This is a genomic window from Sulfurisoma sediminicola (assembly GCF_003865015.1).
Taxonomy (GTDB): Bacteria; Pseudomonadota; Gammaproteobacteria; order Burkholderiales; family Rhodocyclaceae; genus Sulfurisoma; species Sulfurisoma sediminicola.
In genome coordinates this window covers 452,977-858,992 of sequence record NZ_BHVV01000001.1, presented here as the reverse complement: position 1 = coordinate 858,992, position 406,016 = coordinate 452,977, and the positions used below count along the sequence as shown (strand labels likewise).

The 406,016-nt window shown below is 66.9% G+C and carries 392 protein-coding genes and 3 tRNA genes (1 of these 395 running past the window's edge); 231 read left to right on the top strand and 164 right to left on the bottom strand.

Annotation, left to right across the window (positions count from 1 at the left end; genetic code table 11):
- The 5 genes from EJE94_RS04045 to EJE94_RS04025 all read right to left on the bottom strand — a co-directional run.
- Nucleotides 1-667, bottom strand: a 667-nt coding sequence (locus tag EJE94_RS04045; RefSeq protein WP_124962390.1) for a retention module-containing protein, incomplete at its 3' end; no start/stop codon positions are given.
- A gap of 123 nt (nt 668-790) precedes the next feature.
- A complete protein-coding gene (locus EJE94_RS04040; RefSeq protein WP_121240183.1) occupies nt 791-1,420 on the bottom strand; it encodes a response regulator transcription factor in 630 nt (209 codons plus the stop codon).
- A 7-nt stretch (nt 1,421-1,427) separates the two neighbouring features.
- A complete protein-coding gene (locus tag EJE94_RS04035) occupies nt 1,428-2,855 on the bottom strand; it encodes an HlyD family type I secretion periplasmic adaptor subunit (protein ID WP_207855682.1) in 1,428 nt (475 codons plus the stop codon).
- On the bottom strand, nt 2,852-5,044 hold the full coding sequence (locus EJE94_RS04030) for a type I secretion system permease/ATPase (protein WP_121240182.1): 2,193 nt from the start codon (nt 5,042-5,044) through the stop codon (nt 2,852-2,854). The genes EJE94_RS04035 and EJE94_RS04030 overlap by 4 nt, the downstream gene beginning before the upstream one ends.
- Nucleotides 5,045-5,284: 240 nt before the next feature.
- Nucleotides 5,285-5,713, bottom strand: a complete 429-nt coding sequence (locus EJE94_RS04025) for a c-type cytochrome (protein ID WP_121240181.1) — start codon at nt 5,711-5,713, stop codon at nt 5,285-5,287.
- A gap of 106 nt (nt 5,714-5,819) precedes the next feature.
- On the opposite strand from EJE94_RS04025, the gene EJE94_RS04020 reads away from it, so the two are divergent.
- A tRNA-Arg gene (locus EJE94_RS04020) sits at nt 5,820-5,896 on the top strand.
- A 144-nt stretch (nt 5,897-6,040) separates the two neighbouring features.
- On the opposite strand, the gene EJE94_RS04015 is transcribed toward EJE94_RS04020, so the two are convergent.
- Nucleotides 6,041-6,649, bottom strand: a complete 609-nt coding sequence (locus EJE94_RS04015) for a hypothetical protein (protein ID WP_124962389.1) — start codon at nt 6,647-6,649, stop codon at nt 6,041-6,043.
- Nucleotides 6,650-6,823: 174 nt separating this feature from the next.
- Between EJE94_RS04015 and EJE94_RS04010 the strand changes: the two genes are divergently transcribed.
- From EJE94_RS04010 to EJE94_RS03995, 4 genes are all read left to right on the top strand, one after another.
- A complete protein-coding gene (locus EJE94_RS04010; RefSeq protein ID WP_121240179.1) occupies nt 6,824-7,567 on the top strand; it encodes a DUF3047 domain-containing protein in 744 nt (247 codons plus the stop codon).
- A gap of 13 nt (nt 7,568-7,580) precedes the next feature.
- Nucleotides 7,581-8,615 carry an Lnb N-terminal periplasmic domain-containing protein gene (locus EJE94_RS04005; protein WP_121240178.1) on the top strand — a complete coding sequence of 345 codons (1,035 nt, stop codon included), beginning with the start codon at nt 7,581-7,583 and terminating at the stop codon, nt 8,613-8,615.
- Between the two features lie 46 nt (nt 8,616-8,661).
- Nucleotides 8,662-10,854, top strand: coding sequence for a patatin-like phospholipase family protein (locus tag EJE94_RS04000; RefSeq protein WP_207855681.1), 2,193 nt, complete (start codon nt 8,662-8,664; stop codon nt 10,852-10,854).
- 73 nt (nt 10,855-10,927) lie between these two features.
- Entirely contained in the window at nt 10,928-14,380 is a 3,453-nt protein-coding gene (locus tag EJE94_RS03995) for a pyruvate carboxylase (RefSeq protein WP_121240176.1), read from the top strand.
- A 72-nt stretch (nt 14,381-14,452) separates the two neighbouring features.
- Here the strand turns inward: EJE94_RS03995 and EJE94_RS03990 are convergent, their stop codons facing one another.
- The 4 genes from EJE94_RS03990 to EJE94_RS03975 are packed head-to-tail and all read right to left on the bottom strand — an operon-like array spanning nt 14,453 to nt 17,384.
- On the bottom strand, nt 14,453-15,292 hold the full coding sequence (locus EJE94_RS03990) for a hypothetical protein (RefSeq protein WP_121240175.1): 840 nt from the start codon (nt 15,290-15,292) through the stop codon (nt 14,453-14,455).
- 24 nt (nt 15,293-15,316) lie between these two features.
- Entirely contained in the window at nt 15,317-16,252 is a 936-nt protein-coding gene (locus EJE94_RS03985; protein WP_121240174.1) for a phosphate acetyltransferase, read from the bottom strand.
- Between the two features lie 14 nt (nt 16,253-16,266).
- The gene (locus EJE94_RS03980; protein ID WP_165904752.1) at nt 16,267-16,794 is read right to left on the bottom strand and encodes a GNAT family N-acetyltransferase; all 528 of its coding nucleotides are present in this window, start codon (nt 16,792-16,794) and stop codon (nt 16,267-16,269) included.
- A 26-nt stretch (nt 16,795-16,820) separates the two neighbouring features.
- Nucleotides 16,821-17,384, bottom strand: a complete 564-nt coding sequence (locus tag EJE94_RS03975; RefSeq protein ID WP_165904751.1) for a histidine phosphatase family protein — start codon at nt 17,382-17,384, stop codon at nt 16,821-16,823.
- Nucleotides 17,385-17,466: 82 nt separating this feature from the next.
- Here EJE94_RS03975 and EJE94_RS03970 point away from each other — a divergent pair, with 82 nt between their 5' ends.
- Nucleotides 17,467-18,108, top strand: a complete 642-nt coding sequence (locus EJE94_RS03970; protein WP_121240171.1) for an MBL fold metallo-hydrolase — start codon at nt 17,467-17,469, stop codon at nt 18,106-18,108.
- A 2-nt stretch (nt 18,109-18,110) separates the two neighbouring features.
- Nucleotides 18,111-19,958 (top strand): hypothetical protein, encoded by a 1,848-nt coding sequence (locus tag EJE94_RS03965; RefSeq protein ID WP_121240170.1) that lies wholly within the window; start codon nt 18,111-18,113, stop codon nt 19,956-19,958.
- Here EJE94_RS03965 and EJE94_RS03960 read toward each other — a convergent pair.
- The 5 genes from EJE94_RS03960 to EJE94_RS03940 are packed head-to-tail and all read right to left on the bottom strand — an operon-like array spanning nt 19,955 to nt 24,549.
- Entirely contained in the window at nt 19,955-21,163 is a 1,209-nt protein-coding gene (locus EJE94_RS03960) for a hypothetical protein (protein WP_121240614.1), read from the bottom strand. The two genes, EJE94_RS03965 and EJE94_RS03960, sit on opposite strands and share 4 nt — an antisense overlap.
- A gap of 58 nt (nt 21,164-21,221) precedes the next feature.
- The gene (locus tag EJE94_RS03955) at nt 21,222-22,184 is read right to left on the bottom strand and encodes a DUF2950 domain-containing protein (RefSeq protein WP_121240169.1); all 963 of its coding nucleotides are present in this window, start codon (nt 22,182-22,184) and stop codon (nt 21,222-21,224) included.
- Nucleotides 22,185-22,193: 9 nt separating this feature from the next.
- Nucleotides 22,194-23,438 (bottom strand): DUF3300 domain-containing protein, encoded by a 1,245-nt coding sequence (locus tag EJE94_RS03950; RefSeq protein ID WP_121240168.1) that lies wholly within the window; start codon nt 23,436-23,438, stop codon nt 22,194-22,196.
- 28 nt (nt 23,439-23,466) lie between these two features.
- Nucleotides 23,467-23,931 (bottom strand): hypothetical protein, encoded by a 465-nt coding sequence (locus EJE94_RS03945; protein WP_121240167.1) that lies wholly within the window; start codon nt 23,929-23,931, stop codon nt 23,467-23,469.
- A 45-nt stretch (nt 23,932-23,976) separates the two neighbouring features.
- On the bottom strand, nt 23,977-24,549 hold the full coding sequence (locus EJE94_RS03940) for a PKD domain-containing protein (protein ID WP_121240166.1): 573 nt from the start codon (nt 24,547-24,549) through the stop codon (nt 23,977-23,979).
- Nucleotides 24,550-24,622: 73 nt separating this feature from the next.
- Between EJE94_RS03940 and EJE94_RS03935 the strand changes: the two genes are divergently transcribed.
- The 5 genes from EJE94_RS03935 to EJE94_RS03915 are packed head-to-tail and all read left to right on the top strand — an operon-like array spanning nt 24,623 to nt 30,243.
- Nucleotides 24,623-26,869: an AsmA family protein gene (locus tag EJE94_RS03935; protein WP_121240165.1), complete on the top strand. Its 2,247-nt coding sequence runs from the start codon at nt 24,623-24,625 to the stop codon at nt 26,867-26,869.
- Complete coding sequence (gene can, locus EJE94_RS03930; protein WP_121240164.1) at nt 26,866-27,525, top strand: carbonate dehydratase; 660 nt, start codon at nt 26,866-26,868, stop codon at nt 27,523-27,525. The genes EJE94_RS03935 and can overlap by 4 nt, the downstream gene beginning before the upstream one ends.
- Nucleotides 27,525-28,403 (top strand): ROK family protein, encoded by an 879-nt coding sequence (locus EJE94_RS03925; RefSeq protein WP_121240163.1) that lies wholly within the window; start codon nt 27,525-27,527, stop codon nt 28,401-28,403. The genes can and EJE94_RS03925 overlap by 1 nt, the downstream gene beginning before the upstream one ends.
- Nucleotides 28,400-29,056, top strand: coding sequence for an MOSC domain-containing protein (locus EJE94_RS03920; protein WP_207855680.1), 657 nt, complete (start codon nt 28,400-28,402; stop codon nt 29,054-29,056). Before EJE94_RS03925 ends, EJE94_RS03920 begins: the two co-directional genes overlap by 4 nt.
- On the top strand, nt 29,053-30,243 hold the full coding sequence (locus EJE94_RS03915; RefSeq protein ID WP_121240161.1) for an MFS transporter: 1,191 nt from the start codon (nt 29,053-29,055) through the stop codon (nt 30,241-30,243). The genes EJE94_RS03920 and EJE94_RS03915 overlap by 4 nt, the downstream gene beginning before the upstream one ends.
- On the opposite strand, the gene EJE94_RS03910 is transcribed toward EJE94_RS03915, so the two are convergent.
- From EJE94_RS03910 to fmt, 14 genes are all read right to left on the bottom strand, one after another.
- Complete coding sequence (locus EJE94_RS03910) at nt 30,240-31,055, bottom strand: hypothetical protein (protein ID WP_121240160.1); 816 nt, start codon at nt 31,053-31,055, stop codon at nt 30,240-30,242. The two genes, EJE94_RS03915 and EJE94_RS03910, sit on opposite strands and share 4 nt — an antisense overlap.
- Nucleotides 31,055-33,043 (bottom strand): primosomal protein N', encoded by a 1,989-nt coding sequence (locus EJE94_RS03905; protein WP_121240159.1) that lies wholly within the window; start codon nt 33,041-33,043, stop codon nt 31,055-31,057. The genes EJE94_RS03910 and EJE94_RS03905 overlap by 1 nt, the downstream gene beginning before the upstream one ends.
- Before the next feature lie 330 nt (nt 33,044-33,373).
- Nucleotides 33,374-34,441 (bottom strand): uroporphyrinogen decarboxylase, encoded by a 1,068-nt coding sequence (gene hemE / locus EJE94_RS03900; RefSeq protein WP_121240158.1) that lies wholly within the window; start codon nt 34,439-34,441, stop codon nt 33,374-33,376.
- A gap of 210 nt (nt 34,442-34,651) precedes the next feature.
- A complete protein-coding gene (locus tag EJE94_RS03895) occupies nt 34,652-36,112 on the bottom strand; it encodes a TrkH family potassium uptake protein (RefSeq protein ID WP_243642513.1) in 1,461 nt (486 codons plus the stop codon).
- Entirely contained in the window at nt 36,112-37,539 is a 1,428-nt protein-coding gene (trkA, locus tag EJE94_RS03890) for a Trk system potassium transporter TrkA (RefSeq protein WP_121240157.1), read from the bottom strand. The genes EJE94_RS03895 and trkA overlap by 1 nt, the downstream gene beginning before the upstream one ends.
- 23 nt (nt 37,540-37,562) lie before the next feature.
- The gene (locus tag EJE94_RS03885) at nt 37,563-38,129 is read right to left on the bottom strand and encodes a lipid-binding SYLF domain-containing protein (protein ID WP_121240156.1); all 567 of its coding nucleotides are present in this window, start codon (nt 38,127-38,129) and stop codon (nt 37,563-37,565) included.
- A gap of 51 nt (nt 38,130-38,180) precedes the next feature.
- Nucleotides 38,181-39,419: a sigma-54-dependent transcriptional regulator gene (locus EJE94_RS03880; protein WP_121240155.1), complete on the bottom strand. Its 1,239-nt coding sequence runs from the start codon at nt 39,417-39,419 to the stop codon at nt 38,181-38,183.
- Nucleotides 39,420-39,434: 15 nt separating this feature from the next.
- Complete coding sequence (locus EJE94_RS03875; RefSeq protein WP_121240154.1) at nt 39,435-41,567, bottom strand: sensor histidine kinase; 2,133 nt, start codon at nt 41,565-41,567, stop codon at nt 39,435-39,437.
- Complete coding sequence (locus EJE94_RS03870; RefSeq protein WP_121240153.1) at nt 41,564-42,154, bottom strand: DUF4390 domain-containing protein; 591 nt, start codon at nt 42,152-42,154, stop codon at nt 41,564-41,566. Before EJE94_RS03870 ends, EJE94_RS03875 begins: the two co-directional genes overlap by 4 nt.
- Nucleotides 42,117-43,397 (bottom strand): 16S rRNA (cytosine(967)-C(5))-methyltransferase RsmB, encoded by a 1,281-nt coding sequence (gene rsmB / locus EJE94_RS03865; RefSeq protein WP_243642512.1) that lies wholly within the window; start codon nt 43,395-43,397, stop codon nt 42,117-42,119. Before rsmB ends, EJE94_RS03870 begins: the two co-directional genes overlap by 38 nt.
- 22 nt (nt 43,398-43,419) lie before the next feature.
- Nucleotides 43,420-43,848 (bottom strand): ATP-binding protein, encoded by a 429-nt coding sequence (locus EJE94_RS14710; RefSeq protein ID WP_207855678.1) that lies wholly within the window; start codon nt 43,846-43,848, stop codon nt 43,420-43,422.
- A complete protein-coding gene (locus EJE94_RS03855) occupies nt 43,841-44,227 on the bottom strand; it encodes an STAS domain-containing protein (protein WP_121240150.1) in 387 nt (128 codons plus the stop codon). The genes EJE94_RS14710 and EJE94_RS03855 overlap by 8 nt, the downstream gene beginning before the upstream one ends.
- 29 nt (nt 44,228-44,256) lie before the next feature.
- A complete protein-coding gene (locus tag EJE94_RS03850; protein WP_121240149.1) occupies nt 44,257-44,955 on the bottom strand; it encodes a 2,3-bisphosphoglycerate-dependent phosphoglycerate mutase in 699 nt (232 codons plus the stop codon).
- A gap of 14 nt (nt 44,956-44,969) precedes the next feature.
- A complete protein-coding gene (gene fmt / locus EJE94_RS03845; protein ID WP_121240148.1) occupies nt 44,970-45,920 on the bottom strand; it encodes a methionyl-tRNA formyltransferase in 951 nt (316 codons plus the stop codon).
- 98 nt (nt 45,921-46,018) lie between these two features.
- Between fmt and EJE94_RS03840 the strand changes: the two genes are divergently transcribed.
- A complete protein-coding gene (locus EJE94_RS03840; RefSeq protein ID WP_121240147.1) occupies nt 46,019-48,847 on the top strand; it encodes a bifunctional diguanylate cyclase/phosphodiesterase in 2,829 nt (942 codons plus the stop codon).
- Here the strand turns inward: EJE94_RS03840 and def are convergent.
- On the bottom strand, nt 48,837-49,340 hold the full coding sequence (def, locus tag EJE94_RS03835; protein WP_121240146.1) for a peptide deformylase: 504 nt from the start codon (nt 49,338-49,340) through the stop codon (nt 48,837-48,839). The two genes, EJE94_RS03840 and def, sit on opposite strands and share 11 nt — an antisense overlap.
- Before the next feature lie 124 nt (nt 49,341-49,464).
- Here def and EJE94_RS03830 point away from each other — a divergent pair, with 124 nt between their 5' ends.
- The 6 genes from EJE94_RS03830 (at nt 49,465) to EJE94_RS03805 (ending at nt 56,169) form a co-directional block, all read left to right on the top strand.
- Complete coding sequence (locus EJE94_RS03830; protein ID WP_121240145.1) at nt 49,465-50,514, top strand: LysM peptidoglycan-binding domain-containing protein; 1,050 nt, start codon at nt 49,465-49,467, stop codon at nt 50,512-50,514.
- Nucleotides 50,515-50,664: 150 nt separating this feature from the next.
- The gene (gene dprA / locus EJE94_RS03825; protein ID WP_121240144.1) at nt 50,665-51,795 is read left to right on the top strand and encodes a DNA-processing protein DprA; all 1,131 of its coding nucleotides are present in this window, start codon (nt 50,665-50,667) and stop codon (nt 51,793-51,795) included.
- A gap of 2 nt (nt 51,796-51,797) precedes the next feature.
- The gene (locus EJE94_RS03820; protein WP_121240143.1) at nt 51,798-52,295 is read left to right on the top strand and encodes a Smg family protein; all 498 of its coding nucleotides are present in this window, start codon (nt 51,798-51,800) and stop codon (nt 52,293-52,295) included.
- A gap of 105 nt (nt 52,296-52,400) precedes the next feature.
- A complete protein-coding gene (locus tag EJE94_RS03815; RefSeq protein ID WP_121240142.1) occupies nt 52,401-54,986 on the top strand; it encodes a DNA topoisomerase III in 2,586 nt (861 codons plus the stop codon).
- Nucleotides 54,983-55,576 carry a DUF924 family protein gene (locus tag EJE94_RS03810; protein ID WP_121240141.1) on the top strand — a complete coding sequence of 198 codons (594 nt, stop codon included), beginning with the start codon at nt 54,983-54,985 and terminating at the stop codon, nt 55,574-55,576. Before EJE94_RS03815 ends, EJE94_RS03810 begins: the two co-directional genes overlap by 4 nt.
- A complete protein-coding gene (locus EJE94_RS03805; protein ID WP_121240140.1) occupies nt 55,576-56,169 on the top strand; it encodes a DUF924 family protein in 594 nt (197 codons plus the stop codon). Before EJE94_RS03810 ends, EJE94_RS03805 begins: the two co-directional genes overlap by 1 nt.
- Nucleotides 56,170-56,312: 143 nt before the next feature.
- On the opposite strand, the gene EJE94_RS03800 is transcribed toward EJE94_RS03805, so the two are convergent.
- Nucleotides 56,313-56,777, bottom strand: coding sequence for a Dps family protein (locus EJE94_RS03800; protein WP_121240139.1), 465 nt, complete (start codon nt 56,775-56,777; stop codon nt 56,313-56,315).
- A gap of 153 nt (nt 56,778-56,930) precedes the next feature.
- On the opposite strand from EJE94_RS03800, the gene EJE94_RS03795 reads away from it, so the two are divergent.
- The gene (locus EJE94_RS03795) at nt 56,931-58,421 is read left to right on the top strand and encodes a bifunctional aminoglycoside phosphotransferase/ATP-binding protein (protein WP_121240138.1); all 1,491 of its coding nucleotides are present in this window, start codon (nt 56,931-56,933) and stop codon (nt 58,419-58,421) included.
- On the opposite strand, the gene EJE94_RS03790 is transcribed toward EJE94_RS03795, so the two are convergent.
- Both EJE94_RS03790 and EJE94_RS03785 read right to left on the bottom strand, forming a co-directional pair.
- A complete protein-coding gene (locus EJE94_RS03790) occupies nt 58,414-62,337 on the bottom strand; it encodes an EAL domain-containing protein (RefSeq protein WP_121240137.1) in 3,924 nt (1,307 codons plus the stop codon). The genes EJE94_RS03795 and EJE94_RS03790 overlap by 8 nt on opposite strands.
- Nucleotides 62,338-62,385: 48 nt before the next feature.
- A complete protein-coding gene (locus tag EJE94_RS03785; protein ID WP_165904750.1) occupies nt 62,386-63,528 on the bottom strand; it encodes an HPP family protein in 1,143 nt (380 codons plus the stop codon).
- Nucleotides 63,529-63,574: 46 nt separating this feature from the next.
- On the opposite strand from EJE94_RS03785, the gene EJE94_RS03780 reads away from it, so the two are divergent.
- The 8 genes from EJE94_RS03780 to EJE94_RS03745 all read left to right on the top strand — a co-directional run bounded on the left by EJE94_RS03780 (nt 63,575) and on the right by EJE94_RS03745 (nt 70,823).
- Entirely contained in the window at nt 63,575-64,150 is a 576-nt protein-coding gene (locus tag EJE94_RS03780; protein ID WP_121240135.1) for an ANTAR domain-containing response regulator, read from the top strand.
- 269 nt (nt 64,151-64,419) lie between these two features.
- Nucleotides 64,420-65,664 (top strand): CmpA/NrtA family ABC transporter substrate-binding protein, encoded by a 1,245-nt coding sequence (locus EJE94_RS03775; protein ID WP_121240134.1) that lies wholly within the window; start codon nt 64,420-64,422, stop codon nt 65,662-65,664.
- Between the two features lie 18 nt (nt 65,665-65,682).
- Nucleotides 65,683-66,576 carry a nitrate ABC transporter permease gene (ntrB, locus tag EJE94_RS03770; RefSeq protein ID WP_121240133.1) on the top strand — a complete coding sequence of 298 codons (894 nt, stop codon included), beginning with the start codon at nt 65,683-65,685 and terminating at the stop codon, nt 66,574-66,576.
- Between the two features lie 10 nt (nt 66,577-66,586).
- Nucleotides 66,587-67,378: an ABC transporter ATP-binding protein gene (locus EJE94_RS03765; protein ID WP_121240132.1), complete on the top strand. Its 792-nt coding sequence runs from the start codon at nt 66,587-66,589 to the stop codon at nt 67,376-67,378.
- A gap of 2 nt (nt 67,379-67,380) precedes the next feature.
- Nucleotides 67,381-69,825 carry a nitrite reductase large subunit NirB gene (nirB, locus tag EJE94_RS03760; protein WP_121240131.1) on the top strand — a complete coding sequence of 815 codons (2,445 nt, stop codon included), beginning with the start codon at nt 67,381-67,383 and terminating at the stop codon, nt 69,823-69,825.
- A 20-nt stretch (nt 69,826-69,845) separates the two neighbouring features.
- Nucleotides 69,846-70,160 (top strand): nitrite reductase small subunit NirD, encoded by a 315-nt coding sequence (nirD, locus tag EJE94_RS03755; protein WP_121240610.1) that lies wholly within the window; start codon nt 69,846-69,848, stop codon nt 70,158-70,160.
- Between the two features lie 85 nt (nt 70,161-70,245).
- On the top strand, nt 70,246-70,530 hold the full coding sequence (locus EJE94_RS03750) for a YlcI/YnfO family protein (RefSeq protein ID WP_121240130.1): 285 nt from the start codon (nt 70,246-70,248) through the stop codon (nt 70,528-70,530).
- Entirely contained in the window at nt 70,518-70,823 is a 306-nt protein-coding gene (locus EJE94_RS03745) for a type II toxin-antitoxin system RelE/ParE family toxin (RefSeq protein WP_121240129.1), read from the top strand. Before EJE94_RS03750 ends, EJE94_RS03745 begins: the two co-directional genes overlap by 13 nt.
- A 252-nt stretch (nt 70,824-71,075) precedes the next feature.
- Here EJE94_RS03745 and EJE94_RS03740 read toward each other — a convergent pair whose 3' ends face one another.
- The 3 genes from EJE94_RS03740 to EJE94_RS03730 all read right to left on the bottom strand — a co-directional run bounded on the left by EJE94_RS03740 (nt 71,076) and on the right by EJE94_RS03730 (nt 76,536).
- Nucleotides 71,076-72,248, bottom strand: coding sequence for an endonuclease NucS domain-containing protein (locus tag EJE94_RS03740; RefSeq protein ID WP_121240128.1), 1,173 nt, complete (start codon nt 72,246-72,248; stop codon nt 71,076-71,078).
- A gap of 261 nt (nt 72,249-72,509) precedes the next feature.
- Nucleotides 72,510-73,673: a hypothetical protein gene (locus EJE94_RS03735; RefSeq protein WP_121240127.1), complete on the bottom strand. Its 1,164-nt coding sequence runs from the start codon at nt 73,671-73,673 to the stop codon at nt 72,510-72,512.
- 82 nt (nt 73,674-73,755) lie between these two features.
- Nucleotides 73,756-76,536: a nitrate reductase gene (locus EJE94_RS03730; protein ID WP_121240126.1), complete on the bottom strand. Its 2,781-nt coding sequence runs from the start codon at nt 76,534-76,536 to the stop codon at nt 73,756-73,758.
- Between the two features lie 364 nt (nt 76,537-76,900).
- Between EJE94_RS03730 and EJE94_RS03725 the strand changes: the two genes are divergently transcribed.
- Genes EJE94_RS03725 through EJE94_RS03710 form a run of 4 tightly spaced genes read left to right on the top strand, consistent with a single transcriptional unit; the run spans nt 76,901 to nt 79,760 of the window.
- Nucleotides 76,901-77,887, top strand: coding sequence for a TerC family protein (locus EJE94_RS03725; protein ID WP_121240125.1), 987 nt, complete (start codon nt 76,901-76,903; stop codon nt 77,885-77,887).
- Nucleotides 77,888-77,914: 27 nt separating this feature from the next.
- On the top strand, nt 77,915-78,787 hold the full coding sequence (htpX, locus tag EJE94_RS03720; RefSeq protein ID WP_121240124.1) for a protease HtpX: 873 nt from the start codon (nt 77,915-77,917) through the stop codon (nt 78,785-78,787).
- Nucleotides 78,788-78,799: 12 nt separating this feature from the next.
- On the top strand, nt 78,800-79,363 hold the full coding sequence (locus tag EJE94_RS03715) for a phosphatase PAP2 family protein (protein ID WP_121240123.1): 564 nt from the start codon (nt 78,800-78,802) through the stop codon (nt 79,361-79,363).
- Nucleotides 79,364-79,370: 7 nt separating this feature from the next.
- Nucleotides 79,371-79,760, top strand: a complete 390-nt coding sequence (locus EJE94_RS03710) for a diacylglycerol kinase (RefSeq protein WP_121240122.1) — start codon at nt 79,371-79,373, stop codon at nt 79,758-79,760.
- Nucleotides 79,761-79,785: 25 nt separating this feature from the next.
- On the opposite strand, the gene EJE94_RS03705 is transcribed toward EJE94_RS03710, so the two are convergent.
- The 5 genes from EJE94_RS03705 to dnaA all read right to left on the bottom strand — a co-directional run bounded on the left by EJE94_RS03705 (nt 79,786) and on the right by dnaA (nt 86,969).
- Nucleotides 79,786-80,196, bottom strand: a complete 411-nt coding sequence (locus EJE94_RS03705) for a hypothetical protein (protein ID WP_121240121.1) — start codon at nt 80,194-80,196, stop codon at nt 79,786-79,788.
- A gap of 117 nt (nt 80,197-80,313) precedes the next feature.
- The gene (gene dbpA / locus EJE94_RS03700) at nt 80,314-81,702 is read right to left on the bottom strand and encodes an ATP-dependent RNA helicase DbpA (protein WP_121240120.1); all 1,389 of its coding nucleotides are present in this window, start codon (nt 81,700-81,702) and stop codon (nt 80,314-80,316) included.
- Nucleotides 81,703-81,716: 14 nt separating this feature from the next.
- Complete coding sequence (gene gyrB / locus EJE94_RS03695) at nt 81,717-84,194, bottom strand: DNA topoisomerase (ATP-hydrolyzing) subunit B (RefSeq protein WP_121240119.1); 2,478 nt, start codon at nt 84,192-84,194, stop codon at nt 81,717-81,719.
- A 25-nt stretch (nt 84,195-84,219) separates the two neighbouring features.
- Nucleotides 84,220-85,323, bottom strand: coding sequence for a DNA polymerase III subunit beta (gene dnaN, locus EJE94_RS03690; protein ID WP_121240118.1), 1,104 nt, complete (start codon nt 85,321-85,323; stop codon nt 84,220-84,222).
- Between the two features lie 215 nt (nt 85,324-85,538).
- Nucleotides 85,539-86,969, bottom strand: coding sequence for a chromosomal replication initiator protein DnaA (gene dnaA / locus EJE94_RS03685; RefSeq protein WP_121240117.1), 1,431 nt, complete (start codon nt 86,967-86,969; stop codon nt 85,539-85,541).
- 275 nt (nt 86,970-87,244) lie between these two features.
- On the opposite strand from dnaA, the gene rpmH reads away from it, so the two are divergent.
- The 24 genes from rpmH to EJE94_RS03565 all read left to right on the top strand — a co-directional run bounded on the left by rpmH (nt 87,245) and on the right by EJE94_RS03565 (nt 109,679).
- The gene (rpmH, locus tag EJE94_RS03680; RefSeq protein WP_084207511.1) at nt 87,245-87,379 is read left to right on the top strand and encodes a 50S ribosomal protein L34; all 135 of its coding nucleotides are present in this window, start codon (nt 87,245-87,247) and stop codon (nt 87,377-87,379) included.
- Entirely contained in the window at nt 87,348-87,773 is a 426-nt protein-coding gene (gene rnpA / locus EJE94_RS03675; RefSeq protein WP_243642511.1) for a ribonuclease P protein component, read from the top strand. Before rpmH ends, rnpA begins: the two co-directional genes overlap by 32 nt.
- Nucleotides 87,770-88,003, top strand: coding sequence for a membrane protein insertion efficiency factor YidD (gene yidD, locus EJE94_RS03670; protein WP_121240116.1), 234 nt, complete (start codon nt 87,770-87,772; stop codon nt 88,001-88,003). Before rnpA ends, yidD begins: the two co-directional genes overlap by 4 nt.
- Before the next feature lie 28 nt (nt 88,004-88,031).
- A complete protein-coding gene (yidC, locus tag EJE94_RS03665; protein WP_121240115.1) occupies nt 88,032-89,672 on the top strand; it encodes a membrane protein insertase YidC in 1,641 nt (546 codons plus the stop codon).
- On the top strand, nt 89,650-91,035 hold the full coding sequence (gene mnmE / locus EJE94_RS03660; protein ID WP_121240114.1) for a tRNA uridine-5-carboxymethylaminomethyl(34) synthesis GTPase MnmE: 1,386 nt from the start codon (nt 89,650-89,652) through the stop codon (nt 91,033-91,035). Before yidC ends, mnmE begins: the two co-directional genes overlap by 23 nt.
- Nucleotides 91,032-91,805 (top strand): sulfite exporter TauE/SafE family protein, encoded by a 774-nt coding sequence (locus EJE94_RS03655; protein WP_121240113.1) that lies wholly within the window; start codon nt 91,032-91,034, stop codon nt 91,803-91,805. Before mnmE ends, EJE94_RS03655 begins: the two co-directional genes overlap by 4 nt.
- A gap of 33 nt (nt 91,806-91,838) precedes the next feature.
- On the top strand, nt 91,839-92,984 hold the full coding sequence (locus EJE94_RS03650; protein WP_121240112.1) for an ABC transporter substrate-binding protein: 1,146 nt from the start codon (nt 91,839-91,841) through the stop codon (nt 92,982-92,984).
- A gap of 94 nt (nt 92,985-93,078) precedes the next feature.
- Entirely contained in the window at nt 93,079-94,116 is a 1,038-nt protein-coding gene (locus EJE94_RS03645; protein ID WP_121240111.1) for a branched-chain amino acid ABC transporter permease, read from the top strand.
- A complete protein-coding gene (locus EJE94_RS03640; protein ID WP_121240110.1) occupies nt 94,113-95,903 on the top strand; it encodes a branched-chain amino acid ABC transporter ATP-binding protein/permease in 1,791 nt (596 codons plus the stop codon). Before EJE94_RS03645 ends, EJE94_RS03640 begins: the two co-directional genes overlap by 4 nt.
- Nucleotides 95,903-96,640 carry an ABC transporter ATP-binding protein gene (locus tag EJE94_RS03635; protein ID WP_121240109.1) on the top strand — a complete coding sequence of 246 codons (738 nt, stop codon included), beginning with the start codon at nt 95,903-95,905 and terminating at the stop codon, nt 96,638-96,640. The genes EJE94_RS03640 and EJE94_RS03635 overlap by 1 nt, the downstream gene beginning before the upstream one ends.
- A 138-nt stretch (nt 96,641-96,778) precedes the next feature.
- On the top strand, nt 96,779-98,653 hold the full coding sequence (mnmG, locus tag EJE94_RS03630; RefSeq protein WP_121240108.1) for a tRNA uridine-5-carboxymethylaminomethyl(34) synthesis enzyme MnmG: 1,875 nt from the start codon (nt 96,779-96,781) through the stop codon (nt 98,651-98,653).
- A gap of 103 nt (nt 98,654-98,756) precedes the next feature.
- Nucleotides 98,757-99,380 (top strand): 16S rRNA (guanine(527)-N(7))-methyltransferase RsmG, encoded by a 624-nt coding sequence (gene rsmG / locus EJE94_RS03625; protein ID WP_121240107.1) that lies wholly within the window; start codon nt 98,757-98,759, stop codon nt 99,378-99,380.
- A 2-nt stretch (nt 99,381-99,382) separates the two neighbouring features.
- Nucleotides 99,383-100,162, top strand: a complete 780-nt coding sequence (locus EJE94_RS03620; RefSeq protein WP_121240106.1) for a ParA family protein — start codon at nt 99,383-99,385, stop codon at nt 100,160-100,162.
- Nucleotides 100,159-101,007, top strand: a complete 849-nt coding sequence (locus EJE94_RS03615) for a ParB/RepB/Spo0J family partition protein (RefSeq protein WP_121240105.1) — start codon at nt 100,159-100,161, stop codon at nt 101,005-101,007. The genes EJE94_RS03620 and EJE94_RS03615 overlap by 4 nt, the downstream gene beginning before the upstream one ends.
- Nucleotides 101,008-101,106: 99 nt before the next feature.
- The gene (locus tag EJE94_RS03610; RefSeq protein WP_121240104.1) at nt 101,107-101,472 is read left to right on the top strand and encodes an ATP synthase subunit I; all 366 of its coding nucleotides are present in this window, start codon (nt 101,107-101,109) and stop codon (nt 101,470-101,472) included.
- 16 nt (nt 101,473-101,488) lie between these two features.
- On the top strand, nt 101,489-102,283 hold the full coding sequence (gene atpB / locus EJE94_RS03605) for a F0F1 ATP synthase subunit A (RefSeq protein WP_121240103.1): 795 nt from the start codon (nt 101,489-101,491) through the stop codon (nt 102,281-102,283).
- A gap of 42 nt (nt 102,284-102,325) precedes the next feature.
- Nucleotides 102,326-102,592 carry a F0F1 ATP synthase subunit C gene (atpE, locus tag EJE94_RS03600; RefSeq protein WP_121240102.1) on the top strand — a complete coding sequence of 89 codons (267 nt, stop codon included), beginning with the start codon at nt 102,326-102,328 and terminating at the stop codon, nt 102,590-102,592.
- Between the two features lie 34 nt (nt 102,593-102,626).
- Nucleotides 102,627-103,097: a F0F1 ATP synthase subunit B gene (locus tag EJE94_RS03595; RefSeq protein WP_121240101.1), complete on the top strand. Its 471-nt coding sequence runs from the start codon at nt 102,627-102,629 to the stop codon at nt 103,095-103,097.
- Between the two features lie 4 nt (nt 103,098-103,101).
- Nucleotides 103,102-103,638 (top strand): F0F1 ATP synthase subunit delta, encoded by a 537-nt coding sequence (locus EJE94_RS03590; RefSeq protein ID WP_121240100.1) that lies wholly within the window; start codon nt 103,102-103,104, stop codon nt 103,636-103,638.
- Between the two features lie 10 nt (nt 103,639-103,648).
- A complete protein-coding gene (gene atpA / locus EJE94_RS03585) occupies nt 103,649-105,187 on the top strand; it encodes a F0F1 ATP synthase subunit alpha (RefSeq protein WP_121240099.1) in 1,539 nt (512 codons plus the stop codon).
- A 9-nt stretch (nt 105,188-105,196) separates the two neighbouring features.
- On the top strand, nt 105,197-106,066 hold the full coding sequence (atpG, locus tag EJE94_RS03580) for a F0F1 ATP synthase subunit gamma (RefSeq protein WP_121240098.1): 870 nt from the start codon (nt 105,197-105,199) through the stop codon (nt 106,064-106,066).
- Between the two features lie 38 nt (nt 106,067-106,104).
- On the top strand, nt 106,105-107,505 hold the full coding sequence (atpD, locus tag EJE94_RS03575) for a F0F1 ATP synthase subunit beta (RefSeq protein WP_121240097.1): 1,401 nt from the start codon (nt 106,105-106,107) through the stop codon (nt 107,503-107,505).
- Between the two features lie 21 nt (nt 107,506-107,526).
- Nucleotides 107,527-107,952 (top strand): F0F1 ATP synthase subunit epsilon, encoded by a 426-nt coding sequence (locus EJE94_RS03570; protein WP_121240606.1) that lies wholly within the window; start codon nt 107,527-107,529, stop codon nt 107,950-107,952.
- A 143-nt stretch (nt 107,953-108,095) separates the two neighbouring features.
- Nucleotides 108,096-109,679, top strand: coding sequence for a serine/threonine-protein kinase (locus EJE94_RS03565; RefSeq protein WP_121240096.1), 1,584 nt, complete (start codon nt 108,096-108,098; stop codon nt 109,677-109,679).
- Nucleotides 109,680-109,736: 57 nt separating this feature from the next.
- On the opposite strand, the gene EJE94_RS03560 is transcribed toward EJE94_RS03565, so the two are convergent.
- The 5 genes from EJE94_RS03560 to EJE94_RS03540 are packed head-to-tail and all read right to left on the bottom strand — an operon-like array spanning nt 109,737 to nt 113,020.
- Nucleotides 109,737-110,300 carry a Tll0287-like domain-containing protein gene (locus EJE94_RS03560; RefSeq protein ID WP_121240095.1) on the bottom strand — a complete coding sequence of 188 codons (564 nt, stop codon included), beginning with the start codon at nt 110,298-110,300 and terminating at the stop codon, nt 109,737-109,739.
- A 46-nt stretch (nt 110,301-110,346) separates the two neighbouring features.
- Complete coding sequence (locus EJE94_RS03555) at nt 110,347-110,910, bottom strand: ubiquinone biosynthesis accessory factor UbiJ (RefSeq protein WP_121240094.1); 564 nt, start codon at nt 110,908-110,910, stop codon at nt 110,347-110,349.
- Complete coding sequence (locus tag EJE94_RS03550) at nt 110,910-111,800, bottom strand: Tim44 domain-containing protein (RefSeq protein WP_121240093.1); 891 nt, start codon at nt 111,798-111,800, stop codon at nt 110,910-110,912. The genes EJE94_RS03555 and EJE94_RS03550 overlap by 1 nt, the downstream gene beginning before the upstream one ends.
- A 25-nt stretch (nt 111,801-111,825) precedes the next feature.
- Nucleotides 111,826-112,560 (bottom strand): bifunctional demethylmenaquinone methyltransferase/2-methoxy-6-polyprenyl-1,4-benzoquinol methylase UbiE, encoded by a 735-nt coding sequence (gene ubiE / locus EJE94_RS03545; protein ID WP_121240092.1) that lies wholly within the window; start codon nt 112,558-112,560, stop codon nt 111,826-111,828.
- A gap of 13 nt (nt 112,561-112,573) precedes the next feature.
- Complete coding sequence (locus EJE94_RS03540) at nt 112,574-113,020, bottom strand: gamma-butyrobetaine hydroxylase family protein (RefSeq protein WP_121240091.1); 447 nt, start codon at nt 113,018-113,020, stop codon at nt 112,574-112,576.
- 172 nt (nt 113,021-113,192) lie between these two features.
- Here EJE94_RS03540 and phoB point away from each other — a divergent pair, with 172 nt between their 5' ends.
- Together phoB and phoR are read left to right on the top strand one after the other, a co-directional pair.
- Nucleotides 113,193-113,891 carry a phosphate regulon transcriptional regulator PhoB gene (phoB, locus tag EJE94_RS03535; protein ID WP_121240090.1) on the top strand — a complete coding sequence of 233 codons (699 nt, stop codon included), beginning with the start codon at nt 113,193-113,195 and terminating at the stop codon, nt 113,889-113,891.
- A complete protein-coding gene (gene phoR, locus EJE94_RS03530; protein ID WP_121240089.1) occupies nt 113,888-115,126 on the top strand; it encodes a phosphate regulon sensor histidine kinase PhoR in 1,239 nt (412 codons plus the stop codon). The genes phoB and phoR overlap by 4 nt, the downstream gene beginning before the upstream one ends.
- On the opposite strand, the gene EJE94_RS03525 is transcribed toward phoR, so the two are convergent.
- Genes EJE94_RS03525 through EJE94_RS03510 form a run of 4 tightly spaced genes read right to left on the bottom strand, consistent with a single transcriptional unit; the run spans nt 115,123 to nt 118,936 of the window.
- Nucleotides 115,123-116,769, bottom strand: coding sequence for a cyclic-di-GMP receptor FimW-related protein (locus EJE94_RS03525; RefSeq protein WP_121240088.1), 1,647 nt, complete (start codon nt 116,767-116,769; stop codon nt 115,123-115,125). The genes phoR and EJE94_RS03525 overlap by 4 nt on opposite strands.
- Nucleotides 116,770-117,204: an HIT family protein gene (locus EJE94_RS03520; RefSeq protein ID WP_121240604.1), complete on the bottom strand. Its 435-nt coding sequence runs from the start codon at nt 117,202-117,204 to the stop codon at nt 116,770-116,772.
- A gap of 55 nt (nt 117,205-117,259) precedes the next feature.
- Nucleotides 117,260-118,456: a nitrous oxide reductase family maturation protein NosD gene (nosD, locus tag EJE94_RS03515; RefSeq protein ID WP_121240087.1), complete on the bottom strand. Its 1,197-nt coding sequence runs from the start codon at nt 118,454-118,456 to the stop codon at nt 117,260-117,262.
- A gap of 60 nt (nt 118,457-118,516) precedes the next feature.
- Nucleotides 118,517-118,936 carry a secondary thiamine-phosphate synthase enzyme YjbQ gene (locus EJE94_RS03510; RefSeq protein ID WP_121240086.1) on the bottom strand — a complete coding sequence of 140 codons (420 nt, stop codon included), beginning with the start codon at nt 118,934-118,936 and terminating at the stop codon, nt 118,517-118,519.
- Between the two features lie 26 nt (nt 118,937-118,962).
- Between EJE94_RS03510 and EJE94_RS03505 the strand changes: the two genes are divergently transcribed.
- On the top strand, nt 118,963-119,748 hold the full coding sequence (locus EJE94_RS03505; protein ID WP_121240085.1) for an NAD-dependent deacylase: 786 nt from the start codon (nt 118,963-118,965) through the stop codon (nt 119,746-119,748).
- On the opposite strand, the gene EJE94_RS03500 is transcribed toward EJE94_RS03505, so the two are convergent.
- The gene (locus tag EJE94_RS03500) at nt 119,745-123,512 is read right to left on the bottom strand and encodes a DUF3683 domain-containing protein (protein ID WP_121240084.1); all 3,768 of its coding nucleotides are present in this window, start codon (nt 123,510-123,512) and stop codon (nt 119,745-119,747) included. The two genes, EJE94_RS03505 and EJE94_RS03500, sit on opposite strands and share 4 nt — an antisense overlap.
- Nucleotides 123,513-123,578: 66 nt before the next feature.
- On the opposite strand from EJE94_RS03500, the gene EJE94_RS03495 reads away from it, so the two are divergent.
- On the top strand, nt 123,579-124,940 hold the full coding sequence (locus tag EJE94_RS03495) for an MATE family efflux transporter (RefSeq protein ID WP_121240083.1): 1,362 nt from the start codon (nt 123,579-123,581) through the stop codon (nt 124,938-124,940).
- Here the strand turns inward: EJE94_RS03495 and EJE94_RS03490 are convergent.
- A complete protein-coding gene (locus EJE94_RS03490; protein WP_121240082.1) occupies nt 124,910-125,341 on the bottom strand; it encodes a YqaA family protein in 432 nt (143 codons plus the stop codon). The two genes, EJE94_RS03495 and EJE94_RS03490, sit on opposite strands and share 31 nt — an antisense overlap.
- Nucleotides 125,342-125,390: 49 nt before the next feature.
- On the opposite strand from EJE94_RS03490, the gene ilvA reads away from it, so the two are divergent.
- The 3 genes from ilvA to EJE94_RS03475 are packed head-to-tail and all read left to right on the top strand — an operon-like array spanning nt 125,391 to nt 129,007.
- Nucleotides 125,391-126,905: a threonine ammonia-lyase, biosynthetic gene (ilvA, locus tag EJE94_RS03485; protein WP_121240081.1), complete on the top strand. Its 1,515-nt coding sequence runs from the start codon at nt 125,391-125,393 to the stop codon at nt 126,903-126,905.
- 3 nt (nt 126,906-126,908) lie between these two features.
- Entirely contained in the window at nt 126,909-127,847 is a 939-nt protein-coding gene (cysK, locus tag EJE94_RS03480; RefSeq protein ID WP_121240080.1) for a cysteine synthase A, read from the top strand.
- Complete coding sequence (locus EJE94_RS03475; protein ID WP_121240079.1) at nt 127,844-129,007, top strand: MalY/PatB family protein; 1,164 nt, start codon at nt 127,844-127,846, stop codon at nt 129,005-129,007. Before cysK ends, EJE94_RS03475 begins: the two co-directional genes overlap by 4 nt.
- On the opposite strand, the gene EJE94_RS03470 is transcribed toward EJE94_RS03475, so the two are convergent.
- Entirely contained in the window at nt 129,004-129,633 is a 630-nt protein-coding gene (locus tag EJE94_RS03470) for a 5-formyltetrahydrofolate cyclo-ligase (RefSeq protein ID WP_121240078.1), read from the bottom strand. The two genes, EJE94_RS03475 and EJE94_RS03470, sit on opposite strands and share 4 nt — an antisense overlap.
- A 100-nt stretch (nt 129,634-129,733) precedes the next feature.
- Here EJE94_RS03470 and EJE94_RS03465 point away from each other — a divergent pair, with 100 nt between their 5' ends.
- The 3 genes from EJE94_RS03465 (at nt 129,734) to EJE94_RS03455 (ending at nt 134,057) form a co-directional block, all read left to right on the top strand.
- Nucleotides 129,734-131,644, top strand: coding sequence for a lytic transglycosylase domain-containing protein (locus tag EJE94_RS03465; RefSeq protein ID WP_207855676.1), 1,911 nt, complete (start codon nt 129,734-129,736; stop codon nt 131,642-131,644).
- Between the two features lie 188 nt (nt 131,645-131,832).
- Entirely contained in the window at nt 131,833-132,801 is a 969-nt protein-coding gene (locus EJE94_RS03460) for a complex I NDUFA9 subunit family protein (RefSeq protein WP_121240076.1), read from the top strand.
- Nucleotides 132,802-132,827: 26 nt separating this feature from the next.
- A complete protein-coding gene (locus tag EJE94_RS03455; RefSeq protein ID WP_121240075.1) occupies nt 132,828-134,057 on the top strand; it encodes a multifunctional CCA addition/repair protein in 1,230 nt (409 codons plus the stop codon).
- On the opposite strand, the gene EJE94_RS03450 is transcribed toward EJE94_RS03455, so the two are convergent.
- Nucleotides 134,034-134,231, bottom strand: a complete 198-nt coding sequence (locus tag EJE94_RS03450; RefSeq protein ID WP_121240074.1) for a DUF2905 domain-containing protein — start codon at nt 134,229-134,231, stop codon at nt 134,034-134,036. The two genes, EJE94_RS03455 and EJE94_RS03450, sit on opposite strands and share 24 nt — an antisense overlap.
- A gap of 11 nt (nt 134,232-134,242) precedes the next feature.
- On the opposite strand from EJE94_RS03450, the gene EJE94_RS03445 reads away from it, so the two are divergent.
- Nucleotides 134,243-135,049, top strand: a complete 807-nt coding sequence (locus EJE94_RS03445) for an alpha/beta hydrolase (RefSeq protein WP_121240073.1) — start codon at nt 134,243-134,245, stop codon at nt 135,047-135,049.
- Nucleotides 135,046-135,360, top strand: a complete 315-nt coding sequence (locus EJE94_RS03440; protein ID WP_121240072.1) for a DUF1840 domain-containing protein — start codon at nt 135,046-135,048, stop codon at nt 135,358-135,360. The genes EJE94_RS03445 and EJE94_RS03440 overlap by 4 nt, the downstream gene beginning before the upstream one ends.
- A gap of 40 nt (nt 135,361-135,400) precedes the next feature.
- Here EJE94_RS03440 and EJE94_RS03435 read toward each other — a convergent pair whose 3' ends face one another.
- The 3 genes from EJE94_RS03435 to EJE94_RS03425 form a co-directional block, all read right to left on the bottom strand.
- Nucleotides 135,401-135,871, bottom strand: a complete 471-nt coding sequence (locus EJE94_RS03435) for a hypothetical protein (protein WP_121240071.1) — start codon at nt 135,869-135,871, stop codon at nt 135,401-135,403.
- A 37-nt stretch (nt 135,872-135,908) separates the two neighbouring features.
- The gene (gene metH / locus EJE94_RS03430) at nt 135,909-139,574 is read right to left on the bottom strand and encodes a methionine synthase (RefSeq protein ID WP_121240070.1); all 3,666 of its coding nucleotides are present in this window, start codon (nt 139,572-139,574) and stop codon (nt 135,909-135,911) included.
- A 75-nt stretch (nt 139,575-139,649) separates the two neighbouring features.
- A complete protein-coding gene (locus EJE94_RS03425; protein WP_121240069.1) occupies nt 139,650-140,093 on the bottom strand; it encodes a hypothetical protein in 444 nt (147 codons plus the stop codon).
- A 70-nt stretch (nt 140,094-140,163) separates the two neighbouring features.
- Here EJE94_RS03425 and EJE94_RS03420 point away from each other — a divergent pair, with 70 nt between their 5' ends.
- The 3 genes from EJE94_RS03420 (at nt 140,164) to EJE94_RS03410 (ending at nt 142,474) form a co-directional block, all read left to right on the top strand.
- Complete coding sequence (locus EJE94_RS03420) at nt 140,164-140,556, top strand: rhodanese-like domain-containing protein (protein ID WP_121240068.1); 393 nt, start codon at nt 140,164-140,166, stop codon at nt 140,554-140,556.
- Nucleotides 140,557-140,714: 158 nt separating this feature from the next.
- Nucleotides 140,715-141,203, top strand: a complete 489-nt coding sequence (locus tag EJE94_RS03415) for a protein disulfide oxidoreductase (RefSeq protein WP_207855674.1) — start codon at nt 140,715-140,717, stop codon at nt 141,201-141,203.
- The gene (locus EJE94_RS03410; protein WP_207855672.1) at nt 141,200-142,474 is read left to right on the top strand and encodes an MFS transporter; all 1,275 of its coding nucleotides are present in this window, start codon (nt 141,200-141,202) and stop codon (nt 142,472-142,474) included. The genes EJE94_RS03415 and EJE94_RS03410 overlap by 4 nt, the downstream gene beginning before the upstream one ends.
- Here EJE94_RS03410 and EJE94_RS03405 read toward each other — a convergent pair.
- Nucleotides 142,471-143,955, bottom strand: a complete 1,485-nt coding sequence (locus tag EJE94_RS03405) for a YifB family Mg chelatase-like AAA ATPase (RefSeq protein ID WP_121240066.1) — start codon at nt 143,953-143,955, stop codon at nt 142,471-142,473. The genes EJE94_RS03410 and EJE94_RS03405 overlap by 4 nt on opposite strands.
- Nucleotides 143,956-143,963: 8 nt before the next feature.
- Nucleotides 143,964-144,224, bottom strand: a complete 261-nt coding sequence (locus EJE94_RS03400; protein WP_306307951.1) for an accessory factor UbiK family protein — start codon at nt 144,222-144,224, stop codon at nt 143,964-143,966.
- 250 nt (nt 144,225-144,474) lie between these two features.
- Between EJE94_RS03400 and glnK the strand changes: the two genes are divergently transcribed.
- From glnK to EJE94_RS03355, 9 genes are all read left to right on the top strand, one after another.
- A complete protein-coding gene (glnK, locus tag EJE94_RS03395) occupies nt 144,475-144,813 on the top strand; it encodes a P-II family nitrogen regulator (RefSeq protein ID WP_121240065.1) in 339 nt (112 codons plus the stop codon).
- Nucleotides 144,814-144,837: 24 nt separating this feature from the next.
- Entirely contained in the window at nt 144,838-146,367 is a 1,530-nt protein-coding gene (locus EJE94_RS03390; protein WP_121240064.1) for an ammonium transporter, read from the top strand.
- A 231-nt stretch (nt 146,368-146,598) separates the two neighbouring features.
- Nucleotides 146,599-150,333 (top strand): PAS domain S-box protein, encoded by a 3,735-nt coding sequence (locus EJE94_RS03385; protein WP_121240063.1) that lies wholly within the window; start codon nt 146,599-146,601, stop codon nt 150,331-150,333.
- 9 nt (nt 150,334-150,342) lie between these two features.
- On the top strand, nt 150,343-152,343 hold the full coding sequence (locus tag EJE94_RS03380; protein ID WP_121240062.1) for a TonB-dependent receptor plug domain-containing protein: 2,001 nt from the start codon (nt 150,343-150,345) through the stop codon (nt 152,341-152,343).
- 1 nt (nt 152,344) lies between these two features.
- On the top strand, nt 152,345-152,878 hold the full coding sequence (locus tag EJE94_RS03375) for a YfiR family protein (protein WP_121240061.1): 534 nt from the start codon (nt 152,345-152,347) through the stop codon (nt 152,876-152,878).
- Nucleotides 152,878-155,268: an ATP-binding protein gene (locus EJE94_RS03370; protein WP_121240060.1), complete on the top strand. Its 2,391-nt coding sequence runs from the start codon at nt 152,878-152,880 to the stop codon at nt 155,266-155,268. Before EJE94_RS03375 ends, EJE94_RS03370 begins: the two co-directional genes overlap by 1 nt.
- A complete protein-coding gene (locus EJE94_RS03365; RefSeq protein ID WP_165904749.1) occupies nt 155,265-157,691 on the top strand; it encodes an EAL domain-containing protein in 2,427 nt (808 codons plus the stop codon). Before EJE94_RS03370 ends, EJE94_RS03365 begins: the two co-directional genes overlap by 4 nt.
- On the top strand, nt 157,691-158,320 hold the full coding sequence (locus EJE94_RS03360) for a hypothetical protein (protein ID WP_147435831.1): 630 nt from the start codon (nt 157,691-157,693) through the stop codon (nt 158,318-158,320). Before EJE94_RS03365 ends, EJE94_RS03360 begins: the two co-directional genes overlap by 1 nt.
- Nucleotides 158,317-159,288, top strand: a complete 972-nt coding sequence (locus tag EJE94_RS03355; protein ID WP_121240057.1) for a diguanylate cyclase — start codon at nt 158,317-158,319, stop codon at nt 159,286-159,288. The genes EJE94_RS03360 and EJE94_RS03355 overlap by 4 nt, the downstream gene beginning before the upstream one ends.
- Here the strand turns inward: EJE94_RS03355 and purU are convergent.
- The 4 genes from purU to EJE94_RS03335 all read right to left on the bottom strand — a co-directional run bounded on the left by purU (nt 159,285) and on the right by EJE94_RS03335 (nt 164,773).
- The gene (gene purU / locus EJE94_RS03350; protein WP_121240056.1) at nt 159,285-160,166 is read right to left on the bottom strand and encodes a formyltetrahydrofolate deformylase; all 882 of its coding nucleotides are present in this window, start codon (nt 160,164-160,166) and stop codon (nt 159,285-159,287) included. The genes EJE94_RS03355 and purU overlap by 4 nt on opposite strands.
- A 423-nt stretch (nt 160,167-160,589) precedes the next feature.
- On the bottom strand, nt 160,590-161,198 hold the full coding sequence (thrH, locus tag EJE94_RS03345) for a bifunctional phosphoserine phosphatase/homoserine phosphotransferase ThrH (RefSeq protein WP_121240055.1): 609 nt from the start codon (nt 161,196-161,198) through the stop codon (nt 160,590-160,592).
- 38 nt (nt 161,199-161,236) lie between these two features.
- The gene (locus tag EJE94_RS03340) at nt 161,237-163,138 is read right to left on the bottom strand and encodes an ATP-binding cassette domain-containing protein (RefSeq protein ID WP_121240054.1); all 1,902 of its coding nucleotides are present in this window, start codon (nt 163,136-163,138) and stop codon (nt 161,237-161,239) included.
- A gap of 15 nt (nt 163,139-163,153) precedes the next feature.
- Nucleotides 163,154-164,773: an ABC-F family ATPase gene (locus tag EJE94_RS03335; RefSeq protein WP_121240053.1), complete on the bottom strand. Its 1,620-nt coding sequence runs from the start codon at nt 164,771-164,773 to the stop codon at nt 163,154-163,156.
- Between the two features lie 242 nt (nt 164,774-165,015).
- On the opposite strand from EJE94_RS03335, the gene EJE94_RS03330 reads away from it, so the two are divergent.
- The 10 genes from EJE94_RS03330 (at nt 165,016) to metW (ending at nt 174,068) form a co-directional block, all read left to right on the top strand.
- Nucleotides 165,016-166,170 carry an Eco57I restriction-modification methylase domain-containing protein gene (locus tag EJE94_RS03330; protein ID WP_121240052.1) on the top strand — a complete coding sequence of 385 codons (1,155 nt, stop codon included), beginning with the start codon at nt 165,016-165,018 and terminating at the stop codon, nt 166,168-166,170.
- A 312-nt stretch (nt 166,171-166,482) separates the two neighbouring features.
- Entirely contained in the window at nt 166,483-167,787 is a 1,305-nt protein-coding gene (gene gshA / locus EJE94_RS03325; RefSeq protein ID WP_121240051.1) for a glutamate--cysteine ligase, read from the top strand.
- The gene (gene maiA, locus EJE94_RS03320; RefSeq protein ID WP_121240050.1) at nt 167,784-168,428 is read left to right on the top strand and encodes a maleylacetoacetate isomerase; all 645 of its coding nucleotides are present in this window, start codon (nt 167,784-167,786) and stop codon (nt 168,426-168,428) included. Before gshA ends, maiA begins: the two co-directional genes overlap by 4 nt.
- A 94-nt stretch (nt 168,429-168,522) precedes the next feature.
- Nucleotides 168,523-169,554 carry an FAD:protein FMN transferase gene (locus EJE94_RS03315; protein WP_243642510.1) on the top strand — a complete coding sequence of 344 codons (1,032 nt, stop codon included), beginning with the start codon at nt 168,523-168,525 and terminating at the stop codon, nt 169,552-169,554.
- On the top strand, nt 169,551-169,736 hold the full coding sequence (locus EJE94_RS03310) for a hypothetical protein (RefSeq protein WP_121240048.1): 186 nt from the start codon (nt 169,551-169,553) through the stop codon (nt 169,734-169,736). Before EJE94_RS03315 ends, EJE94_RS03310 begins: the two co-directional genes overlap by 4 nt.
- Nucleotides 169,737-169,745: 9 nt before the next feature.
- The gene (locus EJE94_RS03305) at nt 169,746-170,135 is read left to right on the top strand and encodes a PTS sugar transporter subunit IIA (protein ID WP_121240047.1); all 390 of its coding nucleotides are present in this window, start codon (nt 169,746-169,748) and stop codon (nt 170,133-170,135) included.
- A gap of 13 nt (nt 170,136-170,148) precedes the next feature.
- Nucleotides 170,149-170,418, top strand: a complete 270-nt coding sequence (locus EJE94_RS03300; RefSeq protein ID WP_121240046.1) for an HPr family phosphocarrier protein — start codon at nt 170,149-170,151, stop codon at nt 170,416-170,418.
- Nucleotides 170,419-170,428: 10 nt separating this feature from the next.
- The gene (ptsP, locus tag EJE94_RS03295) at nt 170,429-172,174 is read left to right on the top strand and encodes a phosphoenolpyruvate--protein phosphotransferase (protein ID WP_121240045.1); all 1,746 of its coding nucleotides are present in this window, start codon (nt 170,429-170,431) and stop codon (nt 172,172-172,174) included.
- Nucleotides 172,175-172,327: 153 nt separating this feature from the next.
- Nucleotides 172,328-173,458, top strand: coding sequence for a homoserine O-succinyltransferase MetX (metX, locus tag EJE94_RS03290; protein ID WP_121240044.1), 1,131 nt, complete (start codon nt 172,328-172,330; stop codon nt 173,456-173,458).
- A 4-nt stretch (nt 173,459-173,462) separates the two neighbouring features.
- Complete coding sequence (gene metW / locus EJE94_RS03285) at nt 173,463-174,068, top strand: methionine biosynthesis protein MetW (RefSeq protein ID WP_207855670.1); 606 nt, start codon at nt 173,463-173,465, stop codon at nt 174,066-174,068.
- Nucleotides 174,069-174,104: 36 nt separating this feature from the next.
- Here the strand turns inward: metW and EJE94_RS03280 are convergent, their stop codons facing one another.
- A complete protein-coding gene (locus EJE94_RS03280; RefSeq protein WP_121240043.1) occupies nt 174,105-175,145 on the bottom strand; it encodes an aldo/keto reductase in 1,041 nt (346 codons plus the stop codon).
- Between the two features lie 172 nt (nt 175,146-175,317).
- On the opposite strand from EJE94_RS03280, the gene EJE94_RS03275 reads away from it, so the two are divergent.
- Both EJE94_RS03275 and EJE94_RS03270 read left to right on the top strand, forming a co-directional pair.
- Nucleotides 175,318-176,577 carry an AmpG family muropeptide MFS transporter gene (locus tag EJE94_RS03275; RefSeq protein ID WP_121240596.1) on the top strand — a complete coding sequence of 420 codons (1,260 nt, stop codon included), beginning with the start codon at nt 175,318-175,320 and terminating at the stop codon, nt 176,575-176,577.
- A 103-nt stretch (nt 176,578-176,680) separates the two neighbouring features.
- Nucleotides 176,681-176,866 (top strand): hypothetical protein, encoded by a 186-nt coding sequence (locus tag EJE94_RS03270; protein WP_207855668.1) that lies wholly within the window; start codon nt 176,681-176,683, stop codon nt 176,864-176,866.
- A gap of 11 nt (nt 176,867-176,877) precedes the next feature.
- Here EJE94_RS03270 and EJE94_RS03265 read toward each other — a convergent pair whose 3' ends face one another.
- Nucleotides 176,878-178,041, bottom strand: a complete 1,164-nt coding sequence (locus EJE94_RS03265; protein ID WP_121240041.1) for a class I SAM-dependent methyltransferase — start codon at nt 178,039-178,041, stop codon at nt 176,878-176,880.
- A 24-nt stretch (nt 178,042-178,065) separates the two neighbouring features.
- Here EJE94_RS03265 and EJE94_RS03260 point away from each other — a divergent pair, with 24 nt between their 5' ends.
- Complete coding sequence (locus EJE94_RS03260) at nt 178,066-178,836, top strand: tRNA threonylcarbamoyladenosine dehydratase (RefSeq protein WP_121240040.1); 771 nt, start codon at nt 178,066-178,068, stop codon at nt 178,834-178,836.
- Nucleotides 178,833-179,579, top strand: a complete 747-nt coding sequence (locus EJE94_RS03255) for a pteridine reductase (protein ID WP_121240039.1) — start codon at nt 178,833-178,835, stop codon at nt 179,577-179,579. The genes EJE94_RS03260 and EJE94_RS03255 overlap by 4 nt, the downstream gene beginning before the upstream one ends.
- 27 nt (nt 179,580-179,606) lie before the next feature.
- Here the strand turns inward: EJE94_RS03255 and EJE94_RS03250 are convergent, their stop codons facing one another.
- Entirely contained in the window at nt 179,607-180,836 is a 1,230-nt protein-coding gene (locus EJE94_RS03250; protein ID WP_121240038.1) for an HD domain-containing phosphohydrolase, read from the bottom strand.
- Between the two features lie 113 nt (nt 180,837-180,949).
- Here EJE94_RS03250 and ttcA point away from each other — a divergent pair, with 113 nt between their 5' ends.
- From ttcA to EJE94_RS03235, 3 genes are read left to right on the top strand one after another with little or no spacing between them, the layout of a single operon-like run.
- The gene (gene ttcA / locus EJE94_RS03245) at nt 180,950-181,849 is read left to right on the top strand and encodes a tRNA 2-thiocytidine(32) synthetase TtcA (protein WP_121240037.1); all 900 of its coding nucleotides are present in this window, start codon (nt 180,950-180,952) and stop codon (nt 181,847-181,849) included.
- A gap of 21 nt (nt 181,850-181,870) precedes the next feature.
- Nucleotides 181,871-183,115 carry a pyridoxal-phosphate-dependent aminotransferase family protein gene (locus tag EJE94_RS03240; RefSeq protein WP_121240036.1) on the top strand — a complete coding sequence of 415 codons (1,245 nt, stop codon included), beginning with the start codon at nt 181,871-181,873 and terminating at the stop codon, nt 183,113-183,115.
- Nucleotides 183,116-183,134: 19 nt separating this feature from the next.
- Complete coding sequence (locus EJE94_RS03235; RefSeq protein WP_243642509.1) at nt 183,135-184,034, top strand: adenylate/guanylate cyclase domain-containing protein; 900 nt, start codon at nt 183,135-183,137, stop codon at nt 184,032-184,034.
- A 34-nt stretch (nt 184,035-184,068) separates the two neighbouring features.
- Here EJE94_RS03235 and EJE94_RS03230 read toward each other — a convergent pair whose 3' ends face one another.
- The 20 genes from EJE94_RS03230 to cutA form a co-directional block, all read right to left on the bottom strand.
- A complete protein-coding gene (locus EJE94_RS03230) occupies nt 184,069-186,420 on the bottom strand; it encodes a serine/threonine-protein kinase (protein ID WP_121240035.1) in 2,352 nt (783 codons plus the stop codon).
- Nucleotides 186,421-186,605: 185 nt separating this feature from the next.
- The gene (locus EJE94_RS03225) at nt 186,606-187,400 is read right to left on the bottom strand and encodes a hypothetical protein (protein ID WP_121240034.1); all 795 of its coding nucleotides are present in this window, start codon (nt 187,398-187,400) and stop codon (nt 186,606-186,608) included.
- A 21-nt stretch (nt 187,401-187,421) separates the two neighbouring features.
- Nucleotides 187,422-188,063 carry a hypothetical protein gene (locus tag EJE94_RS03220; RefSeq protein WP_121240033.1) on the bottom strand — a complete coding sequence of 214 codons (642 nt, stop codon included), beginning with the start codon at nt 188,061-188,063 and terminating at the stop codon, nt 187,422-187,424.
- A gap of 98 nt (nt 188,064-188,161) precedes the next feature.
- Nucleotides 188,162-188,593 carry a PsiF family protein gene (locus tag EJE94_RS15010; protein WP_121240032.1) on the bottom strand — a complete coding sequence of 144 codons (432 nt, stop codon included), beginning with the start codon at nt 188,591-188,593 and terminating at the stop codon, nt 188,162-188,164.
- A gap of 78 nt (nt 188,594-188,671) precedes the next feature.
- Nucleotides 188,672-189,616: an HPr(Ser) kinase/phosphatase gene (gene hprK / locus EJE94_RS03210; RefSeq protein WP_121240031.1), complete on the bottom strand. Its 945-nt coding sequence runs from the start codon at nt 189,614-189,616 to the stop codon at nt 188,672-188,674.
- Nucleotides 189,617-189,625: 9 nt separating this feature from the next.
- On the bottom strand, nt 189,626-190,081 hold the full coding sequence (gene ptsN, locus EJE94_RS03205; protein ID WP_121240030.1) for a PTS IIA-like nitrogen regulatory protein PtsN: 456 nt from the start codon (nt 190,079-190,081) through the stop codon (nt 189,626-189,628).
- A gap of 91 nt (nt 190,082-190,172) precedes the next feature.
- Nucleotides 190,173-190,481 carry a ribosome hibernation-promoting factor, HPF/YfiA family gene (gene hpf / locus EJE94_RS03200; RefSeq protein WP_121240029.1) on the bottom strand — a complete coding sequence of 103 codons (309 nt, stop codon included), beginning with the start codon at nt 190,479-190,481 and terminating at the stop codon, nt 190,173-190,175.
- A gap of 12 nt (nt 190,482-190,493) precedes the next feature.
- On the bottom strand, nt 190,494-191,951 hold the full coding sequence (locus EJE94_RS03195) for an RNA polymerase factor sigma-54 (RefSeq protein ID WP_121240028.1): 1,458 nt from the start codon (nt 191,949-191,951) through the stop codon (nt 190,494-190,496).
- A gap of 31 nt (nt 191,952-191,982) precedes the next feature.
- Entirely contained in the window at nt 191,983-192,705 is a 723-nt protein-coding gene (gene lptB, locus EJE94_RS03190) for an LPS export ABC transporter ATP-binding protein (RefSeq protein WP_121240027.1), read from the bottom strand.
- On the bottom strand, nt 192,702-193,160 hold the full coding sequence (locus EJE94_RS03185; protein WP_121240026.1) for a regulatory protein RecX: 459 nt from the start codon (nt 193,158-193,160) through the stop codon (nt 192,702-192,704). Before EJE94_RS03185 ends, lptB begins: the two co-directional genes overlap by 4 nt.
- A complete protein-coding gene (gene recA / locus EJE94_RS03180; RefSeq protein WP_121240025.1) occupies nt 193,157-194,176 on the bottom strand; it encodes a recombinase RecA in 1,020 nt (339 codons plus the stop codon). Before recA ends, EJE94_RS03185 begins: the two co-directional genes overlap by 4 nt.
- Nucleotides 194,177-194,203: 27 nt before the next feature.
- Nucleotides 194,204-194,698 (bottom strand): CinA family protein, encoded by a 495-nt coding sequence (locus tag EJE94_RS03175; RefSeq protein WP_121240592.1) that lies wholly within the window; start codon nt 194,696-194,698, stop codon nt 194,204-194,206.
- A gap of 52 nt (nt 194,699-194,750) precedes the next feature.
- Nucleotides 194,751-195,287 carry a phosphatidylglycerophosphatase A family protein gene (locus EJE94_RS03170; RefSeq protein WP_121240024.1) on the bottom strand — a complete coding sequence of 179 codons (537 nt, stop codon included), beginning with the start codon at nt 195,285-195,287 and terminating at the stop codon, nt 194,751-194,753.
- 9 nt (nt 195,288-195,296) lie between these two features.
- Nucleotides 195,297-196,232: a thiamine-phosphate kinase gene (gene thiL / locus EJE94_RS03165; protein ID WP_121240023.1), complete on the bottom strand. Its 936-nt coding sequence runs from the start codon at nt 196,230-196,232 to the stop codon at nt 195,297-195,299.
- 17 nt (nt 196,233-196,249) lie between these two features.
- Nucleotides 196,250-196,684, bottom strand: a complete 435-nt coding sequence (gene nusB / locus EJE94_RS03160) for a transcription antitermination factor NusB (RefSeq protein WP_121240022.1) — start codon at nt 196,682-196,684, stop codon at nt 196,250-196,252.
- The gene (gene ribH, locus EJE94_RS03155; RefSeq protein ID WP_121240021.1) at nt 196,681-197,151 is read right to left on the bottom strand and encodes a 6,7-dimethyl-8-ribityllumazine synthase; all 471 of its coding nucleotides are present in this window, start codon (nt 197,149-197,151) and stop codon (nt 196,681-196,683) included. Before ribH ends, nusB begins: the two co-directional genes overlap by 4 nt.
- Nucleotides 197,152-197,168: 17 nt before the next feature.
- Nucleotides 197,169-198,263, bottom strand: a complete 1,095-nt coding sequence (ribBA, locus tag EJE94_RS03150; protein WP_121240020.1) for a bifunctional 3,4-dihydroxy-2-butanone-4-phosphate synthase/GTP cyclohydrolase II — start codon at nt 198,261-198,263, stop codon at nt 197,169-197,171.
- Between the two features lie 50 nt (nt 198,264-198,313).
- Nucleotides 198,314-198,904 carry a riboflavin synthase gene (locus EJE94_RS03145; RefSeq protein ID WP_121240019.1) on the bottom strand — a complete coding sequence of 197 codons (591 nt, stop codon included), beginning with the start codon at nt 198,902-198,904 and terminating at the stop codon, nt 198,314-198,316.
- A gap of 22 nt (nt 198,905-198,926) precedes the next feature.
- Nucleotides 198,927-200,702 (bottom strand): protein-disulfide reductase DsbD, encoded by a 1,776-nt coding sequence (gene dsbD / locus EJE94_RS03140; protein WP_121240018.1) that lies wholly within the window; start codon nt 200,700-200,702, stop codon nt 198,927-198,929.
- On the bottom strand, nt 200,696-201,040 hold the full coding sequence (gene cutA / locus EJE94_RS03135) for a divalent-cation tolerance protein CutA (RefSeq protein WP_121240017.1): 345 nt from the start codon (nt 201,038-201,040) through the stop codon (nt 200,696-200,698). Before cutA ends, dsbD begins: the two co-directional genes overlap by 7 nt.
- 87 nt (nt 201,041-201,127) lie before the next feature.
- On the opposite strand from cutA, the gene EJE94_RS03130 reads away from it, so the two are divergent.
- Complete coding sequence (locus EJE94_RS03130) at nt 201,128-203,032, top strand: coiled-coil domain-containing protein (protein WP_124962388.1); 1,905 nt, start codon at nt 201,128-201,130, stop codon at nt 203,030-203,032.
- A gap of 74 nt (nt 203,033-203,106) precedes the next feature.
- Here EJE94_RS03130 and EJE94_RS03125 read toward each other — a convergent pair whose 3' ends face one another.
- The 20 genes from EJE94_RS03125 to ubiB form a co-directional block, all read right to left on the bottom strand.
- Nucleotides 203,107-204,144: a TorF family putative porin gene (locus EJE94_RS03125; RefSeq protein WP_121240012.1), complete on the bottom strand. Its 1,038-nt coding sequence runs from the start codon at nt 204,142-204,144 to the stop codon at nt 203,107-203,109.
- A gap of 176 nt (nt 204,145-204,320) precedes the next feature.
- Nucleotides 204,321-205,082 (bottom strand): ABC transporter permease, encoded by a 762-nt coding sequence (locus EJE94_RS03120; protein ID WP_121240011.1) that lies wholly within the window; start codon nt 205,080-205,082, stop codon nt 204,321-204,323.
- On the bottom strand, nt 205,082-205,993 hold the full coding sequence (locus EJE94_RS03115) for an ATP-binding cassette domain-containing protein (protein ID WP_165904746.1): 912 nt from the start codon (nt 205,991-205,993) through the stop codon (nt 205,082-205,084). Before EJE94_RS03115 ends, EJE94_RS03120 begins: the two co-directional genes overlap by 1 nt.
- Entirely contained in the window at nt 205,981-206,619 is a 639-nt protein-coding gene (locus tag EJE94_RS03110; protein ID WP_121240009.1) for an alpha/beta hydrolase, read from the bottom strand. Before EJE94_RS03110 ends, EJE94_RS03115 begins: the two co-directional genes overlap by 13 nt.
- 2 nt (nt 206,620-206,621) lie before the next feature.
- Nucleotides 206,622-206,933, bottom strand: a complete 312-nt coding sequence (locus tag EJE94_RS03105) for a (2Fe-2S) ferredoxin domain-containing protein (RefSeq protein WP_121240008.1) — start codon at nt 206,931-206,933, stop codon at nt 206,622-206,624.
- Nucleotides 206,934-206,938: 5 nt separating this feature from the next.
- On the bottom strand, nt 206,939-207,274 hold the full coding sequence (locus tag EJE94_RS03100; protein ID WP_121240007.1) for a nucleotide pyrophosphohydrolase: 336 nt from the start codon (nt 207,272-207,274) through the stop codon (nt 206,939-206,941).
- On the bottom strand, nt 207,267-208,352 hold the full coding sequence (locus tag EJE94_RS03095) for a VanZ family protein (protein ID WP_165904745.1): 1,086 nt from the start codon (nt 208,350-208,352) through the stop codon (nt 207,267-207,269). The genes EJE94_RS03100 and EJE94_RS03095 overlap by 8 nt, the downstream gene beginning before the upstream one ends.
- A complete protein-coding gene (gene ubiT / locus EJE94_RS14915; RefSeq protein ID WP_121240005.1) occupies nt 208,333-208,845 on the bottom strand; it encodes a ubiquinone anaerobic biosynthesis accessory factor UbiT in 513 nt (170 codons plus the stop codon). Before ubiT ends, EJE94_RS03095 begins: the two co-directional genes overlap by 20 nt.
- Nucleotides 208,842-209,702, bottom strand: a complete 861-nt coding sequence (locus EJE94_RS03085) for a U32 family peptidase (RefSeq protein ID WP_121240004.1) — start codon at nt 209,700-209,702, stop codon at nt 208,842-208,844. Before EJE94_RS03085 ends, ubiT begins: the two co-directional genes overlap by 4 nt.
- A 2-nt stretch (nt 209,703-209,704) precedes the next feature.
- Nucleotides 209,705-210,718, bottom strand: a complete 1,014-nt coding sequence (gene ubiU / locus EJE94_RS03080; RefSeq protein ID WP_121240003.1) for a ubiquinone anaerobic biosynthesis protein UbiU — start codon at nt 210,716-210,718, stop codon at nt 209,705-209,707.
- Between the two features lie 115 nt (nt 210,719-210,833).
- The gene (locus EJE94_RS03075; RefSeq protein ID WP_207855666.1) at nt 210,834-211,922 is read right to left on the bottom strand and encodes a polyamine ABC transporter substrate-binding protein; all 1,089 of its coding nucleotides are present in this window, start codon (nt 211,920-211,922) and stop codon (nt 210,834-210,836) included.
- 32 nt (nt 211,923-211,954) lie between these two features.
- Nucleotides 211,955-212,197, bottom strand: coding sequence for a dodecin family protein (locus EJE94_RS03070; RefSeq protein ID WP_121240587.1), 243 nt, complete (start codon nt 212,195-212,197; stop codon nt 211,955-211,957).
- An 80-nt stretch (nt 212,198-212,277) separates the two neighbouring features.
- Entirely contained in the window at nt 212,278-213,153 is an 876-nt protein-coding gene (locus EJE94_RS03065) for an ABC transporter permease (protein WP_121240585.1), read from the bottom strand.
- Nucleotides 213,150-213,983 (bottom strand): ABC transporter permease, encoded by an 834-nt coding sequence (locus EJE94_RS03060; protein WP_121240002.1) that lies wholly within the window; start codon nt 213,981-213,983, stop codon nt 213,150-213,152. Before EJE94_RS03060 ends, EJE94_RS03065 begins: the two co-directional genes overlap by 4 nt.
- 21 nt (nt 213,984-214,004) lie before the next feature.
- On the bottom strand, nt 214,005-215,474 hold the full coding sequence (locus tag EJE94_RS03055) for a sensor domain-containing diguanylate cyclase (RefSeq protein WP_121240001.1): 1,470 nt from the start codon (nt 215,472-215,474) through the stop codon (nt 214,005-214,007).
- Between the two features lie 21 nt (nt 215,475-215,495).
- Nucleotides 215,496-216,581 carry an ABC transporter ATP-binding protein gene (locus EJE94_RS03050; protein ID WP_121240000.1) on the bottom strand — a complete coding sequence of 362 codons (1,086 nt, stop codon included), beginning with the start codon at nt 216,579-216,581 and terminating at the stop codon, nt 215,496-215,498.
- 3 nt (nt 216,582-216,584) lie between these two features.
- Complete coding sequence (locus EJE94_RS03045) at nt 216,585-217,304, bottom strand: LrgB family protein (RefSeq protein ID WP_121239999.1); 720 nt, start codon at nt 217,302-217,304, stop codon at nt 216,585-216,587.
- Entirely contained in the window at nt 217,301-217,654 is a 354-nt protein-coding gene (locus tag EJE94_RS03040; RefSeq protein ID WP_121239998.1) for a CidA/LrgA family protein, read from the bottom strand. Before EJE94_RS03040 ends, EJE94_RS03045 begins: the two co-directional genes overlap by 4 nt.
- A 15-nt stretch (nt 217,655-217,669) precedes the next feature.
- Nucleotides 217,670-219,178: a high affinity choline transporter 1 gene (locus EJE94_RS03035; RefSeq protein WP_121239997.1), complete on the bottom strand. Its 1,509-nt coding sequence runs from the start codon at nt 219,176-219,178 to the stop codon at nt 217,670-217,672.
- A gap of 30 nt (nt 219,179-219,208) precedes the next feature.
- Nucleotides 219,209-220,744, bottom strand: a complete 1,536-nt coding sequence (gene ubiB, locus EJE94_RS03030) for a ubiquinone biosynthesis regulatory protein kinase UbiB (protein WP_121239996.1) — start codon at nt 220,742-220,744, stop codon at nt 219,209-219,211.
- Nucleotides 220,745-220,846: 102 nt separating this feature from the next.
- On the opposite strand from ubiB, the gene EJE94_RS03025 reads away from it, so the two are divergent.
- A complete protein-coding gene (locus EJE94_RS03025) occupies nt 220,847-221,995 on the top strand; it encodes a cytochrome-c peroxidase (protein WP_121240583.1) in 1,149 nt (382 codons plus the stop codon).
- A 4-nt stretch (nt 221,996-221,999) separates the two neighbouring features.
- Here EJE94_RS03025 and EJE94_RS03020 read toward each other — a convergent pair whose 3' ends face one another.
- From EJE94_RS03020 to EJE94_RS03000, 5 genes are all read right to left on the bottom strand, one after another.
- Complete coding sequence (locus EJE94_RS03020; protein WP_121239995.1) at nt 222,000-222,509, bottom strand: peroxiredoxin; 510 nt, start codon at nt 222,507-222,509, stop codon at nt 222,000-222,002.
- 11 nt (nt 222,510-222,520) lie between these two features.
- Nucleotides 222,521-223,096, bottom strand: coding sequence for a DUF3501 family protein (locus EJE94_RS03015; RefSeq protein ID WP_121239994.1), 576 nt, complete (start codon nt 223,094-223,096; stop codon nt 222,521-222,523).
- Nucleotides 223,097-223,098: 2 nt separating this feature from the next.
- Nucleotides 223,099-224,421 (bottom strand): heterodisulfide reductase-related iron-sulfur binding cluster, encoded by a 1,323-nt coding sequence (locus EJE94_RS03010; RefSeq protein WP_121239993.1) that lies wholly within the window; start codon nt 224,419-224,421, stop codon nt 223,099-223,101.
- 76 nt (nt 224,422-224,497) lie between these two features.
- On the bottom strand, nt 224,498-224,914 hold the full coding sequence (locus EJE94_RS03005; RefSeq protein WP_121239992.1) for a rubrerythrin family protein: 417 nt from the start codon (nt 224,912-224,914) through the stop codon (nt 224,498-224,500).
- 121 nt (nt 224,915-225,035) lie between these two features.
- Nucleotides 225,036-225,992 (bottom strand): LysR substrate-binding domain-containing protein, encoded by a 957-nt coding sequence (locus EJE94_RS03000; protein WP_121239991.1) that lies wholly within the window; start codon nt 225,990-225,992, stop codon nt 225,036-225,038.
- A 136-nt stretch (nt 225,993-226,128) separates the two neighbouring features.
- On the opposite strand from EJE94_RS03000, the gene hemP reads away from it, so the two are divergent.
- From hemP to EJE94_RS02955, 10 genes are all read left to right on the top strand, one after another.
- A complete protein-coding gene (gene hemP / locus EJE94_RS02995; protein ID WP_121239990.1) occupies nt 226,129-226,317 on the top strand; it encodes a hemin uptake protein HemP in 189 nt (62 codons plus the stop codon).
- Nucleotides 226,318-226,397: 80 nt separating this feature from the next.
- Nucleotides 226,398-226,949, top strand: a complete 552-nt coding sequence (locus EJE94_RS02990) for an iron transporter (RefSeq protein WP_121239989.1) — start codon at nt 226,398-226,400, stop codon at nt 226,947-226,949.
- Nucleotides 226,950-226,951: 2 nt separating this feature from the next.
- Nucleotides 226,952-228,367 carry a carbohydrate porin gene (locus EJE94_RS02985; protein ID WP_121239988.1) on the top strand — a complete coding sequence of 472 codons (1,416 nt, stop codon included), beginning with the start codon at nt 226,952-226,954 and terminating at the stop codon, nt 228,365-228,367.
- 26 nt (nt 228,368-228,393) lie between these two features.
- Nucleotides 228,394-228,735 carry a cupredoxin domain-containing protein gene (locus EJE94_RS02980; protein ID WP_121239987.1) on the top strand — a complete coding sequence of 114 codons (342 nt, stop codon included), beginning with the start codon at nt 228,394-228,396 and terminating at the stop codon, nt 228,733-228,735.
- Nucleotides 228,732-230,390, top strand: a complete 1,659-nt coding sequence (locus tag EJE94_RS02975) for a 4Fe-4S binding protein (protein WP_207855663.1) — start codon at nt 228,732-228,734, stop codon at nt 230,388-230,390. The genes EJE94_RS02980 and EJE94_RS02975 overlap by 4 nt, the downstream gene beginning before the upstream one ends.
- Before the next feature lie 205 nt (nt 230,391-230,595).
- On the top strand, nt 230,596-231,165 hold the full coding sequence (gene ahpC / locus EJE94_RS02970) for an alkyl hydroperoxide reductase subunit C (protein WP_121239986.1): 570 nt from the start codon (nt 230,596-230,598) through the stop codon (nt 231,163-231,165).
- Nucleotides 231,166-231,282: 117 nt separating this feature from the next.
- Nucleotides 231,283-232,860, top strand: a complete 1,578-nt coding sequence (ahpF, locus tag EJE94_RS02965) for an alkyl hydroperoxide reductase subunit F (RefSeq protein ID WP_121239985.1) — start codon at nt 231,283-231,285, stop codon at nt 232,858-232,860.
- A 105-nt stretch (nt 232,861-232,965) separates the two neighbouring features.
- On the top strand, nt 232,966-233,106 hold the full coding sequence (locus EJE94_RS14560) for a hypothetical protein (RefSeq protein WP_165904744.1): 141 nt from the start codon (nt 232,966-232,968) through the stop codon (nt 233,104-233,106).
- Nucleotides 233,107-233,142: 36 nt separating this feature from the next.
- Nucleotides 233,143-235,323 (top strand): catalase/peroxidase HPI, encoded by a 2,181-nt coding sequence (gene katG, locus EJE94_RS02960; RefSeq protein WP_121239984.1) that lies wholly within the window; start codon nt 233,143-233,145, stop codon nt 235,321-235,323.
- A gap of 73 nt (nt 235,324-235,396) precedes the next feature.
- The gene (locus tag EJE94_RS02955; protein WP_121239983.1) at nt 235,397-235,774 is read left to right on the top strand and encodes a DUF423 domain-containing protein; all 378 of its coding nucleotides are present in this window, start codon (nt 235,397-235,399) and stop codon (nt 235,772-235,774) included.
- A 45-nt stretch (nt 235,775-235,819) separates the two neighbouring features.
- Here EJE94_RS02955 and EJE94_RS02950 read toward each other — a convergent pair whose 3' ends face one another.
- From EJE94_RS02950 to EJE94_RS02940, 3 genes are all read right to left on the bottom strand, one after another.
- The gene (locus EJE94_RS02950; RefSeq protein WP_121240578.1) at nt 235,820-236,626 is read right to left on the bottom strand and encodes an ABC transporter ATP-binding protein; all 807 of its coding nucleotides are present in this window, start codon (nt 236,624-236,626) and stop codon (nt 235,820-235,822) included.
- Nucleotides 236,627-236,690: 64 nt separating this feature from the next.
- A complete protein-coding gene (locus tag EJE94_RS02945) occupies nt 236,691-238,691 on the bottom strand; it encodes a M1 family metallopeptidase (RefSeq protein WP_165904743.1) in 2,001 nt (666 codons plus the stop codon).
- A complete protein-coding gene (locus EJE94_RS02940) occupies nt 238,688-239,854 on the bottom strand; it encodes a ChaN family lipoprotein (protein ID WP_121240576.1) in 1,167 nt (388 codons plus the stop codon). Before EJE94_RS02940 ends, EJE94_RS02945 begins: the two co-directional genes overlap by 4 nt.
- Nucleotides 239,855-240,030: 176 nt before the next feature.
- Between EJE94_RS02940 and EJE94_RS02935 the strand changes: the two genes are divergently transcribed.
- The 5 genes from EJE94_RS02935 (at nt 240,031) to EJE94_RS02915 (ending at nt 244,820) form a co-directional block, all read left to right on the top strand.
- Nucleotides 240,031-240,993: an SLAC1 anion channel family protein gene (locus EJE94_RS02935; RefSeq protein ID WP_121239982.1), complete on the top strand. Its 963-nt coding sequence runs from the start codon at nt 240,031-240,033 to the stop codon at nt 240,991-240,993.
- A gap of 82 nt (nt 240,994-241,075) precedes the next feature.
- Nucleotides 241,076-242,809, top strand: coding sequence for an arginine--tRNA ligase (gene argS / locus EJE94_RS02930; protein ID WP_121239981.1), 1,734 nt, complete (start codon nt 241,076-241,078; stop codon nt 242,807-242,809).
- On the top strand, nt 242,809-243,396 hold the full coding sequence (locus tag EJE94_RS02925; protein ID WP_121239980.1) for an SPOR domain-containing protein: 588 nt from the start codon (nt 242,809-242,811) through the stop codon (nt 243,394-243,396). The genes argS and EJE94_RS02925 overlap by 1 nt, the downstream gene beginning before the upstream one ends.
- A gap of 13 nt (nt 243,397-243,409) precedes the next feature.
- Nucleotides 243,410-244,045, top strand: coding sequence for a thiol:disulfide interchange protein DsbA/DsbL (locus EJE94_RS02920; protein WP_121239979.1), 636 nt, complete (start codon nt 243,410-243,412; stop codon nt 244,043-244,045).
- A gap of 25 nt (nt 244,046-244,070) precedes the next feature.
- On the top strand, nt 244,071-244,820 hold the full coding sequence (locus tag EJE94_RS02915; RefSeq protein ID WP_121240574.1) for an SDR family oxidoreductase: 750 nt from the start codon (nt 244,071-244,073) through the stop codon (nt 244,818-244,820).
- Here the strand turns inward: EJE94_RS02915 and EJE94_RS02910 are convergent.
- The 10 genes from EJE94_RS02910 to EJE94_RS02870 all read right to left on the bottom strand — a co-directional run bounded on the left by EJE94_RS02910 (nt 244,815) and on the right by EJE94_RS02870 (nt 254,027).
- On the bottom strand, nt 244,815-245,396 hold the full coding sequence (locus EJE94_RS02910) for a hypothetical protein (protein ID WP_121239978.1): 582 nt from the start codon (nt 245,394-245,396) through the stop codon (nt 244,815-244,817). The two genes, EJE94_RS02915 and EJE94_RS02910, sit on opposite strands and share 6 nt — an antisense overlap.
- Nucleotides 245,397-245,407: 11 nt before the next feature.
- The gene (locus tag EJE94_RS02905) at nt 245,408-245,872 is read right to left on the bottom strand and encodes a universal stress protein (protein WP_121239977.1); all 465 of its coding nucleotides are present in this window, start codon (nt 245,870-245,872) and stop codon (nt 245,408-245,410) included.
- Between the two features lie 65 nt (nt 245,873-245,937).
- Nucleotides 245,938-246,066 carry a hypothetical protein gene (locus EJE94_RS14910; protein ID WP_275540513.1) on the bottom strand — a complete coding sequence of 43 codons (129 nt, stop codon included), beginning with the start codon at nt 246,064-246,066 and terminating at the stop codon, nt 245,938-245,940.
- 11 nt (nt 246,067-246,077) lie between these two features.
- Entirely contained in the window at nt 246,078-247,832 is a 1,755-nt protein-coding gene (locus EJE94_RS02900; protein ID WP_121239976.1) for a YeiH family protein, read from the bottom strand.
- A gap of 83 nt (nt 247,833-247,915) precedes the next feature.
- Nucleotides 247,916-248,371, bottom strand: coding sequence for a rhodanese-like domain-containing protein (locus tag EJE94_RS02895; RefSeq protein ID WP_165904741.1), 456 nt, complete (start codon nt 248,369-248,371; stop codon nt 247,916-247,918).
- A gap of 160 nt (nt 248,372-248,531) precedes the next feature.
- Complete coding sequence (locus tag EJE94_RS02890) at nt 248,532-249,926, bottom strand: bifunctional serine/threonine-protein kinase/universal stress protein (RefSeq protein WP_165904740.1); 1,395 nt, start codon at nt 249,924-249,926, stop codon at nt 248,532-248,534.
- Between the two features lies 1 nt (nt 249,927).
- Nucleotides 249,928-250,668: a metallophosphoesterase family protein gene (locus EJE94_RS02885; protein ID WP_121239973.1), complete on the bottom strand. Its 741-nt coding sequence runs from the start codon at nt 250,666-250,668 to the stop codon at nt 249,928-249,930.
- Nucleotides 250,665-251,114, bottom strand: a complete 450-nt coding sequence (locus tag EJE94_RS02880; protein ID WP_121239972.1) for a putative toxin-antitoxin system toxin component, PIN family — start codon at nt 251,112-251,114, stop codon at nt 250,665-250,667. The genes EJE94_RS02885 and EJE94_RS02880 overlap by 4 nt, the downstream gene beginning before the upstream one ends.
- Before the next feature lie 53 nt (nt 251,115-251,167).
- Nucleotides 251,168-252,985: a PHA/PHB synthase family protein gene (locus EJE94_RS02875; RefSeq protein WP_121239971.1), complete on the bottom strand. Its 1,818-nt coding sequence runs from the start codon at nt 252,983-252,985 to the stop codon at nt 251,168-251,170.
- Between the two features lie 10 nt (nt 252,986-252,995).
- Nucleotides 252,996-254,027, bottom strand: a complete 1,032-nt coding sequence (locus tag EJE94_RS02870) for an MBL fold metallo-hydrolase (RefSeq protein ID WP_207855661.1) — start codon at nt 254,025-254,027, stop codon at nt 252,996-252,998.
- A gap of 148 nt (nt 254,028-254,175) precedes the next feature.
- Here EJE94_RS02870 and EJE94_RS02865 point away from each other — a divergent pair, with 148 nt between their 5' ends.
- From EJE94_RS02865 to EJE94_RS02780, 18 genes are all read left to right on the top strand, one after another.
- On the top strand, nt 254,176-255,096 hold the full coding sequence (locus tag EJE94_RS02865) for a hydroxymethylglutaryl-CoA lyase (protein WP_121239969.1): 921 nt from the start codon (nt 254,176-254,178) through the stop codon (nt 255,094-255,096).
- Nucleotides 255,093-255,272: a DUF1289 domain-containing protein gene (locus EJE94_RS02860; RefSeq protein WP_165904739.1), complete on the top strand. Its 180-nt coding sequence runs from the start codon at nt 255,093-255,095 to the stop codon at nt 255,270-255,272. Before EJE94_RS02865 ends, EJE94_RS02860 begins: the two co-directional genes overlap by 4 nt.
- An 87-nt stretch (nt 255,273-255,359) precedes the next feature.
- Nucleotides 255,360-255,539 carry a DUF3012 domain-containing protein gene (locus EJE94_RS02855; protein ID WP_207855659.1) on the top strand — a complete coding sequence of 60 codons (180 nt, stop codon included), beginning with the start codon at nt 255,360-255,362 and terminating at the stop codon, nt 255,537-255,539.
- A 128-nt stretch (nt 255,540-255,667) separates the two neighbouring features.
- On the top strand, nt 255,668-255,949 hold the full coding sequence (locus EJE94_RS02850) for a type II toxin-antitoxin system RelE/ParE family toxin (protein ID WP_121239967.1): 282 nt from the start codon (nt 255,668-255,670) through the stop codon (nt 255,947-255,949).
- A gap of 12 nt (nt 255,950-255,961) precedes the next feature.
- A complete protein-coding gene (locus EJE94_RS02845; protein WP_121239966.1) occupies nt 255,962-256,276 on the top strand; it encodes a HigA family addiction module antitoxin in 315 nt (104 codons plus the stop codon).
- Between the two features lie 11 nt (nt 256,277-256,287).
- Complete coding sequence (rapZ, locus tag EJE94_RS02840) at nt 256,288-257,133, top strand: RNase adapter RapZ (protein ID WP_121239965.1); 846 nt, start codon at nt 256,288-256,290, stop codon at nt 257,131-257,133.
- A 2-nt stretch (nt 257,134-257,135) separates the two neighbouring features.
- Entirely contained in the window at nt 257,136-257,522 is a 387-nt protein-coding gene (locus tag EJE94_RS02835) for a NusG domain II-containing protein (RefSeq protein WP_243642507.1), read from the top strand.
- A complete protein-coding gene (locus EJE94_RS02830) occupies nt 257,503-258,018 on the top strand; it encodes a Gx transporter family protein (RefSeq protein WP_121239964.1) in 516 nt (171 codons plus the stop codon). Before EJE94_RS02835 ends, EJE94_RS02830 begins: the two co-directional genes overlap by 20 nt.
- Nucleotides 258,015-258,617, top strand: a complete 603-nt coding sequence (locus EJE94_RS02825) for a flavin prenyltransferase UbiX (RefSeq protein WP_121239963.1) — start codon at nt 258,015-258,017, stop codon at nt 258,615-258,617. The genes EJE94_RS02830 and EJE94_RS02825 overlap by 4 nt, the downstream gene beginning before the upstream one ends.
- A complete protein-coding gene (locus tag EJE94_RS02820; protein WP_207855657.1) occupies nt 258,614-259,201 on the top strand; it encodes an LON peptidase substrate-binding domain-containing protein in 588 nt (195 codons plus the stop codon). The genes EJE94_RS02825 and EJE94_RS02820 overlap by 4 nt, the downstream gene beginning before the upstream one ends.
- A 60-nt stretch (nt 259,202-259,261) precedes the next feature.
- Nucleotides 259,262-260,383: an efflux RND transporter periplasmic adaptor subunit gene (locus tag EJE94_RS02815; RefSeq protein WP_121239961.1), complete on the top strand. Its 1,122-nt coding sequence runs from the start codon at nt 259,262-259,264 to the stop codon at nt 260,381-260,383.
- The gene (locus EJE94_RS02810) at nt 260,380-263,445 is read left to right on the top strand and encodes an efflux RND transporter permease subunit (protein WP_121239960.1); all 3,066 of its coding nucleotides are present in this window, start codon (nt 260,380-260,382) and stop codon (nt 263,443-263,445) included. The genes EJE94_RS02815 and EJE94_RS02810 overlap by 4 nt, the downstream gene beginning before the upstream one ends.
- A gap of 66 nt (nt 263,446-263,511) precedes the next feature.
- On the top strand, nt 263,512-264,165 hold the full coding sequence (locus EJE94_RS02805; protein ID WP_121239959.1) for a TetR/AcrR family transcriptional regulator: 654 nt from the start codon (nt 263,512-263,514) through the stop codon (nt 264,163-264,165).
- Nucleotides 264,162-265,202, top strand: coding sequence for an efflux RND transporter periplasmic adaptor subunit (locus EJE94_RS02800; protein WP_121239958.1), 1,041 nt, complete (start codon nt 264,162-264,164; stop codon nt 265,200-265,202). The genes EJE94_RS02805 and EJE94_RS02800 overlap by 4 nt, the downstream gene beginning before the upstream one ends.
- On the top strand, nt 265,199-268,276 hold the full coding sequence (locus EJE94_RS02795) for an efflux RND transporter permease subunit (protein WP_121239957.1): 3,078 nt from the start codon (nt 265,199-265,201) through the stop codon (nt 268,274-268,276). Before EJE94_RS02800 ends, EJE94_RS02795 begins: the two co-directional genes overlap by 4 nt.
- A gap of 39 nt (nt 268,277-268,315) precedes the next feature.
- Complete coding sequence (locus EJE94_RS02790; protein ID WP_121239956.1) at nt 268,316-268,966, top strand: protein-L-isoaspartate O-methyltransferase family protein; 651 nt, start codon at nt 268,316-268,318, stop codon at nt 268,964-268,966.
- Between the two features lie 5 nt (nt 268,967-268,971).
- Nucleotides 268,972-269,295, top strand: a complete 324-nt coding sequence (locus tag EJE94_RS02785) for a rhodanese-like domain-containing protein (RefSeq protein WP_121239955.1) — start codon at nt 268,972-268,974, stop codon at nt 269,293-269,295.
- An 11-nt stretch (nt 269,296-269,306) separates the two neighbouring features.
- On the top strand, nt 269,307-270,659 hold the full coding sequence (locus tag EJE94_RS02780) for a TolC family outer membrane protein (RefSeq protein ID WP_121239954.1): 1,353 nt from the start codon (nt 269,307-269,309) through the stop codon (nt 270,657-270,659).
- On the opposite strand, the gene waaA is transcribed toward EJE94_RS02780, so the two are convergent.
- The gene (gene waaA / locus EJE94_RS02775) at nt 270,640-271,902 is read right to left on the bottom strand and encodes a lipid IV(A) 3-deoxy-D-manno-octulosonic acid transferase (RefSeq protein ID WP_121239953.1); all 1,263 of its coding nucleotides are present in this window, start codon (nt 271,900-271,902) and stop codon (nt 270,640-270,642) included. The two genes, EJE94_RS02780 and waaA, sit on opposite strands and share 20 nt — an antisense overlap.
- The gene (waaC, locus tag EJE94_RS02770) at nt 271,899-272,852 is read right to left on the bottom strand and encodes a lipopolysaccharide heptosyltransferase I (protein ID WP_121239952.1); all 954 of its coding nucleotides are present in this window, start codon (nt 272,850-272,852) and stop codon (nt 271,899-271,901) included. The genes waaA and waaC overlap by 4 nt, the downstream gene beginning before the upstream one ends.
- A 56-nt stretch (nt 272,853-272,908) precedes the next feature.
- On the opposite strand from waaC, the gene EJE94_RS02765 reads away from it, so the two are divergent.
- From EJE94_RS02765 to EJE94_RS02710, 12 genes are all read left to right on the top strand, one after another.
- Nucleotides 272,909-273,670, top strand: a complete 762-nt coding sequence (locus EJE94_RS02765; RefSeq protein ID WP_121239951.1) for a glycosyltransferase family 2 protein — start codon at nt 272,909-272,911, stop codon at nt 273,668-273,670.
- Nucleotides 273,667-274,674, top strand: coding sequence for an NAD-dependent epimerase (locus EJE94_RS02760; RefSeq protein WP_121239950.1), 1,008 nt, complete (start codon nt 273,667-273,669; stop codon nt 274,672-274,674). The genes EJE94_RS02765 and EJE94_RS02760 overlap by 4 nt, the downstream gene beginning before the upstream one ends.
- A 67-nt stretch (nt 274,675-274,741) precedes the next feature.
- Nucleotides 274,742-275,086, top strand: a complete 345-nt coding sequence (locus EJE94_RS02755; RefSeq protein WP_121239949.1) for a MarR family EPS-associated transcriptional regulator — start codon at nt 274,742-274,744, stop codon at nt 275,084-275,086.
- Nucleotides 275,083-276,375 (top strand): nucleotide sugar dehydrogenase, encoded by a 1,293-nt coding sequence (locus EJE94_RS02750; protein ID WP_121239948.1) that lies wholly within the window; start codon nt 275,083-275,085, stop codon nt 276,373-276,375. Before EJE94_RS02755 ends, EJE94_RS02750 begins: the two co-directional genes overlap by 4 nt.
- A 9-nt stretch (nt 276,376-276,384) precedes the next feature.
- The gene (locus tag EJE94_RS02745) at nt 276,385-277,206 is read left to right on the top strand and encodes an ABC transporter permease (protein WP_121239947.1); all 822 of its coding nucleotides are present in this window, start codon (nt 276,385-276,387) and stop codon (nt 277,204-277,206) included.
- The gene (locus tag EJE94_RS02740; RefSeq protein ID WP_121239946.1) at nt 277,196-278,494 is read left to right on the top strand and encodes an ABC transporter ATP-binding protein; all 1,299 of its coding nucleotides are present in this window, start codon (nt 277,196-277,198) and stop codon (nt 278,492-278,494) included. The genes EJE94_RS02745 and EJE94_RS02740 overlap by 11 nt, the downstream gene beginning before the upstream one ends.
- A gap of 1 nt (nt 278,495) precedes the next feature.
- Entirely contained in the window at nt 278,496-279,335 is an 840-nt protein-coding gene (locus EJE94_RS02735) for a sulfotransferase domain-containing protein (RefSeq protein ID WP_121239945.1), read from the top strand.
- An 83-nt stretch (nt 279,336-279,418) separates the two neighbouring features.
- Entirely contained in the window at nt 279,419-280,501 is a 1,083-nt protein-coding gene (locus EJE94_RS02730; protein WP_121239944.1) for a class I SAM-dependent methyltransferase, read from the top strand.
- Nucleotides 280,502-280,637: 136 nt separating this feature from the next.
- The gene (gene asnB, locus EJE94_RS02725) at nt 280,638-282,509 is read left to right on the top strand and encodes an asparagine synthase (glutamine-hydrolyzing) (protein WP_121239943.1); all 1,872 of its coding nucleotides are present in this window, start codon (nt 280,638-280,640) and stop codon (nt 282,507-282,509) included.
- 6 nt (nt 282,510-282,515) lie between these two features.
- Nucleotides 282,516-283,607, top strand: a complete 1,092-nt coding sequence (locus tag EJE94_RS02720; protein WP_121239942.1) for a lipid II:glycine glycyltransferase FemX — start codon at nt 282,516-282,518, stop codon at nt 283,605-283,607.
- A gap of 16 nt (nt 283,608-283,623) precedes the next feature.
- On the top strand, nt 283,624-284,445 hold the full coding sequence (locus EJE94_RS02715) for a class I SAM-dependent methyltransferase (protein WP_121239941.1): 822 nt from the start codon (nt 283,624-283,626) through the stop codon (nt 284,443-284,445).
- The gene (locus EJE94_RS02710; RefSeq protein ID WP_121239940.1) at nt 284,430-285,422 is read left to right on the top strand and encodes an acyltransferase family protein; all 993 of its coding nucleotides are present in this window, start codon (nt 284,430-284,432) and stop codon (nt 285,420-285,422) included. Before EJE94_RS02715 ends, EJE94_RS02710 begins: the two co-directional genes overlap by 16 nt.
- A gap of 27 nt (nt 285,423-285,449) precedes the next feature.
- Here the strand turns inward: EJE94_RS02710 and EJE94_RS02705 are convergent, their stop codons facing one another.
- Nucleotides 285,450-286,361 carry a sulfotransferase gene (locus EJE94_RS02705; protein WP_121239939.1) on the bottom strand — a complete coding sequence of 304 codons (912 nt, stop codon included), beginning with the start codon at nt 286,359-286,361 and terminating at the stop codon, nt 285,450-285,452.
- A 76-nt stretch (nt 286,362-286,437) separates the two neighbouring features.
- On the opposite strand from EJE94_RS02705, the gene EJE94_RS02700 reads away from it, so the two are divergent.
- The 17 genes from EJE94_RS02700 to EJE94_RS02620 all read left to right on the top strand — a co-directional run bounded on the left by EJE94_RS02700 (nt 286,438) and on the right by EJE94_RS02620 (nt 306,844).
- The gene (locus tag EJE94_RS02700; RefSeq protein WP_121239938.1) at nt 286,438-287,610 is read left to right on the top strand and encodes a glycosyltransferase; all 1,173 of its coding nucleotides are present in this window, start codon (nt 286,438-286,440) and stop codon (nt 287,608-287,610) included.
- Nucleotides 287,607-288,491: a class I SAM-dependent methyltransferase gene (locus EJE94_RS02695; protein ID WP_121239937.1), complete on the top strand. Its 885-nt coding sequence runs from the start codon at nt 287,607-287,609 to the stop codon at nt 288,489-288,491. Before EJE94_RS02700 ends, EJE94_RS02695 begins: the two co-directional genes overlap by 4 nt.
- A gap of 169 nt (nt 288,492-288,660) precedes the next feature.
- Complete coding sequence (locus tag EJE94_RS02690; protein WP_124962387.1) at nt 288,661-289,152, top strand: hypothetical protein; 492 nt, start codon at nt 288,661-288,663, stop codon at nt 289,150-289,152.
- Nucleotides 289,153-289,163: 11 nt separating this feature from the next.
- Nucleotides 289,164-290,060, top strand: coding sequence for a class I SAM-dependent methyltransferase (locus EJE94_RS02685; protein ID WP_121239935.1), 897 nt, complete (start codon nt 289,164-289,166; stop codon nt 290,058-290,060).
- A complete protein-coding gene (locus tag EJE94_RS02680) occupies nt 290,060-290,962 on the top strand; it encodes a polysaccharide deacetylase family protein (RefSeq protein ID WP_121239934.1) in 903 nt (300 codons plus the stop codon). The genes EJE94_RS02685 and EJE94_RS02680 overlap by 1 nt, the downstream gene beginning before the upstream one ends.
- Before the next feature lie 26 nt (nt 290,963-290,988).
- Nucleotides 290,989-291,894, top strand: a complete 906-nt coding sequence (locus EJE94_RS02675) for a class I SAM-dependent methyltransferase (protein WP_121239933.1) — start codon at nt 290,989-290,991, stop codon at nt 291,892-291,894.
- A 14-nt stretch (nt 291,895-291,908) separates the two neighbouring features.
- On the top strand, nt 291,909-293,798 hold the full coding sequence (asnB, locus tag EJE94_RS02670) for an asparagine synthase (glutamine-hydrolyzing) (RefSeq protein ID WP_121239932.1): 1,890 nt from the start codon (nt 291,909-291,911) through the stop codon (nt 293,796-293,798).
- A complete protein-coding gene (locus tag EJE94_RS02665; protein WP_121239931.1) occupies nt 293,795-295,063 on the top strand; it encodes a glycosyltransferase in 1,269 nt (422 codons plus the stop codon). Before asnB (EJE94_RS02670) ends, EJE94_RS02665 begins: the two co-directional genes overlap by 4 nt.
- Nucleotides 295,060-296,163, top strand: coding sequence for a non-hydrolyzing UDP-N-acetylglucosamine 2-epimerase (gene wecB, locus EJE94_RS02660; protein ID WP_121239930.1), 1,104 nt, complete (start codon nt 295,060-295,062; stop codon nt 296,161-296,163). The genes EJE94_RS02665 and wecB overlap by 4 nt, the downstream gene beginning before the upstream one ends.
- Nucleotides 296,160-297,944, top strand: coding sequence for a glycosyltransferase (locus EJE94_RS02655; RefSeq protein ID WP_165904737.1), 1,785 nt, complete (start codon nt 296,160-296,162; stop codon nt 297,942-297,944). The genes wecB and EJE94_RS02655 overlap by 4 nt, the downstream gene beginning before the upstream one ends.
- Nucleotides 297,945-297,952: 8 nt before the next feature.
- Complete coding sequence (locus EJE94_RS02650) at nt 297,953-299,113, top strand: glycosyltransferase (RefSeq protein WP_165904736.1); 1,161 nt, start codon at nt 297,953-297,955, stop codon at nt 299,111-299,113.
- 14 nt (nt 299,114-299,127) lie between these two features.
- On the top strand, nt 299,128-301,083 hold the full coding sequence (gene asnB / locus EJE94_RS02645; protein ID WP_121239927.1) for an asparagine synthase (glutamine-hydrolyzing): 1,956 nt from the start codon (nt 299,128-299,130) through the stop codon (nt 301,081-301,083).
- Entirely contained in the window at nt 301,076-302,224 is a 1,149-nt protein-coding gene (locus EJE94_RS02640) for a glycosyltransferase family 4 protein (protein ID WP_121239926.1), read from the top strand. The genes asnB (EJE94_RS02645) and EJE94_RS02640 overlap by 8 nt, the downstream gene beginning before the upstream one ends.
- Entirely contained in the window at nt 302,221-303,180 is a 960-nt protein-coding gene (locus EJE94_RS02635) for an NAD-dependent epimerase/dehydratase family protein (protein WP_121239925.1), read from the top strand. Before EJE94_RS02640 ends, EJE94_RS02635 begins: the two co-directional genes overlap by 4 nt.
- 42 nt (nt 303,181-303,222) lie before the next feature.
- Complete coding sequence (locus EJE94_RS02630; RefSeq protein WP_243642506.1) at nt 303,223-304,212, top strand: MraY family glycosyltransferase; 990 nt, start codon at nt 303,223-303,225, stop codon at nt 304,210-304,212.
- Nucleotides 304,209-306,017, top strand: a complete 1,809-nt coding sequence (locus EJE94_RS02625; protein WP_121239924.1) for a polysaccharide biosynthesis protein — start codon at nt 304,209-304,211, stop codon at nt 306,015-306,017. Before EJE94_RS02630 ends, EJE94_RS02625 begins: the two co-directional genes overlap by 4 nt.
- Complete coding sequence (locus EJE94_RS02620) at nt 306,017-306,844, top strand: symmetrical bis(5'-nucleosyl)-tetraphosphatase (protein WP_121239923.1); 828 nt, start codon at nt 306,017-306,019, stop codon at nt 306,842-306,844. Before EJE94_RS02625 ends, EJE94_RS02620 begins: the two co-directional genes overlap by 1 nt.
- Nucleotides 306,845-306,902: 58 nt before the next feature.
- On the opposite strand, the gene EJE94_RS02615 is transcribed toward EJE94_RS02620, so the two are convergent.
- The 8 genes from EJE94_RS02615 to EJE94_RS02580 all read right to left on the bottom strand — a co-directional run bounded on the left by EJE94_RS02615 (nt 306,903) and on the right by EJE94_RS02580 (nt 314,843).
- Complete coding sequence (locus tag EJE94_RS02615; RefSeq protein ID WP_121239922.1) at nt 306,903-308,906, bottom strand: acyltransferase family protein; 2,004 nt, start codon at nt 308,904-308,906, stop codon at nt 306,903-306,905.
- A gap of 99 nt (nt 308,907-309,005) precedes the next feature.
- Nucleotides 309,006-309,938: a carbohydrate kinase family protein gene (locus tag EJE94_RS02610; RefSeq protein ID WP_121239921.1), complete on the bottom strand. Its 933-nt coding sequence runs from the start codon at nt 309,936-309,938 to the stop codon at nt 309,006-309,008.
- Between the two features lie 9 nt (nt 309,939-309,947).
- Nucleotides 309,948-310,856 (bottom strand): DUF3426 domain-containing protein, encoded by a 909-nt coding sequence (locus tag EJE94_RS02605; protein ID WP_121239920.1) that lies wholly within the window; start codon nt 310,854-310,856, stop codon nt 309,948-309,950.
- A gap of 10 nt (nt 310,857-310,866) precedes the next feature.
- A complete protein-coding gene (gene prmA / locus EJE94_RS02600) occupies nt 310,867-311,751 on the bottom strand; it encodes a 50S ribosomal protein L11 methyltransferase (RefSeq protein WP_121239919.1) in 885 nt (294 codons plus the stop codon).
- A 6-nt stretch (nt 311,752-311,757) separates the two neighbouring features.
- The gene (accC, locus tag EJE94_RS02595) at nt 311,758-313,125 is read right to left on the bottom strand and encodes an acetyl-CoA carboxylase biotin carboxylase subunit (protein ID WP_121239918.1); all 1,368 of its coding nucleotides are present in this window, start codon (nt 313,123-313,125) and stop codon (nt 311,758-311,760) included.
- An 11-nt stretch (nt 313,126-313,136) separates the two neighbouring features.
- On the bottom strand, nt 313,137-313,598 hold the full coding sequence (accB, locus tag EJE94_RS02590) for an acetyl-CoA carboxylase biotin carboxyl carrier protein (RefSeq protein ID WP_121239917.1): 462 nt from the start codon (nt 313,596-313,598) through the stop codon (nt 313,137-313,139).
- 58 nt (nt 313,599-313,656) lie between these two features.
- Complete coding sequence (gene aroQ, locus EJE94_RS02585; protein WP_121239916.1) at nt 313,657-314,172, bottom strand: type II 3-dehydroquinate dehydratase; 516 nt, start codon at nt 314,170-314,172, stop codon at nt 313,657-313,659.
- Nucleotides 314,173-314,219: 47 nt separating this feature from the next.
- Entirely contained in the window at nt 314,220-314,843 is a 624-nt protein-coding gene (locus EJE94_RS02580) for a hypothetical protein (protein ID WP_121239915.1), read from the bottom strand.
- Between the two features lie 51 nt (nt 314,844-314,894).
- Here EJE94_RS02580 and mpl point away from each other — a divergent pair, with 51 nt between their 5' ends.
- Nucleotides 314,895-316,238 (top strand): UDP-N-acetylmuramate:L-alanyl-gamma-D-glutamyl-meso-diaminopimelate ligase, encoded by a 1,344-nt coding sequence (gene mpl / locus EJE94_RS02575; RefSeq protein ID WP_121240566.1) that lies wholly within the window; start codon nt 314,895-314,897, stop codon nt 316,236-316,238.
- Here mpl and EJE94_RS02570 read toward each other — a convergent pair.
- The 4 genes from EJE94_RS02570 to EJE94_RS02555 are packed head-to-tail and all read right to left on the bottom strand — an operon-like array spanning nt 316,235 to nt 319,410.
- On the bottom strand, nt 316,235-317,242 hold the full coding sequence (locus EJE94_RS02570; RefSeq protein WP_121239914.1) for a COX15/CtaA family protein: 1,008 nt from the start codon (nt 317,240-317,242) through the stop codon (nt 316,235-316,237). The two genes, mpl and EJE94_RS02570, sit on opposite strands and share 4 nt — an antisense overlap.
- Complete coding sequence (gene cyoE / locus EJE94_RS02565; protein ID WP_121239913.1) at nt 317,242-318,141, bottom strand: heme o synthase; 900 nt, start codon at nt 318,139-318,141, stop codon at nt 317,242-317,244. The genes EJE94_RS02570 and cyoE overlap by 1 nt, the downstream gene beginning before the upstream one ends.
- A gap of 7 nt (nt 318,142-318,148) precedes the next feature.
- The gene (locus EJE94_RS02560; RefSeq protein ID WP_121239912.1) at nt 318,149-318,619 is read right to left on the bottom strand and encodes a redox-active disulfide-containing membrane protein; all 471 of its coding nucleotides are present in this window, start codon (nt 318,617-318,619) and stop codon (nt 318,149-318,151) included.
- The gene (locus EJE94_RS02555) at nt 318,616-319,410 is read right to left on the bottom strand and encodes an SURF1 family protein (RefSeq protein WP_207855652.1); all 795 of its coding nucleotides are present in this window, start codon (nt 319,408-319,410) and stop codon (nt 318,616-318,618) included. Before EJE94_RS02555 ends, EJE94_RS02560 begins: the two co-directional genes overlap by 4 nt.
- On the opposite strand from EJE94_RS02555, the gene EJE94_RS02550 reads away from it, so the two are divergent.
- Complete coding sequence (locus tag EJE94_RS02550; RefSeq protein WP_121239911.1) at nt 319,409-319,606, top strand: twin transmembrane helix small protein; 198 nt, start codon at nt 319,409-319,411, stop codon at nt 319,604-319,606. The genes EJE94_RS02555 and EJE94_RS02550 overlap by 2 nt on opposite strands.
- On the opposite strand, the gene EJE94_RS02545 is transcribed toward EJE94_RS02550, so the two are convergent.
- Genes EJE94_RS02545 through EJE94_RS02525 form a run of 6 tightly spaced genes read right to left on the bottom strand, consistent with a single transcriptional unit; the run spans nt 319,594 to nt 324,234 of the window.
- Nucleotides 319,594-320,466 carry a cytochrome c oxidase subunit 3 gene (locus tag EJE94_RS02545; protein ID WP_370685652.1) on the bottom strand — a complete coding sequence of 291 codons (873 nt, stop codon included), beginning with the start codon at nt 320,464-320,466 and terminating at the stop codon, nt 319,594-319,596. The genes EJE94_RS02550 and EJE94_RS02545 overlap by 13 nt on opposite strands.
- Nucleotides 320,463-321,086 carry a cytochrome c oxidase assembly protein gene (locus EJE94_RS02540; protein ID WP_121239910.1) on the bottom strand — a complete coding sequence of 208 codons (624 nt, stop codon included), beginning with the start codon at nt 321,084-321,086 and terminating at the stop codon, nt 320,463-320,465. Before EJE94_RS02540 ends, EJE94_RS02545 begins: the two co-directional genes overlap by 4 nt.
- Entirely contained in the window at nt 321,083-321,208 is a 126-nt protein-coding gene (locus EJE94_RS14905; protein ID WP_275540512.1) for a hypothetical protein, read from the bottom strand. Before EJE94_RS14905 ends, EJE94_RS02540 begins: the two co-directional genes overlap by 4 nt.
- Nucleotides 321,208-322,815 carry a cytochrome c oxidase subunit I gene (gene ctaD / locus EJE94_RS02535; RefSeq protein WP_121239909.1) on the bottom strand — a complete coding sequence of 536 codons (1,608 nt, stop codon included), beginning with the start codon at nt 322,813-322,815 and terminating at the stop codon, nt 321,208-321,210. Before ctaD ends, EJE94_RS14905 begins: the two co-directional genes overlap by 1 nt.
- A 10-nt stretch (nt 322,816-322,825) precedes the next feature.
- A complete protein-coding gene (gene coxB, locus EJE94_RS02530) occupies nt 322,826-323,983 on the bottom strand; it encodes a cytochrome c oxidase subunit II (RefSeq protein WP_121239908.1) in 1,158 nt (385 codons plus the stop codon).
- Nucleotides 323,980-324,234: a DUF2244 domain-containing protein gene (locus EJE94_RS02525; RefSeq protein ID WP_243642504.1), complete on the bottom strand. Its 255-nt coding sequence runs from the start codon at nt 324,232-324,234 to the stop codon at nt 323,980-323,982. The genes coxB and EJE94_RS02525 overlap by 4 nt, the downstream gene beginning before the upstream one ends.
- Before the next feature lie 175 nt (nt 324,235-324,409).
- Here EJE94_RS02525 and EJE94_RS02520 point away from each other — a divergent pair, with 175 nt between their 5' ends.
- Nucleotides 324,410-325,039, top strand: coding sequence for an SCO family protein (locus tag EJE94_RS02520; protein ID WP_121239906.1), 630 nt, complete (start codon nt 324,410-324,412; stop codon nt 325,037-325,039).
- Between the two features lie 45 nt (nt 325,040-325,084).
- On the opposite strand, the gene rpoH is transcribed toward EJE94_RS02520, so the two are convergent.
- The 4 genes from rpoH to ftsY all read right to left on the bottom strand — a co-directional run bounded on the left by rpoH (nt 325,085) and on the right by ftsY (nt 328,649).
- Nucleotides 325,085-325,972: an RNA polymerase sigma factor RpoH gene (rpoH, locus tag EJE94_RS02515; protein ID WP_121239905.1), complete on the bottom strand. Its 888-nt coding sequence runs from the start codon at nt 325,970-325,972 to the stop codon at nt 325,085-325,087.
- Nucleotides 325,973-326,128: 156 nt separating this feature from the next.
- Nucleotides 326,129-327,034 carry a permease-like cell division protein FtsX gene (gene ftsX, locus EJE94_RS02510; protein WP_121239904.1) on the bottom strand — a complete coding sequence of 302 codons (906 nt, stop codon included), beginning with the start codon at nt 327,032-327,034 and terminating at the stop codon, nt 326,129-326,131.
- Complete coding sequence (locus EJE94_RS02505) at nt 327,031-327,678, bottom strand: cell division ATP-binding protein FtsE (protein ID WP_121239903.1); 648 nt, start codon at nt 327,676-327,678, stop codon at nt 327,031-327,033. The genes ftsX and EJE94_RS02505 overlap by 4 nt, the downstream gene beginning before the upstream one ends.
- Nucleotides 327,675-328,649, bottom strand: a complete 975-nt coding sequence (ftsY, locus tag EJE94_RS02500) for a signal recognition particle-docking protein FtsY (protein WP_121239902.1) — start codon at nt 328,647-328,649, stop codon at nt 327,675-327,677. The genes EJE94_RS02505 and ftsY overlap by 4 nt, the downstream gene beginning before the upstream one ends.
- An 88-nt stretch (nt 328,650-328,737) precedes the next feature.
- Between ftsY and EJE94_RS02495 the strand changes: the two genes are divergently transcribed.
- Genes EJE94_RS02495 through EJE94_RS02475 form a run of 5 tightly spaced genes read left to right on the top strand, consistent with a single transcriptional unit; the run spans nt 328,738 to nt 332,693 of the window.
- Nucleotides 328,738-330,108, top strand: a complete 1,371-nt coding sequence (locus EJE94_RS02495) for a M16 family metallopeptidase (protein WP_121239901.1) — start codon at nt 328,738-328,740, stop codon at nt 330,106-330,108.
- Nucleotides 330,109-330,121: 13 nt separating this feature from the next.
- Nucleotides 330,122-331,408 (top strand): M16 family metallopeptidase, encoded by a 1,287-nt coding sequence (locus tag EJE94_RS02490; RefSeq protein ID WP_121239900.1) that lies wholly within the window; start codon nt 330,122-330,124, stop codon nt 331,406-331,408.
- Nucleotides 331,408-331,995: a 16S rRNA (guanine(966)-N(2))-methyltransferase RsmD gene (rsmD, locus tag EJE94_RS02485; RefSeq protein ID WP_124962386.1), complete on the top strand. Its 588-nt coding sequence runs from the start codon at nt 331,408-331,410 to the stop codon at nt 331,993-331,995. Before EJE94_RS02490 ends, rsmD begins: the two co-directional genes overlap by 1 nt.
- Nucleotides 331,937-332,431, top strand: coding sequence for a pantetheine-phosphate adenylyltransferase (gene coaD / locus EJE94_RS02480; protein WP_121239898.1), 495 nt, complete (start codon nt 331,937-331,939; stop codon nt 332,429-332,431). Before rsmD ends, coaD begins: the two co-directional genes overlap by 59 nt.
- Nucleotides 332,432-332,444: 13 nt before the next feature.
- On the top strand, nt 332,445-332,693 hold the full coding sequence (locus tag EJE94_RS02475; protein WP_121239897.1) for a YfhL family 4Fe-4S dicluster ferredoxin: 249 nt from the start codon (nt 332,445-332,447) through the stop codon (nt 332,691-332,693).
- A 261-nt stretch (nt 332,694-332,954) separates the two neighbouring features.
- Here EJE94_RS02475 and mutM read toward each other — a convergent pair whose 3' ends face one another.
- Nucleotides 332,955-333,767 carry a bifunctional DNA-formamidopyrimidine glycosylase/DNA-(apurinic or apyrimidinic site) lyase gene (mutM, locus tag EJE94_RS02470; RefSeq protein WP_121239896.1) on the bottom strand — a complete coding sequence of 271 codons (813 nt, stop codon included), beginning with the start codon at nt 333,765-333,767 and terminating at the stop codon, nt 332,955-332,957.
- A gap of 91 nt (nt 333,768-333,858) precedes the next feature.
- On the opposite strand from mutM, the gene EJE94_RS02465 reads away from it, so the two are divergent.
- The 12 genes from EJE94_RS02465 to EJE94_RS02410 all read left to right on the top strand — a co-directional run bounded on the left by EJE94_RS02465 (nt 333,859) and on the right by EJE94_RS02410 (nt 345,212).
- Nucleotides 333,859-335,571: a tetratricopeptide repeat protein gene (locus EJE94_RS02465; RefSeq protein ID WP_121239895.1), complete on the top strand. Its 1,713-nt coding sequence runs from the start codon at nt 333,859-333,861 to the stop codon at nt 335,569-335,571.
- A gap of 2 nt (nt 335,572-335,573) precedes the next feature.
- Nucleotides 335,574-336,071, top strand: coding sequence for an outer membrane lipoprotein LolB (locus tag EJE94_RS02460; protein WP_121239894.1), 498 nt, complete (start codon nt 335,574-335,576; stop codon nt 336,069-336,071).
- Nucleotides 336,072-336,397: 326 nt separating this feature from the next.
- On the top strand, nt 336,398-337,270 hold the full coding sequence (ispE, locus tag EJE94_RS02455) for a 4-(cytidine 5'-diphospho)-2-C-methyl-D-erythritol kinase (protein WP_121239893.1): 873 nt from the start codon (nt 336,398-336,400) through the stop codon (nt 337,268-337,270).
- A gap of 79 nt (nt 337,271-337,349) precedes the next feature.
- Nucleotides 337,350-337,703: a DUF2946 family protein gene (locus EJE94_RS02450; protein WP_124962384.1), complete on the top strand. Its 354-nt coding sequence runs from the start codon at nt 337,350-337,352 to the stop codon at nt 337,701-337,703.
- 63 nt (nt 337,704-337,766) lie between these two features.
- Nucleotides 337,767-339,173 (top strand): TonB-dependent receptor, encoded by a 1,407-nt coding sequence (locus tag EJE94_RS02445; RefSeq protein ID WP_121239891.1) that lies wholly within the window; start codon nt 337,767-337,769, stop codon nt 339,171-339,173.
- Between the two features lies 1 nt (nt 339,174).
- Nucleotides 339,175-340,062: a metal ABC transporter substrate-binding protein gene (locus EJE94_RS02440; protein ID WP_243642503.1), complete on the top strand. Its 888-nt coding sequence runs from the start codon at nt 339,175-339,177 to the stop codon at nt 340,060-340,062.
- The gene (locus EJE94_RS02435) at nt 340,059-340,820 is read left to right on the top strand and encodes a metal ABC transporter permease (protein ID WP_121239890.1); all 762 of its coding nucleotides are present in this window, start codon (nt 340,059-340,061) and stop codon (nt 340,818-340,820) included. The genes EJE94_RS02440 and EJE94_RS02435 overlap by 4 nt, the downstream gene beginning before the upstream one ends.
- Before the next feature lie 100 nt (nt 340,821-340,920).
- Nucleotides 340,921-341,997, top strand: a complete 1,077-nt coding sequence (locus EJE94_RS02430; protein ID WP_121239889.1) for an STAS domain-containing protein — start codon at nt 340,921-340,923, stop codon at nt 341,995-341,997.
- Nucleotides 341,998-342,028: 31 nt separating this feature from the next.
- On the top strand, nt 342,029-342,562 hold the full coding sequence (gene hslV, locus EJE94_RS02425) for an ATP-dependent protease subunit HslV (RefSeq protein ID WP_121239888.1): 534 nt from the start codon (nt 342,029-342,031) through the stop codon (nt 342,560-342,562).
- Between the two features lie 79 nt (nt 342,563-342,641).
- Nucleotides 342,642-343,976: an ATP-dependent protease ATPase subunit HslU gene (gene hslU, locus EJE94_RS02420; protein ID WP_243642502.1), complete on the top strand. Its 1,335-nt coding sequence runs from the start codon at nt 342,642-342,644 to the stop codon at nt 343,974-343,976.
- Nucleotides 343,976-344,398 carry a copper chaperone PCu(A)C gene (locus EJE94_RS02415; protein ID WP_121239887.1) on the top strand — a complete coding sequence of 141 codons (423 nt, stop codon included), beginning with the start codon at nt 343,976-343,978 and terminating at the stop codon, nt 344,396-344,398. Before hslU ends, EJE94_RS02415 begins: the two co-directional genes overlap by 1 nt.
- 118 nt (nt 344,399-344,516) lie before the next feature.
- Nucleotides 344,517-345,212, top strand: a complete 696-nt coding sequence (locus tag EJE94_RS02410; RefSeq protein ID WP_121239886.1) for an outer membrane beta-barrel protein — start codon at nt 344,517-344,519, stop codon at nt 345,210-345,212.
- 9 nt (nt 345,213-345,221) lie between these two features.
- On the opposite strand, the gene EJE94_RS02405 is transcribed toward EJE94_RS02410, so the two are convergent.
- Genes EJE94_RS02405 through lptM form a run of 4 tightly spaced genes read right to left on the bottom strand, consistent with a single transcriptional unit; the run spans nt 345,222 to nt 350,807 of the window.
- A complete protein-coding gene (locus EJE94_RS02405) occupies nt 345,222-348,266 on the bottom strand; it encodes an efflux RND transporter permease subunit (protein ID WP_121239885.1) in 3,045 nt (1,014 codons plus the stop codon).
- Nucleotides 348,263-349,414, bottom strand: a complete 1,152-nt coding sequence (locus EJE94_RS02400) for an efflux RND transporter periplasmic adaptor subunit (RefSeq protein WP_121239884.1) — start codon at nt 349,412-349,414, stop codon at nt 348,263-348,265. The genes EJE94_RS02405 and EJE94_RS02400 overlap by 4 nt, the downstream gene beginning before the upstream one ends.
- A gap of 2 nt (nt 349,415-349,416) precedes the next feature.
- A complete protein-coding gene (lysA, locus tag EJE94_RS02395) occupies nt 349,417-350,670 on the bottom strand; it encodes a diaminopimelate decarboxylase (protein ID WP_121239883.1) in 1,254 nt (417 codons plus the stop codon).
- Nucleotides 350,667-350,807, bottom strand: coding sequence for an LPS translocon maturation chaperone LptM (gene lptM / locus EJE94_RS02390; RefSeq protein ID WP_121239882.1), 141 nt, complete (start codon nt 350,805-350,807; stop codon nt 350,667-350,669). Before lptM ends, lysA begins: the two co-directional genes overlap by 4 nt.
- A gap of 58 nt (nt 350,808-350,865) precedes the next feature.
- Between lptM and cyaY the strand changes: the two genes are divergently transcribed.
- Nucleotides 350,866-351,192, top strand: coding sequence for an iron donor protein CyaY (gene cyaY, locus EJE94_RS02385; protein ID WP_121239881.1), 327 nt, complete (start codon nt 350,866-350,868; stop codon nt 351,190-351,192).
- On the opposite strand, the gene EJE94_RS02380 is transcribed toward cyaY, so the two are convergent.
- Entirely contained in the window at nt 351,185-353,557 is a 2,373-nt protein-coding gene (locus tag EJE94_RS02380) for a penicillin-binding protein 1A (RefSeq protein WP_121240556.1), read from the bottom strand. The two genes, cyaY and EJE94_RS02380, sit on opposite strands and share 8 nt — an antisense overlap.
- 190 nt (nt 353,558-353,747) lie before the next feature.
- On the opposite strand from EJE94_RS02380, the gene EJE94_RS02375 reads away from it, so the two are divergent.
- The 13 genes from EJE94_RS02375 to ychF all read left to right on the top strand — a co-directional run bounded on the left by EJE94_RS02375 (nt 353,748) and on the right by ychF (nt 365,142).
- Nucleotides 353,748-354,821 (top strand): pilus assembly protein PilM, encoded by a 1,074-nt coding sequence (locus tag EJE94_RS02375; protein ID WP_370685653.1) that lies wholly within the window; start codon nt 353,748-353,750, stop codon nt 354,819-354,821.
- Entirely contained in the window at nt 354,818-355,429 is a 612-nt protein-coding gene (locus EJE94_RS02370) for a PilN domain-containing protein (protein ID WP_121239880.1), read from the top strand. Before EJE94_RS02375 ends, EJE94_RS02370 begins: the two co-directional genes overlap by 4 nt.
- Entirely contained in the window at nt 355,426-356,106 is a 681-nt protein-coding gene (locus tag EJE94_RS02365; protein WP_306307950.1) for a type IV pilus inner membrane component PilO, read from the top strand. The genes EJE94_RS02370 and EJE94_RS02365 overlap by 4 nt, the downstream gene beginning before the upstream one ends.
- Nucleotides 356,103-356,645 carry a pilus assembly protein PilP gene (locus tag EJE94_RS02360; RefSeq protein ID WP_121239878.1) on the top strand — a complete coding sequence of 181 codons (543 nt, stop codon included), beginning with the start codon at nt 356,103-356,105 and terminating at the stop codon, nt 356,643-356,645. Before EJE94_RS02365 ends, EJE94_RS02360 begins: the two co-directional genes overlap by 4 nt.
- Before the next feature lie 5 nt (nt 356,646-356,650).
- Entirely contained in the window at nt 356,651-358,708 is a 2,058-nt protein-coding gene (locus tag EJE94_RS02355) for a type IV pilus secretin PilQ (RefSeq protein ID WP_165904735.1), read from the top strand.
- A gap of 64 nt (nt 358,709-358,772) precedes the next feature.
- Nucleotides 358,773-359,300 carry a shikimate kinase gene (locus EJE94_RS02350; protein WP_121240552.1) on the top strand — a complete coding sequence of 176 codons (528 nt, stop codon included), beginning with the start codon at nt 358,773-358,775 and terminating at the stop codon, nt 359,298-359,300.
- Nucleotides 359,288-360,379 (top strand): 3-dehydroquinate synthase, encoded by a 1,092-nt coding sequence (aroB, locus tag EJE94_RS02345; RefSeq protein WP_121239876.1) that lies wholly within the window; start codon nt 359,288-359,290, stop codon nt 360,377-360,379. The genes EJE94_RS02350 and aroB overlap by 13 nt, the downstream gene beginning before the upstream one ends.
- Entirely contained in the window at nt 360,372-361,529 is a 1,158-nt protein-coding gene (locus tag EJE94_RS02340) for a deoxyguanosinetriphosphate triphosphohydrolase (protein ID WP_243642501.1), read from the top strand. Before aroB ends, EJE94_RS02340 begins: the two co-directional genes overlap by 8 nt.
- Before the next feature lie 87 nt (nt 361,530-361,616).
- Nucleotides 361,617-361,693 (top strand) — tRNA-Gln (locus tag EJE94_RS02335).
- Nucleotides 361,694-361,773: 80 nt separating this feature from the next.
- Entirely contained in the window at nt 361,774-362,724 is a 951-nt protein-coding gene (locus EJE94_RS02330) for a ribose-phosphate pyrophosphokinase (RefSeq protein ID WP_121239874.1), read from the top strand.
- Nucleotides 362,725-362,782: 58 nt separating this feature from the next.
- The gene (locus tag EJE94_RS02325) at nt 362,783-363,439 is read left to right on the top strand and encodes a 50S ribosomal protein L25/general stress protein Ctc (protein WP_121239873.1); all 657 of its coding nucleotides are present in this window, start codon (nt 362,783-362,785) and stop codon (nt 363,437-363,439) included.
- A complete protein-coding gene (pth, locus tag EJE94_RS02320) occupies nt 363,440-364,051 on the top strand; it encodes an aminoacyl-tRNA hydrolase (protein WP_121239872.1) in 612 nt (203 codons plus the stop codon).
- A complete protein-coding gene (ychF, locus tag EJE94_RS02315) occupies nt 364,048-365,142 on the top strand; it encodes a redox-regulated ATPase YchF (RefSeq protein ID WP_121239871.1) in 1,095 nt (364 codons plus the stop codon). The genes pth and ychF overlap by 4 nt, the downstream gene beginning before the upstream one ends.
- Nucleotides 365,143-365,185: 43 nt before the next feature.
- Here the strand turns inward: ychF and trxA are convergent, their stop codons facing one another.
- Complete coding sequence (gene trxA, locus EJE94_RS02310; protein WP_121239870.1) at nt 365,186-365,557, bottom strand: thioredoxin; 372 nt, start codon at nt 365,555-365,557, stop codon at nt 365,186-365,188.
- 67 nt (nt 365,558-365,624) lie between these two features.
- Between trxA and gluQRS the strand changes: the two genes are divergently transcribed.
- Nucleotides 365,625-366,539, top strand: a complete 915-nt coding sequence (gene gluQRS, locus EJE94_RS02305; protein ID WP_121240550.1) for a tRNA glutamyl-Q(34) synthetase GluQRS — start codon at nt 365,625-365,627, stop codon at nt 366,537-366,539.
- Here the strand turns inward: gluQRS and clsB are convergent.
- From clsB to nadA, 3 genes are read right to left on the bottom strand one after another with little or no spacing between them, the layout of a single operon-like run.
- Nucleotides 366,536-367,714 (bottom strand): cardiolipin synthase ClsB, encoded by a 1,179-nt coding sequence (gene clsB / locus EJE94_RS02300; protein WP_121239869.1) that lies wholly within the window; start codon nt 367,712-367,714, stop codon nt 366,536-366,538. The genes gluQRS and clsB overlap by 4 nt on opposite strands.
- 16 nt (nt 367,715-367,730) lie before the next feature.
- Nucleotides 367,731-368,483, bottom strand: coding sequence for an endonuclease/exonuclease/phosphatase family protein (locus EJE94_RS02295; RefSeq protein WP_121239868.1), 753 nt, complete (start codon nt 368,481-368,483; stop codon nt 367,731-367,733).
- 1 nt (nt 368,484) lies between these two features.
- Complete coding sequence (nadA, locus tag EJE94_RS02290) at nt 368,485-369,582, bottom strand: quinolinate synthase NadA (RefSeq protein WP_121240548.1); 1,098 nt, start codon at nt 369,580-369,582, stop codon at nt 368,485-368,487.
- A gap of 71 nt (nt 369,583-369,653) precedes the next feature.
- On the opposite strand from nadA, the gene EJE94_RS02285 reads away from it, so the two are divergent.
- From EJE94_RS02285 to EJE94_RS02195, 20 genes are all read left to right on the top strand, one after another.
- Complete coding sequence (locus EJE94_RS02285; RefSeq protein ID WP_121239867.1) at nt 369,654-370,811, top strand: cation diffusion facilitator family transporter; 1,158 nt, start codon at nt 369,654-369,656, stop codon at nt 370,809-370,811.
- A 171-nt stretch (nt 370,812-370,982) separates the two neighbouring features.
- A complete protein-coding gene (gene glnA, locus EJE94_RS02280) occupies nt 370,983-372,392 on the top strand; it encodes a type I glutamate--ammonia ligase (RefSeq protein ID WP_121239866.1) in 1,410 nt (469 codons plus the stop codon).
- A gap of 125 nt (nt 372,393-372,517) precedes the next feature.
- On the top strand, nt 372,518-372,976 hold the full coding sequence (locus tag EJE94_RS02275) for a DUF4124 domain-containing protein (RefSeq protein ID WP_243642500.1): 459 nt from the start codon (nt 372,518-372,520) through the stop codon (nt 372,974-372,976).
- Between the two features lie 37 nt (nt 372,977-373,013).
- The gene (gene glnL, locus EJE94_RS02270) at nt 373,014-374,099 is read left to right on the top strand and encodes a nitrogen regulation protein NR(II) (protein WP_121239865.1); all 1,086 of its coding nucleotides are present in this window, start codon (nt 373,014-373,016) and stop codon (nt 374,097-374,099) included.
- Nucleotides 374,096-375,496, top strand: a complete 1,401-nt coding sequence (gene ntrC / locus EJE94_RS02265) for a nitrogen regulation protein NR(I) (RefSeq protein ID WP_121239864.1) — start codon at nt 374,096-374,098, stop codon at nt 375,494-375,496. The genes glnL and ntrC overlap by 4 nt, the downstream gene beginning before the upstream one ends.
- A gap of 13 nt (nt 375,497-375,509) precedes the next feature.
- A complete protein-coding gene (locus EJE94_RS02260) occupies nt 375,510-376,436 on the top strand; it encodes a biotin--[acetyl-CoA-carboxylase] ligase (protein WP_121239863.1) in 927 nt (308 codons plus the stop codon).
- The gene (locus tag EJE94_RS02255; protein WP_121239862.1) at nt 376,433-377,134 is read left to right on the top strand and encodes a type III pantothenate kinase; all 702 of its coding nucleotides are present in this window, start codon (nt 376,433-376,435) and stop codon (nt 377,132-377,134) included. Before EJE94_RS02260 ends, EJE94_RS02255 begins: the two co-directional genes overlap by 4 nt.
- A 34-nt stretch (nt 377,135-377,168) precedes the next feature.
- Nucleotides 377,169-378,215 carry an SPFH domain-containing protein gene (locus EJE94_RS02250; protein WP_121239861.1) on the top strand — a complete coding sequence of 349 codons (1,047 nt, stop codon included), beginning with the start codon at nt 377,169-377,171 and terminating at the stop codon, nt 378,213-378,215.
- Nucleotides 378,216-378,233: 18 nt separating this feature from the next.
- Nucleotides 378,234-380,144, top strand: a complete 1,911-nt coding sequence (locus EJE94_RS02245; protein WP_121239860.1) for a DUF4178 domain-containing protein — start codon at nt 378,234-378,236, stop codon at nt 380,142-380,144.
- Nucleotides 380,144-380,290 carry a hypothetical protein gene (locus EJE94_RS14555; protein ID WP_165904734.1) on the top strand — a complete coding sequence of 49 codons (147 nt, stop codon included), beginning with the start codon at nt 380,144-380,146 and terminating at the stop codon, nt 380,288-380,290. Before EJE94_RS02245 ends, EJE94_RS14555 begins: the two co-directional genes overlap by 1 nt.
- Before the next feature lie 19 nt (nt 380,291-380,309).
- Nucleotides 380,310-380,528 carry a DUF350 domain-containing protein gene (locus tag EJE94_RS02240; protein ID WP_121239859.1) on the top strand — a complete coding sequence of 73 codons (219 nt, stop codon included), beginning with the start codon at nt 380,310-380,312 and terminating at the stop codon, nt 380,526-380,528.
- Nucleotides 380,521-382,059 carry a polyamine aminopropyltransferase gene (locus EJE94_RS02235; protein WP_121239858.1) on the top strand — a complete coding sequence of 513 codons (1,539 nt, stop codon included), beginning with the start codon at nt 380,521-380,523 and terminating at the stop codon, nt 382,057-382,059. Before EJE94_RS02240 ends, EJE94_RS02235 begins: the two co-directional genes overlap by 8 nt.
- Nucleotides 382,056-383,678, top strand: coding sequence for an NAD(P)-binding protein (locus tag EJE94_RS02230; protein WP_121239857.1), 1,623 nt, complete (start codon nt 382,056-382,058; stop codon nt 383,676-383,678). Before EJE94_RS02235 ends, EJE94_RS02230 begins: the two co-directional genes overlap by 4 nt.
- Before the next feature lie 29 nt (nt 383,679-383,707).
- On the top strand, nt 383,708-384,091 hold the full coding sequence (locus EJE94_RS02225) for a hypothetical protein (RefSeq protein WP_121239856.1): 384 nt from the start codon (nt 383,708-383,710) through the stop codon (nt 384,089-384,091).
- A 1-nt stretch (nt 384,092) separates the two neighbouring features.
- Complete coding sequence (gene speD / locus EJE94_RS02220) at nt 384,093-384,485, top strand: adenosylmethionine decarboxylase (protein ID WP_121239855.1); 393 nt, start codon at nt 384,093-384,095, stop codon at nt 384,483-384,485.
- 41 nt (nt 384,486-384,526) lie between these two features.
- A complete protein-coding gene (locus EJE94_RS02215; protein ID WP_121239854.1) occupies nt 384,527-385,894 on the top strand; it encodes a TrpB-like pyridoxal phosphate-dependent enzyme in 1,368 nt (455 codons plus the stop codon).
- A gap of 9 nt (nt 385,895-385,903) precedes the next feature.
- Entirely contained in the window at nt 385,904-386,545 is a 642-nt protein-coding gene (locus EJE94_RS02210) for an SPOR domain-containing protein (RefSeq protein WP_121239853.1), read from the top strand.
- Complete coding sequence (gene coaE, locus EJE94_RS02205) at nt 386,536-387,198, top strand: dephospho-CoA kinase (RefSeq protein WP_121239852.1); 663 nt, start codon at nt 386,536-386,538, stop codon at nt 387,196-387,198. Before EJE94_RS02210 ends, coaE begins: the two co-directional genes overlap by 10 nt.
- Nucleotides 387,199-387,250: 52 nt before the next feature.
- The gene (zapD, locus tag EJE94_RS02200) at nt 387,251-388,006 is read left to right on the top strand and encodes a cell division protein ZapD (protein WP_121239851.1); all 756 of its coding nucleotides are present in this window, start codon (nt 387,251-387,253) and stop codon (nt 388,004-388,006) included.
- A 5-nt stretch (nt 388,007-388,011) separates the two neighbouring features.
- On the top strand, nt 388,012-388,200 hold the full coding sequence (locus EJE94_RS02195) for a DNA gyrase inhibitor YacG (protein WP_121240544.1): 189 nt from the start codon (nt 388,012-388,014) through the stop codon (nt 388,198-388,200).
- On the opposite strand, the gene EJE94_RS02190 is transcribed toward EJE94_RS02195, so the two are convergent.
- Nucleotides 388,172-389,110 (bottom strand): Nudix family hydrolase, encoded by a 939-nt coding sequence (locus tag EJE94_RS02190; protein WP_243642498.1) that lies wholly within the window; start codon nt 389,108-389,110, stop codon nt 388,172-388,174. The two genes, EJE94_RS02195 and EJE94_RS02190, sit on opposite strands and share 29 nt — an antisense overlap.
- Nucleotides 389,107-389,973, bottom strand: coding sequence for an ATP-binding protein (locus EJE94_RS02185; protein ID WP_121239849.1), 867 nt, complete (start codon nt 389,971-389,973; stop codon nt 389,107-389,109). Before EJE94_RS02185 ends, EJE94_RS02190 begins: the two co-directional genes overlap by 4 nt.
- A 146-nt stretch (nt 389,974-390,119) precedes the next feature.
- On the opposite strand from EJE94_RS02185, the gene mltA reads away from it, so the two are divergent.
- Both mltA and EJE94_RS02175 read left to right on the top strand, forming a co-directional pair.
- On the top strand, nt 390,120-391,340 hold the full coding sequence (gene mltA / locus EJE94_RS02180; protein ID WP_121239848.1) for a murein transglycosylase A: 1,221 nt from the start codon (nt 390,120-390,122) through the stop codon (nt 391,338-391,340).
- A gap of 152 nt (nt 391,341-391,492) precedes the next feature.
- A complete protein-coding gene (locus tag EJE94_RS02175) occupies nt 391,493-392,698 on the top strand; it encodes an ammonium transporter (RefSeq protein ID WP_121239847.1) in 1,206 nt (401 codons plus the stop codon).
- 77 nt (nt 392,699-392,775) lie between these two features.
- Here the strand turns inward: EJE94_RS02175 and EJE94_RS02170 are convergent, their stop codons facing one another.
- Both EJE94_RS02170 and EJE94_RS02165 read right to left on the bottom strand, forming a co-directional pair.
- Nucleotides 392,776-393,489 carry a DsbC family protein gene (locus EJE94_RS02170; protein WP_121239846.1) on the bottom strand — a complete coding sequence of 238 codons (714 nt, stop codon included), beginning with the start codon at nt 393,487-393,489 and terminating at the stop codon, nt 392,776-392,778.
- A gap of 45 nt (nt 393,490-393,534) precedes the next feature.
- A complete protein-coding gene (locus EJE94_RS02165; protein ID WP_207855649.1) occupies nt 393,535-394,701 on the bottom strand; it encodes a UbiH/UbiF family hydroxylase in 1,167 nt (388 codons plus the stop codon).
- Nucleotides 394,702-394,817: 116 nt separating this feature from the next.
- Here EJE94_RS02165 and EJE94_RS02160 point away from each other — a divergent pair.
- The 13 genes from EJE94_RS02160 (at nt 394,818) to gloA (ending at nt 405,986) form a co-directional block, all read left to right on the top strand.
- Nucleotides 394,818-394,894 (top strand) — tRNA-Met (locus tag EJE94_RS02160).
- Nucleotides 394,895-394,948: 54 nt separating this feature from the next.
- Nucleotides 394,949-396,277, top strand: coding sequence for a tRNA (N6-isopentenyl adenosine(37)-C2)-methylthiotransferase MiaB (gene miaB, locus EJE94_RS02155; RefSeq protein ID WP_121239845.1), 1,329 nt, complete (start codon nt 394,949-394,951; stop codon nt 396,275-396,277).
- The gene (locus tag EJE94_RS02150) at nt 396,274-397,236 is read left to right on the top strand and encodes a PhoH family protein (RefSeq protein ID WP_121239844.1); all 963 of its coding nucleotides are present in this window, start codon (nt 396,274-396,276) and stop codon (nt 397,234-397,236) included. Before miaB ends, EJE94_RS02150 begins: the two co-directional genes overlap by 4 nt.
- Nucleotides 397,217-397,702, top strand: coding sequence for an rRNA maturation RNase YbeY (gene ybeY, locus EJE94_RS02145; RefSeq protein WP_121239843.1), 486 nt, complete (start codon nt 397,217-397,219; stop codon nt 397,700-397,702). Before EJE94_RS02150 ends, ybeY begins: the two co-directional genes overlap by 20 nt.
- Nucleotides 397,703-398,557, top strand: coding sequence for a CorC family transporter (locus tag EJE94_RS02140; protein WP_121239842.1), 855 nt, complete (start codon nt 397,703-397,705; stop codon nt 398,555-398,557).
- Nucleotides 398,554-400,005 (top strand): apolipoprotein N-acyltransferase, encoded by a 1,452-nt coding sequence (gene lnt, locus EJE94_RS02135; RefSeq protein WP_121239841.1) that lies wholly within the window; start codon nt 398,554-398,556, stop codon nt 400,003-400,005. The genes EJE94_RS02140 and lnt overlap by 4 nt, the downstream gene beginning before the upstream one ends.
- Nucleotides 400,006-400,040: 35 nt before the next feature.
- Complete coding sequence (gene glyQ / locus EJE94_RS02130; protein WP_121239840.1) at nt 400,041-400,931, top strand: glycine--tRNA ligase subunit alpha; 891 nt, start codon at nt 400,041-400,043, stop codon at nt 400,929-400,931.
- Nucleotides 400,928-402,994 carry a glycine--tRNA ligase subunit beta gene (glyS, locus tag EJE94_RS02125; RefSeq protein ID WP_121239839.1) on the top strand — a complete coding sequence of 689 codons (2,067 nt, stop codon included), beginning with the start codon at nt 400,928-400,930 and terminating at the stop codon, nt 402,992-402,994. The genes glyQ and glyS overlap by 4 nt, the downstream gene beginning before the upstream one ends.
- 99 nt (nt 402,995-403,093) lie before the next feature.
- Nucleotides 403,094-403,627, top strand: coding sequence for a D-glycero-beta-D-manno-heptose 1,7-bisphosphate 7-phosphatase (gene gmhB / locus EJE94_RS02120; RefSeq protein ID WP_121239838.1), 534 nt, complete (start codon nt 403,094-403,096; stop codon nt 403,625-403,627).
- The gene (locus tag EJE94_RS02115; RefSeq protein WP_243642497.1) at nt 403,624-404,403 is read left to right on the top strand and encodes a lysophospholipid acyltransferase family protein; all 780 of its coding nucleotides are present in this window, start codon (nt 403,624-403,626) and stop codon (nt 404,401-404,403) included. Before gmhB ends, EJE94_RS02115 begins: the two co-directional genes overlap by 4 nt.
- On the top strand, nt 404,366-404,845 hold the full coding sequence (locus tag EJE94_RS02110) for a YgjP-like metallopeptidase domain-containing protein (RefSeq protein ID WP_121239837.1): 480 nt from the start codon (nt 404,366-404,368) through the stop codon (nt 404,843-404,845). The genes EJE94_RS02115 and EJE94_RS02110 overlap by 38 nt, the downstream gene beginning before the upstream one ends.
- The gene (locus tag EJE94_RS02105) at nt 404,842-405,591 is read left to right on the top strand and encodes a M48 family metallopeptidase (RefSeq protein WP_121239836.1); all 750 of its coding nucleotides are present in this window, start codon (nt 404,842-404,844) and stop codon (nt 405,589-405,591) included. The genes EJE94_RS02110 and EJE94_RS02105 overlap by 4 nt, the downstream gene beginning before the upstream one ends.
- An 8-nt stretch (nt 405,592-405,599) precedes the next feature.
- The gene (gene gloA / locus EJE94_RS02100) at nt 405,600-405,986 is read left to right on the top strand and encodes a lactoylglutathione lyase (RefSeq protein ID WP_121240538.1); all 387 of its coding nucleotides are present in this window, start codon (nt 405,600-405,602) and stop codon (nt 405,984-405,986) included.
- A 1-nt stretch (nt 405,987) separates the two neighbouring features.
- Here the strand turns inward: gloA and EJE94_RS02095 are convergent, their stop codons facing one another.
- A protein-coding gene (locus EJE94_RS02095) for an Hpt domain-containing protein (protein WP_121239835.1) crosses the window boundary here: on the bottom strand, nt 405,988-406,016 show its 3' end. Its footprint extends 349 nt past the window's final position; 29 of the gene's 378 nt are visible here — the last part of the coding sequence; its start codon lies off the right edge, out of view; the stop codon is at nt 405,988-405,990.

The following is a 406,016-nucleotide window of genomic DNA, read 5'->3' as shown; positions in this document are numbered from 1 at the left end:
ACGTCACGGTGTCGCCGACCTGGGCGTCGCCGCCCACCGTGCCGGTGATGGTGACGAGGCCGCCGGCTTCGGCGGCATTGACGACGTCGTCGGCCGTGACGTTGGCCGCCAGGGTGATGGTCGGTACCGGCGCCTGGGTGTCGATGGCGACACCTGGAAGCCCCGACCGTCCCATGTCCTCATTGCTCGCCCGCACCCGCCCCAGATCAGCCCCGTCGCCAAAGCCATACTCAAAATGGGGCGGCGCAAGACTCTCGCCGACGCGCATCAATTGAATGAAGCCGTGCCCGACGTCTCCACCACCACCCTCACTCAGGACCGTGGACGTTTCCTCGAGCAACTGATCGAGGCTGCTGCCTTCGGCGATGGCACGGGTGATGTCGACGGTTTCCGATACCTTGTCGAGGAGAGCCGCGTCCTTGGCATCGGGCAACTCGCTGCCGATCACGGCAGTGTCCAGCGTGACGGTTTCCTTGTCCCGCATAAGGAACTTGTGGCCGTTGTCGAAGGACAGTTCGACGCGGCTGTTTTCGCCGGTGACGATCACCTCGCCTTCGAGGATCTGATCGCCGACCTTCAGAGCCCGCAGCTTCCCATCCGCGCCGTGTGCGAATGCCTGACCTTCGATCAAGGAAACGGTGCCGATGACGCTGCCTGTATTGGCCATGGTGGTACTCCGGGTGGAATGCGGGGACCGTGGCACTATAGGCCGGTCGCGGACAGCGGAGAACTGTACCGAAGTACAAGGCGGCACCTGCCGGCACCGCGCCTATGTGAGGCGAACGCGGACTCAGCGCGAGCGCTGGCCGTTGACGACGAGAGCCAGCTGCAACCGGTCGCGTACCCCGAGTTTCCCCAGCAGGGCGCTGACGTGTGCCTTGACGGTGCGCTCGGTGATATCGAACTGACGGGCGATTTCCTTGTTGGCCGCTCCTGCGGCCACGGCCAGGGCAACCTGGCGTTCCCTCGCCGTGAGTCCGCTTTCCCACGGCGGATTCGCCGGCGAAAGGGGCGGCGACGGCAGGTGCGATGTGGCGCGAAGCAGCCGCTGCATCAGCGATTCGCCGATCCACAGCCCGCCCTGGGCGACGACGTCGGCGATGCGGGAAAGCAGCTCGGGGGCGGCGTGGGTATTGCAATAGCCGCGAGCAGCAGCGGCAAATGCCACGAGCGCTTCTTCGTCGTTGGGGTGGTCGGCCAGAACGATGCACGGAACCGCGGCGCCGACCTGTCGGCGAGCCTTTTCCAGGGTGGCTGCCACCGGTTCGTCGGCAAGGCGCACCCAAGCGGCGCTTGGCACCACGTCCGCTTCCACCCTGTCACCGATTCGCGCTCCGATGGCTGCCGGGAAGGCTTCGAGCCAGCGCGGCAGGAGATCGCCCCGGGCTGACAGGAAGACGTGCGGCCGGCCCTTAGCCATCTCGTCGCTAACGTTCGGTGAATGCCAGCAACTTGGCGCGCAAGACCGGCTTCAGCAGGTAGGAGAGAATGCTCTTCTGTCCGGTGATGATATCCACCTCGGCCACCATGCCGGGAATGATCGGCAGGTTGTCCGCGAAGCTGGCCTTCGTGGTCCGAACACGCACGATGTAGTAGGTATTGCCTTTGTCGTCGGTAACCGTGTCGGCGCCGATATGTTCCAGCACGGCATCCATGCCACCGTAGATCGCGAAGTCGTAGGCGGTGAAACGAACGATGGCCTTTTGTCCAGGATGCAGGAAGGCGATGTCCTTGGGGTGCACCTTGGCTTCCAGCAGCAGCGCGTCCTCCAAGGGCACGACTTCCACGATATCCTTGCCGGGCTGGACGACGCCGCCAACCGTATTCACCAGAAGCCGCTTGACGGTGCCCCTGACCGGCGATCGAATCGCGGCGTGCTTGACCTTGTCGGCGAGGCCCACGCCACTCTGGCCCATCGCGTTGAGCTTGGCGATGGTCTCGGCCAGTTCCTTGCCGGACTCGTTGCGGAAGGCCAGTTCCACTTCCTCGATCTTGCGGCTGGCTTCGCTGATCGCCGCCTGGGAGCGCTGGATCTGCGCGGCTGCCATGTCGCGTTCGCCACGGAAGCGGCCGACGTCGCGCTCGAGGCGCAACAGTTCCACTTCCGAAACGGCGCCCGCTGAAATGAGCGGCTTGGTGACCACCAGTTCGCGCGAGGACAATTCATAGGCCTGCGATGCCTGATCCCGTTTCGCGCGCATTTCGACCAGTTCCTGCTGGCGCTGCGAAAGCTGCTGGCGCGCGATGGAAAGCTGGGCGTTCAGCTCCGAGACGCGGCTCTCGAAGAGGCGCCGTTCCTCGGCCACGGTTTTCGGATCGTTCTTTTCGGCCTCGGGCGGAGGCTCGAACGGCTTGCCTTCGGTCAGCGCGCGCAGGCGGGCCGCCTTGGCCTGCAGCGAAAATATCTGGGAATTGCTCTCGTTGACGGACGACTCAAAGCGCGTCGGGTCCACCCGGACCAGCATCTGTCCCGCGTCCACGATCTGGCCTTCGCGCACCAGAATTTCCGACACGATGCCGCCATCGACGCTCTGCAGCACCTGCAGCTGGCGCGACGGGATCACCTTGCCTTCGCCCTTGGTGATCTCATCGACATGCGCGACCGCCGCATACATGATCGACAGGGCAAGGACGACGGAGATGGTCTTGACCAGAATCCGCGCACGCAGCGGCTCCTGCTGGATCATGAAATAGTCGGCATCGGCAACGAAGTCCTTCTCGGGCGGCGTCGGGTCCGTCTGCAGTTTCCCCAGCCAGAGCTCCATGTGGGGCTGGATACGCTTGCGTATGCTCTCCAGTCTGGCATGCAGGCGCTGGAGGACATTCTGAATGCGCGCGATGTCGATCTTCATCATTCCGCCCGTCCCACCTTGCCCGACTGCAGCGCTTCAATGATCTTTTCCTTGGGACCGTCGGCGACGATCTGGCCATCGTCGACCACGATGATCCGGTGCGCCACATCGAGCAGACTCATGCGGTGGGTGACGATCACCATCGTCTTGAGTTCGGCGAAGGTGCGCAAGCGGTCCTTGAACTGTGCCTCGGACGTGAAGTCCATGGAACTGGTCGGCTCGTCGAGGAGCAGTATCGGCGGGTCGAGCAGCACCGCGCGGGCGATCGCCACGCCCTGGCGCTGCCCGCCCGACAAAGATTCCCCCCGTTCGCCGATCAGCATGTCGAAGCCCTGGGGGTGTCGATTGACGAAATCCGTCAGGCCGGCCACCTCGGCCGCGGCGACGACCGCGCTGTCGTCCGCATAGGGCGCCGCGATCGAGATGTTGTCGCGCAACGAACCGTAGAACAGCAGTGCGTCCTGCGCCACATAGCCGATGCTGCGGCGCAACTCGGCCGGGTCGAGCTGGCGCACGTCGACGCCGTCGATGCTGACGGCGCCCTCGCTCGGGACGTACAGACCGAGAACGAGCTTCTGCAGGGTGGTCTTGCCCGAGCCGACGCGCCCGAGCACCACGACATGCTCGCCGGGGCTCAGCCGGAACGACAGTCCCTTCAGCGCCTCCTGCGATGCGTTGGGATAGCTGAAGCGTACGTCCTTGAATTCGATTTCGCCGCGAATCTCCGACCGATGCACGAAGGAGGCCTCATTGCTGCGCTCAGTCGGCTTCTTCATGATGCCCTCGAGCGATTCGAGCGCCATGCGCGCGTTCTGGTACTGCATCAGCAGGCCGGCGATCTGGCCCAGCGGCCCGAGCGCGCGTCCCGCCAACATGGTGGAGGCGATAAGACCGCCCATGGTCAGCATGTGCTCGTGAATCAGGTAGACGCCGGCGACGACCATCACCAGATTGACGGATTGCTGGATCGTCGCGACACCATTGATGGCCGACGAGGACAGCAGCCGCAGCTGCGCATTGACGCGGGCGAGGAATGCGGCAGTCTTTTCCCATTTTTCCTGCATCAGGCTTTCGGCGCCGTGGGCCTTGATGGTTTCCAGCGCGGTCAGGCTCTCGATCAGCGTGGCATTGCGCAGCGCGGTGGCACGATAGGTCGTCTCGGACAGTTCGTGCATCTTGTGCTGGATGACGTAGCTGTAGATGACGACGGCGACGACCCCGAGCAGCGGCAGGAACACCAGCGGCCAGGAGATCCAGAAGATCAGGAGGAAGAACAGCACCGCAAATGGCAGATCAATCAGCGCCGTGACGGTGGCCGATGCGATGAAATCCCTGACCGATTCGAAGGAACGCAGCGTGGATGCGAACGACCCGACCGAGGCCGGCCGGTCCGACAGTCGCATGCCCAGCACCCGCTCCAGGATCAGCGCGGAAAGCTTGACGTCGATGCGGGCACTCGCCAGATCGATGAAGTGCCCCCGCAATAGGCGCAACACGTAATCGATACCCAGGACCAGCAGCAGACCGCCTGCCAGCATCCAGAGCGTTTCCTGGGCGAAATTCGGCACGACGCGGTCGTACACGTTCATGGTAAACAGCGGCACGGCCAGCGCGAACAGATTGATCAGCAGCGCCGCCGCCAGGATGTCGCGATAAACCAGGAACTGCTCAAGAAAAACCCCCCAGAACCAGTGGCGCTGCTTCACATTGCCAAGCTGGGGCGTGCGTTGGTCGAAGCGGAAGTGAGGCCGGGCGAATATCGCCACTCCGGTATACCGTGCCTTCAGTTCCTCGCGGCTCAGCGTGACCGTTCCCTGTCCGGTTTCCGGGAACAGCACGCGAGCGACCCCGCTCTCGCTATCCCACCCCATCAGGACGCAGGCGGCATCGCCGCGCAACAGCAGAACCACCGGCAGCAGCGCCGTATCGATCTCTTCGAGCGCACGCCGCTGGATCTTGCTGTACAGACCGGCGCGAGCCGCGGCGCGGCGAAAGAGCGAAGGCGACAGCGGACCCTTTGAGAGCGGCAGCCCGGCCGATAGCGCAGCGCGGGAGCTTGGCCGGCCATGGATGCGCGTCAGCTCGACCAGACAATCGAGCAGCGGATCGTGATGGGCCTCGTACTCATGCACATGCAGCACGGATTCGGCGGCATCCGGTGTCGATGGGGGAGCAGTGCCTGAAGAACTCATTGGCTTCCCTTGGTTCGTTGTCGTTTGATCTTAGGGAATTCTATAGGGTTGATTGGGCAAAGGCCGATCCGCACAAGGGACAATTGACCCACCCTGGTCGATTGCCCTCGACGCCATTCCGGGCGGCGCCCCCATCACCGAATCATTCCGGATTCCGCCCGGTTCAATTATGCATGACCAAAACAAAAAGGGCAGGCCGCAGCCTGCCCTCCGTGCCCATGGTCCTGCGGGCAGTGTCGCCTATTTCGCGCTGAAGTTCGCACCCGACTTGTTGGCCATGAAGGCGATCGCGCGCGCGAGCTCCTCGTCGGTCGCATCGGAGCCTCCCTTGGGCGGCATCGCGTTCTTGCCCTTGATCGCGGACTTGGTCAGGCCGTCGAGGCCGAGACCGATGCGCGGCGCCCAGGCGGCCTTGTCACCCGCCTTCGGCGCACCGGCGGCACCGGTCTCATGGCAGGCACCGCAGACACCCTTGTAGAGTTCCTCGCCGGTGCGGCTGCCGGCGGCGGCCTTGGGCGCGGCGGCGGCGAGTTCGACCTTGGCAACCGGCTGGATGCGGCTGTTGGCGGCCTCTTCGTCGACCTTGGGGCGGCTGCCCATCGCCAGTGCGATCGGGGCAGCGAGGATGAGAGCGCTCGCCAGGACGAGCGTATGGGAATTCTTCGACATGCGGGCACCTCAAACGGAAGGCATTGAATTGAAACGGTGAATTATAGCCGATCTCCCGGGCCGGACGGCAGGCCTGTACAATTGCGGCCGTTGCACCCCCAGCAGCGCGCCTGTAGCTCAGTTGGATAGAGTACTGCCCTCCGAAGGCAGGGGTCGCACGTTCGAATCGTGTCAGGCGCGCCACTTCTCAGCTCGTTCGAGAAGCTTCAGCATGTGCTGCTGAGCCGCTCGCGCAACGCGACGTCATCGCTCCTCCAAAGGAAAACGCCTGCCACAAGGGCAGGCGTTCGGCGATGTTGCCCGGGGCCGAAGGTCCCCTTCGCGATGTTACTTCTTGGCGTCCTTCTTCGGCGCCGGCTGCACGGAGATGGCCAATGCCTCGACGTATTCGAATTCGACCTGGTCACCCTTCTTCACCACCTTGAAGTGATCAGGGTTCTTGACGGCGAGTTCGACGACGTTGCCCTTCGCTCCCTTCAAGGTGATGGTCTTCTTCGCCTCGTTGACGTCGATGACATTGGCAACGCCCGTCACGCTGCGGCCGACGGCGGCAGCGGGCTTCTCGCCCGGCTTGGCCGCCACGGCACCAGTACTGTCACGACGTTCGCGGACGGTGCCACCGCCCTTCTTGAGTTCCAGGCTGAGCGCCTGGACGTACTCGACGACCACCTCGTCTCCAACCTTGATCTGGGCGAAGTTCTTGACCTCCTCGCCGGCGGTCAGATCGAACACCTTCCCGCTGGCCTCCTTGAGCGTCAACTTGCGTGCGGCCTTGTCGATCGCGGTAACCAAGGCGGAAGCCTTGACCGTCTCGGCCGCCATGACCTTGCCGGGTTGGCTGGCCATTGCACCGGTTGCAACAGGAGCCTGCTGGGCGAACGCCGGCATGGCGGCACAGGACAGCACGAAGAGGCCGGTCATCATCGAATTACGCATGGGGGTCTTTCTCCTTAATATCGAGGGAATCGTTGGCTGCGAAAGAAGCGCTGGCTAGTATAGTCGCAAGCGTGGCGCGTCCAGTGATTGCCGAAGGGCAGGCACTTGGCACTTCGCGCCATGCAGGGCCGACGTGTTTGACAACCTTTCATCCCCCAGTTTTCAGGAATACACATGACCGTTCCGTACAGGGTATTGCTCGTGGTCGCCGCACTGGCCGCCGGCCCGGCATTGGCGCAAGGCAATGCCCCCGCTCCCGCGAAGGCTTGCGAGCCGCGCGCTCTGCACTTCGAAAAGGAAGCGGGCCTGTGGAAGCACGCGCCGTTCTCGGCGCTCAAGCGCGACACCGTCTATACGCTGCTGCAGGATGACGGCCGCACGGTGCTGCGGGGCACCGCAGAGGGTGCAGCTTCGCTCTACACCGCCAATCTCGCGCCGCCGGTCACCTCACCCGCCGGCCTCAGCTGGCGCTGGAAGACCGATGCGCTGGTGCCCGGCGCCGACAACCGCGACAAGGGGCGCGAGGACGCACCACTGCGCGTTATCGTCGGCTTCGACGGCGACCGCGCCAACCTGCCCGCGGCGGAGCAGAAGCGCTTCAAGCGGGCAGAGCGACTGTCGGGCAAGGCGCCGCCCTACGCCGTGCTGATGTACATCTGGAGCGACCATGTCCCCGTCGGCACCGTCATCCCCTCGGCCCACACCAGCCAGATCAAGATGCTGGTGGTGACATCGGGAAAAAGCGACCTCGGCCAGTGGCAGGCGGTGCGTCGCAACCTCGCCGACGATTACCGCCGCGCCTATGGCGGCGAACCCGGGCCGCTGCTCGGTGTCGCCGTCATGACGGACACCGACAACACGGGTGCCAAGGCGGTCGGTTACTACGCCGACATCAAGCTGGAATGCGCGGCCAACTGAAGCAGGCAGGGGCATGAAGCGGCTGGCCATATTCGGCACGACCGTGCTGCTCGGTCTATGGGTGGTGGCGTCCGGGCTCTGGGGCACATTGGCCCTTTTCTTCACGGGCCCCCAGAACCCCCTGTTGCGGCAAGGGCTGGCGGGAGCGTTCGCCATCGCCTCGCTGGTGACGCTGATCGCGCTGCTCATGCGGCGCTGGCGCCGCAATGCCCTGCTGGCGCATCTCGCGCTGTTCGCAGCCCTGCTCGCCTGGTGGCAGACCATCAAGCCCTCCAACACCCGCGACTGGCAGACCAATGTCGCCGTGTTGCCCTACGCCACGATCGAGGGCGAACAGGTCACGGTGCACAACATCCGCAACTTCGACTACCGCAGCGAGACCGACTACACCCCGGCCTACTACGACAAGCGCTTCGACCTGCGCAAGCTGGAAGGCGTGGACATCGTCGCCGTCTACTGGATGGGGCCGGCGATCGCGCACGTCTTCGTCAGTTTCGCCTTCGCCGGTGGCGAGCATCTCGCCGCCTCCATCGAGACCCGCACGGAGAAGGGCGAAGGCTATTCGACCCTCAAGGGCTTCTTCCGCCAGTACGAGCTTTATTACGTCGTGGCGGACGAGCGCGACGTCATCCGCCTGCGCACCAACTACCGCCACGATCCTCCCGAGGATGTCTATGTCTTTCGGATGCAGGGCCCGCTCGAAAACGGCCGCCGCCTGTTCCTGTCCTATATGGAGAAGCTCAACAAGCTGCGCGCAGAGCCCGAGTTCTACAACACCCTGACCACCAACTGCACGACCAACATCTGGTTCCATAGCCTGGTCAATCCGCTCCACCTCGCGTTCAGCTGGAAGATTCTCGCCAGCGGCTATGTGCCCGAATATCTTTATGATACGGGTCGTCTCGACAGGAACGTGCCGTTCGAGGAGTTGCAGCGGCGCGCCTACGTAAACCCGCGCGCCCACGCCGCGGACAAGGCAGCGGACTTTTCGCGACGCATCCGGGCCGAAGGCGCCGACGACATGAACAAGACACGAACCGGGAGTTAAGGTGCGCATCGCACTTCGTTTTGGACAAGGCCTGCTCGGCGCAGCGTTGACACTTTCCGTCCTGATTCCGGCCGCCGCTGCGGCGGAGCCGGCCGCGACCGCCGCGGCTGGCAAGCGCCCGAAGATCTGCCTGGTACTTTCCGGCGGCGGTGCGCGCGGCGCGGCCCACGTCGGCGTGCTCAAGGTGCTGGAGGAGTACCGCGTGCCAGTCCATTGCATCGCCGGCACCAGCATGGGCGCGCTGATCGGCGCCGGCTACGCCACGGGGTCGAGCGTGGCCGAACTCGAAGAAATCTCGCGGCAGATCACCACGGAACTCCTGTTCAAGGAGAAGCCGCCGCGCGACGAGATCGACATGCGGCGCAAGGTGGACGACTACAAGCCCTACTTCGGCCCGGAAATCGGCGTCGGCGGCTCCTTCAAGCTGCCCAAGGGCGTGGTCAGCGGCGTGCAGCTCGAGACCGTGCTGCGCCGGCTCAGCAAGGCCAAGGGCTACCACCGCTTCGACGAACTGCCGATCCCCTTCCGCGCCATCGCGACCGACCTCGTCACCGGCAAGGCCGTGGTCTTCGACGACGGCGAGATCGCCAACGTGATGCGCGCCAGCATGTCGGTGCCCGGCGCGGTGGCGCCGGCCGAGTTCGGCGGCATGATGCTGGTCGACGGCATGCTCACCAGCAACCTGCCGGTCGAGACGGCGCGCACCATGGGCGCCGACGTCATCATCGCCGTCAATGTCGGCACGCCGCTGCTGACGCGCGAGCAGCTCGGTTCGATTCTCGGCGTCACCGGGCAGATGCTCAGCATCCTCACCGAGCAGAACGTCCAGGCCTCGCTCGCCCTGCTCAAGCCCATCGACATCCTGATCACGCCGGAACTGGGCGAATATTCCACCGGCGATTTCGACCACCTGCCCGCCATCGTGCCGCGCGGCGAAGCCGCGGCGCGCAAGGTGGCCGAGCGCCTGGCGCAGCTTTCCATTCCGGCCGATGAATACGCCGCGCTGCGCCAGAAGCAGCTCGTCACCGTCGCTCCCGACCTGCGTCCGGTCGACGCGATCCGCTTCGAAAAGCTGGCACGCGTCAATCCCAAGAACGCGCAGGCCGTGATGGAGACCAAGCCCGGCCAGCCGATCGACCAGGCGGTGCTCGACGCCGACATGCGCCGCATCTACGGTACCGGCGACTTCGAGCACGTGAACTACAGCTACATCGAGGAGCAGGGCAGGCGCATCATGGCCGTCGACGCCGTCGAAAAGACCTGGGGGCCGGACTACCTGCGCTTCGGCCTCGGCCTGTCGAGCGACTTCGGCAACGACGCCTACTACAACATCCTCGCCAGCTATCGCAAGACCTGGATCAACACCCTCGGCGCCGAGTGGCGTACCGATTTCCAGCTCGGCCGCAGCAGCAGCCTCTTCAGCGAGTTCTATCAGCCGCTCAACGTCGGCCGCTTCGCCTTCTTCGTCGCGCCGCGGATCGGCCTCGAACGCCGTGCCTTCGACCTCTACCAGGGCAACACGCGCGTCGCTACCTTCGACACCGCCAACGCATGGGGTGGCGCCGACGTCGGCGTCAATTTCCGCCAGTACGGCACGCTGCGCCTCGGCATCACCAGTGGCAAAGCAGAAGCGAACCTCGACACCGGCCCTGCGTGGCTGGCCACCGGCAAGACCAAGCGGGACCGGGGCGCCTACACCGGCCTGCTGCTGCTCGACCGCATGGACAACATCAACTTCCCGCGCGAGGGCTGGCGCGGCCGGGTCACAGCCTATGCCTCCGACAAGCAGCTCGGCGCCGACGACGAATACAACAAGTGGGACGTCGACGCCATCAGCGCCCATTCCTTCGGCGAGCACACCTTCAACCTCGGCCTCAAGGCCGGGGGCAAGTACGGCTCCAAGCCGCTGCCGGTCTACGACCAGTACCAGTGGGGCGGCTTCATGCAGAACTCAGGCTACGCCACCGGCCAGCTCTACGGCGAGAGCATCCGCTACGGCCGCGCCATCTACTACCACCGGATAATGCGCGGCACGCTGCTCGACGGCGCCTATGCCGGCCTCTCCTACGAGGTCGGCAAGGTCCCGCGGCCCCTGGTGCCCGGCAACCCGGACGGGGTGTTGCGCTCGGCGAGCGCCTTCATCGCCGCCGATACGCCTCTCGGCCCGGTCTACCTCGGCTACGGCCACGCCGCCGACGGCAACAGCAGCTGGTATTTCTACCTCGGCCGACCGTTCTGACGCGGATAGCCCTGCATGGTGCAGGGATTAAAATCGCGGATTCCTTCCATTCGTCCTTTCCCGGGTTTCCGTCATGAAAGCCATCCGCAGCATCCTCGTCGCCAACCGCAGCGAAATCGCCATCCGCGTCCTGCGCGCGGCCAGCGAAATGGGCATCCGCACCGTCGCCATCTATTCCAGCGAGGACCGCTTCGCGCTGCACCGCTTCAAGGCCGACGAGTCCTACCTGGTCGGCGCCGGCAAGAAGCCGATCGCGGCCTATCTCGACATCGCCGACATCATCCGCATCGCCCGCGAGGCGCATGTCGATGCCATCCATCCCGGCTACGGCTTCCTCTCGGAGAACCCCGACTTCGCCGACGCCTGCGCCGCGGCCGGCATCACCTTCATCGGCCCCGGGGCCGACGTCATGCGCCTGCTCGGCAACAAGGTTTCGGCGCGCGAGCTGGCGGAGAAGGCCGGTGTTCCGGTGGTGCCCGCCACCGGCGCACTGCCGCATGACCTCGCGGCGGCGAAGAAGCTCGCCGCCACCGTCGGCTACCCGCTGATGCTCAAGGCCAGCTGGGGCGGCGGCGGCCGCGGCATGCGCGTGATCGAGACGGAGGCCGACCTCGGCCCGGCGATGGAGATCGCCCGCCGCGAAGCGGCGGCCGCCTTCGGCAACGACGAGCTCTACCTGGAAAAGCTGGTGCGCCGTGCCCGCCATGTCGAGGTGCAGGTGATGGGCGACACCCACGGCAACCGGGTGCATCTGTTCGAACGCGACTGCTCGGTGCAGCGGCGCAACCAGAAAGTGGTCGAACGTGCGCCTGCAGCCTATCTCACCGCCCAGCGCCGCAGCGAGCTGTGCGAGGCTGCGCTGCGCCTGGCCAAGGCCGCGCACTACACCCATGCCGGCACCGTCGAATTCCTCATGGACGCCGACACCGACCGGTTCTACTTCATCGAGGTCAATCCGCGCATCCAGGTCGAGCACACCGTCACCGAACTGGTCACCGGCGTCGACATCGTCAAGGCACAGATCCGCATCTCCGAGGGCGCGACGATCGGCGACGAGGATTCCTACGTGCCACGGCAGGAAGAGGTGCGCCTCAACGGTCATGCCCTGCAATGCCGCATCACCACCGAGGACCCGGAGAACGGCTTCACCCCCGACTACGGCCGCATCGGCGTCTATCGCAGCCCGGCCGGCTTCGGCATCCGCCTCGACGGCGGCACCGCCTATTCCGGCGCGGTGATCACGCCCTACTACGACTCGCTGCTGGTCAAGGTCACGTCCTGGGGCCACACGCCCGACGAGGCGGCGCGGCGCATGGACCGCGCGCTGCGCGAGTTCCGCGTGCGCGGCCTGGCGTCCAACCTGCTGTTCCTCGAGAACGTCATCGCCCATCCGCTGTTCCGCTCGGGCGAATGCACCACGCGCTTCATCGACGAGACGCCCGAGCTGTTCAAGTTCCAGCATCGCCGCGACCGCGCCACCCGCCTGCTCAAGTTCCTCGGCGAGGTCACGGTCAACGGCAACCCCGAAATGAAGGGCCGCGCCCTGCCTGCGCTGCCCCTGGCCAAGCCGATCAAGCCGGCCGCGTCCCTGTGCGATCTTTCGCTCGACCCGCCTGCCGGCACCCGCGACCGCCTGAAGCAACTCGGCGCGACGAAGTTCGCCGAGTGGATGCGCAAGGAGCAGCGCGTGCTGCTCACCGACACCACCATGCGCGACGCGCACCAGTCGCTGTTCGCCACGCGCATGCGCACCCACGACCTGACCGAGATCGCGCCGCACTACGCGCGCATGCTGCCCGAGCTGTTCTCGCTCGAATGCTGGGGCGGCGCCACTTTCGACGTGGCCATGCGCTTCCTCAAGGAAGACCCGTGGGAGCGCCTTGCGCGCCTGCGCGCCGCCGTGCCCAATGTGCTGTTCCAGATGCTGCTGCGCGCATCGAACGCGGTCGGCTACACCAACTATTCCGACAACGTCGTGCGCTACTTCGTGCAGCAGGCGGCATCGAACGGCATCGACGTTTTCCGCGTCTTCGACTCGCTCAACTGGGTGGACAACATGCGCGTGGCGATGGACGCCGTGGTGGAATCCGGCGCGCTGTGCGAGGCCGCGATCTGCTACACCGGCGACATCTTCGACACATCGCGGCCGAAGTACAACCTCAAGTACTACGTCGATCTCGCCAAGCAATTGGAGAAGGCCGGCGCCCACATCCTCGCCATCAAGGACATGGCCGGCGTGTGCAAGCCGCGCGCCGCGCGCGCGCTGGTGCACGCCCTCAAGCAGGAAGTCGGGCTGCCGCTGCACTTCCACACCCATGACACCAGCGGTATCGCCGCCGCCTCGGTGCTGGCTGCGATCGAGGCCGGTTGCGACGCCGTCGATGGCGCGCTCGACTCGATGAGCGGACTCACCTCGCAACCCAACCTCGGCTCGATCGCCGCCGCGCTGGCCGGCACTGACCGCGACCCCGGCCTCGACTTCGACGCCATGCAGAGCCTGTCGCACTACTGGGAAGGCGTGCGCCGCCAGTACGCGCCCTTCGAGGCCGACATCCGTTCCGGCACCGCCGACGTCTATCGCCACGAGATGCCCGGCGGCCAATACACCAACCTGCGCGAGCAGGCCCGCGCCATGGGCCTCGAGCACCGCTGGGGCGAGGTGTCGCAGACCTATGCCGACGTCAACCTGCTGTTCGGCGACATCGTCAAGGTCACGCCGACCTCGAAGGTGGTCGGCGACATGGCGCTGTTCATGGTCGCCAACGCGCTCAAGCCCGCCGACGTCAAAGACCCCGCCCGCGAAATCGACTTTCCCGATTCGGTGATCTCGCTGATGAAGGGCGAACTGGGCTTCCCGCCCGACGGCTTCCCCGCCGAGTTGCAGAAGAAGGTGTTGAAAGGCGAAAAGCCGCTATCGGGCCGCGCCGGCGATACGCTGCCGCCGGTCGATCTCGAAGCGAAGCGCGCCGAGGCCGAGACCGCCACCGGGCGCAGGATCAATGATGCCGACCTCGCCTCCTACCTCATGTATCCCAAAGTGTTCAAGGATTACGCCGCGCACCGCAGCCATTCCGGCGACGTCTCTCTGCTGCCGACCCCGGCCTTCTTCTACGGCCTGCAGACCGGCGAGGAAATCAGCGTCGAACTCGAGCGCGGCAAGAGCCTGATCGTCTCGCAGCAGGGCACTGCCGGGCCGGACGAGGAAGGCCAGGTCAAGGTCTTCCTCGAGCTCAACGGCCAGTCACGCGTGATCCGCGTCGCCAAGGCCGGGCTCGCCGGCGTCAAAACCAAGCCCAAGGCCGAGGAAGGCAATCCGAAACACCTCGGCGCGCCGATGCCCGGCACCATCGTCACCGTCGCCGCCCATGTCGGGCAGAAGGTGGCCAAGGGCGATGCACTGGTGTCGATCGAGGCGATGAAAATGGAGACCATGCTCACGGCCGAGCGCGACGGCACGGTCAAGGCCATTCACGCCCGCCACGGCGAGAACGTGAACGCCAAGGATCTGCTGCTCGAGTTCGAATAGCGGCGCCTCCCCGAAAAGCCGGCGCCGCGACAATGTCGGCGAACGGGGCCGCGTCAAGCGGCCCGCGCCGTCTCAGAAACGGAACGAGACGCCAACCAGCCCTCCGGACAAGCGCAGGTCGGTGACCATTTTGGAATCGGGCAGCTTGTACCCCAGTCCGCGGTAGGCCGCGGTGATGTCGCCCCAGCCGAAGGAATACCCCAGGCCGACCATCGCCTGCCAGGTGGAGTTCGATCCGCCGGCACCTACATCTCCGTAGTAGGGAAGGAACCAGCCTCCGTCGCCGAGCCTGGCCCTGCCGCGAATTCCGATGATGGCGTCGGTCACGCTGCCGTCGGACGACAGGACCCCCGAACGCAGGGGAACCTGGATAGCGCCGATGTTGCCCGAGAACGCCCAATTGAATTTCTGCTCCAGGGCGAGGTAGCGCAAGCCGGCGACGACATTCAGGTTGTGTGCCGGCTCGTCGATGGCCGCGTATTCGCCGGCCAGGGTCCAGACGGTTCCGCTCAGGTTGTAATCGGCGGAGAGGCTCGCATTCGCCGGGATGGCGACCGCGTTGCCGCCGACGGTGAAGCTCTTGGCACCGGTCTTGGTCTTGCCGAGGTCGATGGTGACGACGTCGGCGAACCCGCCCCAGCGCCCCTTGCGCGCCTCGAACGACCCCATGAACACGCTCTCGATGGCGTCCAGGATGTCACCGCCGTCGACCTGCGTGTTGCCTCCCCCCACCAGCCCGAGCGGCGGGGGAAAGTTGGAGGTGACTTTGAACGCGGGCAGCCAGCCGTAGATGGATGCCCGGAACTTCCATTCGTCGCTGCCCGACTGGGCCGACGCGGACAGCGGTGCCGCCAGCGCGGCGACCCCCAGGATGGCGCAGGTCGCGCGTCGGGTACTAAACAAGCTCTGCATGCTTCATCTCCACTAAGAAATTCACTAAGAAACAGCTTGCGCCCCGCGGCGCGCGGCGGCCACCGCCACCGCCACGGCACAGGACGCCAACCGCGTCATCACCGAGTCGGCGCGACTGGTCAGGATGATCGGCACCCGGGCGCCGAGCACGATGCCGGCCGCATCGGCACCGGCAAGGAAGGACAGGCTCTTGGCCAACATGTTGCCGGCTTCGAGATCGGGAACGACGAGGACATTGGCGCGGCCGGCGACCGGGGAGTCGATCTTCTTGATCGCCACCGACTCCAGGCTGATCGCGTTGTCGAGCGCCAGCGGTCCGTCGACGATGGCGCCGGTAATCTGGCCGCGATCGGCCATCTTGCACAGGGCGCCGGCCTCCACGGTCGACGGCACATCGGGATTGATGGTCTCCATCGCCGAGAGCAGGGCGACGCGAACCTCGGGAAACTTCAGGGCATGCGCGAGATCGATGGCGTTCTGGATGATGTCGACCTTGTCCTTGAGCGTCGGCGCGATATTGACGGCGGCGTCGGTGATGATCAGTGTCTCGGCGTAGCTCGGCACATCCATGACGAAGCAGTGGCTGACGCGACGCGCCGTGCGCAGGCCGGTGTCGCGACGAACGACGGCGCCCATGAGTTCGTCGGTATGCAGGCTGCCCTTCATCAGCGCCTCGGCCTTGCCTTCGCGCACCAAGGCGACCGCCCGTTCCGCCGCCGCCTGGCTGTAGGGGGCATCGACGATCCGGGTATCGCCGAGTTCGATTCCGAATTTTTTGGCCGTGGCCTCGATCTTCTCCCTGGGGCCGACCAGGATCGGAACGATCAATCCCAGTCTTGCGGCGTCCATGGCGCCGGACAGCGAGGACTCGTCGCAGGGATGCACCACGGCGACCGTCGTCGCGGGCAACGACTTGCAGTAGTCGATCAGGCGCTGGTACTTGACGTGCGGATTGTCCATTGTCGAATCTCCATTCAGCCATCGTTCAACGCCACGGTGACATGCACCGTACCGTCGGCCTTCTTCGCCGCCGTCGGCCAGCCACTCCGCTCGAATACCCCGAGCATGCCGCTATTGTGAGGCAGTACCTCGGCGACGAAGGTCCCGATGCCACCGGCCCTGGCGATCCGTCCCAAATGCCGCAGGAGCCTTCCGGCGATGCCCAGCCGGTGGTAATCCTCTTCGACGACGAAGGCCACTTCGGCGTCGGCCTCGCCGACGCGGACATAGGTCGCCGAGGCGATCACGATTTCGCGCCCGTCGCGCATGACGGTGCAGAGCAGGATCACGCGGTTCCTGAAGTCCGCTTCGCGAAAATTCTTGAGATCCGCTTCGCTCAGATCCTTTTTCGGCGCAAAGAAGCGCAGATAGACCGATTCCGGATCGAGCTCATTGAAGGCTTCGACCACGCGCTCCCAGTCGTCGGGGCGCGCCGCCCGGAAGCAGACTTCGAGTCCGTTCCTGAGGGTTTCCCTTTCGAGGTAGCGGCTGGCGTCGATCATCGTCGTTCCCTCCAGGTATGCGGGCACTAGCGCGGGAACTCGACGATGCGCCCGCCGCCGGCCCATTCGATCACGACGCAGCCGCAGTTGGGAATGCTCGCGCACGCCGCGTCCTCGGCCGGCATGCCGGCGAGCGCACAGGCGGCCAGTATCGGGTTCTCGTGCGATATCGCCAGCACCTCGGCGTCGCCATGCTGTGCCGCCATGTCGTCGAGGCAGGCGCGCAGGCGCTCCATCTGCTCGAGGAAGGATTCGCCGGCCGGCGGCTTGATGTTCACGGGGTCGGGACGCACCAGCGCATTGAAGTCTTCGACCGGCCGACCATCCATGCCGGACTTGCGCTCGTTGAGGCGGGGTTCGATCTCGAGGTAGAGGCAGCGGTCGCCGAGGATCATCACGGCGGTTTGGTGGGCGCGGGCGAACTGCGAGGCATAGGCCTGGACGAAGGGCGCGCCGCGCAGTTTGTCGCCGAGCGCCAGCGCCTGGCCGCGGCCGACGGCGGTGAGGGGGACGACACGCGCCGGATCGTCGTTGATGATGCCGGCGACGTTGGCTGCGGATTCTCCGTGGCGGACGAGGGTGATCTTCATGGGTGGAAAAAGTGCGTGGTGAGCGAATGGTAAGGCCTGAGCGGCTCGGTTAGACTTCCATTTTGCTAATCGCCCGCCCGCCATGGACTACCGCATCATCCCCGTCACCGCTTTCGCCCAGAACTGTACCCTGCTCTGGTGCGAGGAGACGAAGCAGGCCGCCGCGGTCGATCCCGGCGGCGACATCGACGACATCCTCGCCGTCGCGGCGCGCGCCGGCGTGAAGATAACGAAGATCCTGCTCACCCACGGCCACATCGACCATGCCGGCGGCACCGCCGAGCTGGCGCGGCGCCTCGGCGTACCCATCGAGGGCCCGCAGCGCGAGGACGATTTCTGGATCGCCCAGCTGCCGCAGCAGGCGCGCATGTTCGGCTTCCCCGGCGCCTGCGAGGTATTCACGCCCGACCGCTGGCTCGACGACGGCGACACGGTGACGGTCGGCAACCAGAAACTGGACGTGCTGTTCACGCCGGGCCACACGCCCGGACATATCTGCTTTTTCCACGGCCCCTCGAAGCTCGCCATCGTCGGCGACGTGCTTTTCGCCGGCTCCATCGGCCGCACCGATTTTCCGCGCGGCGACTATGACACGCTGATCCGCAGCATCCGCACCAAGTTGTGGCCGCTCGGCGACGATTTCGAATTCATCCCCGGCCACGGCCCGATGTCCACCTTCGGCGAGGAACGCCGCAGCAATCCCTTCGTTGCAGACGGAGTCTAGCTATGTCTCACACTTGGAAATTCTTCCGCGCCGGCGGCTTCGATCAGGTGCGCCTCGACAGTGCCGCCGAACTGCTGGCGATCGGCGAACTCGACCAGAAACTCTGGGTCGCCCTGTCCTGCCCGGTCAAGGGCATCGAGTTCGACGCCCGCACGCTGCAGTTGATCGACGGCGATGCCGACGGCCAGGTGCGCGCGCCCGAGCTGATCGCGGCGGTGAAGTGGGCCGGCGAGCGGCTCAAGGACGCCGCGGTGCTGGCGCAGAATCTGCCGGGCGTGCCGCTCGCCCTGATCCGCGACGACGACGAAGCGGGCGCCGCGATCGCTGCCGCCGCCAGGCAGCTCGCCGCCGATCTCGCCAAGGGTGAAGGCGGGCTGATCACCGTCGACGAAGCCAGCGCCGCACAGACGCGCTTCGCCGAGAAGGCGCTGGCGGCATGGGAGGCGGCCGGGGCCGAAGCCAGGCCACTGGGCGACGCGACCCAGGCCGCGCTCGATGCCATGAACGTCGTCGCCGCCAAGGTCGAGGATTATTTCGTGCGCTGCCGGCTGGCCGCCTTCGACGAGCGCGCAGGCCCCGCGCTGAATGCCGCCGACGAGGCCTTCACCTCGCTTTCCGGCGCCATGCTGACCGCCGATGCCGCAGGCGTGGCGGCGCTGCCGCTGGCGAAAGTCGGCCCTGGCGCCACGGTGCCGCTGGGGCAAGGTGTGAATCCGGCCTGGGCCGGCGCGATTGCCACGCTGCGCGACGCCGCCGTGACGCCGCTGCTCGGCGCCCGCGAAGCGCTGACCGAGGCCGACTGGCAGGCGCTCAAGGACAAGCTCGCTCCCTATGCCGCCTGGATCAAAGCCAAGCCCGACCCGGCCGCCGAGGGCGACGGCGTGCGCGAACTCGAGCGGCTGGCGCGCTACGTGCGCGACCTGCTGCAACTGGCCAACAACTTCGTCGCCTTCAAGGACTTCTACACCCGCCAGGGCAAGGCCACTTTCCAGATCGGCACCCTCTACCTCGATGGCCGCTCCTGCGAGCTGTGCGTCGCCGTCAATGACGCGGCCAAGCACGCCGCGCTGGCGACGCTGGCGCGCATCTGCCTGGTCTATTGCGACTGCCGGCGTGGCGACGAAAAGCTATCGATCGCCGCCGCCTTCACCGCCGGCGACGCCGACCAGCTGATGATCGGCAGGAACGGCGTGTTCTACGACCGCCAGGGCCGCGACTGGGACGCCACCATCACCAAGATCGTCGATCACCCGATCAGCCTGCGCCAGGCCTTCTGGTCGCCCTACAAAAAGCTCGCGCGCCTGGTGGCCGAGCAGCTGCAGAAGCTCGCCGCGGCCAAGGCCGGCGCGGTCGAGGGCAACATGGCGGCGGTGGCGGCCGACGTTGGCAAGAAGGCCGCGGCGCCACCGCCCAAGCCGCCCGTCGCGCCTTTCGACGTCGGCAAGTTCGCCGGCATCTTCGCCGCCATCGGTCTCGCGGTCGGTGCGCTGGGCACGGCGCTGGCCTCGATGGTCACCGGCATCGTCGCCCTCAAGTGGTGGCAGATGCCTCTGGCGCTGGTCGGGTTGATGCTGATCGTCTCGGGACCGGCGGTGATCATGGCCTGGTTCAAGCTGCGTGCGCGCAACCTCGGACCCATCCTCGACGCCAACGGCTGGGCCATCAACGCCCGTGCCCGCATCAACATTCCCTTCGGCACCTCGCTGACCCAGCTGGCGCAACTGCCCGAGGGCAGCGAGCGCGCGTTGTCCGATCCCTACGCGGAGAAGGAGACGCCCTGGGGGGGCTACATCGCGATCGCCGTCGTCGCGACGGCGGCCGCGTGGTGGTGGTTGCACCAAGGCACCTAGAACACCAGCGCCAGCGCCTTTTTCAGCAACTCTTCCAGCGGCATCATGGTGAGCAGCAGCGGCGCCACCGGCAGCAGCGTCGCGACGGCGAGCATGACGACGGAGTCGCGCGTCACCGGAATCACGCGCATGGTGCGAACCACCTCGTAGCTGTTGCCGAGGTCGGCCAGCGACTGGATGTCGCCGCTGCCCATCAGCGGCTCGTCGACCGGCGCCCCGCCGCGCAGCCATTTTTCGTCGAATTCGCGGACGTAGCGCTGCGCCAGCGTGCCATATTCGCGGCGCCCCTTCCGTTTCGCCTCGGCCAGCTGAGGTGAGAAGAGCAGCAGCGGGGCGATCAGCAGGCAGATCACGAAAACGACGGCAACGCCGATCTCGATCTTGAACTGCAGCAGCGTCGCGCCAAGGTGGAAAATGCGGTCGGCGATCAGGCCGGCGAGCAGCGCGCCTTGCGCGACAGCCAACGGCACGAAGCCTTCGAGCGTGCCGGTAAGGAAGGCGAGGCCGCCGAGCCGGTCCGGATGCGTGGGGACCAGGTTGAGCCGGATGCTCGACACCTGCCAGAGGAAGCGGATCCAGATGAACACGCGGAAGTACCAGCGCAACAGAAGAAACTGGAACACGGGCAGGCTGACGAAGACATACCAGAATCCGGCCGCGGTCAGCCCCTGGCCTGTCGACCGCCAGCCGGCTGCCGCCACCCCCATGGTACTGGAGATCATGTAGCCGACGACATAGACGATGACGATCAGCAGGACCTCGGCCGCCACCGAGTTGCGCAGCCGCAGGGCCGCATCGACCGCGGCCTCGAAGCGTTCGAGCGCATCGTCCGGAATCAGCTTGCGATCGAGGAACTGGGTGACGATCAGGCGCATGCGCCGATGCACCACGATCTCGGCAGCGATCAGCAGCGGCACCGCGACCAGGAACCGTACATGGATGGCCACTTCCTTGAGGAAGGGCACCTCGGCTTCCCCACCCCAGAGTTCGCCGCCCAGCGCCGCGAGCAGAAATAGCGGCAGCCAGGTCAGTGCGACCGCAGCGAGCATGCGCTTCGCCTGCAGATCGCGCGCCTCACCCCACATGTGGGCGCGGCTCAGCATCTGGAACAACGGCCCGCCGACGACGAGCGAGAACTCAGGCGGATTGCGCAGATACTCGGCCGTGTCGGGCGCCGCAGACGTGCCGGGGTTCGGGGTATTCATGGTCTGTTCCGCGCTCGCCTGCTGCGCCGAGGCGCAGCAGGCGACGATCGTCACTGTCTCAGGGCGCGACTTCCTTCCAGCCGGCCGGATCGAAGGCCTTCATCTTCGCCACGAGCTTGTCGGTATTCGGGCCGAGGTTGCGCTCGTACACCTTGCCGTTGTGGCTGACGATGAAGCTCATCACGCCGCCCGTGCCGTAGTCGTGCGGGTAGGCGACCATGGCGAAGCCGGCGATCATGCGGCCGTTGATGACGTAGTTGTAGGCCCCGCCCGGCGCGCCCTTGCCCTGGCGCGTGAGGATGCGGAAGTGGTAGCCGCGGTAGGGGTCGCCCTTCTGGTGGCCCTTGAGATAGGCCGCAGTGGCGGCGATCAGCGGACCGAAGGGGCTCTCTTCCTCGCCCTTGGCGGCGTCGGCCGGCCAGTAGAGGCCGTCATGCTTGCCCGGCGTGCTGGCGAGCTTCTGCGCGTACTGCAGCACGCCGTCGCCGTCGCGATCGGCCGTGGCGTACTTGCGCTGGGCATCGACGTAGGCCCGCAGCACATGGATGGCGCTGCGCTCGTTGCCGCCGATGCGCCGGTTCAGCAACTCGTCGACGCCTTGCTCGGTGGCGAAGCGCCAGGCATTGCCCGTCTTCACCAGCGGGATCGGCATGGGCCAGGCATTGGCGCCCATCAGCAGCACGCGACGATCCTCGCCGCGGCTGTCGAGGACGCGAAATGTCGCCAGCGCCTCCGCCGCTTTCGCGCGCTCGGCGGCGTTTTGCGCCGCGTCGCCGCTGCCTATCATCTCCTTGTGCCTGTCGCCGAAGATCGCCGTCAGCGCCGCTTCGTCGTTGGCCTTGAGGGCCGCCTGCAGGGCATCGACCGCGGCTTCAGGGGTGGCGAATGTCTGCTGGTCCGCCGCCGTGGCGGCCAGCGGCAACGCCAGCAAGAAGACCAGTGCCAGCCGGCTCAGCCCGGCCTTGATTCCGAATGAGGTCATGGGAGTCATCGCTTTGTTGTTTGCACGGTTGGGATTCATGGTCACCTCCTAGCGACGGCCGCCGCCGCCACCACCGCGGCCACCACCGCCACCGCCGCGGGCGCCACCACCTCCTCCACCACCACCGCCGGCACGGGCGCCACCGCCGCCTCCACCGCCGCTGGCTCGGGCGCCACCGCTTTGCATCGAACCCGCGCTCGCTCCGCCGCCGCGGCTGCCGCCCATCGACTCGCGGCTCGACGCACCGCGCGAACTGTCCATGTGCGCATCGCGGCCCGAGCTGCCGGCGCCGCCGAAGGCGCCGCCGCCGTCGCGACCACCGGCTGGCTGCGTCGAGGGACGAGCCCCGCCGCCGGCGTCACGACCACCGCCTCCCGGCCGCGCGTCGCCGGCACGACCGCCCGAGGGCTGCTTGCCGACCGAGCTGCTGACCTGGCCCGGCTGCTTGTTCGACTTCCACTGGCCGCCGCCGCCCGCACCGACGTTGGTGGTGCGATTGCCGCCCTGGACGTTCGTGTTGCGATTGACGTTGATGGTGTTGTTGCCACCGCCACCCCAGTTGGTGTTGTAGTGGCCGCCGTTCCATGCCGCGCCGATCGCCGCGCCCCAGATCAGGCCGGTGGCGAAGGCCGCACCCGGCGCATAGGGGTAGTAATAGGAGGGGTAGGGCGCGGGGTAGTAGCCCCAGGACGAGTAGCCGCCGTAAACGACCACCGTGCTCGGGTTGTATTGCGGCACGTAGATCACCTGCGGGTCGGCGGGGACGATCTTGATGATTTCCTTCTCCACCACCACGGTCTGTTTCTGGTCGCTCTTGAGGTTGCCGGCCGCATGGGTCTTGCGGCGGAACGACTGGACCGCCTCGAGCACCGCGCCCTGGTCGGCGACGACAGCCTCGCCCAGATCCGACGTCCAGTCGAGATCGGTGCTCATGCTCTTGACGATCTCGGGATAGTTGAGCAGGGTCTTCACCGCGTCGTCCCACTTTTCGTCGATCGGCGCCTTGGGATCGGACTTGCGCTTTTCGAGGAAGCGGTCGGCCTGCACCAGTTGCAGCGGATTCGTCGACGCCGGCAGGATGATGGAGACGAGGTCGTCCGGATACAGCGCGATGCGGGAGACCAGGGTTTCGAGCTGCGTCACTGCAGGAACGGCTGCCGCGCCCGTCGGGGCGGCCGGCGCCTGCGCCGGCGCGCTGGTCGCGGACAGGGCCGCGACCAGCGCGGCGATGATCGTCAGCCCGTGCCAGCGGCAGCTGTCCTTGTGCTTCCGGCTACTTGAGAGAGTCGTCATGGGTGCTCCATGTCAGATTTCAGTGCAATCACTTTACCGTATAGCCGCGGCCGCTGAGGCAGGCGCCGCGGGCGTTGGCGTAGGCGGTCTGCCCTTGCGACGTCGTCGCCTGTTGCTGCTGCTGTGCCTGCTGCGCAGCGGCCGCATTCTGGCGGCGGCTTTGGCCGCGAGCGGCCACGGCACCGACCGCAGCGCCGCTGCGGGCGTCGCCAGCAACGACCTCGCCGACCACCGCACCGCGAACTGCCCCGCGCGCGCCGGCACCCGCCGTGGTGCCCGTCGCCGTCGTTCCCGGCGGCGGCGCGGCCGGTGCGGCGGCCGGCTGGGCGGGATCGAAGCCGGTCTGCTGCACCGCCCAGGTATGGCAGGCGGCTTCGTCGCTCTGCTGCTGTTGCGGCGACTGGCCCTTGGCCGGATAGACGTATTGCTGGGCGCTGGCGGCCGAAACCATTACGACCGACAGCACGGCGATGGAGAGTGTGGTGCGGATCATGTCAGTACCTTTTGAAAATTGAAACATACAGAAGCCGCGAAGCCGTTACTTCTTGCCGGCCTTGCGGCAGCCCAGCGTGGTCTTGGTCTGGAAGTACTCGAGGCCGTCGGCGCAATCCATCACCTTCTCCGGCTTCTTCGCGCCCTTGCCGGCCGTGCAGGTGAAGTCGCCGGCCTTGCGGGCCTTGCCCTTCAGTGCGTAGCCCTCGGGGCAGGCGGGACCGGCGGCCGCGGCGCCCTTGGCGGGTGCCGCGGCGGGCGCGGCTTCCACGACCAGCTTGGCCTCGGCGGTGCCCGGACAGCCGAAGGACATGCCGACCTTGCGGCCCTCGGCCTTGACGGTGTAGGTGCCGGGCTTGCCGTAGGTGTAGGTCGCGGTCTTCGGGAAGGGACCATCCTTGCCGCCGACGTTGCTGCGCTCGTCCTTGCCGTCGCCGAAGATGGTGAGCAGACCGCAGAGGGTCGACTCGGCAGTGTCGCCGGTGACGGTGATCTTGACCGGCTGTCCGACCTTGGCGGGATTGGGCTCGGCCTTGATGCCCTCGATGCCGCCCGAAACGGCGAAGGCGGAACCGGTGACGGCGAACAGCAAGGCGGCGGTAATGGATGCGAATTTCATGGTCGTCCTCCCAAGTGGTTGATCATGTTCTGCTAACCTTCCAAATGTACGCCACCGCAGGGGAAAACTCCAAATGAAAGTGCTCAGGATCATCGGCATCGGCATTGCCGCTGTGCTGCTCGTCGCCGTCGCCGGCATCGCCTTCGTCATGGCTAAATTCGATGCCGGCTTCATCAAGGCCGAAGCGACCAAGGCGGTGCAGGAAAAGAAACAGCGCAGCCTGAGGATCGACGGCCCGCTCGAACTGGCCTTCTGGCCCAGCCTCGGCGTCAAGGTCGGCAAGCTCTCGCTCTCCGAACACAAGAGCGCCACGGAATTCCTCGCCCTCGACTCGGCGCGCGTCTCGGTGGCGGTGATGCCGCTGCTGTCGAAGCAGATCGTGGTCGATACCATCGAGATCGAAGGCGCCAAAGCGACGCTGATCCGCCGCAAGGACGGCACGCTCAACATCGCCGACCTGCTGGCACCGGACAAGGAGCCGAGCCCGCTGGTCAAGTTCGACATCGCCGGCATCAAGGTGACGAACAGCCAGCTCGCCTTCCGCGACGAGCAGGCCGGCGGCAGCTACGCCGTCGCCGGCCTGAACCTGACCACCGGCCACCTGGCCAACGCCGCCGAGGGCCCGCTGGAACTGGCCGCGAAGGTCACGGCCAGCAAACCCAGGACCGCCGCCGATCTCAGGATCGCCGGCCGCTATCGCTATGACCTCGCCAAACAGGATTTCGGGCTCGCCAAGCTCGATGCCACGCTCAAGGGTGAAGTCGCCGGCGTGCAGGGACTCGACCTCGCGCTGGCCGCCGCCCAGCTGGCAGCCAGGCCCGCCACCAGCGAGCTGCTGGTCGACGGCCTGACGCTGACGGCCGAGGGCAAGCAGGGCGCCGACGCCTTCGACGTCAAGCTCGAGGCGCCCAAGCTGGCGCTGACGCCGGACAAGGCCAGCGGCGAGAAGATCGCGCTGACCGCCAACCTCGCCGGCGCGCAGAAGACCATCGCCGCCAAGCTCGGCCTGGCCGGCGTCGAGGGCTCGGCCAAGGCGGTGAAGATCGCCAGGCTGGACCTCGATCTCGACGCCAAGGTCGGCGAGACTTCGGCCAAGGGCAAGCTCTCCAGCCCCGTCGCGGTGCAGATGGAGGCGACCACTGTCGATTTGCCCAGGCTCGCCGGCGAGCTCGACATCGCCAGCCCGCAGATGCCGATGAAACAGGTCAAGCTGCCGCTCGCCGGCCAGGCGCGAGCCAACTGGGGCAAGCAGACCGCCGACGGCGCCCTCAACACCCAGTTCGACGAATCGAAGATCGCGGCGAAGTTCAACCTCGCCCGATTCGCGCCGCCCGACATCGGTTTCGATGTCGACATCGACCGGCTCAACGTCGACAAGTATTTCCCGCCGCAGAAGAAGGCTGATGGAAAAGTCGGCGCTGGCGGCACGGCGGCCAAGGGGACGGCGCCCGAAGAGAAGATCGACCTCTCGGCGCTGAAGTCGCTCAACCTGCACGGCACGGTCAAGGTCGGCGCGCTTACGGTGCAGAACGTCAAGGCCAGCAACGTCCGCCTCAACATCAACGCTGCCGGGGGCAAGCTCGACGTCGCGCCGCATTCGATGAACCTCTACGACGGCACGCTCTCGGGCGCCCTGTCGGTAAACGCCAACGGCAACAGCGTGGCGCTGAAGCAGAATCTCGCCGGCGTGAACATCAACCCGCTGATGAAGGACGCCCTCGACAAGGACCTGATCGAGGGCCGCGGCTCGGTCAATCTCGACGTCACCACGCGCGGCGACACCGTGACGGCGATGAAGAAGGCGCTGGCCGGCAGCGCTTCGCTGGCATTGAAGGACGGCGCGGTCAAGGGCATCGACCTCGCCAAGTCCTTTCGCGAACTGAAGGCCAAGTTCTCCAACAAGCAGGACGTGGTGCAGGCGGCGAAGGCCACCGACAAGACCGATTTCACCGAACTGACCGGCTCCTTCAGGATCGCCAACGGCGTCGCCCACAACGAGGACCTCGCCGCCAAGTCGCCGTTTCTGCGCCTCGGCGGCGCCGGCGACATCGACATCGGCAACGGCCGCATCGACTACCTGGCCAAGGCGACCGTCGTGAACACCTCGGGCGGCCAGGGCGCCAAGGATCTCGAATATCTCAAGGGGGTCACCGTGCCGGTGCGCCTCTCCGGACCCTTCGACAACATCTCCTACAAGCTGGAACTCGGCAGCCTGGTGCAGGAAGCCGCCAAGGCCAAGATCGAGGAACAGAAGCAGCAGCTCGAGAAGAAGGCCACCGACAAGCTGCAGGACTCGCTCAAGGGACTTTTCAAGAAATGATCGACACCAACCTGGAGCACCTGCTCGCCCACAACCGTGCGTGGGCGGAGGGTGTGCGCGCGCAGGACCCCGAGTTCTTCAACCGCTTGGCCCGCCTGCAGAACCCGGATTACCTGTGGATCGGCTGCTCCGATTCGCGCGTGCCCGCCAACCAGATCACCGGCCTGCTGCCGGGCGAAGTCTTCGTCCATCGCAACGTCGCCAACGTCGTGGTGCATACCGACCTCAACTGCCTGTCGGTGATGCAGTTCGCCATCGACGTGCTCAAGGTGCGGCACATCATCGTCGTCGGCCACTACGGCTGCGGCGGCGTGCGCGCGGCGCTCGAGGACACGCGTCACGGCCTCATCGACAACTGGCTGCGCCACATCCAGGACGTGCGCGACAAGCACCGCGCCCTGCTCGATGCCGTCGAGCCTGCCGCTCGCGTCGACCGCCTGTGCGAACTCAACGTCGTTGAACAGGTGGCCAACGTCGCCCAGACCACGGTGGTACGCGATGCCTGGGAACGCGGCCAGGAGGTCGCCGTGCATGGCTGGATCTACGGCCTCGAGGACGGCCTGCTGCGCGACATGGGGCTGACGGCGACCAGCCCCGGCACGGTGGCCGCCAACTACCGGGCGGCGCTCGACCAGTTCGGCCGCGGTGGCAGTTGATGCGCTTCGGCATCGACCTCGGCGGTACCAAGATCGAGATCATCGCCCTCGACGATGACGGCGCCGAGCGCCTGCGCGAAAGGGTGGCGACGCCGCAGGGCGACTACCCGGCGACGGTCGCGTCGATCACCGGGTTGGTGAAGGGCGCGGAACAGAAACTCGGCGCTGGCGGCACGGTGGGCGTCGGCATTCCCGGCGCCGAATCGAAGGCCACCGGGCTGATCAAGAACGCCAACTCGAACTGGCTGATAGGCCAGCCGCTGCGCCGCGACCTCGAGGCCGCGCTCGGCCGGCCGGTGCGCATCATGAACGACGCCAACTGCTTCGCCCTGTCGGAAGCCGCCGACGGCGCGGCTGCCGGCGCCGAGGTGGTGTTCGGCGTGATCCTCGGCACCGGTGTCGGCGGCGGCATCGTCGTGCGCGGCCAGGTGCTCTCGGGCATCAACGCCATCGCCGGCGAGTGGGGCCACAACCCCATGCCCGGCGAGCACCACCGCCCGGCCTGCTACTGCGGCCGCAAGGGTTGCGTCGAACTCTATCTCTCCGGGCCGGGCATGGCGCGCGACCACCGGCAGCAGGGCGGGGCGGCGCTGAGCCCCGGGCAGATCGTCGCCCAGGCCGCCGCCGGCGACGCCGAATGCGAGGCGACGCTCGCCCGCTACGAGCAGCGGCTGGCGCGCGCGCTGGCGACCGTGATCAACGTCGTCGATCCCGATGCCATCGTGCTCGGCGGCGGCCTGTCGAACATCGATCGCCTCTACGCCAGCGTGCCGGCGCTGTGGGGGGCGCATGTCTTCTCCGACCGCGTGGAAACGAAGCTGGCGAGGGCGAAGTTCGGCGATTCCTCCGGCGTGCGCGGCGCGGCATGGCTGTGGTGAACGCCGCGACATTGTTCGCCGGCGGCATCCGGCCGCTGCCGCCCGAGAACCAGCCGACGGGCATGTTCAAGCGCGAATGCGAAATGCCGCTGTGGCTGGGCGCCGAGGGTCTCGCCGGCGACGCCCAGGCCGACCGCCGCGTGCATGGCGGGACGGAGCAGGCGCTGCACCAGTACCCGACTGCGCACTATGCACGCCTCGCCGCGGCCTTTCCCGATGCGGCGGCACGGCTGGTCCCCGGCAGCCTCGGCGAGAACCTCGGCGTGCCGGGCTGGGACGAAACCACGGTCTGCATCGGCGACGTCTTCCGCCTCGGCCACGCGCGCATCCAGGTCTCGCGGCCGCGCTCGCCATGCTGGAAGATCGACCGCCGCTTCGGCGTCGAGGGCATGACGCGGCTGATCGACGAGGAGGGCCTCGTCGGCTGGTATTTCCGCGTGCTCGAGGAGGGCGAGGTGGCGCCGGGCTGCGCCTTCGAACTGCTCGAGCGGCCGACGCCGCACGCTACGCTCGCACGCCTGTGGCGGAGTTGGAAGGCGCATCGCCCCGCGCCCGGCGAACTCGAGCGGCTGGCCGCGGCGCCGGGGCTGGCCGCGCGCTGGGTGCAGAAGCTGAACGAGCGCGCCGCCTGGCTGCGGGAGAACGCCGCGTGAATCCCTGGCTGCGGATATTCGCCCCCTTCGCCGCGGGCTACTACCTCTCCTACCTGCTGCGCAACGTCAATGCCGTCATCGCGCCCGAGCTCATCCGCGACCTCGGCGTTTCGGCGACCGACCTCGGCCTGCTGACCTCCGCCTACCTGCTCGCCTTCGGCGCCTTCCAGCTGCCGCTGGGTCTGCTGCTCGACCGCTACGGCCCGCGCCGCGTCGAGGCGGCGCTGCTGCTGATCGCGGCAGCCGGCTGCGCCTTCTTCGCCTTGGCCGCCAGCCTCGGCGGCCTCGTCACGGCGCGCGCGCTGATCGGGCTGGGCGTTTCGGCCTGCCTCATGGCCTCGTTCAAGGCCTTCTCGCTGTGGTTCCCGGCCGAGCGCCAGGCCTCGCTCAACGCCGCGGTGATGGCCGCCGGGGGTCTGGGCGCGCTGACGGCGACGACCCCGCTCGGCTGGATGCTGCCGCTGGCCGGCTGGCGCGGCGTGTTCCTCGGCCTCGCGGTGCTCGCGCTGCTCGCGGCGGCGGCGATCTTCAGCACGCCCGAAAAGGGAAAAGTCGGCGCCGGCGAGACGGTGGCCGGGCAGTTGCGCGGCCTCGGCGAGATCCTGAAAAGCCGCGCCTTCTGGCGCTTCGCGCCGCAGACGGCGATGATCGTCGGCGGCTTCATGGCGGTGCAGGGACTGTGGGCGGTGCCCTGGCTGATGCACTTCAACGGCCTGACCCGCGACGCCGCAGCCTTCCACCTGCTGCTCACCGGCATCGCCATGCTGGCGGGCTTCCTCGCCATCGCCTTCTTCGTCATTCCGCTCAAACACCGCGGCATCCCGCCCGAGCGCATCCTGGCGGTCGGCATGGGACTGGGCGTGGCGGTCAATGCGGCCATCGTCCTCGACCTGCTGCCGACCCACGCGACCTGGTTCATGCTCGGACTGGTGTTCTCGGTCGGCAACCTCGCCTACGCGTTGTTGCAGGCGCAGTTTCCGCCGCAACTCGCCGGCCGCGTCAATACCGCACTCAACCTCGGCGCCTTCGTCGGCGCCTTCAGCCTGCAATGGGGCTTCGGTGCGGGGGTGGATCTGCTGGCCGCGAGTGGCCTCGGACAGCGCGAGGCCTTCCAGTGGACGTTGGGTGTCCTCGTGCTGCTGCAGGCGGCGAGCTACGGCTGGTTCGCGGCAGGTCGACGCGGCTAGCCGGGCGGCGCCCGGCGCAGCCGCCGCCGCATCCAGAGCAGCACGGACGCGCCGAACAGGGCGAAGGCCGAGAAGCCGCCGACGTAGATCAGCAGGTCGCGCCGGCTGATGCCGTCGACGACGTCGAGGAACTTCGGGTCGAGCCGGACCTTGATCGCGAGGTCGCTCACGGGCACCGGCGCAAGGAACTCGTTGATCCCGGCAGGCGTCCCGGCAGGGACGAGGCTCACGGTGTAGCGTGAGTCGCCGCTGGCGCTCATCAGTCCGGCCAGGCCGGTGGTGGTGAAACTGACCATGAAGCTGCCCCGCCGGCCGTCGCGGAAGGTCACCGGTACCAGGATGTCCACGTGGCTGATGCCCCCCGCCATGTGCAGCGGCACCCTGTCGAGCCTGCCGGCCGCGCTGAGCTTGAGGTCGGCGAGGCAGGCCGGGCCGATGCCGTTCTTGAAATCGGTCACCAGCGGCACGCCCTCGCCGTCGGCGATGGTGAAGGCCAGGTTGTGCGGAAACCAGCGAGAGACCGCTTCTGCCAGGTCGAAGATGTGGTCGTTGGGATCACCCCTGGCGCCGATGTCCTCGAGCAGCGCCCGGCGTTCGGCGACGAAGACGCGCGCCAGGTGACGCATGGCGCCGAACTCGGTATCGAGGGCCTTCGCCGTCGCCGTCGCATTGGACTTGCCGTCGCGGTTCGCCAGGTCCGTCTCGGCCTCGGCCGCGAGCAGGATGCCGCGCGCGATCAGCAGCGCCATCGCCACCGCCCCGAGCAGAAAGACGGCAATCGCGGCATCGAGCAGGCGGTGCTGCGTTTTCATCAGAACTCCAGCGGGTCGACGTCGACATGCCAGCGCAGGTCGCGCGGCGTTTTCTGATTGTAGAGGCCGGCGACCCAGCTTGTCAGGAATGCCTGCAGGGCCGGCCGGCTGGCGGATTCGACCAGCAGCTGCGCCCGCTCCAGGGTCATCTTGCGGAACAGGCGCATCGGCACCGGATCGTAGAGCGTGACGGATCCGCCCAGCGCCAGCGCCGACTCGCGCGCGGCGGCGAGGAAGGCCAGTGCGTCGTCGAGTTGCTTCGCCTCGGCACGCAGCAGGGCCTGGAAGACATAGGGCGGGAAGCCGGCCTGCTCGCGCTCCGCCAGCTGGGCGGCGGCGAAGGCGGCGTAGTCGTGGGCGATTAGCGCCTGGTAGAGCGGATGCGACGGGTATTCGGTCTGGATCAGCACTTCGCCGGCCAGCGCGGCGCGGCCGCTGCGGCCGCCGACCTGCATGAGCTGGGCGAAGAGGCGCTCGGGGGCGCGGAAGTCAGCGGCGAACAGCGCCGCGTCGGCACCGGCGACGCCGACCAGCGTGAGCTTGGGAAAGTCGTGGCCCTTGGCCAGCATCTGGGTACCGACGAGGATGTCGGCGGAGCCTTCGTGGATGGCATCGAGCAGCGCCGCCCATTTCACCGGCGTGCTGGCCGAATCGCGGTCGATGCGCAGGATGCGCGCCTCGGGGAAGCGCTCGCTCAGGGCCGCCTCGAGGCGCTGGGTGCCACGGCCGAAGGGATGGATGTCCACGTTGCCGCAATCGGGGCAGGCACGCGGAATGCCGGCCTCGAGCCCGCAGTGGTGGCAGCGCAGCCGCCGGTCGGCGAGATGGACGACGAGGTTCGCGGCGCAGCGGCGGCAGCCGGAAATCCAGCCGCAGGCCGGGCAGGCCAGCACCGGCGCGTAGCCGCGGCGGTTGAGGAAGATCAGGCTCTGCTCACCACGTTGCAAGCGCTCGCTCATCGCCGCCAGCAGCGCCGCGCTCATGCCGTCCTGCAGTTTCTCGCGTCGGGTGTCGACCACCGCTACCCGCGGCGGCGCCTCGGCCACGGCGCGGCGGGTGAGTTCGAGCAGGCGGTAGCGGCCGCTCGTCGCATGGTGGAAAGTCTCGAGCGAGGGCGTGGCCGAGCCGAGCACGATGGGCACACCACGCTGCTTGGCGCGGAACACCGCGACGTCGCGCGCCGAGTAGCGCAGGCCTTCCTGCTGCTTGAAGGAGCCGTCGTGCTCCTCGTCGATGACGATCAACTGCAGCCGCGGCAGCGGCATGAACACGGCGAGCCGGGTGCCGAGCACGATGTCGGCGCGGCCGGCATGGGCATCGAGGAAGCCGCGCGTGCGGCCGGCATCGGCCACGCCGCTGTGGGCGATGGCGATGCGCGCCTGCGGGAAGCGCGCGGCGACGCGGCCTTCGAGCTGGGGCGTGAGCGCGATCTCCGGCACCAGCATCATGGCCTGGCCGCCACGTTCAAGCACGGTGGCGATGGCGCGCAGGTAGACCTCGGTCTTGCCGCTGCCGGTGATGCCGTGCAGCAGGAAGGGGGCGAAACCGCTCGCCGCGGAGATTGCCGCGACCGCGACTACCTGCTCGTCGAGCATCACCGGCATGACCGGCAGCACCGTCTCTGCCCCACCCGCCGGCTTCTCTTTCAGCTTGCGCGGCAGCTTGCCCTGGCGCAGCAGCGGGGGCAGCGCGAGGCTCATCACGCCGCCGAGCGGATGCTGGTAGTAGCGGCTCACGAACTCGCACAGCGCCAGCCAGTCGGACGGCAGCGGCGTCACCGCCAGCACCGCCTCGACGGCCTTGAGCTTGTCCGCCGGCTGATCGCTTTGCGCCGCGACCGCGACCACGACGCCGGTCTTCACGCCCTTGCCGAAGGGAACGCGAACGAGACTGCCGGGAACTATTTCAGCGCTGCCGCGATAGTCGAAAAGGCGGGGCAGGGGAACGTCAAGGGCGACCTGCAGGACGGGATCAAGCGCTTGCGACATGAATCTCGACTTGACCTCGCTTTTCGCGGGTAATCACATGGCAGGAAAGGGTTTTTGTCTTACCCACAAATTCTGTGGATAAGTTTGTGAACAACGCCTGCCGACTTGCGCTAACTGCCCACGCCATATAGCGTTTGTCGCACTTGCGTAACGAATGTGCAATACTAGATTCGTTAAAAAACAATGGGTTGCAATTTTCCCATTGCTGACAACACCGTAAGTTCGGCCGGGACAGGGCGAAACCGGATTCTGTGCATAAGTCAACTCCCCGCACCATTTTTGCGCTGCCCTGGAACCCTTGCCGCGAGGGCATCGGCAAGAGGCGTTGCCCTAGGAGTGCCTGCTGTGCTGGCGCACGGTCTCGACCAGCACGGAAACCCGCTCCGGTGCGGTGTATTGGGAGATGCCATGGCCGAGATTGAAGACGTGGCCGCCCTTGCCGTCGGCCGGGCCGAAATTGTCGAGCACCCGCCTGGCTTCGCCGGCGACGGCCTCGTTCGAGGCGAACAGCGCCATCGGATCGAGGTTGCCCTGCAGCGCGACCTTGTCGCCGACGCGGCGGCGGGCCTCGCCGAGATCCGTGGTCCAATCGACGCCGATGGCGTCGCAGCCCGTCGCGGCAATCGCCTCCAGCCACTGGCCGCCACCCTTGGTGAACACAATGCAGGGCACGCGCTCGTCATCGTGGCTCTTGATCAGGCCCTCGATCACGCGCTGCATGTAGGCGAGCGAGAACTCGCGATAGGCGGCGTGGGAGAGCATGCCACCCCAGGTGTCGAAGATCTGCACGGCCTGGGCACCGGCCTCGATCTGGGCGTTGAGGTAGTCGGTGACCGCCTGCGCGTTCACCTCGAGGATGCGGTGCAGCAAATCCGGCCGGTCGTAGAGCATGGTCTTGACGGTGCGGAAATCGTCGGAGCCGCCGCCCTCGACCATGTAGCAGGCCAGGGTGAAGGGCGAGCCGGAGAAGCCGATCAGCGGCACCGAGTTGTCGAGCGCGCGGCGGATCTCGCGCACGGCGTCGAGCACGTAGCGCAGGTGGGCGTCGGGATCGGGCGCGGCGAGGTCGCGGATCGCCCATTCCTCGCGCAGCGGCCGCTCGAACTTCGGCCCCTCGCCCTCGGCGAAATAGAGGCCGAGGCCCATGGCGTCGGGCACGGTGAGGATGTCGGAGAAGAGGATGGCGGCGTCGAGCGGGAAGCGCGCCAGCGGCTGCAGCGTCACCTCGCAGGCGAGGCCCGGGTTCTTGCAGAGGTTGAGGAAGTTGCCGGCACGGCGTCGTGTCTCGTTGTACTCGGGCAGGTAGCGGCCGGCCTGGCGCATCAGCCAGGTGGGCGTGTAATCGACCGGCTCGCGCAGCAGGGCGCGCAGGAAGTTGTCGTTCTTGGGGCGGGCCATGGCGGCCTCCGGCGGGGAAAGGCGCTGATTATAGACCCGCCCCCTCCCGACCTCCCCCTCGCGGGGGAGGTGCCTCACGAGTTCGCTGCGCTCGGTCATTACGGGGAGCGTCATAGCAGCCAAGGGGGCGGGTTGCGGCTTCGCCGCGTACCGCGCGTCTCCCCTCCCGAGAAGGAGGGGCTGGGGAAGGGCGGGCCAAGCCCTCCAGGCCTACTTCCGCCAGAACGCCGGCGTCAGCAGCACGAAGACGGTCATCACCTCGAGGCGGCCGATCAGCATGGCCGCCGAACAGACCCAGACCTGAAAGTCGGTCAGCGCCTGGTAGTTCTGCGCCGGACCGACGACGTTGAGGCCGGGGCCCGCGTTGTTGATGCAGGCGACGATCGCGGTGATCGACGAGGTGAAGTCGAGGCCCGATGCGACCAGGAAGAAGGTGAGCTCGCCGACCGTCAGGATGTAGAGGAAGATGAAGCCGAGCACCGCGCCGGCGATCTGCGGCGACACGGCGGTGTCGCCGACGCGCAGGGGTGCGACGAGGTGCGGATGGATCAGCCGCTTCAGCTCGACGAGGCCCTGCCGGGCGAGTATCAGGGTGCGGATCATCTTGATGCCGCCGCCGGTCGAGCCGGAACTCGCCGTGATGCACGACAGGAGCAGCATCCACAGCGGCACGAAAGCCGGCCACTTGTCGTAATCCTGGCTGACGAAGCCGCAGTCGGTGGCGATCGAGACCAGGTTGAAGGCGACATGGCGCAGGCTGGTCGGGAAATCGGGATAGGTGCCCTTGACCGCAAGGTAGATCGAGCAGATCAGCGTCGACGAGGCGATCACCACGACGATGGCCTTGGCCTCGGCATCGCGCAGGTAGACGGCCAGGGAACGCTGGCGCCAGACGAGGAAGTGGCTGGCGAAATTGATCGCGGCGATCATCATGAAGAAGATCAGCACCGCCTCGATCGCCGGCGAATCGAACTGGCCGACGCTCGCATCGTAGGTGGAGAAGCCGCCGAGCGACAGCGCCGCAAAAGCATGGCAGATGGCGTCGAGCCAGTTCATGCCGACCGCCTTCAACGCCAGGATGCAGGCGACGGTGATGCCGAAATAGACCAGCCAGAGGGCTTTGGCGGTATCGCCGATGCGCGCTGTCAGCTTCGATTCCTTGTTCACACCGGTGGCCTCGGCCTTGTACAGCTGCATGCCGCCGACGCCGAGCAGCGGCAGGATGGCCACGGCCAGCACAATGATGCCCATGCCGCCGAGCCAGTTGAGCTCGTGGCGCCAGAGGTTGACCGCCGGCGGCAGCTTCTCGAGGCCGGTAAGCACGGTCGCTCCGGTCGTCGTCAGCCCCGACATGGTCTCGAAGAAGGCATCGGTAAACGACAGGCCTTCGATGGCCAGCATCAGCGGCACCGTGGCGATGGCAGCCATCAGGATCCAGGCCAGGGTCACCAGCAGGAAGCCGGAACGCGGCTTGAGTTCGCGCTTGTAGCGCCGGGTCACAAGTGCCAGCAGGGCACCCGAGCCGAGTGCGACCATCATCGCGTCGATGAACTGCATCCACGTGCCGTCGGCATAGATCAGCGACGCGGCAATGGGCATCAGGTAGGTGCCGCTGAAGAACATCAGCATCAGCCCAAGGACGTGCAGGACCGGCAGCACGCGCTGCAACATCAGAGAAACCCGGCGGAAACCTGGAACAGGCGCTCGACTTCCGCCACCTGACGCTTGCGCGTGCAAAAGACCACAACGTGATCGCCGCTCTCGATCACCGTGTCGTGATGGGGAATGAGCACGAAATCGACGTACTCGTCGACGAGAAAGCCGTCCTTCGCCACCACCTCCGGCTCGCTGCTGCGGCGAACGATGGCGCCGATGCGCGCGCCCTTGATCACTGGCAGTTCGTCGATGCGCCGTCCAACCACCTTCGAGGTGTTCCTGTCGCCGTGGACGACGAGCTCGAGCGCCTCCGCCGCCCCGCGCCGCAGGCTGTGCACGCGCACGACGTCGCCGCGACGGACATAGGCCAGCAGCGAGCCGATCGAGACCTGCGCCGGCGAGAGGCCGATGTCGATCGCGCTGTGCTGGACCATGTCGGCGTAGGCGCGGCGGTTGATCAGGGCCAGCACGCGCTTGCAGCCGAGGCGCTTGGCCAGCAGCGCCGCCATGATGTTGTCCTCGTCGTCGTTGGTGAGCGCGAGGAACATGTCCATTTCATCGATGTTCTCCTCGGCCATCAGCTTCTCGTCGGTCGCATCGCCGTGCAGCACCAGCGTCGCGGCGAGCTGGCCGGCGACGATCTCGGCACGACCTTGGTCGCGCTCGATCAGCTTCACCTGATAGCTCGCCTCCAGCGCCGCGGCGACGCGCGCGCCAATGTTGCCGCCGCCCACGATCATGACGCGGCGCACCGGCTGCTGCATGCGGCGCAATTCCTGCATCACCGTTCGTATGTGTCCGGTCGCGGCCAGGACGAAGACTTCATCGTCAGGCTCGATGACCGTGTTGCCGTCCAGTTCGACCGGCTGGTACTCGCGGAATATCGCCGCGATACGTGCATCGATAACGGCCGGCAGGTGCTCGCGCATGGCGCGGATCGGCTTGCCGACGAGCAGTCCTCCCTGATAGGCGCGCACCCCGATCAGTGTGACCTTGCCGTCGGCAAACTCGAGCACCTGCAGGGCTTCGGGAAAGGCGATGAGCTTGACTATGTAGTCAGTGATGTCCTGTGCCGGACTGATCGCATGATCGACGGCGAAATTTTCCGGCGACAGCAGATCGCCATCGAGAAAATCGTCCGAACGCAAGCGCGCAATTCGGGTCGGCACCCCGAACATGCTGCGCGCGATCTTGCACGCCACCAGGTTGGTCTGATCGGACTGCGTCACCGCCACCAGCAGATCGGTGTCCTCGATGCCGGCCTCGCGCAGCACCGAAGGGTAGGCGGCATTGCCCGCGACGGTACGCACGTCATAGCGGTCGCCCAGTGCCGCCAGGCTCTCCCGGTTCTGATCGACGATGGTGATGTCGTTGGCCTCGGAGGTGAGCACTTCGGCCACCGAGGCGCCGACCTGGCCGGCGCCGAGAATGAGGATTTTCATGGCGCCACCGCGGCGAGCGACCGTCAGTTGAGGTCGTCGTCCTTGTAGTACTTGGTGCCCTTGACCGTCGCCTCCACCGCCAGGCCCTTGTCGGTCATCTGGTAGAGCCAGACGCCGGGCGCCACCGAGATCGCGCCCTGGTAGGCCGCACCGGAGTCGCCGCTCTTGGCCGCCGCAGTAGCCTGGGTACCGGCCTCCCAGCCCGAGTTGACGAAGTTGTTCCAGCCCTTCTCGTTCTCGAAGACGAACACCAGTCGGAACGTCTTCACGCCGAGCCCGAGACCCGCCTGCACCTCGATCATCTTCATGAAGACTTCCTTCTTGCTCTTGGCGTTCACCGCGACGCCCTTGCCGCTGCCGCTGCCCGCAACGAAGATCTTCATGCCGAAGTTGCTGAACACGGCGTAGCCCGCAGCCGAGGCCACCGCCTTCTTCGCCGAAGGCTGCTGTTTGTAGAGCTGGGCGAGAATGTCCTTGGAGGTCTTGCGGATCTCCGCCCGGGCCTTGTCGGCGTCGCCCTTCGCCGCGAAGGCGGGCACTCCGGCGAGCATGACGATGCCAGTCAGCAGCAGTGCGATCAGTTCTTTCATGGCGACCACCTTGGTCTTGTTATTGGGCGGCCGGTGCGGCCACCGGAAATACTACCGCAGCCCCAGATCCTTCAGCTTGCGATAAAGATGCGTCCGCTCCAGGCCCGTGGTCTCGGCCAGCCGCGTCATGTTGCCGCCGTCGAGCCCGAGGTGGTATTCGAAATAGATGCGCTCGAAGGTTTCGCGCGCCTCGCGCAGCGGCAGCGCCAGCATTTCGACCGCCAGCCCCGCCGGCGTCTTCGGTGCGCCGTCGGGTACCGGCGTGAGCAGCCGCGTGACGTCCTCGCCGCCGATTTCCTCCTCCAGCGCACCCAGCGCCAGCGACTTGACCACGCTCTTCAGTTCGCCGTAGCCGCCGGGCCAGGCGTGCTGGCGCAGCGCGTTCTGCGCCGCGGTGGACAGGCGCCGCAGCGGGCTTTCGCCGGCCTCGACCAGCTGGGTCAGCAGGTGGGCGGCAATGTCGGGAATCTCGTCGCGGATCTCGGCCAGGGAAGGCACGCCAAGCCAGACCTCGAACAGGCGGCGCAGCGGCGCCTCGTCCCAGCCCAGCGCAGTCAACGCCGCCAGGTCGTGACTGCTGGCAGCGACCAGGTGCAGATCGAACTTTTCCAGGCGTTCGGCGGCGAAAGCGAGATTCTTCTGCTGCAGCCGCGTCAGGCGGCCGAGCTCTTCGCACCAGAGCACGCCACCGGCCGCGGCCTGCAGCGCGTCCAGCGTGATCGGGTTGGAGTCGGCGGCGACGTCCACCCAGGCGCGGCCCGGTGGCTGCAGCGTGCGCCCGGCAAGCTCGACGAATCCGGCCGGGCCGGCGCGCAGCAGCACGGTGCGGCTCTTGGCGGCAAGCTGCTCGAGGCGCTTCTTCAGGTCCTTCAGCGGCGCCGAACGGGGGAAGGCGGCGAGCGAGAGGCTGCCGGCGCCGGGCTTGTGCGAGCGGTCGAGCGCACGCTGCACGGCGGCGAGCAGCTTCTGCATGCCGATCGGCTTTTCGAGGAAGTCGATGGCACCGATGCGGGTCGCCTCGACCGCGGTGTCGATGGTGCCGTGGCCGGACATCATCACCACCGGCATGTTGAGCTGGCCGTTGGCGACCCACTCCTTGAGCAGGGTGATGCCGTCAGTGTCGGGCATCCAGATGTCGAGCAGCACCAGGTCGGGGCGCGCGGCGGCGCGGGCGGCGCGGGCGGCGCCGGCATTCTCCGCCAGGCGCACGTCATGCCCCTCGTCGCGGAGGATCTCCGAAAGAAGTTCGCGGATGCCGACTTCGTCGTCAACGACCAGTATCTGGGCCATGGCTGAACAATATCATCATTCGTGGGCGGCGACGGGAAGCCGGATGGTGATCTCGGCGCCGCCACCGCTGCGGTTGGCCAGCACGACCTCGCCGCGATGCTCGTCGACGATCTTCTTGACGATGGCCAGCCCCAGCCCCGTGCCCTTGGCCTTGGTGGTGACGTAGGGCTCGAAGGCGCGCTTCAGGATCTGCGGCGGAAAGCCCGGGCCATTGTCGGCGACGACGAGCGCGACGCGCCTGTCCTCGGCGCGCGTTGCCACCAGGATTTTCGGTCCCTCGCCGGCAAACAGGGACGGCGAAGAGCCATGTTCCGCGAGCGCTTCGCTGGCGTTCTTGATGAGGTTGTGCAGCACCTGGCGCAGCTGGTTGGCATCGGCACGCACGCGCGGCAGGTCGGCGACGAGGCTGGCCTCGACGCGCGGCGACGCCGCCTCGTAGAGCGTCAGCACTTCCCGCACCAGCGCATCGAGATCGACGGCCGCCAGGCTCGGCGGCGGCGTCTTGGCGTAGTCGCGAAAGTCGTTGACCATGTTCTTCATCGCCTCGACCTGGGCGACGATGGTGGCGATCGAGCGGTCGAGCATGTCGCGCGAGGCGGGCTCGAGCTTGTCGGCGAGCTTGATCTGCAGCCGCTCGGCCGAGAGCTGGATCGGGGTCAGCGGATTCTTGATCTCGTGCGCGAGACGCCGCGCCACCTCGCCCCAGGCCGCGCTGCGCTGCGCCGAGATGAGCTGGGTGATGTCGTCGAACACCACCACCGTGCCGCCGCCGCCGGCCTCGGGCAGGGTGGAACCGCGCATCAGCAGCACCTGCGTGACGCCATCGGCCTCGAGTTCGAGTTCCTGCTGCCACTCGTCGCCGCGCTCCCTGAAGGCGGCGATGATCGCACCGGCGAAGGCGCCGTGGCGCGGCCACTCCGCCAGCGGCACCTTCTCGAGCTCGGTCAGGTCCTCGCGCAGGATGGCCATGGCGCCGCGGTTGGCGGCGCGCAGCCGCAGCTCGCGGTCGAAGGCGAGCACGCCGGCGGAGAGGTTGGCGAGCACGCTCTCGAGATAGGCGCTGGCGGCCTCGACCTGCTGGCGATGGCGCTCGGTCTCGCGCCGGGCGTCGTCGAGCTGCCGCGTCATCTTCGAGAAGGACTGCGTCAGCACGCCGAGCTCGTCGTCGGAAGCCACCACGCTGCGCGGCGTGAAGTCGCCGGCCGCCACCGCCTGCGTGCCCTCGGCCAGGATCAGCAGCGGCCGCGCCAGGCGCTCGGCGAAGACGAAGGCGAGCGCGATGGCGGCGAACAGCGCCAGCAGCAGCGTCAGCGTCAGCGTCAGGGTGTAGATGCGTTTGAGTCCCTGCTTGCCCAGTTGCAGTTCCTGGTAGTTGCGGTGGGCGGCCGCAACGCTCTCGGCACTGCGGGCGATGGCGCCGGGCACCATCTTCGTCAGTTGCAGCACCCGTTGCTCGGCCCCCAGTTCGAAGCCGCTGACGGGCACCAGCGCCCGCAGCATCAGGCCCGTCGCGGCCTCGCCCTCGACCACGGCGAAGCCGCGGCCCAGTCTCGCCTGGCGCAGCTGCGCGGTCGAAGGCACCGGCGGCAGCAGGCTGCCGACATCGCTGGAGCTGCTCGCCAGTATCTGGCCGTTGCCGGCGAAGAGCGTCGTCGTCTGCACTCCGGACTGCTCGCGCAGGCGGTTGAGCAGCGCCGGGCCGGCATTGCCGGTATCGCCGACGTCGAGCGTCATACCGCGGGCCTTTTCGAGCAGCTCCGCCTGCTGTGCGTCGAGCACGTTGCGCGCGAGGTCGAGACCGCCCTCGAGCGCGCTGTCGACGCGCACGTCGAACCAGGACTCGATCGAGCGTACGGCAAACTGCATCGAAACGGCATAGACCAGCGCACCCGGCAGCAGCGCCATCAGCGCCAGCAGCAGCACCAGCCGCGTCTTCAGCCGCGAGCCGAAAACGCCGCCCTTGAAGTCCTTCCACAGCCGCCGCAGCTGGATGCCCACCAGTGCCAGCATCGCCACCGCGATCAGGGCGTTGGCGCCGAGCAGCCAAGGGTAATAGCCGGAGAGCAGTGCGGTGTTGGCGCTGGCCGAAGTCAGCAGGAAGACGAGTATCGCACCCGCAGCAGCCGCGAGGATCAGGAGGACTTTCACTTCGCCGGGGACTCGGGCGCGGGGGAGAACTGCCAGCGCAGTGCCTTGGTGCTGACCTGCCAGTCGCTGTTGGCGATGGCGTCGACCTGCAGCGGCTTGGGCAGCTGGCTGCGGTCGAGCGAGAGGCGCAGCGCCGCCGTGTAGTTCTCGCCGGGCTTCAGCGCACCCTTGTCGGCCACCGGCAGCGCCGAGATCCGCGCGATGACGCGCATCGCCTCCGCCAGCGTCGCGAAGCTCTGGTGGAGGCCGCCAACGGAGAGCCGGTATTGGCGGGTCAGCGCGTTGTAGGCGAGACGATAATTGATGGTGATGCTGGCGACCTGCTCGTTGAGCCAGTACCAGCGGTTGCGCTCGAGCACGAACTCGAGGTTGAAGTAGAGCGGCACGCCCCGCGCCACGGCCTCCTCGAGGCGGGAGCCGAGATCGACGGAAAACTCGGCCGACAGCACGTGGCCGTCCTCGCCCTGTTTGAGATCGGCGTGCACCGGCTCGATGCTGCCGGCATGGGCGATGCCGGCCAGCGCGAGCGCCAGCAGCAGCGCCAGGCGGCTAAGCCAGCTTCTGCAGCAGCGCGTAATAGAAGCCATCGTGGTCGGGGCCGGGCATCAAGTGGACTTCGAGTTCGGCGCAGCCGGTGGGCAAACGCGCAGCATCCGGGTGACGCCGGGTAAATTCCTTGATCTGGTCGACATTTTCGGCGCGAAACACGGAGCAGGTGCAATAAAGCATTTTGCCACCGGGGGCCAGCACATGCCACAAGGCATCGAGGATCGCCGCCTGCGTCTGTGCGAACTGCGCCACATCGGCGGCCCGCCGCAACCACTTGATGTCGGGATGGCGCCTGGCCACCCCCGAGGCCGAGCAGGGCACGTCGGCGAGGATGCGTTCGAAGCGGCGGCCATCCCACCATTCCTCGAGACGCCGGCAGTCGGCGACCCGGACATCGGCGGCGAGACCGAGGCGCGCGAGGTTTTCGCGCACGCGCCCGGCACGCTGCGCATCCAGTTCGAGCGCGGTGAGCTCGACATCGGCCGTCTCGAGGATGTGCGCCGTCTTGCCCCCGGGCGCGGCGCAGGCGTCGAGCACGCGCTGGCCCTCATGGAGATCGAGCAGGGCGGCGGCACGCTGCGCGCCCCAGTCCTGCACCGAGACGCGACCCGCGGCGAAGCCGGGCAGGCGCTCGACCGCGACTGGCGCCTCGAGGCGGATGGCGACGGCGTCCAGCGCCTGCGCTTCGATGCCGGCGGCCACGAGTTCGGCCAGATAGTGCTGCGCGTCGTCGCAGCGGCGATTGACGCGCAGCGTCATCGGCGGGTGGCTGTTGCCGGCGGCGAGCACCGCCGGCCAAGCTTGCGGCTGCTCGGCCTGCAGGCGTTCGATCCACCAGCGCGGATGGCGCCAGCGCGCGACGACGTCGGCTTCGGCGGCGGCGAGCAGCTCGTCGCGACGGCGCAGGAAACCGCGCAGCACGCCATTGACCAGGGCCTTGAGGCGGCCGCGCCTGATGCCCGCGGCAGCATCGACGGCCTGATCGACGGTGGTGTGTACATCCTGCGGCCGCTGCTCGAGCCGGAACAGCGCCACCAGCAGCAGGGCATGGATCAGCGGCTCCTGCAGCGGCCGCGCGAGCAGCCGGCCGAGAAGGAAATCACCGCGGCCGCCATCGCGCAGCGTGCCGAAGACGAGGTCCATCACCGCCGGCCGCAGCGCCGGAATGGTCGCCGCCAGCGGCGCTTCGGGCGTGCGGCCGGCGATCACGCCGGCGACAGCTTCGGCCGCGGCCCGCAACGCGCTCGCCAGCGGCGGGGACAGCACTGTCGCTTCGCTCACGGCGCCCCGAGCATCGGCTTCTTCACGCACGTGCCAGGCTGACGGAAAAGGCGATGCGGTTGCCGCCGTCCGCCCCGGCCTGCGAGTGGCTGAGGTCGCTGGCGAGCGAGCGCGCCATGGCCACGCCGAGACCACCGAGCGGACGCGCATCCGGCGCCCGCTCGATGTGACTCGGCAGGCCGGCGGGCGGCACGAACAGCGGCGCATGATCGGTGTAGCTGCAGCGCAGTTCGTCGGCGAGCAGGGACAGCTCGACCGTCACCGGCGCATCGCTGCCGCCGCCGTGGCCGTGCTGGACGGTATTGAGGAACAGCTCCTCGAGAATGACGACGAGGCGATGGACGGCCGCTTCGGGCAGCCCGTGTTCGCGCCCGAAGCTGCGGGCGAAGTCGAGCAGTGCGGGCAGCCCGCCAGGGCGCGCGGCGAGGGTCGTGCCGGCCGCGTCAGCCACGCACCGTTCCGTCGGCGCCGGCGAGCGCCGGCGTGGCCAGGGCGGCGACGGCCGCCGCGACCGTCGGATGCACCGTGATCACCATGTCGAAGCGGCTGATCTGGAAGATCTCCTGCACCAGCGGCTTGAGCGCGGCGACGGCCAGCGCGACGCCGGCCGCCTTGGCCTCGCGTGCGGTCAGCATCAGCGCGCGCAGGCCGACGCTGCTGATGTAATCGACCGCGGTGAAATCGAGCAGCAGCGCCGTGCCCTCTCCCCTGGCGCTGGCGAGCGCGGCGCGCAGCGCGGCGAGGAAGTCGTCGGCAGTGGCCTGGTCGATATGCCCGGCGGGCCGGGTCACCAGGACCTTCGCCTGGCGCGTCGCGTTCAAGTCCATCATGGAGCCATCCTCATCGGGGAAGCGACATGTTACGGCAAGGCGAGCCACTCCCGGCCGATGACCTGCAGATCGGGCGTGTAGCGGTAGACCAGGGGCACGCCGGGCGCGATCTCGACATGCATCATGGCTTCGGCGTCGAGGCCGTCGAAGTGCATCACCAGCCCGCGCAGGGTGTTGCCGTGACTGGCCACCAGCAGGCGCCGACCAGCTTTGACGCGCGGCGCCAGCACCTCGTGCCAGTACGGCAGGGTGCGGCGCTGGCAGTCGGCGAGGCTTTCCGTCACAGGCAGCAGCGCCGGATCGAGGTCGGCGTAGCGCGGATCGAAGCGCGGATGGCGCGGATCCTCGAAGGCCAGCGGCGGCGGCGCCTCGACGTAGCCGCGCCACCAGCGGCGCGACTGCTCCTCGCCCCAGGCGGCGAAGATCTCCTTCTTGTTCATGCCCTGCAGCGCGCCATAGTGGCGCTCGTTGAGGCGCCAGGTCTCCGCGATGGGCAGCGGCGGCCGCCCCATGGCGGCGACCAGCGTCTCGATGGTCTGCCGCGTGCGGCAGAGCATCGAGGCATGGGCCTCGTCGAAGCCGTAGCCTGTCGCGGCCAGCCGCCGCCCGGCCGCCGCCGCCTCGTTCAATCCGGCCTCGGTCAGGGGGATGTCGGTCCACCCGGTAAAGCGGTCGCTGCGGTTCCACTCGCTGAGGCCGTGGCGGATGAAGACGACCACGTGCTCCACTGCCTGCTCCCAGCTTATGCCGGTGCGCCGAAGCGCTCGCCGGGCGTCACGGCGAAGCCACACAGAAAATCGGCGGCAGCGAGACGGCGGCCGCCGGGCCTCTGCAATTCCGCAAGGCGCACCGCGCCCTCGCCGCAGGCGACGACGATGCCGTCCGCGCCGACCGCCAGCACCGTGCCCGGCTCGCCGCCACCTGCGGCCGCATGCGCCGGCGACGCCTTCCACAGTTTCAGCGTCTCCCCGCGCAGGCTCGCCAGTGCGCCGGGGAAGGGATCGAAGGCGCGGATGCGGCGCTCGATGACGGCCGCCGGCTGCGTCCAGTCCACCGCCGCCTCGCGCTTCTCGATCTTGTTGGCATAGGTCACGCCGGCCTCGGGCTGGGCTTCGGCCGTCAGGTGCTCGAGCCGCCCGAGGGCGTCGACGATCAGGCGCGCGCCCTGGGCAGCGAGCTTGTCGTGCAGGGTCGCCGCGCTGTCGTCGGCAGTGATCGGCAGCGATTCCTTGAGCAACATCGGGCCGGTGTCGAGGCCGGCCTCCATGCGCATGATGGTGACGCCGGTCGCGGCGTCACCGGCCTCGAGCGCGCGCTGGATCGGCGCCGCACCGCGCCAGCGCGGCAGCAGCGAAGCGTGGATGTTGAGGCAGCCCAGGCGCGGGATGTCGAGCACGGCCTGCGGCAGGATCAGGCCGTAGGCAGCCACCACCAGTACGTCGACAGCCGCCTCGATCAACGGCCCATGCGTCGCCGGATCGCGCAGGCGCTCGGGCTGATGCACGGCAATGCCATGCTTCGCGGCGACCTGCTTGACCGGGCTGGCGACGAGCTTCTGCCCGCGCCCCGCCGGCCGGTCGGGCTGGGTCAGCACCAGAGGAACCTCATGGCCTGCAGCAAGGATCGCCTCCAGCGCCACTGCGGCGAACTCGGGGGTACCGGCAAAGGCAATGCGCAGGGCGGGAGAATTCATGGCCGGATTGTCTCACGCCGACGCTTGCGCCCACCTTGCGCAAGACGAGCACGCCGGGCGAGCCTGTGGCATGCTAAGCGAATTCCGCGCCACGCAAAATGGATATTCTCGATAGCCTGCGCTTCATCGACCGCCCCCCCGACGCCAGCCTGCTCTACGCCAGCTTCTACGACGCGCGACTGGTGACGGTCTCGGTGCTGATCGCGGTTTTCGCCGCCTGGGTCGCGCTCGACGTCGCCGCACGCATCGGCGCGGCACGCACGGCGCAGGATCGGCTGGTCTGGCTCGGCACCGGTGCGCTGGCCATGGGCGGCGGCACCTGGGCCATGCACTTCATCGGCATGCTGGCGCTGACGCTGCCCTGCGGCGTCAGCTACGACCCGACCATCACCGTGCTGTCGATGATCCCCGGCATGCTTGCCAGCGCGGTCGCGCTCGAGGTCATCCGCCGTCGCCGCGTCAGTCCGCGACGCCTGGCGGCGAGCAGCGTGCTGCTCGGCAGCGGCATCGGCACCATGCACTATTCGGGCATGGCGGCGATGCGCCTCGATGGTTTCGTCTATTACGACCCGAGGCTGTTCGCGGCGTCGATCGCGGTGGCCATCGTACTGGCCTGGCTCGCACTGTCGATCCATTTCGGCGTGCGGCGCATGCGCGGCAGCCACCTGCTGGCGGCGACGGTGATGGGGGCAGCGGTCTCGGGCATGCACTACACGGCGATGGCCGCGGCCTTTTTCGTGCGCGATGGCTCGGCCCGGTCGGCGGCCGCGCTCGACCCGGCCTTTCTCGCCACCGCGGTCACCATCGGCACCACCCTGATGATCGCCGCGGTGATGGTTTCGAGCCTCGCCCACCGCCGCCTCGAGATGGCGCGCGCGCTCGAAGCGAGCGAGCAGCGGCTGCGCCGCATGATCGACACGACGCAGGAAGGCTTCTGGCTCATCGACCGCAAGGGCGTGACGCGGCAGGTCAACCCCGCCCTGTGCGCGATCCTCGCCCGGCCGGAACGCGACATCGTCGGCCGCGCCGCGCTCGACTTCGTCGAGGGATCCGATGCCGCGATCTTCCGTCGCGAGGCGCAGCGGCGCGGCGCCGGCGAAAAAAGCAGTTTCGAGGTCGAGCTGACCCGTGCCGACGGCAGCCGGGTGCCCTGCCACTTCAACGCCGCGCCGGTGCATGACGAGGTGGGCGATCTCGTCGGCTCCTTCGCGCTGGTAACCGACGTTTCGGCTGCCCACGCGCAGGAAAGCCACAAGCGCCAGGCCGTGGCGGTGTTCGAGAACACGGCCGAGGGCATCTTCATGACCGACCCGGCCGGCACCATCGTCTCGGTCAATACCGCGTTTTCTCGCATCACCGGCTACGCGGCGGACGAGGCCGTCGGCGCCAACCCGCGCCTGCTCAAGTCGGGGCGCCATGACGCGGTGTTCTACCGGGCCATGTGGCATGACCTCCTCACCCTGGGCGCCTGGCAGGGCGAAATCTGGAACCGCCGCAAGAACAGCGAGATCTACCCGCAATGGCTGACCATCAGTTCCGTGCACGATGACGCCGGCCAGCTCCAAAGCTACATCGGCGTCTTCTCCGACATCAGCCACATCAAGAAGACCGAGGCCGAACTGGTGCGCCTCGCCCATTTCGACGCACTGACCGGGCTGGCCAACCGTTCCCTGCTCGGCATTCAGCTCGGTCACGCCATCGAGCGCGCCGAGCGCGACGCCACGCGCCTGGCCGTGCTGTTGCTCGACCTCGACGGCTTCAAGAACGTCAACGACAGCCTCGGCCATCCCGCCGGGGACCTGCTGCTGCAGACGGCGGCCGAACGCCTGCGCGGCTGCCTGCGCGGCGGCGACACGGCGGCACGCCTCGGCGGCGACGAGTTCGTCATCCTTCTCGAGGCGTCCGACACACCCCAGGGCATCGGCAGCATCGCCGGCAAGCTGATCGCCGCGGTGTCGGAACCCTACGACCTGAACGGATCGCTGGCGCGCGTCACCACCAGTGTCGGCATCGCACTGTTCCCCGCCGACGGCGACGATGCGGTCGAGCTCATGCGGGCCGCCGACACCGCGCTCTATGCCGCCAAGCGCGAAGGCCGCAATACCTTCCGCTTCCACGACAGCGCGATGGCCGGCGCGGTGATGGCGCGGCTGCGCACCGAGCAGGGCCTGCAGCAGGCGCTGGCGCAGGGCGAGCTCGAACTCTGGTACCAGCCGCAAGTGGAGCTGGCGAGCGGCCGCGTCTCCGGCGTCGAAGCCCTGGTGCGCTGGCGCCGGCCGGGTCACGGTATCGTGGCGCCCGACGATTTCCTGCCCGTCGCCCACGAGACCCGGCTCATCCTGCCGCTCGGGGAATGGGTGCTGCGCGAGGGTTGTCGCCAGGCGCGAAACTGGCTGGATGCCGGCCTGGACATCGGCCGCATCTCGATCAACGTCGATGGCCGCCAGTTCGAGCAGGGCGATCTCGTCGCCATGGTCGAGCGCGTGCTGGCCGAGTCCAAGCTGCCCGCCGGCAGCCTCGAACTCGAAATCACCGAGAACTTTCTGCTCGACAACGCCGCGGCAGCGATGGACACGGTGGCCGCCCTGCACGAACTCGGCATCGGCGTCGCCATCGACGACTTCGGCACCGGCTACTCGTCGCTGTCCTACCTCAAGTACCTTAGCGTCGACCGCCTCAAGATCGACCGCGGCTTCGTCCGCGACCTCCCCGACGATGCCGACGACGCCGCGATCACGCGCTCGATCCTGGGCCTGGCGCGCAGCCTCGGCTTCGCCGTCGTCGCCGAGGGCGTGGAAACACCCGCACAGGAAGCATTCCTGCGCAGCGAGGGCTGCGACGACGCCCAGGGCTTCTACTATACGAAACCGCTGCCGCCCGCCGAACTGCTGGCGTGGCTGCGGCAAAGGGCGGCCGTCAGGCGGTGATGCGGGCGCGCTTCTCGAGCCTCGAGCGGATGCGAGTCTGCTTGAGGCGAGACAGGTATTCGACGAAGACCTTGCCCTGCAGGTGATCCATCTCGTGCTGGATGCAGACGGCGAGCAGGCCGTCGGCGGACATTTCGAAAGGCTTGCCGTCGAGCCCGAGGGCACGCACCTTCACCCGCTCCGAACGTGTCACCGTCTCGTAGATGCCGGGAACCGAGAGGCAGCCCTCCTCGCCCTCGCATTCGCCTGAGCGCTCGAGCAGCTCGGGGTTGATGAAAGTCAGCAGCTGCGACTTGTCCTCGGAGACGTCGATGACGATCACCTGCACATGCTGGTTGACCTGGGTGGCGGCCAGGCCGATGCCGGGCGCCTCGTACATGGTCTCGGCCATGTCCGCCGCCAGCTGGCGAATCGCATCGTCAACGACCGCGACCCTGGCGGCCTTGGTGTGCAGGCGCGGGTCCGGATAGCGCAGGATCGGCAGAAGAGCCATGTATTTGGGGCGGTAATTCGTCGAACAGGTGATTGATGACGGCATGTTTTGGATGCACAATCCCGCAAGCCGCCCAGCGTGATCCTTCGCGCTCTTTCGTCCAACGGCCGGGAAAGGTCATCCGATGTCCAGAATTATATCTGCGCTCCTCGTCGCATTCTCAAGTGCGGCCCTTGCCACGTCCGCCTGGGCGGAGGCCGCCAAGCCACTGGAGCTCGCACCCGATGCGCCCGACCGCCACACCGTCGTGGCCGGCGATACCCTCTGGGGCATTTCGTCGAAGTTCATCAAGGATCCCTACCGCTGGCCCGAGCTGTGGCGCATGAATGCCGAGGACGTGAAGAACCCCCATCGCATCTACCCCGGCCAGGTATTGGTGCTCGACCGGAGCGGCACCGATCCGCAACTGCGGCTCGATACCGTTCGCCTCGCGCCCAAGCAGTACGATACGCAGCTGACCGACGCGATCCCGGCGATTCCGCAGAGCTTCCTCGAGCCCTTCCTGGCCAAGCCGCTGGTGATCGAACCCGACGGGCTCGCCAGCGCTCCGCGCGTCGTGGCGTTGGAGGACAACCGCATGATCGTCGGCACCGGCGGCAAGATCTACGTCACCGGCATCCAGGATCCGCAGGCCAAGGGCTTCCTGCTTTACCGGCCGGGTCAGCCGTTGACCGATCCCGTCAGCGGCGAAGTGCTCGGCATCGAAGCCATCCATCTCGGCGGTGCCAAGGTCACCCGCCCGGGCGAACCGACGATCCTCGAGATCGTCAATTCACGTGCCGAGATCAGCGTCGGCGACCACCTGATGCCAACCAGGAAGGCCGACGTCGTCAACTACGTTCCCCATGCGCCGAAGACGACGATCGAGGGACGCGTGATGTCGGTCTATGGCACGACCGGGTCCAGCCCCGCCAACACGGGCGGCCCGGGCTCCATCATCACCATCTCCCGCGGCGCCAGGGATGGCCTCGAGATAGGCCACGTCCTGGCGATCAACCAACCCGACCGCGAAGTCACCGAGCGCTTCAAGAACAAGCTGGAAACCCACCGGCTGCCCGAGGAGCGCTACGGCCTGGTCTTCGTCTTCCGCGTCTTCGACCGCCTCTCCTACGCGATCGTCACCAAGGCTTCGGCGAAGGAAGTCGTCGTCGGCGACTCGGTGCGCACGCCTTGACATCCCCCGCCCCCCTGCCCCCGCCCCGGGGCGGGGGTGCCCGCAAGTTCGCGTCGCTCATCAATCACGGGGCACTCCGTGGAAACCTACTAGGAGTCGCACGCTTCACGTGCTCCAGTTTGCCCATGGCCTCGGGGCGGCCCGTCGGCCATGCCTGAACCCGAATCCGGCGACGAACTCGCCGCCTGGATCCGCCTCACCTCCGTTCCCGGCATCGGCGGCGAAAGCCAGCGCCATCTGCTCAAGGCATTCGGCCTGCCCGCAGCGATATTCGCGGCCGGCGGAGCCGCCGTTCGTTCGGTCATCGGCGCGGAACTGGCCGAGCGCCTGGCTTCCCATGATGCGAGCGCCGAAATCGAGGCGGCCCTGGCCTGGGCCGCCGAATCCGGCAACCGCATCGTCACGCTGGCCGACGCCGCCTATCCGCAGGCCCTGCTGACCACCGCCGATCCGCCCGCGCTGCTCTACGTCAAGGGCCGCGCCGAGCTGCTCAACCATCCCGCGCTCGCCATCGTCGGCAGTCGCAACGCGACGAAGCAGGGCGAGGTCAATGCCGAGGCCTTCGCCGCGAGCGTCGCGGCCGCCGGCCTCACCGTCGTCAGCGGCCTGGCCCTGGGCATCGATGCCGCCGCCCACCGCGGGGCTCTCGGTGTGCTGGACGGCAGCGCCTCGACCATCGCCGTCATCGGCACCGGCGCCGACCGCATCTACCCGGCGCGCAACGAGGCGCTGACCCGCGCAATCGTCGAGCGCGGCTGCGTCGTGTCCGAATTCCCGCTGGGCACTGCCGCGCTGCCCGGCAACTTCCCCCGCCGCAACCGCCTGATCGCCGGCATCAGCCTCGGCTGCCTGGTGGTCGAGGCAGCCGAGAAGAGCGGTTCGCTGATCACCGCGCGGCTCGCGGCCGAAGCGGGGCGTGAGGTTTTCGCCATCCCCGGCTCGATCCACTCGCCGCTGGCCAAGGGTTGCCACCAGTTGATCAGGCAGGGCGCCAAGCTCGTCGAGCGCGCCGAGGACATTCTCGAGGAACTGCATTGGCAAAAGCGCGGTGGCGCCGCGACGCCGACGCCCGCGGAACGGCCGGCTGGCGACCTCGCCGCGGCCGCGCTGCTCGATCACATGGACGAGGTGCCGGTCAGCCTCGACGCACTGTCGGCGCGCAGCGGCTTGACGCCGGCCGATCTTCTTGCGATGCTGCTGTCACTGGAACTCGAGGGCCGGGTTGCTCAGCTGCCCGGTGGTCTGTATCAACGGGTTAACCGAGGGCAGGGTCCCAACTGATCATGATCGACATCCTCTTCTACCTCTTCGAACACTATCTGCCCGACGCCTGCCCCGAACCGGCCGCATTGGCCAAGAAGCTCATGGCCGCCGGTTTCGAGGACGACGCCATCTCCGAAGCCATCGACTGGCTCGCCGGCTTCAACGACGCGGCGACGGCTCCGGTCGCGCTGTCCTCGCCGACGCTGACCGGATCGATGCGCTTCTACCACGAAGCCGAACTCGCCCGGCTGCCGGCCGAGTGCCGCGGCTTCCTCAGCTTCCTCGAGCAGGCCGAGGCCATAGACGCCACCGCGCGCGAACTCATCCTCGAACGCGCCCTGGCGCTGTCCGACGAGGAGATCCCGCTGGCCAAGCTCAAGGGCATCGTGCTGATGGTGGTCTGGCGCCGGCAGCTGCCGCTCGACGCCCTGATTCTCGAGGAGCTGCTCGAGGACGACTACGGCTTTGATGACGTCGGCGATCTGGGCGACGAACCGTCCCGGCCGCTGTTCCATTAGCCGCCTCCAGCGGGGAACGTCAAAAAGTGCCGGCTTGCCTTAGCCGGCAAGCCGCGCTTATCATGCCGCGCTCATTGGCGCTCCCCGCGCCGCACTGACCCGCCCATGACCAAGCAACTCATCATCGCCGAGAAACCCTCCGTCGCCCAGGACATCGCCAAGGCCCTGGGGGGCTTCACGCGCCAGGGCGACTACTTCGAGAGCGACGACTACGTGCTCTCCTCGGCCATCGGCCACCTGCTCGAACTCACGGTGCCCGAGGAATACGACGTCAAGCGCGGCAAGTGGACCTTCACCCACTTGCCGATGATTCCGCCGCGCTTCGCGTTGAACCCCATCGACAAGACCGCCGAGCGCCTGCGGCTGCTGACCAAGCTGATGAAGCGCAAGGACGTCGCGGGCCTGGTGAATGCCTGCGACGCAGGCCGCGAGGGCGAACTGATCTTCCGCTACGTCGCGCAGCACGCGCTGGGCGAAAAGAACGCCAAGCCGGTGCGCCGGCTGTGGCTGCAGTCGATGACGCCCGCCGCGATCCGCGACGGCTTCGCCCACCTGCGCTCCGACGCCGAGATGCTGCCGCTGGCCGACGCCGCGCGCTGCAGGTCGGAAGCCGACTGGCTGATCGGCATCAACGGCACCCGCGCCATGACCGCCTTCAACTCGAAGGAAGGCGGCTTCTACAAGACCACCGTCGGTCGCGTGCAGACGCCGACGCTGGCCATCCTGGTCGAGCGCGAACGCCGCATCAAGGCCTTCGTGCCGCGCGACTACTGGGAAGTCGAGGCCGAGTTCCAGGCCGTGGCCGGCACCTACCGCGGCCGCTGGTTCGACGAGAAATTCAAGAAGGCCGACGACGAACACGCCAAGGCCGAGAGGTTATGGACGCAAGCCCGTGCAGAGGAAATCCGCAAGATCTGCCTCGGCAAGCACGGCACGGTCACGGACGAAAGCAAGCCCAAGACGGAGATGTCGCCGCTGCTGTTCGACCTCACCAGCCTGCAGCGCGAGGCCAACGGCCGCTTCGGCTTCTCGGCGCGCACCACGCTGTCCATCGCCCAGGCGCTCTACGAAAAGCACAAGGCGCTGACCTACCCGCGGACCGACTCGCGTTACCTGCCCGAGGACTACCTCGACACCGTCAAGGTCACGCTGAAGGCGATGGAGGAGACCGGCTACGAAGGGCTGGCCCGCGACGTACTGAAGAACGGCTGGGTGCACCCCAACAAGCGCATCTTCAACAACGCCAAGGTCTCGGACCACTTCGCCATCATCCCCACCGGCGCCCACCCGAAGAGCCTGTCGGACGCCGAGCAGAAGATCTACGACCTGGTGACGCGGCGCTTCCTCGCCATCTTCTACCCGGCCGCCGAATACCTGATGACCACGCGCATCACCCGCGTGGAGAACGAAGCCTTCAAGACCGAGGGCAAGGTGCTGGTCACCGCCGGCTGGCTCGCCGTCTATGGCAAGCAGGACCAGGTCGAGGACGATGCGCCGTCGCTGCCCAGGGTCGAACCGAAGGAGCGCGTCTGGGCCAACGACGTCGAGGTCAAGGCCAATGCCACCAAGCCGCCGGCGCGTTTCAACGAAGCCACGCTGCTCTCCGCCATGGAAGGCGCCGGCAAGCTGATCGAGGACGAAGAGTTGCGCGAAGCCATGTCCGAGCGCGGCCTCGGCACGCCGGCCACGCGCGCCGCCACCATCGAGGGCCTGATCGCCGAGGAATACCTGCATCGCAACGGCCGCGAACTGCAACCGACCGCCAAGGCCTTTTCCCTGCTGTTCGCGCTGGAACAGTTGCAGGTCGACGAAATCCGCTCACCCGAGCTGACCGGCCTGTGGGAATGGAAGCTGAAGGAGATGGAACAGGGCCGGCTCAAGCGCGAGGAGTTCATGGCCCACATCACCGAGCAGACTCAGGTGATGGTCGAGCGCATCAAGACCGGCGACTTCGCCGACCCCGACTTCGGCCCGCTGCAGACGCCCTGCCCCAAGTGCGGCGGCACCATCCACGAAGCCTACAAGCACTTCAAGTGCGACAAGTGCGACTACAAGCTGTGGAAGATCGTCGCCGGCCGCCAGTGGGAACCGGAGGAAATGGACCAGCTGCTGCGCGACCGCCAGATCGGCCCGCTGCAGGGCTTCCGCAGCAAGATGGGGCGGCCGTTCGCCGCCGTCATCAAGCTCGACGAGAACCACGCGCCCTCCTTCGACTTCGGCAACGACGAGGGCGATGGCGAGGAAATCGATTTCAGCGGCCAGGAAGCGCTCGGTCCGTGTCCCAAGTGCGGCGCCCGCGTCTTCGAACAGCCGATGTCCTACGTCTGCGAAAAATCGGTGGGCGCGGCGAAGAGCTGCGACTTCCGCTCCGGCAAGGTGATCCTGCAGCAGGAGATCTCCCGCGCCGAGATGCAGAAGCTGCTGGAAAGCGGCAAGACCAGCCTGTTGAAGGGTTTCGTCTCCAACCGCACGCGCAAGAAGTTCTCGGCCTACCTGGTGCGCGGGACCGACGGCAAGGTCGGCTTCGAGTTCGAGCAGCGCGCGCCGAAGGCACCGAAGACCACCGCCGCCAAGACTGAAAATGTCGGCGCCGGCGAGACGGTGAAGGCACCGGCCAAAGCCAGGACCACCAAGGCCAAGGCCGCCGCCAAGCCTGCCGCAAAGAAGAAGATCGCCAAGAAAGCGGAATGAACCCGACCGGCGAAGCCCAGGCCGTTATCGACTTCTGGTTCCTGCCGGCCACTGATCCGCAGCACGGCCGTTTCCGCCGCGAGTGGTTCCGCCGGGACGATGCCTTCGACGCGGAAATCCGCAGCCGCTTCGGCACCCTGGTCGAAGCTGCGCTCGACGGACAACTGAGCGAGTGGGAAACCACGGCCGCAGGCGCCCTGGCGCGCATCCTGCTGCTCGACCAGTTCACCCGCAACATCTTCCGCGGCACGGCACGCGCGTTCGCCGGCGATACGCAGGCCCTGGCGCTGGCCGAGCGGCTGGTGGGCAGCGGCCGCGACAAGAACCTGCCGCCGCTGCAGCGCTGGTTCGTCTTCCTGCCCTTCGAGCACAGCGAAGCCCTGATCGACCAGGAGCGCTCGGTCGCCCTGTTCGCCGGCCTGCGCCGCGAAGGCCAGGACCCTGCCTTCGACGCGGCCTACGACTACGCCCTGCGCCACCGCACGGCGATCGAACGCTTCGGCCGCTTCCCCGGCCGCAATGCCATCCTCGGCCGCGAATCGACCGCCGAGGAGATCGCGGCGCTCGAAGCCGGCGAGTTTCGCTTCTGATGGCTGATGCCGACGTCGCTGCCGACGACGTCCTCGACTTCTGGTTCCTGCCGGCCGGGCATTTCCAGCACGGCCATTACCGGCTCGAATGGATGCGCGCCACGCCGGATTTCGACGAGACCCTGCACCGGCGCTTCGTCGCGGCCGTCGATGCCGCGCTCGCCGGCGGCTTCGCCGAATGGGAAGCCACCGCCGCAGGCGCATTGGCGCGCATCCTGCTGCTCGACGCCTTCCCGCGCCGACTCTTCGCCGATACGCCTCGCGCCTTCGCCGGCGACGGACTGGCGCTCGCCGCGGCGCGGCGCCTGCTGGCATCGGGCGGCGACCGCGAACTGCCCCCTTTGCTGCGCTGGTTCGCCTACCTGCCGTTCGAACACGCCGAATCGGCGGCCGTGCAGGTGGAGTCGCTCACCCTGTTCCAGGCGCTGCACGCCGAGGGCGGCAAGCCGCTGTGCTCGGCCCTCGATTACGCCGAGCGCCACCAGCAGGTCATCGCGCGCTTCGGCCGCTTCCCGCAGCGCAACGCCATCCTCGGCCGCGAATCGACGCCCGAGGAAATCGAGGCGTTGAAACAGCCGGGGTTCTTTTTCTAACGCCGGTTGCCGCTCACTCCTCCAGCAAACTGCGGAGCATCCAGGCGGTTTTTGGCTACGGCCGCCGCTGACGCGGCTTAACGTTCGCTGCGCTCACGTTAGCCTGCACCGAAAGACCGCCGGGTCTCGAACAGCGACACTCATCACTCTTCCAGCAGGCTGCGCAGCATCCAGGCGGTCTTTTCATGGACGTTGAGGCGCTGCGTCAGCAGGTCGAGCGTCGGCTGGTCGCTGGCCTTTTCGGCCACCGGTACCATCTCGCGCGCGGTTCGCGCCACGGCTTCCTGCGCGGAGACGAGATGGCGCACCATATCCATGGCCCTGGGCACGCCGCCGACGTCCTTGATCGACGAGAGCTTGGCGAACTCGGCGTAAGTGCCCGGTGCCGGGAAGTCCAGCGCACGGATGCGCTCGGCGATGAGGTCCAGCGCGTTCCACTGCTCGGTGTATTGCTGCATGAACATCGCGTGGAGGGTGTTGAACATCGGTCCCTTCACGTTCCAGTGGAAGTTGTGGGTCATGAGGTAGAGCGTGTAACTGTCGGCGAGGAGGCGCGAGAGCCCCTCGGCGATTTTCGCGCGGTCTTTCTTGTTGATGCCGATATCCATGATGTTCCTCCTTGCTCGGTTGGTGCCGAATGACTGCCTCGACGCTTCGCATCATAGATAACGGCCATCGATGTATCGAATGAATTGTCCATATCGCGTTCATAGGCATCGGCTATTTTCGGCGTCGCAGCCGGCGGGGTCGATAATGACCGCATGGCCGAATCTCTGCCGCCCCTGATCCGCACCCTGCTCGATCCCGCGCGCTCGCCGCTCGGCAGCGGGCGCATCGAGCTCATGCAGACCCACGCGTCGTGGGTGCTGCTCGCCGGCGACCTGGCCTGGAAGATCAAGAAGCCCATCGTCCTGCCCTTTCTCGACTACGGCACGGCGGAAAAGCGCCGCGCCGCGTGCTGCGCCGAACTGCGCCTCAACCGGCGCTTCGCGCCGCAGCTCTATCTCGAGGTCGTGGCATTCGACGGCGAGCCGGCGGTGAAGATGCGGCGCTTTCCCGAGGAGGCGCGGCTCGACCACGTCTGCCGGCGCGGCCACCTGCGCCCCGAGCACCTCGCCGCGCTCGCCGCGACGCTGGCGCGCTTTCACGCGGCGGCGGCGATCGCTGCGGGAGACTCCCGCTTCGGCACGCCGGCCGCGGTGCTGGCCCCGGCGCTCGAGAACATCGCCGAACTGCGCGCGCTCACGATGGTTCTGGCGGAGCCAGAACCGGGTGCGAAGCCGCGCGGCCTGGCCGCAGCCGCGCTCGACGCGCTCGAAGGCTGGACGCGCGAGGAACACGCCCGCCTCGCGCAAACCTTCGCCGCGCGCAAGGCGCGCGGCTGCGTGCGCGAGTGTCACGGCGACCTGCACCTGGGCAATCTCGTGCTGCTCGGCGACGAGGTCGTGCCGTTCGACTGCATCGAGTTCAACGAGGATTTCCGCTGGATCGACGTCGCCAGCGAAATCGCCTTCCTCCTCGTCGACCTGCTCGACCATGGCCGGCCCGGCCTGGCTTGCTGGCTGCTCAACGCGTGGCTGGCCGATTGCGGCGACTTCGATGCGCTGCGCGTGCTGCGTTTCTACATGGCCTACCGCGCGCTGGTGCGCGCCAAGATCGCCGCGATCCGCGCCTGCCAGCAGGATGAAACGACGGCCGCCGACTGTCCCGAGGTGCACGAATACCTCGCGCTGGCCGCCGCCATCGCCGCGCCTCCTGCGCTCAAGCTCACCATTACCCACGGCCTGGCCGGCTGCGGCAAGACCACGGCCTCGAGCGCGCGGCTGCTCGCCGACCCGACGGCGAGCACCGTCCGCCTGCGCTCGGACGTCGAAAGGAAGCGCCTCTACGGCCTTGCCGCGCACGAAGCCAGCGGCTCGCCGCTCGATGGCGGCATCTATACCGCCGATGCCCACGTCCGCACCTACGCGCGGCTGGCCGAACTGGCCGGGCTGGCCCTGGGCGAAGGCTGGTCGGTGATCGTCGACGCCGCCTTCCTGCGCCGTGACGAGCGTGACATGTTCCGTGCGCTGGCGGCGCGCCACGGCGCCGCCTTCGCCATCCTCGCGCCGCAGGCGTCTGCCGCCGAGCTCGCCGGCCGCGTCGACGCGCGGCGCGGCAGCGGCGACGCCTCGGAAGCGACGCTCGCGGTTCTGGAACGGCAGGGCGCCTGGCTCGAACCGCTCGGCGCCGACGAGCCGGCCGTCAGCTGATGACCGCTTCGGCCATCAGCTCGTGGAGCGCCGCGAGCAGGGCGTCGCTTTCGGCCTGCAGCGCGGGCATGTGCCGACAGGCGGCATCCCCGCCGCCCTCGCGCCGCAAGGACAGCAGTTCCGCTGCCAGCGCGTGGGTCTGCCGGTGCAGGCGGTCAACCACGCCATAGCCCGGTCGCGCACCGTAGCGCCGGCGCCCGGCACCGGCCAGCCACTGGCCGAAACGACAGCCCTGCGGGTCGAGCTCCGGCGTCTCGTCGGTGCCGCACAGGCAGGCTTCGACATCCTCGATCCAGCGACGGTGCTCGGCCTCGGCGATCACCAGCGGCAGGTCGTCGCTGGGCCAGGCGAAGGCGGCGTTGGCGATCCATGCCGGATCGGGCCGCCAGCTGCGCACCCAGTCGATCAGCGCATCCGCCGGCATCGGCCGCGCGATGCCGTAACCCTGGCCCAGGTCACAGCCGAGGCTGAGCAGCAACACGCCGTGCTCGACGGTCTCGACGCCCTCGGCCACGACGTGGCGGCGGAACACGCGGGTGAGGCCGATGACGCCCTCGACGATGGCGCAATCCTCGGGATCGCGCAGCATGTCGCGGACGAAGGACTGGTCGATCTTGAGCGTATCCGCCGGCAGGCGCTTGATGTAGGTGAGCGAGGAATAGCCGGTGCCGAAGTCGTCGAGGGCGAAGGTCACGCCGAGCTGGCGGCATTCCTCGATGATGCGGGCGACGCGTCCCATGTCCTCGAGCGCGGCGGTCTCCAGCACTTCGAGCTCGAGGCAACGCGGTGGCAGCGCCGGATGGGCTCGCAGCAACTCGACCAGGCGCGCGACGAAATTCGGCTGCGACAGGTGCCGCGCGGCGACATTCACGCTGACGGCCAGGTCAAGTCCCTGGGTCTGCCACTCCTGCCGTTGCCGCAACGCCGTACTGATCACCCATTCGCCGACCTGCACGATAAGGTCGGTATCCTCCATCAGCGGCAGGAATTCCGCCGGCAGCAGCAGGCCACGCTGCGGATGCTGCCAGCGCAGCAGCGCCTCGACGCCGACCACGCGGCCCTGGCGCATGTTGACCTTGGGCTGGTAGTACAGCACGAACTCGCCGGCGGCGAGTGCCGCGGCCATGCAGTCGAGCGCCTGGCGGTGCGCACGCACCTCGCGGTCGCGGATCGGGTCGAACAGCTGATAGCGATTGCGCCCCTCCAGCTTGGCACCGTACATCGCCTGGTCGGCGTGGCGCAACAGGGTGTCGGGATCGGCATCGTCGAGCGGGTAGAGGGTGACGCCGATGCTCGCCGAGATGCTGGCCGCCTGGCCGCCCACGGTCAGCGGCTGGGCGACGGCATCGAGCACGCGGCGCAGCGCGGTTTCGCATTCCTCCATGTGCTCGATGCCCAGCAGCAGCACGAACTCGTCGCCGCCGAGCCGCGCCACGGTGTCGCCGCCGCGCAGGCCGTCCTTCAGGCGTTGGGCGATCGTGATCAGCACGCGGTCGCCGGCATCGTGGCCGTGGGCGTCGTTGATCGGCTTGAAGCCGTCGAGATCGACATAGCAGACCGCCATCATCCGCCCGGCGCGACGAGCCTGGGCCAGCGCCTGGTGCATGCGGTCGGCGAGCAGCACGCGGTTGGGGATGCCGGTCAGCGCGTCGTAATGCGCGATGTGCTGCAGCTGGCGCTGCTGTTGCTTCAGATGCGTGATGTCGGTGAACATGCCGAAGGCGCCGCCGTAGCTGCCGTCGGCATTCAGGATGGCGGTGCCCGAGACCTGGGTCCACAACTCGCTGCCGTCCTTGCGGCGGAAACGCCGCTCGTAGTGGCCGCTCTTGCCCTCCTGCCGGTTCGCGATCTGCTCGCGATGCTCGTCGAGGTCTTCCGCATAGAGGAAATCCTCCGCCGTGCCGCCGAGGATCTGCTCCGGCGGATAGCCGAGCATGTCGGCCATGCGCTGATTGACGAAACTGACGCGGGCGTCGGGATCGATGATCCAGATGCCTTCGTTGGCGGTCTCGATGATGCGGCGACTGCGCGCCTCGCTCTCGGCCAGGGCCCGTTCGGCCTGCAGCCGGTCCGTCACATCGATGACGAAGGCCAAAACGCTGGGCTGGCCGTCCACATCGGTGAGTTCGGCCGAGACGCTGACGTCGCGCAAGACGCCGTCCCTGCGCCGCCAGCGGGTCACATGGTCCTGGAGACGACCCTCGCGGCGCAGCGCCGTGACCCAGGCCGCGCGTGCCGCCGCGTCCGGCCAAACCCCAAGCTCCACCGAGCTGTGGCCGATGAGTTCCTCGCGCGTCCAGCCGAAGACGGCCTGCCAGCGATCGTTGACCTCGATGAAACGGCCGTCGGCGACCCGCGCGATCGATGCGGCGATCGGGCTGGCGCGGAAGGCGACGGCGAAGCGTTCCTGCAGCTGCCGCAGCGCCTCGTCGGCTTCCTTGCGGGCCGTGATGTCCTCGACGAAGCCGTGATTGACCACGCGGCCGTCGGCCAGACGTTTCGGCGTCGACTCGACGTGGATCCAGCGCACGCCGCCGTCGGGATGCACCACGCGCACCTCGTGGACGGACGATGAGTGGCTCTGCCAGTCGGCGCGATCCTTTTCGAGGAACACGGGCAGGTCGTCGGGATGGATGCGGGCGAATCCGGCAGTGGGGTCGCGCATGATCTCGGCCGCCGGAACGCCCCACAGCGCTTCGATGCGGTCGCTCATGTACATGACGTCGGGACGCCCGTCGTCGTCGATGCGGTAGCGGTACATCGCGACCGGCACCGAATCGGTGATTTCGCGCAGTTCCTCGCGCGCGGCAACGAGTTCGTCCTCGCGCTTGCGCAGCCGTTCCTGCAGGCGGTTGAAGCTCTCGACCAGTCGCCCGACCTCGTCCTGCCGCACCACCGGCAGCGCTTGCAGCGGTGCCTTGCCGGCCGAGATGGCATCGAGCGCACCCGTCGCCGCGCGCAGCGGCGTCAGGGCGCGCCTGACCCACAAGGCCACCAGCCCCGCCACGAGAAGCGACAGCAGCAGGGCGCCGCCGAAGACCAGGCGCCGCAGTTCGACGATCGGCGCGAAAGCCTCGGTCGTCGGCAGCCGCACCACGACAAGCCAGCCCTCGACCGAGGCCAGGCGCTTGCCCGAAACGAGGTGTTCGACACCGCGGGCATCGATGGTCAGGCCCGAGCCCTCCTGCCCTTCGCGAAAGCGGTCGAGCATGCGGTTGACGCCCGGCTGCGGCAGCGACCGCAATGTGTAGGCCGGATCGGAGCCGATCACCACCATCCCGTGCTGCGGCGCCACGACGACGAAGTCGCCGGTCTTGCCATAGCGGTGCTGGCCGACGATGCCGAGCAGGTCGGGCGCCTGCACCAAGCTGATGCCGGCGAGGACGGCCGCGAGGCGGCCATCGCGGTCGCGCACCGGCACGGCGAAGCCGAGCAGCGGCTTCTTGATATGGATGCCGACGAAGGGCTTGCCCACCGACGGCCGGCCGCTGCGGATGACGTCGGCGACCGCAGTGACATGATCGAAGCTCTGCTCACGCCGCCCGGGCAGCGGCGGGTAGTCGGCGAAGGCCCCCGACCCGTCGGGCTTGACGACGATGATGCCGCCGTCGAAAAGCTTGACCACCGACGGGCGCTGGCGGAGGAAGTCTTCGAGCTTTGCCGCATCGCCGAGCCGGTCAAGCGGAAGGACGGTCGCGGCCTGCGCCAGATTGTCGAGGCGACGGCGCAGCCTCTGGTCGATGTCTTCGGCGACATACTCGATAGTCGCGCGCTGCTGCTCGATCAGCATGTTCTCGATCTGCTCCACCTGCCGCGCTGCCAGCAGCCAGGCGAAGCCCCACAGGCTGCCGAGGGACAGCACGGTCACGCCCAGTATCAGGCGCACTTGCAGGCTGGAGAACAGGGATCGGATCACGACGCTCGCTGGCGATGGGGCGAAAGCGCGATCCTAACAGCCTGTCGCTCAAGACACCGAACCGCAGCCGCGGTAGAGCGCCGCAATGAGATCCGACTGGGTGATGACACCGAGCAGCCGGCGCTCGCCATCGACGACCGCCGCCAGATGGTCGCCGCGCGACATGGGCTCCACCAGTTCGGCCACGTGCGCATCGGCGGCAACGACCCGCACTTCGCGGCGCATGATCGACGCGGTCGAGGCGTCGCGCGCGAAGTTGAAGCGCAGCAGGCGGAGGATGCGGTCGCGCACGCCGCACGCCGTGCGGGCCTTGGCGGCGCTCACGAAGTCCTCGAGGCCCAGCACGCCCACGACGCGGTTGAGGCTGTCGACCACCAGCAGCACGACCAGCCGGTGGCGGCGCAGCGTGCGCCAGGCCTCGAGCAGGCTGGTATCCGGCCGCACGGTGAACGCCACATGGGTCATGATGTCGGCGCAGGCGAGTTCGCCGAAGGCGCGGCGGAAGGCGAGTTGCTCCGCCTGCTCGACGATCTCGTCGAGCTCCTCGTTGCTGACGTCGACCAGGTGGCCGTAGCCACGCAGCGCGGCATGCAGGTCCTGGCGACGCAGCCCGAGGCGGTCGCGCGGCTCCGCCTCGTCGTCCGGCCCGCGCTCGAGTTCCTGCGGCAGCAGCCGCGGGTAGTGCCTTCCGGGCATCAGGTTGTTGATGATCAGGGCTGCGGCCAGCAGCAGCAGCGCATTGAACAGGACCGGCATCAGCAGGTACTGCCAGCCGAGGGCGACGACCCTCTCGCCGCCGATGACCGCGAACAGGGCCACCGCACCGCCGGGCGGATGCAGGCAGCGCAACAGCAGCATGCCCAGCGTGCCCAGTCCCACCGCCAGCGCCGCCGCCAGCACCACGTGGGGCAGCGCATGCGCACCGACGACGCCGGCCGCGGCGCAAACCAGATAACCGCCGACCAGCGCCCACGGCTGCGCCAGTGGGCTGGTGGGCAGCGCCAGCAGGATCACCGCCGAGGCGCCGACCGCGGCGACCAACAGGGGAGAACTGCCGAGAAGCCAGGCCGAGAGCCCGGCCGTGGCCAGCACGCCGGCTGCAACCGCCAGCGCCGAGCGCAGCTGCTCGGCGGCGGGAACGTTGCTCGGGTCCGGTTTGAGGCGCAGCCAAGCCGCGCGCAGGGGGTTCATGCGGCAATTGTAGAGGGACTGGCCTGGCAATTGCTTGATAGACGTCATGCTGCGCGTACTGGTCATCGATGAACTGGAAGCCCGGGCAGGCGAGATCTGCGCCGGCCTGGCACTGGCCGGCCACCAGGTGGCGGCGCTGCTGCCGACAGCGGCCGACCTCACGCGCCGCGTCGAGGAGATCGGCCCCGACGTGATATTGATCCAGACCGACGCACCGTCGCGCGACACGCTCGAACACCTGGCCGTGATCAATGCCGCAGCGCCGCGGCCGGTGGTGATGTTCGCCAAGAACCGCGACGGCCGCGTCATGCGCAAGGCCTTCAAGGCCGGGGTGTCGGCCTATGTGGTGGATGGCCTGACGCCGGGACGGCTGGCGCCGGTGATCGACGTGGCCATCGCCCGCTTCGAGGAGCATCAGGAACTCCGGCGCGAGCGCGACGTCGCCACCCAGGCGCTGGCCGAGCGCAAGACCATCGACCGCGCCAAGGGCGTGCTGATGAAGGCGCGCGGCATGGACGAGCAGGCCGCCTACGCCGCACTGCGCAAGCTGGCGATGGATCGCGGCCAGACTTTGGGTCGCGCGGCGGCCGACGTGGTGGAGATGGCCAAGGTCTTGTTGTAGTGCATCAGGCGGCGCTAATGCACCAGTGTGGTGCGCCGATGCGGCCAGGGCCTCAATCCAAAAAGTCGGCGCTGGCGCCATGCCGATCCCGTCACGGCAAGGGTTTCCGACCGATTTCACAGACCTGGCACGGCCATTGCTGAAGTGAGGCCAAGCGCGGGTCAATGACGATCCGCATCGGACAACGGCGTCCATTGCCCCTGAGGGACTTCCCCGGGTGCGGTGGACGCCTTTTTCTTTTCTGGAATCGCAATGACAAGGAGTCGGACATGGACAGCAAATCGGGATTCAATCGCCGCGACTTTCTGCTCGCCTCGGCGGGCACGGGACTGATGGCCATGGTGCCGCCGGGCGTGCGCTCAGGCGCCTGGGCCGCGGGCTCGGACGCGCCAGAGAAGAAGGAAGTGCGCATCGGCTTCATTCCGCTGACCGACTGCTCGTCGGTGGTGATGGCCGCGGTGCAGAAGTTCGACGAGAAGTACGGCATCAAGATCATCCCGACCAAGGAAGCCTCGTGGGCCAGCGTCCGCGACAAGCTGGTCAACGGCGAGCTCGACGCCGCCCACGTGCTCTACGGCCTGGTCTACGGCGTGCAACTGGGCATCGGCGGGCCGAAGAAGGACATGAACATCCTGATGACCCTGAACCAGAACGGCCAGGCCATCACGCTCTCCAACCAGCTCAAGGACAAGGGCGCCACCGACGGCACCAAGCTCGCCGCCCTGATCGCGAAGAAGGAGCGCGAATACACCTTCGCCCAGACCTTCCCCACCGGCACCCACGCCATGTGGCTCTATTACTGGCTGGCGGCGCACGGCATCAACCCGATGAAGGACACGAAAATCATTACCGTGCCGCCGCCGCAGATGGTCGCCAACATGCGCGTCGGCAACATGGATGGCTACTGCGTCGGCGAGCCCTGGGGCAATCGCGCCATCGTGGACAACATCGGCTTCACCGCCGTGACGACGCAGGACATCTGGGTCGACCATCCGGAGAAGGTACTGGGCACGACGGCCGACTGGGTGGCGAAAAACCCGAATACGGCGCGCGCCATGACGGCCGCCATCATCGACGCCGGCAAGTGGATCGACGCCTCGCTCGGCAACAAGCAGAAGACCGCCGAGACCGTCGCCAACAAGGCCTATGTCAACACCGACGCCGACGTCATCGTCGCCCGCATGCTCGGCCGCTACTCCAACGGCCTGGGCAAGACCTGGGACGACAAGAACGCGATGAAGTTCTTCAGCGACGGCAACGCCTCCTTCCCCTACCTGTCGGACGCGATGTGGTTCATGACCCAGCACAAGCGCTGGGGCCTGCTCAAGGACGACCCGGACTACCTGGCCGTGGCGAAGAAGGTCAACCGCATCGACATCTACAAGCAAGCGGCGACCGCCGCCGGCGTGGCCGTGCCGAAGAGCGACATGCGCAGCCACAAGCTGATCGACGGCACGGTGTGGGACGGCAAGGACCCGAAGAAGTACGCCGCCTCGTTCAAGGTGCATGCGTAATCCGTGAAGGAGAATGAAATGAGCACTGTTGTCGCATTGAAGCCTGTCGTGGCCGCGGCGACGGCCCCGCCGCGATCTGTGGCCGCCGCCGCCGAACCTGCCCCCCCGCCACCCGTCAGCCACCATGAGGCCGCCGGGCGGCTGCGCGATGTCCTGCGCAACGTGATTCCGCCGGTCTTCGGCTTCGGGCTGCTGCTCGGCATCTGGGCGCTGGTGGCGATGAAGGCCGGCGCCATACCCGGCCCCGGCCAAACCTGGGTCGCTGCGGTCAAGCTCTTCGCCGATCCCTTCTATCGCAACGGCCCCAACGACCAGGGCATCGGCTGGAACGTGCTGGCCTCGCTGCAGCGTGTCGGCATCGGATTCGGCGTGGCGGCGGCCATCGGCATCCCCATGGGCTTCCTGCTCGGCCGCTTCAACTTCATGAACCGCATGCTCGACCCGATCATCAGCCTGCTGCGCCCGGTCAGTCCGCTGGCGTGGCTGCCGATCGGCCTGCTGGTGTTCAAGAAGGCCGACCCGGCCGCGACGTGGACGATTTTCATCTGCTCCATCTGGCCGATGATCCTCAACACCGCCGAGGGCGTGCGCCGCGTGCCGCAGGACTACCTCAACGTCGCCCGCGTGCTCGGCCTGCCCGAAACCAAGGTGATCACCCGCATCCTCTTCCCCGCCGTGCTGCCCTACATGCTCACCGGCATCCGCCTGTCGATCGGCACCGCCTGGCTGGTGATCGTCGCCGCGGAAATGCTCACCGGCGGCGTCGGCATCGGCTTCTGGGTGTGGGACGAGTGGAACAACCTCAAGGTCGAGCACATCGTGATCGCCATCTTCGTCATCGGCATCGTCGGCCTGATCCTCGAACAGATGCTGCTGTTCCTCGCCAAGCGCTTCAGCTACGAGTCACGCTAAGGAAACCGTCATGAACGCACTCGTCAAAATCGAAAGAGTCGGCCAGAGCTTCAACACCAAGAGCGGGCGCTTCACCGCGCTGCGCGACATCGACCTCGAAATCAGCAAGGGCGAAGTGGTCTCGCTGATCGGCCACTCCGGCTGCGGCAAGAGCACGCTGCTCAACCTCATCGCCGGGCTGACGCTGCCTTCCACCGGCGTGCTGCTGTGCGAGGACCGCGAGATTCCCGGCCCCGGGCCGGAGCGCGCGGTGGTGTTCCAGAACCATTCGCTGCTGCCGTGGATGACCTGCTTCGAGAACGTCATGCTCGGGGTCGAGCAGGTGTTCGGCCGCAAGGAGGGCAAGCCCAAGCTGAAGTCGCGCGTCGAGGAAGCGCTGGCGATGGTGCACATGGAGCACGCCATGCACAAGTATCCGCACGAAATCTCCGGCGGCATGAAGCAGCGCATCGGCATCGCCCGCGCCTTCGCCATGGAACCGAAGATCCTGCTGATGGACGAGCCCTTCGGCGCGCTCGACGCCCTGACCCGCGCCGCGCTGCAGGACGAACTCAACGGCGTCATGGCCAAGACCGGCGCGACGGTGGTTATGGTGACCCACGACGTCGACGAGGCGGTGCTGCTGTCCGACCGCATCGTGATGATGACCAACGGCCCGGCCGCGACCATCGGCGAGATCCTCGAGGTCAAGCTCGAGCGTCCGCGCGATCGCCTCGCGCTGGCCCACGACCCGGCTTTCGGCGAATACCGCGCCGCGGTGTTCGAGTTCCTCTATCGCAAGCAACTGAAGAAGGCTGCCTAATCATGAAGAAGCTCAAGCTCGTGATGATCGGCAACGGCATGGCCGGCTGCCGCACGCTCGAGGAACTCATCAAGCTCGCGCCGGACATGTACGACATCACCGTGTTCGGCGCCGAGCCGCATCCCAACTACAACCGCATCCTGCTCTCGCCGGTGCTGGCGGGCGAGATGACGCTGCCCGACATCGTGCTCAACGACCTCGCCTGGTACGAGGCCAACGACATCACCCTGCACGCCGGCAAGACGGTGACGAAGATCGACCGCGTCAAGCGCAAGGTCATCGCCGCCGACGGCACCGAGGCCGAGTACGACCGCCTGCTGCTCGCCACCGGCTCCTCGCCCTTCATCCTGCCGGTGCCGGGCAAGGACCTCGAAGGCGTCATCGCCTACCGCGACATCGCCGACACCGAGGCGATGATCGACGCGGCCCGGCATCACAAGCACGCCGTGGTGATCGGCGCCGGTCTGCTCGGCCTCGAAGCCGCCAACGGCCTCAAGCTGCGCGGCATGGACGTGACCGTGGTGCACCTCGCCGACTGGATCATGGAGCGCCAGCTCGACAAGACCGCCGCCGACCTGCTGCAGAAGTCGCTCGAAGCCAAGGGCCTCAAGTTCCTGCTCGGCAAGCAGACGGCGGAGCTCGTCGGCGGCGAGAGCGGCCGCGTCGCGGCGATCAAATTCAAGGACGGCGAATCCATTCCCGCCGAGCTAGTGGTGATGGCGGTCGGCATCCGCCCCAGCACCCAGCTCGCCGAATCGGCCGGCATCCACTGCAACCGCGGCATCGTGGTCAACGACACGCTGCAGACCTTCGACCCGAAGGTCTACGCCGTCGGCGAATGCGTCGCCCACCGCGGCATCGCCTATGGCCTGGTGGCGCCGCTGTTCGAGCAGGCCAAGGTCTGCGCCAACCACCTCGCCATGCACGGCATCGGCCGCTACCAGGGCTCGGTGACCTCGACCAAGCTCAAGGTCACCGGCATCGACGTGTTTTCGGCCGGCGACTTCATGGGCGGCGAGAATGTCGACGAGATCGTGCTGCACGATCCGGCCGGCGGCGTGTACAAGAAGCTGGTGCTCAAGGACGACACCCTCGTCGGCGCCGTGCTCTACGGCGACACCGCCGACGGCGCCTGGTATTTCCAGCTGCTCAAGGACAAGCAGAACGTCGCCGAGATCCGCGACCACCTGATGTTCGGTTCGCACCACGTCGGCGACGTCGGCCATGCCGGGCAATCGAAGGCGGCGGCCATGCCCGACACCGCCGAGGTCTGCGGCTGCAACGGCGTGTGCAAGGGCGACATCGTCAAGGCGATCAAGACCCACGGCCTGTTCACCATCGACGACGTGAGGAAGCACACCAAGGCGTCGTCTTCGTGCGGCTCCTGCACCGGCCTGGTCGAGCAGATCCTCGCCTCGACCGTCGGCGGCGCCTACCAACCAGCCGACACCAAGGACAAGCCGGTCTGCGGCTGCACCGAGCACCCGCACGGCGCCGTGCGCGCGGCAATTCGCGAGCAGCATCTGCTGACCATTCCCGAGGTGATGCACTTCATGGAGTGGAAGACGCCCAACGGCTGCGCGTCATGCCGCCCGGCGCTCAACTACTACCTGATCTCGACCTGGCCGCACGAGGCCAAGGACGATCCGCAATCGCGCTTCATCAACGAGCGCGCCCACGCCAACATCCAGCGCGACGGCACCTACTCGGTGATCCCGCGCATGTGGGGCGGCCTGACCACGCCGGCCGAGCTGCGCGTGATCGCCGACGTGGCCGAAAAGTACGAGGTGCCGACGGTGAAGATGACCGGCGGCGCGCGCATCGACCTGCTCGGCATTCCCAAGGACAAGCTGCCCGCGGTCTGGGCCGACCTCGGCAAGGGCGGCCTGGTGTCGGGCCACGCCTACGGCAAGTCGATCCGCACGGTGAAGACCTGCGTCGGCGCCGAACACTGCCGCTTCGGCACCCAGCTGTCGATGAGCATGGGCGTCAAGCTGGAGAAGATGCTGTTCGGCATGTGGGCGCCGCACAAGGTCAAGCTCGCGGTCAGTGGTTGTCCGCGCAACTGCGCCGAGGCCGGCATCAAGGACGTCGGCGTGATCGGCGTCGATTCCGGCTACGAACTCTACGTCGCCGGCAACGGCGGCATCAAGACCGAGGTGGCGATGTTCCTGTGCAAGGTGAAGTCGGACGAGGAGGTCATGGAATACTCGGCCGCCTTCCTCCAGCTCTACCGCGAGGAGGCCTACTACCTCGAGCGCACCTGCCACTACGTCGCCCGCGTCGGCCTCGAGCACGTCAAGAAGATCGTGGTCGAGAATGCGCCACGGCGCAAGGAACTGCACGAGCGCCTGCTGTTCGCGCTGCAGGACTACGAGGACCCGTGGGGCGAGGCGGTGGCCAAGCCGGTCAAGCGCAAGGAATATGAAATCCTGGAGATCGCCTGATGGGCGCGATAGAGACAGCCATGAAAACCGAATGGAAGCGCCTCTGCGCGCTCGACGAAATCCCCCAGCAGGGCAGCCGCGTTGTCAAATCGGCGAAAGGCGACATCGCGGTGTTCCGCACCGCGGCCGACGAGATCTTCGCGCTGCACGACAAGTGCCCGCACAAGGGCGGGCCGCTGTCGCAGGGCATCGTCGCCGGCAAGGTCGTCACCTGCCCGATGCACAGCTGGAAAATTCAGCTCGAGGACGGCGAAGCCGTCGCGCCCGACAAGGGCTGCAGCAAGTCCTTCGCGGTGAAGCTGGAAGGCGGCGAGGTCTGGCTGAAGCTGGGCTGAGCCCAGCTACGCCGCTTGGTCCGGCTTGCGACGCACGGACTGAGGGTGTTACCCTAGTGCTACTTCACAGCAAAAGGTGACCGGCATGTCCACCACGTCGTTGAAACTTCCGGACGAACTCAAGCAAAGGGCCGTTGCGGCAGCGCAGAATCAAGGCGTGTCGCCGCATGCGTTCATGGTCCATGCCATCGAGCAGGCGGCAACGGCCGCCGAGCGGCGGGCCGGCTTCGTGGCAGAGGCCCAGGCGGCACGGGAACAAATGCTGAAGACCGGCAAGGGTTACGACGCCGACGAGGTTCACGCCCATCTCAAGGCGCGCGTTGCCGGCAAGAAATCAGCCAAGCCTAAGGCCAGATCTTGGCGAGGCTGATCTATTCGGAACGGGCGCTTGCCGATCTTGAAAGGCTGACCGACTTCCTGGCCGGGAGCGATCGATCGGCGGCGGCGGAAACGATTGGATTGATAGAAGAAACCGTCGGATTATTACGACGCCATCCGTTGATCGGTCGTCCCGTCGAGCATCAATTGCGCGAGCTGGTGATATCCCGCGGCCGAACCGGTTACGTCGCCCTCTACAGCTTCGAAGAAGATCACGACGCCATCCTAGTTCTTGCCATTCGGCATCAACGCGAAGCGGGCTACTGGGATCAGGACGAGGACTGACTGCCGCGGACGTTCGCATCATCGGCTGTGAACCGCCGATCACGGAGAACCCGTGGCGGTTTGCCGATGTCTGCTATACCGATCATGAATCTGTATCCGCAACCCAAAGCGGCCAATTGCATTGCTCCAATCCAGACGTTCGGCAGTGTCAAGAAATCCGGGAGCGATTCGGTCTGAATTGGAACTGCTTCAGGGACTTTTCGAGTCATGCTCGAGTCATGCTTCTAAGTGAATTTCTTCGCGACGGCGCAATCATTTTCGCTGCAACCTTGCACGAACCTCAGCTAGTTCGAGCACCGAGATGTCACCGCTCTCACTAGCTGCGTACCGGAACTTTTCGTCGAATCCGTCGCTAATCAGCAGTCCGCGTACCGGCTTTCCATGCGCGAGGTGCTCTTTGACCCAGCCAATGTAACTGCGCAACTGAGAAAACGCCGGTAGCCCAGCTCGTATAACCTTCAATTCGATTACCAAGAAGCTGCCATTGCGTCGGTCGACACAGAGGAGGTCCATGAACCCCATTTGCCCGCTACCCCAAGAGCATGCGTATTGGCGCCCCGTGGTGCCATCTCCACCTTGAAACAGCCCAACATTGAAGTCTGGCGCCAACTTGCCAAGGTTTTCTACGAGATCATCCTCCAGCTCTTTTTCGGAAATAATGTCTTGCGATGCCCCCTCCGGCATCAAACGATTGACGGTCGATTTGAATCCGGGATTCGTCTTGGCGAGGATGCCCACCAAGTAACCCCAGACCTCTTCTGGTATCTCATATACCCGCTGCTGAAAGTTCCCACGTAGCGCTGGCCAGTGTTCTAACAGATATGGGTCTGCCTTGAGGTCGGCGCGTGGAATTGGGTTTGCCAACTTGAATCGCGGCATGTAGTCACAAACCCACGATCCTTCCCACTCCCCAGCCAATGTCTGATTTGGATCAATTCCGAGAGCAGTAGCTATGTCATTCCCCAATTGGCAATGCTCCTTCCAGAGCTTTGTATGCTTCTCCGGTACCGCATCGTCAGTCCATGAAAATACGTCATCGATCGTTATTCCAGCTTGCTCCGCATGCGCCTCAAGATCGCTATAGCGCTTTGCATAGGTACTATTTGTTGGATTGGCGAAAAGGTCTTCAACCCTCTTTTGGTACTGCGCCTTGGTTGGCGTTCCGGGCGGAGATGATCGCCAAATCGTTGCGCCCGAACGCGCCTCCATAAGGAAGGCAAGATCGGACTTCGGTCGACTCCGGTACAGAAGAATAAGATCTCCCGCCTTGGTGTCCTTGTGACACGTCCACCAATCGTCGGATCGTTCAGTTGGGTCCAACTTGGGATCGAGGTAGGCAGGATCATTGCCGTCTTCGTCCTCATAATAAGATTTGGATGTCACCCAAACCCAGAATCGCTTCTTGCATTCGTTGTGCATAGTCATGTTAGCTATCCCTATCTACCATGCCCATTCTGACGCTGAAGTAGCTCACTATGTGAGCCAATAGATGCCTGCATGCTGGATATTCATCAAAACTTTATCATTCTGCTGCCGGAAAGGTGATCTCCATCACATCGGGCGCTTGTGACGGTCAATCGAAAGGCCGCTTCTGGCTGGCTACGGAAGCCCAGCCTTTTTGAAGCGAACGTCCAACGACATGTTTGAGTAACCGCCCCGCGCGGAACGCGACCATCGGCTACGGCATCAAGCCGCGGCCCACTGCGCCGTAGCGATGCCTTCGCCGAGATCGGCTTCCACCAGTCTGCGGCGCACCTCGAGCAGCTGCTCGATCAGCGCCGGCTCGGCGCGGCCGTAGGCGTCGGCATCGGGGGTGCGCTTGACCACCACGCCGAGCAGCTCGGTGATGGCGTTGCCGATGGAGTTCTGGCTGATGGTGACGATCAGCTGTCCCTGGTCGTTGCGGTAGATCAGCTGCTTGAAGGCCGGCTGCCAGCGGATGGCGTTGGCGTACTTGGCGTCGTGGATGCAGCGGTCGCGCACCATCTTCGCGGCCGTGAGGAAATCGTTGTTGAACAGCAGCTTTTCCTCGACCAGCGCGGGGAAGTGGATGTCGCGCGGCAGCGGCGCGTTGCGCGTGCTCACCTGTGTGAAGAAGGTGCGATAGAAATCGATGAAGCCCTTGAGGATGATGTCGTATTCCCGCCAGAACTGCACTTCCCTGAGCGCCGCCGCGCCGCCCAGGACGCCCCAGCTCGGCAGGCCCTGCGGGTAGCCGGTCAGCGCCAGGCGACAGGCGCCCGACTCGCAGGGCTTGAGGATCTTGAGGTCGAGGCCGTCGAAGAAATTGCGATAGACCTCGCGCATATGGGCCTGGAACAGCGAGTGCTGGCCGCCGTCGGTGAGGTTGGGGTTGTTGGTGTCGGCCAGCGGCGCGGCGGCCAGGGCGGGCTTGTCGAAGACGATGAAATGGTTGTGCAGCATGCGGATGCTCGGCACGCCGGGCGAGGTCAGCGGCCAGGTCGCGTCGAGGCTGGCTTCGCCGGCCAGCACCAGGTGGGCGGCGGGGTCGGGATACTTTTCCAGCATGAACTCGATGATGATCTGGTTCATTCGGTTCCAGACGTTCTTCACCGGCTCCGGCACCTGGGTGCGCCGCACCGGCCGGCCCAGCGGGTCGAGGATGCTTTGCGAGGTGTTGTAGATGATCGAGGCGTCGAAGACGTTGCTGTGGCCGAGCGCCTTGCGGTAGAGGATCAGGCCTTCGGGGTTGGCGAGCAGGCCGTTGTTGTGGACGAGGTCGTTGAGGTTCTCGGTGCTGTTGAAGAACTCGTTGGGCTTCATCCCCTCCGGCACGTCGAGCGGAATGGGGCGGAAGGGGGTGACGATCTCTCTGGGGCCGGACTGCATGGGATTGACCTCGGGCGATGGGCTGGGCGGAAAGCATCATACTTTCGCCCACGCGCCGCCGCCGCGGAATGATTCAGGTCAATCAGGCTGCCTGCTTCGCCAGTCCCTGCAGTCGCTTGAGTTCCGGCAGGCAGGAACCGCAGGAGGTACCGCATTGCCGCTTCTCCTGCAGTGCGGCGAGGTCGAGGCCGGCGCGGTAGTCGGCGACGATCTCGGCCTCGGACACATCGAAGCAGTTGCAGACGACCCGGCCGCGCGCGCTGCCGCCGGCCGGCGGCTCGGCCAGCGGGGCGAGCAGCCAGCGGCGCACGGGTTCGAGCGGCGCCTTGCCGGTCATCATGTCCTTGAGCCAGCCGGCGGCGGCGGTTTCGCCGGCGAGGCGTACGGCGACGAGTTCGCCGTCCTCGATCAGCGCGCGCTTCTGGATGTTGCGGCGGGCATCGTCGAAGCGCAGGGTCAGCGGATCATCGAGGCCGAGCAGGCGGTCAAGTTCGGCCAGATCCGCGGCGGGCAGCGGCTCGCCCCAGGCGTTGAAGACGACCACCGGATCGTCGCGGCCGGCCAGCGTCAGCGTGGCGTGGGTGAAGCGGGCGAGCCAGGGTTGCAGCGAGCGCATGATCGCCGTCCCGCCAGCGCCGACTTTTTTCAAGACAGACAGCCGCCACGGCACCGACAGCTTCTCGACCTGGATCGCCGCATGCTTGAGCTCGGGCTGCTTGGAGTAGGGATCGAAGGCGGCGATGGTCAGGGCATTGGCGCCGGCGCTGTCCATGAAGCGGCGGCCCCAGTGCATGGGCAGAAAGACCTGGCCGGTGCGCAGGGTGTCCGATGCGCGCACGCGCAGGGCGATGCCGCCGCGCCGGCTCTTCGCCCGCACCAGGTCGCCGTCCTTGAGCTGGCGCCGTTCCATGTCCTTGGCGTTGAGCTCGAGCACCGGCTCGGGTTCGTGGCTGTAGAGCCGCGCCACCGTGCCTGTGCGGCTCATGCCGTGCCACTGGTCGCGCAGGCGGCCGGTGGTGAGGCGCAGCGGATAACGCGCGTCGATGGCTTCGGCCGTGGGCTGGTGCTTGACCGCGACGAAGCGCGCGCGGCCCGAGGGCGTCGGAAAGACGCCGTCCACGTAGAGCCGCGTCCTACCGCTGGCCGCACCTGTGGGGCAGGGCCATTGCTGCGGTCCCTGGTTTTCCAGTCGCGCATAGGACAGGCCCGTGATGTCGAGGTCGCGGCCGCGCGTCGTCTCGGCATGGTCGATGAAAATCTGCTCGGATCGAACGTAGGGGAACATCGCCGCGGCCTGTTGCGCACGGCCCAGGGCGATGCCGAGACGGCGGGAAAAATCGGCGGCGATGTCCCAGTCGGCGCGCGCCTCGCCGGGTGCGGCAGACGCGGCAAGCACCCGCGAGATCCGCCGCTCGGAATTGGTCACCGTGCCTTCCTTCTCGCCCCAGCTCGACGCCGGCAGCAGCAGGTCGGCGAACTCGGCGGTGTCGGTGTCTGCATAGGCCTCCTGCACCACGACGAAATCGCAGCGCGCCAGCGCCTCGCGCACCTTGTCGGCCTCGGGCAAGGACTGCGCCGGGTTGGTGCAGGCGATCCACAGCGCCTTGATTTTGCCGGCATGCACGGCGTCGAACAGTTCCACCGCGGACAGCCCCGGAGCTTCCGGCACGCTGTCCACGCCCCACAGTTCGGCGATCTCGGCGCGGTGCTCGGGGTTGGCGAGCTCGCGGTGGCCGGGCAGCAGCGTGGCCATGCCGCCGGCCTCGCGCCCACCCATGGCGTTGGGCTGGCCGGTGAGCGAGAAGGGACCGCAGCCCGGCTTGCCGATCTTGCCCGTGGCCAGGTGCAGGTGTATCAGCGCGGCGTTGTTGTGGCTGCCGTGGCTGGATTGGTTCAATCCCTGGCAGTAGAGTGAGAGCGTGGCCGCGCCCGCCGCGCCGAACCACTGCGCCGCCTTGACGATGTCCTCTGCCGGCACGCCGCAGAGGTCAGCGGCAAAAGCCGGCGTGTAGTCGCGGACGATGGCCTTGAGCGCCTCGAAGCCTTCCGTGTGCGCGGCGATGTAGGCATTGTCGACCAGACCCTCCCACAGCATCACGTGCAGCATGGCGTTGTAGAGCGCGATGTCGCTGCCGGGGAGGATGGGCAGGAAGAGGTCGGCGGCCTCGGCGGTGTCGGTGCGGCGCGGATCGACGACGATGATCTTAAGTTCGGGATTGGCCTTCTTCGCGTCCTCGATGCGGCGGAACAGTACCGGATGCGCCCACGCGGTGTTGGAGCCGGCGATGAACAGGCAGTCGGCCTGCGCGATGTCGTCGTAGGCGCAGGGCGGCGCGTCGGCACCCAGGGTCATCTTGTAGCCGGTGACCGCGCTCGACATGCACAGGCGCGAATTGGTGTCGATGTTGTTGGTGCCGATCAGGCCCTTGGCGAGCTTGTTGAAGACGTAGTAGTCCTCGGTCAGCAGCTGGCCCGAAACGTAGAAGGCGACGCTGTCGGGGCCGTGCTCGCGGATTGTTGCGGCGAAGCGTGCGGCGGCGTGGTCGAGCGCGGCGTCCCAGGAGCGCCGGCTTCTCGGCGCGGCCTTGGATTCGCGCAGCTCCGGATGGGCGGCGCGCAACGCCAACGTTGCGGGCGTTGCGGAAAGGTGCAGCGTCGCTCCCTTGGTGCACAGGCGGCCGAAGTTGGCCGGGTGGTCGGGGTCGCCGCGCACGCCGGTGATGCGCTCGCCGTCGGACTCGATGATGACGCCGCAGCCGACGCCGCAGTAGCAACAAGTGGATTTGGTTTCGGCGTAACGCTCGCTATCGCGGGCATTAGGCTTCTCTGGAACTCCGCTCTGTTTCGTTTTCGTTTCGATCATGGCAAAAACAAATGCAAGCCACGTGCCACACGTGAAAGCGCCTTCGGCTGGCGCCGTCTCGCCGGTGCCGACTTTTCAGGCACCGAATCGGTGCAGCCTGACAGGAGCCGTACCAAGTCGGTGCCGCCCGAAAAGTAGTTGACAGTATTTGTCGGGATATATATCTTGGCCGCCATAGGGGAGTAGCTTCTCGCCGGCACATCGTCATCACGGCTGAATCGAAAGATTCACCCGGTGTCCGGGCAACGGTTCCAGCGTTGCAAGCAAGACCTAGCCGAAGGGCAGGCCTTGTCGCGCACGCACCATGCAAGACGGTCTGAATCCTTCGTGATCAGGCCGTTTTTGTTTGCCCGGAGGAAACGTCATGGAAACGATAGGCACCTGGTGGATGTGGGCGGGCTTCTTCGCCATCGTCCTCGTCATGCTCGCCGCCGACCTGCTGCTGCTCAAGGGCGGCAAGGAGCACCGCGTCTCGCTCAAGGAGGCCGCCGCCTGGTCGGCGGTGTGGGTCACGGTGGCGCTGCTGTTCAACCTCGCGCTCTGGTGGCATCTCGACGGCGCCGCCGGCCGCGAGGTGGCCAACCAGAAGGGGCTGGAGTTCCTCACCGGCTACCTGATCGAGAAGTCGCTGGCCGTGGACAACGTCTTCGTCTGGCTGATGATCTTCAACTTCTTCGCCGTGCCCATCGCGCTGCAGCGCCGCGTGCTGCTCTACGGCGTGCTCGGCGCCATCGTCCTGCGCACCCTCATGGTGTTCCTCGGCGCCTGGCTGATCACCCAGTTCCACTGGCTGCTCTACATCTTCGGCGCCTTCCTGCTGGTCACCGGCATCAAGATGATGTGGTTCGCCGAGCACAAGCCCGACCTCGCGGCCAACCCGCTGGTCAGGTGGTTCCGCCATCACTACCCGATCACGCCGACGCTCGAGGGCGAGCGCTTCTTCGTGATGCAGGCGGGCGTGCGCTACGCCACGCCGCTGCTACTGGTGCTGGTGCTGGTCGAGGTCACCGACGTGATCTTCGCCGTCGACAGCATTCCGGCGATCTTCGCGGTCACGACCGACCCCTTCATCGTGCTGACCTCGAACATCTTCGCCATACTCGGCTTGCGCGCGATGTACTTCCTGCTCGCCGATTTCGCCGACCGCTTCGTGCTGCTGAAGTACGGGCTGGCGCTGATCCTGATGTTCATCGGCGGCAAGATGCTGATCGTGGATTTCTTCAAGATCCCGGTGCTGGTTTCGCTCGGCGTGGTCGCGGTCATCCTCGCCGCCTCGATCTGGCTCAGCTTGCGCCGCACCCGCCCGACGACCGGAGCGGCTATTGAACCCGCCGCCGGCGACAGCATCTAAAGCCCTGTTCCTGAAAGGAGATAGACCATGAAACGCATCTTCCTCTTCCTCGTCACCAACATCGCAGTGGTGGTGACCCTGTCCGTCGTCGCCAGCGTGCTGGGCATCAACCAGTATTTGACGGCGCAGGGAATCGACTTCGGCGCGCTGCTGATGTTCGCCGCCGTGTTCGGCTTCGGCGGCGCCTTCATCTCGCTGGCCATCTCCAAGTGGTCGGCGAAGATGGCGGTCGGCGCGCAGACCATCGAGGTGCCGCGCAACTCGGCCGAATACTGGCTGGTCGACACCGTCAAGCGCCAGGCCCAGGCCGCCGGCATCGGCATGCCCGAGGTGGCGATCTACGAGTCGCCCGAGGTGAACGCCTTCGCCACCGGCATGAGCCGCAACAACGCGCTGGTCGCGGTATCCACCGGTCTGCTCGAGCGCATGACGCGCGAGGAGGCCGAGGCCGTGCTCGGCCACGAAGTGTCCCACGTCGCCAACGGCGACATGGTGACGCTGACGCTGATCCAGGGCGTGCTCAACACCTTCGTCATCTTCCTCTCGCGCGCCATCGGCTACTTCGTCGACCGCGTGGTGCTGAAGAACCAGGAAGGGCCGGGGCTGGGCTACTACCTGACGCACATCGTGCTCGAGATCCTCTTCGGCATACTCGCCTCGATCGTGGTGATGTGGTTCTCGCGCCAGCGCGAGTTCCGCGCCGACGCCGGCGGCGCGCGGCTGGCCGGCCGCAGCAAGATGATCGCCGCACTGCAGCGCCTGCAGTCGATCCAGGAGGAATCGCACCTGCCCGAGAAGGTCGCGGCCTTCGGCATCAAGGGCCGCGCGGGCTGGATGGCGCTGTTCTCGACCCACCCGCCGCTGGAGCAGCGCATTGAGGCGCTGCGCGCGGCGGGCTGAGCGGGTCGGCCGATGATCGCCTGGATCGAAGGCATCGACGCCGGCCTGCTCGGCTGGCTGGCCACCCAGCGCACGCCGCTGCTCGACGGCTTCTTCGCGGCGGTCACCTGGGCCGGTTCGCTGTGGCTGATCGCGCCGGCCAGCCTCGCCCTGGCGTGGCTCGCCTGGCGCCACGGCCAGCGCACCGCCGCGCTGCTGCTCGGCCTCGGCCCGCTCGCGGCGAGCCTGGCGAGCTGGGCGCTGAAGCTGGCCTGCGATCGCACGCGCCCCGACACCTTTCCCCCCCTCATTCCCCTGCCGGCCGACGCCTCGTTTCCGAGCGGCCATACGGTGCAGGCGACCGCCTTTGCCCTCACCCTCCTGCTGGCCTTGCATGCGAGCGGACGCGAAGTAACGGTGGCGATGGCCGCCGTAGCGCTCGGCTACGTCGCCCTGATCGGCCTCTCGCGCCTCTACCTGCAGGTGCATTACCCGAGCGACGTCGTCGCCGGCATGGTGGTCGGCGTGGTCGGCGTGGTCGGCGTCCTCGCAGTCCATGCCCTGATCGCTCCGCGCTCCGCGCGCCTCTTCCAGTGAGCATGCGATGAGACACAAGTTCCTCGGCATCGGCAGCAGCGGCTACCACCCGCTGCGCAAGATCCGCACCGTCTGGTCTGGGCTGCGCTACGCGGTGCGCTACGACTTCAGCGTCACCTACAAGCTGGTGCTGTCGGCGCTGGTACTCGCCGCCGCCTTCGTATTCAGGGAATCGCTGGATTTCCTGCTGATTCTCGTCGCCACCGGCATGGTGCTGTTCGCCGAGATGATGAACAGCGCGGTCGAAGCCCTCTGCGACTTCGTCGAAGAGGGGCACAACGAGAAAATCGGTGTGATCAAGGACATCGCCGCCGCCGCAGTCGGCGTCAGCATCGCCGTCTGGTGCGTGGTGCTGGGCTTCGAGATCGCCCAGATGTGGTCGCGGCCGGGCGCCTGAGCCCCGCGGCCGCATCCCTGCCCCGTCAGGCCGCGCGGGCGACGTCCTCGGGCTCGGGGTCGCCCTGCCACAGCATGTCGTAGCCGAGTTCGCGCGATTCGCTGCACATCTTTATCAGTGCCGAGAACTTCTCGTTGAACGCCGTGTCGGCATGGCTCTTCTCGTGCTCCTCGAAGGAGTTCCAGAAGGTCACGATGGCGATGTGGTCCTGCGTCTGGCCGGTGCCGCCGACCGACCCCTCGTCCGAGACGAAGCCGGCGAACTTGTAGACCTGGCCGGCGATGAAGCCGCCCTTCTTGCCGCCGTAGGTGTTCTTGACGACGTTGCACATCTCGCCGAGCGCCATCTCGACCTGTTCGAGCGTGACGCCGGGCTTGAGCTTGACCTCGTTGAAAAGCATCTTGCAGCCGAAGGGAATGCTGACGGGATGATACATGGTGGGGTTTCCTCTCTTATGAATGCATTGGGTGCATTGATAGTCGGGATGCCCCGGCGGCATTTCAACCGCGAGACGATGAGGGTCTTGGGTGGCGCCGGCGGGGTGGCGCCGGCGTCAGGCCGGCGCCAGCAGGCTCAGGCGGAAGCGCCGGCCCTTGATGCCGGCGTCGGCCAGGCTGTGCAGCGCGCGCGCGGCGGCGTGGCGGTCGAGCGCGACGTAGCAGGTATCGTCGAAGACGTCGATGCGGCCGACCTGGTCCTTGCTCAGTCCGGCGACGCCGGTCAGCGCACCGAGCAGGTCGCCCGGGCGCAGCTTGTCGCGGCGCCCGGCGAGGATGCGCAGGGTCTGCATCGGCGCCTGCAAGGCCTCGCCCGCGGCCGGCTCGAGCCCGGCGAGATCGCACCAGTTCACCGGGCCGCGCTGCCAGGCCTCGATCAGCTTGACCCACTTGCGCTCGCTCGGCGCGCACAGGCTCAAGGCCAGGCCCACCTCGTCGCCGCGGCCGGTGCGGCCGATGCGGTGGGTGTGGATTTCGGTGTCCTTGGCGATGTCGACATTGATCACCGCGTCGACAGTGCGGATGTCGAGACCGCGCGCGGCGACGTCGGTGGCGACCAGCACCGAGCAGCTGCGGTTGGCGAACTGCACCAGCAGTTCGTCGCGATCGCGCTGCTCCAGTTCGCCGTGCAGCGCCAGCGCCGAGATGCCCTGCGCGCGCAGCTCGGCGGCCAGTTCGCGGCAGTGGATGCGGGTATTGCAGAAGGCCAGCGTCGATTCCGGGCGGAAGTGGGCCAGCAGGTGGGCGACGGCGTGGTTGCGCTTTTCGTGGGCAACTTCGTAGAAGCGCTCTTCGACGCGGGTGGCGTCCTGCGCGGCATCGACCTTGAGTTCCTGCGGCCGGTCGAGGAAGGCGGCACTGGCCTTGCGCATGTCGTCGGGATAGGTGGCCGAGAACAGCAGCGTCTGCCGTTCCTTCGGACAGGCGCGGACGATGCCCTTGATCTCGTCGAAGAAGCCCATGCCAGCCATGCGATCGGCTTCGTCGAGCACCAGCGTGCGCACGCCGGAGAGGTCGATGCTGTTGCGGCTCATGTGGTCCTGGATACGCCCCGGCGTGCCGACGATAACGTGGGCGCCATGTTCGAGCGAGGCGATCTGCGGCCCCATCGGCGTGCCGCCGCAGAGCGTCAGCACCTTGATGTTGTCCGCAAAGCGGGCGATGCGGCGCAACTCCTTGGCCACCTGGTCGGCCAGCTCGCGGGTCGGGCACAGCACCAGCGCCTGGGTGCCGAAGTCGGCGGGATCGAGCCGGTGCAGGATGCCGATGGCGAAAGCCAGCGTCTTGCCGCTGCCGGTGTCGGCCTGGGCGATGAGGTCGTGCCGCTTGAGGATCAGCGGCAGGCTCTGTGCCTGGATCGCCGTCATCGTCCGATAGCCGAGGCGATCGAGGTTGCGCAGCAGCGCCGGCGGCAGGGGCAGGGCGGAAAAGTCGCGGGTGGTCAAAACCTGCAGCCGACTCAGACGTCGATATTCCGAGCGTAAAGCGCGTTGTCTTCGATGAATTTCCGGCGGGGTTCGACCACGTCACCCATCAGCGTCGTGAAGATCTCGTCGGCGGCGATGGCGTCCTCGATCTGCACCTTGAGCAGACGGCGCACGGCGGGGTCCATGGTGGTCTCCCACAGCTGTTCGGGGTTCATCTCGCCGAGACCCTTGTAGCGCTGCTTGCTGAGGCCGCGCTCGGCTTCGTTGAGCAGCCAGGTCATGGCTTCGGCGAAACTGCCGACGCCCTGCGATTTCTCGCCGCGCAGGATGCTGGCGCCGCTGTCGATCAGGCCGGCGATCATCAGCGCGGTCTTGCGCAGCTGGACGTAATCGCCCGAGTGGATGAAATCCTCGTCGATGTGGCCGGTGCGCAGGTTGCCGTGGCGCATCTTCTCGAGACGCAGCCGCCATTTGTCCGACTTCTCGTGGAATTCGGCGACGATGGCGATGCCGGAAACCCGGCGCGCCAGAGCCGCCGCACTCGCGGCCGCGGCCGCCTCGTTGCCGAGGTCGAGCGGGATGTCGTGCGCGAGCAGGGCATGCAGCACGTCGGGCTCGATGAAATCGGTCAGCCGACGGATCACGGCCTCGGACAGCAGGTAGGCGCGGGCCAGTTCGCCGAGGGCGTCGCCTTCGATGGCGGCAGCCCCCAGTTTCGGCGTCAGCGCCGCGCCGTCAAGCGCCAGCGTCAGCAGGTGCTGGTTCAGTTCGTGGTCGTCCTTGATGTAGCGCTCGCTCTTGCCGTGCTTGATCTTGTACAGCGGCGGCTGGGCGATGTAGATATGGCCGCCTTCGACCAGCTCCGGCATCTGCCGGTAGAAGAAAGTCAGCAGCAGGGTGCGGATGTGCGCGCCGTCCACGTCGGCGTCGGTCATGATGATGATGCGGTGATAGCGCAGCTTCTCCGGCTTGTACTCTTCCTTGCCGAAGCCGCAGCCCAGGGCGGTGATCAGGGTGACGATCTGCTCGGAGGAGATGACCTTGTCCAGCCGCGCCTTCTCGACGTTGAGCACCTTGCCGCGCAGCGGCAGGATCGCCTGGAACTTGCGGTCGCGGCCCTGCTTGGCGGAACCGCCGGCGGAATCGCCCTCGACGATGTAAATCTCGCACAACGCCGGATCTTTTTCCTGGCAGTCGGCCAGCTTGCCGGGCAGGCCGATGTTGTCGAGCACGCCCTTGCGCCGCGTCATCTCGCGCGCCTTGCGCGCCGCTTCGCGGGCCCGCGCGGCCTCGACGATCTTGCCGGTGATGACTTTGGCATCGCCGGGGCGCTCCAGCAGGTACTCGGCGAGTTTCTGCGCCACCACTTCCTGCACCGCCGGCAGCGCCTCGCTCGATACCAGCTTCATCTTGGTCTGCGAGGCGAACTTGGGGTCGGGCATCTTGACCGAGAGCACGCAGGCCAGGCCTTCGCGCATGTCGTCGCCGGCGATGTCGACCTTGGCCTTCTTGGCGATCTCGTTCTCTTCGATGTACTTGTTGATGACGCGGGTCATCGCCTGGCGCAGGCCGGTGAGGTGGGTGCCGCCGTCGGCCTGCGGGATGTTGTTGGTGTAGCAGAGCACCTGCTCGGCGTAGGAGTCGTTCCACTGCATCGCGACTTCGACGCCGATGGTGACGCCGGAATCGCCGACCTTGGATTCGCCGGCCGAGTAGAACACCGTCGGATGCAGCACGGTCTTGCTGCGGTTGATGTATTCGACGAAACCCTTGACCCCGCCGGAGAAGGCGAAATCCTCCTCCTTGGCGTTGCGCTGGTCGATCAGCTTGATCTTGACGCCGTTGTTGAGGAAGGACAGTTCGCGCAGGCGCTTGGCGAGGATGTCGTAGTGGAATTCGATGGCGCCGACACCGAAGATTTCCTCGTCGGCGAGGAAATGCACCTCGGTGCCGCGGTTTTTGGTTTCGCCGGTGACCTTGAGCGGGCTGACCTCGACGCCGTTGACCACCTCGATCAGGCGGTCGACGGCATGGCCGCGATTGAATTCCATTTCGTACTTCTTGCCGTCGCGGCGGATGACCAGGCGCAGCCATTTCGACAGCGCATTGACGCAGGAAACGCCGACGCCATGCAAGCCGCCGGAGACCTTGTAGGAATTCTGGTTGAACTTGCCGCCGGCATGCAGCACGCACATGACGATCTCGGCGGCCGAGCGCTTGGGCTCGTGCTTGTCGTCGAACTTGATGCCGGTGGGAATGCCGCGGCCGTTGTCGGTCACCGAGATCGAGTTGTCGGTGTGGATGGTGATGACGATTTCGTCGCAGTGGCCGGCCAGCGCCTCGTCGATGGCATTGTCGACCACCTCGAACACCATGTGGTGCAGGCCGGTGCCGTCGGAGGTATCGCCGATGTACATGCCGGGGCGCTTGCGCACCGCCTCGAGGCCCTCCAGCTGCTGGATGGAATCCTCGTCGTAGCCGCCGTTGGCGGGGTTCTTCTCTTCAGTCATTGAATTTTCGATTTCCTCGGATGCTCTAGATACGCATCGGCATTACGACGTACTTGAAGCGCTCGTTGTTCGGCAGCACGAACAACGCGCTGGAATTGGCATCGGCCAAGCGACACTCGATGGTCTCGTCGCCGATGTTGTTGAGGACGTCGAGCAGATAGGTGACGTTGAAACCGACGTCGAGGGCATCGCCCTGGTAATCGACCTCGATCTCTTCCTGCGCCTCTTCCTGCTCGGCGTTGGTGGAAAGGATCTTGAGGCTGCCGGGGCCGAGCACGAGGCGCACGCCACGAAATTTCTCGTTGGTGAGAATCGCCGCGCGTTGCAGCGAATGCTGCAGCATGGCACGGTCGAGAAGGATGGCCTTGGTGTGGTGCTGCGGGATGACGCGCTCGTAATCGGGAAACTTGCCGTCGATCAGCTTGGAGACAAGCTCGATATTGCCGAAGCGGAACTGCGCCTGCGTCGGCGTGAGCACGATTTCCAGCGCCTCGTCGTTGTCGGCCAGCTGACGCGACAGCTCAAGCACGGTCTTGCGCGGCAGGATGATTTCGAGGCGGCCGTGTTGTTCGGCCAGCTCCTCTGCAGCATAGGCCAAGCGATGGCCGTCGGTCGCCACCACGCGCATCTCGTTGCCGGTCACCACCAGCAAAAGGCCGTTGAGGTAGTAGCGGATATCCTGCTGCGCCATGGCGTACTGCACCAGCGCGAGCAGGCGCTTGAACTGCTTCTGCGTCACCTTGAGCGCTGTCTGCTGGCCATCGCCCGCGGCCATGCGCGGGAAATCCTCAGCCGGCAGGGTCTGCAGGTTGAAGCGGCTCTTGCCGGCCTTGAGCTGCAGACGCTTGTCCTCGTAGGCCAGGCTGACATCGGCTGACTCGGGCAGGGAACGCAGAATGTCCTGCATCTTGCGTGCGCCGACCGTCAACGCCGCCGTTTCCTTGCCCGCCGCTTCGGCCGCGGTTCGGATCTGAATCTCGATGTCGGTGGCCAACAAGGTCAGGCGTCCACCTTCCATCTCGAGCAGCACGTTGGAAAGGATGGGGAGGGTATGCCGCTTCTCGACAATGCCGCAAACGGACTGCAAGGGAACCAGGAGCTGGTCACGTGGGCCTTTGAATAGAAGCATTTCTTATATCTCCCTGATACTGATGATATAGAGGACAGTTGTCTGTGAATTGATAAAAAATACAATGAAATTATAACGTTACATATGAATTTTGGCTGGTGATAAACACACGGATGCTTGTGGATGATTGTGAGTCAAATAATCGTGAGAGAAACAATCCCGACTTGTCCACATTTCGTCCAGAGGTAATCCAGAGCTTGTTCATCGGTCCTTCATCAGCCTTTGATGGTCTGCATCAGCACGTGCAGGTCGTTGTTGAGGGTGTTGTCGGTACGGCGCAGGTCCGCGATCGTGCGGCAGGCGTGCATGACGGTGGTGTGGTCGCGGCCGCCGAAGGCGTCGCCGATCTCGGGCAGGCTGTGTGGCGTCAGTTCGCGTGTCAGCCACATCGCGACCTGGCGCGGGCGGGCAATCGCGCGGGTACGACGTTGCGAGTACATGTCGGCGACCTTGATCTTGAAGTAGTCGGCGACGGTCTTCTGAATCGATTCCAGGGTGATCTGGCGGTTGGTGGCGCCGATGACGTCCTTTAGTGCTTCCCTGGCGACGTCGAGGGTGATGTCGCGGCCGTGGAAACGGGCGAAGGCGAGTACGCGGTTGAGGGCGCCCTCGAGTTCCCGCACATTGGAGCGCAAGTGCTTGGCGATGAGGAAGGCGACGTCGTCGGACAGCGGCATTTTCGTCGCCTCGGCCTTCTTCTTGAGAATGGCGACGCGCATTTCCAGTTCGGGCGGCTCAATGGCGACCGTGAGGCCCCAGTCGAAGCGCGAGATCAGCCGGTCCTCGAGGCCCTGAATGTCCTTCGGATAGGTATCGCAGGTAATGACGATCTGCTTCTTGGCTTCGATCAGCGCATTGAAGGCGAAAAAGAACTCCTCCTGCGTGCGCTCCTTGTTGCCACCGAGGAACTGGATGTCGTCGATGATCAGCAGGTCAAGCGACGAATAATAGCGTTTCAGTACATCGAAGGCTTTCTGCTGGTAAGCGCGGACGACGTCGGCGATGTAGTCGTGGGCGTGGATGTAGCGAACGACGCGTTGCGGATCCTGCCGCCAGACCTCGTTGCCCAGCGCGTGGGCGAGGTGGGTCTTGCCGAGGCCGACGCCGCCATAGATGAACAGCGGGTTGTACGAGGTGCCGGGATTCTGCGCGCACTGCTGCGCTGCGGCGCGGGCCAGGTCGTTGGCGCGGCCGCTGACCAGGGCGTCGAAGGTGAATTCCGGATTAAGGCGGGAGCGCTCGTAGGCGGGATCCTCGGAGCGCGTTGCAGGTAGGACGTTTGCGACCAGTTCCAGCGGCTCCGCGCTCATGCTGTCTGCCGGTGCAGGCTCCGTTGCCACGTCCGGCGCGATGGCGTCGGTTGAGCGGGGTGTTTCGTCGAGCGTCAGGCTGATGTTTACGGGCTCGGTGAAATACTGATGCGACAGCGCCTCGATCTGGGCCAGGTAGCGCTCGCGCACCCATTGCAGGATGAAGCGGTTGGGGGCGAGCAGACGCATGCGGCGTGCCGGCGCCGAGGCCGAGTCGGCACCGCTGGCGGCCAGACCGTCGTCCTCGAGACGCAGCGACTTGATCCAGGTGTTGAACTGCTGGCTCGGCAGATCACGCTCGAAGCGGTCGAGACAGGCGGACCAGAAATCACTCATGGTCACTCATGCACGCGCGCTCGCGACAAGCGAACGGCAGGGAGAGGGGATACGACGGCAGGCTCACGGCTTTGAAGGGTGTAGTCTCTTAATATTTTGAATTATAAGTATTTTTTTATTCTTCCCGGCGGCTCGGGAAAAGACCCGGAGGCAGGTGAGCGATGGATTCTAGCGACTTCGGAAAAAGTTATCCACAAGGGGGACGACAATAAATTTCTTGACTTTCCAGGCCAGGCGCGCTGTAATCGCGCGTTTTTTCGCAAAAGGTCAAAATCATGAAACGCACCTATCAACCCTCGGTTGTGCGTCGCAAGCGTACCCACGGTTTCCTCGTGCGCATGCGTACCCGCGGTGGTCGTGCCGTGATCCGCGCCCGCCGTGCCAAGGGCCGTCACCGCCTCGCCGTCTGATTCGCCTCGCTCGCTTCCCGGTCTGACCGATCCCCGCCTGAGTTTAGAAAGCGGCGATCGTCTGCACACGGCGGCCGAGTTTTCGGCCGTTTTCAACCACCGCCGGGTTCTGCGCGGCGAGCGCTTCGATCTGCACTATCGTCCCAATGAAGGCGGCGGCGCCCGCTTGGGGCTGGTGATCGCCAAGAAGCTGGCCCGTCGCGCAGTGTTGCGCAACCTCCTCAAGCGCCTCGGGCGCGAGGCTTTTCGGCACGCCCGTGCCGAGCTGCCCGCCTTCGATCTGGTGCTGCGCCTAGCCAAGCCCGTGGCGTCCGCCGGGCGGGCGACCCGCCCGATGGCGAGAACGGACATCGACGCCTTGCTGCAGCGGTTGCGCGAGCGGGCTGCAACATGAAATTCCGGCCCGGATACTGGCTCGCGTTGCCGCTGATCGGGTTGCTGCGCATCTACAAGTATGCGATCAGCCCCATGCTCGGCCGCAGCTGCCGCTTTCACCCGAGCTGCTCGGAGTACGCGATCGAGGCGCTCGAGCGTCACGGACCCGCCAAGGGGCTGTGGCTGGCCATCCGGCGCGTCGGTCGTTGCCATCCGTGGCATCCGGGCGGGTATGATCCGGTTCCCTAAACGTTAGAACTTCCTCGCGACCCCTGTCATGGACAATCAACGCCTGATCCTGCTTCTCGTTTTCAGCTTTTCCCTGATCATGCTTTGGGATGCCTGGGTGAAGCAGGGCCAGCCTCATCCGGCGCCGGGCACTACCACATCGGTGCCGGCCGCTACGGTGGCCGCAGCGCCAGCCCCGACCTCCGGACTGCCCGTGCCGGGTGCCAAGGCTGCTGCCGTGCCGGCTACCCCTGCCAACGCGACCGCCGCGCGTGCCTCGGTCAAGACCGATCTGTTCAGCGCCGACATCTCCGCGCTGGGCGGCGACATCGTTCGCCTCGAACTGCTCAAGCACCGCGCCACCGAAAACACCAAGAACAATTTCGTGCTGTTCGATGACAGGCATGCCTATGCCGCGCAGAGCGGGCTGATCGGCGCGAACCTGCCCAACCACCGTTCCATCTGGACCCTGCCGACGGCCGGCCTCGAGCTCAAGGATGGCCAGGACGAGCTGCGCGTGCGCCTCGAAGCGGCCGGCGGCGATGGCATCAAGGTGGCCAAGACCTATGTTTTCCGCCGCGGCAGCTACCTGGTCGGCGTCGAGCATGAAGTCGTCAACGGCGGCGCGGCTGCCGTCACCCCCAATGTCTACTTCCAGCTTTCGCGCAATAGCCAGGCCCCGGAAGGCGGCAACGCCATGATGTCCACCTTCACCGGCCCGGCTTTCTATACCGATGCCGAGAAATATCACAAGGTCGACTTTGCCGACATCACCAAGGGCAAGGCCAAGGCGCCGGCCCAGGCCGACAACGGCTGGGTGGGCATGGTGCAGCATTACTTCGTCTCGGCCTGGCTGCCGGCGGCGAAGGCACCGCGCGAGTTCTTCATCCGCAAGCTGGGCGACGACCTGTTCGCGGCCGGCGTCATCGTGCCGATGGCGGCCATCGCCCCGGGTGCCAGCGGCAAGCTCGAGACTTCGCTCTTCGCCGGCCCGCAGGAACAGGACAAGCTGGCCAAGGTTGCGCCGGGCCTCGACCTGGTGGTCGACTACGGCTGGCTGACCGTGATCGCCGCGCCGCTGTTCTGGGTGCTGGAAGCCATCTACAAGTTCGTCGGCAACTGGGGCTGGGCCATCATCGGCCTGACGGTGATGCTCAAGCTGATCTTCTTCCCGCTCTCCGCCGCCAGCTACAAATCCATGGCCAAGATGCGCGTGCTGACGCCCAAGCTGACCAAGCTCAAGGAGACCTACGCCGACGACCGCCAGCGCATGAACCAGGAGATGATGGAGCTGTACAAGAAGGAGAAGGTCAACCCGCTCGGCGGCTGCCTGCCCATTGTGGTGCAGATCCCCGTCTTCATCGCACTGTACTGGGTGTTGCTGGGCACGGTCGAGATGCGCGGCGCACCCTGGCTGGGCTGGATCACCGACCTCTCGGCCAAGGATCCCTACTTCATCATGCCGTTGATCATGGGCGTGACCATGTTCGTGCAGACCAAGCTCAACCCGACCCCGCCCGATCCGATACAGGCCAAGGTCATGCTGTTCATGCCCATCGTGTTCACCGGCATGTTCCTGTTCTTCCCGGCGGGCCTGGTGCTCTACTGGACGGTCAACAACGTGCTGTCGATCGCCCAGCAGTGGCAGGTCAACCGCATGATCGAAAGTGCCGGCCTCAAGGCACACTGATACCACTGACACCATCGCTGCCATCGCCACCGCGCCGGGGCGTGGCGGCATCGGCGTGGTGCGGGTATCGGGTCATGACCTGCTGCCTTTCGCGGCGGCGCTGACCGGCAAGGCCCCTGATTCGATCCAGCCGCGGCGTGCCGCCATCGCCGACTTTCTGGCGGGCGACGGCATCGCCATCGATCGCGGCATCCTGCTCCATTTCCCTGCGCCGCATTCCTTCACCGGCGAGGACGTGCTCGAGCTGCAGGGCCACGGCGGTCCGGTGGTGATGCAGCTGCTGTTGGCGCGCGCGATCGAGCTCGGCGCGCGGCTGGCCGATCCGGGCGAGTTCACCCGCCGCGCCTTCCTCAACGACAAGCTCGACCTGGCCCAGGCCGAGGCGGTGGCCGACCTGATCGAGGCCTCGACGGCGCAGGCGGCGCGCTCGGCCCTGCGTTCGCTCTCGGGCGAGTTCTCGCACGCCGTGCATGGCATCGTCGCGCGGCTGACCGAGCTGCGCATGCTGATCGAGGCCACGCTTGATTTCCCCGAGGAGGAGATCGACGCCGAGCAGTTGCTGCGCGACATCGACGCCGCCGCGCGGCTGGCGCAGCTGCGCGCCGACATCGCGGCGCTGCAGGGCAGGGCGCGCCAGGGTGCGATGCTGCGCACCGGCCTGCACGTGGTGCTGGCCGGCCTGCCCAACGTGGGAAAAAGCTCGCTGCTCAACCGCCTCGCCGGCGAGGAGCGCGCCATCGTCACCGAGATCGCCGGCACCACCCGCGATGCGCTGCGCGAGACCATCCACGTCGAGGGCATCCCGCTGCACGTGATCGACACCGCCGGCCTGCGCGAGACCGATGATGCCGTCGAGAAGATAGGCATCGAGCGCACCTGGCAGGAGATCGCCCGTGCCGACGTGGTGCTGCAGATCGTCGATGCCCGCGCCGGCGTCACCCCCGCCGACCATGCCATCGCCGTGCGCCTGCCGGCGGGCATCGAGCGCATCGTGGTCGAGAACAAGTGCGATCTCGCCGGCCTCGTTCCGGGGCGCTTCGAGGACGCGGAACGCGCCGGCCAGGTCCATCTGCGGCTGTCGGCGAAGACCGGCGCGGGCATCGGCCTGCTCCACGACGAATTGCTGCGCGTCGCCGGCTGGGCCGGCCACGGCGAGGACGTGATCCTCGCCCGCGAACGCCATCTCGAGGCGCTGAATCTCGCCGCGGAAAAGTCGGCGCTGGCGGAACGCCAGTTGCGGCAGATCGAATTGTGTGCCGAGGAGCTGCGCCTGGCGCAGGAGGCGCTGGCGGCCATCACCGGCGAATTCACTTCCGACGACCTGCTGGGCGTCATCTTCAGCCGCTTCTGCATCGGCAAATGATCGACGGCGGCGCGTCGACCTTCGGCCTGCTGCTCCTGGCGGCGGCCTTCGCCGGCTTCATCGACGCGGTGGCGGGCGGCGGCGGCCTGATCCAGGTGCCGGCCCTGCTGACCGCGCTGCCGGGAGAAGCGCCGGCCACCGTCTTCGGCACCAACAAGGGCTCGTCGATCTTCGGCACCGCCAACGCCGCCTGGCGCTATGCCCGGCGCATTGCGCTGCCATGGGAGGTGGCGCTGCCGGCGGCGGCCGCGGCCTTCGTCTTCTCCTTCGGCGGCGCCGCGCTGGTGTCGCTGGCGCCGAAGGAATGGCTGCGGCCGCTGATCCTGCTGCTGCTGGTCGCCGTCTTCGTCTACACCATGTTCAAGCGCGACTTCGGCACCGTGGCGCTGGCGCCGAGTTTTTCCGGCGGCGCGACCCGGCCGGCGCTTCTAGCGGGCGCCGTGCTCGGCTTCTACGACGGCTTCTTCGGGCCGGGCGCGGGCAGTTTCATGATCTTCGCCTTCGTCCGCTTTTTCGGCCTGGATTTCCTGCGCGCCTCGAGTGCCGCCAAGGTGGTGAATTTCAGCACCAACCTCGCCGCGCTGTCCTGGTTCGCGCCGACGGGGCACGTGTTGTGGCAGCTGGCGCTGGCGATGGCGGTGTTCAACATCGCCGGGGCGATGGCGGGCAGCCGCCTGGCGATACGCCACGGCAGCGGCTTCGTGCGCGGGGTGTTTCTGGCCGTGACCGCTGTGCTGATCGCGAAATTCGGCTACGATACCCTGCTTTGATGTAGTGACTTTCGTTCCGGAGGAGGAGCAAAAATGCAGAAGAAGAAACTGGTCGCGGGCCTGCTGGTCGCGCTGGCATCCATGGCCGCCCAGGCCGACATCACTGTCGGCGTCAACGTCTCGGCCACCGGCCCGGCCGCCAGCCTGGGGATTCCCGAGAAGAACACCTTCGCCCTGATGCCGACGACCATCGCCGGCCAGAAGATCAACTACATCGTCCTCGACGACGCCTCCGACACCACCACCGCCGTCAAGAACGCGCGTAAGTTCGTCACCGAGAACAAGGTCGATGTCATCCTCGGCTCGACCATCACCCCGAACTCGCTGGCCATGATCGACGTCGCCGCCGAGGCCGAGACGCCGATGGTCTCCATGGCCGCCTCGGCCCGCATCGTCGATCCCGCCAATCCGAAGGTGAAGTGGGTGTTCAAGACGCCGCAGAACGACGTGCAGATGTCGACCGCCATCGTCGAGCACATGACCAACGCCGGCGTCAAGACCGTGGCCTTCATCGGCTTCGCCGACGCCTACGGCGAGGGCTGGTTCCAGGAGTTTTCCAAGATCGCCGAGGCGCGCAAGCTGAAGATCGTCGCCAACGAGCGCTACAACCGCGCCGACACCTCCGTCACCGGCCAGGTGCTTAAAATCATGTCGACCAAGCCCGACGCGGTGCTGGTCGCCGGCTCCGGCACGCCGGCCGCGCTGCCGCAGAAGACGCTGAAGGAAAGGGGTTACGTCGGCAAGTTCTACCAGACCCACGGCGTCGCCAACATGGACTTCCTGCGCGTCTGCGGCAAGGATTGCGAGGGTACCTTCCTGCCCGCCGGCCCCGTGCTGGTGGCGGGCCAGCTGCCCGACAGCAACCCGATCAAGAAGGTGGCGCTCGACTACACCGCCAAGTACGAAGCCGCACACGGCAAGGGCTCGACTTCGACCTTCGGCGCCCACGCCTGGGACGCCGGCCTGCTGCTGGCCAATGCCGTGCCCGCCGCGCTGAAGAAGGCCAAGCCGGGTAGCAAGGAATTCCGCGCCGCCCTGCGCGACGCGCTCGAGGGACTCAAGAACGTCACGGTGTCGCACGGCATCGTGAACATGTCGCCGACCGACCACCTCGGCTTCGACCAGCGCGCCCGCGTCATGGTGGTGATCGAGAACGGGGCCTGGAAACTGCTGAAGTAGGACGGCCATAGCGGCGGACGGTATACTGTCCGCCCCTGAACAAGGGCGCCTGCGCTAGCAAGGCGCCCTTGTTCGCTTCAAGGCTCTCCTAAACATGGACTTCCAGATCGCCCTGCTGCTCGGCCAGGACGGCATCACCAACGGCGCCATCTACGCGCTGCTGGCGCTGGCGCTGGTGCTGGTGTTCGCGGTAACGCGGGTGATCTTCATCCCGCAGGGCGAGTACGTCGCCTTCGGTGCGCTGACCCTGGCCGCCCTGCAGGCCGGTAAGCTGCCGGGCACGCTGTGGCTGCTGCTCGGCATGGGCATTGCGGTGGCCGCCATCGACCTGGCGCTGGCGGTCAGGCGCGGCACGGCGCGGCGCATCCCCGCCATCGTCGGCTGGAACATCGTCTATCCGGCGGCGTTGACGGCGCTGCTGTGGCTGGTGAAACCGGCCGAGCTGCCGTTGCCGGCGCAGGTGCTGCTGGCGCTGGCCGTGGTGGTGCCGCTCGGGCCCATGGTCTATCGCCTCGCCTACCAGCCGCTGGCCGAGGCCTCGGTGCTGGTGCTGCTGATCGTTTCCGTCGCGGTGCATCTGACGCTGGTCGGGTTGGGCCTGCTGTTCTTCGGCGCCGAGGGTTCGCGCACGCCGGCCTTCTCCGAGGGCAACCTCGAAATCGCCGGCCTCACCATCAGTGGCCAGACCATCTGGGTGGTGATCGCCAGCCTGGCCTTGATTGTCACCCTCTACCAGTTGTTCGAGCGCACGCTCTACGGCAAGGCCCTGCGGGCGACGGCCATCAACCGCGTCGGGGCGCGGCTGATGGGCATTTCGACCACCATGGCGGGCAAGCTGTCCTTCCTGCTGGCCGCCGCCATCGGCGCGTTCTCCGGCATCCTCATCGCGCCGATCACCACCATCTACTACGACACCGGCTTCCTCATCGGCCTCAAGGGCTTCGTCGGCGCCATCATCGGCGGGCTGGCGAGCTACCCGGTGGCGGCGGCCGGCGCGGTGCTGGTCGGCCTGCTCGAATCCTTCTCGTCCTTCTACGCCAGCGCCTTCAAGGAAGTGATCGTGTTTACCCTGATCATTCCGGTGCTGCTGTGGCGCTCGCTGACGACGCGCCACGTCGAGGAAGTGGAATGAGGCTGAATCGTGCCGCGCTCGGCCTGTTTCTCGTGCTGCTGGCGGCTGCGCCCTGGGTGCTGGCCGAGTTTCACGTCACCCTGCTCAACTACATCGGGCTCTATTCGCTGGTCGCCCTCGGGCTGGTGCTGCTGACCGGCGTCGGCGGGCTGACCTCCTTCGGGCAAGCGGCCTTCGTCGGCCTCGGTGCCTACACCACGGCGTGGCTGACGACGACGCAGGGGTTGCCACCGGCTCTGGCGCTGCTGGGTGGCTCGCCGTGGCTGGCGCTGCTCCTAGGGTTAGCGCTCACTGCGCTCGTGGCGCTTGTGCTTGGCTGGATGACCCTGCGGCTCTCGGGCCACTACCTGCCGCTCGGCACCATCGCCTGGGGCATTTCGCTGTATTTCCTCTTCGGCAACGTCGAATTCCTCGGCGGCCACACCGGCATCACCGGCATCCCGCTGCTGGGGGTGTTCGGTTTCGAACTCAAGGACTCGCGTCACTACTATTATCTGATCTGGGTGGTTCTGCTCGGTGCCATCTGGCTCACGCAAAACCTGTTGGATTCGCGCGAGGGCAGGGCGATCCGCGCGCTCAAGGGTGGCACGGTGATGGCCGAGGCCATGGGCGTGAATACCGCGCGCTCCAAGGTGGTGATCTTCGTCATCGCCGCGCTCTACGCCTGCGTCTCGGGCTGGCTCTACGCCCACCTGCAGCGTTTCGTCAATCCGACGCCGTTCGGCCTGCACATCGGCATCGAGTATTTGTTCATGGCGGTGATCGGCGGCGCCGCCCACGTCTGGGGTGCGCTGGTCGGCGCCGGCGTGATCACGGTGATGAAACAGTGGCTGCAGGATCTGCTGCCGCAGATCTTCGGCGCCTCGGGCAACTTCGAGGTGATCGTCTTCGGCGTGATGATGATCGTGGTGTTGCAGCGCGCCCGCGACGGTCTCTGGCCGATGCTTATCCGCTGGATGCCGCAGGGCGATGTCGCCAGGGCGGTGCCGGCAGCCGGCCCGCTGCCGCGGCGCGAGGTGCCGGCGGCGGGCACGGTGCTGCTCGAGGTCAGGGACGTGGTGAAGAAGTTCGGCGGCCTCACCGCCAACGACCGCATGAGCCTGGCGGTTGCCGCCGGCGAGATCCTGGCGCTGATCGGTCCCAACGGCGCCGGCAAGAGCACCATGTTCAACTGCATCACGGGCGTTGATGCCCCGACTTCGGGCGAGATTCGCTTCCGCGGCGAGCGCATCGATAGCTTGGCCGCGCGCGACATCGCCCGTCGCGGCATGAGCCGGACCTTCCAGCACGTGCGCCTGCTGCCGGCGATGTCGGTGCTCGAGAACGTCGCCATCGGCGCCCACCTGCGCGGCAGCCAGGGCGTGGCTGCCGCCGCATTGCACCTCGAGCGCGCGGAGGAGGCGCGGCTGCTGGCGGAAGGGGCGCGGCAGATCGAGCGCGTCGGCCTTGGCACCCACATGTTCGACCAGGCCGGCAGTCTGGCACTGGGCCAGCAGCGCATCGTCGAGATCGCCCGCGCGCTCGCCGCCGATCCCTGCCTGCTGCTGCTCGACGAGCCGGCCGCCGGCCTGCGCTATCTGGAGAAGCAGGCGCTGGCCGACCTGCTGAACAAGCTCAAGGGCGAGGGCATGGGCATCCTGCTAGTCGAGCACGACATGGATTTCGTCATGGGGCTGGCCGACCGGGTGGTGGTGATGGAGTTCGGCGAGAAGATCGCCGAGGGCCTGCCGCAGGATGTGCAGAAAGACCCGGCGGTGCTGGAAGCGTATCTCGGCGGAGTCGAATGATGAGCACGGCGCCCGTTCTCGAAGTCCGCGACCTCTGCGTCTCCTACGGCAAGGTCGAGGCGCTGCACCATGTCTCGCTCAAGGTCGAGACCGGCCAGATCGTCACCGTGATCGGCCCGAATGGTGCCGGCAAGACCACGCTGCTCTCCGCCATCATGGGCGTGCTGCCACGCAGCCAAGGCGAGATCGCCTACCTCGGTCATGCCCAGCGAGAGATCGAGGTCGAGCGCATGGTGGCGCAGGGCATGACGTTGGTCCCGGAGTCGCGCGCCCTGTTCGGCGAGATGACGGTCGAGGACAACCTGCTCCTCGGTGCCTTCATGCGCCACCGTCTCGGCCACCGCGACGAGCGTGCGACCATGGCGCAGGTCTTCGAGATATTTCCGCGTCTGAGGGAACGTCACACCCAGATGGCTGGCACCCTTTCCGGCGGCGAGCGGCAGATGTTGGCCGTTGGTCGTGCCCTGATGGCTAGGCCCCGGCTCCTGTTGCTGGACGAGCCCAGTCTCGGCCTGGCGCCGCTGATCGTGCGCGAGATCTTCCGCATCGTTGCCGATCTCAAAAAGAGTGGGGTGGCGGTGCTGCTGGTCGAGCAGAATGCCCGCGCCGCGCTGCAGATCGCCGACTATGGCTATGTACTCGAAACCGGGGAAGTCGCTATCAGTGGGCCGAGCGATCAGCTGCAGGATGACCCGAAAGTGATCGAGTCCTATCTGGGGCTGGGCGGCAAGCACTGATTTTGTTTCACGTGAAACTTCGCGAAACGACGTTTCACGTGAAACACCAACCTCCGGTTTGAACTGACTTCGTCGGCAGGCGTATCATTGCGCCTCTTTTGAATTCCCCTCGCCTCCCGCCAGCGCCGACTTATTGTCATGCTATTTCCGGCTCGTTTTGATGTGATCGTTGTCGGTGGCGGCCATGCCGGCACTGAGGCTGCGCTGGCCGCCGCGCGGTCCGGCGCGGCGACGCTGCTGCTGACGCACAACATCGAGACGCTGGGTGCCATGTCGTGCAACCCCTCGATCGGCGGCATCGGCAAGGGCCATATGGTCAAGGAGGTCGATGCCCTCGGCGGGGCGATGGCGGCTGCCACCGACGAAGCCGGCATCCAGTTCCGCATCCTCAACGCCTCCAAGGGGCCGGCGGTGCGCGCCACCCGTGCCCAGGCCGACCGCAACCTTTACAAGCAGGCCATCCGCGGCCGCCTCGAAAACCAGGTGAACCTCACGCTGTTCCAGGCGGCGGTCGATGACCTGACGCTGGCGGGCGACAAGGTCAGCGGCGTCGTCACCCAGCTCGGCATCCGCTTCGAGGCGCCGGCGGTGGTGCTTACCGCCGGCACTTTTCTCAACGGCCTCGTGCATGTCGGCCTCGAGAACTACCGCGCCGGCCGCTTCGGCGACCCGCCGGCAATCTCGCTGGCGCAGCGTCTGCGCGAACTACAGTTGCCGGTCGGCCGCCTCAAGACCGGCACGCCGCCGCGCCTCGACGGCCGGACCATCGACTACTCGGTGATGCAGGTGCAGCCCGGCGACGACCCGGTGCCGGTGTTCTCCTTCCTGGGCCGGGCCGAGCAGCATCCGCGCCAGGTGTCGTGCTGGATCACCCATACCAATGCCCGCACCCACGACATCATCCGCGCCGGTCTCGATCGCTCGCCGATGTTCACCGGCGTGATCGAAGGGGTCGGGCCGCGCTACTGCCCCTCGATCGAGGACAAGATCCACCGCTTCGCCGGCCGGGACGAGCATCAGGTCTTCCTCGAACCCGAAGGCCTGACGACCCACGAGATCTATCCGCAGGGGGTGTCGACCTCCTTGCCTTTCGACGTCCAGCTCGAGCTGGTGCGCTCGATCCGCGGCCTCGAGCACGCCCACATCCTGCGCCCCGGCTACGCCATCGAGTACGATTACTTCGACCCGCGCAACCTCAAGGCGTCGTTCGAAACCAAGTCGATCGCGGGGCTGTTCTTCGCCGGCCAGATCAACGGCACCACGGGCTACGAGGAGGCGGCGGCACAGGGATTGCTCGCCGGCGTAAATGCCGCCCGTTGCGCCCGCGATCTGGAAGCGTGGAGCCCGCGCCGCGACCAAGCCTATCTCGGTGTGCTGGTCGACGACCTCATCACCCGCGGCGTCTCCGAACCCTACCGCATGTTTACCAGCCGCGCCGAGTACCGCCTCTCCCTGCGCGAGGACAACGCCGACCTCCGCTTGACCCAGATCGGCCGCGAACTCGGGCTTGTGGACGATGCGCGCTGGGCCGCCTTCAACCGCAAGCGTGACGCGATCGCCACCGAGACCGAGCGCCTGAAGAGCGTCTGGATCAATCCGCGTCTGGTGCCGGAAGCCGACGCCTTGCGCGTGCTGACCAAACCACTCGAGCGCGAGTACCGCCTGTTCGACCTGCTGCGTCGCCCGGAAGTGACCTATGCCAGCCTGCTGACCCTGCCCGGTGCGGGGGAGGGCGTGGCTGAGCCGACCGTGGCCGAGCAGGTGGAGATCCAGGCTAAGTACCACGGCTACATCGAGCGGCAGAAGGAGGAGGTCGCGCGCAGCCAGGCCAGCGAGGAACTGCGCCTGCCGGATGGCCTCGACTATGCCGAGGTGCGCGGCCTCGGCATCGAGGTGCAGCAGAAACTCAACCAGCACCGCCCGGAAACCCTGGGGCAGGCGGCGCGCATCCAGGGCGTCACGCCGGCGGCGATCTCCCTGCTGCTGGTCCATTTGAAGAAGAGGGCGGCATGAGCAGGGAGCAGGGGCCCCGTCAGGGCATGCGACCGACCGCGATTGCCGCCGGTCGCCGACACGATGACGCAGCCGACTGCGCTTGGGGATCGGAGGCGACGGCATGACGCCGGCGGAACAACTGCACGCAGGCATCGCCGCGCTGGGATTGACATTGTCCGACGGGGCGGAACGGCAGTTGCTCGCCTACCTCGATCTGCTGGCGAAATGGAATCGCACCTACAATCTGACGGCAGTACGCAAGGCGGACGAGATGGTGACGCATCACCTGCTCGACTCGTTGGCCGTTCTGCCGAGGTTGGAAAAGTCGGTGCCTGCGATACGGCGGCTGGTCGACGTGGGCAGCGGCGCCGGGGTGCCGGGGCTGGTACTGGCCATCGTTCGGCCGGAGCTCGAGGTCGCCTCGATCGAGGCCAGCCAGAAGAAGACCGCCTTTCAGCAACAGACGAAAATCGAACTCGGCCTCTCCAATGTGAGCATTCACTGCGCCCGTTCAGAAGCCATTAACGAGACGTTCGATGCAGCCATCTCGCGCGCCTTTGCCAGTCTCGCCGATTTCGTTCGCTATGCCGGGCATCTCTCGCAACGGCTGCTCGCAATGAAAGGGCAGTATCCGGCCGACGAGGTCGCCGCATTGCCGGCTGGCTGGCGACTCGCCAGCAGCCATGACCTTTCGGTGCCGGGGCTCGACGCCCAACGCCATCTGCTTGTCCTGGAGAAGACTTGACCATGCACATATTCGCGATCGCCAACCAGAAGGGTGGGGTTGGCAAGACCACGACCTCGGTCAATCTCGCCGCCGCCCTGCAGATGGCCGGCAAGCGCACGCTGCTGATCGACCTCGACCCGCAGGGTAATGCCACCATGGGTGCCGGCATCGACAAACGGGCGTTGCCGCGCTCGGTCTACCACGTGTTGCTCGGTCTCGCCGCTTTGGCCGAGGCGCGCGCCACTTCGCCCAGCGGCGGCTTCGACGTGCTGCCCGCCAACCGGGACCTGGCTGGTGCCGAGGTCGAGTTGGTGAACCTTGACCAGCGGGAACTACGGCTCAAGCAAGCGCTCGCCAACCATAGCGCCGACTATGATTTTGTGCTGATCGATTGCCCGCCTTCGCTGTCGATGCTGACGCTCAACGGCCTCTGCGCCGCGCACGGCGTGATCATCCCGATGCAGTGCGAGTACTACGCACTGGAGGGCCTGTCGGACCTGGTCAACACCATCAAGCAGGTGCACAAGAACCTCAATCGCGACCTGCGCATCATCGGCCTGCTGCGGGTGATGTTCGATCCGCGTTCCCTGCTGGCCAACCAGGTGTCGCAGCAGCTTGAGCAGCATTTCGGCGACAAGGTGTTCAAGACGCTGGTGCCGCGCAACGTGCGCCTGGCGGAGGCGCCGTCGCACGGCGTGCCCGGCGTGCTGTTCGACAAGGCGGCCAAAGGTGCGCAGGCTTACATGACTTTCGCGAGCGAGATGATCGAGCGCGTAGCTACCTGGGAGAATGAACAATGAGTCCTCCGAAAATGAAAGGCCTGGGCCGCGGCCTCGATGCCCTGCTGGCCGCCAACAACACCGCCGACGCCCACCGCCAGGAAACCCTGCCGGTGACGGCGCTGCAGCCCGGCAAGTACCAGCCGCGCACGCGCATGGACCCGGGTTCGCTCGAGGAACTGGCGGCTTCGATCAAGGCCCAGGGCCTGATCCAGCCCATTTCCGTGCGGCCGGTCAGCGGCGGCCGCTACGAGATCATCGCCGGCGAGCGGCGCTGGCGCGCATCGCAGATTGCCGGCCTGTCCGAAGTACCGGTGCTGATTCGCGAGATCCCGGACGATGCAGCTCTGGCCATGTCGCTGATCGAGAACATCCAGCGCGAGGACCTTAATCCGCTGGAGGAGGCTGCCGGTGTGCAGCGACTGATCGACGAATTCGCCATGACCCATCAGGAGGCGGCCGACGCTGTCGGCCGCTCGCGTCCCGCGACGACCAACCTGCTGCGCCTGCTGCAGCTGGCGAAGCCGGCGCAGGACATGCTGATGGCCGGCGACATCGAAATGGGCCATGCCCGCGCCCTGCTGCCGCTGCCCAAGAGCGAGCAGGGCAGGGTGGCGGCACAAGTCGTGGACAAGGGCTATTCGGTGCGTGAGACGGAGCGCATGGTGGCGCGTACCCTCAATCCGCCGCAGCACAAGGCAGCGGCGAAGGCGCTGGATCGCGACCTGCTGCGCCTCGAGGAAGAGCTGGCCGACAGCCTGGGCGCGACGGTAAAGATCGCCGCCAACCGCAAGGGTGCCGGCAGCCTGACGATACGCTTCGGCAGTCTCGACCAGCTCGAAGGCCTGTTGGCGCGCATGAAATAAGTGTGCACATGCAGCAATAAAATTTATATAATGAATCGATAAATCATATTGACAACTGTATTAACGCCTCCTAATATTCGAAAGTCGTTTGGACTGACGATGCATCCGCAGGTTGGTTCGCAGGTACGCTGGATCCTTGGCTGGCAGTCGATGCTGGCGTTGGTTACGGCGGCGGTTTCTGGCTTGCTCGGAGGTCGTGCCGCCGCGGTTTCGGCGGTGGTCGGCGGCGGGATTGGAGTTCTGGCCGGCGCTGCTTATGTCTGGCGTGCGCTACGGCACAGCGAAGGGGAAGCGGGAAAACTGTATCGGGCGCAGGTGCTCGGCGAGGGTTATAAGTTCGCCGTCACAATGGCCTTGTTTATGTTGGTGTTTTTGGCCTGGCGGGATGTACCGGCACTGCCGCTGTTTCTGGCCTACATTTTGACTTTCGGCGTCTACTGGGTCGCACTGCTGAAAAAACGCTAAGCGGATTGAAAAAACCATGGCTTCCGGCGAAACCCTCAACATTACCCAATACATCGTCCACCACCTGACCAACCTCAAGGTCGGCTCCGGTTTCTGGACGTGGCACCTCGATACCCTGATCGTTTCCGGCGCCCTGGGCCTGCTGGTCTTCGGCTCGATGGCGGTCCTCGCCAGCCGTGCCACCAGCGGCGTGCCGAGGGGCTGGCAGAATTTCTTCGAGATGGTGTTGTCCTTCGTCAATCAGCAGGTCAAGGACACTTATCACGGCAACCACCCGCTGATCGCCCCGTTGGCCATCACGATTTTCGTCTGGGTGTTCGTCATGAACGCCATGGACCTGATCCCGGTCGATTTCCTGCCGGAAACCGCGAAGGCGGTCGCCGTGAATACGGTTGGTGCCGATCCGCATCACGTTTTCCTCAAGGTCGTGGCGACCACCGACCCCAATCTGACCTTCGCCATGTCGATCACGGTGTTCCTGATCACGATCTACATGAACTTCGCGGTCAAGGGCGTCGGCGGCTTCATGCACGAAATCTTTACCGTGCCGTTCGGCGCCAAGCTGGCCCCGGTGAACCTGCTGTTCCGCGTGGTCGAGGAAGTCGCGCGGCCGATTTCGCTTTCCCTGCGTCTCTTCGGCAACATGTACGCCGGCGAAATGGTGTTCATCCTCATCGCCCTGCTTGGCATCTGGCAGCTGCCGCTGGCCCTGCCCTGGGCGCTGTTCCACATCCTGATCATCACCCTGCAGGCCTTCGTCTTCATGATGCTCACCATCGTGTACATGTCGATGGCCTCGGAATCGCATTGATTCATTTTCGCTTAACCCCGTACCTACGTTAAAGGAGAAATAATGGAAGCCCTTTCCATGCTGCTGGGTAACACCGCCATCGCCGTCGCCATCCTGATCGGTGCCGGCGCGCTCGGTACCGCCATTGGTTTCGGTATTCTCGGTGGCCGCTTCCTCGAAGGCGCCGCGCGTCAGCCGGAAATGATCCCGACGCTGCAGGTCAAGATGTTCATCGTCGCCGGTTTGCTCGACGCCGTGACCATGATCGGTGTGGGTATTGCGCTGTTCCTGCTGTTCGCCAACCCCTTCATCGCCATCGTCAAGGGCTGATCCTCAACGTTTTCCACCTGACTAGGAGGTTGGCGTGAGCATCAACGCAACCCTCATCGGCCAGATGATATGGTTCGCCCTGTTCATCTGGATCACGATGAAATACGTCTGGCCGCCGCTGCAGAAGGCGATGGCCGATCGTCAGCAACTGATTGCTGACGGCCTGGCCGCCGGCGAACGCGGCAAGCACGATCTGGAGCTCGCTTCCAAGCGTTCCGCGGATACCATCCGCGAAGCCAAGGAAAAGGCTGCGGGCATTTTCGCCGAAGCCGAGAAGCGCGGCGCGCAGATGGTCGAGGAAGCCAAGGACACGGCGCGCGCCGAGGCCCAGAAGGTCTACGACGCCAAGCTGGCCGAACTCGAGCAGGACACCGAGCGTGCCCGCTCCGCCCTGCGCGATCGGGTGGCCGAACTTGCCGTGGCCGGCGCGGAGAAGATCCTGCGCCGCGAGGTCAATGCCGCCGCCCATGCCGACATGCTGTCCGGCCTGAAGCAGGAACTCTAGGATCATGGCCGAAATCGTCACCATCGCGCGCCCCTATGCCGAAGCGGTCTTCCGCCTGGCCAAAGAACAAGGCAAGCTGGGCCTGTGGTCCGAGCGCCTCGGGCAGTTGTCCGCCGTCATGGGCAACGCCGAGGTCGCGGCCTGCATAGGCAACCCCAACCTGACCGCAAAACAGAAGGCGGATCTCGTCACCGCGCTGCTCGGTGGTGCGGTGGAGGCTGACGTGGCCAACATGATCCAGGTTCTCGCCGGCAGCGAACGCCTCGCTGTGCTGCCGGAGATCGCCATCTTCTTCGAGAGCCTCAAGAGTGCCGAGGAAGGCGTCAAGGACGCCGTGATCTTCAGCGCATTCCCGCTCGACGACGCCCAGCAACAGAAACTGCTCTCCGATCTGGAAGCCCGCTTCAAGACCAAACTGCGTCCTGCGATCAAGCTCGACCCCGAGCTGATCGGTGGTGTTCGTGTCGAAGTCGGCGACCAGGTTCTGGACGCCTCCGTGCGCGGAAAGCTGGCCACCATGGCCGCCGCGCTGAGGAACTAAGGAGTTATCCATGCAGCTCAATCCTTCCGAAATTAGCGAACTGATCAAGAACAAGATCCAGAACCTGCAGGCCGGCGCCGATCTCCGCGCCCAGGGCACGGTGGTCTCCGTGACCGACGGCATCTGCCGCGTTCATGGCCTCACCGACGTCATGCAGGGAGAAATGCTGGAATTCCCCGGCAATACCTTCGGCATGGCGCTGAACCTCGAGCGCGACTCGGTCGGCGCCGTGGTTCTGGGCGACTACGAGCACATCACCGAAGGCGACATTGTCAAATGCACGGGCCGCATTCTCGAAGTGCCCGTCGGCCCCGAACTGCTCGGCCGCGTGGTCAACTCTCTCGGCCAGCCGATCGACGGCAAGGGCCCGATCACAGCCAAGATGACCGACAAGATCGAAAAGGTCGCGCCGGGCGTGATCTGGCGCAAGTCGGTGTCGCAGCCGGTGCAGACCGGTCTCAAGGCCATCGACTCCATGGTGCCGATCGGCCGTGGCCAGCGCGAGCTGATCATCGGCGACCGCCAGACCGGCAAGACGGCGGTGGCTGTCGATGCGATCATCAACCAGAAGGGGCAGAACATGCTCTGCATCTACGTGGCGGTCGGCCAGAAGGCTTCGACGGTCGCCAACGTGGTGCGCAAGCTCGAGGAATACGGTGCGATGGAATACACCATCGTCGTCGCCGCGACCGCCTCGGACTCCGCCGCGATGCAGTTCATCGCCCCCTATACCGGCTGCACCATGGGCGAGTACTTCCGCGACCGCGGCCAGGACGCCCTGATCATTTACGACGACCTCACCAAGCAGGCCTGGGCCTATCGCCAGATCTCGCTGCTGCTGCGCCGCCCGCCGGGCCGCGAAGCCTACCCGGGCGACGTGTTCTACCTGCACTCGCGTTTGCTCGAGCGCGCCGCGCGCGTCTCCGAGGAATGGGTCGAGAAGTTCACCAACGGTGAAGTCAAGGGCAAGACCGGTTCGCTCACGGCGCTGCCGGTGATCGAAACCCAGGCCGGTGACGTCTCCGCCTTCGTCCCGACCAACGTGATCTCGATTACCGACGGCCAGATATTCCTCGAGACCGACCTCTTCAACTCGGGCATCCGCCCGGCCATGAACGCCGGTGTCTCGGTGTCACGCGTTGGCGGCGCCGCCCAGACCAAGGTCATCAAGAAGCTCGGCGGCGGCGTCCGTCTCGCTCTGGCGCAGTATCGGGAACTCGCGGCCTTCGCCCAGTTCGCTTCCGATCTCGACGATGCCACCAAGAAGCAGCTCGAGCGCGGTCGTCGCGTGACCGAACTGATGAAGCAGACCCAGTACTCGCCGCTGTCCGTGGCCGAGATGGGCGTCTCGCTGTTCGCGGTCAACGGCGGCTACCTCGACGATGTTCCGGTCAACAAGATCCTCGCTTTCGAAACGGCCCTGCATCAGTACATGAAACAGAGCCATTCCGAGCTGATGAGCAAGATCGCCAACACCAAGGATATCGACAAGGACGCCGAGGCCTTGCTGACCGGCGCCGTTTCCGAGTTCAAGAAGAACTGGGCCTAAGGATTAATCATGGCAGGCGGCAAGGAAATCCGGACCAAGATCAAGTCGGTCCAGAACACCCGGAAGATCACCAAGGCCATGGAGATGGTGGCTGCGTCCAAAATGCGCAAGGCGCAGGAAAGGATGCGTGCCGCCCGTCCCTACAGCGAGAAGATCCGTCAACTGGCGGCCAACCTCTCGCAGGCCAACAACACCGAGTACCACCATCCCTTCCTGTCGAAGCGCGAGCCGGTCAAGCGCGTCGGCCTGATCGTGGTCACCACCGACAAGGGCTTGTGCGGCGGCCTCAACACCAACGTGCTGCGCATGTCGCTCAATGCCATGCGCCAATGGGAGTCCGAGGGTGTAGACGAAATCCGCGTCACCGCCATCGGCAACAAGGGTCTCGGCTTCATGCAGCGCCTCGGCGCCAAGGTGGTCTCGCACGTCGTCTTTCTGGGCGACACGCCGCACCTGGAGAAGCTGATCGGACCGATCAAGGTCATGGTCGATGCCTTCCAGAACGACGAGCTCGATGTCATCTACGTTGCATACACCCGCTTCATCAATACCATGAAGCAGGAGCCCGTTCTCGAGCAATTGCTGCCGCTGACCGGCGAGCGCCTCGGCACCCCGGCGGGCAGCTGGGAATACCTCTACGAGCCCGAGGCGCGCGTCGTCATCGACGAGATGCTCGTGCGCTACACCGAGGCGTTGATCTACCAGGCGGTGGCCGAAAACATGGCGTCGGAGCAGTCCGCGCGCATGGTGGCGATGAAGTCCGCCACCGACAATGCCGGCAACGTCATCAAGGAACTGCAGCTGATCTACAACAAGGCGCGTCAGGCGGCGATCACCAAAGAGATTTCGGAGATCGTCAGTGGCGCGGCGGCGGTTTGATCGCGACGTAACGAATTACTGAAATCAAGGAAACGACCATGAGCAACGGAAACATCGTTCAGTGCATCGGCGCGGTGGTGGACATTCAATTTCCTCGGGACTCCATGCCCAGAGTCTACGATGCCCTTATCCTCGACGACGCCAATATGGGCAACGCCGAGCCTGGCCTGACCTTCGAGGTCGAGCAGCAGCTCGGCGACGGCATCGTCCGCACCATCGCCATGGGATCAAGCGACGGCCTGCGCCGCGGCATGAGCGTCAAGAGCACGGGCGCGCCGATCTCGATTCCCGTCGGCCATGGCACCCTCGGCCGCATCATGGACGTACTCGGCCGTCCGATCGACGAAGCCGGTCCGATCCAGTTCGACGAGAAGCGCCCGATCCACGCCAAGGCGCCCAAGTTCGACGAACTCTCCCCCTCCCAGGAGTTGCTCGAGACGGGCATCAAGGTGATCGACCTGGTCTGCCCGTTCGCCAAGGGCGGCAAGGTCGGCCTGTTCGGCGGCGCCGGCGTCGGCAAGACCGTGAACATGATGGAACTGATCAACAACATCGCCAAGCAGCATGCCGGCCTGTCGGTGTTCGCCGGCGTCGGCGAGCGCACCCGCGAGGGCAACGACTTCTATCACGAGATGAAGGAGTCCAACGTTCTCGACAAGGTCGGCATGGTGTTCGGCCAGATGAACGAGCCGCCGGGCAACCGCCTGCGCGTGGCGCTGACCGGCCTGACCATGGCCGAGAAGTTCCGCGACGAGGGCCGCGACATCCTGTTCTTCGTCGACAACATCTACCGCTATACCCTGGCCGGTACCGAAGTGTCCGCGCTGCTTGGCCGCATGCCTTCCGCGGTGGGCTACCAGCCGACCCTGGCCGAGGAAATGGGTCGCCTGCAGGAGCGCATCACCTCCACCCGCGTCGGCTCGATCACCTCGATCCAGGCCGTGTATGTGCCGGCGGACGACCTGACCGACCCCAGCCCGGCCACCACCTTCGGCCACCTCGACTCGACCGTCGTGCTCTCGCGCGACATCGCCTCGCTCGGCATCTACCCCGCCGTGGATCCGCTCGACTCGACCTCGCGCCAGCTCGACCCGCTGGTCGTCGGCGAGGAGCATTACGCGACCGCCCGCAAGGTGCAGGCCACGCTGCAGCGCTACAAGGAACTGCGTGACATCATCGCCATTCTCGGCATGGACGAACTCGCCCCCGAGGACAAGCTGCTGGTCGGTCGCGCCCGCAAGATCCAGCGCTTCCTGTCGCAGCCCTTCTTCGTCGCCGAAGTGTTCACGGGTTCGCCCGGCAAGTACGTCACCCTCAAGGACACGATCAAGGGCTTCCGCATGATCGCCGAAGGCGAGTGCGACCAGCTGCCCGAGCAGGCCTTCTACATGGTCGGCGGCATCGAGGAAGCCTTCGAGAAGGCCAAGACCCTCCAGTAATCAACGACAAGGATGCCAACCGTGGCAATCACCGTTCATGTAGATGTCGTCAGCGCGGAAGAGAAGATCTTCTCCGGCCTGGCCGAGTTCGTCGTGCTGCCGGGTGAAGTCGGCGAGCTGGGCATCCTGCCCGGCCACATGCCGCTGATGACGCGCATCAAGCCGGGCGCGGTGCGTCTCAAGCTGCCGAACCAGGCCGAGGAAGAGTTGATCTTCGTCGCCGGGGGTATCCTCGAGGTGCAGCCGGGGCTGGTCACCGTGCTGGCCGACACTGCCATCCGCGGCCACGACCTCGACGAGGTCAAGGCGAGCGAGTCCAAGCGCAAGGCCGAGGAAGCGCTGGCCGATCGCAGCGCCGAACTCGACTACGCCCGCGCCCAGTCGGAATTGGCCGAGGCCGTCGCCCAGCTCGCGGCCATCCAGCGCCTGCGCAAGAGCACACACTGAGCGCGGTATTCCGCCGGCATCAGGACAAAGGCAGCTGCGGCTGCCTTTGTTTTTTTTGCTTGCACCTCGTTTCCGCTCATGCATTGCCCGGCCGTCGCTGCGGCGTAGAATGACCGTCCGAGCACAGGTTCGCAGGGAAAGCCGTGGCTTCCGACCCTTCGCAGGACGAAACGATCCCGACCACGCCACGCGGCGCGCGTGTCGATTTCGACCTCGACGGCACGTTCACCGTCGCGCCAGCGCTGCCTTTCGCCGGCGATGCTCCGAGCAACCCGCCGACCGCCAGCCACATCGCCCTGCCGCTGGGATTCGCGCTGCACGAATACACCATAGAGGCCCTGCTCGGAGCCGGCGGCTTCGGCATCAGCTATCGCGCCCGCGACAACAACCTGCAATGCCAGGTTGCGCTCAAGGAATACCTGCCCAACGACCTCGCGGTCCGCGCCGACGGCCAGAGCGTGCTGCCGCGGTCCGACGCCGACACCGAAGCCTATCGACTCGGACTCGAGCGCTTCCTCGCCGAGGCCAGGGTACTCGCGGGCTTCCGCCACCCCAACATCGTCCGCGTCACACGCTTCTTCGAGGCAAACCGAACGGCCTACATGGTCATGGACTACGAGCAGGGCGAGTCCTTGCGGGAGTGGTTGCATGGCCACAGTCCGGTCGACGAAGCGGCCCTCAAGCGCATGTTCCTGCCGCTGCTCGACGGCCTCGCCATCGTGCACGATGCCGGCGTCGTACACCGCGACATCAAGCCCGCCAACATCTATGTTCGCGATGGCGACGGCAGTCTGGTGCTGCTCGACTTCGGTGCGGCGCGCCAGACGACGGGCGTTCCCAGCCGGAGCCTGACCAGCATCGTCACCCCCGGCTATGCACCGTTCGAGCAGTACCACACGCGCGGCGCCCAAGGTCCGTGGACCGACCTCTATGCGCTCGCCGGCGTCCTCTACTGGCTCGTGACGGGCCAGAAGCCGCTGGAAGCGCCGAGTCGCGTCAAGGACGACATCATGATGCCGGCCGCGGCCGCTGCGGCCGGACGCTTCAGCCCCGCCTTCCTGGCCGCGATCGACTGGGCCTTGCGAGTCGACGAGGTCGCACGCCCGTGCAACGTCGCCGAGTTTCGCCGTGCCCTGCTCGGCGAGGCGCCCGTACCGGAGCCCGCGGCCACCGCGTCGTCTGCGCCTGCGCGATCTTCGGCCAAGGGCGGCAAGGGTAGCAAAGGCAAACTCGCCGCCATCGGGGCCGTGGCGGTCCTAGCCTTGCTGGGGTTGTTCGCCTTGACGCGTTCCGTGCCGACGCTGGCTCCGCCCGCTCACACACCGGTGGCTCAGGCGCCGGCCGCGGAGACGCAGACGACGGTTGCCCCGCCTGCAGCCGTTTCGGCTCCCGCGAAGCCTAGCGCGGCGGCGAGGGTAGCGCCGTCATCGACGGTGCGCACGCAGAAGCCGCCGCCGGCGCAGCAGCAACCGAGCAAGCCGCAGGATCCTGCAGGCCCGGTCGCCACGCTGGTGTTCGAAATCGTCCCGCCCGGCGAGCACGGCGTAGTGCTGGTCGACGGCAAGACGGTCGGCTCGGCGCCGCCGCTGAAGGAACTCAAGCTCGCGACTGGCAAGCACAAGGTCGAGATCCGCGGCGACAAGCTGCCAAGGGTCTATCACTTCTGGGTCGAACTCGAGCCCAACGAGAGACGGAAGCTCTGGGCGAAATTCACCAACGAGCTCTGAAACAAAAAGGGCGACCCGCGGGCCGCCCTTCGATTCCCGAGGCGCCGGTTGTGGAGCTTAGAGCGCCTTCTTGACGGTGATCGCGCCGCGGATCTGCGCGGCCGAGTAGCCGACCGCCTTGTCGTCCGGGTAGAGTTCCTTGAGCTTGGCCTTGACGTCCTTGTCGAGGCGATCCTCGGTGCCGTGACAGGCGAGGCAGAGATCCTGCGTCGGCAGCGCCTTCATGTAGCGCATCACGCGCTTGCCGTCTTCCCTGACGATCTCGCTCGCCTCGAGTGAACCAGGCTTCTCGCCGGCCTCGGTACGCTTCTCGAAGTCCTCGAGAACGCGTCGCTCCCAGGCGTCGGGCACGGCCTTGGGGTTGCGATTCTTCAGGCTGACGCGGCGGATCTGCATGCCCTTGGCTTCGGACAGCGCCTTGGCCATCGCCGGCGCCTTGTCGCGGCAGACCACCATGGCCTCGGCGTGGCCGGACTTCTTGATTTCGGCGTCCAGCACCTCGAGCAGCTTGGGTGGCATGCTCATCGCGGTCTGGCGCACTTCCTGCAGCAGATTGCCTTCCTGGGCGAAGGCAGAAACGGATACGGCCGCGAGGGCGGCGGCAAGCAAAGTCTTGCGCATGGGTCTTCTCCTTGAACGTGGGAGTTCGGGCGCCGGAATACTACGGCTAAAGCGACAGCTTGTGAACGCGCTTTTCCAGCTGCGACAATTTGTCGCGCAGCTCCGCCAGCTCGCCGACATGGCTCGCGAGATCCTGCGGCCGCGCGACCAGCGGGTTTTCCTCGCTGAGGTATTCGGCCACGTTTTCAGCGAGATTGCGGGCGGCGCTTTTTTGCCAGCCGGCGACGACATTCGCTCCCTGCACCAGGCGATGGGCGGCGATGTCGCCGACGACGCGCGACAGATCCTCCTCGGCGTCCCAGCGCAGGTTGCGCAACACGAAGGAGAGCTCGGTCGCGAGATGGGCGTTGCCCTCGACGCGTGCCGCCGCGATGACCTGTTCCTGCCCCTGCAGCGCACGCAGTGGGGCATCCGCCGGCAGGGTCATGACGACGTCGGGCGTCTCGGTGCTGGCTTCGACATAGCCGTCTTCGCGGATGGCGAAATCGAGCTGGAACGGTGGCATCGCCAGCCGCGCGCGGCGACCGGCGAACGGGAGCAGCTTCGCCCGCGCCCAGTCCGCCTGGTTCAGCAGGTGGTTGAGGGCGGCGAGCGAAAGCGGGCCGAACATCACTGGAACTGTTGAATGCCGGCGATGACCCAGCCGCCGCTGCCGTCGACCTGCTTGCTCAGGTGCCAGACCTCGTCGAGGGCCTCGACCGGTCCGCCGGCAACTTCGCGGATGCGGCCGAAGAAGCGCACGCTGGCGACATGGCGGCCATTCTCTTCGCTGACATCGAGCAGCGTGGCGTCGAGCTGCTGCACATCCGTCTCCTGCTTGCCGCGGCCGCGCTCCTCGTACTGCATCTGGATCTCGGCGAACATCTCGGGCGAGGTGAAGTTGCGGATGTCGTCCATGTCGCCGCGGTCGTTGGCGGCTTGCAGGCGAATGTAGTTGAGCTTGGCCTGGCGCAGGAAGCCCTCGACGTCGAAACCGACGGGGATGCTCGCCGCCGTCCCGCCAGCGCCGACACTTGCGGCGGATGCAGGCTCGAAGTGGGCTGGCTCGACGCGCCCCATATCGCCCTGGGCGCCCGCGCCCGCGTAACGCATGCCGGACTGCGGCTGGCTCTTGCGCAGCAGCAGCTTGACGACGAAGACGACAGCGACGACGCCGAGCAGGATCATCAGCATGGTGGCCATGCCTTCGCCGAGGCCGAAATGGGAAAGCAGGGCGGCGATGCCGAGGCCGGCGGCCAGGCCTGCGATCGGGCCGAGCCACTTGCGCATGCCCGAGGGCTGGGTAGCGGGCGGGGTCGCCGGCGTGGCGGGCTTGGCGGCGGCAGCGCTGCCTTGCGTCGGCGCGGCCGGCGCCGCGGGTGCGGCATCGCGCTTCATCACCGTGCTGTCGCGCTTCATGCCGAACGAGCCGCCGCCGCCGAGGCGCTTCGCTTCGGCATCCTGCACCGTGAGGCCAAGGCCGATGAAGGCCGCGAAGAGGGCGAGATAGAGGCGTTTCATGCTGTCTCCTTGAGGGGGCGAGGCACTACAGCTTGTAGCCGCGGTGCAGGGCGACCACGCCCGCGGTGAGATTGAAATAATCGACGCGGGCCAGTCCTGCGCCTTCCATCATGGACTTCAGCGTCGCCTGGTCCGGATGCATGCGGATCGACTCGGCGAGGTAGCGGTAGGAATCGGGATCGTTCACCACCTTTGAGCCGAGCCAGGGCAGGATCTTGAACGAGTAGAAATCGTAGGCCGGTTCGAGCGGCTTCCACACCTTGGAGAACTCGAGTACCAGCAGGCGGCCGCCGGGCTTGAGCACGCGGCGCATCTCGGCGATGGCCGACTCCTTGTGCGTCATGTTGCGCAGGCCGAAGGCGACGGTGACGCAATCGAAGTGGTCGGACGGGAAGGGCAGCTTCTCGGCGTCGCACTGCGCCACCGGGCCGAGCACACCCGCGTCGAGCAGGCGGTCGCGGCCGCGCGTGAGCATGGCGTTGTTGATGTCGGTGAGCCAGACTTCGCCCGTCGGTCCGACGCGCTTGGCGAAGGCGGCCGACAGGTCGCCGGTGCCGCCGGCGACATCGAGCACGCGGTCGCCGCTGCCCACGCCCGAGATCTCGATGGCGAACATCTTCCACAGGCGGTGCAGGCCCATCGACATCAGGTCGTTCATGATGTCGTATTTCTGGGCGACGGAAGAGAAAACGCCGGCGACGCGGCCGGCCTTCTCTTCCTCGGCGACGGTTTCGAAGCCGAAGTGGGTCTGGTTGGTCATGAAATTCCTAACTTTAGTGGCTGCTGCAGCTTCCTCCGCCGCTGCCGCAGCCGCCGGACTTCTGCGGCTTGATGGCGTTGGTGGTGTCGACGTCGCGGCTGCCGCCCTCGGCGTCGAGGCGCTGCAGGTAGTCGGCCCAGAGGTCGCCTTGGTGCTCGCCCAGATGGTAGAGCAGGTCCCAGGAGTAGATCCCGGTGTCGTGGCCGTCGGAGAAGAAGGGCAGGATGGCGTAGTTGCCGACCGCCTCGACATGGGCGATCTCGACATTGCGCTTGCCGGTCTGCAGCGTCTCCTGGCCGGGGCCGTGGCCGCGCACCTCGGCCGAGGGGCTATAGACGCGCAGCAATTCGAAGGGCAGCTTGAAGGTCTTGCCGTCGGCGAAGCTCACTTCCAGCAGGTGCGAGCGCTGGTGCAGCTTGATTTCGGTGGGGTGGGGGGTCTTGGTGTCGAGTCCGGCCATGGTGTTTTCTCTCTCAGGGTCTGGTCAAGCTTAAATCTGTGCTTAAGCTCTTGTTTTCAAGGGGCCTATGATAGCTTACGCGGGCTCGCCCAGGCGGCGGCTGTCACAAAAGCTTCACGCCTTCGCAATAGACTGCCTCTCGTCGCCACTAGTTCAGTCGATCCGCCCAGCCATGCCCGCCCACATCCTGATCGTCGAAGACGAGCCCGCCATCCAGACGCTGATCGCCGCCAACCTCAAACGCGCAGGCCACGAGGTGAGTACCGCGCTCGACGCCGAAACGGCGCAACGCGCAGTCCGCGAGACCCTGCCCGACCTGATCCTGCTCGACTGGATGCTGCCGGGCATCAGCGGCCTCGAGTTCGCCCGCCGCCTGCGCGCCGACCCGCGCTCGCGCGACGTGCCGATCATCATGCTCACGGCGCGCGGCGAGGAATCCGCCAAGGTCCAGGGCCTCGAAGTCGGCGCCGACGACTACGTCACCAAGCCGTTCAGCCCGCGCGAATTGCTTGCGCGGATCCAGGCCGTGCTGCGCCGGCGCCAGCCGCAATCCACGGCCGACGCCGTCGAGGTCGGCGGTCTGCGCCTCGACCCCGTCACCCACCGGGTAGTCGCGCAGGGAGAGCAGCTGACCCTGGGTCCGACCGAATTCCGCCTGCTGCATTTCCTCATGACCCATCCGGAGCGGGTGCACACTCGCACTCAGCTGCTCGACCAGGTCTGGGGCGACCATGTCTTCGTCGAGGAGCGCACGGTCGACGTGCATATCCGCCGCCTGCGTGCCGCGCTCGAACCCAGCGGCCTCGATGGCCTGGTGCAGACCGTGCGCGGCAGCGGCTATCGTCTTTCGGTGGAGGCCACGCCGGCGTGACCGCACTCGGGTGGGTGATCGGCGCCGGGCTCGGCGTGGTGGCGGCGGCCTTGCTGCTGCGCAATCATGTCCAGCTGGTGCGGCTGATCCGCTGGTCCGAGGCGCCGCTGGGCACGCCGGTACCCGACGCCGGCGGCCTCTGGGGCGACGCCTTCGTCGCCTTGCACAAGCGGGCGCGCGGGGCGGCCGAGTCGCGCCGCCAGTTGCAGGATGAACTCGATCGCCTTGAGGCCCTGACCCAGGCGCTGCCGGAAGGCGTGGTGATCCTCGGTGCCGCGCAAAGCATCGAATGGCTCAACCCCCGGGCCGCCGCCGACCTCGGCCTCGATCCCGGCCGCGACCGCGGCACGCCGATTACCAACCTGATGCGCGAGCCCGAGTTCGTGCGTTTCCTCGACACCACGCAGCACGGCGTCCCGCTGCATCTGCGGCGCCTGGGCCGGGCGCTGCAGATCGTCTCGGCGCCTTTCGGCGCCGGTTCCATCCTGCTGCTGACGCGCGACGTGACCCAGCTCGAACGGCTCGAGACCATGCGGCGCGATTTTGTCGCCAACGTCTCGCACGAGCTCAAGACGCCGCTGACGGTAGTGAAGGGCTTCATCGAGACATTGCGCGACGGCATCGGGCCGGGGGCGGGAGAGATTCCGGCCGACGAGGCCGCGCACTACCTGTCGCTCGCCGCCGACCAGGCCGGACGCATGCAGCGGCTGATCGACGACCTGCTTACGCTCTCCGTGCTCGAAACCGGCGCGCCGCCGCCACCCGAGGAGGTCGTCGACATGCGGGCGCTGCTGGCCGAGGTGCGCGAAGAAGTCGTCGCGCTGTCGGCCGGCCGCCACGACATCCGCCTCGAGGACAGCGGCCCGGCCGGGCTGCGCGGCTCTGCTTCCGAGGTGCGCAGCGCCTGCGCCAACCTCGCCAGCAATGCCGTGCGCTACACCCCGCCGGGCGGTCTCATCGTGTTGGCGTGGCACGCGCTGCCCGACGGCGGCGCCGAATATGCGGTGACCGACAGCGGCATCGGCATCGAGTCGCAGCACATCCCGCGCCTGACCGAGCGCTTCTACCGCGTGGACCGCGGCCGCTCGCGCGAGTCCGGTGGCACCGGACTCGGCCTCGCCATCGTCAAGCACGTGCTCGAACGCCACCAGGCGCGGCTGGTCATCGAAAGCCAGCCGGGGCGGGGCAGCACGTTCCGGGTAGTTTTCCCGGCGAACAGGGTCGCGACCGCCTAGACTTTCTCGTAACTCGCGCGCTCGAAGTCGCTGCCGCGATCGATCATGCCGGTAAGACGCAGTTGCGCGGCCTGCTTGTTCATGACCTCGATGACCCGCCCGCGCCTGAACCAGCCGGCGGGGATGATAAGGCTGGCAGGCTCCTTGAGGGCGGCCACGGCCGGCAGCAGGAAGCCCGGACTGTATTTTTCCCGGGCGGCGTCGACGCCGGTGCCGCGCACCGCGACGGGCTGTGGCTGCCCGGCGATGATCTGCACGCCGGCCTGCAGCGCCTCGCTGCTGTCGATCATGGCCCAGCGCAGCGTGCCGAGCAGCAGCGTGCGCGCGTCCGCGGGGCGGACGGCGACGAGCTGGCCGCCGCCGAAGCGGCTGCCGGCACGGGCGATGGGGCGCAGGAGGCGCACGCCGCTGGACGATTGATCGAGGATGCGCCACTCCTCCATGATCTTCCACTCCTCGACGTTGAAGCCCTGCTGGCGGCTGAAGTCATCCGGCTGGATCGTTTCTATGACGCGGCCGAAGGTGGCGATCTCGTCGCGCTGGTGGCGGAGCTCGGTGTCGGAGAGCGGGCCGCCGCCCGGCTGCTTGAACGGCTTGCGCCCGGCGATGTAGTAGTAGATGGCATCGACGCCGCCGATGATGACGCAAGTGCCTTCGGCGGGGCGGCGTTCATTGTTGCGGAACGCGCCACCCTTGCACCAGTGGTAGTACATCTGGACTAGCAGCTCCTGGCACAGCGGCTGGGTACAGTCCTCGCCCAGCTGCAGGGCCTGCGGCGACTCGCCTTGCTGGAGCAAGGCGACGCGCTTTTTCAGGCTTTCGCGCAGACCGGAGGTGTCGAGAAAGCGCGAGGTCGGGGTGAAGGTGGGCTTGTACCGGGCCGGTGCGTCGGAATCGAGGTCGACGCAAAGCGGGATCGCCCGCGACGACAGGGTCGGCGGGCTGGCGTAAACCACCAGCTTGCCGGACCAGCGGCCCGCCCAGCGCGCGACCCAACCGAGTTGGCGTTGCGGCATCTCGTAGGGACTAGCCGCGAAAAGAAGGAGGCCCTCGGCCCAGGTCGCGACCGGCGACGCCGGGTTCTTGCCCAAGCGCAGCGCATCGGCCACTTCCATGCCTGCCACGCCGGCGTCCTCGGCGGCGAGATAGGCCTGGTGCAGCGTCCGCCAATAGCCTGGCGCCGGCTGGCGGCCGGCGCGGCAGGTGTCGGTCTGGACGCAGACCAGCGCGGCGAGGGCGCGCTGCGCCGCCAGCGGCCAAAGCGGCTTCGTGCCCGGCGCACCGGCAAGGCATGCGGCGAGGCAATGCAGATAGCCGGTGACGAGGGCGTTCCAGATGGCCATGCTCGTATCGAAGGCGGCCTGTTCGGTCGGACCCAGCGGCAGCGGCTTGCCGGCGAAGCGGCGCACGTTGTCCTCCTGCGTCGCATGCACCGGCGTGCGCAGCAACTCGAGGATCGCGAGCCGCTCGCCGGCGGGCAGGGCGTAGCGGTTGAGCTGGTTGAGGCTCTTCAGCAGCACCGCCTGCATCTGCACCTGCTGGCCGACCGGCTGGTCCTCCAGCCATTCGGCGCAATCCGCCGCAGTGGTGAAGGCGGGCGGCTGGGCGGTGGTCGTCTGAGGCAGGTTGAATTCGATGGTCATTCAGGACTCCGCTTGAAGTTCCGCCAGCGCACGGGTGAAAGCGGTACGCAGGCGCTCAATAGTCGGCGCCGGCGGCACGGCGCCGGCGCGGCTTCCGGGGCTCCAGATCGGCGCGGGGAAGCGGCTGTCGCCGCGCCAGCGCGGGATGACGTGCCAGTGCAGGTGCGGCACGACGTTGCCGAGGCTGGCGAGGTTGATCTTGTCGGGCCGCACGACCTCGCGCACGGCCAGTTCGGCGGCGAACACCACGTTCATCAGATGTCGCCGTTCGCTCGCCGCCAGTTCGCTCATCTCGGCGATGTGGGCCTGCCAGACGACGCGGCAGAAGCCGGGGAAATCGCGGCCCTCGTCGCCCTCGACCAGCACGACGCGGCAGGATTCGTCCTGCCAGAGGATTCCCCCACCCGGGGTGACACACAATGCGCAATCGCTCATGGCGGCGAGCATAGCGCAAAGCGGCCGACTGCGCGGACTCGCGGCGCCGCTCGCCTCAGCGCATGCGCGGCGCGGCATCGCGCAGCAGCAGGTGGGGCGTGGAGAACGGTGCCAGCCGTTCGAGGAAGTCGAGCAACTCCAGCGCCGGCGAATTGCGGAAGAAGGCGGTCATCGGCGTCTCCATCCAGATGCGGTCGGCGAACAGCCAGATCTCGTGCGGCGTGTCGCCGATGCCGTCGTGGTCGCGGTCGAAGCCCTGGTAATCGCTCCAGGTGTTGCCGCGCCAGACATTGGCGGAGCCGGTGCCGACGGCGCTGACGCCGACCTGGGTCAGGTTGTGCTCGAAGCGGTTGTGCTCGAAGCGGTGGCCGCCGCTCTCGCCGTAGAAGAAGGCGCCGATCACGTTGTGGGCGAAGCGGTTGCCGCGCACCGTCAGCACGCCGATCGGCTGCGGCGGCGCGTCGACCTGCAGGCCGACCGCGCAGTGGATGATCTCGTTGTTCTCGACCAGCGCGTCGTCGCTTTCCTTGAAGACGACGCCCCCGCCCCCGCCCGCCATCGCATGGGCAACGAGGTTGCCGCGCACCGTGAGGTCGGGCGAGTAAAGCACGATGATGCCGGTGCCGGTGTGCTCGAGGCGGTTGCCTTCGACCACGAGCCGCGGCGAGAAGACGATGTGCATGCCGTAGCGGCCGTCATGAAAGCGGTTGCCGGCGATGCGGTTGTCGGGCGAGTTGGCGAAGGTGAGATCGCGCGCCCGCTCGAAGACATTGCCCTCGATCAGGTTATGGCGGCTGTTCCAGAGACGGATCGCGTCGCCGCGCAGGCCCAGCGGCTTGTCCTTGCCGGTGACGCGGTTGTGCAGGATGCGGTTGCGGTTGCCCTGCCTGACATGCAGGCCGAACAGCACGTCCTCGAGCGTGTTGGACTCGATCAGGTTGTCGTCGCCTTCGATCAGGATGCCGGCATCGATGCTGTCGTGCGACTCGCCCGAACCGGCCACCGTCAGGCCGCGCACGGTCACGCCGCCTGCCCGTACCGCCAGCACCGTGCCGCGGCCGCTGCCATCGATGCGCGCCTTGCCCTGGCCGTCGAGTGTCATGGGCCGGGCGATGACCACCGGCCCGGCATAGCGGCCCGGCGCCAGGCGCAACGTGCCGCCCGCGGGCGTCGCGTCGATCAGGGCCTGGAGTGGCTGCGGCGCGGCCAGGGCCGGCAAGGCGCAAAAAAACATGAGCCAGAAGAGTCTCATGGCCGTGATTCTGGCGGCAGCCGCGGCGTGTCGCCTTGGCTTGGGTCAACTCGGGGGCGCCTACTCGCCGATCAGGTGCAGCACGACCTCGCGCCGGTAGGGCCGGTCGCGGTGTTCCCAGAGGAAGAGCCCCTGCCAGGTACCGAGCACCAGGCGGCCGTCGACGAGCGGGATGCCGATGCTGGTCTGGGTCAGCGCGGTGCGGATGTGCGCCGACATGTCGTCGGCGCCTTCGTTGTCGTGGCGCCAGCCCGGCTGGCCGTCGGGCGAGAGTCTGGTGAAGAAGGCGTCGAGGTCGTGGCGCACGTCGGGGTCGGCGTTTTCCTGGATCAGCAGGCTGGCCGAGGTGTGGCGGCAAAAGGCGGTGAGCAGGCCGTTGGCAATGCCGCTGGCGCGGACGAAGGCGGCCGCCTCGGCGGTGATCTCGACGAGGCCGCGGCCGGGCGTGGCGACGGTGAGCAGGCGATTGGCTTGACGCATGCCGTAGATTTTCGCACGATGTGCGCATGACAGCCGCCCCGGACGAACGCCTCCTCGACGAGATCGCCGCTCTCTGTGCCGGTGCGCGAAGCATGCTCTTCATCACCGGTGCCGGCATCTCGGCCGATTCGGGCCTGCCGACCTACCGCGGCATCGGCGGACTCTACAACGGCAACGCGACCGACGAGGGCTACGCCATCGAGGAGGCGCTGTCGGGCGAGATGATGGCATCGCGCCCCGAAATCACCTGGAAGTACCTGGCCCAGATCGAGGCCAACTGTCGCGGCGCGCAGCCCAACGCGGCCCATGCGGCGATCGCCTGGCTCGAGCAACGCAACGGTGGCGTGACGGTGCTGACCCAGAACATCGACGGACTGCATCGTGCCGCCGGCTCGCGCGACCTGATCGAGATCCATGGCACCCTGCATCGCCTCTCCTGCACCGCCTGCGGCCTGCGGCGGGCGGTGCGCGACTATGGCGGCATGGCCATGCCGCCGGCCTGTGCCGATTGCGGGGCGATGCTGCGTCCCGATGTCGTGCTGTTCGGCGAGGCGCTGCCGCTAGCCGCGGTGCAGCGGCTGATCGCCACCATCGAGCGCGGCGTCGACCTGGTGTTCTCCATCGGCACGACCAGCGTCTTCCCCTACATCGCCGAACCGGTGGTCGATGCCCTGCGCCGGGGCGTGCCGACGGTCGAGATCAATCCGGGCGAGAGCCGGGTCAGCGATTACGTCGATTACCGGCTGCGCCTGGGCGCGGCGCAGGCCATGGCCGCACTGCGCCGCCGCCTCGAGGCGGCGCTGACGCATTAGAGCAGCACGCGCTCGATGCCGCCGGCGTTGGCGGCGGCGACGTAGTCTTCCATCCACTCGGCACCGAGCAGGCGCTTGGCCATTTCGACCACGACGTAGTCGGCCTCGATATTGGCGTCGTCGCGATAGCGGGCGAGGCCCTGCAGGCAGCTCGGGCAGGAGGTGAGGATCTTCACCTGATCCGCCGTCCCGCCGGCGCCGATCATTCGCAGTTTCGCCGCGCCGGCCTCGATCTCCTGCTGCTTGCGGTAGCGGATCTGCGTCGATACATCGGGCCGCGTCACCGCCAGGGTGCCGGACTCGCCGCAGCAGCGGTCGTTGAGGTCGACGCGCTGCCCCATCAGCTGGTTGACCACCTTGATGCCCGAGTGGGTCTTCATCGGTGTGTGGCAGGGCTCGTGGTACATGAACTGCACGCCGCTCGTCCCTTCGAGCTTGACGCCCTTCTCGAGCAGGTATTCGTGGATGTCGAGCAGGCGGCAGCCGGGGAAGATCTTGTCGAATTCGTACTTGAGCAACTGGTCCATGCAGGTGCCGCAGGAGACGATCACCGTCTTGATGTCGAGGTAGTTCAGCGTGTTGGCGACGCGGTGGAACAGCACGCGGTTGGCGGTGGTGATGGCCTGGCCCTTGTCTTCGTCGCCGTTCGAGGTCTGCGGATAGCCGCAGCAGAGGTAGCCCGGCGGCAGCACGGTGGTGGCGCCGAGGTCGTAGAGCATGGCCTGGGTGGCCAGCCCCACCTGCGAGAACAATCGCTCCGAGCCGCAGCCGGGGAAGTAGAAGACGGCATCGGATTCTTCGGTTGACTTCTTCGGGTCGCGGATCACCGGGATCTGCGCGTCGTCCTCGATGTCGAGCAGCGCGCGCGAGGTGCGCGACGGCAGGCTCGCCGGCATCGGCTTGTTGAGGAAGTGGATGACCTGGGCCTTGATGGCGGGACGGCCGAGAGTGGCCGGCGGACGCTGCACCGTTTCCTGGATGAGGCCGAAGGACTTGGCCAGGCGGTGGCCGAGGCGCTGCGCCTTGTAGCCCCACTCGATCATGCCCGTGCGCAGCAGCTTGATGGTGGCGGGATCGGTGGCGTTGAGGAAGGCCATCGCCGCGATGGCGCCGGGGCTGGTCTTCTTCTTGCCCTGGGCGCGCAGGAAGTTGCGCATGGCGATGGAGACGTCGCCGAAATCGATGTCGACGGGGCAGGGGTTCACGCACTTGTGGCAGACCGTGCAGTGGTCGGCGACGTCGTTGAACTCGTCGAAATGCTGCAGCGAGATGCCGCGCCGGGTCTGCTCCTCGTAGAGGAAGGCCTCGATCAGCAGCGAGGTGCCGAGGATCTTGTTGCGCGGTGAGTAGAGCAGGTTGGCGCGCGGCACGTGGGTCGAGCACACCGGCTTGCACTTGCCGCAGCGCAGGCAGTCCTTGATGCTGGCCGAGATCGAGCCGATCTCCGACTGCTCCATGATCAGCGACTCGGTGCCGAGCAGCGAGAACGAGGGCGTGTAGGCGTTGGCGAGGTCGGCGCCGGCCATCAGCTTGCCCTTGTTGAAGCGGCCGTCGGGATCGACGCGGCGTTTGTAGTCGCGGAAGGGCCGGATCTCGTCGTCGGTCAGGAATTCGAGCTTGGTGATGCCGATGCCATGCTCGCCGGAGATCACGCCGCCCAAGGACCGCGCCAGCGCCATGATGCGCGCCACGGCCTTGCTCGCCGTCTGCAGCATGGCGTAGTTGTCGGAGTTCACCGGGATGTTGGTATGCACGTTGCCGTCGCCGGCATGCATGTGCAGGGCGACGAAGACGCGGCCGCGCAGCACTTCCTTGTGGATGCCCTCGATGCGTTCCACCACCGGACGGAAGGCGTTGCCGTCGAAGATGGCTTCGAGCGGGGCCTTGAGCTCCGTCTTCCACGAGACGCGGATCGAGTGCTCCTGCAGGGCATTGAAGTTGTGCCCGATGTCGTCGAGCAGCGCCTGCCATTTGCTGCGGGTGGCCGCGATCAGTTCCAGCGCCTGCTCGCGGCGGTCGCCGAGCAGTTCGTTCTTGTCCAGTTCGGTGTCGCCGGCGTGCAGCGGCAGGTCGCCGGCCAGGCACTCGGCGAGGGCATCGCACAGCGCGAGCTTGTTGGCGATGGACAGCTCGATGTTGATGCGGTCGATGCCGTCGCAGTAGTCGCCCATGCGCGGCAGCGGGATCACCACGTCCTCGTTCACCTTGAAGGCGTTGGTGTGCCTGGAGATGGCCGCGGTGCGGGCGCGGTCGAGCCAGAATTTCTTGCGCGCGTCGGCCGACACCGCGATGAAGCCCTCGCCGCCGCGCGAATTGGCGATCTTCACCACTTCCGAGGTGGCGCGCATCACGGCGTCCTCGTCCGCGCCGACGATGTCGCCGATCAGCACCATCTTCGGCCGGCCGTGGCGCTTGGCCTTGGTGGCGTAGCCGACGGCCTTGACGTAGCGCTCGTCGAGGTGTTCGAGGCCGGCGAGGATGGCGCCGCCCGGCCGCGCCTTGAGGTATTCGGTGATCTCGACGATGCTCGGCACGGCGTCGCGCACCTGGCCGAAGAATTCGAGGCAGACGGTGCGCGCCACCGGCGGCATCTTGTGCAGGATCCACACCGCCGAGGTGATGAGGCCGTCGCAGCCCTCCTTCTGCACGCCGGGCAGGCCGGCGAGGAACTTGTCGGTGACGTCCTTGCCGAGTCCGACCTTGCGGAACCCGGCGCCGGGAATTTCCAGCGTCTCCTCGCGTTCGAGCTTCTTGCCGTTCTCGTCGAAGTAGCGGCAGCGGAAGGTGGCGACCGCCTGGTCGTGGATCTTGCCGAGGTTGTGGTTGAGCCGCTCGACCTCGAGCCACTTGCCCTCGGGCGTCACCATGCGCCACGAGGCCAGGTTGTCGAGCGCCGTGCCCCAGAGCACGGCCTTCTTGCCGCCGGCGTTCATGGCGATGTTGCCGCCGATGCAGGAGGCGTCGGCCGAGGTCGGGTCGCAGGCGAACACCAGGCCGGACTCGTCGGCGCGGTCCATCACGCGCCGCGTGACCAGGCCGGCGCCGGTGCGGATGGTGGCGTAGGGCTGATCGAGGCCCGGCAGCACGGCCTGCTCGACCGCGCCCATGTCGATCAGCTTCTCGGTGTTGATCACCGCCGACTTCGCCTCGAGCGGCACGGCGCCGCCGGTGTAGCCGGTGCCGCCGCCGCGCGGGATGATGGTCAGCCCCAGCTCGATGCAGCCGCGCACCAGCGGGGCGATTTCTTCTTCCGTGTCCGGAGTCAGCACCACGAAGGGATATTCGACGCGCCAGTCGGTGGCGTCGGTGACGTGGGAAACGCGGGCCAGCCCGTCGAAGCAGATGTTGTCCTTGCGGGTGTGCTTCGCCAGCACGCGCAGCACGCGGCGGCGCAGGTCGTAAGTGTCGCCGAACCAGCGCTCGAAGGAATGCACGGCCGCGTGCGCGGCCACCAGCAGCTTCGCCACCGGCTCATTGCCCTGGCGCCGCTTCTCGATTTCGGCCAGCCGATGGCGCAGCGCGCCGACCAGCGCGGCGCGCCGGCTCGGGTTGGCGAGCAGGTCGTCTTCCAGATACGGATTGCGCCGCACCACCCAGATGTCGCCGAGCACCTCGTAGAGCATGCGCGCCGAGCGGCCAGTGACGCGCTGGCTGCGCAGCACGTCGAGGATCGCCCACATCTCCGCGCCGAGCAGGCGAATGACGATCTCGCGGTCGGAGAAGGAGGTGTAGTTGTAGGGGATTTCCCTGAGGCGGGCGTTCATCGCGGCTGCCGTATCAAAGATGTTATTTTAGGCTATTGCGTCGCAGCACGAACCCCTACGAGCCGCATGGTCGAGCCCACGCTGATCCGCCGCCTGTTTCACCTCGCCTGGCCGGTGCTGATCGCCCAGATCGCGGTGATGGCCAACGCGGTCATCGACACCCTGATGGCCGGGCATCTGTCGGCAGAAGACCTGGCGGGCGTCGGCATCGGTGCGGCGATCTACGTCACGGTCTTCGTCACCCTGCTGGGCGTGCTGCTGGCGCTGACGCCGATCGTGGCGCATCTGCACGGCGCCGGGCGCTACGCCGAGATCGGCGAGGAAGTGCGGCAGTCGGGCTGGCTGGCGCTGGCGCTCGGACTGCTAGCCGTCGTGCTGCTGAAGAACCCGGAACCGCTGCTGGCTTTTTCCCGGCTCACGCCGGCGATCGAAGCCAAGGTGCGGCTCTACCTCGACGCCATCGCCTGGAGCCTGCCGGCGGCGCTGGCCTTCCGCGTCTTCTACGGCTTCATGGCCGGCATCGGCCGGCCGCGCGCAGTGATGGCGATCAACCTCGTCGGCCTCGTCTTCAAGGTGCCGCTCAACCTCGTCTTCATCCACGGCCACTTCGGCATCCCGGCCATGGGCGGTCCCGGCTGCGCCGCGGCGACGGCGTTGATTTCCTGGATCACGGTGAGCATCGCCTGGGGCTGGTGCGCAAAGCGGACCGACTGCGAGGGCTACGGCGTCTACGCGCGCTGGAGTTGGCCCAACCTCTCGCGCATCGGCACGCTGCTGCGCCTCGGCCTGCCCATCGGCGCCACCCAGTTCGTCGACGTCACCGCCTTCACCTTCATGGCGCTGTTCATCGCGCGGCTGGGGCCGCTGGCATCGGCCTCGCACCAGATCGCCTCCAACCTCGCCGTGCTCGCCTTCATGCTGCCGCTGGCGCTCGGCAACGCCACGGCGGTGCTCTGTGGCCAGTCGCTCGGCGCCGGCGCACCCGCCGAGGCGCGTCATGCCGGCAAGCTCGGGCTGCTCCTCGGCATGGGCATGGCGACGCTGATCAGCGGCCTGCTGTGGCTGGCCGCGCCCGCCTTCGCCGCGCTCTACACGCCCGACCCGGCGGTGCAGGCCGCCGCCGTGCCCCTGATCGCGCTGGTCGCCGCCTACCACTGGGCCGACGCGCTGCAGGCGGTGGCGGTGAACATCCTGCGCGGCTACAAGAAGACCTTCTGGCCGATGATCGTCTATGCGGCCTCGCTCTGGGGCGTCGGACTGGCCGGCGGCTATGTGCTGGGTCTCACCGACTGGCTCGGTCCGCCGCGCGGCGCGGCCGGCTTCTGGATCGCCGCAACGGCGAGCCTGGCGGTCGCCGGGGCGACGGTCGGCGTCTATTTCCTGCGCATTTCCCGGATTCAGGTCGCCGCGAACACCAGCACCGCGTAGCGCGCGCCCTTGCCCAGCGCCATCCACAGCAGGCAGGGCAGCCAGTGCAGGCGCAGCCAGCCGGCGGCGGCGCACAGCGCATCGCCGATGAGCGGCGCCCATGCCAGCAGCAGGGCGGGGGAGCCCCAGTGCCGCACCTGTTCGATGTGGCGCGCCGTGTCCGCATCGCCGGCCTTTTTCTCGGGCAGCACGCGGCCCATCCAGTAGGTCGTCATGCCGCCCAGCGTATTGCCCAGCGTCGCCAGCAGCAGCGCCGGCACGGTCTGCCCGGGGTGCAGCGCGAGCACGCCGAGCAGCACCGCCTCGGAGCCGCCGGGCAGCAGCGTGGCGGAGAGAAAGCTCGCCACGAACAGCCCGGCGAGGCCGACATCGGGGTGGGAAAACCAGCTCAGCCAGTCCATGGGCACATGGTAACCTTCCGCGTCACCCGTTTACGCCTCGCTCCGTCACATGGACTACCTCGAAAAGATCCTCAACGCCCGCGTCTATGACGTGGCCATCGAAACTCCGCTGGAGCTGGCGCCCAACCTCACGGCCCGCAGCGGCAACCGCATTTTCCTCAAGCGCGAGGACATGCAGCCGGTGTTCAGCTTCAAGCTGCGCGGTGCCTACAACAAGATCGTCCACCTGACGCCGGCGCAGCGGAAGCACGGCGTCATCTGCGCCTCGGCCGGCAACCACGCCCAGGGCGTCGCCCTGTCGGCGCGGAAGCTCGGCTGCCGCGCGGTGATCGTGATGCCGACGACCACGCCGCCGATCAAGATCGACGCCGTAAAGAAACATGGCGGCGCCATGGCGGAAGTGGTGCTGGCCGGCGATTCCTACGACGAGGCCTACACCCATGCCCTCGAGCTGGAGAAGAAGCAGAAGCTCGTCTTCATCCACCCCTTCGACGATCCCGACGTCATCGCCGGCCAGGGCACCATCGGCATGGAGATCCTGCGCCAGCATCCCGATCCGATCGACGCCGTGTTCTGCTGCATCGGCGGCGGCGGCCTGATCGCCGGCGTCGCGGCCTACATCAAGCGGCTGCGGCCGCACACGCGCATCATCGGCGTCGAGGCGACGGATGCCGACGCCATGGCGCGCTCGCTCGCCGCCGGCCGGCGCGTGCGGCTCGATTCGGTCGGCCTCTTCGCCGACGGCGCGGCGGTCAAGTACGTCGGCCAGGAAACCTTCCGCCTCTGCCAGGAGTATGTGGACGAGGTGGTGCTGGTCGATACCGACGCCATCTGCGCCGCGATCAAGGACGTGTTCGAGGACACCCGCTCGATTCTCGAGCCGGCCGGTGCGCTGGCGATCGCCGGCGCCAAGGCCTGGGCCAAGGCCACCGGCGCCAGGGACAAGACGCTGGTGGCCGTGGCCTCGGGCGCCAACATGAACTTCGACCGGCTGCGCTTCGTCGCCGAGCGCGCCGAAATCGGCGAGCAGCGCGAGGCGGTGCTGGCGGTGACCATTCCCGAGAAGCCGGGCTCGTTCAAGAAGTTCTGCAACCTCATCGGCAAGCGCGCCATCACCGAGTTCAACTATCGCTACTCGGACCCGAAGGAAGCGCACGTCTTCGCCGGCGTGCAGGTGGCCGATCGCGCCGAGTCGCTGAAGCTGGTCGCGTCGCTGCAGAAGCACGGCCTGGCCACGCTCGACCTCACCGACGACGAGATGGCCAAGGTCCACGTGCGCCACATGGTCGGCGGCCGCGCGCCGGGCGTGAGCCACGAGCTGCTCTACCGCTTCGAGTTCCCCGAGCGCCCCGGCGCGCTGATGAACTTCCTCGAGAGCATGAGCAAGGGCTGGAACATTTCGCTGTTCCACTACCGCAACCACGGCGCCGACTACGGCCGGGTGCTGGTCGGCATGCAGGTGCCGCCGGCCGAGATGAAGGGGTTCCGCGCCTTCCTCAAGGCCCTCGGCTATCGCCACTGGGACGAGTCGAAGAACCCGGCCTACAAACTTTTCCTGGGGTAAGCGATGAACATCGCCAACAACGTCACCGAACTCGTCGGCCGCACACCGCTGGTGCGGCTCAACCGCCTGAGCCAGGACATCGCCGCCGGCGCCACCATCGCCTGCAAGCTCGAGTTCATGAACCCGGCGCATTCGGTCAAGGACCGCATCGCCGTGGCAATGATCGAGGCCGCCGAGAAGGCGGGCCGCATCACCGCCGACACCCTCATCGTCGAGCCGACCTCGGGCAACACCGGCATCGGCCTGGCCATGGTCTGCGCCGCGCGCGGCTACAAGTGCGTCTTCGTCATGCCCGAGAGCATGAGCCGCGAGCGGCGCCTGCTGCTGAAGGCCTACGGCGCCGAACTCGTGCTGACGCCCGCCGCCGGTGGCATGGCCGGCGCCATCGCCCGTGCCGAGGAAATGGCGGCGGCCGATCCGCGCGTCTTCATCCCGCAGCAATTCGAGAACCCGGCCAACCCCGAGGTGCATCGGCGCACCACGGCCGAGGAGATCTGGGCGGATACCGACGGCAAGGTCGATGTCTTCGTCGCCGGCATCGGCACCGGCGGCACCATCACCGGCGTCGGCCAGGCGCTGAAGGCGAGGCGGCCCGGGATCCACGTCGTCGCCGTCGAGCCGGCCGCCAGCGCGGTGCTCTCGGGCGGGCAGAAGGGGCCGCACGTGATCCAGGGCATCGGCGCCGGCTTCGTGCCGGCGATCCTCGACACCAAGGTGTATGACGAGGTCGTCGCGGTGAGCAACGAGGACGCGCTCGCGACGGCGCGGCGCATGGCGACCGAGGAGGGGCTGCTGGTCGGCATCTCGTCGGGCGCCGCGGTCTCGGCCACGTTGCAGGTGATGCGGCGGCCGGAGAACGCCGGCAAGCTCGCCGTGGTCATCATCCCCTCCTTCGGCGAGCGCTACCTTTCGACGGTGCTCTACGAGCACCTGGCTGTTTGAGCGACTTCGCCGCCACGTTCGATTTCGACCGCGTCATCGACCGGCGCGGCTCCGATTCCCTCAAGTGGAACAAGTACTCCGGCCGCGATATCCTGCCGTTGTGGGTCGCCGACATGGATTTCGCCGCACCGCCGGCGGTGCTCGAAGCCCTGCGCCGCCGCGTCGGCCATGGCGTGTTCGGCTATGGCCAGCCCTGGCCCTCGCTGCTCGAGGCGGTACAGGAACACTGCCGGCGCGAATACGGCTGGGACATCGAGCAGGACTGGATCGTCTGGCTACCGGGGCTGGTGACCGGCCTGCACGTCGCCTGCCGTGCGACGGGGCAGGCGAGTGATGGGGTGTTCACCGCCACGCCGGTCTATCCGCCTTTCCTCTCGGCACCGTCGCAGTCGCAGCGCCGTCTCGCCGGCGCCGAGTTTTTGTTGCAGGACGGCCGCTGGCGGTGGGATTTCGACGCGGTGGCCGCGGCGCTCGCGCGCGAGCGGCCGAAGCTGTGGCTGCTCTGCCACCCGCACAATCCGCTCGGCCGTGCCTGGCATGAAGACGAACTGCGCGAGATCCTGCGCCTGGCCGAGAAGCACGACGTGGTGGTGTGTTCCGACGAGATCCATTGCGACCTGATGCTGGAGCCGCGCCGGCACATGCCCTTCGCCCGTCTCGGCGCCGCAGCCGCGCGGCGCAGCATCACCCTGATGGCGCCGTCCAAGACTTTCAACGTTCCCGGCCTCGGCTGCGCCTTCGCGCTGATTCCCGATGCGCGGCTGCGGCGCGACTTCCGCTCGGCGATGCACGGCATCGTGCCGCATGTGAACACGCTCGGCCTGGTCGCCTGCGAGGCGGCCTATCGCGAGGGCGGCGACTGGCGTGCCGCCTGCATAGCCTATCTGCGCGACAACGCGCGCCGCGTCGAGGAAGCCGTAGGCGCCCTGCCGGGACTGGCGATGGCCCCGGTCGAGGCCACCTACCTGGCGTGGATCGATGCGCGGGGCCTCGGCGTGCCCGATCCGCAGCGCTTCTTCGAGCAGGCCGGCGTCGGCTTGTCGGACGGCGCCGATTTCGGGCCGGGCGGCAAGGGTTTCGTGCGGCTCAACTTCGGCTGCCCGCGCGCGACGCTCGATACCGCGCTGGAGAGGATGGCGAAGGCGGTGCTGCGGCTTTAACCGGAACTGCCGCGCTCGGTGACGACGAAGTCGAGCGGCATGTCATGCGGCCCCGGCAGGGTATCGGCGACCCGGGCCAGCTCGAAGCCGACGCCGATCGCCGTCGCGCGATGGCCCGCCGCCGCCAGCGCCGCCAGGGTGCGGTCGAAGAAGCCGCCGCCATAGCCGATGCGGTAGTTGCGGTCGTCGACGGCTACCAGCGGGATCAGCAGTACTTCGGGCGTCACGAAGTCGCCGGCGGTCGGCGTCGGGATGCCATAGCGGTCGGGCGCCAGCGGGGTGGTCGGGGTCCATGGACGGAAGGCCAGCGACATTTCCTCCGCCACGACCACCGGCAGGCAGGCGGTCCAGCCGCGGGCAAGCAATCGTTCCACCAGCCCCCGCGCGTCGAACTCGCCCTGGTGCGGCCAGCAGAAGCCCAGCCTGGGTGCCCCGCCCAGCTTCGCCGCAAGGGTGTCGAGCACGGCCGCGAGCGCCGCCTCGATCTGCCGCGAGCGCGCCGCGTGATCGGCGGGCGAAAGCGCTGCTCGCGCCGCGATTTTCTCCCGCCGAAGGGCGGCGCGGAGAGCCGCGCGAACAGCGGGATCTTGGGCGGGATGTTCAGGGGACGGCGGTATTGGTGGCATGTGCTAGATTTGTAGGATGAAGTTCTCCTCAAGAATAGCCAATATTGCCCGCGGGCGGCTGCGTCGTGTCTCGCTGCCGGGCTTTGCCGTGGCGGTGCTGTTGTCCTCAAGCCAGGCCGGCGCGACGGTGGCGGAAGAGCGTTTCCTGCAGGCTCGCGATGCTTACAGGGCCGGTGAGCGCGTGCGGCTGGGGCGTCTGGCCGAGGCCATCGGCGATTACGAGCTGCGGCCCTGGGTCGATTTCTGGCGCCTGCGCCTCAGGCTCGAGGACGGCAGCAGCGAGGGCGTCGCGGAGTTCCTCGAAGCCGAGAAGGGCTCGTATCTTGCCGAGAAGCTGCGCGGCGAGTGGCTGCGCTTCCTCGCCAAACGCCGCGACTGGCAGGTGTTCGAACGCGAACTGCCGCCGCTGGTGGCGCCCGAAACCGAAGTCACCTGCTATGCGCTGCAGGCGCGCCTGGCACGCGCCGAAGGCGCCGGCCGCGACGTCGTGATGCTCGAGGCGCGGCCGCTGTGGTTCAGCGCCGTGGAACTGCCCGAGGCCTGCGCGCCGCTGACGGATGCGCTGGTCGAGAACGGTCGTCTCGATGTCGACGACATCTGGGAACGCGTGCGCCGTCTGCTCGAGACGAAGAAGCTGCGCGAGGCCCGCGCAACGGCGCGTTACCTGCCCAACGCCCAGGTGCCCGACGCGAAGATGCTCGAATCCGTCGCCGACAAGCCGGCGGCCTACCTGGCCAGGCGCAACGGCAACTTCGCCGCGACGCGGCTCGGCCGCGAAATGGCGCTGTTCGCCGTGCAGCGCATGGCGCGCCAGGATCCGCTGGCGACGGCGACGCAGTGGCGGGCCATCGAGGACAAGTTTTCCGAGGCGGATCGAGGCTATGCCTGGGGCCAGCTGGCGCAACAGGCGGCGATGCGCCACCTGCCCGAGGCTCCCGCGTGGTTCGAGCGGGCCGGAACCACCCCCCTGTCCGAAGACCAGCTGGCCTGGAAGACGCGCGCGGCGCTGCGGACCAGCGACTGGTTGCGGGTGCGCCAGGCGGTGGAGCAGATGCCCCCGCAGATGGCGGCCGAGCCGGCGTGGACTTACTGGCAGGCGCGCGCGCTGGTGGCGCAGGGCAGCCGCGACCAGGCCGCCGATCTGTTCAAGAAGATCGCCGGCCAGCCCAATTTCTACGGCAACCTCGCCGATGAGGAACTCGGCCGTACCATCAGCGTGCCGCCGCGCGCTGCGCCGCCGAGCCGCGAGGAACTCGCCGCCGCCGCCGCGCGCCCCGGCTTCCGTCGCGCCCTCGCGCTGATCGGTCTCGACATGCGCATCGAGGGCGTGCGCGAATGGGTGTGGACCCTGCGCGGCCTCGACGACCGCCAGCTGCTCGCCGCCGCCGAAGTGGCGAGGCGCAGCGAGGTCTGGGATCGCGCCATCAACACCGCCGACCGCACGTCCCTGCAGCACGACTATTCCCTGCGCTATCTCGCGCCGTATCGCGAGCGCGTCGAACCCAAGGCGCGCGAACTCGATCTCGATTACGGCTGGGTCTATGGCCTGATGCGGCAGGAGAGCCGCTTCATCACGCGCGCCAAGTCCTCGGTCGGTGCCCAGGGCCTGATGCAGGTGATGCCGGCCACGGCCAGCTGGGTGGCGAAGAAGATCGGCATGAGCAACTACCATCCGGGCAAGGTCACCGAGATGGACACCAACGTCACGCTCGGCACCAACTACCTCAAGATGGTGCTGGCCAGCCTCGACAACCATCCGGTGCTGGCGTCGGCCGCCTACAACGCCGGTCCCGGCCGCGCCAAGCGCTGGCGCGCCGATCGCCCGCTCGAGGGCGCGATCTATGCCGAGACCATCCCCTTCGCCGAGACGCGCGACTACGTCAAGAAGGTGATGAGCAACGCGGTCTATTACGCCACGCTGTTCGAGGACAAGCCGCAGTCGCTGAAGAGTCGCCTCGGCATCATCCAGCCGGCCCGTCCCGGCGAGACGCGTGGCGAGGACCTGCCCTAGCTTTCATGGCCCCCAATTCCACCCCTGTGCATGAAATGCGCAAGAGCAAATGACGCCCCCACCCCCAACCCCCGCCCCGAGGCGGGGGTCGATGTTTGTTCGCTGCGCTCATGGGCTTGCTCGGCGTCAAATTCCGTAGTTCACGTTAACGTCGCTTTCCCATCCGCAACACTCGACCCACTCCCAACATGACCATCGAGAATATCCTGCTGATCGGCGGTTCCGGCTATGTCGGCCGCCACCTGATGAACGCATTGGCGCGCCGCAATGTCCGCATCACCGTGCCGACGCGCCGGCGCGAGCGCGCCAAGTACCTGCTGACCTTCCCGATGGTGGACGTGGTCGAGGCCGATATCCACGACGACGCCACGCTGGCCCGGCTGGCCGCCGGCCAGGATGCCGTGATCAACCTCGTCGGCGTGCTCAAGGGTGGCAACGGCAAGACCGACGGCCGTCCCTGGGGCCGTGGTTTCGATCGCGCCCACTTCCATCTCGCCGGGCGCGTGGCGGAAGCGGCGCAGGCCGCGGGCGCGCAGCGGCTGCTGCACATGTCGGCGCTCAAGGCGGACGCGGGCGCCCCCTCGGCCTACCTGCGCTCCAAGGCCGCCGGCGAGGCCGCAGTGCGCGATGCGTTTCCCGCCGCCACGATTTTCCGTCCCTCGGTGATCTTCGGCCAGGGCGACAGTTTCCTCACCGTTTTCGCCGGCCTCTGCGCGATGGCGCCGATGGTACCGCTGGCCTGCCCCGCGGCGCTGTTCCAGCCGGTGTGGGTCGAGGATGTCGTCAATGTCATGGCCGAGTGCCTGGACCGCTCCGAGAGCGCCGGCCAGACCTATGAACTCTGCGGGCCGAAGATCTACACCCTGATCGACCTCGTCGATTACGCCGGCAAGACCGCGGGCAGCCCGGGCAACATCATGCCGCTCGGCGACATCCCCTCTTACCTGCAGGCGTGGCTGCTCGAAATCGTCGGCGGCCCGATGACCCGCGACAACTACTGGTCGATGCAGGTGCCCAGCACCTGCGAGCGCGGCGACTGCGGCGAGTTGCCCTTCGGCCGCCGCGCTACGCCGCTGGAGATCGTCGGCCCGACTTATCTCGCCGACGGCCGCCGCCGCGCCGGATTCGACGACTTGCGCGAGACGGCGAAGCGTTAGCCGGTGCCCAGCGGGAGGACGCGCTAGTGCAGGTCTTCTGCGTCGGCGGCGCCGTCCGCGATGAACTGCTCGGCCTGCCGGTGCAGGATCGGGACTGGGTCGTCGTCGGCGCCACGCCCGAGCAGATGCTGGTGCAGGGCTACACGCCGGTAGGCAAGGACTTCCCCGTTTTCCTCCATCCGCGCACGCACGAGGAGTACGCGCTGGCACGGACCGAGCGCAAAACCGCGCCGGGCTACAAGGGCTTCGTCTTCCACGCCGATGCCGGTGTCACGCTGGAGGAGGACCTGGCACGGCGCGATCTCACCATCAATGCCATGGCGAAGGGCGCCGATGGCGCGCTGATCGACCCCTACGGCGGGCGGCGCGATCTGCAGGCGCGGGTTTTGCGCCATGTCTCGCCCGCGTTCGCCGAGGACCCGGTGCGCATCCTGCGGGTGGCACGCTTCGCCGCGCGCTTCGGCGGCTTCACGCTGGCACCCGAGACGCTCGAACTCATGTGCGCCATGGTCGATAACGGCGAGGTCGACGCGCTGGTGCCCGAGCGCGTCTGGCAGGAGTTCGCGCGCGGCCTGATGGAGGCGAGGCCTTCGCGCATGTTCGTGACGCTGCGCGCCTGCGGCGCGCTGGCGAAACTGCTGCCGGAACTGGGTGCGCTGGCGGGGGTGCCGCAGCGTGCCGACTACCATCCCGAGGTCGATACCTTCGTCCATGTGATGATGGTGATCGACATGGCGGCGCGGCTTGAGCTGCCGCTGCCGGCGCGCTTCGCCGCGCTGACCCACGATCTCGGCAAGGGCAGCACGCCGGTCGATATCCTGCCCCGCCACGCCGGCCACGAGGCGCGCAGCGTCGAGCTGCTCGGCCCGCTGTGCGAGCGTTTGCGGGTGCCGGTCGATTGCCGCGACCTGGCACTGCTGGTGGCGCAGTTCCACGGCGACATCTACAAGCCCGAACTGTTGCGGCCCGCGACGATGGTGAAGCTGCTCGAACGCTGCGACGTGCTGCGACGGCCCGAGCGCTTCGAGCTGATCCTCGGCGCCTGCGAGGCTGACTTCCGCGGGCGCCTCGGTTTTGAGGAAAGGGAATTCCCGCAGGCGGAGGCCTGGCGACTGGCGCTCGCCGCCATGCGCGGCGTCGACGCCGGGGCCACCGCCAGGGCCTGCGACGACGCGGCGCAGATCCCGCAGCGCGTCCACGAGGCCCGTGTCGCGGCGGTCAAGGCCCTCGGCCTACAAGAGTCGCATCAGGAGTGAGGCGAGCAGGGAGAGCAGCAGCACCGAGACGAAGGGAAACAGATACTCGCGCCCGCGCAGTCTGAAGCGCAGGTCGCCCGGCAGTCTTCCGAGCCTGAGCCAAGCGGACAGTCGCGGTCGGGCGATGCCGAGCAGCAGCACGACGAGGAAGAGGGCGATCAGCCACTTGAGCATAGAATCGCATTATGAACGCTGCCCGCCTCGCCACGCTCGAAGTCCTGTCGCGAGCCCCCGCCACTGCATCGCGCACCACCCCGCTGCTGTTCGTCCATGGCGCCTTCACCGGGGCCTGGTGCTGGGAGGAGCATTTCCTGCCCTTCTTCGCCGAAGCCGGCTATGCGGCGCATGCGCTGAGTCTGTCGGGCCACGGCCATTCGCGGGGCCGCGAGCATCTCGACAGCCTGTCGGTCGCCGACTACGTCAAGGACGTGCTCGAGGTCGTCGGCAGCCTGCCGGCGCCGCCGGTGCTGATCGGCCACTCGATGGGCGGCTTCGTCGTGCAGAAGGTGCTCGAGCAGCGGAAATTCCCCGGGGCGGTGCTGATGTGCTCGGTGCCACCGCAGGGCCTGATGGCGGCGGCCTTCGGCATGATGTTTTCGCAGCCGGGCCTGATGAGCGACCTCAATAGCCTGATGGGGGGCGGCGAGGTGGCGCTCGACACCCTGCGCGAAGCCTTGTTCGCGCAGCCGATCGCCGTCGACGACCTGTCGCGCTTCTATCGCTGGTCGCAGCCCGAGTCGCACCGCGCGATCTGGGACATGAGTCTGTTCAACCTGCCCCATCCATCGAAGATCGACGCCTCGTCGCTGCTGATCCAGGGCGCGGAACTCGACCACCTGATGCCGGCCTCGCTGGTCGAGATGACGGCGCGCACCTACGGCGTGCCGGCGACCATCTTTCCCGGCATGGGCCACGGCCTCATGCTCGAGCGCGACTGGCGGAAGCCGGCCCAGCACATTCTCGACTGGCTGCTCGAAAGGAAAATCGCATGATCACCTTCCAGTCCGACGCCTCGGGCGATGTCATGATGTTCGACGAGGTCGCCCATCGCATGATGGAAATCATGGGCAAGGAACGCACTGTCCGCGGCGTCGTCACCGTCGAGCAGATGCCCGAGTGCATCGCCCGCCTCAAGGCCGCGATCGCCGAGGATCGCGCCAAGGCGCATGGCAAGCCGCAGGGCGAAGAGGAAGAGGAGACCGGGGTCGCTGCCCGCGTCAGCCTCGCCCAGCGCGCGCTGCCGCTGGTCGAACTGCTCGAGCGCTCCCTGCAGCGCGAAAAGCCGGTGCTCTGGGGGGTGTAGCGGTTCAGGCAGTGCGCCGGACCCGGCGCACTGCCGTTTGTCAGTGCTTGTCGCCGCCGCGGCCGACGAAGGACACGGGGAACACCGCATCGGGACCGGCGCCCTTGGCCGGGACGTTCTGGTAGTCGGGCATCTGCGCGTCGATGTTGGAGCCCTGCACCAGCTTCTGGATCAGGATCTGGATCTGGTCGGTGAACCAGTCTTCCTCGACGTGCGTCGGCATGTAGCGCAGGTCGCGCATGCTGCCCGGCACGTCCTCGGGCGGCAGCACCTCGTTGGCGGCGTAGGCGGCCGAGAAGAAGGGGCCGGAGATGAAACGCATCTGCCAGTCGCCCTCGCCATCGGGTTCGATGATGAAGACCTTGGCGCCTTCGGCGGTTTGCTGTTCGTCATCGGTACGGTCGCCGAACACGGGCATGGCGGCGAATACGGGCAGCTTGCGCTGCATGACATAGGCCACGGCTTCCATGAAGGAGAGGCGGCCGTCGTTTTCTTGAGCTTCGGTGGTCATGGGGTTTCTCCTTGGGGAAGGATGGTCGATTTTTGATTTATAGCAGTGGGGCCAGCCAGCGCGACGCTGCGGATTTGTCCATATTGTTGCGTGCCGCCCAATCTTCAAGCTGGTCATTGCCGATTTTGCTCACGGCGAAATAGTGCGCCTGGGGGTGGGCCAGGTAGAAGCCCGCCACCGCGGCCGCCGGCGTCATGGCGAAGTTTTCGGTCAGGCCCATGCCGGCGTTGGCCGGGGCGTCGAGCAGGCGGAACAAGTCCCTTTTCACCGTGTGGTCGGGGCAGGCCGGGTAGCCCGGCGCCGGGCGGATGCCCTGGTATTTTTCGGCGATCATTTCGTCGTTCGTCAGTGTTTCACCGCGGGCGTAGCCCCAGTCGTCGGTGCGCACGCGGTGGTGCAGCCACTCGGCGGCGGCCTCGGCGAGGCGGTCGGCGAGCGACTTGAGCATGATGGCGCGGTAGTCGTCGTGCGCGGCTTCGAACTCGGCGAGCTTCGTTTCGATGCCCAGGCCGGCGGTCACGGCGAAGGCGCCGATCCAGTCGGGGATGCCCTGCGGCGCGATGAAGTCGGCGAGGCTCTCGTTGGGCTTGCCCGGCGGGCGCTCGTGCTGCTGGCGCAGGCCGCGCCAGGTCATCAGCACCCTGGTGCGCGACTCGTCTTCGTAGAGCTCGATGTCGTCGCCGTTGGCGGCACGGTTGGCCGGGAACAGGCCGAAGACGGCATTGGCTACGAGCCAGTTTTCTTCGACGATCCGCTTGAGCATCGCCTGGGCGTCGTTGAACACGCCGCGCGCAGCCTCGCCGACCTTGGGGTCGTCGAGGATCTTCGGATAGGAACCGGCGAGGTCCCATGTCTGGAAAAAGGGGCCCCAGTCGATGTATTCGGCGAGCTTGGGTAAGTGGATGCGGCACAGCGTGTGCAGGCCGGGCCGGCGCGGCGGGAACGGGGCGTAATCGAGCTTCGCGGCATTGGCGCGCGCGGCTTCGAGCGTCACCAGCGCCACGCCCTTCTTCTGCGCGTGCTGGGCGCGGACCTTGTCGTAATCGGCGGCGACCTCGGCGACGAAGTCGTCGCGCATGTCCTGCGACAGCAGCCGGGTCACCACGCCGACCGCGCGCGAGGCGTCGGGCACGTAGACCACCGGACCTGCATAATTCGGCGCGATCTTGATCGCGGTGTGGGCGCGTGAGGTGGTCGCGCCCCCGATCAGCAGCGGCTGGGTTAGCCCCAAGCGCTGCATCTCGGATGCGAAGTGGCTCATTTCCTCCAGCGACGGCGTGATCAGGCCGGAGAGGCCGATGGCCTGCGCGCCGTGCTCCTTCGCCGCGTGGAGGATCTTGTCGGCCGGCACCATCACGCCGAGGTCGACGATGTCGTAGCCGTTGCAGCCGAGCACGACGCCGACGATGTTCTTGCCGATGTCGTGCACGTCGCCCTTGACGGTGGCGATGACGATCTTGCCCTTGGAGGAGGCGCCGGTGAGCTTCTTGTCCTCCTCGATGTAAGGCAGGAGGTGGGCGACGGCCTGCTTCATCACGCGGGCCGACTTCACCACCTGCGGCAGGAACATCCTGCCGGCGCCGAAGAGGTCGCCGACGACGTTCATGCCGGCCATCAGCGGGCCCTCGATCACCGCCAGCGGCGGCTTGCCGGCGGCCGCGAGCGCGGCGCGGCATTCCTCGGTGTCGGCGACCACGTATTCCGTGATGCCGCGCACCATGGCGTGCTCGAGGCGCTTCTCGACCGGCCACTCGCGCCAGGCGAGGTCCTGCACCTGCTCTTTCGCGCTGCCCTTGACCGAGGTGGCGAACTCGACCAGCGTGTCGCCGGCGCCGACTTTTCTGTTCAGTACGACATCCTCGACCTTCTCGCGCAACACCGGGTCGAGCTGGTCGTAGACGCCGAGCTGGCCGGCGTTGACGATGCCCATGGTGAGGCCGGCCTGGATGGCGTGGTAGAGGAAGACGGTGTGGATCGCTTCCCGCACCGGCTCGTTGCCGCGGAAGGAGAAGGAAACGTTGGAGATGCCGCCGGAGATGCCGGCGTGGGGCAGGTTCTGCTTGATCCAGCGCGTCGCCTCGATGAAATCGACGGCGTAGTTGTCGTGCTCGGGAATGCCGGTGGCGATGGCGAAGACGTTGGGGTCGAAGATGATGTCTTCGGCCGGGAAGCCATCATTGACCAGCAGGTCGTAGGCGCGCTTGCAGATTTCGGTCTTGCGCTTGAAGGTATCGGCCTGGCCGGTCTCGTCGAAAGCCATGACGATCGCCGCCGCGCCGTAGCGACGGGCGAGGCGCGCCTGCTCGAGGAACCTGGCCTCGCCTTCCTTCATCGAGATGGAGTTGACGACGCCCTTGCCCTGGATGCATTTGAGGCCGGCCTCGATCACCTCCCACTTGGAGGAGTCGAGCATGATCGGCACCTTGCAGATGTCCGGCTCGGAGCCGACGAGGTGCAGGAACCTGACCATCGCCGCCTGCGAATCCAGCATGGCCTCGTCCATGTTGATGTCGATGACCTGGGCGCCGTTCTCGACCTGGCTGCGGGCCACGGCCAGCGCGTCGTCGAAGCGACCCTCGAGGATCATTTTGGCGAAGGCGCGCGAGCCGGTGACGTTGGTACGCTCGCCGATATTCACAAACAGCGAGTCGGCGCCGACGTTGAAGGGCTCGAGGCCGGACAGGCGCAGCTTGGGCTCGATGGTCGGAATCGCGCGCGGCTTCACGCCGGCCATGACGGCGGCGATGGCCCTGATGTGGTCGGGCGAGGTGCCGCAGCAGCCGCCGGCGATGTTGATGATGCCGCTCCTCGCCCACTGCGCCATCTCGTCGGCCAGCATCTGTGGCGTCTCGTCGTAGCCGCCGAAGGCGTTGGGCAGGCCGGCGTTCGGATGGGCCGAGACGTAGCAGTCGGCGACGCGCGAGATTTCCTCGACGTACTGCCGCAATTCGCCGGCACCCAGCGCGCAGTTGAGGCCGAAGGACAGCGGCCGCGCATGGCGCAGCGAATTCCAGAAGGCCTCGGCGGTCTGGCCCGACAGCGTGCGCCCCGAGGCGTCGGTGATGGTGCCGGAGATCATCACTGGCCACTGGCGGCCGGCGTCGAGGAAGAACTTCTCGATGGCGAACAGCGCGGCCTTGGCGTTGAGGGTGTCGAAAACGGTCTCGACCAGCAGGATGTCGGCGCCGCCTTCGACCAATCCTTTGACCGACTGGGTGTAGTCCTCGACCAGCGCGTCGAAGGTGACGTTGCGGTAGCCCGGATCGTTGACGTCGGGCGAGAGCGAGCAGGTGCGCGAGGTCGGGCCGAGCACGCCAGCGACGAAGCGCGGCTTGTCGGGCGTCGAGTATTTGTCGGCGACCTCGCGCGCGAGGCGCGCGCCGGCGACGTTCAATTCGAAGGCGAGGTCCTCGAGGCCGTATTCGGCCTGCGACACGCGCGTGGCGTTGAAGGTGTTGGTCTCGAGGATGTCTGCGCCGGCCTGCAGGTAGGCCTCGTGGATGCCGCCGATCACGTCGGGCCGCGTGATGCAGAGCAGGTCGTTGTTGCCCTTGAGGTCCTTCTTGGCATCGGCGAAGCGCTGGCCGCGGTAGTCGGCCTCGACGAGGCTGTGGCGCTGCACCATGGTGCCCATGGCGCCGTCGAGAATGAGGATGCGCTGCGCGAGCAGGTCGCGCAGTTCTTGGCTGCGGTCGGGTTGCATGTCCGGGGGGCGCGAAAACTCGCGAAGGGCTTGAATTGACGCGGATTTTAGCACCGGCGACCCACCCCGGCGCCGTCAGGCCGCCAAGCCTTCCTCACTGCGGCTGGTGCCGGTGACCGCGCCGAACTCGTCGAAATGCACGTTGAACAATACGCGCCGGTCGGGGAAGGGCGATTCGATGCGCCAGTCCCAGACCTCCTCGCGCTTCAATGGATAGAACACCGTGGTGCGCGGCCGGCCAAGCAGCCGGCGCACGCGGTCGTGGCTCCAGCCCTTCTCGATCCGGGCGAGATAGTCATCGCTCAACACCTGCTCGATGCGCAGCAGGATGTGTCGGGCATCGAAGGTCAGCATGTGACATTGCGTGCCTTCGGGCTCCTGCGGATATTCCCAAGTCACCGAGCCGTCCTCGTTGTGCCACGTTTCGGCTGGCGGACCGAGCTGGCTGCGGATCTGCTCAGCGGTGCTGCGTCCCGGTTCGAGGGAAGCAAAGGGCGAAAGGAAATTTGCAATAAACACAGCTAATGCACCTATAGATTTTATTGCGTTCCTGCTCTATGATAACGCTTCCCCCAAAAAGGAGAGCAACATGGAACACCTGACTCCAAAAGAGACCGCAGAATTCCTGCACCACAACCCCAAGGCGCTGTTCGTCGACTGCCGCAGCGAGATGGAATTCCTCTTCGTCGGCCACCCCGCCGGCGTGCTGCACGTCTCGTGGAACGACGGGCCGGACTGGGAAGTGAACCCGCACTTCGTCGGCGAAGTGAAGAAATACGCCGGCCACGTCCATGACCGTCCGGTGGTGCTGATCTGCCGCAGCGGCAACCGCTCGATCGATGCCGGCAATGCGCTCGAGGCCGCCGGTTTCACCCGCGTCTACAACGTGCTGCACGGCTTCGAGGGCGAACTCGACGACACCCATCATCGCGGTTCGGTGAACGGCTGGCGTTTCGAGGGGCTGCCCTGGGAACAGTGCTGAGCGCGTGAAAAGTCGGTACCCCAAGGGTACGTCCTGCGGGGCGTATTAGCGGCGACCGCAGGAAGTGTAGGGCACGGCGCCGGTCGACTCGGCTAACATGCCGGGCGATGACTCCCGCCTCATTTCTGTCCGCGGTCCGCACGCGCTGGAAGCGCTGGTTGCTCGAAGCTCTGCTCATCGTCGGCATCGTCGTCGCCGTGCAGCTCTGGCAGGCGCGCGACTTGCCGGTGGGGCCCGCCCCGGCGCTGGCGGGGACGCTCGTCGACGGGCGGGTCACCTCGCTGACCGATGTGCTCGAGACCGCCGACGGCCGGCCCGTGCTGGTCGCCTTCTGGGCGACCTGGTGCCCGGTGTGCAAGGCCGAGGAGGGCAATATCGACGCCGTCGCGCGCGACTGGCCGACGCTGACGGTCGCGATGCAGTCGGGCGACGCCGCGGCGGTGGCGAAACATCTCAAGGAGCGTGAGCTCGGCTTCACGGCGGCGGTGGACGCCGATGGCCGCCTTGCCTCCGACTGGAAGGTGCGCGGCGTGCCGACCCACTTCATCGTCGATGGCCGCGGCAACATCCGCTTCCAGCTCGTCGGCTACGCCACCGAACTCGGCCTGCGCGCCCGGCTCTGGTGGGCGCAAAGGTTCGCGGCGTGATCCACCCGCCGGCCAGGCTCGCCTGGGCCATCTGGGGCCTCGGCTCGCTGGTTTACCTGATCGCCTTCTTCCAGCGCGTCGCGCCGGCGGTGATGACCGATCAGCTGATGGCCGAGTTCGCCATCGGCGGCGCGGCGCTCGGCAACCTTTCGGCCTTCTACTTCTACGCCTACGTCGCGATGCAGATCCCGACCGGGCTGCTCGCCGATCGCTGGGGGCCGCGCCGGTTGCTGGCGCTGGGCACGGCGGTGGCGGCGGTCGGCGGCGCGCTGTTCGCGCTGGCGCCCAGCCTCGCCTGGGCCGGCGCCGGGCGGCTGCTCGTCGGCGCCTCGATCGGCGTCGGCTTCGTCTCCATGCTCAAGCTCTCCTCGCACTGGATCGCGCCGCGCCAGTTCGCGCTGGTCTCGGGCCTGCTGCTGCTGACGGGGCTGGTCGGCGGCGTCGGCGCCGGCGTGCCCTTGCGTTTGCTGGTCGATGCCTACGGCTGGCGCGACGTGATGGCGGCCTTCGCCGCGCTCACCGCCGCGCTGGCTGTTGCGCTGTGGCTGTTCCTGCGCGACGATCCCGAAGAGCGCGGCTACGCCAGCCACTTCCACGGCAAGCATGATGCGCCGCACGAGCACGCGCCGATCCTGCACAGCCTGGCCGAGGTGCTGTCCTACCGCAACATCTGGCTGCTGGCCCTGGTTCCGGTCGGCTTTTCCGGTGCGGTGCTGACCTTCGCCGGACTCTGGGGCGTGCCCTGGCTGCGGCAGGTGCATGGACTCGAGCCGAAGGCCGCCGCCGCGATCACCTCGGTGATGCTCGTCGCCTGGGGCATCGGCGGGCCGCTGCTCGGCGCGCTCTCCACGCGCAGTGGCCGGCGCAAGCCGCTCTATTTCACCAGCGGCATCGTCGCGGCGGCCGGCTGGGCCGCGGTGATCTGGGCGCCGCTGTCCTTGCCGGCGCTGGTGGTGCTGCTTGCGATCACCGGCCTCGCCTCGGGCAACATCATCATCGGCTTCGCCTGGGCCAAGGAATCGGTGCCGCTGCGGCTGATGGGCACGGCCTCGGGCGTGGCCAACATGGGCCCGCTGATGGGCGGCATGTTCCTGCAGCCCGCGGTCGGCTGGATGCTCGATCGCCACTGGAGCGGCACGCTCGCCAACGGCGCGCGCATCTACGACGCGGCGGCCTACCAGGCCGGCTTCGCGCTGCTGTTCGTCACCGTCGCCGTCGCCCTCGTCGGGCTGCTGTTCGCGCGCGAGAGCCACTGCAGGCAGGCCGCCTAGGCAAATCCCCTGCGGTACTGGATCGCCTCGGCCACGTGCGGGCCGCGGATCATTTCCTCGCCGGCGAGGTCGGCGACGCTGCGTGCGACCTTGAGCACGCGATGGTAGGCGCGCGCCGAGAGCCGCAGATGTGTCATCGCCTGCTTCAGGAGCTGCGCGCCGGCGCAGTCGGGCAGGCAGTAACGGTCGATCTCGTCGGGGGACAGCAGGGCGTTGGACTTGTCCTGGCGCACGATCTGCCGCTCGCGCGCGGCGGCGACGCGGCTGCGCACGACGGCCGATGTCTCGCCCGCGCCGCGCGCGGAGAGCTCGGCCTCCGGCACTGCCGGCACCTCGAGCATCAGGTCGATGCGGTCGAGGAAGGGGCCGGAGAGCTTGCTGCGGTATCGCGCCACCTGGTCCGGCGTGCAGCGGCAGCGTGCCTCGCCGAGATAGCCGCAGGGGCAGGGGTTCATCGCCGCGACGAGCTGGAAGCGCGCCGGGAACTCGGCGCGGCGCGCGGCGCGGGCGACGTGGATATGGCCGGTCTCGAGCGGTTCGCGCAGCGCCTCGAGCACGCTGCGCTGGAACTCCGGCAGTTCGTCGAGGAAGAGCACGCCGTGATGCGCGAGCGAAATCTCGCCGGGCCGCGGCATGCCGCCGCCGCCGACCAGCGCCGCGGCGGACGCCGTGTGGTGCGGCGCGCGGAACGGCCGCTGGCCCCAGCGCGCCGGGTCGAAGAGGCCGGCGAGCGACTGCACCGCCGCGCTGGCCAGCGCCTCGTCGCGCGTCATCGGCGGCAGAATGCCCGGCAACCTCTGCGCCAGCATCGACTTGCCGCTGCCGGGCGGGCCGCTCATCAATAGCGAATGGCCGCCGGCGGCGACGACCTCGAGTGCGCGCTTCGCCTGCGCCTGACCCTTGACCTCGGCGAGATCGGGATGGCCGGAAAAAGTCGGCGCCGGCGGCACGGCGAGTGGCGCGAGCGCAGCCTGTCCTGCCAGGTGGGCGCAGACTTCGAGCAGCGAGCCGGCCGGCAGCGCGACGATGCCGTCGATCAGCGCCGCCTCGGCGGCCGACGCGCGCGGCAGCACGAAGCTGCGGCCACCGCCTGCGGCGGCGACGCACATCGCCAGCGCGCCGCGCACCGGCCGCAGCTCGCCAGAGAGCGAGAGTTCGCCGGCGAATTCGTGGCGATCGAGCTCAGGTGCCTTGATCTGGCCCGAGGCGATGAGGATCCCCAGCGCGATCGGCAGGTCGAAGCGGCCCGATTCCTTGGGCAGGTCGGCCGGTGCCAGGTTGACGGTGATGCGCCGCGCCGGGAATTCGAAATGCGCGTTCTGGATCGCGGCGCGCACGCGGTCGCGCGCTTCCTTGACTTCGGTGTCGGGCAGGCCGACCAGCGTGAACGAGGGCAGGCCGGCGGCGAGATGGACTTCGACCGTGACCTCTGGCGCCGCCATGCCGGCGAGCGCGCGGCTCCTCAGCACGGCGAGCGACATCGTTCCGACTACTTGCTGTTGATCTTCGCTTCGAGCTCGCCGACGCGCGCCTCGAGGGCGGCGATGCGGCGTCGCGTTTCGGCCAGCACGTCGCGCTGCACCTCGAACTCCTCGCGCGTCACCAGATTGAGGCGGGCGAGTCCGCTGCCGAGGAAGGCCTTGACGTTCTTTTCGAGATCGCCGGCCGGGGTGGCTTTGATCAGGGCCGAGAACCTGGCGCTGAATTCTTCGAGGGCTTTGGGGTCGAGCATGGCGGTCGGCTTGGGCATGAAAGCGTGATGACGATGACAAAAGTCTAGCATGCCGCCCCGGGCACCCAGCGATGGCACCAAACTGGTGCGATCACCCCGCAGCGAGGCGCAATTTAGTGCGCCGCAATTGCGCGGTACCGCCCCGTGATTCTCAACGACATGTTTTTAAGAGGTTTTTCATGCTGGCACGGTCCGTGCAGTAGGTCGCACGTAGCGGGACCGCGCGGAGTGCGTCCCAATGAATGACCCCAGCCCATAAGGAGCAGACATGAAACTGGTAACCGCCATCATCAAGCCGTTCAAGCTTGACGAGGTGCGCGAAGCCCTCGCCGCCGTCGGCGTGCAGGGCATCACCGTCACCGAGGTCAAGGGTTTCGGCCGCCAGAAGGGCCACACCGAGCTGTATCGCGGCGCCGAGTACGTCGTCGATTTCCTGCCCAAGGTGAAGCTCGAGGCCGCCGTCAGGGACGACATGCTCGACGGCTGCATCGAAGCCATCGAGAAATCCGCCAGCACCGGCAAGATCGGCGACGGCAAGATTTTCGTCTTCAACCTCGAACAATGCATCCGCATCCGTACCGGCGAGTCCGGCGACGAAGCGCTCTGATTTGAGACTGCCAGGAGAAATGTCATGAAGAAATTTCTAGGAATCCTGCTCGCGGCCGCGAGCCTCGCCTTCGGCGGGGCAGCGGTCGCCGAACCCGCCTCGCCGATGTTGATGGCGCAGGCCGCCCCGGCCGGCATGTCCGGCATGAGTGGCATGGCCGCCGAGGCCAAGCCGGCCACGGCGCCTGCTCCGGCCACCGCTGCCGCGGCGCCCGCCGCTCCTGCGGCCGCCGCTCCCGCCCCCGTGCCCAACAAGGGCGACAACGCCTGGCTGATCGTCGCCACGGCGCTGGTCATCCTGATGAGCATCCCCGGCCTCGCGCTGTTCTACGGCGGCCTGGTGCGCACCAAGAACATGCTGTCGGTGCTGATGCAGGTGTTCGTCATCTTCTCGGTGATCAGCGTGCTGTGGGCCGTCTATGGCTACAGCGTCGCCTTCACCGAGGGCAACGCCTTCTTCGGCAGCCTCGACAAGCTGTTCTTGAAGGGCATTACGCCGGATTCGGTCGCCGCCACCTTCAGCAAGGGCGTGGTGATCTCCGAGTTCATCTACGTCGCCTTCCAGGGCGCGTTCGCAGCCATCACCTGCGGCCTGATCGTCGGCGCCTTCGCCGAGCGCATCAAGTTCTCGGCGGTGCTGCTGTTCACCGTGCTCTGGTTCACCTTCAGCTACCTGCCGATCGCGCATGTCGTCTGGTACTGGGCCGGTCCGGACGGCTACGTCAGCGCCGAGGCGGCCGACAAGCTCAATGCCACCGCGGGCTACATGTTCCAGAAGGGCGCACTCGATTTCGCCGGCGGCACGGTGGTGCATATCAACGCCGCCATCGCCGGCCTGATCGGCGCCTACATGGTCGGCAAGCGCGTCGGCTACGGCAAGGACTCGATGGCCCCGCACTCGCTCACCTTCACCATGATCGGCGCGTCGCTGCTGTGGTTCGGCTGGTTCGGCTTCAACGCCGGCTCGGCGCTCGAAGCCAACGGCACGGCCGCACTGGCCTTCGTCAACACCTGGCTGGCCACGGCCATGGCGGCGATGTCCTGGATGGTGGCGGAATGGCTGATCAAGGGCAAGCCCTCGATGCTCGGCGCGGCCTCCGGCGCGGTTGCCGGCTTGGTCGCCATCACCCCGGCCGCCGGCTTCGTCGGCGTGGTCGGTGCGCTGGTGATCGGCCTGCTGGCCGGCGTGATCTGCCTCTGGGGCGTCAATGGCCTGAAGAAGCTGCTCGGCGCGGACGACTCGCTCGACGTCTTCGGCGTGCATGGCGTCGGCGGCATCCTCGGCTCCCTGCTCACCGGCGTGTTCGCGGCGCCCAGCCTCGGCGGCACCGGCATCTACGACTACGTCGCCAACAAGGTCGCCGAGAACTACGACATCATGGGCCAGGTCGTCATCCAGGCCACGGGCGTGGGCATCACCCTCGTCTGGTCCGGCGTCACGGCCTTCGTCTGCTACAAGATCGTCGACATCTTCGTCGGCCTGCGCGTGGCGGAAGACGAGGAGCGCGAGGGTCTCGACATCGTGTCCCACGGCGAATCGGCCTACCACCACTAAGCATCCACCCCCGACCCCCACGCTGGGGGCCGGAGGGAAAGTTTCCTCCTCTAGCGATCTTCGGGCACCGGCAACGGTGCCCGCTTTTTTTGGCGCACGTCACGATTCGGCGTCGCCGCGCGACCATGCGCCGGTCCGGCCGGCCAGGACTAGAATGGGATCGCCAGTTCCAGCATCAAAGGGGGATTTTGTGTCCGGCCCTGCGCCAGCGGCCCGCCGATCGCAGTCGTCATGAAACCGCCACCTGCACCGTCAGCCCGGGACCTGCCTGCGCTGCTCGCCGAGCGGTGGGACATGTTGCGCGCCCTTGTGCGGACCATTCCCGAGCTGGCTTGGCTCAAGGATGACAACGGCGTCTATCTGGCCTGCAATTCGCGCTGCGAGCGGGTCTTCGGCGCGCCGGAAGCCGATATCGTCGGCAAGACCGATCACGACCTCTTCGACAAGGATCTGGCCGACGCCTTCTGCGAACACGACCGCATGGCCATCGCCGCCGGCGGGCCCAGCGTCAACGAGGAATGGGTGACCTATGCCGACGACGGTCACCGCGAGCTGCTCGAAACCATCAAGACGCCGATGCTTGATGCCGCGGGCCGGCTGATCGGCGTGCTCGGCATCGCCCGCAACGTCACCGAACACCGGACGCTCGAGACCACGCTGCGGTCGACCGCCGACTTCGTCTCGCAGCACCACCCCGGCGGCTGTTTCGACGCCCTGGTGCAATTCGCGGCCCGCATCTTCGACGTCGACTACGTCCATCTCGCGCTGCTCGAGCCGGACCCGGCCAAGGTACGCGTCGTCGCGGCCTGGGCCGACGGTGCCCGGCTCGAGCCCGGCTACGTCTACGCGCTCGCCGGCACGCCCTGCGAGCACGTGCTGCAGAAGGCGCACAAGTGCTACAGCGACCATGTGCAGCAGCTGTTCCCGCGCGACGGCGACCTGCAGACGCGGCACGCCGAGGCCTACATCGGCGAGCCGGTGCTCGACGGGCGCGGCGAGGTGGTGGGGCTCATCGTGCTGGTCAGCCGCAAGCCGATGCCATACTCGCGCACCATCGAGGCCGGCATGCGCATCCTCGCCGCCCGCGCCGGCGCCGAGCTGGTGCGGCAGCAGGCCGAGACGAACCTGCGCATCAACGAGGAACGTCACCGGCGCATCACTTCGATCACCAGCGACTTCATCTTTTCCTGCGTTCGCGACGCCGATGGAACGTTCCGCATCGACTGGTGTGCGGGCCAGGCCAGGGGCGTATTCGGCTACAGCAACGACGAGCTGATCGCGCGCGGCTGCTGGCGCTGTTCGGTGGTGACCGATGACCAGCCGGTGTTCGAGCGCAACGTGACGCAGCTCGGACCGGGCGAATCGCGCGACTTCACGCTTCGCATCAACCATGCCGACGGCAGCCTGCGCTGGCTGCGCTGCTATGTCCGCGTCGAGGACGACGTCCGGCGCCACCGGCTCTATGGCGCCTGCCAGGACGTCACGGCGCAGCACCTGGCCGAGGCGGCGCTGCGCAACAGCCAGGAGCGGCTGCGGCTGATCCTCGATAACGCGGCCGAGGCGATCTACGGCGCCGACACTAAGGGCATCTGCACCTTCGCCAACAAGGCCTGCCTGCGCATGCTCGGCTACGAGCGCGAGGCGGACCTCGTCGGCAAGAGCCTGCATGAACTGATCCATCATTCCTATCCCGACGGCCGGCCCTACCCGAAGGGGCAATGCCATGTGCGGCTGTCCACGCTCGAGGGCCAGAGCACCCACGTCGAGGACGAAGTGCACTGGCGCGTCGACGGCAGCAGCTTTCCCGTCGAATACTGGTCGCACCCGATGGTTCGCGACGGCGAACTCGTCGGCGCCGTCGTCACCTTCGTCGACATCTCCGAGCGCAAGGCGGCGGAGAATGCGCTGCGCGCCAGCGAGGCACGCTTCCGCGGCATCTTCGAAAACGTCGATGCCCTCGCCATCCAGGGCTACGCTTCCGACGGCACGGTGACCTACTGGAACCAGGCCTCCGAGAATCTTTATGGCTACACCGCGGCCGAGGCCACCGGGCGCAGCCTGCTCGATCTGATCATTCCGCCCGCGGCCCGTGCCGAGGTCAGGGGCGCCATCGACTGGATGTTCGAGAACAAGCAGGGCATTCCCGCCGGGCGCCTTGAGCTGATGCACAAGGGTGGATATGGCGTCCCCGTCTACTCGAGCCACACCGTGGTCGATACCCCCGACCAGGGCACCACGCTGTTCTGCCTCGACGTCGACCTGAGCGAACTCGAGCGTGCCGAGCAGGCGCAGCGCGAGAGCGAGGCGCGCTATCGCGCGCTGTTCGAGGCCTCGGGCGACGGCATCGCGGTGCTGCGCGGCGACACGGTGGTCGACTGCAATGACGCCATTTGCCGCATGTTCCGCTGCGAATGCCGGCAGATCATCGGCCAGTCGATCGCCCAACTGTCGCCGCCGCAACAGACCGACAGCCAACCTTCGGCCGACGTCGCCCAGGCGCGGCTCGCCGGCGCGCAGGCAGGGGACACGGGAGTCTACGAGTGGCGCCACCGCCGCATGGACGGCACGCTGTTCGACGCCGAGGTGAACCTCACGCCGGTGCGCCTCGGCGACGAGGCGCACCTCATCACCACCATCCGCGACATCAGCGAACGCAAGCAGACCGAGGCACGCATCGAGTTCCTCGCCCATCACGACGCGCTGACGGGCCTGCCCAACCGCGTGCTGCTGCGCGACCGCTTCGAGCACGCCCGCGCCTATTGCGAGCGCAACGGCTCCAGCCTGGCAATGCTGTTCATCGACCTTGACAACTTCAAGGCTGTCAACGACAGCCTCGGCCATGCCCTGGGCGACGAGTTGCTCAAGGCCGTGGTGCAGCGCCTCGACCAGTGCGTGCGCGACACCGACACCGTCAGCCGCCAGGGTGGCGACGAGTTCATCGTGCTGCTCCATGACCTCCCCGATCCCGGCACGGCGGAACGCGTCGCCGGCGAAGTGCTGCTGCGCCTGATCGAACCCTTCCGTATCGATGACCACGTGCTCAACAGCGGCGGCAGCATCGGCATCGCGCTCTATCCGGCCGACGGCCGCGACTTCGACAGCCTGCTGCAGAAGGCCGATACGGCGATGTACAACGCCAAGGCCGCCGGCCGCAACACCTACCGCTTCTTCACCGAGGCCATGAACGCCCGGGTGCGCGAGCACATGCGCCTGCAGAGCCACCTGCACCGCGCGCCGGTGAACGCCCAGTTCCATCTCGTCTATCAACCCAAGTACAGCATCGACGGCACCCGGCTCACCGGCTTCGAGGCGCTGCTGCGCTGGAACGATCCCGAACTCGGCGAGATCGCCCCGGCCCGCTTCGTCCCGGTCGCCGAGGACTGCGGCCTGATCATCCCCATCGGCTCCTGGGTGATGGAGGAGGCCTGCCGCCAGATCTCGGCGTGGCGTGCGGCCGGTTTCGCGGTGCCGCCGGTCTCGATCAATCTCTCGGCGCTGCAGTTCCACCGCTCCAGCCTCGTCGATAGCGTCGCCGCGGTCCTTGCCGAAACCGGGGTTCCACCGTCGCTGCTCGAGCTGGAGTTGACCGAGTCGATCCTGCTGCAGGATGTCGAACACACGCTGGCGACGGTGCGGGCCCTCAAGAACCTCGGTGTCGGCCTGTCCATCGACGACTTCGGTACCGGTTATTCCTCGCTCGCCTACCTCAAGCGCTTCGCCGTCGACAAGCTCAAGATCGATCAGGGCTTCGTCCGCGACATCGGCAGCGACCCCGACGATGCCGCGATCGTCCGCGCCGTGATCCAGCTTGCGCGCAGCCTGCGCCTCGGCACCGTCGCCGAGGGCGTCGAGACCGAGGAGCAGTTGGCCTTTCTGCGCGCCGAGGGTTGCGAGGAGGTGCAGGGCTTTCTTTTCGGGCAGCCGCAGCCTGCGGAGGCGGCCCAGGGTCTACTGGCGCGCTGCTGAGGTGGCCGTATGAAAATCGCTCGCTTCATTCCGGCCAACGCCTGCCTGCCTGCGGTGCTCGCCGCGCTGGCGTTTCCGTCCATCGTGGCAGCCGCCGCGCACGATCTGACCGAGCTCCCGCTCGAGGACCTGCTCAAGGTCGAGGTGGTCAGCGCCTCGAAGTACCCGCAATCGGGCACGGCGGCGCCCTCGGCGGTGACCGTGGTCTCGCGCGAGGACATCCGCCGCTTCGGCTGGCGCACCCTGTCCGAACTGCTGGCGGCGCAGCGCGGCTTCCACGCCATCTACGACCGCAGCTACCGCTATCTCGGCGTGCGCGGCTTCGCCCCGCCCGGCGACTACAACAACCGCATCCTCTTCCTCGTCGACGGCATGCGGGTCAACGACAACATCTACGACAGCGTGCTGGCGGGCGAGGAATTTCCGCTCGATCTCGACCTCATCGAGCGCGTCGAGATCGTGCGCGGCCCCGGCGCCTCGATCTACGGCGGCAACGCCCTGTTCGGCGTGGTGAACCTCGTCATGCGCAACGGCGCCTCCTTCGACGGCGCCGAGCTGGCGGCGGATGCGGGCAGCCGGCGGACGAGCCGCCTGCGCGCTTCGGCCGGCAAGCGCTCCGGCGACGTCGAATGGATGGCCTCGGCCAGCGGCTTCGACAGCCGCGGCGGGCAGTACGAATTCCCCGACGTCGCACCGGGTGTGACGAGCCCCGACGGCGCCGACGCCGAGCGCCAGCAGCGCTTTCTCGGCCGGCTGCGCCTGGGCGAGTGGCAGGGCACGCTGATGCACAGCCAGCGCTACAAGCACGTGCCATCGGGGTCCTACGGCACGATTCCCGGCGACGACGGACATCGCGAGGACGACGGCTACACCCTGGGCGAGCTGGCCGCGAAGCACCGCTTCGGCGAGCACAACGAACTCGACTTCCGCCTGTTCGGCGGCCAGTACCGCTACGACAGCACCCTGCCCTACGACTACAGCGCCAGCGGCGGGCCCTCGCGCATGATCAACCGCGACAAGCAACGCGGCGAATGGTGGGGAAGCGAAGCGCGCCTGACCTCGACGGCCTGGGCCGGGCAGAAGTGGGTCGTCGGCCTCGCCTATACCGGCAATACCCGCCAATACCAGCGCAACGCTGACGACGATGGCACCGTCTACCTCGACACCGACGCCACCAGTCATCGCACCGGCATCTACGCTCAGGACGAGATCACGCTCGGTGCCGCCACTACCCTGATGTTGGGCCTGCGCCACGACGTGGCCGAGGACAGCAAACGTTTCACCAGCCCGCGGCTGGCGCTGGTGCATCAGCTCGACCCCGCCAACACCGTGAAGCTGCTCTACGGCACCGCCTACCGCAACGCCAACGCCTACGAGCGCCAGTACGTACCCGCCGGTCTCTACGGCAATCCCGACCTTGGAGCCGAGCGCATGCAAACGCTCGAGGCGGTGTGGGAGAGCAGGCTGGGCGAGGGCACACGCTTCGCCGGCTCGCTCTACCGCTACCGCGTGCGCGACCCGATCAGCCTCGACCCGGTGACGCAGATCAACGTCAATGCCGCAGACGTCTGGGGCAACGGCGTCGAACTCGAACTCGAGCGGCGCTGGCAGGGCGGCGCCATGCTGCGCGGCAGCTACAGCGGCCAGTTCCTGCGCGAGGACGGCCTGCGGCCGGACAATGCGCCCGCCGGCCTGGTTCAGGTGAACGCCGGCCTGCCCCTGGGCAGCGACGGCTGGTACGCCGCGCTCGAGCTGCGCGGCCTCGCGGCGCGCAAGGCGGCTTCCAACACCGCCGACATCGGCGGCCATGGCATCGCCAATTTCACCCTGTCCTACCGGCCGCGCAGTTCGGCCTGGGATCTTTCCGCCTCGGTCTACAACCTGTTCGACAAGCGCTACGACGACCCGGCACCGGTGGATACCGCGCTCACGGCAATAACCGGCATCGTGCGCGAGCGCTTCGCCCAGGACGGCCGGACCTTCCGGCTCAAGGCGGTCGCCCGCTTCTGACATGCGCTGCCGCCTCACCCACCTCGGATCGGTCCTGCTGGCGTTGCTGTCGGCGCCGGCAGCGTTCGCCCAGTATGCCGAGGCGGAGGTCAAGGCGGCGTTCATCTTCAACGTCGCCAAGTTCGCCGAGTGGCCGGCCGAGCTTCTGCCGGCGGGAGCGCCGCTGCGCCTCTGCGTGCTCGGCACGCCCGGCGGATCGGGCACGCTCGGTACCGCGCTGCTCGAGCTCGAGGGTAAGACGCTGCAGGGACGGAAGCTCGAGGTGCGGAGCGGGACGACGTTGCCGTTGCTGCGGCCCTGCCATTTGCTGGTGCTGATGCCCGACGCGCCCGAACCGCGGCGCGCGCTTGCCGAGGCGCAGGGGGCGCTGACGTTCGGCGACAGCGACGGTTTCATCGATGCCGGCGGTATCATAGGCATCGCCGTCGCCGAGCGCCGCGTCCGCTTCGATGTCAACCTCGAGGCCGCACGGCGCGGCGGCATCCGGCTGTCGGCCCAGCTTTTGCGGCTGGCGCGGCAGGTCAAGGGACAATGATGGAAGTGCTCAAACCACGGGATCATTCGCCCCGCCTGGGGGACCGGCTGCTGGGTATCAGCGGCACCATCCAGCAGCGGCTGATGCGCTTCGCCCTGATCGTCGCGGGATCGGCACTGCTCGCCAGTGCGGCGCTGATCACCACCACCGAGGTGCTGCAGGAACAGCGCAACCTGGTCGGCAACCTCGGCGCCCTGATGAACCTGACCGCCGAGTACAGCCAGCCCTACCTCGTCTTCAACGACCAGCGTGGCGGCCGCGTCCAGCTGGAGAGCTTGTTGAAACGCCAGGACATTCTCGGCGCCCGCCTGCTGCGGCCCGACGGCAGCGAGCTGGCCGTGGTGACGCGGGTGCTGCAGCCCTGGCCGCAGATGACGCCGCTGGACATGCAGCCGCCGCCGCGCTGGCTGCTGGGCAGCTCGGTGCAGCTGCGCCAGGTGGTGATGCTCGACAAGGAGATGCTGGGCTATCTCGAGGTGCATGTCAGCCTCGAGCCCATGTGGGCGGAACTATGGACGAACCAGGCGTGGTACGTCCTCGCGCTGCTGCTGGGCCTGGCCGTGTCCTCGATGATCGCGGGGCGCATGCGCCGTTTCATCACCGCGCCCATCGCCGAGCTCGACCGCACGGCCGAGGCGATCACCGTTTCCCGCCAGTATGGGCTGCGCGTGAACAAGACCAGCGACGACGAGATCGGCCACCTGATCGACCGCTTCAACGCCATGCTCGCGCAGATCGAGCTGTCCGACACCGAGCTGCGCCGGCATCGCGACGAGCTCGAGGCGAAGGTGACGGAGCGCACCGCCGACCTGCGCATGGCGCTGGCGGTGGCCGAGGAGGCCAGCAGCGCCAAGACCCAGTTCCTCGCCAACATGAGCCACGAGATCCGCACGCCGATGAACGGCGTTCTCGGTCTGGCGCAGCTGCTGCTCGCCAGCGAGCTGTCGGCGCGCCAGCGCGAATATGTCGAGGCGCTGCAGCACGCCGGCGAGGGGCTGCTGTCCCTGCTCAACGACGTGCTCGATTTCGCCCGCGGCGAGTCGGGGCGCATCCGCCTCGAGGACATTCCCTTCGACCTGCCGGGCACCGTGCATGAAGTCGGCTTCCTCTTCTCCCAGCGCGCGCAGGAGAAGGGCATCCGCTTCGACTGCGACGTCGCGCCCGACGTGCCGCGCTTCGTGCACGGCGACCCGCTGCGCCTGCGGCAGATCCTGAGCAATCTCGTCAGCAACGCGATCAAGTTCACCGACAACGGCGGCGTCGTCGTCCGCGTCGACGCGCGCGGCGGCGACAGTAGCGGCCGCACCCGTCTGGTGTTCGAGGTGATCGATACCGGCATCGGCATCGCCGTGGAGGCGCGCGACCGCATGTTCGCCGCCTTCAGCCAGGCCGATGATTCGATGTCGCGCCGCTTCGGCGGCAGCGGCCTCGGCCTGGCCATCTGCAAGCAGCTGACCGATCTCATGGGCGGCGAGATCTCCCTGCGCGGACGCGCCGACGGCGGCTCGATATTCACGGTGGTCCTGCCGTTCGCCCTCGCCGCCGCGCCCGGCGCAGCGCGGTCGGCACCGGAGCCGACCGCGGTCGGCGCGATGCGGGTGCTGCTGGTCGAGGACAATCCGACCAACCGCCTGGTGGCGCAGGCGATGCTCGAGGAGCTGGGCGGGGTCAGCGTGATCACCGCCTACGACGGCATGGGCGCGCTCGAAGCCTTCCGCGATGCCGACCTGATCCTGATGGACTGCCAGATGCCGCGCCTCGACGGTTATGAGGCCACGCGCCAGATCCGCGAGATCGAGCACGCCGAGGGCCGCGTGCCGATCCCTATCGTTGCGTTGACCGCGCATGCGCTCGACGAGGAGCGCCGCCGCTGCTTCGAGGTCGGCATGAACGATTTCCTCGTCAAGCCCGTCCTGCTGGGCGACCTGGCGGCCACCCTGCACCGCCACCTGCCCGACGCGGTGATCGTGACGCCGGCAGCAAGTGCCAGGCCGCTGCCGCCGGCCGCCGCGGTGGCGGCGGAGGTTGAAGCGGAGCAGGCGCCCATGCTCGATCCCACCCGGATCGAGGATCTGCTGGCCTCGCTGCCGGGGCAGCCGCAGGCCGTGTTCCTGCAGCGCATTCTCGAGACTTTCCGCCGCACCCTCGACACCAGCCTCACCAGGCTGCAGCAGGTCGACGCCAGCGATCTGGAGACCGTGCGCCGCGCCGCCCACACCTTGAAGTCGGCGGCCGCCCAGGTCGGCGCCATGCGCCTGTCGCATACGGCGCGCGAACTCGAGTTTGCCGCGCGTGACGGCAACCTGCAGCGCATGGTGGCACTGGCCGCCTATCTGCCGGCAGTGGCCAACCTCTCATGGCAGCAACTGAAGGAGCGTTATCCCGGATGAACGCGCCGGTTCCGACCGCACTCATCGTCGACGACGACGAGCTGATGCGCATGATGCTCGCGGCGGCGCTGGCCGGCCTCGGCCTCGAGGTGCATGAGGCCGGCGACGGCGAGACGGGGCTCGAGGCCTTCAACCGCCTGCGACCCGACCTGGTGCTGCTCGACCTGCTGATGCCGGGCATCGACGGCATCGAGACCTGCCGCCGCTTGCGTCGGCGTCCGGACGCACGCACCGTGCCCATCGTGATGATCACCGGCCAGGACGACCGCGAGTCGATCGACCTCGCCTTCGCTGCCGGTGCCACCGACTTCTTCGCCAAACCGATCAACTGGCAGATGCTGCCGCATCGCATCCGCTTCATCCTCCATGCGGCGCAGGCGCTGCGCGATCTGACGCAAAGCGAGGCGCGACAGCAGCAGGCGCAGCGCCTGGCCGGCCTCGGCAGCTTCGAATACCTGATCGAGTCGCGCCGCTTCTACCCGTCGGCCAACCTCCCGGCGCTGTTGGGTCTCAGCGGTGACGACCAGGCGCGCCTGCGCCAGCTGATGCCCGCCTTCAACGAGGATGACTGGAAGCGCATGCTCGTCCTCGCCACGGCCGCGATGGAGGGCGGCGACTTGCAGACCACCGAGGTGTGGACGCTGAGCCGGCGCTGCATGCGCGTGCAGATCCAGGCCGTAGAGGAAAACGGCACTGCGCTGCTGCGCGGCAGCGTGCTCGACGTCACCGACCTGCGCTCGGCGCAGGCGCAGGCCGACTGGCTGACACGCCACGACCCGCTCACCGGCATGCACAACCGCCCGGCCTTTTCGGCGGTGCTCGAGCGCGAGGCCGCCGTCGCCGGCGCCACCGGGCGGCTGGTGCCGGTGCTGTTGCTGAGCCTCGATCGCATGCGCCGCGCCCGCGATTCGCTCGGGCAGGAGGCGGCCGATCGCATCCTGGTCGGCATCACCGAGCGCCTGCGGGCCGCCTGCGCCACCTTCCAGCCGGTGCCGGAACTCGCCCGCATCACCACCGACGAGCTGTGCGTGCTCTTCCGTCACGCCGCGAAGCCGGAGGAGATCGCCGATGCCGCCGAGCACCTGATCGAGGCGCTGCAAGCCCCCTTCGATGCCGGCGGGCAGCCTTTCCACCTGCAGCCGGCCGGCGGGCTGGCGCTGTTCCCGCAGGATGGCGACAGCTGCCAGGCGACGGTCAAGGCGGCGCGGGCGGCGCTGCTGATGGAGGGCGCCGAAGGTCGTGCGCTGCATTTCTACGACGCCGATCGCGACCGCGCGCTGACGCGCCGCCTGCGGCTCGAGGAGGACCTGCGCGGCGCGCTCGCCGCCGGGCAACTGGCAGTCCATTACCAGCCGCTGGTGCGCGTGCGCGACTGCCAGCCGGTCGGCGTCGAGGCGCTGCTGCGCTGGCAGCACCCCGAACATGGCGACATCTCGCCGGTCGAGTTCATTCCGATCGCCGAGGAGGCGGGGTTCATCGGCGACATCGGCGCCTGGGTGCTGCGCACGGCCTGTACCCAGGCGATGGCCTGGCTCGGCGAGGGCATCGCGCTGGAGGAGGTCGCCGTGAACGTCTCCGGCCGCCAACTCGCCGATCCCGACTTCACCGCGATGCTGTCGCGGATCCTGGCCGAAACCGGGCTGCCGCCGGCGCGTCTGGTGCTCGAGCTGACCGAAAGCGTGCTGGTGCACGACGACGAGGCGGCGGTGGCGCAACTCCACGGCCTCAAGGCGCTGGGGCTGCGGCTGGCGCTCGACGATTTCGGCACGGGCTTCTCGTCGATGGTCAGCCTGACGCGATTGCCGCTGGACGTGATCAAGGTCGACCGCAGCTTCGTGCAGGCGGCGCCGACCGACCGCGCCGCCGCGGCCGTGGTCGAGGCCATCCTCGCGCTGGCCGGGCGGCTGGGCATGGACACCGTGGCCGAGGGCGTCGAGGATGCCGAGCATTTCGACATCCTCGGCCGCTTCGGCTGCACCACGGCACAGGGCTTCATGTTCCAGCGGCCGCAGTCGGCGGCCGACGTCGTGCAGCACCTGCGGGGCACCACGGCACGGCCGCCCAGGGTGGTGATCGTGGACGACAGCCGCGTTTCGCGGCTGATGCTGCGCAAGATGATCCTCGCCCATCAGCCCACGGCGACGGTGATCGAGGTCGACGATGCCCTGACGGCCGTGGACGCGGTCACGCGCGAGCGGCCGGACCTGGTGACGCTCGACAACAACATGCCCGGCCGCACCGGCCTCGAGATCGCCGCCGAGCTGCGTCAGCGCTGCCCCGAACTCGACATGGCGCTGCTCACCGCCAACTTCCAGGATGCGGTCGTCGCCGAGGCCAGGCGCCTCGGCCTGCGCTTCCTGGCCAAGCCGATCACGGAGGCCCTGGTCGGCGAGCTGCTGGCCGGATGCAGGAGACCCCGCTGATGTCGCGGCCGCTGCAGCACGACGCCCTGCTCGAGGCCTTCAACGTCGCGCTGGCGCGCGCGGCGGTCAGCCTGTCGCGACTGATGCAGGAGACCATCGTGGTGACCGCGCCGCAGCTGGAACTGCTGGCGGCCGACGGTGCCATCGCCCGCATCAAGGCCTTGGCCGACGAACGCGTCGCCGCCGTGGTGCAGCGCTTCGAGGGCGATCTCGCGGCACATGCCCTGCTGCTGTTCCCGCAGTCACGCGCGCTCGAGGTGGTGCGCCTCGCCGTCGGCGGCCTGGTCGGCGAGGAAGACCTGTCGGAACTCGAGGAAGAGGCGATATCCGAGGTCGGCAACATCCTGCTCAACGCCTGCATGGCGGTGCTGGCGAACCAGCTGCATATGCAGCTGCGTACGGCGCCGCCCGACTACGTGCTGGACATGCCTGAGCACGTCCTCGCCAGTCACGGCGGTGCCGCGGCCAGCGCCGTGCTGATGATCCACATGATCATGACCGTCGAGAGCCGCGATCTCGCCACTTACATCGCCTTCCTGCTCGACGCCCGCGCCAATGCCGCGCTGGCCGACGCGTTCGACCGCTATCTCGAGGACATCGGGCTGGCCGGTGAGGGAGGTCACGCATGAGCCGCCGCCTCCGCAGCGACAGCATCCCCTTCGGCCTGCTGACCCAGGTGGCGGACAAGGCCAGCACGGGCCTCGTCGTGCTCGACGCGCGCCGCCGCATCGTGGTGTGGAACGAATGGATGGCGCTGCACGACGCGCAGATCGGTGCCGATCGCATCGATCTCGACTTCTTCGAGTGGTGCCCGCAGCTGCGCGATTCGCGCATCGCCGAAGCCATCGTCGGCGCCATTGCCGACGGCGCCTCCTCGCTGCTGTCGCCGCGCCTGAACGACCTGCCGCTGCCGCTCTATCCCTTCCCGCGCGCCGCCGGCGCGGCAGCGATCACCGTGGCCGCCGTCGTGCGCGGCCTCGAGGTCGGGGCGGAGCGTTTCTGTCTGGTCGAGTTCATCGACCAGACGGCCATCCACCGTCGCGAGCAGCGCCTGCGCGACCGCAATGCCGAGCTGGCCGAAACGGTCTACCTCGATCCGCTCACCGGGGTGTACAACCGCCGCCGCCTCGACCAGTTCGTCGTCGCCGAATTCCGCCGCGCCCAGCGCGGCGGGGACCCGCTGGCGGTGCTGATGATCGACGTCGATTTCTTCAAGGGATACAACGACCACTACGGCCACCAGGAAGGCGACCACTGCCTCAGGCGCATCGCCACGCTGCTGCGCGACAATGCCCAGCGCGTCGGCGACCTCGTCGCCCGCTATGGCGGCGAGGAATTCGTCGCGGTGCTGCCGGGCACCGACCTCCATGGCGCCGCCACCCTGGCCGAAACGTTGTGCCAGCGGGTACGCGAGTCGCACATGCCGCATGCCGCCTCGCGCATCGCCGACCATGTCACCATCAGCGTCGGCGTCGCCTGCGTCCGGCCGCAGCGCGCGGAAAAGGTCGATACCCTGCTCTCCGCCGCGGACTTCGCCCTCTACCGCGCCAAGGCCACCGGGCGCGACCGGGTAGTGACCTTCGGTCCGGGGGCCTAGCGGAAGACGACGGTCTTGTTGCCGTGGACCAGCACGCGGTCCTCGAGGTGGTAGCGCAGGCCGCGCGCCAGCACGGTCTTCTCGATGTCCTTGCCGTAGCGCACCATGTCGTCGGGCGAGTCCGAGTGGTCGATGCGGATCACGTCCTGCTCGACGATCGGTCCCTGGTCGAGTTCGGCGGTGACGTAATGGCAGGTGGCGCCGATCAGCTTGACGCCGCGTTCATGGGCCTGATGGTAGGGCCTGGCGCCGACGAACGACGGCAGGAAGCTGTGGTGGATGTTGAGGATCCTGCCCGGGTGCGCGGCACAGAGATCGGGCGAGAGGATCTGCATGTAGCGCGCCAGCACCATGGTGTCGCCGCGCGACTCATCGAACAGGCGCCGCACCTCGGCCCAGGCCTGCGGCTTGTTGTCGGCGGTCACCGGCACGTGGTGGAAGGGGATGCCGTGCCACTCGACGAAGCCCTTGAAGGTGTCGTGGTTCGAGATGACGCAGGGGATCTCGATGTCGAGTTCCTTCGACTGCCAGCGCGCCAGCAGGTCGTAGAGGCAGTGCTCCTGCTTCGACACCAGGATGACGACGCGCTTCTTCACCGCGCTGTCGCTGATCTTCCAGTCCATTTCGAGTTCGCGCGCGATCGGTTCGAAGCGGGCGCGGAACTCGTCGAGCATGAAGGGCAGCGAGTCGGCCTTCACTTCCATGCGCATGAAGTAGCGCGCGGGCCGGCCACCGTTGGCTTCGTCGCCCTCGTCGGAATGGAAGCTCGATTCGAGGATCCAACCTTTGTGCTCGGCGATGAAGCCGGTGACGCGGGCGATGATGCCGCTGCGGTCGGGGCAGGAGGCGGCGAGGGTGTAGTAGCGGTCGCGATGCATGTCAGTGGCTCCGGAGTGCGGCGTGTTGGCGGCGAGACGTGAAGCGCGACGTGCGTTGGGCTGCGGCGCGTGCCAAGGGCATCGGGGCGCCGGCACTGCTCATGTCACCCGGACCGGGCTGCGCCCGTTCCTCCTTCTTTACTTCGCTGTGCCGGTACCCCGATGCCCTTGGCCGGAGACTTGGGTGCTTTGCCGCGACCAACCCGCTGCAACGTTTCCCGATCGAAGTGGTGGGGTGCTCTGCGGAGCGAAGTAAAGGAGGAGGCGGTGGCCGACGGCCAGCGCCGGGGGGCGTAGGCAGGGTTGCGCGGAGCACTGCTCCGCGCTGCCGAAGCCGGCTTGCTGTGCAAAGCAAGCCGTGGACCATGAGCGCAGTAGAGCACCCCATCGCTTCGGTCGCGCTCCAATGAGCAAGCATCATCCCTAAATCCGCGCCGACGCCTTGTCGATCTCGCTGCGCAGCTCGGCATAGTTCATGGTCACCGGGAACTGCGGGAACTCGTCGATCACGTTCTGCGGTGGGTGGAACAGGATTCCGGCGTCGGCCTCGGCCAGCATCGCCGTGTCGTTGTAGGAATCGCCCGCGGCGATGACCTTGAAGTTGAGTTCCTTGAAGCGCTGCACCGATTCCTTCTTCTGGTTCGCCATGCGCAGGTGGTAATTGACGAGGAAGCCCTCGGCATCGGCCTCGAGCTTGTGGCAGAACAGCGCCGGGTGGCCCAGCTGCGCCATCAGCGGCATGGCGAATTCGTAGAAGGTGTCGGAGAGGATGATGACCTGGAAGTCGCGGCGCAGGGCGTCGAGGAAATCCTTCGCGCCGGCCATCGGCCCCATCGCGGCAATGACCTTCTGGATATCGGGCAGGCCCAGCTTGTGCTGCTTGAGCAAGCCGAGCCGGTACTTCATCAGCACGTCGTAGTCGGGCTCGTCGCGGGTGGTGCGGCGCAGTTCGGGAATCCCGGTGCGCTCGGCGAATTCGATCCAGATTTCGGGGACGAGGACCCCTTCGAGGTCGAGGCAAACCAGCTGCACGGCAGACTCCTGCGGTAAGGCGACGAAAGAAGGCGATTTTACTCGACGGCCAATGCTTCCAGTTGTTCGTGCACCTCGAGCCAGCGCGTCTCGGCGGCCTCGATGGCCGCAGCGAGTTCGGCCTGGCGCTTGTTCAGTCCGTCGATGCGCGCGCGATCCGGCGTCGCGTAGAGCGCCGGGTCGGCGAGCCGGGCGTCGAGTTCGGCCTTTTCCGCCTGCCAGCCGGCGAGCTGCTTTTCGAGTTTGTCCGCTTCCTTGACCAGCGGCCGCCGTGCCGCCAGCGCCGACTTCCTGCTGGCCGCATCATTGGCGCGGGCTTCCTGCCGTGCGGCCTTGTCGGGGTCGGTGGGTGCGGCGATGCGCGACTGCCCGCGCCGTGCGGCCAGCCACGCCGCGTAGTCGTCGAGGTCGCCGTCGAAGGGCCGGGCCGCACCATCCGCCACCAGCCACAGCTCGTCGACCGTGGTGCGCAGCAGGTGGCGGTCGTGCGACACCAGCACCATCGCCGCCTCGGTCTCCTGCAAGGCGAGTGTGAGCGCCTCGCGCATTTCGAGGTCGAGGTGGTTGGTCGGCTCGTCGAGCAGCAGCAGGTTGGGGCGGGTGCGGATCATCAGCGCCAGCGCCAGCCGTGCCTTCTCGCCGCCGGAGAAATGGCGGCAGGGCGCGTCGACCATCGGCCCGCGGAAATCGAAGCCGCCGATGTAGTTGCGCAGCTCCTGCTCGCGGGTGGCCGGCTCCTGTCGCACCAGGTGCTGCAGCGGGCTTTCGTCCGGCCGCAGCAGCTCCATCTGGTGCTGGGCGAAGTAGCCGATCTTGAGGTGGCGGCCCTCGATGCGGCGTCCCGCCAGCACCGACTTTTCGCCTGACAGCAGCTTCACCAGCGTCGACTTGCCGGCGCCGTTGCGGCCGAGCAGGCCGATGCGACTGCCCGGGCGCAGCGTGAGCTTGATGTGGTGGAGCAGGGTCGTTTCGCCGTAGCCGGCGGCGGCATCCTCGAGTGCCAGCAGCGGATCGGAAAATCCCTCGGGCTCGGCGAAGCGGAACTCGAACGGCGCGTCGACGTGGGCGGCACTGATCAGCTCCATCCGCTCCAGCGCCTTGATCCGGCTCTGCGCCTGCCGCGCCTTGCTGGCCTTGGCGCGAAAGCGATCGATGTAGGCATGCAGGTGGGCGACCTCGCGCTCCTGCTTGGCGTGCATGGCCTGCTGCAGCGCGAGGGCCTCGGCGCGGGCGCGCTCGAAGGCCGAGTAGTTGCCCGAGTAGAGCTTCATCTGGCCGGCGTCGATGTGCAGGATCTGGCCGACCACGGCATCGAGGAAATCGCGGTCGTGGGAGATCATCACCAGCGTGCCGGGGAAGGACTTGAGCCAGGTTTCGAGCCAGAGCACGGCGTCGAGGTCGAGGTGGTTGGTCGGCTCGTCGAGCAGCAGCAGGTCGGAACGCGCCACCAGCGCCCGCGCCAGGTTGAGGCGCACGCGCCAGCCGCCGGAAAAGTCGGCGACGGCGCGACGGTGGTCATCCTCGCTGAAGCCGAGGCCGGCGAGGATCTCGGCGGCGCGCGCCTTGGCCGAATAGCCTTCGATGTCCTGCAGCCGCGTGTGCAACTCGGCGATGCGGTGGCCGTCGTGGGCGGCTTCGGCCTCGACCAGGCCGGCCTCGACCGCGCGCAGCTCGGTGTCGCCGTCGAGCACGAATTCGAGGGCGGCATCCGGCAGCGCCGGCGTGTCCTGGGCGACGTGGCCGACGCGCCAGACGGCCGGCATCTCGAGGTCGCCGGCTTCCTGATGCAGCTCGCCGCGCAGCAGCGCGAAGAACGAGGACTTGCCGCAGCCGTTGGCGCCGGTGAGGCCGATCTTCCAGCCGGGGTGCATTTGCAGCGAGGCATCCGTGACCAGCGGCTTGCCGGCGCGGGCGAAGGCGAGCTTGCGCAGCAGGATCATGGCAGGGAGCCGGGACTACTCGACGCCGAGCGAATGCAGGTACTCGTCGTAGTCGCCGCGGTAATCGACGTAGCTGCCGTCCTGCTTGATCTCGAGGATGCGCGTCGCCAGCGAGGAGACGAACTCGCGGTCGTGCGAGACGAAGACCAGCGTGCCCTCGTATTTCTCCAGCGCGGTGTTGAGCGACTCGATGGATTCCATGTCGAGGTGGTTGGTCGGCTCGTCCAGCACCAGCACGTTGGAATTCAGCAGCATCAGCTTGCCGAAGATCATGCGGCCCTGTTCGCCGCCGGAGATCACGCGCACGGGCTTCTTCACGTCGTCGCCGCCGAACAGCAGGCGGCCGAGCGTCTGCCGCATCAGCGTCTCGACGTCGCCGCCGTCGTAGCCGCCGGCGCGGACGTAGCCGGTGATCCACTCGGTCAGCGTCTGGTCGGAGGCGAAGTCGGCGGCATGGTCCTGAGCGTAGTAGCCGGGCTTGGCCTTCTCCGCCCACTTGATGGTGCCGTGCTGTGCGGTCAGCTCGCCCATCAGCAGGCGCATGAGCGTCGTCTTGCCGACGCCGTTCTCGCCGATCACGGCCAGGCGGTCGCCGGCGTCCAGCGTCAGTGTGAGGTTCTTGATCACCGGCAGCTTCGGATCATGGCCGAACTGCAGCCGCTCGATCTCCAGCGCCTGGCGGTGCAGCTTGCTCTTCTCGTCGAAGTCGAAGCGGATCCACGGGTACTGGCGGCTTGAGGGCTTGACGTCCTCGACCTTGAGCTTCTCGATCTGCTTCTTGCGGCTGGTGGCCTGGCGCGCCTTGGCCTTGTGGGCCGAGAAGCGGCGGACGAATTCCTCGAGGTCGGCGATGCGATCCTTCGACTTGGCGTTCTGCGCCGCGATGCGCGCCCGCGCGGCGGTCGAGGCTTCCATGTATTCGTCGTAGCTGCCGGGATAGACCTGGATGGTGCCGTAGTCCAGGTCGGCCATGTGGGTGCACACCTGGTTGAGGAAGTGGCGGTCGTGGGAAATGATCACCATGGTCGAGTCGCGGCCGTTGAGGACGGTTTCGAGCCAGCGGATGGTGTTGATGTCGAGGTTGTTGGTCGGCTCGTCGAGCAGCAGGATGTCGGGGTTGGCGAACAACGCCTGCGCCAGCAGCACGCGCAGCTTCCAGCCCGGCGCCACCTCGCGCATCGGGCCGTTGTGCTTGTCCACGGGGATGTCTACGCCGAGCAGCAACTCGCCGGCGCGCGCCTCGGCGTCGTAGCCGCCCATCTCGCCGAACTTCACCTCCAGCTCGGCGGCGTGCATGTAGTCATCCTCGCTCGCCTCGGGGTTGGCGTAGATCGCGTCCTTCTCCTGCATGCACTTCCACATGTCCTCGTGGCCCATCATCACCACGTCGAGCACGCGGATGTCCTCGAAGCCGAACTGGTCCTGGCGCAGGTAGGCCATGCGCTCAAAGGTGTCCTTGGTGACGTTGCCGGCCGAGGGCTCGAGCTGGCCGCAGAGGATCTTCATGAACGTCGACTTGCCGGCGCCGTTGGCGCCGATCAGGCCATAGCGGTTGCCGTCGCCGAACTTGACGGAGACGTTCTCGAACAGGGGCTTGGCCCCGAACTGGATGGTGATGTTGGAAGCGACGAGCATGGCGGCGGGCGTGAAGAATGAAGCGAACCCGCGATTTTACGCCGGCGTGGCGCCGGAGCCGAGTTTTGCCCTTTGATCGGGGTTTGCCGGGTCTCGCCCGCCGGGGCGAGACCCGGCAAGGACCAATCGAGCACAAAAAGTCGGCGCTGGCGACACGGAGCGGTGGCCGATTGCATCCGTGCAAATAGGGTAGGGGCTCTCCATGATTGCAGGGATAATTGCGGCCTCCCCCCGGTCCATTCATGAACAAGAGTTACGACATCGCCACCCTCGGCCAGGTCTTCACCCCGCCCGCCATCGTCGAGCGCATGCTGTCCCTGCGCCGCAACCGCGGCCGCGTGCTCGATCCGGCCGCCGGCAACGGCGCCTTCTGTTCGCGCATCGACGGCTGCGTGGCCGTGGAGCTGGACGCGGCGCACTGTCCCCCGGACGCGCATAACGTCGATTTTTTCACTTGGCCGGCGGACGACCGCTTCGACACCGTCATCGGTAATCCGCCCTACGTCAGGGCGCGCGACATCCTGCCGGCGACGGGCATCCGGCTGGCTTCGCAGCTGCTCGATGGCCATGCCAACCTCTACCTGCATTTCATCGAGAAGTGCGTGCGTCATCTCGCGCCCGGCGGCGAGCTGATCTTCATCACCCCGCGCGACTTTCTCAAGGCCACGGGTGCGGCGCGCCTCAACACCTGGCTGTTCGAGCAGGGCACCATCACCGATTTCGAGGACCTCGGCGACACGAAGATCTTCGAGGGCGCGGCGCCGAACTGCGCGATCTGGCGCTTCGAGAAGGGCGACATGGCGCATCGTCTGAAGGACGGACGCCGCATGGTGCTTTCCGGCGGCCAGCTGCTGCTGACGCGCGGCATCTACAGCGTGCCGCTGGCCAGCGTCTTCGCGGTCCGGGTCGGCGCGGTGTCGGGCGCCGACGAGATCTTCACCAACGCCGAGCTCGGCAACGCCGACTTCGTCTGCTCGAAGACGGCGGTCACGGGCGCGACCCGGCGCATGATCTTCGACGCCCCCTTGCCCTGGCTGGAGCAGCACAAGGAACGGCTGCTGGCGCGGCGGGTGGCGAAGTTCGACGAGTCGAACTGGTGGAAATGGGGGCGGCGCCACCATGTCTCCGAGGCGCCGCGCGTCTATGTCAATCACAAGACCCGCAACGTCCGACCCTTCTTCACGCATCCCTGCAACAACTACGACGGTGCCATCCTTGCGCTGTTTCCGCACAAGCGCGACGTTGATCCGGCGGTGCTCGCGGCCATGCTCAACGAGGTCGACTGGCACGAACTCGGCTTCGTCTGCGACGGCCGCTTCCTGTTCACCCAGCGCAGCCTCGAGCAGACGCTGCTGCCCGAGGACTTCACGCAGTTCGAGGTGCGCGGGCTGATATGACATTTGAAGTTTTGTGCGTGGCGCCGCCAGCGGGATGCTCTGCGCCGCTCATGTGCCCCGGTGGCAGCCAGCGGTTGCCACCTCCTCCTTTACTTCGCTCTGCAGAGCATCCCACTGGCGGCGCCGGCCGACTCGGGCAAGGCACCGGCGTGTCCCCCAAGGGTGGTGGGTACCCGGCACTGCTCATGTCCCCCGAAGCGTGCTGCGCCCGCTTCTCCTCCTTTACTTCGCTGTGCCGGGTACCCACCACCCTTGGGGCTCCCCGAAGCCGCATCGCTCCGACCCCGCTGGCCCAACTGATAAGATGAGATCATGGTTCCCCATCTCACCACCGCCCTGACGGGCCCGCTGCTCGAGCTCGAGAAGCGCTTCCTCGACAAGGAAACGGCCATCGAGCAATGGTTGCGCGGCCAGTGGCTCGACCACGCGCCCCCGTTCTACGGCTCGGTCGACCTGCGCAACGCCGGCTACAAGCTGGCGCCGGTCGACACCAACCTGTTCCCGGGCGGCTTCAATAACCTCAACGTCGCCTTCCTGCCGCTGTGCGTGCAGGCGGCGATGACGGCGATCGAGAAGGTCTGCCCCGAGGCGAAGCGCTTCCTGCTGATCCCCGAGAACCACACGCGCAACCAGTTCTACCTGATGAACGTCGCACGGCTGGCGCTGATCCTGCGCCACGCCGGCATCGACGTGCGCGTCGGCTCGCTGCTGCCGGAGATCACGGCGCCGACCACACTCGACCTGCCGGACGGCCAGACGCTGACGCTGGAACCGGTGAAGCGCATCGGCCCCGGCGGTCGCCGGCTCGGGCTGGACGGCTTCGACCCCTGCTCGGTGCTGCTCAACAACGACCTCTCGGCCGGCGTGCCCGAGATCCTCAAGGACCTCGACGAGCAGTTCGTCATTCCGCCGCTGCATGCGGGCTGGCACGCGCGGCGCAAGTCGCGGCATTTCCGCGCCTTCCAGGAGGTCGCCATCGACTTCGCCCGCGAGATCGGCATCGATCCCTGGCTGATCAATCCCGAGTACGAAGTCTGCGGCAAGATCAACTTCCAGGAACGCACCGGCCTCGAGTGCCTCGCCTCCAACGTCGATGCGCTGCTCTACCGCATCCGCGCCAAGTACAAGCAATACGGCATCGAGCGGGAGCCCTTCGTCATCGTCAAGGCCGATGCCGGCACTTACGGCATGGGCATCATGACGGTGAAGGATGCCAGCGAGGTGCAGGATCTCAACCGCAAGCAGCGCAACAAGATGGCCGTGGTCAAGGAAGGCCTGCAGGTCACCGAGGTCATCATCCAGGAGGGCGTGCCGACGGTTGAGACGGTCGACGAGGGCACGGCCGAGCCGGTCGTTTACATGATCGACCGCTACGTCGTCGGCGGCTTCTACCGCGTCAACACCCAGCGTGGCATCGACGAGAACCTCAATGCGCCGGGCATGACCTTCAAGCCGCTCGCCTTCGAGACCGGCTGCAGCCTGCCCGACGCCCACCTGGCGCCCGACGCCGCGCCGAACCGCTTCTACGCCTACGGCGTGGTGGCGCGCCTGGCGCTGCTGGCCGCCGCCATCGAGCTCGAGGAAACCGCCATCACCGGCACGACAGGGACCCCATGAAACTGCATACCTTCTACCGCTCCACCGCCGCCTATCGCGTGCGCATCGCCGCCAGCCTCAAGGGCATCCCGCTCGGGTGTGCCTACGTCCATCTGGTCAAGGACGGCGGCCAGCACAACCAGCCGGCATACCGTGCCGTCAACCCCACCGGCGGCGTGCCCAGCCTGGAAGTGGATGGCGACGTGATCACCCAGTCGCTGGCGATTCTCGAATATCTCGACGAGCTCTATCCGGAGCCGCCGCTGCTGCCCAAGGCGCCCCTGGCGCGCGCCCATGCGCGCGAGATCGCGCTGCACGTCGTCGCCGACCTGCACCCGCTCAACACGCCCCGCGTCCTCAAGCGTCTCGGCGAGCAGTTCGGCGCGAACGACGAGGCGAAGAACGAATGGGTGCGCATCGGCATCAGCGAGGGCTTCGCCGGCATCGAGGCGCTGTTGCGGCGCCTGCACAGCAACGGCCACTATTGCCTCGGCGACGCGGTGACCCTGGCCGACGTCTGCCTGGTGCCGCAGGTGTTCAACGCCCACCGTTTCGGCGTCGATCTCGCGTCCTTTCCGCTGATTGCATCCATCGAACGCAACTGCCTGATGCTGCCGGCCTTCGCCGCGGCGCAGCCCTCGGCGCAGGCGGATGCCGAGTAGGGCCGCAGCCAAATCGGGGCGTCTGCTGCGTTAGCGGCGTCGCTCGCTCCTCGCCTCCCAGCGCGGTATGTCTCGTCGCTCGCTCCTTGCCGGCTTGCATCCATCCCCGATGTGGCTGCGGCCGATCATGCTGGCTGCGTTGCTGCTGCTGTCCGGCTGCGGACGCGAGTCGCTCCAAAGCCAGGAATCGTATGTCTTCGGCACCCGCGTCGAGGTGCTGGTATGGGGAGCGCCGGCCGACAAGGGGCGCGAGGCGACGGCTGCGGTGCTGCGCGAGTTCGACCGCCTGCACCGCGCCTATCACGCCTGGCAGCCATCGGAACTGACGGCACTGAACGATGCCATCGCGGCCGGCCGCCCGCACGAGGTGTCGGCGGAACTCGCCGCGCTGATCGTCGAGGCCAGGGCGCTGGCGGCGCAGGGCGACTACCTGTTCGACCCGGGCATCGGTGCCTTGGTGAAACTCTGGGGCTTCCACGACGAGACCTTCAAGCCGCAACTGCCGGACGCGGAAAAGCTGGCGGCGCTGCGGCAGGCGAAGCCGTCGATCGCAGCGCTGAAGGTGGATGGGCGTACGGTGACGAGCACGAGCCGGTCGGTGGCCCTGGACTTCGGCGGCTACCTCAAGGGCGTGGCGCTCGACCGGGCCGCCGCGATCATGAAGGCCCATGGCATCACCAACGCGCTGATCAACATCGGCGGCAACGTGCTGGCGCTGGGCGCCAAGGGCGGCACGCCCTGGCGCGTCGGCATCCAGCATCCGCGGAAGTCCGAGCCGCTGGCAACGCTCGAACTCAGGGACGGCGAGGCGATCGGCACCTCGGGCGATTACCAACGCTATTTCGAGATGGACGGGCGCCGCTATAGCCACCTGATCGATCCGCGCACCGCCGAGCCGGCCACCGGCACGCGGGCGCTGACGGTGCTTATTTCCCCCGGCGACAAGGCCGGCCTCTGGTCGGACGTGGCGAGCAAGCCCCTGTTCGTCGCCGGCGACGGCTGGAAGCCGCTGGCGGCGAAGCTCGGCATCGCCCAGGTGCTGCGCGTCGATGCTGCCGGCCGCGTCGAGGTGACCGAGCCGCTGCGCGTGCGGCTGCAGTTCGTAGCGGAGGAGGAGAAGAAATGAGCGATCCGGAGACGGAGCGCGGCGTGCGCCGCGTCGTCGGCATCGCCGTGCTGCGCCGGCTGCGGCGCATGGTCGACGGCGACGCGGCGGCGGAAGCCGAAAAGTCGGTGCTGGCGAGACGCCTCGCCTGGGCTTTCGCGCTGGCGGCACTGCTGGCGGTGGCCTGGATCGCTTTCCGCTAGAATCTTCGCATGATCGGCCTGTTCCTCATCACCCACAGCACCTACGGCGAGTCGCTGATCCAGTGCGCCTGCCACGTCCTCAACAAGCGGCCGCCGCAGATCGCCCAGCTCGGCCTTACCCCGCAGGACGATCCGCTCGACGCCCTGCCGCTGGCCAGGCAGCTGGTCGGCTGCATCGATAGCGGCGACGGCGTGCTGATCCTCACCGACGTCTACGGCGCCTCGCCCTCGAACCTGGCGATGAAGCTGCTCGAGCCCGGCCGCATCGAGGGGCTGGCCGGCGTCAATCTGCCGATGCTGCTGCGCGCGCTGACCTACCGCGACAAGGACATGGCGTCGCTGGTCGCCAAGGCCGCCGCCGGCGGGCGTGACGGCGTCCTCAACATGCTCAGCCACTAGGGCCCGCATAACCATGCCGCGCGTCGAAGTCGAAATCGTCAACAAGCTCGGGCTGCATGCCCGCGCCTCCGCCCGCCTCACCCAGCTCGCCGGCACCTTCCCCTGCGAGGTGTGGATGGAGAAGGGCACGCGCCGCATCAACGCCAAGAGCATCATGGGGGTGATGATGCTCGCAGCCGGCAAGGGCGCCAGGGTCATCGTCGACACCGAGGGCGAGCTGGCCGAGGAAGCGGCGCAAGCGCTGTCCAGGCTGATCGCCGACAAGTTCGGCGAGGACGAGTGAGGTCCGGCCGGTGACCTTCACGTTGCACGGCCTCGCGGTCTCCCACGGCATCGCCATCGGCCGGGCGCATCTCGTTTCCCACGCCACGCTCGAGGTCGCACATTACACGCTGCGCGAGCGTGACGTGCCGATGGAGGTGGCGCGCTTCGACGTCGCCCTGAAGACGGTACAGGCCGAGCTTGCCACGCTGCACGACGAGGCCAGCGGCTCCGGCGCGCCGGCCGAACTCGCTGCCTTCGTCGGCATCCATTCCATGATCCTGGCCGATCCGCTGTTGTCGGAGGAGCCCAAGCAGCTGATCCGCGAGCGCCGCTGCAACGCCGAATGGGCGCTGGTGCAGCAGATGGAGCAGCTGGTCGGCCACTTCGACGAGATCGACGACAGCTACCTGCGCGAGCGGCGCCAGGACATCGTGCAGGTGGTGGAGCGCGTGCTCAAGGTGCTCACCGGCCAGCCGCGCAAGCTCGGCCGCCGCAGCAAAGGGGCGGACAGGGACGATTGCGAGCTGATCATCGTCGCCCACGACCTCTCCCCAGCCGACACCATCCAGTTCAAGACGCTGAAGATCGCCGGCTTCGTCACCGACCTCGGCGGCGCCACCTCGCATACCGCCATCGTCGCCCGCAGCCTGGCCATTCCGGCCGTGGTCGGCCTGCACCACGCGCGGCCGCTGGTGCGCGACGACGACCTGCTGATCATCGACGGCACGCGCGGCGTGCTCATCGTCGAGCCCGACCCGCGCGTGCTCGAGGAATACCGGCTGCGCAAGAGCGAGCTCGAACTCGAGCGCTCCAAGCTCAAGCGGCTCAAGACCGCCCGGGCGGCGACGCTCGACGGCGAGGAGGTCGCGCTGCTGGCCAACATCGAGTTGCCGCAGGACGTCGGCCAGGTCAAGGAGGTCGACGCCGCCGGCATCGGCCTGTTCCGCACCGAGTACCTGTTCATGAACCGCGACGAGCTGCCGACCGAGGATGAGCAGCTCGAAGCCTACCGCAGCGTGGCCAAGGCGCTGGCCGGCAAGCCGGTGACCATCCGCACGCTCGACATCGGCGCCGACAAGCAGGCGCGGGCGCTGCGCAATGGCGGCGAGCGGCAGGAGCCCAATCCGGCACTGGGCCTGCGCGCGATCCGCTACTGCCTGGCCGAGCCGCAGCTGTTCATGACGCAGCTGCGCGCCCTGCTGCGCGCCTCGCACTATGGCCGCGTGCGCATCCTGGTGCCGATGCTCGCCCACGTGCACGAGATCGAGCAGACCCTGGCCCTGATCGAACTGGCCAAGACCCAGCTGCGCGAGGCGCGCGTCAAGTTCGACGAGGGCATCGAGGTCGGCGGCATGATCGAGATTCCCGCCGCCGCGCTGGTGCTCGGACCCTTCCTCAAGCGCCTGCGCTTCCTCTCCATCGGCACCAACGACCTGATCCAGTACACCCTGGCCATCGATCGCACCGACGAAGCGGTGTCCCACCTCTACGACCCGCTGCACCCGGCGGTACTGCGCCTGATCGCGGGAACCATCCAGGCCGGCGCCCGCGCCGAGGTGCCGGTGGCGATCTGCGGCGAGATGGCCGGCGACCCGACGCTGACCCATCTCCTGATCGGCATGGGCCTGCGCCAGTTCTCGATGCATCCCTCGCAGATCCTCGAGGTCAAGCAGAAGGTGGTGATGGCGGACGCCGAGCAACTGGCGCAGAAGGTCACGCGCCTGCTGCGTCTCGACGAGCCCGAACGCATCCGCGAGCTGATGGAGCGGCTCTAAATTGACAAGGCGGGCCGAAACGCCTTAATCTTCGCACCAGCGCCGATTTGATCTCTGATTGCGGGCGCTTAACAAATTCGGCTAAAGCGAAGCAGGCGTCACACGAAGCCCGGTCCGAGCGAACAGCCGACCGGGTTTTTGTTTTCTGGAACGATGAGTACACACAGCGTAGGACATGCCTCGGCGCAGAGCGCCCGCTTCGACGAACCGCTCACCCTGAAGAGCGGCGCCGTCGTGCCGGCCTACGAGCTCGTGTACGAGACCTACGGCACGCTCAACGCCGCCAGGTCCAACGCCATCCTGATCTGCCACGCGCTGTCCGGCCACCATCACGTCGCCGGCTACAGCGATCCCGAACGCGTCAAGGAAACGCTCGGCTGGTGGGACAACATGATCGGCCCGGGCAAGCCGATCGACACCGAGAAGTTCTTCGTCGTCGGACTGAACAACCTCGGCGGCTGCCATGGTTCGACCGGGCCGTCGTCGCCCAACCCCGCCAGCGGCCATCCCTGGGGTGCGGACTTCCCGCTGGTCACGGTCGAGGACTGGGTACAGGCGCAGGCGCGGCTGGCCGACCGCCTCGGCATCGACGCCTGGGCGGCGGTGGTCGGCGGCAGCCTGGGTGGCATGCAGGCGCTGCAATGGACGATAGACCTGCCGGACCGCGTGCGCCATGCCGCGGTGATCGCGGCCGCGCCGAAGCTCACCGCCGAGAACATCGCCTTCAACGACGTCGCCCGCCAGGCCATCCTCACGGACCCGGACTTCCACGGCGGCAACTTCTACCGCCACCACACCAAGCCCGCGCGCGGCCTGCGGCTGGCGCGCATGCTCGGCCACATCACCTACCTCTCCGACGACCAGATGGCCGAGAAGTTCGGCCGCAGGCTCAAGGGCGAGGGGCTGGCCTACGGCTTCGGCGTCGAGTTCGAGATCGAGTCCTACCTGCGCTACCAGGGCGACAAGTTCGCCTCCTGGTTCGATGCCAACACCTACTTGCTGATGACCAAGGCGCTCGACTACTTCGATCCCGCCCATGCCACCGGCGGCAGCCTCGCTGCGGCACTGGCCAGGGCCACCGCGAAGTTCCTCGTCGTCTCGTTTTCCACCGACTGGCGCTTCTCGCCGGCGCGCAGCCGCGAGATCGTCAATGCCCTGGTGCACAACGGCCAGGACGTCGCCTACGCCGAGATCGCCTCGAGCTTCGGCCACGACTCCTTCCTGATGAAGGACGAGCAGTACCACGCCATCGTGCGGGCCTACATGAACCGGATTGCGGTGTGACGCCATGACCGAAAACGCCATCGCCCTCGGGCGTCCCGATTTCGACGTGATCTCGGGCTGGGTGCAGCCGAACGAACGCGTGCTCGACCTCGGTTGCGGCGACGGCTCGCTGCTCAAGCTGCTGATCGCCACGCGTGGCGTGCGCGGCTGGGGCATCGAGATCGACAATGCCGGCGTGCTCAAAGCCATCGGCAACGGCATCAACGTGATACAGAGCGACCTCGAGGTCGGCCTTTCCGGCTTCGAGAACGGTGAGTTCGACCACGTCGTGCTGTCGCGCACGCTGCAGACCGTGCGCCATACCCAGCGCATCATCGAAGAGATGCTGCGCGTCGGTCGCGAGGCCGTGGTGTCCTTCCCCAACTTCGCCTACTGGAAGAACCGCATGGCGGTGATGGCCGGGCGCATGCCGGTGTCGGAAGACCTGCCCTACCAGTGGTTCGACACGCCCAACATCCGCTTCTTCACCATCGCCGATTTCGATGCGCTGTGCGCCGCGATGCGCATCGTCGTGCGCGAGCGCATGGTGCTCGACGACAAGGGCAACACGGTGAAAGACGAGCAGAACTTCCTCGGCAGCCTCGCCGTCTATCGTCTCGCCCGCGCCTAGCCGCGGTGCCGTGCCGCCCGGCGGGCGGCGCCCGCTTCAGCGTGCCGGTGCCCGCTGGCTCTGCGCGCGGCGGATGATGCCGTTGTAGCTCTTGCCCGGATAAGGCGCCATCCCGGCGAGCTTGTCGAAGCCGGGAATGCCTTCCATGTGCTTCACCATGCGCGCGCGCATTTCCCCGTCGGGCAGCGGCCCCTTGAGTGCGCCGATGTTCTGCGCCTGGTGCTCGGGATTCGAGGTCGCCGGAATCGCGCAGGTGATGGCAGGGTGCGAGATCACCCACTTGAGGAAGAACTGCGCCCAGTTGTCGACGCCGATCTCCTTCGCGAAATCGGGCAGCGGGCGGCCCTCGACGACCTTGAACAGCCGCGCCTTCTCGAAGGGCATGTTGACCTGCACGGCGACGCCGCGCTCGGCCGCGGCGGGCAGGATGCGCTCCTCGGCCAGCCGGGTGTGGATCGAGTAGTGCACCTGGACGAAATCGACGGCGCCCTTTTCGACGTACTGGGCGAGCGCCGGGAAGTAGGGCAGCTCGTGGTGGGTGACGCCGAGGTAGCGGATGCGACCTTCCTGCTTCCAGCCGCGCAGGATGGCCAGCATGGGATCGACGTTCACCAGGCTGTGCACCTGCATGACGTCGATCCTGTCGCGCCACAGGCGCTGCATCGACTGCTCGAGGCTGCGCCGCGCATGGCTATCGTCGGCCAGAAACTCGCCGGTGGACCAGATCTTGTTGGTGATGAACAGCTTGTCGGCGATGCCCAGCGAGGTCGCGAAGTCGCCGACGCTGATCTCGCCCGTGCCGTAGAGCGGCGAGGTGTCCACCACGCGCCCGCCGCCGTCCCAGAAGCGGCGCAGGATTTCGCGGATGTGGTCGCGCGGCGCGCCGGGCAGCACGTCCCAGGTCAGGTAGGTACCGAGCCCGATCGCCGGCACCAGCTCGCCGGTACGGGGGATGGCCTTGGTGATCAGGCCGGTCGGAACGGAGGCATGCGCCGCGGCGCTGAACAGGCCGCCTCCTCCGAGCGCGCCCGCCGCGACGCCGAGTCCGAGCGCCTTGGTGAATTCGCGGCGCGACATGCCTGCAAGTTGCTGTTGGCTTCCGTTACGCATCACATTACGCATCAAAGTTTCCTCTCGATGATGACGTGGGACGAAGGAAAGGCGGCAGCAGGGCGGGGGCGAGGCATATGCCGTCGCAAACGTCCGCATTTTCGCGGAATCTAGCATGATCCGCTCGCTAGAATGCGCCATGCCCACCCCCGCCTGGCTCGCCCCGCTGCTGACGCGCAACATGCTGATCTGCGTGTTCACCGGCTTCGCCTCGGGCCTGCCGCTGTACCTTCTGCTCAACCTGGTGCCGGCCTGGCTGCGCACCGAGGGCATCAGCCTCAAGGCCATCGGCCTGTTCGCGCTGATCCAGCTGCCCTACACCTGGAAGTTCCTCTGGTCGCCCTTCCTCGACCGCTATGCCCTGCCATGGTTGGGGCGGCGACGCGGCTGGATGTTCGTCACCCAGGTCCTGCTGCTGGGGCTGATCGCCGCGCTCGGCCTGTTCGCGCCGCAGGCCGACCTGCAGATCATCGTGGTGCTGGCGGCGCTGCTGGCCTTCGTCTCGGCGACCCAGGACATCGCGCTCGACGCCTACCGCCGCGAGCTGCTCGGCGAGGTCGAACTCGGCCTGGGCAACTCGGTGCACGTCAATGCCTACCGCATCGCCGGGCTGGTCCCCGGCTCGCTGTCGCTGATCCTCGCCGACCACCTGCCCTGGGGCCATGTCTTCGCCATCACCGCGCTGTTCATGCTGCCGGGCATGGCGATGACGCTGTTCGTGAGCGAGCCGGCGGTCGCCGGCCGCCTGCCGAAGACCTTGCGCGAAGCCGTGGTCGAGCCCTTCCGCGAATTCATCCACCGCGCCGGACTGCGCCAGGCGCTGCTGATCCTCGCCTTCATCTTCCTCTACAAGCTCGGCGACTCGCTATGCACTGCCCTGGCCACGCCCTTCTACCTCGACATGGGCTTCGCCAAGTCGGACATCGGCCTGGTGGCCAAGCACGCCGGATTGTGGCCGGCGGTGATCGGCGGCCTGCTCGGCGGGCTGTGGATGGTCAGGCTCGGCATCAACCGCGCGTTGTGGCTGTTCGGCGTGGTGCAAGTGGTGTCCATTTTCGGTTTCGCCTGGCTGGCCTGGATCGGTCCGAGCACCACGGTCGGCGCCCTGCAGCTGACGCAGCTGGCGTTGGTCATCGGTTTCGAGGCGGCCGGCGTGGGGCTGGGCACCGCGGCCTTCGTCGCCTTCATCGCCCGCGCCACCAACCCGCTCTACACGGCGACGCAGTTCGCGCTGTTCACCAGCCTCGCCGCCGTGCCGCGCACGGTGATCAACGCCTCGGCCGGCTGGCTGGTCGAGCAGATGGGCTGGTTCGGCTTCTTCCTGCTCTGCGCCGTCCTGGCCGTGCCGGGCATGGTTCTGCTGCTGAAAGTGGCGCCGTGGCATAAATCACACACTTGAACGCATCGTACCTGCCCCCATTCAACTTTCTGTAAGGTGGGTCGTTATACTGATTACGACGGCCTACCAACGAGAGGAGCCGGAAATGTTGATGGTGATGGAAATGAGCACGGGAAAGATCATAGAGGATGAATTCGGCACCTTCGAGGACGAGGTGATGAACGCCGAGTGGCAGCCGCCGTTGCCGTCGCTCCAGCTCGGCCTGCAGGAAGTCCATCACACCGATCCGGCGGTTCCCGAAGCCGAGGCCGAAGCCTTCCTCCAGCAAATCTACCGCGTCCAGCAGTAATAGGTTCGCCGTTACAGCGCGTGGGTTCTGTCCCCGCGCGCGAAGCCGCGCAGCGGCTCCGTCATGCCCTTCCCCAGCGCAATCACCTTGAACAGCTCGCCCATCTCGCCGGGCGAAAGCAGCACGCTCACCGCGCCCGCTGCCTTGACCATGGCCGGATCGCCGGCCTGCTGCCGCGCCGCCAGCAATTCGCCGATGCCGCAGTTGATCAGGAAGCTCGCCTGGCTGGTGTAGCCTAGCACGTCGAGTCCCGCGCCATAGCCGGCTTCGGCCACGGCGGTGAAGTCTATGTGGCTGGTGATGTCGGAAAGCCCCGGCCACCAGAACGGATCGTCGTGCGAACGGTGGCGGTAATGGCAGCGCAGCGTGCCGCCGTTGCGGCCGGGGTGGTAGAGCTCGCGGCGCGGCAGGCCGTAGTCGAGCAGCAGCAGCGCGCCGCGCTCCAGGCGTTGTCCCCACTCCGCGACCCAGGCCGCCGCCGCGAGGCCGATCTCCCCGACGTAGGGCGCTTCGATCGCGACCTCGGTGGCCAGCCGCTCCATCGCTTCGCGCAAGGCGCCCTCTGCCGGCCGTTCGGCCCAGGCGAAGCGCCCGCCGTCGAAGGTGACACCGCGTTCCATTGCACCTTCGTCGCGCCAGGCCACGGCGTGGGTCGGAATGGCATCGAGCAGTTCATTGGCGACGATGCAGCCGGAGAATCTTTCGGGCAGGGCCTCGAGCCATTCGACACGATCGGCGAGCGCCGGGACGGCCTGGCGGATCGTCTCGCGCTGCCGTGCGCGCAGTTCGCCCGAGACTTCGAGGATCAGGTACTTGTCGGGCAGCGAGCCCAGCGCTTCGAGCGCGGGCAGCAGGTCGGCTGCCAGCCGGCCGCTGCCGGCGCCGACCTCCAGCACAGTCGGCGCCACCACCGCGGTGATTTCGGCGATCTGGGCGGCCAATGCCTGCCCGAACAGCGGGCTCAGCTCCGGCGCGGTGACGAAGTCACCCTGCTCGCCGAACTTGTGCGAACCGCCGGCGTAGTAGCCCAACCCCGGCAGGTGCAGGGCCATGTCCATGAACTCCACGAATGGGATCCAGCCGCCGGCGTTCCCGATGCGCGCCACGATGTGGTCGCATAGCGCATGGCTGCTGGCCTGGGCGTCGGCGGAGGGGGAGGGCAGCGGTGGGTTCATGGCTGCATTGTATGATGCAGCGCCATGAGCGATCCTGACCTGCAGCGCCGCTTTTCCGGCATCGACCGCCTCCACGGCCAGGGCGCATTGGCGCGACTGGCGGCTGCGCATGTCTGCGTCGTCGGCATCGGCGGCGTCGGCTCGTGGGCGGCCGAGGCGATGGCGCGCTCGGGCGTCGGGCGGCTGACGCTGATCGACCTAGATCACGTCGCCGAATCCAATGTCAATCGCCAGATCCAGGCGCTGACGGCAAGCCTCGGCCAGGCCAAGGTGCAGGCGATGAAGGAACGCATCTTCGCGATCAATCCGTCCTGCACTGTCAAGACCATCGAGGACTTCGTCACCGGGGAGAACGTGGCCGAGCGGGTTCCCGCCTGCGATGCGGTGATCGATGCCATCGACCAGGTTCGGGCCAAGGCCGCGCTGATTGCGCATTGCCGGCTAGCGAAGATCGCGGTCGTCACCACCGGAGGCGCCGGCGGGCGGACCGATCCGGCGCGGCTCAAGGTCGATGATCTTTCCCGTACCACCCAGGATGCGCTGGCGTCCAAGCTGCGGGCGCGGCTGCGCAAGGAGTACGGTTTTTCGCGCGATCCGAAGAAGAAATTCGGCGTGCCCTGCGTCTATTCCGACGAGCCGATACGCCGTCCCGCGAGCGCGGAGGCTTGCGACATCGATGACCACGTGGCCGGCCTGCACGGCCTGAACTGCGCCGGCTACGGTTCCTCGGTCTGCGTCACCGCGACCTTCGGTTTCGCGGCGGCCGCCCGGACCATCGGTATACTTCTCGCATGAACGCTCCCGTCATCCTCATCACCGGCGCCGGCCGCCGCGTTGGCGCCGAGATCGCCCGCACGCTGCATGCCGCTGGTGCCCGCGTGGCGATCCATTACCGCAGCTCGGCCGCCGCGGCCGAGGTACTGGCGGCGGAACTCAATTCCGTCCGCGCCGATTCCGCCGCGGTCTTCTCGGCCGACCTGCTCGACGTCGCCGCGCTGTCGCCGCTGGTCGCGGCCGTGGTCGCGCGCTTCGGGCGGCTCGACTGCCTGGTCAACAATGCCTCGTCCTTCTATCCGACGAAGGTCGGTGCCATCGATACGGCGGCCTGGGACGACCTGATCGGTTCGAACCTGAAGGCGCCGCTGTTCCTGTCGCAGGCCGCGGCGCCTCATTTGCAGGTCGCCGGCGGCTGCATCATCAACATCACCGACATCCATGCCGAGCGCCCGCTCAAGGGCTTCCCGGTCTATTGCGCGGCCAAGGGCGGCCTGCTCAACCTGACGCGCTCGCTCGCCATCGAACTCGCGCCGCAGGTGCGCGTCAATGCGGTGGCTCCGGGCCCCATCGAGTGGCCCGAGGACGACATCAGCTTTCCGCCCGCGGAGCGCGCCGCGATCGTAGACCACACGCTGCTGAAGCGCGTCGGTTCTCCTGCCGACATCGCCCGCACCGTCAAATTCCTGGTGTTCGACGCGCCCTACATCACCGGGCAGGCCATCAACGTCGACGGCGGCCGCTCCGCCCATCTCTCGCACTGAGCTGCCGCGGTCGGTGCCCAGGGCGTTTCAGGCGCGGCCGCTGTGCGATAGCGCCAGCGCGTAGAGGATGTCGAGGTCTGCCTCGATCACGGCGAGGATCGTCGGGCTGAAGCGGCCGGCTGCGGTCAGTTCCTGGAGATGGGTCAGCACCGCCGCGGCCGGCAGCGAAGCGCGGTAGGGCCGGTCCTGTGCCAGGGCCTGGAAAATGTCGGCAGCGCGTAGCAGGCAGGATTCCAGCGCCAGTTCGTCGCCAGTGAGGTGGAAGGGATATCCGTGTCCGCTGGGCTCCTCGTGGTGGTGTGCGGCCCAGCGCGCGATGTCCTCGAAGCCGTCGATGCGCGATAGGATGCGGAAGGTCTCGTAGGCATGGCCGGCGACGATGCGCCGCTCCTGCTCGGTCAATGGCCCGGGCTTTTCCAGCAAGGCATCGGGGATTCGCAACTTGCCCAAATCGTGCAGGTAGCCCGCGATCTCCAGCTTGCCGCAGGTTTCGGCGTCGAGGCCGAAGCGCTCGGCGAGGTAGCGCGCGATGCGGGCGACGGCCTCGGAGTGCTCGACGGTGAAATGGCTTTTTGCATCGACCACCCGCGAGAACAGCAGGGCCACGCCGCGCAGCGTCTCGAGGTCGGCGGGTAGCGGTGCCACGGTGCGGCCGATCTCGTCCATGGTGTCGCGCACCGCGTCACTCTCCAGGCCGAGCCAGAAGGCCTCGGAACCCGCCGCCGCGACAAAAGCGTCGACCAGCGCCGGGTCGAAGAGCCGGCCGCGGTGCTTGGTGATCTTGTTGACGATGGTGTCGACGCAATCGCCCAGGGCGTCGTCCTGCATGGCGACGGCGGCCAGGACATCGACACGGTCTGCCAGGTAGATCAGATTCGCATGCCGCTCGTCGCGGCCGTAGCCATCCTGCAATTCGTCCCAGTGCGTGTGGTGGTGGCGGACCACGGGCGCCAGGTGCGCCAGGCCGGGGAACTCGCCGAGCAGCTTGGCACCGAAGACGGCATGGCCGAGCGAGCCCTCCCAGTCGAAATCGACGACCAGCCGGCGGTGCAGGTCGGTCGACGACACGCCGATGTCGTGGATCAGGCCGGCGTCGAAGCAGCGGTCGATATCGTCCTGCGGCCAGCCGAGATGCTGGCCGAGATGCATGGCGATGATGCCGACGCGCTTGCCGTGATGGAGGTCGTTGACGCCGACGAGGTCCAGAGCGTCGGACAGCGCGTGAATGACATGCCGGAGGGCGACTTGGAAGGGCATGGGGTCGAGGGCTGCGGAATGTCTTTCATTCTAGTCGGAATGCTGCCCACTTCCAGTAGCGGCAGGGCTAGGCGCTACTGCCGCTATACTCGCGCTTTTGGTGTCCCTGCCCGATGAACGTTTCCGCCAAGCAGATCGAGAAACAGCGTTACGAGAACAACAAGCTGGCCAAGCGCCTGCGCCGCGAGGTCGGACAGGCCATCGCCGACTTCAACATGATCGAGGACGGCGACAAGGTGATGGTCTGCCTCTCGGGCGGCAAGGATTCCTTCGGCCTGCTCGACATCCTGCTCTACCTGAAGGAGAAGGCGCCGATCGACTTCGACGTCGTCGCCGTCAATCTCGACCAGAAGCAGCCGGGCTTTCCCGCAGACGTGCTGCCGAACTACCTGAAAAATCTCGGCGTCCCCTTCCACATCGAGAACGAGGACACCTATTCCATCGTCAAGCGGGTGATCCCCGAGGGCAAGACGACCTGTTCGCTCTGTTCGCGGCTGCGCCGCGGCGTGCTCTACCGCGTCGCCGGCGAACTCGGCGCGACCAAGATCGCGCTCGGCCACCACCGCGACGATATCCTCGCCACGCTCTTCCTCAACATGTTCTTTGCCGCCAAGCTCAAGACCATGCCGCCCAAGCTCGTGTCCGACGACGGCTGCAACGTCGTGATCCGGCCGCTGGCCTATTGCCGCGAGAAGGACCTCGAGGCTTGGGCCGGGGTGCGCGAATTCCCGATCATTCCCTGCAACCTCTGCGGCAGCCAGCCTAACCTGCAGCGGCAACAGGTGAAGCAGATGCTGGTCGAGTGGGAGAAGCGCTTTCCGGGGCGCATCGAGACCATGTTCAGGAGCCTGGCCAACGTCGTGCCGTCGCACCTGATGGACCCCCGCCTGTTCGACTTTGCCGGTCTCAAGCCGAGCGGGCGCCCCGACCCCGATGGCGACAGGGCCTTCGACCCGGAGGAACTGGCCGACGGGTCGATTATTCCGCTAGAATTCAAGGCCTTGCACGGCTAACCTGACAGACTTCGCGCGCCCATGACCTCTCCCGCCAAGATCCGCTCCTTCCATCCGCCGCAGCGCATCCTCATGGGCCCCGGGCCCTCCGACATGCATCCGCGCGTGCAGAACGCCCTGGGCCAGCCGGTGATCGGCCACCTCGACCCGGCCTTCGTCGGCATGATGGAGGAACTGAAGGATCTGCTGCGCTACGCCTTCCAGACCAAGAACTCGCTGACCTTCCCGGTGTCCGGTCCCGGCTCGGTCGGCATGGAAACCTGCTTCGTCAACCTCGTCGAGCCCGGCGACAAGGTCATCGTCTGCCGCAACGGCGTGTTCGGCGGCCGCATGATCGAGAACGTCGAGCGCTGCGGCGGCACCCCCGTCGTGGTGGAGGACGCCTGGGGCGAGCCGGTCGATCCCAACAAGCTCGAGGACGCGCTGCGCGCGCATCCCGATGCCAAGGTCGTCGCCTTCGTCCACGCCGAGACCTCGACCGGCGCCCAGTCCGACGCCCGCGCGCTGGCCGGCCTGGCGCGGCAGCGCGGCGCGCTGACCATCGTCGATGCGGTGACGTCGCTCGGCGGTTCGCCGCTCGCGGTCGATGCCTGGGGCCTCGACGCGGTGTACTCGGGCAGCCAGAAATGCCTGTCCTGCACGCCGGGCCTGTCGCCGGTGACCTTCTCCGAGCGCGCGGTCGAGCGCGTGAAGGCGCGCAAGAAGAAGGGCCAGAGCTGGTTCATGGACCTTTCGCTGGTGCTCGAGTACTGGAATGCCCACGGCGGCAAGCGGACCTACCATCACACCGCGCCGATCAACGCCCTCTACGGCCTGCACGAAGCGCTGGTGATGCTGCGCGAGGAAGGCATCGAGGATTCTTGGCGCCGCCATCGTCGCCATCATCTGGCGCTCAAGGCCGGCCTCGAGGCGATGGGACTCAAGTTGCTGGTGCGCGAAGACGCGCGCCTGCCGCAGCTCAACGCCGTGCATGTGCCCGCGGGCATCGACGAGCTCGCCGTGCGCCAGGCGCTGCTCGGTGACTTCAACCTCGAGATCGGCGCCGGTCTCGGCCCGCTCGCCGGCAGGATCTGGCGTTTCGGCCTCATGGGCCATTCCTGCAAGACCGAGAACGTGATGCTCTGCCTTTCCGCGCTCGGTACCGCGCTGGTCGATGTCGGCCATCCGGTCGAGCTCGGCCACGGCGAGGCGGCGGCGCACGACATCTACGCCGCGCATCACGCCGAGGAGGCGCGCGCACGCGTCGCCAAGCTGAAGCGCGCTTGAGAATTCGAGGCCGAAAAGCATGAAAGCAGATCCCCGCAACCTTTGCGTGCTGTTCGCCGACGTGGCCGGCAGCACGCGGCTCTACGAGCGCCTGGGCGACGCCGAGGCGCTGCGCGCGGTCGAGCGCTGCCTCAATCGCGTCGAGCGCGTGATCACGGGCTACAAGGGTCGCGTCGTCAAGACCATCGGCGACGAGATCATGGCCGTGTTCGATTCTGCCGAGGACGGCATGCAGGCCGCCTGCGACATGCAGCAGCGGGTCGAGGATCTGCCGCCGATCTCGGGGGTCAAGCTGGCGATTCGCGTCGGTTTCCACTTCGGCCCGGCTATCGAGGACAAGAACGATGTCTTCGGCGATACCGTCAACGTCGCTGCGCGCATGACGACGCTGGCCAAGGGGGGGCAGATCATCACCACGGGCGAGTCGATCGCCGAACTGCCGCCGCTGCTGCGCCAGTCGTCGCGCGAGATCGACGCCATCGCCATCAAGGGCAAGAGCGAGGCCATGCACGTCTGCGAGGTGCTGTGGCTGGAAGGCGAAGACCTCACCATGAAGTCGGGCACCAGCATCGCCACGGCCGCACCGCCGCCGCCGCTGCGCCTCAGGCTGCGCCACGACAACAAGGAAATCACCCTCGATGCGGCGCATCCGTCGGCCACGCTCGGCCGCGACCTCGGCTGCGACTTCGTCATCCGCGACCCGCGCGCCTCGCGCAGTCACGGCCGCGTCGAGCTCCGCCGCGACAAGTTCATGCTGGTCGACCAGAGCACCAACGGCACCTTCGTCACCGTCGAGGGTGAGGCCGAGTTCGCGCTCAAGCGCGAGGAAACCATCCTGCGCAATCGTGGCCGCATCGTCTTCGGCCACGCCTGGGCCGACAAGAAGACCGAGGTCCTGGCGTTCGAAATCCTCGGCTGAGCGGCGAGCGCGGCGGCTTAAGTCCGACAGGCTGCTAGATCGAGAGTTTCTTCAGCGTTTCCGGATTGCGGATCACCGCCTCGCGTCGCGGCGGCGGTGCGTCGTACAGCGCCGCCGGCGGCAGGGCGTCGAGACGGCCGAGCGTCGCTGTGTCGCCGCAGCCGGGTTCGAAGGCGAGCGTGACCTCGGCGCCGCCGCTGCCGGTGACGTTGAAGCAGGTCTTGCCGAGCTTGCGGTTGAGGGGCTTGACGATGCCATTGCCGACCAGCTCCGCCGGGCTGGCGTTGCCGCCAGACAGTGCCGCATCGTAGCGCGCCTGTCCGGCCGTGGCGCCGGCTGCGCTGACGGTGAGCACCGAACGCATGCCGGTCAGCTCGCGCAGCAGCGACTTCGCCAGTTCCGGCTTGGGCAGGCCGGTGAAGTTGAGCACGACCTGTTGCGCCGTGAAGTTGAAGTGCTGCAGGAAGAAGCTCTTCGAGAACTCTTCGCCGATGAGGTGGCCGACGTCGCGCAGGGCCTGCTCTTCGGTCGCCCAGCTCTGCTTCTCGGGGATCTGGTTGTTGTAGTAGATCTCCTCGCCGCTCTTCTTGTCGGTGCATTTGACCGACCAGGACGAGAGCACGAACTTCTCGACCGTGACTCCCGAGGCCTCGAGCCGCGCCGACAGCTTCTTGAAGCGCGCCTCGCCGGTCACGCTGAAATCGGCGGCGTCCTTCATGTCGTCGTTCCAGAGGCGGAAGCCGAAGGACTGGATGCGCTCCTTCAGCAGGTTCTCGGCTACGGGCGAGCGCTGCGCCGGCGCGTTGGGATCGACGACGTTGCCCTGCGCGCTGTGGGTGGTGATGGCCACGGCGATCTTCGGGTCGCCGTTGTTGCGGATGAAATCGACGCGCTCATCGCGCGACATCTGGTTGAGCGACTTCTGCACCGCGCGCACCTTGACCGTGGCCCTGGCCGACAGGGACATCAGGCCATCGGCATTCTGTTGCGGCTGCGCTTCCTCGATGGCCTGGATGAAGTCGCCGCTCCTGGCGAACAGCTTTGCCTGCAGCAGGCCGTAGTTCTTCGCCAGCGACTGACCGTCGACGTAGAGCGCGGCGGCCTTCTCGATCAGTTGCCGCTTGGCGTCCTCGCGCAGGTCGGCGGCGAGCAGGCCCTTGTCGACGGCATAGCGGGGATCGCCGGGGTCGGCGAGTCCCAGGGCGGTGATCACCGCCGTGCCGGGCTCGGCGGCAGAAGTCGGCACCCCAGGGGTACTTCCTGCGGGGCGCGCCGGCGCCACGGCGGCCGGCGCGGCCGCCTGCGGCGCGGGAGCGATGGTGTCGGCGCTGCGACCGAACATGAGCCACGCGGCGACGCCGGCGACCACCACCACGACGCCGGCGGCGATGGCGACGGTCGGGGCGCGCTTCGTCGCCGCGGCGCCGGCCGATGAAGGAGCGGCAGCCGGGGCGCCCGCGGCGGGCGCAGGCCGGTCGGTGATGGTCGCGCCGGCTAGCGTCGCCTCGCCGGCGGCATTCACCATGGTCGCTTCGGCTGCAGCCTGGCCGGATGCCGCGGCCTCGAGCGCCGCGGCGAATTCGGTTGCGGACTGGAAGCGCTCGTCGGGACGCTTGGACAGTGCCTTGCGGATCAGCGCGTCGAAGGCCTGCGGCACCTGCACGTTGAGTTCGGAGGGCGCGATCGGCTGCTCCTTCAGCACCTTGTGCATGATGGTGGTGACCGAGCCGGTGAAGGGCTTCTCGCCGGTGAGGAACTGGTAGAGCACGACGCCGGCCGAGAACAGGTCGGAGCGCGGATCGACGGTCTGGCCCATGAACTGCTCGGGCGACATGTAGGCCGGCGTGCCGAGGACCGAGCCGGCCTGGGTCAGGTTGGACGATTCGATGCGGGCGATGCCGAAGTCGGCGACCTTCACCGTGCCATCGCCGAGCAGGATGATGTTGGCCGGCTTGACGTCGCGATGAACGATGCCGTTCTTGTGGGCATGACCGAGCGCGGCCAGCAGCTCCTTCATGATGCGCACGATCTCGGGCAGCTTGAAGCGCTCGTCGGCGTCGAAGTAATCCTTGAGTTCCTTGCCTTCGATGAATTCCATCGCGATGAACTGGGTGCCGCCGAAGCCATCGGCGGAGTCCTGAATGTCGCCGAACTCGTAGATCTGCACGATGTTCGGATGCGACAACCGCCCGGCCGCCTGCGCCTCGTGGCGGAAGCGCGCCAGCGTCTGCTCGGCCTCCGCGCCCTGCAGCTCGGTGCCCTTGACCGTCTTGATCGCCACCCGCCGCGCGATGCCCGGGTCCCAGCCCTCGTAGACGACGCCCATGGCGCCGGCGCCCAACTCGCGCCGGATTTCGTACTTGCCGAGTTTGGTGGGCATAGTCATCGTTGCATCTCCATCAGGTCATCGAGCCGGTCCTGCTGAGCCTTGCCGCAGGGCCGTCCCAAGGCAAGGCGCCACGCCGGCGGAGCCGGCAATCCGCGCCAATTTTCAATCAATGCTCCCCGTAACAGCCGAGCGTAGCGAGCACACAGGCTCCCCTTCCCTTGGGAAGGGGCCGGGGGATGGGCTTACTTATGTTTGGTGTCGATTTCCCAGACCAGCTTCTGGACAAGGCGCTGCACCATGCCGTCGAGGGTGAGGCCGCCGGACTCGCTGGACGAAACGCCCATGAAGCCGCCGCCCTTGGAGCCGATTTCCATCTTCTCCTCGGTGTAGCCGGTGGCGACCTGCTCGGTGGTATTGGCGTCGAGGATCTTGTAGCGCATGCCGATGATCCAGACGCCCGTCGCTTCCCCGGAATGGGCCGAGCCGACGGCCACGCCGGCGGCGCTGGTGCCGCGTGTCGTGCCGAGGATGCCGATCACCGAGCCGAGCGCGCGGCCGTCGAAGCCGGACTGCGCCTGGGCGACATTCTCGGCCTTGAGCACGTCGAACTTGACCACCCACTTGGTGGTCTTGAGCTTGCCCTTCTGCAGGTACTTGCGCGCCTGATCGGCGTCGCCGAGCGAGTAGGCCAGCTGGAATTCCTTCATCAGCGGGCCGAGGTCGGCACGTTCGAGGATGCCGAAGTTGGCCTTGCCCAGCTCCAGTTCGGCGAAGTCGGCGACGTTGTTGGGGCCGAACTTCTGCATGAAGTTGGCGTTGTTGCTCTTGATCTCGCCGGGTACGACGACGAGCGTCGGCCCGCGCTTGGCGGCGTTGGGGTATTGCACGTCCTTGTACATGGCCTTGTCGGCCGTGGCATTGGCCTTCTCGGCGGTGCTGCTGCCGGCGGTCGGCGACGGATTCTCGAAGGTCGGTTGCGCCAGCGCGGGCAGGGCGCAGGCGAAGGCGATGGAAGCGAAGAGGTTGAGTTTGGTCATGGTTTCCCTCGATGAGACGGCTTACTTCTTCTTGGTATCGCCGCGGCCGGCGCAATAACCGGCGACGAGGCGGTTGACGACGGCATCGGCCTGCTCGTCGATAAGCTTCAGCGCCATGCCGACGGTATCGGTACCCGAGTACGAGTCGGCCTTGGCGTCGACCTCGGCAAGCGAGCGATTGCCGGCGAGGAGAAGGAAGCCCATGTTGACGGCGACCTCGTTGATGCCGAGCACCGGGTTGATGCCGCGCTGCGAGCCGATCATACCGCGCAGGGTCAGTGTGGCGCCGAGCTTCCTGGCCGCCGCCAGCGCGGCGTCGGGGTCATTGCGGAAATGGGCGTCGATCTCGGCCTGGGCGATGATTTTCCTGATCTCGGCCTGACTGTAGGTGCGCATGCCGTAGGAGCGCAGGCGCTTTTCGATGCCGTTGAAGTGAAGGCTGTAACGACTCTGTTCGGCGTTGATGCCGCTGTTGCCGCGCTCGGCGATCAGCAGCAGCACGCGCTCGCCGCCGAGGCGCTTGCGGCAGGCCGGGGAGATCTCGATCGCGGCGACCTTGCCGGCATCGGCTTCGGCCCTGGCCTTGGCTTCCTCTTCGGAAAAGCGGAAGGCGTGTGCACTGGCGGCAACGAGCAACATGAGCAGCGCTACGATCAGGCGCATCGCGAATCCCCCCGAGTGAATGGGCCATTCTGGCAAAAAAATGCCGGCCCACAATCGGCCGGCATTTTTATGTCCCCGGCGACGCCGGGGAAGAGCAATTACTTGCTGAGGCACTCTTTCATGAACTTCTTGTGCTCGTCGCCTTTTTTGCCCTTGGCTTCGGCGTTGCAGGCCTTCATCTTTTCCTGCTGCGCGGTCTTGGCCTTCTTGCCTTCGGCGGCCTTGGATTCCTTCTCGCACTTCTTGATGGAGGCGGACTTGGCAGCGCCGGCGAGCGGTTTGCCGTCCTTGCTCACGGCTTTGGCTTCGCAGTCGCCCGCGGCGGCTTTGGGGGCTTCGGCGGCGGCGGCCTTCGGTGCTTCAGCCGGCTTGGCGGCTTCGGCCTTGGCCGGCGCAGCAGCTGCGGGTTTGGCTTCGGCCTTGGCCGGGGCGGCGGCGGGAGCCTGGGCGTAGGCGCCGGCGGCGGGAGCCTGGGCGTAGGCGCCGGCGGCGAAGAGGGTGACAAGGGCGGTGACGATCAGCTTGTTCATTCGGTTTCTCCTGGTTGGAATTGCGGCGGTAGCCGTGAGTGCACCAACGCGGCAATGAATGCGGCAGTTGACCTGACTTCAGTAATCGTCGCCGCTGTCGCTCTCGAGGGCGCGCTGCTGACGGTCGAGGAAGTCCTGGGTGCTGTCGATGCCGCGCAGGGAAAGGATGGTCGAGCGTACCGCCGCCTCGAGCAGCACGGCGAGGTTGCGGCCGGCAGCGACCGGCAGGACGACCTTGCGGATCGGCACGCCGAGAATGGTTTCGGTCTGCGCGTCGAGTGCGAGGCGGATCGCCTCCGGTGCGCCGACCTGCGGACGCATCAGGTGCACGAGGAGCTTGAGCTTCATCTTGCGACGGCAGGCAGTCTCGCCGAACACCGTACGGATGTTCAGCAGGCCCAGCCCGCGCACCTCGAGGAAGTCCTTGAGCAACTCGGGGCAACGGCCTTCGAGGGTGTTGGGGGCGACGCGCGAGACCTCGACCACGTCGTCGGCGACGAGGCCGTGACCGCGCGAGATCAGTTCGAGGCCGAGCTCGCTCTTGCCGGCGCCCGATTCGCCGGTGATCAGCACGCCGACGCCGAGCACGTCCATGAAGACGCCGTGCAGGGTGATCGTTTCGGCCAGCTGCCGCGAGACGTAGAGCCGCAGGGAGTCGATGACGACCGCGGCCGGCTGCGGCGTGGTGAGCAGCGCGGTGCCGCTGCTCTCGCATTCGCCGCGCACGGCCTCGGGCACCGGGCAATCGTCGGCGACGATCAGCGCCGGCGGCTGCGCGGCGAGGATCTCGTGGATGTGCTTCTGCAGCTTGACCGAGGTGTGAGTGTTGGCCCAGGCGATCTCGGGTGCGCCGAGCACCTGCAGGCGGTCAGGATGGATCAGGTTGAGATGGCCGACCAGGTCGGCCGGAGAAACGTCTTCCTGGGTGATCGAGAGCACGCGGTCGAGCTTGCCACAGACCCAGGTGAGCTTGAGCCGCTCGCGGTTGCGCTCGAACAGCTGGGAGACGATCAGCCGAGGCATCCGCTCGCGCTAGCCCTGCCAGTTTGCGAACAGGGTGTGACAGGCGGCTGCATCGGGCGCGGCGGCGAGTTGCTCGCGGAAGGCGCGTGCCGAGAACATCTGGGCGAGTTCGGAGAGCAGCTGCAGGTGGTGCTCGGTGGCCGCCTCGGGCACGAGCAGCACGAACACCATGTCCACCGGCTTGCCGTCGGTGGCGTCGAACTGCACCGGTGCCGCCAGCCGCAGGAAGGCGGCACGCGCTTCCTTGAGACCCTTGATGCGGCCGTGGGGAATGGCGATGCCCATGCCCAACCCGGTGGAGCCGAGCTTCTCGCGCGCGAACAGCGCATCGTAGACGCTGGCACGGGCGATGCCGTGGTTGTTCTCGAAGAGGATTCCCGCCTGTTCGAAGACACGCTTCTTGCTGCTGGCATCGAGCCCCACCAGGACGTTGGCGGGCGGCAGGAGTTTGGCTATCTGGTTCATGGGAGAGGGGGCGCCGCAGAAACGGTAAGCGGCCGGAAGGGGGCGCAGTATACCCCCGCCCGGCCCTGCGGCAAAATATGCCAGTGTTCTGTTATTCGGTGCGCTTGTCGTAGCTGTGATTGCTCGTCTTTTCCTTGTGCTTCATCACCTGCCGGTCGAGCTTGTCCTCCATTGCGTCGATGGCGGCATAGAGGTCTTCCTCCTCGGCCACGGCTGTGATGTCCTTACCCTTGACGTGCAAGGTGACTTCGGCCTTCTGCCTGAGCTTGGCGACCGAGAGAATCACATGGACGCTGGTGACGTGGTCGAAGTGGCGGATCACGCGGTCGAGCTTGTTCACGACGTAGTCGTGGATGGCGGGAGTGACTTCGATGTGATGTCCAGTGATGTTGATGTTCATGATGTCTCCTCTTTAGAGGTTCTTTCTCAGGTTGACCGGCGGGATATTAAGGGATTCGCGGTACTTGGCGACGGTGCGCCGCGCCACGACGATGCCCTGCTCGCCGAGGATTTCCGCGATCTTCGCGTCCGACAGCGGCTTGTGGCCGTCTTCGGAGGCGACGAGCTGCTTGATCAGCGCCCGGATCGCGGTGGATGAGGCAGCCCCGCCCGTGTCGGTGGCGACGTGGCTGCCAAAAAAGTATTTGAGTTCATAGACGCCGCGCGGGCTGGCGAGGTACTTCTGCGTCGTCACGCGCGAGATGGTCGATTCGTGCAGGCCGACGGTGTCGGCGATCTCGCGCAGCGTCAGCGGCCGCATCGCCACCTCGCCATGGTCGAAGAAGGCGCGCTGGCGGTCGACGATGGCCTGCGACACGCGGCCGATGGTGTCGAAGCGCTGCTGCACGTTCTTGATCAGCCACTTGGCTTCCTGCAACTGGCCGGCGAGGTTGCGCGAAGCGCCGCCGCGGTTGGCCTGGAGGATGCCGGCGTAGAGGCGGTTGATGCGCAGCCGCGGCATGGCGTCGGAGTTCAGGCTCGCCACCCAGTTGCCGCGCACCTTCTTCACCACCACGTCGGGCATGATGTAGCGGGTGTCGATCGGCGCATAGCGCGCACCGGGCCGCGGGTTGAGCGACCTGATCAGCGTCTGGGCATCGCGCAGCGCATCGTCGTCGCAGCCGAGCGCCTTCTTGATCCTGGCGAAATCGCGCGCGGCCAGCTGCTCGAGGTGGCCGTGCACGATGGCACGCGCCAGGTCGATGGTCGGTGCCGGCTCGGCCGCGGCGAGGGCGGCGAGTTGCAGTTCGAGGCATTCGGCCGGCTTGCGGGCGCCGACCCCCGGCGGATCGAGGTTCTGCAGATGGCGCAGCGCGATGGCGAGTTCCTCGAGCAGTTCCTCGGCGTCGATGTCGGCGTCCTCGGGCAAAACCCCCGCCAGTTCCTCGAGGCTCTGGGTGAGGTAGCCGTCGTCGTCGAGGGCTTCAACGAGGAAGGCGACAAGCGCGCGCTCGCGGCTGGAGAGCTGGGTGAAGGCAAGCTGGGCCAGCAGGTGGTCGCGCAGGCTGGTCGCCGCAGCCTGAATCTCCCCGGCATCGGCATCCTCGTCGTCGTCGCGTGACGCGTGCGAGGACGCGCCCCAATCCTGACCCCAATTTTCGTCGATTTCGGCGTGCTCGGCCTTGCTCGTTTCGGGGGGGCTCTCGGCGATCGCCTCGTTACCGGCCTGCGGCATCGCCATGGGTTCTGGCGCGGCCGCGTAGGAAGCGAACTCCTCCCCTTCGCGCTCCAGCAGCGGATTTTCCTGCAGAGCCTGCTCGATTTCCTGGTTGAGTTCCAGCGTCGACAATTGCAAAAGCCGTATCGACTGCTGCAATTGCGGCGTCAGCGCGAGGTGCTGCGAGAGCTTGAGTTGTAGAGTCTGCTTCACGATCCGGTCGCGGCGGCCTCAGTGTGTGCCATCACATCCTGAAATGCTCGCCCAGATAGACTTTCCGGACACTTTCATTATCGACGATCTCGGCCGGATGTCCAGCGGCCAGCACTTCGCCGGCATTGATGATGGTGGCGCGGTCGCAGATGCCCAGCGTTTCCCTCACGTTGTGGTCGGTGATGAGGATGCCGATGCCGCGTTCCTTGAGGAATTTGATGATCTTCTGGATGTCGATGACCGCGATCGGGTCGACGCCGGCGAAGGGCTCGTCGAGCAGGATGAAGCGCGGTTCGGTCGCCAGGGCGCGGGCGATCTCGACACGGCGCCGCTCGCCGCCGGAGAGCGAGATGGCGGGGTTCTGCTTTATGTGGGTGATGTGCAGTTCCTGCAACAGCTCGTCGAGGCGTTCCTCGACCTGGTCCTCGTCGAAGTTCTGCAGCTGCAGCACCGCGCGGATGTTGTCGGCGACCGACAGCTTGCGGAACACCGAGTTTTCCTGCGGCAGGTAGGAGAGCCCGAGCTGCGCCCGGCGGTGAATGGGCATGTGGGTGAGCTTGGCGTCGCCGATGTGGATCTCGCCGCCGTCGGCGGCGACCAGCCCGACGATCATGTAGAAGCAGGTGGTCTTGCCGGCGCCGTTGGGGCCGAGCAGGCCGACCACCTCGCCGCCGGCGACGTCGAAGGAGACGTCTTTGACGACGGTGTGCGCCTTGTACTTCTTGCGCAGGTTGTAGGCCGCGAGCGTGGTCATGCGGTCGATTCCTTGAGCAGGCGGCGGATCACCTCGGTGGCGAAGCCGCGCGACTGCAGGAAGCGTGCCTGTTTCGCCCATTCGCGCGCATCGCGCGGCGCCGTGCCGAATTTCCTTTCCCACACCTCGCGGGCGCGGACGATCTCGTCGGGCAGCTCGGCCACCTGTTCCTCGATCATTTCGGCCGGGACGCCCTTGGTACGCAGGGTCTGGCGCAGCCGGGCGGCGCCGAAGCGCCCGGCGTGGCCACGCACATAGGCCGAGGCGGCACGGGCGTCGGAGAGCAGTCCGATTTGTTCGAGGTCGGCAAGCACGGTTTGGATTTCTTCCGGTGTGCCCAGGCCGGCAAGCTTCCCGGCCAGCTCGGCGCGCGTGTGTTCCCTGCGCGCGAGCAGCCTGATCGCCTGCTGCCTCAGAGAGGGGCCGTCGTGGTCGGATTTCTCCGCTTCATTCACGCGACCGCCGCGGGCGCGGCCAGCGCGCCCACGCCGACGGCCTCACGCACCTTGTTCTCGATCTCGACCGCCATGTCGGGATGCTCGCGCAGGAACTCGCGCGTCTTGTCCTTGCCCTGGCCGATCTTCTCGCCGTTGTATGAGTACCATGAACCCGACTTCTCGACGAACTTGTGTTCGACGCCGAGTTCGATGATCTCGCCCTCGCGCGAAATGCCCTCGCCGTAGAGGATGTCGAAATGCGCCTCCTTGAAGGGCGGGGCGACCTTGTTCTTGACGACCTTGACCTTGGTCTCGTTGCCGACCACCTCGTCGCCGCTCTTGATGGAGCCGGTGCGGCGGATGTCGAGGCGCACCGAGGCGTAGAACTTGAGCGCGTTGCCGCCGGTCGTGGTCTCCGGGCTGCCGAACATCACGCCGATCTTCATGCGGATCTGGTTGATGAAGATCACCAGCGTGTTGGTACGCTTGATGTTGGAGGTGAGCTTGCGCAACGCCTGGCTCATCAGCCGCGCCTGCAGGCCGGGCAACTGGTCGCCCATCTCGCCCTCGATTTCCGCCCTGGGCGTCAGCGCCGCGACCGAGTCGATGACGATCAGGTCCACGCCGCCAGAGCGCACCAGCATGTCGGTGATCTCGAGGCCCTGCTCGCCGGTGTCCGGCTGCGAGATCAGCAGGTCCGGGACATTGACGCCGAGCTTGCCGGCGTAGACCGGGTCGAGCGCGTTCTCGGCGTCGATATAGGCGGCGACGCCGCCAGCCTTCTGGATTTCGGCCACGACTTGCAGGCACAGCGTGGTTTTGCCCGAGGATTCCGGGCCGTAGATCTCGACCACGCGCCCGCGCGGCAGGCCGCCGATGCCCAGCGCGATGTCGAGCCCGAGCGAGCCGGTGGAGACGACCTGCAAGTCGCTCTCGATCTGGCCTTCACCCATTTTCATGATGGAACCCTTGCCGAACTGCTTCTCGATCTGGGCGAGGGCGGCTTGCAGGGCCTTGGCTTTGTTGTCGTCCATGTGGCTTTTCTCCGAATATTGTGGCGATTATGGCATGTTTCTTGCGCGGTCGATCAAGCCCGTGAGCGCATGAATTACCGATTGCCGGCGGATCGCTTCGCGGTCGCCGGCGAAATGCCGGCGTTCCGCTTCCGGCTGCTGGTCGCGCAAGCACCATGCGAAGCATACGGTGCCCACTGGCTTATCCGGTGAGCCACCCGTCGGACCGGCGACCCCGGTAATAGCCAATGAAATCAATGCATTGGAGTTGTTCAGCGCACCGGCAGCCATTTCTTTTGCCGTTTCGAGGCTCACGGCACCGAATTTTTCCAGTGTGGCAGGATCGACCCCGAGCATCTGTAGCTTGGCGGCGTTGGCATAGGTGACGAAGCCGCGCTCGAACCAGCCCGAACTGCCTGCCGTGTGAGTGATTACTTGCGCCGCCCACCCGCCGGTGCAGGACTCGGCGGTCGCCACCGAAAGTCGGCGCTGGCGGCACGCCGCACCGACGGCTTCGGACAGGTCTGCGAGATCCGCGTCCATCATGGCCTCCACCGGGGGGTGCATGCCTGCTTGGGGCGGCCCGGCGCAGGCATCAGAAAAACAGCGCCTTGATGACGGCCAGGGTCAGTATCGTGTAGGCGGCGGCGATGACGTCGTCCATCATCACGCCGAAGCCGTTCTTGACGCGCGCATCGAAGTAGTCGGCCGGCGGCGGCTTGACGATGTCGTAGAAGCGGAAGAGGAAGAACGCCGCGGTCTGCCAGGCGAGCCCGGAGAGCGACAGGCGATCGCCGTGGGGTGACATCACCAGTGCCGGCGGCACGAACATCAACACTGCCCAGAAGGGCACGATCTCGTCCCAGACGATGGCCCCGTGATCGATGACGCCGAGGTGCTTGCCCGTGACTTGAGCGCACCAGACGCCGAAGGCGAACATGAACAGCAGGAACAAGGCGAGGTTGGCGGCGCTCGGATAGGCGAATTGCAGCAGCGGAAAGGTCAGCCAGGCGAAGGCGGTGCCAATGGTGCCGGGGGCCCAGGGCGACAGGCCGCTGCCGAGACCGCAGGCGACGAAGTGGGCCGGGTGGGCGACGAGGAATTTGAACGGTGGCGGCGGCAGTTTGGCCATGGCGCGAGCTTAGCCGAAGTGGTCGTAGCCGCGATGTTCGATCGCGATGGGGTGGCCATCGGGGTCGCACAGGTCGATGTGGCCGGCCACCCCGGCGGCGATCGTTCCGATGCAAGTGAGGGCTAACTCGAGGGTGCTGGCGAGGGCGGCGACTTCGCCGTGTCGGGCGGCGGGTGCGGTGAAAACGAGCTCGTAGTCGTCCCCACCAGCCAGCAACGCCTCACGCTCGAACGCCGACTCCGGCGGGACGGCGATTTGCAGATTGGCGCCCACGCCCGAGGCTTCGAGGATGTGCCCGAGGTCGGCAAGCAGCCCGTCGGACACGTCGATCGCTGCGCTGGCCAGTCCGCGCAGCGCCAGTCCGAGCGCTACGCGCGGCTGCGGCCGGTGCAATGCCGCGAGGCAGTCGGAAAGCTGCGGCTCGGCCAGTTGTGCGCGTCCCTGCAGGTGGGCGAGCCCGAGCGCGGCCCGGCCCGGCTTGCCCGAGACCCAGATTTCGTCCCGGGGCCGGGCACCGGAACGCCGCAGAGCCGTTCCCTGCGGTACTTCGCCGAAGATGGTGACGCAGAGGTTGCGCGGCCCCCGGGTCGTGTCGCCGCCGATGACGTCGATGCCGTATGCGTCGGCGCAGGCGAAGAAGCCCCGCGTGAACTTCTCGATCCAGGATTCGGTCGCCGCCGGCAGGGCCGCCGCGAGCAGCGCCCAGCGCGGCTGTGCGCCCATCGCCGCCATGTCCGAGACATTGACGGCGAGCGCCTTCCAGCCGAGGTCTTCGGCTTCGACGTTGGGCAGGAAGTGGGTGCCCGCGACCAGCATGTCGGTGGAGACGACAAGTTCCATGCCGGGCGTCGGGCGGATGATGGCGCCGTCGTCGCCGACGCCGAGCTCGGTGTGGCGGGTCGGGCGCCTGAAGTAGCGGTCGATCAGTTCAAACTCGGACGGCACGCGGCCTCCGGGGCAGGTCAGCGGCGCGACGTCTCGGCCGGGCGCAGTTGCGGCGCGAGCTTGTCGAGCACGCCATTGACGAACTTGTGGCCGTCGGTGCCGCCATAGGTCTTGGCCAGTTCGATGGCCTCGTTGATGATGACGCGGTAAGGCGTCTCGGGGTGCAGTTTCAGTTCGCAGGCGCCGAGCAGCAGGATGCCGCGCTCGATCGGCGAGACTTCGTTCCAGGCGCGGTCGATGTACGGGGCGAGCAGATCGCGCAGGGTCTCGGCGTTTTGGAGAACGCCGGCGAGCAGGGCATCGTAGAGCGCACGGTCGGCCTTGTCGAAGCCGGCCACGCCCTCGGCCTGGACCTGGATGGCGGCGGCGTCCTGACCGCCGACCTGCCACTGGTAGAGGCCCTGGACGACGAACTCGCGCGCCTTGTGGCGCGGGGATTTGCCAGCGCTCACATGAAGTTCCGCAGCAGCTTGGCCATTTCGACTGCGGCCTGGGCCGCCTCGGCGCCCTTGACCGACATGCGCACCAGCGCCTGGTCGTCGTTCTCGGTGGTCAGCACGCCGTTGGCGATGGGGATGCCCATCGCGAGCTGGGCGTCGGTGATGCCGCGCGCCGACTCGTTCGACACCACCTCGAAGTGGTAGGTCTCGCCGCGCACCACGCTGCCCAGCGCGACCAGCGCGTCGAACTTGCCGCTCTGGCCCATGGTCTGCAGCACCAGCGGCAGCTCCAGTGCGCCGGGCACGGTGGCGATGGTGACGTTCTCCGGAGCGACGCCGAGTTTGCCCAGTTCCTGGCAGCAGGCCGAGAGCAGGCCCTCGCAGATGTCGCGGTTGAAGCGGCTCATGACTACGCCGACACGCAGGCCGGCGCCGTTGAGGTCGGGTTCGATTTCGCGGACGTTCTGGCACTTGCCCATCATGGATTTCCTCAAGCTTATGCTTCTTCGGGGGACAGGTAGCCGCAGACCTCGAGGCCGAAGCCGGTCATGCTCGGCATCTTCCGCGGGCTGGCCATCAGGCGCATCTTGCCGACACCGACGTCGCGCAGGATCTGGGCACCGATGCCATAGAGGCGCGGGTCCCACTTGGCGGCGGGGCGCTCGCCATCGAATTTCAGCGCTGACAGCAGGTCGTTGCCGGCTTCCTTGCGATGCAGCAGCACGATGACGCCACTCTTCGCCCGGGCGATCGCGGCCATCGCCTGGTCGACGCTGAAGCTGTGGCGGTGGCTGGCGCAATCGAGGAAGTCGAGCACCGAGATGGGCTCGTGTACACGCACCAGCGTCTCGGCTTCGGCGCGAATCTCGCCCTGGGTCAGCGCGAGGTGCACCTCGCCGCTGGTCTTGTCCTCGAAGGCGCGCAGGCGGAACTTGCCGTGGCCGCAGGCGATCTCCTTATCCGCCACGCACTCGACCAGCTTCTCGTTTTCGGCGCGGTAGTGGATCAGGTCGCGAATGGTGCCGATCTTGAGCTTGTGCTCGCCGGCGAACTCGATCAGGTCGGGCAGCCGCGCCATGGTGCCATCGTCCTTGAGGATCTCGCAGATCACCGACGACGGTTCCAGCCCCGCCATCGCGGCGAAGTCGCAGCCGGCCTCGGTATGGCCGGCGCGCACCAGCACGCCGCCGTTCTGCGCCATCAGCGGGAAGATGTGGCCGGGCTGGATGATGTCGGCGGGCTTGGCGGCTTTCGCTACCGCGGCCTGCACGGTGCGGGCGCGGTCGTGGGCCGAGATGCCGGTGGTGACGCCTTCGGCGGCCTCGATCGACATGGTGAAGGCGGTGCCGTGCGGCGTCTTGTTGTCGCGCACCATCAGCGGCAGGTCGAGCTGGCGGCAGCGCGCCTCGGTCAGCGTCAGGCAGATCAGGCCGCGGCCGTGCTTGGCCATGAAGTTGATGGCCTCGGCGGTGCAATGCTCGGCGGCGATGACGAGGTCGCCCTCGTTCTCGCGGTCTTCCTCGTCGACGAGGATGACCATCTTGCCGGCCTTGAGGTCGGCGACGATGTCTTGTACGGAACTGATGCTCATCTGGGCGCTGGGTTTTTCTGATCGGGGCCGCGCATTCTACTCCCAAGCCACTAGCGCGCCCCGAGCATGCGCTCGACGTAGCGGGCGATGAGGTCGACCTCTAGATTGATCTTCGCTCCCGGATGCAGGCGCTTGAGCGTGGTGACTTCGACGGTATGCGGTATCAGGTTGATCGAGAACGTGCGCCCCTTCACCTTGTTGGTGGTCAGCGACACGCCGTCGACGGTGATCGAACCCTTGCGCGCGATGTATTTCGCCAGATTCTTCGGCGCCTTGATCACGAGCAGATGCGACTCGCCGATCTTCTCGAAGGTCTCGACCTCGCCGACGCCGTCGACATGGCCCGACACCAGATGGCCGCCGATGAAGTCGGACAGGCGCATGGCCTTCTCCAGATTGAGCTCGTCGCCCTCGGCGTCGAGGCCGACGGTGCAGTCTAGCGTCTCGCGCGAGACGTCGACCTGGTAACTGGCCTTCTTCTTGGCGATGACGGTCAGGCAGACGCCGTTGTGGGCGATCGAGTCGCCGATGGCGACGTCGGCGAGCGCGAGGCCGGGCGCCGTGACGGTGAGGCGCACGCCCTTCTCGAGCGCTTGCAGACGGGTGATCTTGCCGGTGGCGGCGACGATGCCGGTGAACATGGGGACTCCGTGGAAAGAAGGTTCAGCGCAGGGCGCGCTCGAGCGTCGGCAGGAAAGCTTCGGGGGGCTGGTAGCCGACGACGCGCAGCTCGGTGCGCTCGCCACCCCTGGCGTCGAAGAAGATGATGCCGGGCGGGCCGAACAGGCCGAAGCGCTTCAAGAGCGCCTTGTCGTCCTCGTTGTTGGCCGTGACGTCGGCTTGCAGCAGCAGCATGCGGTTCATCTGCGCGGCGACCTTGGGATCGGCGAAGGTAAGCTTCTCCATTTCCTTGCAGCTCACGCACCAGTCGGCATAGAAGTCGAGCATCACGGGGCGGCCGGCGGACTTGAGTCGCTCGTCCAGTTCGGTCACCGATTTCACGCGTTGAAAAGTCGGCGCTGGCGACACGGCAGCGTTGGCACCCGTGCTGCGCAGGAAGGACAGGGGCTGCAACGGATCGCGCGCGCCGCCGAGGAGGCCGATCAGCATCGTGCCGCCGGCGATCAGCAGCGCGACGCCGACGCCTTTCCACAGCCGCTGCCAGCCCGAGGCGTTGGCCGGCAGCGGGTCGAGCGCGTGCATATAGATCGCCGGCACAATCATCAGCGCGGCCCAGCCGAGCATGTTGAGCCAGGCCGGCAGCACCGGCGACACCAGCCACAGCGCGGTGGCGAGCAGCAGAACGCCGAAGAAGCGGTTGACCGCGTTCATCCACGGCCCGGTCTTCGGCAGCAGCGAACGCGAGAAGACGCCGACCGCGAGCAGCGGCACCCCCATGCCCAGCGCCAGCGCGAACAGCGCCCAGCCGCCGAGCCAGGCATCGCGGGTCTGGGCGATGTAGAGCAGCGCCCCGGCCAGGGGCGCGGCGACGCAGGGGCCGACGATCAGCGCCGAGAGCGCGCCCATCAGCGCAATCGCGCCAAGGCTGCCACCCTGCTTGTTGGCGGTTTCCGACAGCCGCGACTGGATGGCCGAGGGCAGCTGCAACTCGTAGAAGCCGAACATCGACAGCGCCAGTGCGACGAACACCAGCGCGAAGCCGCCGAGCACCCAGGCGTTCTGCAGCGCGGCCGAGAGCAGCGTGCCCGACAGGCCGGCGGCGACGCCGGCGGCGGCATAGGTGACCGCCATGCCCAGCACGTAGGAAGCCGACAGCACGAAGGCGCGCGCATGGGTGACGGCATGGCCGTGGTTGACGATGATGCCGGAGAGGATGGGCACCATCGGCAGCACGCAGGGGGTGAAGGAGAGCAACAGGCCGAAACCGAAGAAGGTGGCGAGGGCGACCCAGAAGCTCGCGCCCTTGAGGATGCCGGCGATCTGGCTGGTTTCGTCGCCACCGGCGGAAGCCGGTCCGGTGGCGACGGCGGCCGGTGCCGGCGCAATGCTCGCCGCGGCCAGCGTCACCTTTGCCTGCTGCGGCGTCGGCGGGTAGCAGACGCCCTTGTCCCAGCAGCCTTGCGAGCTGACCTTGAGCGTCAGCGTCTCGCCGGGGGCGGCGCCCTCGACCGGCAGCAGGATCTTCACTTCCTTGCGGTAGGTCTCGACCTTGCCGAAGTTCTCGTCGTCATGGACCTCGCCCCTGGGGAAGGTCGGCGTGCCGAGCTTCGCCGTTGCGGGTTCGACCGCGAACCTGAACTTGTCGCGGTACATGTAATAGGCGCCGGTGATTTGCCAGCGGGCTTCGATGGTCCTGGCGTCCACGGCGCGCGCCGAGAACTTGAAGGCCTGCTCCGGCTCGAGGGGCTCTTCGGCGCCGAAGGCAGGAACGGCGGCGACTGTCCAGAGGAGCAGCGCGGTCAGCAGGCGTTTCAGCATGTCGTGGTGTCTGGGGTGGTTGCGGCCGCGATCCAGCCCAGGTAGGCGGGAAGGCCGTGCGCGATTGGGACAGCGACGATCTCGGGAAGTTCGTAGGGATGCCGGGCGCGGATTGCCGCCTCGAGCTCGCCATAGCGCGCGGCCGTGGTCTTGATCAGCAGCGGCACCTCTTCGGCCTCCTCGACCACCCCCTGCCAGCGATAGACCGAGCGGCACGGCGCCAGGATATTCACGCAGGCGGCGAGGTGCTCGCCGACCAGGTGGTCGGCAAGGGTGCGGGCGGCGGCGGCATCGGGCAGGTTGGTCAGCACGAGCAGGGTCTCGGTGGAGGTAACCATTGGGGAATTCTACCTTTTCGACGCTTTGGCCCCCCGCGGCATTCCATAGAATCGATCGCCATTGCAGCCAGAAGCGGTGGTAACACCATGAGCAGCCTGTTGCGCAACCTCAAGCGGGCCGAAGCGGCGCGGCTTGCCCGGCAGAGGGCGGAGCCGGAGACGGCCGAGCCGAAGGCCGCCGATGGCAATCGCACCGACGTCGGCGGTCCCGAGGAAGTCGGCACCCAGGAACTGCCCGAAGTCGAGGGGCTGGTCGCGGCACGGACGCGCGCCGAAGCGGAACGAGCGCAGGCGATGCAGGCGGAAGCGCTGGCCGAGGCCGAGCGCCAGCGGCAGCAGGCGGCGATCGAGCGACGCCAGGCCGAACGCGAGGCCATGCAGGAGACGGCCCGGCGCGAGGCCGCGAACACGGCCGCTTATACGGCTGCGGTGCAGCGCGCACACGCGGAGCAGGAAGCGGCGCAGGCCGCGCGGCAACGCGAGGAGGCCGACCGCGCCCTCGCCGTTCAGGCCGGAGTGCTGGCGCAGGCGGAGCGCGAAGCGGCGCTGGCGGCGCAGCAACGGGCCGAGGCCGAGGCACGAGCCATTGCGGCCGAGAAAGTCCGGCGCGAGGCCGAGAGTGGAAGGCAAGCCGAGGGCCTCGCAGCGGCGCAGGCTCTTGCCGAGGCTGAACGAGTGCGCGCCCTGGAGGCTGAGGCACTGGCCGAGGCGGAGCGGCGGTTGGAGCGGGTTGCCCTCGAACGGCGCGATGCCGAGCTCGAAGCAACGCAGGAAGCTGCCCGGCGCGAGGCGGCCGGCACGGCGGCTCGCGAAGCCGCGCAACGACATGCCCAGGCCGAACAGGCGGCGGCGCAAGCCGCGCAACGTCAGGCGGAAGCCGAACGCTCACTTGTCGCGCAGGCCGAGGCTTCGATGGAAGCCGAGCGCCGTTTGGCGCAAGCGGCGCTCGAACGCCGCAATGCCGAGACTGAAGCCGCACAGGCGGCGGCCAGGCGCGAAGCCGCCGAGGCGGCCGCGCGCGCAGCCTTCGATGGGCGCACGCTGGCCGAAACCGAAGCGGCACAGGCCGCGCGGCATCGGGCCGAAGCGGAACGCGCGCTCGCGGAGCAGGCCGAGGCCCTGGCTCAGTCCGAGCGCCAGCTGGAGCGGGCGGCGCTGGAACGGCGCGATGCCGAGATCGAAGCAGCGCAGGAGGCCGCCCGACGCGAGGCGGCCGACATGGCGGCCCGCGAAGCCGCGGAACGACGTGCCCGGTCTGAGCAGGAGGCGGCACAGGCCGCGCAAATCAGAGCCGGGGCCGACCGGTCGTTAGCCGAACAGGCCGAAGCCCGTGCCGAGTCCGAGCGCACTGCGGCGCAGGCCGGGCGGCAGCGTGCCGAGGCCGAAGTCGGCGCCGCCGCGGCCGAGGCGGCCCGCCTCCGTGCCGAGGCCGACCATGAGGCCGAGGCAGCGGCAGCCGCGCGGACCCGCGCCGAAGCGGAACGCGCGCTCGCGAAGCAGGCCGAAGCGCTGCAGCAGGCCGAGCGGCGGCTGGAACAGACGGCACTCGAGCGGCGCGATGCCGAGACCGAAGCCGCGCAGGCGGCCGCCAAGCAAGAGGCGGCCGCTGTGGCCGCACGGGAAACCGCGGAGCGGCGCACGCAAGCCGAGCGCGCCGCGGCCGAGGCGGCGCGGCAGCGTGCGCAGTCCGAGGCCGGCGCCGCAGCCGCCGCGGCAGCGCGCCGGGCGGCCGAAACCGATCGCAAGTCGGCGACGGCGGACCGGCGTCGCCTGCGCCGGGCGCTGCTGTGGACGGGGTTGCGTTTCCGGTCCGCCGCGCTGCTCGCGGTGGCCGCCGCCTGCGGCCTCGCGGCCGGCTTTTGGCTTGCGGGACGGCCGCTGTCGTCACAGTCGGAACAGGGCGTGTTGCCCGAGTTGCGACTGCGCCTCGATTACGGGGTCGAATCCGTCGGACGGCGCGTGACCCTGCCGCCAGGCCGCCGCGAGCCATAAAAAACGCCGGGGGTCCAGCCCGGCGTTGAACGCGAGATCGGGGAAGATCGTCGCGGGGGGAGAAACGGGAAAACTCAGAAGGCGTAGGCGATGCCGACGGTTAGCTTGTCGTCCTGCTTGATGTTGAAGCGGTTGTAGCCCGAGATGATGGCCTGGGCGTTCCAGGTCAGGCCGGTCTCGCCGATCGGCTGGGCGATGCCGAGGATCAGGTGGCGGAAGGCGCCGCTGACGACCTTGGCATCGCGGTTGATGGTGCCGTTGGTGTTGAAGCTTTCATAGCAGCCATTGACGAAGAAGAAGCCGTTGGTCTGGCCCGATCCGGCGGCGCTGTTGCAGGTCGGCGAGCCGCCTTTCGCGGTATCTTTGCTGCCAAGATACTTGCCTTCCTTGCCGTAGGTGTAATAGCCGGCGTTGGCGGTAAAGGTGATGTCGTAGGGCAGCGGCTTGGTCCAGGTCAGCGACCAGTAGGTGTCGGCCTGGTTGCCCCAGATGGTGTCCTCGAGCAGGGTCTGCGCCTGCAGGCCGAATTCGCCGTAGGTCAGCTTGATCTTGGTTTCCGGCGCGTTGGAGTGTGTGCCGTCGAGGTAGTAGTAGTAGGTCAGGCCGAGGTCGTAGCCGAGGTCGCCGACCTTGCCGGTGTAGCCGCCGTAGATGTCGTTCTCGATGGACTTCTCGCTATCGTAGAAGCCGGCGCCGGGAACCGGGGGGCCGCCAGCAAGGGATTTCTTGTAGATATCGTACGACTCGCCGACCTTCTTGTAGGAGTAGGTCAGCGTCGAGGCCCAGTAGCCGACGTAGAAACCGCTGCTGTGGGTGATGTCGAAGCCCCACTGCATGGCCGGATCGCGCGATTCCGGCGCGTCGCCCCAGCTGTTGGAGACCTTGGCGTCGCCCTTGTTGGCGTATGTCGCGGGCGCGCCTTTTTCCCACTTGTTGTTGCCGTAGGTGTTGGTGATGCCGCGCAGGTAGTAGGCGCTGTTGGCGTCGACGTGGCCGGTCCAGCTCCAGTCGGGTGCCGGCTCGGCATCCTTCTTGGGCTCATCGGCGGCGTAGGACGAGGCGGCGAAGGCCAGGGGCAGCGCGACGGCGAGGGCTTTGAGTTTGAGATTCATGATGGGGCTCCTGAAGTTTCTCGAATTGGGAAAGGCTTTGGCTAAGCTATAGCAACGGGCGTGCCAGTGCCAAGTCCTTGACTGGCCGTGGGCTTCCATGGGGCGAATGCCCCGAAATGGGGCGTGGGCGGTTAGGTCGCCCTGTTGCGGTGCATCAGACCGGTTCTGCGAAATGCCTATTTTAGCAAGCGGCGGCGGGCGAGGGCGAGGGCGCCGACGAAGGCGATGGCCGTGATCGCGGCGAGCAAGGCGACATGGGGCCAGATCATGGGGGGCGCCTGTCCCAGGAGCAGGGGCCGGGCCAGGGCCACGGCATGGGTCAGCGGCAGGGCCTGCGCCGCGACCTGAAAGGCGGCAGGTAGTTGCTCCAGCGGAAAGAACACGCCCGAGAGCAGGGTCATCGGCGTGATGAACAGCGTGAAGTAGTACATGAAGAAGTCGTAGGACGGCGCCACCGCGCTGACGCAGAGGCCCAGCGCGGCGAAGACCAGCCCGGTGAGGAAGATCAGGGGCAGCACCCACAACGCCTGTGCGCCATGGGCGAAGCCGAGCAGGGCCATCACCAGCAGGATTGCGGCGCCCGACAGCGTCGCCTTGGTCGCCGCCCACAGCAGTTCGCCGGCGACGACGTCGTCGAGCGATACCGGCGCGTTCATGATCGCCTCCCAGGTCTTCTGCACGTGCAGGCGCGAGAAGGCCGAGTAGAGCGCCTCGAAGGAGGCGGCGTTCATGGTCGAGGCGCAGACGGTGCCGGCGGCGAGGAAGGCGATGTAGCTGGTGCCGCCCACCTGCGGCAGCAGCCCGCCGAGGCCGTAGCCGAGGCCGAAGAGGTAGATCATCGGGTCGGCGAGATTGCCGAGGATCGACGGCAGTGCGAGCTTCTTCCACACCAGGAAGTTGCGGCGCCAGACGGCGAAGGCGCGCGGCGAGAGTTCCATCAGTCTCTGAGGTCCCGGCCGGTGAGCTTGAGGAACACGTCCTCGAGATTCGCCGGACGATGCAGCGTGGCGAGCTGCGGCCGTGCGGCGAGGTGCTCGAGCAGCGGTGCGGCGTCGGCGACGTAGCAGAAGGCGGTCTCGCCGCTGACCTCGCAGCGCTGGGCGAACGTGGCGGCCTCGGCCTGCGCCCAGCCGGGGGCATCCTCGCCATAGACCTCGACCACCTGCGGCTCGATCTGGCTCCTGATCAGCTCGCGCGGCGCGCCCTCGACCATGATGCGGCCGGCGTCCATGATGGCGAGGCGGCCGCACAGCCGCTCGGCCTCGTCCATGAAGTGGGTGGTGAGCAGGATGGTCTTGCCGTCGGCGATCAGGCGCTTGAGGCGTTCCCAGATCAGGTGGCGTGCCTGGGGGTCGAGCCCCGTGGTCGGCTCGTCGAGGATCAGCAGGTCGGGGTCGTTGACCAGCGCGCGTGCCAGCGTCAGGCGCCGCTTCATGCCGCCGGAGAGCGTGCGGATGCTCGCGCCCTCCTTGCCGGCCAGCCCGGCGAATTCGAGCAACTGCGGGATGCGGGCGCGGATCGCCGCGTCGCTCATGCCGAAGTAGCGGCCATAGACCAGCAGGTTTTCGGCGCAGGAAAAATCGGGATCGAGGTTGTCGAACTGCGGCACTACGCCGACGCGCGCGCGGGCCAAGCGCGCCCGCTCGGGCACGGGCTCGTCCACCAGCGTGATTGCGCCCGAGTCCGGCGCGGTGAGGCCGAGGCAGCAGCGCAGCGTGGTGGTCTTGCCGGCGCCGTTGGGACCGAGCAGGCCGTAGCACTCGCCGCGCTTCAGCGTGAACGAGATGCCGGCGACGACCTCGCGGCCGGCGTAGGACTTGTGCAGGTCGCGGACGGTCAGCGGTTCCACGCGGCGTGGATGACGTTGCGGATCAGGTGCAGCTTGCGGTGGAAGAAATGGTCGGCGCCGGGGATCACCGTCACCGGCAGTTCGAGCGGCTCGGCCCAGCGCAGCACGTTGGCGAGCGGCACGGTGGTGTCGTCGGCGCCGTGGATGACGACGGTGTCGGGCGCGACGGCCTCGGTTTCGTAGGTTCTTGCGCCTTCGACGAAACCCGCCGCGGTGCCGACCAGCACCATGCGTCGAGCGGCATCGCCTTCGGCCGCGAGCCGCTTGGCCAGCCGCGTCGTCACGTAGGCGCCGAAGGAGAAGCCGGCGAGATAGATCGGCAGCCCGGCGCCGAAGCGGCCGCGGGCGTAGGCATGCACCGCGAGCAGGTCCTCGGTCTCGGCGATGCCGTGGTCGTGCTCGCCCTCGGAGCCGCCGACGCCGCGAAAACTCGGCCGCAGCGTGGCGCAGCCGAGTTCGCGGAAGGCCTTGGCCAGCGTCGTCACCACCTTGTTGTCGGCAGTGCCGCCGAACAGCGGGTGGGGGTGGGCGACCAGCGCGATGCCGGTCGCTGGCGTGTGGGGTTCGACGAAGACCTCGATCCTTCCGTCCGGCCCGTCGAGCAGGACGCGCTCGTGGCGGGACACGGCTAGTCGACCTTCAAACGATCCACCACCTTGCCGCCGATCAGGTGCGACTCGATGATTTCGTCGACGTCCTCGCGGTCGACGTAGGTGTACCAGGTCGCCTCGGGATAGACGACGATCACCGGACCCTTGTCGCAGCGGTCGAGGCAGCCGGCGGTGTTGATGCGGACGCGCTCGGGGATCCTGTCGCCGAGCTCCTTGACGCGCTTCTTCATGTAGTCGCGCACGTCGGCGGCGCCGTGGTTGTTGCAGCACATCTCGCCGCCTTCGCGCTGGTTGGTGCAGAAGAATACGTGGTATTTGAAGTGGCTCATGGTCCTTACCTAGGGGCGGGGTATTTGATGGCGTTCTTCGCGATCTTATCGCGGGCCGCGGCGATCAGATCGATGTCGAGCGCGTCGGCGAGTTCGACGAGGTAGATCAGGGTGTCGGCGACTTCCTCGCGCACCTCGAGCAGCTTGGCCGGCGGCAGCGCCATGCTCTCCTCGGGTGTGGCCCACTGGAAATGCTCGACCAGCTCGGCGGCCTCGACGATCATTGCCATCGCCAGGTTCTTCGGCGTGTGATAGGGGCGCCAGTCGCGCGCCTCGGCGAATTCGCGCAGCGCGTCGCGCAGGGTTGGGAGGTCGTGGATGCGGTCGATGATTTCACTCATGGCGGGGTCTCAGCAGGAACAGCCAGGGCAGTGCGAGGAAGGGCCACAGCGAGGAGGCCAGGCTGGTCGCGCCGTTGAAGTTGAGGAACTGGCCGGCAAACCAGAAATGCTGCGTGTTGATGAGGTAGGGATTGTCGGGCGCCAGATTCACCAGCGCCGTGGCGACCAGCAATGCCAGCGCCGCCAGCGCCTGTCGCAGGAAGGTCGGCGCCGGCGTCACGGCGATAAGGATGAGCAGTCCGGCGCCGAGCCCGACGAGACTGCCCGTCGTGGCCCAGGCGAGCGCCTGGGCGCCCTGCATCAGCAACGCCAGCGCCAGGGTCTTGACCAGCAGGCCCGCACCGACGAGGCCGAGCGCCAATGCCTGGCGCTCGCGCTGCGAGCCACGGGCGAGACGACCGGCGATGAGTCCGATGGCCACGGTCTGGGCGCAGACCGTGGCCGCCTCGATGTCGGCGAAGGCTTGCGCCGAGTAGGGCAGAGGCGCCTGCAGTTCCAGCAGGCTGCGCAGCTCGCCGGTGCCGAACAGCAGCGTCAGGGGGTTGAGCTGGGCCAGCAGCCACAGCGCGATCAGCAGCAGGCCGACGTCGCCGGCGCGGCCGTGCATCAGGAACTTGCGGCGCAGCGCATCGATGCGGCCGCCGTCGAGCAGCGCCCGGCCCCAGCGCGCGCCGGCCAGTGCGCCGGCCAGGGTCCCCAGCGCGTTGCCGCCGAGATCGACATTGGAGGGCACGCGGCTGGGCAGGAAGTTCTGCAGCATTTCCACCGAAAGGCTGAAGCCCGTGCCGACCGAGGTGGCGACGACGACGGCCGCCGCCGTGCCGATCAGCGGCCGCAGCGCCGGCACCCAAAGAAAGCCGAGCGGCAGGTAGGCGACGAAGTTCGCGACGAGATCGAAAGCGGTGTAATAGCGCGGCCACGCGGCGCCGAGGAACTCGGTCAGCGGTACCCCGGAATCGCGCCAGCCCGAGAAGGGATAGAGGCTGCCGTAGACCGCCAGCAGCGTGTAGGCGCTTGCGAGGTAGAGCGGCAGCCTGGACTCGGCCGCCGCGGCAGATTCAGTGGTGCGGGACCGCACGCTGCGCGAGTCGTGCGACGAAGCGTTCAAGCAGCGCCGTCGGCGCGAGGTGGGATTTCAGCGTGGCCGGGTCGAGGCGCGGCAGGTCGATACCGTCGAGTGTGTTCTTGACCTGGAGGCCCAGCGCGGTGTCTCCTTCCATCAGCAGGCGCCGGCTGAAGAACAGAGTGTCGGGGTCCTCCTCGCGCAGCAGCAGCGCGAGGAAGTCGCGGGCGCGGGCGGACATGGCGAGATCGGCCGGCGCGGTGTCGAAGGAGGGGCGGAAGCCGCGCTCGCCGTAGGCGAAGCGCAGCGTCATCCCGGCATCGAGCACCTTGATGGTGACCCGCTTGCCGAGCAGAGGCTCGAGCGGCTCGCGCGGCAGCAGACGGCCGAGCGCTGCATTGAGCGCCGCAACCAGCGCCAGCGTCGGCGGCAGTTGGGGCAGCTTCGGGCCGAGGCGCGCGAAAACCGCGGGCAGGATGAAGGCGGGAAGCGTGAAGGTCCTGTTCATGTCTTTACCAGTTCCAATCCGGGTCTGCCGTACCAGAAGCCATTGCAGTCATCGGCGGGGACGGTCGCAACGTCTCCGGCGAGCGCGGCGCTGAACTGTTCGACCAGCGCGCGGGTGCCGGCGTGTTCGGGACTGATGCGCAGAACGTCGACGCCGTCGGCGACCAGTTGCGGCAGTTCGCCCAACAGATTATAGGTCTTGGCCGACTGCGTCTGGATGCCGTTCAGCGTCAGGAAGGCTTCGCCCTCCCGGGTCTTGAGCGCCATGCCCTCCGGATAGTCGATGCACTTGAACTCGCAGCTGTCCTTCTGCAGGTTGAAGCGCCGCGCGGTGAAGCAGCGCGCCGAGTAGGCCAGCGGCAGCCGGCCGTGGGCGAAGACCTCCGTCTCCAGGCCGGCGGGACGGCCCGCCTGCAGGCCCTGCAGCATTTCGCGCGTGGCCTCCGGCGGCAGCACCCAGCGCGTCGCGCCCATTTCGGCGAGCAAACGCAGCGTCTCGGGACCGAAGACGTTGAGCGTCGGTCCGGCGACGAAGCTGCGCTTGGATTCGGCGCACAGCCGCACCGCCCCCATCTCGTTGGCTTCCGTCAGAAAGTCGGCGCTGATGGTGCGGCGCAGCGCCTTGAGGTCGGACTCGGATTCGATCAGCGTCAGCGTCGACAGCACGACTTCCTTGCCGGCGTCGCGCAGCCTGGCGGCGACGTCGAGCCAGTCCTCGAGGCGCAGCTCGTGGCGGCGCGAGCAGACCGTTTCGCCGACATAGACGATGTCGACGGGCATGGCCGCGACATCTGCATAGAAGTCGAAGACCTGCTGGCGCGGCCAGTAATAGAGCAGGGGGCCGAGGGAGATTTTCATGCTCACTTCCAGGGGCGGTAGTAGGCGCCGAGCGTGTGGCTCTGGCCTTCCGACACCTTGTTCAGCTCGGCCATCCACGCCGCCTTGGGCGCGAAGTGGGTGGCGTCGCGCTTGCAGGCGTCGATGGCCTCGCGCCATACCTGCGTCACCTGGGCGACATAGGCGGGGCTGCGCTGGCGGCCCTCGATCTTGATCGCGCGCACGCCGATGCGCAGCAACTCGGGCAGCATCTCTATGGTGTTGAGGCTGGTCGGCTCCTCGATCGCGTAGTAGGTCTCGTCGTCGACCTCGAAGCGGCCCTTGCACAGCGTCGGGTAGCCGGCGCGCTCGCCGTCGGCGAACTTGTCGATGAGGATGCCGTTGAGCCGCGTCTCCATGCCCTGCGGCGTCTGCTCCCAGCGCACGCTCTTGGCCGGCGAGCAGGCGCCCTGGCAGTTGGGCGAGGTGCCGGTGGCGTAGGCCGAGAGGGCGCAGCGGCCCTCGACCATCACGCAGAGGCCGCCGAAGCCGAAGATCTCGATTTCGACCGGGGTGTTCTTGATCACCTGCTCGACCTGCGCGAGAGACAGCACACGCGGCAGCACGGCGCGCTGGATGCCGAAACGCTCGCGGTAGAAGTTGATCGCCTCGTAGTTGGTGGCCGAGCCCTGCACCGAGAGGTGCAGGCGCAGGTTCGGATGCTTCTTCGCCGCGTAGTCCATCAGCCCCATGTCGGCGAGGATCACGGCATCGACGCCGTGGCCGGCGGCGCGGTCGACGGCGGCGGTCCAGCGGCTCCAGTTGGATGCCTGCGGGAAGGTGTTGAGGGCGATCAGCACCTTCGCCTTGCGGGCGTGGGCGTACTTCACGCCCTCGGCCAGCGCCTTGTCGTCGAAGTTGAGGCCGTTGAAGTTGCGCGCGTTGGTCTCGTCGCGGAAACCGGCGTAGACGCAGTCGGCGCCGTGGTCGACGGCGGCCTTGAGCGCGGGCAGGCCGCCGGCGGGACAGACCAGCTCGATGGAAGCGGGGGTGGTCATGGTTCGGGGAACACGTTGGGATGCGGCACTATAGCGGGACGGCCGGGGTGCGGGATTGACCTGTGTCAAACCCGGCGGCAGGCCCGGCGCTTGAACCACCGGCCGGCCGGCTGGCTCAGCGCACCTTGATCTCGGTCCACATGCGGGACAGGGTGCGGCGCAGCTTCGGGTCGAAGTCGCGCAGCATCTCGAGCTGTCGCAATGTTGCCGGCGGCGGGAAGATGGCCGGCTCGGCCGCGATCTCCGGCCGGATGTGCGGCATCGCCGCGGCATTGGTGTTGCCGGCGCCGATCAGGTTGGAAACGTCGGCGGCGTTCTCGCCCTCGAGCATGAAGTCGATGAACTTGTGGGCGAGGTCCGGACGGCCGCCCGACTTGTGCAGCACGAAGCTGTCGACGGCGAGCACCGCGCCCTCCTTCGGCGTGGTGAAGCCGATGCCGAAGGGCCGGCCGGCGGCCTTCGCGTCCTCGCGGGCGCGGAACATGTCATTGCTGTAGCCGTGGGCGACCCAGATGTTGCCGATGGCGAGGTCCTTGATGTAGGTGCTGTTGGAGAAGGTCGCCCAGTAGGGCTTGGCGCGCAGGATCAGGCGCTCGGCTTCTTCCCACTTGGTCGGGTCGCGCTCCTGCACAGAATGGCCCAGATACCTCATCGCAGCCGCCATCAGCTCCCGCTGCGAATTGAGCACTGTGACCTTGCCACGGATTTTTTCGAGGTGGCGCGGCTCGAAGATCAGTGCCCAGCTGTCGGTCGGCAGGCCGAGCGAGCGCAGCTTCTCGACGTTGTAGCCGATCAGGGTGACGGTGCTGGCATAGGGCACCGAGTAGCGGTTGCCCGGGTCGAACCACGGGTTCGCGAACTCGGGCTTGACGTTGCCCAGGTGCGGCAGCCGCGCCTTGTCCAGCGGCCGCAGCGCTCGCCGGCGGATCAGCGACTCGACCGCGTTGCCCGTGGGTACCAGCAGGTCGTAGCCGACCGCGCCGGCTTCGAGCTTGGCCAGCATTTCCTCGTTGTCGGAGTAGTAGTCCTGCCTGACGCGGCAGCCGCAGCGTTGCTCGAAGCGGCGCAGGGTGTCGTCGGAGATGTAGTTGTTCCAGTTGTAGAGATGCAGCACGTCCTCGGCGCGCGCGAACGGCGCAAGCATCCCCGCCGCGACGGCCAGTGCGGCAGCCAGCAATAGTCGGCGCCCGCAGGACGGCATCATGGCCGCACCGGAGAACGGGCGCCGCCGGCCGGTCATTTGGCCTTGGTCTTGGCCTTCTTCTTGGTGTCGGTGTCGTACTTGAAGGAAAGGCTCACCCGCGCGCGGAAAGCCACCACCTCGCCCTTGTCGATCACCGTGTCGAGCTTGGTGATCTCGGCGATGCGCAGGTCGCGAACGCTCAAGCCGGCGGCCTTGACCGCATTCTTCGTCGCATCCTCCCAGGAAGTCTTGCTGGTGCCGACCACTTCGATGATCTTGTAGACGCTATCTCCCATCTCCATCCTCCTTTGTCGTTCGCTTGCGGGATTTTCAGTCTATGCCCGCGGGACGCGAACTTCAACTGCGGCGAGGGACGTCAGCCGTGCCCCTTCAGCACGTCGGGCGCGAAGCGGCTGGCGAAGAAGATCAGCGTCAGCGTCAACGCCATCAGCAGCGTGGACACCGCGTTGACCTCGGGCGTCACCGCGACCTTGATCATGGAGTAGATCTGCAGCGGCAGCGTGCTGACGCCGACGCCGGCGACGAAGAAGGTGATGACGAAGTCGTCGATCGACAGGGTGAAGCTCATGAGGAAGCCGGCGACGAGCGCCGGCAGGATCAGCGGCAGGGTGATGCGGCGGAAGGTGGCCCAGGGCGTGGCGCCGAGGTCGCGCGCGGCCTCGAAGATGCTCTCGTCCATGCCGGCGAGGCGCGCGCGCACGATCACCGCGACGAAGCCGATGGAGAAGGTGATGTGGGCGATCAGTATCGAGACGAAGCCGAGGGTGAGGTCGAGCACCTGGCGGAAGAACAGCAGCAGCGAGACGCCGAGCAGGATCTCCGGCATCGCCACGGGCGTGAGCACCAGCAGCGGCAGCCAGCGGAAGCGGTAGCGGTGCATCGCCAGGCCGGCCATGGCGCCCAGCACGGTCGAGATGGCGGACGACAGCAGCGCGATCAGCACGGAGTTGGCGGCGGCGCGCAGCATCTCGCCGTTGTGCAGCAGTTTCCCGTACCAGCGGAAGGTGAAGCCGACCCATTGCGCGTTGAGCATCGAGTCGTTGAAGGAGAACAGCACCACCACCGCCAGCGGAATATAGAGGAAGGCATAGACGGCGAGCGAGGCGGCCCACAGCCACCATGTGCGCCTTCCCCCCGCCCCCCTTCCCGCGGAAGGGGGTGACGGTTGCTCGCTGCGCTTGAGGGTGATGGCTTGCCCCGCCTTGGGGCGGCCCGGCGGCGGGGCTCTCATGACACCGCCTCCGTGCCGTGCAGCCCGCGCCGCGCGGCCCACGCCGTGATCCCCGCCAGCAGCAAAACCAGCACAGTGAGCAGGATCGACAGCGCCGAGCCGAGCGGCCAGTCGCGGTTGTCGAGGAACTGCTCCTTGATCAGGTTGCCGATGAGGATGTCGCCGGTGCCGCCGAGCAGCTCGGGTACGGCGAACATGCCGAGGACGGGGATGAACACCAGCGCCGAGCCGGAGAAGATGCCGGGCAGCGAGAGCGGGAAGGTCACGCGCCAGAAGCGCGTCCAGGCGCTGGCGCCGAGGTCCTGCGCGGCCTCGAGCAGCGCCGGGTCGTGCTTCTCGAGGTTGGTGTAGAGCGGCAGGATCATGAAGGGCAGGTGCACATAGACCATGCCGACGATCACGGCGGCCGGCGTGTACAGCAGGTTGGCCGGGCCGAGCAGCATGATCCAGGCGTAGATGCGCACGAGGAAGTTGCTGGCGAAGGGCAGGATCACCAGCAGCACCAGCAGGTCGCGCCGCTTCTGCGGACTGCGCGCGATGAGCCAGGCCAGCGGATAGGCGAGCACGATGCAGATCAGCGTGGTGAGCCCGGCGACGACGAAGGAGCGGGCGAAGATCTCCGCGTAAACGATGTCGTCGAGCAGGAAGCGGTAGGCTTCGGCGCCGAGGTCGGCGAGCCCCGTCAGCGGCGCGAGCCCGCCGAACTCGCCCGGCTGGCGCAGGCTGGCCAGCACCACGATCAGCGCAGGCAGCAGGAAGAATACGAGCAGGAACAGCGTCGGCGGCGCGGTGACGAGCCAGCGGGTCGGCCGGGTGCCTGGTGCGTTCATGGCGATCGCACCTGCCTTGCCTCAGCCGGCGGCAGGCGCCGCCGGCGGGTCGGCGACGACCCGGTTGCGGCCGGCATGCTTGGCCCGATAGAGCGCGGCGTCGGCACGATTGAACCACTGGTCGGGTGCTTCGCTGCCGTCGTATTCGGCGACGCCGATGCTGATCGTCGTGCGCAGCGCACGCTCGCCGAGCGGCGCCTGTTCGACGGCCGCGCGCAGTTTCTCGGCGATCCACTCGGCCTCGGACAGGTCGCAGCCGCGCAGCACCAACAGGAACTCCTCGCCGCCCCAGCGCACGGCGATGTCGGACCCGCGCAGGCCGTTGTGCAGCGTCTCGGCGACGCCGCGCAGCGCGGCGTCGCCAGCGAGATGGCCGTAACGGTCGTTGATTTCCTTGAAGTGGTCGACGTCGGCCAGAAGCACCGAGACCGGCCGCGGTTCGCGCCGATATTCGGCCATGACCTTGTCGACGACGATGGCCGAGGCCTGGCGGTTGAGAAGGCCGGTGAGCTTGTCGGTCGCCGCCATCTCCTCCATGCGTCGCTGGTAGCGGCTCAGCACCAGGTGGGTCAGCAACATCACCACCAGCGTCACGGCCAGGCTGATGGCGAGATTGACGTAGAGCGTGCGGCGGATGCCTGCCAGCGCGACGTCCTCGTTCTGCTCGACGAACAGGTACCACTTGAGCTCGGGCAGGTAATTGACGTGGAGAATGTGATTGTCGCCGCCGGCGACGAACTGGTAGGTGCCGTGACGCTCGGCCAGTATCCGGTCGACTAGGTTGCCGACGCCCTCGACCTTGCGCAGCTCGGGGTCGCGATTGAGGCGGGTGCCGAAGACGACGATCCTGCCGCGCTCGTCGACGAAATAGATGGTGCGCTGGAAGCGCTCCTGGTATTCGGAAAGCAGCCGCCGCACGGCATCCACGGTGAGGCCGATGCCGGTGGTGCCGATGTAGTTGCCGCCGAAGTCGAAGACGCGATAGTTGATGAAGATGGTCAGCGCATCCTTGTTGGCGAGGTCCGGATCGACGTTGATCTCGTAGTCCGCCTGCATCTGCCGCACGCGGTAGTACCAGGTGTCGCGCGGTTCGTCGGGGGACACCTTCTTCAGCACGCCCTCGCCGGTGTAGTAGGTCGAGGTGCGGTCCGAGACGAAGAAGCTGCTGAAGGCGCCGTAGCGCTTCCTGACTTCGCCCAGGTAGCGCGCCATGGCGGCGACGTCGTGTTCGCCCTGCAGCACCCAGTCGCGCACGAAGGTGTCGTTGGCCATGGTCGAGGAGACCAGCACCGGCCGCACCAGGTCCTTCTGGATTTCGGAGTAGATGTTGCTCGCGGTCAGCGGCAGGTCCTGGCCGATCAGGGTGTCGCGAATGGCGTGCTTGGAGACGAAGTAGCCGAACAGGGTCGTGGCGAAGAAGCCGGCGGAGAGCAGCAGGCCGAGCAGGAAGAGGAGGCTGCGGCGGTCGAAGAGCGGGAGGTGTCGGGCCATGATGGAAGGGTCAGCTGTGCGTCACGCACGCAAGAATACGCCCGCATCGTGGCGCCAGCAGACGGCGACCGGGTCGCCGACCTCGTGGAACTTGGCGCGTCCCGGCGCGGCGTTGGGCATCAGCGCCTCGATGACGAAGCCGTTGGCGAGCTCGATCTTGTAGTGCGTCACGTCGCCGAGGTAGAGCAGTTCGCGCACCCTGCCCTCGAAGCGATTCTTGAGGTCGGCCGATTCCTTGTGGCCGAAGACGCGCACCAGTTCCGGGCGGAGGGCGAAGGCGCCGCGCTCGCCGGCCTTCAGCGGGCGCAGGTCGGTGGCGGCGATCTGGCCAAGCCCCGGCGCATCGAGCGTCAGCAGCACCTTGCTGGCGGCGGCGACCGCGACCTCGATCAGGTTGATCTTGCCGATGAAGTCGGCGACGAAGCGGTTGGCCGGCTGGGTGTAGAGCGTGTCCGGCTCGTCGCACTGCTCGACGCGGCCGTCCTTCATGACGGCGATGCGATGCGACAGCGCCAGCGCCTCCTGCTGCGCGTGGGTGACGAAGACGAAGGTGATGCCGACGTCGCGCTGCAGCTGGATCAGCTCGCTCTGCATCTCGACGCGCAGCTTGGCGTCGAGCGCACCGAGCGGCTCGTCGAGCAGCAGCAGACGCGGCTTGTTGACGAGGCCGCGCGCCAGCGCCACGCGCTGCTTCTGCCCGCCGGACAGTTCGTGCGGGAAGCTTTCGGCCTTGTCGGTCAGGTACACCAGCGCCAGCGCCTCGCCGACGCGGCGGCGGATCTCGTCGCGCGGCTTGCCGGCCGTCTCCAGCGGGAAGGCGACGTTGCCCGCCACCGTCATGTGCGGAAACAGGGCGTAGCTCTGGAACACCGTGTGCAGCGGCCGCTGCTCGGGCGGGATGCCGGTGAGCGGCCTGCCGTCGAGCAGGATGTCGCCGGCATCGGGCTCGTCGAAGCCCGCGATCATGCGCAGGATCGTGGTCTTGCCGCAACCCGAGGGCCCGAGCAGGGTGAAGAACTCGCCGGCCTCGATGGCCAGCGTCACGTCCTTGACCGCCTCGAGCGCGCCGAAGCGGCGGGTGACGTTGCGGATTTCCAGAAGCGCCACTGCTCAGTTCCAGAGGCGGATCAGCAGCGGCAGCAGCAGCGCGGTGGCCAGGCCGTTGAGTCCCATGGCCAGGGCGGCGAAGGCGCCGGCGGTCTCCGACACCTGGAAAGCGCGCGCGGTGCCGATGCCATGGGCCGCGACACCGACGGCGAAGCCGCGGATGGCGTGATCCTGGCAACCCAGTGCGTTGAACAGGCCGCGCGCCATCACGGCGCCGAGAATGCCGGTGGTGACGACGAGCACGGCGGTGAGCGAGGGCAGGCCGCCGATCTTCTCGGCGATGCCCATGGCGATCGGCGTGGTGACCGATTTCGGCGCCAGCGACAGCAAGGTTTCCTTCGAACCGCCGAGCGTCCAGCCCATGGCGATGGCGGAGACGATGGCCGTCAGCGAACCGGCGACGAGGGCGAGCAATGCCGGTCCGAGTATTTGCTTCAGGCGCGGCAACTGGGCGTAGAGCGGCACCGCCAGCGCCACGGTGGCCGGGCCGAGCAGGAAATGCACGAACTGCGCACCCTCGAAGTAGGTGGCGTAGGGCGTGCCGGTCAGCGTCAGCAACGCAACGATGACGGCCACGGCGATCGCCACCGGATTGGCCAGCGGGTTCATGCCCGAGCGCGAATAGAGCCAGTAGGCGCCCTGGTAGGCGACCAGCGTCAGCGTCAGGCCGAGCAGCGGCGTGGCCGACAGGTAGACCCAGATCTCGTTCAGGCGCGGGGTCATGACGGAGGCTGTTCCTTGCCCCGCAGCAGCAGGCGCAGCACCAGCGCGGTGACGATCAGGGTGAGCGCGGTGCTGGCGACCAGCGCGCCGAGGATCGCCGGCCACTCGCCGCCGATGCGCGCGAAGTGGATCATCACGCCGGCGCCGGCCGGCACGAACAGCAGTGAGAGATGCTGCAGCAGGCCGTTGGCGGTGCTGCGCAGATCGTCGGACACTCCGCCGCGCAGCGCCAGCGTCGCGAACAGCAGCGCCATGCCGATCACCGGCCCGGGCAGCGGCAGGGCGAAGGCATGCGCCAGGATCTCGCCGGCGAGCTGGAACAGCAGCAGCAGCGTGAGCGCACCGATCATGCGGGCGCGCCGGCTTCAGCCGGGCGTGGGGTGGTGATGGACCGGCTCGGCCACATGGTGCGTCTCGGCCGCCACGTGATGCTGCAGCTCGTGCAGCGGCCGCCCCGGCGTCTTGTGGCCGACCCACTGCGGCAAGAGCGAGCCGGCGACCATGCCGAGCAGCGACACGCCGAGTCCGATCAGCTGCGGCGGCACCGGGCTGGCCTCGCCGATCAGCACCTCGATGAGGATCCAGGTGACGAGGCCGCCGAAGGTGGCGGCCAGCGCGCCCTGGGTGGTGCCGCGGTGCCAGAAGATGCCGGCGGCGAGCGGCACGAAGGCGCCGGCCAGCGTGACCTTGTAGGCGTTCTCGACCATCTTGAAGATCGAAGCGTTGGACTTGAGGGCGAAGGCCAGCACCATGCAGGCGAAGACCACCAGGCAGACCCGCATCACGCGCAGGAACTGCCGGTCGCCCATGTGCGGGTAGAAGCCCTTGACCACGTTCTCGGCGAAGGTGACCGACGGAGCCAGTAGCGTCGCCGACGAACAGCTCATGATGGCCGACAGCACGGCGCCGAAGAACAGCACCTGGGCGACGAGCGGCGTGTGTTGCAGGACCAGCGTCGGCAATACCAGCTGGGTGTCCCTGGCCAGCAGGTCGTTGAACAGCGCCGGGTCGATCAGCGTCGCCGAGTAGGCGATGAACATCGGCACGAAGGTGAAGCTGAAGTAGATCGTCGCGCCCAGTATCGAGCCGCCCAGTGCGATCTTCGCGCTCTTCGCCGAAGTGACGCGCTGGAACACGTCCTGCTGCGGAATCGAGCCCAGCATCATGGTCAGCCAGGTGCCGAGGAAGGTCAGCCACAGCCAGGGGTCGGGCGCTGGGAAGAAGTCGAGCTTGCCGGCGGCACGGGCATGGTCGATCACCGCCGTGGCGCCACCGCCGACTTTTCCGCTGACCGTCCAGGCGATGAACAGCAGGCCACCCATCGACACCGTCATCTGCACGAAGTCGAGGATGGCCACCGAGAACATGCCGCCGAAGGTGGTGTAGGTGAGCACGATGGCGGCGCCGAGGATCATGCCCGCCTCCTGGCTGACTGCGCCGTCGGTGACGACGAAGAAGATCAGCCCCAGCGCCTTGATCTGCGCCGCCACCCAGCCGAGGTAGGAGAGCACGATGCAGATGGTGGTGACGACCTCGACCGTGCGGTTGTAGCGCATGCGGTAGAAGTCGCCCAGCGTCAGGATGTTGAGCTTGTAGAGGTAGCGCGAGAAGAGGATGCCGGCGATGATCAGGCACATCGACGAGCCGAAGGGATCGGCGACGACGCCGGTCAGGCCATCCTTGACGAAGGTGGCCGAGACGCCGAACACGGCCTCGGCGCCGAACCAGGTGGCGAACACCGTGGCGGTGACCACGGGCAGCGGCAGCGAACGGCCGGCGACGGCGAAGTCCTTGGCGTTATGGACGCGGGTCGCGGCCAGCAGGCCGATGCCGACGGAGACGAGCAGGTAGAGGATGACGAACCAGAGCAGCATCGGGAGCCTCGACGGCGGGAGTCGCGCGGATTATAGCGAGAGGCCCACCCCGAGAAGCACTGCGAGCAGGGCGGCAATCAGTGCCATCAGCCAGGTTTGTCGCTTCTGCTCGGCGGTGAGCCGCGCCACCTCCTCGGCCAGCCGGGCGTGGCTGTCGCGCGCCAGTGCCTGGTGGGCCAGGCGCGGCAATGCGGGCAGCAGCGCGGCCCATTGCGGCGCCTCGGCCTTGAGGTGGTTGAGCAGGCCGCGCCAGCCGATCTGTTCCGACATCCAGCGCTCGAGGAAGGGCTTGGCGGTCTGCCACAGGTCGAGCTCGGGGTCGAGCTGGCGGCCGAGTCCCTCGATGTTGAGCAGGGTCTTCTGCAGCAGCACCAGCTGCGGCTGGATCTCGACGTTGAAGCGGCGCGAGGTCTGGAACAGGCGCAGCAGCACGTGGCCGAAGGAGATTTCCTTCAGCGGCCGGTCGAAGATCGGCTCGCACACCGCGCGCACGGCGGCTTCCAGCTCGTCGACGCGCGTCTCCGGCGGCACCCAGCCGGACTCGATGTGCGCCTCGGCGACGCGGTGGTAGTCGCGCTGGAAGAAGGCGAGGAAGTTGATCGCGAGGTAGCGCTTGTCGACCTCGTTGAGCGTGCCCATGATGCCGAAGTCGAGCGCGATGTAGGCGTTGAAGGTGGCCGGATCGGTCGAGACGAAGATGTTGCCCGGGTGCATGTCGGCGTGGAAGAAGCCGTCGCGGAAGATCTGGGTGAAGAATATCTCGACCCCGGTGCGCGACAGCACCTTAAGGTCGAGGCCGGCCTCGCGCAGGCGGTCGATCTGGCCGATCGGCACGCCGCTCATGCGGCTCATCACCATCACCGAGTGGCGGCACCAGTCCCAGTGAACCTCGGGCACCAGCAGCACCTTGGAGTCGGCGAAGTTGCGGCGCAGCTGCGAGCAGTTGGAGGCTTCCCGCATCAGGTCGAGCTCGTCGTGCAGGTGCTTTTCGAACTCGGCCACCACCTCGCGCGGCTTGAGGCGCCTGCCGTCGGACCAGAGCTTTTCGAGCAGCCAGGCCATGGTGTCGAGCAGGGCGATGTCATGGGCGATCACCGGTGAGATGCCGGGGCGCAGGATCTTGACCGCGACTTCCTTGCCGTCGGGCAGGGTGGCGAAATGCACCTGGGCCACCGAAGCCGAGGCCACCGGCTCGCGGGAGAACGAGGCGAAGACCCCGTTGTCTCCCGTGACCGGCCTGCCGTAGGCCTTCTCCAGCTCGGCGATGGCCAGATCCGAGGGGAAGGGCGGCACGCGGTCCTGCAGCTTCTCCAGCTCGTCGGCGATGTCCTCGGGCATCAGGTCGCGCCGCGTCGACAGCACCTGGCCGAACTTGACGAAGATCGGCCCCAGCGCCTCGAGCGCCAGGCGCAGGCGCTGCGCGCGCGGCGCCGTGATGTCGCGCCAGAAGAACAGCGCATGGGCGAAGCGCACCAGGCGGCCCGACGGTTCGTGCTCGAGGATGAGCTCGTCGAGGCCGTAGCGGATGCCGACGCGGATGATCTTGGCGAGACGGAGGATGCGCATGGGACGGGCCGTGCTGTGGGGCGCCTAGTCTATCGCCCTTGGCCACTCCCCGAAAGATTCCCGGCGCTTGGTATGCTTGCGGCCATCGCTGAAGGAACCGCCATGAAACGTTACACCCTCGGGCTGACCGCTCTGGCCGCTTTCGGTCTGGTGACCCAGGCGTCCGGCGAGGACGCGGCGGCCAGCGCCAAGGCGCAACTCGGGCGCCTGCTGTTCTTCGACGCCACCCTGTCGGAGCCGGCCGGCCAGTCCTGCGCCAGCTGCCACGAACCGACCGCCGCCTTCACCGATCCGGACAGGTCCAAGCCGACCTCGAAGGGCGTACATCGAGAGCGCTTCGGCAACCGCAACACGCCGTCGGCGATGTACATGGCCTTCTCGCCGGCCTTCCATTTCGACAAGGAGGAGGGACACTACGTCGGCGGCCAGTTCTGGGACGGCCGCGCGGCGACCCTCGAGGAGCAGGCCAGGGCACCCTTCCTCGATCCGGTCGAGATGGCCAACCCGGACAGTCGCGCGGTGGTGGAGAAGGTGCGGCGCGCGGCCTACGCCGGCCAGTTCGACGCGGCCTTCGGCAAGGGTGCGCTGGACGACACCGATCGCGCCTACGGCGCCATCGTCGGCGCCATCGCCGCCTTCGAGCGCACGGCCGAGTTCGCGCCTTTCACTTCCAAGCACGATGCCTGGCTGCAGGGCAGGGCCAGGCTCAGCGCGCAGGAGCTGCGCGGCCTGCGGCTCTTCAACGACGAGAAGAAGGGCAACTGCGCCGCCTGCCACCCGAGCCAGCGCCGGCCCGACGGCGGTCTGCCGCTGTTCACCGATTTCACCTACGACAACCTCGGCGTGCCGAGGAATCCCGACAATCCCTTCTATGCACAGGCCAGGGCCCACAATCCGGCGGGTGCGAAGTTCATCGATCGGGGGCTCGGCGGCTTCGTCAGGAAGGGCGCGGAGGACGGCAAGTTCAAGGTGCCGACGCTGCGCAACATCGCGCGCACGGCGCCCTACATGCACAACGGCTACTTCAAGACGCTGCGCGGCGTGGTCGCCTTCTACAACGATCGCGACGTGCGTCCCGCCTGCAAGGGCGAGGCGAGCGAAGCCGAAGCGTTGCGCCGCGGCTGCTGGCCGAAGCCCGAGGTGGCACGCAATGTGAACAGGAAAGAACTGGGGCGCCTCGGCCTGACGGAGCAGGAGATCGACGACATCGCCGCCTTCATGCTGACGCTGTCCGACGGCTTCCAGCCGTGATCGCTTAGCCGATCTGGGCGAGCAGGGTGGCGGCGTCGGAAACCTTGAACTCGCCGGGTCCTTCGACGTTGAGCTGCTTGATCACGCCGTCTTCGACCAGCATGGAGAAGCGTTGCAGGCGCACCCCCATGCCGCGCGCCGAGAGGTCCATGTCGAGACCGAGGGCGCGGGCCCAGGCGGCATTGCCGTCCGCCAGCATGCGCACGCGGCCGCCGACCTTCTGCGCATGGCCCCAGGCGCCCATGACGAAGGCGTCGTTGGTGGCGACGCACCAGATCTCGTCCACGCCCCTGGCCTTGAGCGCGTCGTGCTGCGCCAGGTAGCCGGGCAGGTGCTTGGCAGAGCAGGTCGGCGTGTAGGCGCCGGGCAGGGCGAAGATGGCGATGCGTTTTCCCGCGACCGCGCCATCGACATCGACTTCCGTGGGGTTCATGGGGCAGCCGGCGGCCTCGTCGAACTCGACGGCCTCGTTGAGCTTGCCGCCGGGCAGCTTGTCTCCGGTCTTCACTGTCATGACACTCTCCTCTAGTTAAGATCGCCGGCGAGCGAATCGCGCACGGCGGGCGGCACGGTGACCTCGGCCTGGTACTGCGGATGGTCGATGCCGGCGCGGATGGCGGCGCCGGCCTTGGCCGCCGCGACCATCTCGGGCGTCAGCTCGAAGCGCAGGAAATGCACGGCGGAGGTCTTGTCCTCGGTCTCGCGGTCGAGATCCTCGTTGGCGATCGGATGGATGCGGGCGAAGTCGGCTACCTGCACCCAGATGGCCTTCTCGATGCCGATAAGTTTCGCGAGCGCCCGTTTGCGTTCATCTTCGTTCGGGTACTCCACCATGAAGGTGGCCTTCCAGTTGCTGCCGTCCGGGATCAGCGGGTTGTAGACGTCGAGCTCTTCCTGGATCAGCTCCGGCTCGAACATGCGTTCGAGGCGCAGCATTTCCTGCACCTGGTACTGCATGGTCAACGCATCCTCGAAGTAGAGGGTGGCGTTGGGACCGAGCGCCAGCTGGCGGTTCTTCTTGTGGGCAATGACCCTGGCCCGGAACTCGGGCCGGAGGCGATGGTATTGCTCGAGGCTGTAGAGGTCGGCGTGAGTCAGCATGGTCAGATTCCGTAGGCTTTCTTCAGCAGGGTCATGGGATGCTCGGGCGAGGAACCGTCGGCGCGGGCATGGGCGATGTGGTGGCCGGCCATGGCGCAATCCGAACCGTAGTGGTCGGGCTTGGCCTGATTGACGCGACCCACCACCGGCTTGACGATCTTCATCGCGAACTCGTGGAACTCCTTCTTCACCGCGTAGGTGCCGTCGTGGCCCGAGCAGCGCTCGATGACGTCGACCTCGGTGCCCGGCACCAGAGCCAGCGCCTCCCGGGTCTTCGGCCCGATGTTCTGCACCCGCTGGTGGCAGGCCGAATGCAGCGCGACCTTGCCCAGCTGCTGCTTGAAGTCGGTCCTGAGCTTGCCTTCCTTCTGGCGCAGCATCAGGTACTCGAAGGGGTCGTAGAAGGCGTTCTTGACCTTCTGCACGTCCGGGTCGTCGGGGAACATCAGCGGCAGTTCCTGCTTGAACATCAGCACGCAGGAGGGGATCAGCGCGGTAAGGTCCCAGCCTTCATCGACGAGTTTCGCGAGCACCGGGATGTTGCCTTCCTTGGCCGCCTTCACCGATTCGAGGTCACCGAGTTCGAGCTTGGGCATGCCGCAGCAGCGCTCCTTCTCGGCGATGGTGACGGGGATGCCGTTGTGCTCGAACACGGCCACCAGGTCCTCGCCGGGGCCGGGTTCGTTGCGGTTCATGTAGCAGGTGGCGAACAGTGCCACCTTGCCGGTGGTCCTGCCGGCGGGCTCGCCCGGGGTGGCGGGGTCGAGCTGCTTGAAGCGGCTCCTCAGCGACTTCGGCGAGAACTCGGGCAGCCAGGCATCGGCATGGATGCCGGCGACGGCCTCGAGCGCCTTGCGCGCGACGCCGACCTTGTTCACCGCATTGACGGTCTGGGCGACGATGGGGATGCCGACGAACTTGCCGACGATGTCGGTGCTGGTCAGGACCTCGTCGCGCAGCTTGGAACCCTTCCGATAGGCCACGGCCTTGGCGCGCAGCATCAGGTGGGGGAAGTCGAGGTTCCACTCATGCGGCGGCACGTAGGGGCACTTGGTCATGTAGCACAGGTCGCAGAGGTAGCAGTGATCCACGACCTGCCAGTAGTCTTCTTTCTTGATGCCGTCGACTTCCATGGTCGGGGAAGCATCGACGAGGTCGAACAGCGAGGGGAAGGATTGGCACAGGCTCACGCAGCGGCGGCAGCCGTGGCAGATGTCGAAGACGCGTTCCATCTCGTGGTAGAGCGCCTCCTCGCTGTAGAACTCCGGGTTCTGCCAGTCGAGCGCGTGACGGGTCGGGGCCTCGAGATTGCCTTCGCGTGCCATGTCGTTCTCCCTTTTTTGTCTTGTCTTGACGAAAAAACGGCCGTCCAAGCTCCGCCCGGACGGCCGTAACTGCTGCTTAGCCCAGTTCGTTCAGGGCCTTCTGGTAGCGGTTGGCGTGCGAGCGCTCGGCCTTGGCCAATGTCTCGAACCAGTCCGCGACTTCGTCGAAACCTTCGGCACGGGCGTCCTTGGCCATGCCCGGGTACATGTCCGTGTACTCGTGGGTCTCGCCGGCGACGGCGGACTTGAGGTTGTCGGCGGTGGCGCCGAAGGGCAGGCCGGTGGCGGGGTCGCCGCACTGCTCGAGGTACTCGAGGTGGCCGTGGGCGTGGCCGGTCTCGCCTTCCGCGGTGGAACGGAACAGCGCGGCGACATCGGCGTAACCCTCGACGTCGGCCTTGTTTGCGAAGTACAGGTAGCGACGGTTGGCTTGGGATTCGCCGGCGAAGGCGTCCTTCAAATGCTTTTCGGTTTTGCTGCCTTTGAGTTGCATGGTCAAGCTCCTCTCAACGTTGAAGTTTCGGCAAGACAAACACGGCGACTCGCGTCACACGCAACCTGCCTTGACGCCCCTACTTTAGAACCCGCTGGCGATGAAGGGAAATTGAAATTTACTAAGCGACCGATAGCTGGCCGCTATCCCCGGATCGGCGCGTCGCGACCAGTCGGGTGCCGGGCAGCTTGCAATCGAGCAGGGCGCGGCGCACCACTTCGACGGCCTGGTGGCGCGGGTAGCTGGCTCGCCAGACCAGGCCGACGCGGCGCGTCGGATGCGGCTCGCGGAACGGCCGCACCCGCAGCAGCGGATCCCTGGCCGAAATGTCGTCGACGGCCGAGGCCGGCATCACGGTGACGCCGACGCCGCTGGCCACCATGTGACGGATGGTTTCGAGCGAGCTGCCCTCGAGGACGTGGGGCGAAACGCCGGACTGGCGGCTGGCCCTGGCGCAGAGGTCGAGCACCTGGTCGCGGAAGCAGTTGCCGGCGCCGAGCATCAGCAGTTGCGCCTCCAGCAGTTCGGAAATCTCGATGGCCTTTTCCCTGGCCCACGGGTGGTTCGCCGGCGTCAGCACACGGAACTGCTCGTCGTAGACCGGCTGCGCCACCAGGCCCGGCTCATCGACCGGCAGCGCCAGGATGGCGAGGTCGAGCTCGGTGCTCTTCACCTTCTCGATCAGGCGGTGGGTGAAGTTCTCCTCGAGGATCAGCGGCATCGCCGGCGCGCTCTGCTTGACCAGCGGCACCAGGCGCGGCAGCAGCCAGGGCGCGATGGTGTAGATGACGCCGATGCGCAACGGCCCGGCCAGGGGGTCCTTGCCGGCCGAGGCGATCTCGGCCAGCTGCGCGGCTTCGGCCAGTACCTTCTCGGCCTGGGCGACGATGCGCACGCCGATCGGGGTGACGCGCACCTCCTGCGGCGAGCGCTCGAACAATGCGACGCCGAGCTGCTCCTCGAGTTTCTTCACCGCCACCGACAGCGTCGGCTGCGAGACAAAACATTTCTCGGCGGCGCGGCCGAAGTGGCGCTCGCGGGCGAGGGCGACGATGTAGCGCAGGTCGGTGAGGGTCATGGCGGTTATGAAGGCGTGATTGCTTCAGGCTATTGTTGAAATCCTGTCGATTGTTTATAGCATGTGACTAAAAAATTTCAAACATGAGAATGATTCTCATATACAATGCGAATCATTCTCAATAGTGAGGTCATGCATGCAGCCCAGGGATCCGCTCCAGCCGTCGATTGCCGCCTGTCGGACGGGCGCGGCCAAGGCGGGTGCACCCCTGTGCCTGGATGCCGCGGCGCTGTTCGCGACGGGACGCGAGGTGCGTATCGTCCATGCTGGAGAAGTCTACCTTCTGCGCCTGACGCGCCAGAACAAGCTGATCCTGACCAAGTAGCGCTTTTCCAGCCAGCCAGCGGCTCCGTCCGGAGCGGCGAGCCAGCCAAAGACCCGAGTTTCGCACTTTGGAGGTTCGCCATGCCGCACCCGTTTCGCCTGACCCTGCTGGCCGTCCTGGCCGGTGTTTCCCTCGATGCCGCCGCCCTCGAATACCCGATCGGCGCGCCGCAGAACCTCGCCGGCATGGAGGTGGGCGCGGTCTATCTGCAGGCGATCGACATGGAGCCCGAAGGCCACATGAAGAAGGCCGCGGAATCCGACATCCACCTCGAGGCCGACATCCATGCGCTGGCCAACAACCCCAACGGTTTCCCCGAGGGCTTCTGGATGCCCTACCTGCTCGTGAAATACGAACTGACCAAGGTCGGCGGCAGCGAGGTCATCAAGGGCGACATGATGCCCATGGTCGCCAGCGACGGCCCGCATTACGGCGACAACGTCAAGCTCAAGGGTCCGGGCAAGTACCGGGTCAGGTTCGTCATCTACCCGCCCACCGCCAAGGAAAACGCCGCCGGCAACCACTTCGGCCGCCACACCGACCGCGCCACCGGTGTGCGCCCCTGGTTCAAGCCGGTCGAGGCCGAGTGGGAATTCACCTACGCCGGCGTCGGCAAGAAGGGCGGGTACTGATCATGCGCAGGCCCATGATCGCCGCCCTCGTGGCGGCGGGGCTGGCCGCGCCGGCGATTGCCGACGACACGACCGCGCTGCGCGCCGAACTGCAGCGCCTCGCCGACCGCATCGAGGCGCTCGAGAAGCAGAACAAGGACATGGAGAAGGCTCTCGCCACGGAGCGCCTCAGCGAGAAGGAGCCCGAGGTCGTCACCCGCCTCAAGGCAGTCGAATTCCAGACCCTGTCGATGCAGAAGCAGGCGCGCCAGATCGAATACCTCGAGGGCATCAGCGTCGGCGCCAGCCTCGCCGGCGTCTGGCAGGAAGCCGGCGCCGGCGCCACTTCGAGTCGACAGCGCGAATCGCTCGCCAACTATCGCGGCGACCTCTCGGTCACGCTGCCCGGCGGCACGATGGGCGATGCCGAGGGCAAGATCTTCACTCACCTGCGCTTCGGCCAGGGCAACGGCGTCGCACTCAAGCCCACCTTCACCGGCACGCCGAACACGACCGCCTTCGAGATCGGCAGCACACCGGCCGACGATTCCTTCGCCATCCTTGCCCAGGCCTGGTACCAGTTGAAGATTCCGCTGGTCGGCGACGCCGCCAAGCGGGACGCGCGGGAGCACATCCACGTGACGGCCGGCAAGATCGACCCCTTCGTCTTCTTCGACCAGAACGCCATCGCCGACGACGAAACGACGCGCTTCATGAACAACGTCTTCGTGCACAACCCGCTGCTCGACTCGGGCGGCGATATCGGTGCCGATGCCTACGGCTTCGCCCCGGGGGCGGTGTTCCAGTATGTCAACGAGCAGAACAAGGGAGCGGAGTGGACGCTGTCGCTGGGAGTGTTCGGCAGCGCCGGCGGCGCGAACTTCACCGATTCGCCGGCGCATCCCCTGCTGATCGCGCAGGCCGAGACCAATGCGCGCTTCGCCTACCTGCCCGGCACCTATCGCGCCTATCTCTGGAACAACGGCCGCGGCGTCGACTGGGACGGCGCGATCCGCAACCACTCGGGCATCGGCGTCTCGGCCAACCAGAAGGTCGCCGACGCGCTGACCCTGTTCGGCCGCTACGGACACCAATGGGGCGGCCGCGTGCGCTTCGATCGCGCGCTGACCCTCGGCGGCGAGTTCGACGGCAGCGGCTGGAGCCGCGCCGCCGACGGCCTTGGCATCGCCTTCGGCGTGGCGAGCGCCTCGACCTTCCTGCGCAACGAAGCGGCGGTGGCCGATGCCGATGGCGACGGCGTGCCCGATCTCGGCTACCGGCCGAGCGGCTCCGAAAAACAGATGGAGATCTACTACCGATGGAAGTTGAACAAGAACGTCGACCTGTCGCCCGACTACCAGTTGATCCGCCGGCCCGCCGCCAACGGCGCGGCCGAGCAGATCCACGTGATCGGCCTGCGCGCCCGGCTGGGGATCTGACGCTGCCGGCCGCCCTGAGCCGCGTGATGCCTCACGTCCTGCTGGTGCTGGCGCTCTGGCTCGGCCTGGGCTGGGCCAGCGACGGCCGTGCCCAGGCCGCGCCGCTGCCGTCGTTCACGCTCACCGTGACGGACGGCGTGTTCAGCCCGCAACGGCTCGAGGTGCCCGCCGGGCAGCGTATCAGGATCGTGCTGAAGAACCAGGGTCCGGGCCCGCTCGAGTTCGAGAACGCCGAGATGAACATCGAGAAGATCCTCGCCGCCGGCGCCGAATCCTTCGTCGTGCTGCCGAAGCTGCAGCAGGGCGAGTACGCGTTCGTCGACGAGTACAACATGGTCACCGGCGTGATGACGGTCGTCGCCATATGAACACCCGAGCGGTCGCGATCACCTTCCATGCGCGCCAGCCCGCGCGCTCCACGCGCCTCGCGCGCCTCGGCGACTGGATGGCGGCCCGCCGGCGCGCGATCCTCGCCGTGCAGTGGGTCATCGTGATCTTCTATGTCGTGCTGGTGGCGCTGCCGGCCTTCCTGCCGCACCCGAATCCCGAGGCGCGGCTGTTCTCGGGCGACATGGGCGCTTCCAGCTTCATCGATCCCAACTACTGCATGACGCCGCTCGACGGCCAGGCGCCGCGCCTGGCATTGCAGGACAAGGCGCCCACCGTCGCGCTCTGGCACGAGCGGCTGGTGCTGCTCGCCCAGTACCTGTTCTGGGGCGTCTGGTGGCCCTTCGTCATCCTCTCCATCATGCTGGTCGGCCGCGTCTGGTGCGGCGTGCTCTGTCCGGAAGGCGCGCTGGCCGAGTTCGCCAGCCGCCACGGCCGCGGCCTCGCGATTCCCCGGTGGATCCGCTGGGGCGGCTGGCCATTCGTCGCCTTCGTGCTGACCACCGTCTACGGCCAGTTGATCAGCGTCTACGAATACCCGCAGGCGGCGCTGCTGGTTCTCGGCGGCTCGACGGTCGCGGCCGTCGGCATCGGCTACCTCTACGGCAAGGGCAAGCGTGTCTGGTGCCGCTACCTCTGCCCGGTCTCGGGAGTGTTCGCGCTGCTTTCGCGCCTGGCGCCCGTGCATTTCAAGGTCGACCGCGAGCAATGGAACCGCTACCCGAGACGCACCGCTGCCGTCGACTGCGCGCCGCTGCTCAATGTCAAGAAGCTGCCCGGCATGGCGCAGTGCCACGCCTGCGGTCGCTGCAGCGGGCATCGTGACGCCGTCGAGCTGGCTGTGCGTTCGCCCAGCGCCGAGATCCTCGGCGGCGAGCCGCCGCGCACCGTCGAGGCGCTGCTGCTGCTGTTCGGCATGCTCGGCGTCGCCGTCGGCGCCTTCCAGTGGACGGTGAGCCCGTGGTTCGTCAGGCTCAAGCAGGGCGCCGCCGAATGGCTGGTGGCGCGCGACATCTACTGGCCGCTCGAGGAAAGCCCGGCCTGGTGGCTGCTCACGCGCTACCCGGCGGCCAACGACATCTTCACCTGGCTCGACGGCATGGCGATCCTCGCCTGGATTTTCGGCGTGGCGAAGGTGCTGGGCGGCACGGCATTCCTGGCCGTTGCGGGCGCGGCGAAACTCGCGCGCATGGACTGGCGGCGCCTCGCGCTCGGACTCGTGCCGCTCGCCGGCGTCGGCCTGTTTCTCGGCCTGTCGATGATGACCGCCACCCACCTGCGCGCGGAAGGGCTGTCGCCGGCATGGTTGCCCGGCCTGCGCGCCGCGCTGCTCGCCCTCGGCGTCGCGTGGTCGGCCTGGCTGGGCTGGCGCCTTATAAAAGTCGGCGGTGATGCCGAAGCGCGGAGCAGGGGCCACGCATGCGGGGATGCGACCGCGGAGGCGGATGCGGCGACCACGGCTTCGGATCTCGGCGCCGCACATCCCGCTCGTGGCCCCTTTGCCCCCACTGCGTGGGGCACCCTCCGCTGCGAGTGGTCGCGCGGCACGCCGGCGAAGATGCTGGCCGGCCTGCTCTGGCTCGCGCCGCTCGCCCTGATCGCCGCCAACTGGTGGCTGATCTTCTTCGTCTGGTGACCGGCTAGCCGGCTCGCCTCCCCCTGCCAGGAAGATCGCTCGCAGCCGGCGTTTCGCCCGGCGGAGCCCTATGTTCCTGATGATAGTGGCCGGCTATCGAATAAATCGCAACAATCAATTGGAGTAATTGATTGGGCGCCTCCATCATTCGCTCCGTCGCAACAAATTTCAACCCGATTCTTTCAAACCACTCAGGAGCAAACCCATGAACACCACCCTCATCAACACCGAAGTCCAGCCCTTCAAGGCCACCGCCTACTACAACGGCAGGTTCGTCGACGTCACCGAAGCCTCGCTCAAGGGCGAGTGGACGGTGATGTTCTTCTACCCCGCCGACTTCACCTTCGTCTGCCCGACCGAGCTCGGCGACATGGCCGACCACTATGCCGAGTTCCAGAAGCTCGGCGTCGAGATCTACGCCGTGTCCACCGACACCCACTTCACCCATAAGGCCTGGCACGACAGCTCCGAGACCATCGGCAAGATCAAGTTCCCGATGATCGGCGACCCCACCGGCGCCATCACCCGCAGCTTCGGCGTGATGATCGAGGAAGCCGGCCTGGCCGAGCGCGGCACCTTTGTCATGGACCCGCAGGGCCGGATCCAGAGCATCGAGGTCAACGCCGGCGGCGTCGGCCGCGACGCGTCTGAGCTGCTACGCAAGATCAAGGCCGCGCAGTACGTCGCCGCCCACCCGGGCGAGGTCTGCCCGGCCAAGTGGAAGGAAGGCGATGCCACGCTGGCGCCCTCGCTCGACCTGGTCGGCAAGATCTAAGAACCAACCCCAACCATTCCGCCCCGGCGATCCCGGGGCGGGATTGCAGCGGCAAGGCGCTCAGGGTCACGAACCCGCGGCTGCCTTCCCAGTGCAATCAAATCACCGGAGACCGTCATGCTCGACGCCAACATCAAGGCCCAACTCGCCACCTACCTCGAAAAACTGCAGCAGCCGATCGAACTCGTCGCTTCGCCGGACGCCAGCGACGCCTCGCGCCAGATGAGCGAACTGCTCGCCGACATCGCCGCGCTCTCGCCCAAGGTCATGGTGCGCGAGGATGGCAGCGACGAGCGCCGCCCATCCTTCTCCATCGGCCGCCCCGGCGAAGCCCATCGCATCCGCTTCGCCGGCCTGCCCATGGGCCACGAATTCACCTCGCTGATCCTCGCCCTGCTACAGACCGGCGGCCATCCGCCCAAGGTCGATGCCGCCTTGATCGAGCAGATCAAGCGCATTCCCGGCCAGTTCCGTTTCGAGACCTTCATCTCGTTGTCCTGCCACAACTGCCCCGACGTGGTGCAGGCGCTCAACCTGATGGCCGTGCTCAATCCCGGCGTCGACAGCGTGATGATCGACGGCGCCCTGTTCCAGAAGGAAGTCGAGGCGCGCCAGATCATGGCCGTGCCGGTGGTCTACCTGAACGGCGAGGTCTTCGGCCAGGGCCGCATGACCCTCGAGGAGATCGTCGCCAGGCTCGACACCGGCGCGGCCGCGCGCGAGGCGGAAAAGCTCTCGGCCCGCGATCCCTTCGACGTGCTCGTCGTCGGCGGCGGCCCGGCCGGCGCCGCGGCGGCCATCTACGCCGCGCGCAAGGGCATCCGCACCGGCGTCGTCGCCGAGCGCTTCGGCGGCCAGGTGCTCGACACGCTGGCGATCGAGAACTTCATCTCGGTGCAGCACACCGAGGGGCCCAAGCTCGCCGCCGCGCTCGAGCAGCACGTCCGGGAATACGAGGTCGACATCATGAACCTGCAGCGCGCCGCCGCGCTGGTTCCGGCCGACTCGGCCGCAGGCATGCATGAGGTGAAGCTCGCCAGCGGCGCCATGCTCAAGACGAAGACCGTGATCCTCGCCACCGGCGCGCGCTGGCGCGAGATGAACGTGCCCGGCGAGCAGGAGTACAAGGCCAAGGGTGTCTGCTTCTGCCCGCACTGCGACGGCCCGTTGTTCAAGGGCAAGCGCGTCGCGGTGATCGGCGGCGGCAACTCCGGCGTCGAGGCGGCGATCGACCTCGCCGGCATCGTCGGCCATGTCACCCTGCTCGAGTTCGACAGCAGGCTGCGCGCCGACGCCGTGCTCCAGGCCAAGTTGAAGAGCCTGCCCAACGTCACGGTGATCGTCAGCGCCCAGACCACCGAGGTCGTCGGCGACGGCCACAAGGTCACCGGCCTCGCCTACACGGACCGCGCGAGCGGAGCGAGCCACCGCGTCGAACTCGAGGGCATCTTCGTGCAGATCGGCCTGTTGCCGAACACCGACTGGCTCAAGGGCACGCTGAAGCTCTCGCGCTTCGGCGAGATCGAGGTCGATGCGCGCGGCCAGACCTCCGTGCCCGGCGTCTTCGCCGCCGGCGACGCGACGACCGTGCCCTACAAGCAGATCATCATCGCCATGGGCGAGGGTGCCAAGGCCAGCCTCTCGGCCTTCGACCACCTGATCCGCACGCCGGCGCCGGTGGCGCTGGCCGCGTGATAGCGGGGCACTATCCATCGATTCGCAATATGCAATTGGATTGATGAATCGCTCGCGCCTACCATGCAAAGCGTAGTCACCCTCACTCATCGAAAGGAGCCCGCCATGAATTCCGCCAAGCACGCGATCGCCGCCCGCCCGTTCCATGCCGCCGCGGGTCGGGCCCGTTTCGTCGCCGGCGTTGGCGTCGCGGTGACCGGCGCAGCCCTCTGGCTCGCCGACCTTTCCCGCCACCTCGTCGCCTGATCAATCGAACACTTCGTCAACACTGGAGGAAATGCCATGAGCAACGCAGCCCAATGCCCGTTTCACGCGCAGCACGGTGCCCGCACCACGGCCGCCGCGCAGTCGAATGCCGACTGGTGGCCGAACCAGCTGAACCTCAAGATTCTGCACCAGCACGGTTGCAAGTCTAATCCGCTGGGCAAGGATTTCAACTATGCCGAGGAGTTCAGGAAGCTCGACCTGGCCGCGCTGAAGAAGGACCTCACCGCGCTGATGACCGACTCGCAGGACTGGTGGCCGGCCGACTGGGGCCACTACGGCGGCCTGTTCATCCGCATGGCCTGGCACAGCGCCGGCACCTACCGCATCTCCGACGGGCGCGGCGGCGCCGGCCACGGCAACCAGCGCTTCGCGCCGGTCAATAGCTGGCCCGACAACGTCAACCTCGACAAGGCGCGCCGCCTGCTGTGGCCGATCAAGCAGAAGTACGGCAACAGGATTTCCTGGGCCGATCTCTTCATCCTCACCGGCAACGTGGCGCTGGAATCGATGGGCTTCAAGACTTTCGGCTTCGCCGGCGGTCGCGAGGACATCTGGGAACCGGAAGAGGACGTTTACTGGGGCGGCGAAGCCGAGTGGCTTGGCGACAAGCGCTACAGCGGCGAGCGCGAGCTCGAGAACCCGCTGGCCGCCGTGCAGATGGGCCTGATCTACGTGAACCCCGAAGGGCCGAACGGCCAGCCGGACGTGCTCGCCTCCGGGCGCGACATCCGCGAGACCTTTCGCCGCATGGCGATGGACGACGAGGAGACCGTCGCGCTGGTCGCCGGCGGCCACACCTTCGGCAAGTGCCATGGAGCGGGCGATGCAAAACTGGTCGGCCCCGAGCCCGAAGCCGCGTCGCTCGAACAGATGGGCCTGGGCTGGAAGAACGCCCTCGGCAGCGGAAAGGGAGGCGACACCACCAGCAGCGGCATCGAAGGCGCCTGGACGCCGAACCCGACTCAATGGGACAACGGCTACTTCGACATGCTCTTCGGCTACGACTGGAACCTGGTCAAGAGCCCGGCCGGCGCCTGGCAGTGGGTGCCGGCGAACGTGGCCGACAAGGACCTGGCGCCGGCCGCGCACGACCCGTCGAAGAAGGTCACGACCATCATGACCACGGCCGACCTCGCGCTGCGCATGGACCCGATCTACGGCCCCATCTCGCGCCGCTTCCGCAAGGACCCGCAGGCCTTCGCCGACGCCTTCGCCCGCGCCTGGTTCAAGCTGACCCACCGCGACCTCGGTCCGCGCTCGCGCTATCTCGGCGCGGAGGTGCCGGCCGAAGTGCTGGTGTGGCAGGATCCGGTGCCCGCCGTCGATCATCCCCTGATCGACGCCAAGGACATCGCCGACCTCAAGGCGAAGATCCTCGCCACCGGCCTGCCGGTCTCCGAGCTGGTGTCGACCGCCTGGGCCTCGGCATCGACCTTCCGTGGCTCCGACAAGCGCGGCGGCGCCAACGGCGCGCGCATCCGCCTCGCCCCGCAGAAGGACTGGGAAGCCAACCAGCCCGCACAGTTGGCCAAGGTGCTGGCCGCGCTCGAAGGCGTCCGGAAAGCCTTCGGCAAGAAGGTCTCGCTCGCCGACCTGATCGTGCTGGGCGGCTGCGCCGCCGTCGAGCAGGCCGCCAGGGCCGCCGGACATGCCATCGAGGTGCCCTTCACGCCGGGCCGTACCGATGCGTCGCAGGAACAGACCGACGTCACGTCCTTCGCCGTGCTCGAACCCGTCGCCGACGGCTTCCGCAACTTCATCAAGGCCGGATCCTCCGGCGTGCGGTCCGAAGAACGGCTGCTCGACAAGGCGCAGCTCCTGACGCTCACGGCGCCGGAGATGACCGTCCTCATCGGCGGCCTGCGCGCCCTGAACGCCAATGTCGGCCAGTCGGCGCACGGCGTGTTCACCACGCGCCCCGGCGTGCTGAGCTACGACTTCTTCGTCAATGTTCTCGACATGGGCACGGTGTGGACACCGACCTCCGAGGCGAGCGAAGTGTTCGAAGGCCGCGATCGCGCGACGGGCAAGGCGAAGTGGACCGCGACGCGCGTCGATCTCGTCTTCGGTTCGAACTCGCAGCTGCGGGCACTGGCAGAGGTCTATGCGCAGGACGACATGCAGGAGAAATTCGTGCGCGAGTTCGTCGCCGCGTGGGACAAGGTGATGAACCTCGATCGCTTCGATTTGAGGTGAAATAGTGGCCTGAGGCAGGTGGCGGCGCGGCGAACGCCGTGTCGCCACAGCCGACTTTTTTCTGGAAGCCACCATGCCACTGCCTGCGAGACTCTTCCTCTTCCTGGGTGCCGTGAGCGCCGCGATATCCGTCGCCCTTGGCGCGGCCGCCGCACACAAGCTGGGGGGCATGCCGGCCGGCGCCCAGTCATGGTTCCATACGGCGCTGCAGTATCACCAGTTTCACGCCCTGGGGCTGGTCGCCGTCGGCCTGATCGCAGCCCATCGCCCGGCCTCGCGCTGGATCACCGCGGCGGGCGTGCTCATGATCGTCGGCACGCTGCTGTTCTCCGGCAACCTCTACCTGCGCAGCCTCGCCGACTTCCACGCGCTGCACGCCGTCACGCCCCTCGGCGGCGGCACCTTCATCCTCGGCTGGCTGGCGCTGGCGATCGGAGCGATCAGGAAGTGAGCGCTTGCGGAAAGTGCCATCCGCAGGCGTGAAACAGGGGCTCTCTCAGGCGAGCCCGAGGTCTTCGCGATAGGGGGCGCTTTGCATGTGGAAGGCCACCGGCCCGGTCGGCTGGGCATGCAGGAACTGGACGACGAAGGGTGCAGCGGAAGCCAGCAGCTCCGGCGCCGTCCCCTCGGCTTGCACCAGGCCATCGTGCAGAAGATAGGCGTAGTCGACGACCTTCAAGGATTCCGAGACGTCGTAGGTCACGACGATGGAGGTCACCCGCAGCGCATCGTTGAGGCGCCGGATCAGCTGGGCGATCACGTTCAGGGAGATGGGGTCGAGCCCGGCGAAAGGCTCGTCGTACATGGTCAACATCGGATCCAGGGCGATCGCCCGGGCCAGTGCCACCCTGCGCGCCATGCCGCCCGACAGCTCGTTGGGCATCAGGTGGGTCGTGCCGCGCAGGCCGACCGCATGCAGTTTCATCAGGACGAGGTCGTGGATCAGCTCTTCCGGCAGGTCGGTGCGCTCGCGCATGGGGAAGGCGATGTTGTCGAATACCGACATGTCGCTAAACAGGCCGCCGGCCTGGAACATCAGGCCCATGCTTCGCCGCAGCTCGTAGAGGCCGCGCTGGTCCAGCTCATGCACGACCTGGCCATTCACCCGAATGCGTCCGCGTTGCGGCTTCAGCTGCCCGCCGATCAGCCGCAGTAGCGTGCTCTTGCCGGACCCGCCGACGCCGAGGACCGCCACGACCTTGCCGCGGGGGATCTTCAGGTTGACGCCATTGAAGACCTTGCGCTCACCAAAGGAGAAGTGAAGGTCCTCGATTTCGATCAGCGATTCGGATTCGTGCCCCATGCCTGCCATTCCTTCGTGCCGCGACCGTCGCCGGAAGACGATTTCGTCTGCGGAGATGGGGATTCTACGGCGTGGGCGCCGTACCGCCGGTACCGAGTTTTTGCCGTGAGACCGCGTTCTTCACCTGCACGGCTGCGGCACGCGGCGGCCAGATGCCCTTTTCCGTCGCGCGTCCGCCGTCGAACGTCAGCCAGCTCTGGCGGCCGTAGTGGGGTAGCGCGCGCTCCAGCGCCTTGAGTGCTGCCGCGTCGCGCGCCGATATCACCGCGTAGGGGCGGCCGTCGGCGCCGCGGCCGGCCCAGACCTGGGCGCTGCCGCCGTTCTTCGCGGCCAGGGCTTGAGGGCGCGGCGGCAGGCCGTAGCGGACGAGCCAGGCATCGACGGCCGGCGCCAGGCCGAGCAGCAGCAGGGGGCCGCCGGGCGGTCCGGCTTCCAGACGCTCGGGCCGCGCGTCGAGCACGCGAGCCGCGAGGGCAAGCGCCGCGGCGCGAACGTCCCCGTCTTCTCCGGCGAGCACGGCGCGCGTCTGCGGCGAGACGAAGGTCTCGCGCAGGATCGGCGGCAGCAGCGCGGCATCGACCCGGCGCCACAAGCGGTAGTCGGGATCGAGTTCGACGGTCTCGATGCCGGCGTCGGCGGCGAGCGAGTATGCCTTCGTGCCCGGCCCGGTCTCGATGGTGCGCGTCTCGCTGCCTTCGGCGCGGACCAGCCGTACGGGAACGCGCAGCGCGTAGTCGCCCGACTGTGCGATACGCAGCCGAATCGAGGCGCCGCTGCGCTCGGCCGCCTCGATCCGCAGCGCCGGTGCGCCGGGCCGTTCCACCCACTGGCGGAAGAAGCCGCGCAGCGGCCGCCTCGCGGCCTGGGCGAAGGCGGCCTCGAGGTCGCGCCAGCTTGCGCTGCGGAAGCGCCTGCCTTCCCACAGCAGCCGCAGGCCGCGCTCGAACGCCTCGCGGCCGATCGCGTCGCGCAGCATCAGGAACACCATCGCCGACTTGTCGTAGCCGACGATGGACGAGATGCCGTGGCGGCGCGAGGTGAAGTCCCTGAGCGCGGTGTCCTCGCCGGGCGGCACGGCGGCGAGATCGCGCAGCCAGCCGAGGCGCATCTCGCGCGCGGCGTCCTCGCCCTCGTCTTCCTTGTAGGCGTAGTCGGCGAGGAAGGTTGTCAGGCCCTCGGACCAGTTGCCGCTCGCCCAGTCGGGGGTGATGCCGTTGCCCCACCAGTTGTGCAGCACCTCATGGCCGAGCGAGGTGGCGCGGATGAAGGGCAGGCGAATGACGTCGCGGCCGAGGTAGGTCAGGCTCGGCATGCCGAATCCGGTCGGCGTCGGGCTGGCCACGATGCTGAAGCTGCCGAACGGGTAGTCGCCGACGAGCCGGCTGTAACGCTCGATGTAGCGCGCCGAGTCCTCGAGGTAGCCGGCAGACAGCCCGGCGAGGTCGGCATGGAACCAGGTGCGCAGCCTTATGCTGCGGCCACTCGGCAGCTTCAGCGCGCGCTCGCCGACGACGTAGGGCCCGGCCATCAGGTCGATGCCCTCGGTCGGATGCGGAAAGTCGTATTCGGCGCGGTAGCCGTTCGGGCCATCGGCTTCATTGACCAGGTCGCCCGGCACCAGGCCCTTCTGGCCGGCGGGCAGCGTCAGCGCGACGCGGTAGGCGAAGGGTTTGCCGGGGTCGGGGTACCAGCCCGCGGCGCCAGGCAGGAAGCTGCCGTCGGGGGCGGCGGTGGCCACACGGTGGCTCAGCACATCGCGGTGGTCGAGCGTCGCTGCCGGCTGCAGCGTGGCGCGGTAGGCGATGCGGGCCTCGCGGCTGCCGGGCGGCAGCGAGTAACGGCCGCGGGCGTCGCGCTTCGCCTGCATGCTGCGGCCGTCGACGCTCAGCGAGGTGATCTCGAATGCCGGCGCCAGCGCGAAGTCGGCGAGTCCCTTGTCGTCGGCCAGCGTCGCCGTCGCCTCCATGCGGCGGCTCGCTGGATCGATGCGCACCTCGAGGTCGATCCGCGGCGCGGCCGCCGCGAACAGCGGCCAGAGCAATGCGGCCAGCAGCAGGCGCCTCATGGCTGCGCCGGAAAGCGCGCGACGATCTCGATCTCCTCGGTCCCGCGCTTCACCTTCAGCGGCAGCCAAGTGCCGGGCGGCTGGCGCTGCACCAGCGCGCGCAGCGCATCGATCTTCGCCGGCTGGCCGGCGGCCGTCACGATGATGTCGCCGCCCTTGAGCCCGGCCTGCTCGGCCACGCTGCCGGCCTGCACGCTGGCGATGCGGATGCCTTCCTTCGCCGGTTCCATCGCCACGCCCAGGCGCGGCGGGTTGGCGGCCGGCGCCTTGACGACATAGACGGCGTCGGCCAGCCCCGGCACGATGCCGGCGCAGGCATCGGCCTGGTCCCAGGTCAGCAGGGCGCCGACGCGTGCGACGCCGAGGTCCTTGAGCTGGTGGGCGACGCCGTGGCCGTGGCGGACGTGGCCGACGCCGAGAATGGCGACGACGAGCGCCCCCGGCTGTTTCTTGAGATGGTCGGCGATGGGCTGCGCCATCGCGCGGTCCCACACCGTCTGCGCCTCGACGTAGCGGGGGAAGGTCTCCTCTCCCCGCTGCTTCGCCGGATGGTGGTCGAACACCGTGCGCAAGGTCTTGCGGTATTCGGGCGTGGGCGCGGCGGGACGGCTGACGCCTTCCTTCTGCGCCGCGGGCACCGCGTCCCAGCCCTGCCTGCCGACGGCCTCGACCAGGCTGCGCTCGACGTTGAGCGCCAGCATCGGGATGCGGTTCATGCGCGCATAGTGGAACAGTGGCAGGTAGTCGCGGGCGTCGTAGACCCAGACCTTGTCCCATTCGGAGCGCTTCAGGAATTCGGCTTCGGACAGCGTGCCGGCCACCCACTGGTCCAGCACCGGCTGCAGTCGCCGCGGGAACATCTCGAAACCGATCGCGAGCTGCGGCCGGCGCGAGTGCAACTGCGCCAGGACGTGCAGCTGCCAGCGGTGGTCCTCGGCGCTGTCGTGAGCCTCGCCGAGCAGCACCGCCTGCTGCGCGGCCATGCGATCGAGCAGGGGGGCGGCGCCGGTCGGCGCGACGCCCGCTTTCGTGGCGATCAGCCATTGCCCGGGCTCACCGCAGTCTCCGGCCGGGCCCGACGCGCCGGAACAGGAGGCGGCGGCGGTCAGCACCAGGGCAGCCACGGCGAAGCGCGACAGGGGCAACAGGGATATTCCGGGCATGGGCATTTGCGGCTCGACGGCAAGGATCCGACCCATAGACTACCCGCCAGCCGCGGCCGGCGGCAATCTTCCGTTCGCTATCGCGTCGATCGTTCCCGCTATCGGCCGCGGGTCACTTTGCCCGCGGCCGGGGGGAGGGTCTATCATTCCCCGTATTCCCTTCCGGCAGAAATCACATGACCGACAAGCGCTCCCACAATCGCCTCGAACACTTCCCGATCTCGTTTTTCGCCACCGTGATGGGTACCGCCGGCCTCGCCATCGCCTGGCAGAAGGCGCATGCCGTGCTGGGTGCGCCGCAGCTCATCGGCCAGGCGCTGGCCTGGTGGGCCCTGGCCCTGTTCGCGCTGGTCGTGCTCATCTACGCGGCCAAGTGGGCCGGGCATCCCGCGGCGGTGCGGGCCGAACTGGGCCACCCGGTGAAGCTCAACTTCTTCGCGGCATCGTCGATTTCGCTGCTGCTGCTGTCCGTCGCCTTCCTCGCCGAGCTGCCGGGCATGGCGTACGGCTTCTGGGTGGCCGGCGCCGCGCTGCACCTGGCCTTCACGCTGTACGTGATGAGCAGCTGGATCCACCACACCCACTACCAGATCCAGCATGCCAACCCGGCGTGGTTCATCCCGGTCGTCGGCAACGTGATCGTGCCGGTGGCGGGCGTGGGGTTCGCCCCGGCCGAGCTCTCCTGGTTCTTCTTCAGCATCGGCATCGTCTTCTGGCTGGCGCTGTTCACCATCGTGCTCTACCGCCTGTTCTTCCACGAGCCGCTGCCGGCGCGGCTGACCCCCATGCTGTTCATCCTCATCGCGCCGCCGGCCGTGGGCTTCATCGCCTATCTCAAGCTTGCCGGCGAACTGGACGCCTTCGCCCGCATCCTCTATTACACGGCCCTGTTCCTGACGCTGCTGCTGGCGAGCAATGCCGCGCGCTTCTTCCGCCTGCCCTTCTTCCTGTCTTCGTGGGCCTATTCCTTCCCGCTGGCGGCGATCACCATCGCCACCCTGGCGATGACGGAGCGCGTCGGCGGCGCCTTCGCCAGCCTGAGCCTGGTGCTGCTCGGCGTCCTCAGCGTGGTGCTGGTGCTGCTGACGGTGCGCAGCTTCATGGCCGTCGGCCGCGGCGAGATCTGCCAGCCGGAGTGAAGGAACCGGTCCGGCCGTTCGCCTGATTGCGGCGGCCGCCGCCGCTATAATGCCGGCTTCCGCATCCACCGGACACGCTGCAATGTCCTTCGACCCGAAATCCCACCTTTCCGAATTGCTGCGCGCGGCGCTGGCCAGCGTCGCGCCCGGGCAGAAAGTCGCCGACATCGTCATCGAGCGCCCGCGCGACCCTTCGCACGGCGACTTCGCCAGCAACCTGGCGCTGCAGCTCGCGCGCGAACTCAAGGCCAACCCGCGCCAGATCGCCGACCGCCTCGTCCATGAACTGCCGGTGTCGGGCTGGGTGGACAAGGCCGAGGTCGCCGGCGCCGGCTTCATCAATTTCCGCCTCGCCGCCGCCGCCAAGACCCAGGTGGTGAAGGAGGTGCTGGCGCGCGGCCCCGACTACGGCAAGCACGTCGGCGGCAAGCGGCCGAAGGTGCAGGTCGAGTTCGTCTCGGCCAACCCGACCGGCCCGCTGCACGTCGGCCATGGCCGCGGCGCGGCGTACGGCGCCAGCCTCGCCTGCCTGCTGACCTACGCCGGCAACGACGTGACGCGCGAGTTCTACGTCAACGACGCCGGTCGCCAGATGGACATCCTCGCGGCATCCACCTGGCTGCGCTATCTCGAACTCCATGGCGAGAAGGTGCCCTTCCCGCCCAACGCCTACCAGGGCGACTACGTCAAGGACATGGCCGAGCAGATCCGCCAGGCCCACGGCGAGCGCTATGTCCATCCGGCCGCCGCCGTGCTGGCCTGCGTGCCGCCGCCGGAGCCGGACGCCGAAGCCCATCTCGACGGCCTCATCGCCGCCGGCAAGGACCTGCTCGGCGAAGAGTGGCACTACATCCACCAGCACGCGCTGTCCGAGCAGCTTGCCGACAGCCGCGAGGACCTCGAGGAATACGGCGTGCACTTCGACTGCTGGTTCTCCGAGCGCAGCCTGTTCGACACCGGCATGGTGGCCAAGGCCGTGGCCGAGCTGGAGAAGCGCGGCCATATCTACCTCCAGGACGGGGCCAAGTGGTTCCGCTCGGGCGACTTCGGCGACGAGAAGGATCGCGTCGTCCAGCGCGAGAACGGCCTCTACACCTACTTCGCCTCCGACATCGCCTACCACTGGAACAAGTTCGAGCGCGGCTTCGACAAGGTCATCGACGTCTGGGGCGCCGACCACCACGGCTACATTCCGCGGGTCAAGGGCGCGCTCACGGCGCTGGGGCTGCCGGTCGAGCGCCTCGATGTTTCTCTGGTGCAGTTCGTCAGCCTCTTCCGCAACGGCGCCAAGGCGGCGATGTCCACGCGTGCCGGCGAGTACGTCACGCTGCGCGAGCTGCGCGACGACGTCGGCAACGACGCCTGCCGCTTCTTCTACATGCTGCGCAAGCAGGACCAGGCGCTGGACTTCGACCTCGACCTGGCCAAGTCGCAGTCCAACGACAACCCCGTCTATTACGTGCAGTACGCCCATGCCCGCGTCTGCTCGGTGCTGCAACAGTGGGGCGGCGAGGTCAGGTCGTTGAACGCTGCCGATCTCGCGCCGCTGGCCAGCGAGCGCGAACTGGCGCTGTGCGGACGCCTGCGCGAGTTCCCGGACATGATCGAGTCCGCCGCGCGCGACTACGCGCCGCACGCCATTGCCTTCTACCTGCGCGAGCTTGCCGCCGAGTTCCACGCCTGGTACAACGCCGAGCGCCTGCTGGTCGAGGACGACGCCCAGAAGAAGGCGCGCCTGGCCCTGGCCGTCGCGGTGCGCCGCGTCATCGCCAACGGTCTGCACATCCTCGGCGTTTCCGCTCCGGAGCACATGTAATGACGGCGTACAAGCAGCACGGTGGGACGATCCTCGGCATGTTCATCGGCCTGGTGATCGGCGTCGGCATCGCCTTCGGCGTGGTCTGGTACCTGAACAAGACGCCGCTGCCCTTCCAGGACAAGTCGCCGCGCGCCGATCGACACGAACCGGCGGCCGGCGATGCCGCCAGGACGCCGCAGCCACTGCCGGGCAAGCCGGGCGACAAGGTCGCGGAGAAGCCGCGCTTCGAGTTCTACAAGATCCTGCCGGGCGAGCAGCAGGCCACGCCGCAGGGAACGGCCCCGGCGGCTCCGGCAGCGCCGCTGGTCACCGACAAGTCCGCCCCGGCGCCTGCAGCACCTGCCGAACTGCTCTACCTGCAGGCCGGCGCTTTCCAGAAGGCGCAGGACGCCGACAACCTCAAGGCCAAGCTGACCATGCTCGGCTTCGAAGCCGGGGTGCAGGAACTGGCGGTGCCCGAAAAGGGCACCATGCATCGCGTCCGCGTCGGACCCTTCGCCAGCCCGGATGAAATGAACCGCGCGCGCACCCAGCTGTCACAGAACGGAATCCAGGCCGCGCTGGTCAAGGTCAAGCCCCAATAAACAGGAGGTCTGCATGTCCCGCTTCAAGTCGTTGCTGTCTTCGCTGCTCGTGCTGTTCGCCGTTGCCGCCGCACCCGCGTTCGCGGCGGAGCTCAAGGAGGGTCGCGATTACGCGACCATCAATCCGCCGGTGCCGACCGATGCCAAGGGCAAGGTCGAGGTCACCGAATTCTTTTCATACATGTGTTCGCACTGCTTCGAGTTCGAGCCGACGCTCGCCAAGTGGGTGAAGAGCGGGATGGCCAAGGATGTCAGTTTCCGGCGCGTCCCCGTCGTGTTCCGCGACAGCTGGGCGCCGACGGCGAAGATCTACTACGCGCTCGAGGCACTGGGCGAGGTCGATCGCGTGCACAAGGAGGTCTTCGATGCGATGCACTTCGAGCGCATCGACCTCAACAACGAGAAGACGCTCGAGGGCTGGGTGGCGAAGAAGGGCCTCGATCCGAAGAAGTTCATGGACACCTACCATTCCTTCGCCGTGCAGAGCAAGATCGCCCGCGCCAAGCAACTGACCGAGGCACACGGCATCCAGGGCGTGCCGGCGATGGTCGTCGACGGCAAGTACCGCAGCTCGGGCTCCTTCAACGGCACCTACGAGGAGCTGCTCAAGGTCGTCGACGGCCTGGTCGTCATGTCCCGCAAGAAGTAGGACCTTGGCCGGCGAGCGCGTCTTTTTGACGGGCGCCTCGTCGGGCATCGGCGCCGCGCTGGCGCGCCACTACGCCGCCCGCGGCGCCACGCTCGGACTCGTGGCGCGGCGCGAGGAGTTGCTCAACGCGCTGGCCCGCGAGCTGCCGGGCACCCATCACCTCTATGTCGCCGACGTTGCCGATGCCGGCGCGCTGCTTGCCGCCGGGCAGGACTTCATCGCCCGTGCCGGCATCCCCGACATCGTCATCGCCAATGCCGGCATCTCGGTGGGCACCCTGACCGGCGAGCGCGAGGACATCCCGGCCTTCCGCAAGGTGTTCGAGACCAACGTGCTTGGCATGGTGCACACCTTCCATCCCTTCCTCGAAGCGATGAAGCAGGCGGGGGCCGGGCGGCTGGTCGGCATCGGCTCGGTCGCCGGCATTCGCGGCCTGCCCGGCGCCGGCGCCTACTCGGCGTCGAAGGCGGCGGCGATATCCTATCTCGAGAGCCTGCGCGTCGAGTTGCGCGGCAGCGGCGTCAAGGTCGTCACCCTCGCCCCCGGCTACATCGCAACGCCGATGACCGCCGTCAATCCCTACGCCATGCCCTTCCTGTTGCCGGCCGATGTGGCGGCGCGCCGCTTCGCCCGTGCCATCGATGCGGGAACGAGCTACGCGGTGATCCCCTGGCAGATGGCGATCGTCGCCAAGCTGCTGCGGCTGCTGCCCAATGCGCTGTTCGATGCGCTGTTCGCCCGGGCGGCGCGCAAGCCGCGCAGTCTGGAGCTATGAGGCGAGGCGCAGCACCGCGACGGCACCGAGGAACACCAGGAACTCGAGCACGCTGATCCACACCAGCAGGCGCACGATGCGCCGGCTGCGCGGTGCCATGTGCAGAAGGAAACGCTCGTTCCACCAGCGCCAGCCGGGCAGCCAGCGCCAACGCCGCCGCGCCAGCAGGTGGCGGCGGATCGCCGCGACCCATGGCACCAGCGTGCGGTCGACCTCGGCCAAGCGCGGGTCTTGCGGGTCCTCGATGCGCGGGTAGTGGTCGATGACGATGAGGTGCGCGCCGTCCGCCGCGGCCTCGACGATGATTTCCGTGGCCTGGCGCAGGCCGGTGGCGTAGCGCAGCGTCAGGCGGCCATTGTCGCCACCGACCGTGACCCAGGCCTCCACGTCGCGGCCGCCGAGTTCGTCATGCGCGGCGTAGGCGAAGCCGTCCTCGCGCGGCCGCCAGTCTCGGATGTCGAGGTGGGGGTTGAGGCGCCACAGCCGCTCGGCATCGCGGACGAAGTCGGCCAATTCGGCGACCGACAGCGGCAGCACCGTCTCGGCGCGTGCGCTGTCCCCCGCGGGGACTTCCATTATCTCCCCGGCTACGGGCGCGGCGCGATCAGCAGCGGGCACTTGAGCCCTCGCACCAGCTTCTCGAGATCCATGCGCGAGCGCAGGCCTTCTTCGCCCTTGCGGCGCGGCGGGCCGATGACGACGAGGTCGGCGCCGGTCTCGGTGGCGACGGCGAGAACGACATCCGCCGGCTCGCCCAGCCGCATCACAGCCTCGTAGGCAATGCCGCGTTCCTTGCATCGGCCCGCGACGCCGGCGAGTTCGCGCCTGGCGTCGTTTTCGAGCATGTTCTCGACGTAGCTGCCGAAGGTGTCGCGCGTCGAGGCGTTGTTGAGCCAGTCGTCGCCCTGCATGCCCGCCCACAGTTCGGGCACGACGAGGCAGTGGACGATCATGGTGGTCCCTGGCACGGTGAGTTCATGGGCGAGCGCTTCGGCGCGATTGGCGCCTGCCGTGCCGTGGTGGCAGAGCAGCAGTTTCAGTGGTGTTTTCATGTCTCGGAAAGAAAAGTCCCGCCCCGCTGGGCGGGACGGGACTGTCTGGTGCGGGAATAACGTGCTTACTTGCCGACGACCAGGACGATGCCGAGGGCGATGATCAGCGCGAAGACGAGGGAGCCGAGGTCTTCCTTGCGGTCGCTGACGAAGATCGACAGGCTGGTGCCGCGCTCGAACTTTTGTTCCGACATGATCTATCTCCTTAAATGAACTCTTTGACGAACAGCAGCACCACGATCAGCGAGCCGACCGCCTTGCCCGTTCCCACCACGCCGCCGATGATCAGCGGCGTGCCGCCGGCCTGCTTCAGCGCGGCCATGGTGATCTGCATGCCGAGGCCGATCAGGCCGAAGGCGAACAGCCAGGCCAGCCAGTCGCGGAAGGCGCTGATCGTCTTCGAGCTGTGGTAGGCCGCCTTGCTCGCCTTGTCGATGGAACTCGCGGCGACCGCATCCAGGCCTTTCATCTTGCCGACCGCCGCGAGCAGGGTTTCCTGCTCGCGGGTGGTCATCTTCTTGTTGGCGATCAGGTCGGCCAGGCCCTTGTAGGCGTCATCGGGCGTGGCGTGGCGTTGACCGATGTTGATGGCCTTCTCGGCGAAGTGGTCCTGCAGTTGCTTGGCGCCGGCGGGTTCCTTGAGTCGTGCCAGTTCACCTTCGATGGCGCGGGTTTCCTTGCCCTTGAGCAGCTTGTCTTCCTTGATCTCCTCGCTGCTGAAGTACTTGCCCTGGTAGTGGCCGGACGGGGTGAAAACACCCAGGGTCGACAGGATGAACAACAGGATGAAGCCGAGCACGAACAGCGGGAACTTGGCGAGCAGCACCTTGCCCAGATCGACCTTCTGCGCGCCCGCTTCGTGCTTGACGTACCAGGCGGCGAGCCAGAGCACGATGATGGGCAGGAACAACACGCGGGTGATGTTGAAGATCTCGGCGACCTTCAGCGTCTCGATGCCGTGCGGATCGAAGGCCAGCGCCGCGCCGGCGACCTGCGCCGAGTTGAGGATGCCGGTGCCGGCCCAGGCGCCGAACTGCACCGGGCCCATGTTGAGCATGTGGCCGATGGTCGGGAACAGGAACATGCAGCCCACGCCCCAGATGAGGATGGTGCCGATGGTGTAGGCGATCTCGCCGGCCTTGGCATTGACCACCGGCGATGCCGCCACCGTTGCCGATACGCCGCAGACGCCCATGCCGGCGGAAAGCACGGCCGTCATCGAGTTGCCGGATTTCATCCGCTTGCCCATGTACAGCACGACCCCGACCGAACCGAGCACGAAGATGCCGATCATGATCACCGACAGGCCGCCGAGCTGCGCCAGCTCGGTCGCGCTGTAGAGCGCGCCGAGCAGGATGACGCCGGTCTTGAGGAAGAAACGCGCGGTGCGCACGCCGTTGGCCGCCCAGGCGGGGATCTTGAAGACGTTGACGATGACAATGCCGATGACGATGCCCAGCACCACGTAGTTCAGGTTGAAAATGTGGGCGAAGTCGAAGCCCAGTGTGTCCTTGGCATCCTTGCCCCAGTTGGCGAAGATCGGGTCCAGCCCCCAGCGCACGATGAAGGCGATGAGCAGGATAAAGGCCATTCCCGGGAAGATCGACAGGTAGTAGTCGAACTGACCCTCCTTCGGCGTCCACACCATGATCAGCAGCCCAAGGACGGTGGCGATGCCGCCGAAGATGTAGGACAGATTGGCTTGGGAAGCCTTGGCCGCGTCGAACTTCGACTTCGGCATCTTCATGACCGGCGCCGGCTTGCCCTCGGCCGTGGCGATCTCGGTGGCGACGCGCAGTTCCGCGTCGAACTTCTCCTTGACCTTCATGTGGTCGGAATAGGCGCTCTTCTGTAGATACCGCTGCATGCCGTCGATGCCGCCGCTGGCATTGAGCCAGCCCCAAAGCAGCATCATCACGCCGATGATCAGAAGTGCCGGCGATTTTTTCGTGTAAATCATGGGTGTCTCCTCCCTTGCCGCACGATGAAAAAAACCAGGGCCGCGCCGCGGCTCTGGTTTTCTAGACGTTCAACAGCCCAAACTTATTCCGTCGGCAGCTTGCGCGCCTTCCAGTCGGGGAAACCGTTGCGATACCAATGCACGTTCTTGTAGCCGGCCTTGGCCATCACGACGGCGGCCTTGTAGGACTTCCAGCAGGTGCCGGAATTGCAGAACAGCACGTAGTCCTTGGCCTTGTCGGCGATCTTGCCCATGTCGTACTTGTCCTGGGCGGCATCGAAGCCGGCATCCTTGGCGCTCTTCTCCGGATCGTAGGGCACCGAGATCGCGCCCTTGATGGTGCCGTCGGCGTATTCGTTGGCCTTGCGCGTGTCGATCAGCACGGCGCCCTTGGCCTGCAGGGCCTGGACATCCTTGGCTTCGACCAGCTTGACGCCGGCCGGCGCCGCGGTGGGGGTTTCCTGCGCCAGGGCGCCGCCCGCGGCAGCGAGGAAGGCGAGACCGGCAGTGTTGAGGAACAAGCGCTTGAACATGTTCATTCTGCAATTCTCCTTGGGGTGTTGGACGAACCTTCCACTGGCATTCGCCATGGCCGCGGCAGTTTAACCCCATACTTTCCAGCCATGTCAATCAAAACGGCGACATGATCTATATCAAGAAATCATGATATTCCGCGGCGGCGATGCCCGATCGGCCGCTTCAGGCCGTAATTCGCACCACCGTCACCGTGCAGGGCGCCTCGGCGGCGATGCGTGCCGAGACGCTGCCGAGCAGGCGCCGCAGCGCCGAGCTGCCGCGCGCGCCGATGACGATCTGGTCGACGTGCTGGGTGTGCGCGTAGTCGAGCAGCGCAGCGGCGGCGTCGCCGCCTTCGAGGACATGGAAGCGCAGCCGTTCCGGCGCCAGCGCCAATTCACGCGCCCAGTGGTGGAGAGCCATCAGCCGCTGCGTGCGCTGCCCCCTTTCGAGTTCGGCGGCCTCTTCCTGACCGGCCGACAGCGTGGCGTCGATCACGTTGACGCAGGTGATGCGCGCCAGGGAGTCGGCGCTGGCGGCACGCCGCACGACCTGCCGCATCGCCGCCGCCAGCGCCGCCGTTTCATGCTCGGTGTCGATGGCGACGAGGACGTGCGGCGCCCGGGCGAGTTGCTCCGCCGCGGCTCGCCGCACGGGCGGCGGTGCGGTCACGGTCTTCCACCAGCGCCGCGCGGCGGCGCGCCAGCCGCCGCCCTGCAGATTGCGGCCGCGCGCCGTGATCACCACCTGCTCGGGGTGGGCGAGATCGTGGGCAACCTGCGCGGCCGTGGCGTAGCGGTTTTCCGGCAGCACGGCGAGGCAGCGCATGATGATTTCCTGCAGCCATTCGGGCAGCTCCGGGCGCAGCGCGCGCGGTCGCGGCGGGTCGAGCCACAGGCGCCGGCGCATGCCGCCCCGGCTCTCGGGCGCACCGAAGGGCAGCCGGCCGGTCGCCAGCAGGTAGAGGATGACGCCGAGGGAGAAGATGTCGCTCTTCGGGTTGCCGCGCTCGCCGCGCAGCGGCTCCGGGGCGATGTAGGCTGGGGTGCCGAGCGGCATTTCGCGGGCGCCGTCGGCGGCATCGGCGGCGAAGTCGGGCAACTCGCCGTGGGCGGCGAGGCCGAAGTCGATCAGGACGGCCGTACCGTCGTCGCGGAAAAGGATGTGCTGCGGCTTGAGATCGTGGTGCACGACGTTCTGGCGATGCACGGCGTGCAACGCCGTCGCCACGGCCATGCCGAGCCGGACGACCTCGGTTTCGGGCAGCGGCGCGCGCCGTGCGGCCTCGACCAGCGAGGGGCCGCTTATCCATTCCTCGAGCAGCCAGGGTCCGCTGTCGTCCGGGCCGTCGTCGCCGGCCGCGATCAGCGCGGGCACATTCGGGCCGACAAGCCGGGCAAGGACCATGCGCTCGGTTTCGAAGCCGGCGAAGCAGGCCGGATGGCTGCCCGGACCGAGCTTGGGGCGCTTGAGCAGCCGCACCGTGCCGTCGGGGCCGACGGCACGCCACAGCGTCGCCATCGCGCCCTCGGCGATCCTGTCTTCGATGCGATGGCCGGCCACTGGCAAGGTGGGCAATCTACTCTCCATAGGCAAGGCGTCGCGCCAGCATAGCAGGCAGACCGGCGGCGAGGATCTTGCGTGCCGCCGTCGCATGATCGTAGGGCACGCGATGTTGGGTCAGCTGGCGTGCCGCCGCGTCGAACAGCGCGTAGGCCGCGGCCGGGTTGCCATCGCGCGGCTGTCCGGCCGCGCCGAGCAGCGCGAGCCAGCGTCGCCGCGCCGACAGTGGCACGGCGACGCCGCTTCTCGCCCCGAACGACTTGACGCCATCGCCCGACGTGTAGAACAGCAGCGGCTGATGAACGTGGCCGGCGAAAACGATGGCGGCATCGGTGGCGGCGAGGCAGCGCCGTGCCGCCAGGAGGCCGGTGATGTACTCCCAGGCGGCCGGATCGGCCGCGCTGGCATGGACGTAGAGCGCATCGCCGTCGCGTTGTTGCAGCGGCAGCGCGGCGAGGAATTCGCGCTCTGCGGCGCCGAGCTGCGCGCGCGTCCAGTAGGCGGAGTCGCGGGCGATGAAGTTGAAGTCCTCGCAGAGGCCGCCCAGCGCCGCGTCGTCGTGGTTGCCGCGCACGGCGAGGCCGCCGCGCGCCACTTCGCCACGGATCAGGTCGAGACAGGCGAGCGGATCGGCGCCATAGCCGACCAGGTCGCCGAGAAAGGCGAAGCGCGCGGCACCCTGCCGCCGGGCGTGGGCCATGCACGCGCTCAGCGCTTCGAGGTTGGCATGGACGTCGGAAAGTATCGCGGTCTTCACGCGGACAATTCTGCCATCGCCTGGTCGGGGGTGAGGATGCGGAAGAGGTGGGCGAGGCGCCGGCGGCGGGCGAGCTTGAGCAGGGCCTTGTCCGAGGTGACGAGGATCTGTGCGCCGCCGTCGCGGGCGAGTTCGAGGAACTTCTGGTCGTCCGGATCCTTGCAAAGCGGCAGGACCGCGGACGCGGCCGGGGCCGACGCGGCCGTCTGTGCCAGCGCGGCAAAAGCGGCATATGCTGCCTCCTGTGCGCCGGCGTCGAGGCCAAACATGTCGTAGGCGAGGACGCGGCGGAATTCATGGAGGCAGCGCGCGTCGGTCAGCGCCAGCCAGGCACCGCCTTCGATGGCCCTGCGGAGTGCACCGTACCGGCTGTCGGCGAAGACGAACAGCGACAGCACCACGTTGGTGTCCAGCACCACGCGCACGATGGGCGACGGCGAAAGCAAAACGGGCGCATCCGCGAGGATTGCGCCCGTCGTTGCCGTTTGAGGAGATTCGCTCAACTCTTCTTTTGGGCGTCGAGGCGGAACTTGACGAAGGAACCCGGCGCGTCCTCGAGCACGCCGAGCTTGCCCTTGACCGGATCGCGCGCGGGAACCTTGGCGTCGTTCATGCCGGTGACCCAGGCCTGCCAGTCCGTCCACCACGAGCCATGGGTCTGCGTCGCGCCGGCGAGGAATTCGTCGGCGGTGTCGGGCAGGGTCGCCGCGTCGTTGAGCCAGTAGCCGTACTTGTTGGCCGCCGGCGGATTGACGACGCCGGCGATGTGGCCGGAACCGCCGAGGACGAAGCGCACCGGGCCGCTGAAGCGCTGCGCGCCGAGGTAGGTGCTCTTCCACGGCGCGATGTGGTCCTCGATGGTGGAGATGAAGTAGGCCGGCGTCTTGATCTTGCCGAGGTCGATCGCCACGCCGTCCAGCGTCACGCCGCCCGGCTCCTTGAGCAGGTTGTCCATGTACATGCTGCGCAGGTAGAAGCTGTGCATCCTGTAGGGCATGCGCGTCGAGTCGGAGTTCCAGAACAGCAGGTCGAAGGGGAAGGGGTCCTTGCCCATCAGGTAGTTGTTCACCACGAAAGACCAGATCAGGTCGTTGGCGCGCATCATGTTGAAGGTGCCGGCCATCTCCGAGCCTTCGAGGAAGCCGCGCTGCTCCATCTTCTTCTCGAGGCTGGACACCTGCTGCTCGTCGATGAAGACGCCGAGCTCGCCTGGGATCGAGAAGTCGAGCATGGTGGTGAAGAAGGTGGTCGAGGCCAGGCGCTTGTCCTTCTTCGCCGTCATGTAGGCGGCGGTCGAGGCCAGCAGCGTGCCGCCGAGGCAGTAGCCGACGGCGTTGATTTCCTTTTCGCCGGTCTGCTCGCAGACCTGGTCGATGGCGGCCAGCGCGCCGTCGAGCAGGTAGTCCTCGAAGCTTTTTTCCGCCAGCTTCTCGTCGGGATTGACCCAGGAGATGCAGAACACCGTGTGGCCCTGGTCGGTCGCCCACTTGATGTAGGAATTCTTCTCGCGCAGGTCGAGGATGTAGTACTTGTTGATCCACGGCGGCACGATCAGCAGCGGCCGCTTGAACTGCTGCTTGGTGCTCGGGGTGAATTGCAGAAGTTGAAGCAGTTCGTTCTGGAATACCACCTTGCCCGGCGTGGTGGCGACGTTCTTGCCCAGCTCGAAGGCCGTGGTGTCGGACATCTTGACGCGCAGCTGGCCGTCGCCTTCCTCGATGTCGCGCAGCAGGTTGTTGAAGCCCTTGATCAGGTTCTGGCCGTGGCTCTTGACCGTCTCGTTGAAAACCTCGGGGTTGGTCATGACGAAGTTCGACGGCGACAGCGCGTCGATGAACTGGCGGGTGAAGAAATTCACCTTGCCCTGCGTCTTGTCGTCGAGGCCCTCGACCGTGCTCACGGAGTCGTGGATGTGGCGCGCGGTGATGAGGTAGCTCTGCTTGATGAAGTCGAAGAGGAAATGCTCCTCCCAGGCCTCGCCCCTGAAGCGGTTGTCGCCCTTGATCGGCGCGGCGATCGGGGCGGAATGGACGCCCATGAAGCGCATCGTCGAGTGCTGCCACAGCGAGAAGTAGTCCCACACCAGGTTCATCTGCGCCTGGGCCAGCTTGTACGGATTGGCCAGCATCTTCGCCATCATGTCCATGAAGGCCTGGGCCAGCCCCAGTTCGTCCTGCGGCGCGGCGACGCCCTTCTTGACCTGGCGCTGGATGTGGTCGTGCAGCAGCTTGGAGGCGCGCTGGGCGACCTCGGCGTAGGTCTTGGCGACTTCCTTGGGATCGGGCAGCGGCGCGTGCTCTTTGGTTTCTGCGGACATGTTCTTTCTCCTACTCCTGGTGGACTTTTCTGAAACGGACGATGCCATTCTCGGTGACGCGCTCCAATCGTGGAGCCGGGCGCGCCTGTTCTAGATGCGTGAGGTGCGCGATGGCTTCGCCCATCGCGAACATAGTCTGGTGGGCGTCGCTGATCTCGCGCGGGAACAGCACCGGGATCAGCTCGGCGGCGCTTTGCGGCGTGGCGCAGGCGCCGAGCAGGTCCTCGCAGCGCGCGGCATGGTGGGTGACGAGCTCGTCGACGCGGGCGTGCAAGCCGCGGAACGGGCGTCCGTGCGAGGGCAGCACCAGCGTGTCTGCAGGCAGCGCCTTGAGCGCCTTGATCGATGCGAGGAAGAGGCCGAGCGCGTCGCAGTCGGGGCTCGAGGCGAAGGCGCTGACGTTGGTCGAAATGCGCGGCAGCAGCATGTCGCCGGAGATCAGTACGCGCAGCGCGTCGCAATAGAGGCTGGCATGCTCGGGCGCATGGCCGTAGCCGGTGATGACGCGCCAGTCGCGGCCGCCGATGGCGAGCACGTCGCCGTCGATCAGCCGCCGGTAGCTGGCGGGGATGGCCGGCACGCCGCTGCGGTAGACGTTGCCGCGCCGCTGCAGCGCGGCGATGCGCTCGGCGTCGAGGCCGTGCAGGCGGAAGAAGCCGACCATCGAGGCGAGGTCGTAGGGGGGTACCTGGTGGGCGACGAGCTGGGCCACGGTGTATTCGCCCAGCGTCATGGCCAGCGGCGCCCCGGTTTCCTGCTCCAGCCAGGCGGCCAGGCCGAGGTGATCGGGATGGAAATGGGTGACGATCTGGCGTCTGAGTCGCCGTCCCGCCAGCGCCGACTTCCAGGCATCCATGACCGGCTCGAGCGCGATGCCGGTGTCCACCGCGGTCCAGCCGGCGCCATCCTCGAGCAGCCACAAATTGATGTGGTCGAGCGCGAACGGCAGCGGCATGCGCAGCCATTCGATGCCGGGCGCGACGGCCGTCGTGGTGCCGGCCGCGGGGAGTTCTTCGTGGGGGTAGGAGATGTCCTGGCTCAAGTTCGATCCGCCGCCGCAAGGGTGCCTGAGGCATCGACAAATCATTCTACACCTGAAATAATCTCTCGTGGTGCGGTGCAGCAATTTTCGCTGCCAACGCTGCCGAACCCGTAGAATTCACAGCCAATAAGAACCGAACCCCAACCCAATGGCTCTCCCCAGCAAAGTCAAGATCGTCGAAGTCGGCCCGTGCGACGGCCTGCGGAACGAAAAGCAGTCCGTGCCCACCGCGACCAAGGTCGAACTGATCCGCCGCCTCGGCGATGCCGGTCTGAAAAGCATCGAGGCAACAGCCTTCGTCTCGCCCAGGGAGGCGCCGCAAATGGCCGACGCCGCCAAGGTGATGGCGAAGATCGAGCGCCGCGAGGGTGTCGGCTATCCCGTGCTGGTGACGAACATGCAGGGCTTCGAGGCCGCGCTGGCCGCGGGCGCCAAGGAGATCGCGGTGCTCGGCGCCGCCTCCGAGGCTTTTTCGCGGAAGAACATCGACTGCTCCATTGCGGAATCGCTCGAGCGTTTCCGCCCCGTGGTCGCCGCCGCCAAGGAAGCCGACATCAATGTGCGCGGCTACGTCTCCTGTGTGCTCGGCTGCCCCTGGCAGGGCGAGGTCAAGCCGACGACGGTGGCCGAGGTGGCGTGGGCGCTTTTCGACATGGGCTGCTACGAGGTGAGCCTCGGCGACACCATTGGCACCGGCACGCCCGAAGCGACCAAGGCGATGATCGAGGCCGTGGCCAAGCGCATGCCGCTGAAGAAGATCGCCGGCCATTTCCATGACACATACGGCATGGCCATCGCCAACATCTATGCCGCGCTCCAGCTTGGCGTCTCCGTGTTCGACGCCTCGGTCGGCGGCTTGGGCGGCTGCCCCTACGCCGCCGGCGCCTCGGGCAACGTCGCCACGGAGGACGTGGTCTGGCTGCTCGAAGGGCTGGGCCTCAAGAGCGGCCTCGACCTCGCCAAGCTGGTCGATGCCGCCGGCTGGATATCGCAAGAGCTCGGCCGCGAGCCGCAATCGAAAGTGGCACGGGCGCTGCTCGCCAAAGGAACGGCTGCCCTCGCCGCGTGAGCGAGAACACGCCCCCAACGGACATCGACGAGGTCTATCCCTGCGTCGGCATCTGCCTGCCGGATGCGGACGAGGCCTACTGCATCGGCTGCGGCCGGCCATGGGGCGAACCGGTGGTGATGCCCGCGGCGCCGGCAACGCCACCGCCCGGGAAGGATGACACTCCCGCAGCCTGAAGCAGTCTGCGTCATCGCGTGCGGCTGGCTTTCCTCCAACAACATTCGGGGATAGACCAAATATCCTCAAACCGGAGACCTTCTGCAGTGGACACGATCAGGAAATATCTTTACGGCGGCATGGCCGGCGCGGCGCTGCTCGCGCTGTCCGCCTGTGCGCGGGAGGTGGGCAGCGAGCGGTGGTGCTCGAACATGAAAGCCAAGGCGAAGGCGGACTGGTCGGCCAATGAGGCGGTGGATTACGCCAAGCACTGCATCCTCAAGTAGCGTGGCCGAAAAGTCGGCACCCCAAGGGTACTTCCTGCGGGGCGCGCTGGCGGCACGGCGGCCAGCCTATCGCTGACTTCCTCCGTAATCACGATTGACGTTAATCATGCGTCGCGTTACTATTGCCCATGGCCATCAAGTCGTTCAAGTGCCCTGACACCGAGAGCCTGTTCAAGCGTCTGCGCGTGAAGCGCTTCGCGAACATCGAGGCGGTGGCGCGGCGCAAGCTGGAACAACTTGAGTGGGCGGAAGTGCTCGACGACTTGCGAGTGCCGCCGGGCAACCGACTGGAGGCGCTGAAGGGTGCTCGGGCCGGTCAGCACAGCGTCCGCATCAACGACCAGTTTCGGGTGTGCTTCGTGTGGACGGCGGAAGGCGCAAAGAATGTGGAGATTGTCGATTACCACTGATGGAGCGGAAAAATGAGCAGGGCTAAGAAGCTGGCTCCGGTTTCCCCGGGCGAGATGCTGCTGGAGGAATTCCTGAAGCCGATGGGCATCTCCCAGTATCGGCTGGCGAAGGAGATCGGCGTGCCGGCGCAGCGCATCGGCGAAATCGTCGCGGGTCGCCGCGCGATCACCGCCGATACTGACTTGCGGCTGTGCCGCTTCTTCGGCCTTTCCGAAGGATGGTGGCTGCGCGGTCAGGTGCGTTACGACACCGAGTGCGCCAAGGACGCGCTGGCCGAGACCCTGGCGAAGATCAAGCCCTGGGTCGGCGCGGCAGCGCACGCCTGATCGAACATCGCATGCAGCTCCTTCTCATCAGCGGCCTCTCCGGTTCCGGCAAGTCGATCGCCCTCAACGTGCTCGAGGACGCCGGCTATTTCTGCGTCGACAACCTGCCGTCGCCGCTGCTGCCGCAGCTGGTGGGGCAGCTCCATGGCGAGGGTTCGACGCGGGTGGCGGTGGCGATGGACATGCGCGGCGGGGCGAGCATCGCCGGGCTGCCGGCGCAGCTGCGCGAGCTGCAGCAGCGGCCGGGCATCGAGCTGCGCTTCGTGTTTCTCGACGCGCGCGACGAGGTGCTGATCCAGCGTTTTTCCGAGACGCGGCGGCGCCACCCGATGGCGGGCGAAGACACGACGCTGGCCGAGGCGATCCGCCACGAGCGCGACGCGCTGGAGAACCTGGCCTCGCTGGGCCACCGCATCGACACCAGCAACATCCGTCCCAATGCGCTGCGGGCGATGATCAAGGACTTCGCCGAGCTCGACGAGCGCGCGGGGCTCACGCTGCTGTTCGAGTCCTTCGGCTTCAAGCACGGCATTCCGCTCGACGCCGACCTGGTGTTCGACGTGCGCTGCCTGCCCAATCCGCACTACGACCCGCTGCTGCGGCCGCTGACCGGGCGCGATGCCGACGTGGTCAGTTTCCTCGAGGCGCAGCCCGAGGTGGCGCGCATGCTCGGCGACATCGGCGACTTCATCGAGCGCTGGCTGCCCAACTACATACGCGACAACCGCTCCTATCTCACCGTCGCCGTCGGCTGCACCGGCGGCCAGCACCGCTCGGTGTATTTCGCCGAACACCTCGCCGCGCGTTTCAAAGCGTCGCTGCGGGTGCTGGTGCGCCACCGCACGCTGGCCGGTTGAGCGTGCGCCCCTGGCTCGCGCTGCTGCGGCCCGGCGACTGGCTGGTGATGCTGGCCGGGCTGGCGGCGGTCGGCGCTTCGGTGCCATTGCTCTGGAGCAGCGGAGCCGCCGCCCTGGCGGTGATCAAGCGCGACGGCACGGTGGTGGCGGAGCTGCCGCTCACCGCACCGCGCAAGCTGGAGGTCAAGGGGCCGCTCGGCAACACGGTGATCGAGGTGCAGCCGGGCCGTGCCCGCGTGGCTTCCGACCCCGGGCCGCGCCAGTACTGCGTGCTGCAGGGCTGGCTCACAAGGCCCAATTCCATCGCGATCTGCGCTCCCAACCACGTGAGCCTGCAGCTTTCCGGGTCGAGAGGTGAAGGGAGCGGCTTTGACAGCCTCAACTATTGAGCTGGAGGTCACGGCGGCCGACCGCCGCATCGCGCGCTATGCGGCGGCGGCCATCGTGTTGACCATCGCCGAGGCGGCGATTCCCTCGCCGCTGCCCGGCGTCAAGCCGGGGCTGGCCAACATCGTGACGCTGATCGTGCTCTGGCGCCACGGCTGGCGCGAGGCGGCGTGGGTGACGTTGCTGCGGGTGCTGGCCGGCAGCCTGCTGGTGGGGCAGTTCCTGGCACCGGGATTCTGGCTGTCGCTGACCGGCGCACTGCTCAGCCTCGCCGTGCTGGCGGTCGCCAGCCGCCTGCCGCGCGGCCTGTTCGGCCCGGTCAGCCACAGCGTGGCTTCGGCCTTCGCCCACATCGCCGGGCAACTCGTGCTGGTGCGGCTGTGGCTGGTGCCGCACGACGGCGTGTTCCACCTGGTCCCCGTTTTCGCCGGCGCTGCGCTATTGTTCGGCATCGTCAATGGCCTGATCGCCGCCAAGCTGCTGGAATCCGAAAAATGACCCAAACCGTCGCCGTCGCCTTCACCGGCGCCTCCGGCATGCCCTACGGCGTGCGCCTCGTCGAATGCCTGCTCAAGGCGGGCGTCCGCGTCTGGCTCATCTATTCGCAGGCGGCGCAGATCGTCGCCAGGCAGGAGATGGATCTGGTACTGCCGGCGCAGCCGCGCGAGGCGCAGCGGCTGTTCGCCGAGATGTTCGGCGCGGCCGACGACCAGCTGCGCGTCTTCGGTCGCGACGACTGGAACGCGCCGCTGGCCTCGGGTTCGAACCCGCCCGACGCCTATGTGATCTGCCCCTGCACCATGGGCACGCTGGCCGAGGTGGCGGCGGGCATGGCGCGCGACCTGGTGACGCGTGGCGCCGACGTGGTGCTGAAGGAGGGCCGCAAGCTGATCCTGGTGCCGCGCGAGACGCCGTTCTCGGCCATCCATCTCGAGAACATGCTCAAGCTGACGCGGGCCGGCGCCGTGATCCTGCCGCCCAACCCCGGCTTCTACCACCATCCGCGGGACGTGCAGGGCGTCGTCGACTTCGTCGTCGCCCGCATTCTCGACCAGCTCGACGTGCCGCACCAACTCATGGCGCGGTGGGGCGAGTGAGTTCGCTGACGATCCCGCTGTTCCCGCTGCAAACGGTGCTCTTCCCCGGCGGCGCGCTGCCGCTGAAGATCTTCGAGCAGCGCTACATGGACATGGCCAAGACCTGCCTCAAGGTCGAGGCGCCCTTCGGCGTCTGCCTGATCGCGCAGGGCCAGGAAGTCGGCGCGGCGGCCGAGCCGTATGCCGTGGGCACGCTGGCGCGGATCGCGAAGTGGGACATGGAACAGTTCGGCGTGCTGCAGGTGGTGGTGCACGGCGGCGAACGTTTTCGCGTGCGGCGCCACTGGGCCGAGTCCTCGGGCCTGGTCCAGGGCGAGATCGAGCTGCTGCCGGATCTGCCGCGGCAGCCGATACCACCCGACTGCGCCGGGCTGGTGGCGCTGCTGCGCGCCATCGTCGCGGATCTGGGCGCGGCCGGGCCGCCGGCGCCGCACCGCTTCGACGACGCGGCGTGGGTCGGCCACCGCTTCTGCGAGGTGCTGCCCATTCCGAACACCGCGCGGCAGATGCTGCTCGAGCTCGACGACGCGTCCTCGTTGCTGGCCATCGTCAAAAAGTACCTGATGCAAAAGAAGCTGGCCTGAGCCTTCGCGCCGGCAGCCGGGATGCGGGAAAATGCGGCGTATCTCGATCCAGGTTCGAACATGAAATACACCCTCACGGCGCTGCTAGCGCTGATGCTCGCCGCCTGCGGCGAAGCACCAAAGGAAGGCGCCAAGCCGTCGGCAATGCAAGCCAAGGCCGCCGCCAAGCCGGCGCTGACCGTGGCGACCACGACGCCGCAGCCGCTCGACTGGCCGCAGACCCTCAAGGCCAGCGGCAACGTCGCGGCCTGGCAGGAGGCGGTCATCGGCCCGGAGATCAGCAACTACCGCATCACCGAGGTGCGCGCCAGCGTCGGCGACGTGGTGAAGAAGGGCCAGGTGCTGGCACGCATCGCAGCGGACACGGTGGAAAGCGAATTCGCCGAGGTCCGCGCCAGCGTCGCCGAAGCCGAGGCCACGCTGGCCGAAGCGCGGGCCAATCATGAGCGGGCGAAGCAGCTGACGGCGAAGGGCTTCTACAGCGCGCAGCAGAACACCCAGACCCAGACTGCCGCCGACACCGCGCTGGCCCGCCTCGATGCCGCCAGGGCGCGGCTGCACTCGGCCGAACTGAAGCGTTCCAAGGCCACGGTGCTGGCGCCCGACGATGGCATCATCTCGGCGCGCAGCGCGACGGTCGGCACGCTGACCCAGCCGGGGCAGGAACTGTTCCGCCTGATCCGCGGCGGCCGGCTGGAATGGCGCGCCGAAGTCACCGCGGCCGAAGTCGCGCGGCTCAAGCCGGGCCAGGCGGCGACGCTGACCAGTCCGAACGGCGAGGAAGTCGCGGGCGTGGTGCGCGCCGTGGCGCCGACCGTCGATCCGCAGACGCTCAACGCGCTGGTCTATGTCGACCTGCCGGCGGAGGCCGCCGGCAAGCTCGGCGCCGGCATGTTCGCGCGGGGCGAATTCCGCCTCGGCCAGAGCCCGGCGATGACCCTGCCGCAGTCGGCCGTGCTGCTGCGCGAAGGTTTCGCCTACGTCTTCCGCGTCGAGGGTGACAAGGTTGCCCAGCTCAAGGTGACCACGGGCCGCCGTAGCGCCGAGCGCATCGAGATCGGCCGGCTCGACGCCAAGGCCCAGGTCGTGGCCGGCGGCGTCGGCTTCCTCGCCGACGGCGACACCGTACGCATCGTTCCCGCCCAGGCCGCAGCCCCAACGACGCCAGCCGCCAAGCCATGAACGTCTCCGCCTGGTCGATCCGCAACCCGATCCCGGCGGTGTTGCTGTTCATCATGATCACCCTGTTCGGGGTGATGGCCTTCAAGGGCATGAAGATCCAGCAGTTCCCGGACATCGACCTGCCGACGGTCACCGTCACCGCCAGCCTGCCCGGTGCCGCGCCGGCGCAGATGGAAACCGAGGTGGCGCGCAAAATCGAGAACTCGGTGGCCACGCTGCAGAATCTCAAGCACATCTACACCAAGGTGCAGGACGGCACGGCCACCGTCACGGTCGAATTCCGCCTGGAAAAGCTGCCGCAGGAGGCTGTCGACGATGTCCGCGATGCCATCTCGCGCATCCGCGCCGATCTGCCGGGCGATCTGAAGGACCCGGTGATCACCAAGGTCAGCCTCTCCGGTTCGCCCATCCTCACCTATACCGTCGCGTCATCCCGCATGGACGACGAGGCCCTGTCGTGGTTCGTCGACAACACGGTGACCAAGGCCATGCTCAGCGTGCGCGGCGTCGGTGCTGTGTCGCGCGTCGGCGGCGCCACCCGCGAGATCCGCGTCGAGCTCGACCCGGCGCGGCTGCTGGCGCTGCGCGCCACGGCGTCCGACGTTTCGCGCCAGCTGCGGCAGATCCAGCAGGAGGCCTCGGGTGGGCGCGCCGATGTCGGCGGCGCCGAGCAGTCGGTGCGCACCATCGCCACCGTGCAGTCCGCCGAGGAAATCGGCGCCATGGAAATCGCGCTGGCCGACGGGCGCCGCGTGCGGCTGAACGAGTTGGCCACCGTCAGCGACACCGTGGCCGAGCAGCGCTCGGCGGCGCTGCTCAACGGCAAGCCGGTGGTCGGCTTCGAGATCGTCCGCAGCCGCGGCGCCGGCGAGGTCGAGGTCGCCGACGGCGTGCGCGCCGCGCTGGCAAAGCTCAAGTCCGAACACGCCGACATCACCATCACCGAAGCCTTCAACTTCGTCGATCCCGTGGTGGAGAACTTCGAGGGCTCGATGGCGCTGCTGATCGAGGGAGCGCTGCTCGCCGTGCTCGTGGTCTGGCTGTTCCTGCGCGACTGGCGGGCCACCGTGGTTTCGGCCACGGCCCTGCCGCTGTCGGCCATCCCGACCTTCGGCGTGATGTACCTGATGGGCTTTTCGCTCAACGTGGTGACGCTGCTGTCGATGTCGCTGATCGTAGGCATCCTCGTCGACGACGCCATCGTCGAGATCGAGAACATCATGCGCCACTTGGCGCTGGGCAAGACGCCCTACCAGGCAGCGATGGAGGCGGCCGACGAAATCGGCCTGGCCGTGATCGCCACGACGTTTACACTCATCGCGGTCTTCCTGCCCACGGCCTTCATGAGCGGCGTGGCGGGCAAGTTCTTCGTCCAGTTCGGCTGGACCGCGGCCATCGCCGTCTTCTTCTCGCTGGTCGTCGCGCGCATGCTGACGCCGATGATGGCCGCCTACATCCTGCGCCCGCCGGGCAAGGACCACCACGAGCCGCGCTGGATGGAGATCTACACCGGCTGGGCGGCGTGGTGCCTCAGGCATCGCCTGCAGACCACGCTGGGCGCGCTCGTTTTCTTCTTCGGCTCCTTCGCGCTGGTGCCGCTGCTGCCCACCGGCTTCATGCCTCCGGACGACCTGTCGCAGACGCAGGTCTATATCTCGCTGCAACCCGGCAGCACCTTCAAGGAAACCTTTGCCGCCGCCGAGGCCGCGCGCCGCATCGTCGAGAAGCATCCGCACGTGAAGATGGTCTATACCGCGATCGGCGGCGGTGCGTCCGGTTCCGACCCCTTCGCGCCGCGCGGTGCATCGGAGGTGCGCAAGGCCACGCTGACCATCAACATGACACCGCGCAAGGATCGCGGCGGCGTCAAGAAGGAGGCGGTGGAAGGCCAGTTGCGCGAGGCGCTGGCGCTGCTGCCGGGCGCTCAGGTCAAGGTCGGTTTCGGCGGTTCCAGCGGGCAGAAGTACGTGCTGGTGCTGGCGAGCGAGAACGGGCCGCTGCTCACCGAACATGCCCGTACCGTCGAGCGCGAACTGCGCACCCTCCCTGGCATCGGCGCCGTCACCTCCACGGCCAGCCTGACCCGGCCCGAGCTGTTGGTGCGCCCCGACTTTGCCCGCATGGCCGACCTCGGCGTCACCTCGGCGGCCATCGCCGACGTGCTGCGCATCGCCACGGCTGGTGATTACGACCAGAGCATCGCCAAGCTCAACCTCGCCCAGCGGCAGGTGCCCATCGTCGTCAAGCTGCCGGTCGAAGCCCGCCAGGACCTGAACCTGCTCGAGCGGCTGACCGTGCCCGGCAAGCACGGGCCGGTGATGATAGGCAACGTCGCCAGCCTCTCGATCACCGGCGGCCCGGCCGAGATCGACCGCTACGACCGGCTGCGCAACATCAACTTCGAGATCGAGCTCAACCAGCAGCCGCTGGGCGACGTGGAAAAACTGGCGCTGGCCCTGCCCAGCCTCAAGCAGCTGCCGCCGGGCATCCTGCAGACCACGGTCGGCGACGCCGAGGCGATGGGCGAGCTGTTCGCCAGCTTCAGCCTCGCCATGGCGACCGGCGTGCTCTGCATCTACGTGGTGCTGGTGCTGCTGTTCAAGGACTTCGTGCAGCCGGCGACCATCCTCGCCGCGCTGGTGCTTTCCGTGCCGGGCGCCTTCCTCGCGCTGTTCGTCACGCAGTCGGCGCTGTCGATGCCGTCGATGATCGGCCTGATCATGCTGATGGGCATCGCCACCAAGAACTCCATCCTGCTGATCGACTACGTCGTGCTCGCCCGCCGCGAGCACGGGCTGGACCGCTGGCATGCCCTGCTCGACGCCTGCCGCAAGCGCGCCCGGCCCATCGTGATGACCACCGTCGCCATGGGCGCCGGCATGATCCCCATCGCCATCGGGCTGGGCACGGACCCCAGCTTCCGCGCGCCGATGGCCATCGTGGTCATCGGCGGCCTGATCACCTCGACCTTCCTCAGCCTGCTGGTCATCCCGGTCGTTTTCACCTACGTCGACGACGCCATCCACCGTCTCCAGAAGCTGCTGCCCAAACCCCACGCTTGACAGGGCGGCCGGTCCTCAATAAATTACTGACCGGTCGGTAATTTATTGAGGCGGGATGTGGCGGCAATGGCAGAAGTCATGGATGCGGCGATCAAGCCGCGGCAGCGGCGCAAGGAAGCGCGGCCGGCCGAACTGCTGGCGGCCGCGCTCGAGGTCTTCGCCGAGAAGGGTTTCGCGGCGACGCGACTCGAGGAGATCGCCGCCCGCGCCGGCGTTTCCAAGGGCACCGTCTATCTCTACTTCGAGAGCAAGGAAGCGCTGTTCAAGGCGGCGATCGAGACCGCGATGACGCCGGCGGTCGAGGCCGTCGAGGCGATCGCCAACGATCCCACCCGGCCGGCAGCCGAAATGCTCCGCTGCTTCGTCGTCGGCTGGTGGGAACGCATCGGCACGACCCAGCTCGGCGCGGTGCCGAAAATCCTGGTCGCCGAATCGGGCAACTTTCCGGAAGTGGCACGCTGGTTTCACGAGACCATCATTTCACGCGCCCAGCGCGCGGTGGCGCGCCTGATCCAGATCGGCATCGAGCGCGGCGAATTTCACCCGGTCGATCCGATGCTCGCGGCGCGCGTCGTGTTCTCGCCGATGTTCGCGATCATCATCTGGCGCCGCGCCTTCGGCCATTTCATGCCCGACCTGCCCGAGCCCCGGCGGTTTCTCGACGAGGCGCTGGCAATTCTCACCTATGGCCTCGTCGCCAGGAAAAAGGACGAATCATGATGAACCTGAGCGCATTCGCCGTTTCCATTGCGGCCGTGTTGACACTGGCCGGATGCGGCGAGAAATCGCCGCCACCCGAGGCGCAGCAGGCCGGGCCGAAGCTGGTCAAGGCCCTGAAAGTCGGCGCCGGCGACACGGCGCAATCGAACCGTTACAGCGGCGAAGTGCGCGCGCGCTACGAATCGACGCTGGGCTTCCGCACGGGAGGCAAGATCGTCGAGCGCCTGGTCGATGCCGGCGCGCATGTCAGGGCCGGCCAGCCCCTGGCCCGTCTCGATCCGGCCGACGCGCAACTCACCGCCACGCAGGCAGAAGCCAACCGTGCGTTGGCCGCGGCCGATCTCAAGCGCACCCAGGACCTCAGGGCGAAGAACTTCATCAGCCAGGCCGCTCTCGATACCAAGGAAGCTGCCGCCAAGGCCGCCGACGCCCAGGCGGGTCTTGCCAGGAACCAGGCCGGCTATACGATGCTGACGGCGGACGCCGCCGGCGTCATCGCGGCCGTACTGGCCGAGCCGGGGCAGGTGGTTTCCGCGGGGCAGGGCGTGTTCCGCCTGGCCCGCGACGGCGAACGCGAAGTCGCGATCGGCATCCCGGAAAGCCGCATCGCCGGATTGAAAGTCGGCGCCGGCGCTACGGTGGAGCTGTGGGCCGGCAAGAGTTACAAGGGCGTGCTGCGCGAACTCGCTCCGGCCGCCGATTCGGCCACCCGCACCTTCGCCGCGCGGATCAGCATCGTCGACGCCGATCCGGCGATCGCGCTGGGCATGACGGCGACGGCGACCTTCACCGACGCGGGCGCAGATCGCATCGTGGTGCCGCTGGCGGCCCTCATCCAGAAGGGCGATGCCGCCTCGGTGTGGGTGATCGGGAAGGACGCCACGGTGGTGCAGCGCCCCGTCGAGGTCGAACGCTTCGGTGACGGCGGTGCCGTTCTGAAAAGCGGCCTGAATCCCGGCGAGCTGATCGTCGCAGCCGGCGCCTTCAAGCTCACCGCCGGCGAGAAGGTCCGCCTCGCCGAAGAAGCCCGGAAATGAAGCACATCAATCTTTCCGAATGGGCGCTCGAGCACCCCTCGATGGTGCTCTACCTGATCATCGTGCTGATGATCGGCGGCGTGCTGGCCTTCCTCAACCTCGGCCGCGCCGAGGATCCCGATTTCACCTTCAAGGTCATGGTGGTGCGCACGCAGTGGCCGGGCGCGACGGCGAGCGAAGTCGAATCCGAACTGACCGAACGCATCGAGAAGAAGCTGCAGGAGACGCCCTACATCGACGTCATCAAGTCGGCCTCGCGCGCCGGCGAGTCGCTCGTGTTCATCCAGGTCAAGGACTACACGCCGAAGGCCGAGGTGCCGGAATCGTGGCGGCAGGTGCGCAAGAAGCTCGACGACATCAGGCACCAGCTGCCCGCCGGCGTGCAGGGGCCGTACCCCAACGACGAATTCGGCGATGTCTACGTCAACATCTACGCGCTGACCGGCGACGGCTACGACGTGGGCCAGCTGCGGCAGGAAGCGACGCGCATATCGCGCGAGTTGCGCGCCCTGCCCGACATCAAGAAAGTCGACCTGCTCGGCGTGCAGGACGAGAAGATCTACGTCGAGGTGGCGCCGGCTAGGCTCGCCAGCCTCGGCATCACGCCGGCGCAGGTGGCGGATGCGCTGGCCAGGCAGAACGCCGTCGCCCCGGCCGGTTTCGTCGAGACGCCATCCGACCGCGTGCGCCTGCGCGTAAGCGGAGGCTTCGATTCGGTCGAGCAGGTGCGCAACGCCGACCTCGCGCTCGGCGGGCGTCACCTGCGGCTCGGCGACATTGCCGCCGTCACGCGCGGCAGCGCCGATCCGGCCAACCCGCGCATGCGTTTCATGGGCCGGGACGCCGTCGGCATCGCCGTGGTGATGGCCAAGGGCGGCGACGTCATCAAGCTCGGCGACCATCTGCGCGTCAACATCGAGCGCCTGTCGCGCGACCTGCCGGCGGGCATGGTGGTGGCCACGGTCGCCGACCAGCCCAACATCGTCAGGGTGTCCCTCAAACTCTTCATGCAGAGTCTGGCCGAGGCGTTGATCATCGTGCTGGCGGTGAGCTTCCTCTCGCTGGGCTTCCGCACCGGCCTCGTGGTGGCACTGTCGATTCCGCTGGTGCTGGCGCTGACCTTCCTGCTGATGAAGGCCTTCGGCATCGACTTGCACCGCATTTCGCTGGGCGCGCTGATCATCGCGCTTGGCCTGCTGGTCGACGACGCCATCATCGCGGTCGAGATGATGGTGGTGAAAATCGAGCAGGGCTGGGAGAAGTTCAAGGCGGGCACCTTCGCCTACACTTCGACGGCGTTTCCGATGCTCACCGGCACGCTGATCACCGCCGCCGCCTTCACGCCGGTCGGCTTCGCCAAGTCGGGCGCCGGCGAATACGCCTTCGCCATCTTCGCCGTGACCACCATCGCGCTGCTGACCTCGTGGGTGGTCGCCGTAATCTTCACGCCCTACCTCGGCTACAAGCTGCTCGACGAGAAGGCGTTGCGAAAATACGGCGAGGAGCACCATGGCGATGTCTACGACACCCCGTTCTACCGCCGTTTCCGTGCGCTGCTGGTCTGGTGCCTGCGCAACCGCTGGAAGACCATCGCCATCACCGTCATCGCCTTCGTTCTGGGCATCGTCGCCTTCGCCACCGGTGTGCAGAAACAGTTCTTCCCGCCGTCGAATCGCCCCGAGTTGCTCGTCGATCTGTGGCTGCCGCAGGGGGCTTCGCTCAAGGCCACCGAGACGGAGGTCAGGCGGGTCGAGACACTGCTCAAGGGTGACCCGATCCGGGACGGGATCGCCAGCTATGCCTCCTATATCGGCAATGGCGCCCCGCGCTTCTACCTGCCGCTCGACCAGCAGCTGTTCAACGACAACTTCGGCCAACTGGTGATCGTGACCAAGGGCTTCGAGGAGCGCGAGGCGGTGCGGACGAAGCTGATTGCCGCCTTCGAGGTCCCCGACGGCTCGTGGAGCCATCTGCGCGCACGCGTGCAGCGGCTGGAGAACGGCCCGCCGGTGGGCTATCCGGTGGTGTTCCGCGTCATCGGCGAGAACGTCGAGAACGTACGCGCGATCGCCGGCGAGGTGGCGGCGGTGATGCGCGCGAATCCCAACGTGAAGGACGTGCACCTGGACTGGAACGAGAAGGCCAAGGCGGTAAAGGTCAGGATCGACCAGGATCGGGCACGCCTGCTCGGCGTCTCGAGCCAGGACGTGGCCTTCGCCTTGCAGGCCCACCAGGTCGGTGCGACGCTGACGCAGTACCGCGAGGGCGACCAGCTCATCGACGTCGTCTGGCGCGCCGGCGGCGTCGACCGCGGCAACCTCGACCGCCTTGCCGACCTGCCCGTGCCGGCGGGCGGCAAATGGGTGCCGCTGGCGCAGGTGGCCAAGCTGGAGCCGGTGCTGGAGGAAGGCATCATCTGGCGCCGCGACCGCCTGCCGACGATCCAGGTGCGAGCCGATCTGGCCAACCCCAACGTCACCGGGCCGACAGCATCTTCGCAGATCGACCCGAAGCTCGACGCCATCCGCGCCAAGCTGCCGCCCGGCTACCGCGTCGAGATCGGCGGCACCATCGAGGAGTCGGAAAAGAATGCCGGTGCGCTCAAGGCGGTGTTCCCGCTGACCATCGTCGGCGTCATCACCCTGCTGATGATGCAGTTGCAGAGCATCAGGCGGACGGTGATGGCGCTGCTGACGGCGCCGCTGGGCCTGATCGGCGTCGCGCTGGCGCTGATGGCCCTGGGCAAGCCCTTCGGCTTCGTCGCCAACCTCGGCGTCATCGCGCTGATGGGCATGATCCTCCGCAACTCGGTGATCCTGCTCGACCAGATCGAGCAGGACGAGAAGGCGGGCAAGAGCCGCTGGGAGGCCATCGTCGGCTCGGCGGTGCGCCGCTTCCGTCCCATCATGCTCACCGCCGCCGCCGCGGTGCTGGCGATGATCCCGCTGTCGCGCCAGATCTTCTGGGGGCCGATGGCCGTCGCCATCATGGGCGGCCTCATCGTCGCCACGGCGCTGACCCTGCTGTTCCTGCCGGCGCTGTACGCGGCGTGGTACCGGGTCAAGGAGGAGTAAAATGTTGTGTTCATGCAACCCGACCCCATTTGTGCAGCCATGAATCTCGAACAAGCCCGTTTCAACATGGTCGAGCAACAGATCCGTACCTGGGAAGTGCTGGATCAGGACGTGCTGGACCTGATGTCCATCGTCAAGCGCGAGGAGTTCGTGCCGGCCGCCTGGCGCAATCTCGCCTTCGCCGATGCCGAGATCCCGCTCGGCCACGGCGCGACCATGTTCGCGCCGAAGATCGAGGCCCACGCGCTGCAGGCGCTGCAGCTCAAGCGTCACGAGAAGGTGCTCGAGATCGGCTCCGGCTCCGGCTACATGGCGGCGTTGCTCGCGGCCCATGCCGACCACGTCTGGTCGCTGGAGATCGTGCCCGAGCTGGCTGCCATGGCGCGCGACAACCTCGCCCGCCACGGCATCGGCAACGTCAGCGTCGAGACCGGCGACGGCATCGCCGGCCTGCCGGCGCATGCGCCCTACGACGCCATCATGGTCTCCGCCGCCCTGCCGGCCGTGCCGCAGGATCTGTTGGCCCAGCTCAAGGTCGGCGGGCGCCTGTTCGCCATCGTCGGCGCCGCGCCGGTGATGACGGCGCAGGTGATAACCCGGACCGAGGATGGCTATCGCAGCGTCAAGCTGTTCGAAACCCTCGTCGATCCGCTGCAGAACGCGCCGGTCGCCGCCCAATTCACTTTCTGACCAGCATGCAGCAGATTTCCGCACCGCAGCTCAAGACCTGGCTCGACGATGCCGAACGTACCAAACCGGTCCTGGTCGACGTGCGCCAGCCGTGGGAATTCGACGTCTGCCGCATCGACGGCTCGAAGCCGCTGCCGATGAGCGCGATCCCGGCCCGCTTCATGGAACTCGACCGCAACGCCGAAACCGTGGTGATCTGCCATCACGGCGCACGCAGCTACCAAGTCTGCATGTTCCTCGAGCATCAGGGATTTACCAACATCTTCAATCTCTATGGCGGTGTCGCCGCCTGGGCGCAGCAGGTTGATCCGGCCATGCCCACCTACTGAGGCTTCACCCTATGAAGAAGACACCGGCCCTCCTTTCCATCCTGATTGCCGCCGCCTTCGGTGCAGGGGCCACCCTGCATGCGGGCCCGGTCCGGGCCAACGATCTGCTGACCGTCTATCGCGAGGCGCTCGCCTACGACGCCCAGTTCGCTGCGGCCAGGGCCAGCCTCGCCGCCGGCAAGGAAAGGGAATCGCAGGGGTTGGCCGGCTTGCTGCCGACCATCGGCTTGACCGCCAACACGACCTGGAACGAGGAGGACTCGACGCGCCGCGGCGGCGGCAACATCACCGTCAGCGCCAACTACAACAGCAATCGCTGGCTGGTGCAACTGACGCAGCCGATCTTCCGCTGGCAGAACTTCATGGCCTACCGTCAGGGCGAACTCGGCGCCGCCCAGGCCGGCGTGCAGTTCGGCCTGGCCCGCCAGGACCTCATCGTGCGCGTGGCCCAGGCCTACTTCGATGTGCTGCTGGCGCAGGAGGCCGTCGCCACCACCGAGGCGCAGCGGACGGCGATCGCCGAGCAACTCGAGTCGGCCAAGCGCAACTTCGAGGTCGGCACCGCCACCATCACCGACACCCACGAGGCGCAGGCGCGCTTCGACCTCGCCACCGCGCAGGAAATCGCCGCGCAGAGCGATCTCGTCGTCAAGCGCCAGGCCCTGCGCGCGGTGGTCGGCAAGGAATACGAAAACCTCAAGACGTTGAGAAGCGGCGTCAAACTGTCGCCGCCGCAGCCCAACGACATCGGCAAGTGGGTCGAGTCGGCGGAGCAGGGAGGGCTCAACGTCCAGCTCGGCCAGCTCGGCCTCGAGATCGCCGACAAGGAAGTCTCGAAACAGCGCGCCGGCCACTATCCGACGCTCGATGTGGTGGCGACGCGCGGCCGCGACTCGGCCACCCAGCAAAGCGCCACCCTCGGCTTCGGCTACGACACCGACAGGAGCACCGTCGGCCTGCAGCTGTCCTTGCCCATCTTCGCAGGCGGCTATGTCGTTTCCAAGGACCGCGAGGCCGTGGCCCTACGCGAAAAGGCGCTGGCCGACCTCGACAACGCCCGCCGCCAGTCGGCGCTGGCGGCACGGCAGTCCTATCTCGGCGTGACCTCCGGCCTCTCCCAGGTGAATGCCTACGAGGCGGCGCTGGTGTCGTCGCAGTCGGCACTGGACTCGAACAAGCTCGGCTACGAGGTCGGCGTGCGCATCAACATCGACGTCCTCAACGCCCAGAGCCAGCTCTTCGACACCCGGCAGAAACTCGCCAAGGCGCGGCTCGACACCTTGACCGCGCTGCTCAAGCTCAAGAGCGCCGCCGGCACCCTGTCCGATGAGGACGTGGCGGCGATCAACGCCCTGCTGGATTAAGCTTCTCGATCAGCGCCAGTGTGCGCTGCGTCGCGCCGCGGTGGCGCGCGACGAAGGCCAGCCCCGCTTCGCGCATGCGCCGGCTTTCCCCGGCGTTTTCCAGCAGCCCGGCCGCTGCCGCCGCGATTTCTTCAGCCGTTTCGCACTGCCGCACCGCACCGCAGGCGATGGCGCCCCGCGCCGCCTCGGCGAAATTGTAGGTCGAGGGTCCGAGCAGCACCGGCGTGCCGCATGCCGCGGCCTCGATCAGGTTCTGGCTACCATAGGGCAGCAGGCTGCCGCCGACGAAGGCGACGTCGGCCGCCGCATAGTAGGGGAACATCTCGCCCATGCTGTCGCCGAGCCAGACCTGCGTGTCCGCGCCGACCGCCACCTCGTCGGAGCGCCGTTGCAGGCGCAGGCCGCGGGAAGCGACCAGCGCCGCGACTTCGTCGAAGCGTTGCGGGTGGCGCGGCACGATGACGAGCAGCGCCGTCGCATCGGCAGCAGCCTGTCGCCACGCGTCGAGGATCAGCGCTTCCTCCCCCTCGCGCGTGCTGGCGGCGAGGAACACCTTGCGTTGCCCGATGCGCCGCCGGAAATCCTCGCCCTTGGCCAGTTGATCGGCGGGTGGAGCGATATCGAACTTGATGTTGCCGAAAACTTCGACCCGCGGCGCGCCGAGGCCGCTCAGGCGCGCGGCGTCGGCCTCGCCCTGCGCGGAGATCGCGGCGAGATTCCCGAGCGCTTCGCGCGCGAGGCGGGGAAAGCGCGCGTAGCCGCGCGCCGATTTCTCCGACAGCCGCGCATTGACCAGTGCCAGAGGCACGCCGCGCGCCTTGCAGGCGGCGATGAGGTTGGGCCATAGCTCGGTTTCCATGATCAGGCCGATGCGCGGCCGGAAATGGTCGAGGAAGCGGCGCACGGCAAAGGGATAGTCGTAGGGCAGGTAGATGCGATCGACGCCGTCGCCGAACAACGCTTCCGATGTCTGCCGGCCCGTCGGCGTCATGTGGGTGAGCAGGATGCGATGGCCCGGGTAGCGTTCCTTGAGCTCGGTGACCAGCGGCTGGGCCGCCCGCGTTTCGCCGACCGAGACGGCGTGGATCCAGATCAGCGGCGCGATGGGTGCGGCGGCATGGAAGCCGAAGCGCTCGCCCCAGTGGCGGAGATAGTCCGGCTGCCGCCGCGCGCGCCAGAGCAGGTGCAGCAGGCCCCAGGGCAGCAGCAGCCACAGTGCCAGGGTGTAGAGGCGGCGGCTCATGCCAGGCGGCGGCAGGACTCGAGCACTTCGCCGGCACCCGGCGGCTTGCCGATGCCGCCGAGGTTGACGGCGCGCGCACCGGCGAACACGCCGGTCAGGGTCGGGTCGGAGCCACAGAAGATGGCCACCGTAGGCCGCTCGAGTGCGGCGGCGAGATGGGTGAGGCCCGTATCGACGCCGACGACGATGCGTGCCCCGGCCATCAGCCCTGCGAGTTCGGTCAGGCCCAGCGGCGGAGCAGCCACGGCGCGGCCCAGCGTGGCGGTGAGGCGCTCGGCGCGGGCACGCTCGGCGGCGCTGCCTGCCGGCAGCACGCAACGCATGCCCATGGTGATCAGCGCCTGACCCAGCGCCAGCCAGTCGGCCTCCGGCCATTCCTTGTCGGCGCGCGAGGTGGCGGTGAGCAGCACCGCGTAGTCTCCGGCCGGCAGCCAGGGCGCGGCCAGCGGCGGCGCGGCGATGCCGTAGTCGAGCGGCAGGTCTTCGACCGAATAGCCGAAGGCCGCGGCGGCCAGGCGCCGGTTGCGCTCGACGGCGTGGAGATTCCCGGGGATGGCGAAGGTCCGGTCGTAGAAGCGTGCCGCTAGCGGCTCGCGCGCAGAGCCGGCGGCGTGCCCGAATTTCGGGCCGCGGGCCCGGGCCGCGATCAGCGCGCTCTTCAGCAGTCCCTGGGTGTCGAGGACGCCATCGTAGGTCTCGTTCTTCGCGGTGCGGCGGAAGGCGCCGATTTCGGACCAGGTCGCAGGCGACAGCAGCGCCTTGCGCCAGCGCCGCACGGCGACCGGGATCACCCGCCGCACCGCCGGATGCAGGCGCGGCAGGTCGGCGAAGCTTTCCTCGACCACCCAGTCGATGGCGGCGTCGGCGAAGCGGCGCCGCAGGTCCGTGGCGACCGGCAGGTTGTGGATGACGTCGCCGAGGGAGGAGGTCTTGACGAGGAGGATGCGCATGGCGGGAGGGGCGCCACCCCTTACAATGGCGCGTGGGCCACGATTATAGCCAGCCGATGCCGCCGTCCCGGCAGCCGCTCTCCGCCGTCTTGATCACGCGCGACGCCGCTGCGTCGATAGCCGAATGCCTCGCCAGCGTCTCCTTCTGCGATGAAATCCTCGTGGTTGATTCCGGCAGCCGGGACGCCACGCGCGAGATCGCGCGCACGCACGGCGCCCGCGTGATCCACCAGGACTGGCTCGGCTACGGCCCGCAGAAGCAGTTCGCGGTCGAGCAGGCCGCTCACGACTGGGTGCTCTGCGTCGATGCCGACGAACGGGTGACGCCCGAACTGCGGGCGAGTATCCTCGCCATACTGCCCGAGCCAAATTGTCATGCCTACCGCTTCGCCCGCTGCAATCGTTTCATGGGCCGCTATCTGCGCCACGGCGAGGGTTATCCCGACTGGAGCCTGCGCCTGTTCGATCGCCGCGATGCGCGCTGGTCCGACGACGCGGTGCACGAAAAGGTCATCCCCGATGGTCCGGTCGGCACGCTCGCCGGCGATCTGCTGCACGACTCGGCCGAGACACTGGCGACCTACCTTGCCAAACAGGACCGCTACACCACGCTCGCGGCCGAGGCCGCCCTGGCCGACGGCAGGCGCGCTTCGCTCGTCCGGCAGCTGCTCTCGCCGCTCGTGCGCTTTGCCAAGTTCTATTTCCTGCGCCTGGGGTTTCTCGACGGCTGGCCGGGTTTCGTCCATATCCTGATCGGTTGTCGGAACAGCTACGCCAAGTATGGGAAAATGCGTTCTTTTCGCGCGGAAAAATCATGAAAGTCCTCATCACCGGCGCTGCCGGTTTCATCGGCATGCACGTCGCACAGATTCTTCTGGCCCGCGGCGACGAGGTCGTCGGCATCGACAACCTCAACGACTACTACGACGTCAACCTCAAGAAGGCCCGCCTCGCCCGCCTGGCGAAGTATCCGGGCTTCAAGCACGTGCTGCTCGATATCGCCGATCGTCCCGGCATGGCGGCCCTGTTCGAAAAGGAAAAGCCGCAGCGGGTGCTCAACCTCGCGGCCCAGGCCGGCGTGCGCTACTCACTGGAGAATCCCCACGCCTATGTCGATACCAACGTGGTCGGCTTCGTCAATGTGCTCGAAGGCTGCCGCCACAACGGCGTCGAACACCTGGTCTACGCCAGCAGCTCCAGCGTCTACGGCGGCAACACCAAGATGCCGTTCTCCGAGCACGACAACATCGACCACCCGGTGAGCCTCTACGCGGCGACCAAGAAGTCCAACGAACTGATGGCCCATACCTACAGCCATCTCTTCAACCTGCCGACGACCGGCCTGCGCTTCTTCACCGTCTATGGCCCCTGGGGCCGTCCCGACATGGCGCTGTTCCTCTTTGCCAAGGCGATTCTCGAGGATCGGCCGATCGATGTGTTCAATCACGGCAAGATGCGGCGCGATTTCACCTATATCGACGACATCGCCGAAGGCACGGTGCGTGTCATCGATCGTCTGGCGCAGCCGAACCCCGCCTTCGTCGCGGATGAGCCCGACCCCGGCACCAGTTGGGCGCCCTACCGCGTGTTCAACATCGGCAATCACGACCCGGTCGGCCTGATGGACTACATCGGCGCCCTGGAAAAAGCCCTGGGCAAGGAAGCGAAGAAGAATTTCCTGCCCCTGCAGGCCGGCGATGTCCCGGCGAGCTTTGCCGCGACCGACGAACTGCGCGCCCATACCGGCTTCGCTCCGGCGACCCCGGTAACCGAGGGCGTACGCCGTTTCGTCGAGTGGTACCGCGGATATTACGGCGCCTGACGGCGGTTTGTGCGGGGCAACACGCCCATGCTATAGTCCGCCTGTTCAATCGTTGAACACGATATTGATGACACCGCGGGACGCCAGCCACTACCGGATACTGCGACTGATCGAGGAGCAGCCGGAGATCAGTCAGCGTGAGCTCGCGCGCCAGCTCGGCGTCAGCCTGGGCAAGACCCATTACCTGATGCGGGCCCTGCTCGAGAAGGGCCTGGTCAAGGCCGACAACTTCCGTCGCAGCGACAACAAGCTCGCCTACGCCTACCTCCTGACCCCCTCGGGCATCGCCGCCAAGCTGAGCCTGGCTACGGAGTTCCTGCAGGTCAAGGAGGTGGAATACTGCTCCCTGCGACGGGAAATCGACCTGTTGCGCCAGGAACTCGAAACCGCAGAACAAGGAAACACACCATGATTCCATCGGACGTTACTCTCGCCGTCGTCGGCCTTGGCTATGTCGGTCTTCCGCTCGCCGTCGAATTCGGCAAGAAGTTCAAGACCATCGGCTACGATCTCTCCGCCGCCAAGGTCGCGGCTTATCGCGAATTCCGCGATCCGACCGGGGAAGTGTCGGGCGAGGACCTGCGCGCCGCGACGCAGCTCGAATGCACGACCGATCCGAGCCGGCTGGCCGGCGCGGACTACATCGTCGTGGCGGTGCCGACGCCGGTCGACGAGGCCCACCAGCCCGATTTTTCGCCCCTGGTTTCGTCCAGCACCACCGTCGGCAAGAACATGAAGCGCGGCGCCGTCGTGGTCTACGAGTCCACGGTTTATCCGGGCGCCACGGAAGATATCTGCGTGCCGGTGCTGGAGAAGAACTCCGGCCTGAAATGGATGAAGGACTTCAACGTCGGCTACTCGCCCGAGCGCATCAATCCCGGCGACAAGGAACACACCCTGACCAAGATCCTCAAGGTCGTTTCCGGCGACACCCCCGACACCCTGGAGCGGGTGGCGCAGCTCTACGAGTCCGTCGTCACCGCGGGCGTGCATCGCGCCTCGAGCATCAAGGTCGCCGAGGCCGCCAAGGTGATCGAGAACACCCAGCGCGACCTCAACATCGCACTGATGAACGAACTGGCCCTGATCTTCGACCGGCTGGACATCGACACCACGGAGGTGCTCGAGGCGGCGGGAACGAAGTGGAACTTCCTCAAGTTCAAGCCGGGTCTCGTCGGCGGCCACTGCATCGGCGTCGACCCCTACTACCTCACCCACAAGGCCGAGATGCTCGGCTATCACCCGCAGGTGATCCTTGCCGGGCGCCGCATCAACGACGGCATGGGCAAGTTCGTCGCCGAGAAGACGCTGAAGCTGATGATCCAGGCCGGCGTGAGCATCAAGGGCGCCAAGGTGAATGTGCTGGGCCTGACCTTCAAGGAGGACTGCCCCGACCTGCGCAACTCCAAGGTGCCGGACATCATCCGGGAACTGGAGAGCTACGGCATCGACGTCTCGGTATGCGACCCGCTCGCCGATCCGGAGGAGGCGAAACACGAATACGGCCTCGACTTGATTCCGCGCCAGCAGATGAAGCCCGCGCAAGCGGTGGTGGTTGCCGTCGCCCATGAAGAGTACCGTGGGGCGCAGCCGGCGGACCTCGCGGGCGCCTTGGTGGCCGGAGGGGTGGTGATCGACATCAAGGCCTGCCTGCCGGTTCAGAGTTATACCGACGCCGGAATCCCCTTCTGGCGGATCTGAGTGGAGCGGATGAGCGAGTCCTATCGCGTCGTCGAGCCGCAAACCGGGGTCCGCATCGGCTTCGGTGATGTCTGGCAGCGCCGGGAGTTGCTGGGGATGCTTTTCCAGCGCCAGATCGCCGCGCGATACCGGCAGATGCTGCTCGGCGTCGTCTGGCTGGCGCTGGAGCCGATGGCCCAGCTGGCGATGCTCACCATCGTCTTCGGCTTTCTGTTGCGGGTCGATACCGGGGGCTACCCCTATCCGTTGTTCGCCTTTTCGGCGATGACGGGCTGGTGGCTGTTCAGCAAGACGCTGATGTCCGTGGCGGGCAGCCTGCAGGACAACATCGGGCTGATCTCCAAAGTCTATTTCCCGCGCCTGATCCTGCCCCTCGCAGCCACGATGAAGGAACTCTTCGACGGTGGCGTCATGGTCGTGATCCTCGTGGGCTTGTCCATGCTCTACGGCTACCTGCCGACCGCAAAGATCGTGGTGCTTGTCCCGCTGTTCGCCTATGCCGCGCTGATCGGACTGGGCGTCGGCCTGTGGATTGCGACCGTGATGGTGCGATTCCGCGACGTGCGCCCGATGATGGGGCTCGTGCTGCAGGCGGGCATGTACGCGACGCCGATCGTCTATCCGGCGACCCTGGTGCCGGAGCGCTTTGCCTACGCCTACCAGTTCAATCCGATGTACTGGGTGGTCGAGCTTTCACGCTGGGCCCTGATGGACAAGCCCGTGGACATCGCGCCCCCCTTCTTCTGGTCGCTCGGCTTCGTCTGCGTGACCGTTTACGGCGGCCTGATGGTGTTCGCGAAAACGGAAAAGATCGTCGTCGATGTCCAGTAACGCAAGTCCGACCGTTCGCGTCGACGCCATCGGAAAGCGCTACCTGATGCCCCACGCTGTCCATGGAACCGGGACCGGCGGGCGCATCATGGCGCACCTGAAGGAATTCCTGCCGTTTCTCAGCCATCAGGAGGACGATTACTTCTGGGCGCTGCGGGACGTCTCCTTCGAGGTGAAGCCCGGCGAGGTGATGGGCATCCTCGGGCGCAATGGCTCCGGCAAGAGCACCCTGCTCAAGATCCTTTCGGGCGTTACGGCGCCGACGACGGGCAAGGCGATGCTGCGCGGCCGTGTCGGTTCCCTGCTGGAAGTCGGCACGGGCTTCCACCCCGACCTGACCGGGCGCGAGAACGTCTTCATGTCGGGGGTCCTGCTCGGCATCGGCAAGCGCGAGATCGCCGCCAAGCTCGACGAGATCATCGATTTTTCGGGCATCGAGCCCTTCATCGACGTTCCGGTGAAGCGCTATTCGAGCGGGATGTACGTTCGCCTGGCCTATGCCGTCGCCTCGATGTTGCACGCGGACGTGCTGATTCTCGACGAGGTCATGGCGGTGGGCGACGCGGCGTTCCGCGAGAAGAGCCAGCGCAACATCGAGCGGCTCGCCGGCGAGGGCCGCACGGTGCTGTTCGTCAGCCACAATGCCCGCGCGGTACGCAATCTCTGCCATACCGGGATCATTCTCGACAAGGGACAGTGCACCTTCCAGGGCTCGGCCGCCGATGCGGTGATCACGTACCTGCAAAAGATCCACCATTACCAGCCGTCCCAGGAGGAGCTGACGGCGACACGCTGGAACCTGGATGACGCACCGCGACTCCACGACGGCGGTGAGCGCGTCCTCACTTCCGTTTCGCTGCATGCGGCCGACGGCACTCCGGCACGGGAGTTCCACACGGGCGAGCCGATGCGCGTCCGCATCGGCTTCCATCGCTGCACACTGCGCCAGCCCTATTTTGCCGTCCTCATCCACAATGAATACGCCGAGCGCGTGGCGACCATCAACAGCAGCCATTTCGCGCCTGATCTGGACGCCCATGGCAACGGCGTGGCCGAATGCCTGATCGAAGATCTCCGACTGGGCGAAGGCAGCTACTACATGATGCTCGACTTCGGCCAATACGGCGGCGGGCGCGGCCTGATGACCTCCGCCGACTGCGTTCCCAACGCAGCGACGTTCGACGTCTCGCTCGGCGGCTATCTGGGCGGCATCGGCCTCGACGCCTTCCAGGGGGCCGCGCATCGGGCCCGCTGGTCGGTCGTCACCAGCACGAGCGCGGCGGGCTGAGATGGCTCTGCTTCCCCTCCTGCACAAACTGATGGGCAGCGGCGCGAGCGAGTCTTCGCCGGCGAGCGCATTCGTTGCGGTAGGTTATCCGAAGGTGGGTAATACGTGGTTGCGGGTCATGATGGGCAAGTATGTCCAGGAGATCGCTCAATCGACGGAATTACCTTTATTTGACGTAGGCGATCGCGACGCTCTGCTCCGCATGGTCGGCCCGGCAGCGGTCGGCTATTTCACGCATGCGCCGCTTGACTGGGCGGACCAGACAGCCGACGACCTGTCCTTCGAGAATGTTGTCCGTCCGTTTTGTGACAGGCGCGTGGTTTTGCTGGTACGTCACCCACTGGATACGCTGGCGTCGTTTCATAAACAACAGGTTCATAGGGCGCGGAAGAATGTCTTTCAAGGAAGTCTCGAAGCGTTCGTTCGCAGCCCTGTTTTTGGACTGGAAAAGCTGATCGCGTTTTATTCGATTTGGAACGAGCGTCGAAATGTTGTTCCATCCTTCCTGCTTTGGCGGTATGAGGATGCGAAGCGCGATCCGCATGCGTCTCTTCGTTCGGTGATCGAATTTTTGGGGTTGCCGGTCAATGACGAATTCATTACCGCTGCCGTTGGCTTCGGATCATTCGAAAGCATGCGGGAAATGGAAATGCAGAAGACGGCTCCGACATTCAAGTCGTCGGGACTAGGAATATTTGCGACAGGCGATCGGTCCAACCCGGACGCCTATCACGTTCGCAAAGGCAAGATCGGCGGCTATCGCGACGAGCTGCCTGTTGAGATAGCCAACGAATTTGAGGCGGCGATCAAGGATCGGCTGCCAGCCTATTTCGGATACTGATTAACTGCAGGAGTCAGGCCGCGCGTGCATGCATATGTTGTTGCAGGGCGGTCGAATGCCAAGGCGGAAGGAAGATATTTACCATGTACACAGAGGATGTTTCCCTGCTGGTTTGCCCCAGGACGGGGAATTCGCTTGAAATCGCGGAGATCGCGAAAAGCGCTTCAGATGGCGAATTGCTCGAAGCCACGCTGCGTACGAGCGATGGGACACACACCTATGCGGTGCGGAATGGCATACCCCGCTTCGTCGACGACATAGGTTACAACCCGACGTGGGATTTCAAATGGCGCGTCCTGGATGGCGGGCGCGGACTCAACTACAGAATCATAGACAAGTCCGACCCGGCCTATCAGATCCACGATCTGTTCGATCGCAATGCGCATGGCGGTGGCGCCTATGAACATGGACGAGGCGGTGTGGCGCTTGATGTCGGCTGCGGTGTCGGCCAATACAGCGTACGCCTGTTGCAGGACTATGGGCCAAGCAAGCTGATCTCGTTCGACCTGACGGGCGGGGTCGATGTGTTCCGGAAAGTTGTCGAGGAGCGTTATCCGGAGTTGAAACGGCGCCTGCTCATCGTCCAGGCGGACATTTTCGCGATGCCCTTCAAAAAGGAGTCGTTCGATCTCGTCTTTTCGCTGGGTGTGCTCATGCATACCGGCGATACGCGCCGCGCAGTGGGCAACATCCTCGATCTCGTCAAGCCGCAGGGTCACGTCAATTTCTGGATATATGGTTCGGAGCCAGTTGCCTATGCGGTCAGTGAGCCAAGTCGAGGATTCGTGCTGAACATGAGGACGATCACGGAAATACAAACCCGCTTCAGGCGCGTGCAATGGTGGATCCGCTTGTTCCGTAACCGCCTACCCCATGCCTGGACAGTCAACATACTGCGTTTCATGTCCTCCGATTTCATGTATCGACTGGTGAAACGTCCCAGATGGCGTTGGCTCTATCAATGGTTCCCGACGGTGGATCATCCGGACGCCGCTTATCGGCTGATCAACAACTACGACGGCTATGTCAACAAATGGAGCGACAGTTGGAGCGAAGGGGAAATATTCCCCCTGCTGCGTGACCGTGGCTTCGTTATTCGTGGCCTGTCCGAGTGGCGTCTCGGCTTCTGGTGTTCGAAAGATCCCGGCTTCTACGCAGAGAAGTGACGTGCCTGGCGAGTGGCGGCATGCTCCGCCGGTTTTCGGAGGGAGCATGACCGGGTCTTCTTCGACCAAGCATCCTTGCCGCCATTGGCACAGGGCAATGCGGCCGATTTTCATCATTCGCGGTAATCGCTAACCCATGTGTGGCATTGCGGGGTGTCTAACGCGGGAATTCGCACCATTGCCTGCGGCGATCGGCTCCCGGTTCAAGCAGGCGATCGCCTATCGCGGCCGCGACGGCAACGGCGAATGGACCGACGGCCGGCAGGCCCACCTCTTTCATAGCCGCCTGAGCATCGTCGCCCTCGATGACGGCGCTCAACCGATGAAGGACATCGATGATCGGCTGACGATCGTCTTCAACGGCGAGATCTACAACTACGTCGAGTTGCGCGCGGAATACGAGAAGCGCGGCGCCCGCTTCCACACCAGCAGCGACACGGAGGTCATCCTCGAAGGCTACAAGCTCAAGGGGGCCTCGGTGGTCAACGACTTCATCGGCATGTTCGCGTTCGCCATCTGGGACGAGGCGCGGCGCGAACTCTTCCTGGCCCGCGACCGCCTCGGCAAGAAGCCGCTCTACTGGACGGATGCGGGCGATCGCTTCTGCTTCGCCTCGACGCTGGATGCCTTCACCGGCCTGCCCGGTTGGACCGGCGAATTGTCGCGCGGCGCCCTCGATTTCTACGCCGCCGTAGGCAGTTTCCCGCTCGGCCTGACCGCCTTTCGGCAGGCGAGGTCGCTGCCGCCCGGTGCCACGGCGGTCGTGCGGCCCGGCGCGGACCCGATCATCGAGCGCTACTGGCGCCTGGATTTCTCGCGCCGACGCGCGATGTCCTGGAAGGCGGCCCTGGCCGAATACGAAGAGATACTGACCGATGCGGTCCGCTTGCGCCTTCGCGCCGACGTGCCGGTGGCGCTGACCTTTTCCGGCGGCGTCGACTCCGGGACCATCGCCGCGGTCGCATCGCGGAAGCTGGAAACGCGTCTGGCATGCTTTACCGTCGATTACCATACGGAGACCGATCCCAGCGAAGAGACGCTCGGCGCGCGCGAGGCGGCACGGCAGCTGGGCCTCGACTGGCATTTCCTGCATTTCGAGTATGCGGACGAATTGTTTCCGGCGCTGGATGCGGCCCTCGCCGCGGTCGATCAGCCGTTCAACAACGTGACCATCAGCTATTCGCAGCGGCTCTATGACGCCATCAGGCCCCATGCCAAGGTGGTGCTGTCGGGCAACGGAGCCGACGAAATCTTTCTCGGCTATCGGGGAAACGAGGACCTGCGGCGGCGCGACTCTGCCGCGTTGCCCGGCCCGTTGCGCCGCCTGTCCCGGTTCCTGCCGGAACAGCGCAGGAAGTCGTCCCGCCTCGCCGCCTATCAGCTCGACTACCTGCGCGCCAACCTCCGCAGCTACCCGGGCGACATTCCGGTCGAGGAGATGCTCGATGGCGTCGCAAGGGAGATCGACGCTTGCGGGGTCGGCGGCTATGGCGATCTCTATACCTTCATGGCGCTGAACTACTACACCTGCGATGCCAACTTCCGGATGCCCGACATCGCCGGCCTGCAAGCCCAGGTGGAGGTTCGCAGCCCCTTCCTCGATCACCGCATGGTCGAGTTCGCCGCGCGCTTGCCGATCAGGTTCAAGATCGGCGACATCGACAACGCGACCTACAACAAGCTGTTGCCGAAGCGATACTATGCCCGCCATGTTGCCGACGATCTCGCCTGGGCGGACAAGAAGGGCATGGGCTGGAACATCCGTTTCGGCGACAGTTTCGCCCGCGACCCGGATTTCCGCAGCGCCTACGAGGGTGCCTTGCAGGCCGTCGCCGGCGTGGGTCTCGATGCCGAGCGTTTTCGGGGCGCATGGGATGCGTTCACCCGCGACAAGCTTGCCGGCGTGCTTTTCCCACCGACCGGTGGCGTGATGATGGCGGGATTCATGCTCGGCCGCTGGCTGCAGGTGCATGACCGCGGGGCTGCCCGACCGGTGGCGGATGTTTGACAGGCCATGACCCGTTCGACCGGCGACGACATCGAGTTCCTGCCACTGGACGCCTCGCTCGAGGCGGACTGGGATGCCTTGGTGCGCGACTCGGACGACGGCTGGCCGTTCGCGCTGGCCGGCTGGCAGCGCATGATCCTTGCGGTCGAGCCTTGGGGCCTCACGGACCATAGCTTCGGCCTGGCGCAGCGCGGCAAACTTCTCGCGGTCATGCCCCTGCAATTCAGTTCCGCCGGACAGGTACTTGCTTCAAGCGGCTGGGGTGGCAGCGGCCCGATCGTTGCAGCAGGACAGACCGCCAAGCATCGCCGGCGTGTTCTTCAGGCGGTTCTTGGTCGCGCGGAGAAGGTGGGCAGCGATCTCGGCGCGAAGCGGCTCGATTTCTGGCTCTCGCCCGTTACGCGCAGCAGCATCCAGGCGCCTTGGGGCGTGAACCCCTTCGTTTTCTTCGGCTACACCGATGTCTCGAGCGTCGCCCAGGTGATCGACCTGGCACAGGACACGGAAACTCTGCGGCGCGGTATTGCCGAGACCGCTCGCCAGGCGATCCGCAAGGCCGAGGCGGCCGGCTGCGTCGTGGAAGAGGCGGCGTGGCCGGAGATGGTCGATACCTATTACCGCATCCACGTCGAGACCTACACCCGAACCGGCACGACACCCCATCCGCGCGCCTACTTCGAGGGCATCGCCCGCGAATTGTGGCCGCGACGCCATTCGGTGCTCTGGGTAGCGCGCGATGGGCGCGGCGAGCCGATCGCGTTTCACAACGCGCTGTGGTTCCGCGACGGAGCCTTCTATCACACCGGCTGTTCGACGGCGGAAGGGCTGGCGACGGGGGCCAATTACCTGCTGTTCTGGCGTGCTTTGCTCGCCGCGCGGGAAAGCGGCATCCGCTGGTACGACTGTGGTGCCATCTCCGCCGGCGAATCATCGGGCAAGCTCGGCGGACTCAGCGTGTTCAAGACCCGGTTCGGTGGCGAACCCCACCGTTTCTTCAATTGTTCCAAGGTGCTCGAGGCGCCCGCGGCCGTTGTCGGCAAGACGGGCCGCCGCGCCAGGATCGGCGGTCGGTTCGCGGCTTGGCTGGGACGCGAATAGGACCCGGAAGGCGCTCATGCCGCATCACGACCGCAACGACGGAGAACCATCCCGCGCGGGCGCCCGTACGGGCGCCCGCGAGGCTTTCGAGGGCGGGCAGCTCTATCCGGTGGAAACGGTGTGTCGCTCGCAGGACAGCGAGTCGAAGGAATACACGGACCGATTGCTTTTTGACAAGCTGGAAACCATCCGCCGGCACCTTCAGCCCGGCTTGCTGGTGGACCTGTGTTGCGCCACGGGCGAGCATATCGGCACACTGCGGCCGGCCGGGTCGGAAGCGGTTGGCATAGATTTCAGCGTCGCCTACCTCTCCGAAGCCGAGTCCCGGCGCAGGGCGAAGGGGGACGCAGACGTGTCCTATCTGGCCGCCGATGCCAGGGATCTGCCGCTGGTTTCAGGAAGCGTTGCTACGCTCTATAGCCTCTCGGCACTCTATCTGGTGCCAAATCTGGACAGGGTTGTAGCCGAGGTCGCTCGTGTCTTGCGCGTGGACGGCCGTTGCATTCTTGATCTCGGCAACAAGAACTCCCTTAATTCCTTTTGCGTCCGGAATTACTACACGGAGCTGCCTACGAGCTATCACCTTTCGGTCAAGGACATGATCTTGATCTGCGAAAGGAGTGGTCTCCGAATCGTCGAGCATCGGGCATTCCAGATCCTGCCCCTTTGGGCCGGCCGTCCCCGCTGGCTCTGGCCGCTGCTGCATCCCGTCTGGAAGCGGATACTCGGCGCGCGCATCGCCGGCCGCATGGTGGACGAATGGCTGTGCGGGCTGCCGCTGCTGCGCCGGCTGGCCTTTCGTCACCTGCTGGTGTGCGAGAAATGCTCGGAACGCTGAGATTCGTCCTGGCGGTGCTGGTGGTGATGAACCACCTTTGGCTGCCGACTGCGAACAAGGTAGGGGCACACGCGGTCCTCGGCTTCTACGTGATCAGCGGCTTCCTCATGACCCGCATCCTTTCCGAAGTCTATGTCGGCCCGGGGGGACGAATCCGCTATTTCGCCAACCGGTTCCTGCGGATTTTCCCGGGATACTGGTTCGTGGCAATTCTGACGCTGGCCGGCCTCGCGATGTTTCCGGGACACTTCGGCAATTTCCACAGCGCCATCCGCATTCCGCAGTCCGGCTACGAGTGGCTGCAGAACCTTACCCTCTTCGACCTCATCTATGCGCCGCTGCGCCTGATCCCACCGGCCTGGTCCCTGTCTGTCGAACTGGTGTTCTATATCCTCATCGGAACCGGCATCTCCCGGACGGCGGGCGGAGCCTGGGTGTGGTGGCTGGCGAGCGCCGGCTACACCGCGTACCTCGTTGCGTCCGGGGTGACTTTCGGCGAGCGCTACACGCCGCCAGCGGCGGCGTCCCTGTTCTTCAGCACAGGCGCCGTCGTCTATCACTACGCGAAGTCGCGGCGCGCGCCGCCGGCCGACGCGCTGCGATGGTGGCTGCTGCTGGCGGCCTTCTGCGCCTGGCCGATCGCCGTCGAGGCGCTGGGCTGGGATCCGCACATGATCGGTTTCTACGGCGCCTACGTCCTGTTCCTGCCGCTGTTCGCCTGGACGGTGCGGGCGGCACCATCAGGGGCCGGCAAGAACGGCGACCGTTTCCTCGGCGACCTGGCCTACCCGGTATTCCTGAGCCACTTCGCTGCCGCCGGCCTGGCCAATCTGCTTTCCGGAAACCGCCTGGCGCACCAAAGCTTCGCGCATTTCCTGCTGTCGCTGATACTTTGCCTCGGCCTGGCCGTGGCCATGGCCAGGTATCTCGATACGGCCGTCAATCGCCTGCGCGACCGGATCAGGCCGGCAAGCTAGTCGCGGAGCGACGGCGGCGCTCGAGCGTCAGCAAGGGTAGCCGAGCGCGGACAAGTCGACCCCGATGCGCCGGGAGAGCCGTGCGTTGGATGCGGCATAGACGCAGGCCAGGTGTTTCAGGGCCTCTTCGGTCGTCATCTGCCACTGCGGCTGCTTGCGGCCGAGCAGGCGGTCGAAAAGGCCGCCGGACTGATTTGCTGCCCCGACCTTGCGCGTGGACATGAGTGCCCCCAGCGCGCGGCCGCGGTTGAAGTCCTTGTCTTCACGACGGTAGGGGAGATGCTCGACGCCGAGAAATTGGCAGAGGTCGCGCAGTGCTGCCCCCTCGTCGCGCTCGATGCGTTCCATCGGCAGGACGAGGACCCGCTCCGGGCCGAACAGCCGGTCGTAGATTTCCACCACGCGATCGAACATCGCCACGTCCATTACCACCTTGCCCTCGGGTGTCGACAGGAAGTCGAGCAGCGTCTCGCGGCCCGCAGGCAGCTGTTCGAAGTAGTGGCGGTAATTCGAGTCCAGCCAGCCCGCCTGGTTGCGGATGGTAAGCAGTACCTTGGCATCGGGCACCACCGCCCGGACCCGTTCAGCGACAGTCACGGGCGCGGTGAAAATGTGTTCCGCGTTCAGCGGGGCATCGACCTTGATGAAATCCCGCGCGTTCCAGGCGTCGAGCCCCTCGAGCACGTAACCCATGCCGATCGCCTCGTACATGTCGATGCGGCAGGGCTTGCCGGGGTCGTCGGCGAACAACGCCTCGTAGCGGCTTCGCACGGCGTCGCCGCCATGTCGTGCGACGTCGGCGGCCGCCGTCTGGAAGAATGTGCCATGCCGCGTGCAATGGATCTCGGGATGGTTGTAGAAATAGTGGCGCAGATAGGTGGATCCGGTCTTCTGCAATCCGATGTAGACGACGCCGGGCGGGTATCCAGGTTGCGGCATGGGAATTTCTGATGAATGGTAAAATTTCCTCCTTTTAGCGTGCTGCGCCCGCGCTTGTCAAATCGGACCTCCAGCCGTGCCACGCCTTCTCGTCGTAATTCCCGATCGCCTGTCGGACATCATCGCCAAGGGAGAATTGCAGCCGGACTATTACAACCCCGGCCGCGTCTTCGACGATGTGCATATTCTGATGTGCAACGATGACCGACCGGACCCGGAGGCGTTGAAGTATCTGGTGGGCGGCGCGGCGCTGACCCTGCACAACTATCCGGACGACCTCAATCTGGTCGGACGTCGCCCGGAATGGATGACGGAATGGCGCTTGCGGCGTTGGGCGCGCGGGGGTGTGGACATCGCCAGACGCATCCGGCCCGACTTGATGCGCTGCCACGGCGCCGACTGGAATACCTACCTCGCCAGCCGCATCAGGGCGGAACTGGGTATCCCCTACGTCGTCAGCCTGCATATCAACGCGGATGTCAATCCCGTGCGCCGCTATCTCAAGCCTCAGCTGAGTGCAGCCGAGGCGAGGCATAACCGGTTCTACGAGCATCTCGAGGCCACGGGTTTGCGCAATGCCGACCTCGTGATGCCCGTCTATCGTCCTATCCTGCCCTACCTGAAGCGCCTGGGCGTGGCTCGCGTCGAGGTTTGCTACAACGTACTGAACGGGCTGCACCTGAAGAAGAAAGCCGATTACCGGCTTCACCAACCGGCGCGCATCGTCTATGTCGGGCGATTGCTCGAGGAGAAGAATCCGGAAAACATCATGCGCGCCCTTGTGAGGTTGCCGGACGCCGAGTTGACCATCGTCGGCGACGGTCCGATCAGGCCGCGTCTGGAGCAACAGGCGATCGATCTGGGAATTTCGGATCGGGTGATTTTTCGGCCGGCGGTCGCCAACGACGAGTTGTGCGAATTGTTGGCGGAACAGGACATCTTCGCCGTGCACACCGAATATTGGGAAATCAGCAAGTCCGTGCTCGAGGCCCTGCTGACCGGCCTGCCCTTGGTTATCAACAAGCGGATCGGCGAGCCTGTTCCGGAGCTTGAGGGTGACTTCGCCGTGAAGGTCGATAACACCGAGGAGGAATATTTCGCGGCGTTGCATCACCTCCTGCATGACGACGCCGCGCGCGGCGAGCTGGGGCAGCGGGCGTTGGCCCATGCGCGGGCGAATTGGGCTCCGGAGGTCACCGAAGCGAAATATGCCGCGATCTATCGGTCCTTCCTGGGGCGTCGCCCATGACGGATCCGACGATATTCCGCTGCCCGGCGTGCCATTCGGCGCCGCTCGTCGCCATGCCGGGCACGCTGTCGTGTGGCGCGTGCGGCAAGACCTTTCCAATGGAGGGCGGCGTTCCGCTTCTGGTGGCTGATCTGGCCGCGCACGAGGGGGCGATGGCGCAGGCGCGCGCGGTCAATCCCGACTGGTATCGGACGGAGCAGCCCCCGGAGGCCGCGAGCCCCTGGCGCCATCATCTGAAGAAGCGGCGCCATTACGTCACATCCGTTCTCAAGCGTGAGCTGGCGCAGCGGGGCCGGGCGCGCGCCCCCCGCTTGCTCGACCTCGGTTGCGGCGACGGCACCAACCTGCTGTGGCTGAAGGACTTTGCCGAGAACCTTTACGGCAGCGATTACAATCCTGTCCGTTTGGCGCGGGCGCATGCCCGTTCCCCCGAAGCAACGCTCTTTCTGGCCGATATCCTTGACTATCCGGCCGTCGACGGCTGTTTCGACGTCGTGTTTTTCAATCACGTCATCGAGCACATTCCAGATGACGGCGCCGCTCTGGCAACGGCTTATCGCATCCTTGCGCCGGGGGGGCTGCTGATTCTCGGTACGCCGAACGAAGGTTCCTGGTGGTGGCAGCTGGCCTACCGGCGCGCCCCGGAAATCCGGAGGACGACTGACCACGTGCATTTCTACACGGCGGAAAGCATTCGCGAGAAAATGCGGCAGGCCGGCTTCAGCGTGTTCGAGGTCGAGCACATGGGATGGGGTCCCCCCGACTGGCACCTCGACGGAAAGTGGCGTCAACACAAGTGGGTCGATGATCTTTTCGAAATCCTGGGACGCACGCTCGTTCCCAACCAGGCATCCTCGCTGTATCTGCTTGCCACGAAATAACAACGGATTCCATGCTGACAGCACCGCTTCATTCCACCTTTCCGAAACTCGACGGCCGGCTGCTGATCGTCGTCTGCAGCTACCGGGGGGGATCGGTAACCCGCCACCTTTTTCGCTGGCCAGGACGCTACCTTGGTCCGGCAGACTCGGCAGGCTTGCCGACCGCCTGATGTTCTTGAATCTGCGCCAGTTCATCGCGGCGAATCGGGACTTTTTTGCCAACGCGAGAACGCTGGCATACCAGGCGGGATTGGTAGGCGAGCTTCTCGGCATGTCCGCCCCTGCCCAGGTGACGATCGCTCTCGACAGGGCATTCGAAACGGATGCGGCAAGGTCGACGCTTGAGCCCTTCGGCAGCGTGAGCCTCCGCGATCCGGACGATCTGGCTCGTGGCTGCGACGATGCGGATGCGGTCGTCGTCGTATATCCGGATGCCCTCGGCCTGGGGTGGGAGCCGCTGGAAGCGCGGCTCGCAGGGGCCAACGCATATCTCTTGAACGGCCGGCGCAGAATCCAGCCGTTCGACGCCCGGGCGCGACGCCGGCTGCGCTGGCGCCGCCTTTTGGCGACAACCCGAATCCCCGAACTTGCGGCGTCCGTGGCCGTCGTTCCCGTTGCCGCCGTTCTGGCCGCGTGGGACGCGATGCGAGGCAAGTCCTGAGTCCCGATCCTATGCACGAGAACAATACCTCCGACAAGAAAAAGGCCATTCGCGACTGGTGGGCCGGCGCGCCGATGACCTATGCGGAAGATCACGGCCACGTCGAGTACCGCCTCGACGATGGCACCATGGAACGGGTGGAGATCGGGTCGCGCCGCTTCTACGAGCTTGCCGACGCGGTGTTCCATCGCTGGAACGAGCCGCTGCACGATGCGACCGGAAAGTTCGGCCGCATCTTCGACTTCGAGAAGTATCGCGGCAAGCGCGTTCTCGAGGTCGGTTGCGGCATGGGATGCATGGCCGGCCATTGGGCCGCGCACGGCGCGGACATCACCGCCATCGACCTGAATCCGGTCGCGATCGAAAAGACGACCCGGCGCTTCGGGATCTTCGGCCTCAAGGGCGACATTCGGGAAGTCGACGCCGAGACGCTCCCTTTCGCCGACGGTACGTTCGACTTCGCCTATTCCTGGGGGGTGATTCACCATACCCCGGGCATTCAACAGGCGGCCCGCGAAATGTACCGGGTACTCAAGCCCGGCGGGCGGCTGGCCCTGATGCTCTACAACCGCAACTCGGTGCTTTACAAGTACTTCATCTCCTACCAGGAGGGTTTCGTAAACCTCGAGCGCGAATTCCTCGACGAACTGGGACTTGGCAGTCGCTACGGCGATGGCGGGCGCCAGGAAGGCAACCCGCATACATGGCCCGTCACGCACGAGGAGGTTCTGCGCGACCTGCTCCCGATGTGTGAAAACGTGTCGATCAAGGTCTTCGGCACCGACGTGCCGGAGGCGCTCAATACCTGGTTTCCGCGGCTCGGCCAGCGGCTTCCCCTGTCCTGGCGCAAGGCTTTGGCCCGCCGGTGGGGGTGGAGCCTCTGGATCACTGCGGACAAGGCGGCCTGATGGGTGCGGTGAGCCTGCTGCGGCAACTGCTGCGTCCGTTGCGCGGCCGTCAGGCGCCCGAGGCGACGTTCCCGTCGCTGAAGCCACTGGACGACTACGTGGCTGCGGCGCGGAAGCTCGGCCTGGAGCGTCCCTGCCTCTTCCTCTCGTTCGATTGCGATACCGATCTCGACGCGGATGCCGCGGAAGAGGTTCATGACTTTCTCGAGTCTCTGGGGATCAAGGCGACATATGCCGTTCCCGGCGCCCAGCTTCTGAAGTCCCCCGCGCCCTACCGGCGGTTGGCCGAGCGGGGCGCGGAATTCATGAACCATGGCGGCCTGCCCCACGCGGAGTGGCGCGAGGACCAGTGGGCCGGCATCACCTTCTACGACTCCATGACGCCAGAGGCGGTCGAGGCCGACATCCGGCGCGGCCACGAGATCGTCACCGAGGTGATCGGCCGTGCGCCACTGGGCTTCAGGGCCCCGCATTTCGGTTGTTACCAGAAGCCGCAGCAGGTCGACCTGCTGCATCGCACCGCGGCCAGTCTGGGTTATCGATATTGTTCGACGACCATCCCCTCGTTCGGGCTGAAGTTCGGCCCCGCTTATGAAACGCATGGCTTGGTCGAGGTCCCCTGCTTCGGTTCGGCACGTTACCCGGAAACCATTCTGGATTCATGGACGTATCTGACGGATCGTAAGAGCTATGCGCTCGGCGATCAGTATTTGGAACTGATGACGGAAACCGTCGAGATGTTTCTGGATCGACAGATCCCCGCGGTACTGACCTGGTACGCGGATCCCTGCCATGTGCTCGATCAGCCGCCATTCATTCGCGCGATGGAGTTGTTGGCGAAGTCGGGCGTCGCGTCGGTTGCCGGTGCAGAGTTGGCTGCATTGGTCTCCGGCAGGCACTAGCACTTTACTCACTCAAGGAATTTCCCATGGGCATTCGGACCCTCCTCAAGCGGATAGTCGGACAGGATGGCGCGTCCCCCGCGGTCGAAAATCGCGTTCGTGACATGCAGCATTCAGTCGACTACTTGACGCTGGAAGTCAGCCGCCTTCGCTCCCTGGTCAGATATCTGAGCGCGGACGTCATCAATGGCCTGCCGATCACCTACCGGACGAGGGAGAGCTTCGATTACCAGTGGCGGGAGAGCCCGGACGGCAACTGGATCGAAACCCGCCCCGAACTGAAACAACGCGAGCCGGGGCTGGTTCTCGAATATACGAAACTCCCGCCGGACTGGTTCGCAGGCAAGAGGGTTCTGGACGCCGGGTGCGGTTCCGGGCGTTTTTCCTGGGCGATGGCCTCCCTGGGCGCCGAGGTCTGCGCGGTGGATCAGTCCGAGGCCGGCGTGTTTCATACCAGGCATGCCTGCGCCGAGTATGGAGAAAGAGTCACCGTTCTTCAGCACGACCTGACACAGCCGCTGCAACTGGAACCGACGTTCGACCTGGTCTGGTCATACGGTGTTCTGCACCACACGGGGAATACCTTTGGCGCATTCTCGAACGTCTCCCGCCTGGTCAAGCCCGGGGGGCATATTTTCGTCATGCTTTACGGCGAGCCGACCGGCAAGGATCCGGGCGAGTTCGCCTACTACGCAGAGGTCGAGCAGCTTCGACGCGAGACATGCCATTTGTCGTTTGCGGAGAGATACGAGTACCTGCAAAAGCTCAAGGGCAAGGATGTCGGCGGCTGGTTCGATGCGGTCAGTCCGACGATCAACGACACGTATTCGTACTATGAGATCGTGTTGTGGCTTCAGCAGAGCGGCTTTGAAGACATTCGACGTACCATGAATGCCAGCAGTCACTACGTGATCGCCCGCCGCTCCAGTTAGTCGGACCAAGGACGGTGTGCGGCCTCGCCGGATGGTTCCGGCTCGATGTTGAACACGCACAGCGTGTCCCGTTGTTGAGGGACATGTGCGCCGCGATCGTCCATCGCGGCCCGGACGACCAGGGGTTCTACGCCGATGACGATTGCGGGCTGGGCTTCCAGCGGCTGAGCATCGTCGATCTCGAGAGTGGCCATCAGCCGATGGCCACCGATGATGGCCGGATCGTCATCTGTTTCAACGGCGAAATCTTCAATCATGTCGAATTGCGAGACGACCTGACCCGGAGCGGCCTGCAGTTCCGTACGCGTTCCGACACGGAAGTCATTCTCCGGCTCTACGAGGCCATGGGGATCGACGGCCTGGCGCGATTGAACGGCATGTTCGCAATCGTCATCTGGGACAAGCGACAGGGCGTCTTGCACCTTGTTCGCGATCGACTCGGTGTCAAGCCGCTCTATTACGCCCGGGTGGGAAATGCACTGTTGTTCGGATCGGAAATCAAGTCCATTCTCGCGTCCCGGCGGATCGAGAAATCGGTCAATCGGCAGGCGGTGTGGGATTTCCTGACCTATCGTTATGTCCCGGCACCGCAGACCATATGGGACGGCATCTTCAAGTTGCCACCGGCGCATCGCCTCGAGTTAAGGCTTGGAGACGCCGAGCCAAGGGTAAGCCGTTGGTGGGACATGCCCATGTCTGCGCCGGCGAGCGAGAAGGCCGATCGGGAATACGAGGACGAGTTTCGCGACCTCTTCGAGGATGCGGTCAGGCTGCGGCTCCAGGCGGACGTGCCCGTCGGCATCACCTTGAGCGGAGGGCTCGACTCCAGCGCCGTAGTCGCCGCGGCCGGAGCACGCTCGCTGCATACCTTTTCCGTCGCCTTCGCCAATGCGCCGGATACCGACGAGTTGGCTTACGCCAGAATGGTGGCGAAGGAGTTCTCGACCCAGCATCACGAGGTCGTGATCGACGAGAAGGAGTTCCTGAACTTTCTGCCGGACTTCGTCTGGCATACGGACGAACCGCTCGCCGATCTGGCATCCCTTCCCCTTTACCATGTCTCCCGATTGGCAAGGCAGCAGGTCAAGGTCGTGCTGTCCGGGGAGGGCGCCGACGAAATCCTGGCAGGTTACGATTTCGATCGATGGGCGAAGTTGTGGGATCAGGTTGCGGCGGCCAGGGTGGCGACGAGCGGGATGCGAGGGTTTGTCTCGGGCCTGGCATCGCCGTTTTCTCCATCATTGCGACGCGAACGGGCTTTGGCTGCGACCGTCACCGATCAACGCCTGGTGCCCGAGCCGATCTCGATGACCAATCTCTGGTCATCGGCAGAAAAGCGCGGGATGTTGTTGTCGCCGGGTGAGTGGCCCGACAGCCTCGACAGCGTTCGTCGCAGCCTCGACCGGCTGGGGGCGCAGGAGCCGTTGAATCAGGTGCTTTATTCCTATTGCCAGGACTGGCTGGTGGAAGATCTGCTGATGAAGGCGGACCGCATGTCGATGGCGAATTCACTGGAACTTCGCACCCCATTCCTCGACTACCGCCTGGTCGAGTGGGCCGCCCGCCTGCCGCCGCGGCTGAAGGCCGGTCGGGGTCCCGGCGGCGAGTACCGGACGAAGGAGATTCTGCGCCGCTATGCGGGCTCGCGCCTGCCGGCGGAGATCGTGACGCGGCCGAAGCAGGGCTTTCCGGTACCGGTATACGATTGGCTGTCGGGCTCTCTCAAGGGATGGGTCGGCGAGATGCTGCTCGACCCCGCGGCGCGTTGCCGGGACTGGCTGCGTCCCGACGCGGTCGCGGCGGCCGTGGCTGCCGGCACCGCGGCCGATGCGCCGTCCGTGGCGCGACACCGCCTGTGGAGCCTGCTGATCCTGGAAATCTGGATGCGGAGGTGGCTGCAGTGAGCGGCAAACTCCTGGCACTGGCGTGGATGATGCCGCCGCTCGTCTTCCCGCGCTCGCTGCAGGTCTCGCGGCTGTTGCGGGCACTGCACCGCCGCGACTGGCGGTCACGGGTGGTCACGGTGGTCCCGGCGGCGGAACCATATGCCGCTCAGGACGCGCGGCTCGCGGAAATCTATCGCGACAGCTACGACCTCGAGCATGTCGAGCCGCGCGAGGAGGTGGAGCCGAGCGAGCTTTGGCGCCGGGCCTGTTGGCGTTACTGGCCGCCGCAGGAACCCGTCACTCCCGACAACTGGGTTCGCCGCTCCCTGGCCGTTCTGCGCCGCGATGTGCGGGCGCTGCGTCCCGACGTCTTCGTCAGCTTCGCCCAGCCATGGATCGATCATGTGGTCGGCCTGCAGCTGAAGCGCAAGTTTCCGCGCCTGCCATGGGTCGCACACTTCAGCGATCCCTGGGTGGACAGCCCGTATTTCGACGTGCCCGATCCCGTCAAGCGGCAGCAGGCGATCGAGCGCGAGCGCGCGATCATCGAAGCCGCCGACGCGGTGATCTTCACCACGACGGAAACCGCGGATCTGGTGATGGCCAAGTACCCGGCGGCATGGCGAGACAAGGTGCACGTGGTAGGGCACGGCTTCGATGCGGAACTGCTGAGTGCCGTCGCGCCGCCGCCATGCTCGGACAAGTTCCGCATCTCCCATACCGGGAACATCTACGGCCACCGCGAACCCATCGCGTTGTTGCGGGCGCTGGCCACCCTGGCTACAGACGGCGACATCCGGCGGCACCTGGCGGTCGAGTTCGTCGGCCATGCGACGCCGGGCATGCGCGAGGCGGTCGAACAACTCGGCATCGGCGATTTCGTCTCCCTCGCTCCCAACGTGCCCTACCTGGAAAGCCTGGCGCTGGGCCAGGCCAGCGACCTGCTGCTGGTCGTCGATGCGCCGGCCGAACGCAGCGTGTTCTTTCCCAGCAAGATCGTCGACTACCTGATGCTGCGGCGTCCCATTCTTGCCGTGACGCCGACCGTGGGCGTCACGGCGACGGTGCTGGGCGATCTCGGCTTCCCGACGGTGGATCCGGCCGACGAGGTCGGGCTGGCGTTGGCCGTGCGCGGTGCGTTCGAGCGCTGGCGTTCCGGCCAGGCGGCGGCGCCCCTGCCCTCGGACCAGGCCATCCGCAGGTTTGATATCGGCGAGGTGGCGGCCCAGTTCGAAGCCGTCCTCGAGTTCGCCAAGAGCATTGCCGCAGGGAGACGACGATGAAAACGCGCATCCACCTGGTCGCCGGGGCACGCCCGAACTTCATGAAGGTCGGCCCCCTCTACCATGCACTCGCGGCCACGGACTGGGCCGAGCCGGTACTGGTCCACACGGGCCAGCACTTCAGCCCCGAAATGTCCGACGTGTTTCTGCGCGACCTCGGCCTGCCCGATCCGGCGTTCCACCTTCGCGCCTCGGGCAAGACCCACGCCGAACAGACCGCTGCGGTACTGACCGCCTACGAGGCGCTATGCCTGAGCGACCGGCCCGACTGGACCGTCGTCGTCGGCGACGTAAATTCCACTCTGGCGGCGGCGCTGGTGGCGCGGAAGCTGAACCTGCCGGTGGCGCACCTCGAAGCCGGCCTGCGCAGCGGCGACCGCACCATGCCCGAGGAGATCAACCGCGTAGCGACAGACGCCATCGCCGACCTGCTGTGGACGCCATCGGCCGACGCGGACGTCAATCTGCGGCGCGAGGGCATCCCGGAGGCGCGCATCGAACTGGTCGGCAACGTCATGATCGACGCCTACTGCCAGCTTGCCAACCACATTGCGGCCGTGGCCACGGCCCGGTCGATGGGCCTCGAGCCGCGATCCTATGTCGTCGTGACGCTGCACCGGCCGGTCAACGTCGATACAGCGGCGAGCCTGACGACGATCGCGGAACAGCTTGTGGCGCTGGCCGGCACGACCACCGTCGTGTTTCCGGTCCATCCCCGGACCAGGAACCGGCTCGAGGAATTCGGGCTCTGGCAGCGGCTGGTCGCTGCCGGCGTCCGCCTGATCGAGCCGCTCGGCTACATAGAATTCATGAGCCTCGTCACCGATTGCGCCCTCGTCGTCACCGACTCCGGTGGCATCCAGGAGGAAACGACCTACCTGGGCATTCCCTGCCTGACGGCGCGCGAATCGACCGAACGGCCGGTGACGGTCGAGCTTGGCAGCAACCGGCTGATTTCGCCGACGGCAATCGCTGCCGAGGCTATCGCGACCCTGTCCCGCGGCACCGAGCGCATGGCCTGCCGCGTCCCTCTCTGGGATGGGCAGGCGTCTTCGCGCATCGTCCGCAGCCTGCGGCAGCGATGCAGTCTTCAGCCGTGAATAGGCAGGCCGCCGGCGACGACTTCGCGGCGGGCGTCGTCGCCAACGTCGAGGACGCCATCCGTCGCGCCGGCGTCCCGTGCACGGTCTGTTTCGAGGTACCCGTGGCCACCGCCGCAATCGAGGCGCTGCTGGCGTCGAAATCCGTTGCCAGCGTGGTGTTGCCGGGCGAAGACGACGCCCTGGCGGCGCGACATCCGGGCCGTGTCGGCTGGTATGTCGACAGTCCGGAAGTCTGGAGGCTGCCAGGGCAGTTGGGCCGGGATCTGATCCTGGTCGGCGACTGGTCGCGCTTCGGGTTCCGTGCAGCCATTAGTGCGCTGCGCGCGGGGATCGCGGGACTGCACTGCCTCGCATCCATCGAGCCGCCACGGCGCCTGGACATGCGCGTCGTCGTGGCGAGAAAGTTCTTCGACTCGATGGTTTTTCGCTTCCTCCATCAATTCACCCGTCGATTCATGTCCTTTGGCGTCCAGGAGTGGCGATTCGAGAACAAGGCCGCGCGATTCGCCCGCCTCCTTAATGGGGCGAAGAACGAAGCGAAGCCGTTACCTGCCACGAAGATCCTGTTTGTCGCCGCGAGCCTCGGCCCGGGAGGCTCCGAACGCCAGCTCTGCAATACCCTGCTCGGCCTGAGGGGCCGCGGCCTTGACCAACTGGAACTCATCCACGAGCAGCCGATGCGGCATCCGCACGATTTCTATTTGCAGCCATTGTTGCAGGCGGGGATTCGTTGCGAACGCGTCCGGCCGATCTTTGCACGCGGTGCCAGTGAGCGGACGGCGGCGACGATCGACCGGCATGTGCTCGGGCTGCTCAAGTCTTGGAACGGGCTTGGCGTTGCGATTCTGGCCTATGTCCTCGAGTTTCGCGACCGGCGGCCCGACGTGGTCCATTCATGGCTCGACCACACGAACGTGGCGGCCGGCCTGGCGGCGCTGATTGCCGGCGTGCCGCGCGTCGTGCTCGGCTGCCGCAGCATGTCTCCCCGGCATTTCGCGTTTTACCAGCCGTTCATGCGCCCGATCTATCGCCTGCTCGCGGGCCATTCCAACGTCGTGTTCCTGAACAACAGCGAAGCCGGTGCCCGCGACTACGCAGCCTGGCTCGGGGTGGCGCCGGAACGGATGAGGGTCGTGAGAAACGGCTTCGACTTCGATGCCTTCCCGACGCCATCGGCGCGTGTCCCGCTGGCGCAGGAATATCGTCAGCGCCATGGCATCGATGCGGCAGCCCTGGTGGTCGGCACCGTGATGAGGCTGTCGGAGGAGAAACGCCCCTTGCTCTGGATGGCGATCGCCGTGCGCGTCGCCCGCGAGGTTCCCGCTGCGGCGTTTTTGGTCGTCGGCGACGGCCCGCTGCGGAAGAGTCTCGAACAGGCCGTGGCCGATGCGGGGTTGAGCGAGCGATTCCGATTCACGGGTCACGAGCGAAAGGTCGTGGCCGCGCTGGCGGCGATGGATGCGTTCCTGCTGACTTCGCGGGTGGAAGGGCTGCCCAACGTACTGGTGGAGGCTCAGGCCATGGGGGTTCCCGTGGTCACGGTCGATGTCGGCGGCGCCGGCGAGACGCTCGATAGCGGAAAGACCGGATGGCTGATGGACTCGGACGACCCCGAGACCATCGCCCGCGCCCTTGTCTCGGTGCTGCAGGATCCGGCCTGGCGTGCCCGGGCGGCCATGGCGGGAAGGGACCATGCGCTGGCGCGGTTCGGACAAGGCAGAATGATCGACGAGACCCTCCAGAGCTACGGGAGCCCCCACAAGGCCGACGCCGCGTAGGGAATACGGTGAAGGGCATTCTTCTCTATGTCATTGGCTCACTCGAGGTCGGCGGCGCCGAGCAGCACCTCGTCCAGGTGGCCTGCGCCCTGAAGGAACGCGGATGGGGGCCCGAGTTCTTCGTGCTCGTCCCGCACGGCCCATTGGCCGAGAAACTGCAGGCGGCGGGGATTCCGATCCACGCGCCTTCCGTGCCGCGCTGGCTCGAGCGCATCGGCAGTCCCCGGTTCAAGGCGCGACTGCAGCTGGTGCTCGCGCTTGCCGGCCTCTCGCTGACGATGCTGCGGCGTCGCCCGGCGGCGACCCATTTCTTCCTGCCGGCCGCCTATCTGCTCGGCGGCATCGCGGCCGTGCTTACCGGAACCCGCCCGCGGCTGATGAGTCGCCGCAGCCTCAACCTCTACCAAAGCACCCATCCCGTCTATGCGCGCTTCGAGCGCCTGCTGCATCCCCGCATGGATCGGGTCTGCGGCAACTCGCGCGCGGTGATGGCGCAATTGGCCGCGGAGGACATCGCTCCCGAGCGCCTGCGCCTGATCTACAACGGGATCGATCTCGAACGCTTTCCGGCCGGTTTCGACCGGGCCGCCAAACGGCGCGAACTCGGCCTGTCGGATGACGCCCTGGTCTTCGTCATCGTCGCCAACCTGATCCCCTACAAGGGGCACGCGGACCTGCTGGAGGCGCTGGCGCTGATGAAGCAGAATCTGGGCCGCCCATGGGCTTGCCTCTGTGTCGGTCGCGACGATACGATCGGTGGCGGATTGCGGCAACGGGCATCTGCTCTCGGCATCGGCGACGAGGTGCGCTGGCTCGGTTCCCGCACCGACGTCCCGGAACTGCTCGGTTGTGCCGACATCGGGGTACTCTGTTCGCACGAGGAGGGGTTTTCCAATGCGGTCCTCGAGAGCATGGCCGCCGGCCTGCCGATGGTCGTGACGGATGTGGGCGGCAATGCCGAGGCGGTGACCGACGGCGTCAATGGCCGCGTGGTGCCACCCCGCCAACCCGCGCTGCTGGCCGCTGCGCTGCTGGCGGTCGCGCTCGATCCCGATCGGGTGCGGATGGGCCGTGCCGGGCGCAGCCGCGTCGAGCAGATGTTTTCGTTGCCTGCCTGCGTCGACGCCTACGAGAAGCTTTATCGCGAAGTGATCACAGAGAAACACTGAGGGGCCATCCATCCATGTGCGGCATTGCCGGATATTTCCAATTGTCCAACGCGGCTGCGGCCGATGCTTCAGCGGCGCGGGCCATGGCCGATCGCATCGTGACCCGCGGTCCCGACGATGCCGGAAGCTGGGCCGAAGGCCCGGTCGCGCTGGCCCACCGTCGTCTTTCCATCCTCGATCTGTCTCCGGCGGGACACCAGCCGATGCACTCGGCCTGCGGCCGCTACGTCATCGTTTTCAACGGCGAGATCTACAACTGGCGGGACATGCGCGCCGCGGTGGAGGGCGAGCCGTATTTCGCCGAGTGCGTCCGTGCCTGGCGCGGCCATTCCGACACCGAGGTGATTCTCGCCGCCGTCGCCTGCTGGGGCTTCGAGGCGGCGCTGCAGCGCATGGTCGGCATGTTCGCCATCGCCTTGTGGGACCGCCGGGAAAGGGCCCTGTTCCTCGCTCGCGACCGGCTCGGCGAGAAGCCGCTCTATTACGGGCGCTTCGGCCGGACGCTGCTGTTCGGCTCCGAACTCAAGGCACTGCGCGCACACCGGGATTTCCGCGCCGACATCGATCGCGATGCGCTGGCGCTGCTGATGCGCCACAACTACATCCCGGCGCCGTACTCGATCTACCGCGGCGTGCGCAAGCTTCCGCCCGCGTCCTATCTGCGCGTCGGCGCCGACGGTGCGGAAACCCTGCGCAGCTATTGGTCCGCGCAGGAGATCGCGGCGCGCGGCCAGGCGGAACGCTTCGAGGGCGACGATGCTGCGGCGATCGACGAGCTCGAACGCGTGCTGTCGCGGTCGATCCGGGAGCAGATGGTGGCCGACGTGCCGCTCGGCGCCTTCCTCTCCGGCGGCATCGATTCGTCGACTGTCGTGGCGCTGATGCAGGCGCAGAGCGTGCAACCGGTGCGCACCTTCTCCATCGGCTTCCACGAGGAAGGCTACAACGAGGCGCAACACGCGCGGGAAGTGGCGCGCCACCTGGGTACCGAGCACACCGAACTCTACGTCACGCCGCAGCAGGCGCAGGCGGTGATCCCGCGCCTGCCGGATCTCTACGACGAGCCCTTCGCCGACTCCTCGCAGATTCCGACCTTCCTCGTCGCCGAACTCGCGCGTCGCCATGTGACGGTCAGCCTCTCGGGCGACGGCGGCGACGAGCTTTTCGCCGGCTACAACCGCTACTTCTTCGCCGGCGAACTGTGGCGCGGCATCGCCCGCGTGCCGCGGCCCCTGCGCGCCCTCTCGGCGCGGTCGATCCACGCGTTTTCGCCGCGCACGCTCGACGCGCTCGCCCGCTGGACCCGGCCGTTGCTGCCGCGCCGCCTGCGCCACGCCAATGCCGGCGACAAGCTGCACAAGCTGGCCGACATCCTCGGTCACAACGGCCTGGCGACGATCTACCGCGACCTCGTCTCCCACTGGAAGGAGCCGGCAGAGCTCGTCCTCGGCGCCACCGAGCCGCCGACGGCGCTGACCGACCCTGCCCGGCGCATAGTTCTTCCCGACATCGTCAGCACCATGATGTGCCTGGACACCGTCAGCTACCTGCCGGACGACATCCTGGTCAAGGTGGACCGTGCGGCGATGGGCGTCAGCCTGGAGACGCGCGTGCCGCTGCTCGACCATCGCGTCGTCGAATTCGCCTGGCGCCTGCCGATGTCGCTCAAGGTGCGGGGCGGCGACGGCAAGTGGATCCTGCGGCAACTACTCTATCGCCACGTGCCGCGGACGCTGGTGGAACGGCCGAAGATGGGCTTCGGCGTGCCCATCGATGCGTGGCTGCGCGGCCCCTTGCGCGACTGGGCCGAGTCGCTGTTGGCCGAGGACCGCCTGCGCCGCGAGGGCTACTTCGACCCGCAGCAGGTACGCGAGAAATGGCGCGAACATCTTTCCGGCGGGCGCAACTGGCAATACCTGCTGTGGGACGTGCTGATGTTCCAGGCCTGGCTGGAGCGTCACCATGGCTGAAGCGGGGGCGGCACCGCGGCCGCGCCTGCTGTTCGTCGTGGCCGAGGACTGGTACTTCTGCTCCCATCGCCTGCACATCGCCCTGGCGGCGAAGGACGCCGGCTTCGACGTCGCCGTCGCCACGCGCGCGAAACGCGACGCCGACCGCATCACGGCCGCCGGCTTGCGCCTCCATCCCATCGGCATGCGGCGCGGCGGCCTCAACCCGTGGCGCGAGCTGACGTCGTTTCTCGAGCTGCTGCGCATCTATCGCCGCGAGCGGCCCGACCTGGCCCATCACGTCGCGGTCAAGCCGGTGATCTATGGCTCGCTCGCGGCCCGGCTCGCGGGCGTGCCCCGGGTGGTCAATGCGCTGGCCGGCCTCGGCTTCCTGTTCTCCTCTTCGAGTCTCAAGGCCCGCCTGCTGCGACCGCTGGCGACCCTGGCCTACCGCCTGCTGCTCGGCGGCCGCGGCCGCGTGCTGATCCTGCAGAACGCGGACGACCGCGAGTTGTTCGTCCGCCGCGGCCTCGCCCCGGCTGCGGGGATACGACTGATCCGCGGCTCGGGCGTCGATACCGATCGCTACGCCCCCCGCCCGGAACCCGAGGGCCGGCCGCTGGTCGTGCTGCCGGCGCGGCTGCTGCGCGACAAGGGGGTCGGCGAATTCGTCGCCGCGGCGCGCCTGCTCAGGGCGCGCGGCATCGCGGCACGCTTCGCGCTGGTCGGCGACGTCGACCCGGAGAACCCGGCTTCGATCGGCCGCGAACAGCTCGACGCCTGGCAGGCAGAGGGGGTGGTCGAGATCTGGGGCTGCCGCGACGACATGCCGGAGGTCCTGGCGGGCTGTGCGCTGGTCTGCCTGCCGTCCTACCGCGAGGGCCTGCCCAAGGTGCTGCTGGAGGCGGCGTCCTGCGGCCGCGCCATCGTCGCCACCGATGTGCCGGGCTGCCGCGAGATCGTCGCTGATGGCGACAGCGGCCTGCTGGTGCCGCCGCGCGACGCCGCGGCGCTCGCCGCGGCGCTGGCGACGCTGCTCGGCGATCCCGCCCTGCGCCGCTCCATGGGCGAGCGGGGCCGCCAGCGGGTGCTGGCCGAGTTTGCCGCGGAGAAGGTCGCCGCCGCGACCTTGGCCGTCTATCGGGAGCTGCTGGCCGCATGAAAGTGCTCGTCACCGGCGCCGGCGGCTTCGTCGGCCAGGCGCTGCTGCCGCTGCTGCTGGAAGCCGGCTGCGCGGTACGCGCCGCGGTGCGCCGTCAGCCCCTGCCTATGGCCGGCATCGACTCCGTCGTCGTCGGCGACATCGGACCGGCGACCGACTGGACGGCCGCGCTGGCTGATGTCGATGCCGTGGTACATCTGGCGGCGCGGGTCCATGTGATGCGCGACGCCGCCGGCGACCCGCTCGCCGCCTACCGTGCGACCAACACCGTCGGCACGTTGCGCCTGGCCGAAGCGGCGGCACGGGCGGGCGTCGGCCGTTTCGTATTCCTCAGCACGGTCAAGGTCAACGGCGAGAGCACGCCGCCCGATCGCCCCTTCGTCGACGGCGACCCGTCGGCAGCGACGGACCCCTATGCGATTTCCAAGGCCGAGGCCGAGAGTGGGCTGCTGTCCCTGGCGCAGACCACCTCACTCGAACCGGTGGTCTTGCGTCCCCCGCTGGTCTACGGTCCCGGCGTCGGCGCGAATTTCCTGCGCCTGCTGCGTCTGGCCGAGCGCGGCCTGCCGCTGCCCCTGGCGGCGGTGAGCAATCGCCGCAGCATGATCTACGTCGGCAACCTGGCCTCGGCCATTCTTGCTGCGCTGCGTGCGCCGAGTCTCGGCGGCCGCGTTTTCCTCGTCGCCGACGGCGAGGATCTGTCCACGCCCGAACTCTGGCGCCGGCTGGCGGCGGCGCTCGGCCGGCCGGCGCGGCTGTGGCCGCTGCCGCCGATGGTGCTGAGCATCCTGGCGAGGCTGGCGGGGCGGCGCGCCGAAATCGAGCGCCTGACCGGCTCGCTCGCCGTCGATGCGCGCGGCTGGCGCGAGGCGAGCGGCTGGGCGCCGCCCTACACGGTCGAACGGGGCATTGCCCGCACGGTCGCCTGGTATCGAGGCGCACAGGCACGGCGGTAGGCGACGGCAGCCTATAATGCCCCTTCCAGCAGGCGGGAGGGTATGTCGTTGTCTTCGATGGCGTGGGTGGTGTTCGCGGTGTTCTGCATCGCCACGGCGGCTGTCGCCATCCTGTTGCGCTCCGGGCTGGCGGCGCGACTGGCGCTGGACGTTCCCAATGCCCGGTCCCTCCACGCCGCACCGATCCCTCGCGTCGGCGGGCTGGTGGTAGTGGTTGCGGCACTCGGCGGCTGGGCGATGCTCTCGCTGCCGGTCGCGGCTTTCGCCATCCCCGCGCTGCTGCTCTGCGGCTTTTCCTACATCGACGACCGCGCGGGCCTGCCGGTGCTGGCCCGCCTCGGCGTGCACATGCTTGCCGCCGCGCTGTTCCTCCTCGCGGCGCGACCGGCGGGCGCCCCCGCGCTGCTTGCGCTTTTTGTCCTTGGCCTGGTCTGGCTCATCAATCTCTACAACTTCATGGACGGCATGGACGGCCTCGCAGCCGGCATGGCACTGATCGGCTTCGGCATGCTCGGCGCAGGTGCCATGCACGGCGACGGCACCGTCGCCGCGGCGTGCTTCTGCGTGGCGGCGGCGGCGGCCGGCTTCCTGGCGTTCAACTGGCATCCGGCGAAGATCTTTCTCGGCGACGCCGGCTCCATCCCGCTCGGCTTCCTTGCCGGCGCCTTGGGCTTGCAGGGCTGGCGCGATGGCCTGTGGCCGCTGTGGTTTCCGCTGCTGGTGTTCTCGCCTTTCATCGTCGACGCCACGACCACGCTGCTGCGCCGTCTGCTGCGCGGCGAGCGCGTATGGCAGGCGCATCGCGAGCACTACTACCAGCGGCTGGTGCGCATGGGCTGGAGCCATCGCCGCACGGCCTCGGCCGAGTATGCGCTGATGCTCGCCATGGGCGCGCTGGCACTGCTGTTGCGCGATGCGGCACCGGGCAGCCAGCTCGGCGGTCTCGCCGCCGCCGCCGCGCTGTTCCTGATCCTGATGACATCGATCGACGCTCGCTGGCGCAGTTTCAACGCCAAGGACGCAACGGCATGAACTGGCGCAGCGCACTGGCCTTCCTCCACGATCTACTCGCCACGGCGCTGATGTGGCTGTTCGCCTATTGGGTGCGCTTCAACTTCGAGGTGCCGCGAGAGTTCTCCGCCGGTGCCCAGGGCGCGCTGCTCTGGGTGACACCGCTGTACGTGGCGGTCTACGCGTGGCTCGGGCTCTATCGCGGGATCTGGCGCTACGCCAGCATGGGCGACTTGCGCCGGCTGCTGGTCGCGGTGGGTCTCGGCGCCCTTTGCGTGGCGAGCGTCGCCTACATGACCCAGGCGACGGGCATTCCGCGCTCGGTGCTGTTGCTGCATCCGATCCTGCTGGTCGTGGTGATGGGCGGCAGCCGCTTCCTCTATCGCGCGTGGAAGGACGGCCACATCGCCTTCATGCGGCACGAAGGCACTGTTCCCGTCCTGGTCCTCGGTGCCGGCGACGCTGCCGCCCAGTTGCTCGGCGAGCTGGCCCGCAGCAGGGACTGGCACGCCGTGGGACTGCTCGACGACAACGCGCAGAAGCACGGCCGGCGCATCCATGACGTACCGATACTCGGCGCCCTCGCCGACATCGCGCAGCATGCAGAGCGCTGCCAGGCGCGACATGCCATCATCGCCATGCCATCGGCCTCGTCGGCGACCCGGCGGCGGGCGGCGGAACTGGCTGCGGCGGCCGGGCTCACCGTGCTGACGGTGCCTGCCTTCAGCGACCTGATGCAGGGACGCGTCGCGATATCGCACGTGCGCAAGGTCGAGCTGGAAGACCTTCTCGGGCGCGAGCAGGTGCAGCTCGACGACGAGGGACTCCATCGCCTGTTGACGGACAAGGTGGTTCTGGTGACCGGCGCGGGCGGCTCGATCGGTTCCGAGCTGTGCCGCCAGATCGCGGGGCTCGGGCCGCGGCAGCTGGTTTTCTACGAGCTTTCCGAATACGCCCTCTACGCGATAGACCAGGAATTTGCCGGCAAGCCGATCCGCTGCATGGTCGGCGACGTGAAGGACGGCGCCGCCCTCGAGGCGACCTTCAGCCAATACCGGCCCGATGTCGTCTTCCATGCCGCCGCCTACAAGCACGTGCCTTTGATGGAGAACGAAAATGCCTGGCAGGCTGTACGAAACAATGTGCTGGGCACCCTGCGCGTGGCGCGGGCAGCCATCGCCGAAAGCGTCGGCGAGTTCGTGCTGATCTCGACCGACAAGGCGGTCAATCCGACCAATGTGATGGGAGCGTCGAAGCGCCTGGCCGAGCGGGTCTGCGAGGCGCTGCAGTGCGAGGCGGCCGCGACGCGTTTCGTCATGGTGCGCTTCGGCAACGTTCTCGGCTCCTCCGGCAGCGTGATCCCGAAGTTCCGCGAGCAGATTGCCTTGGGCGGCCCGGTCACCGTGACCCACCCCGACATCATTCGCTACTTCATGCTGATTCCCGAGGCTGCCCAGCTGGTGTTGCAGGCGGCGGCACAGGGGCAGGGTGGCGAGATATTCGTGCTCGACATGGGCGAGCCGGTGAAGATCGCCGACCTGGCGCGGGACATGATCCGGCTCTCGGGCTTCACCGAGGACGAGATCGCGATCGAGTTCACCGGCTTGCGGCCCGGCGAGAAGCTCTACGAGGAGCTGCTCGCCGACGGCGAGACGACGCTGCCGACGCCGCACCCGAAGCTGCGCGTGATGAAGGCCGAGCAGGCACCGGACGCGACCTGGCTGGCCGAGCTCGAGGAATGGCTCGCGGCGCCGGTGCGCTCGGAGGCGGAGGTGAAGGAAGGCCTCAAGCGCTGGGTGCCGGAATACCGCCCGGCGCAGCACTGATGGCCACCTACGCCATCGGCGACCTGCAGGGGTGCCTCGAGGCCTTGCAGCGACTGCTCGACACACTCGACTACGATCCGGCGGCCGATCACCTCTGGTTCGTCGGCGATCTCGTCAATCGCGGCCCGGCATCGCTCGAGGCGCTGCGCTTCGTCAGGAATCTCGGTGCCGGCGCCACGGTGGTGCTGGGCAACCACGACCTGCATCTGGTGATGCAGGCCGAGGGTTACGGCAAGAGGAACGCCGAGGACACGCTCGATGCCGTGCTGGCGGCGCCGGATCGCGACGAACTGCTGGCCTGGCTGCGCTCGCGTCCCTTGTTCCACGTCGAGGGCGACTACGCCATGGTGCACGCGGGGCTGCTGCCGTCGTGGGACGTGGCGAAGGCCGCGGCCTTGTCGCGCGAGACGGAGCTTGCGCTGACCGCCCCGAACTACCGCGACTTCCTCGCCAACATGTGGGGCAGCACGCCGACCGCCTGGAGCGACGAACTGACCGGCTGGGATCGCTTGCGCGTGGTGGTCAATGCGATGACCCGCATGCGCTTCTGTTCGCCGGCCGGCCTGATGGAGTTCAAGGCCAAGGGGCCGGTCGCCAATGCACCTGCGGGATGCCTGCCGTGGTTCGAGGTGCCGGGGCGGGCGAGCGCCGATCACACCATCGTTTGCGGCCACTGGTCGGCGCTGGGCCTGCGCGTCGAGGAGCGCCTGCTGGCGCTCGACACCGGCTGCCTCTGGGGCGGCAGCCTGACGGCGATCCGCCTCGAGGATCGCCGGGTGTTCCAGGTGCCGTGCTCGCGCGAGGTCGAACCGAGCGGGTGGGACTAGAAGTGCGAGGCCCCGGGACCGTCCGCCCCCGGTTTCGCTCCTCGTGTGGCCATTCCCGCTACGGGCCGTCCGCCGTCCGCTTGCCCAGCATCGCTTCATCGAGGAAATGGATGCGCTCGCGCACGAACGACGGGCGCAGATGCGCCCCATCCTTGTAGATCGGTTCGCCATCGGGCAAAACTGCCGGGCAAACCTGGGAATCGCACAGGACGTCCAAAGGGTCGATGACCTTCACTTGATGGCGCTCGCCGATTTCGCGAAGCTTCTCCATGACATTCCCCATCCGGCCGACGACCTCGCTTCTGCCGACGCCCCCGTCCCTGATCTCGACCTTCTGCAACAGCCGCCTCGAGAACAGGGACTGCGGACCCAGGCCCTGTCCCTGGGGAATCTGCAGGATCAGATAGACGTCCTTCCGGTTTTCGCGGAAGGCGCCCACCAACGCCGACAGGTTCCTGAAGGCGGCGTCGTTCCCCGGAGAGCCCGGGTGCAGAGTTCCGGCCCCTTCGATGAAGTACGTGGTTCGTTGGGCGAAGTATCCGCTCCAGGAGGCCGCTATCACCACGGCCTCGATCGCCGGATCTTCCGCATAGCGACGAACGTTGTCGAAAAGATCGTTGCAGTTGGGGTGGGCGGCTTCGCGCACCTGCGGGATCGGCGGACATCCTCCGCTGGTAAGGAAAATCGCCGCCCGTGCCGAGTCCTTCCGCTCCCGCACCAGCTTTTCGACGCGCGGCCAGTACTGTTCGATGTTGCTGTCGCCCAGAAACAATACCTTGCGTGGCGAAGTCCCGATGCGCAACACGTCGCCCGGTGTCGCGACACCCGGATAATCCCATTCGCCGATGGCCCGGAAAATCTTGTTGATGGACGCGTCGTTGTTCCGCGGAAGAATTGCGCCCTTGTAGGCGGCATAACCGATGCCGCCGGCCACCGCCAGCGCCACGGACAGGAAGATCGGCACGGATGGCGCCTTGCTGAAGCGCAGCTTGCCCTCGATGTATTTGTACGTGATCCAGGCGAGGAAGGTCGACAGCAGGACGACCGCGAGACCGCGCGCGCCTTCGCTCATGCGCGGGGCGAGCAGGCGCATGAAGAACAGGACCGGCCAGTGCCAGAGGTAGAGCGGGAAGCTGATTTGCCCGAGGAATACGGCGAAGCGGCCGCTCAGGAGTCGCCGGTTGGCCCAGCCGTTGGGCCCTGACGCTATGAGCAGAAACGTCCCGACGGTCGGCGGCAGGGCCCACCATCCGGGAAATACCTTGCTCTTGTCCAGGCCCCAGAGCCCGACTCCGAGGAGCAGAAGGCCGGCGAGAGAGAGGATATCCTGCAATCGCCGCGGCAGTCCGAGCAGGCTTCTTCCGTCACTCGCCGGCACGTTCGCGGACTGCATCCAGAGGCGTCCGCGGAAAACGGTCAGATAGGCCAGCAGACTCCCGAGCAGAAGCTCCCAGATTCGTGTCGGCGGCAGGAAGAATGTCGAGACGGGATTCCCCGGAGCCCTGGCGACGCCGAGGGCGAACGACGACAACAGGAGCGCCACGAGCAGCCCGGGCGTGATGCCCTTGCGCATCCTGAACGCGGCCAACAGGATCAGGGGCCAGACGATGTAGTACTGCTCTTCGATCCCGAGCGACCAAAGATGCAGCAAGGGCTTTTGCTCGGCCGCGGTGTCGAAATAACCGGCCTCGCTGCGCAACACGAAATTCGAAACGAAGAATGCGCCTGCCGCGATGTGCTTGCCAAGGGCCGTGAATTCGCTGTCCACGAGCACCAGCCAGCCGAAAAGGAAGGTCGCGGCCAGGGTGGCGATCAGCGCGGGAAAGATGCGCCGTGCCCTGCGCGCGTAGAACTCGATCATGCTGAATGTCCCGCGATCGAGACCGCCGAACAGGATCGTGGATATCAGGTATCCGGAGATGACGAAGAAGACATCGACGCCGGAAAATCCGCCCGGGACGTAGGCAGGGGCAACATGAAAGACGACAACCGACGAAACCGCGACCGCGCGCAGGCCATCGATATCCGGCCGGTACGCGGGATGCGGCAATTGTGGGTTCATCTGACGGCGGGCGAATGCACCATCAAACGACGGCGCCTTCGGCTGGAATGGGGGTGAATCGGGTGGCCAATCTCGGATTTTACACTTGCGCCAGACTCGCTAAAGAGCTTCACCGAAGGCGGCGCGGTAGCGTTCCGCGATTTCCTCGCGCCTGGGCTTGTGGTTCTGGCCGCCGCGGTGCGAGATCTTGATTGATCCCATCAGCGACGCCAGACGCCCCGTTTTCTCCCAGCCCCAGCCCTGGGCGATGCCGTAGAGCAGGCCGGCGCGGTAGGCGTCGCCGCAGCCGGTCGGGTCGACGAGTTCGTCGGCCTTGACGCAGGGGATCGTGACGCGCTGGCCGTCGGCGTAGATTTCCGAGCCGTTGCCGCCGAGGGTGACGATCAGTGCCTTTACGCTCGTCGCCAGCTCGGCGAGCGATTTGCCGGTGCGTTCCGACAACATCTTCGCCTCGTAGTCGTTGACCGTGCAGTAATCGGCCAGCCTGAGGAATTCGAGCAGGTCGGCGCCGTCGAACATGGGCATGCCCTGGCCCGGGTCGAAGATGAAGGGAATGCCGGCATCGAAGAACTGGCGGGCATGGTCGAGCATGCCCTGGCGCCCGTCGGGGGAGACGATGCCCAAGCGGGCTTCCCTGGCGTCGCCGATGCGGTTGAGATGGGAGTGGCCCATCGCGCCGGGGTGGAAAGCGGTGATCTGGTTGTCGGCGAGGTCGGTGGTGATGAAGGCCTGCGCCGTGAAGGTGCCAGGGACTTCCTTGACGTGGGTGGTGTCGAAGCCGAGGTGCCCGAGGCGCTGCTTGTAGGGGCCGTAGTCGTCGCCGACGGTGGCCATGATCAGCGGGTCGCCGCCGAGCAGGCGCAGATTGTGGGCGATGTTGCCGGCGCAGCCGCCGTACTCGCGCCGCATGTCGGGGACGAGGAAGGAGACGTTGAGGATGTGGATCTGCTCGGGCAGGATGTGGTTCTTGAAATGGTCATGGAAGACCATGATGGTGTCGTAGGCGAGCGAACCGCAGATGAGTGTTTTCATGGGTATCAATCAGGGGTAGAAGACATAGAGTCGGTAGCCGACCGGGGCGAGGTCCGTGACCGCGAGGTTCAGGCTGACGGCGAGTTCGCCGTTGGCGGCGAAGCCGGCCGTCGCAGGCCTGTCCCTGGGCAGATAGTCGGCCGGGGCGAGCGCCCGCCGCAACAGCGCCTTGTCGGCGGTGTCGGTCAGCGTCAGCTCGAGATGCGGATACGCCTGGGTGAAGTCGGCGCGATTCCTCAGCGTGGCGACCAGTTGCAGTTGCGCGGGGCTGGTCGGGTCGGGATGGAGATCCGAACTTTCGATGGCGACGAGCTCGACCTTGCGCGGCAGCGGCAGGTCGCAGCCAACGTAGTTGCAGAGCGATTGCAGCGCCGGCTTCGTCTCGGGCATACGCACGGCGAGTTCGACGCGGAAGTGCAGCACGGCCTGCAGCGCCAGGGCCGATAGGGCGAGCAGGCTGGCGAGCACCCAAAGCCAGGTGCGCCGCCGCGGCTCCGCGGTCAGCAGGGACTCGAAGGCCGGCTCGAAGTCGACCAGCGTTTCCGGCTCGCCGGTGTCCTCCGTCGCCATAGTCGCGGCCGGCGGCGCCTCTTGCTCGTCGCGCGGGCGTCGCGCAGGGCGGTCGTCTTTGGAATAACTCGGCGCTGGCGGGACGGCGGGTTCGGCTGCGGACGTCACTTCAGCCGGTGTCTGTGTTGCCGGTGCGGCGGCCATCACTTGTTCCGTTGCTGTCGCCGGCGGCGCCTTGGGTATCGTCTCCTCGGCGGGGGGCGCGACCTTGGGCGGTTCCTCGACCAGCGTCTCCAGGGCGTTGAAGACGTTGCGGCATTTGCCGCAGCGCACGCGGCCCTGTCTCGCCTTGAGTTGCTCCGGCGAAATGCGGAAGGTGGTGGCGCAGCTCGGGCAGCGGGTCAGCATGCCGGCGAGTTTACTTCATGCCTTCCAGCCGCACCCAGCCGTCGTGCTCGGCGCCGACGGCGAGCGCGATATGCGGCCGGTAGGCGGCGATGACCTGATCGGCCTGGGTGGCGAGAACGCCCGAAAGCGCGATTTTCCCGGCAGGGGCAACGCGCCCGGCGAGCAGGGGCGCGAGCACGCACAGCGGGTTGGTCAGGATGTTGGCGACGACGAGATCGAAGCGCTCGTTCAGGGGCTCGCGTGTGTGGCTGAGGCGCAGCACGACGCCGTTGCGCTCGGCGTTGTCCTTCGCCGCGGTGATCGCCGCTTCGTCGATGTCCACCCCCAGAACGTCCGTCGCGCCGAGCCGTGCCGCGGCGATGCCGAGGATGCCGGAGCCGCAGCCGTAGTCGAGCACGGTGAGACCGGGGCGGACGACGCTCTCGAGCCACTGCAGGCACAGACGCGTGGTCGGGTGGGAGCCGGTGCCGAAGGCGAGGCCCGGATCGACTACGAGGTTGATCGCGGCAGGGTCGGGTGCGGTGTGCCATGAGGGTACGATCCACAGCCGGTCGGAGATGTGGATCGGATCGAACTGCGACTGGGTCAGGCGCACCCAGTCCTGCTCGGCGATTTCCTCGAGGTGGATCTCCGGCAGGTCGGGCAGGCCGGCTTCGCGCGCCGCTGCGGCGACGCGGCCGACAATGTCGTCGGCCGGATCGAACAGGGCGACGACGCGGCTGGTCGTCCACAGCGGCGTCGTCGGGCCGCCGGGCTCGCCGAACTGCGGGGTTTCGCGCTCGGTGCCGGCATCGGCATCCTCGACGCTGGCGGACAGCGCGCCGGCCCCGAGCAGGGCTTCGGACAGCGCGTCAGCGTGCGCCGCATCGGTCTCCAGCGCGACGCTGATCCACATTGGGGATTACCCCTTGCCCTTGGTGGCCTCTTCCTTGGCCGCGAGTTTCTCTTCCAGGTAGTGAATGCTGGTGCCGCCCTGGATGAAGCGTTCATCGAGCAGCAGCTCCTGGTGCAGGGGGATGTTGGTCTTGATGCCCTCGACCACCATTTCCGAGAGGGCGATGCGCATGCGGCGGATCGCCTGCTCGCGCGTGTCGCCGTAGGAGATCACCTTGGCGATCATCGAGTCGTAGTGCGACGGGACGGTGTAACCGGAATAGACATGGGAATCGACGCGGATGCCCGGCCCGCCCGGCGGGTGCCAGGACGTGATCTTGCCGGGAGACGGCGTGAACTTGAACGGATCTTCGGCACAGATGCGGCATTCGATCGAGTGCCCCTTGACCTCAATGTCGCGCTGGCGGAACCAGAGTTTCTCGCCGGCGGCGACGCGGATCTGCGCCTGGACGATGTCGATGCCCGTGACCAGTTCGGTGACCGGATGTTCGACCTGCACCCGGGTATTCATCTCGATGAAGAAGAACTCGCCGTTCTCGTAGAGAAACTCGAAGGTGCCGGCGCCGCGATAGCCGATCTTGCGGCAGGCCTCGGCGCAGCGCTCGCCGATGCGGGTGATGGCGCGGCGATTGATCTCGGGCGCGGGCGCCTCCTCGATGACCTTCTGGTGGCGGCGCTGCATCGAACAGTCACGTTCCGACAGCCACACCGCGTTCTTGAAGTTGTCGGCCATCACCTGAATTTCGATGTGGCGCGGGTTCTCCAGGAACTTTTCCATGTAAACCATGGGATTGCCGAAAGCCGCGCCCGCTTCGGTGCGGGTCATGGTGACGGCGTTGAGCAGCGCGGCCTCGGTATGCACCACGCGCATGCCGCGGCCGCCGCCGCCGCCGGCGGCCTTGATGATCACCGGGTAACCGATCGCGCGGGCGATTTTGACGATCTCCTTCGGATCTTCCGGCAACGCGCCTTCGGAGCCGGGGACGCAGGGCACCCCGGCAACCTTCATCGCGTCCTTGGCCGAGACCTTGTCTCCCATGAGGCGGATCGTCTCGGCCTTGGGGCCGATGAAAACGAAGCCGGATTTCTCGACGCGCTCGGCGAAGTCGGCGTTCTCGGAGAGGAAGCCGTAGCCGGGATGGATGGCCTCGGCGTCGGTGACTTCGGCCGCCGAGATTATGGCGGGAACGTTGAGATAACTGTGGGTGGACGACGCCGGGCCGATGCAAACCGACTCGTCGGCGAGTTTGACGTACTTGGCTTCCGCGTCGGCCTCGGAATGGACGGCGACGGTGCGGATGCCGAGTTCGCGGCAGGCGCGCAAGACGCGCAGGGCGATCTCTCCCCGATTGGCGATAAGGACTTTTCCGAACATAATCGATGGCGTTAGCCGATGATGAATAAGGGTTGGCCGTATTCGACCGGCTGGCCATTCTCGACGAGGATGGCCTTGATCGTGCCCGAGGCATCGGACTCGATCTCGTTCATCAGCTTCATGGCCTCGATGATGCACAGGGTATCGCCCTGCTTCACGGTCTGGCCGACCTCGACGAAGGCCGCGGCACCGGGCGAGCCGGAGCGGTAGAAGGTACCGACCATCGGCGCCTTGACGGCGTGGCCGTCGGGTTCGGCGGGGGCTGCCACTTCCGTGGCGGCGACCGGGGCGGGGGCCGTCACCGGAGCGTGTTGCGGTGCGTAGCCATGGTTGCCGAGCATCACCGTGGTCGGGGCGGCCGGCGCCATATGCTTGGCGATGCGAATCTTTTCCTCGCCCTCGGAGATCTCCAGCTCGGAAATGCCCGAATTCTGGACGAGATCGATGAGGGTCTTGAGCTTTCTCAGGTCCATGCTGACTCCCTGCAATTGATTTCTGGACGGGCCGGCGTGGTGCCGGCGCCGAGTATTTTTATTGGGGCTTGCGGATGTGGCCGAGCGCGGCTTCGAGTGCGAGCTCGTAGCCTTGGGCGCCCAGACCACTGATCACGCCGACGGCGAGATCGGAGAAATACGAATGCTGGCGGAAGCTTTCCCGCGCGAAGATGTTCGAAAGATGTACCTCGATGAAGGGAATGGCCACGGCCGCGAGGGCGTCGCGCAATGCCACGCTGGTGTGGGTGTAGCCGGCCGGGTTGATGATGATGATTTCGATGCCTTCGGCACCTGCCGCCTGGACACGGTCGATCAGGCCGCCTTCCGAATTGCTCTGGAAGCTCTCGATCTGGACGCCATCGGCGCGGGCGCGTGCTTCCATCGCCACATGGATGTCGGCCAGGGTGGTGCGGCCGTAGATTGCGGGTTCGCGGCTGCCGAGCAGGTTGAGGTTGGGGCCGTGCAGCACCAGGATGCGGGCATTGAGGCCGCCGGCGCCCCCTTTGGCGCTATCGCTGCCAGCGCCGGATTTTGCTGTCGTTCGCTTGGACATGGCTGCAAGTTTGCCGCAAAAGGCGGCAGTTTGTCCAGTAGGGCGCCTCAGGGGCCGGTGGCCAGTAGTGCCGCGACCGCAGCGGCGCGGGCCCTGCCGTTCTCGCCACGCCCGCTTCGCGCACTGCGCTTGGCGTGGCGCTCGCCGGCTATCGGGTAGATCGCCAAAACTGCCGGAAAATCGCCCCAGTCGAGCCGAAGCTGCGCCTCGGGCAGGTGCGCTGCGTGATGGGTTGGCTGTCCTTTGTCCGAAATTTCGTAGGGAATGTTGCGAGATAGCAGGAAGATCTCGACATCCTTGGCGCTGTCGGCGAAGAGGTCGAGTTCGATCTCCGAAAAGCGCCCGGCGGTGCCGTCGAGTACCGACCCGGTCAGGCAGGGGCGAAAGTCGGCCATGGCCTCCATCAGCCGCAATGCCGTTTCGCGCATCGCGCGCAGCCGCTCATGCTGCTCGTCCTCCTGGTACAGCGACTGGTAGGCGCGAAGTTCGACCTCGACTTCATCGTTGCTGGGCAGGGCATCGCCGTCGCCGGCGCCGAGGCCCCTTGCCGCCTTGCGCTTGGCCGCGCCGTAGTCGCCGATGCCGTCCTCGGCCATCAGCCGTGCCGCCGCGCTGGCAATGGCGCGGCGCAGGAAATCATTGGCGGCGGGAGGCGGTTTGCGGCGGGGCATCGGGGTTGTTCCGCTAGAATCCGTGAGCCATTATTGTACGGCGCCCATTACATGCACATTCACATTCTCGGTATCTGCGGCACCTTCATGGGCGGCATCGCGCTGCTCGCCCGGGCCGCGGGCCATCGGGTCACCGGCTGCGACGCCAACGTCTATCCGCCGATGAGCACGCAGCTCGAGGCCGAGGGCATCGAGCTGGTCGAGGGCTATGGCGCCGACCAGACAAGGCTTGAACCGGATCTTTTCGTGATCGGCAACGCGATCTCGCGCGGTAATCCGCTGCTCGAAGAGATTCTCGACCGCAATCTTGCCTACGTCTCGGGTCCGCAGTGGCTGGCCGAGCATGTCCTGCGCGGCAAATGGGTGCTGGGCGTCGCCGGGACCCATGGCAAGACCACGACGACCTCGCTGCTCGCCTGGATTCTGGAAGAGGCAGGGCTGAAACCCGGCTTCCTCGTCGGCGGCGTGCCTCAGGGTTTCGGCGTTTCCGCCCGACTGACCGAATCGCCCTTCTTCGTGATCGAGGCCGACGAGTACGACACCGCCTTCTGCGACAAGCGTTCCAAGTTCGTGCATTACCGCCCCCGTACGGTGATCCTGAACAATCTCGAGTTCGATCATGCCGATATCTTCGGTGATCTTGAAGCCATCGAGACGCAATTTCATCATTTGGTGCGGACTTTGCCCCGGAATGGCCTCGTTGTCGCCAATGGCGGCGAGGAGTCGCTCAAGCGGGTCATCGCGCGCGGCTGCTGGACGCCGATCGAGTGGTTCAACGACTCAGGCGGTTGGGCTTTCGCCAGCCGCGACGCGGAGCGTTTCGAAGTCAGCCTCGCCGGCAAGCCTCTCGGTACGACGCGGCTCGGCCTGCCGGGCGAACACAACCGCGCCAATGCCGTCGCGGCGGTCGCCGCCGCGCGGCATGCCGGTGTGCCGGTCGACGTGGCGCTCAAGGCGCTGGAAACCTTCCCCGGGGTCAAGCGTCGGCTCGAGGTGCGCGGTACGGTGCGCGGCATCACGGTCTATGACGACTTCGCCCACCATCCGACGGCGATCGCTGCGACCATCGCCGGCCTGCGCTCGAAGGTCGGCGGCAAACGCATCCTCGCCGTGCTCGAGCCGCGATCCAACACGATGAAGCTTGGCATCATGAAGGCACAGTTGCCCGGCAGTCTCGCGGGCGCGGAGCTGACCTTCTGCTATGGGAAAGGCCTGGGCTGGGATGCGGGCGAGGCACTGACGCCGCTGGGAGACAGTGCGACGGCTTTCGACGACCTCGCCGACCTGGTTTCGGCCGTGGCCGGCGTTGCCCGCGAGGGTGACCAGATACTGGTGATGAGCAACGGCGGCTTCGGCGGCGTCCACCAGAAGCTCCTGGATGCCCTGGCGCGCTAGTTTAGATAGGCGAATTCGCGGCTGGCGGGGCGGTGCCAGAGCCGGAAATTGAGGGCGAGAGTGGCAGTCAGAAGGGCGGCGGCGCCGAGGTTGTGCGCCACCGCGATCGGCAGCGGCAGCGACAGCAGGACGTTGGCGATCCCCAGGCACCATTGCAGCGTCAGCAGTCCGGCCAGCCAGAGGCCCCAGCGCCGCCAGGCCGGAAGCCGGAGCAGCCTGATGGCCAGCCCGCCCGCCGACAGCAGGACTGCCAAGGCCCCGAGCCGATGGGTCCAGTGTATGGCCGTCAGCGCCGAGAAGGGCAACAGGCCGCCGTCGCTCGTTTGGCCCAGTTCGCGGCGCAAGGCGAAGGCGTGTCCGAAATCCATGGTCGGCAGCCAGCTGCCCTGGCAGGTGGGGAAGTCGGTGCAGGCCAAAGCGGCGTAATTGCTGCTCGTCCAGCCGCCGAGAGCGATCTGTGCGATTACCGCGACCAGCGTGAGCAGGGCCAGCGGACGCAGGCTGTTGGGGCGCTCGACGGGCCGCGGCGAGATCTGGCGCAACATCAGCCAGACCAGCAGGCCCAGCGTGGTCATGCCGCCCAGCAGGTGGGCGCTGACGATCACGGGCTTCAGCAGCAGGGTCACGGTCCACATGCCGAGCAGCGCCTGGAAGCCGACGATGCCGAGCAGGGCCGTCGGCAGCAGCGGCGAGGTGCGGTCGCGGATCCCGGGACGCCAGGCGAGGATGGCGAGGCCGAGAATCAGCAGGCCGAGCGTGCCGGCGAAGTAGCGATGCACCATTTCCTTCCAGGCCTTGCCCGATTCCACCGGTTTCCCGGGAAAGCTCTGCATGGCCGCGGCGTGTTCGTGCGGAGCGTCAGGCACGCCCAGCAGGTGGCCGTAGCACCCCGGCCAGTCCGGGCAACCCAGCCCGGCATCGGACAGGCGCACATAGGCGCCGAGCGCGACGACGCCGAACGCCAACAGCGTCGCGACGAGGGCGAGACTGCGATAGAGCCGCATCAGACAGGCAGCAGACGGTCGGCGAACAGCGCCGCGAACAGCAGCGTGAGATAGACGATGGAATAGCCGAAGGTCCGCTTCGCCAGCGCGTCGCTGTACTGGCGGATGAGCTGGACGGCGAAGCCCAGGAATACCAGGTTCAGCAGCGTCACCGCGCCGAGATAGATCGCGCCGCTCATGCCCAGCGAAACCGGGATCAGGCTGCCGGCGGCGAGCATCACGGTGTAGAGCAGGATGTGCTGGCAGGTAAAGGCCACGCCGTGCGTGACCGGCAGCATCGGCAGGCCGGCCTTGGCATATTCCTCGCGACGGTAGCATGCCAGCGCCCAGAAGTGCGGCGGCGTCCACAGGAAGATGATCAGGAACAGGGCCAGCGGCTCCGCGCCGATGCTGCCGGTCATCGCCGCCCAGCCCAGCACCGGCGGCATCGCGCCCGAGGCGCCGCCGATGACGATGTTCATCGGCGTGGCGGGCTTGAGCACCACGGTGTAGATCACCGCGTAGCCGAGGAAGGTGGCCAGCGTCAGCCACATCGTCAGGTCGTTGATGAAGGCGTGCAGCAGCCACAGGCCGGTGCCGCCGACCAGCATGGCCAGCGTCAGCGTCTCGGTCGAGGAAATCGCCCCGCGCGCGGTGGCGCGGGCGCGGGTGCGGGCCATGCGGGCGTCGATGGTGCGTTCGACCAGGCAGTTGATGGCGGCGGCGGCGCCCGCGACCAGTGCGATGCCGAGCGAGGCGACGAGGAAGCGCGCCAGCGGCGGAAAGTCGGGCGAGGCGAGCAGCATGCCGATCATCGCCGTGAACACGATCAGCGTGTTTACGCGCGGCTTGCACAGCTCGAAGAAGGCAGCGAGGCGTTGCGACAGCGGCAGGGTGGCGGTGGCGTTGAGTGCGGACATGGTCGGATCAGCCTATCCAGGAGTATTTGAGAAGCCGTTCGAGATCGGCGCGGATGCCTTGGGCATCGGCGCCGGGCGGATAGCGCATCATCGCCAGGCCGTTGGGATCGACGATGACGACCGTGCCCGCGGGCAGGTCGGCCAATGCGGCGGGCCGCGCGTCGAGGGCGAGGTGCTGGGTGCGCTGCCATTCCTTGGCCAGCACCACGCGCACGCGGCGCAGCTCGTCGAGGCGATCGGCATTGCCCGAATCGCCGACCAGCAGCAGCGACCATTTGCCCTTCACGCCATCCAGCCCGACGGCCACGGGCGGGGTGATCAGCGTGCCGTGATTGGCGGTCTTGCCCGGTTGCCAGCCGAAGAAGTAGAGGCCCGCGCCGATGGCGATGGGCAGCAGCGAGAGGGCGAGGAGCAGCAGCAGCGTGCGCTGCGCGCTGGACAGGGCGATGCGGGGCATATTCAGGGTGGCGGCATTCATGGGCGGCGCAGGAGGAAGAAAAGCCAGATGCCTATGCTGCTTGCGGCGAAGCCGAACCATTGCAGGGCATAGGAAAGGTGCTTGTCGGCGCGCTCGTCGGGACGCGGCCATGCCCGGGCGTAGCCATGCGGCGCGGTCGGGTCGAGTTCGACGACCACGGGCTGCAGCGGCCATGGCGCGGCGGCGGCGTAGCGGGCAAGATCGAGGTTCTGCCAGACCGGCTGCCAGCCGGCGGCGGGCTGAGCGAGGGTGAAGAATCTGGCCGGCGGCACCACGGCGATGCCGGTCAGCGTTACCGGCCCGACGGGCGTGGCGATCTCGGGCAGCACGCGATGGTCGGCCGCAGCCGGCACCCAGCCGCGGTTGACCAGCACGCGCATGTCGCTGCCGGCCAGGTGCAGCGGCGTCACCACGTGGTAGCCGGCGCGCTCGGTCGTCGGGTCGACTCGGTTGTCGATGAGGATCTGCCGCGCGGGTTCGAATTCACCGGTCAGCTCGACATGGCGGTAGCGCAAAAAGTCGGCGTCCCCCAAGGGGACTTCCTGCGGGGCGTTGGTGGTACGGTGCGGCATGGCGATCAGGGCGTCATGGCTGCGCTGGTCGAGTTCGGATTGCCGTTCAGTCTTGACTGCGTATTTGTTCCACTGCCACAGGCCGAGCGAGACAAAGCCGGTGACCAGCGCGACGACCAGCAGCCCGCCCCAGACGAGGATGCCCCTGCGCGAGGCGCTTGCCGCCGGCACCGCGTCGCGCGCATACTCGACGGGCGCCTGTTCAGGAGGTTCCGCCATGAAGATTTTCGCCGTGTTGATGTTGCTCGCCATCGTCGGCAGCCTGTTCTCGGGCCTGTTCTTTCTCTACCAGGACCGCGGCGCGGGCGAGCGCACCGTGCGCGCGCTGACGCTGCGCATCGGCCTCTCGGCTACGCTGTTCATCCTGCTGCTGGTCGGCTTTCGCACGGGATTGATTCCCGGTTACAGCCAGTAGACCAGCACGAACAGCAGCAGCCACACCACGTCGACGAAGTGCCAGTACCAGGCCACGCCCTCGAAGGCGAAATGGCGCTCGGGCGTGAAGTGGCCCTTGAGCGTGCGGCCGAGGATCACCGTCAGCATGATGGCGCCGAGCGTCACGTGGAAGCCGTGGAAACCGGTCAGCATGTAGAAGGTCGCGCCGTAGGCGCCGGCGCCCAGCGTCAGGCCCAGCTCATGGTAGGCGTGGTAGTACTCGTAGGCCTGGAAGCCGAGGAACGTCGCACCCAGGAGCACGGTCGCCGCCAGCCCGAGGTTGAGCTGCGTCCGCTTGTTCTTCAATAGCGCCCAGTGCGCCCAGGTCACCGTCACACCGGATGACAGAAGTAGCGCGGTGTTGAGCGCGGGGATGCCCCAGGCACCCATGGGCGTGAACTGCGCGCCTTTCGGACCGGCCGAGGGCCAGGCGCCGGTGAAGTCGGGCCACAGGGTGGTGCCGTGGGCGGACACCATGTTGCCGAGTTCGGGCACCGAGATGGTGCGCACGTAGAACAGCGCGCCGAAGAAGGCGGCGAAGAAGGCGACCTCCGATGCGATGAACCAGACCATGCCGTAGCGGAAGGACTTGTCTTCCCAGTCGCGGTAGGCGCCGGCCTGCGATTCGCCGATCACCTTGCCGAACCAGCCGAACAGCACGTAGAGGATGATGCCGACGCCGCCGAGCATGACCCAGGGGCCGGGTGCGAAGCCGTTCATCTTGAGGATGAAGCCCAGCGCCAGGGTGAACATCCCGCCCGACAGGATGAAGGGGTACAGGCTCGGCTGCGGCACATGATAGTGGTGGCTGTGCGGCTGCGCCGCCATGGATTCGGTCATTGCTTGGCCTCCGGTTTTGCGGTCAGCGCCTCGCGCTGGCCGTCGATGCTGAAGAATGCGTAGGAAAGGGTGATGTGGCGGATGTCCTTGTCGATGTCCGGCTTGACGATGAAGGTCAGCGGCATTTCCTTGGACTCGCCGGGTGCCAGCGACTGCTGGCTGAAACAGAAGCATTCGATCTTGTCGAAGTGCTGCGCGGCCTGGCCCGGGGTCACGCTGGGGATGGCCTGGGCCGTGACGGGGCGGCTCGAGGTGTTGCGCACCAGGTAACGCACCTGCTGCATCTCGCCCGGATGGGTGTCGAGGCTGACGGTGAGCGGACGCATCTCCCAAGGCAGGCCGGGCATCACGGTGCCGGTGAACTCGACCGCCACGGTGCGGCTGCGGTCGATCTGCGACGGTGCCGGCGTCGCCACTGCCGCGCCGACGGTCAGCCCGCCGATGCCGAAGCCGTCGCGGATGACGCCGCTCTTCGCCGTACCCTGCCCCGCCGTCTTGCCGTTGAATCCGGTCGCCTCGCACAGCACGTTGTAGAGCGGCACCAGCGCGAAGGCGAAGGCGAAGGCGCCGGCCACGAGCAGCAGCAGGCGCTTCACCAGCGGGGCATGAGAGGAGGTCATCCGCGCTTGAAGAAAAAGCCGATGATGTAGATGGCCAGCACCACCGCGCCGATCAGCCATGCCATCCTGCGCGAGGCCGTACGACGCTGGGCGAGTTCAGCTTCAGTGAAGTTCGCGTTCATCACTTCACCACCGGCTGGGTTTCCCACGAGTGGTAGGGCGGCGGCGAGGGCAGTTGCCATTCCAACCCTTCGGCGCCTTCCCACACCTTGTCGGACGCCTTCGGACCACCCTTGACGCACTTCCAGATGTTGTAGGCGAAGAGCAGCTGCGACAGGCCGAGGATGAAGGCGGCCACGGTCGAGATCATGTTGAACTCGGTGAATTGCAGCGCGTAGTCCGGGATGCGCCGCGGCATGCCGGCCAGTCCGAGGAAGAACTGCGGGATGAAGGTCAGGTTGAAGGAGACGACGGTGAGCCAGAAGTGCCACTTGCCCAGCTTCTCGTCGTACATGTGGCCGGTCCATTTCGGCAGCCAGTAATAGACGCCGGTCATCACGCCCATGATGCCGCCGGCGAACAGCGCGTAGTGGAAATGGGCGACGACGAAGTAGCTGTGGTGGTACTGCGCGTCGGCCGCGACGTCGGCCAGCACCAGGCCGGTGAGGCCGGCGATGCCGAAGAGCACGATGAAGCCGGTGGCGAACAGCATCGGCGTCTCGAAGCTCATGGCGCCCTTCCACATGGTGGCGATCCAGCAGAAGAACAGCACCGCCAGCGGCAGCGAGATCGCCATGGTACTGAACATGAAGTAGATCAGCGCCGGCACCGGCATGCCCACGGTGAAGAAGTGGTGGGCCCAGACGATCACCGACAGCACGCCGATGCCGATGAAGCCATACACCTGCGCCTTGTAGCCGTAGATCGGCTTGCGCGAGAAGGTCGCCAGCACGTGCGGCATCAGGCCCCACACCGGCAGCAGCAGGATGTAGACCTCGGGGTGGCCGAAGAACCAGAACAGGTGCTGGAACAGGATCGGGTCGCCGCCGCCGGCCGCGTCGAAGAAGTGGGTGCCGAAGTGGCGGTCGGTCAGCAGCATGGTCACCGCGCCGGCCAGCACTGGGATGGTGGCGATCAGCAGGAAGGCGGTGATCAGCCAGCCCCAGGCGAACAGCGGCAGCTTCATCATGGTCATGCCGGGCGCGCGCATGTTGAAGATGGTGACGATGATGTTGATCGAGCCGAGGATGGACGACACGCCGAGGATATGCACGGCGAAGATGGCGAAATCGACGCCGAGGCCGCCCTGCACCGACAGCGGGGCGTAGAAGGTCCAGCCCGTGGCCAGGGCGCCGTCGCCGATGCCGAACAGCGCCAGCGTGAAGGGCAGGGTCAGCAGGATCGCCGCCGGCGGCAGCAGCCAGAAGCCCCAGTTGTTGACGCGCGGCAGGGCCATGTCGGGGGCGCCGATCATCAGCGGGATCTGCCAGTTGGCGAAACCGGTGGCGGCCGGCATCAGTGCGGCGAAGATCATCACCAGCGCGTGGATGCCGATCAGCTGGTTGAAGAATTCCGGCTTCATCAGCTGCAGGCCGGGCTGCCACAGCTCGGCGCGCACGGCGAGGATCATGGCGCCGCCGACGAAGAACATGGTCAGCGCGAACGTCAGGTACATCGTGCCGATGTCCTTGTGGTTCGTCGTGGTCAGCCAGCGCAGGATGCCGGCGGGATGGTGCTCGCCGTGATGCTCTCCGGCGTGGCCGGGGACGGTGGTGGTTGCGACACTCATGGATGGCTCCTTAGCGCAAAGACTTGATCTGGGCGGGCTGGATCATGTCGCCCTTGCTGTTGCCGAGCGCATTGCGCTCGAAGGTGATGACCGAGGCGAGCTCGACGTCGGACAGCGTGTTCTTGAATGCCTGCATCGCGGTGCCGGCCTTGCCGTTCATCACGCGGTCGACATGGCTGTCGGCGATGATCTTGCCGGCGGGCGAGAGCAGCGGGCCATTGACGATCTTGCTGCCCTTGAGCGCCGGGAAGGCCGGCGGCAGGCCCTGCCCTTCGGGCTGGTGGCAGACCGCGCACTGCTTCTCGTAGACTTCCTTGCCCTTGGCCAGCAGCTCGTCCTTGCTCCAGGCGCGGTCGGCGCCGCCCGCGGCGGCGGCCTGCTCGGATTTCTTCTTGTCGAGCCAGGCGAGGTACTCGGGCTCGGGCACGGCATGCACCTCCACCGGCATGTAGCCGTGGTCCTTGCCGCAGAGCTCGGCGCACTGGCCGCGGTAGATTCCGGGCTTCTCGATCTTGACCCAGGTCTCGCGCAGGAAGCCGGGAATGGCGTCGCGCTTGACGCCGAACTGCGGCACCCACCAAGTGTGGATGACGTCGGTCGAGGTCAGCAGCACGCGCACCTTCTTGCCGACCGGCAGCACCACCGGGTTGTCGACCTCGAGCAGGTAGTGCTCGCCCTTGGCGGCCTTGTTCTCGATCTGCTCGCGCGGCGTGGACAGGGTGGAGATGAACTTGACGCCGGCCTCGGGGTATTCGTACTGCCACTTCCACTGCATGCCGGTGACCTTGAGCACCATGTCGGCCTTGTTCTTGGTGTCTTCCATGTCGATGATGGCGTGCACCGCCGGGATGCCCATCAGCACGAAGTCGATGAACAGCAGAATGGCGAAGGGCACGAACGCCCAGAACCACTGGATCCTGCCGGTCGGGCCGGTGAACTTGGCGGGTTGGTGGCCAAGGCTCTTGCGGTGCTTGACCATCGAATAGATCATGATCGCGAACACCACCAAGAAGAGCGCGGTGATGATCAGCATGAACTCGTTGTGGATGTGCAGCGTGTCGCGGGCGATCGGCGTCACCGGCTCGGGGAAGTTCCACTTGTAGTCGGCGAGCGCCGGTAGCGGTGACAGCGCGGCAAGCAGCTGCGCCAGTCGGACAAGAGTCTTCAAGACAACTTCCTCCTCTGGTTGAACGGGGCAATGGAAAGGGGGCAGACCCGGCTCGCCGCCGCGCGTTGCGGGCAGAGGAAAGCCGGTGCCGGCGCCACGCCGGCCGGAGACCGGGCATGGCGATGGATGGCCCAGCCGAGGCCGGCGAGTTCGAGGCCGGCGAAAGGCAGTACCAGCCAGGCACCGGCCAGGGCAAAGGCGACGGCGATGAACAGCGAGACCGCCGCAATGGCCAGAATGGCAAAGAACAAGGGGGATGCGGGGGTACGGGAGGAGGGGAGCGGCCGGCCCGGAACGGACCGGCGGCCTTCGATCACCCAAGCCATCGACTGAATCTCCCCTCGTTTAGAATCGAAACGCCCCCAGGAAAAGGGGGCGTCATTTGATCTGGATCAAACTTTCGGGGCAGTGTAACTTTAGGTCCAAATGATTGCAACCAGAAGTAACTACTCCAGCGCAAGGGGTTTTGCCCTTGCCGGGCGCCTGCTGTTCGTACTGGCCGCGCTTGCCGTGACGGGTTGCGGCGGCGGTGGGCCGGCCTTCCGTGCCACCGACATCAGCGGTACGACCGAGTGGGGCCGTGACTTCGCCCTGCCCGACGCCAAGGGGCAGTTGCGCCGGCTGGCGGATTTTCGCGGCAAGGCCGTGGTGCTGTTCTTCGGTTACACCCAGTGCCCGGACGTCTGCCCGACGACACTGTCGTCCATGGCAGAAGTGGTGAAAATTCTCGGCAGCGACGGCGCGAAGCTGCAGGTGGTGTTCGTGACCCTCGATCCCGAGCGGGACACGCCGGCGCTGATCGCCGAATACATGGCCCAATTCAATCCGGGCTTCCTCGGCCTGCGAGGCGATCGGGCAGCGACCGAGGCCGCGGCAAAGGAGTTCAAGGTGTTCTATACGAAACAGGCGGCCGGGACGTCCGGCGGTTACACTCTCGACCATACCGCGGGAAGTTACGTCTTCGATCCGCACGGGCGCCTGCGGCTCTACGTCCGTCACGGTGCGCCGGCCGCGGACATCGCGGCCGACCTGAAGCTGTTGCTGGCCGGCAAATAAGAAGGGGCTGCCGCAGCAGCCCCAAGTCACGGCGTAAGCGGGCGCCTACATTGCGGCGGCCAGCGCGCCCTTCATCTTCTGCATCGCCTTGGCTTCGATCTGGCGGATGCGCTCGGCCGACACGCCATATTCGGCCGCCAGTTCATGCAGGGTCGCGGTTTCCTCGCCATCCTCGACCAGCCAGCGGCGCTGGATGATGGTACGGCTGCGATCGTCGAGCGTGGCGAGAGCGCCCTTGATGCCTTCGTCCTGCAGGCGGTCGTATTCCTTGCGCTCCAGCTGCATCGAGGGCTCGACAGTTTCGGACGCCGCCAGATAGGCGATCGGCGCGTAGCGCTCTTCCTCGTCCTCGCCGGTCGGCTCCAGGGCGATATCGCCGCCGCTCATGCGGGTTTCCATCTCGACCACTTCCTCGGGCTTGACGCCGAGGGTGCGGGCGACTTCCTTGACCTGCTCGGGGCCGAGCGTGGAGAAGCTGGCCTTCATGCTGCGCAGGTTGAAGAACAGCTTGCGCTGCGCCTTGGTCGTCGCGATCTTCACCAGACGCCAGTTCTTGAGGATGTATTCGTGAATCTCGGCCTTGATCCAGTGCATTGCGAACGAAACCAAACGCACGCCCCGCTCCGGGTCGAAGCGCTTGACCGCTTTCATCAGGCCGATATTGCCCTCCTGAATCAGGTCGGCGTGCGGCAGGCCATAGCCAAGATAGCCACGCGCGATCGCGATCACCAGACGCATGTGCGAAAGAATCAGCCTGCGCGCGGCCTCCAAATCCTCCTCGTCGCGGAAACGGCGGGCCAAGCTCACCTCCTCCGCCTCGCTCAGCATCGGCATGCGGTTCGCCGCCTGGACATAGGCTTCAATGCTTCCGGCAGCGGACGGCAGCGGGAAGCTCACGGGGAAAGCGTTCTTCGTACTCAGGGCAAGGCTCATGGTGCGTCCTCCTTGATTGAATCTTAGCATCGCTGGAGCGTTTTTTGGCACTCCAGCGGTTAGAGTGCTAACAGTCTAAAAGTTCCTGAGTGTTTTTGTCAAGTTCTTGCTCGGGCGCGGAATCGCCTTGGCTTGCCAAGGGGCGATCGACCGGGTTCAGGCGCCGTCGCGCCCCAGGGTGCCTTGCAGCGACAGTGCCGCACCGGTCCATCCCAGCGCCGCCGCCAGTCCCAGCAGCAGGCCGGCCTCGGGCGTCGCCAGTGGGGCCAGCGCGAAGTCGAGGCGATAGAGACCGGCCAGTTCGCCGATCGGGGCTTTCAGCCAGGCGGTGGCGCCGGCGACGATCGCCCAGGCGATCGCGCCGCCCAGCAGGCCCTGCAGCGTGCCGAACCAGTAATAGGGGCGACGGATGAACGCATCGGTGGCGCCGAGCAGACGGCTGACCTCGATTTCGGCGCGGCTCGTCAGCACCTGCAGGCGGATGGCATTGAAGGTGATCGCCATCAGGCCGACGCCGAGCAGCGAGGCCAGCAGGACGACGGCGGTGCGGCCGAGCCGCAGCAGGGCGTCGAGTCGCTGCACCCAGGCCGAGTCGAGTTGCACATGCTCGACCCGCGGCAGCTTGCGCAGTTCGGCCGCCAGCCGCTCCATCGCCTCCGGCCGCTCGTCGCGCGGCGTGATCACCAAGGCGTCGGGGAACGGATTCTTCGGCAGGGCGTCGAGCACTTCGCCCAGTCCCTGGCCGGCCTTCATACGGCTCAGCGTCTCCTCGCGCGTCACGAGTCTCGCAGCGGCGACGCCGTCCATCCTGCGCAACCGCACCTCGACCTCCTGCGCTGCCTTGCGTTCGGCGTCGACGCTCAGAAACAGGGAGATCTGCGGCGTCGTCGTCAGGCCGCGCAATGCCGACTGGGCGTTGGCGAACAACATCTGCCCGCCCGCCGGCAGCGCGAGGGCCACGCCGATTGCCAGTAGCGAGAGCAGGGTGTTCACCGGCGCCGCCGCCAGCCGCCGCACGGCGAGCGCGGCCGCATCGCGATGCTGCCTGAGCCAGCCGATCATTGAGTTAGACGTCCATGATCGAGTCGGATCGGCCGCGCCTCGGGGAAAAGCGTGGCATCGTAGGTCGCGATGACCACGGTCACGCCGACCTGGTGGAACTCGCGGAATATGGCCGCGACGTCATGTGCGGTGTCCGGGTCGAGATGCGCCGTCGGCTCGTCGGCGAGCAGCAGGCCCGGCCGTCCGACGACGGCGCGCGCGATGGCCAGCCGCTGCTGCTCGCCCCCGGACAGGGCGATCGGCATGGCCTTTTCGCGGTCGAGCAGGCCCACCTTGTCCAGCGCCGCACGCACGCGCCGCGCCGCCTCCTTCGGCGCAAAGCCGGCGATCGCCAGCGGCAGGAGGACGTTGGCGAAGGCGTTGCGGTCGAACAGCAGCTTCTGGTCCTGGAACACGAGGCCGATGTTGCGCCGCAGGTAGGGAATGGCACCGCGAGCGAGCGAACCGACGTTCTGGCCGTTGACCAGCACCGCTCCGCCGGTGGGGCGCTCGATGGCCGCGATCAACTTGAGAAGGGTGCTCTTGCCGGCGCCGGAGTGGCCGCTGACGATCAGCAGCTCGCCGGCGGCGGCTTCGAAGCTGAGGTCGACGAGGGCGTCGATGCCCGGGGGATAGCGCTTCGAGACTCTGTCGAATCGAATCACTGCCTGGCCGGGGTCTCGAACAGCGCGCTGACGAATTCGTCGACGCGGAAGGGCTGCAGGTCCTCGATGCCCTCGCCGACGCCGATGTAGCGCACGGGCTTCGGGCATTGCCGGGCGATCGCGGCGAGCACGCCGCCCTTGGCGGTGCCGTCGAGTTTGGTGACGACGAGACCGGTGACGCCGATGGCCTTGTCGAAGGCCTTGACCTGGGCGATCGCGTTCTGGCCGATGTTGGCGTCGAGCACCAGCAGCACCTCGTGCGGGCCGCTCGGCTCCGCCTTCTGCACCACGCGGCGCACCTTGGCGATCTCCTCCATCAGGTGCAGTTGCGTCGGCAGCCGGCCGGCGGTGTCGGCCAGCACCACGTCGATGTTGCGGGCGCGCGCGGCGTTGATGGCGTCGAAAACGACGGCGGCGGGGTCGCCGGATTCCTGGGCGATCACCGTCACGTTGTTGCGTTCGCCCCAGGTCATCAGCTGCTCGCGCGCGGCGGCGCGGAAGGTATCGCCGGCCGCGAGCAGCACGCTCCTGCCCTGGGCCTGGAAATGGTGGGCGAGCTTGCCGATCGAGGTCGTCTTCCCCGAGCCGTTGATGCCGGCGACCATGACAATGAAGGGCCGGTGGCTGGCAAAGTCTATCGGCTGCTCGAGCGGGGCGAGCAATTGCTCGAGCAGCTCGGTCAGCGCCTGCTGCAGCAGGGCCGGCGCTTCGATCTTCTCGCGCTTGACCCGGGCCTTGAGCTCGTCGAGCAGCCAATGCGTCGCCTCGACGCCGCAGTCCGCCTGCAAAAGCGTGGATTCGAGGTCCTCGAGCAGTTCGTCGTCGATGCGGGCGCGGGAGAACAGCTCGCCCAGCGGGGTGTTGAGGGCGGCGCGGGTCTTGGCCAGACCGGCCTTGAGGCGCTCGGCCCACGAGGACTTCTTCTCGTCCGGTGCGGCGGACGCCTCGTTCTTCTTGAGGAAACCAAACATGGGGAGTGGGTGTCAGACGTGGGCCGCGCTATGATGCGCGACGCGAAAAATAGCAAAAAATCATTCTAACAGAGGCCCTTATCCCGCCATGACGAAGCCTGTCCCATTGCTTGCGCTGCTCGCGACGTGCATCGCCGTGTCGCCAACGCCGACCTTTGCCAATCCCTTCGAGACGAAACTCGCCAACGGTCTGCGCGTCATCGTCAAGGAAGACCGCCGCGCCCCTACCGCCGTGCACATGGTCTGGTATCGCGCCGGCGCGATGGACGAGAAGGACGGCACCTCGGGTGTGGCCCACGTGCTCGAGCACATGATGTTCAAGGGCACGAAGCATTACGCTGCGGGCGAGTTCAACAAGATCGTTGCCGAGGCCGGCGGCCGCGACAACGCTTTCACCAGCCTCGACTACACCGCCTACTTCCAGATCGTGCCGAAGCGCGCCCTGCCGCGCATGATGGAACTCGAAGCCGACCGCATGGCCAACCTGCAGCTCACCGCCAAGGAGTTCGAGCAGGAGATCAAGGTGGTGATGGAAGAGCGGCGCATGCGCACCGAGGACAACCCGCAGTCGCTGGTGCATGAGGCGCTCTACGCCGCCGCCTTCAAGGCCCACCCGTATCGCCGCCCCATCATCGGCTGGATGGACGACCTCGAGCACATGAGCTACACGGATGCGCGCGACTGGTACCACGCCTGGTATACGCCGAGCAACGCTTACGTCGTCGTCGTCGGCGATGTCGATCACCAGGCGGTGTTCGATCTTGCCGCGAAGACCTACGGCCGGATCAAGCCGCATGCCCTGCCGGAGCGCAAGCCGCAGAACGAACCCGAGCAGCCCGGCATCAAGCGCGTCACCGTCAAGGCGCCAGCCAAGCTGCCTTACCTGGCGATGGCGTGGAAGGTGCCCAAGCTCAAGGACGTCGACGCCGACCGCGAGCCCTATGCGCTCGAAGTGCTGGCCACGGTGCTCGACGGCCACGACGCGGCGCGCTTCTCGAAGAACCTGGTGCGCGGCTCGAAGATCGCCCAGTCGGCCGGCGCAGGCTACGATGGCACGCTGCGCGGCGAGGCCATGTTCATTCTCGACGGCCAGCCCGCCGAGGGAAGGACGGTCGCCGAACTCGAGGCCGCCCTGCGCGCCGAACTGAAGCGCGTTCAGGACGAAGGCGTCTCGCCCGAGGAACTGGCGCGGGTCAAGACCCAGACCATCGCCAGCCAGGTCTACAAGCGCGACTCGATGATGGCGCAGGCCATGGAAATCGGCGGCATCGAGGCCGCCGGCCACAAGTGGCAGGACATCGACAAGCTGCTGGAGAAGATTCGCGGCGTGACCGCCGAGGAGGTGCTGGTCGTGGCGAGGAAGTATTTCAACGACGATGCCCTGACGGTCGCCGTGCTCGACCCCTTGCCGCTCGATCAGGCCAAGCCGCGCAAGCCCGCGGTGGCCGTGCGTCATTGAACCGGAGAACGTCATGAAGAAAATGCTGCTGGTCGTTCTCGCATTGTTCGCCACGGTCGGCCACGCCGCGCCCAGGATCGAGCACTGGATCGCGCCGTCGGGCGCGAAGGTCTATTTCGTCGAGACCCATGTCCTGCCCATCCTCGACGTGTCGGTGGACTTCGCCGCCGGCACTGTCTTCGGTCCGGCCGACAAGACCGGCGTGGCGGGACTCACGCGCGCGCTGCTCGACGCCGGCGCCGGCGATCTCGACGAGGAACATATTTCGGCGAAGCTCGTGGACCTCGGCGCGCGCATGAGCGGCTCGGCCGATGCCGACCGCGCCGGCATGTCGCTGCGCACGCTGTCGTCGAAGACCGAGCGCGACGCCGCGCTCGAACTGCTGCGTACCGTGCTGTCGGCGCCGACTTTTCCGGAAAGCGTCCTGACGCGCGAGAAAGCGCGCACCATCGCCGGCATCCGGGAGGCCGATACCCGCCCCGACAGCATCGCCGCCAAGCGCTTCGCCGCCGCGATCTATCCGGGCCACGCCTATGGCGCGAGCGCGACTGTGGAGAGCGTCGAACGCATCGGCCGCGACGATCTCGTCGCCTTCCACCGCGACAATTACGCGGCCAGGCGCGCGGTGGTGTCCATCATCGGCGACGTCTCGCGCGCCGAGGCCGAGGCCATCGCCCAGCGCCTGACGGAAGCGTTGCCGCCGGGCAAGCCCGACGCGACGATTCCGCCGATCGCCTGGCCTGCTCGCGCCACCATGAAGGTCGCCCACCCGGCAACGCAATCGCACATCCACATCGGTGCGCCGGCCATTTCCCGCAACGATCCCGACTACTACGCGCTGCTGCTCGGCAACTACGTGCTCGGCGGCGGCGGCTTCGTCTCGCGGCTGATGCAGGAAGTGCGTGAAAAGCGCGGCTACGCCTACAGCGTCTATTCCTATTTCGCGCCGCGCAAGCTCGCGGGTCCGTTCGAGATCGGGCTGCAGACCAAGCGCGAGCAGGCCACTGACGCGATCAAGGTGGTCGAGGAGGTCCTGGCGAAATTCCTCGCCGAGGGCCCGACCGCGAAGGAACTGGCCGCCGCCAAGAAAAACCTCGTCGACGGCCTCGCCCTGCGCATCGACAGTAACGCCAAGATCCTCGGCTACCTCTCGAGCATCGGTTTCTACGGCCTGCCGCTGACCTACCTCGACGATTTTCCGGCGAAGATCGATGCCGTGACGGTAGATCAGGTCAAGGCTGCCTTCGCCCGCCATGTGAAGCCGGAGCACCTGGTCACGGTGATCGTCGCCGCCGACTGATGGCCAAGGTCCGCATCACCGGCGGCGAGTGGCGCAGCCGCCTGATCCAGGTGGCGGACGCGGAGGGCCTGCGGCCGACGCCCGACCGCGTGCGCGAGACGCTGTTCAACTGGCTGGGGCAGGATCTGAGCGGCCTGAACTGTCTCGACCTTTTCGCCGGCAGCGGCATCCTCGGCCTCGAGGCGGCCTCGCGTGGCGCGGCGCATGTGACATTGGTCGAGAAGAGCCGTGGTGTGTTCGAGCAGCTGCGGCGCAACGCCGAACCCTTTCGCTGCGACCGGGTGGAGCTGCTCTGCTGCGATGCGGTAAAATTCTTTCCTTCACCGGCGCGGCGTTACGATCTCGTATTCCTCGACCCGCCCTATCATCAGGGCTGGCTAGATAAAGTGAAACCGTTGCTGGACGGTTGGGTCATGCCGAAGGCGCGCATCTACGCCGAGGCTGAGCACCGGCTGGAGCGGTTGGGCGCCTGGCATGTCGCCAAGCAGGGACAGGCCGGGCAGGTTTTTTTCACCTGTTGGAACGGGAATGAACAACGGCATCGCCGTTTATCCGGGCACTTTCGATCCCTTCACGCGTGGGCATGAGGATCTCGTGCGCCGTGCGGCGCGGCTTTTCGCCCATGTCGTGGTCGGCATCGCCGAGAGCCGCGGCAAGCGCCCGGTGTTCGACTTGGCCGAACGCGTCGAGATCGCCAGCGAACTGCTCGAGGACCTGCCCAACGTCAAGGTCGTCGGCTTCGACGGCCTGCTGCGCGACTTCCTGCGCGAGCGCAACGCGCGCGTCATCCTGCGCGGTCTGCGCGCCGTCTCCGATTTCGAGTACGAATTCCAGATGGCTGGCATGAACCGTATCCTGCACCCCGATGTCGAAACGCTGTTTCTGACGCCAGGCGAGCAGTACATGTTCATTTCGGCCACCATGGTGCGCGAGATCGCATCGCTCGGCGGCAATGTATCGACCTTCGTGCACCCGCTCGTCGCCGAGCGCCTGGCACAAAAGTTCCAACAACGTTCTTCATGAAAGGGAAGCCGAAATGGCCCTGATAATCACCGACGAATGCATCAACTGTGACGTGTGCGAGCCCGAGTGCCCGAATAACGCGATTTCGCAGGGTGACGAGATCTACATCATCGATCCCGACAAATGCACCGAGTGCGTCGGCCACTTCGACACGCCGCAGTGCCGCGAGGTCTGCCCGGTCGACTGCATCCCTGCCGACCCGAGCCATGTGGAGTCGCAGGATCAGTTGATGGCGAAGTTCTTGAAACTTACTGGAAAGTAAGTTTCAAGAACTTCAATGGGGATCCGCCTCCCTCCCCCAGCCCCCTCCAAGGCTCGCATTGCACTGCTCGCCCGTTTCGGCGGCGCAAGGCGCTGCCTTGCGAAACCCCGCCTCAACCCTCGCGGAGGGGGAGACTTGCGGCGCGCTGCGCTCGACTGCTACGGGGCGCTCTGTAGTTTTCTCTGATGGGTCGCACGCTTCGCGTGCTCCGGTTAGTGCATGGTCTTGAGATGCCTCTGCGGCCATGCCTGGACCTCAGGGTCAGCGCTGGCACTTCGGACAGTAGTAGGTCGAGCGCTGTCCCTGCCTGATTTGTCTGATCTTCGTGCCGCATCGGCGGCATGCTTCGCCTTCGCGGCCGTAGACCCGGTGCTCGAGCTGGAAGTGGCCGGGATCGCCGTCGCAGCCGAAGAAGTCACGCAGCGTGCTGCCGCCGGCGCGAATCGCGGAGCGCAGGGTCTCCTTGATCGCCGTGACCAGCCGTTCCAGCCTTGCGAGCGATACCTTTCCGGCCGGCGTGCGTGGGGCGATGCCGGCGCGGAACAGGGCCTCGGAGGCGTAGATGTTGCCGACGCCGACGACGACGTGAGCGTCCATGATTGCCAGCTTGATTGCCGCGCTGCGGCCGGTGAGGCGCCGATGCAGCGCCTTGGCCGTGAAGCTGCGCGCGAGCGGCTCCATGCCGAGGTCTTTGATCAGCGCATGGGCATTGGGGTCGCCCTCGATCCAGAGCAGGGCGCCGAAGCGGCGCGGGTCGTTGAGCCGCAACATCAAATCATCGAAGACGAGGTCGACATGGTCGTGCTTGCCCGCCGGTGTCCGTGGTGGCAGCAGGCGCAGCGTCCCGGACATGCCGAGGTGAAGCAGCACGGTCCCCGTGCCGAAGTCGAGCAGCAGATACTTGCCGCGTCGCGCGATGCCGGCGAGCGTCTTTCCCTTGAGGTGACGGGCCAATGCAGCGGGCAGCGGATAGCGCAGTGCCGGCGCACGCAGGCTGACGGCGCTGACTGTCCGTCCGACCAGTGCAGGGGCGATGCCCATGCGGGTGACTTCGACTTCGGGCAGCTCGGGCATGGCGGCGGGGGGGCGACGGGGGGCGGTGCACTTGCGAAACTGCTAACATCCGGCATCTTATCGAAGTCCCCGCCCCCTTAGTCCGACCGCCATGAAACGCCGCCTGCTGCCGCTCCTCTTCGCCGCCTGCTTTGGCTCCGGCGCGTCCGTCGCGCAGCAGGAGGATGAGGCGGTCGCGATTCCCGTGCCGGTACCGCCTGCGCCCGCGGTGTCGACGCTGCCGGCGCAGGAACTGACGCCGCAGATCCTCTATCAGTTCCTGCTGGCCGAGATCGCCGGCTCCCGCGGCAACATCGGCCTGGCGGTCGATGCCTATCGCGACCTCGCCCGCACGACGCGTGATCCACGCATCGCCCAGCGGGCGGCGCAGGTCGCGTTGTTCGCCCGGCGCTACGAAGTCGCGCTCGATGCCGCGCGACTCTGGGCGGAACTCGATCCGGAATCCGCGCAGGCGCGGCAGATGGTGACCAGCCTGCTCGCGGCGGGCGCGCGTCCCGAAGACCTCGCCGAGCATATCGCTCGCCAGCTCGCGGCCGAGGGCGGCAACCTGCCCAATGCCCTGCTGCAGCTCAACCGCGCCCTGGCCCGGGTGCCCGACAAGCGCAAGGTCTTGAGCATCGTCGAACAGGTCACGACGCCCTATGTCGGTATCGCCGAGGCCCACTTCGCCCGCGCCGTCGCCGCCCATGGCGCCCAGGACGCGACGCGGGCGCTGGGCGAAGCCGAGCGCGCCGTGGCGCTGCGCCCGGACTGGGAGCAGGCCGCGCTGCTGAAGAGCCAGCTGCAGCCCCGCGCCGAGGCGATCGAGACCCTGCACCGCTTCGCCAGCCAGCATCCGGCCTCGCTCGACCTGCGGATGGCATTGGCGCGGATGCTGGTGGCGGAGAAACGCTATCCCGAGGCGCGGCGCGAGTTCGGCGTGCTGCTCGCCGCCACGCCCGACGATACCGAGACCCTTTACGCGCTGGGCGTGCTGTCCTACCAGCAGCAGGATTTGCGCGAAGCCGAACGCTACTTCCGGCGCCTACTCGAGCTCGATTTCGCCGACGCCGACAGCGTGCGGCTTTACCTTGGCCAACTTGCCGAGGACGAGAAGCGCTGGGACGAGGCGATCAAGTGGTACGAGCAGATCGGCCCGGGCGAGCAGTTCGTTGCGGCACGCCTGCGCCAGGCCTACGCGCTCGCCAAGCAGGACCGCCTCGACGACGCATTGCACCACTTGCAGGCGGCGCGAACGGAGCACCGCGAACATGCGGTGCGGATGCTGATCGGCGAGGCGCAGCTGCTGCGCGAGGCCGGCCGCACCGCCGATGCGCTGGCCGTGCTCGACCAGGGGCTGGCCGCGCAACCCGATCAGCCGGAACTTCTGTACGAGGCGGCCCTAGTCGCCGAGCGCCTCGGCCGCATCGACGTCTTCGAGGCGCGGCTCAAGCGCCTGCTGCAGATAAAGCCCGATCATGCCCATGCCCTCAATGCGCTGGGTTACTCCCTCGCCGAGCGCAATGTCCGTCTCGACGAGGCGCAGCAGCTGATCGACCAGGCGCTGGCGCTGGCGCCCGACGATCCCTTCATCCTCGATTCCAAGGGCTGGGTGCAGTTTCGCCGCGGCCAGACGGCGGCGGCGCTCGTTACCTTGCAGCGCGCATTCGCCATCCGCCCCGACCCCGAGATCGCGGCCCACGTCGGCGAAGTCATGTGGGCCCTGGGTCGCCGCGAGGAGGCCGCGAAGACCTGGGCGGACGCTGCCAAGCTCCACCCAGGCAACGACGAACTGACGGCCACCATCAAGCGCTTTCAACCTTGACGGTGCTCCGCTGCCTGTTGCCGTTCTGTCTGGGGCTGCTCTCCGCCTGCGCCTCGCTGCCGCCGCCTGCACCAGTGTCGGCTTCCGCCGAAAGTTTCGCGCTCAGCGGGCGCCTGTCCCTGCGCCAGGGGGAGATGCGCCATCACGTCGGCATCAGCTGGCGCCATGAGCCGGCGCGCGACGAAATTTTCGTCAGCGGCCCGCTTGGCCAGGGACTCGCCGAACTGACGCGCGACGCGACGGGTGCGAGGCTGCTGACGGCGGATCGCAAGGTCGTCACCGCGCCCGACTGGGAAAGTTTGGCCGAGCGTGCCCTCGGCGCCCGGCTGCCGCTCTCCAACCTGCCGCACTGGGTCGTCGCCGTGCCGCCGGCGCCGACTTTCGATGTCGACGGCTGGCGCATCGAGGTGCGCGAGGTCGCCGACGGCCGGCCGGCCTTGATCGAACTGCGCCGCGACGACATCGAGGCGGTTCTCCGCATCGACAGCTGGGCGCCATGAGCAGGAAGCAGGGGCCCCGCGCAGCGGGGATGCGACCGCCCGCGATTGGCGCCGGCCGCCGACGCCGCGCCGGTGGTTTGCGTGTCGCTGGTTCGGAGGTGGCGCCATGAGCAGGAAGCAGGGGCCCCGCGCAGCGGGGATGCGACCGCCCGCGATTGGCGCCGGCCGCCGACGCCGCGCCGGTGGTGTGCGTGCCGCTGGTTCGGAGGTGGCGCCATGAGCAGGAAGCAGGGGCCCCGCGCAGCGGGGATGCGACCGCCCGCGATTGGCGCCGGCCGCCGACGCCGCGCCGGTGGTGTGCGTGCCGCTGGTTCGGAGGTGGCGCCATGAACGACCCGAGCCGCACAGCGGGCGACTGGGGCCGCGACTGGCCGGCGCCGGCCAAGATCAACCTGTTCCTGCATGTCGTCGGTCGCCGCGCCGACGGCTATCACCTGCTGCAGACGGTGTTCCGCTTCCTCGACTTCGGCGACGCGCTGCGTTTCGCGCCGCGCGCCGACGAAGCCATCGTCCTCGCCACGCCCCTGCCAGGGGTGCCGGCCGCGAGCGACCTGACGGTACGCGCCGCGCACGCCCTGCGTGCTGCCGGGGGCATCCGCCTCGGCGCGGTGCGAGGCGTCACCATCCGCTTCGAAAAGCGGCTGCCGCTGGGTGGCGGGCTGGGCGGTGGCAGCTCGAATGCGGCCACCACGCTGCTCGCACTCAACCGCTTGTGGGACTGCGGACTGTCGTCGGCCGAATTGCAGCGCATCGGCCTCGCGCTCGGTGCCGACGTGCCGGTGTTTCTGCACGGCCGCTCGACCTTCGCCGAGGGCGTCGGCGAGCGCTTCACCGACGTGATGCCGGCACCGGCATGGTATCTGGTGCTGATGCCGCCGGTCGTGGTGCCGACGGTGGAGGTCTTTCGCGCTCCCGACCTTTGCCGCGACACGCCGGCCATCGCGCCGGCTCAATGGCGCGACGGCTTCGGCGGCAACGACCTCGAGCCGGTCGCCTGCCGCCTCTATCCCGAGGTGGCGCGCCATCTCGACTGGCTGCGCGCCCTGGGCGTGCCCGCGCGCATGAGCGGCTCCGGCGCCTGCTGTTTCGGCGAGTTTCCCGACGAGGCGGCGGCGCGCGCGGCCCATGCCAGCCTGCCCGCGGACATGCGCGGCTTCGTCGCACGCGGCGTGGACGTCCATCCGCTGGCCGTGCCCTAACAAGATCCTCCGGAGCCGCGCAGCGGCGAATTCCCGTCACCGCCCTGCAAGGGGGCCGGCCGGGAGGGGCGGGTGTAAAATGCCAGACATGCATGCATTGCGCCTGCCCCGCTGGCTGACCCTCGTCCTTGCCCTGCTGCTGCTCGGCGGGCAGCAGGCGGCGCTCGCCCACATGGCCGGCCATCTCGCCGGCGGCGCGGGTACTCAGGTCGTGGCCGGTCAGGGCGACGACGAGCATGGCGCGGCACTCACCCTCTCCCACGTCTGCACCACCTGCGTCGTTCTCGACAGCTATGCCGCACCGCTGCCGGCGCTGCCGCCGCTCCCCGTGATCGAGACGGCGTACGGCGTGGCGCCAGCGCCGACTTTTTCCGCGCCCGCCATCTGCCCGACGCGCCCCTACGCGGCGCGTGCCCCACCCCTTCCGCTCTGAAGCTGCCTGAACCCTCCGCGCCATCGCGTGCGCGGAGCGTTTCCATTTTGCTTTGGAGCAAGCATGAAACCGAAGACCATCGCGCTGGCGATGCTGGCGATCTTTCCCCTGGTCGCCACCGCCAGCGACAACGAAATACGCTCGCTGCGCGAGGAGTTGCAGCGCATGAGGGCCGATTACGAGCGGCGCATCGATGCGCTCGAAAAGCGGCTTGCCGCCGCCGAGGCGCCAGCGGCCGTGTCCTTGCCGCCGCCTGTGGCGATACCGCCAGCGGCGGCGGCTCCGGGCAGCGCCAGCGGTTTCAATCCGGAAATCTCCCTGACGCTGCAGGGGCAGGCGAAGTCGATGCAGGATATCCCCGAGCGCAGCATCAGCGGCTACTGGCCGGCCGCAGGCGATCACAGTGGCGAGAAGCGCGGCTTCTCGGTCGATCAGACCGAACTCGGCTTTGCCGCCAGCATTGATCCGCTGTTCCGCGGCACTGCCCGGTTCGCCGTCGTCGACAACCAGATCGACGTCGAGGAAGCACATTTCTCCACCCTCGGGCTGGGCAACGGCCTCGCCCTCAAGGGCGGACGGTTCCGTTCCGAGATCGGCTACATCAATGTGCAGCACCCGCACGAGTGGGACTTCGCCGACGCGCCGCTGATGTCGAAGGCGCTGTTCGGCGCCGAGGGCTACCGGCAGGATGGACTGCAGCTCAAGTGGGTGGCGCCGACCGAGCTGTTCCTGCAGTTCGGCGCCGAAATCGGCCGCGGCGACCGCTATCCCGGCACCGACCGCAATGGCACGGGGCCGGGGGCCGGCGCGGTCTTCGCCAAGCTCGGCGGCGACGTCGGCACTTCGCATGCATGGGAGGCCGGCGTCTCCTATCTGGCGACGCGCGCAGCCGATCGGCCCGCCCATGCCCAGGACACAGACCCGGCCGGGCCGAACCAGGTCGAGGCGCAGTTCAGCGGACGCAGTCGCGCCTGGATCGCCGATTTCGTCTGGAAATGGGCTCCCGACGGCAATGCACGGGACCGCAGCTTCAAGCTCCAGGGCGAGGCCTTCCGCCGCAGCGAGGACGGCACGCTGGCCTGCAGCTCAGGCGTCGCCGGTTCGCCCTGTCTCGGCGCAACGGGTGTCCTGGCTCTGGGCGATTACCAGACCCGGCAGAGCGGCGGCTACCTGCAGGGCGTCTGGCAGTTCGTGCCGCATTGGCGCGTCGGCGCCCGGTACGATTGGCTCAGCCCCGGCACAAAGCACTACGATGAAGCCATCGTCTTTGCCGCGCTCGATCCGGCGGGTTCGCTGTTTTCGACCTACCGGCCGAAGCGCTCGAGCCTGATGCTCGACTGGAGTCCTTCGGAGTATTCGCGGCTGAGGTTGCAGTACGCACGCGACACGGCGATGGCCGACGTCACCGACAATCAGGTCACCTTGCAGTACATCATGTCCATGGGAGCCCACGGTGCGCATAAATTCTAGATTGCTTGTCGGCGGAGTCCTCGCCGTCCTGGCTGCGCCGGCACTGGCGGCGCTGAACATCTTCGCCACGGTGCCGGAGTGGGCTGCGCTGGCGCAGGAGATCGGCGGCGACAGGGTCAAGGTCTTCGCCGCCACTCATGCCCTGCAGGATCCGCATCGCATCGAGGCCAAGCCCTCGCTGATCGCGCGTGCCCGCAGTGCCGACCTGGTCGTCGCCACAGGCGCAGAACTCGAAGTCGGCTGGTTACCCCTGGTGCTGCGGGAATCGGGCAATGCCCGCATCCAGCCCGGGCGCCCCGGTCATTTCGAAGCCGCCAGGCTGGTGGTCATGCTCGAGGTGCCGGCGCGGCTCGATCGCGCCGACGGCGACGTGCATGCCGAAGGCAACCCGCATATCCAGACCGACCCGCGCAACATCCTCAAGGTCGCCGAGGCGCTGGCGTCACGCATGGCCGAGCTCGATGCCGCCAACGCCGCAGCCTTCCGGGACGGCCTCAAGGCCTTCGCCCAGCGCTGGCAGGCGAATCTGGCGCGCTGGGAGAAGGCGGCGGCGCCGCTCAAGGGCCAGCCTGTCGTCGTGCAGCACAAGTCCTTGACCTACCTCCTGCACTGGCTTGGTCTGCGCGAGGTGGCGACGCTGGAGCCGCGCCCCGGCGTCGAGGCCTCGGCCGGCCAGCTCGGCGAGTTGCTGCAACGGGTCCGGAAACAGCCGCCGCGGCTGGTGCTGCGTGCGGCCTACGAGGCGCCACGGGCCGCCGAATGGTTCGCGGGCGAGGCGAAGGTACCCCTGGTGATCCTTCCCTTCACCGTCGGCGGCGACGAGGCGGCGCGCGACCTGACGACGCTGTTCGACGATACCGTCGCACGTTTGCTGCAGGGGCTCAAATGATTGCCGGCGATCTCGGCCTGCTCGCCGCGCCCATGGCCGCCGGCCTCCTGGTGCTGGCGACCCACGTGCCGCTGGGCATCGAAGTGCTGCGGCGCGGCATCATCTTCCTCGACCTCGCCGTGGCGCAGATGGCGGCACTGGGCATGCTGGTCGCGCACCTGCTCGGCTGGGATGCACCCGATGTCGCACACGGCCTGGGCGCGCAGCTCGCCGCCGCCGTCGCGGCGGTGCTCGGTGCGCTGCTGCTGACCTGGTGCGAGAAGCGCTGGCCGCAGTTGCAGGAGGCGCTGATCGGCCTGCTGTTCGTGGTGGCGGCTTCCGCCGGAATCCTGTTGCTTGCGGACAACCCCCACGGCGGCGAGCATCTGCGCGACCTCCTGGGCGGGCAGATCCTCTGGGTCGGTTGGGATCGGCTGCCGCCGCTGGCGGCTTTCTACGGGCTGCTGCTGGCCGCCTGGTTCGGCTTGCGCGAACGCCTCGGCCGCGCAGGCTTTTACCTGGTGTTCGCGCTGGCGGTGACGGCCTCGGTACAGCTGGTCGGCGTCTTCCTCGTCTTCGCCAGCCTCATCGCCCCTGCCGTGGCGAGCCATGCCCTGCGTCGCGGCCTGGTAGCGGCATGGGTGCTGGGTGGCCTCGGCTACGCCGGCGGACTGTTGTGCTCCCTTCTCGCCGACCTCCCGGCTGGAGCCGCCGTCGTCTGCGCGCTCGGGTTGCTGGCCGTGCTGGCGCTGCTCGCAACGCGGCAGCCGGCCGAGTGAATTTGCGACCGGAGCTCGATTGCGCCGGGGGGGCGCTTATGCTAGAAACGCCCATTCATCCGCCGCCGCGGGCAGCGGTGTTGCTTATCGCATTTTTCCGATGGCCGATCCAGACGACGACATGATGGACCTCGACTTCACCACGCCGGGCGCAATTCCGGTGGTGGAGGAGCCGAAGTCGACGGTGTGCAGCAGCGTGCCGCCACGCGTCGAGGAGGTTGCGCGTCTTTTTGCGGAAGGACAGGCGGCGCAAGCGTGCGACCTGCTCCAGAGCGTCTTGCACCAGGAAGACTTCGGCGACACCAAGGAACTGGCCTGGGGCATGCTTTTCGACCTCTACGTCGCCCTCGGTCGGCGCAAGCCCTTCGAGTCGCTGGCGATCGGCTTCGCCGGCAAGTTCGAGAAATCACCGCCGACCTGGCCCGTCGCCGACGGTGCGCCGGCGGTGGGCAAGGATGGCGTCGCCACGGTGACGCTGTCGGGCGTGCTTGGCGCGAATGCGGTGCAGCCACTGGTCAAGCTGCGCGAGATGGCGGCCAAGGTGCCGGGGGTCCGGCTCGACCTCGCCAAGGTGGCCGATGCCGACGATACCGGCTGCAATGCGCTGCTCGAGACCCTGCGAGTCTTCAAGCAACTCAAGAAATCGTGCGTGCTGGTCGGTGGTGAGCAGATGGCGGCGGCATTGGCGCCAAAAACAGTGATGGGCGAGCGCGGCCATGAATCGACCTGGCTGCTGCTGCTCGAGCTCTACCAGAACCTCAACCGCCAGGATGCCTTCGAGGAGGCCGCCGTCGGTTATGCCGTGACATTCGAGATGTCGCCCCCCTCCTGGGAAGCGCCCAAGGTTGCACCGGTGGCGGCGCCGGCAGCTGCGGCGCCGGCCGCGGCAAAAATGTCGGCCGACGCCTGCGCCTTGACGGGACATCTGACCGGAAGCGACCGTGAGCACTTCACCGCGCTGCTGGCGTGGGCCGCCAGCCACGACCCGGTGATCGTCGATGCCAGCAGCCTGGCCCGCATGGATGTCGCCTGCGCCGAGGAATTCGGCAGGGTGCTGGGCGAGATAACGATCGGCGGAAAGAGTGTGCGCATCCGTACGCCGGGGTGCCTGCTGACTGCCCTGTGGCGCTCACTGGGCATCGACAAGCTGGCGACGATCGAGCCGCGCAAGCTGTAAATCCTTCCAGAGTTTCGACGGAGCGTCCTCCATGGAGCAGTACCACGGCACCACCATTCTTTCCGTTCGCCGCGGCAGCCGCGTCGCGCTCGGCGGCGACGGCCAGGTCACGCTGGGCAACATCGTCATCAAGGCCAGCGCGAAGAAGATCCGGCGCCTCTACAACGACAAGATCCTCGCCGGCTTCGCCGGCGGCACCGCCGACGCCTTCACGCTGTTCGAGCGCTTCGAAGCCAAGCTGGAGAAGCACCAGGGCAACCTGCTGCGCTCCGCCGTCGAGCTTGCCAAGGACTGGCGCACCGACCGCATGCTGCGCCGGCTCGAGGCGATGCTGGCCGTGGTCGACCGCGACAACTCGCTGGTGATCACCGGCAACGGCGATGTACTCGAGCCGGAGCATGGCATCGTCGCCATCGGCAGCGGCGGCGCCTACGCCCAGTCGGCCGCACGGGCACTGCTCGAGAACACCGAGCTGGCGCCCGAAGAGGTCGTGAAGAAGTCGCTGGCCATCGCCGGTGACATCTGCATCTACACCAACCAGAATCACCTCATCGAGACACTATGACCCCCCCACGCTCGCAACTACAGCTCGCTGCCCCCCAGGGGGCGCCTGCCTCCTTGAGGCGGTTCTGCGGAGGCATGGAATGAGCCAGACCAGCCACATGACCCCGGCCGAGATCGTCTCGGAACTCGACAAGCACATCGTCGGCCAGGCCCGTGCCAAGCGCGCCGTCGCCATCGCCCTGCGCAACCGCTGGCGCCGCGCCCAGGTGGCCGAGCCGCTGCGCAGCGAGATAACCCCCAAGAACATCCTGATGATCGGCCCGACCGGGGTGGGCAAGACCGAGATCGCGCGGCGTCTGGCGCGGCTCGCCAATGCACCCTTCATCAAGGTCGAGGCCACCAAGTTCACCGAGGTCGGTTATGTCGGCCGCGATGTCGACACCATAATCCGCGATCTGGCGGAAACCGCGATCAAGGACGCGCGTGAGGCCGCGATGAAGGCGGTGCGCGACCGTGCCATGGATGCGGCCGAGGACCGGGTGCTCGATGCGCTGCTGCCGCCGGCTAGAGGTGGCTTCAGCGAGACGGCGACGGAAGACTCCGGCACGCGACAGAAGTTCAGGAAGAAGCTGCGCGAGGGCGAACTCGACGACAAGGAAATCGAGATCGAAGTGGCGGCGCCGACGGCCGCGATGGAAATCTTCGCCCCGCCCGGCATGGAGGAGCTGACCCAGCAGATCCAGGGCATGTTCAACAACATGGGCGGCGGCAAGCGCAAGCTGCGCAAGCTGCGCATCGCTGATGCCCTGAAGGCGATCGCGGACGAGGAAGCCGCGCGGCTGATCAATGACGAGGAAGTCAAGGCCGCGGCGCTGAAGAACGTCGAGCAGAACGGCATCGTCTTCCTCGACGAGATCGACAAGATCGCGTCACGCTCAGAGGCGCACGGCGCCGACGTCTCTCGCCAGGGGGTGCAGCGCGACCTGCTGCCGCTGGTCGAAGGCACGACGGTGTCGACCAAGTACGGCATGATCAAGACCGACCACATCCTGTTCATCGGCAGCGGCGCCTTCCACCTGGCCAAGCCATCGGACCTGATTCCCGAGTTGCAGGGGCGCCTGCCGATCCGGGTCGAACTCGATTCGCTCTCGGTCGAGGACTTCGAGCGCATCCTCACCCAGACCGACGCCTGCCTGACGCGGCAATACCAGGCTCTGCTCGGCACGGAGCAGGTGGCGGTCGAGTTCGGCGACGACGGTATCCGGCGCCTCGCCGAGATCGCCTTCCAGGTCAACGAGAAGACCGAGAACATCGGCGCTCGGCGGCTCTACACGGTCATGGAAAAGCTGCTCGAGGAAGTCTCCTTTGATGCCAGCTCGAAGGGCGGCATCCAGCTGAAGGTCGATGCCGACTATGTCGATGCGCGCTTGGGGGAACTGGCGCGCGACGAGGACCTCTCGCGCTACGTGCTTTGATGCGCGTCGTTGCGGTCTTGCTGGCGCTGTCGGCGGGATGCGCGCATGCCGCCGATATCGAAGTCGTTGCGCCCTGGACCCGCGCGACCGTGCGCCTGCTCAAGGTCAGCAGCGCCTACATGGAGTTGAGGAGCGCGCAGGGTGCCACCTTGGTCGGCGCAAGCAGCCCCGTGGCCGGCAGCGTCGAACTGCACGAGATGCGCATGGAAGGCGACCTGATGAAAATGCGCTTCGTGCCGCGGCTGCCGCTGCCTGCCGGCAAGTCCGTCGCGCTGACGCCGGGCGGCTATCACCTGATGCTCTACGACCTCAAACAACAACTGCAGGAAGGTACGCGCGTACCGATCCGTCTCGACTTCGAGATCAGCGGCGGCGGCCGCGAGAGCCTCCAGATCCAGGCGGAGGTACGCCCCTTGCGCTGAGCGTCAAAACAACACCGGTCAAGCCGCCGCCCGGGGACTGTTCGATCAGGATTGACCGTAAATAGAAATTACATTAACGTGATCGTGTACTTTCATATTTATAAAGGAGAATTTCTCCATGAAAAAAACGATCGCGGTCCTGACTCTGGCTGTGGCCAGCTCTTTCACCTATGCGCAGGGTGTTTCCAGCAAGCCCATCGTAGGGCCATGGTATATCGGCGTCAGTGGTGGCCAGTCGCGCGCCGATCTCGACAATTGGGACTACTACGATGGTTACTACTTCGTAGATGCCACTACGGGCGCCACAATTCCCTATACCGGGCTGGTAACGTTGAATTCGGATACTCGCCACACAGCCTGGAGGGTCTATGCCGGCTATAACTTCAACGAGAACTGGGCTATCGAAGGCGCGTACACAGACTTGGGTCAAATCAAGGCCGAGTACGTCATGAACAGTACTGGCTTGCCGCGTTTCGAGATCACCGGAGACCAGGTGTCCTGGTCGGGCGCTATCAAAGGTACGCTGCCGATAAACAAGCAGTTCGATGTCTTCGGCCTGGTGGGCGCTACCTCCAACCGCACCAAGGTCAATTTCATGCAGATCACTTCCAGATTTGCCAGTGTGCCTTCCGGCTCTGATCATCGCACCGACTTGTTGACCGGCCTTGGCGCAGAATTCAAGCCTAGTCCGAACATCGGCATCCGGCTGGAGTACCAGAACTACAACCAGTTCGGCGGCTCGGGCCAAGACGTGAACGATGCCTTGCGCATGACGGTCGACGCCTGGACACTGGGTGCAGCGGTCAAGTTCTAGTGACCTGATTCAGGCGATGCGGCGCTCGCGCCGGCCCTCGATCAGCGAGTAGACCGAGGGCACCACGACCAGCGTCAGCAGGGTCGAAGAGATCATGCCGCCGATCACCGCGATCGACAGCGGCTGGTTGGTTTCCGACCCGGCCCCGAGCCCCAGCGCCGCCGGGAACAGCGCGAGGATCACCGTCGCGGAGGTCATCAGCACCGGGCGCATGCGGATCGGGCAGGCGTTGCGCAGCGCGGCGTCCACCTTCATGCCTTGTTCGCGCCGCTGATTGGTGAGGTCGACCAGCAGGATGGAGTTTTTGGCGACGAGGCCGACCAGCAGCACCAGGCCGATCATCGAGTAGATGTTCAGCGACTGGTTGAACAGCCACAGGGCGGCGACGCCGCCGACGATTGCGAGCGGCTGGGCGAGCATGACGATGGCCGGCTGCAGGAAACTGTTGAACTGGCTGGCCAACACCATGTAGAGCAGCACCAGCGCCAGCGCGAAGGTGAACACCATGTACTTCATGGTCTTCTGGAATTCCTCGGCTTGGCCGATGAGCTTCACCTGATAGCCGGTGGGCAGGTCGGCGCTGGCCGCCTTGACCTTGACGACGGCGTCACCGAGCGGCATGGTCGGGCTGGCGAAGAAGGTGGTGGCGTATTGCAGGTCGTAGCGGCCGATGATGGCCGGCCCCAGCGACTCGTTGAAACTCGCCACCGAGTCGAGGCGCACCATCTTGCCGTCGCGCGAACGGATGAAGATCTTGGACAGGTCTGACGGCTGGGTGAACTCGCCCTCCTTGGCCTTGACGCGGATGTCGTAGCGCTGGCCGTCGCCGGGTTCGTCGTTGTACTTGGCGATGTCGACGCCGCCGGTGAGCATGTTGATGGCGAGCGCGACGTCCGTGGTGCTGAGGTTGGAGGCCGCGATGCGCAGGCGGTCGGGCTGGAAGACGAGTTGCGGCAGGTCCAGCTGCAGGTCGGTGTCGATGCGGCCGATGCCGGGGTCCGATGACAGCTTGGCCTGCAATTCGCGCGACAGGCGGCCGACTTCCGGCAGGTTGTCGCCGCTGAGCACGAACTGCAGAGGGTCGCCACGCTGGCCCTGCACGATGGGGTAGGGCGCGGCGAAGGCGCGCACGCCGGCCACCGTTGCCAGATCCTTGCGCAGCATCGCCAGGATCTCCTGCTGGCTGCGCTTGCGCTCCTCGCGCGGCGCCATGCGCACTACCACCGTGCCCTGGTTCACCTGGCCGGCGCTGCCGAGGCCGATGATGGCGAACTCGGTATGGATTTCCTTGTGGGCCTTGAGCAGGGCCTCGACCTCCCTGAGCTTGCCGTCGGTGTAGTCGATGCCGGACCCCAGGGGTGCCCGCAGGAAGACGAGGAAGCGGCCCTCGTCCTGCTCGGGGGCGAAGGCCTTGCCGATGTTGATAAAGAAGAAGGCGCTCGATGCGACGATGGCGGCGGTGAGCGCCACCACCTTCCAGCGGTGGGTCAGTGCCCACTCCAGCGTGTGCACGTAGATCCAGTCGAGCCTCGCGAAGAGGCGGTCGAACAGGTGGTAGATGCGACCGTGGTTCTTCTCCACCGTCAAATAGCGCGAGCAGAGCATGGGCGTCAGCGTCAGCGAGACGAACAGCGAGACCAGCACGCCGAAGGTGACCACCACGGCGAAGGAGCGGAAGAACTGGCCGATGATGCCGGAGAGGAAGATCACCGGCGCGAAGATCGACACCAGAGCGGCCGTGGCGGCGATCACCGCGAACACCACTTCGTTGCTGCCATTGACAGCAGCGGCCACCGGGTCGGGGTCGATTTCCTCCCGGTGCCTGAAAATGTTCTCGAGCACGACGATGGCGTCATCCACCACCACGCCGATCAGCAGCAGCAGCGCCAGCATGGTCAGTGAATTCAGCGTGAAGCCGAAGAAGTAGATCACCGCGATGGCGCCGAGCAGGGAGACCGGGATGGCCAGCGAGATGATCAGCGTCGAGCGCACCGAGCGCAGGAAGAACCACACCACGAGTGCGGCAAGGATGGTGCCCTCGATCAGGTGCTCCTTGAGCGAATTGACGATTTCGAGGATGAACACCGCGTCGTTGGAAACGACGTGCAGGTTGAGGCCTGGCGGCAGTTGCGGGCGCAGTTCCTTCTCCAGCCTTTCCTTGATCTTTTCGACGATCTCGACGGTATTGGTATTGGCGATCTTGACGATGCCGAGGCCTACCGTGGTCTCGCCGTTGAAGCGCGCCAGCTGGCGGTTGTCCGTGAGGCCGTCGGCCACCTCGGCGATGTCCTTGAGCCGGATCGGCGCGCCTGCCTTGTAGCCGACGACCATGTCGGCCAAGGTATCGAGGCTGTGAAACTCGAGATCGAGCTTGACGAGGCTTTCGGTCTTCTGCCCGACGACGAAGCCGCCGGCCATTTGCACATGCTCGGCGGCGAAGGCCGCGTTGATGTCCTGGGCGGTGACACCGTAGGCCACCATGCGGTCGGTCAGCAGGTTGACGCGAATGGTGCGGTCGCGGCGGCCGCCAAGCCGTACCTCGCCGACGCCGTCGATGGTCTCGAGGCGCTTTTTCAGCACGTTGATGGCGTACTGGTTCAGCTGCTGCTGCGTCCTGTCTCCCTGCAGCGCCAGCCACATGATGGGCTGGGCGTTGGTCTCGACCTTGGCAACGATCGGCGGATCGGTGTCCTTGGGCAGGCGGCGCAGGGCCTGGTTGACCTTCGACTGCACTTCGTTGAAGGCGACGTCGACCTTCTTTTCAAGCGCGAAGGTGATGGCGATCACCGAGACGCCGGGCGAGGAGGTGGACTGGATGTGCTCGATGCCCGGCACGGAGTTTACCGTCGTCTCGATGACGTTGGTGACCGAGGAATCGACGATGTCGGGGTTGCCGCCCTTGAGCACGGTGGTGATCGACACCACCGGAAACTCGATGTAGGGGTAGCGGTCCATGCCGATGCGGTTGAAGGAGATGATGCCGAACAGCACCAGCACGGCCGACGCCATCCACGCCAGGACGTGGCGTTTGATGGAAAGCTCGGGCAGCGTCATTTCGCGCCCGACGCGGCGTCAGGCTTTGGCGCGTCCGGCATCTTCGCCGTCCCGCCGGCGCCGACCTTTTGCGGTTCCTTGACGGCGATCGCGGCGCCGTTGGTCAGGAATCCCGCGCCGTCGACCGCGACGGTTTCGCCTTCCTTGAGACCGCCGAGGATCTCGATCATGCCGCCCTTCTTGGCGCCGGCCTGGACCGTGCGCTGCTGTACCTTTTTCTTGCCGTCCTCTTCCACGACGGCATAGACGACCTTGCCGACGGGACGCAGCACCACGCTCTGCTCGGGCACGACCAGTGCGGCTTCCTTGGCAGCGATTTGTACCGACGCATTTATGGTGCCGCCGGACTTCAGCGTTCCGTCGTTCTCCAGTTCGACGATCACGTCGAGAGCGCGGCTCGACTCGGCGATCGAGGGACGGATATCGGCAATCTTGGCCGCGAAGACCTTGCCGGGCGCCAGCGGCGAGGTGAGCCTGACCGCCTGGCCGCGCGAAAGGCGCGGCGCCGCGCTCTCGGGGAAGGGCAGATGGGCGCGCAGGCGCTGGTTCGAGACGAACTGGAACAGCGGGTCGCCGACCTTGACGTAGTCGCCGGCCGCGATCAGCTGGTTTTCGATCACGCCATCTTGCGGGGCCACGACCGTGGTCTTGTTGACCGAGCGCTTGCCGATGCCCGCGCGCGCACGCGCCGCGCTCAGCTGCTCGGCGATCGCGGTACGCTGCGCTCCGGTGTCGTCGGCCGCGTTCTGCGAGATGAAGCCCTTGCCCGCGAGATTCTGCTGCCGTTCGACCAGGCGGTCCTGCTGTGCCAGCAGGGCCTCGAGCCGCTTGACCTCGGCCTGCTCGGACTGGCTGGCGAGCATGAGGTCGGTCGCGTCGATGACCGCCAAAGCCTCGCCCTGCTTTACCGGCTTGCCGGCGAAGGCCAGCAGCCTAGCCACCCTGCCGGCGACCTCGGCGGCGATCTTCGGGTCGTTGACGGCCTCAAGCGTGCCCAGGGTGTCCTCGGTCACCTCGAAGGCGCCGCTCTTCACTTGCGTCACGGTGATCAGCGTTGGCGGCGGCCCGGATTTCTTTTCTTCGACCTGCTTGCTGCAGGCGGACAACAGCAGCGCGGAGCAGAGCGCCAGGGAAAGAATTCGGAACATCGTCACGGCAGGACCGCCTCGAGTGCGAAAAGCTGAGCGACTTCCTCGCGTCGCCGCACCAAATGCGCTGTGGCGCCGTCGACCAGCACCTCCGCGGCGCGGGGCCGGGTGTTGTAGTTCGAGCTCATCGCCATGCCGTAGGCACCGGCCGAGAGAATGGCCAGCAGGTCGCCTTCCGCCAGGTCAAGATCGCGGTCGTGGCCGAGAAAGTCGCCCGATTCGCAGATCGGGCCGACGATCTCGTAGCGCTTCTGTCCGTTTGCCGTACTGCCGGCACCGACTTTCACCATGTCATGCCAGGCGTCGTACAGCGCCGGTCGCGCGAGGTCGTTCATCGCGGCATCGACGACGGCGAAATTCTTCTCTTCGCCATGCTTCAGCACCTCGACACGCGTCAGCAGCAGGCCGGCGTTGCCGACCAGCGAGCGGCCCGGTTCGAACAGCAGCCTTTCCGTGCGTCCGGTGAGGACCTTCAACAGCGGCGCGAGGTAATCGGTGGCCGCGGGGGCGGCCTCGTCACGATAGCGAATGCCCATGCCGCCGCCGACGTCGATGTGCGACAGCGCGATGCCCTCGGCGGCGAGCGCGTCTACCAGGCCGAGGATCTTGGCGGCGGCTTCGGCGGCGGGCGCGGGGTCGAGCAGTTGCGAGCCGATGTGGCAGTCGATGCCGTGGACGGCGAGGTGCGGCAGTTCGCGGGCGCGACGGTAGAGCGGCAGCGCCTCCGCGAAGGGAATGCCGAACTTGGCGGTCTTGAGGCCGGTGGAGATGTAGGGGTGGGTCTTGGGATCGACGTTCGGGTTGACCCGCAGCGAGACCGGTGCGCGCTTGCCGAGGCTGCCGGCGATCTCGTTCAAGGTTTCCAGTTCGGACGCCGACTCGACGTTGAAGCAGAGGATGCCGGCTTCGAGCGCGGCGCGCATTTCGTGACGCGACTTGCCGACACCCGAGAACACCACCTTCGCCGGATCGCCGCCGGCTTTGATTACGCGGGCGAGTTCTCCGCCTGAAACAATGTCGAAACCGGCACCGAGGCGGGCGAAGACGTTGAGGATCGCCAGGTTGGAGTTGGCCTTGACGGCGTAGCAGATCAGGGCATCGCGCCCTGCCAGAGCGGCGCGGTAGCCATCGTAGGCGGCGGTCAGCGCCGCGCGCGAATAGACGTAGCAGGGGGTGCCGAACTGCCGAGCGATCTCGGCGAGGCTGGCCTCTTCGACATGCAACTGGCCGGCAGTGTCCCGACGAACGAGGCTCATCGGGCGGCTCCCGGGGCGGTGCTATTATCGGCCGCGGGTGCCTGCTGCGCCGGTGGCGGCGGCAGGTAAAGTGGCCCCTTGCTGCCGCAGGCGGCGAGCAGCATGGCGCTGCCCAGAAGAAACATGATTGTGCGCATGGCGGTTTGACGGTGCACGACGACGTAGAAAAGGCGGAAATCCTAGCATGGAGGCAGTGTGGAAGAGCGCGAATTCAATGCCCTGGCGGACGCGATGCTGGCACGCATCGAGGCGGCCCTGGAGTCATGCGATATCGACTTCGATTTCGAAACCAAGCCGGGCGGTGTGCTCGAGCTCGAGTTCGACGACGGCAGCAAGATCGTCATCAACCGCCATACGGCCGCCCGCGAAATCTGGGTGGCGGCGAAATCTGGCGGTTTCCATTTCAGGCCACCGGCCGCAGCGGGAGGCATCTGGGCGGCGACCCGTGACGGCGAGGAACTGCTTGCCGCAATAGCGCGCTGCATGAGCGAGCAGTCCGGGGAGGTCGTCCGGCTCAGTTAGGCTTCTTCTCTGCCGGCTTCGGCTTCGCATCCTGCACCGGGGCCACGGCGGTCGGTGAAGGGGGCGACAGTGGTGCCGGCGTCGGCGGGATGAATTCGTTCTCCGGCGGTTCCGGGATCGTTTCCTTGTAGACGAGTTCCTTGCCCGTGCCCTTGCCGCCGGGGTCATGGGCGGTGACCTGGGTCAGGCCTTCGGGCTGCTCCATGAAGGACTCCGGCACGCCGGTCAGGGCTTTTTCCATGTAGCCGATCCACATCGGCAGCGCGGCGGCGCCGCCGGTTTCGCCATTACCGAGGCGCTTGGGCTGATCGAAACCGATCCAGGCGATGCCGACGACGGTCGGCTGGTAGCCGCAGAACCAGGCGTCGACGTAGTCATTGGTGGTTCCCGTCTTGCCGGCGAGATCAGAACGCTTGAGCGCCGTCGCGGCGCGTGTCGCGGTGCCGCGACGAACCACGTCGTGCATCATGCTGTCCATCAGATAGGCATTGCGGCCGTCGATTACGCGCAGGTTCTCGTCGCCCGCGACCGCCGGCTGCGCTGCGGCGAGGACATTGCCGTGGTCGTCGAGGATCTGCTTGACGATGTAGGGCTCAATTTTGTAGCCGCCGTTGGCGAAGATGGCGTAGCCGGTCAGTTGCTGCCACGGCGTGACCGAGCCGGCGCCGAGCGCCATGGTCAGGTAGGGCGGGTGCTTGTCGGGGTCGAAGCCGAAACGCGCGGCGTAGTCCTGGGCGTAGTGGGTCCCGATCGAGCGCAGCAGGCGGATCGAAACCATGTTCTTGGATTTGGCGAGCCCCGTGCGCAGCGACATCGGGCCCTCGTACTTGCCGTCGTAGTTCTTCGGTTCCCAGGCCTGGGAACCGGTCTCTTCGGCGGAAATCGAGATCGGCTCGTCGGCGATCACCGAGGCCGGCGTATAGCCCTTTTCCAGCGCGGCCGAGTAGATGAAGGGCTTGAAGCTCGAGCCGGGTTGCCGCCAGGCCTGGGTAACGTGGTTGAACTTGTTGCGGCTGAAGTCGAAGCCGCCGACCAGGGCCCGAATCGCGCCGTCGATCGGGCTTGCCGCGACGAAGGCGGCTTCGACCTCGGGCAGTTGCAGTATCTGCCAGACCCCCGCCTTGCCTGCCGGATCCTTGCCGATGCGAATGATCGCGCCGCGTCGCAGCCGCTTGTTGGCCGGTGCCTTGTCGTCGATCATGCGCGCGGCGAACTTGAGTCCGTCTCCGGATATCGTGACCACCTCGCCACCACGCAGGTAGGCCTGGACCTCCCTTGCGTTGGCGGAGAGCACCAAGGCGGGCCTGAGATCGTCGGCATCCTCGAACTCTTGCAGCAGGTCCTCGATCTCCTCGTCCTGGTCGGAGCGTATTCCCGTCATATCGACGTAGGCCTCGGCACCGCGGTAGCCATGGCGGCGATCGTAGTCCATGACGCCGCGGCGCAGTGCTGCGTAAGCCGCCAGTTGGTCCGCCTTGGTGATGGTCGTGATGACGCGCAGGCCATGCGTGTAGGCTTGCTCGGGGAAGCGCTCCACGACCATCTGCCGGGCCATTTCCGCGACATAGTCGGCGCGCACGCCGAAGTCGTTTATGTCGCGCTTGACCTGCAGCGGCTCCTGCTGCGCCGCTTTCCAGGCGGCATCGCCTAGATAGTCCAGATCGTGCATGCGTCGCAGTACATAAAGCTGACGCAGTCGGGCGCGTTTCGGGTTGGCGACCGGATTGAAGGACGAGGGGGCCTTGGGCAGCCCGGCGAGCATTGCCGCCTCGGCAGTGCTCAGGTTAGCCAGCGGCTTGCCGAAGTAGATCTGCGCTGCGGCGGAGAAGCCGTAGGCGCGCTGGCCGAGGTAAATCTGATTGACATAAAGCTCGAGTATCTCGTCCTTTGTCAGGTTATTCTCGATCTTGAAGGCAAGCAAAGCCTCGTAGAGTTTGCGGGTCAGGGTCTTTTCGGTCGAAAGGAAGAAGTTGCGCGCTACCTGCATCGTGATGGTCGAAGCTCCCTGCCGCTTGCCGCCGCTGACGAAATTGGAATACGCTGCGCGCAGGATGCCGATGGTATCGATCCCGGGATGGTGGTAGAAGCGCTCGTCTTCGGCCGCGAGAATGGCCTGTTTCATGACGGCGGGAACGTCCTGAATGCGCACGAAGGTGCGCCGCTCCTCGCCGAATTCGCCGATCATGTGGCCGTCGGCGGTGAAGACCCGCAAGGGGATGCGGGGGCGGTAGTCGGTCAGTACCTCAAGGGACGGCAACTGTGGATAGGCGAGGATTAGGATGATGCCCGCCAGGGACAGCGTGATGAAGACCAGGCCCAGCAGCATGAGCAGCAGGTACAGTACCCCGCGCAGCGGGGCGGGCATGGGCGGGAGTTCCGAGAACTGGGGGGGAGCTTCATGAGGGCGCCAGATTATAGCCGTGCCCTTGGGAGCGGTCCCGAGAAAGATTCCTCAAAAATTTATCTTTACAGCCGATATAGTTGCTGCTAGCATCTGAAGTAAATTATCCATAGTTGCCCTAACCTCAAGATAGAAAAGGGAAAAGCTCTTGCAGATCGACCTCTCGATCTTCAACCCGAAGGCGCGACCCCTGATCGGACTGGACATCAGTTCGTCGTCAGTGAAGATGGTCGAGCTTACCGATGCCGGGAAGGGCGAGCAGCGAGTCGAGCGCTACGCGATCGAGCCCCTGCCGAAGGATGCCGTCGTCGACGGCAATATCGCCAACATGGATGCTACCGTCGAGGCGATTCAGCGCTGCAAGCAGCGATTGGGTTCCTCGACCAAATACGTGGCGATGGCGCTGCCCACGGCGGCGGCCATCACCAAGAAGATCATCCTGCCTGCCAATCTGCGCGAGACGGAGATGGAGGTGCAGGTCGAGTCGGAGGCGAATCAGTACATTCCCTTCGCGCTCGAGGAAGTCAATCTCGATTTCCAGGTGATCGGTCCGGCGCCGTCCAGCGCCGACGAGGTCGAGGTGCTGATTGCTGCTTCGCGCAAGGAGAAGGTCGAGGATCGCGTGGCGTGCGCCGAGGCGGCCGAACTCAAGCCCCTGGTCATGGACATCGAGGCTTTCGCGGCGCAAGCGGCCTACGAACTGGTGATGAAGCAGTTGCCTGCGGGTGGAAAGGATCAGAACATCGCGCTGATCGACGTCGGTGCCAATGCGATGAAAGTCACGATCATGCGCGAGGATCAGCCGATCTACACGCGCGAGCAGGCCTTCGGCGGCGGCCTGCTGACCCAGGACATCATGCGTGCCTATGGCATGAGCGCCGAAGAAGCCGAGAATCTCAAGCGATCGGGAACGGGACCCGACAACTATCACGCCGAGTTGTTGCAACCCTTCCTCGAAAATCTGGCACTCGAAGTGTCGCGTGCCCTGCAGTTCTTCTTCACCTCGACGCAGCATAATGAAGTGCAGCGCATCGTGCTTTCCGGCGGCTGCGCCATCACCCCGGGTATCGACGAGATCGTCAGCGCCCGCACAGAAATCAATGCAATGGTGGCCAATCCATTTGCCGGCATGTCGACCTCGCCGCGCATCCGTGCCAAGCAACTCGCGGCGGATGCGCCTTCGCTGATGGTGGCATGCGGGCTTGCCATGCGGAGGTTCGATCAGTGATCCGCGTAAACCTCCTTCCGCACCGCGAGGAAAAGCGCAAGGCCCGGCGCACGCAGTTTTATGCGTTGTCCGGCATGGTCGTCGTGCTGGCGGCCCTGATCTGGTTCTTCGGTTTTCTCACCATCGGTCGCTGGATTGCAGCCCAGGACGAGAAGAACGCCTTTCTCAAGAAGGAGGTCGCCGTTCTCGACAAGGATATCGCGGAGATCAAGCGGCTCAGGGAGCAGACCGAGATCATGCTTTCACGGAACCGCGTGATCGAGTCCTTGCAGGCGACGCGGGCGGAGACGGTTCACTTGTTTACCGAACTGGCGCGATGGGTGCCGGAGGGCATCTACCTCAAGAGCGTCAAGCAGACCGGGCGGCGGATAACTCTCATCGGCTATGCTCAGGCCAACGCCCGTGTCTCGGAGCTAATGCAGAAGCTCGACGCCTCACCGCTGCTCGAACGTCCAGAACTCATCGAAATCAGGTCGGCGACGCTCGACCGTCGGCGTCTCAGCGAATTTCAGGTGACATTCGACATTACTCAACAGACCGCATCCGCCGATAAGAAGGGTGAGGGCAAGCCGGCCGCCGGTGCGCCGAAACCGGGAGCGAAGCCGTGAAGAAGATCTCAGCTCCCAAGTTGGCGCTCAATCTGCCGAAGATCGACTTCCAGCGCCTCGCTGCCGACTTCAAGACGCTGGATCCGAAGGATCCGGGACTGTGGCCGCTGCTGCCGAAGATCGTGATCTTGGTCGGCACCTTCATCGCCTTGATCGGTGCAAGTGCATGGTTTGGCTGGCGTGACCAGCTCGATCAGCTTGCAGGAAAACAGCAGGAGCAGGAGAAACTCAAGGAGGAATGGCTCGGGAAGAAGAAGCAGGCCATCAACCTGGATGCCCACCGTAAGCAACTGGCGGAAATTGACCAGAAATTCGGGGCGCTGCTGAAGCAGCTTCCCAACAAGACCGAGATGGAAAGCCTTTTGATCGACATCAACCAGGCCGGTCTGGGCAGGGGGCTTTATTTCGAAATGTTCAAGCCGGGTGGCGAGTCTCGCCGGGATTTCTATGCGGAGTTGCCGATTCAGCTCAAGCTGACAGGAAGTTATCACGACCTCGGGGCATTTGCCGGCGATATCGCCAAGCTGTCGCGTATCGTCACGCTCAACGATGTCAATCTGGTACCGGTCAAAGAAGGCGTCATGACCCTCGATGTCACCGCCAAGACCTTCCGCTATCTCGATGACCAGGAATTGGCCGCTGCACGGAAGACGCAATCGAAGGGAGCACCGAAATGATTTCGCTTCCGCGCCTGCCCCTGCTGCTGGCGGTAATTCTTCTCGCCGGTTGTGCGAGTGAGGAACATCAGGACCTGAAGGAATGGATGCGCGAGTCGTCCAAGGATCTGAAGGGCGGGGTGCCGCCATTGCCCGAGTTGAAGCCCTTCCCGATCGTGTCCTATGACGGCAGCAATCTCGTCGATCCATTCAGGGCGGCCAAGATCATCCCCGAAAAATCGGCGGGAGTGGGCGGCAAGACCCCGGATTTTGATCGGCCGAAGGAGCCCCTCGAAGGCTATCCGCTCGAGTCTCTCAAACTTGTCGGCGTCATGATGCCAGGTACTGGAAACACCAAAACGCCGTATGCGCTGATCAGCTCCAGCGACGGTCTGAACTACGTCGTGACGGGTAACCATCTCGGCCAGAATTTCGGTGTAGTTACGGCCATTACCGCCACGGAAGTAAAAATCAAGGAAACCGTCAAGGATCCGACGGGGCAAACGGCCGACTGGGTCGAACGCTCGGCGATCCTTCACCTGGAGGGTGCAAAGAAATGAGCCCCATGACACCGATGACAAACATTGCTCCGATTTTCCGCCGGGTTCTGCTGGCGTTGCTGCTTCTGCCTTCTTTCGTTCTCGCCCAGGGGAACAGTATCGACACGCTGCAGGTCGGTCAACATGAGGGCCAAACAGTCGTCAAGATCGGGTTGCGGCAGGCCCTGACCGCGCCACCGTCTAGTTTTTCCGTTGCCGACCCGGCACGCATCGTCTTCGACTTTCCGCAAGCCAGCAACGGCTTGGGGCGCAACGTCCAAGAAGTCGATCAGGGTGAATTGCGAAGTGTAAATATTGTGCAGGCCGGCGATAGAACGCGTCTGGTGCTGAATTTGAAGAAAATGGCACCCTTCGAAACGAAGCTCGAAGGAGGCTTCGTCCTGGTTACCCTGCAATCCGCTGGCGCGTTAGCAACCCCGGTAGCGGTTGCGGACAAGCCCACCCAGCATTTTCCGGAAGTAAAGAGCAAGGTCGATCAGGAGCACTCGATCCGTGACGTAACCTTCCGTCGCGGCGCCACGGGAGAGGGTGTGGTTACGATCGATCTTACCGATGCCAATACAGGTATCGATGTGCGGCAACAGGGCAGTAATCTGATCGTCGACTTTCAGAAGACGAAGCTTCCCGAAAACCTGCGCCGCAAGATGGATGTGATGGATTTCGCCACGCCGGTGACAGCGGTGACTACGTCGACAGTGGGCAACAATGTCCGCGTGACGATCGCACCGACCGGCCTATGGGAGCATGCTGCCTACCAGTCTGACAACCAGTTCGTGCTCCAGGTCAAGCCCCTGAAGGAGGATCCGAACAAGCTGTTCCAGGGCAGTCAGCAGCGCGGCTATCAAGGCGAGAAGATTTCTCTCAATTTCCAGAACATCCCCCTGCGCGAGCTGCTTTATGTGTTCGCTGACATCACCGGCTTCAACATCGTTGTCGCCGACAACGTCGCTGGCAATGTGTCGCTGCGCCTCAACGATGTGCCTTGGGATCAGGCTCTGGAAATCGTGATGCAACAGCAGAATCTGGCGATGCGCAAGAACGGCAACGTCATGCAAATTGGCCGTGCCGCCGACCTGACTCGGCAGGAGGAAGATGCGCTGAAAGCCAGGCAGGCCATCGGCGACATCGAGCCAACGAAGACAGAGAGCATTCAGATCAACTATCAGAAGGCGGATGCGATTTCCAAGCTCCTGACCGACGCGAAACAGCCGGTGCTGTCGAAGCGCGGAACTGCGGTTGTCGATGCCTATACCAACCGGGTCTTCGTCACCGACACCCCGACGCGTCTCAACGCCGTGCGCGAGTTGATTACAGCCATTGACATCCCGGCGCGTCAGGTCTTGATCGAGGCCAAGTTCGTAGTGGCCCGGAAAACGTTCGGCTTGAACCTGGGAGCTCGAGTGAGCTTCCTGAACGAAAAGGATACCTTCTTGCGCCGCCGCGATCCGTCGATTCTGGCAGCGAATGCCGCCAACCCGATGTCGTTCCAGCCGGGTTACAGCGGTGGAAACACCTTCCGCTTCGCACTGTTCAATGCAGATGCTACGCGGATCATAAATCTCGAGCTCCAAGCTTCGGAAGTCGACACTACCGCAAAGACCATCTCCAGTCCGCGGGTTGTCGCGGAAAACAATGCTCCAGCCAAGATTTCGAGCGGAACGACCTACTACATGACTATCCCGGCATCGGGCAACACCCAGGCGAGTTCAGTCACCATCGACGCCACCCTCGCCCTCACTGTCACCCCGCAGATCACGCCGGACGGCCGCGTCAAGATGAGGCTCCAGGTGCAAGACAAGAGCCTTGCGAGCGCCCCGACCATTGCCGGTGCCGACGTCAACACGCGGGAAATCAGTACCGACGCCACGGTCGACAATGGCGGCACCTTGGTCTTAGGAGGCGTATCGAAGGTCGAATCGACCGAACGGGTCGATAAGGTGCCCTTCCTCGGCGACCTGCCAATTCTCGGCGCGCTATTCCGTACCAAAAACACGACGTCCGAAGATACCGAACTGCTCGTCTTCATCACCCCGCGAATCCTCGACCAGAAGATCGCCTTCTAACACCGGTCTGCACCAGGCAGGCTCATCGGATCCAGCGGGCAGTAGGGCCCGCTGCGGCGGCATGATGGGAAATTTCCAGAATATCTGCCTCGTCGGCATGATGGGGGCCGGCAAGACCACGGTCGGCCGACAGCTGGCGAAGCGGCTTGGCCGGCGTTTCGTCGATGCCGATCACGAAATCGAGGCGCGCACCGGGGTGCGCATCCCGACCATATTTGAAATCGAGGGCGAGGCGGGCTTTCGCCGCCGCGAGGCGGAAGCCATCGATGCCCTGACGCGCGAGCACGGCCTCGTCCTGGCGACCGGCGGCGGCGCCGTGCTCGATCCCTCGAACCGTCGCCGTCTTAAGGCGTCCGGTCTGGTCGTCTACCTGCGTGTGCTACCCTTGCTCCTTTACGAACGTACCCGGCACGACCGTAACCGTCCGCTACTTCAGGTCGCGGACCCGCTGGCCAGACTCGAGGAACTCTTCGCCCAGCGCGACCCCCTCTATCGAGAGGTGGCAGACGTCGTCATCGACACGTCCAGCGGCGGCATTGGCAGCTTGGTGCGTCGTGTCGAACTGGAACTGCGAAAGCGATGCGAACCCTGAACGTGGCGCTCGGCGCCCGCACCTACCCCATCCATATCGGCCCGGGCCTGCTGCAGCGGGCCGATATGGTCGCGGCCGCCCTGCGCACGCCGCGGGCGGCGATCGTATCCAATGACGTCGTCGCGCCCCTGTACCTGGACGCGTTCTTGGCGGGGCTGGCAAAACTCGGCGTTGGCACCACGGCGATCGTCCTGCCCGACGGTGAGGCGCACAAGAACGCGACGACGCTCGATGCGATCTATGACCGACTGCTGGCCGAACGTTGCGACCGTACCACGACGGTCATCGCCCTCGGTGGCGGCGTGATCGGCGATCTTGCGGGATTTGCGGCGGCAACCTACCAGCGTGGCGTGCCCTTCATCCAGGTACCGACGACATTGCTCGCCCAGGTCGACTCCTCGGTCGGCGGCAAGACCGGCATCAATCATCCGCGCGGCAAGAACATGATCGGCGCTTTCTGGCAGCCGCAACTGGTGCTGGCCGATACCGACAGCCTCGGAACACTGTCCGACCGCGAGCTTTCCGCCGGTCTGGCCGAAGTGATCAAGTATGGCCTGATCCGCGATCTGCCTTTTCTCGAGTGGCTCGAAGCCAACATTGAGCGCCTGCTGGCGCGGGATGCAGAAGCCCTGACCTACGCCATCGAGCGATCCTGTGCCAACAAGGCCGAGGTCGTGGCAGCCGACGAACTGGAAACGGCAAAGGAGGGTGGTCGCGCCCTGCTCAACCTCGGCCACACCTTTGGTCACGCCATCGAAACCGGTGTCGGTTACGGTCAATGGCTGCACGGCGAGGCGGTCGCCGCCGGTACCGTAATGGCGGCCGACCTGTCGCGCCGCCTCGGTTGGCTGAATGACGCCGATTTCGGCCGTGCCGTCGGCCTGCTGGCGAAGGCACGCCTGCCGGTGGAAAGCCCGGCCATGGGTGCCGACCGCTATCTCGACCTGATGTCGCACGACAAGAAGGTCATCGCCGGCCGCCTGCGCCTCGTACTGCTGAAGCGCCTGGGCGAGGCGGTGACGTACGCCGATGCCCCTGCCGCCGAGATTCGTGCCGCCATCGAGTCCTGCTGTGTCTGAACGGCAGTACGCCGGCTATGCGGCCGTCGATGGGAATTCCCGCAGCCGCCAGTTCCCCGAACCGCCGCCGCAGGCGCGCAGTGAATTCCAGCGTGACCGCGATCGCATCATCCACTCCACGGCCTTTCGCCGTCTCGAGTACAAGACCCAGGTATTCGTCAATCACGAAGGCGATCTCTTTCGTACGCGCCTGACCCACTCGATCGAAGTCGCGCAGATCGCCCGTTCAACGGCGCGCGCGCTCCACCTCAACGACGACCTCGCCGAGGCCATCGCGCTCGCGCATGATCTTGGTCACACGCCCTTCGGCCACGCCGGCCAGGAAGCCCTCGACGACTGCATGAAGGACCATGGCGGCTTCGAGCACAACCTGCAGAGCCTGCGCACCGTCGACCTGCTCGAGGAGCGCTATGGCGCCTTTGATGGCCTCAACCTGATGTACGAAACGCGGGAAGGCATCCTCAAGCATTGCGCGCCCGCGAAGGCGCGTCTGCTGGGCGAGCTCGGCCGCCGCTTTCTCGACGACCGTCGCCCCTCGCTCGAGGCCCAGCTGACCAATCTCGCCGACGAGATCGCCTACAACAATCACGATGTGGACGATGGCCTGCGCTCGGGCCTGATCGACGAAACCGCGCTGGAAGGCGTCAGCCTCTACGCCCGCCATGCTGCCGCGGCCCGCACCGAGTTTCCGGCCATCACCAGTCGCCGCCTGGTGCACGAAACGGTGCGACGCATGATCGGGGCACTGGTGGGAGACCTGCTCGACGAATCCACCCGCCGTATCCGCGCCGCGGGCGTGGCGAGCCTCGACGATGTCCGCGCCGCGCCGGCGTTGATCGGCTTCAGCCCGGCGATGCAGGCGGAGAACCGCGAACTCAAGGTCTTCCTGCGCGAGAACCTCTACCGCCATTATCAGGTGCTGCGCATGACCAACAAGGCCCGCCGCATTATCGGCGAGCTCTTCGCCGCCTTCACCGCCGACCCGCGCCTGCTGCCGCCGCAATATCAGGCGATGGCGCAGGCGGATGGACGCGACGCCCTGCTTGGCGACAGCCGCGCCCGCGCCGTGGCCGACTACATCGCCGGGATGACCGATCGCTATGCAATGAAGGAGCATCGGCGCTTGTTCGGTGTCGGCGAGATCGACTAGGTTCGCCGCCAACTCATTGACAGGGGGGGCGAAAAGCCCCAAAATGCGCGTCCTTTCGCCGCCGCCCTGCTGCATTGCGGCGAGAATTGGGGAGTCGCCAAGCTGGTTAAGGCACCGGATTTTGATTCCGGCATGCGAAGGTTCGAATCCTTCCTCCCCAGCCAGAATACTCGCGGGCAGGCCTGAAAACGACTCGGGTCTGCCCTCTTCGTTTTAACGCAAGTAACGCACAGGTCCGGCGCCCATGGCATACGACAGCCTGATGGTCTTCACCGGCAACGCCAATCCCAAGCTGGCGGCCGATGTCGTGCGTCGTCTCAACATCTCGCTCGGACGAGCCGCCGTCGGCCGCTTCTCCGATGGCGAGACCAGTGTCGAGATCCTCGAGAACGTGCGCGGCAAGGATGTATTCATCCTGCAACCGACCTGTGCGCCGACCAACGACAACCTGATGGAACTGGTCATCCTCGCCGATGCGCTGAAGCGCTCGTCGGCCGGCCGCATCACCGCCGCCATTCCCTATTTCGGCTACGCCCGCCAGGATCGCCGGCCGCGCTCGGCGCGCGTACCCATCGCCGCCAAGGTAGTCGCCAATCTCCTGCAGGCCGCCGGCGTGCAGCGCCTGATGACCGTCGATCTCCATGCCGACCAGATCCAGGGCTTCTTCGATATCCCGGTCGACAATATCTACGCCGCGCCCATCCTGCTCGGCGACATCTGGAAGCAGAGCCATCCCGACCTGCTGGTGGTCTCGCCCGACGTCGGCGGCGTGGTGCGCGCGCGCGCCATCGCCAAGCGCCTCGAGTCCGACCTCGCCATCATCGACAAGCGTCGCCCCCGCGCCAATGTTTCCGAGGTCATGAACATCATCGGCGACGTCGATGGCCGCACCTGCGTCATCATGGACGACATCGTCGATACCGCCGGTACCCTGTGCAAGGCCGCTCATGCATTGAAGCAGCACGGCGCCAAGCGCGTGCTGGCCTACTGCACGCACGCGGTGCTGTCGGGTTCGGCCATCCCGCGGATCCAGGAGTCCGACCTCGACGAACTGGTCGTCACCGACACCATCCCGCTGCGCGAGGATGCCAAGGCCTGCAACCGCATCCGCGTCGTGCCCATCGCCCACCTGCTGGCCGAGACCATGCTGCGCATCAGCAACGAGGAGTCGGTGTCCTCGCTGTTCATGGATTGAACCTGTTTCTCAACCCCCTGCCTGGTCGCGGGCAGGGTTTTTCACCACTGGAGTAATCATGCAAATCGAAATCAACGCCACCAAGCGCGAACTGCAGGGAACGAGTGCGAGCCGCCGCCTGCGTCGCGCCAGCCGGGTCCCCGGCATTCTGTACGGCGGCACCGCCCAGCCGCAATCCATCGAGTTCGACCACAACGAACTCTTCCAGCACCTGCGCAAGGAGGCTTTCTATTCCTCCGTCCTGACCATGAACGTCGACGGCGCCAAGGAAATGTGCCTGCTGCGCGACGTGCAGCGCCACGCCTACAAGCCCCTGATCCTGCACGTCGACTTCCAGCGTATCGACGCCACCCATGCGATCCACCAGAAGGTGCCGCTGCACTTCGTCAATGCCGACATCGCTCCGGGCGTCAAGCTTTCCGGCGGCATGGTCCAGCACGTCATGACCGAAGTCGACGTCAAATGCCTGCCCAAGGATCTGCCCACCTTCATCGAAGTGGACCTCAAGGACCTCGTCGGCGGCGCTTCGATTCATGTCACCCAGCTCACTATGCCGGCCGGTGTCACTCCCGTCCTGCACCGGGGCGAGGATCCCGTCGTTGCAGCCGTCGTCGTCCGTGGCGGTGGTGCCGCGGCCGAGGAACTTGAAGCCGCCCCGGTCGAGACCCAGGTCATTACCGAGAAGAAGCCGGTCGAGAAGACCGAGAAAAAGTAATTGCAAGCTGAGCTTCGTCTCATCGTCGGCCTCGGCAACCCCGGGGCCGAATATTCCGAAACCCGGCACAACGCCGGGTTTTGGTTTTGTGAGCGTCTGGCGCGCGAACTCGGCGTGACGCTGTCGCGCGAGTCGCGCTTCCACGGCTTTGCCGGCAACGCGCGCGCCGACAATCTCTGGCTGCTGTTGCCGCAGACCTTCATGAACCGCTCGGGCCAGTCGGTCGGCGCGCTGCTGCGCTTCTACCGCATCGAGCCGGCGCAAATGCTGGTGGTGCATGACGAACTCGACCTGCCGCCGGGGCAGACGCGCCTCAAGTTCGGCGGCGGCCTCGGCGGCCACAACGGCCTCAAGGACATCACCTCGCACCTAGGCACCCAGGACTACTGGCGGCTGCGCGTCGGCATCGGCCATCCCGGCGACAAGAACGAAGTCGCCGATTACGTGCTGAAGCCGCCGCGGCGCGAAGAAGCCGAGGAAATCGAGTCTGCACTCGACCGTGCCCTGCTAGCCTGGCCGCTGCTCGCCCGCGGTGACTACAACGCGGCGACGCAGAAGATCAATTCCCGGCCGGCGCCACCGAAAACGGAAGCAACAAAGGAAACCCCATGAGCCTCAAATGCGGCATCGTCGGCCTGCCCAACGTCGGCAAGTCCACCCTGTTCAATGCCCTGACCAAGGCCGGCATCCAGGCCGAGAACTACCCGTTCTGCACCATCGAGCCCAACGTCGGCATTGTCGAGGTGCCGGATCCGCGCCTGGCGGCGCTGTCCGCGATCGTCAAGCCGCAGAAGATCCAGCCGGCCATCGTCGAGTTCGTCGACATCGCCGGCCTCGTCGCCGGTGCCAGCAAGGGCGAAGGCCTTGGCAACCAGTTTCTCGCCAACATCCGCGAGACCGATGCCGTGGTCCACGTCGTGCGCTGCTTCACCGACGACAACGTCGTGCATGTCGCGGGCAAGATCGATCCGCTTTCCGACATCGAAGTCATCGACACCGAACTTGCGCTGGCCGACCTCGCCACCGTCGAGAAGGCGCTGGCGCGCTATTCCAAGCAGGCGAAGTCCGGCGGCGACAAGGAGGCGAAGCTGCTGGTGGCGGTGCTGGAAAAGTGCCTGGCGCAACTGAACCAGGCCAAGCCGGTGCGGGCGCTCGACCTCTCCAAGGAGGAGTGGGCCAACCTGCGCCAGTTCTTCCTCATCACGGCGAAGCCCGTCCTCTACATGGCCAACGTCAAGGAAGGCGGCTTCGACCACAATCCCCATCTCGACGCCGTGCGGACGCACGCCGCGGCGGAGAAGGCCGACGTGGTCGCGATCTGCGCCGCGATCGAGGCCGAGATCGCCGATCTGGCGGACGAGGACAAGCAGATCTTCCTCGCCGACATGGGCATGGAAGAGCCGGGGCTGAATCGTCTGATCCGCGCCGCCTATCACCTGCTCGGCCTGCAGACCTACTTCACCGCCGGCGTCAAGGAAGTGCGCGCCTGGACCATCCATGCCGGCGATACCGCCCCGCAGGCGGCCGGCGTGATCCACACCGATTTCGAGCGCGGCTTCATCCGCGCCCAGACCATCGCCTACGACGACTTCATCGCCTGCGGCGGCGAGCAGGGCGCCAAGGAAGCCGGCAAGATGCGTTCGGAAGGCAAGGAATACGTCGTTAAAAATGGCGACGTGATGAACTTCCTCTTCAACGTCTAGGATCCACAGCCGCCCTTGGTAGGGCGGCGTCAGCAGACGGTCGTCAGTTGGCCTGCGCCGCGATGTCGGCGCGCACCTGGTCCATGTCGAGCGCCTTGACCTGATCGATCAGCTGATCGAAGGCCGAGGCGGGCAGGGCACCGGCTTCGGCGTAGATGATGATCTGTTCGCGGAAAACCATCAGCGTCGGAATCGAGCGGATGTTGAAGGCGCCGGCGAGTTCCTGCTGTTCCTCGGTGTTGACCTTGGCGAAGCTGATGTCCGGATGCTTTTCCGAAGCCGCCTCGAAAGTAGGCGCGAAACCGCGGCAGGGCGCACACCACGGCGCCCAGAAATCGACGATGACCGTGCCCTTGCCGTCTTTGGCGCCGATGGTTTCCTTGAAATTGTCGGTGGTGAGTTCGATCGTTGCCATTGCATTTCCTTGATTTAAGACCGAGCATCCTACCCGTTTCGGGACGGTCATGGTATCAATGCGCCTCATGCCGCCATCACCGATTTATCGCGGGCGATTCGCCCCTTCGCCGACCGGGCCATTGCATTTCGGCTCGCTGGTCGCGGCGCTCGGCAGCTGCCTCGAGGCGCGCGGTCAGGGTGGCGAGTGGCTGCTCCGCATCGAGGACGTGGACGAGCCGCGCTGCCCGCCCGTCGTGGCCGAAGACATCCTGCGCACGCTTGAAGCCTGCGGCTTCGCCTGGGACGGCGAGGTGCTGTGGCAGAGCCGGCGCACGGAGCGTTATCACGAGCTGTTGCGGCAACTACAGGAGGATGGCCGCGCCTATCCTTGTGCCTGTACCCGCCGCGAGCTGGCCGATTCGCAACTGGCGCCCGATGGCGCACATGTCTACCCGGGCACCTGCCGCGACGGCCTGCCGCCGGGCCGGGAGGCCCGCGCCTGGCGTCTGCGGGTGGATGATGTCGTGGTGCCGTTCGACGATGCGCTGCAGGGGCACGTCGCACAGGATCTCGCTCGCGACGTCGGCGATTTCGTGCTGTTGCGCGCCGACGGCTATTTCGCCTACCAGCTCGCGGTGGTGGCCGACGATGCCGACCAGGGCATCACCCATGTCGTGCGCGGCGCCGATCTGCTCGACTCGACGCCACGGCAGATATTCCTGCAGCGCCGCCTCGGTCTGCCGACGCCGGCCTATGCCCACCTGCCGGTGGTCGTGAATGCCGCGGGGGAGAAACTGTCCAAGCAGACGCTGGCGCCCGCGATCGACCGCGTGGCGCCGGTGCCAGCCCTGTACGCCGCATTGCGTTTTCTCGGCCAGGCGCCGCCGGCCGAACTGGCGCATGTGCCGGTTTCGGAGTTCTGGCAATGGGCGCAGGCGGCGTGGGACATGGCGCGGGTGCCGCACCGCCGTGCCGCCAGCGCCGATTTCGGCAACACCTAGCCGGAATAATCCTTGCGGCCGTAGCCGACGATGCCCATGGCCAGGCGCACCACGCCGTAGGCCAGCCAGCGGGCGACGCGCATCGGCAGCGGCGCCGCCCGCCAGTCCTCGTGGCGCACCTCGCGCGCGCCGGCGTCCATGGCACCTTGCAGGCTAGCGCGCAGTGCCGCGCCGAAGGCCGCATCGGCGACGACGACGTTGGCCTCGCGCGCCATCAGCAGGCTGAAGGGGTCGATGTTGCTCGACCCGACGGTGCTCCAGCAGCAGTCGATCACCGCCACCTTGGCGTGGAGAAAGCTCTTGTGGTACTCGAAGATGCGGATGCCGCTGCCGAACAGGGCGCCATAGAGCGCCTGGGTGGCATGGTGCAGCAGGCGGTACTCGACCCGGCCCTGCAGCAGCACGGTGACTTGCACGCCGCGTTTCGCTGCGCCGGCCAGGGCATGGCGGAAGCGTCGGCCGGGCAGGAAATAGGCGCTGGCCAGCAGCACCTCCTGTCGGGCGCCGGCGATGGCGTCGAGGTAGGCTTCCTCGATGTCGCGGCGGTGGCGCAGGTTGTCGCGCACCACGAAGGCCGCGCGGATGCCGCCGCGCGGCGTGTCGTCGGGCGCCCGGTGTGGCGGATCGAGCAGGCGCCGCCGCAGCCGGGCCCAACGCACGAGCTGCCAGATCTGCCGCGTCGAGGCGTGGATGGCCGCGAGCAGCGGGCCCTCGATGCGCACGGCGTAGTCGTAGCGCGGCGGGATCTGCTCGGGCGTGGTGCCCATGTCCCAGTCGTCGATGATGTTGATGCCGCCGACGAAGCCGACGCGACCATCGATCACCGCGACCTTGCGGTGCAGGCGCCGCAGGCGGTGCCGGCGCAGGCGCAGCGGTGCGATCTCGGCGCGATAGACCAGCACCTCGACGCCAGCGCGCTCGAGTTCCGCACCGAAGGCGGTCGGAAACTCGCGCGCGCCGAAGCCGTCGACCAGCACGCGCACGGCGACGCCGCGCCGCGACGCCTGCGCCAGCGCTGCGCTGACCGCCCGGCCGGTGGCGTCGTTGGCGAAGATGTAGGTCTGCAGGTGGACTTCGGTCGCCGCCGCGTCGATGGCGGCGATCAGCGCCGGGAAATATTCCGCGCCGGTTTCGAGCAGTTCAACGCGGTTGCCGGCGGCGAAGCGGGGCTTCATGCGCTGCGCCTACCGCTTAGGCGCGGCCGAGATAGGCCGAAAGCGCGGCATGGTCGGAGATGCGCGACCACGGCTCGCCGTGGTGCACCTCGCTCCCCGTCACCGCGAGGCCGCGGACATAGATGCGGTCGAGGCGGAACAGCGGCAGCGCGCTCGGGAAGCTGCGTGGTGGGCGACCCGCAGCGCCGCCGAAGACCTCGAACATGCCCAGCCGCTCGGCCAGCAGATCGTGGGCGCGGTTGCGCCAGTCGTTGAAGTCGCCGGCGATCAGCAGCGGCGCGTCGGGCGGCACGATGGTCTCGATGCGGGTGGCGAGCGCGTCGAGCTGATGCCGGCGCGAACGACCGAACAGCGAGAGATGGACGCAGACGCAGTGCAGCGGCCGCTCCAGTCCGGCGACCTCGACCGCGCAATGCAGCAGGCCGCGTTTCTCGAAGCGCAGACGGGTCACGTCCTGGTTGTGCTGGGCGATGATGGGGAAGCGCGAAAGGATGGCGTTGCCGTGGTGGCCATGGTCGTAAACCATGTTGCGGCCATACGCCGTGGCCTGCCAGACGTCCTCGGCGAGGAACTCGTGCTGTGGTTCCGCCGGCCAGGCATCAAAGCGCTCGGCGTGGCCGAGGTGCAGCCCCTGCACTTCCTGCAGGAAGACGATGTCGGCGCCGATCTGGCGCAGACGCTCGCGCAGCTCGTGCACTACCATGCGCCGGTTGAACTGCGAGAAGCCCTTGTGGATGTTGTAGGTGGCGACGTGCAGTTTGAGGGACATGTCAGGACGCGTCGAGCATCCGTTGCAGCGCGATTTTCGCGAGTCCCGCCTCGTGCTCAGGTACCTTGATCTGGTTGACCACCCTGCCATCGGCCAGGTTCTCCAGCGTCCAGGCCAGGTGCTGCGGGTCGATGCGTTGCATGGTCGAGCACATGCAAACCGTTGGCGCCATGAACTGCACGATCTTGCCCTCGTGCTTCACTTCCTCGGCCAGGCGCTCGACCAGGTTGAGCTCGGTGCCGACCAGCCAGCGGGTGTCGGGTGCGGAGTCCTTGACCGTCCTGATGATGGTCTCGGTCGAACCGATGGCATCCGACTGCCTGCATACCTCGAAGCTGCATTCGGGGTGCGAGATGACCTTGCCGTCGGGGTATTGGTTGCGAAACTTGATGATGTGCGCCGGCTGGAACATCTGGTGTACCGAACAGTAGCCGTGCCAGAGGATGATCTTCGCCTTTGCGATCTGCGCCTTGGTGAGGCCGCCCATTTCGAGATCGGGGTTCCAGATCGCCATCTCGTCCAGCGGGATGCCCATCTTGTGGCCGCTCCAGCGGCCGAGGTGCTGGTCGGGGAAGAACAGCACCTTCTCCCGCCGGGCGAACGACCACTCGAGGATCTTCGGCGCGTTGCTCGATGTGCACACGATGCCGCCGTGCTCGCCGCAGAAGGCCTTGAGGTCGGCGGCGGAGTTGATGTAGGTGACCGGCGTGACCTTCTCGTCGGGATTCATCACCGAGGACAGTTCGCGCCAGGCGCGCTCCACCTTGGCCAGGCTCGCCATGTCGGCCATCGAACAGCCGGCGGCGAGGTCGGGCAGGATGGATATCTGTTCGGGACGGGAGAGGATGTCGGCGACCTCGGCCATGAAATGCACGCCGCAGAAGACGATGTAGTCGGCGTCGGACTGCGACGCCAGGCGCGAGAGCTTGAGCGAGTCGCCGGTGAGGTCGGCGTGCTGGTAGACGTCGGCGCGCTGGTAGTGGTGGCAGAGCAGCACGGCCTTGTTGCCGAGCCTGGCCTTGGCGGCGCGGATGCGTTCCGTGGCCTCGCGGTCGGCCAGCGCGTTGAAGCGGTCGAAGCTGATGGGTACGATTTGCACGACGGACATGATGGCAGGCTTTAGAATTCGCCGGACACGAAAACTGGATCAACGAGTATAACGATTTCCTAATGCTGGGCGAAGACATCACCGCTGCCGGGCAGGTCGATCCCGAACGCTTTCGCGAAGGCCAGCGCATCACATGGGTCAGCGTCGGCGTCAACATCGTGCTGACCGCGATGCAGGTCGTCGTCGGCCTGCTGGCGCATTCGGTCAGCCTCATCGCCGACGCCATGCACACGCTCTCCGACGTCGTCGCCGACGCCTTCGTCCTCTATGCCAACCGCAAGGGCGCCGAGGCGGCCGACGAGGAGCATCCCTACGGCCATGGCCGCTTCGAGACGGCCGCCTCGCTGGTGCTGGGCCTGCTGCTGGCGGCGACCGGCACCGGCATCCTCGTGTCCGCCGCCGGACGCTTGCAGGATCTGGGCAGCCTGCCGCCGGTCGGCGTGGCGGCGATGTGGGCGGCGATATTCACGCTGCTGGCCAAGGAAGGCCTGTTCCGCTACATGTTGGGCGTGGCGGAACGCCTGCGCTCGCCGATGCTGGTGGCCAACGCATGGCATGCGCGCGCGGACGCGCTGTCCTCGCTGGTCGTGGCGGCCGGCGTCGGCGGCAGCCTGCTCGGTTTTCCTTTTGCCGATGCGGCGGCCGCGATCATCGTCGGCGCCATGATCGTCAAGGCCGGTGTCGGCTTCGCCTGGGATGCCTTGCGCGAGCTTATCGACACCGGGCTGTCGGCCGAGGAGGTGGCGCGCATCAAGGGCACCATCGCCGATACCCCCGGCGTGGTGGATCTGCACGAGCTGCGCACGCGGCGCATGGCCCACCAGGTGCTGGTCGACGCGCATATCCAGGTCGACGGCCGCATCAGCGTCTCCGAGGGCCATCGCATCGCCGAGACCGCGCGGGCGAGCGTGCTCAGGGATCATCCCGAAGTGCTCGACGTGCTGGTGCATGTCGATGCCGAGGCCGATCTCGACCACTCGCCGCGGACGCGCGAACTGCCCGAGCGCGCCGTGCTGCTCGCACACCTGCGCCAGTTGCTGGGAGAGGAACTGCCCGAGCCCGAGCGGGTGGTGCTGCATTATCTCGGTAACCGGGTCGAGGTCGAGGTGACGGTGGATGCCGACGCCGCGGCGTCCTGCCAGCGCCGACTTTCCGAGCGCCTGCCCGACGACCCCTGGTTTGAAGCCGTGACGCTGCTGCAACGCGTTGCACCAAAATAGTGCAACATCTGTGCAGAATGCACCAGGATGGAGCGGCACCTCCTCTCGAGTTTTGTGTCGAATTGTTGTGGCACAATGTTTTGCCCGCCGCCGGCCGTTGGCACGCTACCTGCTAATTTCCCGTCGCACAGGACACCCCGTCCCCGAATTCACCTTCCAGGAGAGCTTTAAATGACGCCCCAAGACGTAATCAAGATGGTCGAAGAGCGTGAAGTCAAGTTCGTCGACTTCCGCTTCACCGATATCCGCGGCAAGGAACAGCACGTTGGTGTGCCGGTTTCCGCTTTCGGCCTCGAAAAGTTCGAGGACGGCCACGCTTTCGACGGCTCGTCGATCTCCGGCTGGAAGGGCATCCAGGCCTCCGACATGCAGCTGATGCCGGATCCCTCGACCGCCTATATCGATCCCTTCATGGACGAGACCACGCTGATCCTGTCATGCGACGTGGTCGAGCCGGCCGACGGCAAGGGCTACGACCGCGATCCGCGCTCCATCGCCAAGCGCGCCGAGGCCTACCTGAAGTCCTCGGGCATCGGCGACGCCGCCTACTTCGGCCCCGAGCCCGAGTTCTTCATCTTCGACAGCGTCGAATGGAAAGTCGACATGTCCGGTTCCTACTGCAAGGTCTTCTCGGAAGAGGCCGCCTGGGCCACCGCCGAGAAGTTCGAGGGCGGCAACACCGGCCACCGCCCCACCGTCAAGGGCGGCTACTTCCCGGTTCCCCCGGTCGACAGCCTCAACGACATTCGCGCCGCCATGTGCCTGGCGCTGGAAGAGTGCGGCGTGCCGGTCGAGGTGCATCACCACGAAGTCGCCACCGCTGGCCAGTGCGAGATCGGCACCAAGTTCAGCACCCTGGTGCAGCGCGCCGACTGGACGCAGATCCTCAAGTACATCGTGCATAACGTCGCACACAGCTACGGCAAGACCGCGACCTTCATGCCCAAGCCCATCGTCGGCGACAACGGTTCCGGCATGCACGTGCACCAGTCGATCTGGAAGGACGGCAAGAACCTGTTCGCCGGCAACGGCTACGCCGGCCTGTCCGAGTTCGCGCTCTACTACATCGGCGGCATCATCAAGCACGCCCGCGCGCTGAACGCCATCACCAACCCCGGCACCAACAGTTACAAGCGCCTGGTGCCCGGCTTCGAAGCCCCGGTCAAGCTGGCCTACTCGGCCCGCAACCGTTCCGCCTCGATCCGCATCCCCTTCGTGCACAGCGACAAGGCCCGCCGCATCGAGACCCGTTTCCCGGATCCGACCGCGAACCCCTACCTGGCCTTCACCGCGCTGATGATGGCCGGTCTCGACGGCGTGCAGAACAAGATCCACCCGGGCGAACCCGCCGACAAGAACCTCTACGACCTGCCGCCGGAAGAGGATGCGAAGATCCCGACCGTCTGCTCCTCGCTGGACCAGGCGCTCGACTACCTCGACAAGGATCGCGAGTTCCTGACCCGCGGCGGCGTCTTCAGCAACGAATTCATCGATGCCTTCATCGAGTTGAAGATGGAAGAAGTCACCAAGTTCCGCATGACGACCCACCCGGTCGAGTACGACATGTACTTCTCGCTGTAAGCTGCCGCCGTAACTTTTTGCAGGCTGCTGCGTTTGAAAAGGACGGGCTCCGCCCGTCCTTTTTGCGTTTACTCCCTCGGCGATTACTCGCCTACAATTGATCGACCCCAATCCTGCATGACGCCATGATGAAACCACGCACGCTGCTGCTGTCGCTGCTTTGCCTCGCAGGGCCGGCCCTGGCCGACACGCTCTACAAATGTACCGATGCCGAGGGACGCACCACCTATACCAACAACAAGGGCGGTGCCAAGAACTGCGCCGTGATCTCGCGAGACAAGCCGATATCGACGTACTCGGCGCCCAAGGCGCAGCCCAATGCGCCGACGCCGGGCGACTTCCCCAAAGTGGGTGCCGGCGAGCAGAAGGCGCGCGACGGCGACCGCCGCGCGATCCTCGAGCAGGAACTGGCCAGCGAGCAGAAGAATCTCGACGAGGCCAGGAAGGCGCTGGCTCAGCAGGAGGCCGCAGGACCGGCCGGCCAGGCCAGGTCGCCGGAGCGCCTCAAGCCGTATCAGGACACCGTGCAGTTGCACGAGCGCAATATCGATGCGCTCAAGAAGGAAATGGGTAGCCTCAAGTAATCGTTTGTGGCGTGCTTCTTGCTGCCCTGTTTCCGGCATGAGCACCGAACAACGCCCCATCGAAGAATTCGCCGGCCTGGACCTGCTGTCCTCCGCCGTCATCCTGCTCGACGGCGAGCAACGGATCCGCCACCTCAACCCGGCGGCGGAGAACCTGTTCTCCGCCAGCCAGCGCGTCTGGCTCGGGCGGCCGCTTTCGCAATTGCTCGGCACCCCGCCGGTGCTGGTCGAGGCGCTCGACAATGCGCTCCGCAACAACTGGAGCTATACCGGCCACAGCGTCCCCTTCCAGCGCAGCGAGTCCGTCGTCTTGCACCTCGATTGCACGGTGACGCCGATCGAGACGCCGCATGCGCGGCTGTTGCTCGAGTTCCGCCCCATCGACCACCAGCTCAAGGCGGCGCGCGAGGAACGCGAGGCGGTGCAGCAGCAAGCCAATCGCGAGCTGATCCGCAACCTCGCCCACGAGATCAAGAATCCGCTCGGCGGCATCCGCGGTTCGGCGCAACTGCTCGAGCATGAGCTCAGCGCCCACGACAACGCGCCGCAGCTCAAGGAATACACCCAAGTCATCATCAAGGAGGCGGATCGGCTGCAGGAGCTGATGCGACGGCTGCTCTCCTCGCATCGGGCGATGCAGCCGTCGCAGACCAACGTGCATGAACTGCTCGAGCGCGTCCGGCGGCTGATCCATGCCGAGTTCGCCGGCGTCCGGGTGCAGCGCGATTTCGACCTGTCGCTGCCCGAGATCACCTGCGACCGCGAGCAGGTGATCCAGGCGGTACTCAACATCGTGCGCAACGCGGCACAGGCGATGAAGGGCGAAGGTGAAATCGTCCTGCGCACCCGTGTCATCCGCCAGGTCACGCTGGCGAAAAAACGCTACCGCCTGGCACTCGAATTGCAAGTGATCGACAACGGTCCGGGGATAGCGGAAGAGATGCGGGACAAGATCTTCTATCCGCTGGTTTCGGGACGCGAGGATGGCAGCGGCCTCGGCCTCACGCTGGCGCAGGGAATCATCCAGCAACACCATGGCAGCATCGAGGTCGAGTCGAAGCCGGGCCGCACCTGCTTCACCATCCGCTTGCCGATAACGAACGGGCAGAAGAACGAATCATGAACAACACAGTCTGGATCATCGACGACGATCGTTCCATCCGCTGGGTGCTGGAAAAGGCGCTCGGCCGCGAGGACATTCCCAGCCGCAGCTTCGAGTCGGCCAACGAGGCGCTCGCCGCGCTCGCCGACGGCGACAAGCCGAGCGTGATGGTCTCCGACATCCGCATGCCGGGACAATCGGGACTCGACCTGCTCAAGCGCGTGAAGGAAAGCGTGCCCGATCTGCCGGTCATCATCATGACGGCCTATTCCGACCTCGACTCGGCAGTGGCGGCCTTCCAGGGCGGTGCCTTCGAGTATCTGCCCAAGCCCTTCGACGTCGACCAGGCCGTGAGCCTGGTGCGGCGGGCGCTGGAACAGACGGCGCACCGAGGTGGTGCATCCGAGCCGCAGGCCCTCGCCCCGGAGATTCTTGGTCAGGCGCCTTCGATGCAGGAAGTGTTCCGCGCCATCGGTCGCCTGGCGCAATCCCATGCCACGGTGCTGATAAACGGCGAGTCGGGCACCGGCAAGGAACTCGTCGCGCGTGCCCTGCATCGCCACAGCCCGCGGCGCGACGCCCCGTTCATCGCCATCAACACCGCGGCCATCCCGCGCGACCTGCTCGAGTCCGAGCTCTTCGGCCACGAGCGCGGTGCATTCACCGGTGCGGCCACCCAGCGCCGCGGCCGTTTCGAACAGGCCGAGAACGGCACGCTCTTCCTCGACGAGATCGGCGACATGCCGGCCGAACTGCAGACGCGGCTGTTGCGCGTGCTCTCCGACGGACACTTCTACCGCGTCGGCGGCCACCAGCCGGTCAAGGCCAACGTGCGGGTGATCGCCGCCACCCACCAGAACCTCGAGACGCGGGTCAAGGACGGCCTCTTCCGCGAAGACCTGTTCCATCGCCTCAACGTCATTCGCCTGCGCCTGCCCAGCCTGCGCGAGCGGCACGAGGACATCCCGCTGCTGGCCAAACATTTCCTGCAGAAGAGCGCGCAGGAACTCGGCGTCGACGCCAAGCGCCTCTCCGACGAGGCCTTGCGTTTCCTCCAGGGACTCGATTTCCCCGGCAACGTGCGCCAGCTCGAAAACCTCTGCCACTGGCTGACGGTCATGGCCCCCGGGCAGGTCGTCGAGGTCGCCGACCTGCCGCCGGAAGTGCGCGACGAACCACGCAGCGAGGGGCCCTCGGACTGGCTGGCCGCCCTTGCCGGCGAGGCCGACCGCGTCCTCGCCGCCCGGCCAGGCGAGGCCTTCGACCTCCTCAGCAGGGAATTCGAACGCACGGTGATCGGCCGCGCACTCGCCGCGACCGGCGGCCGCCGCATCGAGGCCGCGCAGTCGCTCGGCATCGGCCGCAACACCATTACCCGCAAGATCCAGGAACTCGGCATCGACGACGGGAAGGAGTGATAATCGGCCCACCGTGGCCGACATCACCGTTCCGCTCTCCGTCCCCGCCATCGCCGCCGCTCTCGGCGGCGCGGCCTGCCGTTTCGACATCGACCTGCGGGCCGAGTGCGGTTCCACCAACGCCGAACTGCTCGCCCGTGCCGCGAGCGGAGCGCCCTCAGGCACGGTGCTCGCGGCCGAACGGCAGACCGCCGGGCGCGGCCGCATGGGGCGCGAGTGGCTCGCCGCCGCCGGCGACAGCCTGACCTTCTCCCTGCTGTGGCGCTTTGCCGACGGCATCGACCTGAGCGGCCTGTCGCTGGCCGCGGGTGTCGCGGTGGCGCGCGCCCTGGAAAAACTCGGGCGACCGCTTGCAGCGGAGGGGGCCCCACGCAGTGGGGGCGTAGCATCCGCAAGCGGAATGCGCGACGCCGAACTTCGAAGCGCGGCCGCCGCATCCGCCTCCGCGGTCGCATCCCCGCAAGCGGGACTCCTGCTCCACGCTCCGGCGTCGCTTAGCGCCACGGCGTTGAAGTGGCCCAACGACGTGCTCAAGGATGGCCGCAAGCTCGGCGGCATCCTCATCGAACTGCAGTCGAACACGGCCGCGGTGATCGGCATCGGCCTCAACCTGCGCCTGCCGGCAGCCATGCCCGACGAGATACGCGCGAGCGCAGCCGCACTGGACAGCGATGTCGATCCCAACCTTCTGCTCGCGGCGCTGCTGAGGGAGTTGCTCGCCGTGCTCGACGCCTTCGCCGTCGCCGGCTTCGCTGCGGTGCGCGAGGAGTGGCTCGCCCGCCATGCCTGGACCGGCCGGCCGGTTCGCGTGCTGATGCCGCATGCCGCGCCGCTCGAAGGCATCTGCGCCGGCATCGCCAGCGACGGCGCCCTGTTGCTCGAAACCGCTGCAGGCGTGCGGCGCATCCTGTCCGGCGACGTGTCGCTGCGCCTGCAATGATCCTCTGCATCGACAGCGGCAATACCCGCCTCAAGTGGGGTCTGCGCGACGGCGATGCCTGGCTGGCGACCGGCGCGGTCACGCATGCGCAGGCTGCCACGCTTGCCTTGCCACAATCGCCGATCCGCATCGTCGCCTGCAACGTCGCCGGTGCGGCGGGCAGCGCGGCGATCGAGGCGCTGGCGCGGCGTCATGGCCTTGCCGCCGAATGGGTGCGCTCGCAGGCCGCGCAATGCGGGGTGGTCAATCGCTACGACAACCCCGACCAGCTGGGTGCCGATCGCTGGGCGGCGCTGGTCGGCGCACGGGCGCTGCAGGCGGGCGCCTGCATCGTCGTCATGTGCGGCACGGCGACGACCGTCGACGTGCTCGATGGCGCCGGCATCTTCCAGGGCGGCCTTATCCTGCCCGGGCTCGACATGATGCGCGCCGCGCTGGCGGACAGTACGGCCGACCTGCCGACGGCGCGCGGCGACTACCGCGAGCTGCCGCGCAACACCTTCGACGCGATCGCCAGCGGCGCCATCCAGGCCACGCTCGGCGCCGTCGAGCGCATGGCCGCTCCGCTCGGCCCGGATGTCTCCTGCCTCATCTCGGGCGGCGCCGCGGCTCTGCTTGCGCCCCGCCTGGTGACGCCGCATCGCGTCGTCGACAACCTCGTGCTCGAGGGTGTCGCGCGCATTGCCGCTGCGCTATGATGGTCTTTCATTTCCGAACCCCGAGGAGCTTGCCATGGCGCTGATGGATTTCATCAAGAAGCAGTTCATCGACATCATTCAATGGACCGAGGACGACGGCGAAACCATGGCCTGGCGCTTCCCCATGGCCGACTTCGAGATCCAGTACGGCGCCTCGCTCACCGTGCGCGAATCGCAGATGGCCGTGTTCATCAACGAGGGCAAGGTGGCCGACGTCTTCGGCCCCGGCATGTACAAGCTCACCACCCAGACGCTGCCGGTGCTGACCTACCTGCAGAACTGGGACAAGCTGTTCGAGTCGCCCTTCAAGTCCGACGTCTATTTCTTCAGCACCAAGGCCCGGCTCGACCGCAAGTGGGGCACGCCCAACCCGGTGACCATCCGCGACAAGGACTTCGGCATGGTGCGGCTGCGCGCCTTCGGCATCTACGCCTACCACCTGGTCGATCCCAAGCTCTTCCATACGACGATCTCCGGCGTGACCGCGAGCTACACGACGGAACAACTGGAAAGCCAGTTGCGCAACACCATCATCGGCCACATCTCCGACATCTTCGGCGAGTCCGGCGTGCCCTTCATCGACATGGCGGGCAACCAGCTCGAGTTCGGCAACGCGTTGAAGGCCAAGATGGATCCGATGTTCCAGGGCTACGGCATCCAGCTCGACAGCCTCAACGTGCAGAACATCTCGCTGCCCGAGGAACTGCAGGCCATGCTCGACAAGCGCATCGGCGTAAACATGATGGGCGGCATGAGCGAATACACCCGGTTCCAGACGGCCGAGGCGATCCCGCTGGCGGCGCAGAACGAGGGCGGCCTGGCCGGCCTCGGCGCCGGCGTCGGTGTGGGGTTCGGCGTCGGTCAGCAGGTCGCGGCGAGCATGGCGCAGTCGCTTAATCCCATGGGTGGCGCGCCGGGTGCTGCGGCTGCGCCAGCGGCGGCGGCCGCACCGGCCGTGCCGGTGTCTCCCGACGAAATCATCGCCACCATCGAGAAGCTGCACGGCATGTTCGGCAAGGGCATCCTGTCGCAGGCCGAGTTCGAGGCCAAGAAGGCCGAGCTGATGAAGAAGCTGGGCTAAGGATCGTCCGGCTCAATCATGGGCAAGGTAGCCCGCTGTCCCTCCTGCGGGGCGCCGGTCGAGTTCAAGTCGGTCGTCTCCGTCCTCGCGGTCTGCGACTACTGCCAGAGCACGCTGGTCCGCCGCGGCGAGGAACTCGAGAACCTCGGCAAGATGGCCGAGCTGCTCGAGGACCGCAGCCCCCTGCAGCGGGGCGCCGAGGGGCGCTGGCAGGGCGTGCATTTCGGCCTGATCGGCCGCATCCAGTTGAAGTACGAGCAGGGCCTGTGGAACGAATGGCACCTGCTCTACGACAACGGCAGAAGCGGTTGGCTGTCGGAGGCCGGCGGCGAATACGTGCTGTCGATGCCGCTGCGTGTGAACGAGCCGCTGCCGGCCTTCGCCGACATCGCGCTCGGGCAGAAATACGCGGTCGCCGGGCGCAACTTCGCCGTTACCAATATCCTCAATGCCGAATGCGTCGCCGGCGAGGGTGAACTGCCGTTCAAGGTCGGCGCCGGTTACCCGGCGCCGGTCGTCGACCTGCGGGACGAGCAGGGCGGTTTCGCCACCTTCGACTACAGCGACGATCCTGAACGGCCGCTGGTCTTCGTCGGCGACAGCGTCGATTTCAAGAGCCTCAATTGGGCCAAGCTGCGCGAAAAGGCGCCGATCCCCGAGGTCACGCTCAAGGCCCGCGCCTTCAACTGCCCGAGCTGCGGCTCGCCGCTCCAGGTTGCCCACGGCAACATCGAGACCGTCGGCTGCGGCAGCTGCGGCGCGGTGCTCGACACGACGCACGAGACGGTCAAGCTGCTGGCGCGCGTTTCGGCGCAGATCGAGCAGCCGCGTCTGCCGCTCGGCAGCAAGGGCAAGCTGCGCGACGAGTCGGTCGAGATCATCGGCTTCATGCGTCGCTGCATGACCGCCGATGGCGTTGACTACTGCTGGGACGAGTACGTTTGCCTCGGCGCCGACAACAAGCTGCTCTGGATGACGCAGTACGACGGTCACTGGAACCTCGCCCGCGTGCTGCCGCGTGCCGTGCTGACGGCCGTGGGCTCCGTCACCTACGAGAAGCAGGAGTTCAAGCATTTCCAGGGCTACACGGCAAGGGTCGCCTACGTCATCGGCGAGTTCCCGTGGCGGGTGCGGCTCGACGAGACGGCGCGCGTCGACGATTACGTCGCGCCGCCGCGGATGCTCTCGCGCGAGACCACCGACAACGAGGAGACGTGGACGCTGTCCGAGTATGTCGCGCCGGAGGAGATCGCCGCGGCCTTCGCTCTCGCGGAAGGGCTGCCGAAGCCGGTCGGCGTCTATGCCAACCAGCCCAATCCGCTCGAGGAGCGCCATCGCCGGGTCTGCCGGCGCTTCTGGCAGTTCGGCCTGGCGGCCGTCGTCATTCACCTCGTCCTGCTGATCGTCGGTCCCGGCGGCACGCTGTTCAAGCAGCAACTGACCTTCGATCCGCAGGACGACGAGCCCAAGCTGACCCGCGAGTTCAAGCTGGCGGGCGACGGCAACCGGCTGGAGATCGCCCATCGCACCGGCATTACCAACAACTGGCTGGGCCTCAACCTGACCCTGGTCAACAAGGACACCGGCCAGGCCTGGCAGGAGAGCCGGGAAATCGCCCGCTACGAGGGCGTCGACGGTGGCGAGAGCTGGTCGGAGGGTTCGCGCGACGACGAGATCGTCTTCGGCAACCTGCCGGCGGGCACCTACGTGCTGGCCATCGATCACGACATGGATGCCAAGAGTGCCATGCTGTCGGCAGAGCTCAGCGTGGCGCGGGCAGGGCCGCGCTGGTCTTCGCTGATCCTGCTGTGGCTGGTGCTCGTGCTCTTCCCGCTCTGGACCCGCGTTCGGCGCGGCAGTTTCGAAGTCAGGCGCTGGGCCGAGAGCGATCACCCGATCGTCACCTCCGGCGACGACGGAGACGATTGATGGCCCGCATCTACGCGATTATCGGCATGCTGGCGGTGAGCGTCATGGCCTGGGCCGACTATCGCGGCGTCGGCCTGTTCGACGACATGGCCCATTCGCAGCCGAACCGGCTCAACCCTTCGCAGCGCAGCACCTTCCACAAGTAAGTCACATCAGGAGAACGCCATGATGGAACTTTTCAACCCCAAGATATTCTTCAACTCGCTGATCTATTCCATTCTCGGCGTCGTCGTCTTCTGGGTGTCCTTCATCATCGTCGACAAGCTGACGCCCTACGACCTCTGGGGCGAGATCGTCGAGAAGAAGAACCAGCCGCTGGCGACCGTCGTCGCCGCGATGTGCCTGGGCATCGCCATCGTCGTCGCCGCTGCGATACATGGCTGAACAGGCGGCGGGCGCCGCGAGTTCGCGGCGTCTGCAATTCGCCCTGCTGGCGTCGGTCTTCGTCGTCGCCGCCTGCGGGCTGGCCTACGAGCTGATCGCCGGCGCGCTCGCCTCCTATCTGCTCGGCGACTCGGTCACCCAGTTCTCCACGGTGATCGGCGCCTACCTCTTCGCCATGGGCGTCGGCTCCTGGCTGTCGAAGTTCGTCGAGCGCGACCTGATCGGCCGCTTCGTACAGATCGAACTGGCGGTCGGCCTGCTCGGCGGCTTCACGGCGGCGGGGCTGTTCGTCGCCTTCGCCGCCCATGCCGGACCCTTCCGCGTGCTGCTCTACGGCGCGGTGTTCGCGGTCGGCGTGCTGGTCGGCCTCGAGATTCCGCTGGTGATGCGCATCCTCAAGCGCGACGTCGCCTTCAACGAACTCGTCGCCAGGGTGTTGTCCTTCGACTACCTCGGCGCCCTGGCCGTCTCCATCCTCTTCCCGCTGCTGCTGGCGCCGCACTTGGGCCTGGTGCGCACAGGCTTTCTCTTCGGCCTGCTCAACGCGGCCGTGGCGCTGTGGGCGCTCTGGCTGTTCCGCGACCGGTTGGCGCGGCGCACCGGGCTGCTCGCCGCCGGGCTGTCATCGGTTGCCGTGCTTGCCGGCGGCTTTGCCGGCGCCGGTCAGCTCACCACGATGGCCGAGGGCTGGATCTACGCCGACGACATCATCCACGCCGAGAACACGCCCTACCAGCGCATCGTCGTCACGCGCTGGCGCGACGACGTGCGCCTCTTCCTCAACCAGAACCTGCAGTTCTCGTCCAAGGACGAATACCGCTACCACGAGGCGCTGGTGCATCCGGGGCTGGCGGGCATGGCCCATGCGCGCCGCGTGCTGGTGCTCGGCGGCGGCGACGGCTTCGCCGTGCGCGAGATCCTCAAGTATCCGAACATCGAGGCGGTCACGCTGGTCGATCTCGACCCGGCGATGACGCGGCTGTTCTCCTCGGCCTCGCTGCTGCGTCAGCTGAACGGCGACGCCCTCAACTCGCCGAAGCTGAAAGTCGTCAATGCCGACGCCGTGCGCTGGCTCGAAGACCATGCCGATGCCTTCGACTTCATCGTCGCCGACTTCCCCGACCCTTCGAGCTACAGCATCGGCAAGCTCTATTCGGCGCCGTTCTACCGCCTGCTGACCCGCCATCTCGCGCCGCACGGCCGCCTCGTCGTGCAGGCCACTTCGCCGTTCTACGCGCGGCAGTCGTTCTGGACCGTGGTCGCCACGCTCGAGGACGCCGGCCTCAAGACCGCGCCCTACCATGCGCTGGTGCCGTCCTTCGGCGAGTGGGGCTACATCCTCGCCGGCCGCGAAGCGTACGCGTCGCCCGAAACCTACACCGTGCCGCTGCGCTTCCTCACCGCGCAGACCACGGCCGCGATGTTCGATTTCCCCGCCGACATGGCGCGCGTCGATGCCGAGGTGAACCGCCTCAACAACCAGGTGCTGGTGCGGACCTTCGAGTCCGAGTGGCGTCATGTAGTGCGATGAAGCGGCGCGACTTCCTCGCCTCCTGCGCGGCACTGGCCGTGGCCGGCTGCGGCGAGGTGAAGGGCGCGCCGTTGCCGCCGGGCGAACTGGCGGGCGGCAACCTGGAGCGCGGCCACCGGCTGCGCGAGAAGAACTTCGCGCGACCGACCGAGGTGCGCCGCGTGCCGGTGCTGATCGTCGGCGCCGGCATCGGCGGCCTGTCGGCGGCCTGGCGGCTGGAGCGGGCCGGTTTCCGCGATTTCGCCATCCTCGAACTGGAGTCCTCCGTCGGCGGCAACTCGCGCTATGGCGAGAACGCCGTCTCGGCCTACCCGCTCGGTGCCCACTACCTGCCGCTGCCGACGCGTGAGAGCCGCGCGGTGCGCGAGCTGCTGGCCGATCTCGGCGCACTGCAGGGCGATCCGCACGCGGCGCGGCCGAGCTACGACGAGCGCTTGCTGTGCCATGCGCCGCAGGAGCGGCTGCACATCAGCGGCTTGTGGCAGGACGGCCTGTGGCCGCGGCTCGGCGTCGCGGCGGCCGAGCGCGACCAGTACGTGCGCTTCCAGGAGCGGATGGCGGAGTTCCGCGAGGCGCGCGACGGCCAGGGTCGCCGCGCCTTCGCGCTGCCGGCGGCGCTGTCATCAAACGAGCCGCGCTGGCGCGAGCTGGACCGCATCACCATGCGCCAGTGGCTGCGCGACAACGGGTTCGACTCGCCGCACCTGCACTGGTACGTGAACTACGCCTGCCGCGATGACTTTGGCGTCGGCATCGGCGAGGCGTCGGCCTGGGCCGGCATCCATTACTTCGCCTGCCGCAACGGCGAGGCCGCCAACGCCGCTGCCGATTCCGTGCTCACCGCGCCCGAGGGCAACGGCTGGATCGTCAAGCGGCTGGCGCAGCGCTACGCTGACCGCACGATTACCGGCGCGCTGGCATTCCACATCGGCCAGAACCGCCGTGCCGCCAGCGCCGACTTTTTGCTAGAGCACGAGAACCGCGTCGTTCGCTACGAGGCGGAACAATTGGTCTGGGCTGCCCCGTTGTTCGTGTTGCCGCATGTCGCGCCGGAACTGCCCGCGTCGCTGGTGGCAGCGGCGCGCGCCGGCGACCATGCGCCGTGGCTGGTGGCGAACCTGACCCTGGCCGAGATGCCGTCTTCGGGCGCCGGCGCGCCGCTGGCGTGGGACAACGTGCTCTACGACAGCCCCGCCCTGGGTTACGTCGTCGCCACCCACCAACGCATCGCGGCCGCGCCGGGCCCGACAGTGCTGACTTATTACCATGCGTTTTCGGCCGAGCCGCCGAAGCAGGCGCGCGAACGGCTGCTCAACACGCCGCGCGAGACGTGGGCCCGGCAGATTCTTGCCGACCTCGGCCGCGCTCATCCCGAAATCGGCCAGGTCACCCAACGGCTCGACGTCTTCCGCCACGGCCATGCCATGATCCGGCCCGTGCCCGGCACGATCTGGTCGGCGGCGCGGCAACCGCTGGCGCGGGGCTGGGAGCGCGTGCATTTTGCCCACGCCGACGTCAGCGGCATGTCGCTGTTCGAGGAAGCCAACTACCGCGGCGTGCGTGCGGCCGAGCAGGTGCTGCGGCGCTTGGCCGTTCGCGTTGGCACCGCTCTCGGCTAGACTGGCGGAACTGGAGGAGAAGGACACACATGACCAAACTGATCGGCGCGGTTTTCCTGGTGCTCGGCCTCGTGGCCGGCGTGGTGTTGCTGCTCGCCCCCTTCGGCAAGGCGCCGCTCGAGGCGGGGCCGCTGATGTGGTTCACTTTCCCGCTCGGCTGCGTCATTGGCCATGTTTTCCTGATGGTCGGTGCCGACCGTGAGCAGATGGCGGTGAGCTCGATGATCGTCGGCAGCGCCCTGCTGTTGCTCGGCCTCGTCGCCACCGTGGCGCAGTTCCTCGTCAGTGGCGGCGTGCTGGCGTCGGCAGGCGACACGTTGTCGCTCTGGTATGTCGCCAGCGGCGGCTTCGTCCTCGGCGGCGTGGCCTATGCGCTGCGCGGCACGGGCAGGGGCCAGAACCCGCCGGCCTGAAATGCGCGGCTTGCACATCCTCGCCGAGCTCCACGGTTGCGCCGCCGGCCCCGCGCTGATGCGAGATGTCGGACCGTTGCGCGAGGTCTGCATCGGGGCGTGCAACGGCGCCGGCCTGTCCGTGGTCGCCGAGGCCTTCCATGCCTTCGCCGAGGGTGGCGCGACCGGGGCGGTGGTCCTCGCCGAATCGCACGTCGCCGTGCACACCTGGCCCGAACTCGACGCGGTGACGCTGGACATCTACGTCTGCAACTTCAGCCAGGACAACCGTGCCGCCGCCGAAGCCGCATACGTCGCGCTGCACGCGGCCTTTCGCCCGCGCCAAGCGGTTCGCCGCGACGTGATCCGCGGCGAGCTTGAGGCAGATCAGATCAAGCAGTCCAACTTGCGGTAACGTAACGGGCTTTTCAAATAACGACTGAGGGAGAAACCACCATGGCCGACATGCGCATCCAGCTCGAAGAAAAGGACATTCCGACCCACTGGTACAACGTCGTCTCCGACATGCCGAATCCGCCGAGTCCGCCGCTCGGCCCCGACGGCAACCCGGTCGGCCCCGAGAAGATGCTGGCGATCTTCCCCGGCGCATTGCTCGAGCAGGAGATGTCGGCCGAGCGCTGGATCCCGATCCCCGAGCCGGTGCGCGAGATCTACCGCCTGTGGCGGCCGACACCCTTGTGCCGCGCCTGGCGGCTGGAGCAGATGCTCGGCACGCCGGCCAAGATCTACTACAAGTACGAGGGTGTGTCGCCGGCCGGCTCGCACAAGGTCAACACCTCGGTGCCGCAAGCGTACTTCAACAAGCAGGCCGGCATCAAGCGCATCTCCACCGAGACCGGCGCCGGTCAGTGGGGTTCGTCGATGGCGCTGGCGGGTAACATGTTCGGCCTCGATGTGCGCGTGTACATGGTGAAGGTCTCGTATGACCAGAAGCCCTTCCGCCGTTCGATGATGCAGACCTGGGGCGCCGAGGTCTTCGCCAGCCCCAGCAACATGACCAACACCGGCCGCGCGATCCTGGCCAAGGACCCGAACAACGAGGGCTCGCTCGGCATCGCCATTTCCGAGGCGGTGGAAGAGGCCGCCACGCGTCCCGACACCAATTACGCGCTGGGCTCGGTGCTCAACCACGTCTGCCTGCACCAGACGGTGATCGGCTTGGAGGCGAAGAAGCAGTTCGCCAAGATCAACGAATATCCGGACATCGTGTTCGGCTGCTGCGGCGGCGGCTCCAACTTCGCCGGCGTGGCCTTCCCCTTCCTCGCCGACAAGGCCGCCGGCGACGCCAAGGCCAAGAACACCCGCCTAGTCGCCGTCGAGCCGACCTCCTGCCCGACGCTGACCAAGGGCATCTACACCTACGACTTCGGCGATGCCTCCGGCTTCACGCCGATGATGAAGATGTACACCCTCGGACACGACTTCATGCCGCCCGGCATTCACGCCGGCGGCCTGCGCTACCACGGCGACTCGCCGCTGGTGTCGCAGCTGCTGCACGAAGGGCTGATCGAGGCGATCGCCGTGCCGCAAGTGGCCACGTTCGCGGCCGGTGTGCAGTTCTCCAAGGCCGAGGGCATCATCCCCGCGCCCGAATCCAACCACGCCATCCGTGCCGTCATCGACGAGGCGCTGCGCTGCAAGGAGACGGGCGAGGCCAAGACGCTGTTCTTCAACCTGTCCGGCCACGGCCACTTCGACATGGCCTCCTACGACCGCTACTTCGCCGGCAAGCTCGAAGATTACGAGTATCCCCGCGCGGCGATCGAGGAATCCCTGGCCCACCTGCCCAAAGTAGGTGGTTGAGGTCGCCGGATGAGGGTCTTCCGGGCCTTCTTCCTGCTGCTTGTCCTCGCCAACCTGGGCTTCTTCGCCTGGACGAAGGGTTACTTGGGCGGTCAGGAGTCGGGGCGCGAGCCGCAGCGGCTGGCCAGCCAGATCGTACCGGAGAAGTTGCGGATCGTCGCAGCGGCGCCTGTCGTCACGGCGCCCGCAGCGCCGTCGCCGGCGTGGCTTGCCTGTCGCGTCGTAACCGGCCTGCCGCTTGCCGAGGTCGAGGCCTTCAAGGCCGAGCTTGTCGGCTTCAACGTCGAGGTCAAGCCGGCCGAGGGTACCACGAGCTACTGGGTTCATATTCCGCCGCAGGCCAGCAAGGCCGCTGCCGACAAGAAGGCCGCCGAACTTCGGGCTCTTGGCATCAAGGACTTCTACATCATGCAGGACGAGGGCCCCAGCCTCAACGCCATTTCCCTGGGACTGTTCAAGAACGAGGCCGCCGCCGGCGAGCTCCTGCAGAACATGATCAAGCGTGGCGTAAGATCGGCGCGGATCGAAGTACGCCAAACACCCGCGCGGCATACTCGGGTCCTCGTCAAGGGACCCAGCGAATTGCTCGATCGCCGCCTGCCCGGCCTGGTGGCGAAGATGCCCGGCGCAGCGACGACGGAATGCCCCTGAGCGCGGCAGCGCCGCTTCAGCCCTTGCCACCGTTCGTTGTCGGCCTGACCGGCGGGATCGGCAGTGGCAAGAGCGCGGCGGCCGAGGCCTTCGCCGCCCTCGGTGCCGCCATCGTCGACACGGATGCGATTGCGCATGAGCTGACCGGTTCGCGGGGCTCGGCCATGCCGGCGATCCGCGAGGCGTTCGGCAAGGCGGTGCTGACCGCCGATGGTGCGCTCGATCGCGCCGCCATGCGTGCCCTGGCCTTCACGGTGCCGGCGGCCCGCGAGCGCCTCGAAGCCATTTTGCATCCGCTGATCCGTGGCGAAAGCGAGCGGCTGATCGCGGACCATGCGAATGCGCCCTACATCGTCCTCGTCGTGCCCCTGCTGGTCGAGTCGGGCGCTTACCGCGATCGCATCGATCGCGTCGCGGTCGTGGACTGTGACGACGAAGTCCGCATACAGCGGGTCATCGCCCGGAGTGGCCTGACGCGCGCCGAAATAAAACGCATCCTGGCGGCACAGGCAGGCCGCGACCGGCGACTCGCGGCGGCCGACGACGTGATCGAAAACGTCGGCACGCAGACCGACCTGCGGGAGCAGGTCGCGCTGCTCGATGGCCAATACCGCGCCCTGGCTGCCGTCAAGGCAGCGGCCGCAAATGGTTGAGATTTGAGGCTGTTTGGGTGACAATCCCCCGACTTTTCCCCATGGCCGCCGTGTGATCACCTACGAATATCCGTTGAACGAACGCATCCGGACGCTTTTGCGCCTGGAACATCTGTTCGACACGGTGATCCATTTCATCGCGGCGGAGGGCGCGGACGAGCATCACGTCGCCCTGGTGACGATCTTCGAGATTCTCGAGGTCGCCAGCCGCGCCGATCTCAAGTTCGACATGGTGCAGGAACTCGAGCGCCAGCGGCAGATTCTGCTCTCCTTCCGCAACAACCCGGACATCTCCGAGGAGGCGCTCAACGGCGCGCTCTACGAGATCGAGCAGGCGTCGGCCGCGCTGCTGGCGATGCAGGGCAAGATCGGCCAGTATCTGCGCGAGAACGAATGGCTGATGGCGATCAAGAACCGGGCCGGGATTCCCGGCGGCGTCTGCGAGTTCGATCTGCCGGCCTATCATCACTGGCTCAATCGCGAGACCGCCTTCCGCCACCGCGATCTGTCCACCTGGCTCAAGCCGATGCTGCCGATTCGCCAGGGCATCGCCATCGTGCTGAGGTTGCTGCGCGCCTCGGGGCGGCCCGAAGGGCAGCTGGCCGCGCACGGCTCCTACCAGCTGATGCTGGCCGGTCGCACCGCCCAGCTGATCCGCCTGCGCCTCGTGCGTACCGACCCCTATATTCCCGAAATCAGCGCCAGCAAGTACGCGCTCAACATCCGCTTCCTCGCCCCCGAGCTCGAGCAGAGACCCAAGCAGGTCGAGGCGGACGTGCAGTTCGAGTTGACCTTCTGCAACCTGTGAGCGGCATGCGCGTCGTCAATTGCCCGACCTGCGGCAAGCCGGTCGAGTGGCGCCCCGAAAATGCCTGGCGGCCGTTCTGCTCAGAACGCTGCAAGAAGATCGACCTCGGCGCCTGGGCCGCAGGCGACTACTGCGTTCCCGGCGCCGAGCCGGATCCCGGCGAACTCAATCCGTCGTCCACGCCCCGCGAATAGCCGCGATTCCCTGCGCGCCGGCGGCGAGCGCCCGCGGCAGGTCGGCTTGCCGCATGCCGCCGAGCGCATAGACCGGCAACGGCGAGTATTCGATCAGCCGGGCGAATTTCTCCCAGCCGAGTGCGGGCTGCTGCGGATGGCTGGCCGTGGCCTGGACCGGGCCGAGCACGGCGAAGTCCGCGCCGAGCACGGCGGCGCGCGCCAGCTCCGGCGCGTCGTGGCAGGACGCACCGACCAGGGGAAATTCCGGCCGCTGCCGCGACTGCATGAGCTTTTCCACCGGCAGATGAACGCCGTCGGCGCCGAGCGCCCAGGCCAGTTGCGTGTCGCCATTGATCAGCACCCGCGCGCCGTGACGGTGGCAGAGCGCGACGGCCTGCGCGGCGAAGCCTTCGCGCGCGAGTTCGGGCATCGCCGCCTCGCGCAGCTGCACCAGCCGCAAGCCCTGCTGCAGCGCCTGCGCCAGCGCGGCCAGCTGCGCATCCGCGCCGATCGCATGGGCATGGCTGATGCCGTAGACGGCGGGAAGCTGCAACGCCTTGAGCACCGGGGCATTGGCCGGCAGCATCGGCGCCACGTCGAGCGCATCGGCGCGCTGCCAGGAGAGCGCGGTGTGAACGTGGTCCTGCAGCTCGCCGTGCCAGGCGACGACGCGGAAGAAATGCAGCCGCACGTGGGCGTGCTCATAGACATGCTCGCGCACGATCCACGGATGCGCCGTCTCGACCGCGATGCCGAGTTCCTCGTGCAGCTCGCGCACCAGCGCTTCGCGCGGCGTTTCGTCCGGCTCGACCTTGCCGCCCGGGAATTCCCAGTAGCCCGGGTAGAAGGTGCCGGGTGCGCGCTGGCCGAGCAGAAAGCTGCCGTCAGGGCGCAGGATCACCGCGGCGGCGACGTCGACCTTCTTCAAGGCTTGCCGAGCTTTCCGGCGAAGTCGCGGGCGAACTGCCAGGCGACGCGGCCGCTGCGCGAGCCGCGCTCGAGGGACCATTGCAGCGCTTCCTGCCGCGCCGCCAGCGCCGGCTTGTCATCGACGCCGAAGTGCCGGAGCCAATGCGTGCAGATGGCGAGGTAGTGGTCCTGGTCGAAGGGATAGAACGACAGCCAGAGGCCGAAGCGCTCCGACAGGGATATCTTTTCCTCGACGGTTTCGCCGGGGTGGATCTCGTCGCCGACCCGCTGCGCCTCGAGATTTTCCGCCATGTACTCGGGCATCAGGTGGCGGCGGTTCGATGTGGCGTAGATCAGCACGTTGTCGGCAGTGCCGGCGATGCTGCCGTCGAGGATGCTCTTCAGCGCCTTGTAGCCCGGCTCGGAAGCCTCGAAGGAAAGGTCGTCGCAGAAGACAATGAAGCGCTCGGGTCGCGTGGCGATGAGGTCGACGATGTCCGGTAGATCGACGAGGTCGCCCTTGTCGACCTCGATCAGTCGCAGGCCCTTGGCCCCGTACTTGGCCAGTACGCCCTTGATCAGCGATGACTTGCCGGTGCCGCGTGCGCCGGTGAGCAGCACGTTGTTCGCGCTGCGGCCTTCGACGAACTGGCGCGTGTTGCGCTCGATGCGCGCCTTCTGCTCGGCAATGCCCTGCAGGTCGGCGAGGCGGATGCGGTGCGGATGATGCACGGCCTCGAGGCGGCCGCCGCCATTGCGCTTGCGCCAGCGGTAGGCATGGGCCGACCAGTCGGGGGCGCCGGGGGTCGCCGGCAGCATGGCCTCGACGCGGGCGAGCAGCGCCTCGGCGCGGACGAGGAAGGCGGCCAGCTCATTCGTCATTGCGGGGTTCCTTCGGCGGGTTGGTTGGGGTTTCCTTCGGCCAGACGCGCCAGGCGACGAAGACCAGCGCGGCGGCGATTCCGAGTTCGAGCAGCAGTGCCCACATGGAGTAAGCTTCGCCAGGTTTTTGTTCGCGGAAGTATCTCATGTTGCGCCCCCTCTTCATCGCCTCCCTGACGTTGCTGCTGGCCGGCTGCGTCGCCGCTCCCGTCGCGCCGCCGCGTCCAGAGGGCTGCCCGCCCTGTGCCGCCTGCCCGGTCTGCCCGGCGATCGAACCGGTCAAGCCGCCCGAGAAGCCGCTGCAGCCCGCGACCTGGGAAGACCTGCCGGGTTGGGCCGAGGATGATGCCCTTTCCACCTTCGAGGCCTTGCGCGCCTCCTGTGCGACCCTCGAGAAGCAGGCGCTCTGGCGCACCGTCTGCGCCAGCCTGGGCACGACGAAGGTCGGCGCCGATGGCGTGGCGAGCCGGGCGGCCCGGGCCTGGTTCGAAGCCAACCTGGTGCCGTGGCGCCTGGTCAATCCGGACGGTACGCGCGAGGGACTCATCACCGGCTACTACGAACCCATCGTCAAGGGCAGCCGCGAACGCAGGAAGCCCTTCCTCCATCCGGTGTTCGGTCCGCCCGATGATCTGGTCGTCGTCGATCTCGCCGAGATCTATCCCGAACTCAAGCACATGCGCCTGCGTGGCCGGCTCGAGGGGAGGAAGCTGGTGCCATATTTCTCGCGCGGCGAGTGGACCGAGGAAGAGGTTCGTCGTGCCGGCCAGGCGCTGCTGTGGATCGACGACGCCATCGATTTGTTCTTCCTGCAGATCCAGGGCTCGGGCCAGGTCGAACTGGCCGATGGCGGCCGCGTGCGCATCAACTACGCCGACCAGAACGGCCACCCCTACCGCTCGATCGGCAAGTGGCTGATCGAGCAGGGCGAGTTGAAAGCCCACGAAGCCTCGATGCAGGGCATCAAGAACTGGGCGCGCGCCAATCCGAAGCGTCTGCAGGAACTACTGAACAACAACCCGAGCCTGGTGTTCTTCCGTGAGCTGCCCTTCACCGGCAGCGGACCGCAGGGTGCGCTGGGCCTGCCGCTGACGCCACGCCGTTCCATCGCCGTCGATCCGCGCCACGTCCCGCTGGGCGCGCCTGTATTCCTCGACACCACCTGGCCCAACGAGACGCGGCCGCTGCGTCAGTTGATGCTGGCCCAGGACGCCGGTGGCGCGATCCGCGGTGTCGTGCGGGCCGACTTCTACTGGGGCAGCGGCGCCGAGGCCGGCAGCCTGGCCGGGAGGATGCGGCAGAAGGGCAGCATGTGGGTGCTGCTGCCGCGCGGCTACGCCCCACCCGAGGGCGGCATTCCACGCTGATTGCACACGAATGGTGCGGTGCTTGCACCGGGGCGGTGCATTCGCTCTCGACGGGCGGCGGCGGACGTTTGCAAGCCATTAATCCCAATACAGTTATTTTCTGGAATGTTAGTTGCTTTCGTGCTCCGGATTCGTGAATCGGGAGCACCAATATGGACAACTTCAAGACCTCCGCCGACGTTCTCTTCATCCTGCTCGGCGCCATCATGATCCTGGCGATGCACGCCGGCTTCGCCTTCCTCGAACTGGGCACGGTGCGGCGCAAGAATCAGGTCAATGCGCTGGTTAAGATTCTTTGCGACTTTTCGGTGTCGACCCTGGCCTACTTCTTCATCGGCTACGGCATCGCCTACGGCGTGCATTTCTTCGTCGGCGCCGAAACGCTGACGCAGAAGAGCGGCTTCGAACTGACCAAGTTCTTCTTCCTGCTCACCTTCGCCGCAGCCATACCCGCGATCGTTTCAGGCGGCATCGCCGAGCGGGCGCGCTTCGGGCCGCAACTCGCCGCGACCTTCCTGCTGGTCGGCTTCGTCTATCCCTTCTTCGAGGGCATCGCCTGGAACCAGGCCTATGGCATCCAGGGCTGGCTCAAGGATGCCTTCGGCGCGGAATTCCACGATTTCGCCGGCTCGGTGGTGGTGCATGCCGTCGGCGGCTGGGTCGGGCTCGCCGCCGTGCTGCTGCTCGGCGCCCGCCGGGGGCGTTATCACAAGGACGGCGGCATCGCCGGCGCGCATCCGCCCTCGAGCATCCCCTTCCTCGCCCTCGGCGCGTGGATCCTCATCGTCGGCTGGTTCGGCTTCAACGTCATGAGCGCGCAGACGCTGGACAAGGTCTCCGGCCTCGTCGCCATGAACTCGCTGCTGGCCATGGTCGGCGGCACCCTCGTCGCCCTGGTGGTGGGCAGGAACGACCCGGGTTTCGTGCATAACGGCCCGCTCGCCGGGTTGGTGGCCGTCTGCGCCGGCTCCGACCTGATGCACCCGCTGGGCGCGCTGATCACCGGAGGCATCGCCGGCGGGCTGTTCGTGGTGATGTTCACCCTGACGCAGAACCGCTGGAAGATCGACGACGTGCTCGGCGTCTGGCCGCTGCACGGCCTCTGCGGCGCCTGGGGCGGCATCGCCGCCGGCATCTTCGGCGCGAAGGCGCTGGGCGGCCTGGGCGGCGTCGCCTTCATGAGTCAGTTGCTGGGCACGCTGCTCGGCGTGACCATCGCCTTCGCCGGCGGGCTGGCCGTCTATGGCCTGATCAAGAAGATCGTCGGCATCCGCCTCGACGCCGAGGAGGAATTCAACGGCGCCGACCTGACCATTCACAAGATCTCGGCCGGCGCCGAGCGCGAGACGGCCTGGTAATCAGCTGACTGCCGGGCCGCCCCCAGGGCGGTGGCGCCCCCTGTGGGGGTAGCGAACGAAGGGAGCTTGGGGGGACATCAGTTCCCGACGGCGGCGATGGCCTTCTCGAGCTGCGCCACCGGCATGTAGCCGGGGGCGCGGTTGCCGTCGGTGAAGAAGATGGTCGGCGTGCCGCGAATGCTGAGCTTTTGGCCCAGCGCCACGGACTTTTCGACGGCGCTGGTGTCGCACTTGCCGGCGGCGGGGGCGGCGCCGTTCACCATCCAGTCGTTCCAGGCCTTGACCTTGTCGGATGCGCACCAGATGGCTTTCGACTTCTCCAGCGAATCCGGCGAGAGGATGGGGTAGAGGAAGGTATAGATGGTCACGTCGGTCATGCCGACGAGCTCCTTCGCCAGCTTCTTGCAGTAGCCGCAGTTCGGGTCTTCGAAGGTGGCGATCACGCGTTTGCCGTTGCCCTTGACCTGCTTGATGGCGAGGTCGAGCGGCAGGTCGGAGAACTTGATCTGGGCGAGCTTGAGCTTGCGCTCCTCGGTCAGGTCCTTCTTCGCTTTCACGTCGACGATGTTGCCGAAGATGATGTAGTTGGCCTTCTCGTCGACATAGGCGATCTCGCCGCCGACCACGACTTCGTAGAGGCCGAGCACGCCGGCCTTCTTGACGCTGTCGATCTTGGCGTTCTTGCCGAGGATGCCTTCGACCGCCTTCTTGACGTCGGCTTCGCTGGCCTGGGCGGCGACGCTGAACAGCAGGCCGGCGGCAATGGCCAGCGCGAGGGATTTTTTGAACATGGAAACTCCGGGGTTGGGGAAATTGGGAAGTTCTGGGAATGGGCGTCAGCCGATGGCGTAGCGCACCAGCGCGTCGCGCAGAACCGGCAGATGCCCGGTAAGGTTCAATCCGGCGTTGCGCAGGGCCGCGAGCGGCGCGGCGCTCGCGCCGAACAGGCGCTGCAGGCCATCCGTGACCGATTGTAGCGCGACGACTTCCTCGCGCCGCGCGCGTTCGTAGCGGCGCAGCCACTGGACGTCGCCGCAGCCGATGTGCTCCGGTTTCGCCGCCAGCGTCTCGGCCAGCGCGCGCGCGTCCTGGAAGCCGAGGTTGATGCCGTGGCCGGACAGGGGGTGAATGGCGTGGGCGGCGTCGCCGACCAGCGCCAGGCGCGGCGCCACGGTGCGCGGTGCGCGCATCAGCCGCAGCGGGAAGCCTGCCGCCGGCGTCACCAGCTCGAGCCGGCCGAGGCGCAGGGCGCCGGCATCGGCCACGCGCGCGCAGAGTTCGGCAGCCGGCAGCGCGACCAGCTCGCGGGCATGGTCTTCCGCCGTCGACCAGACCATGGATATCAGATTGCCCGGCAAAGGCAGCCAGGCGAGCACGCCGTCGTGGCGGAACCACTGGAAGGCGGTGCCGCGATGCGGCATCTCGCACCTGAAGTTGGCGACGACGCCATGCTGGCCGTAGGGCTGGAACTGCACCTCGATGCCGGCCGCGCTGCGCGTCCACGAATCGGCGCCGTCGGCGGCGACGACCAGTTGCGCCTGCAGGGTTCGACCGTCGGCGAGCCGCAGCGATGCCGCGTCGGCGCCAAAGGCCAGCGCCTCAGGCTGCGCCGGGCAGAAGAGGGTGACGTTGCCCTGGCGCCTGGCGGTCTCCCACAGCTCGCGCTGCAGCAGCGAGGACTCGACGATCCAGGCCAGTTCGCCGATGCCGCTGTCGTAGGCGGAAAAGCGCATGTGGCCGCCGGCGTCGCCGAAGACCTCCATGGTCTCGACTGCCTGCATGCGGGCAGGGTCGAGATGGTTCCAGATGCCGCTGCCTTCGAGGAAGCGGGTGTTGCCGGGGCTGATGGCGTAGATGCGCGCGTCCCAGCCCTCGGGCTTCGTCGGGGCGCGCCCCTCGACCACGGCGATGGAATACGAGGTCTTGCGCAGGGCGGTGGCCAGCGCCAGACCGGCCAGGCCGCCGCCGACGATGACGATGTCGAATGCCAGGGTGGTTTGCATCGGCGCATTGTCCCGGACCCGGGTCACCTTGACAAGCGTGCCCCTCCGACCGGATAATCTCGCCCCTTTCGCAGCCGAGTCACGATACGCGCATCGTCGTGCCGGCTCGCGTGAATGGTGATGTAGCTCAGTCGGTTAGAGCATCGGATTCATAATCCGGGGGTCGACAGTTCAAGTCTGTCCATCACCACCAGTTCCAACGGCTCGCCTCGCGCGGGCCGTTTTTGCTTGTGGCGGCCCGGGATCGATGACCAAAAAGGTATTCATACGCACCTTCGGGTGCCAGATGAACGAATACGACTCCGACAAGATGGTGGATGTGCTCGGCCTCGCCGAGGGGGCGGTGAAGACCGACAACCCGGAGGAAGCCGACATCATCCTGTTCAACACCTGCTCGGTACGCGAGAAGGCGCAGGAGAAGGTGTTCCACGATCTCGGCCGCGTGCGCCATCTCAAGCAGCAGAAGCCCGACCTGGTGATCGGCGTCGGCGGCTGCGTGGCGAGCCAGGAAGGCGCGGCCATCGTCGCGCGTGCACCGTATGTCGATATCGTCTTCGGACCGCAGACTCTGCACCGCCTGCCGCAGCTGATCGCCGCGCGCCGCGCCAGCGGCCGTTCGCAGGTCGACGTCTCCTTCCCCGAGATCGAGAAGTTCGATGCCCTGCCGCCGGCATCCGTCTCCGGCGCGGCGGCCTTCGTCTCCATCATGGAAGGCTGCTCCAAGTACTGCACCTTCTGCGTCGTGCCCTACACGCGCGGCGACGAGGTATCGCGGCCGTTCGAGGACGTGATGGCCGAGGTCGCCGGTCTGGCGCAGCAGGGCGTGAAGGAGATCACCCTGCTCGGCCAGAACGTCAATGCCTATCGCGGAGCGATGACCGATGGCGACACCGCCGATCTCGCGCTGCTGATCGAGGCCATCGCCGAAATGCCCGAGGTCGAGCGCATCCGCTACACCACCTCGCATCCGCGCGAACTGTCGCAGCGGCTGATCGACGTCTATGCCACGGTGCCCAAGCTGGTGTCGCACCTGCATCTGCCGGTGCAGTCGGGCTCCGACCGCATCCTCGCGGCGATGAAGCGCGGCTACACGACGCTCGAATTCAAGTCGCTGGTGCGCAAGCTGCGGGCGGCGCGGCCCGACCTGTCGCTGTCGTCGGATTTCATCGTCGGCTTTCCCGGCGAGACCGGGGAGGACTTCGAGAAGACCATGAAGCTGATCGACGAGGTCGGCTTCGATGCCAGCTTCTCCTTCATCTACAGTCCGCGCCCCGGCACCCCGGCCGCCGACATGGCCGACGACACGCCGCAGGAATTGAAGGTCAAGCGGCTGATGCGGCTGCAGGCGCGCATCGAGGAGCTGGCCTTCGCGGTGTCCCGGGCGATGGTCGGCACCGTGCAGCGCATCCTGGTCGAGGGCCACGCACGCAAGGACGCGACGGAACTGGCCGGCCGTACCGCCAACAATCGCGTCGTCAATTTCGCCGGGGGTGAACGCTTGATCGGCCACTACGCCGATGTCCGCATCACCGCCGCGTTTCCGCACAGCTTGCGGGGAGAGGTGGTGGCCGCATGAAACCGCGCTCTCTCGCCATTACCCTGCAGCCACTCGACAACGACCGGCTCAACAACCTCTGCGGCGCGCTCGACGAGAACCTGCGCCAGATCGAGACCGCCTACGATGTCACCATGTCGCGGCGCGGCGAGCAGTTCCGCATCAGCGGCGAACTGGCCCAGTCGCGCCTGGCCGGCCAGGCATTGCAGCACTTCTACGAACTGGCCAGGGCGCCGCTGTCGATCGACGAAATCCAGCTCGGCCTGGTCGAAATGGCCAATCGCGGCCGGACGGCCGAGCCGGCGCCGGCACTGATCACGCGCAAGACCGACCTGCACGGCCGCACCCCGCACCAGACCGAGTATCTGCGGCAGATACAGGACCACGACATCACCTTCGGCATCGGCCCGGCCGGCACCGGCAAGACCTATCTGGCGGTGGCCAGCGCGGTCGACGCCTTCGAGCGCGACCAGGTCGAGCGCATCGTGCTGACGCGTCCGGCGGTCGAGGCCGGCGAGCGCCTCGGTTTCCTGCCCGGCGATCTGGCGCAGAAGGTCGATCCCTACCTGCGCCCGCTCTACGACGCGCTCTACGACCTGATGGGCTTCGACAAGGTGGCGCGCCTGTTCGAGAAGCAGAGCATCGAGGTGGCGCCGCTCGCCTACATGCGCGGGCGCACGCTCAACCACGCCTTCATCATCCTCGACGAGGCGCAGAACACGACGCCCGAGCAGATGAAGATGTTCCTCACCCGCATCGGCATCGGCGCGAAGGCGGTGGTCACCGGCGACGTGACGCAGATCGACCTGCCCAGGGGACAGAAGTCGGGACTGATCGAGGCGCGCCGCATCCTCGCCCAAGTGCGCGGCATCGGCTTCGCCGATTTCGATGCCTCCGACGTCGTGCGCCATCCGCTGGTGGCGCGCATCGTCGCGGCGTACGAGGAAAACACCAGGCAGCATGGCGAGCAGAAAGCCTGAGCTGAGTCTCTCGGTACAGCACGCCGTCCGTCACGAGGCGTCGCCGCATCGGCCGCAGGTGTTGCGCTGGCTGCGTGCCGCGCAGGAAGGCGCGGCGACGGTATCGGTGCGTTTCGTCGACGTCGAGGAAGGCCGGGCGCTCAATCGCGAGTACCGCCACAAGGACTACGCGACCAACGTGCTCTCCTTCGTTTACGACAGCGGACCGATGGTCGGCTCTGCACTCCCCATGGTCGGCTCTGCACTCCCCATGGTCGTCGGCGACTTGGTGATCTGCGTGCCGGTGGTGCTGCGCGAGGCGCACGAGCAGGGCAAGGCGGTCGCGGCCCACTTCGCCCACCTGATCGTGCATGGTATGCTGCACCTGCAGGGATACGACCACGAGACCGGTGCGCGCGAGGCGCGGCGGATGGAAGCGCGGGAGCGCGAAATTCTCGCCGGTCTCGGTTTCCCCGACCCCTACTAAATGGATCCCGACAGTAAGCCGTCACTGCTGGAGCGCCTGTCCCACCTGCTGCTGCGCGAGCCCGAAGATCGCGAGCAGCTGCTCGACCTGCTGCGCGGCGCCTTCGAGCGGAATCTCCTCGACTCCGACGCGCTCTCCATCATCGAGGGCGCGCTGCAGGTCTCCGACATGCAGGTGCGCGACATCATGGTGCCGCGCGCCCAGATGGACGTCATCGACGTCGGTGATTCTCCCGAGAAGATCGTCGAGGCGGTGATCGAAGCGGCGCACTCGCGCTTTCCGGTGATCGGCGAGAACCGCGACGACGTCATCGGCATCCTGCTGGCCAAGGAACTGCTGCGCTTCTTCGCCGGCAAGGAATTCGACCTGCGCGACACCCTACGGCCGGCGGTGTTCATCCCCGAGTCGAAGCGCCTCAACGTGCTGCTGCGCGAGTTCCGCGCCTCGCGCAACCATATGGCCATCGTCGTCGACGAATACGGCGGCGTGGCCGGGCTGGTGACCATCGAGGACGTGCTCGAGCAGATCGTCGGCGACATCGAAGACGAATACGATTTCGACGAGGCCGCCGACAACATCGTGCTCGACAACGCCGGCCACTACCGCGTCAAGGCGCAGACCGAGATCGCCGATTTCAACCACGCTTTCGCCACCGACTTCTCGGACGCCGAGTGCGACACCATCGGCGGCCTGCTGATCGCCCATCTCGGCCGCCTGCCGAAGCGCAACGAAGTGGTGCAGCTCGGCGGCTTGCGCTTCCAGGTCCTGCGCGCCGACAGCCGCCGTGTGCACACGCTGCTGGTCAACCCGCAACGCGACTTGCCGCTTTCCGCCACTGCCGCCGAGGCGGAATGAAGCGACAGGACACCGCTGCGCTGCTGCTCGGTGCGGCGACGGTCCTCGGCTTCGCCCCCTTCGGCCTCTTTCCGCTGCCGCTGCTGACGCTGGCGCTGCTGTTCCGGATGTGGCGCAAGGCGCCGACGCCGCGCACGGCGGCCTGGCTCGGCTTCGTCTGGGGACTGGGCTTTTTCCTCGCCGGCGTCTCCTGGGTCTATGTCAGCCTGCACGACGTCGGCGGCATGATCGCGCCGCTCGCCGCCTTCGCCACGCTGCTCTTCTGCAGCTACCTCGCGCTGTTTCCGGCGCTGGCCGGCTACCTGTTCCGCCGCCTGGCCGACAATACGCCGCGTCCCTTGCGCGATGCCTTCCTGATCGCGGGCTTGTGGACGCTGGCCGAATGGCTGCGCGGCACGCTGTTCACCGGCTTCCCCTGGCTTGCGCTCGGCTATTCGCAGAGCCCGCCGAGTCCGCTCGCCGGCTACGCGCCGCTGCTCGGCAGCTACGGCCTCGCCTTCATCGTCGCCCTGCTCGCCGCGCTGCTTGGCTTCGGCTGGCGCCGCTTCTGGCCGGCGCTGCTGGTCGTGGGCGTGATCGCCTTCGGCTTCGTGCTGCGCGGCATCGGCTGGACCGAGCCGGTAGGGGCGCCGCTGCGCGTCGTGTTGCTCCAAGGCAACGTGCCGCAGAGCCTGAAGTGGGATCCGAAGCGCCTGAGCCTGTCGATCGAAACCTATCTGCGGCTGGCACGGGAAAACCCGGCGCAGCTGACGGTGTTGCCGGAAACCGCGATTCCGCTGCTGTTCGACGAGGTGCCGCGCGAGGTACTGCGCGAACTCGCCGTTGGCGGTGAGACGCTGCTCGGCGTGGCGGTGCGCACGATGCAGGGCGGCTACGCCAACGGCGCGGTGGCGCTGCAGCCGGGCGGGTCATCGCAGGGTTATGCCAAGTCCCATCTCGTGCCCTTCGGCGAGTTCGTGCCGCCGGGCTTCGCCTGGTTCTTCGACCTCGTGCGCATCCCGATGTCCAATTTCACGTCCGGTCCGCCGCGGCAGCCGCCGCTCGCATTGGCCGGGCAGAAGATCATGCCCAACATCTGCTACGAGGATCTCTTCGGCGAGGAGGTCATTCGCGCCCTGCCCGAGGCGACGCTACTCGTTAATCTCTCCAACACGGCCTGGTTCGGCGATTCGCTGGCGCAGCCGCAGCATCTGCAGATCGCCCAGCTGCGCGCGCTCGAGACCGGGCGGCCGATGCTGCGCGCGACCAACACCGGCATGACCGCCGCCATCGCGCCCGACGGTACGGTCGCCGCGGTGCTGGCGCCGTTCACGCGCGACGCCCTGCGCGTCGAGGTGCGCGGGTATCGGGGAATCACGCCCTACGGCCGGCGCGGCAACGGGCCGGCGCTGCTGCTGGCGCTGCTGGCCTGCCTGGCGACGCTGCGGGGGCGCCGCAAAAGCCTGTAAAATCGCGCCTTTGCGAACCTCGCGGGCGTTTCTTGATGGCCAATTCACCCACTTTCCAGGAAGTCATCCTGCGGCTGCAGGACTTCTGGAACAATCAGGGCTGCGTCCTGCTGCAGCCCTACGACATCGAAGTCGGCGCGGGCACCTTCCATACCGCCACTTTCCTGCGTTCCATCGGGCCCGAGCCGTGGAAGGCCGCCTACGTCCAGCCCAGCCGCCGGCCCAAGGACGGCCGCTACGGAGAGAACCCGAACCGCCTGCAGCACTACTACCAGTACCAGGTGGTGCTCAAGCCGTCGCCCGCCAACATCCAGGAACTCTATCTCGACAGCCTGCGCGCGCTCGGCATCAACACCTCCGAGCATGACATCCGCTTCGTCGAGGACGACTGGGAATCGCCGACGCTGGGTGCCTGGGGCCTCGGCTGGGAAGTCTGGCTCGACGGCATGGAGGTCACGCAATTCACCTACTTCCAGGAAGTCGGCTCGCTGGTCTGCCGACCGGTGCTGGGCGAGATCACCTACGGCCTCGAGCGTCTGGCGATGTACCTGCAGGGCGTCGAGAACGTCTTCGACCTGGTGTGGGCGCCGGGTGTCACCTACGGCGACGTCTATCACCAGAACGAGGTCGAGCAGTCGACCTACAACTTCGAGCATTCCGACGTCGACTGGTTGTTCAGCCAGTTCTCGAAATACGAGTCCGAGGCCAAGCGCCTGATGGGCCTCGGCCTGCCGCTGCCCGGCTTCGAGATGGTGATGAAGGCCTCGCACAGCTTCAACCTGCTCGATGCCCGCGGCGCCATCTCGGTGACCGAGCGCGCCGCCTACATCGGCCGCGTGCGCGCACTGGCGCGTGAAGTGGCGCAGGCCTATTTCGATTCGCGCGAAAAGCTCGGCTTCCCGATGCTGAAAGGAGCCGCGGCATGAAAGAGACCCTGCTGATCGAGCTCCTCACCGAGGAACTGCCGCCGAAGTCGCTGGCCAAGCTGGGATTGGCCTTCCGCGAGCAGGTGCAGAAATCGCTGGCCGAGGCCGGCTTCATCGCGGCCGACAACGCCGGCAAGTGGTTCGCCACGCCGCGGCGCCTGGCGCTGCAATTCGAAGACTGCCTCGACACCCAGCCCGATCGCACCCTCGAGAAGAAGGGCCCCGCCGTCGCCTCGGGCATCGGCGCCGACGGCACGCCGACCAAGGCACTCGACGGCTTCATGCGTTCGGCCGGCGTCGAGTTTTCGCAGCTGGAAAGGCTCAACGACGGCAAGGCCGAATATTTCGTCGCCCGCATCAAGAAGAGCGGCGAGCGCATCGACCAGCATGTCTCCGGCTTCGTCGAGGCCGCGCTGAAGAAACTGCCGGTGGCCAAGCTGATGCGCTGGGGCGCCGGCGAGGCGCAGTTCGTGCGGCCGGTGCACGGCCTGGTGATGATGCACGGCGCGCGCATCGTGCCGGGCGAGGTGCTGGGCCTGCCGAGCCGCAACATCACGCGCGGCCACCGCTTCCTCAGCGTCGGCGTGCTCGAAATCCCCCACGCCCGCGACTACGCCAAGACGCTGGCCGACAAGGGCCGGGTCGTCGCCTGCTACGCCACCCGCCGCGACGCGATCCGCGCCCAGCTCGACAAGGCCGCCAACCTGCAGCCGGGCCGTCAGTGGCTGCCGGACGAGGCACTGGTCGACGAGGTGACGTCGCTGGTCGAGTACCCGGTGGTCTACGAGGCCGGCTTCGAGGAGGAATTCCTCGCCGTGCCGCAGGAATGCCTGATCCTGACCATGAAGGCGAACCAGAAGTATTTCCCGCTGCTCAAGGACGGCAAGCTCACCAGCCGCTTCCTCGTCGTCTCCAACATGCAGGTCGCCGACCCGAAACACATCGTCGGCGGCAACGAGCGCGTGGTGCGGCCGCGGCTGTCCGATGCGCGCTTCTTCTTCAACCAGGATCGCAAGATGCCGCTGGCGTCGCGCATCGACAAGCTCGACAGCATCGTCTATCACAACAAGCTCGGCACCGTGGGCGAACGGGTCAGGCGCCTGGCGAAGCTCGCCGGCGCCATCGCCCATCGCCTGCATGCCGACGTCGCCCAGGCCGAGCGCGGAGCGCTGCTCTGCAAGGCGGACCTGGTCACCGACATGGTCGGCGAGTTCCCCGAGCTGCAGGGCATCATGGGCCGCTATTACGCCCATCACGACCAGGAGCCGGCGGCGGTGGCCGACGCCATCGAGGCCCACTACCATCCGCGCTTCAACGGCGACAGCCTGCCCGCGGGCAACATCGCCGCTGCCTGCGCGCTGGCCGACAAGCTCGACGCGCTGGTCGGCTTCTTCGGCATCGGCCAGCTGCCCACCGGCGACAAGGATCCCTTCGGCCTGCGCCGGGCCGCGCTCGGCGTGCTGCGCATCCTCATGGAAACGCCGCTGCCGCTCGACCTGTCGGAACTGATCGACGAGGCCGCCGCCGGCTTCGGCGCCGGCCTGCTGGCTGGCGACTACAAGGCGCAGCTGCTCGATTTCATGCTCGAGCGCCTGCGCGGCCAGTTGCGCGATGCCGGCCACGACCAGAAACTCGTCGATGCCGTGCTGGCCCTGAAGCCGACGCGCATCGACAAGGTGCCCGCCAAGCTGGCCGCGGTGAAGGCTTTCGCTCAATTGCCCGAGGCGGAGGCGCTGGCCGCCGCCAACAAGCGCATCGTCAATATCCTCAGGAAGACCGAGGGCGTGGCGGGCGAGGCCGACGTGGCGCTGCTGCAGGAACCCGCCGAGAAGGCGCTGTTCGAGCGCGTCACCGCCATCACGCCGGGCGTGCGTTCCTTCGTCGCCAACGAGGACTACGCCGATGCGCTGAAGGCTCTCGCGGGCCTGCGCGGCGAGGTCGACGCCTTCTTCGACGGCGTCATGGTGATGGCCGAGGAGCCGCTGACGCGCGCCAACCGCCTGGCGCTGCTGCGCCAGCTTGCCGGCCTGATGAACCAGGTCGCCGACATCTCGAAGCTCTGAGTCCATGAACCATGGAGCGCACGGAGAAGGTCGAGTAAGGCGGATTAGCCGGGCTTTTTCGCGCGTGCCCGCCGCGCCCGCTGTGGCTTAATCGCCTTCATGAAGCTGATCATCCTCGACCGCGACGGCGTCATCAACCACGACTCCGACCTTTACATCAAGTCACCGGAAGAGTGGAAGCCGCTTCCCGGCAGCCTCGATGCGATCGCCCGGCTGACGCAGTGGGGCTGGCGCGTCGTGGTGTGCACCAACCAGTCGGGCGTCGGCCGCGGCCTGTTCGTCATGGACACCCTCAACGCCATCCACGACAAGATGGTGCGTGCCGTGTCGCAGGCCGGCGGGCGCATCGATGCCATCTTCTTCTGTCCCCACACCAGCACGGACAAGTGCAGCTGCCGCAAGCCCAAGCCCGGCATGTTCCTCGAGATCGCCCAGCGTTACAACGTCGACCTCGCCGGGGTACCGGCGATCGGCGACTCGCTGCGCGATCTGCAGGCGGCACAGGCGGTCGGCGCCCAGCCGATCCTGGTGCTGACCGGCAAGGGCCAGAAGACGCATGCGGACCCGAACCTGCCGCCCGGCACGCCGGTGTTTCCCGATCTCGCCGCCGCGGTGGCGAGCCTGACCAAGTGAGCGAGCGGCGACCCGGCGCAACCACCTATCTGCGCTCGGCCCTGTTCATGGCCGCGATGCTCGTGGTCACGCCGACGTTCGTCACCCTGCTGCTGTGCTGCTTCTGGCTGCCGTTGCGCCAGCGCCGACTTTTCGTGATGCCCTACGTCAACGCCGTGATGTGGATGGTGCGGCACATCCTCGGCATCCGCCACCGCGTCGTCGGCGCCGAGAACATCCCGGCGGAGCCCTGCGTCATCCTCTGCAAGCACCAGTCGGCCTGGGAGACCTTCGCCCTGCAGCAGGTGTTCCGGCTGACCTCCTTCGTGTACAAGCGGGAACTGCACTGGCTGCCCTTCTTCGGCTGGGGCCTGTGGCTGATGCCCTTCGTCGCCATCGACCGCGGCGCCGGCAAGGAGGCACTCAACCAAGTCGCCAGCCGCGGCATGGAGCGCCTGGCCGACGGCTACTCGGTGGTGATCTTCCCCGAGGGCACGCGCGTCGCGCCCGGCCACAAGAAGCGCTTCAAGGTCGGCGGTGCCTGGCTGGCCAAAAAAGCCGGCGTGCCGGCGGTGCCGGTTGCGCTCGATTCGGGCGAGTGCTGGCGGCGCCAGGCCTTCCTCAAGACGCCGGGGCTGGTGACCATGAGCATCGGTCCCGCCATCGATCCCGCCGGCCTCAAACCCGAAGAGATCAACGCCCGCGCGGAAGGCTGGATAGAATCCGAGATGCGTCGCATCTCCCCGCACCGCTATCGCCATGAGACCCCGCCCGCCGCAACTGTCTCTGCTGCTTGACGCCGCCGCTCCCGATGCCGGCTCGCGCTGGCGCGACGGCGCGAGCCTCGACTACCTCGGCGGCCGCTTGACGCTCTGCCTCGACACGACCTGCCGCGACGCCCAGCTCGACGGCACCATCCTGCACCTGCCGCTGCCGCCCGAGGCGACGCCGCGCCAGATCCAGGACGGCGCGGAGGCATGGCTGCGGCGTCAGGCCGAGCGCGTGATCGGCGCCGAACTGGTCATGGCGGCACGCCGTGCCGGCCGTCCGGTGCCGCCGCATGCGCTTTCCTTCGCCGCGCGCGCCAGCTGGGCCGGCGCCGACGGCAAGGGCGGCCTGCGCTTCCACTGGCGCCTGATCGAGCAGGCCGAGCCGGTGATCGGCCAGGTGGTGCAGCTGGCGCTGTCGGAACTGCCGCCCATCGTCGCCGAGGCCGACCTCTTCGCTTTTGCTGCATGAGCATCGCCGAGCAGCTCGACCTTTTCAAGTTACCGGTTGTCGCGCCGTCGCCGAAGACGCGCCACCTGCTGCTCGGCGGCCAGATCGTGCCCTACGTGCTGCGCCAGGGCCGGCGGCGACGGCTGGCCATGACCATCGACGAACGCGGCCTCTCGATCGGTGCGCCGCATCACATCACCCTCGCCGACATCGAGGCTTTCGCGCGTTCGCATGCGGAGTGGGTGCTCGCCAAGCTGGCCGAATACGCCCGGCGTGCCACGCCGCGGCAGCTGGCGATCCGCCACGGCACACGGCTGCCGCTGCTCGGCGGCGAGATCGAGGTACGTGTCGAGAATGGCGCCAACCGCGTCGCCTGGCATGGGGATGCGCTGGTTCTGCAGGCGCGGCCTGGCGCCGACCTCGATCAGCTTGCCCGCCGCGCCTTGCAGCGGCGTGCCCTGCCGCATTTCGTCGAGCGTGCCGGCCACTATGGCGCCCGGCTGGGGCGGTCGCTGCCGCCGATCGCGTTGTCGTCGGCGCGCACGCGCTGGGGCAGCTGCAGTCAGGCCAGCGGCATCCGCTTCAACTGGCGCCTGATCCACCTGCCGACGCACCTGGTCGATTACGTCGTCGCCCACGAACTCGCCCACCTGGTCGAGATGAACCACAGCCCGCGCTTCTGGGCCGAGGTCGGCCGGCTCTTTCCGGACTGGCACGCGGCCCGCGCCGAGCTCAAGGTGCGCGGGCGAGAAATCCCGCTGATTTAGGAGTGACCATGCGAATCCTTCACACCATGCTGCGGGTCGGCGATCTCGACCGCGCGATCGCCTTCTACACCGAAGTCCTCGGCATGCGCGTCCTGCGCCGCCACGACTATCCGGACGGCAAGTTCACCCTGGCCTTCGTCGGCTACCAGGACGAAGCCGACGGTGCGGTGATCGAGCTGACCTACAACTGGGGTGTCGACAAGTACGAGCTCGGCACGGCCTTCGGCCACATCGCGCTCGAGGTCGAGGATGCGTACGCTGCCTGCGACGAGATCAGGAAGCGCGGCGGCAAGGTGGTGCGCGAGGCGGGGCCGATGAAGCATGGTGCCACGGTCATCGCCTTCGTCGAGGATCCCGACGGCTACAAGATCGAGCTGATCCAGCGCAAGCGCTAGATCAGCGCCCGAGTTCGGTACGCAGGGCGG

What these genes read in the sequence shown, in the direction of transcription:
- EJE94_RS02210 (WP_121239853.1), top strand. Translation starts at nt 385,904, where the DNA reads ATGAGGGTCTTCCGGGCCTTCTTCCTGCTGCTTGTCCTCGCCAACCTG.
- EJE94_RS03885 (WP_121240156.1), bottom strand. Translation starts at nt 38,129, where the DNA reads ATGAAAGAACTGATCGCACTGCTGCTGACTGGCATCGTCATGCTCGCC.
- atpG (WP_121240098.1), top strand. Translation starts at nt 105,197, where the DNA reads ATGGCAGGCGGCAAGGAAATCCGGACCAAGATCAAGTCGGTCCAGAAC.
- gmhB (WP_121239838.1), top strand. Translation starts at nt 403,094, where the DNA reads ATGAAGCTGATCATCCTCGACCGCGACGGCGTCATCAACCACGACTCC.
- EJE94_RS02580 (WP_121239915.1), bottom strand. Translation starts at nt 314,843, where the DNA reads ATGCCCCGCCGCAAACCGCCTCCCGCCGCCAATGATTTCCTGCGCCGC.
- EJE94_RS02105 (WP_121239836.1), top strand. Translation starts at nt 404,842, where the DNA reads ATGAGCATCGCCGAGCAGCTCGACCTTTTCAAGTTACCGGTTGTCGCG.
- EJE94_RS03370 (WP_121240060.1), top strand. Translation starts at nt 152,878, where the DNA reads ATGGAAGTGCTCAAACCACGGGATCATTCGCCCCGCCTGGGGGACCGG.
- EJE94_RS04005 (WP_121240178.1), top strand. Translation starts at nt 7,581, where the DNA reads ATGAAGCGGCTGGCCATATTCGGCACGACCGTGCTGCTCGGTCTATGG.
- EJE94_RS15010 (WP_121240032.1), bottom strand. Translation starts at nt 188,593, where the DNA reads ATGAACAAGCTGATCGTCACCGCCCTTGTCACCCTCTTCGCCGCCGGC.
- lptB (WP_121240027.1), bottom strand. Translation starts at nt 192,705, where the DNA reads ATGACCACGCTCGCGGCCTACAACCTGCGCAAGAAGTACAAGGCGCAC.
- EJE94_RS14555 (WP_165904734.1), top strand. Translation starts at nt 380,144, where the DNA reads ATGGCCCGCATCTACGCGATTATCGGCATGCTGGCGGTGAGCGTCATG.
- cysK (WP_121240080.1), top strand. Translation starts at nt 126,909, where the DNA reads ATGAACATCGCCAACAACGTCACCGAACTCGTCGGCCGCACACCGCTG.
- EJE94_RS03380 (WP_121240062.1), top strand. Translation starts at nt 150,343, where the DNA reads ATGAAAATCGCTCGCTTCATTCCGGCCAACGCCTGCCTGCCTGCGGTG.
- EJE94_RS03805 (WP_121240140.1), top strand. Translation starts at nt 55,576, where the DNA reads ATGGCTGATGCCGACGTCGCTGCCGACGACGTCCTCGACTTCTGGTTC.
- ribBA (WP_121240020.1), bottom strand. Translation starts at nt 198,263, where the DNA reads ATGAGCATCAGTTCCGTACAAGACATCGTCGCCGACCTCAAGGCCGGC.
- EJE94_RS03590 (WP_121240100.1), top strand. Translation starts at nt 103,102, where the DNA reads ATGGCCGAAATCGTCACCATCGCGCGCCCCTATGCCGAAGCGGTCTTC.
- waaA (WP_121239953.1), bottom strand. Translation starts at nt 271,902, where the DNA reads ATGAGCCGCCGCCTCTACACCCTGGCACTGTGGCTGCTGCTGCCCTGG.
- EJE94_RS03635 (WP_121240109.1), top strand. Translation starts at nt 95,903, where the DNA reads ATGAGCACGGCGCCCGTTCTCGAAGTCCGCGACCTCTGCGTCTCCTAC.
- ahpC (WP_121239986.1), top strand. Translation starts at nt 230,596, where the DNA reads ATGAACACCACCCTCATCAACACCGAAGTCCAGCCCTTCAAGGCCACC.
- EJE94_RS03385 (WP_121240063.1), top strand. Translation starts at nt 146,599, where the DNA reads ATGAAACCGCCACCTGCACCGTCAGCCCGGGACCTGCCTGCGCTGCTC.
- EJE94_RS02705 (WP_121239939.1), bottom strand. Translation starts at nt 286,361, where the DNA reads ATGCCGCAACCTGGATACCCGCCCGGCGTCGTCTACATCGGATTGCAG.
- EJE94_RS03405 (WP_121240066.1), bottom strand. Translation starts at nt 143,955, where the DNA reads ATGTCGCTCGCCGTGCTGAGGAGCCGCGCGCTCGCCGGCATGGCGGCG.
- EJE94_RS03775 (WP_121240134.1), top strand. Translation starts at nt 64,420, where the DNA reads ATGGACAGCAAATCGGGATTCAATCGCCGCGACTTTCTGCTCGCCTCG.
- glyQ (WP_121239840.1), top strand. Translation starts at nt 400,041, where the DNA reads ATGGCCAATTCACCCACTTTCCAGGAAGTCATCCTGCGGCTGCAGGAC.
- EJE94_RS03830 (WP_121240145.1), top strand. Translation starts at nt 49,465, where the DNA reads ATGTCCAGAATTATATCTGCGCTCCTCGTCGCATTCTCAAGTGCGGCC.
- EJE94_RS03560 (WP_121240095.1), bottom strand. Translation starts at nt 110,300, where the DNA reads ATGCGCAAGACTTTGCTTGCCGCCGCCCTCGCGGCCGTATCCGTTTCT.
- EJE94_RS03970 (WP_121240171.1), top strand. Translation starts at nt 17,467, where the DNA reads ATGGACTACCGCATCATCCCCGTCACCGCTTTCGCCCAGAACTGTACC.
- EJE94_RS03840 (WP_121240147.1), top strand. Translation starts at nt 46,019, where the DNA reads ATGGATATTCTCGATAGCCTGCGCTTCATCGACCGCCCCCCCGACGCC.
- EJE94_RS02165 (WP_207855649.1), bottom strand. Translation starts at nt 394,701, where the DNA reads ATGCAAACCACCCTGGCATTCGACATCGTCATCGTCGGCGGCGGCCTG.
- EJE94_RS02640 (WP_121239926.1), top strand. Translation starts at nt 301,076, where the DNA reads ATGGCTGAAGCGGGGGCGGCACCGCGGCCGCGCCTGCTGTTCGTCGTG.
- purU (WP_121240056.1), bottom strand. Translation starts at nt 160,166, where the DNA reads ATGCATCGCGACCGCTACTACACCCTCGCCGCCTCCTGCCCCGACCGC.
- EJE94_RS03020 (WP_121239995.1), bottom strand. Translation starts at nt 222,509, where the DNA reads ATGACAGTGAAGACCGGAGACAAGCTGCCCGGCGGCAAGCTCAACGAG.
- EJE94_RS03390 (WP_121240064.1), top strand. Translation starts at nt 144,838, where the DNA reads ATGAAGAAATTTCTAGGAATCCTGCTCGCGGCCGCGAGCCTCGCCTTC.
- EJE94_RS02140 (WP_121239842.1), top strand. Translation starts at nt 397,703, where the DNA reads ATGGATCCCGACAGTAAGCCGTCACTGCTGGAGCGCCTGTCCCACCTG.
- EJE94_RS03645 (WP_121240111.1), top strand. Translation starts at nt 93,079, where the DNA reads ATGGACTTCCAGATCGCCCTGCTGCTCGGCCAGGACGGCATCACCAAC.
- EJE94_RS04040 (WP_121240183.1), bottom strand. Translation starts at nt 1,420, where the DNA reads ATGGCTAAGGGCCGGCCGCACGTCTTCCTGTCAGCCCGGGGCGATCTC.
- EJE94_RS02620 (WP_121239923.1), top strand. Translation starts at nt 306,017, where the DNA reads ATGGCCACCTACGCCATCGGCGACCTGCAGGGGTGCCTCGAGGCCTTG.
- EJE94_RS03500 (WP_121240084.1), bottom strand. Translation starts at nt 123,512, where the DNA reads ATGAACGCCCGCCTCAGGGAAATCCCCTACAACTACACCTCCTTCTCC.
- EJE94_RS02990 (WP_121239989.1), top strand. Translation starts at nt 226,398, where the DNA reads ATGCCGCACCCGTTTCGCCTGACCCTGCTGGCCGTCCTGGCCGGTGTT.
- EJE94_RS02285 (WP_121239867.1), top strand. Translation starts at nt 369,654, where the DNA reads ATGCTGGGCGAAGACATCACCGCTGCCGGGCAGGTCGATCCCGAACGC.
- hemE (WP_121240158.1), bottom strand. Translation starts at nt 34,441, where the DNA reads ATGGCCCGCCCCAAGAACGACAACTTCCTGCGCGCCCTGCTGCGCGAG.
- fmt (WP_121240148.1), bottom strand. Translation starts at nt 45,920, where the DNA reads ATGAATTCTCCCGCCCTGCGCATTGCCTTTGCCGGTACCCCCGAGTTC.
- EJE94_RS03785 (WP_165904750.1), bottom strand. Translation starts at nt 63,528, where the DNA reads ATGAACCCCCTGCGCGCGGCTTGGCTGCGCCTCAAACCGGACCCGAGC.
- EJE94_RS03555 (WP_121240094.1), bottom strand. Translation starts at nt 110,910, where the DNA reads ATGTTCGGCCCGCTTTCGCTCGCCGCCCTCAACCACCTGCTGAACCAG.
- EJE94_RS03870 (WP_121240153.1), bottom strand. Translation starts at nt 42,154, where the DNA reads ATGGCTTCTATTACGCGCTGCTGCAGAAGCTGGCTTAGCCGCCTGGCG.
- EJE94_RS03795 (WP_121240138.1), top strand. Translation starts at nt 56,931, where the DNA reads ATGGCCGAATCTCTGCCGCCCCTGATCCGCACCCTGCTCGATCCCGCG.
- EJE94_RS03120 (WP_121240011.1), bottom strand. Translation starts at nt 205,082, where the DNA reads ATGGAACTCTCGCCGCGCGCCTTCGCCGTCTGGCGCCGCAACTTCCTG.
- EJE94_RS02400 (WP_121239884.1), bottom strand. Translation starts at nt 349,414, where the DNA reads ATGTTCCGAATTCTTTCCCTGGCGCTCTGCTCCGCGCTGCTGTTGTCC.
- atpD (WP_121240097.1), top strand. Translation starts at nt 106,105, where the DNA reads ATGAGCAACGGAAACATCGTTCAGTGCATCGGCGCGGTGGTGGACATT.
- mltA (WP_121239848.1), top strand. Translation starts at nt 390,120, where the DNA reads ATGTTGCGCCCCCTCTTCATCGCCTCCCTGACGTTGCTGCTGGCCGGC.
- EJE94_RS02710 (WP_121239940.1), top strand. Translation starts at nt 284,430, where the DNA reads ATGCTCGGAACGCTGAGATTCGTCCTGGCGGTGCTGGTGGTGATGAAC.
- EJE94_RS03310 (WP_121240048.1), top strand. Translation starts at nt 169,551, where the DNA reads ATGAGCGATCCGGAGACGGAGCGCGGCGTGCGCCGCGTCGTCGGCATC.
- aroQ (WP_121239916.1), bottom strand. Translation starts at nt 314,172, where the DNA reads ATGTCCAAGCGAACGACAGCAAAATCCGGCGCTGGCAGCGATAGCGCC.
- EJE94_RS03815 (WP_121240142.1), top strand. Translation starts at nt 52,401, where the DNA reads ATGACCAAGCAACTCATCATCGCCGAGAAACCCTCCGTCGCCCAGGAC.
- htpX (WP_121240124.1), top strand. Translation starts at nt 77,915, where the DNA reads ATGAAACGCATCTTCCTCTTCCTCGTCACCAACATCGCAGTGGTGGTG.
- lptM (WP_121239882.1), bottom strand. Translation starts at nt 350,807, where the DNA reads ATGCGCACAATCATGTTTCTTCTGGGCAGCGCCATGCTGCTCGCCGCC.
- ntrC (WP_121239864.1), top strand. Translation starts at nt 374,096, where the DNA reads ATGAACAACACAGTCTGGATCATCGACGACGATCGTTCCATCCGCTGG.
- EJE94_RS02935 (WP_121239982.1), top strand. Translation starts at nt 240,031, where the DNA reads ATGACCGACAAGCGCTCCCACAATCGCCTCGAACACTTCCCGATCTCG.
- ubiB (WP_121239996.1), bottom strand. Translation starts at nt 220,744, where the DNA reads ATGCGCATCCTCCGTCTCGCCAAGATCATCCGCGTCGGCATCCGCTAC.
- EJE94_RS03495 (WP_121240083.1), top strand. Translation starts at nt 123,579, where the DNA reads ATGGTCGAGCCCACGCTGATCCGCCGCCTGTTTCACCTCGCCTGGCCG.
- coaD (WP_121239898.1), top strand. Translation starts at nt 331,937, where the DNA reads ATGAACAACGGCATCGCCGTTTATCCGGGCACTTTCGATCCCTTCACG.
- EJE94_RS02275 (WP_243642500.1), top strand. Translation starts at nt 372,518, where the DNA reads ATGATGAAACCACGCACGCTGCTGCTGTCGCTGCTTTGCCTCGCAGGG.
- EJE94_RS03715 (WP_121240123.1), top strand. Translation starts at nt 78,800, where the DNA reads ATGATCGCCTGGATCGAAGGCATCGACGCCGGCCTGCTCGGCTGGCTG.
- EJE94_RS02250 (WP_121239861.1), top strand. Translation starts at nt 377,169, where the DNA reads ATGGCGCTGATGGATTTCATCAAGAAGCAGTTCATCGACATCATTCAA.
- EJE94_RS03655 (WP_121240113.1), top strand. Translation starts at nt 91,032, where the DNA reads ATGATCGACGGCGGCGCGTCGACCTTCGGCCTGCTGCTCCTGGCGGCG.
- EJE94_RS03010 (WP_121239993.1), bottom strand. Translation starts at nt 224,421, where the DNA reads ATGGCACGCGAAGGCAATCTCGAGGCCCCGACCCGTCACGCGCTCGAC.
- nirB (WP_121240131.1), top strand. Translation starts at nt 67,381, where the DNA reads ATGAAGAAGCTCAAGCTCGTGATGATCGGCAACGGCATGGCCGGCTGC.
- EJE94_RS03640 (WP_121240110.1), top strand. Translation starts at nt 94,113, where the DNA reads ATGAGGCTGAATCGTGCCGCGCTCGGCCTGTTTCTCGTGCTGCTGGCG.
- lnt (WP_121239841.1), top strand. Translation starts at nt 398,554, where the DNA reads ATGAAGCGACAGGACACCGCTGCGCTGCTGCTCGGTGCGGCGACGGTC.
- accC (WP_121239918.1), bottom strand. Translation starts at nt 313,125, where the DNA reads ATGTTCGGAAAAGTCCTTATCGCCAATCGGGGAGAGATCGCCCTGCGC.
- EJE94_RS03045 (WP_121239999.1), bottom strand. Translation starts at nt 217,304, where the DNA reads ATGACCCCGCGCCTGAACGAGATCTGGGTCTACCTGTCGGCCACGCCG.
- trkA (WP_121240157.1), bottom strand. Translation starts at nt 37,539, where the DNA reads ATGAAAATCCTCATTCTCGGCGCCGGCCAGGTCGGCGCCTCGGTGGCC.
- EJE94_RS02245 (WP_121239860.1), top strand. Translation starts at nt 378,234, where the DNA reads ATGGGCAAGGTAGCCCGCTGTCCCTCCTGCGGGGCGCCGGTCGAGTTC.
- EJE94_RS03540 (WP_121240091.1), bottom strand. Translation starts at nt 113,020, where the DNA reads ATGGCCGGACTCGACACCAAGACCCCCCACCCCACCGAAATCAAGCTG.
- EJE94_RS02750 (WP_121239948.1), top strand. Translation starts at nt 275,083, where the DNA reads ATGATTCCATCGGACGTTACTCTCGCCGTCGTCGGCCTTGGCTATGTC.
- nosD (WP_121240087.1), bottom strand. Translation starts at nt 118,456, where the DNA reads ATGAGACTCTTCTGGCTCATGTTTTTTTGCGCCTTGCCGGCCCTGGCC.
- EJE94_RS03470 (WP_121240078.1), bottom strand. Translation starts at nt 129,633, where the DNA reads ATGCCACCAATACCGCCGTCCCCTGAACATCCCGCCCAAGATCCCGCT.
- EJE94_RS14910 (WP_275540513.1), bottom strand. Translation starts at nt 246,066, where the DNA reads ATGTCGGAACAAAAGTTCGAGCGCGGCACCAGCCTGTCGATCTTCGTC.
- EJE94_RS02495 (WP_121239901.1), top strand. Translation starts at nt 328,738, where the DNA reads ATGACGAAGCCTGTCCCATTGCTTGCGCTGCTCGCGACGTGCATCGCC.
- dprA (WP_121240144.1), top strand. Translation starts at nt 50,665, where the DNA reads ATGCCTGAACCCGAATCCGGCGACGAACTCGCCGCCTGGATCCGCCTC.
- rsmG (WP_121240107.1), top strand. Translation starts at nt 98,757, where the DNA reads ATGACGCCGGCGGAACAACTGCACGCAGGCATCGCCGCGCTGGGATTG.
- EJE94_RS03065 (WP_121240585.1), bottom strand. Translation starts at nt 213,153, where the DNA reads ATGAGAGCCCCGCCGCCGGGCCGCCCCAAGGCGGGGCAAGCCATCACC.
- EJE94_RS03440 (WP_121240072.1), top strand. Translation starts at nt 135,046, where the DNA reads ATGATCACCTTCCAGTCCGACGCCTCGGGCGATGTCATGATGTTCGAC.
- argS (WP_121239981.1), top strand. Translation starts at nt 241,076, where the DNA reads ATGTCCTTCGACCCGAAATCCCACCTTTCCGAATTGCTGCGCGCGGCG.
- EJE94_RS02605 (WP_121239920.1), bottom strand. Translation starts at nt 310,856, where the DNA reads ATGCTGACCCGCTGCCCGAGCTGCGCCACCACCTTCCGCATTTCGCCG.
- EJE94_RS02350 (WP_121240552.1), top strand. Translation starts at nt 358,773, where the DNA reads ATGGGAAATTTCCAGAATATCTGCCTCGTCGGCATGATGGGGGCCGGC.
- EJE94_RS03950 (WP_121240168.1), bottom strand. Translation starts at nt 23,438, where the DNA reads ATGACGACTCTCTCAAGTAGCCGGAAGCACAAGGACAGCTGCCGCTGG.
- EJE94_RS02920 (WP_121239979.1), top strand. Translation starts at nt 243,410, where the DNA reads ATGTCCCGCTTCAAGTCGTTGCTGTCTTCGCTGCTCGTGCTGTTCGCC.
- EJE94_RS02955 (WP_121239983.1), top strand. Translation starts at nt 235,397, where the DNA reads ATGCCACTGCCTGCGAGACTCTTCCTCTTCCTGGGTGCCGTGAGCGCC.
- EJE94_RS03125 (WP_121240012.1), bottom strand. Translation starts at nt 204,144, where the DNA reads ATGAATCTCAAACTCAAAGCCCTCGCCGTCGCGCTGCCCCTGGCCTTC.
- EJE94_RS02170 (WP_121239846.1), bottom strand. Translation starts at nt 393,489, where the DNA reads ATGTTCAAAAAATCCCTCGCGCTGGCCATTGCCGCCGGCCTGCTGTTC.
- EJE94_RS02695 (WP_121239937.1), top strand. Translation starts at nt 287,607, where the DNA reads ATGACGGATCCGACGATATTCCGCTGCCCGGCGTGCCATTCGGCGCCG.
- metH (WP_121240070.1), bottom strand. Translation starts at nt 139,574, where the DNA reads ATGCAACCCGACCGCAGCCAAGAACTGCGCGACCTGCTCGCGCAGCGC.
- EJE94_RS03905 (WP_121240159.1), bottom strand. Translation starts at nt 33,043, where the DNA reads ATGTCGCAAGCGCTTGATCCCGTCCTGCAGGTCGCCCTTGACGTTCCC.
- lysA (WP_121239883.1), bottom strand. Translation starts at nt 350,670, where the DNA reads ATGAGCCTCGTTCGTCGGGACACTGCCGGCCAGTTGCATGTCGAAGAG.
- EJE94_RS03170 (WP_121240024.1), bottom strand. Translation starts at nt 195,287, where the DNA reads ATGGCCAAACTGCCGCCGCCACCGTTCAAATTCCTCGTCGCCCACCCG.
- EJE94_RS02680 (WP_121239934.1), top strand. Translation starts at nt 290,060, where the DNA reads ATGGGTGCGGTGAGCCTGCTGCGGCAACTGCTGCGTCCGTTGCGCGGC.
- hslV (WP_121239888.1), top strand. Translation starts at nt 342,029, where the DNA reads ATGGAGCAGTACCACGGCACCACCATTCTTTCCGTTCGCCGCGGCAGC.
- EJE94_RS02810 (WP_121239960.1), top strand. Translation starts at nt 260,380, where the DNA reads ATGAACGTCTCCGCCTGGTCGATCCGCAACCCGATCCCGGCGGTGTTG.
- ybeY (WP_121239843.1), top strand. Translation starts at nt 397,217, where the DNA reads ATGGCGAGCAGAAAGCCTGAGCTGAGTCTCTCGGTACAGCACGCCGTC.
- EJE94_RS02945 (WP_165904743.1), bottom strand. Translation starts at nt 238,691, where the DNA reads ATGAGGCGCCTGCTGCTGGCCGCATTGCTCTGGCCGCTGTTCGCGGCG.
- EJE94_RS02785 (WP_121239955.1), top strand. Translation starts at nt 268,972, where the DNA reads ATGCAGCAGATTTCCGCACCGCAGCTCAAGACCTGGCTCGACGATGCC.
- EJE94_RS02950 (WP_121240578.1), bottom strand. Translation starts at nt 236,626, where the DNA reads ATGGGGCACGAATCCGAATCGCTGATCGAAATCGAGGACCTTCACTTC.
- EJE94_RS02255 (WP_121239862.1), top strand. Translation starts at nt 376,433, where the DNA reads ATGATCCTCTGCATCGACAGCGGCAATACCCGCCTCAAGTGGGGTCTG.
- EJE94_RS03225 (WP_121240034.1), bottom strand. Translation starts at nt 187,400, where the DNA reads ATGACCAAACTCAACCTCTTCGCTTCCATCGCCTTCGCCTGCGCCCTG.
- EJE94_RS02735 (WP_121239945.1), top strand. Translation starts at nt 278,496, where the DNA reads ATGGCTCTGCTTCCCCTCCTGCACAAACTGATGGGCAGCGGCGCGAGC.
- mpl (WP_121240566.1), top strand. Translation starts at nt 314,895, where the DNA reads ATGCACATTCACATTCTCGGTATCTGCGGCACCTTCATGGGCGGCATC.
- EJE94_RS03765 (WP_121240132.1), top strand. Translation starts at nt 66,587, where the DNA reads ATGAACGCACTCGTCAAAATCGAAAGAGTCGGCCAGAGCTTCAACACC.
- ftsX (WP_121239904.1), bottom strand. Translation starts at nt 327,034, where the DNA reads ATGATCGGCTGGCTCAGGCAGCATCGCGATGCGGCCGCGCTCGCCGTG.
- EJE94_RS02555 (WP_207855652.1), bottom strand. Translation starts at nt 319,410, where the DNA reads ATGGCGGAACCTCCTGAACAGGCGCCCGTCGAGTATGCGCGCGACGCG.
- EJE94_RS02410 (WP_121239886.1), top strand. Translation starts at nt 344,517, where the DNA reads ATGAAAAAAACGATCGCGGTCCTGACTCTGGCTGTGGCCAGCTCTTTC.
- EJE94_RS02225 (WP_121239856.1), top strand. Translation starts at nt 383,708, where the DNA reads ATGACCAAACTGATCGGCGCGGTTTTCCTGGTGCTCGGCCTCGTGGCC.
- EJE94_RS04010 (WP_121240179.1), top strand. Translation starts at nt 6,824, where the DNA reads ATGACCGTTCCGTACAGGGTATTGCTCGTGGTCGCCGCACTGGCCGCC.
- EJE94_RS02825 (WP_121239963.1), top strand. Translation starts at nt 258,015, where the DNA reads ATGACCCAAACCGTCGCCGTCGCCTTCACCGGCGCCTCCGGCATGCCC.
- ttcA (WP_121240037.1), top strand. Translation starts at nt 180,950, where the DNA reads ATGAACGTTTCCGCCAAGCAGATCGAGAAACAGCGTTACGAGAACAAC.
- EJE94_RS03300 (WP_121240046.1), top strand. Translation starts at nt 170,149, where the DNA reads ATGCCGCGCGTCGAAGTCGAAATCGTCAACAAGCTCGGGCTGCATGCC.
- ctaD (WP_121239909.1), bottom strand. Translation starts at nt 322,815, where the DNA reads ATGAGTGTCGCAACCACCACCGTCCCCGGCCACGCCGGAGAGCATCAC.
- EJE94_RS03780 (WP_121240135.1), top strand. Translation starts at nt 63,575, where the DNA reads ATGCTGCGCGTACTGGTCATCGATGAACTGGAAGCCCGGGCAGGCGAG.
- dsbD (WP_121240018.1), bottom strand. Translation starts at nt 200,702, where the DNA reads ATGCTGAAACGCCTGCTGACCGCGCTGCTCCTCTGGACAGTCGCCGCC.
- EJE94_RS03800 (WP_121240139.1), bottom strand. Translation starts at nt 56,777, where the DNA reads ATGGATATCGGCATCAACAAGAAAGACCGCGCGAAAATCGCCGAGGGG.
- ubiE (WP_121240092.1), bottom strand. Translation starts at nt 112,560, where the DNA reads ATGACCAACCAGACCCACTTCGGCTTCGAAACCGTCGCCGAGGAAGAG.
- EJE94_RS03040 (WP_121239998.1), bottom strand. Translation starts at nt 217,654, where the DNA reads ATGATCGGTGCGCTCACGCTGCTGCTGCTGTTCCAGCTCGCCGGCGAG.
- EJE94_RS03360 (WP_147435831.1), top strand. Translation starts at nt 157,691, where the DNA reads ATGTCGCGGCCGCTGCAGCACGACGCCCTGCTCGAGGCCTTCAACGTC.
- EJE94_RS02325 (WP_121239873.1), top strand. Translation starts at nt 362,783, where the DNA reads ATGCAAATCGAAATCAACGCCACCAAGCGCGAACTGCAGGGAACGAGT.
- EJE94_RS03085 (WP_121240004.1), bottom strand. Translation starts at nt 209,702, where the DNA reads ATGAAAATCTCCCTCGGCCCCCTGCTCTATTACTGGCCGCGCCAGCAG.
- EJE94_RS03070 (WP_121240587.1), bottom strand. Translation starts at nt 212,197, where the DNA reads ATGGGAGATAGCGTCTACAAGATCATCGAAGTGGTCGGCACCAGCAAG.
- phoB (WP_121240090.1), top strand. Translation starts at nt 113,193, where the DNA reads ATGCCCGCCCACATCCTGATCGTCGAAGACGAGCCCGCCATCCAGACG.
- EJE94_RS03985 (WP_121240174.1), bottom strand. Translation starts at nt 16,252, where the DNA reads ATGGACAATCCGCACGTCAAGTACCAGCGCCTGATCGACTACTGCAAG.
- EJE94_RS03100 (WP_121240007.1), bottom strand. Translation starts at nt 207,274, where the DNA reads ATGAGTGAAATCATCGACCGCATCCACGACCTCCCAACCCTGCGCGAC.
- EJE94_RS02740 (WP_121239946.1), top strand. Translation starts at nt 277,196, where the DNA reads ATGTCCAGTAACGCAAGTCCGACCGTTCGCGTCGACGCCATCGGAAAG.
- EJE94_RS02295 (WP_121239868.1), bottom strand. Translation starts at nt 368,483, where the DNA reads ATGTCCCTCAAACTGCACGTCGCCACCTACAACATCCACAAGGGCTTC.
- ilvA (WP_121240081.1), top strand. Translation starts at nt 125,391, where the DNA reads ATGGACTACCTCGAAAAGATCCTCAACGCCCGCGTCTATGACGTGGCC.
- EJE94_RS03175 (WP_121240592.1), bottom strand. Translation starts at nt 194,698, where the DNA reads ATGGACGCGGATCTCGCAGACCTGTCCGAAGCCGTCGGTGCGGCGTGC.
- EJE94_RS03855 (WP_121240150.1), bottom strand. Translation starts at nt 44,227, where the DNA reads ATGATGGACTTGAACGCGACGCGCCAGGCGAAGGTCCTGGTGACCCGG.
- EJE94_RS03400 (WP_306307951.1), bottom strand. Translation starts at nt 144,224, where the DNA reads ATGCCCAAGCCGACCGCCATGCTCGACCCCAAAGCCCTCGAAGAATTC.
- def (WP_121240146.1), bottom strand. Translation starts at nt 49,340, where the DNA reads ATGGCTCTTCTGCCGATCCTGCGCTATCCGGACCCGCGCCTGCACACC.
- EJE94_RS03750 (WP_121240130.1), top strand. Translation starts at nt 70,246, where the DNA reads ATGTCCACCACGTCGTTGAAACTTCCGGACGAACTCAAGCAAAGGGCC.
- glnK (WP_121240065.1), top strand. Translation starts at nt 144,475, where the DNA reads ATGAAACTGGTAACCGCCATCATCAAGCCGTTCAAGCTTGACGAGGTG.
- EJE94_RS03525 (WP_121240088.1), bottom strand. Translation starts at nt 116,769, where the DNA reads ATGACCATCGAATTCAACCTGCCTCAGACGACCACCGCCCAGCCGCCC.
- ispE (WP_121239893.1), top strand. Translation starts at nt 336,398, where the DNA reads ATGAACGACCCGAGCCGCACAGCGGGCGACTGGGGCCGCGACTGGCCG.
- dnaN (WP_121240118.1), bottom strand. Translation starts at nt 85,323, where the DNA reads ATGCTTCTATTCAAAGGCCCACGTGACCAGCTCCTGGTTCCCTTGCAG.
- EJE94_RS02230 (WP_121239857.1), top strand. Translation starts at nt 382,056, where the DNA reads ATGAAGCGGCGCGACTTCCTCGCCTCCTGCGCGGCACTGGCCGTGGCC.
- EJE94_RS03270 (WP_207855668.1), top strand. Translation starts at nt 176,681, where the DNA reads ATGAGCACGGGAAAGATCATAGAGGATGAATTCGGCACCTTCGAGGAC.
- ahpF (WP_121239985.1), top strand. Translation starts at nt 231,283, where the DNA reads ATGCTCGACGCCAACATCAAGGCCCAACTCGCCACCTACCTCGAAAAA.
- hslU (WP_243642502.1), top strand. Translation starts at nt 342,642, where the DNA reads ATGAGCCAGACCAGCCACATGACCCCGGCCGAGATCGTCTCGGAACTC.
- EJE94_RS02755 (WP_121239949.1), top strand. Translation starts at nt 274,742, where the DNA reads ATGACACCGCGGGACGCCAGCCACTACCGGATACTGCGACTGATCGAG.
- trxA (WP_121239870.1), bottom strand. Translation starts at nt 365,557, where the DNA reads ATGGCAACGATCGAACTCACCACCGACAATTTCAAGGAAACCATCGGC.
- EJE94_RS02985 (WP_121239988.1), top strand. Translation starts at nt 226,952, where the DNA reads ATGCGCAGGCCCATGATCGCCGCCCTCGTGGCGGCGGGGCTGGCCGCG.
- EJE94_RS14905 (WP_275540512.1), bottom strand. Translation starts at nt 321,208, where the DNA reads ATGAACGCGAACTTCACTGAAGCTGAACTCGCCCAGCGTCGTACGGCC.
- EJE94_RS02430 (WP_121239889.1), top strand. Translation starts at nt 340,921, where the DNA reads ATGGCCGATCCAGACGACGACATGATGGACCTCGACTTCACCACGCCG.
- EJE94_RS03925 (WP_121240163.1), top strand. Translation starts at nt 27,525, where the DNA reads ATGCGCTTCGGCATCGACCTCGGCGGTACCAAGATCGAGATCATCGCC.
- EJE94_RS02450 (WP_124962384.1), top strand. Translation starts at nt 337,350, where the DNA reads ATGCCAGACATGCATGCATTGCGCCTGCCCCGCTGGCTGACCCTCGTC.
- EJE94_RS03235 (WP_243642509.1), top strand. Translation starts at nt 183,135, where the DNA reads ATGAAAGCAGATCCCCGCAACCTTTGCGTGCTGTTCGCCGACGTGGCC.
- EJE94_RS02790 (WP_121239956.1), top strand. Translation starts at nt 268,316, where the DNA reads ATGAATCTCGAACAAGCCCGTTTCAACATGGTCGAGCAACAGATCCGT.
- EJE94_RS04030 (WP_121240182.1), bottom strand. Translation starts at nt 5,044, where the DNA reads ATGAGTTCTTCAGGCACTGCTCCCCCATCGACACCGGATGCCGCCGAA.
- EJE94_RS03275 (WP_121240596.1), top strand. Translation starts at nt 175,318, where the DNA reads ATGCCCACCCCCGCCTGGCTCGCCCCGCTGCTGACGCGCAACATGCTG.
- EJE94_RS03055 (WP_121240001.1), bottom strand. Translation starts at nt 215,474, where the DNA reads ATGGCCCGACACCTCCCGCTCTTCGACCGCCGCAGCCTCCTCTTCCTG.
- maiA (WP_121240050.1), top strand. Translation starts at nt 167,784, where the DNA reads ATGAAACTGCATACCTTCTACCGCTCCACCGCCGCCTATCGCGTGCGC.
- EJE94_RS03420 (WP_121240068.1), top strand. Translation starts at nt 140,164, where the DNA reads ATGGAACACCTGACTCCAAAAGAGACCGCAGAATTCCTGCACCACAAC.
- hprK (WP_121240031.1), bottom strand. Translation starts at nt 189,616, where the DNA reads ATGCCTCGGCTGATCGTCTCCCAGCTGTTCGAGCGCAACCGCGAGCGG.
- EJE94_RS02330 (WP_121239874.1), top strand. Translation starts at nt 361,774, where the DNA reads ATGGCATACGACAGCCTGATGGTCTTCACCGGCAACGCCAATCCCAAG.
- EJE94_RS03365 (WP_165904749.1), top strand. Translation starts at nt 155,265, where the DNA reads ATGAACGCGCCGGTTCCGACCGCACTCATCGTCGACGACGACGAGCTG.
- asnB (WP_121239927.1), top strand. Translation starts at nt 299,128, where the DNA reads ATGTGCGGCATTGCCGGATATTTCCAATTGTCCAACGCGGCTGCGGCC.
- EJE94_RS02745 (WP_121239947.1), top strand. Translation starts at nt 276,385, where the DNA reads ATGAGCGAGTCCTATCGCGTCGTCGAGCCGCAAACCGGGGTCCGCATC.
- EJE94_RS02805 (WP_121239959.1), top strand. Translation starts at nt 263,512, where the DNA reads ATGGCAGAAGTCATGGATGCGGCGATCAAGCCGCGGCAGCGGCGCAAG.
- EJE94_RS03510 (WP_121240086.1), bottom strand. Translation starts at nt 118,936, where the DNA reads ATGCGTCAAGCCAATCGCCTGCTCACCGTCGCCACGCCCGGCCGCGGC.
- gloA (WP_121240538.1), top strand. Translation starts at nt 405,600, where the DNA reads ATGCGAATCCTTCACACCATGCTGCGGGTCGGCGATCTCGACCGCGCG.
- EJE94_RS02780 (WP_121239954.1), top strand. Translation starts at nt 269,307, where the DNA reads ATGAAGAAGACACCGGCCCTCCTTTCCATCCTGATTGCCGCCGCCTTC.
- EJE94_RS03820 (WP_121240143.1), top strand. Translation starts at nt 51,798, where the DNA reads ATGATCGACATCCTCTTCTACCTCTTCGAACACTATCTGCCCGACGCC.
- atpA (WP_121240099.1), top strand. Translation starts at nt 103,649, where the DNA reads ATGCAGCTCAATCCTTCCGAAATTAGCGAACTGATCAAGAACAAGATC.
- EJE94_RS03460 (WP_121240076.1), top strand. Translation starts at nt 131,833, where the DNA reads ATGACCATCGAGAATATCCTGCTGATCGGCGGTTCCGGCTATGTCGGC.
- EJE94_RS03005 (WP_121239992.1), bottom strand. Translation starts at nt 224,914, where the DNA reads ATGCAACTCAAAGGCAGCAAAACCGAAAAGCATTTGAAGGACGCCTTC.
- EJE94_RS02900 (WP_121239976.1), bottom strand. Translation starts at nt 247,832, where the DNA reads ATGATTTACACGAAAAAATCGCCGGCACTTCTGATCATCGGCGTGATG.
- EJE94_RS02195 (WP_121240544.1), top strand. Translation starts at nt 388,012, where the DNA reads ATGCGCGTCGTCAATTGCCCGACCTGCGGCAAGCCGGTCGAGTGGCGC.
- EJE94_RS02630 (WP_243642506.1), top strand. Translation starts at nt 303,223, where the DNA reads ATGTCGTTGTCTTCGATGGCGTGGGTGGTGTTCGCGGTGTTCTGCATC.
- EJE94_RS02110 (WP_121239837.1), top strand. Translation starts at nt 404,366, where the DNA reads ATGAGACCCCGCCCGCCGCAACTGTCTCTGCTGCTTGACGCCGCCGCT.
- EJE94_RS03355 (WP_121240057.1), top strand. Translation starts at nt 158,317, where the DNA reads ATGAGCCGCCGCCTCCGCAGCGACAGCATCCCCTTCGGCCTGCTGACC.
- EJE94_RS03965 (WP_121240170.1), top strand. Translation starts at nt 18,111, where the DNA reads ATGTCTCACACTTGGAAATTCTTCCGCGCCGGCGGCTTCGATCAGGTG.
- EJE94_RS03960 (WP_121240614.1), bottom strand. Translation starts at nt 21,163, where the DNA reads ATGAATACCCCGAACCCCGGCACGTCTGCGGCGCCCGACACGGCCGAG.
- EJE94_RS02675 (WP_121239933.1), top strand. Translation starts at nt 290,989, where the DNA reads ATGGGCATTCGGACCCTCCTCAAGCGGATAGTCGGACAGGATGGCGCG.
- EJE94_RS02940 (WP_121240576.1), bottom strand. Translation starts at nt 239,854, where the DNA reads ATGCCCGGAATATCCCTGTTGCCCCTGTCGCGCTTCGCCGTGGCTGCC.
- EJE94_RS03910 (WP_121240160.1), bottom strand. Translation starts at nt 31,055, where the DNA reads ATGAAAACGCAGCACCGCCTGCTCGATGCCGCGATTGCCGTCTTTCTG.
- EJE94_RS02445 (WP_121239891.1), top strand. Translation starts at nt 337,767, where the DNA reads ATGAAACCGAAGACCATCGCGCTGGCGATGCTGGCGATCTTTCCCCTG.
- EJE94_RS02405 (WP_121239885.1), bottom strand. Translation starts at nt 348,266, where the DNA reads ATGACGCTGCCCGAGCTTTCCATCAAACGCCACGTCCTGGCGTGGATG.
- gshA (WP_121240051.1), top strand. Translation starts at nt 166,483, where the DNA reads ATGGTTCCCCATCTCACCACCGCCCTGACGGGCCCGCTGCTCGAGCTC.
- EJE94_RS03895 (WP_243642513.1), bottom strand. Translation starts at nt 36,112, where the DNA reads ATGTTGCAGCGCGTGCTGCCGGTCCTGCACGTCCTTGGGCTGATGCTG.
- rsmD (WP_124962386.1), top strand. Translation starts at nt 331,408, where the DNA reads ATGGCCAAGGTCCGCATCACCGGCGGCGAGTGGCGCAGCCGCCTGATC.
- EJE94_RS02635 (WP_121239925.1), top strand. Translation starts at nt 302,221, where the DNA reads ATGAAAGTGCTCGTCACCGGCGCCGGCGGCTTCGTCGGCCAGGCGCTG.
- EJE94_RS02975 (WP_207855663.1), top strand. Translation starts at nt 228,732, where the DNA reads ATGAACACCCGAGCGGTCGCGATCACCTTCCATGCGCGCCAGCCCGCG.
- EJE94_RS02570 (WP_121239914.1), bottom strand. Translation starts at nt 317,242, where the DNA reads ATGCGGCTCTATCGCAGTCTCGCCCTCGTCGCGACGCTGTTGGCGTTC.
- ptsN (WP_121240030.1), bottom strand. Translation starts at nt 190,081, where the DNA reads ATGAACCAGATAGCCAAACTCCTGCCGCCCGCCAACGTCCTGGTGGGG.
- EJE94_RS03265 (WP_121240041.1), bottom strand. Translation starts at nt 178,041, where the DNA reads ATGAACCCACCGCTGCCCTCCCCCTCCGCCGACGCCCAGGCCAGCAGC.
- mutM (WP_121239896.1), bottom strand. Translation starts at nt 333,767, where the DNA reads ATGCCCGAGCTGCCCGAAGTCGAAGTCACCCGCATGGGCATCGCCCCT.
- EJE94_RS02175 (WP_121239847.1), top strand. Translation starts at nt 391,493, where the DNA reads ATGGACAACTTCAAGACCTCCGCCGACGTTCTCTTCATCCTGCTCGGC.
- EJE94_RS02545 (WP_370685652.1), bottom strand. Translation starts at nt 320,466, where the DNA reads ATGACCGAATCCATGGCGGCGCAGCCGCACAGCCACCACTATCATGTG.
- aroB (WP_121239876.1), top strand. Translation starts at nt 359,288, where the DNA reads ATGCGAACCCTGAACGTGGCGCTCGGCGCCCGCACCTACCCCATCCAT.
- EJE94_RS03015 (WP_121239994.1), bottom strand. Translation starts at nt 223,096, where the DNA reads ATGCTGACTCACGCCGACCTCTACAGCCTCGAGCAATACCATCGCCTC.
- EJE94_RS04025 (WP_121240181.1), bottom strand. Translation starts at nt 5,713, where the DNA reads ATGTCGAAGAATTCCCATACGCTCGTCCTGGCGAGCGCTCTCATCCTC.
- rpmH (WP_084207511.1), top strand. Translation starts at nt 87,245, where the DNA reads ATGAAACGCACCTATCAACCCTCGGTTGTGCGTCGCAAGCGTACCCAC.
- EJE94_RS03240 (WP_121240036.1), top strand. Translation starts at nt 181,871, where the DNA reads ATGACCTCTCCCGCCAAGATCCGCTCCTTCCATCCGCCGCAGCGCATC.
- glyS (WP_121239839.1), top strand. Translation starts at nt 400,928, where the DNA reads ATGAAAGAGACCCTGCTGATCGAGCTCCTCACCGAGGAACTGCCGCCG.
- EJE94_RS03000 (WP_121239991.1), bottom strand. Translation starts at nt 225,992, where the DNA reads ATGACCCTCACCGACCTGCGCTACATCGTCGCCCTCGCCCGCGAGCGC.
- coaE (WP_121239852.1), top strand. Translation starts at nt 386,536, where the DNA reads ATGCCCCTGAGCGCGGCAGCGCCGCTTCAGCCCTTGCCACCGTTCGTT.
- EJE94_RS03035 (WP_121239997.1), bottom strand. Translation starts at nt 219,178, where the DNA reads ATGCTGCTCTGGTTCGTCATCCTCTACCTGCTCGTCTCCGTCGGCATC.
- EJE94_RS03995 (WP_121240176.1), top strand. Translation starts at nt 10,928, where the DNA reads ATGAAAGCCATCCGCAGCATCCTCGTCGCCAACCGCAGCGAAATCGCC.
- EJE94_RS02240 (WP_121239859.1), top strand. Translation starts at nt 380,310, where the DNA reads ATGATGGAACTTTTCAACCCCAAGATATTCTTCAACTCGCTGATCTAT.
- EJE94_RS03340 (WP_121240054.1), bottom strand. Translation starts at nt 163,138, where the DNA reads ATGATCCTGCTGCGCAAGCTCGCCTTCGCCCGCGCCGGCAAGCCGCTG.
- EJE94_RS03280 (WP_121240043.1), bottom strand. Translation starts at nt 175,145, where the DNA reads ATGTCGCGCCGCGAATTCACCAAGGCGCTCGGACTCGGCGTCGCGGCG.
- EJE94_RS14560 (WP_165904744.1), top strand. Translation starts at nt 232,966, where the DNA reads ATGAATTCCGCCAAGCACGCGATCGCCGCCCGCCCGTTCCATGCCGCC.
- EJE94_RS03730 (WP_121240126.1), bottom strand. Translation starts at nt 76,536, where the DNA reads ATGATCGAAACGAAAACGAAACAGAGCGGAGTTCCAGAGAAGCCTAAT.
- EJE94_RS02380 (WP_121240556.1), bottom strand. Translation starts at nt 353,557, where the DNA reads ATGCCCGCCCCGCTGCGCGGGGTACTGTACCTGCTGCTCATGCTGCTG.
- ychF (WP_121239871.1), top strand. Translation starts at nt 364,048, where the DNA reads ATGAGCCTCAAATGCGGCATCGTCGGCCTGCCCAACGTCGGCAAGTCC.
- EJE94_RS02490 (WP_121239900.1), top strand. Translation starts at nt 330,122, where the DNA reads ATGAAGAAAATGCTGCTGGTCGTTCTCGCATTGTTCGCCACGGTCGGC.
- EJE94_RS02235 (WP_121239858.1), top strand. Translation starts at nt 380,521, where the DNA reads ATGGCTGAACAGGCGGCGGGCGCCGCGAGTTCGCGGCGTCTGCAATTC.
- EJE94_RS03060 (WP_121240002.1), bottom strand. Translation starts at nt 213,983, where the DNA reads ATGAACGCACCAGGCACCCGGCCGACCCGCTGGCTCGTCACCGCGCCG.
- hpf (WP_121240029.1), bottom strand. Translation starts at nt 190,481, where the DNA reads ATGAACATCAACATCACTGGACATCACATCGAAGTCACTCCCGCCATC.
- EJE94_RS02415 (WP_121239887.1), top strand. Translation starts at nt 343,976, where the DNA reads ATGCGCGTCGTTGCGGTCTTGCTGGCGCTGTCGGCGGGATGCGCGCAT.
- EJE94_RS02905 (WP_121239977.1), bottom strand. Translation starts at nt 245,872, where the DNA reads ATGAAAACACCACTGAAACTGCTGCTCTGCCACCACGGCACGGCAGGC.
- EJE94_RS03220 (WP_121240033.1), bottom strand. Translation starts at nt 188,063, where the DNA reads ATGCGCCTGATCGTAGCGCTGCTCATGTTGCTCGTTGCCGCCAGTGCA.
- EJE94_RS03255 (WP_121240039.1), top strand. Translation starts at nt 178,833, where the DNA reads ATGAACGCTCCCGTCATCCTCATCACCGGCGCCGGCCGCCGCGTTGGC.
- gyrB (WP_121240119.1), bottom strand. Translation starts at nt 84,194, where the DNA reads ATGACTGAAGAGAAGAACCCCGCCAACGGCGGCTACGACGAGGATTCC.
- EJE94_RS03810 (WP_121240141.1), top strand. Translation starts at nt 54,983, where the DNA reads ATGAACCCGACCGGCGAAGCCCAGGCCGTTATCGACTTCTGGTTCCTG.
- EJE94_RS03520 (WP_121240604.1), bottom strand. Translation starts at nt 117,204, where the DNA reads ATGAGCGATTGCGCATTGTGTGTCACCCCGGGTGGGGGAATCCTCTGG.
- EJE94_RS03075 (WP_207855666.1), bottom strand. Translation starts at nt 211,922, where the DNA reads ATGATGCCGTCCTGCGGGCGCCGACTATTGCTGGCTGCCGCACTGGCC.
- EJE94_RS03550 (WP_121240093.1), bottom strand. Translation starts at nt 111,800, where the DNA reads ATGAAACGCCTCTATCTCGCCCTCTTCGCGGCCTTCATCGGCCTTGGC.
- rapZ (WP_121239965.1), top strand. Translation starts at nt 256,288, where the DNA reads ATGCAGCTCCTTCTCATCAGCGGCCTCTCCGGTTCCGGCAAGTCGATC.
- EJE94_RS03025 (WP_121240583.1), top strand. Translation starts at nt 220,847, where the DNA reads ATGAAACGTTACACCCTCGGGCTGACCGCTCTGGCCGCTTTCGGTCTG.
- EJE94_RS03650 (WP_121240112.1), top strand. Translation starts at nt 91,839, where the DNA reads ATGCAGAAGAAGAAACTGGTCGCGGGCCTGCTGGTCGCGCTGGCATCC.
- EJE94_RS03305 (WP_121240047.1), top strand. Translation starts at nt 169,746, where the DNA reads ATGATCGGCCTGTTCCTCATCACCCACAGCACCTACGGCGAGTCGCTG.
- nirD (WP_121240610.1), top strand. Translation starts at nt 69,846, where the DNA reads ATGAAAACCGAATGGAAGCGCCTCTGCGCGCTCGACGAAATCCCCCAG.
- atpE (WP_121240102.1), top strand. Translation starts at nt 102,326, where the DNA reads ATGGAAGCCCTTTCCATGCTGCTGGGTAACACCGCCATCGCCGTCGCC.
- EJE94_RS04035 (WP_207855682.1), bottom strand. Translation starts at nt 2,855, where the DNA reads ATGATGAAGATCGACATCGCGCGCATTCAGAATGTCCTCCAGCGCCTG.
- EJE94_RS03615 (WP_121240105.1), top strand. Translation starts at nt 100,159, where the DNA reads ATGAGTCCTCCGAAAATGAAAGGCCTGGGCCGCGGCCTCGATGCCCTG.
- EJE94_RS03880 (WP_121240155.1), bottom strand. Translation starts at nt 39,419, where the DNA reads ATGGCCCAGATACTGGTCGTTGACGACGAAGTCGGCATCCGCGAACTT.
- EJE94_RS03435 (WP_121240071.1), bottom strand. Translation starts at nt 135,871, where the DNA reads ATGACCACCGAAGCTCAAGAAAACGACGGCCGCCTCTCCTTCATGGAA.
- EJE94_RS02875 (WP_121239971.1), bottom strand. Translation starts at nt 252,985, where the DNA reads ATGTCCGCAGAAACCAAAGAGCACGCGCCGCTGCCCGATCCCAAGGAA.
- EJE94_RS03740 (WP_121240128.1), bottom strand. Translation starts at nt 72,248, where the DNA reads ATGACTATGCACAACGAATGCAAGAAGCGATTCTGGGTTTGGGTGACA.
- EJE94_RS03505 (WP_121240085.1), top strand. Translation starts at nt 118,963, where the DNA reads ATGACAGCCGCCCCGGACGAACGCCTCCTCGACGAGATCGCCGCTCTC.
- can (WP_121240164.1), top strand. Translation starts at nt 26,866, where the DNA reads ATGATCGACACCAACCTGGAGCACCTGCTCGCCCACAACCGTGCGTGG.
- EJE94_RS02550 (WP_121239911.1), top strand. Translation starts at nt 319,409, where the DNA reads ATGAAGATTTTCGCCGTGTTGATGTTGCTCGCCATCGTCGGCAGCCTG.
- speD (WP_121239855.1), top strand. Translation starts at nt 384,093, where the DNA reads ATGCGCGGCTTGCACATCCTCGCCGAGCTCCACGGTTGCGCCGCCGGC.
- EJE94_RS02980 (WP_121239987.1), top strand. Translation starts at nt 228,394, where the DNA reads ATGCCTCACGTCCTGCTGGTGCTGGCGCTCTGGCTCGGCCTGGGCTGG.
- waaC (WP_121239952.1), bottom strand. Translation starts at nt 272,852, where the DNA reads ATGCGCATCCTCCTCGTCAAGACCTCCTCCCTCGGCGACGTCATCCAC.
- hemP (WP_121239990.1), top strand. Translation starts at nt 226,129, where the DNA reads ATGCAGCCCAGGGATCCGCTCCAGCCGTCGATTGCCGCCTGTCGGACG.
- cutA (WP_121240017.1), bottom strand. Translation starts at nt 201,040, where the DNA reads ATGGTTACCTCCACCGAGACCCTGCTCGTGCTGACCAACCTGCCCGAT.
- ubiT (WP_121240005.1), bottom strand. Translation starts at nt 208,845, where the DNA reads ATGAACAGGACCTTCACGCTTCCCGCCTTCATCCTGCCCGCGGTTTTC.
- clsB (WP_121239869.1), bottom strand. Translation starts at nt 367,714, where the DNA reads ATGAAGCCCCGCTTCGCCGCCGGCAACCGCGTTGAACTGCTCGAAACC.
- EJE94_RS02690 (WP_124962387.1), top strand. Translation starts at nt 288,661, where the DNA reads ATGTTCTTGAATCTGCGCCAGTTCATCGCGGCGAATCGGGACTTTTTT.
- EJE94_RS02910 (WP_121239978.1), bottom strand. Translation starts at nt 245,396, where the DNA reads ATGGAAGTCCCCGCGGGGGACAGCGCACGCGCCGAGACGGTGCTGCCG.
- gluQRS (WP_121240550.1), top strand. Translation starts at nt 365,625, where the DNA reads ATGCCGCCATCACCGATTTATCGCGGGCGATTCGCCCCTTCGCCGACC.
- EJE94_RS02850 (WP_121239967.1), top strand. Translation starts at nt 255,668, where the DNA reads ATGGCCATCAAGTCGTTCAAGTGCCCTGACACCGAGAGCCTGTTCAAG.
- EJE94_RS03145 (WP_121240019.1), bottom strand. Translation starts at nt 198,904, where the DNA reads ATGTTCACCGGCATCGTCGCCGCCACCGGCAAGATCACCCGTCTGCAA.
- EJE94_RS02715 (WP_121239941.1), top strand. Translation starts at nt 283,624, where the DNA reads ATGCCGCATCACGACCGCAACGACGGAGAACCATCCCGCGCGGGCGCC.
- EJE94_RS02360 (WP_121239878.1), top strand. Translation starts at nt 356,103, where the DNA reads ATGATTTCGCTTCCGCGCCTGCCCCTGCTGCTGGCGGTAATTCTTCTC.
- EJE94_RS03250 (WP_121240038.1), bottom strand. Translation starts at nt 180,836, where the DNA reads ATGCCCTTCCAAGTCGCCCTCCGGCATGTCATTCACGCGCTGTCCGAC.
- miaB (WP_121239845.1), top strand. Translation starts at nt 394,949, where the DNA reads ATGACCAAAAAGGTATTCATACGCACCTTCGGGTGCCAGATGAACGAA.
- atpB (WP_121240103.1), top strand. Translation starts at nt 101,489, where the DNA reads ATGGCTTCCGGCGAAACCCTCAACATTACCCAATACATCGTCCACCAC.
- wecB (WP_121239930.1), top strand. Translation starts at nt 295,060, where the DNA reads ATGAAAACGCGCATCCACCTGGTCGCCGGGGCACGCCCGAACTTCATG.
- EJE94_RS02765 (WP_121239951.1), top strand. Translation starts at nt 272,909, where the DNA reads ATGCCGCCGTCCCGGCAGCCGCTCTCCGCCGTCTTGATCACGCGCGAC.
- asnB (WP_121239943.1), top strand. Translation starts at nt 280,638, where the DNA reads ATGTGTGGCATTGCGGGGTGTCTAACGCGGGAATTCGCACCATTGCCT.
- EJE94_RS03260 (WP_121240040.1), top strand. Translation starts at nt 178,066, where the DNA reads ATGAGCGATCCTGACCTGCAGCGCCGCTTTTCCGGCATCGACCGCCTC.
- EJE94_RS02610 (WP_121239921.1), bottom strand. Translation starts at nt 309,938, where the DNA reads ATGAAAACACTCATCTGCGGTTCGCTCGCCTACGACACCATCATGGTC.
- EJE94_RS02465 (WP_121239895.1), top strand. Translation starts at nt 333,859, where the DNA reads ATGAAACGCCGCCTGCTGCCGCTCCTCTTCGCCGCCTGCTTTGGCTCC.
- mnmG (WP_121240108.1), top strand. Translation starts at nt 96,779, where the DNA reads ATGCTATTTCCGGCTCGTTTTGATGTGATCGTTGTCGGTGGCGGCCAT.
- EJE94_RS02625 (WP_121239924.1), top strand. Translation starts at nt 304,209, where the DNA reads ATGAACTGGCGCAGCGCACTGGCCTTCCTCCACGATCTACTCGCCACG.
- EJE94_RS03975 (WP_165904751.1), bottom strand. Translation starts at nt 17,384, where the DNA reads ATGAAGATCACCCTCGTCCGCCACGGAGAATCCGCAGCCAACGTCGCC.
- EJE94_RS02795 (WP_121239957.1), top strand. Translation starts at nt 265,199, where the DNA reads ATGAAGCACATCAATCTTTCCGAATGGGCGCTCGAGCACCCCTCGATG.
- EJE94_RS02185 (WP_121239849.1), bottom strand. Translation starts at nt 389,973, where the DNA reads ATGACGAATGAGCTGGCCGCCTTCCTCGTCCGCGCCGAGGCGCTGCTC.
- EJE94_RS03990 (WP_121240175.1), bottom strand. Translation starts at nt 15,292, where the DNA reads ATGCAGAGCTTGTTTAGTACCCGACGCGCGACCTGCGCCATCCTGGGG.
- ribH (WP_121240021.1), bottom strand. Translation starts at nt 197,151, where the DNA reads ATGGGCAAGTGCCAGAACGTCCGCGAAATCGAACCCGACCTCAACGGC.
- EJE94_RS03710 (WP_121240122.1), top strand. Translation starts at nt 79,371, where the DNA reads ATGAGACACAAGTTCCTCGGCATCGGCAGCAGCGGCTACCACCCGCTG.
- EJE94_RS03945 (WP_121240167.1), bottom strand. Translation starts at nt 23,931, where the DNA reads ATGATCCGCACCACACTCTCCATCGCCGTGCTGTCGGTCGTAATGGTT.
- accB (WP_121239917.1), bottom strand. Translation starts at nt 313,598, where the DNA reads ATGGACCTGAGAAAGCTCAAGACCCTCATCGATCTCGTCCAGAATTCG.
- EJE94_RS03940 (WP_121240166.1), bottom strand. Translation starts at nt 24,549, where the DNA reads ATGAAATTCGCATCCATTACCGCCGCCTTGCTGTTCGCCGTCACCGGT.
- EJE94_RS03445 (WP_121240073.1), top strand. Translation starts at nt 134,243, where the DNA reads ATGAACGCTGCCCGCCTCGCCACGCTCGAAGTCCTGTCGCGAGCCCCC.
- EJE94_RS02800 (WP_121239958.1), top strand. Translation starts at nt 264,162, where the DNA reads ATGATGAACCTGAGCGCATTCGCCGTTTCCATTGCGGCCGTGTTGACA.
- EJE94_RS03725 (WP_121240125.1), top strand. Translation starts at nt 76,901, where the DNA reads ATGGAAACGATAGGCACCTGGTGGATGTGGGCGGGCTTCTTCGCCATC.
- EJE94_RS02520 (WP_121239906.1), top strand. Translation starts at nt 324,410, where the DNA reads ATGATTGCAACCAGAAGTAACTACTCCAGCGCAAGGGGTTTTGCCCTT.
- EJE94_RS02815 (WP_121239961.1), top strand. Translation starts at nt 259,262, where the DNA reads ATGAAATACACCCTCACGGCGCTGCTAGCGCTGATGCTCGCCGCCTGC.
- EJE94_RS03935 (WP_121240165.1), top strand. Translation starts at nt 24,623, where the DNA reads ATGAAAGTGCTCAGGATCATCGGCATCGGCATTGCCGCTGTGCTGCTC.
- EJE94_RS03375 (WP_121240061.1), top strand. Translation starts at nt 152,345, where the DNA reads ATGCGCTGCCGCCTCACCCACCTCGGATCGGTCCTGCTGGCGTTGCTG.
- EJE94_RS03230 (WP_121240035.1), bottom strand. Translation starts at nt 186,420, where the DNA reads ATGACTATGCCCACCAAACTCGGCAAGTACGAAATCCGGCGCGAGTTG.
- EJE94_RS03705 (WP_121240121.1), bottom strand. Translation starts at nt 80,196, where the DNA reads ATGTATCATCCCGTCAGCATTCCCTTCGGCTGCAAGATGCTTTTCAAC.
- EJE94_RS03450 (WP_121240074.1), bottom strand. Translation starts at nt 134,231, where the DNA reads ATGCTCAAGTGGCTGATCGCCCTCTTCCTCGTCGTGCTGCTGCTCGGC.
- ubiU (WP_121240003.1), bottom strand. Translation starts at nt 210,718, where the DNA reads ATGACCACCCCCGCTTCCATCGAGCTGGTCTGTCCCGCCGGCGGCCTG.
- rpoH (WP_121239905.1), bottom strand. Translation starts at nt 325,972, where the DNA reads ATGAGCCTTGCCCTGAGTACGAAGAACGCTTTCCCCGTGAGCTTCCCG.
- recA (WP_121240025.1), bottom strand. Translation starts at nt 194,176, where the DNA reads ATGGACGACAACAAAGCCAAGGCCCTGCAAGCCGCCCTCGCCCAGATC.
- metW (WP_207855670.1), top strand. Translation starts at nt 173,463, where the DNA reads ATGACCGAAAACGCCATCGCCCTCGGGCGTCCCGATTTCGACGTGATC.
- glnL (WP_121239865.1), top strand. Translation starts at nt 373,014, where the DNA reads ATGAGCACCGAACAACGCCCCATCGAAGAATTCGCCGGCCTGGACCTG.
- EJE94_RS02720 (WP_121239942.1), top strand. Translation starts at nt 282,516, where the DNA reads ATGACCCGTTCGACCGGCGACGACATCGAGTTCCTGCCACTGGACGCC.
- EJE94_RS02435 (WP_121239890.1), top strand. Translation starts at nt 340,059, where the DNA reads ATGATTGCCGGCGATCTCGGCCTGCTCGCCGCGCCCATGGCCGCCGGC.
- EJE94_RS02215 (WP_121239854.1), top strand. Translation starts at nt 384,527, where the DNA reads ATGGCCGACATGCGCATCCAGCTCGAAGAAAAGGACATTCCGACCCAC.
- EJE94_RS03735 (WP_121240127.1), bottom strand. Translation starts at nt 73,673, where the DNA reads ATGCAGTCCGGCCCCAGAGAGATCGTCACCCCCTTCCGCCCCATTCCG.
- dnaA (WP_121240117.1), bottom strand. Translation starts at nt 86,969, where the DNA reads ATGAGTGATTTCTGGTCCGCCTGTCTCGACCGCTTCGAGCGTGATCTG.
- EJE94_RS02760 (WP_121239950.1), top strand. Translation starts at nt 273,667, where the DNA reads ATGAAAGTCCTCATCACCGGCGCTGCCGGTTTCATCGGCATGCACGTC.
- EJE94_RS03610 (WP_121240104.1), top strand. Translation starts at nt 101,107, where the DNA reads ATGCATCCGCAGGTTGGTTCGCAGGTACGCTGGATCCTTGGCTGGCAG.
- EJE94_RS02730 (WP_121239944.1), top strand. Translation starts at nt 279,419, where the DNA reads ATGTACACAGAGGATGTTTCCCTGCTGGTTTGCCCCAGGACGGGGAAT.
- EJE94_RS02865 (WP_121239969.1), top strand. Translation starts at nt 254,176, where the DNA reads ATGGCTCTCCCCAGCAAAGTCAAGATCGTCGAAGTCGGCCCGTGCGAC.
- EJE94_RS02540 (WP_121239910.1), bottom strand. Translation starts at nt 321,086, where the DNA reads ATGACCTCCTCTCATGCCCCGCTGGTGAAGCGCCTGCTGCTGCTCGTG.
- EJE94_RS03955 (WP_121240169.1), bottom strand. Translation starts at nt 22,184, where the DNA reads ATGAATCCCAACCGTGCAAACAACAAAGCGATGACTCCCATGACCTCA.
- glnA (WP_121239866.1), top strand. Translation starts at nt 370,983, where the DNA reads ATGACGCCCCAAGACGTAATCAAGATGGTCGAAGAGCGTGAAGTCAAG.
- prmA (WP_121239919.1), bottom strand. Translation starts at nt 311,751, where the DNA reads ATGTGGATCAGCGTCGCGCTGGAGACCGATGCGGCGCACGCTGACGCG.
- EJE94_RS02150 (WP_121239844.1), top strand. Translation starts at nt 396,274, where the DNA reads ATGAAACCGCGCTCTCTCGCCATTACCCTGCAGCCACTCGACAACGAC.
- EJE94_RS03330 (WP_121240052.1), top strand. Translation starts at nt 165,016, where the DNA reads ATGAACAAGAGTTACGACATCGCCACCCTCGGCCAGGTCTTCACCCCG.
- ntrB (WP_121240133.1), top strand. Translation starts at nt 65,683, where the DNA reads ATGAGCACTGTTGTCGCATTGAAGCCTGTCGTGGCCGCGGCGACGGCC.
- ftsY (WP_121239902.1), bottom strand. Translation starts at nt 328,649, where the DNA reads ATGTTTGGTTTCCTCAAGAAGAACGAGGCGTCCGCCGCACCGGACGAG.
- EJE94_RS02560 (WP_121239912.1), bottom strand. Translation starts at nt 318,619, where the DNA reads ATGAATGCCGCCACCCTGAATATGCCCCGCATCGCCCTGTCCAGCGCG.
- EJE94_RS02355 (WP_165904735.1), top strand. Translation starts at nt 356,651, where the DNA reads ATGACACCGATGACAAACATTGCTCCGATTTTCCGCCGGGTTCTGCTG.
- EJE94_RS03620 (WP_121240106.1), top strand. Translation starts at nt 99,383, where the DNA reads ATGCACATATTCGCGATCGCCAACCAGAAGGGTGGGGTTGGCAAGACC.
- metX (WP_121240044.1), top strand. Translation starts at nt 172,328, where the DNA reads ATGAGTACACACAGCGTAGGACATGCCTCGGCGCAGAGCGCCCGCTTC.
- EJE94_RS03490 (WP_121240082.1), bottom strand. Translation starts at nt 125,341, where the DNA reads ATGGACTGGCTGAGCTGGTTTTCCCACCCCGATGTCGGCCTCGCCGGG.
- EJE94_RS02895 (WP_165904741.1), bottom strand. Translation starts at nt 248,371, where the DNA reads ATGAACATGTTCAAGCGCTTGTTCCTCAACACTGCCGGTCTCGCCTTC.
- EJE94_RS04015 (WP_124962389.1), bottom strand. Translation starts at nt 6,649, where the DNA reads ATGCGTAATTCGATGATGACCGGCCTCTTCGTGCTGTCCTGTGCCGCC.
- EJE94_RS02925 (WP_121239980.1), top strand. Translation starts at nt 242,809, where the DNA reads ATGACGGCGTACAAGCAGCACGGTGGGACGATCCTCGGCATGTTCATC.
- EJE94_RS03105 (WP_121240008.1), bottom strand. Translation starts at nt 206,933, where the DNA reads ATGAGCCACTTCAAATACCACGTATTCTTCTGCACCAACCAGCGCGAA.
- EJE94_RS02475 (WP_121239897.1), top strand. Translation starts at nt 332,445, where the DNA reads ATGGCCCTGATAATCACCGACGAATGCATCAACTGTGACGTGTGCGAG.
- yidD (WP_121240116.1), top strand. Translation starts at nt 87,770, where the DNA reads ATGAAATTCCGGCCCGGATACTGGCTCGCGTTGCCGCTGATCGGGTTG.
- cyoE (WP_121239913.1), bottom strand. Translation starts at nt 318,141, where the DNA reads ATGTCCGCACTCAACGCCACCGCCACCCTGCCGCTGTCGCAACGCCTC.
- EJE94_RS03335 (WP_121240053.1), bottom strand. Translation starts at nt 164,773, where the DNA reads ATGCTCGTCGCTTCCAACATCACCATCCAGTTCGGGGCCAAGCCCCTG.
- yidC (WP_121240115.1), top strand. Translation starts at nt 88,032, where the DNA reads ATGGACAATCAACGCCTGATCCTGCTTCTCGTTTTCAGCTTTTCCCTG.
- katG (WP_121239984.1), top strand. Translation starts at nt 233,143, where the DNA reads ATGAGCAACGCAGCCCAATGCCCGTTTCACGCGCAGCACGGTGCCCGC.
- EJE94_RS02845 (WP_121239966.1), top strand. Translation starts at nt 255,962, where the DNA reads ATGAGCAGGGCTAAGAAGCTGGCTCCGGTTTCCCCGGGCGAGATGCTG.
- EJE94_RS03130 (WP_124962388.1), top strand. Translation starts at nt 201,128, where the DNA reads ATGAGCAGCCTGTTGCGCAACCTCAAGCGGGCCGAAGCGGCGCGGCTT.
- EJE94_RS02615 (WP_121239922.1), bottom strand. Translation starts at nt 308,906, where the DNA reads ATGAACCCACAATTGCCGCATCCCGCGTACCGGCCGGATATCGATGGC.
- EJE94_RS02685 (WP_121239935.1), top strand. Translation starts at nt 289,164, where the DNA reads ATGCACGAGAACAATACCTCCGACAAGAAAAAGGCCATTCGCGACTGG.
- EJE94_RS03980 (WP_165904752.1), bottom strand. Translation starts at nt 16,794, where the DNA reads ATGATCGACGCCAGCCGCTACCTCGAAAGGGAAACCCTCAGGAACGGA.